Here is a 461,373-nt window from a genome sequence, read left to right as displayed (position 1 = left end):
TTGCAAAGAAGCTTCATCAAGTTAACTAGGTTGGTCGCATAAAGTTGAGAAGACTGCGTCGGTAGTCGACCTACCATATCGGTGTAACCGATAACTTTTACACCATTTGCAGTTGTAATCACTTGGTCGGCCACAGTGTATTCACAGTTACCACCGTTAGCAGCTGCAAGGTCAACAATCACACTACCCGCTTTCATGCTATCAACCATTTCTTTGGTGATTAGCGTTGGCGCAGGACGTCCAGGAATTAGTGCCGTTGTCACGATGATATCAACGTCTTTCGCCTGAGCTGCGTATAGCTCAGCCGCTTTCTTGTTGAACTCGTCAGACATTTCTTTTGCATAGCCGTCACCGGAACCAGAGTTTTCTTTGAAATCAACTTCTAAGAATTCTGCGCCCATTGACTGAACTTGTTCTTTTACTTCAGGACGAACGTCAAATGCACGTACGATAGCACCAAGGCTACCTGCCGCACCGATTGCAGCAAGACCGGCAAACACCAGCACCAGCAACAAGCACTTTCGCAGGTGGTACTTTACCTGCCGCGGTAATTTGACCAGTGAAGAATCGACCGAACTCGTGAGCTGCTTCAACAACAGCACGGTAACCGGCAATGTTCGCCATTGATGACAATGCATCTAAAGCTTGAGCGCGAGAGATACGAGGAACCGCATCCATTGCAAGAACGTTGATGTTTTTACTAGAAAGTTGTTCCATCAACTCTGGGTTTTGCGCAGGCCAAATAAAGCTCACTAATGTTGCTCCGTCATTTAACTGAGCAATTTCGTCAACCTCGTCATTAACGATTGGTGCGTTTACTTTAAATACGATGTCGGAGTTCCAAGCATCATCTTTCGATACTACTTTTGCTCCTGCAGCTTCAAAAGCTGCATTTTCAAAACTTGCTGCTTCCCCAGCTTGAGATTCAACGACAACGTCGAAACCCAATTTAATTAGCTGCTCGACCGAACTCGGCGATGCAGCCACTCGCGTTTCTCCGGCGAGTATTTCTTTTGGCACACCAATTTGCATAGCTATTCCTTGACTATTGGCTCAATGATCAATCTTTTGTAACCAACGAAAACACCTATATCAAGTATTTTTGTAACTAAAATACTAAAGTTTATTTCGTTAGCGCGACATTTGAGTTATTTTGCCGTTTTGACTGTAATCAAACAACACCTTAATCCCTAAAAGTGCTCTTACCAGTTCGCAAAAAAAGGTCATAAATCAAACGATTAATATAAATGCGAACAAAAAAAGAGCCATCAGCATAACTGCTAACGGCTCGACAATTAATGACATCTATCAAATCAGGGAATACTAATCGAAAATATTGCCTTTCATTTGGTCAATATACATTTGCGCTTTCTTTAACATAAATTCATCGGCATCACCGCGGCTAGAAAGCACGTCTGAACGAATAAAGCGGTGACTCTTAATTTCACCATCAATCTCTTTTTCAATTCTGCCAGCAATACGATATTGACCAGACTCTGTATCGCTCTTGATAAATCAAAAGCCTTGTATTCGACTGGCTCAACTTCTATTTGTTTTGTTGGCGAACTTTCGCGGCCAAACAAGCGAGAGAAAAACCCCACTTTCGCTCCTTACTGCTTAGTTGTTTTAGTATTGGCTTTTCAAACCACTCGAGTTCAACATCTTCGTCAAAGCGAGGGTTAGAAAATATCACAGGGAATTCATCTTTTCGATTTTTTCGACGATCGTCAAGAATCATACTTGTTGCTGATTCAACCGCAATTTCCGTATTTTTCTTTAGTGTCAATAATCTTGTTTCAGAGAGGGTTGAAAGGAAGTCGATGTCATGACGAATATAAACAGGTCTTAACTGGCTTAATGCTAAACAGGCCAAATCAGCCAACTGGTCATTGTCGAATTGCTCTGTATACTCTGGTCGAGCTAATACTTGACCAACTAGGTTTTCCATATAGTTATGTACATCTTCGCTGATTTGCATTGCTTTCCTCTCTTTCGGTTGGGTATCACTCAATGCTCTGGTAACCACAAGATGCTTAGTTCAGCAGAATTCACTTGAGCATATTAAGTATTAATACAGAAAACGGAAAACATAAATGCTCTATATCTCAATTTCTTAAAACCGTCTCCATTTAAAAACAAAGCGTTGATGAATGTTTATGGTATGACGCATTTTTCGACCAATGAAATGCAAAACACTTGGAAAATGATTTTATGTCGTTATCCTTTGTAGTCGAGTCGTAGCAGGAAACCCAAGGAAACGTTAAGTAATGTCATTATCAATGGTTACATCAAGTTGGTTTCGATTTCTGTTTCCAGTTGTATTGTTAGTTATCATTGCCCTTGGTATGGATAATGTTGTGATGCTTGTTCATGCTAATCAAAGCGTCACCTTGCATTTCCCTTACATCTTATTCGGCGTTTGTATTCTACTCGGTCATATTTTCAAACAAAGCCGTTGTTCAATGATCAGCTGCGCAATGTTTATCGCCTATTGGATTATTCAACATTACTTGCAGACCCCCTTATCGACGGGCACGACTATCCTCGATCTTTCGTTACTTGCTTTCGCATTACCTGGTGCATGCTTAGCGATCTATATGTTTAAAGACAGCACAATCCGTAGCGCGAGTTTTATCGGTTATATCGCGATATTGCTACTTATGTTAGTTTGGAGCCAGTTAACGCTCAACTACGCCATCGAAACCAACTTTGATCAGTATCAGTACCCTATTTTGCACGTTGTCCCTGAGGTTTCGAAACTGCCTTTTGTTTTGGTTCTCTATCTCGCGGGTATCGTACTCCTTTGCGCAATTATCGTGCTTAAGTACAACCGCATAGTCGATGCAGCAGTTTATTCGTCAGTACTCGTCGCTGCGGCAACTTTCATTTTTTTCCATGTCAGTTATGTCTCGAGCGTACTCTTTAGTCTCGCAGGTATTTTGCTGTTGGTTTCGTTGCTCTCTGCTAGCTACGAATTGGCGTTTAACGATCGCTTAACCCTTATTCCCGGACGACTGGCACTCGAATCCGATCTCAAACATCTAGGCCGCAAATATTCATTAGCCATGCTCGATATCGACCATTTCAAATCATTCAATGATACATACGGCCACGATACGGGCGATGACGTATTGAAATTGGTTGCCAGCAAATTACGAGAAGTTGGTGGGAATGCTCGAGTTTATCGCTATGGCGGTGAAGAATTTACGGTACTGTTTAAAGGTAAATACGCCGATGAAGCTTGGGACTATTTAGAAGAGCTTCGTCAGAATATCGAAAGTTATGATCTCATTGTGCGAAATATGGACTCGCGCCCTAGCGACAACAAAGAAGGCAGTAAAAAACGCGGTAAGGGCAAAAAATCCAATACGGTCAATCTCACCATTAGTATTGGTGTTGCAGACAGTTATGAAGAGCGCGATACGGACGTGGTACTAAAGGCAGCAGACCAAGCTTTGTATAAAGCAAAACAAAACGGCCGCAATCAGGTCGTTGCAGCCGCGTAACTTACTTTAACTACTTATTCGTTATTCTTGGATATCTTGCTGTTCCATTGACGGTTCATACAGCGCATAACAGTTTCTACCACTATGTTTCGCCTGATATAAGGCTCTGTCAGCCATATGGTAAAACTGGTCCGGTGTTTCCCTACCGGATGGTTGAATGGTCACTACACCTTGTGACACGGTAACAACATTCGCAACCTTACTATGCTCATGAGAAATGGCTTGTGCCAGTATCGCTTCTTTCACCCTTTGAGCATGCAATTCGGCTTGATATGCGTCGCTATGACCAAGAATAATCACAAACTCCTCACCGCCATAACGACCGACAACCTCGCCATTACGTGCAAACAACTCTTTTAAGGTCGCCGCAATTTGGATTAAGCACTGATCCCCTTCTATGTGGCCATAGTTGTCGTTGTAAAGTTTGAAGAAGTCAACATCGAGTAAAATCACGCTCATCGGTACACCGTGTCGACCATAGACGGAGATCATCTCTTTTAGTTTTTTATCGACGTTACGTCGATTATTCACTTTCGTTAATCCATCCTCGCTAGCCAGTTTTTCAAGTTCCTGATTCACGCGAGCCAAATCTGCCGTTTTTTTGTTGAGCTGGTTTCGCATAAACGCAATACGCTGCATGGCCGTAAGTTTCGCACGTAATACCAGTTTATCGACCGGTTTAATCAAATAGTCATCGCCACCAGATTCGATCGCGTTTGCGATAATTTCCGGTGCGTCATGACCACTCAAAAAGATGATAGGAATCCACTCGGGATAAAGCTCACGAATCTTGCTTGATACTTCAAAACCGTCCATCTCTGGCATGGTAATATCAAGTAGTACTAAATCTGGTTGAAACTCAGGATAAAGTGCTAACGCATCTGGGCCAGATTCAGCCATTTCTACGACATGGCCTAACTGCTTGAGTCGAATCGCAAGTTGCATCCGTTCCATTTGAACATCATCCACCAGCAATATTTTCATAAGTCGTCCTATACTATAAACTGCTTGCTAAATCAGCGATTTAAAATAAGCATACTTCAGGTAATTGATTTCCTCCACTAAGGTTGACATTTATTACAGAAAAACTAGCATATCGCGGCTTAAACAACGTAAAGAGAAAAGACTATGTCTGACGTGACTCCAAGTGAGAAAAAAACTGTCGATTTGGCAACGGTATCAGCTGAACTTCGTCAAGTAATCGAGTTCGATGGCGTGCCAGAAGCGATGTACGAAATGGTAACCTCAATTCATGAAGTGTCTGAAGAAGCAGTACGCGAATCATGGAACGAGCTACCAAAAAGTGCACAAAACATTTTAGATAACTTCGAACAGTTTCATGCACTTGTTTCTGTTAGCCAAGCGTTCGCAGGTCTTAATGTAATGGAAGAGTTCCCAACTCTGAACCTACCAAAAGACATGACTGACGAAGATAAAGATAACTACCGCGCATCACTTCTTGACCAAGTTTTACACAACTGCGTGAAAGACATGGTTAAGCAGCTTAAAAAAGCGCGCCGTGATCCAATCCTTAAGCGTGACTTTACTGACGTTTTCGCTAAGTAAGTACAAAAAAAGCCGCGTAAAGCGGCTTTTTTAATCTTTTCCATTTTAATGTGACAACGCAATATCCCGTTGAGTCACACTCACACCTTTGATCTGAGCGTAAACTTTCATACCAACTTCTAAGCCTAATTCATCTTTTGCCCAAGCCGTGATCGTCGCCCACAGATAGCACTTTGGTGCTAACTTGAGTTTTACTGAAACACTTTGTCGATGGGTACCAAAATTTTGCGTTTCTAATTCTTGAATTTCAGCATGCAAAACGTTACGAATCGAACTCCGTTCAGGTTTGTCTAAGTTAATCGATACGTCATTGGCTCGAACTTGTAAGCGCACTTTGCTATCTAATTCGGCTTCAACTTTTTGCACCCAAAGCATAACCCCGTCCGCCAATTCCAGACCCGACAGTGCGTATTGTTCTATTTGTTCAACTAACTTCGCTTCAAATAGCGAACTTTGATCCGCAAATGACTGCCATGGCCGCATCGCTTTTGAGGCCCAAACTTGTTCGACTGGTCCAGTGGTGATGACCTGCCTTTATCCACCACAACCAAATGCTCGGCAAGGCGAATAATTTCATTCAAGCTATGGGTAACATAAATGATTGGAATATTTACCGTGTTGGCGAGGTGCTCAAGAAACGGCAGTACTTCCCTTTTTCGCGGTAAATCGAGTGATGCTAGTGGTTCATCCATTAACAGAATATCTGGCTTAGATAATAACGCTCGACCAATCGCGACACGTTGCTTTTCTCCCCCGGAAAGTTCCGATGGATAACGTTGCAGTAAGTCACTTATCGCTAACAGTTCAACGATCTGATTGAAGTATTCTTCATCATACTCGCGAGTACCGTAGGACAAATTGCCTTTTACTCGATAGTGCGGAAACAAGCGAGACTCTTGAAAGACATAACCAACACGTCGCACTCTGGTCGGCACATTCACACCGGTTTGATGACAATAGAGTAAACGATCATTAACTTCGATCCTGCCGGAGTTAAGTGGGATCAATCCCGCAACCGCATTGATCAATGTTGTTTTGCCCGCTCCCGAACGGCCAAACACTGCGGTAATCCCTCGTGCTGGCAGTTCAACGTTGATATCAAATTCGGTATCACCGAGTTTCTGATTAAACTCAATTGCCAATTTACTCATCGCTTACCTCCTAAACGGCGAGCACATTGGCGAGAAAGCCATTCAGATATTAATAGTGAGGCAAGTGCAATGGCAATCGAGATAATACACAAACGCATCGCTTCTATTTCAGCACCGGGTGTTTCAATAAAAGTGTACATCGCCAAAGGAATGGTTTGAGTTTCACCGGGAATATTCGAGACAAAGCTGATCGTCGCGCCAAATTCTCCCAAACTGCGTGCAAATGCCAGCATTGTACCGGTAATAATGCCAGGTAGCGTCAATGGTAAGGTGATAGTAAAAAACACTTTAAGCGGCGACGCCCCTAACGTACGTGCGGCTTGTTCTAGCTTGCTATCCACACTCTCAAAACTAAGACGCACTGCACGCACCATCAACGGTAATGCGACGACGATACTCGCTAGCACCGCGCCTTTCCAATTGAATGCAAACGAAATACCAAAGGTTTGATATAGCCAGTTGCCTATCACACCTTGCCTTCCCATTAACACCAACAAAAGGTAGCCAATCACGACTGGCGGTAACACCAAAGGCAAGTGAATCAGACTATCGATGAGAGATTTGCCGACAAACTGTTTTTTCGCCAGCAACCAAGCAAGAAAAACGCCGATAGGAATCAACCATATAATGGCATAAAACGAAACCTTAAGGCTTAGAATGAGTGCTTGATATTCGTATTCAGATAACAAGTGCCAACCTCTAGTTAAATCCAAACTCTTGCAGTATCACTTTCGCTTCATCACTTAAAATATATTGCATAAATGATAGAACGCCTGGCGACTGAGTTATCTGAACTAATGGGTATCGAATAGGTTCATGCGTCGAATCCGCGAAAGTATGTACAATTTTTACTTTATTTGAGATTTTCGCATCTGACAGATAAACAATACCTAATGGAGCCTCACCCCGCTCAACAAGCGTTAGTACATTGCGCACATTGTTTGTCGGTGCTAGGTGGCTACGCAGTGATGACCAAAGGTTAAGAGCTTCCAGTGATTGTTTTGCGTAAATCCCCGCAGGCACGGCGTTTGGTTGGCCTAGCGCTAATCGACTACTACCCAAAATCTGCAACCAAGATGCCGTATTCGTCGCCTCAAGAGAAACTGCACTCGAATCTGGCGCAATCACAACGAGATGATTTGCTGTAAAGTCATGTACATCATCACTGTTGACTACCCCGCGATCTTCAAGGTGTTTCACCCATAATTCGTTGGCAGAAATAAACAAATCAGCAGGAGCGCCTTGCTCGATTTGACGCGCCAATGACGAAGACCCCGCGTAAATTGGCACAATGTTGACCGAATGCATTGTTTGGTATTTCGTAATCAACGCATTGAGTACATTGGTTAAAGAGGATGCGGCATAAATGCGAACCGTGTCCTTTTCAGTCGCCGCAACATCTGCAGCAAAGACAGTGGAAACACGAAAACACATCAATAGTGCGATAAATAGGAAAATCTTGTTTTTATACATTAATTGCGCGCGCCTAATTCAGGCCAAAGTAATTCTAAGTTTAAGTGCTCTTCAATCGCATCTGCGATACGGTTGATTGCACGCTCTTGGTTTGCATGATGGTCGACTTTAGCAATATTGTCGGCACCCATCCAATGACAAAACAGCGAAAACGCTGCAGGATCATCAAAGACACCATGCAAATAAGTACCGAGGATTTGACCACAATCACTCACTAAGCCGTCCAACTGACCATTTTCTAATGTGATAATTGATTCACCCTGAATCTCACTCACACCCGCATGAATCTCGTAACCTTTTACAGTAGCCTGTTTACCGCATAAGTTTAGCGTACCTTGCACACGGGTCAGTGTTTTATCATTGGTCATGCGAGTCGTTAGATTTAAGTAACCAAGCCCGTTTGAACTGCCTGATGGACCTTCAATACCCTCAGGATCATCTATTAGATTCCCAAGCATTTGGTAACCACCGCAAATTCCCATTACTTTGCCACCAAAACGAAGGTGTCGAGCAATCTCTTTGTCCCACCCTTGGCTACGAAGATAATCAAGATCGGCACGAGTTGATTTTGAACCGGGTAAAATGATTACGTCTGCGCCCGCTAAACTTTCGCCTTTGCCGACGTACTTGAGTTCAATATCAGGGTTTTGACGCATTACATCAAAATCAGTGTGGTTGCTGATACGCGTAAATACAGGCACCTTCACCACAAGACGCGCTTCATTTGAAAGCTGCTGTTGGCTATCAATAGCATCTTCCGCTTCAAGGTCAAAGCCATGCAAATATGGCAGTACGCCAATGACTGGTTTACCGGTTTTTTCTTCTAACCAATCTAAACCCGATTGCAGCAGTGCGATGTCACCTCGAAAGCGATTAATAACAAAGCCTTTAACGCGTGCTTGCTCACTTTCTGAAAGAAGTTCTAAAGTGCCATAAAGATGAGCAAAGACCCCGCCTCTATCGATATCCGCAACGATAATGACCGGGACATCCGCCTTTTCAGCAAACCCCATGTTCGCAATATCGTTTGCTCGCAAGTTAATTTCAGCAGGGCTACCAGCACCTTCAATCATGATTGATTCGTAGTCTTGCTGTAAACGCTCGAATGAATCGATAACCGTGTTCATGGCAACCAATTTATAGTCATGGTAACCAGTGGCTTCCATATTGGTCAGCGCTTTGCCTTGCAAAATCACTTGTGCGCCAGTATCTGAATTGGGCTTAAGTAGAACTGGATTCATGTGAACCGTTGGTTCTATGTTACACGCCGCTGCCTGTACGGCCTGAGCTCGACCAATCTCACCACCATCTTGTGTTACAGCACTATTTAGCGCCATGTTTTGCGGCTTAAATGGGGCAACTTTAATGCCCTTTCGTGCCAGAACTCGACATAACCCGGCAACCAATACGCTTTTGCCAGCATCAGAAGTGGTACCTTGTACCATCAGCGCTCTAAATGGTGAATGCATTTCAAATAGATAGATATATGAATTTATGCAAAGAATGATATCGGCTTTAGGGTTTATTTCTAATAAAAGATGAACGCAAAATGAATCATTAAATCAGTATTGATTCAGCTCGGATGGCGTTTAATAGCACCATCAAATGAGCGACAGACGCTCAATACTTAAAAAAGGAAAACAAAATGAAAAAAGCAGCCCTTATTCTTGCGATGATCGTAACTCCAACTTTGGCTTTTGCTGGCGGTAACCACCAAGATAAAAACGCAGGCGTTCAATACTCAGGCCCTGTAAAGCTGTCTGATCTGACTCAAGTGATCAACGACAGCTCAATGTTTACTGAGCAAAAAGTGGTTGTTGAAGGCAAACTAGTACAGCAACTTGATCACGACACTTTCATCTTTACCGATGGTAAAGCCCAAGTTCAGGTTGAGCTTGATGATGACATCGTATTGGCACAGCCTCTTGATGCAAATACCCAAGTTCGTCTATTTGGTGAATTTGAAGGCGGCAACACTCCTGAGATTGAGGTAGATCGCATTCAAGTGCTATAAATTCAATAATTTACCGTTAATATATCAACATCTGGCCTACCGTTTGTAGGCCTTTTGCATGCTTTGCGAACTGTTGGAGAATCCTTTTGAAAAAACATGCCCTTTTGTTCACACTTGCAAGTTCATTGCTTGCTCCGTCCGCATTCGCTAATAACTTCAGTTATAACTTCCTAGAATTTCGCACCGCTGTTGATCCGCGCATTTCAGGCGCAGAATTCAGTGTATTAGCAATGGAAAACGTCCACCTAATTGCTCGTGTTGATAGCCAATTCGAAAGTGACGCAGATGCGGCAGTCGGCGTGGGTTTTAATGGCCCGATTAACCAATTCGCTGACGTCTACGGCCAAGCATTACTTCACTACATTGACTACCCAAATAACTCAGACAGTGAAACTTTGCCAGAATTCAATATTGGTATCCGTATGTGGCTAGCCGATAGATTTGAGGTAACAGGTCGTGTAGGTCGACTCGATGAAAGTTCTGTATTCCATGCGGGCGTTCGTTTTCATTCTACGCAACAGCTTTCTCTATCTGCTGAAACTCGCAATAACGGAATATATGGTCCTCAAATCGCAATGTCGGTGCGCTTTCAGTTCTAATCTCTCAAAACAAATTGAAATTCAGATTAAGGGCGGCGTTTACGCCCTTTATTTTTATCTTTCCATCCATCCCAAACTTTGTATTTACGCTCAAATGAAGCGACTTGTAGAATTTAACTAATTCGTGTCGATAAAGTACATTCAGGCTACTTGTATATACAATACCATAACACACGATTAAGCAGCGTTAACTCTATGTCTTTGCTGGATTTTGTAAAAGCCAGAATTAATGGGATTAATGTCTTATTTGTGAGAAATGTAATTAACTTGAATAAATTCGCTCTGATATTCTCGCCTAAATTCTAGCCGTATTTGAGTTTTTTATGTCAGCATTATCGATTAAAACCAAACTTACTTTGGCCTTTATGTCTGCAATTTTTATTATGACAGGGGCACAAATATACATTACCAGTACACAAATTTTTGCCGAGACCTCGCGCACAACCGAGCAGTACTCAACCACGCTACTTAATGGCAGTGTATTGAGTATGGATCAGTGGATAACATCAAAAATCAACGTGATTAATTCCAGCTCCGACGCATTTATCGATCCGAGTCAAGCTAAAGCCTATTTAGCTACCGCCTCTAAAGCGGGTGATTTTCGCTTGGCCTATGCTGGGCTTAGCGACGGTCAAATGATTATGGGTGTCGATATCGGGCTACCAGAAGGTTTTGACCCAAGACAACGCGCGTGGTACCAAGATACTGTGAATGCCCAAAATACATTTATCACTGAGCCTTATATTGATGCTCAAGAAGGCCACTTAGTGATGACGATTGCTAAACCGTTCACTCAAGGCGCTGTAAAAGGGGTATTAGCGGCAGACGTAAATATTCAAGATCTTGTAAAAGATGTCGTCGAACTCAATACTGAAGGCGTACAAGCTTTTATTGTTAACAGTAAAGGCAATATCGTTGCCCATTCAAACCATCAACTGATTCTTAAACCAATTTCAACTGTATCAAGTGGCCTAACTGCGACCGAAATTACCGCTATCGCAGCGGATCAACGTTTAGCCGAAACTACCATTGCAAACAAAAAGGTATTCCTTAGCGCCAAGCGTGTACCGAATACCGACTGGTACTACACGTTGGTTATTGATCAGGAACATGCTTTTAAAGATCAAGAGAGTTTGCTTGGACAGCTTATTGGCATGGGTTTCATGCAGCTTATCGTAATTGCGGTTATCACTTTGCTTATTATTAAACGAGCTCTCGCGCCGCTTAACGCACTCAGCATATCGATGAAAGACTTAGCTGAAGGTCACGGTGACCTCACAAAGCGCATCAAAATTGATAGTAATGATGAAATCGGCAATCTCGCTCTTCACGTCAATGCATTTATCGCTAAACTGCAAGAAATCGTTCAGGACATTTCTTCCTCGTCTAAACAACTGGATAGCCAGTCTGAAATTAGCACGAGACTCAACGTCGAGCTTAGCGATTCACTCGCCACCCAGTTAAGCGAAGTGTCACTTATTGCAACAGCCGTTCATGAAATGTCAGCGGCGGCTGAAGAAGTCGCGAGTAACGCCAAACAAACGGCAGATTCAGCGATTGATTCCACCAAACACTGCGTACATGGCAAGAGTGTTATTCGCCGCAATCACGAATCAATTACTCACCTTGCCGCGCAACTGGAAAGTTCCTCAAATGTCATTCAGCAACTGGAGGGCAACGCGCAAAATATTAACGCTATCCTTTCGACCATCAGTGATATTGCCGAACAAACTAACCTATTGGCGTTAAACGCGGCGATTGAAGCGGCGCGTGCTGGTGAACAAGGCCGCGGTTTTGCCGTGGTAGCCGATGAAGTACGTGTGCTATCTAAACGAACACATAGCTCTACCGTAGAAATTCGTGAGATGATTGAAATTCTGCAGAAAAATAGCCTAGGTGCGGTTGAATCAATGAATCGTTGCCAAGATTTAGCCTCGTCGTCGGTCGATGATGCAAACCATGCAACTGAAGCTTTGGAAAATATCGCCGCATCAATCGAACAAATCTCACAAATGGCTTCTCACATTTCTAATGCCGCGTCAGAGCAACGCACTGTGACCGAAGAAGTGAGCATCAATATTCAGCAAGTGAGCGATATTTCAAATCACCTGACGACCGAAGCTCGCAGTTCACGGACTCTATCCGAAGAACTGCGTCAGATAGCGATGCATCTTAACGATCAAGTGAATCTCTTCAAACACTGATTCTGACCCACTTTAAGACATCAAAGCCCTACATGACAATGCAGGGCTTTTTACTGCTTACAATTTTCAGTTCTTTCATCACTCAACACGCCAATTAGTAACGACTGCACTAATCAATTTGAAATCTTTGATATTCAACTAGTTTATATGCTCAAAAGTTATTATACAGAATGTCAGTTTCTAAATATGATTAGTTCAATAAATCACCAACTTGGTGCGCATTTTACAAATAAATGCACAATAAGAGGACATTAGACACCTCATAGTTTCAACTTTACCAATAAAATCCGTGAGTTAGTTATTGGCTTGTTTCTTGTAATTTCTTGGACAAATTGTCTACGTATGCTGCGAACTAAGGAATGACTATGCATGATACTATCACTGTGATCCTCGCCGGCGGGATGGGTTCTAGGCTCAGCCCTTTAACCGATAATCGCGCCAAACCTGCCGTTCCATTCGGTGGTAAATATCGAATCATTGATTTCACCCTGACTAATTGTTTGCATTCTGGCTTGCGACGTATTTTGGTACTTACCCAATACAAATCCCACTCACTACAAAAACATCTTCGCAATGGCTGGTCTCTATTTAATCCTGAATTAGGCGAATATGTTTCCGTTGTTCCACCGCAAATGCGCGGCGGCGGTAAATGGTATGAGGGCACTGCAGATGCGATTTACCACAATTTGTGGCTATTAGAACGAAGCTCAGCAAAATATGTCATCGTCCTTTCTGGCGACCATATCTACCGCATGGATTATGCGGCGATGTTAAAAGAACATAAACGCACTGGTGCTAAGCTCACCATTGCTTGCATGGAAGTTGAGCGACGCAACGCTTCTCAGTTTGGTATCGTAGATTGTAATGAACGCGGCGAAATCACCCACTTTATCGAAAAGCCGACGGATCCACCAAGCATTGATGGAAAGCCCGACTACAGCTTTGCTTCTATGGGTATCTACATCTTTGACCTTGATGTTCTAAAAGAGTCTATTGAATATGATTCGAAACTTACGCAATCAGATCACGACTTTGGTAAAGATGTTATTCCTAAATTGATTCCAGACGGTGACGTTTACGCTTATAAATTTTGTAGCGAACTCGGCCGTGTTGATAAAGATTGCTACTGGAGAGACGTTGGAACCATTGATTCCTACTACCAAGCCAATATGGACCTCCTCCTTCCTGTCCCCCCCATGAATCTATATCAGCACGACTGGGCGATTCGTACGTATGAGCCACAATATCCCCCAGCCCGCACCGTTTCATCTGCAACGGGGAACGAAGGGATTTTTATTAATTCGATGATAGCGGATGGCGTAATCAACTCAGGAGGTTCCGTTCAACATTCTATCGTCTCACCCTGCGTAAGAATTAACGATGGAGCGACAGTCACTGACAGTATCTTACTTGATCATGTCGACATTGGTGAAGGATGCCAACTCAAGAGATGCATTATTGATAAGCATGTGTCGATTCCGCCTAACACAACCATCGGTTACAACCGTGATGAGGATGCACGCCGTTTTCATGTCTCTGACGACGGTATCGTTGTGGTTCCGGAAAGCTATTCTTTTGAATAATCGCGATTTACAAACGCCATAAAGTGAAACACCCTCCGTAGAGGGTGTTTCTAGAAGATTGACTAGATCTCCTATAGGGGAATTTCAGTATTGCCCAAACTGAACAAAAATAAAACGGTAAATTTGTAAACTATCGTTTCCCCATTTTTTATAGATTCAGCGCTATAACTGCCTATTTTCAAAACAGATATTTTTGCCCTATTCGAAGCTCTATACGGTGCTTTACTGCTGTGAATGAAGACCGATAATGTTACCTTCAGTGTCACTAATTAAAGCGATAAATCCATGGTCTCCAACCGGCATCTTCCGCTTCTCAATCTTTCCACCAGCGATCACTGCTCGCTTCGCTTCTACACCACAATCATCACACGCAAAATAGACTAATGTACTGTGCCCGCAAGGTTCAACATTATCCTTTTGAACCAAGGCGCCGGTCGCACCGTAACTTTCCATGTCAGAACCAAAACTATACATGGTTACATTGGATCCATTTGGATCATCCATTTTTTCGAGTTTGACTTGAAACACCGTCTCGTAGAACGTAATCGCTCGCTCAATATCGTTTACGTATATCTCAAACCATCCAATCGGGTTTTGCACGGAAATACTCCTCAATTGCCGTAACACTATGCATAGGCATCACTGCTCACGCTCGGTTACTTAAGCATAGCTGTTATTTGGCTAACTCAGCCATGACTGCGGTTGCTGACAGTTCTACTTTGTCACACAGTTCATCATGTAATTGATGATAGGTACTCAATGGATTTTCTGACGCTTCAATCGCTTGACAGACTTCGAACAACGCAATTAGCCCCATACTACCCGCCGAACCTTTTAGTTTGTGGGCCAACTGCCTGATGGCGGTATTGTCGTTATTCGTGCTCGCAGTCTCTAACAACTGCATGATCTCTTTACTGCCTGCAATAAATAGGTCAGATATTTGTCGCATCTTATCGATACCCAGTACTTGCAAGTCATTGCTAAATAGCTGCTTATCTAAGATCTTTTGCTGGTGATTTATCACGATCGGTTTACTCACTTGTTCAAGCAACAGGTTTTTGCCCTCTAAACGATTTTGAATCAGTACGCACAAGGCTTCCCTATCTAATGGCTTAGCAAGATAGCCATCAAAACCGGCAGACAAATAACTCTCAACTTCTTCATTAAATACATGAGCTGACACCGCAATAAATGGGGTCTTTTGCTCAGAGTTTTGTTCCGCTTGAATTGTCCTTAACTCCGTCAACAGTTCTCGCCCATCACAATCTGGCAAGTTGATGTCTAACAAGGCGATATCGAACTGCTGGCTGGCAAAAATTTGCTTCGCTTGCTGCCCGTCTTCGGCAATCACCACTTGGTGGCCAAGACTATGTAAAAATCCTTCCGCTACGATGCAGTTAACAGGATTGTCTTCGACTAACAGCACTTTTGCTTGAACTTGATTCGATACGGCAAATTCCTTCTTAGCCACGGCTTTGCCTTCTTTTAACGGAACGGTAAACCAAAAACGACTGCCATGACCAACTTCTGATTCAACGCCTAGAGCTCCGCCCATCGCCTCAACCAAGCGTTTACTGATGGCCAGTCCTAAACCTGTACCACCTTTGCTGCTCAAGCCACCTTCTGCTTGCGTGAACGCATCGAAGAGCGTTTCCATCTCTTTATCTGAGATGCCAATACCAGTATCCGAGACTTCGAAAGTAACAAAGTGTTCTTCTTCAAGAGAGACGTAAATGTCAACATGGCCACTATCAGTGAATTTTATCGCGTTACCAACAAGGTTGGTCAGCACCTGGCTAATTCGAATAACGTCACCATACCAAAACGGTTTAATGTCACTTTCAATCAAGCAACTAAGCTCAATATCCTTCTCCTTGGCGCGTCCTTGCATTAATTGGTTTACGTCATCAACCATGTAGTGAAGATTAAAATCGACCTCGCGCACCTCTAAGTGACCCGCTTCGATTTTTGAGTAATCCAGCACGTCATTCAAAATCGCCAATAAGGTTTTACCACTGCGGTTAATAATATCGACATAGTAAGTTTGTTGTGCATTAAGACCCGCATCTTTCAATAGCTGTGCCGTACCGAGAACCCCATTCATCGGTGTACGAATTTCATGGCTCATCGTGGCAAGAAATGCAGATTTCGCGCGGCTCGCCTGCTCCGCTTGTTGACGTGCTTTTGCGTGGTTGAGTACTTCATCATTCAAACGTGTGTTGGCATCTTGCAACTGAACCGTACGTTCTGCGATCAATTCCTCAAGGCGTTCTTTGTGTTCTTGCAACTGACGTTTTGCTTCAATTTCACTTTCAGCAACGACTTTTAATGCTTGTGCCGTATTTCTAGCGGTGATGATCGCCTGCCCCATGTGAGCCAACTCATCATTGCCTTTTACTGTTATATCCACCTTCAACTGACCTTGAGCGATTGAAAGTAGTGCTGACGAATACTCAGCTAAGCGTTTTAACACCGAAATGTACACCACCTTCCAAACAATCAGCACCACAATAAGTAGACCCAATACGGTGATAATGGTCAGCGTCAATTGAGCATAATTGAGTGTGGTTTTAAGCTGATCGACAGCGCGCGTCGTCGCTCGGTTGGATTCATCCACCAGCTTGTTGATGGTGTTATTCAGTGCGCTAAATTGATTGAGCGTATCTTGCATCATCTTTTGTGATTCGCGCTCATTACGATGGTTTTGTTCAACAACATCAAAAATCACCACGCGCTTTTCGAGCTGATCTAACAGATCCAACATTTGCACAGATCGTGTTGGATCCTCTACCGCACGTACACGGCGCTTCATAATGGTTAAGTTGTGTTCAAATTGTTTGCGAATCTGAGTCAAACGCACCGAGTTGTTGATGGTGCGAACTTCCTCGATTTGATTGAGCATTTGAAACGCCAAAAGGTGCAACTCGTGTAAACGCTCCGATAAATCCAAATCGACTTCAACCAAAGCATCCAGTGCTTGATACGCTTTGTCGGTTTGCTTGGTTGCCAATAGGTCATAAATATGAGTGACGTTCGCAACCGCAATGGTACTGGTGTTCGACACTTGAGTACGAGTCAATTGCTCTAACTCTTGCGCCAGTTTGCGCATTTCTTCACTGCGATCGTTGATGTCTTTTTCGATAAAGAGTTTTTTCTCAACGGCAATACCCAGTTGCCCAAGGGTATCAATAATATTTTGCACGTCTGATTCAAGCGTGGTGAGTAGTTCCGATTCAAAAGAGTCCGAACCCAATGCTTTAATATGCGTTAATAGCGCGCTCAGTTGATCAAACAGGACTTTGCCTGCTTGTTGTCTTTGATGCTCGGTTTTTGCGCTCGTTAAAGTCTGCACTGACGAAATGATACGAGAGCTAAGTTCAGCGACTTGGCGCGCTTCGATCATGGATGGGATTGCCGAATTAACAACGTTGCGCTCGGTTTTTGCGACTGATGAAAATCCGAACACACCGATAAATGAAGACATTAACACTAGCAATGCCATCGCAAGAAATGCGAATAGAAGCTTGCGTCCAATACTGGCTTTAGCAAGTAACATTTGAATTGATCACTTCTTAACTCTTGGAGAATGCGCTATATTCTGCAGTGTTTACACTATTTAATCCAACGAAAAGCGTCATGTCATTCCCTTCACTGCGAAATATTTCTCCTCAACTGATTCTTGGTGCTTGCGCAGCACTGCTCACTAGCCAATTTGCGAGCGCAAAGGAACCATTCCGTTTATGCGCGCTGTATCCACACCTCAAGGATTCATACTGGTTGTCTGTGAACTATGGAATGGTTGACGAAGCCCGCAAACAAGGGGCTGAATTGCGCGTGCTTGAAGCTGGTGGCTACCCAAACATCAATAAACAAAAAGAGCAAATCGAACTTTGCACCAAATGGGATGCAGATGCGATCATTCTCGGAACCGTTTCTCCCCATATTTACTACTCCAATCTCGACAAGCTTTCTAAATCTATCCCGGTATTTGCAACCGTCAACGATCTTGAAGTCAGCATAGATAACGCGTCAATTCTGAAAGGTGAAGTGGGCGTCGATTGGTATTTAATGGGTTATAAAACCGGGCAGTATCTAAAGGACAAACATCCTAAAGGTTCAGGAATTACCAATATTGCTCTGCTGCCAGGGCCTAAATCGAGCGGTGGCACGAAACCGGTAATACAGGGTTTAATGGCAGCTATCGAAGAAAGTGACATTCGCGTTGTGGACACCTATTGGGCTGACAATGACAAGGAGTTACAGCGTAACTTGGTTCAAAAAGCGATTGAGTCCCACAAGATTGAATACATCGTTGGTAGCGCAGTTGCGATCGAAGTCGCTATCAGTGAATTACGCTCTCTCGAGTTGACTGATAAAATTGGTTTAGTTTCCACCTACTTAAGTCATGGCGTTTACCGTGGATTATTACGCGATCGCGTACAATTTGCGCCAACAGATAAAATGGTTCAACAAGGAAGAATGTCTGTTCAACAGGCAATCTCCTATTTAAATGGTACTCCATATCAAAAAATTGAAGCTCCAAAGATAGATGCTTTGACACCAAACTCTCTCAACCCTAAAGTGGTGGCAGAATCGCTGTCTCCTTCAGAGTATCGGCCAACGTTTTACGTACATAATTAGGATTATTAGATGCAAAAAACTACGCGCATAATGCCAGCAAACAAGCACGTCGCTTTAGTCGCGCATGATAATTGTAAACCTGAGCTATTACGCTGGGTTAAAGAAAACAAAGACAAGTTACAAGGTCACTTTCTGTATGCCACTGGCACAACCGGCCACATGCTGAGCAAAGAGACTGGCTTGGCGATTCGATCACTGATTAGTGGCCCAATGGGTGGCGACCAACAATTAGGTGCTTTGATTTCAGAGTGCAAAATCGACGTTCTAGTTTTCTTTTGGGATCCACTCAATGCCGTTCCGCATGACCCAGATGTAAAAGCGCTACTTCGTATTGCGAGCGTATGGAATATCCCTGTTGCGACGAACCGCGCGACCGCTAAGTTCTTGTTCGAATCCGGTCTGATGAATTCTGAAGTTGAGATTGAAATTCCAGACTACGAAGCGTATTTGTCTGATCGCACTTAAGCGAACTCACTTCGTCATCTTTTTAGAAGCGGCCTTAGGGTCGCTTTTTTATTTCGAATTTTCGACTCAAGCAGGCTACATTGAATCATATTGATGGTTAACACGTAACGAATAGTGCGGCGTTAAAATGACAGGACGATGATATGAATAAATGGGTTTTATCATTATTATGTAGCGTCCTTTTGAGTGGCTGTTCATCCCACACGCAACCTCATGCAGAAAACTTTCTCGTTGCCTGCGACGCCACTCGTCCGACGATTGAAATCAACGGTCAATATTACGCTTCAGACCAAGTTGCGATAACACTTAAACCCCAGAATCTCATCACTGTATCGTGCCACGCCGATGGGTATTATTCCGCTGCGATTCTTATCGATACAAAATCGAGCACTGTCGGCACATTAGACTCGATAGGCAGTTTTTTGTTTGTATTACCGATATTAGGCGCGCGCTCCGACGACGTTTGGCAACTCACATCCAATGAAATTTATCTCAGCCTTGAACCCTTATCGTTGGAACGAAACGCAGCCCTGCCTGTGTTAATCAAACAGGTTAAGAACCGCTAGACTAATCCCGAAAATTGACACAAAAATTAAAGCCCATCATTGACGAAGGGCTTAGGGCTAAAGTACCTCAATGATCAGCACGCTAGTTTGTGGACTGAACCGCGTAATCACCTTCTTTTAGTTCTTTGACAAAACTTGAGCCACTGCCATTATACGCCACCCACACTTTCTTCTTCGCTCTAGTCAGCGCCACATAAAACAATCGGCGCTCTTCAGCATAAGGAAACGTATCTTTCGACTGAGTTAGCACACTATCCAAATGCTGAGTTTTAACGCGAGCCGGGAACTGACCTTCATCAACATTCAATATAATGACATAATCCGCTTCCCTACCTTTACTCGCATGGCAAGTCATAAACTCGATATCAAGCATAGAAAATTGTCGTTGCCAATCAGCCAGTAATTCCGGTTTATGGTAATGATTACGAGCCAACAACATCACTGTTGCACGCTGTTTTGACTTGCGATCAATCTGATCTAGGATCTTTTCCACGTTCGCCATCGGAATTAATACAACTGCTTTAGACTTGTGCTCTTTGTGGCTGTTTAGTTGCTTGTTCAACTGATTTGGGTTTTGCTGAATGAACTGATTCGCCACCATACCAAGCTGGTTGTTAAAGCGATAGGTTGTATCGAGGTAATGCAAGGTTGAGTTTGGAAAACGTTGGCTAAAACCTGTCGTAAGGTCTACATCCGAACCTGCAAACTGATAGATAGATTGCCAGTCATCACCTACTGCGAACAACACGCTATCTTGATGTCGATTGTGTTGGCATAAAGCTTCAATCAGTTCTAAGCGCTGCGGCGAAATATCCTGATATTCATCGATCATGATGTATTTCCAAGGGGCGGTAAACTTACCCTTTCTCACATACTCATTCGCACGGCTTATCATCGTGTTAAAGTCGATCTGGTTTTGTTCTTTAAGCATGGTTTGCCACGCCTGGAAACATGGCCATACTAACGCTAATTCGCTGTTAAGGCGGCTGTATTCCGCGTGAGACACAATTTGCTCTTGAATCTGCTTTTTACTGCAACCCATCGCTGCCAATTGCATCATTTGACTTTCTAGCCAAGCGATCAGTTTAGGGTTTTCAGCATGGCTACCCAGCTCATCATCACCTTTAATATACGCAATTGGCCATTGCGCCAAATGCTTTTGCCAACGCTTAAAACTGGTCGGAGTCATCCAATGACGCTTTAACCAATCGGTGCACCAAGCTTGTCGTTGTTTGTCATCCAATGCTAACGGGGAAATGTCCACTTGGTTCCCTTCAACTTGGCGCAAAATGTACAAACCTAATTGATGGAACGTATTCACCCGAACTTGCTCGGTCGCTGGGCCTACTTTGCTTACAAGGCGCTGCTTCATTTCATTGGCAGCATCTCGACCAAAGGCCAACAGTAGTATCTCTTCCGCCTGCGCCATATGGCTCTGTAGTAGATAGGCTACTCGAGCAGTCAAAACACTGGTTTTACCTGAACCCGCTCCAGCCAATACCAAGTTATTATTGTCATTGAGTAGCACCGCTTGTTTTTGACTCAGATTTAATGGCGAAGATTCGATTTGTGAGAATAGCATTTCCCAGTTATCGATCTCGTTGATGATCCAATCAGTATTGCGTTTAGCCAGAGACTGTTCGCTATTTTCAATCCAAGGCGAAATCGGCTTCATGCGGTTTGGTAGTCGTTGCTGAGCTTCCAGAAGCGTCATCGACATTTGACTAAAATCTTGTTGCGCGCTTTCAAGCCAACTGGTCAATTCGGAGTGTGGGACAAAATGCTGGGCGCGCTCAAAAGCAGAGACTCGTTCTTCCCACTTAGGCAAAAACTCCACCAATTGCATGCACTGCGTATGATGCCAATGTTGATATTGGTTTAATGCATGACGAGCGAATTGACGGCAACTCTTCCAAGGCAGTCCCTGTACCAGCCAAGACTGTTGTTTGCCTTGTTCTGGATGGGCAAAAATCTGCATAGCGCCATTTAGAATGCCGCGTTTTAAGTCAATACGCCCATTCCAAATATTGAAAGGAATTCTCTCTTCACTCTGATCAGAACTCAGCACTAAATAATGTTCGTCTAGCGCAATAGTGTGGTATTCATTTTGAATAAAGAACTTTGCAGTCTTGTTTGCTGATAGCTGCATTCGATTAAGCCTGTAGATTTCATTGCCTTAATCATACCGTATCAGCCAAGTGATTAAAAAAGTGTTTTAAAATATCCCGGTCAAAGTTTGGTGATTATTATGTATAACGCTCATATTTTTACCAATTGCACTTATCATATGCCTAAATTATCGGCATCTGACAGATTTGTTTTATCTAAGCTAAATGAATAGTTGGGAATATTTGATAAGATAGGAGCAGTATTAAACAGGATGTTGGTTCACGCGTGCATTTTTTTAGTCAACTACGTATCTATTGGGCAAATAAGACTTTTAATTACAGCCTCCTTATATTAATCACCCTACTTGGGGTGGTTGTCCCAACTTGGTACTACCAACTAAATTCTCTCATTATTCCGCTTATCTTAGGGGTAATTGCTGCTGCGCTTGCAGAAAGCGATGACAGTTTCACCGGGCGAATTAAATCCGTCACGCTCACGTTGATCTGTTTCGCAGTTGCATCTTTCTCTATCGAGGTCCTATTTAAACATCCGCCACTGTTTGCTATCGGGTTATTTATTTCAACCTTTGGCTTTATCATGCTTGGCGCTGTCGGTCCCCGCTACGCCAGTATCGCTTTTGGCTCATTGCTGATTGCCATTTATACCATGTTAGGCGCCCACCAAAGCGTGAACGTTTGGTTTCAACCTTTGATGTTGATTACTGGTGCGGTTTGGTATTTTTTCATGTCGATGATTTGGCACCTTGTATGGCCAATGCAACCCGTTCAGCAAAGCCTTTCCAATGTGTTTCTCTCCTTAGCCAATTACCTTGATGCAAAGAGTGAGCTATTTCATCCGGTCAGTGATCTTAATCCACAGCCTTACCGAATCCGTGAAGCAAACCTGAACGCCGCAACCGTTAATGAACTTAACTTGTGCAAAACAACATTGCTTAATCGTTCCAAACGAGGTCATGTTGATGGCGCTAGCGACCGATTTCTCAATATCTATTTTATTGCACAAGATATCCATGAACGTGTCAGCTCAAGCCACTACCGCTACCAAGAGCTCGCGCAAAACTTTGGGCGTTCAGACGTACTCTTTCGCTTTAAACATCTATTAGAAGTGCAAAGTAAAGCCTGCCGAGAAATCGCGTCAGCACTGCGCTTGGGTAACACTTATCAATACAATGATTCAATCTTAGCTCTGGACGAACTTCAGCAAGCGATAAATTATCTGCAACAGCAGAGCAAACCTGAGTGGCGCATGTCCTTGGTGCAGCTAAACTATCTATTTAATAACCTAGCGACGGTCGATAAACAGTTAAGCAATATCAGTAACCCTGACGTTTCGCGATTAGAAGAAGGTGTGTTGCACGATACCGATGCACATTCACCAAAAGTGATGTGGCAACGAATTCATGCCAACTTAAATCAGGATTCAATGTTGTTTCGCCATGCGGTACGCATGTCAATTGCCTTGACGCTAGGTTACTGCATCATTCAGCTATTTGATATTGAACGGGGTTATTGGATACTGTTAACCACGCTTTTCGTTTGCCAGCCAAACTACAGCGCAACTAAACAAAAATTAGTTGCTCGAGTCGTTGGTACACTTGCGGGTTTGTTGATTGGGGCACCACTGTTAGCCATTTTCCCAACACAGGAAAGCCAATTAGTCTTTATCGTTCTTAGTGGCGTTGCGTTTTTCGCCTTTAGGATCGCCAACTATAGCTATGCGACAGGCTTTATCACGTTGCTGGTATTGTTCTGTTTTAACCAATTAGGTGAAGGCTTTGCGGTGGTATTGCCAAGACTTGCGGATACCATGATCGGTTGTGCTCTCGCAGTAGCCACTGTGACCTACATATTTCCAGATTGGCAGTCAAAACGCCTCCATAAGGTCATGGCTGAAGCAATCAAAGCCAATAAAGATTATTTGGCGCAAATTATAGGCCAGTATCGCATCGGTAAAAATGACAGTTTGGCCTACCGCATCGCACGCCGTAATGCCCATAACCAAGATGCCAACTTATCGTCCGCTATCAGTTCCATGCTGGTTGAGCCAGGTAAATATCAATCGGCAACCGATGAAAGTTTTCGTTTGTTGACGTTGAACCACGCGCTACTTAGCTATATTTCGGCAATGGGAGCCCATCGAGAGCTGATTGAAAATGACAATATTCATCAGTTGGTGCTGCAAGCCCACCGAGTTATCCATCGACACCTCGATATGCTCTATACGCAATTGCATGATTGCTGTATTGACTGCAATGCCGCTGAAATTGACGATCCAGCGATAGAAGCGCGCTTGGCTGAGTGGCGAGACGAAGATGATTCATCCGCTCGCCTAGTCTTGCAGCAATTATATTTAATATATCGAATGTTGCCTGAGCTTCATTCCCTCGCGAACAAGTGTGCGGTACGCGTGAGCACCCCGCACAACAGTTTGAAACATAACCCTAGTGCTACCGACAACGAAAAGTAAAATTCTTAGCTATACTGCTGATAAATAGTGGGAAAATGGATTGGTTCCCGCGTCTTGATATCACTTGAGTATATTAGGTATAGCGAATGACTGATAAGCTTGATTTTCCATTAGATGCCGCCCCTTTTGATTTGATCGTCATTGGAGGTGGTATTAATGGTGCTGGGATTGCAAGTGAGGCTGCGAGTCGAGGATTAAGCGTTGGCCTCTATGAAGCAAAAGACTTTGCTATCGCGACCTCGTCCGCCAGTTCGAAATTGCTTCATGGTGGTCTTCGCTATTTAGAGCAATATGAATTTCGTCTGGTAAAGGAAGCGCTTGCCGAGCGTGAGATTCTACTCAAGAAAGCGGCACACATAGTGCGACCTATGCGTTTTCGCTTACCACATCACGCCTCTTTACGCCCTGCATGGTTGATAAGGCTTGGTTTGTTCCTTTACGATCACCTTGCAAGGCGCAGCGTTTTGCCCCCTAGCCGCTCAATTAAATTGGAACCTCATGATGGACTCAATGCGGGTTTCATTAACGCATTTGAATATTCTGACTGTTGGGTTGATGACTCACGTTTGGTTATCGCAAACGTAAAACACGCACATAGTGAAGGCGCAGAAGTCCGAAACTATTGTCGTGTACTCAATGTTTCTCGTAACCAAGAGCTTTGGGATATCGAGCTGTATGATCAAAGAACCAAACAAACAATGCATAGATCTTGCCGTGCCGTTGTTAACGCGACGGGTCCATGGGCAGCCGATTTCCTTAATCAGTTCTCACCAGATAAAAGCTTGCGCACGATGCGCCTTGTTAAAGGATCACACTTGATCGTGCCTCGTCTCTACGACGGAGAAAGTGCTTATCTATTGCAAAATGATGATAAACGCGTAGTGTTTGTTATCCCTTATCTAGATAAGTTTTCGATGATCGGTACTACCGATATTCCGTTCACCGGTGATCCCTATCAGGCTCAAGCCTCTGATGATGAAATTAACTATTTGCTCACCATTACTAATCAGCATTTCCGCCATCAACTTACAGCTACAGACGTCGTAAGTAGCTTTAGTGGTGTAAGACCTTTATTTGGTGATGAATCTAGCCCTGCGCAGGAGCTAAGTCGTGACTATGAACTGGTCATTCAAACTGACCACGGAAAGCTACCCATTCTCACGGTTTATGGTGGCAAACTCACGACTTATCGAAAGCTTGCAGCTAAAGCGGTCGACAAATTGTCTGAATTTTTCCCCAATTCCATGTCGAGTCAAAGCTCACTCTCCGTGTTTGCTGAAGCCAAAGGTTTTGACTATCGTTCCTTGTTTAAACAAGTTTCTTTGCAATACCCTGAATTGGCAAAGCCAACGATCGAGCGCTTAATTGAACTCTATGGCGTCGAGTTGTGGGAAATTCTCTCTGTGATAGGCACTGATACTCGCCCTATCGTGGGTGACCTCTATCAAGCTGAAATCGATCATTTGGTCAGTAATGAATGGGCATTAACTTTAGACGACATACTTAACCGTCGAACTAAGCTTGGCTATTTTCTTAACAACGAAGAGCGCGAAGCATTGCTGTCTGTTGTCGACCACGATCTCAGTTTTAAGATAGAGCAACAATGAACCAATTTCATCTGAGGAAATTGCGAGTATAGTATTATTTTAATTGAATAATTAACCGCTTGTAATGCCCAATGAAAACGTGGAATTGTTGATTCCTTATCTAAAGCCCAACCTAAAACTGTCGGTTAAACTCGAGTTTGGCCCTATTGAGAGCTTCACATTTTCCTCGAACTATATTGGTTGTAAACCTAATCACTATTTGATCGTTGAATTCCCTAAAAAGGCTCAAGAAGCCTTGGTCATGCGCCAAATTAGCAATGTGGAAGTCATCGTTCGGGCTTTAACTCAGTCCAAATTAGGTCACATTATCGCATTCAAGTCTTCGGTTCTTGGAACCGTCGTTAGCCCTGCTGGCATCATGTTTTTGCGCATGCCGAAACACTTTGCGTCAAAGCCAATTCGCACCCACGAGCGTTATCCGCTCAATCTTTCCATTGATATCAAATCCAACACCATCAGTTATCAAGCTGAAATGCTTGATTTCTCAATTAACGGGTGTGCGATCTTTATTAAAGGAGAGAACACCCTAGCACTCAATGACGAATTGACCATAGAAAGTGATTTCAGCCATTTGTTACCTGAATCACTTAAGTTCTCAATTGTCAGTATCGAAAAACAAAAGCGAGGGCATCGTTTTGGGGTGAAATTCAATCAGACGATAGAAATGAGCACTGAGCTAAAACAATTTTTGCTGGAGCAGAGTTTTAGCTCAACGCCCATCTAGACTTACTGATAAAAATTCTCGCGATAGTGAATAAATGCCTGATTGAGAAGAATCTCTTTTATTGGTTTAACAATCACGTAATTAGCGCCTGCATCCATGAATGCTTGTTTGGTATCTTCCATCCCATCCGCAGTACATGCATAAATAGGGATATTGAGATTAAGTTCATCTCGTATAATTTTCGTCGCTTCAATGCCACCCAAGTACGGTAACTGATTATCCATTAAGATGATGTCTACCTGAGCATTTCGTTTTAGATGCTCTATCGCATAGCGACCATCCTGAACCCAAGTTACATTCATGCCATACTTTTCGCAAAATGCTCGCGCAATAAAAGCATTGGTTTGATTGTCTTCAACCAGTAACACCGAAAGTGGTCGTTCGAACATCGTGCTTTGCTCTAAGACGTGCGGTTGAAGCATCGGCACTTCTTCAATGCTTACTTTATCGACCATGAGTGAGACAATAAATTTACTGCCTTTACCCACGTTACTCTCAACTTCAATTGAACCGTCAAACAAGTCCACGAGACTGCCTACGATGGCTAAGCCCAGTCCACTGCCGCCATATTCTCGCGTCGTGTTGCTTTCCGCTTGCACAAAGGTTCGAAAATGTGCTGAATACGTTTCTTATCGATACCAATCCCTGTATCTTCAACGGTAATCTTAAGTTCATAATTAAACTGTTTTGGTATCAAACGAATATCAATCGAAACCTGCCCTTGATGAGTAAACTTCACAGCATTACTCGCCAAATTAAATAAGATTTGATTCAAACGAATTTGATCACTAAACACCATTTGGTCGTTAGAGATATTGCTACTCACCACGAGTTTGATCTGTTTTTCGTCACAGAGTGGTAAGTAGATTTTCTCGATCGTGGTCAGAATGTCTTTCAGTCTAAATTCGGCATGTTGTATATGAAATTTACCCTGTTCGATTTTGGAGAAATCGAGAATATCATTCAGTACCGCAAGTAAATGCTCGCCACTGTTGATCAATACATCGACATACTCAGAGTCTGGTGTTGCCTCAAGGTTCGTTTTAAGCAGTTGAGAAACACCAATAATGCCATTTAGTGGCGTTCTTAACTCATGACTCATTTTTGCGAGAAAATCTGCGCGAACTCGTGCTAGCTCTTCCGCTTCTTCTCGTGCAGTTTGACTTTGACGTTCTGCTTCAATAAAGCTGGTTACGTCTTGACCTTGGCTCATGATTGTTCGCGTTACGTTGTCGAGAATAATCGGAGAGAAGTTCCATCGATACGTTTTATCACCCACCTCGATGTTAACACCGGTTAGCGAGACACTCTGCGCACTCATGCGAATCTGCGGTAGCAGGTTGTCCTGCATGATTGGATACAGATCTTGCCCATTTTCAATGCACTTGAAACAGCGCTCAGCGGCAGGGTTCATTCGCAGCACATTGCCATGAACATCCCAAATGATGATTGGCGATAATGAAAAATTGAACAGATCAGCAAACTGTTTCTCTTGTTCGCGTAGCCGTTTAAATGAACGCTGAAATGATTGACCGATTTTATTGAACTCTGCGATTGTTGAACCTTTAAATGGCTTAACATTTTTCGCTTCTATGCTTTGCTCGGTGTAGTGCATCAAATTTCTCAATTCTTTTGATACACGCAAGCCAAGCCAATAGCGGCTATACAAAGCGATAAAGACAATCAACGTAATCGCACAACCCAACCATACGTACTGAGTTCGCATTAAATAGGCTATATGGGAGTTATTTTGCATCGTATAGACCGACAAATACGTCGCGACACCGTTGATAGTAATATCAACTTTCGACACCATGTATTTGTTGGCATTTAAAGTCGGAGTGTATTGCTCCAGCCATTCACTATGATTCACTCGATCTTTCATGCTTGAAGCAATAATCTCGCTACCCACCGCAAGCGCAAGCTCATCCACGTTGCTGCCATCAAGCAAAGCGCGGACTAAAGAGAAGTTGTTATTTAGCACTACCCCAACATAGAAATCGCCGACGACTTCACCGTTGTTCATCGCGATCATGGATGTGCGACGAATCATCAGATAACGCGTACCTAAGACGGAAGGAACACGCGCAAGATACCAATGATTTCCGGTAACAAGATCGGTGATGACCTCTTTGAGTTCTTCATCGACAATACCGTAAAACTGGTGATTTTGGTCACTCCAAAATAGTTGGCCATCATGAGCGATAAAACGAAAATCTGGCGATATATCTGGCGCGATTTGGTCAATACCATCAAAAAAACGACTGATATTGTGACTGTTTTTGTTGCGTAACTCCGTCACCAATGAGTGACTGCGACTATAACTATCCTGTTGTATTTCAATAGATTTTAGTCGAAATGTGAAAATTTCTTGGATCAAGCTAGAGGTTTGTTGCTTGGATCGCTCAACCTCTTGAGTCACCACCTGACGGTTAATTTGAAAGTTCTGTAACAGTACCAGTACAGTAAATACACCAATAGTGATAAACAACGATTGGGTCAGTAAGGTTGCAAGACGATAGTTCTTGCTCCGAGTCTTCCATAACTTCATTATCGGTCTGAATACCTAAAAGCACGTTGTTTTAATTCGTTGATTCTTTCCATTGAATCTTCTGATGTCACCAGTTCGAAATCGCCTGAATAAACAGTGGGAACAGCCTTACCCTCAAGGTCCCACTTGATGGCTTCCGCCATTGCGACGCCGGTATCATCATTCATTCTCATTACAGTCACATCCAAGTCGCCACGCGCGATCGACTCCAACTCCGCGGATCCTCCACCCCAACCATTGAGTAAGACATCTTCACGATGCTTATCTTTTAGCGCTTCCACAGCACCTAAGGCAACATCGGTCGCACAAGCATAAATGAACTTAATATTTGGGTCTTGATCGATAATGTTGAGAGTGGCGCTATACCCAGATTCTTGTGTCGCCTTTGTATAGTAAGAAGAGACTAAATCATAACTGTCATAATGAGTCATTTGTTCAATAAAACTGTCTCCTCTTACATCACTGATATAACCTTCAGAGTAATACAGCACTGAGTATTTGCTGCCTGCTGGAATATGCTGTTTGTAGTAGGACTCGAGCAAGTGAGTACCTCGAAGATGGTCGAATCCAACATACATAAACGGCTGTTGTTTAGACCAAGCGCGTACAGGCGTGGTGATGTTTTGTAAGATCAGTTTAGTATCAGTTGAGCTCAATACATGTTCGATAAATTTGCGATGACGAGTAGTATCTAACGTAAACACCAAATAATCGGCATCACTCTCTATCGCTTCGAGTAGCGACATGCTTTGCTGGCGAAAATCTAAATTAGGACGAGTAAAGACTTGGTTGATGTTGTATCGAATGTTTAGCTCGTCGAGCCGGGATTCAAACGCCTTGATGTTGCGCACCCAGTAATCAGAAACTTGCTGACCAGGATAAACGACAGAAATGGTGACCGGTTTCTTCTGTTTTACATTAAGCGGTGTCGGTTTATCTCTCACTGCTTGTGCCAGTTCATTAGTCAACCGATTTTGACTTGGGTTCGCTTTTAGGTATTCGCCATATTGCCAATAACCATTGAGTATTTGCGTGCTATCTGCTGCGACAAGAGAACTTGCCGTCGATGCAATCACAAAAAGGGGAATGAGTGTGGATTTGCCCATACGATAACTCGAGACTCTCCAAATTTGACGTTGTATTTTAATATAATAAGAACGCGCCTAACTAACTTGTCGTTGCTTGGTCACTTTATTGTAGTTATATGCCAAGATTCTCAGTGTTTCAAACTGGTTGATTAATCTTTAGATATAAATCAGGTTGAATAATATCACTCAGTTGTAATTGACCGCAGATCAAGGCTTCTTTTGTATTTTATTATGCTGTTTTAGCTGATATTCAATCTGGGTTGCAAGGCCTCGACTTTCGCCAATAGCGCACGACCAAACCAACGATAACGGGCCTTTACCTTTAAGCGCTTTCGCACCAGTACCCTTTTGATGTTGTAAAAACCGGCGGGAAACATTGGTTGTAATCCCGCAATATAGAGCATTAGAGCGCATACGAATAAAGTACACGCTCCAAATAGATGAATTAGTTTCGCTCATTGAGCTGTTCAACCAGCAGACGCAGCTCTTTCACTTCTTCTCTAAGAGCAAGTACTTCTTCTTCCAATTGTTCAAGTTTGCCCGATTGTCCCATGCTTGGCGCACTCGTTGTCGCCAGCGCATTCAGATCAACTTCACCACTAAACAAGTGTTGGTAGCGAGATTCGCGCTTACCCGCTTCGCGTGGCAATTTTACTACTAAACCATTATCACTCATGGTTTCCAATACTGACTCAACTTGTTTTACATCAGAGAACTCAGCTAAGCGGTTAGTGCGAGTGCGCAATTCACCTGGTGTTTGTGCGCCACGCAGCAATAGACAACACACCAATCCCTTCTCTTGTGCGCTCAGTTTTAGATCACCAAATTCAGTGTTACAGAAACGGTGTTGGAATTTGCTCGCACGGCTATTGAATCCACTCTCATCGCTGACCAATCGACGTGCGATTAGACTATCAACGGCTTCCTGTACTTCTGATTCAGACAGTACCATTACTGGCTCTCGATTACTTTTTTGATTACAAGCTGAAGTCAAGCTATTGAGTGTCAGTGGATAGTAGTCAGGTGTCGTTACTTCTTTTTCAATCAAACATCCAATTACACGTGCTTCGATTGCGGATAGCTCAATGTTCATAGGTCGATCCTTTGTGTTTATTATTGTATACCCAAGTAACCTCAAGGTGCTTGGTTCGGCCAGACGAATTGCTTTGTCTACGAACCTAGGCAACTCGCCTGCTGGGAACGTGTCATCGCCTCATATAAGCGTCCACATCTTGAAAATAGTTTACTATCTTCACGTGGTTGTTTTCCGAAAACTTGAGTCAATGACAACGCTATCAATCCTCAATCTGGAAGTCACTTGGGTATATTAGTGCTCTGCAAGAATAGGAATGCGCTTCATGTTGCCATGCTCATCAATCATGACAATTTTAGCTCGGTTTAACTCAACCTCGGTGATTTCTTGCAAGCTACGCTCAAACTTGTACGCCTTTAGAAGTTTTTGACAAGATGAGTCATTCTTGATTGGCGAACGATTGATCACGATATCTGAGTGGCGCATTGATAAAATTTTTTTGTTAACTATCGATTTATCAAAATCATATATCGTTACCACCAGCGACTCAATCACTATATAGCCCGCAAACTTCAACCGATAACATTCTGAGCGTTGTTTTGCTTCGGTTCTAAATGAATTCGCACATAAAAGCGTCAACAGACCAGAATGATTGATCTTAATACTGTTAACCCTCGTTCTGATATGATTTAATCATTAACAGATTTTCGTAAAAGACTAGGAAAGGAACCTATGAGTGGTGTATTTGAAATCGTAGCTCAAGCGCGTCGTAAGAATAAACTTAAACGCGAGCTTCTAGATAACGAGAAAAAAGTTCGTGACAACCGCAAACGTGTTGATTTGCTAGAAAACTTGCTTGATTACATCAAGCCAAACATGACGCACAGCGAAATGGTCGGCATCATCAAAAACATGAAAGCTGACTACGAAGACCGTGTAGATGATCACATCATCAAAAGCGCTGAGATTTCTAAAGAGCGCCGTGACATCAGCCGTCGTATCCGCGAACTAACAGAAGAAGACAAGCAAGTTCAAAAAGGCGCAGTTAAAAAATAATCGCCTCTTCTACCGTGATTAATTGCTATCACTGATATTGAGCCCATGGTGCGATTGCACGGTGGGCTTTTTTATTCTGCACACTTTTATTGTTTAACGTTTGCGTAATCGCTACCCATCTATTTTCACACAATTGTTACTTTGGTCACATATATTAAATGCTATATTTGTAAACAGAGAGTAACAAAGAGCCAAAAAAGTGCTCGTGTTCCAATGCAATGACTTAAGTAAGAGACCACGCAAAGCAAGGATTCCTTTGACGCATCTCATACAAGAGAAGCTGGTCATTCGCGTCAAACGCTAAAATTCTGAGGATTATTAAATGGGTATGGTTGAAATCTTAGGCTACGCTGCATCAATTATGGTTGCCATTTCTTTAACAATGAAAGACATCGTGAAATTGCGAGTGCTCAACTTTATAGGCTGTGCGCTGTTTACCGCATACGGGTTAATGATCGATTCATGGCCTGTTGTATTAACCAATGGTTTTATCGCCTGTGTGAATGTCTATTTCCTAGCGAAAATGCATCGTCAAAAAAAAACCGATGATGTCGTGACAGCTTCATAAATTTACCTTTTAAACAATCACTTATATAAAAACCCAACAATGTCCTTGTGCGAACATTACCTCACACAAGGACATTTTTATTGACAATCCTTACTCTTCATCCAGAGCTGCCCAGACTTGCGCGCATTTCACTGCACGCTTCCAACCTTTATAGCGTTTGGCCTGCTTTTCCAAATCCGTACTAGGTACAAAACAGTCATCATTGGCATTAGTTTGTATGGTATCTAAGCTTGGCCAAAAGCCACTCGCTAACCCAGCAAGATAGGCTGCACCGATCGCCGTTGACTCTCTCACTTGTGGGCGATGGACCGGTGTTTGTAGTACATCAGCTTGAAACTGCATCAAGAAATTATTGGCAACCGCGCCACCGTCAACTTTCAGACTGGTTAAATTCACCTCAGCATCTGCCAACATCGCATCCAGCACATCTTTTGACTGATAAGCGATGCTTTCAAGTGTCGCTCTCACAATATGCTTGGCACCCACGCCTCGAGTTAAACCAATAATGGTACCTCTTGCGTGAGCATCCCAATACGGTGCGCCAAGCCCAGTAAATGCCGGAACAACGTATACGCCATTTGAACTTTCAACTTGTGTTGCCAGTGCCTCTGATTCCTTTGCTTCCGTGATCAGATTTAATTCATCACGCAACCATTGGATGGCAGCGCCACCCATAAATACAGAACCTTCAAGAGCGTAGACAGGTGCACCTACCGCATCACACGCAAGTGTTGTGAGTAAGCCGTGAGTGGAGGTCACTTTTTTATCACCCGTGTTCATCAGCATAAAACAGCCTGTACCATAGGTATTTTTCACCTCTCCCGGGGCAATACATTTTTGGCCGAACAATGCGGCTTGCTGATCCCCAGCAACACCGCTAATCGGGATCGTCGCACCACCCAGAATCGCATCACCAAAATACCCTGCAGATGTTTTTACTTCTGGCATCATCGAACGAGGGATATTAAATAACTCAAGTAGCTCACTATCCCATTGCTTATCATTGATATTGAACAACATAGTGCGCGAAGCATTGGTAAAGTCGGTAGCATGAACCGCACCTTGAGTCATTTTCCACATCAGCCAAGTATCAATCGTGCCAAATAGCAGTTCCCCTTTCTCAGCTAACGTTCGAGCATTGGGCACATTATCTAAAATCCATTGAATCTTTGATGCCGAAAAGTAAGGGTCCAATACCAGACCTGTTTTTTCTTTGATCTTTGGCTCTAGGCCAGCCGCCAACATTTGGTCACAGATTGCGGTCGTTCGACGACACTGCCAAACAATAGCGTTATAAATAGGCTTACCCGTGCGTTTATTCCAAACCACGGTTGTTTCTCGCTGGTTTGTAATGCCTAAAGCCGTGATCTGCTCAGTGGTAATTTCCGCCTTAACGATCGCTTCAGCTAAAGTTGCGCTTTGTGTCGCATAAATTTCTAGAGGGTCATGTTCTACCCATCCAGCTTTAGGGTAAATCTGAGAGAATTCTCGTTGAGAAACACTGACAATACGTGCGTTTTGATCGAAAACAATAGCTCTTGAACTCGTCGTGCCTTGGTCAAGCGCAACAATATACTTCTTCTGGGTCAAGACTGTGGATCCTGTCTGTTCATTCTTAGATATATTATAGACTTATATAACAACGGGAATAGAGACATTGTCCCTATTCCCGTGAGAATGCGATGAAAAATGAATTATTTGCTTACATATCAAGCAGCAGTAATGCTACGAATCCTGCATCTTAAGGTCACTCGCGTATGTTATTCCGTCGATATAATGAAACGTAGCTCTGCTCTACGATTACATGCTTTTCCAGCAACCGTCGTATTGGTACATGCTGGATCAGTCTCACCGTAGCCTCGGGTAAAGATTGCTTGTTTATTGACATGATTTCGAACAAGTTGAGTTTTCACTGCATCCGCTCGTTTTACCGACAAAGTATCGTTGAACGCTTCCGCGCCAGTGTTATCAGCATGCCCGTCAATCACAATTTCGATACCCGGTTGTGACGCAATATACGCACCTATCGTATTCAACCAGTATTCAGATTGCTTTGAAACATGTGCTGAACCCGTTTGAAATTTGATTGTGTCTACCAAGCGAATCATTTTGTAGCCGCCCGCTAACACTTCATAGTCTAGATTGTGCTTGGCAAGGAAGCTCTCTAGCGAATGAGGTTCATAGGCATTTTTTTCGCCATACGGGCCTTGTACGCCTGAGCGTACAACTATCGTCGCATCACCCCACTCAGGATGTAATAGTTCGGATTCGTTTTGTGGCGCGACAGTGAGCATATCACCCGTCAAATAATCGCTTGGTAACGACCCGCATCCTGTTAAGCCTAAAGTTATGATTGCCAGTCCGCAGCTAATCAATCTCATCGCATCACCATAATTTTCATTCATCCATAAATAGTATCGTTCGAGGTGCCGTTTTCTTTAGCCGCAAGGCGAAAAAAATCAGTAAAAGCGGTTAAATATTACCGATTACCAGTAAAGTTGTTAAAATTTAATAATCAAGCTCAGATAAGCATTTTTTCATGAGTTGATAACGTTACACTTCGATCACTTTTGACACGCGCATCGCGTTCTAAATGAGAACATATTATGAAAAATTCCTCGCCATCTTTTTAGTCGCTTTTTCAACCCTGCTAGTCGGTTGTGATCAAATGTCGACAAAACCAACGACTCCTGTTGAAGGCGAACAATTTAAAGTGCTGCCATCTAACCTTGCGGTCTACCGTCTTCCACAAGTCACTGAAGTGTTTTCACTTAACTGTGGTCACTGTAAACAAATGGAAGCGCAAGTTCCTAAACTAGAAAGCCTTATCGACAAGAAAATTGGTAAAGTGCATATCACTTTCAATGAAAGCGCGCAAATTGGTGCCATGATTTTTTACGCCGCAGAAATGCAATTGGGTAAACAGCCAGATCATCAAATGATGCTCGACCTATTTTCTGCAACTCAAATGGGTGATGGCGCGACAATTCACGATAAAAAACAAGCGATCGACCGTGCATTTGAAAGCCGTGGTCTAGTTTCACCATACAATTTATCTGAAGAACAAAAAGAGCAGCTATTCAAAGCACTGCAAGTTGCAGAAGAAATCACAACCGCCGGTGAAATTAATGGGGTTCCTACCTTTATTGTTAACGGCAAATACGAGATTATTACCTCAGGTCACGAAGATATTGAATCTATCGCGAATACAATCAATTACCTCATCAAAAATAACTATTTGGAAAGGAATCATGACCAAAATAATCTTCCCTATCGTTGTTGTCATCCTAGCGGGCTTTATGATTTACCGCACATGGACCAACCATAAAGCAGCAGAAACTAATTTTGCCTTAGGCCAAGCGTTTCTTCTCGAAAATGGTAAAAAGGAAGGCGTGATCACAACAGAGAGTGGATTACAGTATTTAGTGTTGGAAAAAGGTGAAGGTACCGTTCATCCAACCAAAGCAAACAAAGTAAAAGTGCACTACCACGGTACACTCATCGACGGCACCGTCTTTGATAGCTCTGTTGAGCGTGGTGAGCCAATTACGTTTGGTCTAGGTCAAGTGATTGCGGGTTGGCAAGAAGGCTTAACCTACATAACCGTCGGTGACAAAGTTCGTTTGTTTATCCCAAGCAATATGGCTTATGGTAAAAATGGAACTGGCCCTATTCCACCAGCAGCAACGTTGATTTTGATGTTGAATTGTTAGATATTCAATAAACTCTCAAACAGAAAAACCGCTCATTGAGCGGTTTTTATTAATTCTGCTGTTGATGCTTATCTTGTATGTATTTTCGACTCACATCAACGACTGCGACGTCTCTAAAAAAGCTGCGGCCAAGCAATACTGGAAAAGTTAAATGCGTTCGATCCGCTAGTGTAAATTCCGTCTTTTCTTTTCTATCGCCAATCTGGATCCACATGTTGACGACCGCGCGGCGCTGAGAGCCCTCTGCACTAGATTGTTTAATTCTAACCCATCGCTCTACCGGCAATGCCATTTCATTGCTGTTGATGCCGTTATGTACCATCTTAAACTTCACCCAGTCTTGATCATTACGTTCAAACGGCACGATATCAACCGCACTGATGGAGGACGTTGTTGCGCCAGTATCCACTCGCGCTCTAAACGATTCCTCAAGTCCGGGAATATACACCCATTCTTTTTCACCAAGGATTAATTTACCATCAGAGGTGACCTTACTCTGCACCACCAAGGGCTCTGCACTACTTTGCGTTGGCTGACTCGTCGCCTCCGCGACTATCCCATTTGATTCCGGGCTGACTGCAGACTGCTCATCATAATTGGCACAAGCGCTTAAGATACTGCTAAGAGCAATTAAACAGGCGGTTTGCTTAAATTTGTTCATTTGCTTTCCCCCGAAACAAAAATAGATTGAAAAAGGCTCATTATGAGCCTTTTGATTGTTACTATGACACTTTTAGAATCGCATTGGCAACATAAGGAATATCGCGCTCAGTTAAACCAGCAATATTGATACGCCCATCACCAACTGCGTATATTGCAAATTCTTCACGTAAACGCGCTATCTGTTGTGGCGTGTAACCAAGTACAGTAAACATACCTTTATGCGTCTGAATAAAGTCGAAATCATTCGTACTGTGCTGATTTCTAAACTCTTCACACAGTGCTGCGCGTAGTAAAACTAAACGAGATTGCATTGAATCGAGTTCATCACGCCAGATCTGCGTCAATTCATTGTCTTGCAAAATGGTTTTGACCAGTGCTGCGCCATGATCGGGTGGCATGGTATACGTTGCTCGTGCGAGCGTCAGCAGTTTGCCTTTGGCATTCATCGCATCTTGTTGGCTTTGGCCTAATACCATTGCAACGCCAGTGCGCTCACGGTACAAGCCAAAGTTTTTAGAGCAAGAAGCCGTGATCAGCATTTCTTCTACATGATCTGCCATATAACGCAGACCCGCCGCATCCTGTTCTAGACCATCACCAAAACCTTGATAAGCAAAATCAACAAACGGCGTGAATCCATTTTTCAATGCCAACTGGGTAACTTGCTGCCATATTTCGAAATCAATATCTGCCCCCGTCGGGTTATGGCAACAACCATGGAGTAATACGATGTCGTCTTTGCCTGCGTGAGCGATATCTTCCAACATGGCGCCCGCATCAACTTGTTTGGTTGCAGAGCAGAAATAACGGTAGTATTTGACCTTAAGCCCTGCAGCTTCCATCACTGGCTTATGGTTCACATAACTTGGGTTTGAAATCCATACCGTTGAATTTGGCTGCGCAACTTTGATGAGATCACCCAACATACGCAATCCACCACTCGCACCTGGTGTTTGGATCGCGGATACGCGGTCTAATACGTTTGATTCACCCAACACCAAGGTTTTCATCGCTTGGTTGAATTCTTCACAACCGGCCAAGCCCACGTATGACTTAGTTTTTTGCGTTTCGACAACTTTGTTTTGCGCCAACGCTACCGCTTGCATTATCGGCGTTTCACCTGCGCTGTTTTTATAAACCCCGATGCCAAGATCCACTTTTTCTGGTCGAGGATCCTCTCGATAAGCAACAGAGAGTGAAAGAATGGGATCGAGTGTCGGTTCCGGTAAATTAGAAAACATGAAATTCACAACCCTTTGAAATTCATCGTTGAAAGTGACATTCAAATTAGCATTAGACGCAAACGACTGCAAAATAAATTACCTCTTATTCACATCTTAAAGCTCGATATACGCAAGCCTGTCTACCATTCGGATAACGTGGGCTCCCTTATCATTTGAAAATTAGTGACGCCGTCACCAAATGTCACACTGGAAACCAATTTGAAACCGAAGTTTTGGTAAATCGGTAGATTGTCGGGATTGAACGTATCCACACCGCAAACTTTGTTCTTTTGGTCATATTTCTGCAGTTGAGGATAAACCAATTGAGACGCTAAACCTTGCCCTCTTTTTCGACTATCAACCATCAAAAGAGAGAGATAGCGATCGCACTGATTTTGCAGTTGAACGATATTCTTCCCCATGCTTTCGAAAGGCTTTTGAATTCGACTGATTTCTCGCATGCTGCCCGAAGTAAGCATACGCAGTTGACACTTAAGTGAATCTAACCGCGAGTAATCACGTTTTTTACTTAGATCACTCCAAATAACTGCAGCATCGATACGCTCACCAATACAATAACCCTTCATTGGTGACTGACTACAACGGAGCAAGCGAGAAGAAAAAATGTTAACTAGCTTTTTCCTTTGCAGCTCTGATGGACTTAATAGGTGATACAGAGGATCGTCCGCCATTGCAGATTCGACACAACTAAGGAAATCGGGATCATCCAAAGCCAAACGGTGCAGCATATCAACTCTCGTGAAGTGAATTTTAATTAGTATAAATTGGTTAAAACTCGGCGAGAGTAGTTAGAGAGAAAAGATCGAGTCAAGCCACAGTCTGTAGAGCAAAGCCAAGTGCTTAACTGGAAAATTTGTGCGTATGCTTAAATTGAGTAACGGAAACATGCTATCAAAAAAGGCAGCTCTCGCTGCCTAAAACTAACACTTAAAATAATGAATCATTTGATTAGAACTACCACGCCATTCAAGGTTTAAATCGCGCTTGTCTTGTTCGTATTTACCATCAACCATAACATCAATCAGATCGACCACTGCTTTTTGCTCAGGCGTTAGCTCAGCTAACGTATACCCCGACCACAACCAAATATCCTTGCCCGGACATTCATTACGAACACGTTGTACTAATTTCAGAACCTCAACCACATTTGCAGGGTGCAAAGGATCACCACCAGACAAAGACAAACCCTTGCGCTTAATTCGAGTATCGTTTAAGTCCGCGATGATTTGATCTTCAAGTTCTTGAGTGAATAGGTGTCCGCTATCTACACGCCACGTGGTCTTATTGTAACAACCGCGACATTGATGTTCGCAGCCAGACACAAATAAAGTCACACGAGTTCCGGGACCGTTCACGACATCGATTGGGTAGTATTGATGGTAGTTCATAGCTCTAAAATGAAAAAACCAGCTCACATTGAAATGAGTGAGCTGGTGAATGATACTTACTGGCGATTATAGGTGCTTAACACGACGCTTAACTTCTTCTTGTTTACCGAAGTTAAACGGACGAGCATCTGGGCTACCTAGGTAACCACACACACGACGAGTTACCGATACTTTGCTTGAGTCGTGGTTACCACAACTTGGGCACGTAAAGCCTTTGCTTGTACAGTCAAACTCACCGGTATAGCCACACTCATAACACTCATCAATTGGTGTGTTAGTACCGTAATAAGGTACTCGGGTGTAGCTGTAATCCCATACGTTTTCTAACGCTTCGACGTTGCGTTGCATGTTCGGGAATTCACCGTAACAGATAAAACCACCACTTGAGATATGCGGGTAAGGCATCTCAAAATCGATCTTGTCGTAAGGGTTAACCTTTTTCTCAACATCTAGGTGGAAACTGTTGGTGTAGTAACCTTTGTCAGTCACACCTTCAATTACACCAAATTCTTTCGTGTCGATACGGCAGAAGCGGCTACATAGGTTTTCACTCGGTGTACCGTAAAGGCTAAAGCCATAACCCGTTTCTTCAGTCCACTGCTCAACATGTTTTTTCAGGTATTTAACGATATCAATCGCTTTTTGACGCAGCGTTTCGTTATCGTAAACATGCTCGCTCGTACCATATAGTGCGTTAACCATCTCGTGGATACCGATATAACCAAGAGAAATTGAAGCACGACCATTTTTGAAGATGTCTGAAATTGAATCGTCTGCTTTCAAACGCACGCCACACGCACCTTCCATGTATAGGATTGGTGCTACGCGAGCTTTCACGTTTTCAAGACGAGAAATACGAGACTCAAGCGCACGACGAGCAACAAGCAGTTTCTCATCAAGCAACTTGTAGAATGTTTCTTCGTCGCCGTTTGCACGAATTGCAATACGTGGCAGGTTCAAACTTACTACACCAAGGTTGTTACGGCCTTCGTGGATTAATTCACCGTTTTCTTCGTAGGTGTTTAGGAAGCTGCGGCAACCCATTGGCGTTTTAAATGAACCCGTTACTTCCACTACTTTGTCGTAGTTAAGAATATCTGGGTACATACGCTTAGATGCACACTCAAGCGCAAGCTTCTTAATGTCGTAGTTTGGATCGCTCTCTTTGTGGTTTAAGCCATCTTTGATTGCGAATACCAGTTTAGGGAACACCGCTGTCTTATGGTTTTTACCTAGGCCTGCAATACGGTTTTTCAGAATCGATTGCTGGATTAGACGTGACGCCCAACTTGTACCTAAGCCAAAACCAAAAGTAACGAATGGTGTTTGACCATTTGCAGTGTGTAATGTGTTTACTTCGTACTCAAGTGATTGGAATGCGTCGTAACACTCTTTTTCAGTACGAGCGATAGCGAACGCTTCTGGGTCACGAATATCCCACTCTTTAGCTACTGTTAAGTGTTTTTCGTAGCTGGTTTCGACGTATGGCGCTAGCACTTCGTCGATACGGTTGATCGTAGTACCACCATAAATATGACTAGCTACTTGCGCGATAATTTGAGCGGTTACCGCAGTGGCAGTTGAAATTGATTTTGGTGTATCAATTTCTGCATTACCCATTTTGAAGCCATGTGTCAGCATGCCTTTCAAATCGATAAGCATACAGTTAAACATTGGGAAAAATGGTGCGTAGTCTAAATCGTGGTAGTGCAAGTCACCGTCATCGTGCGCTTGAACCACATCACGTGGCAAAATGTGCGTTTTTGCGTAGTGCTTCGCTACGATACCTGCAAGTAAATCACGTTGCGTCGGGATTACCTTGCCATCTTTGTTTGCGTTTTCGTTAATAAGATCAACGTTGCTTTCTTCAATAAGACCTTCGATTTCACGCGTTAAAGCACTATGCTTTTCACGTGCTGTATCGCGATCGTGGCGGTATTCGATGTACGAACGTGCTAGAGACTTGTATGGTCCCTGCATTAGCTCATTTTCAACTAGGGTTTGGATTTCATGGATGTGAACTTCATCGTGATCTTTTAGCTGCAGCTCAACTGCCAACGCTACATTGAGAGCGTAAATTGCAATTTCGTTATTCACTTGATCTGCTGCTGCTTCCACTGCCGCTTGAATACGATCCCTGCTGAACGGAGCTCTTGAGCCGTCACGCTTGATTACGATTGGTTTCACCTTCCTCTCCTTACCCCAGTATACTCACAGAGTTATCCACAAACACACTATATAGGGCTATTATTTATTAGACTAACACTAGATGTTGTGGCGTATTAGACTCAATCAGCACCCTAAAAGTATTGATCTGAATCATTAAAATACAGTTACAGTACAATATGGAAACGATCTTGGTGGCATAGCTCCCAGATACAAATAAAACTTTGAAAATTGCATTTTTTTCGTTCTTAAACTTGATTTTTTGAGAAGGCTTATCGGATAAAGGTTTATCAATGATGGACAAAATCAAATTGCTCAAACATGCTGCAAAACATCACATTTTTCTATATCTAGTGGTATTGACCCCACTTCCAACACAAGCGGGTCATTCGCTCAAACTTTCAACATGGAATACTGAGTGGTTAGTTAGTAAGGGAAATGAGCGTTTCGCAAGCTCTTTACGTAATAATGCTGATTTTTACAAAATGGCAGACTATTTCCAACAATTGGATACCGACATTCTTGCCTTTCAAGAGGTAGGAGACCACGCCGCCATTGCACGCGTGATCGGTGATAACTATCGCTTGTATTTTTCAGATCGCGCTTTACCTAAAAATCAGCACCTACAGTTTGACGATATCAACCAATACACGGGCTTTGCGGTAAGAAAATCGATTGATGTTAACGATCGCCCTGATGTCTCACTCTTACCCTCAGGTCACCAACAAAAACTCCGTTTTGCCAGCTACATTGTGGTTAATTACTATGGAACGTCTATTCATCTACTAAACGTTCATCTTAAAGCCGGGTGTGCGGGCAAACTGACACGCTCAAAACAGTGCAAAACTTTAAAAATCCAAGCCGCGCAACTCAACGAGTGGATAGAGGAAAGAGAAGACAACAATCAAAGATATATAATCAGTGGAGATTTCAATCATAACTTGGCGTATAGAAACGATTGGATGTGGACAATGATAAGCCAAGATAACCAAGCAAAGTTAGCGACTAAAAATGTAGATGCAAAATGCAAAGTTAAAAGCCGCAACAATCCTAAACGCACCCATCAATTCCGTTCATTGATTGATCACATCATCATCAGCCCTCAGTTAAAAGTAGAAACCATTTCTCAGGCACCCTACTCAACCGACGATGTATTGGAATATCAGCTTAGCGACCATTGTCCGCTCTCAGCACAGATTAGTTATTCGCAAGGCAATTAGCTCTTTAGGCTAGAGCTATTTGCTTATTATCGACTTAGCAACAAGTGAGCCAATCAACATCGCGCCAATAAAAGCAAAGATGCCAATATTTCCGTAACTAATACTCGCTACCGCGGGGCCTGGACACACGCCGACTAAACCCCAGCCAACACCAAAGACAGCCGCTCCCGATACTAATCGCTTATCAATAGTGGTATTGCTAGGCAAACAGAAAGGCTCTCCAGACAGAGTATGCTTACGCGGCTTAATGAACAGTTGATAGCATGGCAAAAACACCGCGAGAGCACCGCCCATAACATATGCCAAGCTTGGATCCCAATTCCCTGCGACATCTAGAAAACCAATCACTTTTGTGGGATCAGTCATACCTGAAAGTGCCATACCAATGCCGAATAACACACCACTTGCTAAAGCCGCTACCAATTTAAGGCCATTATTCATAATTTTCCCTTAAACGACATGCAAACGAATAAAGACTGTCACCCCGGCCACCAACATGAATACTATGGTCGCAATGAGGCTGCGCTTAGATAGACGCCCAATGCCACATATGCCATGTCCACTAGTGCAGCCATTTCCAATTCGCGTACCAGCACCAACAAGTAGACCCGCGACAATAAACATAGCGACCGAGATATTACTCGTATCTGGGATTGGCTCTCCCGCTATATAAGTGACCAACCCACCACCAAGAACCATACCGAGAACAAAAACCACTCGCCAAGCAAAGTCTCCATCTATTCGGGCCATGATTCCATTTAAGATTCCACTAATCCCGGCAACTTTACCGTTGACGATCATTAGTAGCGTTGCTGATAGGCCAAGTAGGATCCCGCCCAACAAAGAATTCCAAGGTATCGCTTCCATACTCAACTCTCCCGCTATTTGCAAAATACCGTTTGCAGCGATTTTACGATAACGGCAGCTCGGTCATCGGCTAATGAGTAGAAAACTTGTTGTGCAGATTTTCGCGCTTTGATGATGTTGTGCTTTCTAAGCACGGTTAAATGCTGTGATAAAGCAGACTGACTCAATGCGGAATTGGATTACAAAACACCTACCCAACTTCTCCTGAGTCAGTTGACAAATAACCATTAAGCGGTCTGGATGCGCCATTACTTTTAGCATTTCTGCAGCTTCTAACGCACTTATTTGCATCTTACTTAAATCTAAATCGGTGTCAGTCATCGTGATTTACTCCTACATTTCGCTAACATTTTACTTACCAATTTAAATTAGTCAATTCTAATTTAGCAATTCAACATTTAGAAGAAATAGAATTAGACAAAGCTAATATAAGTAATTATAGTCTTCTCGACATTGTCATCTTAAATTTCAGCTACTCGTATATAAATCAGAGAGATAAATTGAATTCTGAACGCGTGTGGCTCAGCAAAAAAAGGAATAGCCTATGACTAAGATCGTAATCATTGGAGGCGTGGCCGGAGGTGCATCCGCTGCTGCCAGAGCCAGACGCTTAGATGAAAACGCTGAGATCATCATGTTTGAGCGCGGTGAATTTGTTTCTTTTGCTAATTGTGGCCTGCCTTATCACATCGGTGGTGACATTACCGATCGCAGCAAACTATTGTTGCAAACACCGGCTAGTTTTCTCGCGCGCTTTAATGTCGATGTGCGTGTAATGAGCGAAGTGGTTGCCATTAACCGCAGCAACAAAAGCGTAACTATCAAAAACCTGTTAGATGGTACTGAATACGACGAAAGTTATGATTTCTTATTACTGAGCCCAGGAGCTGCGCCAGTCGTCCCGCCGATTACTGGGATTGATAACCCTCTTACATATTCGCTGCGCAACATTCCAGATATGGACCGTATTATCTCCGCTATTAAAAATAACAAACCACAGCACGCAACCGTTGTTGGCGGTGGATTTATCGGTCTTGAAATGATGGAGGCTTTCCACCAGCTTGGAATAAAGACGAGCCTAATCGAGATGGCAGACCAAGTGATGACCCCTGTAGACCGAGAAATGGCGGGCTTCGTTCACGATGAGATACGACAAAAAGGCATAGACCTTAAACTTAACGTTGCACTTGAACAAATCGAGTATTTCGACGCTGAAAAACCCTCGCTCAAACTTACTTTGAACAATGGGGAAAGTCTAACGACTGAATTGCTTATTATGGCGATTGGCGTCAAGCCTGAAACGCACCTTGCTCAAGCTGCTGGACTCGCGATTGGAGAGCTTGGTGGCATAATGACCAACTCATACATGCAAACCAGCGATCCATCAATCTATGCTGTTGGTGACGCGGTTGAAGAAGCCGACTTTGTCACTGGCAAGCAAACACTAGTACCTTTAGCAGGCCCTGCGAACCGTCAAGGTCGAATGGCTGCAGACAACATGCTTGGCCGCAGTGAAACCTATCAAGGCACACAAGGGACCGCTATTTGTAAAGTCTTTGATCTTGCGGTTGCCTCAACAGGTAAAAATGAAAAACTGCTGAAAAAAGAAAACATTGCCTACGAGAAAATCTATGTGCATACCGCCAGCCACGCCAGCTACTATCCGGGCGCAGAGACCATTTCATTCAAACTCTTATTTGATCCTCAAACCGGTAAAATTTTAGGGGCACAAGCAGTAGGTAAAGACGGCGTAGACAAACGTATTGATATTATTGCCGTCGCGCAACGTGCAGGTATGACCGTTGAACAGCTGCAACATCTGGAGCTTACCTATGCCCCACCTTACGGCAGCGCAAAAGATGTTATCAACCAAGCTGCGTTCGTTGCAAACAATGTTATGAAAGGCGATTTGACGCCTATTCACTTCGATGAAATTGATAACCTAAACGACAGCCAAATATTGCTTGATGTTCGCAATCCGGGTGAGCGTGAAAACCATAATCACATCGTAGGTGATATCAACATTCCCGTTGACCAGCTCCGACAACGCATTCAAGAATTACCTAAAGACAAAGAGATTATTATCTATTGCCAAGTTGGTCTGCGCGGTAACGTCGCCTATCGCCAATTGGTGAATAATGGCTATAAAGCAAAAAACTTACTTGGCGGGTACAGAACCTATAAGTTTGCCAAAGCTTAATCATCACAGATATAAACAAGGGGCAATTAGCCCCTTTTCATAACTCACAAAATCGCGTTGCTTTAGTAAAGCTTTCTCCCCTCACTCTAGGCTTTGAGAGTCTATACCACACCATAAACAAGCAATATTTCCTGTTTGATCAGACGGATGCACGTTCACAATGGAGTCAAAGACCAAGTAGTGTGAATTAAATTATCTACTTCGATAATTGACGCCACCAACTAATAGAGAGGCGCACTTAAAAGTGCACTTCTCTTAAATTGATAAATAATAATTACGCACTTACTTAAGGTAATCAGCACATCGAATTGATACATATGATGAGAGAATGGAAAGCAATAGACATCTATAGCTAAACTAGATATCCCTTTGAGTTTAGGCAAATTATGAGCGCTTCATGTAACGCAGGTATAGATACTGACCAAGCTCTTCTTTAGTAATATCAACTGTTACGTCAGGTTTGATGCCGAGATTGTTTATCCGCCCCTCACTAATCCATACTCGTTTTTTCGCTGGAATAAATACTTGGTAAGCATCGAAAATATCGTGGGGAACGGGTGTGACATAGTCTAGTTTTCCGCGCGTCGAAACACCAAACGTCGTAACTCTACTATTGGATTTTGCGGCCAAAATAAATTCTTCTGCAGCACCTCCCACCCCATTATCTTGAATGACAAATATTTTGTCGATATTCGCCTGTGTATCAGAAGCGCTATCCCAAGGCCAAGCAAATTCTATGAGTGTGTTGGGATAGGTATTCATATCGGCAACTAATGCAGCATAACGCTTGAAATATTTTGGCTCGTTAATCACCAAATCTCTTTTTAATAAGCGAGTAAAGAATTGCAAATTATCTTCGGATGCTAATACATGCCAACGAGATTTAAACTCAAACACACCAATCAAGGGTAACAGTGTTTCCAAGACGAAAAAATGTCCGTCTGTATTACCCCGCAAATCAACAATTAAACCATCAGCCTGTTTGAGTTTAGCGTCATTTCCCTTGATCAAATCATTGATGTTTTGGCGTTGTGATGCATGAAAAGAAGGCAACTTCAGGAGAGCAACATCATCAGCCAGCCAGTGTAATGTCGGAGGGGTCGTCTCTGGATTTACCTTTGTCGAAAATGGTATATCTTGAGGGTATATCTTAAGGTAAGGATCGGAGAAGTGGCCCAACCATTGTTCTAAATATGGTAAACAATTCTGGGGGGATTGTTTTTCAATCTCATCAAATAGAGTGTTGGTTGCACGCTCGATGCTGTCGTTATGATTGTCAGCATACCCGGCGTAATTCACTTCGACTTTCTTAATTAATTCCTTTAATGCGTAATAGCATGGCTCGTCATTGGAAAGCGTTACCTGACTGTATGCAAGTAGGGCTGCTAGCATGCACGTACGAACCATCCTCATTCTGCCACCTGGACTATCATATTAAACAAAGTGAATATATAAACGAATCATAACACGTCAATCAGGCGTTTGAATAATAAACTGTTGTTAATACAAATAGAATATTACAAATCTATTCAGCAACCATTTTGAATACCTGAAATCAGTACAGGTGTTGACCAGTCAAACAACGACTAAATTTAGTGCTTAACGTAAATCAGTTGTTCAGTATCAAAACCTCGTTGTTTTGATTGCGCAACAAACTTATCGATGACCTCTTGTTCCACTGTCGGTGTGCGCGCTAACAGCCATAAATAGTCCAATGTTGGTCCGGAGACAAAGGCGTATTGATAATCTTGCTTATCGAGCTCAAAAATGACGTAAGAGCTATAAAAAGGACCAAAAAACGAGACTTGTAAGTGAGCGATATCAGCGTGACCAACAAAAAACGCCTTTCCGTTCGCCTGCTGCCACTCTTTTTTAAGCGGATCATATCCTCGATTAATAACCGCAACCCCTTCTTTTTCGAGTGGTATGTACTCTGCGTATACCTGCTCTAACCCTTCCTCAAAGGAGTGATCTAAGCGAGCAATTTCATACCACGTACCTTGGTAACGCGCTAACTCGAACTCTTTTACTGGTTTTACGGTCTCAGGCATGCCCAAGCACCCTGTTATCATCATCACAGCCAAGTAAACGAATATCCGTTTCATTTAACACCCTTGTTATTAATCGCTGTCATCAACTGTCCTTGTTGCCTGTTTATTGGCAAATACCGTTGCTCACAAGGACTTTAGCTTAAACCCTATACTGTGCACTATGCACGACAGGCTAATATTGGCTGCCGTGAACCATTTTTTCGATCTATCTATCATTGGCAATTACCCACCTTAGCCTAATGTTTAATTAGTGAGCAATAAAAAAGCCACCAGCAATGGGTGACTTTAATCATAATAAAGACAAAACATACTCTTATTTTCAAAGAACGTTTAATCTTCCTCGATTGGTAATACTTGTTTAACGTATTTACCTGGCGCTTTGTCAATCACAGGGTAATTTTCGTTGCCTTGTGGGAACGGTTCAACTTGCTCTTCAGGAATAAACCCTGATAACCAATTGTTCCAGTGAGTCCACCACGAGCCTTCATTGTGAGTCGCTGAACTCATCCACTCATCTGCGGTATCCTCAAGGTTTTCATTTACCCAGTAACCATATTTGTTCTTATCCGGGTGGTTTACAATTCCGGCGATATGGCCTGATTCACCTAAAACAAACGTTTTATTGCCGCCGACTTTCAACGCACCGCGATAGGTGCCCTGCCATAGCGCAATATGGTCTTCTTTTGTCGAGATGAAATAACTCGGAATTTTGATCTTATCGAGATCAATCCAAACACCACCGATCTTCACACCTTTGTCTTGTACCAATTTGTTTTCCAAATATAGGTCACGCAACATAAAGTTATGAACTGGAGCGGTTACGTTGGTACTGTCGCTATTCCAATACAGCAAATCAAAATCAACCGGACTCTGCCCTTTTAGATAGTTGTCTACATAGTAATTCCAGTAGAGGCTGTTTTCTCTTAATAAACTGAACGTTACACTGAGTGAACGACCGTCCATGTACCCTTTCACATCATTTTGCAGTTCAATCGCTCTCACGATGGGTTCATTGATGTAGGCACCAACTTCTCCTGGTTGCGAGAAATCGAGGATAGTAGTGAAAAATGTCGCGCTTTTAATGCGCTTTTTCATCCGTTTAGCGGCGTAGTAAGCAACGGTAGAAGCGAGAATCGTCCCGCCGATACAGTAACCTGTCGCATTAATTTGTGGCTGACCAGTAATATCTTCAATCGCACTGACTGCTTTTACTACGCCTTCAGTAACGTAGTCGCCAAATTCTGTTTCTTTTTGTGCTGCACCTGGATTACGCCAAGAGATCATAAATACGCAATGACCCTGATTGAGTAACCAGCGAACCATTGAGTTCTTTTCTCTTAGATCTAGGATGTAAAACTTATTAACGAACGGAGGCACAATAAGCATTGGTGTCGCATTGACCTTATCAGTCAATGGTCGATATTGAATCAACTCAAACAGTTCATTCTTAAACACCACATCACCTGGCGTGTTCGCGATATCTTCACCGACACGGAAGGCATTATTGTTCGTCATTCGAACTTTTAGAATATCTGAACTGGCTTCTAAATCGCTTTTCAATTGCTCCAATCCCGCAAGCAAGTTCTCACCATTTTGTTCAATGGTGAGCTTAAGCAATTCCGGATTGGTTGCAATAAAGTTGCTTGGCGAAAGCGCATTGATCGCTTGTCTAGAGAAGAAGCTTAATCGCTCTTTCGTTTTTTCATCCAAGCCTTCAATATTATTAATAGTATTGAGGTATGTTTGACCAAACAGTAAGTATGATTGCTTAATAAAGTTGAATACCAACTCATTACGCCAGCTTTCGTCACTAAAACGCTTATCACCTTTTTCTGCTTCAACAATACAATCCGTATTGCCGGTTAACAGTACTTTCTGCCATATCTCAAGCTGTTGCTGCCACCAATGCGCTTGAATTTCCATCAACGCACTTGGTTGATTAGCCGCTTTTTCAAAAAGCAACGCCGTATCCTCAAAATTGAGTTCTTGCATTGCTTTATTAAACGGAGTGTTGACGGATGCCCTGTTACTGTCGAGATCCTCCCACCATTTCTGATTGGTTTCTTGGAGCTTAACAAGGTAATCCGAAAAGAAGTGTTGAAACATAAGAAACTCCTTAAAACGGAAAAAAGCCGCCTTAATTAAGGCGGCGACTTAATCAGTGGTTATGCGGGGTTCACTGTTTTAAGGTTTTCCGAAGTTAGCTTCTCTACGTCGTCTTTAAACTCTTTTGCAATTGACTGAAGCTTATTACTGTCATCCATCATTTGCTGAGATAGCTTTGACAGAACAGTAAGTTGCTGGCTATTGAACGCAGCAAATGACGTCGCATCTTTGATTTCAGTTGCAGCTTTCATTTGTGTTAGCCCCATTTCGCTATAGGTGCGCATTGCGTTTAGCTGAAGTTCAGTCATCACTTCAACGTTCTTAGTCACAAGTTTGTTGAACTTGATGTATGGTTCTAGTTGTTTTTCAGTTTGGTCATTGAAGTTCTTAAAAAAGTCAGTGTACATGACGATAGCTCCTGGTTATAAAATTAATTCCATTCGATTGATTTAACGATGACCGCAGTACCCATACCGCCGCCAACACAGAGTGATGCAACACCATACTGGCCATTGCTACGATTTAATTCATGAATGAGCGTAACTAAAATGCGGTTACCCGATGCGCCTAGAGGGATGCCCTAGCGCGATTGCGCCACCGTTCTTGTTCGCTTTATCCATAATTTCAGTAATTGGTAAGCATGCTCATCGGCCAGTTGATGAATAACACCGAGTGCTTGACCAGCAAATGCTTCATTGAGTTCATAAACATCAATATCACTCGCTTTCAACTCAGCTTTAGACAGTGCCTTTGAAACCGCCGGTACTGGGCCAAGACCCATGATCTTTGGATCAATACCCGCTTGGGCATAGCTCACTACTTCAGCGATAGGGCGCAAGTTATGCTGCTTAACAGCACTCTCACTCGCGATCACAATCGCACTAGCACCATCATTAATGCCCGATGCGTTACCTGCCGTTACCGAGCCTTCTTTGTCAAAAGCTGGACGCAGTTTTTGTAACCCTTCCAACGTGGCATTATTTTTTGGGTACTCATCGGTATCAAAGGTGACCGTTTCACGACGCTGTGTCACTTCAACTGGCGCAATTTCAGCCACAAATTTCCCGGCTTCAATTGCAGAAACAGCTTTCTTTTGGCTCTCAAGTGCGTAGTGATCTTGTTGTTCACGCGTTATACCAACATGCTTAACTACATTCTCAGCGGTCACACCCATGTGGTATTGATTGAATACATCAGTAAGGCCATCGTTGATAAGTAAATCAGTCAGCGCCATGTTGCCCATCTTATGACCATCACGAACTTGACTTGGTACCGTAAATGGAATCTGCGACATAACTTCAACACCCGCAGCAACAACGATATCGCCATCACCAGAGCGAATATGACTCACCGCATCCATCACGGTTTTCATACCACTACCACACACCATGTTTAGACTGTACGCTGGAGTGATTTCAGGAATACCGGCCGCAATAGCCGCTTGTCGACCAACGCCCATGCCCTGGCCAGCCGCAATCACGTTGCCGACAATCACCTCATCGACTAGCTCTGCCGCTACGTTGCCTTCTGACAACGCCGACTTAATCGCAACTGCAGCCAAATCACCCGCACTTACATTTTTTAGGGAGCCACCAAATGCACCAATTGGGGTACGTTTCGCAGCAACAACAAATACTCTTTCCATCTCAACGCTCCTTATTGCATGTACAAGCCGCCATTAACAGACAATGTTTCGCCTGTAATGTACGCACCTGCATCGCTAACTAAGAAGCTTACAGCTTTGGCGATCTCTTCCGATTCTGCCAAGCGCCCCATCGGGATTTGACTTTGAATAAATTCAAGCGCTTCAGGTTTCATCTGCGCAACCATCGGTGTCATCGTATAACCTGGTGCTACTGCATTCACAGTTACACCACTTCGAGCACCTTCCGCCGCGAGTGCTTTAGTAAAACCAATCATGCCCGCTTTCGCAGCACTGTAGTTGGTTTGACCAAATTGCCCCTTGATGCCATTAACTGAAGAGATGTTGATAACGCGACCACCACCTTTTTCACACATCGGTGCAAACAGCGGCTGTGTAACGTTAAATACACTGTTTAAATTGGTGTCGATAACATCTTTCCATGCTTGTGGAGTCATTTTCTTGAATACACCATCTTTGGTGATTCCGGCATTATTGATGACAACATCAACGGTGCCTTCTTCTTGAAGCAGTGTGACTAAGCGCTCAGCGCACTGGTTTGTATCTGTCACATCTAGTTCAAACAATCGAACTGTATCCTTGGTGAAGTTGTTTTCTTCGAACCACTTTTGCGCACATTCACGTTTACCAACCGAATGAGTAGCGATTACTCGAAAACCATCTTCTACCAACTGCGAGGTTATAGCAGAACCGATCCCGCCCTTCGCTCCCGTGATCAAAGCGATTTTTTTCATTTAAGACTCCATGTCAAACAGCAAGTTAATACAAATCCCCAGACTAGATAATCATATTTTATTATCAATTCTGTTAATTATTCTTAAGCCATCACGCTTTGTGGCTTTCTATATATTTAAACCTAATAGGCATTTGTTACGTTTCAAATAATAATTTGAGAAATATACGTAAACTTGCGTCAGATCCCACTTGAGTGAAATGTTATATGAATGTTAATTTGATATTTTTCAGGCTGTTACCAGTCTTTTGATAATTTACACGCCAATGCTATGTTATTGTTTTATGTAGATTTAATCTAACCAAGGAGAAAACACGTAGTTCAACACAAGTGTTTGATGTATATGAAAATAATCACAATTTGATTCATTGGCATTTATTTCCATATTTCACCAATGAACCAACAAATGACATTTTTGTTAAAACGAATTTAAAGATAAATTTAAAGTCAATTTTACTTTTATTTCAATAGAAAACAAAACCCAGCAAATTATGCTGGGCTGGCTAGTTTGAGTCGCGCGATCAATTAGGCAGTGGATGATACGACCCAAATATTTGATAGCAGTGTTGTGAATATATCTACGTCTCAACTACTGCAATCAAAAGCCGAAAAGCGCAAAATTTCAAAGCAATTGACAAAAATTGATACTTTATTGCGGCTACACGTTAAAGGTAGTATGCAAACGCATGCTGTAAAGAAAATCAGTGCGATCTTAGACAAAAGTCTAATGCGATGAGCGTGCACGGAACCACGGCCTGGCTTCTAAACAGAGTGCAATAAACCGCCAGGTTGTTTGATCATTTTAAATGCTGCTACCAAATAAACGCTTTTTTCTATACGCATATCCCGCAATTATTGATGAAAAAACAGTGTAATTCTGGTAAAAAGAGAGCGTTACAAAGGTTTGGTGAAATTGATGATCGAAAGAAAACAAGGGCGTCGAAGCGCCCAAGATGCGGTGAAGACCAAAGGTGAGATTCTCAGAGTTGCAGCCAACATGTTTTGTGAATTAGGTTACGAACGCGTTTCATTAAGAAGCATCAGCGAACAAGCCGGAGTTTCTCATAGTTTGATTCGCCATCACTTTGGCAGTAAAGAAAAATTTGGTACGCCATTAGTGATGGTCTGCAAGAATATATGGTTAACTATATTCAAACCATCATCGAGAACATGCCGAAAAATATCCCTGCAAATGAGAAAATGTACATTTTTGCTGTACGCTTACTTGCGCAGATGTTGACCAACAAACGACCGATTCAGTTAATCGCCGATGCAGTACGTCAAGAAGATGCATTGTTTGATTATTTTGTTGATCAATCAGGAAAAATTCAGACTGCGGTTGACGATATCGCCGACGAATATAATCGTGAACATCCACACACTCCGATTAAAGTGTGGGAAATAAAATGGCAAATGATCATGTATGCGCATGGTGCAGCAAGTCTCTTGCCGTTCTTGGAACAAACTTGGTCCGATGAAACCAAGGACGTAGACCAATGTTTGCTGAATCATTGGCAGATGTTTAACCAAATTATGATACAAAGACTACAAATAAATTCAGAACAAATTCTGAGCCCTAAACAGCTTTCAGAATTAGTCTATGAAACAGATTGTGAGTAAAAACATTTGCCTTGATAGATGTCGAGATACAAAAACGCCAGCATATATGCTGGCGTTTTACTTTGACGATAGAGACTAGCGACGCTTGCCACGATTCGCATGAATTTTCATTTTCGCCTTCATACGACGCTTGTCAGAAGAGCGACTCTTCTTGTTAAAGTTGGTATCTTCCGGCAAATCTTCGATCAAACTTGGCTCATATCCCTCTAACCACTCTTGTGGTAGGCGAGTATCAAGCAGACGCTCCACCGCTTCCAACAAATATTCTTCGTCTCGGCTCATAAGCGAAATAGCACGACCATTATGCCCTGCGCGTCCCGTACGTCCGATACGATGCACGTAATCTTCAGCTTTAAATGGCATATCAAAGTTCACCACAACTTCCAGCTGATTGATATCAAGACCACGGGCTGCAACATCTGTAGCAATCAGTGCGCGCACTTTGCCTTGTTTAAAATCGTCCAACGCTTTTTGACGGGCGCCCTGACTCTTATCACCGTTGATTGAAGCGGCTTTAATGCCATCCAATTTTAGTTCGCTGACAAGTGCATCACTGCCCTGTTTGGTCTTAGTAAATACCAATACTTGTTGCCAATTGCGTGAACCAATGAGGTACGCCAACAATTCTGACTTGCGCTTCTTATCAACTGGGTAAACCATCTGTTCGACAGTTTCTGCCGTGCTGTTTTCCGGCGCGACTTGGATCTCTTTCGGATCGTTCATCATTTTGTATGCGATGTCTTTGATTTTCTTGTCAAAGGTTGCAGAGAAAAACAGCGTTTGTCGCTCAGCACTCATTTTGGCCAAAATACGTTTTAAATCCGGCCAAAACCCCATGTCTAACATGCGGTCAGCTTCATCAAGCACCAACGTTTGTGTCTTTTGCAACGTGACATTTTTACAGAACATATGGTCAAGTAAACGGCCCGGTGTGGCGATCAAAATATCGCACCCTGCTTGTAAATTTTTAGTCTGCACACCCATGCTTGTACCGCCGTAAGCCGTAACGATTTTAAGCGACGTCGCTTGGGCGTAAGCCGTCATATTATCAAATACTTGCTGAGCCAGTTCACGAGTAGGAACGAGAACCAATGCTAATACATCGTTACGCTGCTCATCACGAACCGTTGCTTGCGTGACCAAGCGTTGAATTATAGGTAATCCAAAGGCCGCGGTTTTACCCGTACCGGTTTGAGCACCTGCCAACACATCCTCACCATTAAGTACATGTGGAATCGCATGTGTTTGAATATCTGTTGGCGTTTCAAAGCCTAATTGTTCGAGAGTGGTGAGCAATTCGGAATTCAGGCCAAGATTGGCAAATGCTTTTGACATAGTTTTTATTACCTATTTTATGAACGGCTGCGATTCTATACTTAAGGCAATATCAGTTACCAGCGTTTAAACAAAAATCACGACTGTTAGTAAGGATTTGGGGGTATAACTGGTGAAACAGCGCTCCAAGTTGAACGTATTCGGCCTCAATGTTGGCATAACAATCAGCTAAGGGCGCCATACGCGGCGATCTTTGAGACATTCGCTGCAGTGCGAATTCGATATTCTCGATCTGCTGATAGGACTCTAGCCAGCGGCCATGCCACATATTTTGGGTAACCAATAAGAAGCGTTCTGGCAGATCAAGTACCTGAGCATTTTTCACTCGGGTTTCTGTATCGTTGCAAAATTCAGAGAGTGTCTTTCGATGGTATAAAGACCAATCCCTCGCCAGAAAGTGATCCCATAGAACATCAAGCGCAATACCCGCATAGCGTTTAACTGTGGGATCAAAAAGGTCTTTCGCTTCACGAGTGATTGGATGTGAATCGGTATAGCTATCGATATAACGATGCAATCGTATTCCTTGAGTGATGGCATGTGGATAGCGCTCAGATGGGTCACCTTTGACAAAATCACCGAGCAAATTACCGAGGAGATCGGATTGACAATGATCGGCGATATGCAAATGAGCTAAAAAATTCATAAAAGAGTAACGACAAATAATCCTAACAATACCGTTTTAGATTATGTGATCACATCACCTATTGCCAAATTTAAATAGCCAAGGGCGCCCCAAGTCCTCGTTTATTCGCTAGGAGTACATTCCTCTTCTGAGGTCGATTTCTCAGGTTGTGGGTATTCTCTTAATTCGATACCAATTTCGATCGCATCCAACAATTCTAGATCTAGACTGTCATCACTTTGACTTAATTTGCTCACCATTACTCCTTGGAAGATTACTCCTAAAATGCGTTTATATGCCAATTCTCGAGGTGTCCAAAGCGAATGTTGTGTAGAGTTTGAACTGCACCCTCTGCAAACGTTTTCTTGAACACCTTTTAATCAGTGTAAACTATAACACACTAGGAAATTTAAATTTACATAAAGCTTGATCTTTAGTTTTGATTACTACAAACTGAGCACCATCTAGCCATATTTCCTAGATATTTAAGATTTAACAAAATCTTTACTCTAACTAATCACAACAGTGTAAACAGAAGTATACATATGAACAAATCAAAGGTTTTGGGTAGTACTTTGATTATCTCAGGGACTACTATCGGCGCAGGAATGCTTGCGTTACCACTCGCCTCAGCGGGTATTGGCTTTTTTACTTCACTCGGCATTATGCTCGTGCTTTGGGCGTTAATGGCCTATACCGCCTTAATGATGGTTGAGTTACACCAGCACGCGGACAGCAATGCAACGCTACATACCTTAGCGATGCAAATCCTTGGTAAGCGTGGTAAGTGGTTAGCAAGTTTTGCGATGCTATTTCTATTTTACTCACTTTGTGCAGCATACATCGCTGGTGGTGGTGATCAGTTTGGTCAACGCATTGAATCTTGGACTGGCATAGAACTGCCTGCTCGGGTTGGAACGGTGATCTTCACTTTGTTAGTTGCAGCTGTGGTTGTGATTGGCACTGCGACCGTCGACAAAGTAAACCGTGTATTATTCACGCTTAAGCTCGTTGCGATGGCGAGTGTTCTTTTGTTTCTTGCGCCAAACGTAACGCAATCTTACTTGCTTAGCATGCCAATTGAGCAAGGGCTGATCGTCGCTGCTATTCCTGTGATTTTCACATCCTTTGGTTTTCACGGCAGTATTCCTGCGATCGTGCGTTACCTAGATGGTAATACTCGTTCACTCCGTACCGCGATAGTGATTGGTTCTGCGATCCCATTATTGATTTACGTATTTTGGCAAATCGTAACTCTTGGCGTTGTGAGCCAAAATGAATTGCTGGATAACCAAGGTTTAAGTGCGTTGATCGCGCAGTTGTCATCAACGGTGCAACAAACCAATATCAATCAAGCCATCGGTTTATTTGCAGACCTTGCACTCCTGACCTCATTCTTAGGTGTAAGCTTAGGTTTATTTGAATTTTTGGGTGATTCACTAAGCAGTAAAGGTTCATCTCGCATTGTTACGGGGTTAATCACCTTCACACCACCGATGGGGTTTGCCTTGTTCTACCCGCAAGGTTTTATTATGGCGCTAGGCTATGCCGCGATTGCACTTGCGATTTTGGCTATCTTCCTACCCGTTGTGATGATCATGAAAACACGTGCAAACAATCAAGCAGCAGCGTACCAAGTCGCCGGTGGACGCTTCGGCATCGTATTCTGTTCAGTGTCAGGGCTATTCATTGTCCTTGCACAATGTTTGATTACAGCCGGAGTGCTTCCTGCATTAGGTTAATGCCTATCTAAGTTGCTACTAGGCTCGTCGACGTAACCGTCTTCGAGCCTTTTTTCGTTCTGTCTTCAGATAATGCAGTACGCTTAAGGTATGTGTCCTTAAATAAGCATTGTTATGGAAGTGGAACAACTCGAAATTAAAACCTTTTTAGCGCAACATCCACCGTTTGACGACTTAGAAGATGATGTTCTAAACCACGTGGCAAAAAATGTCAAAGTTGCGTACTTTCGCGAAGGTGCACCTGTCATACAGTTCGGTGAGCAAATTCATGATTTGTATATGCTGCGTTCCGGAGTCGTAGAAGTATACCGGCGTAATGGTGAGCTATACAATCGGTTAGATGCTGGCGCTTTGTTTGGACAAATGGGGTTACTCACTAATAACCGAGTGCGTTTTCCTGCCACCACGGTCAAAGACTCCCTGCTCTATTGCATCCCCGAACAGATCTTCCTTGAATTGTATGAGCGACATGAAAGCTTTGCCGATTTCGTTGAAGTTGAACACAATGCCCGCTTACGCCAGGCGGTTTCCACCAGCTTTGAGGCCAACGACCTCACGACCTCAAAAGTTCGCACCCTTCTTTCGGGCGACGCTAATTTTGTCTTTAGTAACCAATCTATTCAAACCGCAGCGATTAAAATGGCTGAAGAGCAAGCCTCCGCTTTGCTTGTCATCGATCCTGAGATACACATTGAAGGTGATGATAACAGCGTGCAACCCACCTACACTGACGTTGATGACAAATCAACACTTGTTGGCATCGTAACCGACAGAGACTTATGTACTCGTGTGCTTGCGACCGGCTTAAATCCTGATGATCCCGTTAGTACAGTGATGACTCATGACGTGATTAGCTTGGACCACAATGCCTACGTGTATGAAGCAATGCTAACGATGCTACGCTTTAATGTGCATCATCTACCTGTAGTGAAAAATCATCATCCCATTGGAATCATCGAGACAACCGATATCATTCGCTATGAATCGCAAAACTCTCTGTTACTGGTAAGCCAAATCTATCAACAACAATCTATCGATGACCTCGCCTTATTATCTGAGCAGGTAAAAGACTGTTTTGTTCGTATGGTGAATGAGGATGCGAATTCACATATGATCGGTAGCGCAATGTCGGTCATCGGACGCAGTTTCAAGCAAAGGATCATTGAACTTGCGGAAGAAGAATTAGGGACAGCGCCGATCCCATTCTGTTTCCTTGCTTTAGGCTCAATGGGACGAGATGAGCAATTGCTAGTGACCGATCAGGATAATGCAATCATTCTCGACAACAGCTATGAACCATCGCTACACAACCCATATTTTGAACAACTCGCCAAATTAGTTTGCGACGGCCTGGCACGCTGCGGCTACAGTTATTGCACTGGCGATATCATGGCCACCAACCCAAACTGGCGAATGACACGTGTGGAATGGGAAGAGTGTTTTGCTGACTGGATCGATGACCCCAATCCCAAAGCATTACTTAATGCCTCAATCTTTTTTGATCTGGACGGTGTTTATGGCCGACTAAAATGGGCAGAACAACTGAATGGATTTATTGTGCGCAGGGCTAAAAAGAACAATCGATTCTTGGCTTGCTTGGCACGCAATGCGTTAAATCGCACTCCTCCTCTTGGCTTCTTTCGTGACTTTGTGGTTGAACAAGATGGGCAACACAAAAACTCCATCAACCTTAAGCGACGAGGAACAGCACCACTGGCCGATCTGATCAGAGTACACGCCTTAGCCGTTGGTTCACGCGCAACAAACTCGTTTGAACGCATTGACGATATTGATGAAGCGGCCATCCTACCCAAAGGTAAAGCCCATGCACTTAGAGATGCGCTTGAGTTCATTTCGATGGTGAGAATTCGACACCAAGCACGAGATGTGGAAGAAGGAAACGAACCAGACAACAGCATTGAGCCGGAGTTTCTCTCAGAGTTTGAACGCCGAAACCTGAAAGATGCGTTCCAAGTTCTAAGCAATTCACAGAATTTTTTAAAATTTCGTTATAACGCTAGCGGGGGTTTTAAATCATAAATTTGACCACTGCAGATATGAAAAAGGGAAGCTTCGACTTCCCTTTTCTTTTGCATCTAATCTTACCGTTTGTAGTCTTCGGTGCGCATCCCCATGATTAGGCTGACACACATCAACAATAAAACGAAAGTAAAGGGTAATGCAGTCGATATCGCTCCGGCTTGCAAGGCTTGTATTGCCTCGGTACCACCTATCCAGAGAAGCGCGACTGCGATTGCGCCTTCGATTAATGCCCAAAATACTCGCTGAAGCACTGGTGCATCCACTTTGCCACCGGCAGTAATACTATCAATAACCAATGAGCCTGAATCCGATGAGGTAATAAAGAAAACCAACACTAACACTACGGCGATAACCGACAGGATATTGCCGTAAGGCAACACATCAAACATCTCGAACATCGCTAGCGACACGTCAGTTAATCCTTTACTACCTAACTCTCCGACTTTATTCACTACTTGGTCAATGGCTAACCCGCCGAATACCGACATCCAGATTAGCGTGACACTCGTTGGCACAATCAGTACCGCGATAATAAATTGACGTACGGTTCGTCCACGTGAAACGCGAGCGATAAACATACCGACAAATGGTGACCAAGAAATCCACCATGCCCAATAGAATACCGTCCAACCTTGAAACCATGCTTCATCGGTACGGCCATGTGGGTTACTCAAAGGTATGATGTTCTCAACATACGCCATAAACGTCGTTGGAATATTGCCCAATGCAACCGCCCAACCAATCAACGCGACCAAAATAAGCAGCAGAAACGCTACGATCATATTGATATTACTGATGACTTTAACACCACCATCAATACCACGCATCACTGAAATCACCGCAAGAAGCGTTACTACGGTAATGACGATAATTTGCAACGTAAGTCCGGATTCAACACCAAACACATGGTGAATACCACTCGCCGCTTGTTGAGCCCCCAAACCAAGCGATGTAGCTAAACCGAACAAGGTCGCTAAAACAGCCAGAATATCAACAATATGGCCTGCCCAACCCCAAGCGCGATCACCAAGTATCGGATAGAAGATCGAGCGCATTGATAATGGCAAACCTTTGTTATAAGCAAAAAATGCCAATGACAACGCCACGACACCATAAATAGCCCAAGGATGAAGCCCCCAGTGATACATGGTTGCTCCCATCGCCAGACGCGCCGCTTCTGCAGTATTTGCTTCCACGCCGAGAGGCGTCTCATACCAACCTGTGTAGTAGGCAACGGGCTCTGCAACACTCCAAAACATCAAGCCAATGCCCATACCCGCAGCGAATAACATCGAAAGCCAAGAGATAAAAGAATAATCCGCAGTTGCGTCTTCACCACCCAAGCGTATTTTGCCCAGGGGGCTCACTACTAACACAAGACAAAATACGACAAACAAATTGCCCGACCAAATAAATAGCCAATCGAAGCTACCGATGATTTGCCATTTGATACCATCTAATGCGGTCTTTGCCGTATGGGAATCCAAAATTAACGCCGCTGCTAAGAAGATCGCGATGAAGCCTGCGCTAATACCAAATACGGGATTGTGAACGTCAAATCCCCATTTTTGGACATTGTCCTGCCCTATTGTGTAATCAGTACTGTCTATACTGTATTTATCAATGCCTTTAGTCATAGATACTCTCTGATTTTCCTTTCACTCCAAATTTAATTAGAGCTATAAATGTCCTCAAACTGTTATGTTTTTCATATCTTTTCGCCATAATGCTTACACATCGAAACATATAATTCCACCCAAAGGCGAATATTAGTCATTAAAACACTGCTAAATGCCAACCAAGCGCTTAATAGTTGTACAACTTGTTCAATAATAGCTGTGCTGTCTTGCATTATTTTATTCGTACTCTAATCAATATAGCACTTAGATTTACGTATTTATACTTCTCAACCCTTTTGATTTGAGTTATGTTCAGAAAAACTGACGACGTTTAAGGGTTTATCTTGGAAAAGCACGAAGAAGTACTAGTGTCGTTACGACAAATAATTCGAGCCATCGATTTGCATTCTAAAAAGCTCAGTAAGGAATCTGGATTGACCGCTCCACAATTGATATTGATGCGTTCAATTCGAGAGCTTGGTGAAGTGACTATCAAGCAACTCTCGACTCACACCAACATGAGCCAAGCTACCGCAACGATTATCTTAGATCGCCTGCAAAAAAATGGACTGATTGAACGTCAGCGCAGTGAGACCGACAAACGAAAAGTCCATGCCGTGCTGACCGCTCAAGGCCGCGAGCGTCTTGAGCAAGCACCAATGCCGTTACAGCAAAGCTTTATCAACAAGTTCCAACAGCTAGAAGACTGGGAGCAAACACTGTTACTGTCTTCAGTACAACGCCTATCTGCAATGATGAATGCGGAAGATATTGATGTCGCGCCAGTCCTTGAATTGGGCAGTATCACCAAATCTGATTAAATAGACTTTGCCTACCGCAACTCCAACGCGGTAGGCCTTTACTCCGATAGTAAAACACTGAAATTTCCTCACGAGATCCTCTATGAAAACTCCTTGTATTGGCGTTTGCAAAAATAACGGCGGTATTTGCTCAGGCTGTCTACGCACCATGAATGAAATCACCAATTGGCGACAGATGAGTGACGTACAACACATAACGACTATTCGCCAAATCACAGCATTAATCAGCACTCACGTTTGTCCTTCGTGTGGACAAGGCAGTCACTGCGATATTAAAGCAGGGAAAGATCATTGTTGGTGTTTTGATATCGAGAAGCGAGATCTCTCGGGAATCGCAAAAAGCTCATCGTGCCTGTGCCGAAAATGCCTATCTTCACTCCCACTGGATTAGCTGAATCTCATTAATTTTTCTAATCCGAAACATAGATATATATCTTAGTAAATTCCCCATGATTTGATTGCTCGTAATGAGCAATCTCACTACTACGGCAGTTTCATATCCCCCCTATTTTATTAATTAGTTGAGCTAAGTCTTGGCGGGGCTTTTACGTTCTTTTTTTGAGTAATTATCTATGTCTGCGTACAGCAAGCTAATTAAACTAACTTTTACCATTGCTATTTTGGCGGCTGTGGGCCAAATGACCCAAACTATGTATGTACCATCGATAGGTCAAATGGCGACTGAATTTGCCATTGCACCCGGTGCGCTTCAAGCCGTCATGGCGTGTTATTTGATCCCTTATGGATTATCTCAGTTTGTCTACGGTCCTATTTCAGATCGTATTGGTCGTAAACCAATTATCGTATTCGGTTTAGGCCTTTACCTAGTAGGAACTTTGCTCGCGCTATTTTCCACCAGCTACACACTATTTTTGATTGGCAGTTTTGTTCAAGGCCTTGGTATCGGTTGTGGCGGTGCAATGTCACGTACACTTGGTCGCGACTGCTTCTCTGGCAATGAGCTGCACAAAGTAAACAGCTGGATTAGCATGAGTATTGTATTTTCGCCACTCCTTGCCCCTGTACTTGGTGGTGTTTTATCTGAGAACTTCGGCTGGCGCTCTAGCTACTTATTTTTAGCACTGTTTGGATTAGCGGTTGTGATCACCATGATGACCAGCTTTAAAGAAACCTTGCCTGTTGAAAATCGACGCTATGAAAAAGTGAGCCGAAGCTATAAGTTTGTTTTGTCTAACAAGCGCTTCCAAGGCTACCTAATTTGTCTCGTGGCAACGTTCTCTGGCTTAGCAATCTTTGAAGCAGCGGCAGGTGTATTGCTAGGTGGCGTACTTGGTCTGCCTGCAACCGTGGTGAGCATTCTGTTCATTTTGCCAATCCCCGGTTACTTGCTGGGCTCTGCGCTATCGGGAGCTCTTGCTCATCGCCACAGTACCAAAAGCATTCTCAATTTTGGTTTGATCAGTATTGTGATTGGTTCTTTGACTGTATTGGTACCTGGCGTGTTCGGTATCACATCTGCGATGTCATTAACGATTGGTGCTGCAATTTACTTTTTGGGAACGGGGATTATTTACCCAGCGGCTATTACGGGGGCTATGGCACCAATTCCAAACCATGCAGGTACTGGCGGGGCCGTGCTTGGAGGTATGCAGAACCTAATCGCAGGTTTAGCCACTCTTGTTGCCTCTATGGTACCCGCACCCGATCAAATGCCACTCGGTATGTTTATGTTATTTATGTCATGCGTAGCAGCTTACGGACTATTACGCGTCAACAGTAATCATAATCATGCCGATGAGATGCCGCTAGCCGTATAAATATTCACATACAAAAAAGGAGCCTCATGGCTCCTTTTTTCTACACCAATGCGGTGCCTTCAAACTTAATACCGGACCAACCGTGAACCATAAAGTTACGGATGTTTTGGTGATCATTGTTATCCGGAAACTCTAATACATCTTTACGATAATAATCACCAAACATCGCTAATGTCTGTTCTTCATTGAGATTATGTAGCAATCCAAAGGCAAAGATCTTACACGATCCATTGTTCTCACCTTGTGGGTTGCGCATCGTGCCATTACTGAATGCGGTAGGTTGGAAGGTGTAGTTCGCCTCAATAACTTCGATCGATTGGCTAAAATCAATCGTACTTGGTGACGATTGCAACTGTTTTAAGAAAGAACTCAATTCCATATAAGCTTTATACTTCATTTCTATTTTTAGTCGGCACAGTCTACTTAATTCTTATCTAACACTCCAGCATCCCGAACTCGGTGACACAAACTTCGCGAACCACTTTACAGAACGAGATTCAATATCATGGTTCGCCAACTCGAATACAGCAGTGCCAGACTTAACGTCTGGCACTGCAATTATTCATCATCCAATTGAACGAGTTTGGTGTTACCACCGTGTGCCCTTTCACGCATTCGCTGCACCATGGCATAGAAACCTGGAATGAGGAATGTACCAGCGAGCAACACGCAGAGCAGTCCACCAATCAAAGATATGCCAAGAGAATTCTGGCTTATGTGCCCTGCTCCTGAAGCGAATATCAAAGGGAAAATACCTAAGATAAATGACCACGACGTCATGTTAACGGCACGAAAACGTAATTTGCCTCCATGGACCGCCGCTTCATCGATGGCGACGTCTTTCTCTTCACGTTCAACTTTTGCAAACTCGACAATCAAGATGGCATTTTTCGCTGCTAACGCAATCAAAAGTACTAAACCTATCTGCGCATATAAATTGAGCGGCGTACCTGTTAGATTTAGCGCTAAAAACGAGCCCAATGTCGCAACGGGAACAACCAAAATAATCGCAATTGGAATAGTCCAACTCTCATATTGGGCCACCATAAACAGATAAATGAAGATCAGCGCCAAGGCGAACGCATAAATAGCCAAGTTACCCGCTAGGACTTCTTGATATGCCATACCAGTCCATTCGTATTGGTAACCTTGAGGTAGTATCTCGGCGGCAACGCGCTCCATGGCAGCAATTGCATCACCACTCGAATAACCCGGCGCTGGCTGACCTTGAATGACAGCACTACGATACATGTTGTAACGCCATGCGACATCAGGCTCAAATATTTGCTCATAGGTAACCAAAGTACTCAGCGGGACCATCTGACCCGCAGCGGAACGTAAATGAAAACGTTCGAGATCATCCATGCTGCTGCGATGCTCCGCATCCGCCTGCATGGTTACGCGAAAGTTTTTGCCGAACATTGTGAAGTCGTTGACATACAATGAACCAAGGTTACCTTGTAACGTCTGGAATATACTAGAAAGTGGAATACCGAGTTGCTGCGCCTTTTCTCGATCAATATCAACGTAATAATGCGGTACATTGGCACGGAAAGTTGAAAAAGCGAAACCAATTTCAGGTTGTTTTTTGGCCTCTTCAATCAGTTGATTCATTACCAAGGCTAAATCGGTACGACTACGCCCCAGTGCATCTTCTAATACAAATTCAAAGCCAGAGGCTGCGCCCATTCCCGGCACAGCGGGTGGGCCCATAGCAAACACAACCGCTTGAGGTAATTGATTGGCTGCGCGACCATTAATTCTTGCAGCGATAGCGCTCGCAGAGTGGTCACCATCTAAAGTGTTTCTAGTTTCCCAGTCATGTAGCTTAATAAATAACGATGCCCCGTTTGATGCAGCGGCTCCAGTCATAAAAGCAAAACCATTGGCGACAGTAACACCATCTACACCGGGCTCTTGCTCAACCATGCTGATTAGTTGTTTCGTCACCTCTTCAGTGCGAGAAAGTGACGCAGAATCAGGTAACTGAACATTAACCAGTAAGATTCCCTTATCTTCTTGAGGTACAAAAGCTGTTGATGTTGTCTTCGCAAACAAACTCACCGCAGTCACCGCAACAATGAAAAATCCAACTAAGAACAGTGTCTTTTTCACCAAAAATCCAGCCACCTGACCGTAACGACGAGTCACAGTATTAAGTCCATTATTAAATGCTTGGAACCAGCGTGCTGTATTGCCACCCCCTTGTTTAAGTACGAGGGAACATAGGGCTGGCGACAAAGTTAATGCATTAATAGATGAAATGACTACTGCGATACAGATGGTTAAGGCAAATTGGCGATACATAATACCCGTAATACCCGGCAACATCGCGACTGGCAAAAATACCGCAAGTAGCACCAAGGTGGAGGTCATAATGGGATCTGTCACCTCTTTCATCGCCATTAGTGTCGCTTTACGGGGTGACAAGCTTGGTTCTTTCGCCATCGTGGTATCGACATTTTCAATCACTAAGATCGCGTCATCCACCACAATACCAATGGCAAGAATTAACCCAAACAGAGTAACGGTATTAATGGTAAATCCCGTACCTAACATCACTGCAAACGTACCAATCAACGAGACTGGAATTGCCACAACCGGTATCAAGGTGGCACGAGCACTGCCTAAGAACAAATAGGTTACAGCGATGACGAGTAAAACTGCCTCAACTAATGTTTTCACAACGCCTTTAATGGATTCAGCCACAAACACGGTAGTGTCATAACTGGTTTCATATACCATGCCTTCAGGAAAGTTCACGCTTAGCTTTTGCAGTAAGTCCATAACGGCTTGACCACTCTCTAACGCATTAGCGTCTGATTGTAAGGAAAGCGCAACAATTGAGGCATCCTGACCGCGAAACAGGCCACTACCGTCATAAAATTTCTTACCTAATTCAACTCGCGCAACATCTTTCAGATACACCGTCGAACCATCGCTGTTGGCACGCAACACTACCTGTTCGAACTCACTGACGGATTCTAAGCGGCCTTTAGTCACCAGATTAAATTGAACTTCTTGAGCATCGTTGTAAGGTGCCGCACCTATGCGACCAGCAGCTACCTGAATATTCTGTTCGGCTAACGCAGCATAAACATCGCTCGTGGTCAGTTTCAAGCTCGCCATTTTCTCAGGGTCGAGCCAGACGCGCATTGCGTATTCACCACCACCGATCACGTTCACCTCACTGATGCCTTTTACGCGAGCGAGCTGATCTTTAACATTGAGGTTAATGTAGTTAATTAAGAACTGATCATCGTATTGGCCATCAGGTGAATAAAAATTGAGTACCATCAGCAGATCCGGCGAGCGCTTTTTAACTGTTACGCCAGCCATTCTTACTTCTTGCGGCAATTTGGATTCAATCTGAGAAACACGGTTTTGCACGTTAACTTGCGCCATGTCGGGATCGGTTCCAACATCAAAGGTGACATTGAGACTATAAGACCCATCGTTGGCGCTTTTTGAAGACATATAGATCATATCTTCGACACCATTTACCGCAGCTTCTAACGGGTCAGCAATCGCCTGTTCCACTACCTCAGCGCTAGCTCCAGTGTAGTAGGCATTGACGCTAACTGAAGGAGGACTAATCTTGGGATATTCGGCGACGGGCAATAACGCAAGTGAAATCGCGCCTGCTAACGTCAAAATAATGGATATTACCAACGCAAACTTGGGGCGCTGTATAAAGAAACGACTCAGCATTAATTCCCCCGCTATTCTGACTGGTTATGTTCTTCGACGCGCACAGGCACCCATTGCGAATACGTTGCAATCCTTGCGTAATGATATGCTCATTAGAATTAAGGCCGGAATGAATGATCACCCCTTGCTCCAACTGGCGACCTAACTCAACATTTCTACGTTCAGCAATATTCCCCTCTGCAACCACCATCACGAAATGACCTTCGAGATCGGTTTGTACTGCACGGCGAGGGACAACCACGACATCGGTTGGGTCTTTTTCGCGAAGTTCCACGCGTACATGCTGCCCGGGTAAAAGTCTAAATCCAGGGTTAGGCACCACCGCTCTCATCGCAATCGTACCTGTATCTAAATCAATTCTGTTACCGAGATAATCCAAAGAACCTAAGTGCTCAAAATTTTCACCATTTTCGAGAATAACCTGGACTTCCGCAGTGTCGTTGGTCTCGCTACCTTGATACTCATCCATACCCAACTCTAGCCGTTCACGTTCACTGACACTGAAACTCGTATGGACAGGGTCTAAGCTAACTAGAGTGGTGAGGATGCCTGACTGAGGCGAAACCAAATCACCTGTACTTACCTGAGTTGCGCTTATACGCCCGGAAAACGGCGCACGAATTTCGGTATAAGATAAGTTGACCTCAGCCAATTTTAGCTGAGCTTGTGCCGATTCAACCTGAGCCTCAGCCCCTAATAACATAGAGGTCAAACTATCGAATTCAGATTGTGAAATACTGCCTTTGGGAAGGAGATTCTTGCCGCGATTGAAGTCGAGCTGCGCTTTTTTTAGCGTTGCTTTTGCTTGTGCAAGCGCCGCTTTTGCCGATGCTAACTGCGCTTCAAATGATGAAGGTTCGATGGTGTAAAGTAACTGACCGGCCTCTACCATTTGTCCTTCATCAAAATGTCGTTGTTGCAAATAACCCGTTACCTGAGCGGTAATATTTGTGTCTTCTAGGGCTTCCACACGCCCTATATAGGTTTTGCTTTGTTGATGGGTTGTCGCCATTACAGGTTCTGCAACGACGAGTGGCGCTGGAGATTGAAGGTGTTCTGACGTTGATTCGCCACACCCATATAGGAACAGCGTACTCAATAAAGCCGCCGCAATTGTCTTCTTTTTCATGGAAATACCGCTAGATAACTTTAATAACGAACGTTAACTAACGGCATTCCATTTTATGTCCGAGAAATATCAAGACACCGATGCAAATTGTATCAATCTATTTCGAACTCTAAACATTAGCAAACCGTTTGTTTGTTATTTAGTTTATCGGCAAAGCCGCTGGTGAAGTCCATGTATAGACTAACTCAGTGATCTTTCGACCGCATGGTGAATCCCATAAACGCTGCTCACTATTTTGGCCACCGAGATGATCATAAAACTCTACAGCCTGGTCGTTACCAGCAATAACTTCGAGATACACACCATTGTCAGGGAAAAACTGTTCTATCCATTGCAACATTTCTGTCACCAAAGCTTTGCCAACCCCTTGGCCACGATGGTTTATATCCACATGCAATGCATCAATAATGGCACCCCGTTCAAAATCGTGGTTCCCAAAGGCACAGATGAAACCGCATAGTTTGCCTTTGTCTTCGGCAATTAACACATGTTGATTAAATGGCGGGTTAATAAGGCGGGTCTGCCAGATAAGAGCGCGATCATCAAAAACATCTCGATTAAGATAATCCTGCGCAAAAATTCCTCGGTAAAAATATTTCCAACTTTGGGCATGCAGTTCAGCAATCCGGCTGTAATCAGCATATTCCGCGACTTTTATTTCCATTGTCAGTCCTTCTTACTTCCTGTAAGGGTTAATTCCTAAATACATACTATTTATTAACAAAATAAAAGTAAATTATTATCTTTTAATAGTCGCATAGCCTTCACTTCGCTCACCATGACTCGATCGTATTGAATGAAAACAAATTTTTCGCCATAAAGCTTACTCGTTCACACTTTGATACAACACAGTTTTGACTTACATCTGTACGCTGATAATCTAGCGTACAAGTGTTCGCTTAAAGGATGCAAAATGAACGTTTCGAACAAGCCAAGGCTGATTTGGCTCAATATTCTCTTATTCTCTATTAGTTTTGTGTTAGCTGTTGTCATCACACCCTGGTACGGTTTGGTAGAAGGCTATCATTGGTATCATTGGCTATGGCTAGTTATTGCATTTTCGTTTTGCAATTTGTCGATAACGGCCGGATATCATCGCCTTTGGTCACATAAAACCTATCAAACTCACCCTGTTGTTCGCGTTATCTATGCACTAGGAGGGGCGTTCGCTCTGCAAAACAGCGCGTTGCACTGGAGCTCTGATCATCGTGTCCACCACAAGCATGTTGATAACAATGAACGAGACCCATACTCAGCCAAACGCGGCTTCTGGTTTTCTCACATTGGTTGGATGCTGCGTCATTACAACCAAGATTCTTACCACGACTATTCCAATTGCCGAGATCTACAGAAAGATTGGGTGGTACGCTGGCAACATAAGCACTATTTGACGCTTGCGATTATTACTAACGTTACGATTCCACTTGTCCTTGGCATCATCTATCAAGACATCATCGGCATGTTTTTGATCGTAGGAGCACTGCGCTTGGTGTTAAGCCACCACACCACCTTCTTTATTAACTCTTTAGCGCACATTTGGGGCAAACAACCATATACCGACAAAAACACGGCGCGTGACAATGGTATATTAGCCTTTTTTACCTTTGGTGAGGGTTACCATAATTATCATCATATTTTTGAAAATGACTATCGTAACGGTATTCATTGGTGGCACTACGACCCAACCAAATGGCTAATTAAAGGCTTATCAAGTGTTGGTTTGGCCGATAAGTTACGTATTACACCTAAACTTAAAATTGAGCAGGCAAAGGCCAAACAAGCGCTTCAGAGAGCGATGAAAAAGCTCGAACAACAGCCTAACAGTTCACATTTGATCGAAGCTTTGCAGCACGAGTTCGAACTACTGATGAACAAGCTGAACGACTACTACGCACTCAAAAAGCAATTGATGGACAAACAGCGTAATAACTTGGTTGAACGCTATGAGCACTCCCTGTTAAGAATTCGCTATCGCCAACTAAAAACTGAATTTAAGCTGCAAAAAAAGAGCTGGAAAACAACCTTAACACATTGCTAAGCCTTTACTACACAACAAAGACGGGAGCCTATCAGCTCCTGTTTTGCTCTCTACAACAGCGTTCGCACAGTATTAAAATTCAAAACCAGCACTGATTACTTATCCCATTGAAAGCATTTAATTCATTTCCTAACAACGTATTTACGTAATGACGAAATCAGGATTTCATGACCGCGATCTCTAGCAGTTTGCACTCGATGTTATTACCATGTAACAAAACAATTAATAACATTGATGAAAGCAGGAAGCCCATGAATACCCAAACATTAATTGCCCAGTTCGAGCAAATTGTTGGCAAACAGAACGTGTTAACTCAAGAGAGTAAAACCGAATACTACCGTTCTGGATTTCGTTCAGGGCAAGGCAAAGCTCTCGCCGTGTTATTCCCAAATTCACTGATTGAACAATGGCGTTTGTTGGAAGCCGCCGTAGCTGCAAACTGCATTATTATCATGCAGGCAGCCAAAACTGGGTTAACCGAAGGCTCCGCTCCAAGCGGTGATGACTATGACCGAGAAGTCGTAATCATCAATATCACTCGAATTAAAACCTTGCATGTGATTGATAGCGGCAAACAAATCATAAGCTTACCGGGAGTAAGTTTGCATCAACTCGGCAAAACATTGGCTGAGGTTAATCGCGCCCCTCATTCCGTCATTGGCTCCTCTTCCATTGGTGCCACTGTGGTTGGCGGTATTGCCAACAACTCCGGTGGCGCATTGGTAAAACGAGGCCCCGCATTTACTGAACAAGCTTTGTTTGGTCGCGTCACCAAAGAAGGAAAATTAGAATTGGTGAATCACCTTGGTGTCGATGGCTTAGGCGATACTCCTGAGGAAATTCTGACCAACATTGAAACTGGCAACTTCAAACCAGAGCAAATTCAACACAATGGTGCTATGGCCTCAGACCATGAATACGATCAACGAGTCCGAGATGTGGAAGCGGATACCCCATCTCGCTTTAACGCGGACGCTCGTCGCTTATTTGAAGCTAGCGGCTGTGCCGGCAAATTGGCGGTGTTCGCCGTACGAGTCGACACCTATCCTGTTCCTGAAAAAGAACAACTGTTCTACATTGGATGTAATGACCCCGCCAAGCTGACTATGCTGCGTCGCGACATGTTAAGCCAATTTGAAAATCTACCCGAGATGGGCGAATACATGCACAGGGATATCTTCAATTTGGCTGAGAAGTATGGCAAAGATGTGTTCCTTTCGATTCATCATTTAGGTACCGACAATCTGCCCAAATTCTTTGCCCTAAAAGCCAAAGTTGAAACGCTGCTCAAACGTATTCCGCTCGTCTCCAAAGATCTTCCGGACATTATGCTGTATTGGATAAGTAAACTCTTCCCGCAACATCTACCCGCAAGAATGCTCGAATTCCGTGATAAATATGAACACCATCTAATCCTAAAAATGAGCGATGGGGGCATAGAAGAAGCCAAACAATATCTTGAAAACGTGTGGTCGCAACAACAAGATTGTGAGTTCTTTGTGTGTAGCGCCGATGAGGGTAAAAAGGCGCTGCTGCATCGCTTTGCCGCTGCAGGTGCGGCTATTCGCTATGAAGCCATCCATTCAAACGATGTCGAAGAAATTCTCGCATTGGATGTCGCACTGCGTCGTAACGATATTGATTGGGTTGAACAGTTGCCCGAAGAAATCACCAAGGATATGGTCATGACGCTCTATTACGGGCACTTTATGTGTCATGTTTTCCATCAGGATTACATCTTTAAGAAAGGTGCTGACACGAAAAAGATCAAAGCATTAATGCTCAAACTATTAACCGAAAAAGGCGCTAAATATCCGGCTGAGCACAATGTTGGCCACCTGTACGAAGCAGAAAAACAGCTGCAAGAATTTTACCACGCACTCGACCCAACCAATACCTTTAACCCAGGCATCGGTAAGATGAGCAAATATAAGCGCAACTGCAGTTGCTGCGGTTAAAACAGAAAAGCCCAAGCACTATGGCTTGGGCTTTACGTTAGAGCATCAAGAGTTCAGCGTTATTTCATAATGCGAGCTTTAAACGCTTTACCTTTCATTTTGCCATTTTGCAGCTGTTTCAAAGCAATCTTCGCCACACTGTTTTCAACCGCCACATACGAAACCATCGCCATGATATTGATTTTGCCGATGCGCTTACCATCAATACCTGCTTCTTTGGTTAATGCACCAAGAATATCACCCGCACGTACTTTCATTTTCTTTCCGCCAAGAATTTGAATCGTGGTCATCTCTGCGTAGAACGGCTTAACCATTGGTTTTTCAGGCACTGCGACTGGGCTTACCTCAATGTCCATGTACTCTTCGATCAGTGCTACTCGGTAAGCATCTTTTTCACCAAAGAAGCTAAACGCATGACCTTTTGCGCCTGCACGGCCAGTACGACCAATACGGTGAACATGCACTTCTGGATCGCGTGACAATTCGAAGTTAAACACCGCATCTAGGTTTTCAACATCTAGGCCACGAGCGGCTACATCCGTTGCCACAAGGATAGATATGCTCTTGTTAGCGAACATGGTTAACGCTTGATCGCGCTCACGTTGCTCCATATCACCATGCAGTTCTACAACACTAAAGCCGCGATGGGTTAATTCGTCAGTCACGTTCATCACTTCTTTCTTAGTATTACAGAACACGACGGATGATTGTGGGCTGTGAGTCAGTAGTAATGCTTCCAACGCATCATCACGCTCTTGTGTCGTATCCAGCTTGTAGAATGACTGTTGAATAGTTGATGTTTGGTGCGTTGATTCTACTTTCACCATTAACGGTGCATTGGTAATGCGGCTGGCGATCGCTTCAATCTGTTTTGGGAACGTCGCACTAAATAGCAAAGTTTGGCGCTGCTTCGGTGCTTGTTCAATGACGGCATCAAGCGCTTCTTGGAAACCCATTTCAAGCATACGGTCGGCTTCATCCAAAACCAGCGTATTTAACTCATCAAGGTTGATACGTCCTTTACTTAGGTGATCTAGGATGCGGCCTGGCGTGCCGACTAGAATGTGAGCGCCATGCTCTAGTGAACCGATTTGTGGGCCCATTGGCATACCACCACATAGCGTCAACACTTTGATGTTGTGGATACCACGCGCTAGCGTACGGATCTCTTTCGCTACTTGATCTGCCAGTTCACGTGTCGGACATAGTACTAATGATTGCACACGAAAACGCTTAACGTTTAAGTTGCTCAGTAGTGCCAATGAAAACGTAGCTGTTTTACCTGAACCCGTTTTACCCTGACCAATGACGTCTTTACCTTCTAATAACGCAGGCAAGCTTTGTGCTTGAATTGGCGTCATTTGGGTGTAACCCATGCTATCTAGGGTGGTTAGTAGTTCATTTCTCAGTGGCAGGGTTTTGAATGAATCTGTCACAATCTCTTCTCGTCGAAACGCTATCTGCAGTTATTTTATCGTAGGCTATGGCCGTACTAAAATGCAGCGAGCTTAATATAGGTAAATAAAAAAACCGCCTCATACGAAGCGGTTTTCCGTAATCTGGTTAATAACCTTAAGGTTATCGTAAACCGTGCAGAAATTCTGCGCGCGTCGCTGGGTTAGATTTAAAAATACCCCCTAGCGCCGTCGTTGTTGTTTCACTGGTTGCATCCATCACACCACGCGATTTTACGCAGTAGTGAGTCGCATCGATCGTCACCGCAACATCTTCTGACTCAAGCAACGTTTGTAAGGCAACTAGAATCTGCTGAGTCAATCGTTCTTGTACTTGCGGGCGCTGAGCAAAAAAGCGCACGATGCGGTTAATCTTTGACAAGCCAATGATCTTGCCGCGCGGAATATACGCTACTGCCGCTTTCCCATCAATAGTCACAAGATGATGTTCACAAGTGCTGGTAAGAGTAATGTCTTTTACTCGCACCATTTCGCTCACATTCATTTTGTTTTCAATAACGGTGATTTTCGGGAAGTTTTGATAATCCAAACCAGAGAAGATTTCATCCACATACATCTTGGCGATGCGATGCGGCGTCTCTTCGAGACTGTCATCGGTAAGGTCAAGATCAAGTAGAGTCAAGATTTCTCTCATATGATATTGAATCTTTTCCTTTTTTTCTTCACGACTGAACTCACTCGGCACCATAGGTGTTTCGAGTCCACGGGTTTCAAGCGCATCTTTTACTAACTTCGCTGATTCGCTAAGACCTGACATTCCACTTCCTCATATTACTCCTCGCGGATTGCTGACAAGGATACTCGTATTTTTAATCAATTACATCCACATTTTCTTTACCGGAATCACTCTGCCCTTTTACACGCAAGCTGTTGATACCAATCGGCGTAAAATTAAGCAATTAACCTTCATTCAACACGGGTATCAGTACGTAATTATTGTGCTAAGTAAAAATGTGGTAAAGTTGGCGCAAATTAGAAAGACAATAGGAAATTCTCATGGCTTGCTGTGACGCTCCGGGCTTAATGCCTATCGAAGAAGCGATGGAAAAAATGCTATCTCGCATCAAACCGATTCAATCGACTCTGCAGTTACCACTGGCTGAGGCATTGGGCTATGTTTTAGCCGAAGATATTCTGTCTCCTATCTTTGTGCCGCCATTTGATAACTCAGCGATGGACGGCTATGCAATCCGTATTGCTGATCTGCAAAGCACGAAAACGCTTCCTGTTGCTGGTAAATCCTTTGCTGGCCAACCGTTTACAGATCAATGGCCGCAAGGCACTTGCGTGCGCATTATGACTGGCGCAAAGATCCCGCAAGGCTGTGACGCTGTCATCATGCAAGAAAACACCCAAGTCACTGACAGCGGTGTATTATTCCAGCAAGAGACCATCAAACCACAAGAAAATATTCGCCCTACTGGTGATGATATTAAGCAAGGCGATATTGTATTACCCAAAGGCGCTCGCCTATCACCACGTGATATTCCAATGATTGCTTCTCTTGGCGTTAGCCATGTTAATGTGGTGCGTAAACCTAAAGTTGCATTTTTCTCCACCGGTGACGAGCTGAAACCACTAGGTCAAGCGCTAGAAGAAGGTCAAATATACGACAGCAACCGCTACGGTATTAAACCTCTAATTGAGAATTTTGGTTGTGAGCCGATCGATCTTGGAATCATTCCTGATTGCCCTGAAACACTAAAACAAACTTTCGAAAAAGCGCAATCACTGGCAGATGTGGTTGTCACTTCGGGTGGTGTCAGTGTCGGTGAAGCAGACTACACCAAGGATATCTTAGAGCAGCTTGGTGAAATCGGCTTTTGGAAGCTAGCGATTAAACCAGGTAAACCTTTCGCATTTGGTGAATTAGAAAATGCGTGGTTCTGCGGTCTACCAGGTAACCCTGTTTCGGCGGTTCTTACCATGTATGTATTGGTTCAACCAATGCTTGCAAAACTGGCAGGTCACACCGAATGGACAGCACCTGAGTCAATCCCTGCTATTACTAAAGCGGGTTTTAAAAAAGCACCAGGTCGCACGGACTACCAACGTGGCATCTACTCAATTGAGAATGGTCAATTTGTGGTAGAAAGTACCGGCAACCAAAGCTCCGGCGCTTTCCGCTCTATGAGTTTAGCCAACTGTTTCGTGGTACTAGAGCGTGAACGCGGACGCGTTGAGGCGGGCGAAACGGTACAAATCCAGCTGTTTAACTCAACGTTATACTAGGAGCTCAGGTGGAGATTTTATCTGACCAAGAAATGCTGCGTTACAATCGTCAAATTGTACTTAAACAATTCGATTTTGAAGGACAAGAAGCATTAAAACAGGCATCCATCTTAATTCTTGGCGCTGGCGGTCTCGGCTGTGCATCGAGTCAATACCTTGCCACCGCTGGTATTGGTAAATTGATGCTGATTGATGATGACGTGGTTGAATTGTCTAACCTGCAGCGACAAGTACTGCATCACGACGCCGACATCGGCAAAAAGAAAGTTGAGTCAGCCGCGGAGTCACTTAAACAACTTAACCCATTTATCGAAGTTGCGACTATCGATAAGCGCCTAAACAATGATGAATTGCGCACACTGATTACGCAGCACACATTAGTACTGGACGCCTCAGACAATGTCGAAACGCGTAATCAGCTTAACCTTCTCTGCTTTGAGACCAAAACTCCGTTAGTGTCTGGCGCGGCCATTCGTATGGAAGGTCAAATCAGTGTTTTTACCTACCAAGACGAAAACGCACCATGCTATCAGTGTCTCAGCAGTTTGTTTGGTGGCGGTGCATTAAGCTGCGTTGAGGCTGGTGTTATGGCACCGGTGGTCGGCATTATTGGTGCAATGCAAGCGATGGAAGCCATCAAAGTTATTGCCAATTATGGCACGCCGAAACAAGGTAAAGTATTAATCCTTGATGCGATGACAATGACATGGCGCGATATGGGGTTAATGAAAATGCCTACCTGCCCTGTGTGTAGCACAAATTGATTCAACCATGATATTTGGTTTATAGGCGACATAATGTCGCCTTTATTTTTGCCACACACTACTCAGTTAGTTGGGATATATTGCCGCAACACAAATCATCTTGTAGATTATTGACTTAGCTTAGACGAACTCAAGGGAATACTATGTCACCGCTCATTTCCGCTCAGCAATTAGTTAAAATGCAAGCCGACCCGAACACGTTGATTCTCGATGCAAGTATCGATTTTCAAATTCCCGCAGAGCCGGAAAAAGATAAAATTAATAAGATCCCAGGTTCGCTGCGATTTGATTACGACCATGACTTTTGCGATCTCGAGTCACCTCTACCGCATATGATGCCAAGTGAGGCCCGTTTTAACCAACTTGCTCAACAACTTGGCATCAACAACCAATCGATAATCGTTGTGTACGATAATAGCGGTACGTTTGCTTCACCAAGAGCTTGGTGGATGTTCAAAGCAATGGGCCATACACAAGTGTATATCCTTGATGGTGGCCTCACAGCATGGAAAGCTCAGCAGTTACCAACCACTACTGATTATGCCGAACCTGCTAGTAAAGGTAACTTCACTGGCCAACTCAATAACCAATACTTTTTGAGTGCAGAGCAAGTACTCAATGAAATTCCCAATACCGATAGCCTGACCGTTGATGCGCGCTCACTACCAAGATTTAACGCTGAAGTTGCCGAACCTCGGGAAGGTGTCCGCAGCGGCCACATTCCTAATTCAGTCTGTTTGCCCTTTGCGCAGTTAATGGATGGCTCCTTTATTAAGCCGATAGAAGAACTCCAACCCATTTTGGCTCCGGTACTCAATACACATCGCACGTATATTTTCAGTTGTGGGTCTGGTGTTACCGCTGCGATCGTTTTACTTGCCGCTACGCTGTGTGGTTATCAAAACCTCGCTATTTATGACGGTTCATGGACCGAATGGGGCGCGAATCACGATTTACCTATCGAGTAAACACCAAACTAAGAACCCCGCAAAATTGCGGGGTTCTTGGTTATGAAGTTACTGAAGGCTAGCGCAATGAGCTACATATTCTTACGCATCACTTCGACTAACTCACCGCTTGGATCTCCAGAGAGTTCCCAAGTAAAGATGCCACCAAGTTTCTTACTATTCGCCCAATCTGCTTTCGCTTTGATTGAACGAGCGTCTTCAAATGAGATAAAGACTTTCTTGTTCGGATTCCACAAATATGGCGCTTGAGCTTCGTCATCATACTTGTATTGATAACCCTGCTTCTCACCATAGTTCTTCACGATATCCCAAAACATAAAGTAGCCATTCTCACCTGTACCAAACTGAGCACCGCTCTCTGATTGCAGATCACCTTTTGGTAGTTCTCCCGCGTAATCTTTCGTACCCTGCCAACCACGCCCATAGAAAGCCGCACCAATCACTAACTTTTCTGGCGGTATCCCTTGCTCTATCATTTGATTGATAAAGGCATCAGACCCCATACCCCACCAACTTCTTTCCGTAGCATGAAGGTTCGTGGTGTGTCCAGTTTGAGCACCCCAACCACCTAAATAGTCATAAGTCATGGCAAACATATTGGTGAGATATTGGCTTGCACTCTTCCAATCAATTTGCGCAGATCTCGCACCAACGCCGACCGCGGTTGAAAGCTCATATTCTCTGCCAGTCTTTGCTTCTAATTTATCCAAATCACTGCGCATGACTTTAACCAAGTAACTGAATGCTGCACGCTCATCCAGCATTTCTTCATCCGTCAATTTGGTATCCGGATTCCAAGGTGACGTCGTTAAGCCACCACCACCAGGATACTCCCAGTCCAAATCGATACCATCAAAGAAGTCATATTCCTCAATAAGTGCAGCGGCGGTTTTTGAAAAATGTTTCATTGCGCTTGGATCTTTGGCCATAGCATGGAATGGTTCAGACATTGTCCAACCACCAAATGAAGGAAGAATCTTAATATGCGGGTGATCAGCTTTTAGTTGAGCCAGTTGAGCAAAATGACCTTTATACGGAACGTCAACTTTCACTGGTCCAAAATCCATTTCAAGGCCGGATTTATAGTCAACCACAATGGCAGTATATGGATCCTGCCCTTCACATTGTGTAGCAACAAGCTCTTGTATTTCTGCGGATGCACCAGTATGAGGGCCACACATACTTAAGAAGGCGTAGATGATATGGGTCAAATTTTCCGCTGGAATATCTTTAACCACGTAAGGGTTTTGTGGATTGTCATACTGCCAATCAGCAAAATAACCCGCCACAACTTTATCACTCGCATTAGCAGCAAACGAAAGTGAACTCGCGATAGCTGCGACTATCAGGGATTTATTCATCGTTATTCTCCATGGGTTAAACTGATTATTTTTTAACCCATGAAGTACAATTTTGACCCAAAAAGTAAATCGAGATGCGATCGACAAATAACTTCCGTAACGCGATTACAAAAATTGCAGAAAATTTTTAGCTAAAGAATATATTCAGTCGCTGCGTATATTATGAATTCGTTTGGCCGTTACCTATCTGCTCATCAAGGTTTAGAACCGTCAAAGCATTACTTACGCTGGTGGCAATCACATCTATCGCCCCTGTACGTAACGCACCCAATAGTGCTAGAGGCTTACTGTTTTCCGCTGCAATAGCGATGACTTGTGATATTGACTTGAACTCATCAATGCCTAAGCCAATAACACGGTCACTCATTACCGTTTTGGCAGCAACACCATGAATATCAAAGAAGTCATAACCGGCAAAATCGCCCACCACACCCTGCAACATTCTAGATTGAACCACTTCATCAGCGGTAAACCAACCGAGATCAACCATGTAACTATTTTCGCTCATATCGCCAATACCAACGAGAGCGACATCAGCTTTACGCGCCAAGTCGAGAGTCTGTTTCACCGTTGCGTTTTGCATAAATGCAAGCTTCTGTTCTCTGTTTTCTGCGTAGGCAGGTGCATACAGTGTCTCTGAGGTGCCACCATAACTTTTCGCAAACTGACGACAGATGTGGTCAGCATTGAACATACCACCGCGCGGGTGGATACCACCGATGCCACATACAAACTTAACGTCCTTTTGCGGAATAACACCGACATGATGCGCGACAGCGGATACGTTCCGCCCCTGACCAATGGTCACAACCGTGCCATTTTGCAGTGTGCTAGCAAGGTAGCGTGAAACCAAACCTGCCACTTGTAATCGTTGCAACTCTTCGCTTGGTTGATCTAAAGCAACAAGCGCCCTTTTGACACCAAAACGCTCAATCAAGCGTTGTTCGATCTTGGCGCTGAATACTGGATGATACTTCACCGTAATTTCGACGATTCCTTCATCACGCGCTTGCTTCAGCATTCGTCCAACTTTTGCCCGTGAAATCGAAAACTTCTTGGATATTTCCTCTTGAGTTGCACCATCTTGATAATAGGCAACGGAAACTTCTGTGAGCAGATCAGTACTATCAAATGTTGGTTCTTGGTTGTTACTTGCCATAGATTTTAAATACTCATAGTCCTAAAAAGTTACAGCGTCACTAGATTCAATCGGAGTGAGAGAGAGTCTATCTCAATTAAGCACACCGTAACGACAATATGATTTTACGATAAATTGAGCATCCGCTCATTGACTTAGCATATGTCACCCGCACTTCATTTCGCAACATATGCTCACCTGTGTTACATTTTCTCATTTTGTTTTTTTGATGCTTGCAACACATAGCCAGCAATTACAGTCACTAAGCAAACGTTTCATCGTCATACTTTTGTTTTTCACCTAAATAAATGGTGATTTAGATCACTCTAACAAGAAAGATCCAATTGACTTTGGCCTTAGTTAGGATAAATATGGCTACATCATTTACTCAGCTAGAGATCAAATGCTCATGTCATTTGTTCATTAGCCAAAAAATTTCCAATTAGTGAGTAGAAGCGAACTATTTTTAGCTATGAACTATTCATTAATGCGCTTACAAATGTTGGAGAACATCTGGTTCTTCAACTACGAAATAGGATGATCAATTATGAGCAATAAATTAGAGCAACTTCGTAAGCTAACAACTGTCGTAGCAGATACTGGTGAAATTGATGCAATCAAAAAATACCAACCAGAAGATGCAACTACTAACCCTTCTCTAATTCTTAAAGCGGCTCAAATTGAAGAGTACGCACCGCTGATTGATCAAGCGATTGAATACGCAAAATCGCAAAGCAGCGACAAAGCTCAGCAAGTACAAGACGCATGTGACATGCTTGCGGTAAACATCGGTAAAGAAATTCTTACCACTATCCCAGGTCGTATTTCTACTGAAGTTGACGCTCGCCTTTCATACAACATGGAAGCATCAGTAGCGAAAGCTCGCCAACTTATCAAGATGTACAACGATGCTGGCATCTCTAACGACCGCATCCTAATCAAACTTGCTTCAACTTGGGAAGGTATCCGAGCTGCTGAAATTCTAGAGAAAGAAGGCATCAACTGTAACCTAACGCTGCTATTCTCATTTGCTCAAGCTCGTGCTTGTGCTGAAGCGGGCGTATTCCTAATCTCACCATTCGTTGGTCGAATCATGGACTGGTACAAAGCGAAAGAAGGTCGTGATTTTGAAGCTCAAGAAGATCCAGGTGTACTATCTGTAACTAGCATTTACAACTACTACAAAGAATACGGCTACAACACTGTCGTGATGGGTGCAAGCTTCCGCAACATCGGCGAAATCCTAGAGCTTGCTGGCTGTGACCGTCTAACTATCGCACCAGCTCTATTGGCTGAACTTGAAGCTGCAGAAGGCGAAGTGGTTGAAAAACTTATCGATTCTAAAGGCGCTAAAGCACGTCCTGCAGCAATGACACATGCTGAGTTCCTATGGGAGCACAACCAAGATGCAATGGCAGTTGAAAAACTAGCTGAAGGCATTCGCAACTTTGCTGTAGACCAAGGCAAACTTGAAGAAATGATCGCAGCAAAACTGTAATCCAAAACTATTTAAAGAGGGAACGAGAACGTTCCCTCTTCTACATCTATTTATCCTTGTCTCGTGAGACAGAAACAATATTCGGAAATAATTATGGATCGTAAAATTCTAGCTAATGCAATCCGTGCTCTAAGCATGGATGGAGTTCAACAAGCTAACTCAGGTCACCCTGGGGCTCCTATGGGTATGGCTGATATCGCTGAAGTACTTTGGCGTTCACATCTAAACCACAACCCAGCTAACCCTGAATGGGCTGATCGCGACCGTTTCGTGCTATCAAACGGCCACGGCTCAATGCTGATTTACTCTCTATTGCACCTAACTGGCTATGAGCTATCGATTGACGATCTGAAAAATTTCCGTCAACTGCATTCTAAAACACCAGGTCACCCAGAGTATGGCTATGCTCCTGGTATCGAAACCACCACTGGTCCACTAGGCCAAGGCATCACTAACGCTGTTGGTATGGCGATGGCAGAGAAGGCACTGGCTGCGCAGTTTAACAAAGAAGGTCATGACATCGTTGACCACCACACATACGTGTTTATGGGCGATGGCTGTCTAATGGAAGGTATCTCACACGAGGCATGCTCTCTAGCTGGTACATTAGGCCTTGGTAAACTAATCGCATTCTGGGATGACAACGGTATCTCTATCGATGGTCACGTAGAAGGTTGGTTCTCTGACGATACACCGAAGCGTTTTGAAGCCTACGGCTGGCACGTAATCCCAGCAGTAGACGGTCACGACTCTGCAGCTATCAATGCGGCAATTATCGCTGCGAAAGCAGACCCACGTCCGACTCTAATTTGTACTAAAACCATCATCGGTTTTGGTTCACCAAACAAATCAGGCTCACATGACTGTCACGGTGCGCCACTAGGTGCGGAAGAAATTGCAGCGACTCGCAAGCAACTTGGTTGGGAATACGGTCCTTTTGAAATTCCAGCAGACGTATACTCTGAGTGGGATGCTAAAGCGGCAGGCGCAGACAAAGAAGCAGCGTGGAACACAAAATTTGACGCATACGCAGCAGCGTACCCAGCAGAAGCGGCAGAGTTTAAACGCCGTGTAAACGGTGAACTCCCTGCTGAGTGGGAAGCGAAAGCAAGCCAAATCATTGCAGACCTTCAAGCAAACCCAGCGAACATTGCATCACGTAAAGCATCACAAAATGCACTAGAAGCGTTTGGTGCCATGCTACCTGAATTTATGGGTGGCTCTGCGGACCTAGCACCTTCAAACCTAACCATGTGGTCGGGTTCTAAATCGCTAGAAGCAAACGACTTCTCTGGTAACTACATTCACTACGGCGTACGTGAATTTGGTATGACGGCAATCATGAACGGTATCGCACTGCACGGTGGTTTCGTTCCTTACGGCGCAACCTTCCTAATGTTTATGGAATACGCTCGTAATGCAATGCGCATGGCGGCTCTGATGAAAATTCAGAACATCCAGGTTTACACCCACGACTCTATCGGTCTTGGTGAAGATGGCCCAACTCACCAACCGGTTGAGCAAATCGCATCTCTGCGTCTAACACCAAACATGAGCACATGGCGTCCATGTGACCAAGTTGAATCAGCAGTAGCATGGAAACTGGCGATTGAGCGTAAAGATGGCCCATCAGCGCTGATCTTCTCGCGTCAAAACCTAGCACAACAACCACGCTCTACAGAGCAAGTGGCTGACATCGCTAAAGGTGCTTACATTCTTAAAGATTGTGCTGGCAAGCCAGAGCTTATTCTTATCGCGACTGGTTCTGAAGTTGAACTAGCAGTGAAAGCAGCTGAAGAGCTTGCAGCAGCAGGTAAAGCGGTACGTGTGGTATCAATGCCATCAACCGATGCCTTTGATAAGCAAGATGCAGCTTACCGTGAATCAGTCCTGCCATCAGATGTGACAGCACGCATCGCAATTGAAGCGGGCATTGCAGACTCTGGTACAAATACGTAGGTTTCGATGGTCGCATCATCGGTATGACAACCTTTGGTGAGTCAGCGCCCGCAGAGCAACTGTTTGAAATGTTTGGCTTCACGGTTGAAAACGTGGTAGGCACAGCAAACGAATTGCTAGCGTAATTACGTACACACAGCAAGTTACCTCTAGCAAACACCCGCCAAAAGGCGGGTGTTTGCTATCATTTGCCATTTATTCGTTGGTATAGCGAGTCTTTTAGTACCGCTCTTGTGTGCTTAAGCTTTGCCATCTCAGCATCGTCGATTGGCGAGCCTCGTAACTCCAACACCCGAATTTCCTTATCTAAACTATTGTAATCTTTAGCATCATTAGCAAATGCCATATCGCTTTGCGTTAGTTTATGAATTATTTCTTCATGTTCCGGAAACTCATGCAATAGCGAATGATTCTCTCCTAACATAATGACTCCTTGCGTCCAACTCTTCACTCCACCTTCTTCTGCCAACGAAGGCATTGTTTAGAGTGTAGTTTGGAAGTGACCAGATCGCTCCCTGAACATCGCGTGGTTTTATGTAATTTCACCGGGTGATCACAAATGTTATTTTCCAAATCAACGTTGCATACTCACACTACTTTGAAAGTAAAAAAGAAATAACTTTATTTTCACCGCCAATAAAGACAGCTTTCAGTAAACGTCTCGCAACAACAATTCGTAAAAATGCTAGTAAGATCACTTTGTTACACTGGTCTTAACACTATCAACTTCTACACTTTGCATATTAGATGAAAAAATTTGGATAATTCTAGTCATGAGCAAATTGCATTCTTGGCAAGACCTCTCAATCAAATACAAGTTATATGGCTTAGCGCTTCTCCCCGTTTTAATGCTTATTTATCTTGCATTTATGCAAATATCAACACTTAACAAGAGCACTGAAGCGCTTGTCAAAGCAACCAATACCACGTCATTACTTCGCGGCATCTCCAGTGTGTATTCCCCAAATGTAGGTTCAATGTCGACGGCATCGCTCAATCAGTTAATTCCCCAGGTATTTGGTGAGAAGCAAGTCGAAGATATTCGAGATGCTGTACAAAACCTGATCTCTACTCACCAAGAACTCACTCACAACAACGATATCGAAGAGTTGCTCGACAACTACGAATGGCAAGCTTCACTCTATCAAGAAGTACTGCTTGGCTTGGAGAAAATAGAGTTTCCCAACGTCCCTGTTGATGTACAAAGCAATATCAATGCGTTGATTCAGCTCGAATGGATGATGTTTTGGGCCACAGAGGAAACACTATTAAGTAAGGTATTAGTCGAAACCTACGAGTTGACTGGCGACTATGATCAAGAAATCTCCGACCAACTAAAAACACTTGCCGAGCGACAGCAGTTATTTGTAGAACGTTTTGTCAATCTCAATGCCGATGACGCGCAAGTTCAATTGATGATCCAAGCATTTAGTAACCCTGCGTTTATTCAAAGCCAAGACTTTAAATTCAATCTCCGTTCGATTGAATCGATACAAACGCTCACCCAAACTGAAATCCAAATGGGTGTGAGTGCAATGAGCGCTCGCCTCGCCCTACTCAATGATGTAGGGACAACCATCGAGTTCCAAATTGAGCAGCGAATTTCAGAATCGATCGAACAAGCACAATTTGAGCGAAACGCCTATGTAACATCCGTGGCGTTACTTACTCTGCTCGTCGTATACGTTGCATTCAAACTGACACACCAGATTACCTTCAATCTAAAGCTCGTACTGGATTACATCAAATCCGACGACAACCAAAACCTCAGTTCCCTGACACAAAATATACGCAGTAAGGATGAGTTAGGTAGCTTTGCTCAAGAAGTTGAACGGATAACCATTGAGCGTAAATCCGCTAACGAGCGCCTAACACAAGCGAAAGAAGATGCAGAGAATGCCAAAGATGCTGCAATTCGAGCTAACCGAGCTAAAAGTAGCTTTCTCGCCAACATGTCACATGAGATCCGTACACCGTTAAACGGTGTCATTGGGATTTCCGAAGTGCTTTCAGAAACCGAACTGACCGCTTCACAAAGAGACTATGTTGATACGATAGAAACTTCATCCCAACTGCTACTAAGCCTTATCAATGACATTCTCGATTTCTCGAAAATCGAATCTGGGATGTTATTAATTAATATGCAATCCACCTCGATCCGTGAAGTGATTTACGATGTTGCTTCTATCATTGCACCAAAAGTCCGAGAAAAGCATCTCGAACTAGACGTATTTATCAGCAGCGACACCCCATACAAAGTCGACGTTGATGACCACCGACTAAGACAGACTTTGATGAACTTTATGTCTAACGCAGTAAAGTTCACCAATAGCGGCAAAGTTTCCATCAGCGTCATCGCAAAAAATCAATCTCAAGGCAAAGTCGACTTAGAGTTTTCTGTCGCAGACAGCGGAATTGGTATCGATGAGGCCAAACAACAACAAATCTTTAAACCTTTTGCCCAAGAAGATGAATCTACCACACGTAAGTTTGGCGGTACTGGCCTTGGTTTAGCAATTAGTAGCCAATTGGTCGATTTAATGGGGGGTAAAATCGAGCTTGAATCCAAGAAAAATCAAGGAAGTCGCTTCTATTTCACTCTACAACTCGATATCTCTGAGCAAAGCTATAGCGGAAAACGAGTCAGCTGTAATCCTGTTTATCTGATCGCTAATGATGATCAACAACGAAAATTCATCGCACAAGAACTGGAATTTTTTGGTTTAAACCACTTTGCGCAGTTTACGTCGATTGAGCAATCTCAAGCCCAAAGCGAGCAAACACCTGAACTGGTCATCTTTGTCGAAAATGTTTGCCAAACACCAAGCGAGTACGAAAGCCAATTAGCAAACTTCCCTGACGCAGCACGATTGTGCGTAATAAGGCCATTTCTCAACCAACCATACGAGTTTTCCAATCGCATCCAATCAGTGGTCACTCAACCATTACTAGGTCAGCGATTGCTAAAAGCACTGCTCGATAAACAGCCGACAAGCTTGACTCAGCAAACCGAAATTCAGCACGACATCCCTGATGCACAAAAACGAATCCTATTAGTGGATGATAATAGCGTAAACCGTAAAATTGCCGGTATCCATCTCACTGGCTCAGGTATCGATTTCGAAGTCGCTCACGATGGTGCGGAAGCCGTGCAAATGTATACGGCCTATCCTAACCGCTATTCAGTCATATTGATGGATTGCATGATGCCAGTGTTAGATGGGTTTGATGCAACCAAAAAGATTCGTGATTTTGAGCGCCTGACTTCAAATAAAATCCCAATCATTGCCCTGACAGCCAGTGTGCTTGATGAAGATATTAAGCAATGTTTTGACGCAGGAATGGATGATTACTTAGCGAAGCCGTTTAAAGCCGATGAGTTGCTTGAAAAACTGGCTCACCATGCTGAGTTCAAACATGAAAATAAAGCAGCACCGATAGCATCCTCTATTATTCGCTCGGTCAAAAATGAACAAGTAAAACCGACGCCAAACTTGGGCAAAGTGCTATTGGTTGAAGATAACCCAGTCAACCAAAAAGTAGCAGCATTGATTTTGGAAAAATCAGGCTACAGCTATGATGTTGCCGAAAACGGCCAGATTGCAGTCGATCTGTACCGTAAAAATCGCGATTACCATGTGGTTTTAATGGACTGCATGATGCCAGTAAAGACGGGTTTGAAGCAACACGAGAAATTCGTCGGGTTGAACAAAAGATGGGGCTAGCAAAAATACCTATTATTGCTCTAACAGCGAGTGTCATTGACGATGATATTCAACGCTGTTTTGATTCCGGGATGGATGCCTATGTCGCCAAACCGGTTCGTAAAAAAATACTCATCGATAAAATCGAAAGTATCGTTTAAATGCAGGACGAAGCCGAATGAAAGATTTTACACAAGATCACACACATCGCTCAGTCCATAATAAAGCGATGTTGCTGTTCCTTTGCTTATCCACCTTCTGGATGTCGCTGCCCAGCTATGCTTTGGCGGCTGAGCAATACGCCATATTTACCTTAAATACCTCGTTTGACGAGATGTCAGAATTCAAAGCGCGCAAGTTGTATCGGGGCAAAACCAAATCCATCGATGGTAAGCGTTTCGAACTTGCAGATTGGCCCGCCAATAGCCAAGAACGAGATGAATTTTATCGTTACCTGCTTGGAAAAAGCAGCGCGCAAATGAATGCTCACTGGGCAGCTTTGTCGTTCTCAGGCAAAGCGCGTCCACCAAAAGAGATCTCGAATTCAGAAATACAAAGTTTGATTGAATGGATGCAAGAAAAGCCTAATCGTATCGGCTATGCGCCTGTTGAAGCACTTCCAACAAATGCCAACATTCTGTTTGTTGTCAGCGAGGAAAACTAATATGACGTACCGTATTCCCTTATTGTTAGGTTGTGCATTGGTTGCGCCAGCTTATGCCAACATAGAGCTCTCTGACAATATTTCACTCAGTGGTTTCGGCTCGACTTCCTGGGCCAAAAGTGACAACGACACACCACTATTACTGCATCGAGATATCGAAGATACCAGTTGTTTTGATTGCGACACCATATTTGGTTTGCAACTTGATATGTACCATGAAGGCTTTCACGCATCAGCACAAGTGGTTAAAAGACCACAAGATAATTGGAATGACCCTGAATTAGAATGGGCGTATCTGGCATACAGTCATGAAAATTGGCAAGTGCATGTCGGACGTCTACGAAACCCACTTTTCCTTTATTCTGAATACTATTATGTTGGTCAAGCCTATACCCCTGTTCGTCCCCCGAGCGAGGTCTACAACAGTATTCTTGGCATTACTTATTTCGAAGGCGGTAGTTTCACCTGGACGCAAGAATTTGGCGAACAATACACCTTAGACATCACGCCTTTTTGGTCTTAAGGATGACAGAAAGATTCAATACAACGATATGACGACTGTTGAAGTCAAAACGCATGAAATGTTTGGCATGAACTTGTCATTAAGTGCTGACAACTATCGTTGGAATTTTGCCTATCTAAAATCTAAGTACGATAACATCATTAGGATTAGCGACTTGCCTGATCCCATAGTAGTAGATAAAAACAGTACCATCGAACTGTTTTCGTTAGGGGCAGAGTATGACTTTGATAATATCACCCTAACCGCAGAAGCCCAAAAAAATGACCGATTGTGGTCTTGGTATGCAATGGCTGCTCACCGATTTGGTCATTGGACTCCCTACATTTCTTATGCACAGCAATATAACGCAAACGACGACTTAGACGGCGATAGTCTTTTACTCGGTACTCGTTATGATATTTCTTATAACGTTTCAATCAACGCAGAATGGCAATATGTCTCAACAGAGAAAGGTGGTGAAGGACTGTTTGTTACTCTGCCACAAGATGAGCATGCCAATCTGTATACCGTAATGCTTAACTTTGTGTTTTAGTAACCTAAGAATCAGAACTGGTTTGCTCAGAATGACACCAGAGCATATTACCACTCCCGATAAAAACAAAGCCCCAGACAATGCTGGGGCTTAATATTAAAGAATAATACCTACCGACTTTTCTTTTTCTGGTGCCGGTTTTGGCTTAGGTTTGCTTACCGTAGACGGTTTCACCGCCGGACGATACTCAGACTTACGCGCGATACTATTCGTCTTAATCGACGCTTTGTTCCCTTTCACCACTTCCAAATATGCCAATTTAGGCAGTACTTTTGCCACTTTAACCGTTGCGACATATGTCTCGTCACGGCCTAAGCTTTCTTTGGTGATAGGATCGATGAACTTCTCTCCCAGAGTAAATACATCAAAATATTCACCTTGGTTTACTGTATCACCCCCTGAGTTTAGAACGATGGAACCATTCTCACCCACCAGCACCACTAACGGATAAATATTATCTTTTAGTTGATTAAAGACTTTGTCCGCTGCGAGGTCGATAAGTAGCGACAAGTTGTTACGACTTGAGGTAGTCGGAATCGTTGCAGACCATTTGATTTGATTATGCATCACGTCAATGATCTTGAACTCAATCAATACTTTAGAGCTGTAGTAAGTTTTAACATCTTTGATGTATTCACCGGTTAGCTCAACGGTACGTGAGTTATCGACAACACGCTTATGCGTCGCGGCTTCGACTACTTTACCTGTGACTAGGTATTGCAATGCAGGATCAGACTTATCATTCAAGACTTTAAACTTACGGTCTTGAACAAGCAGATCTTTCACCTTGTTAGTCATTGTCTTGCTATGAGGGCCCGTGAAATCACCCATTGCAATCGTACGACGGTTGGCATTGAGATCTTTCACTTTATCTCTAGGATCAACTTCGACTTGAACTTCCAAGCGAACGTTACAGAAATCGTTTAAGCATTTTTCGCTTAAAATTCGATACTTCACATTGCCTTTGGTCGTCATTTCAGTACCTTCAACAAGAGCAGATTTAACATCACTCTTTTCGTTGTCAGAACTGTAGGTCGTTGTTGAAATACGGCCACTATCGATAGACACGCCCGACACTTGCTCTACAGCACGGCGTAAGCCAACATCGATCGCTTGATCAAGTGTTTCACCCTGCCCTGATGTAACTACAGTCTCGTAGCTTTTCGCATAAGCCACTGATGACACAGCACAGAGTGTTGCTGCAAGTAACCAATTCGTTCTCATTAGAAATCCGCCGCATCAAACATGTCTTCAGACTCTGCAGAGTTGACGGAATCGCTTTGCTCTTCCATTTCCATGTCTAATTGAGATTCACTCTTGCCACTAGCAAGGTTAATCGCATGAGTCACTTTGGTTGGGTGCCATACTAAAACAGTACCCACCATCTCATGACCAGAGACTGGATGTTGACGACGCCATTCGAATTCAGGGCTGACACCCGTCATGTTGCGAAGAGAAGCACTCATTGAAGTGCGACTTTCAATCTGCTCAATTAGGTTTTCAGTCAAACCTGCCGATGTATGGCGAATTGAATCTGCAATTTTCTCAAATTTTTCGCTTTCACTCACTTGAGTTTCACTTGAAGTAGTCTCTTTAAAATCACCACTTAAGTTGTACGTTCTTGCTAGGTTAGCCCATGCATTGTTAGTTGCAAATTTCTTCGCTACGTCACGCTCAATACGTTTCTTAGCCGAAGAGTTCGAGTAAGTTACACCTGCTTGACCATAAGCGATAATCATCGGGTAACCATCTGCATCGTAAACGATTTGCGTGCCCGTTTTCAGGTATAGCGAATCTTCTTGAGCAGCAAGGTAGTCGTAGATGTTGCCAAAGTTTTTATTTGCTTTCGCTGGTGCCGCATTGATTTGACCATTCGACTCAATCATCGCACGTACTTGATCACGCTTGTTCGCAGATAAAACCAGTACTGCACCGATAGTACCTTGGCCAGAATCACGAACCTCTTCGAATACTTTCACAACCATCATGCCCGCTAGGTCGCCATACGCTGAACGTTCAGTTTGCTCAACCACAGACTTTTTGTATAGGTCGCGTTTAATTGCAGGTGGAGCTGCCTTGTACTGCTCTGGGTCAATCCCCATTTCTTCTAGCTCAGAGTCAAGTTTTGCATCTAGAACTGCAACAACTTTATCGATAAAGCTAACCAGCTTGTCGTCATTGCGGAAGTCATCCATCGTTGGTGCAGGAAGACCGTTTACTTTTGACATTGACGAGATAGTACTTGTGTCTACATCCGTGTTTAGCGTTTCTAGGTATTGCTTACGCGCGTTAAAGATGGCTTCTTCTAGCGCTCGTTCACGCTTTTTCGACCAGTTCGGGTCGTTAACATCAATTTCTAAATCCGCAGTGCCATAAAATACAAACGTTTTATGCTGCTTACCTTGCTTCTCTAAGCTTGATTTAACATGTCTTACGTACTTTTTCAGTTTACGTTCTACTTCGTCCAATGTATCGACATCAGGCTTGGCTTTCGTTACGTCTTGATCACTTTGTTGACCAAGAACTTCTTGTGGTACTTCAGGCTCTTGTGGCAATGCCGTTGGAGACTCAGATGCAATGACATTAAACGCAAAACCAGAAACGGCCATTGCTAGAAGTAATTTATTCAATTTCATTTTTAATCCTCAAACAACAAATGGGCAGATAGACTGCCCATTGCTAATTACCAGCTTACTGTGTCGCCATCGCTTACTTTGCCAACCACACGTTCGCCTTCCCAGTACGCCAAACCATTTTCGATATTGGTTAGAGACATTTGGAAGTAGTATTCAATACGCGTGTCACCGTTATCTAGCGTCGCGTTACGTTGTAAGATCTTGCCAGACAGACTGAAATCAGGAGCGTAAACTTGATCGTTACCCTTCACTGTTGATTGCTTAACCATCTTTGAATCTTTTAGCTGACGCATCTTTGTTGTTGCATCATCTTCGCCAAACGCAGTAGTGATCAGGAATTTTCCTGATTGAAGCATGCGGACACGGATAGATTTTGTCAGTTGGTCAGTATCTAGGCGTTGCATTGTGTCGTTTTCAATGTCGTTCACGTACACGATATAACGACCACCTTGAGCCGCTTGAGGATGAGTCATCAATGGGCTTGCAATGATTTCATCAGAAAGCTCGTTCGCCGCTTTACTAAAGTCAGCGTATGACAATGCAGCCACGATATTTGTCTTATCATCTGATGCATCGATGTATGACGTCGTCGTTTTACAACCCACTAACGTAGTCGTAGCAAGTGCTAGAGCTAAAGCATATTTTTTCATATTAACCTCTTAGATATTTACAACTTTGATAGTCGGTTCAACAACTGGAGACACTGACTTCACGTAGATGATGTGTTTTTTCGAATCTTTTGGAAGCTCAACTGGCATTGTGTAGTTACCAGCTTTGATGGTTACCTTGCTACCAGAAACATCAACTCGTGCTGCTTGGTATTCACTTGGTAGCGCAGAGAAAGAACGAATATCAGCACCCGTTGTTGCCAATTGCAGCAATGCAAACGCATCACCTAACAACGCATCTTTATCAGCAACTTGTTTTTGCGCGACTGTTTTAACCGTTGCACGGGTAATTTCACGAGCTAGGATGTATGGGAATTCTTTATCGAATTCAGCGCCAATGATTTTGTCCATATTTGCAACAACGTCTGTATTTACGCCGTTGATAGAGATGTTGTTGTAAGCTTTACCACGTGCTTTTAGCGTTGGCAGAGCAATACCTGTATAGGCAATGTCGTCAGACAACAAGAAAACAGGTAAATCTACACGTTTCTCTTCTTTAACTGCAGATTGACCGTTCTCAAAAACAACCCAAACTTTGTTGTTAAGCTTGGTCTTGCTTGTACCGCGAGCAAGTTGTCGTGCCAATTCGTAGTCACTCTTAGCAACTTTTGAATTAGTCATTGAGTAAACACGCTTAAATGAATCTGCTGCTTTTTGATAATCTGATTTGGTTTTACCAGTTAGCATGGTGTGCAGAGCGTAACTGTACGTAGTGAACGGGTTTACGTAGCCACCATATGGCTTCCATTGACCGTATTCGATGCCTGCGGTTTTTAGTGCATCTTTAGTTTGCTTAGATTCAAGGCTTTTTTTAACTAGCTTATCTGTTTCGCCAGCTTCCTCTTCTAGCTCTGCTTTACGCTCTTTGATTTGATCTGCAAAGTATTGTGCTGCGCGGCGTTGACGTTCTTCTGCACGGTTAAGCTCGACACGTGCGTTTTGCATGTCATTTTGAGCAATAAAGTTCCATGCTTTGATTGTATTAGTCATTACACCGTCATAATGTCTTTGCTCGTAATCCAACATGGCATCATTACCAGCAATAGAACCAACAAGCTCAGCGGTTTTTGCTACTGTGCCTTCAGTGTCTTCCTTTTTCATCATGGTTTCAGTTGAATCAAGCAACTTTGTTGACAGTTCATATTGACCTGCGTAGTTCAACGTTGCACCAGCTTGCATTGTCCATAAAAGATCATCGGTCGTTCCCTCTTCAGCGTCGTAGCCCGCATGATCTAAAGCCACTTGTGATGCGCCAGCAAAGTCACCAACATTTACCTTGGTATTAAACGCATCAAAATCGTTCTTCTGCATCATGCTTGTACAGCCAGAAAGAAGAACAGCACCCACCACTAGACTAATTTTTTAATTTCATTTTTATACTCGATACTACATAAGTATGTTTTTGAGCGGCGAAATTATCAAAATTAAAATAACCACTCAACTTAATTAATTAAAAACAAGATATATTTCATACTAAAACCATAGAATTTTATAGATTGGACAAATAATCACAAAGAACGAGTAGTGGGAATTATTTTATTCAACGCCTTACTTACAAGAAAGAAACAAATTCAGATCAATAACCTCTAATTTTCAGACACTTATCGCGAGCATTTTTTATACAAAAGTGAAATTACAAATAGAACGACAAATAATCAACCCCTACTTCATTTATAAAACCAAACTTGAGCGACTAAATACCGAGCAATAATTACTATTTTTGATTTGTCAGGCCCTTGTCAATTGATTATTTTTCATTCAAAAGTTGAGTGTCATTAAAACACATAAACACCATAACATTCTTTTATTTTATCCTTACGATTAATTTTATAAATACAAAAATTAAATAAAACTACTTATGTGCAATAAAGTTTAGATACAAATTTCATCACCAATGTTTTTGTGTCCTTTTCAGAAAAAGATGCTGATATTAACTTGAGCAACTTTGTTTAATATTGATACAGCGTGTCACTGACTTTCTATCCGCGAGTCAAAGAATAGCAATCAGAGTAAGTAGCTGATGATTTCGGTCTTGAACAATCCACTCCGAGTAATGGGGCAGAGTACATCGCTAGTTACCAAATTTCTTCCAATAAGGATTCTCTTACCCTACTCGCTTCGGCAATATCTTTCGCTGACATATGTTGTTTGATTTCAGAGATTTCCACTTGGGCGCTTGATGACCCGTATTGCTGAGCAACCTCAAACCAAGCCAAAGCTTGTACAAAATCACTCCATGTTCCATGCCCATGGCGATAAGCGTAACCAAGTGAGTACTGGCCATGAGGGCTCCCGTTCATCGCGGCAGAGCTATAGAACTCGAACGCCTTTTTGTAATCACTGGTTTTAAAGCCACACTTACTTTTGTATTGAGAAAAGGAATAAATGTCGCCCATTTTGGCGTAAGACAATGCGTGCTCATCGAGATCAATTGCTTGAGTAAATAATGACATGGCTTTGGTACAGCTTTCCTTCACACCTTCGCCATTGAGGTAGGATATCCCTAAATTGTACATTGCGCTGGTATCACCCAAATTCGCAGCTTGTTCAAACCAATAGGCAGCTTTCCCAAAATCCTGTGTCACGCCTTTGCCATCGTTATAAGAAAAGGCCAACTGATACATGGCATCTGAATCACCGCCTTTTGCAGCCGCTTGGTAATACTGATTGGCTTTTTGATGATCGACCTGTGTACCTTCACCATCAAAATACATCACACCTAGGCTATACAGTACATAGGGATCCTTTGATGCTTCTGCTTGGTGGTACCATTTCAACGCTTTATCAAAATTTTCATGACCATAATGGTGGTCTGCGAGAATGATCATTGCTTCTATATCACCGCGATTAGCTAAGCGTAAAATATAGTCAAAGCCACGACGAACGTTATCTTCGAACATCGCCTCTTCGATAAGTAGGTTTGCAGCTGACAGTAAGGTCGCACTATCATTAGAGGTTTCAGCGGCAACCAATAGCTTTAGCTCTTCCCCCTCAAAATACTCCTCACTTAAATCATAGCTAAAGGCCGCTGATGAGAAACAAAGCGGTAGGACTAAGGTTAAAACTCGGCGAGGTGCGATCATCTGTACATCCATGTAAAGTGTTGATTTATCGCACAACTATAGCAAACGAAACGCTAGTTAATTTCAAAGCGCATCACAATCCATCAACTTGCCGTTCAGCGTACTGAATATATTTACTCTCCCAACAAGAGTTTCTACAGACACAAAAAAGCCGCTAACAAAGTAGCGGCCGCGCTAGTTGCTCAAATGAGCCCAAATAAACGATACACCCAAGTTACTTCGCCTGTATGAATCAAGTCAAAGATAGTTAAAAAAACGGCGGTAATCAGCGCCAACTTGATAAGTCGTTTAACAATAAACATGTAAATTTCCACATCGAAAACTAGTTGACGAATCATACCTCAAGATGACCCACTTAACGATGAAATACGTAAGTAAGTGTGAGCATTTGAGACCGCCAGGCCTTCGTTCGTAACATCTAAACCGTCCTTAGCGAATGAACGAAAATCATCAGCTCATCTATAATAAAGATATATTGATAAACACATCAATATCAGTCAACCCAAAGGGAGGCTGCATGAAATCAATAATCATCGCCTTACTGCTGTTACTATTCAGCGGTCAAACTTACGCAGATAAAGTCTGGATTATCCCAGTTAAAGGGGCAATCGGCCCCGCAATCAGTGATTACATTGTTCGCGAGATAGAACAAGCAAAAGAAGAAGATGTCAGTTTAGTCATCCTTGAACTCGATACACCTGGCGGATTAGATAGCGCAATGCGAGATATCATCCGAAGTATCACTACCTCAAATGTACCTGTTGCCACTTGGGTAGGTCCTTCCGGAGCAAGAGCGGCAAGTGCTGGTACCTATATACTACTCGCTAGTCATATTGCAGCAATGGCACCCGCTACAAACTTAGGCGCTTCTACTCCAGTCCAGATTGGTGGAGCAAATCCCGCCGAAGGTAAAAAACCAACCGACAGTAACGAAGAACAAACCGCAAAAGACCCAAATGTAAATCAAGATAAAGTCCCAGCCAATACGACCATGGAGAAAAAGGTCATCAACGATGCGCGTGCTTATATCAAAGGATTAGCGAAACTGCATGGACGCAATGCGCAGTGGGCAGAAAAGTCTGTCAGCGAAGCTGCAAGCCTAGATGCTGAAGAAGCCCTTGCGCTTAACGTGATTGATTATGTCGCCAACTCACCAGAACAACTGATAGAACTGGCTCAAGGTAAGATACTGAACATCAATAGCGTAGATAAGCCGTTTAAGGTACAAAATCCTAGTTTTGAAACACGTCAACCTGATTGGCGTGCAGAGTTGCTTGCAGTGATTACTAATCCTAATGTCGCTTATATCTTAATGTTGATCGGGATCTATGGACTATTGCTTGAATTCTACAATCCGGGCTTCGGATTGCCCGGGGTGTTGGGGGGAATTTGCTTATTGATTGCGATGTACGCACTGCAAATGATGCCCGTTAATTACGCTGGGCTTGCGCTATTACTACTGGGTATTGCTTTGATGGTCGCTGAAGGATTCAGCCCCAGCTTCGGTATTCTTGGCCTTGGCGGCGTCACAGCATTCGTCCTTGGCTCGATTTTTTTAATGGATAGTGAAATCCCCGGTTTCCAAATTGCATTACCCCTTATTTTTGGCGTCGCTGCAGTGTCGGCGTTTATCATTGTACTCACAATTGCACTGTTATTGCGAATACGCAAAAAAGGCGTCACAACTGGCATTGAAAACCTTGCCGGACAATTTGCTACCGTTACCGACAGCTTTGAACAAGGCATTGGTCGAGTACAGCTTAACGGCGCGTTATGGACTGCGAAATATCAAGGTGAAACCACGGTTAAACCGGGAGACAAAGTTGAAGTCACTCAAATTGAAGGGCTTATTCTTACGGTGAAAAAGCCGACCCAAAATCACTAGGAGGCACTTATGATGATTTATACCACTGCGGTAGTGCTAGTTTTACTCTTCGCTCTCGCAACACAGATTTTTAAAGTACTACGAGAATATGAACGCGGTGTCGTTTTTCCTGGCCGTTTTCAAGAGGTGAAAGGCCCCGGTTTAATAATTTTGATCCCATTTATTCAACAAATGGTACGCGTAGACCTGCGAACTGTCGTGCTCGATGTACCCACTCAAGATCTCATTACTCGAGATAACGTTTCGGTTCGCGTTAATGCGGTGGTGTACTTCCGCGTCGTAGATCCACAGATGGCCATAAACAATATCGAAAGTTATTCTGACGCTACGAGCCAGCTAGCACAAACCACCCTTCGTTCTGTACTTGGTCAACACGAGTTAGATGAACTTCTATCCGAACGCGAACGACTCAATAAAGACTTGCAAGCCATCCTCGATCAGCAAACGGACGACTGGGGAATCAAGATCGCCACCGTAGAAGTCAAACATGTCGATCTCAATGACAGCATGGTACGTGCTCTGGCTAGACAAGCGGAGGCCGAGCGAAATCGAAGAGCGAAAGTCATACACGCAACCGGGGAATTGGAAGCGTCAAGCAAACTAAAAGAAGCGGCAGATATGCTAAACGAAGCGCCCAACGCCCTTCAATTGCGCTATATGCAGACGTTAACAGAGATCGCCAACGAAAAAACATCGACCATTATTTTTCCGATGCCGATGAACTTGGTTGAAACATTGTCTACATTGAGCAAAACCATGCCAAAGGATAACCGCAAAAACGGCGAAGAATAAAGAAAGGCCTAAGATAATACTTAGGCCTTTGAGGTTCGAAGTTCGAAGTTCGAAATACTGGGCTTAGTTGATAAGTCTGACCACCAATGAACCCGGCGCTCGAATTGGCTCAATATTGTGGCTCAGTACTGTACCCGCGCACGGAGCAAAGTAACGTTGTAGCTCATCACCAAAATTGTCGTATTGGATCGCGACCAACTGGTCTTGCGTTACTTTATCCATCATCGCTACTTGCGGGATCACAAAGCCGCCAATTTCGGCACGAATACTGGTAATATCTTGGCCTTCTAGACAAGGAACGACTGCATCAACTTCGCCATCGAGCACCTCGTGATGACGAAGAACATTGAAAATACCGTCAACAGTACGCTTGATGAGGTCGAGTTCTGTATAACGTCCCATACCAACTTCAATAGTAATACTTGGTACGCCGCTATTGTTCCATACTGTTTCAAGTACACCCGCATCACCCGGATCATTTAAGATTGCGTCTGGGTTGATTAAGCGAGCCATCTCTACCGCTTGCTCTAAACGAAAATCAGCAAACACGTACAGAGGATACACCGTACCACTGGTTTGCGTATGAAGATCGATAGCAAGATCCGCATTTGGTAGCAGTATGTTGTGCCACAATGCATGGATAAAACGGTTAGCTTCGTTACCGTTTTGGTCACCAGGGAAGAAACGGTTTAGGTTACATGGTGAAGCATCTGGGTCAGCTGAGAAAAAATCACGGCTATGATGAAGCATACCCGTCAGGTTAATCATTGGCACAATCGTTACGGTACCCGCCAATTCTTTACCTACAAGCTCACGCGCTGTTTTTTGCGCAGCAAGCACACCATTGTACTCATCACCATGAACACCAGCGGTGATCATGATTTTTTTGCCCGGCTTCTCACCTTTAAACACCATCACAGGCAGGTGATGCCACTGAGAAAGCGCATCGCTAGCAACACGGAACATAAATTTATGTTCACCGGCGGTTAAGTCTGCCACATCCAAAGCTTGGATCACGCGGCGGCCTTGAATTACATCATCTAAATATTGTGTCGCCATTAGATTGCTCTCTTTAAACAACAAAGTTCAAGCGTTGTCGCTTGGAATAAACGAAAAATGGCGAGATACAAATCTCGCCATCTAATAACAGTGTTAATTGCTCTCTTATGAGAAACCCATTAACTGAGCAACAACAACTACTACGCTCGAGATTGCGAACAATAGTAGCATAAAGCGCCAACAGAATTTCGCCCAATCACCCCAATCGATGCGACACACACCGAGCGTAGCCATTAGCGGTGCTGATGTTGGTACGATTACGTTCGTAAAACCATCACCAAGCTGGAATGCAAGCACTGCAACTTGACGAGTAACACCTGCGATATCAGACAGTGGCGATAGTAGCGGCATTGTTAGAGCTGCTTGACCAGAACCAGATGTCACAAAGAAGTTGAACACTGATTGGAATACGTACATCAACCATGCAGATGCCACTGCAGGTAGACCGCTTAGCATACTGCCAGCGCCGTTAAGAATTGAATTCAGTACCGTTGGCTCTTCAGATGAGCCGCCACCTAACATCAGTAGTACACCTTTCGCACAACCCACTAGTAGTGCTGGTGCTAGCATGATACCCGCACCTTCTTTAAATGCCGCCGCAGCTTCATTTAAAGTCATACCGTTTAGACGGAAAATAGTACCAATGATGGCTACCACAAAGCCCATGGTAAAGAACTGTGATGCGATTTCTGGAATGTACCATGCGTGCATTACCACGCCCCAAACAACCCAAGCCGTTGAAGCGATAACCGTCAATAGAACTAGCGTATCACCAAGGTTCCAACGAGACGCTGTTACCGATGCTTCTTGTTGATGGAAATAAGCGTCAGTGCGGCGGCTGTATGATAGTTCTGGATTCGCTTTGATACGTGCAGCATAAGCCATTGTGAATACAATACCCACAAGAGTGAAGCCAGCCCAAAGGCCCATACGTACAGTCATACCAGAAAGCACTGGAATACCTGCAATACCTTGTGCAATCGCTACCGAGAATGGGTTCATCCACGACGTTGCGAAACCAATTTGGGTTGCAATGTAGGTGACCATAACTGTCGTGATGCCATCATAACCTAGGCGAACCATTAGCGGTGCAATAATAATTGCAAACGCTACCGCTTCTTCACCCATGCCAAATACCGCACCGCCTAGCGAGAACAATAGGAACAGTACTGGAATGAACAGTGATTCATTACCTTTGGTTTTATCGATCAGACGTAGAATACCGTTATCGATTGTGCCCGTGCGCATTACCACACCAAACGCACCACCAATAACCAGCATGAACATGATGACACCAATCGCACTACCCCATTTAGAACCTGAAGTTAAACCTTCAAATGGGAAGTTCATTAGGCCGATACCACCACCTGAAGCGAACATGCTCACAGTGTTGTAAACCAAGCTACCAGCTTCATCTGTTGCATAAGCAAAAGAGTTCGGGTCAATAACAGTACGTGTCTTTTCAGCACCATCGACCATGTATGTCACTTGCTGGCTATCGAACTGACCAGCAGGAATTAGGTAAGTAAGAATCGCAGCAAAAATACCAACAAAAAAGATAAGGATGAGGGTATCTGGCATTTGCCATGATTTCTTCGTTACAGCCGAGTCCGCTGGCTGTGCATGAGAGTGAGACATAACCTTTTCACACTAAGAAATTAAAGTGAATGGAATATCTCAGATTTTAGAATAATAAGTCAATAAATAGCATCATATTGGCGTATAAATTCACTAAAACGCATAACACGATGACTTTCACACAAACGAACCTCACAATTAGTTAAATTATCTTTTATAAAATTAACGTTTGTAACACAAGTTACAACAAATAATTATGCGTAAATCCCATACATAATCGAACTAAAACGGAGAAATAATGCAAAAAAGTGCGCATAATCGTGCTCACGTAAGCTATCAAAAATGTAAAAAGCACCCCAACAGAGGTGCTTGTGTTAAATCTTATTAACAGCGTCAACGATGCCTTTAGGCCACGCATGTTTGTTCCGGTAGCTTTTGTGAACAAAATGTGGAGTGTAAAGCACAGATAGAGCGACCGTATTCACTATCTCTAACCACAAACTGGACATTGACATTGCGCATTGACGAATGCACTGCTATTGGTGTGACATCGCTTTCCATTAGTGACAAAACACCCTTGGTGAGAGTTTTGTTGGTATCAATTTGAGAACCTATTACAGAAATCAATGCCACCATTTCACCGTTAATGGATGCGCTAGGGAAACGCTTTTCTGAGCGATAAAGTACCTTATTGAGTGCATCGACACTGCCACCTAAATAGTACGTCATCGAGTTCGCATTCATTTCTTTCCCAATTAGACTCACGCGCGCATCAGCGATAATCTGCATTAAGTCGTAACTCACATTATCGACCTGACCTACCATCGCTTGATCAAATATATGCAGTGCAAAAACTTTTTCTTTTCCCGCAATAATCTCGATTTTATTCGTTTCTGGGCTGTAATCAGCAGAGATCAACGTACCAGCATGTTTCGGTTCAAAGGTATTTTTGATTTGCAACTCAATACCACTTTGTCTTAGCCCTGCTGCAGCATTAGGGTGGATTGCTTCCATGCCAAGACTCGCTAATTGATCAGCGACATCATAGTTAGTACGCCCAATCGGCAGCACCTTATCCGTGCCAACTAAGCGCGGGTCAGCAGAACTTAAATGGTACTCCTTGTGAATGATCGCCAAATTAGCATTGGTCAAAGAGGCAATGCGGCTAAATGTCATTTCACTATAGCCACGGTCGTAAGTCTTCATTAATCCGTCTTTGGTATAAGCATACCCCGTTACAATTGGCAGCTCTTTTTCCACATCGATACATTCAAATGCTTGAATGATGGTTTCATCTAAAGACATCGGCGTCTGGCAATCCCAACCAGACAGATCAACAAACGTTGCATTGATACCCATCGTCTTCAGTTTTAACGCGGTATTGTAAGCGCTATGCACTTCACCAATAGACGATAAAAATTCGCGTATTTGCGGCAAATAATGACGTAGAGAAAACTGACCATAGCGGCAAGTATCGAGAATATTACTAATACATTCTTTCGCTTCAGCAATACGTGAACGAATGTATTTGTCTGCGCGCATGCGGCTCATCGGATCGGCAAAAATATTATCATTAACCAATAACATTTGACGTTCAACTTGAGCTAATGCTTCTCCCCAAGCCTCGTCACGCTTGGCAATTAACTGATAAACGCCCGGTTTGCTGTTTTTCTTATTTTCGAGCAACACATCTGTCATTCCCCCATAAGCAGAAACAACAAATACACGGTTATAAGGATTCTTGGGACGACAGATAATGTTGTCTAACACTGCGTCAAACGCAGACATTGAAGTACCGCCGATTTTTTCTACGGTATAAGTCATGAACTTTCCTTGGTCATAAGCTTTAAATTTGAAAAAGCGGAAGATATCTCCCGCCTAAATACGATCGATTAACCGACTTTAATCAATCAATGGATAAACACCATTCTCATCATGAGTTTCTGCACCCGTGATTGGCGGATTAAATACGCATGCCATCACCATCGGTGTATCTTTGTATGCACGTAAATAATGCTCATCATGCTGGTCGAGAATATACAAAGTGCCCGGTTTAATTGGATAGGTTTCGCCACCCACGACTTCAATCTCACCTTCTCCGCTCATGCAATAAACAGACTCTAGATGATTTTGATAGTGGATATGGGTTTCGGTATTCTCATAAATGGTTGTGATGTGAAACGAAAAGCCCATTTGGTCATCTTTGAGTAACATACGCACGCTTTCCCACGTATCAGAAGTCACTCGACGCTCGCTATTGCGGCACTCTTCTAATGTACGAACAATCATTATCTATCCCTATCCTATGACGCTTTCTTAAATTGTTTTTCTGCAACACTTTCCACTGCTGCGCTAAATATTGTTAGCCCTTGTTCAAGCTCAGGCTTCGTTATCGTCAGCGGGCAAAAAAACTTCACGACTTCATCGTTTGGTCCGGCGGTTTCAATCACCATTCCACGAGCAAAACAAGCCTTCGCGATCGCACCAGCCAGCGCACTATTTTGACACTCAATACCAATCATCATGCCGCGACCTTTCTGCTGCACGAATAATTGAGGAAATCTTGTTTGCACACGAGTTAAGGTTTCCGACACCATTTCAGAACACGCTTGAATGTGCTGCTCTAGGACATCATCAGACCAATAAGTTTCGATCGCTTTCGCCGCAGTAACGAAAGCATGGTTGTTGCCACGGAATGTGCCGTTATGCTCACCCGGTTGCCAGATATCCAGATCAGGTTTAAGCAACACCAGTGCCATTGGTAACCCGTAACCACCTATAGACTTCGACAAAGTAACAATGTCCGGTTTGATGCCGGCAGGTTCAAAACTAAAGAACGTCCCCGTTCGACCACACCCGGCTTGAATATCATCAACAATCAATAAGATGTCATTGGCTTTACAAATCTTATCTAGTCTCTCCAACCAATGGCTAGATGCCGCGTTCAATCCACCCTCACCTTGCACGGTTTCAAGTAGCACTGCCGCTGGTTTATCAAAACCGGCAGAATTGTCGTTTAGCATGGTTTCAAACAATGCGAGTCCATCAATACCAGCGTATCCTTCATAGGGAATGCGCGTAATACCGTTCAAACTCCCCTCGGGGGCTCCTTGACGATGATGTTGATTACCAGTCGCGGCCAATGCACCAGCGGTACAACCATGAAATCCATTGGTAAAGGCGACAACGCTCGAACGTCCTTTTGCTTTTTTGGCTAGCTTTAAGGCTGCTTCTACTGCGTTAGTACCAGTAGGGCCAGTGAACTGTAGTTTGTAATCCAAACCACGTGGTGCCAATATCTTTTGGTAAAATGCGTCAATGAAATCTGCTTTAGCTTCTGAGTGCATGTCTAGTCCATGCGTAATACCGTCGCTAACAATGTATTCAACCAACGCTTCTTTCAGTATCGGGTTGTTGTGCCCGTAGTTAAGTGAGCCTGCACCCGCTAGAAAATCTAAGTAGCGTTCACCATTTTCTGTTTCAAGCCAACAACCTTTAGCTTGCTTAAATACCACTGGAAAACTATTTGAGTACGAACGAACTTTAGATTCGTGATTAATGAAATGTCCATAATAAGACCAATATTTCCTATAAATTTGCAGAAGATTTTGTGGGAATTCGATAGAGATATTCGGTGTCATGTTTTCCGATAAAGTGCTTATCTTGATCGAGAAACACACCAACACTGCCATTATTGCCTTGGATCGCATCAAACTTCTCAAACAGGCTCCATGATGCGAGATTTGGCTTGGTGATTGTGGTTTCGATCGCTTTAATATCAGAGAGAGAATCACGACCTACTAATTTGTTCAGCATGTTCAACGCAAGCCCTTTACCTCGACAGTGTGGTGCTACCGCGACTTGCCACACAAATAACACGTTTGGCTCTTGTGGCTTTCGATAAGCAGAGATGAAGCCACCAAGTTGACCTTGATGTTCAACAAGAATGCATGTGCCTCGAAAGTGGGTTACTTGAAGAAAGTTACAATAGGAAGAATTCGTATCCAGAGGGGGGCAAATTGCGATCAGTGAAAATACATCATCACCATCTGAGGTTAAAGGTTCACGGAAAACCCATTCTTGACTTGCGCTCACTTCATTATCTAAAGAAGTCAGACAAGGTTCCGAGGTAATCATTTAGAAACAATCCTTTGTGCTCTAACTAAAATTACCGATTATTATGCACCCAACACTGGGTCAAAAATCAAACATTCCGTATTAAAATGGCAATTAACGTGACGGATATCACATTAATTGACCAGTTTTTAGTTAGAACTCTAACATTTAAAGCTTATAAAATAGAACATTGAGAATGTACATTCATTTGTTGCAAATACTATGTGGTATTTATAGTTCCAACGCGTGTGCGCTAAGCTCTTTCGTCCCCTATTGAGAGCTCTTTTCAATTTTTATTTAACCCTTGCGGTTACTGATCGCAAGACTGATTCAACAAATTGAGGGGTTTATAACTAGCTCATCGCTGAACGTTTTACTGTTCTCCCAGCCTCGTTGGGGCTTTATAAAACAAAAGCCCCAAGAAAACTTGAGACTTTGGTTTATACGACCTAACGAATGATTGAGAGCTTAATGAGTTCCGGAAGTGTGTTGAAGTCGCCTTTCTTCCATTTCTTGGGAGTAGCTATTCGCTTTTACCCCATAAATAATCTGTATGTGGTGCTCATCCAAAATCACGACTCCATGTGCGCCATGATTCTTGAGTACCTTTTGGTCGACGATGGATGTGTCTTTAAGAGTCAAACGGAGTCTAGTCGCACATGCTCCGGTTTCTTCTAGATTGTTCAGCCCACCAATAGCCTCGATGACTGTATCGACGTCTTGTTCAAGATTAGGATTAACTTGCGTCAGTGCTTTTAGTATACGCTTGATGGCTTTAAGCATGCTCAATAGCTCGAATAACAAATGGTCTGAAATTATATCGCTATTATCGATTTTGTCTTAATGTTTTGCTTCGGCATTTCTGCATAGATGCAGTACGTTCTAACGAAACTCAGATCGACAATTGCGACACCAGAAGTATTCCTAAGATCATGCCAAAAACGCAACCACTAGAAAGTGACTACATATTACAAGAGGAAGGCTTACGTACTTTAGACAGGGCTCTGAGGTTTAACGCTAAACCGTAATATCGTTCTGTATTTCTCAGGACTTACTCGCCTCGCGTCAGAGAGGTAGATTTCCCTATGAACTTTTGAAATGCGAGTCAAGCCATTGGCTTCTGCGAACGCTTCCATTACTGAAAAACTCGCTGGCTCATCCTCAAAACGCCCCAAATGAAGCATTTGAACACTGCAACCTTCAGATATTGTCTCAAAAGAGATCGAAGACAAATACTCTGACGGCTTCGCTGCCTTAACTTGCGAGATTGCCTGATCAAAAAGAACATCATTAATAAAATCTGGCTGCCTAACCATTAACTTATAGACTAAATCATCTTTGTTTATCGTGCCGTTGAACGTTTTCTTTGCCTCGTCAGTAATGTCCCATACACCTTCTAATGGGTAGACAGTAAAATCACAATACCCCTCTGGTTTGTGTTTACTTTTCTTAAGCCCCATCTTCAGACTGTAAGCGACAGAATATAACGCGCCTACTCGCTCAGAAAAACCATCATCATTCGGATTACCTTGCCCTGAAATCGTAATAAAGTTAAAGGCAGGAACATTTATCATTTCCGGTTTATTCTTTGGCAAGTATGTCGATTTCTCATGCTTACGCCATTCATGCTTGACTGTCATTCAATTGCCCAATCTTGATTAATGTATCTATCCGCCTGATGCTTCGTTTACTATGCTATCTACCTAAAGAACGCCACTCTGATAGATTCAACTGCTTTCGTCTAACAAAGTAAAATGTCGCCATGATGAATCCAAACAAAACACCACCAATCAGAGACATATAGATTGCTTCGAGAACTGGCTTGTCAGATTTACTCCAGAGCATGAGCCAATTCAAAATACCCCAAACCGGTGCAAACATCGCGGCTGAAATAATCCAGTTGCTCATGAAGGTCTGATAATAAGGCGGAATATTCAACCCAATTTTACATAGTAACTTGGATATTGGTGGATTGTAATTTGACTTCCAAACACCTTTCTCATTCAATTCTTTATGTGCAAATTGGAGCTTAGTTTGATAATCCATTCTTCCTCCGCAATTCCATTTGTTCTCGAAAACACCTACTGAGTAACAACCCAATTTAAACGATACACATTTGCACCGAAGTCACTGAGTCTAATTATTCTTATTCTACTAGTTTGATTTTAGCCAAAACCACTTCAATCTTCATACTATTGATAAACATAGCAAAGTTTTACGTCATAAATCAGCCACTCGCTCTATGCTGCTAACGCAGACAACAAAATATTATTGTCTAATAATAGCTAGAAGCTCATATGTGTTATGCACTTTGCTCCAACCTCCTTTGAGACCACAACGACATATAACAACATCTATTTGGCTAGTATGCATTTTAGATTCAGAGCTACATGACTGAACCTAAGGTTTTTGATATCAATTTGTATATCGGGCTTTTCGTTCAACAGCCTAAATGCCTCTCAGGCAAACTGTTTATTTTAAACTGATTTTATATCGCACTTTTGGGACACTGAAACTTAGTTACACCTGTAACTAATTCTTTTCATCCAAAACAGACTTAGAGTCCCGCTTCTGCAATTTGTTATATAAAAACTCAAAATATTCCACAAAACTAGCTATACAGGTAAAACCGATCATCCATCACACCATCCACATGTTCTTTAACTTTCATCTTATTATTTACACCTCTAACGTTTAACCTCCACTTTGCATCTGGAACTCATCTCATATTGGTTATGAGAATAGAGTCAGAAACTATCGACAACACTGGAGGGACATGATGTCCATTTATCACCACTTTAAGCAATTGACTGCTTTATCATGTGCTGCCGCAGCACTGAGCTTTTCTACATTCGCAAGCGCTGATACTTGGCGCTATGCACACGAAGAATATGAGGGTGACGTTCAAGACGTTTATGCGCATAAGTTTAAGCAATACATAGAAGAAAACTCAGAACACACGCTGCAAGTTTATCGCTTTGGTGAATTAGGCGAATCAGACGACATCATGGAGCAAACCCAAGCTGGAATTCTGCAATTCGTAAACCAGTCACCTGGTTTTACTGGGGCTCTGATTCCTGAAGCTCAAATCTTTTTCATCCCTTATCTTATGCCGACAGATATGGAAACGGTGGTGGAGTTCTTCCGTCAAAGTAAAGCGGTCAATGATAGCTTCCCTAAACTTTATGAAGCACAAGGGCTAGAGTTATTAAAAATGTACCCTGAAGGTGAAATGGTTATGACGGTCGATGAACCTATTACCTCTCCTGAAGATCTTAAAGGTAAGAAAATCCGAGTTATGACCAACCCATTGCTATCGTCTACCTACGAAGCATTCGGTGCCACCCCAACTCCATTACCTTGGGGTGAAGTCTACGGCGCTCTGCAGACCAATATGATTCAAGGTCAAGAAAACCCTATCTTCTGGATTGAGTCTGGCGGCCTTTACGAAGTGTCACCGAACCTCGTGTTTACTAATCATGGTTGGTTTACCACCGCTTCAATGGCAAATAAAGCTTTCTTTGACAAGCTCTCGGCAGACGAGCAACAGATGATTCGTGACGCATCAGAGTATGCGTTTAATGAAACAGTTAAACACATCCGTGGTCTCGCAGAGAAATCCCTCGCTAAAATTCAGAATACTAGTGACAACGTAACAGTGACTCGTTTAACCGATGCTCAAATTGCAAAATTCAAAGAGCGTGCTCCGCAAGTCGAAGCCACTTTCTATGAAATGACTGGTGATAGCGGTAAGCAACTACTCGATCAATTCAAACAAGATCTGAAAGTCGTAACTAAATAGTTGTTTATCTGGTGGGCATTCTTGCAGATTGCCCACTTTTTAAGGAAGAACACCATGACTGATGCGGAAGCACTCACCTATCGTTCAACACTTCCAGGAATACTCGGAATGTTGGACGATTTCATTTGTAAACTGGAATCATTTTTACTTGCCGCTGGCGTGCTTTTAATGGCACTCAATACCTGCGTCAACGTTGTCGCGCGATTTGTATTTGGCGAAGGGCTATTTTTTTCAGGCGAGATAAATCGGATATTAATTGTCCTCATCACATTTGCAGGTATTGGCTACGCAGCTCGCTACGGTCGTCATATTCGTATGTCTGCAATCTATGACGCTTTACCTTTTAAAGGTCGCAAAATACTGATGACTATCATTGCGTTTTTCACGTCTGTGATGATGTTTGTTTTAGCTTATTTCTCTGTTGAATATATCGTATCTATATACGAGAGAGGCCGAATCTTACCAGCTCTCGGATTCGAGATTTGGTTGATCTATGTTTGGGTTCCTTTGGGGTTCATTATTACCGGCATTCAATACGCTCTCACGATGTACAAAAACCTGACGTCTGATGATGTTTACCTGTCTGCTGGCGTATTGGATGACTATGCAAAAACAGAAAGTGAAGTCTAAATAGGTTCTCTGTTATGGCACTAACTCTTATGTTCATCATGATTGCTCTACTACTTTTGGGCTTTCCAATGATGATTCCTTTAATCTCTGCCGCGCTCTCTGGGTTTTACATGATGTTCAATGGCGTCGGCCAAATGGACACTTTTATACAGCAAGTACTCGGAGGCATTCGTCCGGCTTCACTTATCGCGGTTCCAATGTTTATTTTGGCGGCAGATATTATGACCCGAGGCCAATCTGCAACGCGTCTGATTGATATGGTCATGACCTTTATCGGGCATATTCGCGGTGGGTTAGCAATTAGTACCGCCACTTCTTGTACTTTATTTGGCGCAGTGTCAGGTTCGACTCAAGCCACTGTCGTTGCGGTAGGATCAGCGCTTCGCCCTAAACTGCTGCGGGCGGGTTATAGTGATTCATTTTCTCTCGCACTCATCATTAATGCTAGTGACATAGCATTTTTGATCCCACCTAGCATAGGCATGATTATCTATGGCGTTATTTCCGAAACCTCCATCGCCGAGTTGTTTATAGCTGGCATTGGACCAGGGTTGCTGATCTTGTTTTTGTTTTCACTCTATTGCCTCTATTATGCAACCGTTAATCAGGTTCCAACGGAGCCTAAAGCCAGTTGGAGCGAACGTTTAAAAGCCACCCGCCGTGCGATTTGGCCACTGATGTTCCCTGTCATTATTGTAGGTGGGATTTACGGGGGTGTGTTTAGCCCAACAGAAGCCGCTGCGGTGTGCGTTTTGTACGCACTTTTCCTTGAATTCATCGTGTTTCGTTCTCTTGGTTCTAAAGACATATTCACCATTGCACGTTCAACCGGCTTGATCACTGCAGTCGTTTTTATTCTGGTTGGCGTCGGCAATGGCTTTTCATGGATTATCTCATTTGCTCAGATCCCACAAACCATTCTCGATGCTGTTGGGATTAGTGAAATGGGGCCTTTGGGCGTATTAGCTTCTATCTCAATCGCATTTTTTATTGCATGTATGTTTGTCGACCCAATCGTCGTCATTTTGGTATTAACACCGATTTTTGCACCAGCTATTGCCGCAACTGGCCTTGACCCAGTGCATGTAGGTATCATCATCACCTTACAAGTCGCAATTGGCTCTGCTACGCCACCTTTTGGCTGCGACATTTTTACCGCAATCGCCATCTTCAAAAAACCGTATTGGGAAGTCGTGAGAGGTACTGGCCCATTTATCGCAATCTTGCTGCTCTCCGCTGCATTGCTGGTCATGTTTCCACAAATTGCGTTGTTCTTACGTGATATCGCGTTTAATTAAGTCGCATAGGGTATACAAGTATTAACATCGAATCGCAGGCCATGCTCCCTGCCCTGAGAGGGTTGTATAAATTTAGCGTCGATGAGCTCATTGGTAACTCATCGACAGCTTCAACAGTTACAAAATGACTTAGTGACCAGATGAGTTGGAAAACACATTAATCACCACGACTCCAGTGATGATTAGCGCGATTCCTGCCACCGCGGCAACATCCAGCTTTTGCTTAAATAACACCACGCCCACAATAGATATCATCGCCACACCCAGCCCAGACCAAATAGCATACGCGATCCCAATGGGGATGCTTTTGAGTACCAGCGACAAAAAATAAAACGCCACCGCGTAACCAACCACGACAATAATACTTGGCACCAAGTTAGTGAACCCTTCTGACGGCTTTAGCGCCGCGGTCGCTATTACTTCAGAAACTATCGCTATCGCCAGATATCCATATCCCATATATTCTCCTTTTCTCAGACCACTTTTACCATTACCGCCCTATGCACTTTGTCATCAGTCGCTTTGTTTCTGAGCCATTTCAGCCACAGCTTCTTTGGTGATTTTGCCGCTTTGCATATCGAAATCAATCAACATATTGACCTCATCTGCCGACCTGTAAAGATCTTTAGTTTCGATAATCGAAGCGATGACCACCTCTCTGTACTCGGCAGGGTATAGTGCTAGCGCTTCGTATGAGCAAGCGCCTACCTTTCGGGATGAAGACTCAGCCATCAACTTAATTGTTCCAACGTGTTCATCTGGAAATTTTTGTCTATAACTTGCTTCTACCGACGGCTGCAACGCTACTACATAGGCCTCGACATATTTATCCCGAATCGGGTCCTCTTCTAGGATTAGCTTAGCACCAACAACGACTTGACTCAGACCAACTGATGCTAATATCAACATTATGCGGATTTTATTCATTTCCCTTGCCTCAATCCTTGAAGTTAGTGGCACAGATTAATGCGTCTATCGTGTTTACATCTCCTTTGTATTTCAACAAATGACTAAGATGGTGGTGAAAAGTCTTTGCAGGACTCTCTTAACAACAAGCACAGCGCAAAGTCTGCATCTAGCCTATTTTTATCAAATTCAATTGCAAAATACTGCGCTTCATATTGCCATTTATGGTTCTTCCAATAATTTAAAACCGCCTCAATAAAGCCGCCACCACGCGATATGGTTGCAATCGTTTTATCGCCATCTTTAAAGCACGGTAAGCCATCGACTAAACGCGTTGTTCGCACACTTAATACGTATTTATAAGGCGACACAACCTGCCAACCAAACAGGCCAAACGATCCATCATCAACTTGTTCAACTGGTAACCTATTTAGCTCTATGCCTTGTTTTGTTACCTTGGCGATATGACCTTTTCTCGAGCATACAATCTCAATACATTCATTTGCTTTGCACCTAACTACCTTTACATCATTAAGCGATGATGAATCTATACGTTCGTATTTGCCATCTGCTTGATCTAGATAATGTTTGATTCTAGCCATCACCTTAGCCCTCAACTATTCTCAGGTTGTTTTGAGGTTGAGACGTTGAAAGAAATAAAACAGAACGCCTGATACTGCTGGAAACACCAGCGCAAATAAGATCAACAACACTTTGTGTACTCGTTTTTGAGTAGATAGCGCGATACAAAATGAAAAAACAAACATGTGCACCAACGCAAAAATCACTATCGTTTTCAAAACGTTGTTCAGAGTCGCGTTTAAATTGAACGTTTCTATACTAAAAGCAGCAACAAACAGGCACCAAACACTGACTCCCGCGTACTTCACAACTCGATTCATTCTCTTACCCTTCCTTGAGATAGATTTTCAACCGATTCCATTGGTGACAACATCAATACCGAGTAATTATGACGACGGCCAAATATTCAATGTAAAAATGCCAAAGCCCGTGATGTTACTGGCTTAAAAACAACCAGACAAACCATTCTATAGCAACAGAGAGGCAGTAAAAAGGCTCCACATTGGAGCCTTAAAAGAAAGAAGTAGGATTCATGACAATTCAGCGAGCGATTCAATACTTATTGCATCATGCCGCCAATACTCAATATCGCAATCAATCAGTTCGCCATGTTGGTTGTAATTAATTCGTTCCACCACCATTGCTGGCGTGCCGGAGGTTGCTCGCAACGCTTGTGCGGTTTCACCCATCAACGTACTGGCTGAAATGCGATAACGAGTTTTTTGATATACGACACCAAAGTGCTCACGATAAATATCCGTCAGTGAGTTGGTTAAATCATATTCAAGCAAATTGGGAAACAGTTCTGGTCGCACATAGTTGGTCACATACACCACCGGACGGTCTTCCAAATAACGCACTCTATCAACGCGATATACATCAGAAAACGGTTGTAAATTAAGTAACTTAGCCGCTAGCTTATTGGCAACAATCGCCGTTGCTGTGACCAACTCGGTTTTCGGTACACGGTTTTGCGCCTTAGCCATATTTGGAAAATTCAACGTCTGTGTTGGATCATAGCGCAGCGGTTCAGGCGAAATAAACCAGCCGCGACGATCTTCACGATAAATACGACCTTCTGCCTCAAGTAAGGACAGCGCTTCACGCAGTGTCACGCGCGTGGTACCAAACGAATCGGCTAACTTACGCTCCGCTGGCAGTTTTTGACGTGATGCCAACATACCCGCTTCAATTTGTTCAACAATCGTATCTTTGATTTTTACGTACTGCACGCCATGTCCTTATCGTTTACGCCAAGCTTGTGTGCGATTTTCAAGTAATTTGCCCAACGTCATTTGCACCAGCTTCGCCGTTGCAGCAGCAATCATTATCATCACTGCCATCGCGGCGGCTGCACCTGTCTGCCCAGCATCATCCATATTGAGGATCGAAACTGACGCAGGTATCGTGTCGGTTGAATATAGGAATACTACCGCAGAAGTGGTGGTTAGTGCATTAACAAACAAGTAAGTTGCGATGTCTAAAATCGCTGGCATACATACAGGTAACGTGACTTTAAAGAACAACTTATATTGTGGCAGTTTGACTGAAGCCGCAGTCGCTTCAATTTCCGTTGGTAATTGCTTTAACGCCGTGAGCGCCGTCATATGACCAACGGTGTAATAATGCACCACAGTATTAATGACTAGGAAGGCCATCGTTCCATACAGAACATTAAGCGGGTTATTCGCATCATTGAAATAAAAAATATAGCCCAAACCTAATACCATACCCGGCACCGCCATTGGCACCACACTCACCATCTGCATCACTTGACGAATCGGCGTGAACACACGTCCTTTCTCAATGCAGTAAGCACCGACAAAAATCACCGTAGTACCAATCAACGCAGTACCACCAGCAAGCGTTAATGAATTAAAAAACGGACTCCAACCATAGGTGCTTATCTCAGCGAAGTTGTAGTTATTGAAAGTAAGCACTTTATTCCACGGCCAGAATGTCACCAAAGAGCCATACACCGCCATACCTAATACAACAATCACCGCGACCGAGATCAGCGAACAATAAATCAAACATGCGCTATCACGCAGTTTGTTCGGTTCTGGGACATAGGCCACTGAACGTGTATCAAACATGCTTTTTTGCTTTTTCTGCACCCACCGGTCGGCTGCAAAAGCCAAAATTGCTGGAAACAACAACAGAATACTGGTCACAGCCCCCATTGCGAAGTTTTGCTGCCCTACCACTTGTTTAAAGATATCGGTGGCTAAAACGTTATAGCTACCACCAATCACTTTCGGCACACCAAAGTCGGTGATCACCAACGTAAATACAACAATCAAAGTACTGATTAGGCCATATTTTGCTGCAGGTAGCGTGACGATAAAGAACGTTTTGATTGGTGACGTTTTCAACGCTCTTGCGGCTTCATAAAGCCTTGCATCCGAGGTGCGCAGTGACGTAGTCAAAATCATCAACGCATGGGGAAATGTCCAAAAGATTAACCCAAGGGCGATGCCAATCACCCCATAAACCGAATGCTCACCTAATGCTTGCTTGGCAATACCCTGGTTGCCAAATAAGAAAATCAAACTGATTGCAGGCAGCAGTGAAGGTGCAAGAATTGGCGCGGTTCCGAGGATCTGAAATAAGCCTTTAGCTGGCATACATGAACGCGTGAGTGCATACGCGTAGCCAAAGGCTAACAAGCCAACGACTGCCGTGACCAGAACTCCTACCGCAAAAGTGTTGCCAACTGAAACCCATAACGAGTTAGAGGCAAAATAGTTGGAGAAATTGGCAAAGCCAACAAACTCCCCACTGCTGTTTTGCACACTTTTGGTCAACATTGCCCAAAGTGGCATTAAGATAAACAGCACCATCAAGGTTGATAAACTGATGAGCAATACTGCAATGACCAAGTTGTCACGGCTGATGCGCCCTAGCAGCGACTTCGCTCTGCCTTGAATTGAAAGTGAATTGGTCATCATGGTCGTTACCGTCATTATTATACTTCCGTGTTAAGCCGCTGTAAGTTGCGCTTGGCTAGCACTAAAGAATGCGTGTAGGCCGTCTTCAGCAAATTGAATGTAGCGAATATCCCCCGGCTTAATATTGAGCTTTTGCACGGTTTCCACTGGCACATCAATCACAATCGGTTTACTGCGACTATCATTTTGCAGTGTGCAATCGACGCGAAAAAACGCACCGAGAAACTCAGTCGCTAACACTCTTACAGGTAATGCGGTTGCATAAGTATCCACGAACTTGATGTTTTCTGGGCGAACAGCCAAATCAAACTGATCACCGCGTTTGGCAATATGATTGGTCAAACTCGGCACGGGTAACAAGGATTCTGCAATACGGATTCGAGTGTTGGTCGCAACGGAGGTTTCAATAAAGTTCATGCTGCCAACAAATTCTGCTACAAAGCGGGTGGCAGGTTTTTGGTAGATCTCTTGCGGCGTACCGACTTGCTCAATCACACCATGATTCATCACCACAATACGGTCTGCCATCGACAACGCTTCATCTTGATCGTGAGTTACCATGATGGTGGTGATACCAAGTTTGCGTTGCAACCTACAGATTTCATCACGTAGGTGCACACGTACTTTCGCGTCCAGTGCTGATAGTGGCTCATCCAACAGTAATAATCCTGGTGATAATGCTAATGCACGAGCTAGCGCGACTCGCTGCTGCTGACCACCAGACAACTGGCTTGGGTACTTCTCACCGGAGGTAGGTAAGCCAATGGTTTCTAACCAGTACTCAACTTTCTCTAATGCGTCGCGAGTCGACAATCCCTGATTTTTTAGACCAATGGCAATGTTCTCTTGCACGGTTAGATTTGGAAACAAAGCATAAGATTGAAACACAATGCCAAAATCACGTTTTTCTGGCGGTAAAAAAGTTGTTTCGATTTGGTTTTGGAAAATCGCACCGGATGAAGGTAGATCAAGGCCAGCAATGGCACGTAACAACGTCGTTTTCCGCAACCTGATGGGCCCAGAAAACAAATAAATTCACCCTTTTCAATCGACAGAGAAATCTTTTTGAGCGCAGTAAACTGTCCGAAATGCTTCACTACGTTTTCGATATGCAAATAAGGTTGGTTGGTAGACATAACACTTACTCCAAATGGTATATACCAAATTTAGAATTAGTTTGTTACGCAGCAATGACAGATTTATCGCCATGCGATGACAATTAGATTGCAGTTAACGCTCAAAACGAAAAACAGGAGACATTGGTCTCCTGTTGCTCTAACTATGCACCTAATCAGCTTGAAGTCACTTGAACATAGGTACATTCGTTCTCATTTACTCACATTATGATTGAGGCTCTGATTTGGCATCGAACCTCTCTGACCATTTCGCTAACACTTCAGCACGCTCACTACCCATCTTAGCAAAGTCCATCGGAGCCATATTGGCTTGTACATCAGGGAAGTGAGTCACACTCGCTTTCACCTCTTTATGCCCGACGACAGGATACATTTCTACATAGAGTTCGTTTGCCGATTTAGATATCGACCAATCCACTACCCGTTTTGCCGCTTCAGACTCTTTTACCAAACCGACCGCTTCTGATTCCCAGCCAATCCCTTTTGGTGTGATCACCGAAAGCGGTGCCCCTTGGCTTTTTAGCTTAGCACCACGACTCGCCATGGATATACCGATCGCAACCTCACCCATTCCTGCTTGAACACAAGGTTTCGACCCCGAATGGGTATAGTGAGCAATGTTTTGATCAAGCTTTTGCATAAAGCTCCAGCCTTGATCGTCCCCCATGCTTTGTAGCCATGCGGATAGCTGCATGTAACCTGTTCCCGATGACGCAGGATTTGGCATCGCAATATGGCCTTTGTACACCGGATTGGTTAAATCTTCCCATGAGTTGGGTTTAGGTAGGTTGAGCTGTTTCGCGACAATGTCATTAAAGCATATCGCGTTAAAGTAAGCGTCGTTGCCAAACCACGCTTGATTACTTTGTGGATCGTTAAAGTTAGCATGGAGTTGCTCCAAGCCTGCTGGCGTATATGTCTTTAGTAGCCCTTCCTCTTTAAGCAATGCCATGGAAGAACCAGCCAGTCCCCATACGACCTCGGCTTGAGGATTATTTTTTTCTGCCAGCAACTTTGCCGTCATAATACCGGTTGAGTCGCGCACCCACTTAATTTTGATATCTGGGTTTTCTTTTTCAAACGCATTCTTGTATTTGGCAAGGATGTCGGTTTCAAAAGCGGTGTAAACCGTCACTTCCTGTGCTGCCATTGCGTTTGTTGCCAGCAAAGTAACAAGTGCAGCCAGCGATCCCTTCATTAAACGGTTTTTCATCATCTTCTCCAGTTAAATTGGCTAATCTGACAGCTGATGCAACGCCGTGATTTATTTTGGTCTGCACCAGTTGTTGGAATACACCTTAACCAGCGAGTATGACGAATAGGTGAACAACTAATTTCACTTTAAAGAAGCTTATACGACAATGATTTTACGAACAAAATCTAGATATTGAATACCAAGTGACTTCAAGCAAAGCAGCCTTGTAGCCATTCTGCAAAATCGTTAACGTAGGGCTTATGTGCTGCTCGTAGATACATAAAATGCGCACCTTTGCTTGGCATTTGCCAATCACCAATACGAACCAGCTCCCCTTGCTGCAAATGGTCATTCACTAATAGATCACGCACCACGAGCACACCCAATTGATTCACCGCCGCCTCAATGGCCAGTAACGAGTGCTCAAATTCACCAATAACCCGTGTAGTTTTATCGTGATAACCTTGATAACTAAGCCAAGTCTGCCACGTCTCTTGGTAACCGCTGGTGCAAAGTTTGGGGGCTTGTGCCAACTCTGCCAATGAGTTCACCGCATGGCGACGTAAAAACGCCGGGCTCGCCACGACAATCCAATGCTCTTGAGTTAATTGAATGGCTGAAGGTACGCCAATCGCATTGTTTCCTGAAGACTGGCCATAGCCATTGATTATCTCAATATCAGCAATATCGCTGGTGTTAGGCATAGTACTGGCGGTGGTTGAGACTTTATAGCTGACATTAGGATATTGGCGCTGGAAATCCGCCAACCTTGGCATCAACCATTGCAAACAGAAGCTATGGGCAACATGCAGCACCAACTGTTGCTGGCGCTGACGTGAAAATAGATGCTGGGTAGTACTCGTGAGGCTGGCAAACAGATGGCTAACCACGGGGAGATACTCACGCGCAGCCTGAGTGAGCAACAATTGCGTCCCACTGCGCTCAAACAAAGTGGCATTTAAGTATTGCTCTAGACTTTTTACCTGTTGACTCACAGCCGCTCGAGTCACATTTAACTCTTGAGCGGCTTTAGTAAAACTTTGCAAGCGCGCACTGGCTTCAAAGGCTTTAAGCGCATTTAAGGGGGGCAAATTGTGCATTTTTACTCAAGTAACCTCAAAATGCTTGATTCAGCGAGAATAACTTGAATAGTATGACCAACAAATGACACTTCTATTTCAAAGCGATAAACACGCTCCCTTGGTTTACATCGGTCATTAATAACGCTAACTATAACTTATCCGCCTTTCCTGCTGGCCCCGCCAACTTAGCCAACCATTTATCAATTACTAACGATTTTTGACCGTTATCTTCCGCCTCTTCTTTACGACGCACTGCATTACGCACCATCATCGCTCCCACCCAACGGAATGGCTCAGGCGGGAATGCGCCACGTGGCCCTTGGGCTAAGCCGCATTGGGTCCATGAGTTATTCAACCCCAGTGCCATTGAGGACAAAATTTTACCGCCAATACGTGTTTGGGAAACACCATTCCCTGAGTAACCGAAGCCATAAACAATATTATCTTGCTTGTCTAAGTGACCAAAAAATGGAAAACCCGTAGTTGAGCGATCTGAACCACCGGTCCAACAATCTTCCAATTTGGCTCCTGCAAGTTTAGGAAACAAATTGGCAAACGCTTTGGACAACATTGCCTGATAGCGAGAAGGTTTGTTAAACATCGCATCGACTTGATTGTTAAATGAGAACTGATTGCCACCTTTCCCCAACATTAAACGGCCATCAGGTGTGTCACGATAATAGTGAACAAAAATGCGTGAATCCAGTACGCTTGATCCTGGTAGCCAGCCTGATTGCGCTAGCTTGTCACCTAACGGCTCGGTGATCACCATATCTGACGAGACCACCACAATGGTGTTTTTGAATTGTTTAAAATGTTCCACCATCCAAGCATTCATTGCCAAGACCACTTTACCTGCGTGAATTTTCGCTTGTGGTGTACGCACAATTGCTGGCTGGCCAAATTCCAATTGAGTCATTGGCGTGTTCTCATAGATTTCAACGCCCAACTCCAGTGCCACTTTACGTAATCCTCGCGCCAGCAATGCGGGTTGAACGCTGCCTGCCACGGGCGAATGAAAGCCTTCAATATGCTTCGTTGACCCTGCACTTTGATGTAATTCGCTTGGTTGGCACTCACGCCAACTGTTGACATTCAATCGCTCAAGCTCTTTTAAAATAGGCTGCATACCACCTTTTTGCGCTTGGTTGGTGGCAGTGTAATAGACCCCTTTGAGCGACAACTGAGCATCAATACCATACTGTTGGCAAAACTGGTCAATTTCTAATACTGCTTGTTCCGACTCTTGCACTAACCACGCTGCTTGCTGCTCACCAAAAAGACGCTTTAAGGTCGGAAACTTGGTTGCCCACGTTAGCATGCAGCCACCATTCGCTCCCGATGCGCCGCTTCCACACAATCCTTTATCAATGACGGTGACCCGTGTTTGTGGCGCTTGCTGCTTGATCATGATTGCTGTCCACAGCCCGGTGTAACCTCCGCCAACAATAGCGATATCGGTATCTATGTCTTGTTGAAGTGGTTGAGCAAGTTGCGGCTGCTCTATTTCCAACGCTTGTTTAAACCAAAATGCCGGATGACTCATGGAAAATTCCTTACTCAAATGTTCAAAAGATTGGTTGCTGTATCTCACTAACACTTTACGAACATTGATGACATTTACCGAGCCAGCAAAACTAACGCTCAGGGTTAGATTTACTTACACAGCGTCACCGAACTGTCATCTAAGTACGGATTAGCCCGTTGGATATGAAAGTTTTATGAATTTGGATTGCGAGCTATTTACGCTCGAATTGTCTCACTGATAGAGTAATTGCAATTCTGGTGTATACCAGTTGGTTAATTACGGATAATTGAGATGAAAAACGACTATATCCTGCTCACTCCTGGCCCCCTATCCACTTCTGAAACAGTGCGCCAAGCGATGTTAAAAGACTGGTGTACTTGGGATGACGACTACAACAAAGAGATTGTTGAAGTGATCCGCACCCAACTAGTCACACTCGCAACCAAACACCCGGGTTACACCAGTGTGTTAATGCAAGGCAGTGGCACCGCTTCTGTTGAAGCCACAATCGGCAGTGCGATTGGCCGACACGATAAATTACTCGTAGTGGATAACGGTGCCTACGGTGCGCGTATTGCACAAATTGCTGACTATCTTAACATCGCTTATCACGTCATTTCTCCTGGAGAAACGGACCGACCAGATCTCAGCGAAGTGGCGGAAATATTGGCAAACGATAATACGATTACTCACGTAGCGATTGTCCATTGTGAGACGACAACCGGCATGCTCAACCCAATCGAAGCATTTACCAGGCTTGCTAAACAGCATGGCAAGGTTGTCATTCTCGATGCGATGTCGAGCTTTGGAGGCATTCCAATGGACATCGGTGAGCTAGGTATCGACTTTATGATCAGCTCAGCGAACAAGTGTATTCAAGGCGTGCCGGGATTTGGCTTTGTGATTGCCAAACAAACTGAACTGGAAAAATGTAAAGGTCAGGCACGCTCGCTTAGCTTAGATCTGTATGATCAATGGCACTGCATGCAAACCAACCATGGCAAGTGGCGCTTTACTTCTCCGACACACACCGTACGCGCTTTCCATCAAGCGTTAACCGAACTTGCTCAAGAAGGCGGCATCGATGCACGCCACCAGCGTTACCAAACTAACCAAAAAACACTGGTTGCTGGGATGCGATCGCTGGGCTTTGAACCGCTACTCGATAATGAATTGCACTCACCGATTATCACCTCGTTCCATTCACCCACTCACAGCGGTTACCAATTCAAAGCGTTTTATCAGCTTTTAAAGGAACAAGGCTTTGTGATCTACCCAGGTAAAGTATCAAACGCAGACTGCTTCCGTATCGGTAATATCGGTGAAGTGTACCCAGAAGACATTGAACGCTTGATTGGTGCAGTCGCCAACGCCATGTATTGGCAGCAATAAAGCTAAATCCGATTGGAAAAGAAGCGGACATCAAGAGAAAAATAATGACTCAAGATAGACAACCGACTCATTTTCGTAGTGAAGGTGATATCAACACCACCCCTGCCCGCCAAGCATGGAAAGAGGCGATTGAAGATGCCACGACACAAAACTTATTGCAGCGTGATAGTCAGGTATTCTTACATCAAGCCATGTCTACCCCTTGCTTAGATAGCTTAGAGTCTGCAGACGGTATCTATCTTCAAGATAGTGCTGGTAAACGTTATATGGACTTTCATGGCAACAATGTGCACCAGTTAGGCTACGGCCATCCGCATGTAATACAGCGAGTGCAACAGCAGATGGCAAAACTGCCCTTTTCCCCGAGGCGTTTTACGCATGCCATTGCAATAGAGTGTGCGGAAAAACTGACCCAGATTTGTGGTGGCGAGCTCAATCGTGTTTTATTTGCGCCGGGCGGTACATCAGCTATTGGTATGGCACTCAAATTAGCTCGTCATGTTACAGGGAATTATAAAGTGGTTTCCTTGTGGGATTCATTCCACGGAGCATCACTCGATGCGATTGCCGTTGGAGGCGAAGCCTGTTTTCGTCAGGGCATGGGGCCATTAATGGCGGGCGTCGAGCGCATTCCACCTCCAATTTCCTATCGCGGTGCTTTTCCCAGCACAGATGACAGCGACGTGCATTACGCCGACTATCTAGAATACGTCATTGAAAAAGAAGGGGGCGTTGGGGCATTTATTGCAGAAGCCGTGCGCAACACTGATGTTCAAGTACCAAGCAAAGCGTATTGGCAACGAGTGCGCGAAATTTGTGACAAACACAATGTACTACTCATCATCGACGATATTCCTAACGGCATGGGTCGAAGCGGTGAATGGTTTACCCATCAAGCCTATGGCATCGAACCCGATATTTTGTGTATCGGCAAGGGTTTCGGCGGCGGTCTCGTCCCCATCGCCGCAATGATCACCAAAGACAAGTTCAACACCGCTACGGACATTTCTATGGGGCATTACACCCATGAGAAGAGCCCGATAGGCTGCGCGGCAGCACTTGCCACCATGGAAGTCATCGAGCAGGAAGGGCTGCTCGCCAAAGTAAAAGCAGATAGCCAATTTATGCGCGAAAAGCTTAGTGCCATGCAGGCTAAGTACCCGGTTATTGGTGATGTGCGCGGCATCGGTTTGCTATGGGGCGTTGAGCTCGTCACCAATCAACAAACTAAGCAGCGCGCGTTTGATGAGGCGGAAACTGTCTTATATCAATGCTTAAACAATGGCCTAAGTTTCAAAGTCTCCCAAGGTAATGTGATTCAACTTAGTCCACCTTTGATTATTTCTCGACAACAGCTTAACGACGCGTTAGCCATCTTTGAACAAGCGATCGCTGACGTCTGTCATCAATATCACTATTTATAATGGATTACTAACAATGACTAACAACACTTCACCAATTCAAGCAGTTATCTTTGACTGGGCTGGAACCATCGTCGATTTTGGATCTTTTGCTCCAACCAGTATCTTTGTCGAAGCATTCAAACAAGGGTTTGACTTTGATGTTTCGCTGACAGAAGCTCGCGAACCGATGGGCATCAGCAAGTGGCACCATATTCAAGCCGTGGGTCGTATTCCTTCAGTAAAGGCACGCTGGGCCGCTCAATTTGGCCGCGAAATGACGACTGAGGATATCGACATCATCTACGCCGCCTTTATGCCATTGCAAAAAGCCAAAGTGGCGGATCACGCAGCGCCGATCCTAAACGCTGTGGAGGTGGTCGAGGAGCTCAGAGCCAAAGGCATCAAAATTGGCTCATGCTCTGGCTACCCGCGCGAAGTGATGGATGTACTCATTCCTGTCGCTGCCGATTATGGCTACAAACCCGACTACATCGTCGCCTCAGATGATCTAACACATGGGGCGCGCCCTGCGCCATATATGGCACTGAAAAATGTCATTGAATTGGGCGTGACCAATGTAAACCATTGTGTGAAAGTCGATGACTCTAAACCGGGAATTGAAGAAGGTCACAATGCAGGTATGTGGACTGTTGCGCTATTACTGTCAGGAAATGAAGCGGGTTTAACCTTTGAGCAGTTCCAAAGCGCCGATGAAGAGACACTCAATACGGCTCGCGAACAAGCACGCGAAAAGCTGATCGCAAGCAAACCACACTACCTAATTGATACGATTGCCGATCTGCCACAAGTAATTGCTGAAATTGAACAGCGTATTGCTGCAGGCGAGCGCCCTTAATCTATTGATTATGCGCGCTGTTCAACCAAAGCCAGCATCACAAGTGCTGGCTTTTTCATTGAAGTCGATGAGTTACAAACCGCTTAAATCGATTTCTACAGGTTCACCAAGCCAATACACATACTCTGTATGGTCCAAAATATCATCACCAGTATCAGCATGAACAAGTACACTTAAACCATCACGGTGTTCATCAAGCCACGGGATCAGCGCATCAAAATCCGTACTGGAAAACAAAATTTGGCAGCTCCACTTAGTATGCGGGCCCACTAACTTTTGATGTACACGGCCAATCGTCAAACCGAATTTGTTTGCCACTTGATGGCACAAGTCCGTTGCAAACGCTAAGGTTTGCGCATCAAAATAGACGTGAGCATGGTATTGCTTATGAAGATTTACGGGATATTTATGAGCGGTCACTTTATCTGGCCTTTACTATAATTATTGCTTTATTTTCAGTCTTTAACGTTAGTCTAAACAGTAATGTAAGCAAGCACGAAAATACTTGCAGCGTCACTTAAATCACTGGGACGGCATTATAACGACTTCCTCGATTGAATATAGCCTCATTTAACGCTTTATCATTTGGCATCAATACGTATAATCCCTGCTCATTTTTATGATCAAAGAGCATCTGCATGTCTAAATTGTTTTTCAAAGGCCGAATCGACGCTAGGCAAAACCACGTAATTTCTGGTTACAACGTGAACCGTGATGTTAAAGCTGGGTCTCCAGAAGCGCCTATCACTGTTACTGTATGTTCAGAAGAGCGTAAGACTGAGATTGAACTTATCGTTAACGAAAAAGCAATCGTTGCCAACATCATCGTGGATGCGACTCAAGCAGAAAACACCATCGAACTGGATATCCTGCTAAACAAACCAGCCACAACCGTATTTGAAAAAACGCCAAACCGTAACGATCCATGTAGCTGTGGAAGTGGCAAAAAATACAAAAAGTGCTGCGCATAAGACAATACGTAAACACAAAAATACCGCCATCTATTGGCGGTATTTTATTTATACAGCAAGTCTCGACTCAATAATCAGCGCACGGTTTTTACGATAAAATAGCCAGATATGTAGTTTTCATCATCGTGCTTATAGGTTATCTCAAGTTTGTAGCTCTCATCGGTTACCTGAGATACGCGAAAACTACCTAAACCACTCATATTATTTCCCGGCGGGCTATACATGGTCATTCGCGTGTAATCGCCGAAATTGCCACTTCGACTCTTTGCATTGCCATCATTAAACTTGAACAAATTGATATGTGGAAAGCTCGTTCCCTCAAATTCACCAGGTACGGTATCGGTGCCATACAAAGTGTGCACTGTACTATTTAAAAACGGCACTTCCACCAGCATTGTTGCTCGCCACTCTTTCCCGTCGATTTTCCCTTGCAAAGGCGCGTCATCAAACTCGTAGCAAAATTCTTTATTGGTTTTGGCCTTTCGTAGGGCTTTAAATAGCGCTGCCATAGTTTTCCCATGGTCGACTTTCAAAGTTCCATCAATCTCTGCAATGTAAGTCGTGAACTTAAGATCAGGAAAACAGTAACGACTAAGGCTAACCAAAACGCCTTCATCGATCTCCTTCACCTGAACCGGACGCTCCCCAGTGTATCTTTTTTTGATAACCAACTCGTCGTTTTGATTCTCTGCATGGAGAATAATCGAGTCCAGTTTCTGCGTGTTATTTTCTACTAACGCTTGCCAATATTGGATCGAAAGTTCGAGCTTTGACTCTTGTTCTGAACATCCAATTAGCAGAAGACAAAAGGATAATAATACTGGGTAGTTTTTCACGACACCGTCCTTGGTAATAATGTTGACTTAATTGGATTGATTGATAACGCGCGCTGAGTGCTCACGCTTATAAGTCTCAAGCAGGGAACTAGATATCCATTTCTAATCACAAAAATGAGTGACCATTCAATCAAGCCACCACCGTAACATTTTATTAACCCGTCAACATTTTAAATGCTAATAAATGGATATTATTGCGGCAAATCGCACGTTAATTCGCATCTCACTTTTATTCCCTCTAACGCCCCTTTCCAATAAGCAATCAAAAGTCGAATATCATCTCGATAAGCCGTTCTGTAGACTCTTTACTATTTTCTCGATGGGTTAAATAAGCGACATGAGCATCAGTACTCGCCGATGGAGATAATTGAATGCTCCAAAGGGGCTTAATCTGATTAGGAATCATTGAGTAACGCACATCGATAATACGCAAATTGTTATGAGGATCTTGTGCTAAATAACCCTCTGAGAAACGGTTAAAACGCATGATGTCTTGGCTTTGCTGTGAATCATTTTTAAGCCACGGGAAGTCCCTTTGAAGATCTAACTTAGCAATAGCGCTACCTTGGTAATATTTAGCGGATGTGCCTACTCTAACTGCATCCACATAAAAGTGTTCATTAGTCTCATATACCACTTTCCAAACCAAAATGTTGCCAAAGCTTGGCTTCGCTTGCAGTCTTAATGGTGAATGGTCACGCTCAGCGGCTAATTGCCAACCAGCCTCTTCAGCCCTTTCTCTTTGTACTGCAGCAAGCACCAGATAACCAACAGCCCAAAGCAATGTGATTCGCGCAAAGCAACGATTTCGCTTCAGCATCGCAAACACAAATAAAGCAACGATTGGCAAAGTAAATATAGGGTCAACCACAGACACCATATTCCAAGCAAAACGTTGCTCACTAAATGGCCATAATAGCTGTGTACCATAGGACGTACAGGCATCCAACAGTGCATGAGAGCCAAATCCTAACGCGCAATAAAGCCAACTTTGCTTAAAAGTAAATCCGCGCTTTTTTGCGATCAAAGGGTGTAATACGAGACAGCAAATCAAACTGCCGATAGGAATAAACAATAGCGAATGAGTAAATTGCCGATGGTACTCAAGAAATAGCAGAGGATCACTGGTTGAGCGGATCAGCACATCTAAATCAGGCGACATTGCCGATAGTAGCCCCAATATACCTGCGACTACTATATGCTGTTTTTTACTGACCGACTGTGAAAATGATGCCCCAAGCACACCCTGCGTTAATGGATCCATAATGTCGTCACTCCATGAGGGTAATAGCAATACTTTTTACGAAAATAGGTAGCTGCACCAATGCGATAAATGTATCAACTAGGTCACCATTCTCTGCAAATTTTGGCTCTACATTTTTAGACAAGTCCAAATTTTTCCAATGCAAACCAAACCGTAAGACCAATCAACATGATCACCACCGTTAATAGGTCTTTCTTGGATTTATTGTTTTCCAATTCAGCCGCTTTCAGTAAATCTTTCTCTCTATTTTCATCTTCTAACATTGCTTCATTGGCTTTGTCCGTTAACCATTTAATCTGACTATTCATGGTTTTGATTTCATCTCTAATCTCAGAAAGTATTTTTACTGATTCGTTATCATTCATCTCATTCCCTCAATACCCTATCGCACCATCCATGATGCTAAATGAAGCTTTCTATATTGCTCCTAATTGGCACTATATCGATGTTACTTCACCTTACCTGCTAATACTCTTTTCAGCATTAGTACAGATAAGAACAATAAAAATGTAAACACTGACAAATATATCGAACCCAACAACCAAGAGTGATAACGGTACCAATGTGTTGCCACCACAACAAACGGGGTCTGTAAGTAGTAGCCTGAGAGTAAACCAAATATAGCCAAACTAACGACTATCGCTAAAACCCCTTTTAAAGCGTACTCTCGATTAACATGAGTTACTTTATCTTTAGCTCGCCATGCTAAATAGCCTAAACCTATCCAGCATCCCAAAGACATCACTCCTAATGAGTAGTCAATCCACAACTTCTCGTTACCGTCACTAATGGCAAATTCCACTACGAACGTAATGATTGCCAACAACACGTAGATATTTACCGATCTTGTCATCATCAATACCGGTGTTCTGGTTCTGACATAATAAGATTACTTGAATATAGAATCACCCGGATGATGTATGCCATCATAAATCTTTACTGGCTCCAAATCGTAAGGATTCACACCTTCTAAACACGCTACGTTGATCGCATATTGATGTGGATTGGAGCGCCTTTGATGATGCGTATATATGCCGCAAGTTTTGCAGAAGAAATGCTTAGCTGTCATGGTGTTAAATTGGTATAGAGTCAGATTATCCTCTCCTTTAACAATTTTTAGGTTCTCTAAAAGCACTGATGCGGCAATTGCGCCACGCTTTCGACACATCGAACATGAACAGCGACGAGGATCTTCTAGACCGTTTGGTAACGTAAGTTCTAATTCAACTGCACCGCAGTGACATTTTGCTATGTGTACCCTGTTAATTTTCATACTTCTGCTTCCTTGCTTTCGTATTTCATTTAAACCAATTAGTTTGAGCAAAACACTAACGCAGCCCCCATAGGTAGTGGTGTAAATGGCATCCAGCCTCCCAATGCAATCCTGTTTTATGTTCCTATCTTAGTGACCTCATGAATTTCAATTTTTATGCTATCGAAAGATGCCAAGCATTGCTCATCAATTCTAATGACGCTTTACATAGATTATTAATATGGACGCCAAAGGGCATAAGGGTGAGAACTTGTTTTTCTACAACCACTATATAGCTCCGCGTACAACTGGCGATAAGTGGTTTGTGCGAGGTCCTGAATACCCCATTCGGGTCTCTCACTAAAATAGGCTTTGGCTTGATCGTAGTTATCTCTGTACTTTGGATAGATGACGATCTTTCCCCATTCATAATTTATATCGGTAACATAGACGGTTGAGTAACCAGAAGGCAATTGAAATACCAGCGTCTTATTGCAAGGAGTAAACTTACCTAAATAATTCCCACCTGCGTCAGTCGCTTTTGTCGACGTGATTGCAATCACCGAGCCACGCTTTGCATTCCCAACGATATAGCGTTGATCTTCGGTCAGAGTATATGATGGTTGCGAAAATGATCCTTCTTTAAATCCACCCTCATCGTAACTCCCTATAGATAAGTTAACCTCGTAAGTCGTTAACGGATTACCGATAACAAACCTCACGTGATCCTTTGAAGTTGATGTTTCTGGGTGCTGCATCCGGCTACACTCAAAATAACGGTTAACATCAATAAATTTTTGCTCATTATCCCTCCCTGTACTTAGCTGCACGATAAACCACGCCCTAACCGAATCCGTTCGTTTTTATTGCCGTTTTGAGTAACTTGATTAGTGCGTATCACACTTAAAATAGCGATCATCACAATCCAACATTAAATCCATATACTCTCTTTGAGCGTTAGCGCTCAAGAGATAAATACAACTCCACTTCGCGCTCTTCAACTAACTGACCTGTCGGTATAAAGCCACAACTTGTGTAGAAACCTAAAGGGCTGCCTGAACCTGAAACAACACTGGTGTATAGCCGAGAGATTCTATATTCATCAACCAATGCTGATTTCAATAACTCTATCGCTTTGCGGCCGTAACCTTTTGACTGTTGAGATTGATCTAACATAAGACGCCAAAGCTCAAATTTGCCAGAATCAGTATCTGCGTTTACTAAGATAAAACCAACAGGATTATTATTTAAGTAAACCCCCTTAAACCAAGGGAAAGGCATAAAGTTCGCTTCAGCTAATAAAATAGCATTGCTATCAACATGATTGCGCTGGTTTTGGGCGACGTCTAACTGACAAATTTCATAGAAATTCCGTTGATTTATATTTCTTAATTCGAGGCACATATCCATCGTTCCCTTCAAACCTGTAATGCAAAATATGACCGACAAACCTAGCCAAATCTTATTCAAGACACCTTAGTTTCTATATTTAGCTGACCCGCTAAACCCGCCTCTCTGTGAACGTTTAACGTTTTAAATTCTTGGGATGACGTCATGTCAATAAGCGCTTGCCGTGATGGATATTTAACGATTACGAATGAATCCCAGAGATCTTCGACTTGACCTAAAATGAGCCCTGTAATCTCAGAATAGAAAACGACTTCTGCACCATATTTCTCGAGAACCTTAAGCATGGGGTGACCGTACAAATCATATGCTTCCCTACCCGTTAATGCCGTTTCTCTACCATCGGCATATTCAGCCTTCTCTCGAAACTTAAACAGGTTTAACAAATGAATTTCGCCAGAGTCAGGTGACGATGCCAGCTTTTTAAGCTGACTCTCTGATGGGTAAAGCTGATTTAGAACGTCCATTTTCTCTCCTTCAACATAACTCCCTGTTATCTCAAACCTTAGTTGTCACACCATTGCATTTGGCAAGGCTCTCCATCGTTGTTTCCATCAATTTTTACGTTCGGACAGTTCGCTAAATAAAACTTTGCTTCATTGCATGACGTCATTTGGCTGCAATAAACTTTGCCTTCACATGTAAAGCCCATCTGTTCATATGTAGGAATAGCAGCTAACTTTTCGTAAGCAAAGTAACCTATTGAACCTACGATGAAAAGCAATAAGAATCACAGTAATATCGATGACACTGCACTGCCGTGTTTATGAGGCACAACGCCAACTAAAGAGACAAAATTTGCATTCGCTTTACCGTTGTTCCATTCAAGCTGAAACTCGACGTCGTCACCGATTTTTGGACGTCTGTAGCCTTTTTCAAACTTTGATATATGAACAAAAATATCGCCTTGATGATCACTACATTTAATAAAACCGAAGCCGCGGTCATCAACCCACCGTACAATTGCGCCCTTCATCGTTATCCTTTCCTTTGAGCGATATCACTCCACCAATCTATAGCTAAATGCCACACCGCTGAAGTCTGAATGAATCACGTGATTACTGGAACTCTCGACTGAAGCGACGAATTTTTGTGCGCATGTTTTTCATCGGTGATGATGTATTAAATTGAATCATCCTTCCCAACGTCCATTGCTCATACCACTCAACACCATACAATTCCTGATCGGTTAAGTTTGAAATCAGTAACAGTAACTCGTTAATAGTAGACTCAAGCTCAGCAAGCAGATCATGGTATTTCCATTCACTATATTCTTGGTGGAAGCTTTCTGCGAGTAAACCCAACTGATTCCATTTATAACCGGTTTCAGGGAAATCTACCTGCTGGTTTTGGGACTTTAAATAATGCCACTTAAGAACGAGTTTCCCCCAGCCAAGTAAGTAAGCAACCGTATCACTCACGCTAATGAGCGTTCCTTTAACGTTTCCCTATACCGAGAATGCGAGCTTTGTTACTGGAATTGACCGGTAGTCTGCCATGAGTTTCAAAAATATTGAATTAATGGCCAACTCCAGTTCATCTTTACATCTTGGAATAGAGGACATTTGTCACCGCCTAGCGTTTAACGCTTGCTTAAGTAGTATAAATTGCACCTAGCGATCAATATCTAAGCTATAGCTGATTTTAGGACCATGCTGTTGATTACTTAGATCTATTACATAGCCAGAGTAGTCATCAAAAAATGCGCCTGTAATGATTGTCCACCCGGAGTCGGACTTTTCAATCACTGTCTCAAATTGTTCTGAAAATGAAGAGCTGTTAAATTCATAAAGGCTTTTTACTGCCTCGGCAAAAACAAGCACATTTTGTTTATCTGACAGGTCAAAGTCTGATTTGAGGCAACGACTCATGTCCGGCAAATCTTGTGTCGAGGATGGTTGTTCAAGGCTACTAACCGCATCATCCAATGAATAAAATAGATAGCCACCAAAGCGCATTTCGCCATGTGGTTCTTTAACGACTGGTGTTGCCGAGAAAAACTCACATTGAAACGCAGTTCGAATCGCTAAAGATGAGATAGGTTGAACTTCGACACTCATCCAAGATGCAACTTTTTGTTCAATTTGCTGCTGAGGTGAAGCTAATGCTGACGCACTTAAACCTAACGTAAAAGCGAGAATTGTATTTTTCATAGGTGGTGTCCTTACTGCATATGAAACACCTATTATACACATCCACAAATTATATTGGTCTGAGAATAGGTATGACCACAAACAAGATCTCAGTTCCTTAACTATCAGTTGAGACCCTCAGAAGCTCTTAAACCCGAAGACGAGAGAACAACTTAAAGCACTCTGCATACGAAAAAATGCCACGTGACTACAGTCCTTAATGATTATTTTTACAATAACCGTTAGTTAGCTGCGTTGGAACCAACTTTGGTGAAGCCTAACAGCAGACAAAACTTGTAGCCATTATTCATAATATTAACCAAACGACTCACACCAATTCTTCACCATATCTTCAAACGGTTGCTTAATTGGCAAACCTGAGTCAGCACTTTGATTTATGTAAAGTACATCCTTTGTTTCCCTATACTTCTTCATACCCAGAGCATTGGCCCAGTAGTAAATTCCCCAATTTGGCAAATCCCAATTTGGCGCATACTGATTGTATTCATAGTCCACGTAGTAGAGTACGTTGTGCATGACTACGAAGTTGTCAGGAAAGTAATCAATGTTGAGTTCTGCCTCTTTTAATGCTCGAGCCATTTCAAAAACTTGTTTCACACAAGCATCCGTTAACGAACCCGCAATGACTAACTCAGTAACAAGATCACCTTCAATATATTCTTTTAGTAAATAATTGTGCTCTGCATTTGCTTCAATTAATCGCGGTACTTTGATACCAAGACTCGCTAATTTTTCAAAAGCCTCGACTTCAAGTTCTACTTTATTTGCGTCACCAAACGAATAGTAAGCACACGGTTCATAGTGCATGAATTTGATGACATATTTGCCATCATTACTCTCTGCCAAATAGGAATACCCTGACTTTCCTTTGCCTAAGAATTTTCGGATAACCACTTCGCCTAGTTTCGTAGTAATCCGCTTTCCAATTGCATTTGTAATGTCCATATTTTATCCATTTTGTGTAATGTTCTATTCGTTGAGAAACGCTGCTACTTAACCTTATTTATACTCCCTAAGATACTTGTTATGCGTTTTCCCAACTTAACTCTTGATGCCGCCCTATTCGCTAAACGCAAGCTTTTCAGTTGTTTTTACGCATTGCCGCTTCATCTGGATATACTTCAAATATCCAGTGTCGAAACCCAATACCACACAATAATCCACCTAAGATAGCAATTACGCCACAAAGGTAAGGGAAATATTTCCTGTCTTTACTCACGACTTCGATTTTCATATTCTCAATTGAAATACGATCTTCTTTGATACTATCAGGCAACTCATCTTGAGCTTCAATAATTGAAATTTTCTCCGCAGCTTGAAAACCATATCGTTGTAGGTGTAAGTTTGACTGAGTAAGAAATAGAGGCTAAATACGAAAATTACAGCACCAACAATCGCCATTAACTTATACGGGTTATCGGTTGGGACACTTAAAGATGAATTCATACTCAATATTCTCATTTTATCGCTAGCACATAAGGAATGACATGGATCCTCCCAAGGAAATGCCACACTTAAGTGGTACACATTTGCACCGGGAGCACCATGTCTAACTACTCTTATTCTCAGGATTGATTGAGCTAAAACCACTTCAGCATTCATGTTGTTGAACAACACAGCAAAGTCTTACTTCATCAATCAGTCACTCGCTCTAAACTGCTGACTAAAATAGCAAATATGCTATCTATGCACATAGGCAACAAAGCGTGTAGTGGTGCACATTATTGGATGAGAACATTACGCAAACTCGCAATCGCTCGATAAAAGCTGAATTTTATTTAGACCAAGCCCGCTTGCTTTGATTAGCCACTTCATTGGTGCGCATCCATAACAACGAACAGCAAAGTTGCTTACACCTCGGCTGAGCCTGAAGATAACTGGAAAACAACTGTTTAACCATTTTTTTGAATAGCGCCTGCTGGGGTTAACCGATATGTGTCTAGTGACCCTATGACAAGTCATAGGCAGCGGCGAGACCGTAATAAGAGATCCTCAATATGTGTTTGTCGTAAGCAATGCTTGATGACCGAAATGACAAAGCGAAGTAGATAACTTTGTTGTTCGAAGAGCATTGGCTGCTCACGCAGCCAATAGGATGTTATTGCCTATTGACAGGCAGAAGGCTCATATGTGTTATATGATACCCAAAACTTTGGCAATGATCTCTTAAGATATTGAAAGAATAGTATATAGCTCTTGTTAGAGGGCCACACCCGAGAGCCAAATTCATCTCTATACCTTGCTGTTTGGCAAAGCGCTCGAGGTAAGATTCAGTGTTTTTAACATCATGGTTATATCTGTTCTTACTAAACTTCCAATATGTGTATTTTGCATGAAAGTGATACACATCTGATTGCTTAGTTAAAACTTCAATGTGTCCTCTAGGAAGAGGTTTATTTAAATACCCTTGAGCGGAATATTTTGCAGGGTTAGAAGTGATGTCAATAATCTCACTATTAGGGTCATCAATATTCAGCCTAATCCAAGCATGAAAAAGCATTGGCGTCATCATCCTCAAATGGGTTCATATTAGCTATGTTGTTAAAAACTTCATTTAACTTGCTAAGCACTGGAGTTCCTAACACACCAATTACAACACCAGCTTTGGTGCCTTCTTCTTCACTTCAGGTAGAATAGCAAAGTGAGCAGGTAAACAGTTGTCATCAAGATAGCTCAAGCTAGGTTCACCAAAGCTCACCCAAAGCGGCTGGTTGGACTCTGTGCGTATATAGACCTCATGTAATACTTTGATTGCATGCAGTTTATACTCATCCACAGTTACTTTATCAATTAGGGCATTTTTCTTTGTTCAGATGTTACAGATAGGATGTAGCAATAGTACATGATGTACATTTGGAGCGCACTCCTATCATATAACGAATGACATGGATTCCTCCCGAGGAACTGCCACAATTAAGTGGTACACATTTGCACTGGAGGCACCATGTCTGACTATTCTTATTTTTGCGGGATTGATTTAGCTAAAACCACTTCAGCATTCATGCTGTTGACCAGCATGGCAAAGTTTTACTTCATAAATCAGTCACTGCTCTAAACTGCTGACTACAATAGCAAATATGCCACCTATGCGAATAGGTGTCGAAGCGTGGTGGTGCACATTATTGGGCGAGAACACTACGAAAACTCGGTCACGATGCTCGTATCATGGCGGTGAAATATGTCACACCATATCGAACCAAAGGAAAAATGACCTCAATGATGCAGTCGCTATATGCGAAGCCGTGCAAAGGCCCACTACTCGCTTTGTTCCTATCAAATCCCCGAGCAACAAGCTATCTTATCGGTTCATCGAATGAGAGAGCATTGGTGCGCGAACGGACCGCATTGATGAATCGTATTCGTGCACTACTTTCTGAATTCGGCCTCATCATCCCCGTTGGTCGCGCTTCGTTGATGAGGCTAGTACCTGACATGCTTGAAAACCCTGAGAACGAGCTTCCAACTTAGCACGTGCAACGTTAGCTGATGCATTCGAGCACCTTAAGTCTCTCAACCAGAATATCGATAACACAGAAATCACTTTCGACGCGTTCGCTAAAGTCAGCACAAACGTCCAAAGAATAATGAAAGTACGCGGCATCGGTCCTCAAACCGCAACAGCTCTCCTCGCCTCCATCGGCAATGGCGCTCAATTTGATAAAAGCCTAGATTTCTCTGCTTGGTTAGGTTTGGTTCCTAAACAGTACTCAACTGGCGGAAAACCGAAATTAGGACGCATCACAAAACATGGCGATAAATATCTGCGGACACTGCTTGTCCATGGTGCTCGAACAGTCATCGCTAACTTAGGTGATAAACAAGACCGGTTTAACCAGTGGTGCCGACGCGTTTTAGAGCGAAGAGGATGAATCGTGCGGTGGTCGCGTTGGCAGCGAAAACGCACGAATAATTTGGTCACTGATACACAACCAGACGGAGTATGAGAATTGCTGCTTAAGCTTTCGTTAACTCAAGCAGCGTAAGCGTTTTACCTACCGGGTCATAGCAGACGCAATGGATGGAGATAGGTTAAGACCACGAGCGGAGAGCCTGTTAATGCGGCGGACATATTGAATGTCATCTAACGAATAAGGCACCGCAGTCGCGCAAAGTCATCAGGGTCACGATGCATGCGAATCATCGATAAGTAGACCGAATGTAGAGCGGCAGTCCAAAACCCATCACTGGAAGTTTAGCGGATGTTTGACAACCGGGGAATCCATGTAGCCCTGTTAAGGGTGAGTAACGCAATACCGAAGCCGCCGCATACCACCTTAATCACAAAAACCAACGCATAGTAAAAATGCCACGCGTTGCGAATCCCTCTTGAACAGTTTGTTATATGCGCACCAACGGATATTTCATAGACATACTAAAAGAATTATCACTACTTGAACTACAACTAAAACCCTGCTCTTTATAATAGCCTTCTAAACCGAGCTTTCGCTTTACCATTATTGTTACCTCATCAACGGAATCAAAGCTCTTAGCCACATTTATTGCTTGTTTTATGAGTAACTTTCCGATACCCAAATTTTGATATTCAGGTGCAACAAAGACACTGAGTTCAAGCTCGTTTCGTGCAATCTTATAGGGCTGCGATAGTGCAGCATACCCTGCCAAAGACAAATCTTTGTAATAGAGAACCACAGCAACGTAGTCCCAATAAGCAGTTGTTAGAGGCTCAAACCTATCTAGCACACTGTTCGGAACCATAGAAATTTTACGCCGAATCTCGTTAATCTCAGCTAGTTGTGGTTCCGAAGGAATATCTGTTAATACAGTAATCATTGCAAATTGTCTCTCAAGCATATAACGCTTAGTTATGGGTGGCAAACTTAGTGTGCTAGCCTTGAGCGAAGCGAAAATCAGCACACAGTTTGGCATCCCGCTTAAACTACTTGTTATACATAGTCCGTATTAATCCTCTAGTAATTGTTGGACAAACCTCAAAGGACTAACTAAAACAAATGCCCATACTAAAAGAGAAAAAGCTGTCACCTGAGTATATGGGACTGATATTGCATTGAAATATTGTGGCAGCAAGCCAATAGCACCTAAAGGCATAAAGAATATACCAGTGTACGTTCGAAATTCGCTGATGTAGAACTCAGCAAAAGAAATGAAGATTAAGATCACTGAAGCAAGAGCAATACCAATCATAAAGAGCAGAATATAAATCGCCCAAAACCCCATTTTTGATGCATTAACACTGACACCTCAGAAAATAGCGCACCAATAAATACAGGAATAAAAATTTTCGAAGATAAATCATCAATTGCTTTTGCGTAAATTGTTCCAAAATTCTCCATATACGCCTCCATATGTATAACGCTAAGTTAAGGGGTGACAAACTAGTAGTGCGCTACACTTGAGCGAAGCGAAACAGCGCACAGTTTGGCATCCCGCTTGAACTACTGTTATGTGCGACTTACATGATTCATTCGCCGCGATTCAAATCTGCCGCTTAATTAAAACCATTTTCTCAACGGTCAAACTGTCTTGAATATAATGAACTAAACCACCGAAATCAGTATCCACTAAGATTCCACTAGATAAATATGACCATGCTTTCTTAGGGTACGGCTTAGAGTATTCGTCTGCATCAACATCGACGACTACTACGCCAAAATATTTATCATCAATCTGAACAGAATCGCCTAGCTTGGATTGATTGCCATCGGTGTATTTCATAATTCCTCTGATAATCCGATTCATGGACTCCACTCTATAAGCACATAACGCCTTGTTAAGGTGTGAGGCACGCAATACCGAAGCCTCCGCATAGCACCTTAACCACTAAACCAAACGCATAGTAAAAATGCCACGCGTGCCGAATCACTCTTGAACAATTTGTTAGAATTATCTTTCACCGTTATATGACACTTCAGACTTGTCGATCCCAATGTCTTTGCGCATTGCGTTGGTCAAATTAAGAGCCTTAGACCTAATAACTTCCCAACTAACAGACTTACCGTCAAATACAACAGCTAATAACTGATCATGAATACATCATTGGCATCCATCACTTCTTGCGGCGCTATCATTGCTAGATACCCATAAATCTTTAGGCGCTCTGTTTCGAATTGCTCTGCTTCTGTGCTGTTAGTTGCTGCTTATTTCTAAGAACAATCATTTCTACTTTTGCCAGCATTGTAGCCACCAAGTCAATCGTAGCTCGATAGATCAACAACTTATCATTGTGCTCTCTGAGTTGGGTTTGCTTATAAATTTCGATCTCACTGTTGAGTTTGGCTAAATTTTGCTGGCTCTCTTGATGTAACTCAGTTCTTAGTTTCTCCAGCTCTCGATCATGTTCGGCTTTTCTTTTACCATTAACCGGTTTGCCCAAATTTTCCTAAGTAATTTGACAACCAAGAATAATGGCACCACTTCCGCCAAGAGCAGCAATGATAGTTGCCCCAATTTTTAGATATTCGTCCATAGTTACCCGATAATTTCTAACAGTGTATTAGACTGAACTCTCACTAAGATCCCCAGCCTCAACTGAATTTCTTGTTACTTTACTGAGAACATATCAACATAAACAACAAGTTGCACTAGTACATAGATGTCTTGTGACTATTGGCTCATGATCAAAACGAGAATGGCCATTTATAGAGTTCTTATAAAGAAACTAGATGAAAGGAAAATATACGTTATTTCATACACCTAACGTATCAACTTGGGCAAAACTGAGAATGGAAGGCTTACTAATATCCCAAATGTTCAAGTGGCAGTAGTGTAGTTGAATCTTATGGATTAACCCTTACCCCCTTTTACAGAGCATCAAACATAAAAAACGCCACAGAGACTGTCTGTGGCGTTTTCATATATCCGAAAATTGTTGGCTAAATGGCGCTGTTTTTACTATTCATCGGCTCGAATCACCCATGTTCAAGCAAATCGAACGGCTACCGATTTAACCTAATTTTCGTTATTCCCAATCAAGGATAACTTTGCCAGACTGGCCGCTACGCATGATGTCGAAGCCTTTTTGGAAGTCATCCACTTTGAATTGGTGAGTGATGATTGGCGTCAAATCTAGGCCAGATTGGATCAAAGAAGCCATCTTGTACCAAGTTTCGAACATTTCACGGCCGTAGATACCTTTAATCACTAGGCCTTTGAAGATCACTTGGTTCCAGTCGATGCCCATGTCTGATGGTGGAATACCTAGTAGTGCTACTCGGCCACCGTGGTTCATAGTTTTTAGCATTGAGTTGAACGCTGCTGGGTTACCTGACATTTCAAGACCAACGTCAAAGCCTTCTTGCATGCCAAGTTCTGCCATTACATCTTCAAGTGACTCTTCTGCTACGTTCACGGCGCGAGTTACACCCATTTGACGAGCAAGATCTAGGCGGTATTCGTTTACATCAGTAATCACAACGTGACGAGCACCAACGTGTTTTGCTACTGCCGCCGCCATAATGCCGATTGGACCAGCACCGGTGATCAGCACATCTTCACCCACTAGGTCAAAAGATAGCGCTGTGTGCACTGCGTTACCAAACGGGTCAAAGATTGACGCTAGTTCATCAGAGATATCTGCTGGGATCTTAAATGCGTTAAACGCAGGGATCACTAGGTATTCTGAGAAACAACCAGTGCGGTTTACGCCCACACCGATAGTGTTACGACATAGGTGCGTACGGCCACCACGGCAGTTACGGCAGTAACCACAAGTGATGTGGCCTTCACCTGAGACACGGTCACCAATCGCGAAACCTCGAACTTCTTGGCCGATACCGACAACTTCACCCACGTATTCGTGGCCGACCACCATTGGTACCGGAATGGTTTTTTGCGACCATTCATCCCAGTTGTAAATGTGCACGTCTGTACCACAGATTGCGGTCTTTTTGATTTTGATCAGAAGGTCGTTATGGCCAAGTTCTGGTTTCTCAACCTCGGTCATCCAAATGCCTTCTTCAGGCTTTAACTTTGATAATGCTTTAATTTTCATACTACGCACCAAAAAGGCCCCGAAATGCTCAGGGCACAAAAATACTGGTATAACTTAACAATAGGTTATTTTGTGAAATTGGGTTGCTCATCGACTCAAGCCAAAACCAACCCATTCCTTAGATGAATTAGATGATGCCCATCTCTTGACCAACTTCGATAAACGTATCGATAGCGCGATCAAGTTGCTCACGAGAGTGTGCTGCAGACATTTGAGTACGAATACGCGCTTGACCTTTTGGCACCACTGGGAATGAGAAACCTACTACGTAGATATCTTTCGCCAAGCAACGCTCTGAAAATTCTGCCGCTACTTTTGCATCGCCCAGCATGATTGGAATGATTGCGTGATCAGCGCCCGCTAGCGTAAAGCCCGCTTCGGTCATACGAGTACGGAAGTGTGCTGCGTTTTCCCATAGGTGAGCACGTAGATCGCCACTTTCTTGTAGTAAATCAAGTACACGTAGAGATGCATTAACAATCGCAGGTGCAACAGAGTTAGAGAATAGGTATGGACGAGAGCGTTGACGTAGCCAATCAATCACTTCTTTTTTACCTGAAGTGTAGCCGCCTGAAGCGCCGCCCATTGCTTTACCTAGCGTACCTGTGATGATATCGATACGGTCGATCACGTTGTGGTACTCATGTGTACCCGCGCCATTTTCACCCATAAAGCCGACAGCGTGTGAGTCATCAACCATCACCAATGCACCGTATTTGTCAGCTAGATCACAGATAGCCGGAAGGTTTGCCACTACGCCATCCATTGAAAATACGCCGTCAGTCACGATAAGCGTGTTACGTGCGCCCGCTTCTTTCGCAGCAATTAGCTGCTCTTCTAGCTCTTGCATGTTGTTGTTTGAGTAGCGGAAACGCATCGCTTTACATAGACGAACGCCGTCAATGATAGAAGCGTGGTTCAGTGCGTCAGAAATGATTGCATCTTCAGCGCCCAAAATCGTTTCAAACAAGCCAGTATTAGCATCAAAGCAAGAGGTGTAAAGAATGGTGTCCTCTTTACCAAGGAATTGAGATAGTTTTTGCTCTAGCTCTTTATGGATGTCTTGCGTACCACAAATAAAGCGTACAGATGCCATACCAAAACCGTGCTGCTCCATACCCGCTTTACCCGCTTCAATTAGCGCAGGGTGGTTAGCTAGGCCTAAATAGTTATTAGCACAGAAGTTCAACACTTCTTGGCCAGTAGAAATTTTAACCTGAGCTTGTTGTTGAGAAGTAATCACACGTTCTGATTTGTAAAGGCCTTCAGCCTTCACTTCTTCAAGTTGTTGTTGGATCTGTTGGTAAAATGCAGAGGACATGTTCAATTCCTTCCAATAGTTGTTGTTTTCATTAGCACTGGGCTTAATTTATCCATCTCCACAGTGTATGTATTAAGTGTAATTCAGGAAGTGATTTAACATTATCCCGCCAGGTGGAAAAACATTATTGAATCAGAGGCACAAATACGTTTTACTTAATGACGGTTACCCAGGTGAAGTCGCGGAAGCAGGCATAAAAAAACCTCTTCGCGATTCAATCTCCGCTTAGAGGTTTCTCTCAAAATTATTCATGAATGGTGGTCTTTATTGAGGGATTGGCGCTTTAAACGACATTTGGATAGCACCAACAACCATCACGGCTGAAGCGATTAACATAAAGGTTTCTACTGTCGACCAGAGGTCAAACATAAAGTCGGTATAAGGCATCTTTTCGTTCTCGTTATAATGTTGTTATGATTGGACAATAACGTGCTACACCGTCAAAAACCGCGACGCAAATCGCAAAAAATCCTTATTTTCAAATATGTTAGTATGTGAAGAAATATGATCAACGCTCGTTTAATTACTCTGCTTCCAGACCTCGCCAGCTTTATTTTGATAGTGAATGAAGGGAGTTTCACCGCTGCAGCAAAAATGCTCGATGTCACCCCATCGGCATTAAGTAAGCTGATAACTCGTCTAGAAAAAGCCCTCTCTGTTAAGTTGTTTGAACGAACCACACGTAAACTGATCATTACCCCAGCAGGCCAAAAAGTGTATGACCAAGCATTGCTGATGGTTAACGCAGCACATCAAGCAATTGAGCTTTCGCATAGCGATCATACTGAAGTCAGTGGCGCTATTATGGTGGCTGCCCCCGAGGCATTTCTTAACTCGGTGTTACAACCTTTGGTGATCCCGTTTCTTGAACGCTACCCAGAAATGGAATTAAAGCTACGCGTTGCTGACGGAGAAATGGATTTGCTGCGTGATCGCATTGATGTGGCCTTTAAACTCACCGATAAACCCGATGAAAACTTGGTTCTAAAAGAGATAGGTAAAACCCATTTACGTCTATGTGCTAGCCCTAACTATATCGCACAATTTGGTATGCCCTCTCATCCAATCGACTTGTTTTCTCATCAATGTTTATACCTCGCGGAACGTGAACGTGACAATGTCTGGGATTTCTTTAAAGATGATGAATATCACTCAGTTGCCGTTAAAGGCCGTTACGCGGTAAACCACTCGCAAATGCGGCTTGCTGGCGTAAAAAATGGTTTGGGTATCGGTATCTTCCACGACTTTGTGATTGCCGAAGCGATTGAAAAAGGTGATGTGGTTGCAGTATTACCTGATTGGACCATCCAAAGTAACTATCACGGAGCGATTGCGATGCAGTACCCACAAACGCAATATATGCCAGCGAGGCTTCGTGCTTTTATCGATTTCGCCATTGAGCATCTGCAGGAAAAACTAGGAGCTTAATGCATCTCAAAGCTCAACCTATACTCCAAAGAGGCATCAGAGTTTACTGGTTACCCTACTTCTAAACGCCATGCCTTGAGTTATTAGATGTAAATTGTGCCGCGCAAATAGATAACCGCAAAGCCAGATAGTAACACTCGATCACTGACCATTCGGCAGTACAAGGCGCCACCGCGTTTCGATGCCTGATAAGCCAACATCTCTTGCTTACCTAGTTGCTCAGCCCAATAGGGTACCAAGCCCGCGTGAATTGACCCTGTCACCGGGTCTTCATCGCCCCCATTAGCGGGCCAAAAATAGCGAGAGACAAAGTCGTAACGATCGCTTGGCGCAGTGACAACCACGTCATAAGGCGCCAACTGCGCTAACTGTTCTAAATGATAAGTAACACTCTCAACATCAAGTTGAGAATCATAAATAGCAAAATAAGCTTGGCGATTGCGAAGCACTTTCACCGGCTGAATCGATAATCCTTGGAGCAGTGGCACAGGAACCTCAGTGACGAGTTCCGGCGCTTGATTTGGGAAGCTCATTTCAATTCGGCCATCATCACGACAATTCACGTAAAGCGAGCCAACTTTCTCAGTAATAAACTCAATTTGCCCTTGGCTTTCGTAAAGATTAAATAACACATAGGACGAGGCAAGCGTCGCGTGACCGCAAAAATCGATTTCAGTTAAGGGAGAAAACCATCGAATCGTATATTGATTTAACGATTCTTGCTTAATAAAAGCCGTTTCTGAGAGGTTATTTTCAATCGCTATTTTCTGCATGGTTTCATCGTCTAACCATGCATCCAGCGGCACTACCGCCGCCGAATTGCCTTTAAATTGTTGATCCGTAAATGCGTCAACAATATATATTGGTAATTCCATTACCCTTCCCTTGGTTAATCCAATGCCGCTTCGCTCTCGAAAGCTTAAGCCATCACCTCAGCGCGTAAAGTGTTTACATCCAGAGCTAAAGTTTGCCCAACAATATCTTGTCCGGTGATCTCAACTAAGCCAACACAGCCGGTTTGACTGCCCGTATTGTACATTTGTTTACCATGGCTGTTCCATACTGCGCTGTTACCTGCTGCTTGCCAGCCCCCCGTTTCTCCAATGTGGTTACTGAGCAGCACGGTGAATCGACGGTCCTTTGCGATCTCTGATAAAATTTCAGCGTCCGTCTCATAACCAGCATGAGAAACAAGCGCGCTCGCAATGTAAACATCCACTTCATTTTCACCCGCTTCGCTACTATGGCGAGGATGGCAAAAATCTGCGCATACCGCTAATGTCAGTTTATAGCCTTTTAGGCGCATACAATGGTTATGATGACCTGCAGAGCAATACTCTTCTTCACTGCCATGGAGATATTGTTTTGCGTAAAAATCTAATTCACCCGTCGGGTTACAAACTACGGCACTAATGGTTGGCTTTCTTGCAGGCAACTCCTTAAATAATCCTGCAATAACCGATATTTGATGAGTCACCGCATATTCAGATAGTTCACGTAAAATACTGTGTTTCGCATTCAACGCTAAGTCCGCAGCGCGCTCAATGGTGTATCCAGTCAAAGATAACTCTGGAAAAACGACCAAATCAGCGCCTAATTCTGCTGCTTGCACAATCGCCGCATGATGTTGTTTCAAATTGGCTTCTATGTCTCCATCAACAATTGGAATTTGAGCTAAAGCGATAATGAGGTTATTTGAATTCATCTTGATCCTAAATAATTTAACGGCTTTTAAGCAGGCTTAAATTTAGCTACTACGACCAGTAGACAAATAGTGTCCCCAATCTTGACGGTTCCTAAGTACAGCTTGTTGGACGGCAGCATCAACATCGTATTTCACACGATGAAACGCAACATGCCACTGCCCGATTTGAGTTTGCGTTAAAATGGCATAACTCGCGTGCGAGCTATACGTTTCCATTTGGTGGTAATGAGGTTCCTCGTCGGCATAAGCCGGTAGACCAACACTGCCAGGATTAATCACTATCTGCCCGGTAGATAATTCAACACAACGAGGAATATGGGTATGCCCGCACAACACAATCTGTGAGGTATTTCCTGCAAGTAAGCGAATTATTTCCTGATCAGTTCGAAGTTGAGGATGGCCGCTTTGCGTGTCTTCGAGTAAATAGGTTAAATCGTCGATAGGCGTGCCGTGACAGGCGTAGATTTGTGGGGTGATTTGGTAATCAAAGGGTAACTTTTGCATCCATTGCAGAGGCTCGTTACCTAAATCGTCGAGGATGAACTGCAATGTTGGGTTGGTGTTGAGTTCAGACTCTGTGGCTTGAAATATCTGCCGATCTTGATTACCGCATATCGTTGTCACATTGAGCGGCCTTAACAAATCGTATGTCGCGCGTGGGGCTATGGGGCCATAAAGGATGTCGCCTAAATTGACAAACTGAGACACCCCTTCATTTCGCGCATGCTCTATCACCGCCTGCAAAGCGAAACTGTTGCTGTGTATATCAGAAAGTATGGCGAGCCTTATCATCCCACTCAATCCTAGAGTATTGATTTAACTGCCAATATATCAGCTCTTTTGAAATGTAAACAATGCCTTAGCAACACTTAGTGAGTAGATTGACAAATAAGTTTACTAATATTTGGCGTAGGTCTCGATCTTCGCCGACTCAAACCACTTTTCAGTATGCTGTCTTGCCCACAAAGCCCTTAAATACGGTCAGGAAAATGATTTTGATATCAAACCACACTGACCATTGGCGAATATAGTTCAAATCGTACTCGACTCGTTTTTCCATTTTGTCCAATGTATCTGTTTCGCCACGATAACCATTAATTTGCGCCCATCCCGTAATACCAGGCTTCACTTTATGACGTAACATGTATTTATCGACGATTTTACGATATTCCTCGTTATGTGAAACCGCATGAGGGCGAGGACCAACGATCGACATTCGGCCTTGAATCACATTGATAAACTGCGGCAGTTCATCAAGCGACGTACGGCGCAAAAAACCACCGAATGGTGTTATTCGTGTGTCACCTTTGGTTGCTTGTTTCACTTCCGAGCCATTATCCATCACGGTCATAGAACGGAATTTCCATACTTTGATAGATTTACCATCTATACCATAACGGTCTTGCTTAAAGATAACCGGCCCGGGTGAAGTAATTTTTATTCCAAAAGCGATCAGCAGTAACAGAGGGCTAATCAACAACAAAATAATAGAGCCAATAACGATATCTTCTAAACGCTTTACGAACGTCGACATGCCATAAAAAGGAGTATCATAAATACTGAGCGTTGGGATACCGCCAACATTACGCCAACGCGATTGAATTAAATCAAAGGTGAAAAAATCAGGAACGATATAGACTCGAGCAGTACTATCAGAAAAATAGTGAATGACTTGCTTGATTCGCTTACTTGCCTCCATTGGCAATGCGACATAAACATGGCGGAAATTGCGCTCTTTTGCCAACGCTAACGCATCATTTACTGAACCGCTAATTTTGACATCACCATGCTCTTCTCTAAGTCGCTCAGCGCTGCGATCATCAAAAATACCCAATAAGCGCAAACCATGCTCACGCTTTGACTCGATCTCATTGGCAAGCGCGATACCCGCAGGGGTTGCTCCAATAATGATCGTTTTCTGCGTGTAAGAGTCCGTACGAGAACTACTGCGTATTTTCGACGATATACCGCGGTAAGCGACTAAAATCGCAGGTGTTGCAACAAACCATAACGTTAAGGTTACGCGCGAAAATACATCGGTCGCTTTGAAACCAAAAGCAAGCAGCAATAGAAAACCCACGGAACATAACCATGATAAAACAATCGGTGCGAGGGTTTGCCTTAGCGAGGAAACAAAATACGGATTATAAACGCCGAGCAGTTCAGCAAGAACACTAAAAGAAAACACAGCAATACTGGTGGCGAGCACATAATAGATATTCCAAGTGCCGGTGATATAAGAGGCAGATGCAATAGTCAGGATGATCAACATGACATCCATTACTCGATAAGCCACAACATGCTCGTCCCCATGTCTCTTTATGATCCCGCTCTCTCTCATGGAATAATCCCTTGTCCACCACGCTAACTCAATCGCGTTTTCATCACTGTTTATTTCGATATATTTATGCACCAATAAGAACGAGTGATATTCTGGATTTTTAACAGAAATGAACTAAATTTCTCATTAGAATTAACTTCTTCCCATTTATGAGAGTGCAACACTTCTTGTAAGTGAGATATGAAAACACTCAAAACTTGATATACATATTGTTTCAATAATTTTTGAAAAGCTTCACGCGAATATAAAATTCAGCACTTTAATTCCCTATTTTTGTATGTCATCAATTAAACCTATCACTCACCTATTACCATTTTTAGGTATAAAAGCCCTCTTAAGAGGGGCAAAGTTACCATCGCTTATAGTTATAATCAGTAAACACTGTTAATTTACATAAAGACTATGACTTCATATAAATCGTTGATTAACCAAAGTCACCGTTTACGTAACCTTGAGTACGATCGTCACGTGGTGAGTTAAAAATCACGTCGGTTGCATCATGTTCAACCAATTCGCCCATTAAGAAGAAAGCGGTACGGTCTGAGATACGACGCGCTTGCTGCATTGAGTGCGTAACGATAACGATGGTGAACTTTTTCTTAAGCTCTTCCATCAACTCTTCAATTTTATGAGTCGCAATTGGATCCAGTGCTGATGTTGGTTCATCCATTAGAATTACATCTGGTTCCATCGCAATAGTACGGGCGATACATAGACGCTGCTGTTGACCACCTGACAAGCCAAATGCGTGTGATTTTAGACGGTCTTTTACTTCATCCCATAGCGCAGCACCACGCAGTGAACGCTCAACCACCTCATCAATGTACTTCTTATCTTTGATACCTTGTGCACGCAAACCGTAAGCCACGTTTTCGTAGATGCTCATCGGGAATGGGTTTGGCTTTTGGAATACCATGCCCACTTTAATGCGTAAGTCAGCCACATCGATATTGCCATAGATATCTTCATCATCCATGGTCAGTTTACCGGTGATTTTCACCCCTTCGATCAAATCGTTCATGCGGTTTAGACAACGCAATAGTGTTGATTTACCACAACCGGATGGACCAATCAGCGCCGTCACTTGACGCAGTGGAATTGGCAGGTTGATTGACTTAAGGGCTTGGTTTTCACCGTAAAATAGATCTAGGTTTTCAATGTTAAATTTGTTCATGTCTTTTATCTCTTAATTCTTTTGTCTGTTCTGTCGCACTGTGCTTTCGCTTATTGGACGCGATTAGTAAGTTGCTGTATTGAAACGCTTGGCAATCAGTTTGGTTACCATATTGATAAGTAGAACAACTACTATTAGCACTGTCGCTGTACCGTATGCTTGGTTCCATTCTTCAATGGTGAACAGCTCGGTAGTCAATTTGTAAAGGTGTACTGTCAGTGTTCGACCTGAGTCCAGCAGCGAGTCTGGAATACGCGCTACCATACCTGCGGTTAAGAACACCGGTGCAGATTCACCAATTACACGACCAATACTCAGAATGACCGAAGTTAAGATACCTGGCATTGCACTTGGCAAAATCAAACGCCAGATGGTGTAAATTTTTGAAGAGCCTAAAGCGTACGAACCTTCACGATAGGTTTGTGGTACCGCCATTAGTGCTTCTTCTGTGGTACGAATAATCACCGGCAGAATCAGGATACTTAGTGTTAATGCACCTGATAAAATCGAGAAACCTAAGCCTAAGATTGCGACAAAGAATGTCATACCAAATAGACCGAAGATAATCGATGGAATACCCGCTAGCGATTCCGTACAGAAACGAATCACTTTGACTAAGCGGCTACCCACTTTCGCATATTCAGTCAAATAGATTGCCGTCATGATGCCCAGTGGCGCAGCCACTGCGATCGATGCAATCACCATATAAAGCGTTGATACAATCATTGGGAAGATGCCATGCTCATCCCCTGTGCGCGTGTAGTCATCGGTAATAAAGTTCCAATCTACATGCTGCAAACCGTTAGAAAGAATGTACCAAATAATCCAGAACAGGAATCCGACCGTTAATGCCGCTGATGCCCAAATAAACCCGTTAAGTACCAGATCTTTTCTCTGGCGAGATTGTTTTAGTTTTGCAAAATCCATCATCGTCACCACTCTTATTTCGCTTTTTGGCGGTTTAGGTACAGTAGCGCTGCGTTAAGCATCATAATAAATGCCAATAGTACTACGCCGGTTGCGTATAGAGCGTTCGCATGCACGCCACTTGCGTATGACATTTCAATCGCAATGTTAGCTGTCAGTGTACGCGCCGCATCAAGAATGCCTTGTGGCATCGCCGGGGCGTTACCCATCACCATGATGATTGCCATGGTCTCACCAAGTGCACGACCAATACCAAGGATGACGCCAGTCATAATGCCTGAGCGAGCAGCCGGAACGAGCAATTTAAAGATGGTGTAGATTTTTGAAGCGCCTAGCGCTAGAGAACCCTCTTTATAGGTACGAGGTACGGCACGAATTGAGGTTTCTGAAACAGTAATCACCGTTGGAAGAATCATCACACCAAGCACGATAATACCCGCCAAAATAGTGTTACCCGCCGGTACATTAAAGATGTCTTGAATCAACGGAACGATAATTACCAAGCCGAAGAAGCCGTATACAACCGAAGGAATACCGGCAAGCAACTCAACCGCTGGACGAATGATATCGGCAACGCGTTTAGGAGCGATTTCCGCAATAAAAATGGCAGTCAGCACACCAACAGGCACACCAACAATGACTGCGCCAAGCGTCGACACTAATGAAGCGACGATCATGGTCGCGACACCATAAAGCGCTGGTGGCAACCATTCTTGGCCGAATACGATGCCCGTTATACCTGCTTCTTGAAACGCGGGAATCGATTCTTTAACGATAAAGTACGCGATAACGGTTAGAGAGACGATACCTATTACGGCACTGGTTAGAAATAGGCCATGAAAAATACGCTCTTTCCAATCTATGCGCTTTTGAGCACGTAGACCAGGCTTAGCCGCGGTTTGAGTCGCTTCAGTATTCATAAGCTTTTCACTATGTGTTGCGATGGTCATAATTTTGTTCTCACTAAGCTAACTAAAAACATATTGTCAGCTGTGAAATAAAAGGCTCAGCCCAAAGCGGGCTGAGCAAGGGTATTCAATGTATTAGTTAACTGAGATGTAGCCTTTTTGGTCTACTAGTGCCTGAGCTTCATCAGCCACCATCCAGTTTAGGAATTTCTGTGTTTCTGCTGAAGGCTTACCTTCTTTGTATAGCACTAGGAATGGACGTGCTACTTTGTAAGATTGGTTCTTAACATTGTCTACTGATGCTGCAATACCATCGATTGGTAGTGCATGCACTGAAGCATCAACTGTACCTAATGAGATGTAGCCAATTGCGTAAGGGTTAGATGCCACCATTGTTTTCAGCGCACCGTTACCGTTAGCAACTTGAGCACGTTGAGAAATCGCCGACACTTTCTTATCACCGATCTTACGCTTTAGCTTCATGATGTCTTCAAATGCACCACGGGTACCTGATGCTGTATCACGAGTGATTGCTACGATTGGCTTGTCTGCGCCGCCCACATCTTTCCAGTTAGTCACTTCGCCTTTGTAGATAGCGGTTACTTGTTCTGCGGTTAGGCCATTCAATTCATTTTTTGGGTTAACGACAATTGCGATACCGTCTAGTGCCACTGTTAGCTCTTTCAGTTGTGGCTCTTTTTCCGAATTTTTCAAGTTACGTGAAGACATACCTAAGTCTGCACTGCCGTTTTTCGCTGCTTTGACGCCTGCTGAAGAACCAGGTCCTTGTACTTCAATAAACACGTCTGGGTTTGTTTTCATGTATGTTTCAGAGAAAACTTCCATCAGCGGAGTTACACTACTAGAACCTACTGCTGAGATCGTTTCTTTCGCTAGCGCTGGAGTAACTGTTAGAGTACCTAGTAGTGCCACTGCACCGATTACTGTCTTTTTCATCACATTTTTCCTTAATGGCTTTATTGCCGTTGTGTTTCATCAACGAAGCCTACTTTAGGCATGAAATGTGACAGTTACGTTTCAGTAAATTGAAACGTATATGACATTTATATTTAGGCAAAACCACACAATTTTCATATATATCAATTAGATAGTATAAATTTACGAAAAATGAAATGTTACAACTCATTTTTCGCATCTGAGTTCGTTTGTTTTTTGCGCAGAAAGCGAAAAAGCCAGTTAGTTCAACTAACTGGCTTTCGCCCAACATACGTTGGCTTTCAGAAGCACAATAGCCTAGGGGGATAAGCCATTATACTTTCTAGGGTTAACGAGTAGATTGTAGAATCGTGCTGGCACTTAACATCGCGTCTTTAGTGCATACATCAATAATCTTGATATTTTAAATCGCTCCGGCTCTTTGATCGCCACATCATGTGCAAAGATCACATACTTCGCTCGGCGTACATCCAATGCGGTAATGCGATTGTTAATGCCATTGGCACCTTGAGTCTCGACTTTAATTTTTATGCCTAAACTGTAAGCCGCTTTTTCTAATGATTTCGCCGCTAAGAAAGTATGCGCTACGCCTGAAGGACAAGATGTTACCGCGAGAACATCAGCTTCACCCTCTCCTTCTACTGAGCCGCAATGGGTAATGGTTGAGTTCTTATCGCTCTCTTCACTAACGGTTTTCTTCAGAGCAATCACAATCAAGGCGGTAGTCAGTGCACCAAAGGCCGTCCCGATAATATAGCCAAGCTTGCCATCAATCACTGGCAGAACGATCCACCCGCCCCAAGGCGCGTGATTCAATACATGGAACATAAATCCAATGACGTTACCCACAATGCCACCAGCAACAACTGCTGGAATGACCCGCGCAGGATCGGCAGCCGCAAACGGAATCGCCCCTTCGCTAATACCAATCATGCCCATGATACCGGCCGCTTTACCTGCTTCGCGTTCATCTTGCTTAAACTTCTTAGGAGCCAAAACCGTTGCAAGCGCCATTCCTAAAGGCGGTGTACAAATCGCTATCCCCACACCGCCCATCAGCCAAGGTTGGGTGTTGACTTGCGTTTGTGCAAATAAAGTCGCGACTTTATTAATTGGCCCACCCATATCAAACGCAGTCATCGCACCAAGTACAGTGCCCATCAAGATCTTGCCTGAGCCCGCCAGACCTGCTAGCCAATGGTTTAAACTCGCCATCGCATCGGCGATCGGCTCACCGATCAGCCACATCACAGTACCGCAAGCGACAAAGGTACCGATCAGCGGATAAATAAAGATGGCACTGAGCGCACTCATGCTGTCGGGCAAACGAATTTTTTTCAGCGCAAAAACGGTAAAACCCGCGACGAAACCAACGATAATCGCACCCAAAAACCCGGTATCGTATTGACTGACCGCCACCCAAGAGCCAATCATCCCCGGCGCTAAACCTGGTTTATCAGCAATCGAATAAGCGATATAGCCACCAAGCACGACCGTAAATAAAGTCAGCCCCGCCAATCCCATTTGGGCTACATCAGCTAAGATGCCTTCTTTTGGCATCGCTCCATGGCCAGAGATCATCACTGACAGTGACAGCAACACTCCACCCGCCACGATAAATGGAATCATATGGGAAGTACCAAACAGCAAATGCTCTTTTGCTCGTGCCAGCTGTACTTTCAAGGCGCTTGGTGGCTCAATGACAACAGAATGGGTGCTCAAAGATGCCTCAGCGCTTTGCCCTTTTTCAGTGGCAAGCAACAACGCCATGACATCCTCAGCGCTTGTCACCTCTTTTAGCTGACGAACGAAGTCCTCTTCAATAAGTTTGGAAGAGAGCTGAGCGAGAACCTCGATATGATGGTGATCATTATCATCTGGCGATGCCAGCATAAAGAACACATCAGAAAGCTCGCCATCTTCAGCACCATAATCGATGCCGTGACGACTAATTCCAATAACAACCGCAGGCTGTTTTACCGCCGAGCTTTTGGCATGGGGAATCGCGATGCCTTCTTCAAAGCCCGTATTACCAATTTGTTCGCGATTCCAAATATCTTGTAAAAACTGCTGCTTGTTGAACAGTTTTCCTGCATCAGCCAGCACGTCGACCAATTCAGCTAAAACTTGCTCTTTAGTTTGTGCTTTGAGATCTAAGCAGATGGTATTGGTATCAATTAGGGAGGTGATATTCATTATTTTTATACCTAATAAACAACAAGTACTCGATCAACTGGGCAAAAACAGCAGCCTCTTTAGATGACCTAAAAAGGAACACTTGAGAAGCCGTGCCTCTTCGTCATGGGGAATTAGATTAACCAACCCTTTGCCATCACGATATAGTACGAAACGAGCATTAACTGGAGTAATGTAACACAGCTTACAAAGTGTGATAGAGCTCTTACCTTTCAAGCGTTTAAATCCGTGCGTTCGCGCACTGTTATGCTAGGATCCAGCCAAGAACAATCACTGAGAATAATCATGAAAATAGTAGCAGTGACCGCCTGCCCTACAGGCATTGCCCATACCTATATGGCGGCCGACGCGCTCGTCAAAGCCGCGGCAAAATTTAACGTGCAAATTAAAGTAGAAACGCAAGGCGCGATGGGAATAGAAAACCAACTGACCCATCAAGACATTGCCCAAGCAGACCGTATCCTGATCGTCTCTGATATTGAAATTGAACAAGCGGGTCGTTTTGCTGGCACTGATCAAGTGCAAATTTCGATTGAAGATGTCTTACTTAATGTCGACAAAGTCTTTCTTGTTCATTGCCGCTAACACCCTTTCATGAACGAATATCAAATCACCTTTTTAGTGGACGATTGTAACAGTAGCGCACACGTGGCGCTGCCGTTATCACGCTTAGCGAAAAAATTTCGTAGCTCTCTAAGTATCATCAATATCACACAAAACCGTACTGCCGCCCTGACCAAATCATCGGCGATGATGCGCGTTGGATTACAACAAGGTGATTTATGCCAGATCACCGCGATTGGTATTGATGCTGAGTTGGCATGTTTTGTTTTAAAAGACGTGCTGACCGATCATTTCAGTGTCGTTGGTGATCAAATTAACTACCAATTTTCAAGCCAGCTTGCCCAGCGTATGCCACAAATTAGCCCGCCTTGTGAAATCAAATGGCATTATGCTAAAGCGCATACTCCCTTAACTAAATTTGAATGCTTAAAAGGGTTAGCACAACTCATTTACCCCTCACATCCTGACGAACTTATCTTGGCTTTTGTGAAGCGTGAGGAACGCTCACCAACTTGTGTCACACCGGGTATCGCACTGCCACACGTGATGTTTGCCGACATCAGTGATATTTCAGTCGCTGTGATTAGTAATGATATCGCTATTGATTGGGCGTCAAAGATGGGCACCGTCAACGTCGCGATTGCGTTAGTAATGCCACAACCCCCAACTCGTGAACAAATCGTGGCAGCAACAAATCTGACCCGGAATTTGCTCACAGGTCAAATGGCTGAACGCATACTCAGAACGCGCCGCAGTGTCGACTTACAAGCGCTACTGATGTATGCAATGTCTCGATTATTGCCTTACTAACACAACCTATATCGAACCTCGATATTCGGTTGGGGTTCGACCGGTACGATTTTTAAACACGCGGCAAAAATAGTTCACATCCTTAAACCCGCAACGTAGCGACACTTCATTGAGTTTAAAGTTGTACTTCTTCAACATGAACTTTGCGCGATCGACACGTACCCACGTGATATAGTCAGCTAAGGTCATATGACCTTGTTGACGAAATAGGCGCGACAAGTGATTTGATGAAATACTAAACCGATCAGCAATACTGTCTCGAGTGATCTGACGATGAAAGTTCTCTTGAATATAGATACAAATGCCCTGATAGAGATCTTGTACTCGGCTTTGCGATTGCTCGACTGGCTGTTCAAGCATAGTTTTACTGTATTGCAGCAAAGCCTGTAGCAATAAGTCATCCATCGGTTTTTTGTGACTCTCACGCGCCAGTGAACTTAGCGCTTCCAGAATATTATCAATCGCAAAACCCGAACGAGTCTGAATACTGTGTTTTTGAATATCGTAAAACCCAGCTTCACCTTTGCGCTTACTCACAAAACTTAAACCCAGTTGACGACGACCAAATAACATACTTAACACCGAACAATCGGTATCCCAATCGGGTTTGTTCCAACAGTTTGGCGGTACAAAAATGGCATCACCAGCCTTGGCAACAATGCGGCTCATTTTACGTTCATGATCTTCCATTTCATTCACGTATTCTCCGTCTAACACCAATTCTAGGCGCGGAAAGTTCACCTGATAGCTAAACTCTGGCGGCGTATGAAAATCACCCGCAAACCAAATATTATGGCTCGAATCACGCTCACTCAACACTGAAGAAATTAAGTCATGAAAGACCATTTTTGAACTCTGCTCGATACTGTTTACTCTATTAAACGCAGGTATACTACGCACAATGAATTCGTGCTACTGACCACAGTCACACTTTCAAGTTAAAGTTACAATAATCCAGCTAAAGCACCAAAACTCTAGTGACAACATCGTTACCCGTTCCAAAAATACCTATAAACTCATGTAAAATAATGAAAATTTGATAGTTAAAATATCCTCCCCGATAAAAACAAAAATTGATCACCATCACACATACTGGAGTGCGATACAAATATCCAGTAAATGCAATTTTTCTTCACTACAGCGCAAAATCGATCCCTAGCAGAATGGCTTTATAGATAACAATAAAGTCAATAGGGGTGGATATGATCACCAAACTCATTAATCAAGACTTGATTGCTCTTGATCTTAAAGCGACGACAAAAGAAGAGGTATTCCTTGAGCTTATCGACGTATTGTACGCTCAAGGTCGTATTTCTGATAAACAACAATTTCTTGCTGACATTAAAGCACGTGAAGAACTCGGTAATACCGGCTTTGAAGAAGGCGTTGCTCTGCCCCACGCGAAAAGTAGTGCGGTCATTGAACCTGCTGTCGCTATCGGTGTGAGCAAAGCTGGTGTTGAATACGGCGCCGAAGACGGTCTTCCATCAAAACTCTTTTTTATGATCGCCTCTCCAGATGGCGGTGATAACCATCATATCGAAGTACTGGCAGAGCTCTCTTCAAAACTGATTGAAGATGGCTTTATTGAGCGCTTTTTTGCGGCGAAATCTAATCAAGAAGCATTAGAGTTGCTACTTGAGAAACAACCCCAAATTGAAAGCGAAGTCACCACTCAAACTCACAAAGGTTTTGTGATTGGTGTTACCGGATGCCCTGCCGGTGTCGCGCATACTTATTTAGCCGCTGAAGCGCTAGAAAAAGGAGCGGCTGAGCTAGGTTACGAAATTAAAGTCGAAACCAACGGCTCAATTGGGGTAAAAAACAGCCCAACTGACGAAGAAATTGCTCGCGCTGATGCAATCGTCGTTGCTTGTGATAAACAAGTTGATATGGCGCGTTTTGCTGGTAAACGCCTAATCAAAACCAATGTAAAAGCCCCTATTCGCAATGCTCAAGCACTAATTAACGAAGCGTTAAGTGCACCTACTTATAATGCGGAACACACACCGGAACCGCAATCTGCTGCCGATAAAGCATCTCAGGCTCGTGGTGATCTCTACCGCTACCTGATGAATGGTGTATCACACATGATTCCGTTCGTTGTTACTGGTGGTCTGCTCATTGCGCTTGCATTGGCGATTGGTGGTAAACCTACAGAGGCGGGCATGGCCATTCCAGATGGCAGTATGTGGAACCAAATCCTCAACGTTGGTGTTGTTGCTTTCACTTTAATGATTCCTATTCTGGCTGGCTACATTGCTTACGCAATTGCGGATCGCCCAGCTCTAGCTCCCGGTCTCATTGGTGGTTGGATTGCGAACAACGGCTCGTTTTACGGTGCTGAAGCGGGTACTGGCTTTATCGGTGCCATCATCGCGGGCCTACTGGTGGGTTACTTCGTTAAATTCATTACTTCAATCAATTATCACAAGTTTATCCAACCGCTCGTTCCGATCATGATCGCGCCAATTACTGGTTCGCTATTTATCGCTGGTCTATTCATCTTTGTTATCGGCGCACCGATCGCGAGCCTAATGGATAGCCTAACCGCGTTACTCACTGGCATGAGCACAGGCAACGTGGTGCTACTTGGTATCGTACTAGGTGGCATGGCTGGTTTTGATATGGGTGGCCCATTTAACAAAGTGGCATTCCTATTCTCTGTCGGCATGATCGCCAGCGGCCAAACTCAATTTATGGGCGCGATGGCGTGTGCGATTCCGGTTGCGCCGCTGGGTATGGCTCTTGCCACTGTCCTTGGCCGCAAATTGAATATCTTTGAAGCATCAGAGATTGAAGCGGGCAAAGCGTCAGGCGCAATGGGTTTAGTCGGTATCTCAGAAGGTGCTATCCCGTTTGCCGCGCAAGATCCAATGTCAGTTATCCCAGCGAACGTTCTTGGTTCAATGGTTGCTGCTGTCATGGCGTTCTCATTCGGTATCACTAACAGTGTTGCTCACGGCGGACCAGTTGTGGCGCTACTTGGCGCGATGAACTACCCACTTCTAGCACTGATTTGCATGGCAGCAGGTGCCGCGGTAACCGCAGTAACTTGCGTCAGCCTTAAGAAAATGCGCAAAGCTCACTTAGTTGCAGCGACTGCGTAATCACTCAACCAACCTCCCTCAGCCTAAGCCTTCGCGCTTGGGCTGAAGTGCTTTAAAGATTGAAATATTAAGGTGACCATCATGACTGATAGCCGACTTGAAAACACCCCTAACTTACATTCAGTGTTCTACCCAATGACCAACGTGATTCAAAACTACGCATGGGGCAGCACCACATCATTCAACCAACTGTTCGATATAGATAACGCGAAATCTGAACCACAAGCCGAACTCTGGATGGGTGCACACCCAAACGGTTGTTCAATGGTTGAAACGGAAGGCGTAACCACACAGCTGTCGCAACTGATTAACTCCAACCGCGACGCATTTCTTGGTGCCCACATTGCCAATCATTTTGGTGAGTTACCCTATCTCTTTAAGGTCCTTGCCGCTGAAAAAGCCCTATCGATTCAAGTTCACCCAAACAAATACCAAGCCGAAACGGGTTATGCACGAGAAGAGCAGCAAGGTATTCCGCTATCGGCTAGCGAGCGTAATTATAAAGATCCAAACCATAAACCTGAGCTTGTTTATGCCCTTACTCGTTACCAAGCGATGAATGGTTTCCGCTCCATCTCTGACATTATTGCCAACTTTACTCAGCTTGATATCGCCGAAATCAAACCATTATTGAACGCGCTTATCGTAAGCCAAAACTCTAACGGCTTACGTCATTTCTTCTCTGGTTTACTTTCTCTTGAAGGGGAAGCTAAAGAGATGGCTTTATCCGTCCTGCTTGCGCAAGCCAATATTTCTACTGATCCTTTGATGGCACTAATCCTTGAATTAGAAACTCAATACCCAGGCGATATTGGTCTATTTGCACCACTACTGCTTAATGTCATCACACTTGAACCAGGCCAAGCGATGTTCCTAGATGCAGAAACACCGCACGCTTACATCAAAGGTACGGGGCTTGAAATTATGGCGAATTCGGACAACGTACTGCGCGCAGGCCTTACACCGAAGCATATGGATATTGACGAACTGGCGGCTTGCACTATTTTCGAAGAGAAGCCATTTGATACCTTACTGCTTGAGCCAAACATAAATAGCGACATGCTGGAATATCCAATTCCTGTCGAGGACTTTAAGTTTGCAATCATCCCGACCTCTAACCAACGCAATGTGTGTGTGGATAGTGCTGAAATTCTATTGCCACTGGATGAAGCTATGACTTTAGAGCATGAAAATGGACAATCATGTGTGGTTGAAAAAGGCCAATCCGTCTTTGTTCCAGCGTTTGCACAAAACTACACGCTCACGTGTGCTGGGCGTGTCGCACGCGCCTATTGCTGATACGTTGTCGTACTCAATCTTCCTAGCCCTGCCCTGCAGGGCTTTTTCGTATATAGCCCTCTCTCAACTCTCAAAAAATAATGATGACCATCACACTCATGTTGGCTGGATACAAAAGTATAGTGGATGGATTTTTTTTGCTATTTCTCAAAACACTGTAATCGATTAATTTTATCTCAGAACATGAACACCCAGAGTTAAATATGATTACACAACTTACTAACGTTAATTTAATTAAACACGAACTGAAAGCTGAAAATAAACAACAAGTGTTTGAAGAATTGGCGCAAGCATTATTAGAAAACAACCGTATCAGCAATAAAGATGCGTTTCTTGCTGACATCGAAGCGCGTGAAGCAGTCAGCGTTACGTCTACTGATGGCATCGCCTACCCACATGCGAAAAGCAAAGCAGTTACCGAACCTGCAATCGCTGTTGGCGTAAAGCGTGAAGGTATCGAATACGGTGACGAAGACGGCATCAAACCAACAGTATTCTTTATGATTGCTTCACCAGACAACGGTGCTGACCATCATATTTATGTACTACAAGAACTATTCGGAAAATTCAGCGATGAATTTATCGAAGAAATTAACAATGCACAAAGTGAAGAACAAATTCTAAATATTTTAATCAATTCATAGGTGGAATAATTATGAGTACCCTAACAGCTCAAGCTACCAATAATAATAGTGATCTCAAAAAGACACTTAGCACTTTAAAGGGGCACCTACTTTTTGGTACCTCTCACATGTTACCTTTTATCGTTGCTGGTGGTGTTTTACTTGCTCTTGCAGTTATGGCTTCAGGTAAAGGCGCGGTTCCGGCTGACGGCCTTTTAGCTGACATCTCAAACATCGGTATTAAAGGTCTTGTTCTTTTCCCTATCATCCTAGGTGGTTTCATCGGTTACTCAATCGCTGACAAACCAGCACTTGCGCCAGCAATGATCTCTTCTGGCATCATGGCAGATATGGGCGGCGGCTTCCTTGGTTGTATCGTGGCAGGTTTCCTTGCGGGTGGTGTTGTTTACCAACTTAAGAAAATCCCACTGTCTCCAAACATGACTGCGCTTGGTGCGTACTTTATCTACCCTCTAATCGGTACTCTAGTTTCTGCTGGTATCGTTCTATGGGGTATCGGTGAGCCAATCAAACTGTTCATGACCTCTATGAACGAGTTCCTAGCTTCAATGGCTGGCGCATCTAAAGTGGTCCTAGGTACTATCCTTGGTGGTATGACTGCATTTGACATGGGTGGTCCTATCAACAAAGTAGCAACGCTATTTGCTCAAACTCAAGTTGATACTCAACCTTGGCTAATGGGTGGCGTTGGTATCGCAATTTGTACGCCTCCTCTAGGTATGGCTCTAGCAACTTTCCTATTCAAGAAAAAATTCACGAAAGAAGAGCAAGAAGCGGGTAAAGCGGCAGCAATCATGGGTTCTATCGGTATCTCTGAAGGTGCTATCCCATTCGCAGCAAACGACCCAATGCGCGTTCTTCCTTCAATCGTTGCTGGTGGTATCGTTGGCTGTGTGTTTGGCTTCCTAACTGACATCCTACTGCACGCACCTTGGGGCGGTCTAATTACAGCGCCTGTATCAAGCAACATTCCAATGTACGTAGTGGGTATCGCTCTAGGCTCTCTAACTACAGCTGTTATCGTAGGTTTCTGGAAACCAGTAGCTGAAGAACAAGTTGAAGCTGAAGAAGTTGAAACAGCACCAGTTCAAGCAGCAGCTGCAGCACCAGTAGCAGGCGAAGGTGAGTACGACGTAGTCGCTGTTACTTGTTGCCCATCAGGCGTAGCACACACTTTCATGGCAGCAAAAGCGCTTGAGAAAGCAGGTGCAGCTGCAGGTATCAAGATCAAAGTTGAAACTCAAGGTCAAAACGGCATCCAAAACCGCATTACTGACCTAGATGTAGCAAATGCGAAACTGGTTATCCTTGCTCATGACATTCAAGTAAAAGATGCACACCGCTTTGCGAATGCAAAAGTTGTTGAATGTTCGACTAAAGAAGCAATGAAGCAAGCAGCAACGCTAATTCAAGCATAATAATTACTGTAACAACGTCAGCCTAGCTAGGCACTAACAAAGCCGATACTTTCAAAGTATCGGCTTTTTGTTTTTGTATTCTGCAATAGAAGGCTAACTTATCTATCTGCGATGATCATCTCAGAAATCTAGCTCGAAACCAGACGGTATTTTGCTTAAGCTAGCCAAAACAAAAGATGTGAAATTCCGACTTAACGTATCAGCACTCAATGAATCACTCGCTTACTTTAGCCATTATCGATTTAATCGAAGAGCAATTACCGACCATTATTAGCATTGATGCTATTGCTCAACATTGTGGTTACAGCCGTTCTTATATTCAACGTCATTTCAAAACCGAAACGGGCTACTCGATTTCTAGCTATCAGCGTATGCGCAATGTCAGCTTGGCAGCGATGCGCCTTGCCGAAGGTAAGCTCCGAATTCTAGATATTGCCATTGAGCATGGATTCGAATCTCAAGAAGCATTTGCGCGCGCTTTTCGTCAGCAAACTTCAACGACCCCATCCAATCTATTTGGACATAAGACTTGGGCTGAAAGAGTCAATTTCGAGCGTATTGACAGCAAAAAGCTAGAGCAAATTCAACGCTGTTTGGCGTTACCGATAGAGGTCATCGAACATCCGGAAACACACTGGGGTTGCTTTGCTTTTACCGTTAATACCAGCCTACGTCAGATCGATGTCATTATTGAGGCCATTTCGAATGCACACCATCGACTCGCAAAACAAGAATACAGTCGCTCGCTTCGATTTGAACAAATGAGAATATTGGAGTTTAGAGAGCACAGTCAAAATGCCAACAGCACCTACCCCATGAGCTTAGCCTTTCCTTTTTTGCCGAGCGAGCCGATACCAAGCGATCTCCTTGAGGTACAATTGCCTGCTTGCAAAATGGCTCAAGTGATACTTCCTGACCCTAGTTACGTGCCAATGATTTTCCATCATTTTTATCATCGAGTCTTTGAAGAAAAAGAATGTTACTTAGGCGGGTGGCCTGCTCTTTGGCACTATGATGAACAAACTGGGGAGCTACACTTTGGTTGCCCTATTGAACCTATCAAAACATTGAGCAAGACCCTTTATGGGATTTGATTGATAAACAAAATATCGTCGACATCGATGTTAATATCAATATTGATTATCAACACACGATTGCGAAAACCAAACGAGCGGGCACTCGCCGTATATCGACGCTACTACAACAGCTATGCACTGCCCAACCAGTTATTGAGTCCATTGATTTGGCCTTTCACGCTCCCAGCATCACGCCAGATAGCCAATATCATTACTCTTTCATTCCTACATACTCGACAGACAAGCTCGAAGCAAAACACGTAAAAGGCTTGTTTCTCTCCACATACTGGAATGGAGAGTGTGCAATGCAGCTTGAAAATCAACTCGAGAAATTTTATCTGCGATTAGCACAACATAGTAAATACCAATATCGCGCATCACCAGAATTGATCCGCAACTTACGCTTCAACGGGGAATCCATTGAGTTTAATTTGCTCACTCCGGTTGAGAAGCGGGCTTTATCAAGACAAAAGTCGATTTGGACGGTTGAACAAGGTTAACAAGGAAACTGCCACTTCATATACTCAAGTGGCAGTACTTAGCGCTATAGATTCACCAATTGAATCACTTGATGCGCTTCGTTAGGGTGAGAGAATTGAATTTGTGCCATGGTTGGAGGCCCTTGCAGAGCGGGATTATTGGAATAACCAAAACCTTCCATAGGCATGCCACCAGCCCCCATGGTTAGCTGCTGATTGCCATCACTATCCTGAAAGGCAAATATGGCGTATTTTCCTTCAGGTAACGCCTTAAGTTGTATCCCTGCTTTTGCTTGTTCTACAGAATAACCATTAGCATGAATACTTGGCATGCCTGACAAGTTGTCACCTTCACCATAGACCAACAGTATCACCGGGCCCTCTCGTTCAATATTCACCATTTTAATCGTTAGTGGCGCTAACCCTTCTGCATCCGCAACCACTTTAGGAATCGGTTCAGGTCTAAATACCAACGACAACACTAACGCTGCGCTCACAGCTCCCCCGCCACCCAAACACCAACGCTTTACCGCTGACATTGGGTCAGAGCTTTCCTTAATCCAAGCAGGGATCCAGATAGACATTAAACAAATCAACACTAATGGTTCATAGTGAGTGGTGAGTCGTTGAGACCACAACATTGGCGCCATCAAATAGATGAGTACGGTATGCCACGCAAACACCTGGAGTGAATGTCGCCCGATATACGAAAGAGGTCTAAAAACCAGCCATGTTGGTCGATGTTTAATAAGCACAGCAATGAGATAGGTCCAAGTCACCACATTGAGAAAACGCAACCAGCCAAGTTCCGGTTTATCGGCTTGCGCATACAATACGCCTTGATGGATACCCCAAGATAAAAACGCACCGTGATGGGCCAAAAATACAACTAATGCGATACACCCAGCGGCGACCGTAAGTGGTTTCGAGTACCAGCTAAAGCCTTCTTGATTCGCTAAAAATCCTGCCGCCGATGCGCTAACAAACAACAATTGCCAAGCAAAGGGATCAAAATATCCTGTTTGCAGAGGTAACTCTGGGAATGCCGAGCCCAAGTAATTGCTCGTGATATACTCACTCGATAACCAGATTCCGACGCTGACTAGCAACACGATCAGCATCCAACCACGACGATATCCCGCAATCAAAGCCGGTAAAAGCAGCATATACATGATGTATAACGGTAAGATTTCTAGATAATTGGGTTTGTTGATCAGCAAGGCACTTAACACCGCTGAAGACCAAGGCGCGTGCGTAAAACTTGTTAAGTTAGGCTGTAACAACTTTTCTGCCGAAGGAAGATACGCACTACATAAGGCAAACCATGTAAATACCACCATTAAACATACGAGGTGATAGCGATATATACTTGCAGCGCGCCCCCAAGCTTTGCCGCGAACATCTGCATTGGTCAACGTTGGGCGGCTATAAATAGCGCCGGCTAAAAACCCCGAGACCAAAACAAAACATTCAGCTGCACCAAACTGCCCTAACGGCTGCAGACTAAACAGCTGAATCACCGAGTTACCACCACTTATCCAAACTAAGTGATTAATAGTCATCAAGACCAATAACAAACCTCGAATCGAGTCCAAGGCAGGTATACGTTTCATGTTAACGTCCTCATCACATCATCTTACAATCATTAAGTTCCAATCACGTCAATCCATGTGCTTTCACCAAGAAAACTCAACAAAATCAATTGACGAGTTATTGTGAGAAAATATCCAAGAGGGCTTCTGACCAATTGTGCTTCGATGTTGATCTATTTCGGATTTTTGATTGATTTGATGGTCTCAAATAAAACACACCTTAATAATTGCTTACCAAGGTGTGTTATCTCTCCCAAATGACTGACAGTCATTGCTCGACTAAGGCATTCGAGGACGTTTATCTTCAAATATTATTGGAAGATGCTTAACGGGAATAGTGACCACGTCGTGTCGATGAGCGTATTGGTGATACTTGTCCGCCAAATAGATGTATGCTGCACAAGCAAGTGCCAAGACAGTAAAAGTAAATAGTGCATGCATATTTAAAAACCATGCAAAGATGGCGGCCAGAAACGCGAAGAAGGTGACCATACGACTACTTGTCATCACCGTACCTAACTTTTTATTCATAACTCCTCCTTTATAAGAAAAAGCACGAACAAAACTGCAAGAGTTTAGTTAGTGGCAAATTAACGACCTATTAGAATTTGCATGATCATTATTACGCTTTGTAGCCATAAATCTTGGCTTAAAGTCTCATTTAGCAGCAAACATTGGTACTATTTTGAGTTATGAGACCACACCCACGATCACGCGAAAAATGATGTAACAACTTGCGGCACAGCTCATACGATGTAGATATCGGCAAAGAAGTAAATGGTCATCAACATGCTCGATAAAATGACAAAACTCCTAACGTAATTGGGATTAATTTGTCGCGATACTCTTGCGGCTAAATAGCCTCCAATTACGCTACCGACTAATACCGCAATGCCGGGCAACCAAGCAATCACGCCTTGATATACAAAAATGCAAATAGCGCTTAATGAGACGCAACTCGACACCAATAATTTCAAACCATTCATTTGATTGATGTCGGTATACTGCGCGAGAACCAAATAGCTGAGCACCACAATGCCAAGCCCTGCGTTAAAAAAACCGCCATACGCACTCACAATGAGTAAAATCACCCCTAACCAGGTCGACAATTTGGGAATTTTGGCTAAGTGAACGCTTAACTTTTCACCGAACACGAATAGAAAGGTCGCAAAAAGTAGTAACCAAGGAATGGTTTGAGTAAATACCTGCTCAGAAATGTTGAGAAGCAGCAGCGCGCCGACAGCGCCGCCAAGCAAACTTAAAAGCACAATCGACAAAATAACTTGAGGTTGCTTGGCTATGTCTTGACGAAACCCGTATGCCCCACTTAGATAACCAGCGCTGACGGCAAATGTATTGGTTGCATTGGCGGCAATGGGAGGAATACCGACAAACATTAATGCGGGAAAAGTAATAAAACTTCCGCCACCCGCCACACTATTCAATATACCACCGACAATGCCAGCAGCGACAAGCAACCACCAATCCATGTTCATTCCTTTGAAACCACGTTATAGTCCAACCAGATCACAGCGCAACCTTCGTATTGTCTGCAGCTCTCCAGAGTAACTCAATTTCAGAAGTTATCTATGGCACTTTGGTCCAAGTGTTTCATTTAAGGTCTTGCATCACATCCCGCCAATAATCCAACTCATTTTCTAAATGACGGTTCTGACTGGCACTCATTTGGTTAATGATGGCCACTAAATATTCTTCTCCTAGTTGACTGTTTTGCTCGACTAAAAGCTGGAGTTGTTGGGAGTAAAACTGTTGAGGGTTATATACAAAACTGTCTAACGCAGACTTAATTAACGCTTGATCAGAGCGCTTTTTCAAAAGCTGGTCGACCTCAATCCGCAACCGCGTTTGATAGTCAAACCATAGCGGTAAAGTAACGTTACGCTGTTGCGCCCAATCTGCCACCAAGACGGTTTGCTTCTCGTTCAACGGTCCCATCCATTTTTCGAGTGTTTCCGTCATTTTGGTTCGAAAACGCTGGCGAAATTGCTGCTCATCGTAATTTTGATAACGCTGTTTGCGCTTAACGTGCTTAACTCTCAAATAGTCCATAAATTGCTCTGCCTGATCATCATCAAGACGAGAAATCAATGTCACTATCTGGGTTGAAAAATACTCGTAGACTCGCACAGAGTGCTGCTGAAAACGTTGTTGTTGTTCGCGATAATCCGCGACAGAGAACGTTTTGGGATCAATTGAGTCAATATCATCAATATGATCGATGTAGAGGGGCAACTCGTTCGTGCGATGCCAAGGCACCGACATTCTCACTGTGTGTCGAAGGAATGCCCGTTGCGGATCATTAAGTTCGATATAATTGTCGAGATACTGCGCGGCAAACCAATCGCTATTGTCGTAAAGCCATTTGGAACCACAGCCTGTCAACACTAAAGCGAAGCAAATTGTGACTATCCAATGTCTCATATTGCTCTCCGTAAAAATCCGATACTTTCGCTATTAATAATAAGCAATTTTTTCCTTTGTGATCGTGGATCGTGCGGTAACTTCGCGACTAAGCTTTGACAATAAGCTCACAAAAATAGCTTTGACAATGCGTTCAATAGAGCTCAAATTGGACACAAGTTTTAACCGTATGCGAATCCCATTGCATGCTAGGAGAAAAATAATGAAGCGTTATTTAATGTTAGCTCTTGTCAGTACCGCTGTATTAGCAGGTTGCAGTAATCAAGCTGCACAAGAACATAATGATACAACCAAACCAGTCACAGCCCTATGCCAAACCAAAATGATGCCTGGTGGCTGGCAAGATTCAGGAATTACTCCTGACGTACAACAAGCCATCAACACGATGGTTGAACGAATGAATAACGCATCACCGGTGAAATCCGTGAATCGAGTAAGAACTCAGGTGGTTAATGGCATCAACTATGCGATTGAGATTCAGCTAGAAAATGGTCAATTTTGGCATGGCATCGTATACCGTAATATCCGCGGTGATTACCTAATCGATAGTGTCGCTAAACAAGGCAAGATGTGCCCTTAACGCCTACCTAAACAGCCAATGCCACTCTCGTGGTGTTGGCTTTTCCTTAAGTACTCCTCCCTTTCAAATAAACCAGATGCAATGAAATAGATTGACTATTTTTTTGACAACTTGCGTGATGTTGCTCACATTTAGTTAGTGATAAGGAAATTAATACCGCAACATTTTTACTTGCAGAGGGGTTATTCAATGAAAAAGTTTTTGTTGGCTTGTAGCGTCGGTTTAGTAGCATTTGCATCTCACGCTGCAGATATGAAAGAAAAGGAAACGATGGATAAAATGGACGCCGTCGAAAACAGTTGCAAAGCTCATCCTAAATACGCCACTTGGAAAGAAGCCAAAATAACGGCAGACATTCACCAAGCCTTGAACATTTTTAAACAAAACTTGCCAGCAAAATCAAAACTTAAACGAGTATCCGAAGTTCGTGTTCTTAACGAAGACGGTCGATACATTGCGTTTGAAGTCGAACTTGACAATGGCCAATACTGGAACGGCGTGATTCATCACAACCCTAGAGGCGATTACCTCGTTGACCGTGTTCTAGTCGAAGGAAAACTCTGCGGTTAAAGGCAAACTATCAAACAGCTCGGAACGCATGTCCGAGCTTTGATATCCAAAAAGCATGAACCATAACTCATCGCTCTTCAAATCATTACCTCATTAACAACCAAATTGACCACCAAAATTACGATCAAAAAATTGAGTACCTTAACATTTCTTAGCGTGACTATTTTTGAAGAACCTGATCACAAATATATTCGCCAATAGGAATGGAAGATGTTGCTGCCGGGCTGGGTGCATTACATACGTGCAAACTGCGAGGGCTAGATTTAAATAGGAAATCATGCACCAAAGTACCGTCGTTTAATACCGCTTGCGCCCCTAATGCCAGCCGGATAAGATCGTAAATCCTCTAGGCCAATCGCTGGACAATATTTATTCACCAATTTTAGATACCCAGGTTTCCACCAGGAATTACGCCATTCCCACACACCAGTTTTAAAATGCTTGGCGCTCACTTTCCAAAAGCCTTTAAACAACAGCATTTGTAGCGTATCCATTAAGCTGAAATTCAGCGTTGAATACCCTTCGCGCTTCCAACCCTGAACAGCGTTAGGACCGACCGTCACACTACCATCGATCATTCGCGTTAAGTGCACGCCTAAAAAAGGCAACTCAGGGTCAGGCACGGGGTAAATAAGATGTTTGACGACATGGTTATGTTCTTGTGCCAAACGGTAATATTCACCGCGATAGGGAATAATTTGGAAGTCGGTTTCAATATTAAGCATCTTAGTGACGCGGTCCGCCATTAAGCCACTGCACGTGATGAGATATTGACAGTTGAATTGTTGGGACAAGCCTTGCTTAATACAAGTTAGTTGTACTTCTTCCTTTGTTTCCTGCGCTTGGCTCAATTCCGTATTCAGAAAAATCTCGCCTCCGAGTGCAACAAACTGTTCCGCCATTTTTTGCGTCACCACTCGGTAATCAACAATGGCGGTGGCATCCACCCAAATGGCGCCTAGGCCAACAATATTTGGCTCCATTGCATTCAGTTGTTTGGTGTTTAATAAACTGACGCTGAGCTTATTTTCGATGCAGCGCTGATATAAAGCTTGCATCCTTTCTAACTCCAGCGGAGTCGTGGCAACAATCAGCTTGCCGCATTGTTCATAAGGGATCGAATGCTCTTGGCAAAACGTTTTAATGGCTTGTGAACCACGCTGACAAAAATCGGCTTTCAGAGAACCTGGCTGATAATACACTCCAGCATGAATCACTCCACTGTTGTGCCCAGTTTGATGAGCCGCCAACGATGACTCTTTTTCTATCAACAAAATACGCTTGTTGGGCTGTCGCTGCTTTAACTGCCAAGCAGTCGATACCCCAACAATTCCACCGCCAACCACAATAAAATCGTACATATACTCAACTAACCTCATGACGGGTGTTAAACGAGAATGACTTGGTGTGTAGACTGGTCGATGATTAGCACATGTAGGATCGAAGAATCGTTAACCAAGGATACAAAAAACGCTGCGAAAAGCAGCGTCTAATCAATTTAACTCACTTAGTGAATCGGGGTATCTGTTTTGCTATAAAACTTACCAAAGTATTGTTCCAATACTTCTGGCGTTAGCTCACCGGCTTCTTCTAAACGTTTTAATTCAGCAGCGATCGCTTTTTGTTCATCAATTGATGGTAACGCGACTTCTGGCTCATTAGCCATTTCTTGCGACATCTGCTCTAGTTCTTTCTCAAAATCACTCATGATAACGACTCATCGTAAAATAGTTCTACGCTAAGTTTACTGATTTCAGGCATCAGATTCTACTCCTCGAGCATTGACCATGCGCAATATGTTGGGATTGTTTTGTGGCACATATAAATCATTTCATCGAAAACTCAGTGTTCTTTGCAAACAAATAGAGTCTGGGACAACATTGATTCCAGATTCGGCTCTAGTGGATGTTTTTCGTACGCTTGTTGATGTTGTGCGTGTTTTTGGCAATTTTATGTAAAGAACACTAAGATTTCATCTTTTTAATAGTTGCTTAACATATGTTTTGTGATATCAATTTGCTCAAGTATTTCCGGTACATTCAAGATGCGTTTATTTCACTCTGAACCGCAATAAATGAATAGTATCGATGAGTCCGTTTACGAGGAGTAATACAAGCTAATGACGTCGACAACATTCTCACAATTGCAGACCTACCTTGAGAGCCAAGTGATCGGCCAACAAGAATTGGTAAAGCAGCTTCTTGTCGCACTACTCGCCGATGGCCACATTCTTGTAGAAGGACCTCCAGGACTAGCAAAAACGCGTGCCGTGAAATCGTTAGCTGACTGTATCGAAGGAGACTTCCACCGTGTGCAGTTCACTCCTGACCTTCTGCCAGCAGACTTAACCGGCACGGATATTTTCCGCCCTGAAACCGGCGATTTTCAATTCCAGGCGGGGCCAATCTTCAACTCTTTGATTTTGGCCGATGAGATCAACCGAGCACCAGCAAAAGTACAAGCGGCCATGCTTGAAGCGATGGCAGAAAAACAAATTACTGCAGGTCGCCAAACCTATAAGTTACCTGAACTGTTTTTAGTCATGGCAACGCAAAACCCAATTGAGCAAGAAGGGACTTACCCACTTCCTGAAGCTCAACTCGACCGCTTTTTATTGCATTTAAATGTTGATTACCCTGATGCGCAAAGTGAGCTTGCCATCTTACGTTTGAATCGAGGCGAAGCAAAAGGTGAATCTGCCTCAGACGTACCACGTTTGTCACAACAACTGGTTTTTGATGCGCGCCAAGAAGTACTCAACATCCATATGGCTGAAGGGATCGAGCAGTATATTATTCGTTTGATTATGGCTACCCGCGAACCAAGCAGCTATGACTCATTACTGGCGAGTTGGATTGAAATGGGCGTAAGCCCTCGTGCAACCATTGCTTTGGATCGCTGCGCCCGTGCTCATGCATGGCTATCTGGTCGAGATTTCGTATCACCAGAAGACGTACAAGCAATGATCTATCCTGTCTTGCGACATCGTCTACTGTTGACTTACCACGCGCAAGCAGAAGGTATTTCACCAAACCAAGTGATTGATAAATTATTATCATTAGTTGGTAGTGCGTGAGTTGAGCGCGATGCAAACCCAATTTTCTCCCTATTCAAATGGGGTCGATTTGACGCTTAATGAGTTGCTTTACTTTCGCAACCAAAGCGTGAAGTGGCTACCACCAGCAAAAGGACTTTGGTCACAACTATTAGGCGTGCACCAAAGTCGTCAGCTGGGCCGAGGAATGGATTTTAGTGAAGTCCGCCGCTACCAAGCAGGTGATGATATTCGTGCTATTGACTGGCGAGTGACCGCGCGCAGCGGTAAACCACACACCAAACTCTTCTCTGAAGAGCGTGAAAAGCCGCTCGTTTTGTACTTGGATCTTGGCCCAAGCATGCTATTTGGTTCTCAACTCATGCTCAAATCCGTTTTGATGGCTCATATGGCGAGCTTGATCGCATGGTTAACCATTAAACAGCAAGATCGCATTGGCGCTATCATCGATACCGGCTTTGAGCTGATTGAAATAAAGCCAACAGGCCGCAATAAAGGCCCGCTTGCCATTTTGCAACGTTTAGTGGATATGCACGCTGCACTAATTGATGCACCCCGCAGACCTAACCCTCATGGTTTTGCTCCGGCATTACAATCTTTACAACAGCTTGCGCCCAAAGGCAGCGAAATTGTGTTTATTAGCGATTTTATTCGCTTTCAAGACAAAGAGGAGTTGGCTTTAACCCGCCTACGTCAACACAATAGCGTGCGCTTTGTACAGATTTGCGATCCCCTCGAATCAGGCAACACCGCTTATCGTGGGAATGAAAAAGTATCCGATGGTTTTCGAACCCAATGGTTTGATTTCTCATCAAAACAGTCACGCCAAAACTAAAATTGGCATTTGACGATAAACAACAAGGCTTAAAAACGCTTGCACAAAAAACAGGGATTAGTTTTTGCGCCTTGAGTAGTGACCAACTGTTACTTAATCAAATTTCTGGATGAATGTATGACCAGTGTTAAGAATGAAGCTTTATTACCTTTAGAAGACATGACGTTACCGGGAGCACCAGATTGGTTCCCACTCGCCTGGGGATGGTGGGCATCACTTGCTATGGCCTTGTTAGTCATCGTGCTCGTTGTTTTGTCCATTCGTCGACATAAAAAACGTCTAGCGCCGAAAAAAACCGCACTAAATTTAATTAAAAAGGAAAAACCTGCCGCTGCATTAGAGTTGGTTCGACAAGTTTCTCTTTGCTATTACCCACGTGAACAGATCGCGCACTTAACCGGTAAAGATTGGTATGCATTTTTAGACTCTCAAATTACAGAGCCTGTCTTTGCAGCCAATTACGAACAGTGGCAATCCGTCCTTTACAGTAAACAACATATCGAAAACAGTGAAGAGCTTGTAAATCACTGTTATCAATGGGTAGACCAAGCTCTACCACCTAAAAAAAGGAGTCGTTAGTTGGCAAATTTTGAATTTGTCTGGTGGCCTGTTTTATTTCTACTGCCTCTTCCTCTGGCAGTCTATTTTCTGCTGCCACCAGCAAACTCATCAGCACCTCTTTTCCTACCTTATCTGCCAGAATCAAATTCTGCGCCAGCCAAAGGTAATCGAGCAATAAAACTGCTAGTGCTGATGATTTGGATCGCTTTGATCACCGCAGCAGCACGTCCAGTTTGGTATGGTGAACCTGTTGTACACCAACCTGAGCATCGCGACTTGATGCTGGTGGTTGACCTGTCTGGCTCGATGAGCCAAGAAGACATGTTACAAAATGGCGATTATGTCGACCGTTTGACCGCAGTAAAAAAAGTACTATCAGACTTTATCGAAAAACGTCAAGGTGATCGCCTTGGATTGGTTTTCTTTGCTGATCATGCCTATCTACAGACGCCCCTGACCTTAGACCGCAACACTATCAAAGCTCAATTGCAGCAGGTGGTATTGGACCTTATCGGTTCGAGTACCGCTATTGGTGAAGGGATAGGTCTTGCAACCAAAACCTTTGTCGACAGTGATGCCCCACAACGAGTAATGATTTTACTCAGTGACGGAAGCAACACTTCCGGCGTACTTGACCCGATTGAAGCCGCAAAGATTGCGAAAAAATACAATGCGACGATTTATACCGTCGGCGTCGGTGCTGGTGAGATGGAAGTGAAGCAATTCTTTTTCTCACGGAAGGTAAATACAGCGCGCGATCTGGATGAAGCAACGTTAAAGCAAATTGCCGAGATTACTGGCGGTAAATATTTTCGCGCTCGTAACACTCAAGATTTATCCGACATTTATGCCACGATAAACCAGCTTGAGCCAATTAGCCAAACCACTCAGACTTGGCGACCACAACAAGAGTGGTTTCGTTACCCGCTCTCTATCGCGTTTTTGTTTTCTTGCATTGTTATGTGGGTGAGACGTAATCATGTCTGATTTTATTTTCCTATATCCACAATGGTTGAGCTTAATTGTTCCCCTACTTCTGCTCACGGTTTGGCTTGCGAAACGCCAACGTCGGCACCAATTGGTCGCCTCTCATTTAGCGAGAGTAATGACCCCACAAGCCAGAAAATCCTCTGGTAACATTCTGTGGGCATTTGCGATCAGCGGCATACTGGCCATTATTGCACTTGCAGGACCGAGTTTTTCTTCAGACGAGCGCCCTAGCTACACCAATTCGAGCGCTCGAGTGTTAGTGATGGACATGTCACGCTCAATGTATGCTAACGACATTAAGCCTTCTCGATTGGCTCAAGCGCGTTATAAAGCTAATGACTTACTCAAACTTTGGTCAGATGGAGAAACCGGTCTCGTCGCCTACGCAGGTGATGCTTACCTTGTTAGCCCAATGACGAGTGATAGCCACACCTTGGTCAATTTAATTGCCAATTTGTCGCCAGAGATTATGCCTTATCAAGGGGCGAATGCCGTGGCCGCTGTCCGTCTCGCCATTGAAACCATGACTAACGCAGGCTTTGCCCAAGGTGATATTGTCTTGTTTAGTGATGATTTAGAACCTGCAGAACAGAGTGAAATTCAAGATCTCTTGGATCAAGGTGACTGGCGCTTAAGTATCTTAGCCATTGGTACACCAGCAGGTGCACCGATTCCGTTGCCAAATGGCACGCTGTTACAGTCACAAAACGGAACCACTGTCATCGCAAAAACACCATTTAAGCGCATGCAACAACTTGCCAATAACAATCAAGGATTGTTTGTGCCCGTCCAAGCAGATAACAGAGATATCGATGCTATCGCTAAGTTGACAAATCAGGTATCAAATACTGCTGCCAATCAAGCGAGTGAAAAAGTCAATGACCGTATTAATAGCGGCTATTGGCTGGTGATTTTGCTGTTACCCTTCGCACTTATGCTTTGTCGACGTGGTGTTGTGTTATCGATCGGCATAATGCTCACCATGGCGGCAACTCCTGAGCATGCCTTTGCCAATCCTTTCCTTACTCAAGATCAACAGGGTTATCAGCTCTATAAAGAGCAGCAATATCAAGCGGCAGCCAATTCGTTTGAAAACCCAAGTTGGAAAGGCATCGCGCAATATCAGGCAGGAGACTATAAAGCGGCCGTTGAGTCACTAAAACAGCGTAATGATATTGATAGCCAATATAACTTGGCTAACGCTCACGCTCAGCTTGGAGAATACGATAAAGCAGAGGCGCTATATCGCCAGGTGTTAAAAGAAAATCCAAACTACCAAAATGCCCAAAAGAACCTAGCTATCGTTGAGCAAGCACAGCAGCAACAGCAACAGCAACAGCAACAGCAACAGCAACAAAAGTCTGAACAATCGTCGCAATCAGAGCAAGAGAATAAGTCTCAGCAGTCTCAGCAGTCTCAGCAGTCTCAGCAGTCTCAGCAGTCTCAGCAGTCTCAGCAGTCTCAGCAGTCTCAGCAGTCTCAGCAGTCTCAGCAGTCTCAGCAGTCTCAGCAGTCTCAGCAGTCTCAGCAGTCTCAGCAGTCTCAGCAGTCTCAGCAGTCTCAGCAGTCTCAGCAGTCTCAGCAGTCTCAGCAGTCTCAGCAGTCTCAGCAGTCTCAGCAGTCTCAGCAGTCTCAGCAGTCTCAGCAGTCTCAGCAGTCTCAGCAGTCTCAGCAGTCTCCAGCAGTCTCATGAAAACGCCTCTGACCCCGTAGGTCAAGAGAGTAAGTCAAACAATGAACAACAAAATGAAGAAAATAAATCAGCGGTGAATCAAGCAACCTCCAGCTCTGATACTCCCGAATCAGATCCTGAATTTAGAAAACTCGAAAACGTCGAATCTGCGCGTGATCCAAGTAGACTGCTTCGCGCACAACTGATCCTCCAAGCTCGAGACAAACAACCACCACAAGAGTCGGCTAAACAATGGTAACGATTAAATCGCGTGTGCTACGCATCCTCACTCTTTTCTGTCTTGCGTTCTTTGTTGCGCCTAGCTTTGCTGCGTCTCTGACCGCGACGGTATCTAGTAATCAAGTGACACAAGCCGAAGTGTTCCAGCTGCGCGTAACTTATGATGATAAAGTTGACTCAGACAGTATCGATTTTAAAGCACTCGAGTCTGACTTTTTTATGGGTCAACCAAGTTTTGGCAGCTCACTTAATTTCATTAATGGCAAACGCAGTAGCAGCAGTGAATGGACGATTGCGTTAAAAGCGAAATCACTTGGAACGGCCACGATTCCTAGTTTTACTATCGATGGAAATCGCTCTGCGCCGATAACGATTCAAGTCACCCAAGATACTGATTTACCTGCGCCGGGTGATCTGGTTGAGTTACACAGCCAATTAGATAAAAATTCACTTTACCCTAACGAGACTACGCAACTAAAAACTCGATTGGTGATAAAAGCGGATGCGCGCAGATTACAAAATGTCAAAATCACCCCACCTTCGGCAATTGGCTTCTCAGTACAATTAGTCGGACAAGCCAATCAATACCAAACCATTATCAATGGGGTTGAAGCGACTGTCGTCGATCAGACCTTCAACGTGAAAGCAGAACAAGCGCCAAAACATGAGCTTAAGAGTATCGGCTTTGATGCGACTGTCGTGTTTGGTAGTAACCGAAGTGGTACAACCAAACTTCTACCCGTACAAATTGCACCCGAATCTTTAGCAATTACGGTAAAATCAAAACCAACTAACCTTGGTGCCGCTTGGCTACCAACCGCAAAATTAGAACTTGCACAAACCTGGCTTGATACACAAAACAACCCTATCGCCAATCTTAAACAGCAACATTCACTGACGTTAGGTGACTCATTAACTCGCGAGCTGACACTGACCATTCAAGGTCTGAATCCTGACTCGTTTCCAAAGCTCAATGTGACATACCCATCAGGGGTACGCCCTTATATTGAAAAACCACAATTTAAGACTCTGAATGATGGTTCTACACAAATGACCATTCGCCATGTATTGATCGCTCAACATGTTGGTCAAGTCGAGCTACCACCAATAACGATTGAATGGTTTGATACGGTAAATGAAGTCGTAAAAAAAGCCTCCGTTGATGGCCTATCGTTAGATGTACAAGCAGGAGACACGGTCCTTTCAAATCCTGTCATTACTGCACCAACAACGCCTCAACCGGTAACCCAAATTTCTGCGGGATTCTGGCCGTACCTTACAGCACTTTTTGCGGCCTTATGGGTAGCAACACTCGCTTGGCACTTACACAACAAGCGTCAGCCGAAAGTCACGATGCCCAACGTAACAAACTTGGATAGCACCGAAAGTTTTTGGCAGCAATAAAACCAATGATGTTGCGCGCACCATGCATCTTGCAAAGCAATGGTTAGCTGAAAATCGTATCAAAGATGACCATTTGGCTAAGCAAATCGAGGATGAATTACAACAGATGGCAAGCCAAAAATATCGCAGCGATTCAGCTACTGCACAGCCACTTTGGCAACCAGAGAAGCTACTTTCACTCGTTAAACAATTAAAGAAAACGAGTCAAACTGTTCAAAAAACGACTCAATTACCTAAACTTTAATCACATAACATGCTGTAACCGTAATATTTTTTGCATAAATACTAAGAATCAGCGAAGCTTTGCCGTTAATGAAAATATCTTTCGTTGATGGTTAGGATTATCTTCGCTGATGATTCTTCGGAGAGTGGCATGTCGGCAGTCAAAAAAGCAATTAGGCACTTACTATCAAATTCTCTATTTTGATGGAGAAAAGATGTGAGCTTAAAGTTTTTGCAGAAAGCAGAAAGAAGCTATCGAGATGTTAAAACAATATGGCTTCACTCCAAGCGATGTTTTTTCCATCTTCCCATAAAACAGCAGCCTCGGCTGCTGTTTTATTTTGCAATAGCTAATGACTCTTTAAACGCAACCACTAGATTCCGTCCGTTTGCCTTCGCTTGATACAGAGCTTGATCCGCTTGGTTGTATAGCACATCGAAATTAAACTCTTGTTGCTGAATGTTTGCGACGGTATACCCAACCGAAACCGTTAATATTCCTCTTCCGTCGTTATTCTCATGAGTGATCGCTTCGTTTTCTATACTTGCTCGAATGGCTTCAGCTAACGCTTTGACTTGCGATTCAGTTTGGTTGGAAACAAGTAAAGCGAACTCTTCCCCTCCAATACGACAGAAGACCTCGTTGTTTTGCTCGGCTCTTTTTTTCAAGATGTTGCCAATACGCATCAGGGCAATATCGCCTTGCATATGACCATAACTGTTGTTGTAAAAGCCAAAGTGGTCGATATCGACCAAGATCAGCGCAAATCTCTGTTTGCCCACACTTTCATTGTCACAAATACTCTCCAGCACACCTTCCAGCATACGGCGATTGCCCAATCTAGTCAGCGGATCCATTTTCGACATCAACTCAAGCTGTTCATTAGCTTGTTGTAACTCTTTAGTGCGCGCTTTAACTTCAAGCTCAAGCGTTTCGTTTAATTGCTGCACGACCTCTTGCGCACGAGTACGCAGCAGCACTTCAGTTAAGTTTGAGGCAAACATTCGAATCACTTCGCGCAACTGATGGGTCAATGGAGAACGGCGAATTAAGTTGTCAGCCGCAATAAAGGCAATGGGTTCGCCACTACTGCTCGTCATCATGGTCATCGCAGTCCAGCCTAACCCAACAATATGGAAGTCATGGTAGATAGGCACTGACTCTTCAAATACCACTTCGTTCGGATTGTTGCGCGCGTTATCGACAATTGTGCGATCAAGAAGCTCCGAACGATAGTAAGACTCATCAACGACATTACCTTGAATATCGGTTCCCCACGTGCCCTGCATGTAAGAACAATTTTCATCGGTAAGAAATACGGCTAAACGATCAATTCCAATTCTATTGATACCGAACGTCACCGCCGATTTACACACGTCACGTACGGTCATGCAGCGCGATAACTCCACCATACTTGCGTGCAACATGCGAACATTTTGCTCTTGTCGTTTGCGAATATAGATCTGTGACAACAATGAACCAAACGATTCCAACATTTGTCGCTGATACGAAGTAATTGGCGCACGGTTAATAAAGTTGTCTAATGCAAGCCAACCAATCGGTTCTGCGCCTTCACGCAGGATAAGCATGCCGTTCCAACCCTGACCAATCACTGCGCCATCGTTATAAAGTGGCGCATCTTCGATCACGACAAGACTCACTTTGTCATCATACAGAGCGTTAATGTACGCTTCTTCCAACTGATGAAGGTCATATTGCGTGTGATGGACATCCGTGGTTACACCATTTTCATCAGTACCATAAGTACCGCTAAAACAGCGTTTCTTAATATCCAATAACATCAAACACGTGCGGTCTACACCTAGATTCTCACGCACAATCTCAACCGCCGAACGATGCAATTCATCCAATGTCTCTGGATTTGAGATATCCAACGCTACCTTTTGCACCAGCTTCATATCTTCAATGAATTGCTCACGCTGATGAATTACATCGAGGTATTTCGCTTCTTTGATATCGCGTTGACGGTATTCTCGTGTCGCTTCTAATTCCGCACGTAGGCATTGCCATCGAGAAGCAAGAATCTGCAAAAAGTCGATTGAATTATTCTCACTGGCAATCCTCAGTTTTTCTGCATCCGTGTTTTCAACAATTAAATAAGTACGAGCTTTGGAATAGTTATCCAAAACGAAAATATAGGTATTTAAATCACTGATTTCAGATTGTATGGTTCGACAACCCGCTAGCGTAAGTGGAATAACACCATCACAGGTATCAAACTGTGCAGCCCATGACCAGAATGCATCCGAGTAGTTTTCTAATGGCGTCGGGTTGTCACGGGTGTATAGGATTTGCGGGGTTCCAGACAAATCAAGTTCATTCACAATCGCAGCCGACTGAGGTTCAAGCAGCTGTTCAAGATGATCAAATGAGACTTCGCCAAAAATCGGTGACTTCTCGCGGACATAACGTCTTTAAGCAATGACCTAGGAAACATAGTGACCTTATTTTGTCTGAAATGATGTTATCAATTCGAAAGTATCACTCGCTGTGGCACATTCCCATGACGCAAAACAGACACTGTTAAGTCACTCGCAGATTGCCATACTGCTCTTTTTTATTCTTGAGACAAGTATACAAAACCTAAGCCAGTTGCGGCGTTGTTACATCGAGATTTGACCTTGCACAGGTGCGACAAAATAGACAAATCTACTATCGATAGATCTATTCAAAGCGCCGCCCAAACGCTATGATTTAACCATTAGAGACCAGTTTCGCTCTCAACAACCGGATTTATGACACTTGCTCACAAAGTAGTGCTGGTGTGTGATTAAACTGTAAGATAATTAGTAAAACCAAACCCATGAAAATTCTGCTTTTAATTCTGATTACGCTGTTATCGGCATCTGTCCATGCAGAAATTGATAAAGTCACGGTCGACAAATCGAAACGCCGTCTTTATATCATTGAAAATGATCAAGTCATTCATGAGTTTCGCATTGCACTAGGAAAACGCCCCATTGGTCACAAAGTCTATGAAGGTGATCAACGAACCCCAGAAGGTAGCTACAAATTAGAGCACGTGATGGAAGATTCCCAATTTTATCGCTCCATTCACATCAGCTACCCAAATCAAGACGATGTGCCAATGCAGTAAGGCTGAAAGTCAATCCCGGCGGGAACATCAAGATTCACGGGCAAAAAAATGGGGAAGTAAAACCAAGCCAGTTCGTACAAAGTTTCGACTGGACAGACGGCTGCATTGCGTTAAGTAATGAAGATATGGATCAGTTGTTGGCACTGGTGACCCCAGGCACACCAATTGAAATTCTGCCTTAACTCTCCAGATCTATCAGTCAAAGAAAAGCCGAGTATTCACTCGGCTTTTTTGTTTTCTGTCCCTCGTGGCGGTACGCTAAGCGATAATCTCCCAGCTATGAGTCATGGCAACGCCCTCGCCTAACATCAAACATACTGAGCAGTATTTTTGTAGTGACGCCGAGGTCACTTCTTCAACAACTTGCTCATCAATACCTTCGCCACTGATCTCAAAGTGAATGTTTACGTGGGTAAAAATTCTTGGTGCCGTTTCACGTCGTTCAGTTGTAAGCTTAGCAGTACAACCTTTTACCGCTTGTTTCGCCTCTTTCAAACCATCAACGACATCGACTGAACTACAACCACCAGCCGCCATTAATACCATCTCCATTGGGCTTGGTGCTGTCGAGCCACCATTGCCATCCATCACAATGGAATGGCCAGATTGAGACAAACCTAAAAATTTAAAATCTTCAATCCACTTTACTTCTGCTTGCATCTATTTTTCTCTATTTGGTTAATTTATTGCTGATCTAGGGGAAAAACGACACCTGTTTGGTGACGAATCTCAGTCAATAATTCGGCGACGATAAGCGAACGCTCCATCGCTTTCACACTCATTTCATTATTGGCAAATTGCTCAGAAAAATCGAGTGCTTCGTAATACATCGGATTATCATGTTGCTCGGTAGAAATGTCCTCAGCCTGCTCGCCTCGCATTTGCTTGATGAGGTTCTCTGCAACCGAAATGCGATGCATCTGAAGCGCCCCTGCTTCACCTTGAATCTCGCTAGGTAGGTAAGAATCACTGACTTTAGAATGCTGAATAGCCACTTCAAAGCCTGCGTATTCGAGTATGACACTGCCACTTCCATCCACCCCGGATTCGAGTATCTGCGCGCTAGCTTTTACATTTACGGGCTTGCCGAACAATGCAACGGCTGAAGCAATGCAGTAATAACCGATATCCATAATTGAACCATTAGCAAATTCAGGATTAAAGGTGTTCGGGTTTTCACCCGCCAGATATTTGGGGTAACGAGAGGAGTATTGGCAATAACTGATAAACGCTTTGGTTATGTTGCCAATGTTGTGTAACTCTTGTTGAAGTCGCTTGAAGTTAGGTAAATGCGTAGACATAAACGCTTCATACAAAATCACATTGTTTTGCTTAGCAACTTCAAACATTTGCTGTGCCAACGTCACGTTTGCCGCTAATGGTTTCTCACAAATAACATGCTTACCAGCTTGCATCATTTGTATTGCTTGCGGAGCATGTAAAGCATTCGGACTCGCGATATAAACCACATCAACGTCCTCACTGCTCCCTAGCAATTCGAGGTCGTTGAAACACTGCAAATTAGGGTTAACTGCCAGATACTTTTGTGCAAATTGCTGGGCTTTATCTAAAGAACGAGAGTATACGGCAGACAGTTGGTAGCGGCCGCTAGCAATCGCGGCCTCAATAAATTGGTCGGTGATCCAGTTGGAACCGATAATCGCAAGTTTAATCATAATTCTTAAACGGTAAAAACCACTCTTACGGCTAACAGAATAAGAATGATGCCAGAAAGACGGTCGATCAACTGTGCTTTGCTGCGAATTTTGTCAATTAATTTGGAACTCGAAAGCAAAATAGTCACTAAAGTGTACCATAAACCGTCGACGATAAATGGGGTCAGAACAATGATCGACTTGCTGGTAAAATCATTACCGATGGCAATGAATTGGCTAAATAGCGCGATAAAGAACAAAATGATTTTCGGGCTCAAAATGGAGATAAAAAAGCCTTCACGCCCAGACTGCCACAAAGTCGCTCTTTCACCAGATTGCAGTTTGGCAGCGACCCCACCTTTTGAACGTAATGCGTTGTAACCAAGATAAGCCAGATAGAGCGCACCAGCGTAGCTGATACCTTTAAATAACAGTGGAGATTGCTGTAAAACCACAGCAAGACCAATCAAGGTAATGAACGCATAAATGCCGATACCAAAGGCATGACACCAAGCGGTAACAATGCCATTGCTTCGCCCGCCCGCCAAACTATGTTTAGCGACAACCGCCAAACTAGGGCCTGGCGACATCGCCCCTAATAAACATACAGTAAATAAAGAAAACCAAACAGTTAGTGTCATTTTAAAATCAATAATGGTGGCTAGATAACGGTAAAATACAACCGAATGGCAATGAATTGAAATCAAACTTAATCATATATGTAATGATTTCAAATCATACACTCATCCACAGCGACGCGTCTAACCACTATTGAACCCCAATAGAACTTGGCGAAATACGCATAATTTGCAGTACTTGTTCGCGCATCCACTCATGCGCTTTGTCATGGTCATACTTGGGATGCCACATTAACCAGTATTGATGACTCGCAGTGTCAAACGGTAATGGTCGAAAAGTCAGCGAAGTATCCTTAGTTAAATTGTGTGCGATATGTTCAGGTACAACCGTTAACAAATCCGTCTCTTCAATCACTTTAACCGCCGTAGAGAAAAATGGTACTTTGACCGCCACTCGTCTCTGTAAACCCATTTGCTGTAGCGCAATATCTACATGGCTGTCTTTATCACCACCGCCCGTTACCTTTAGATGGGGAAACGCAACCAAATCCTCGCCTTGCCAATCTGATAACTTTGTTAACGGATGCTCGGAGCGCATCACACATACTGAATGATCTTGCCCCAACAAAATACTTGATAAATGGGCTGGCGGCTCCGGTAACATAGTCGATGCCAAGTCGATATTCATCGCTTGAATCTTTTGCAGATAATCTTGCTGCCATAACCGATAACTAAAATCGACTTGTGGTGCTTGTTGGTCGAGCAAAGTAATGATCTGTGGAACTACAAATTGCGCGACATAATCGCTAGATGCAAAAACAAATTCACGCTGCCAATTCTTCGGACTAAAAGGCGCGTCGTTAAATAGTTCATCCGCCTGCCCTAGAATTTGGTTCACGCGTTGCAGCAGCGTGAGTGCTCTTGGGGTCGCTATTAGCTGGTTGCCGCTCCTGACTAGCAAAGGATCATCACACAATTCGCGCAGCTGAGCCAATTGCCGACTCACAGCTGATTGGGTGAGATTCAGACGCGCTGCCGCGCGACTAACATGGCACTCCTCGAGTAACACTTGTAGTGAGCGAAGCAAATTAAGATTGATGTGATTGATCATAAGCCAATGAGAAAATTTGGTCATACCGATGAATTGTCAAACCATCATACCGGAACAAATTGACTGGGTAAGCAAACATAGTGACTAAATTTGCGTATCAAAACGACAAAATGATGCCCAAATCGCACTCTTTACTGGATGATATCTACCCACAACAGGAGTAAGCTTATTCACAACGATACTCAGCAACCTCGAAACAACAGCTACATCGACAACGCTTGATTATCTGCATCTTGAAATCGCTCAAGTACAAATTCGTGTTTAAGGATAAATACGTTACTTCGAGCAAAAGCCGTTACAAGGATGAAATAACAAACAATGGCGCAACTTAAACAAGAAATCACCCTGTTCTCAGGAGTCGCACAGCTTTCTACCACACTGTTAGGTACTGGATTATTTATGGTACCGGCCATCGCGGCGAGTATCGCCGGAGAGCTCTCGCTCTGGTCATGGGTCGTGCTGTTAATCGGCATCTGCCCTATCGCGTTGACGTTCGCCTCATTAGGCAAGCGTTATCCAAATGCGGGCGGTACCGCTTTTTTCGTGCGTAAAGCGTTTAATCAACGCTTAGAAAAAAGCATTGCTTGGTTATTTTTAAGTGTTATCCCTGTTGGTGTACCTGCCGCTGTCGCACTGGCTGGCGGTTTTTTGCGTCCGTTACTACCAGATGCTCTCAACCACTCTTTTATCGCACAGTCCATCACGGTTCTATTATTGGTGTTGGTCAATCTCTCGGGAGCAAAAACGTCTGGGCGAATTCAAAGCCTCATCGCTGTCAGTGTTTTTACTCTTGTCGCCGCATTTTGGTGGTATGGCGATATCACACCGAGCACGATTCAAATGCCAAGTGTGACCTCGGAGAATTGGGCATTGATTGGCAGTTCCCTTGCTGTAATGTTTTGGTGCTTTGTCGGCATTGAAGCATTTGCCCACATGGGTGAAGAATTCAAATCACCTGAACGCGACTTTCCAATTGCGATCATTATCGGCTGTTTGATTGCAGGTGCGACGTATTGGGCCTGTTCAGTCGTGATCGTAAAATTTCATGCTTATGGTTCAGCCCAGTTTGATTCAGGTTCCATTCCTTATTTGGCTCAATTGCTTTTTGGCTCCAGGCGACACTCGGTATCAGTGCACTTGGGTTTGCTGCATGTTTTGCGAGTATCAATCTCTATACCCAGAGCTTATCTCGCATGCTTTGGGCGCAAGCGCGTGAATACCGCCCTCAAAGCCGCATAGCCCATTTGTCTGCATCAGGTGTACCTGCAAATGCCACTTTATTGTCGGTTTAGTGTTACTGATTTCATGTTTTATCGGCGAATTTACGCAACTCAACTTAGAGTTCTTTTTAAAACTGGCGAATGGCGCGTTTCTGATGGTCTATTTTATGGCTATGCTGTCTGCCTGTAAGCTGCTAACCGGCGCAAGACGCATGCTCGCCTATATTTCGCTCGTGATGTGTATTCTAATGATGGCCTGTCTTGGTTGGTCTATGCTTTACGCTCTCGGGTTATTTGGGTTATTGGTCTACAAGATCAAACCTGTCAATCAACCCAATCCGAACATAGCCAAATAGACATATATTCAAACATCAGAGGGGATCATAATCCTCTCTGATCATTTCTCTTTTCCTAATACCCAACACAATTAATAACAAAACATTATTATTTTAAGTATGAATGATAATTTCACTGCATATTGCGCTCTACTTATACTTCACCTCAACGAAACGGCAAATAACCCTATTCTGAGGTAACAAATATGAAAATGAATCATGTCGGTATTATGGTCGGTGACATGGACACCGCAGTTAACTTTTACACTAAAGCTCTTGGCTTAAAAGTGGTTATGGGTAACACCAAAGTGATTGAAGAGCGTGAAACCGCTATCGGTAGAATGTGTATCGCCGTGTTTGGCGAAGGCTTTAAAGGCTTTAATATCGCGCACCTTGTGACAAGCGATGGTATTGGTGTTGAACTGTTTGAGATGAAAGAGCGTCAAGAACGCCATGAAGTTGATTTTTCTCGCATCGGTATTTTCCATTTCTGTCTGCAGACTGATGATTTCGATGCGACTATTCAACGCATAGAAGAGTTTGGCGGAAAAGCTCGTATGGACATTATGCGTTACCACCCAGAAGATGACAGTAAACCAGCACAAATGATCTACATGGAAGACCCATTCGGCAATCTATTTGAGCTGTACTCTCATACTTATGAAGAAACTTACGCTTCAGATTACGAGTAATAGTGTTTTAATTATCAGTAGCATTTCGAACATTTTTGCAAATTGCAATTGCAAATCGAAAATATGCGCTTAATTTCAGACCAAATTTATAGATGTTGTGCGCATTTATGCACATGTAAAAGATGGCACACATCCTGCTATGTATTTAGTGACCCTTATTAAGCCGAGGGTCACCTAGCCAACTGACGTTGTTTGTGAACCCGATTTGTTCACGCAAAATGCAGCCAATCACAACATTGTGATTGGCTTTTTTCTTTTTTGAACAATGAAAGGGAGCACTAAGCCAAAGCGGATACATATTGATTAACGAACTCCCGCTCTACAGAGTAAAACGGCGCTTCAGGTATCTCTTTTGTGCTTAGCCAATCAAAATGCAACTTCTGGTGCATATCGAACGAACCTGGTTCCACACTCTCATCCGCACGTAAAATGACAAAATAGGTACGACCGCCAATATCATTTTCTTTGGTATAGGTAGCGGTATGAGAAAGACCTGTGATCCCTGTCTCTTGAGCGAGTTCGCGAATCGCAGCGTCAGTCCCTGACTCATCGAAATTAACTCTCCCTCCGGGAAATTGAGCCATCATCCCCTTATCAGCGTGGTAGCACTTTTGGACCAATACTTTATCTTTCTTTACTACCACTGCCATTGCCAAATGTTTCACTTATATCTCCTTGGTGAATATTTACTGCACCAACCAAACCATTACGTACTGTTTTAATTGAAATAATGTTGGTTGACACTCAAATTATTTGCTTCCAAGAGATGGTAGAAAATTGCCACATAAAATACACGTGCACAACACACACTTTCTTAAAAGACAATCTTAAAATCGAATTTTTATATTTCAGGTAATAAAACCAATTAAACTTAATTATTCAATAAAATTAATGCAATATTTTCCATCAATTATTAAGTAAACATCAACCGCCAGACGATAACTTTTATACGACATTTCATTCTGTATTAATAACTATTAACACTTATCTGTCTCAATATAAAGACACCCCCTACCTTTACAAAAACATGACCTATCTCTAACATTGCGCAAACTTTAAATACGTTCGGATTGGACTCAATCAATCGTCGTAAACGCGGCTAAGACGTATGCTTATACAACGACTCTACAAGGAAGGTGAGGCTTTTTTATATGAAAGTAGCGGTGCTAGGAACGAATGATCGAGCTGCTTTAGTCGTCGTCAGACAACTCGCGCTAGAGGTCTCTATTGATGAGGTCGTCATCGTTAGGCATACAAAACAACGATCGTTAGCCTGTGTCTCAAAGTACACACACAAATCTGTCTATTTTAATTTTGACACACCTGATGTAAGTACACTGATCCACTTATTACAAGATGAAAAAATAGATCTCATCCTGCCAATCAATGACATTACATCCTTGTTTGTTATCCATCATTATTCATCTCTGAATGCAAACTTCACTTTAGCATCACCCACACCGAGTTCTTACTATCAAGCGATTGATAAATGGGCGATACAAGAGATGTGCGATGGAAAAACACTAAAATACCCAGTTAGCCAATTAATCGAGCAAGGATCACGATTAGAAAATCGCGACATCAGTGAAGAATACGTCTATCTCAAAACCAGGAACAGTGTTGTTTATCATGAAGAAAAATACAAAAATATGATGTACAAAAGTTAAGCCATCAAGAGCAACAACACTATATTGCTCAACACCTACATACAATCGATGTCATCTGCCAAAAGCGATTACATGGAAAAGGGATTGGCATTAATGTGTTAGCGTCGAAAGGTCGCGTGATTTCGCTCAATATCAATAAGAGAATACACCAACCCAAAAATGGCGGAGGCTCTTCGTACAGGCGAACGGCAAAAAAAATTCCACTCTCTTTATTGGAAATCGCAACACAGATTACCAACCGTCTTCATTGGTCTGGCGTCATGATGATTGAGCTCCTTGAAACCCAAGAAGGGTTTTATCTCATAGAAATCAACCCTAGATTTTGGGGATCGTTGGCATTAACGGAGTTCTCTGGTGCTAACTTTGTGAGAAATTTTTATCGGTTACAAGTTGGAAAAAAACTATTACCCAGCCGAGGAAAAGAGGTAACCGCACGACATTTAATCAATGATTTGAAGTGGCAAGTTCGCAACCCAAAGCCACGATCTTTGCTTACCTTTCTCCTTTCCCTCTTAGAGTGGCACTGCGATATGAGCAATACGATGTTGAACGAATCATGGATCCTAAACCCGCACTGTACCAAATAACATTGCTGACTAAACAAATGAAAGAAAAATATTTTCAACATTAACCATCAATTGGGCATGAATTATATTCAACCTAACTCTTGAATAATAACATCGGATTGAACATTACAATTAACTCCAAAGATAAAACTCAAATAATACCGTTTCGATAAAGCAACAAATGGTTTATTACCGTTCAAATCAGAAAATAAATATCAGATGCACAATCATTTATAACTTATAAAAGCAACAACCCAATTTTAGGTTTCGCATTAATTACTACAGCAAATACTGATTTTTAGGCCTGTAAACTTAGTAAGCCAAGAAAAATCATTGAGATACAAATAATGATTAACACAATAATATTATTCACAAAAAAACTCTTTTCTTTCACTGAATGGCGCATAGGATTAGTACCTGTTACCCAACTAAGCAATATCATCGAAACCCAAACTTGTGATGAATCATGGGTCAACTGGTTAAACATAGATAACCAACACTACCAAGCGGATCCTTTCTTGTGCCATATAAACGAAAGTTTAGTGCTCATGTATGAATCAATGTCTCATTGGCAGGAAAAGGGAAAAATCAAGTACGCGGATGTCACTTCGAACCCAATTCCGCTTGGGGAAGTCAAAGCGCCCCAATTCAACCACAAATCATTTCCCTATACGTTTTCCTCTAATGGCAAGCTGTATTGCATGCCTGAAGAGTCTGATATGCGTGAATTGAATCTATTTGAATACTCACCGAATAATGAAAAATTTGAATTCAGAAGAACGCTATTTTCAGACATGAGTTTAGTCGATTCTTTTATGTATCATTCCAATGGAATCTTCTACCTTTTTGTACCGATAAATCTAACGGTAGTTTTGTTCAACGCTTATTTGTCTCTCATAGCCTTGATGACCGTTTTAAAGAGCATCCAAACTCGCCAATCGCATCAGGAAAATCAAAAGGTAGAAATGCGGGAGGACTGATTCATTGTGGTGATAAAACATTTAGGTTATCGCAAGAGTGTCGCAACTTTTATGGCGAAGGTATTAATTTCAATTTGGTGAAAAATTTAGATCACGAGAATTACTCGGAAGAATTCTCGTTTCGACTAAAATTTGTCAATTCAACGAAGTTTGGCTATCACACTTTTAACGTCTATAAGGAATGGATTGTCATTGATGGAAAGGTTCTGCGCTATTCATTACTTGCACCATTGATGAAATTCAATGCTCGAATAATTAAGAAATTAGCGTTCAAGTTAACCCAATGACCTAAAATCGTTTTCTTTGCTTGCACCTACACACTTTGCTTTGATTTGGACTACTACTTAGGTTTAAATGAATAACCGAACTCAACGTAAAGGAAACTACGTGAAAACAATTGGCTTGCTTGGTGGTATGAGCTGGGAATCCACGCTCAGTTATTACAAATCGATTAACGAGGGCGTTAAGCAAACCCTTGGTGGCTTAAACTCAGCCAAAATCAGCATGTACAGTGTCAACTTTGCTGAAATCGAAAAACTGCAACATGAAGGTAAATGGGATGAAACAGCGGCAATTCTATCGGATGCTGCGGTGTCTGTCGAAAAAGCAGGCGCTGATTTCCTTCTAATTTGCACCAATACCATGCATAAAGTCGCGCCACAGATCGAAGCGAATATCTCAATTCCAATCTTGCATATTGCCGATGCGACTGCGCACAAACTTCTTGAGAGCGGTGTACGTAAAGTTGGCCTTCTAGGCACCAACTTCACCATGGAGCAAGATTTCTATAAAGGACGCTTGAGCGACAAATTTGGTATTGACGTCGTCGTCCCAGAACAAGCCGACCGTTTAAACGTGCACGAGATCATCTATCAAGAGCTCTGCCGTGGTGAGATTAAAGACGAGTCGCGCAAAGTGTACCTAGATATCATCGAAAAACTTCATCAACAGGGTGCACAAGCAGTAATTCTAGGTTGTACCGAAATTGCATTGTTGGTCAAACAGAGCCATACCGATGTACCGTTATTCGATACGACAGCGATTCATGCGGAAGCCGCCGTTAAATTGGCGATCGGTAGTTAACCGCTTTCAAACATGAACAAGGCGCATAATTGCGCCTTGTCTTCTTGTTCTATCCGTCAATAAAGCAAGAACATGCCTTCGTAACCACCCAGTTCGACGCGACTTACATAATCCCCTACCGTACCCTGAGCATCAACAGGCCGCATCGGGACGTCAAGCTCAACGGTTATCTTATCCGACGTATAAAAGGATTGATTCCTACCATGAAAATCTGTTCGGTAGAGCACTTTCCCTTTGGTAAATTCCCGCGCAAGCACCATATCTTCAGGACCTTGCGGAACAACTTCGTTTGCGCTTTGATAGATAAAGTACGTATACGTTGGCAATAACTCAATCATGCCACTTGGTAAGTCAGGATGAGCGGCTTGATTCATGGTTGAATCCCCTACAATCGTATAGTCAGCAGGGTAAGGAGTCGCCGTTGATAACATTAGCGGTATCGCTTCAAATTCAGCCGGGAGTGTATTGGCCGGCTCTCCCAAATCGATGGCTAATAATTTCGTTGGCTGATAGGCAATATTTTTGGCAATCCCTGCCCGCCAGAAGTTCACTGCATCAGTATTGTTGCTTCCGTAAACATAACCGTTATTCCATTGATTAAAGAAGCTTTTATCTGTGTGATGATTTAAGTAGTAAATGGCAAGCGCTGAGTATTGATCCTGCTGCCAATGTTGCTCAGTATTACCCAAATACTGCACTCGCCCATAGCGAGTCGTTGCTTGAAAAATTGTGCTTTGCCCCGACGCGGCTAGCACAGAATTGTCCCAAAATTTACTGATCCCTGCATAGCCACTAAAGCCTGTTGATGGAAAAAGATAGTGCTCACGTAGATAGAGATTCGCCGCGCCCGTAAGATATGACTGTCCATTGCGACCATATAAGTTAGCCGTGCCGATATTGGCTCCGATCAACGTATCTGGATTAAAGGCCGCTAACCCACGCAAAAAAGTAGCAAAATCCGTTTTATAACGTTCATCTGCAATCTCACTACCTGCAATCATGCCCAACTCAGCTACCATACCACTGACCCTGTGTCATCGTTATACGCGCCATTCACGCCCTGCTCTTGCCAAACAGCGGCATAGTACGCACGCATGGCCTCAATATAATCGGGATTAGCAAGATGTGTTAACGCCCACGAGGAGTTTTGATTCCACATCCGGCCAAACGGAATAACGCGAGACTCCCAACGAAAACGTGCGGTGGCGTTTTTATTCGATCGGTTTTTATATTCATTCCAATCAAGATAATTATCCTGGTTAGTATCTGCAGAGAGATCAAAGCCCCGGATTTTTCTCCAACGCTGAATACTGCGGCCATCGGAAGTAGCGATTGGAGCATCAGACAATTTTACTACCGGGAAGCTATTTTTAAGCTTAACTTCTTTGATTTTTGGACGAGTGGCAACACTGTCTGCATCCCACCGAACTCGAACAACATAGAGTTGACCACCATCTCGCAGGTAGGTTGAACCAAAATACTGACCGCCGCCATAGCTTGCACCGCTGCCATCATGAGTGGTTGCCCGAACCCAATCACTTGGCATTTGCCAAATCACGTTCTGGCTTTTTGTCATGTTTAAGGTTTTGTCTTTTTTGATGTCAAATGGGCTCCATTGGGTAACTTGCCCATACGCATCAACTTGTGATGGGTATTCAATCACAAAGCTGCCACCTTGTGCAGTTTGAGAAAACTTGAACACCAAGCGATCGAATTGCTCGGCGTGATACACGTACAAAGCACCACCCTGCTTCGCATGCTCAAAGACATCAACATCCCAAGGCGGTTGCTGATATAGCCAAAAGCCAGCATGTTCGTGATTCACTGTGTAGCCAACAATCATTGGTTTGCGGTTAAGCAGGGTGTTTTCACCATGAGTTTGGTCTACCTCTGCTACCACTGTGTCTTCAGCAAAATGAAGGAAAAAATCTTCATAATTGAGCCCCTTTTCTTCTGCATCACTGCGAATATGGTGTTCTAACCAACTACTGTTCATTTCCAATTTTTGGTTATACATATACCCGACATTTCTCGCTCGGTGATTGTCGGCAGCAGAATCATAGGCTCCAAAAATAATGTCGCTATTCGCTATTTCCCAGTCCAAAACTTGCTGAGATGAGAGCGGATTTCCATCCAAATCTTCTCCCTGCTGATGCAATCCAGGCAACACCATTGCTTTTCCTGCACCGAAGACAGAGTAAGAGAGAGAAGTGATGATCGCTAACAGCATTAGCTGGCATAACTTGGTTATTGTGCCTATCTGTTTCACTATTCTCTCCTTTCAAAATGAGACTCAAATCACAAATCATATTGCAAAAAACAGTATCGAACATGAGACCGCGTTCTTCAAGTTAATTGGAATATTCTCATTTTGAGAAAAATGTCGAGGGAAATAATGTCGATTAATCAAAGTGTTAAAAACCGTTATTTTGATTAACTTTAAGGTGCTAGCAAATTCTGTCAACGATGCTTAATTACAAAATGAATAGCAAAAAAAAACCGTAAGCCCACCCTAAGTTCACTAGGCTTAACTTACGTGTCGATAGTCGAGCTGACTTGGGGGGAACATCGCGTGTTAAATACAAAGAAGGCTGAATTATTATTCGGTTTACTATTATGGTGCGCAAGCCCCATTGGTACGGCGCAAGATGTTGCCGATAACATTGCGCCAGAACTGACCAGTAAAGTCAGTGCCAAAAAGAGTGTAGAAGCAAGTGAATTTATGGTCTCAGCGGCTCATCCTCTCGCAGTAAAAGCTGGTTACCGCGTGCTAAAGCAAGGCGGCTCCGCTGCGGATGCACTTGTCGCGGTGCAAACTGTATTGGGATTAGTTGAACCACAATCATCCGGTCTTGGTGGCGGCGCATTCTTAGTCTATTACCATGCACCAACGAACTCACTGACCACTTTTGACGGTCGCGAAACTGCGCCTCTAGCCGTTAGGCCCGAATTGTTCCTCGATAAAAAAGGCAAACCACTCAGCTTTTATGACGCCGTCGTTGGCGGGCGTTCAGTAGGAACCCCTGGAACGGTTAAGCTTCTCGCTACATTCCACCAGCGTTACGGCAACCAATCGTGGTCCTCACTATTTGATCCAGCGATTGAACTCGCCATCCACGGCTTCCCTGTCTCTGAGCGCTTGGCCAGTTCTATTCTGCGCGATAAACAACACCTCGCTCGCTATCCTGAAACGAAAGCGTATTTCTTTGAGGGTGAAAAACCATTAAACGAAGCAAAAATACTGCACAACCCAGATTATGCTGAGACCCTTAATTTATTGGCAACAAAAGGAGAAAAGGCATTCTATCACGGCAAAATAGCCCGAGACATCGTCACTAAAGTCAGCTCTGTTACCGACAACCCGGGCTATCTCGCATTGGAAGATTTTGCCACGTATAAAGTCATTGAGCGTAAACCCATATGTGCAAATTATCGAGGCTACGACGTGTGCGGAATGGGCCCTCCTAGTTCAGGAGCAATAACGCTTGGACAAATCCTCGGTATGGTGAGCCATTTCGATCTACAAAAATTAGGAGCGAATAACCCTATCGCATGGCAAATCATCGGTGACGCATCACGCCTTGCCTTTGCAGATCGAGGTCGATATATCGCCGATACGGATTTTGTCCCCATGCCCAAAGGGCTGTTAGATGCTAGTTATCTCGAAAAACGGGCCCAACTCATCACCCAAGGAACTGCCCTTGCACATGTTTCCCCGGGAGAACCGCGTTGGGATGACCCCATCGCCTATGCCGATGATCAATCCATAGAGTTACCTAGTACGACTCACATCGTGATTGTAGATAAGCAAGGGAGCATCGTCTCAATGACCAGCACTATCGAAAATGGCTTTGGCTCTAGAGTAATGAGTAACGGCTTTTTGCTTAATAATGAACTGACTGATTTTTCATTTGCGACCCACAAAAACGGTTATCCGATCGCGAATCACGTTGAACCGGGAAAGCGACCTCGATCTTCCATGACACCAACCATTGTACTGAAAAATGGTCAGCCTTATATGGCGATTGGCTCACCTGGCGGTTCTCGCATTATCGGCTATGTTGCTCAGACGCTGATTGCTCATTTTGAATGGGGAATGAGTATTCAAGAGGCCATTGATATGCCGCGTATGCTCAATCGCTTTGGCACTTACGATATTGAACAAAATACATCAGCAGTAAAATTTAAGCGCCCACTTGAGAAAATGGGTTACACGGTTGAACTAAAAAATCTTAATTCAGGCTTACAGGGAGTCGTATTTTCGAACGATAAGTTAATCGGTGGTGCTGATCCAAGAAGAGAGGGAATCAGTGCAGGTGATTAAACAGGTTAACAAATCACAATCATGATTTTGTCTACGGGAGTAAGTCACATAATTACGTTTTGTAACGGGTTTTAATAAAATATTTAACCAGTATATTTTCAGATATGTGACTCTACCGAGATACATTACTCCATAACAAAAAACAAAATAAAATATTTTGTTCCCTTATTGAGTAAGGGTAAAAAGTCGGTCATTAACTTTAGTACCAACTTAAACTGCCTGATATATAAGCGAATGGATCACATTGATAGAATCCAAACACAACATCCCACATGGTAGTATTTTTGTTTACAGGAGTTCCCGATGAAAGAAGCGGTACTTAAAGACGCTTTTTTGGCCCGTGTTGCCAGCAATAACCCAAATCAACCAGAGTTTCTTCAAGCCGTTACTGAAGTAATCAGCTCTATTTGGCCTTTCGTTGAAAAAAATCCAAAGTATATCGAAGCAGGTATTCTTGAACGCTTGGTCGAGCCAGAGCGTTTGATTCAGTTTCGTGTTAGTTGGGTTGATGACCAAGGAAAAGTGAACGTTAACCGTGCTTTCCGTGTTCAACACAACTCAGCAATTGGCCCTTATAAAGGCGGCATGCGTTTCCACCCTTCTGTGAACTCATCTGTCCTTAAATTCCTAGCCTTTGAGCAAACATTCAAAAACGCACTGACTACCCTACCTATGGGCGGCGGTAAAGGTGGTAGTGACTTTGATCCTAAAGGAAAGAGTGACAATGAAATCATGCGTTTCTGCCAAGCTCTGATGCTAGAACTTCACCGTCACCTAGGCGCTGACACTGACGTACCTGCAGGCGATATCGGCGTTGGTGCGCGTGAAGTTGGCTTTATGACCGGCATGATGAAGAAACTATCAAATAGCGCTGAGTGTGTATTCACTGGTAAAGGTCTCTCTTTTGGCGGTAGCTTGATTCGCCCTGAAGCGACTGGCTATGGTCTGCTTTACTTTGTTGAAGCCATGCTTAAAGAGAAAGGACAAACGCTAGCAGGTAAGCGAGTGGGTGTTTCTGGCTCTGGTAACGTAGCACAATATGCAATTGAAAAAGCAATCCAAATGGGCGGCCGAGTGGTTACTGCCTCTGACTCAGATGGTACTGTTTACGATCCAGAAGGCTTCACACCAGAAAAATTGGCTCGCCTAATGGAAATCAAGAACGTAAAACGTGGCCGTGTCGCAGATTACGCTCATGAAATGGGCTTAACGTACAGCGAAGGCAAACCTTGGCAGTACGAAATGGATGTCGCGCTACCATGTGCAACGCAAAACGAACTTGATGGCCACGATGCAGAAGTACTAGCAGGTAATGGCGTTCAGTTGGTTGCTGAAGGCGCAAACATGCCAAGTACTGCTGAAGCGGTAGCGGTATTTAACAACGTGGGCGTGGTTTATGCACCAGGCAAAGCCTCTAACGCTGGCGGTGTTGCGACATCAGGCCTAGAGATGAGCCAAAACGCACTACGCTTGGGTTGGAGCCGCGAAGAAGTTGACCAACGCCTACAAGACATTATGCGCCGTATTCATGACACGTGTGTTGAATACGGTCGTGACGAGTCTGGCAAAGTAAACTACGAACTCGGCGCAAACATTGCTGGTTTCGTTAAAGTTGCTGATGCGATGCTTGCTCAAGGCGTATGTTAATCACACATCGCCTTGATTAAACAAGACGGTATTGAATCGGAAACCCTAAAGGTTTCCGATTCTTTTATTCAAATCGTTACTGCTAAGCGCCTGATAAGGGCGCAGACCAAACGTTGGCATTATGGCGTAGATATGATCAAATAAGTCTGCTTGAATACCTTCGTAAATTGCCCAGTCTACATTATTACTAAACGCGTAAACCTGCAGAGGAATCCCCTCTTCCGTTGGCTGTAATTGACGCACCATGATTAACATGTATTGATGAATATCTTTGCTGCTACGCAGGTACGCATTGAGGTAGGCGCGGAATAACCCAAGGTTAGTCATCTGTCGAGTATTACCTATCCCACCATCATCTTGATCAAGATCTTGGTTATATTCACTGATCTCTTGCGATTTTTCATAAATATACTGACGCAGAATTCGAATACGCTTCAGCGCTTCAATTTCCTCATCTTGCATAAAACGAATCGATGTTACGTCGATATTCACTGAACGCTCTATGCGTCTGCCGCCTGAATCAGACATCCCCTGCCAATTGATAAAGGCATTTTGTACCAATGCATACGCTGGCAGCATACTTATTGTGTTATCAAAGTTACGTACTTTTACCGTGGTTAATGATATTTCTTCCACCGTTCCGTTTGCACCATAAGCATCCATTTGAATCCAATCATTGAGGCTAATCATTTGGTTAGCAGACAACTGAATACCGGCAACAAAACCCAAAATAGTGTCTTTAAACACCAACATCACAAAGCCCGTAGCAACCCCTAACCCTGAAAGAAAAATAACCGGTGATTCATTGGAGAGGATCGAAACAAAAATGATTAAACCAACAAAAAAGGTAAAGAGCTTAATAAGCTGAACAAAGCTTTTGATCGGCATTTTACGAGTAATGCCTTTGAAAGTAGCAATATCATTGAGTGCATCGAGCAATGCAAAGATCACCCATACGATCATTAATAAAATCGACACACTCAGCAAGCGATCCAAAATCGTTGCTAAGAGCGTGTAGTGACCCACTGAGATTGGAATCAGTACATCCAGAATCATAATCGGCACGAGCAGCGATATTTTTCCGAGTAAATCGTACTTTTTAAGACTGTCTGAGAGTGGTTTATTCGTTTTGCGTAAAACGTTCTTCACCGAGCGCACAATCACGTGATGGACAATCAAGTAACTAATCGTGGCGGTAATCAATGCTGCTAACACAAAGACACTGGTGAGTTCGACCCCATAAGGATCACTATTAATGCCAACGCTAGCTAACTGATGAGAGATGTAATTTCGAATATGGTGTTCAAGCACTGCGTATTCCTTTGCGAATGATTATATCGATAAGCTTGTTCGCTTATCCCACTCAATACTTTATAAAGTGTAGCCTCGATAGTCAGTTACACTGCAATAATCCAAGTTAAACGACAACTCTGCGTATACGCTTCAACAGGATATGCTTGCGGCTATGACTGAACTATTCATTTTCTCCTATCATTTACCTATACTTCCCAGCCATTTAGCAACCCATCTTTTTAAAGAAATTTAATCATGATCATTCTGACTACCAATTACGGCGATATTGAAATCACACTTGATAAGCAAAAAGCGCCAGAAACTGCAAAAAACTTTCTTCGTTACTGCAAAGAAGGCTTTTTTGAAAATACCCTTTTCCACCGAGTCATTGATGGATTCATGATTCAAGGTGGCGGCTATGAAATCCGTGATGATGGCTTTGCCATGAACATGGTAGAAAAAAGAACTCATGCGCCGATCGCCAACGAAGCCTATAACGGCTTGAAAAACGTCACTGGTTCAATCGCTATGGCTCGCACCGATGCGCCACACTCTGCAACAGCACAATTTTTTATTAATCTAGAAGACAATGATTTTCTCGATTTTACTGGAAAACCAATTACGGCTGGGGCTGCGCAGTATTTGGTTCCGTAACAGCAGGCATGGATGTCGTTAAACAAATTGGCAAAATCGCCACTTGCACGCGCTTTGGTCACGAAGATATGCCCGTTGAAGATATCATCATCGAGAAAGTGACCATTAAGTAAGAAAGTTATCGAACAAAGGCGACATCAACGTAATTTGCTGTCGCCTTTTTACCACTCTATACAACCAAATAGAGCGAGTAAACATCCAACGTCTGCACTTCACTAAAATACTGCCACCACCTATTCTCGAAAACACAAAACTTTACACTAACATTTACAAATAAGCGCCATATTTTATAGTAAAAAATCACTTAAATTACAGGATACACCGTATTTCCCCCCTTGCCGCACATCAGACTGGCATGATATATCCTCCATTAATACATTCATTGTCAATGTAATACATCATTACATATCGACACCTTTATTAACTAACTACTCGCTGTAGTGCGAATAGCTAATTTAAATAGAGCATCCTCTATGAATCTTGTTAATTTTCGTTCAAGAATGGCCGCTTTTGTTTAATTACATTGGGATATTAATAACCGCTGGATGCGGTGGCGGTGATAGTAGCAATTCGAGCAATAATAATGATGGTGGACAAATTAAACCGCCTGCTGGACCATCAGTGTTAGTTGACATAAGGACCGAGCCCGCGGTTCTTGAAATCCCAAAAGGATATGCAAAAAAATTTGAAATTTATGGTATTTATTCTGACGGCTCTGAACACAAATTAGATAACCCATTTAGTATTATACCGAGCTCTAATGGTGTGGTAGACGAAAACAATGGCATTATCTCAGGAGTTTCCGATGGTTCCGCTGAAATTGGCGTAGAAACAACCATAAATGGTCATACATTTACTACGCAGATGCAGATAAGTGTAGTTCCAGCTCAGCCACTACATAAAGTCACGATAGATCCAAGTCTATTAGCCATAGCCCCCGGTGAAAAACATCATATTAATGCCATTGGTGAATTCCAAGATGGAAGTAAAATTGACTTACTCCTCAACGTTGAATGGAGCACAACAAATTCAACAATAGCGTCTGTATCACATGATAATAGTAAAGGTGAAGGACTGCTTGAAGGAATAAAAGAAGGGAACACAACGCTTACTGCCAGATCTAATGGTATCGACAGCCAACCTATACCCGTTTCCGTGAATAACATACAAGTTAAAGGGTCATTAGCCGCCTTTACTGCAATAAAACCAAATGGTCAGGTCGTATCTTGGGGTAACCCAAATTATGGCGGTTACAATTATCACGTCCAACATCAGTTCGACTCCCCAAAAGAGATTGCATCAGCTCAATTTGGCTTCGCGGTGATAAATAATGATAATTCTTTGGTTACATGGGGCAGTTTTCTCGATGAAATCACACCGCCAACCCACGTAACTAAAATTTTCTCAAGACAAACTGGTTGGTCTTTTGCGGCGTTCAAGCCCGACGGCTCCGTTGCATCTTGGGGACACCCTGCATATGGAGGCAGCAGTGCAGGTGTAGACTTGTCGAATATTGTCGATATTTCGCCAGCAAGCTGGGCCTTTGCTGGACTAAAACAAGATGGCACAGTGGTCGTTTGGGGGCATCCAAATCAAGGCGGAAGTGTTGATAGTCAAACTGCGGCTCAATTAAAGCAAGTAGATAAGATTTTTGCTAGTAACTGGTCTTTTGCAGCACTCAAGAGTGACGGCACAGTGGTTACTTGGGGTGATGAGGAAGACGGCGGCGACAGTTCAAAAGTGCAAGATCAACTGACTCACGTAAGCTCTATTGTTGCTAGTAGCGCTGCTTTTACGGCTCTAAAAACGGATGGGAGTATCGTTTCTTGGGGTAATTCCTGCCCTAGTTTACCGCACACATGCCCAATACAAATGTCTGATATCACTGAGGTTAAACAAGTATTTTCAAACAATAATGCATTCGCTGCATTAAAGACTGACGGTACAGTGGTGACTTGGGGTGATCACGAAACTGGTGGCGATAGCTCTTATGTACAAGAGCAACTTACCAATGTCAAAACCATATACTCTACAGCGACAGCCTTTGCTGCCCTAAAAGATGATGGAACGTTAGTAACATGGGGAAACCCAACTGCTGGAGGTGATAGTACACACGTACAATCACAAATCACCAACATCGCAGAAGTATATTCTACATGGACTGCATTTGCCGTCCTTAAAACTGACGGTACCGTCGTCACTTGGGGAGACCCGATTGAAGGTGGTGACACAAGTGAAGTTGAACATCAACTCACAAACATTGTAAAGATTTACTCAAATTGGTCTGCTTTCGCAGCACTTACATCAGACAGTAGAATTATTACTTGGGGCCATCCAAACGAAGGTGGTGATAGTTCACTGGTGGACTTTGACTAACTAACAGTGAGCAGCGTTTCTTAAGGTTGCGCTGCTTATTCTTCCCAGAAATTTCCCACAGGGTTTGTCCTAAATGGAAATACCCGTTGTCGTAAAGACCACTCGCCGTTAAATTCTAAGCCGAATACTATCCCTCGCCTACAATGAGTGAGGTTTACATGTTTCGTTTTTTACTGTGCAGTTTTGCACTGGTTCTTCTCTATCCGACCGCAATTGATCTGTATTTAGTAGGTTTGCCGCAAATTGCTCGAGATCTACATGCCAACGAGTCCCAACTGCATATCGCGTTTTCTATCTATCTTGCGGGCATGGCAACCACCATGTTGTTGGCAGGCAAAATTGCCGATTCAGTTGGCCGAAAACCAGTGGCGATTGCAGGAGCGGTAATATTTATTGCCGCTTCGTTATTAGGCGGTAGTGCTGAACAAACCACCAGCTTTTTGACTGCGCGCTTTGCTCAAGGAATTGGCGCGGGCTCTTGCTATATCGTCGCATTCGCTATATTGCGCGATACTCTAGATGATCAACGTCGTGCAAAAGTGCTTTCCATGCTCAACGGCATCACGTGTATTATTCCCGTGATTGCACCGGTTGTAGGGCATTTAATTATGCTCAAATTTCCTTGGTATAGCCTATTTACGACGATGGCTGCTATGGGTGTGTTGGTATGTTTGCTTTCCATTTTTGTATTAAAAGAGTCAAAGCCTACCGCACGCCATACCACTCAAAACTCAGACGCTATGATTGATGAAAAAGAAACGTTCTTCGAGCGCCTATTTATCAGCCGAGTCATCATCGCCGCCATTAGCGTTACGATGATCCTGACTTATGTCAACGTATCGCCAATGTTGATAATGAATGAACTTGGCTTTGACCGAGGAGGCTACTCTTCTATCATGGCCGGGACAGCACTAGTCAGTATGCTCACCTCATTCTCTGCGCCATTGATGCTTACTTTTTTATCGCAGCGCGCGCTAATGTTCATATCACAGTCCCTGTTAATGGTAGCCGCAAGCATACTTATGCTTGCTCACTATAACGCATTGAGCATTGGGTGTTACTTCATCGGATTTGGATTGATATGCGCTGGGTTCTCAATAGGCTTTGGCGTGACGATGAGCCAAGCACTTAGCCCGTTTACCAAAAGAGCAGGTGTCGCGAGTTCGATACTTGGTATCGCTCAAGTCTGTAGCTCAGCATTCTATATTTGGTTTATGGGGCTCATCGGCGTTAGCGCTTTGAATATGTTGGTATTGATACTGGCTATAGGTGGCTTAATCAGTGTGGCTTTAATACTATTAGTAAAACAGCCCAACAATGCACTTGCACTAAATAACCCTGACTATGAAGAAATCTCTCGCTCGTCTTGATCTCAACCTGTTGTGCACTCTGCAATTACTATTGCAAGAGCAGAGTGTGTCTAAAACAGCAAAGAAGCTCAACGTTACGCCCTCGACTGTCAGCAAGTCACTGAATAAATTACGCGATTGGTTTAATGACCCATTATTTGTGAAAACACCCACTGGGCTTTCGCCAACATTGCTTTCACAGAGCCTTGAGCAAGACCTTGCAGAGTGGATGCAGATGGGTAGCCATATTGCAGAAAGACGCGGTGACATTGCGCCAAAAGGTGTGCGTTTCGATCTTTGCATTGAGTCACCATTATTGTTGACCTTATTAGATGAGCTACTTAGCGCGATTTCACAACGCTACCCAGAAGCCATAGTTAAAACCAACAACTGGGATTATGACTCGCTAGATGCCATTATTCGAGGTGAAATTGATCTCGGCTTTACCGGTCGAGAAAGCCATCCGCGCTCTAAAGAATCGCTCAACCTACTACCTTACTTTCTCGACTATGAGGTGCTATTTTCAGATTTACCCATGGTGTATCTACGCAAAGATCATCCTGCATTGCAACAAGAATGGAATCTAGACACATTCCTAGACTACCAACACATCAACATTGTGTGGGAAAAAAGTGAAACTTGGGCATTGGATGAGGTATTAAGCGAGTTAGGTAGGCAACGAAATATTGGCCTCACGATGTCGAGCTTTGAACAGTCACTCTTTATGGCAGCACAACCTCATCACAATATGTTGACGACAGCACCCCAATACTGTGAGCACTACACGCAAAAGCTTCATCCAGAGCTGGTGTGTTTACCTATTCCTCTCGATAAATCACTGCAAGATAAGCTGCTTATCCCATTTACGCTGATTTGGCACAAACGTAATGCCTACAATCCAAAACTGGTATGGTTGAAAAACACCATTAAAGCAATGTATGGAGCAGAGCCACTCAGTTAACACTATGATGCATGCCACTCCTTCAATCGTGTTTGCTTATAACTCTCCTAGTACAACTTAAGAACTAAATCATACTAATTGATATTAGACCGCCAGATATGCACTCTGTATATTATCGTTAACATTCTAATTTCACTACATAAAGGAGTATGGTGAGATGAAGATACGCCCGTTTGCCTTAGTACTATTGACCAGTTGTATTGCTACGACAGCCATTGCCCAACCTACAAGTGACACCGTCACAAAATCAACCAACCAGTTTTATGCAGGTTTCGATCTTGAAGCTGGCGGCTCAGCAAAAGCCGATGTTTTGGGCACAACCATTGAAGATAATAGCGACATTGGCTTTAGTCTGATCGGAGGCTATGAATTTGCTACCCACGAAGTCGTTAAACCGAGTTTAGAGTTAGAGTATCGCAAATTTGGTGGTACGGATTACCATACGCTTTCTGTTGATGCACAAGCATTTATGGTTAATGCCAAAGCTAAACTCTTCGTATTGTACGACTTTGGCAATATCTACCTTGCACCCATGCTTGGTGTTGGTGTCGTTGATCTTGATGTCAAAGAGAGTTTAACCGGACTCAACAGCTCTGATACCGAAACCGCTATTCAGGCTGGCCTAGAAATCGGCACACGCATCAATGAAAAAATGGATCTAAACTTTGGCTACAAAGCGGCCTTTACAGAAGTAGAGAACATTGATGTCACTCTTGATGGCTTCTATCTCGGCTTTCGTTACTTTTTCAAGTAAGGGCGATTGATATTCAACCAGAGCCTTAAAGACACACTAAAGAATGGATGGTCATATTGGTGTAACGGCAGTTATAACAATATGACCATAATTAGGGAATAATTTAAATTACTGTCTCACTGATGTGAATTAATGAAGCGCTCTGCACTCGCAAATAACTTCTCACACAGTTTATTTTGTTTAATATATTCAGCAGTCCCTTCTTCCAACGTCGCAAGCTCTTCCTTTGCTGCGTTGTACTCACCTACCATTTGCGCAAAGCGTTCTTCGAAGTGATTTTTGCTCATTTTGCTAGTAGATTTTTTTACTGGTTTGCGCATAACTGCCTCTCTTTGATCAAAGTTCTAAGAGCTTCTTCTGTTCTCGCTCGAGTAGAATATCTTCGATTTTTCGTCTGACGTGATGAATATTCGTTGCTTTATCTTCAGCAGAATCACTGTCTTTTGGTAACTTATTGAGTGAGATTTTCTTTTCATCGTTTTAGTGTCCGCTTCTTACTAAATTAAAACGTCCCTAAACGCAGGCCTTGTGAGTTTTTTCTTTCACAGTAATGGTCGGCTCACAAAATGAAAATCCTGAGATAAGAATTGGACAATCACTCTGAGTAAGATATGACGCTTTAGTACATCATTATTAATGTGATGTTTGGTAGTAGGCCAAAAGCCATAAATTTGAAGGTTGAGCAATACTCCGATGTCATTTGACTGGAGTTCGTATCATGCTCAAGCGCAAAGGAATCCCGTGTTTTCTTGGGCTTACTTCGGAGTTTTTGAGATTGAATTGAGAGGATTTGTCGTTATTTTTGCTCGACTCATCCTCTCAATTTAGCGATTAAGCTAGAGTAACGTTTGCCGCTTGTGGGCCTTTGTTACCTTGCTCAACGTTGAATGCTACTTTTTGGCCTTCAGCCAAAGTTTTGAAGCCATCAGTTTCGATAGCACGGAAGTGAACGAATACATCCGCACCACCGTTGTCTGGAGTGATAAAACCAAAACCTTTAGTTTCGTTAAACCATTTTACTGAACCAGTTGTTTTATTAACATATATACCTCGATAGTATTGTTAGATTAAGAAGAAAGCTACTAAATCGGCAATGAAGAAAAAGGTATCGCAGGATATGTATGACGAACTGAATCGAAAAAAAACTGAGAAGATCTTGAACTTAATATTTCATTAATAGCTCAGCTGTTTGAGCTTCCGCCACTATACACCTTATATTCAGAATGATAGCGATTTCTAATTTAATTAGAAAACCCTTATAAAACATATCGTTAAAAATAAAATCCAGAGTACCCTCTGTCTATTCGCTATCAAAGAACCGAATGTTTGGCTAAAGAACGTAAGATATCAGCCAAACAACCACGCTAAACACAAAAGAAATAGTGCTAACCCACCAATAAACTTTAGCAGAAGCGCAATGTTCGTGCTCCCGCCATTTGGCGCTTTATTACAACAACTCCTCAATCACCTCTCTTATCGTGGTAACAGCATAAAGAAACCCTAGAGGTAAGGTCAAGACACGAAGTTTGAGAAGCAAGAATTTGGCACTAAGAATAAAACTGAAGGAAACAAATACTCGATGAAATTACATTTAAGATGATGAAAAAACGAGCAGTTTATAAGTGAGTTTTTACACAGTAGGAATCTTCAACAGTACTCCTGTTTGTGCCTTTATCAAAGCAAGATTTAGAGTATTTGCCACATCTATGTGCAATATCACAAAGTGATTCGATAATGCTTAACCACAATAAAAGCCTCTGATAAAGATAACGCAAGGTCGGCGCAAGGTGTTCTCAGGAGGTAATTGTGTCTATCAATTCTATCGATCATTTGGATATCGCAGATGTCGCTTCCAAATGGGACTTTAAAGACGAAACAGCATCCAATCTTTCTCGCAACAAACGTCAACAAGCAGAAGCTCGACGTCGAATCGAGACTATTCGAGATATTCGTGCTTGCGGTTTAACTATTGAAGAGGCCAAAGAACTCGGTCTAATACTCTAATTCAAATTGGCATGGACTATTGCCAAGATACTGCGTAGATAGAAAATATCTATTGCAACAATCTGTTATTCCTTCTTTCCTCAAACTTGGGTAGTCGGTAAAGTTAGGCGTATACCAAATAACATGGAACGCAATTATGACTTCAATGACTACCCGCTGCCCTCACTGTAAAGCAATGAACCGACTACCAACAGAACGCCTTAACGAAACGGCGACTTGTGGTTCATGCAAACAGCACTTGCTTGATGGTAAGCCTGTTGAAGGCACGCAAGATAACTTCCTATCGCTACTACAAGGCAATAAACCTGTTGTCGTTGATTTCTGGGCACCGTGGTGTAACCCTTGTGTGGGTTTTGCTCCAGTATTTGAAGATGTCGCCAAAGAGCGTGATGGTAAAGTGCGCTTCGTAAAAATCGATACTGAAGCTCAACAAGAGCTTGCCGCTCAATATCGCATTCGTAGCATCCCTACCATCATGGTATTTAAAAATGGTCAACTTGCTGACACCATTAATGGTGCTTTGCCTAAGGGGCATTTCGACCAATGGCTAGACCAAGCGTTAACGAAATAACGCTGCGACATAATTTGCCTATCGAATAGTAAGAGCGCCATCGAGCGCTCTTACTGGTTATTTCTGTTGAGTAATATCTATCACTCGCTCACAAATTTTTTCGAGCAATAGACTGTCATGAGACATCACTAACAGTCCGATCTCGTTCATGCGGCAATGGTGTAATAACGTCTGCCAAAGCTGCTTTTGCGTCAACAGATCAAGTGGCGCTGAAATCTCATCGCAAAGTAGAAATTGTGTCGTTGGCACTAAGGCTCTGACCAAATTAAGCCGTTGCAACTGACCGCCAGAAAGCTGATTCGGTTTACGTTCCAACCAACTAGAACAAATCGAAAAAGCGTCTAAAAGCGGCGAATAATCAACATTTTTCCAGCTTTCTTGTAGTGATTGTCGCAAGGTTAAATAAGGATTAAATGCAAACTCTGGCTGCTGAGCAACCCACTGTACTGGATTCGGCTTGCCTTTTTGACGAGAAGGCAGTGAAACAAATCCATGGGTTAACGGTTGAATACTCGCCAACACTTTCGCTAGCGTAGATTTTCCGCAACCACTTGGGCCACATAAGCCAACCACCTCCTTTGGCGCTATCGATATATCACATAACCTTACGATACGATTAGGGTAATGAACTTCCCCGTTACGCAGCATCAACATCACTAACCTCCCAGTTTTCAGGCAGCGCTTGCCACAATGCATAACTGTAAATATGACATTTACCTTGTTTGATTGCTTCAGGTGTGGTGACATCGAGCAATTGTCCATGACGCATCACCAAAATGCGGTCAGCCCAGTGCAAAAGCTGACGAAGGTTATGGGAAATCACTAACAAGCCAAGCTTATCGCCATCGACTTTATCTCGTAATTGACGATATGTTCGCTCGGCACCCACCTCATCAAGCCCAGCACAAGGCTCATCAGCCAACAGATAGTTCGGCGACTGTACCAATGCTTGAGCCAAACATGCACGCTTAGCCATGCCGCCGGATAGTTGATGACGGTAACTCACCGCAATTTCTCTATCAATACCCCACATATCCCAATCAGCGACACTCGATTGAACATGCTTTGTATCACGACCAAGCCAGCGAGATAGATGTTGTTTTACACTTTTAATCGGGTCAAACACGCTTGCTGATTGCGCTGACAGCGCTAATGAGCCTGTTGCTTGTATTTCACCTTGTAGCTTAAACCCTAGTGGAACCTGACCGAGCATTGCGTGCGCTAGCAAACTTTTACCACTGCCGCTTTCTCCAATTACACCGAGGATCTCGCCGGGCTCTAAGCTGAAACTGATCGGTTGCAACAAATACTGATTAGCGCTTTGATTAACGATAGCCAACTGCTTAACTTGTAACATGACTACCCTCTGACAAAAGGGAGCGATATAGTGACATAGTACCAATCTGCCCACGAATTCTTTGACTCACCTGCTGCGCATACAGTGATAGCAGCAGTATACACACCACCAGCAAAGCGCCGGGCAGCACCGCTAACCACCACTCTCCCGTAAGCAGATAACGACTCGCCTGCGACAAAATCACCCCCATGGAGGGCACTGATGGCTCCAAACCGAAACCTAAAAAGGTTAATCCAGCCATATGCGATAAGGCTTGAGGCAGCATAATCAGCGCTCCAGTCAACCATTGTGGGGCGACATGTGGGATCAGATGTTTGATCAACAAATGGGATTTTGACTGACCAAACTGTTGCGCCAACTGAAAATACGTTGAGTGCGTTACCGCCTGCATATCAAAAAGCAACAAACGGGTTAAACGAGGCCAGTGGCTTAGCGCAATAGCTGCGACTACACCGAACGAAGCTCCACCTGACGATACACCACCAAAGGCAAGCGCAAAAAGAATCAACAAGAGTAAATGCGGCAACGACAAAAACACATCAACCAAGAGCTCTACAAGTTGAGCGAGCCAGCGGTTAAGCGTCGCTATCATGGCAAGCATCAGTGCCAATACACTGCTACACAGCACCGCCACAAAAGCCAGCATTAAACTGTTTAGCAGCCCTTTTAGACTGCGAGTTAACATATCTCGGCCTAACCAGTCAGTACCAAATGGATGAATCAAATTAGGCGGCAGGTTACGCTGCATTAAATCGATATTTAGCCCGGTTTGAGGCCAAATGATGGCAAGCGATAATAGTACGATCACACACCATAATGGCCAGGTAATCGAACGCAATAAATGCCTAAAAACCGTTATGCGCATTGACCTTGCGCCCCCGGTGTTATCTTTTTAGCAAGTACTGACGCCGTTAAATTACCAATAAACACCAGCATGGCACTTATCAATGTTGCGCCTAAAAACAGTGCGGCATCATTAGCAAGCCCTGCTTTCACCAATGTCTGACCCAGCCCCGGATAATTAAATACCGTCTCTGCCAAGATTGAGCCACTAAATAACTCAGCAAAACATGCCAAATGAAGCACAAGCGCAGGTTGCAAGCTATTGCCCAATACATGAAAACGAATCTGAGCGCTGCGACTTTGTTGATGCATACGCGCATATTCAATTGGTGAGTCATTCAGTACATCAATCACCTTTTCTCGAGTATGCAAAATAAGCGGCGCCATATACACCAGAGCCAGAGTGGTCATTGGCAGCATCAAGTGTTGAAGCATACTGGTTAAGCTTTGTTGACTAAAACTGCTATCAAAAGGAGCTGCGCAACATGCTGGCGCCCATTGTAGCGTTACTGCAAATAGCGCAATCAATACCATTCCTAACCAAAATGGAGGAATCGCTGCCAACACCCACGCCGCACTGCGGATCAGGTGGTCAAGCCATCGGTTAGCATTCAATCCAGCCACTAAACCAAGACCATAACCGACCACTAAAGCTAACAACCAGCTCGAGCCCATCAATAACAGAGACACCTGGCCTCGCTCCCAAAGCACTTCAGTAACGGGCTGACGATACAAGTGAGAAAATCCCATATTGCCATCAACCAACTGACTAAACCATTGAGAGATCACTGGCCACCATGCGATGCTACTAGAACCATCAGTAAAGGAAGGCAAGCCAAGTCGCTCGATAAGTGCCGCCTTTTGCGCTGCTGAAATCGCAAACACATTCCCATCGAGATATTGTGTCACCGGGTCCAGTGGCGAATGGATGATCAATATCCACGCTAATACGACAACCAAAAGCAGTTGCAAGCCTAATCGAATACTGGATTTGAATAGAAAACCAATCATGGTTTAACTGGGCACGTCCATCGCCAATCGGTAATATTATTGGTTAGAGGCCAACCATGATCATGAGGTTCAATCATCGGTTTACCCAGATCCAGACATGGATTTCCTGCATACAAATGTTGTAAGTTCACCAACCAGGTCCAAGGCACATCTTGATAGATTAACTGCTGTGCACGCTGAAAATGTGGCATCGCCTGTTTCCAAGACGAAGCTTGTTGGGCGGCATCTAATTCCTTATCAACGGCAAAATTGGCGTAGTACCCACTGTTATAGAAATCCACACCTCTGAATTCACTGTAGTAGGTGTAACGCATTTCACTTGGGGACAAAGCACCAAAACCAAACAGCACCGGCATATGGTGCATCACTTTACTGATATTTTCCCAACTGGTGCCTTTCGTCTTCACTGCGATACCCAAAGGCTTGATCATTTGTGCTACCGTCAGCGCCAATTGCTCACGAATACTATCACCTGATTTATAGTAAAGCGTGAATTCAGCTTTTACCCCATCTTTGGCACGAATACCGTCAGGTTGTACCACCCACCCCGCTTTATCTAGTAGTTGCTGCGCTTGGCTTAATGACATATTGGACTGCTGCGGCGCAATACTCCAAGGGAGACCGTCAGCAATCGAGTAGGCTTTACGTGCATGTCCATCCAACAAAGCATTAACCAATAAGTCACGGTCAATCACATTATCTATTGCGAGACGAATCGCCTTATTACTGGTTACATCATTACCTATGCTATGGCCGTTAAATGGGTCCATTGGCCATGCAATACCGCGATTATCAACGCTGGTAATACTCCACAATTTAAGATCCGCCGGAAGGCTACGAACGTACTGAGGCGCAATTGCCGCTAAATCCAACTGATGGGCAAGTAGCTGAGTAAAACGACTTTCTTCATCACTAAAGACGATAAACAGATGCTGCAAATGTGGTTTTGGACCCGCATAGTAGGGGTTTGCGACCAACTCAAGTAACTGCCCTTTTTGCCAACGCACAAATTTATACGGGCCTGAGCCAATAGGATGCTGGGCATAATGTGAACTGTATGCGTGTTTAGGCACGATAGCGAGAGAAGCAAGCGTATCAATAAAAGTAATATCTGGCTGCTTAAGGTTAAAAATCAGTACGTGATCTGATTTCACTTCAACACTGTCGAGATTAGTCAAATCATACAGTGAGGCAGCTGACTTCGCTCGGCGATAAGTAAATGCCACATCTTCCGTCGTAAGCTCACTGCCATCACTAAATAATAACTCCGGTTTGAGCTCTACCGTCCATGACTTTTTGTCCGCCGACAGTGACCAACTTTGCGCCAAATCACCAGCAAAATCGAATTCACCGCTGCGTTTTAGCAGTGCAGATTGAATCAGAGGATTGTTATATCGCCCCCAACCATAAATAGGGTCAAAGCCCGCTTCGGGTTCATCACCCAATGAAATGCTGACGGGCTGCGTATAAATCTGATCGATATTTATCGAGTTAGCTTTAGTCTGCAAGCCATTTGCCCATGCATGACTAGGCAAACTCGCCCCACTCCATGCTACACACATTGAAAGCAGTGTGGTCAATGAAAGTTTATTGTTCATTATGAATTCCATACCAAAGTTGACCAAAAGCGATGCTGGCATCGTTCACTGGCAGTTGCTTATGCGGTAATAGGTCAACACCAAGTGTGGTAAGTTGTTGTGTACACAGGCTGTACAAGAGTCTGTTTTGAAAAACGCCGCCGCACAAAACCACACTAGGACGTGGTTCGGCCTTCGAGCAGCTTTGATAATAACCAGAGGTGAAAAGACAAACCGCATCAGCGAGTGCTTGAATAAAACCAAACGAGATCAGCGAAATGCGTGACTCAGTTAAAGGCTTCTCCTTCACCGCTGCAACAATCTGTGCAAACAAAGCATGGCTATCCCAAATTTGACGACCATTTTCGATGATTAAAGGCAATTGAAAACGAAGGTCCATGTCGTCACCTTGGATGATATCCAAGGCTTTTTGTCCATACATCGCCAATTTAATTCCGGCTTCTCCTTCAAATTGAGTCCGGCCAATTAGACCGAGTAGACGAGCCACGGCATCAAATAGTCTGCCCATTGAACTCGTCGCAATACAGGCAGTATTCGCTGACCACAAGCGGTATAGATTGCGAATGAATAGAGGTTCAACCTGCTTAAGCGCAGCCAAATCGAATGCCAAAATCTGCTCATCGTTGTAACGCTCAAACAATAGTGACAATAGCAACCTAGTTGGATCTTTTACCGCATTATCACCACCAATCAATTTGAATGACTTAAGACTTGCAATGCGTTGATAACCGTGTACATCGGCAAGCATGACCTCACCACCCCACACCGTACCATCGTCGCCTAATCCAGTGCCATCAAAAGCAAATCCTAATACCGGTTCTGTCTGTTGGTTGATCGCCATTTGCGCCAATACATGTGCGTAATGATGCTGAACACTAATCGGCGTCGCGGCTAAACGTTTGGTAAAACGAGTAGCGATGTAGTCAGGGTGTAAATCATGCACCGCATAATTCGCCGTAAAATCGTAGCAACGACTGAAAAACTCATACGTTTGTTGATAGTGCAGCTCACTCGACAACGAATCTAAGTCGCCAATATATGGGCTCAGCATCATCTGTTGATTAAACGCCAGCGCTAAACTGTTTTTTTGTTGCGCACCAGAGGCAAAAGTGGGATTTAAAACAGGCTTCGGTAAAGCAACACTTAACGGCGCATACCCTCGCCCGAGCCTCAGCACCATTTCATTGCCATCAATCACCTGCACCACGCTGTCATCACATGGGTGCTCAATATCCCTATCATGATCGATGATTGCATCCACCACATGACCAAGTTGACGCAGCACGGCATCGCAACTGGTCAAAATTGGCTCACCACTGATATTGGCAGAAGTAGCGACTAAAGGAATGGATAAACCATCAAACAAGAGTGTGTGGAGTGGCGTGTAAGGTAAAAACACGCCTAAGCAATCAATACCTGGAGCGAGACAGGAGGCAAGATCTAGCGTTGAGTCCTCACTATTGAGCTTTGATAGCAAAACAATTGGACGCTGCTGGCTGGTTAATGATTGCCATTCATTAGCATCCGCAGAGACGATTTGCTTTGCCATCGCACCATCTTTTACCATCACAGCGAGCGGCTTAACTGGACGTTGTTTACGTAAACGAAGCTGCTGAACCGCAGATTCATTGGTTGCATCGCACATTAGATGAAAACCACCTAGCCCTTTAACGGCCAAGATTTTCCCTTGAGCGAGTGCTTTTGTCGCCAGGACTAATGCCTTCTCCCCTTTTGCTAACTCACTTCCCTCATTCGTAACATAGCGTAATTGAGGGCCACATTGCGGACAGCTGATTGGCTGGGCATGATAGCGACGATCAAGCGGATCATGGTATTGAGTTTTACAGTGCTCACACATAACAAATGTCGCCATCGAGGTCGCTTTACGATCATACGGCAATTGACGAATGATCGAATACCTCGGACCACAGTTAGTGCAGTTGGTAAATGGGTAGCGATAAAAGCGACTTTGTGGGTCAGCAATGTCAGCCAAACAGTCTTCGCATGTTGCCATATCGGCAGATAATGCCACGGTTGCTGCACTCGATGCTTCACTGTCGATAATATGAAAACCATTTTCAGGCGGCGTAGATGCCAACTCAAAGGTTTCGACCGAATCAATGCGTGCCAGTGGCGGCGGATTACCAACAATCGTTGTAATGCATTGCTCAATCATGTGAGCAATTCCATACAACTCAATCGTCACTCCTTGGCCATTGTTGAGCACCGTCCCGTTGAGATTAAACTCAGTCGCCACTCGATAGACGAAAGGTCTAAACCCTACACCTTGCACAATACCTTGGATTCTCACCTGACAGTGACGCATTATCGCTACCGACATCTCGTTATCTCCGGCGGCGCTGTTTAAGCAATAGCGCACCGGCACTTAGGTTACTGCCATCAAGCATTAGGCGACGATTAGCAAACAAAGTGAAGTTTTTGCCAACACGCACTTCAATTCGCTTGGTTAAGCACTCATTAGCCATCTCATTGCCAGCAAGGACTACCTGCTTGATACCGTGTTTACCATCAAGGTGTTCAATCCAAGTGGAGAGATAATCCGCCAACGAATCCATAATGCCAAATGACAGTTTCGGCACCATACTGCTATCACCATCAGTCGCAAGACGGAACGCCATCACACTCGCCAAGGTTTGATAAAAATCTAAGCCACTGATCGCTGTCGTTTCATCAAAGGCATAATCAATTCGCTGCGCATTCTTGCCATGGTAACTCTGCGCCGCTGCCACAACTCGATCGGCAAGTTGCTGCTGGGATAAGTTATCCTCAGAGGCGAGCCCCATAATACACGCAGCAGCCACATAGACAGTGGTGAGGTTGTCACGCTGAGAGGCAAACTGAATTTGACTTAGGGCTGCTAACTCATGAGGAAATTGTTCGCCAAAACGAGCCACTAAATCACCACGACCACGCTGGCAAAGCTGCTCAATAATTTGCGGCCCCGTTTCAGGCAGCGGCTGCAACATAAAGAACACTTCGCTATTGAGGCGAGAATCAAGCACGATAAGCTGGCCAGGCGCTTTATCACTAAAGTACACCACCGCACTATTGCGCAGTATACCTGCTTCCATGTTGCCGCCATGCAAAGCACAGAGCGCATAAGATTCACGCTCTGATGTATCACTGCCTTGCGCTTGTGAAAATGAGACTGTGTTTTTACGCCACTGAGCAGTAAGCCCGTCAATCGTTGCACTGTCATGCAGCGGCTCTTTAATGCCGACCAAAGCGGCGGGTAATGGTTGTGATGGCTGATAACTTAGTTCACTCCATCCGCCATTGACCCATGCAACGTTAATATTTGGCTCGCTAGTGCGATAGAACACATAATCAATACCTTGCTGACGCAACACTTCTGCAAACACTGACAATACGCGGTTCCAAGCAAAACGTAGATCGAACAAGCCAAGTTCTAAACTCGAATGTTCTTGCTTCGCAGGGACGGTAATCGCTGGTTTTTCTAAGCTAGATAGCGCCAATACATGATGATTCTCTACGGCGAAATGAGCAGCTAGACGATTAGGATTGCACACCAACACTTGCGCTCGCTGGCCATCATTAAACGGGTTTAAACGAAACTCATACTGCTCACCCGCCCAACCAATAGTCGTTTGTTCATTTTGACGTAAGTGCGCCGCAAACTGCTGCACTTGACTGAAAGACAATGCATCAGCTTTCAGTTTTGCCGCATGAACCGTTTGCTCGCCATGACACAATGAACAGCTCAATCCCATCTCACCAAATTGCGCTGATTGATTGTCTGAGAACAATGGATGACAGTGATTACAAAATGGCACCGCCGCATCACTGGCACTCATCGAAGTAGCCTCAATGGGTGCAACGCTGATTGGCGTGCGACCACCAATACGCTCCTGAACGACTTGCATCTGCGCATCCGTTAGCCAGATGGAGTAGAGAAAATCTTCTGAAATCGCAGCAGCTAATGTCTCTAGTTGTTGCTGTTCACCTTCTGCTTCGAGAATAAAACAACGGTTTTTCCAAGCGACCGTCACCTCTAAAGGTTGGTAATTTAGGTAGTGATTGCACAATTGAGCGTAAAACGGCACCTTGCGCGAACAAGCAAAAGTAAATCGAATGAGCTTCATAACGTAACTGTAATTATCCGCGTTTGAATGAATCAGGGATCAATGTGTTGATGTCGATATCAGCGATGCGCTGACTCTCTACACCCAATGAGGCCATGTGTTTGAGTAGCGCTTTCTCCATCACTGGAATCGCCGCTTCTATTCTCTCGGTTAAACCAAGATGCATAGGCTCTAACACGGTCGGCACTACACCCAAAATCCATGTATCTGGGCGGTCACCCATCATTTCCATCATGATTAAGGTTTGCAGCATTTCAACTTCATGGGCACTGCCCTGCCAGTCTATTTCCGGTGGTGCATTATCAAAATTAAAGTAATAAACCTGACCGGGCTCTGCACCAGCAGCATTGACCGTATCGACCACAATCAAATGATCGTAACGAGACAAAATTGGCGTTAAACCTTGCGCCAGCGTACCACCATCCATAGTATCAATTTGATGCTCTGGGTGAGTGAAACGGTAGTTTTCGGTGATGTAATTGACAAAATGTACGCCGACTCCTTCGTCGGCGTACAAGACATTGCCAATACCAAGTAGCAATATCTTCATTCACTCTTTTCCTTTGTTACCGAGGTATAGTCATAACCTGAAAGGATCGAATCTGCGGTACCATTGCGGAAACGAATACCAGTCCAGATTACTAGGTAAATATGGCTCAATACGAACACAATAAATACCCAAGTGACGTAGTGATGTAAACGACGTACGTTTGCCAATCCGCCCATCCAAGTGGTCAGTTGATCAGTCACGGGTAACAAAAATGCGGCTAAACCACCGTGGTAAACGTTGTCATACAACATCAAACCCGTCACACACATGAAAATCGCCAGCATCGAAATTGTTGCATACACTGCCAACTGCAATGGACCGTAAGCACCATGGTGCGGTGGTTTACCTATCCACAAATAAGCTTTGATTTGCTGCACCCAACTCTTAGTGCTGACAATATCTTTCACCGAGCGACGTTCAATATTGCTGCGACTAAATAAGAACAGATAAGCACGCGCCATTGTGATCGCTACCAGCATGAAGCCAAATACCTCATGAGCAAAGCGAATCCAGCCATTAACCAATACATTGGTACTTTCAGGCGCAACCAAAAAAGGCCACGCAATATAGAAGCCGGTAATCGCTAGCGCAGTGATCGCTAGTGCACGCAACCAGTGACACACACGGATAACACTGGAAAACACCCGTTCTCGTTTATAGAGAACTTCTTGAGTACTCATCGCCCACTCCTTACAGTGCGTTAGGATCGATACGGAACTGACTCAGAGATTGACCTTTGTAGTCCATTACGTGTACCGAACATGCCATGCAAGGGTCAAATGAGTGAATCACACGCAAAATCTCAAGTGGTTTAGTCGGATCGTCCAGTTTTAAACCGACTAGTGATGCTTCGTAAGGACCAACCTTACCATTGCCATCACGAGGGCCAGCATTCCATGTGGTCGGTACCACCGCTTGGTAGTTTTCAACTAAACCATGTTTGATGCGAATCCAGTGGCTAAGTAGACCACGAGGCGCTTCAATCATGGCAAAACCTTTGTACTGTTTTGACGAGTCCAGTTCAGGTGCAATGTAAGTAGATGTATCGGAGTTGATGTTAGTCACGAGAGCATCAAAGGTCTGATTACCAAAGCGAGCTTGAACTAGCGTATGCAACATACGTGCAGCAGTACGACCAAGGGTGGTAAACAGCGCTTCTTTTGGCAAACCAGTACGAGCTAAGAACTCATCAACCACTTCCACCACTTCTGGCACACCACGACCATAGTTGACTAATACCGCCGCTAGAGGACCAACTTCTACCGGTTCACCTGCGTAACGTGGTGATTTAACCCAAGAATACTTACCATCATTGTTAACCGTTGGTAGCGTACCAAACACCGTTTCACGCTCAATAAATGGCGTATGTTCAGGAATGGTTGTACCATCTAGTGGGTGTTGCGGCGCATTGGCGTTATACCAAGAGTGCGTCACATCTTCTTCAATCTTGTATGGATCGATATCTTCAACGTTAGCGAGATCGCCATTGCGAATAATACCGCTCTTGAATAGGTGTTGATTTTGGCCAATCAATACATCGGCGGTTGACATAAAGTTGCGTACGTTTACACCACCAAGTACTGAAGGCTCTTTACCGTATGCCTCTGCCGCCATAATAAGGTCAGCTTGATAAGCACGTTCGATAAAATCCACCACGGTTGCCCGACGCTGAGCCCACTCTTGCAAACGAGCTGGGTTAATCATGTCACGCACACAAGTAATACCACCAACAACCACCGATTGTGGGTGCGGGTTTTTACCACCCCAAATCGCCATCATTTCAGCAATAATGCGCTGAACTTCCAGTGCTTTGAAATAGTGTGATAGACCAATTAGGTTTTGTTCCGGTGTAAACGAGTATGATGGGTTACCCCAGTATGCATTAGCAAATGGACCAAGTTTGCCGGTATCAACAAACTTCTTCACTTTTTCTTGCACTGCTCGCAACTCACCTTCACCCGCTGCCATTGGCGTGTCTGAGTACTTCATTGCAACCTGGGCGGCCTTGGCTGGATCCGCTTTTAATGCAGAAACAACATCTATCCAGTCGAGGCCGTGCAGGATATAAAAGTGCACGATATGATCATGCATATGCAATGCTTCAAGCATCATTGAGCGTAGGTATTGCGCATTCATTGGTACTGCCGCACCAATTGCATTTTCTACCGCCATTGTGCCGCAGAGATAATGAGAGAAAGTACATACACCACAGATGCGTTGCACCAATAGCCCAACGTCAAAAGGCGTACGACCTTTAAGAATGATTTCCAGTCCGCGGAACAAGGTTGAAGAAGCCCACGCTTTTTCAATCACATTGTTTTCATCCACTTCTACTTCAATTCGCAAGTGCCCTTCAATACGAGTGATAGGGTCAATGACAACACGTTTGCTCATTCTTAATGTTCCTCTTCGTTATATGCGCCAGCAAAAAAGCTACCGACGGCGTGAGCGCCAATGCCTAAAGCAGTCACACCCAATGTCACTGCACCAATGGTGTCAGCTGTCGCATCTAAACCATGCAGTAGTTGTCGACCTAGAGGTTTCTCGAAGTCCGCCATTTCATCCCAAAAATCAGGCTCTGAACAACCAATACAGCCATGACCCGCCATTACTGGCCAACTGGTGTGGTTGTTAAAACGTAATTGAGGACAGTTGTTGTAGGTGTAAGGACCTTTACAACCCATTTTGTACAGGCAGTAGCCATCTTGAGCGGCCATATCGCCAAACTCTTCAACAAACTCGCCAGCATCAAAGTGACCACGACGTTCACAGTTATCATGTACACGAGCGCCGTATGCCCATTTAGGACGGTTAAAAGTATCCAATGCAGGCAACTTACCAAACATAATGAAGTACATTAGCGTACCAACAATGTTTGATGAGCTCGGTGGACAGCCACCTAAATTTACCACTGGGCGATCGATAACCGCATGCACACCTTTGGCACCCGTTGGATTTGGTTTCGCCGCTTGCACGCCACCAAATGAAGCACAAGTACCTACCGAAATGATCGCTGCTGCGCCTTCTGCTACTTCACGTACCATTTGTAAACCGGTACGACCTTTACAACCTAATGTTAAGAAAGAACCACCATTGGCTGTCGGCACGGCACCTTCAACCGCTAACAAATATTGGCCTTTGTAATCACGCACAGCGTTATCAAGGTTTTCTTCCGCTTGCCAACCCGCGGCCGCCATCAATGTCTCTTGGTATTCCAATGAAACGTGGTCGAAAATCAGCGTGCTAATATCTGGTGTAGAAGAACGAATCAAGGATTCAGAACAACCAGTACATTCGGCCATATGAAGCCAAATAAGCGGCACACGGTCAGCCAGTTCAGCAGCCTCAGCCACCATAGAACTAAACGGCATTGGCAGTGCCAACGCTGCTGTCACCGTCGCACTCCATACCAGAAAATCACGACGTGTAATGCCATGCTCTTCTAAGCGTTGCTGCAAAGGCTGTTGTTTATTCGCGGGGAGTTGGCGCAGCTGTTCAAGCCGGGCTTTACCCAGCTCGTAGAGGGCAGCATGTGTATCCATTGCTCATCCTTATTATTATGGTTGGTTATTTTTGTTTTTATTGCTGATTACCTTGGCGTTAAGCCAGATATACCAGCGCTTCACAAGCGTAAAGCGAGCGATGCTCGCTAATAGAAATTAAGGATTATGTTTCCAGTTCGAGTTGCATCAGCAGCAACTCTTCACCATCGATAACCTGGGTATTGCGGCTGTTGCACAACGGACAAAGTACCTGACGAGTGCTCATCACAGATTCACGCTGACACTCATGGCAATGAATCACCAAAGGCTGAATTTGTATTTCCAACAAGGCATCACGACACACGCCTTCTTGTTTAAAGGTATCGAAAGCCGTTTCAAGTAGCGCAGGTTCAACGCCGCTTAATTGTCCCACTTTGATCGCCACACGAGTGACTCGATTGGCGTTATTATCACGAGCGTGGTTCTCGCACTGTTCAATTAAGGCACTGACTATGGAGTATTCGTGCATCAACAGATCCTCGGCAACAACTCACCTTGCGGTGCATCGAGGTAACGTAGGCTACCCCAAGGCGTAACCAGCACCACTTTGCCTGGTTGTTGATGGTCGGCATGACCGATCACCGCTGCATTAGGACAAATGGCGAAATGCTGCATTACCGCCAGAGCGACATCCGCTTGTTCTGCGGGCAGAGCCAATACAAAAGTACCTTCGTTAGCAAGATCGTACGGCTCCATGCCATACAGCTCGCATAAACCACGCACTTCATCACGGACAGGAATCGACTTTTTATCCAATGTAATACCCACACCGGATGTGCGTGCCCACTCATTCGTTACCGCAGACAAACCACCGCGCGTTGCGTCACGCATAGCATGAATATCAATACCAGCAGCAAGTAAAGCTTCGACGACTGGCCATAGCGTAGCGCAGTCACTTTTTAGTTCTGAGGTCAGTTCAAGCCCTTCACGGCTCATTAATACCGTCGCACCGTGGCAGCCGATATCGCGTGACACGATAATCGCATCACCTTGGCGAATCTGATGGGCAGAAATACCTGTGCGTCGCACTTGACCAAGGCCAGCTGTATTAATAAAAATGCCATCTGCGCAGCCGTGAGGAACCACTTTGGTATCACCACACACGATCATTGCGCCGCTCTCTTGCAGCTCTTTAGCAATGCTGTTAACCACGGTTTGCAGAGTTTTAATTTCCAAGCCTTCTTCGAGAATAAAACTGCAGCTTAGGTAAAGAGGTTGAGCCCCCATCATGGCAAGGTCATTCACCGTGCCAGCGACCGCTGTTACCAATATCACCGCCATTAAAAATGAGTGGCGAAACGGTAAAGCTATCGGTGGTAAACGCCGTCTGATTTGATAACGACAAAATCGCCGCATCTTCCTCTTGGCGTAGCACTTCATTGTCAAAAGCAGCAAAGAACATGTCTTTGATTAGCTGGTTCATTTCTTCACCGCCGCCACCATGACTCAGTTGAATATATTTATCTCTCATTCAAAACCCCTTGGTAACGGTAATAGGCGTTACATGCACCTTCAGAACTCACCATGCAGCTACCCAATGGGCGCTGTGGTGTACAACCTCGACCAAATACTCGGCAGTCGGCAGGCTTGGCTAAGCCACGAAGAATGTCGCCACATTGGCAAGCTTTGTGATCATCAATTTCACGATCGGAAAGGACATGAGCGAACAAGCGTTCAGCATCACGATGAGCGTAAGCAGGTTTCAATTTCAATGCAGAGTGCGCAATTGGGCCTAATCCACGCCAACGAAACTCATCACGTGTTTCAAAATAGGTGTCAACCAATTGCTGTGCGCCAACATTACCTTGAGGAGTAACCGCTCGGCTGTACTGAATATCGACACTCGCTTCGCCCGCCACTTTTTGGCGAACTAGACGCAGAACCGACTCCATAACATCAACAGGTTCAAAACCTGAGACCACAACTGGAGTCTGATATTTCTGCGCTAATGGTTGGTAGATATCGCCGCCTTGAATCACGCTAACATGTGACGGTCCGATAAATGCGTTTACTTTGACTTGTGGATCATCCATTACGGCATTAACCGCTGGCGGAACCAAAACATGGTTGATGTGAAACACCAAGTTTTCGATCCCTTGCGCTTCTGCTTGTTGTAGCAGCACTGCGGTCATCGGCGTTGACGTTTCAAAACCAATCGCAAAGAACACCACGGTTTTGTTCGGATTGTCTTGAGCGATTTGCAGCGCATCGAGGGGATCATAAAGGGGTCTGACATCGCCACCTTGCGCTCGGCATTGAGCCAAACTGGCTTTTGATCCCGGCACGCGAATCATGTCGCCCAAGGTCACCAAAATCACTTTCGGTTGCATCGCTAAAGTAATCGCATGGTCAATACGCTCTTTAGGCATCACACACACTGGGCAACCTGGGCCATGAATAAACTGAATATTGTTTGGTAGTAGCGCTTTAAGGCCAAATTTCATAATGGTGTGAGTATGTCCACCGCACACTTCCATGACATTTAATGGCTCTTTAAGCTGCTTTGCCTCTTGCTCAATTTGTTGAGCTAAGTGACGGACGGTTTCCGGGCTGCGGAAACCGTCATAGAGTTGTTTTAAATCGAGCATGGTTGGTCCGCATCCTCGAGTTTTTCAATCATTTCTTGGTACAGAGCTAAACTCTGCTCCGCATCTTCTTTATCAATTTTGTTCATCACAAAACCAATATGAATCAATACATAATCACCAATTTCTAGTGGATCCATGTATAAATGGCGGCTCACTTTACGTTGCACACCTAGTGACTCAACCGTCACACTCAATTCTTCATCATGAATGGCGATAATTTGCGAAGGCACAGATAAACACATAAATTTGCCTCACTGAATTTGGCTATTTAGCCAATCAACCACAGCAGTGAGTGTTTCTGGTTGTTTAACCGAAACCTCAAGCACAACTGCATTTGGATTTAACTTGGCAACTTGCTCACGAGCTTCTTCAACATTGAAATCAAAATAAGGCAATAGATCGCACTTGGTTAATAGCACCAAATCTGCGCGGCGGAACATGACTGGGTATTTCTCAATTTTGTCATCGCCTTCCGGAACAGAAACCAACACGATGTTTTTATGTGTGCCAACATCATAACTTGCCGGACAAACTAAATTGCCCACGTTCTCAACAAAGCAAACATCTAACTCATCCATTTGCAGATGATGTAGAGCGCCATGCACCATAAACGCATCAAGATGACAGGCAGAGCCGGTTTGGATTTGGTATGCTGCAATGCCTTGCGCTTTGAGTCGATCAGCATCGCGAGAAGTTTCTAAGTCACCTTCAATAACGGCATAGCGTAATGATGTGTGTTGATGAAGATGTTCAAGTAGCGTTGTTTTACCGCTACCAGGGCTACTCATTAAATTGAATGCAGTAATACCATGTGACTCAAAATGCTGACGGTTATGAGCCGCTTCAACATCGTTTTTGTCGAGTATTTTATGGATAACGCTAAGGGTCTTTTTATCGTTTAGCTGCGGATTTTGCATTACATCGTGGTGATGATGATCAGTTAAAGAACAACCACAGTCTTTACACATAAATGCTCAATCACATTCTATTCATTAATTTGTTTTTCTAGTCACATTTAAACAAATACATCTCGATATTCATTTAAATATGCTAGATAATAAAATGACATGTAGTCTTGTATCTCAAGAATCTCTTATTTATATATTTAAGCTTCTAAAACACACAGGCTTATGCTGTGCTGCATAGTTGATTAATCATCGTAAAACGATTCACACACACGCCACAAAAAGTGATCAATATCACTCTTATCGGCCATAGTATTCCTAGCCTAACTCACTATAAAGATGCAAAAAGGCAATCTAATATTCTATTTTAGTAACTTTGCACATGCATACGCTTTACAATTGATTAAATATCATACAGACAACGTAATGCTGTTACTGTGGATTGCGAGTGATAGATGTACTAACCCCAACAATTTTAGCGGGGTTAAAAAGTACAATAATGAAATAAAGTCGTGCCATTTTCGGCTAAAAGCCACGATATTATGTGTTTTATAGGAAAGGGAATAATTGAAATTACAGAAATAAACCAATCAATAATGGTGGTTATTTAAATAGCAATTTTGAAACAAGCATTTTAAATAAACCGTTATTCCGTAAAAATATAGCGAACTGAAATTTGTAAAAGCAGACTTTGCTAACACTTCAACTGAAAACTGATCATGCTGGTATAGCATCCCTGCGCACATTGGCCGCAACCATTACACTTATCTGTCGAGATTAATGGCTTAGCATCTTCACGCCATTCGAGCGCATCATACTGACAACTGTCAGCGCAACTGCTGCAATATCCATATAGATTTTCACAACTGTTTGAAACTTTTGCGACAACACCCGTAGATAGCGTTTGACCAGAAAGCGCCAAGGTTGGACAGGCCGCTTGACATTTACCGCACAAGTCACAAGAGGTAGCTAATATCGAGCGCTGCAACCCCTTCTTTTAATTCAATAATTTGACTTGGACACACTGATAAACACTGGCCGCACCCGTCACAAAGTCGAGTAAACAGGGATTCATCAACGGCGTATGGCGGTCTTGCGTGGCTGCGTGGTTCAAAACTCGGTTTGCTTGGTGTCTTCTGGCAAATACCAAATAGACGACGCTTACTGTTATCTATTGTTTCACATTGTGGCATTGAAGTAATCTCGTCTGGTCGGTACAACCACTTGCCATTGTTGGCAAAGTGCGCTGAGTAATTCCTCACTTACATTTGCTAATTGCATATAAGGTGTGTTGGCCGCTTCTACTACGAAACGTGCATGGAAAAAGCCAAACCACGTCATCAAATGCTCTCGCAATAACTCTTGGGCAAGCTCTTGGTGACTCGATTCCACCAACATACCGAGTACCATCATCATCAAACCAATTTGATCTTCAGGTTCACGCTGCGCTGAATCCAACGCAAAACCACAACGTTGCAAGAAATGGCGATAAACGATTGTCGATTCACCAAATAGTACGGCTTCACGATCTAAATATGCAGAGCCCCACGGTGGAGCAGGCATTTCACCAACGCCCGAAAACAGGCGATCATGCGTCAATTGCAGCGTCGATCTATCTGCGCCAGCAAAGCTGGTTAGCGTTTGGTTAAGCGGCGCGACTTCGGTATCAATGCTTTGTAATAACGCATCAATATTGGCGGCGGTGTAATCTTTCGGTTGATAGTAAAACAGTGCACCGAACAATTTCAGCAGCACACTAATGTCTTGTTGTTCAAGTTGGCTAATTTGCATCAGTAACCTTTCACTTTTTAAGAATGGCGGGCGAGTAGACGCGCTATCTCGCCCGTTTATGACGTTTCAGCTTACTGTTGTATCAGTACAGACCAACGGTAAAGTGCATACCGTAGAACACGTTACGACCTAACAGCTGTGCGATGAACAAAGCAAAAAACGCCACCACAATCAGAAGATTTTTATTGTTCTCTGAAGTGGTATAGAGCTCTGCATAAATCCAGATCACTAGCGCTACCACCATCAGTAAGACGTGGCCAACGACCGGGCCTAGCAGCATCGTAATTTGTTCCGCACCACTGTGAATAGCGGTTGAGATATCCGCGAAAAATAGCGTATGCAGCACAGCAAAAGCGATGTTAAGCGCAATAAAACTCGCTCCTAACCACATTAACTTGCGGTTAATGTACTCGTTAGAAACATTAAGTAGATTGATCATGACATAAGTAAACAACACACCTGACGTTGCCACGGTGAACCAAAAACTTAAGGTCGTCATTGGTGAATGCCAAGCTGGCACAGTTGGAATTTGGTATACATTTGCCATCGCAAACATAAACACCACACCAATGATCATTGATAAACCGTTCACAAGCTTAGCCAGTAACTTGCCGCCTAAGCTGAACGTCATCATTAGCCACGCTAAACCCGCAAATGACAAAAATGACGCACCCGTAAGAATCTCATTTGATAACGCCGCACTACCCACACGGTTTAACGCGTTGAATGCACGCAATGGTGAGCCCAAGTGCGTAGTTGAGAACATAAAACCCACGGCCATTACAGCTAAAATAACAAAACGAGCAATGTTCATTTTATTCGCTGCAGAGGCTGCGTAGCCATTTGCTTTGTCCACTGCGTTAAGCGTTAAATGCGCACCCACAGCAGTTTGCGCCAAAACAGTAAAGGCGACTAACGGAGCTTCGTATAACATTATTTCACCTCTCTTGGATTTTGTAGGAAGCCTGAACGATCATCCGTTGGACGACCATTTGGATTGAGCTTCACAATCAAGTTAGGGCTGGTAATGCGTGAATCAGGAAGTGGTGCAACATCCGCATTGTGACCATATTTAGCACGCAATTCATCAATCGGGCCAAACTCAATCGCACGCAATGGACAACTATCAACACAGATAGGCATCAAGCCTTCTGCAACACGTTCATAGCAACCATCACACTTAGTCATGTGACCTTTTTCTTCACTGTATTGCGGCGCACCGTAAGGACATGCCATATGGCAAGATTTACAACCAATACATACGCTTTCATCGACAACTACAAAGCCATCTTCTTCACGCTTATGCATCGCACCTGAAGGACAAACCTTAGTACAAGCTGGGTTTGAGCAGTGGTTACATGAAATAGACAAGTAGTAAGCAAACACGTTTTGACGGAATGCGCCATCTTGCTCAGTCCAGTTACCACCTACGTATTCGTAAACACGGCGGAAGTTACGATCAATACCTAAATCTTTGTTGTCTTTACAAGAAAGCTGACAGGTTTTACAACCTGTACATTTGCTTGAATCAATGTAAAAGCCATACTGTTTTGCACTACTCATTATTTATCCCCCATTTTCTGAATTAGCGTCACTTCAACGAGGTTGGTATGGCTCGGATTAGACTTAGATAATGGACTTGGGCGTTGAGTCGTCAGCACGTTGATTGAACCCGCTTGGTCAACACGATTTGCATTCGGTGCATACCATGCACCCTCACCCAAGCCGACTACGTGTGGCATGATGCGAGGCGTCACTTTGACACGAACATTCATTTCACCAAACTTGCTACGTACTCGTACCAAATCACCGTTGTCGATATCGCGAGCTTGTGCGTCCACAGGGTTGATCCACAACTCTTGTGGTGCCGCTGCTTTTAGAATATCGACGTTGCCGTAAGTTGAGTGAGCACGCGCTTTGTAGTGGAAGCCCGTTAACTGCAATGGGTACTCTTTACGATCGGGTGAATCCCAACCGTTAAAGGTAGACACATATTCAGGTAATGGTTTGATGGATTCATCTGCATCCAACTCCCACTCTTGGCCAATTTTCGCCAAGGTTTCTGAATAAATTTCGATTTTGCCTGATGGTGATGGCAGAGGATTCGCCTCTGGATCACGGCGGAAGTCTTCAAACGCCACATGTGGGCGATCGAACTGTTTCTTATAAATGCCCTGCTCTCGCATTGCTTCATAAGAAGGTAAGTTAGGATCGTTATTTTGCGCTACGGTTTGTGCATACATCCACTGCAGCCACTCTTCTTGTGTGCGACCTTCAGTGAACGCATCATACACGCCCATGCGTTTTGCCACGCCAGACATGATCTCGTAGATAGGTTTACATTCAAAACGAGGCTCAATCGCTTGGCTTGCAAAAATGAAGTAAGGCATTGATGCTGCTGCACCATCCATACAGAAATCAGATTGCTCAGAGGTTGTACAATCTGGCAGTACAATATCGGCGTATTTAGCAGAAGATGTCATGTGGTTATCAATCACCACGATCATTTCACACGCTTTTTCATCTTGTAGAATATCGTGCGTACGGTTGATATCTGAATGTTGGTTGATCAGACAGTTACCAGCGTAGTTCCAGATAAACTTGATGTTATTGTTCAGCTTCTCAGCACCACGAATACCATCAGTTAGATCCGTCATTTCCGTGCCGCGATAGATGGCATCTGTCCATAAGAACATAGGGATTGATGCTGTAATTGGGTTCGGCACTTTAGGGAAACGTTGGAATGGGTATGAATGGTTACCCTCTCGAGCACCCGTACCACCACCTTGTAAGCCAACTTGACCACGTAACAGTGACAACATCATGATCGCTTTACATGCTTGTTCGCCGTTTGCTGAGCGTTGTAAACCCCAACCTTGAGTGATGTAAATGCGTTTAGCATCACCGATTTCAACGGCCAGTTTGGTGATCACATCCGCTGGAATACCGGTAATTGGCTGCGCCCATTCAGGTGTTTTCGCAATGCCATCCGGGCCAGTACCCATGATGTAATCTTTGTAGCTGCCGTTTTCAGGCGCTGACGCTGGTAAGGTTTTACGATCGTAACCTACACAGTATCGGTCGAGAAAATCTTGATCGACCATATCTTTACTGATCAGTACATGAGCAATAGCAGCCACTAATGCTGCATCGGTACCATGTTTGATTGGGATCCATTGATCTTCACGGCCAGCCGCTGTATCGGTGTAACGCGGGTCGATACAAATTGTGCGGGTTTGACTGATGTTTTTTGCATCTACGTAGTTATGGATTTGGCCACCACCTGACATACGCGTTTCAGCAGGGTTATTACCAAACATGATGCAAAGATCTGCATTTTGCACATCATCAATCGAGTTATTATCCACCCAAGTACCATAGAAGTATTCAGACATCACTTCGATTGCAGCAGCAGAATAGTCACCATAGTGATTTAAGTAACCACCACACAGGTTCATCATTCGAGCGACCAATGTAGCACTTGGATCCCAGCTTTTGGTTACCGTACCACCAAGGGTACCTGTGCCGTAGTTTAGGTATACTGCATCGTTGCCGTAATCTTTAATAATACGAGTAAGATTATCGCCGATAAGTTCGTATGCCTCATCCCAAGTAATACGTTTGAATTTACCTTCACCGCGCTTACCCACGCGAAGAAGTGGATATTTTAGACGGTCAGGCGCATAGACACGACGGCGCATAGAACGGCCACGCAAACAAGCGCGCACCTGATGATTGTGGTTGTATACGTCGTCACCTGTATTATCGGTTTCAACCCATTTGATCTCGCCATCAACAACATGCATGCGCAGTGGACAACGCGATCCACAGTTTACAGTACATGCTGACCATACGATTTTTTCATCTGGTTTTGCTGGGGTTTCTTTTGCTACCGCATTGGTAGCAAATGGCAAAGAAAGTGCGTTGCCTGCAAGCGCAAGTGCGCCTAGAGCAGAGCCGCCTTTTAAAGCATCACGCCGAGTAATTTTAAACTTGCCGTCTAGACTCATGATTCATCCTAAGATTTTGGTTTGAATGAGTTAAGGCGCTTAATTAATGGCTTTAAATAGGAGAACTTAAGCTAAATAAGTAGCGGATAATTTTCATTCAACACATTACTTAAACAAAGCCATCAATTAAACAAGAAGTGTTACGTCATTATTTAGTCTTAATATGTAACAACTGGCGATATTTTTATACATGGCTATCCACGTAATATTGACCACAATCAATTTCCAATTTTTGCCGAATGAAATCTTACATTTCATTTGAGTCTAAATTATTAACGAACTATTAATAGATATATTAAATGCGAATAAGTAGCATTTAATAATTAGATTAAGCTATTGTTTTAAATGAAAATAAACAAGAAAAATGACTATCAGCAGTTAACCTGATTAGCTAGAACTAGCTAAATACAAATAGAACCAAAAACTATAAAATCTATTTTGATATGACAACGAATAGATAATAAACAACTCATTGCTTATTAATTGATCTCGATATGTTTGAAATGAAAATTAATCATTATCTACCAACAAATGTCTTCCATTAAATTGAATTAATAGCGGTAAATAACACCAAGCTTGAATGATTATTTACCAATGCGATCAATTGTTAACTCTGTATGATGCAGCATCATTTTAAGCTGCTGATAATCATTGATGACCAACTTCCCATCAAGCTTTTTGATCACTTCTGCATCAAGCAGTTCTTTAACCGCTCTGCGGTAAACGCGATCTGAACAACCAAAACGTTCCGATTCATTGACCGCTATGCTAAATGAACGATTGGGCTTTAAATTCAGCTCACGCTGTTCGATGTCATAAACAATTCGCGCTTGGATAGGATTCAGCAATTGGAAGATCAGATTTCGAGTCGCATTTTGGTAGTTGTTCGCTAAGTTCTTGGCCAAAAAAATCGCAATATCATTGTGTTCAATCACTAACTTTTCAAACACGGAAATGGGAATGGCTTTCGCGGTCAAATCTTCATAGGCTTTGACGCTAAATTGGCATGACTTACCGGTAAAGGCTTCCATCTCACCAAAAATTTGGTTAATGCAAAAAAACAATCCAAAGCTAAACACGCGACCATTGTTGCTCGCAGACTCAATCGTGCAAAGGTTCATATCCACTAAATAGATGAAATCTACCGTTTGATCTTGGCGAAGAATGTACTCCCCTTTAGCGAAAAATTTCTCTTTAGGATTAGATTGAGAAATGTGTTCGAGTAATCGATTTTGTCCACGCTCAGCAATGGCGCTAATGTTTTGCATCATGTCCCATATCTCTATCAAGCTGCCGGTTTCGATCGTCTCATCAATCAACACCGCTTGCTCAACACATAAAAAGAGGCGCATCAATAATGCGCCTCATCGCCTACCACTGCGCTAAGCAGCGAAAGGTGGTTCGTAATTTCCGGTATTATTTTAGTGTTTTAGCAAAATTACCAACTTTATCTGTCACTTTGCGCCACTCTATATTGTGCTCAGCCAAATCAACCGTTACTAACTCCCCTTTCTCGACAATCATCTTGCCATTCACAATCGTGTATTCAACGTTCTGCGGATAAGCCGAGAAAGCAATGGTTGAGAATGGATCATAGTTTGGCTGCATATTTGGCGAGTCAGTTTCAAAGATAACGATATCCGCTTTTTTACCCACTTCTAATGAACCAATGTCATCTTGCATGTTAAGCGCTCTAGCGCCACCAATTGTCGCAAGCTCAACGAGTTCATAAGGTGAGAACTTAGAATTATCTTTATGAATCGTACGTGCGTTCATTGCGGTGTAGCTCATCACCGTCAACACATCATTTTGATTTGATGACATCGGGCCATCAGTACCAATGCCAAGATCGATGCCATGATTGTGCATCTCCCAAGCAGGCGTTTGCCCGTTAGCACCTTTTAAATTCGATTTCGGGCAGTGAACCACACCAACATTGTGTTGTTTGACCAACGCCATGTCGTCAGCATCGAGATAGTTCATGTGCGCGGCCACCAGTTTGTCATCAAGCACATCCAATGACGCCAAGTACTCAACCACTGATTGGCCATCTCTCATTTGCTTGGAGAATTTACGCACACCGGCGTCTTCCCAACGAAACTCCGCTAAGTGAGTCAACAAGGGTACATCGTATTTATCGGCAAGCTGTTTTGATTTCACCAAAAACTCTGCAGACACGGTATAAGGTGCATGAGGTGCGACGGCTGGAGTGATCAACTCGTGACCTTTCCACTGTTGAATAAACTGTTCTGCGTATTCAAGACCACCATAAGGTTGCTTCGCATCGACGACTGGAAAACCAATCACCGTTTCACCCATTACGCCACGAATACCTACTTGAGCCACGGCGGTCGCGACTTCATCTTGGTGGTAATACATGTCAGATATGGTTGTGGTACCTGCAAGAGCCATTTCCATCGCGGCTTGACGAGATGCAGTGCGAATCAGGTCGCGGTCGAGCATTTCTTTTTCAAGCGGGAACATTACCTGCTTAAGGCGGTTTTCTACGCCACTTTCACCTAAGCCGCGAAAAGCCGTCATACCGATATGTGTATGACCATTGATCATCCCTGGCATCACGATTTTACCGCGCGCATCGATCACTTGATCGGCAGAATAGCCTTTAACAATACTCGCATCGCCAATGGCAATAATTCTATTGCCTTGAATCACGATCGTGCCATCTTCGATGATTTCTGTCTTACCATCCATTGGCAAGATTTGAGCATGTTTGATTATAATGGCGGCATTATTCAAGGGCTGCGATGTACACGCAGATAGGGCAAGCAAAATGCTGGTCGACAGCAAAGTTTTCGTCACTAGATTCATTTAGGCACCTTAAAGTTAAGTCGACCAATCCTAATTTCAAGGTAAATTTGCCGATAGGACATATGTCCGGTCAGCCCTATCTCAAATCACAAAATTGATGAACACTTAGGTAACTGTCACGTTAACGATCAGCACAAGCTAAGCATGCTTTGTTCATTGTTGTGCAGCATAAACTCCGTAAACTCTTCTTCAGGTAACGGTTTACTAAACAGGTAGCCTTGTACCATCGGACATTTAAGCTTGCGAAGAAGCGCGCATTGTTCTGCCGTTTCTACACCTTCAGCAATCACTTCACAACCTAACGAGCGACCAACCTTTATCATCGCCTTGAGTATTTCTACGTTATCATCACTAACAAATGACTTATCGATTTTCAAGCTCGAGAAGTCGAGATCTCTCAGGTATGAAAACGATGAATATCCTGTACCAAAATCATCAATCGCAAAACTGATGCCAAGTTCTCTTAAGCCAACTAAATTATCAATGACTTGTTTCGATTCCATATAGATGGATTCAGTAAATTCAAAACACAAATTGCGATGAGAATATCCAACATCGTTCATGAGTTGTTTTATTTCCTCGACAAAGTTGCTACTCATCAACTGTCGAATCGAGATATTAACGTGAATACAGAAAGTACTGGGTAGTTGGTGTTGATTGCATTGATACCAACGCAGTGATTTCTTGAAAATTGATAATCCAATAGCATCTATCAAGCCTGTATCTTCAGCGAGCTCAATAAATGCATAAGGCCCAACAATACCTCTTTCAGGATCATTCCATCTGGCAAGCGCCTCTACACCAGTAATCGCACCGCTGGTTAAATCGATAATTGGTTGGAAATATGGAATAAATTCGTCGTTTTTAACCGCTTGTTTTAGCTTGTTGTAAGCCCTAATCTTCTCGCTGTTATTCAAACGCATTGAGCTGTCGAAATGTGCCTGTTTAATGTTGCTTCTTCGGGCTTCATACAGTCCCAACTTCGCGTCATCCAGCAAGGTACTCGCCTTCGATTTCTCACCTTCACACGCGGAGGATATACCAAACAAAAATTCCACAGAAATCGCATGTGAACAAATATCAAATGTGACGTTTTCTAAGGTTAAAATTTGACGAATAACAGATTCGATATTGCGCTCATCTTCGAGTCCTAGGGCGTATTTATCGGAATCCACGCGAGCAATTACCACGCTTTGCTCTAGTGTGTTGGATAACGCACTGGAGATAGCGCGCATAAAGTCCTCATATTCATCGAATTTGAGACTTTCAGCGATATTATTCACTGATTCTACCTGTATCAATAATAACGCGCCAAATCTCACATGTTCGCAACGCTCATTAAGCCACAACTTATTCGGTAAATATGTAGTACGGTCTCTGTAGCTTTGATCGGTAATAGATTCTATTTCAGCTACATATCGTGCCATCAAATCATTAATTGAGGAGATAAGAGCAATGATGTTTGAAGAACTCGTTCTAATGGCGAGTGGTTTAAAATCAGAAATATTTGCAGAGAGAAGCATGGCGTTGATTCGCTCAGTAACCTGAGTAACTGGACGATATGAAACATAAAAGCCAAGGGTGATAGAAGCAATAAGCGCGATAAGTAGCGTATATAGTACAAAGCTATCTTCGAGCATCGTTAGTACATTGCTTTCTTCATAGTAAAGCACAGCCAAACATGGAATGGCTAATAAAAACATAATGATAAGTATCATCTTATGTTCTTTACACATTACTTTTCGACTCCTTAGCTACAAATAATTCCATATATCCCCCTTAAGTCCAATTCAACCAATACTTGGCTGACAATTAGAACTCCTCTTTACAAAGCATAAATACAACCGTGCCCATCAATACCCTACGTATTTTTATGACACTAATATTACAATGACATTTTATTAAACGATTGTGTTTTAACATTACTAAGATGTGCAAACCCTTCGCTAACAATGAGTTGGCGATTTAATAATTTTACTGATTGATCGTTATTACGAAGAGAGAATAACTAAATTCTCTTGATTAGATTCAAGCATCAAACAACATTAGCTAATGCTATTAAATACAAACCTCTTCGAAAGCTAGATATTTTGTTTTCATATTACCAAGATTAAATGGTCGAATACCGATTATAAAAGTTTAATTTATATGAAAAATAAGAATTCATCGGTATCCAAGTGAATACACCACTTATTTGGAATGAACATCACAACTGCACAACTTACACGTTACAAATTAAGATTCTAATAAATAAGCATTGTCGACATCATAACAACAAACGATCGATCAATTTCATTTATCAAAACAACAAAAGACAAGCATCGCACACCATGAAACATCTTTTACAAGTTAAAGTAAGTTATTGCATTATATGAGTTTTGAATTACAAATAATTCACTTTATATAAAATCTATACAGACCATTAAATTGATGGAATGGGTCATTTTTGAAAGAATAAATTTGATGCAGTAAGAAAAATCCTACAGTCTGTATCGACTAAAATCGCGTCAATAATCGGCGTTTTGTATTTAAGGTGCGTCGCTTATTGCTCGATCTTGCTTTAACAGTGCTGCACCCTTTGAATTGGGCGGTAATTTTCCCTCTTTCTCCCAGCGTTCTAATTTTTTACGCACATCCTCAGTCAATCTAATCGGTTCCGCCTTTGGGGTTGGTAGCAACGGATAGTCAACACCCTGCAACTGTAATTCTGCTCTAACCGTAGTCACCCATTTGGTTTGATTTTGTGGAATTACTTTCGACGCTCGCTCAACCAGTTGTGCCAGGTCCGTTAAATTGTATGAATACCCGTCTAGCAGAACTCGATGCAAAATGTCATATCGCTCTCGATAAACAGAATAGGTAGCAACACTATTGCTCAAATAGTCATGACTATTAATATCGGCACCGTACTCAAGCAATAATTCATAGTTATCCATTCGCTCGTGGCGCACCGCAAGCATTAGCAAGTTACTCGTCCCTTTCCATTGGTCCGGATTGCCATCGTATTGGAGTAATAATTCAAGTAGTGCCGAATTTTCACCACCAGCAGCAAACCACATTGGGGTATACCCTTTTTCAAACTGCTGGTTTGGATCCGCGCCAAACTTCAACAATGCTTCAGCGCCTTGGTAATTTTGTGATGAGAGAGCCCAAGCTAAAGGCGTTGTTCCGCCAACACCAGTCGAGTTTGCATCAATCCCTTGCTGGTTGATGAGATAGTCAATTTTATCCACATCGCCTCTTTCCGCAGCCAGGACCAATTCTCGTACTGCTTCCTCACTAAAATAATCGACCCCACTTTGCTTTTGCATCGAGCTTGCACTGCAGCCGCTCAGATGAAATAAAACAAGTACTATTGCTACTATCTCTATTCTTGAGGGAAAGTGTAAAAACAACATCCTTTTCTGTTCTCACTTTAATCGATGCATCACTCAAACTATCTTAGCGAGGCTAGTAGCAATGCATTGAAGTCTGCTCGCGATTTGCGATCTAGCCGCATAAAACTCGCTACTTTCGTATTGTGTCTACCGCACCATGACGAATCACAGCGACGACGATAAATCCCTTTCCTTGACGTTACTTGGGAAGAAACTCGTAAAGTGTGTTCGGGGAGCCATACAACATCACGTCGCCTTTGATAGAAAAACCAACGCGGCTTAACAATCGGTTAGATCGAGTGTTTGCAGGTAACGTCACAGCCAAGACCGAATCAAGTGAATACGTTATAAGCGTATGATTAAGCACACCAATAGCCGCTTCACTCGCATAACCCTGCCCCGTGTATTGCGATAGAAACGCATAACCTAAATCAGGGAGATCCAACTCCGGGCGTTTTAGCACGCCACACATACCAATCGGTGTTTGGGTTTCTTTAAGGCAGACCATACTCAAGCCGAAACCATACATGTCATAGCTTGCCATCGGCCCTTGAGTTAAATAATTGCACGCATCTTCGATAGTGCGGACATTTTTATCCGCGATATAACGAATAAACGATTCTTCATTAAGTAATTGCACAATGAATTCGGCGTCACTGTATTCGAACTGCCTGACGATTAATCTCTCTGTTTCACATACCACTTTCATTTTGAGTACCTCTAACCAACGACGATTCAACGTAATCCGTTATAATCCAGTTTTAGTTCTTTATTGCGTTAACTCATCCATCGCAAACCTAATCTCATCTGAAGAAAAACCTTTTCGACTTAACATCGCATAAGCTTTACTGCGCTCGTTATGAACGGATAGGTCGTAGGATTTTTTACTGAGTTGTCCTAGACAAGATGAATAGAAATCGAGCTGCTCGCGGTTTATCAACCGTTCTACTAACGCATCAAGTTCCGTAATATCAATTTTACGTTGACGCAATTCTTGCCGAATGACCGTCAACCCTTTGCCTTTGCGAGCATATTTCAATACTTCTTTTTCAAGATCCGCTTTTTCAGCCTTGATTTCAAGGTTGGTTTTGAGTTGTTCGCTGCAAGCATGCTGCTTTATCGCCTGATTCACTTGAGCATAACTAAAACCTCGCTTTTGCAGCGTTGTGATGAGCTTTTCCTTACTCATCGTAAACTCTTGGTAATAGTTGTTAATGCGTTCATTGAGCATCGCTTGCTCATCAATATTAAGCTGCGCTTTTACCTTGTGAATGGCATCATCAATCAGCGCTTCTTCGATTCCTTTCTTTTTCAACTTGTCACGAATATATTCGCTGCCATATTCGCCAAAAAACGAACGTTCAGCAAACTGCTCAGCAAACTGCTTGTCAGATTTCAGATAACCAAAATCGCGTAGTTTTTCTATCGTGTCAGTAATCCACTCTTCGTTGTCAGTTTTGACTCTCAACTTAGCCAGCAATTCACTTTCAGTGAGATCTTTTTGACCTAAATGCCACAGTGCAGAATTCATGACGCTTTCAATACGTCTGGCTTTTCTTACTCGATTTTCTTCTGGGTACAAACTAGCGGTTCACGATTGGTAGATGATGAGGGGAGTTTACACTAATCCTCACACCATTTGTCAGGTCAAACAGAGCGAAGTGGATTGGATACAGAGCCACAAAGGCTTTATGGTTCTCTTGCGGTAGCGTTCAGTTTGTTAACATTTGGCTTCAGTGATTTGTAGCGACCCTATATTCACATAAAGTTAAATGTTCAATGTACGCAACAATAGATTGATATACGAACAGTTATGAAATTGGCACGATTTAATACTTGTTTTGCGCTGCTCGGCTGTTATCATTGCGCAGCAAACCCTTAATCAGTAGAGGCGCGCTGCCTATCAGTAACCGAGCGGAGGATGATCCCGATGATGCCGGAGAAAGGAGTCAGCGCCGAAGTCACTTGAGCCATCAAACCAAGTGGCTGGGTCTGTGTCGAATAGGCACAGAACTGCCATAGTATTAATTCCTATGGAGCGCTACCTGAAGGGGTAACAAGTGTTTTGTCATTCCTTCAGACGTCTTCGTTACACCTCTTTTCGGTAGATCTCCACCTTATTGCAGTAGGTGTAGAGATTATGAACCTCATAAATTTTTCAGACTCTTTAATGTCTGTTATACCGCCGGTTTTGGCGGTGATTCTAGCAGTGACGACACGTCGCGTGTTGCTATCACTTGGCGCGGGTATCGTGGCTGGTGCATTAATGCTAAACCACTTCTCCCCACTTGAAACCGCGCATTACCTGTTCGATAAAGTATTGAACTTGGTTTGGGCCGATGGTGCATTGAACAGCGAAAACGCCAACATGATCATCTTCATGTTGCTGCTGGGCGCATTGATCAGCTTAATGAGCGTATCTGGTGCAACTCAAGCCTTTGCTGATTGGGCAGCAGTACGCTGTAAAGATCGCCGCAGCGCTAAATCTCTAACTGGTCTGATGGTATTTATCTTCTTTATCGATGACTTTTTCCATAGCCTGTCAGTGGGGGCGATTTGCCGCCCGGTAACCGACCGTTTCCAAATTTCTCGCGCGAAATTGGCTTACCTTTTGGACTCAACCGCGGCACCTGTGTGTGTGTTGATGCCAATTTCGTCTTGGGGTGCTTACATCATCGCCTTGATCGGCGGCATCATGGCTGCGCATCACGTGACTGACCAAAGCCCGATTTCTGCCTTTGTTGAAATGATCCCAATGAACCTTTACGCGGTGTTCACTTTGGTGATGGTACTTTGTGTGATTGCATTCCAACTCGATATCGGTCCAATGCGTAAGCACGAAGACTGGGCACTAGACGGGAAATTGTGGGATGAATCTCGCGGCCGCCCTACAGGGCTTGATATTGAAACACCAGAAAACAGCAATGGCGGCATGATTGACATGGTGTTGCCTATCCTGACGCTAACGCTTGCGACCGTCTATTTCATGATTGAATCGGGTGCGGCCGTGCTAACAGAGAAAGGCTTACCATTTAGCGTTATCGGCTCATTTGAGAATACTAACGTTGGCTCATCACTCGTATACGGCGCATTGTGTAGTTTAGTGGTTTCCATTGCTCTTGCATTGCGTCTAAAACTTAGCGCAAAAACTTGGCTACAAGCTGCACCGCAAGGTATCAGCGCCATGATGCCTGCGATTGTGATTCTATTCTTTGCATGGACTATCGGTGCGGTAGTACGTGATATGAAAACCGGTCTATACCTAGCTTCGATGGCAAACGGTAACATTCCAGTTGAAATGCTCCCTGCAGTAATCTTCGTTCTTTCTTGTGCGATGGCATTTGCCACTGGTACTAGCTGGGGCACATTCGGCATCATGCTTCCGCTTGCGGGCGATATCGCTGCAGCAAGTGATATTCAAATGCTACTCCCTATGCTGGCAGCAGTACTGGCCGGCGCGGTATTTGGTGACCACAGCTCACCAATCTCAAGCACCAGTATTTTGTCTGCAACTGGTGCAGGTTGTCACCATATGGACCACGTTTTAACACAGCTTCCTTACGCAACCTCCGTAGCATTTGGTGCCCTACTCGGTTACGTAGCGATTGGTTATACCCATTCAGCAATGATCGGTATGGCCGTAAGCGGTGCTTGGTTCCTAATGTTCTGCTTATACGCCATGCGTAAAAACCAATCGGTTGTGCAAATGGCTAAAGCGTAATTCTGTTAAAAACATCAAATACACATCAAGCGCCTTAAGGCGCTTGATGTGTATTTAAGCCATGTAACATTTAACGCTCACAATCTGATTAAGCCTTATAGCTAGCCGATTTTGTCACTATCCCTTTGTAGCACTGCGCTTCTTGATCAAATTGGAACTCAAGATAATTTTGAATGCTGTCCAAGTCATCTTCTTGATAGTGTGAAACGTAGAGAAGTTGGCTTAGATTTTCTTTGGCAATCAGCTCTAGGGTATTTTTTACCAGCATTCGCCCAAGATAATCCAAGCCTTGATAAGGTTCATCCAAAATCAACAATGTCGGCTGTTTCACAATCGCTCTGGCAATCAATAGTAAGCGCTGCTGACCATATTCCAATTGTTTAAACGAAGTTGCTTCATACTGCCTCATATGCAGAATCGTTAACCATTCTTTGGCAATTTGAATTTGCTTCTTGCTCGGTTGAGAATAAAGACCAATGGAGTCATAAAGCCCGACAAAATCACATCAAGCGCGACAATTTACACGATATTGAAGATGCAAAGCTGACGAGACCATGCCGATATGTTGCTTAATTTCCCATATCGTTTCGCCACTGCCGCGTTTTTTGCCAAAAATTTGGATATCGTTACTGTAGCATTGTGGGTGGTCACCAAATATCAGCCCTAATAAGGTACTCTTACCACAGCCGTTTGGCCCCTTAACTTGCCAGTGTTGACCGTTATCGATACGCCAATTCAAATTCGTAAAAATAGTTTTCTCTATGTATTCCACTTTACCGTTTTTCAACTCAAAGATTGGATTGTCGAACTGCGTTGAGTGTTGATGCTGACGAACCAAGCCCATCATTTCTTCACTTTGCTTCGTCGACTGAGCTTTGATCTGGGCGATGATTGGGTGCTGATCCCAGTTTTGTTTATCCATGGTACTGTCGAGCTGACCACCATTAAACAGAGCAATCTGCTCTACCCAATCCGGCATATCGGATTCGCGCGAAAAGGTAATCAACATCTGTACCGATTGAGACAGCGTTTGAAGATAACAAGCTAATGCTGCTCGGTGCTCTACATCTAATCCTGTAAATGGATTATCGAGTAACACGACATCAGGCTTTGCGGCAAGCGCCCGTGCCAGCATTACGCGCCTTGTTTCTCCGGTTGAAAGTACTCGAAATCCTGTTTCTACTAAATGAGAAAGATCGAGTTCTCTTATCAGATTTTGTGTCAAACCTTCATCTTGACTCATTTCAAAAACTAACTCATACACTGAACTACCATGATCAATACGATCAAGAAAATCGGTATCGTCTTTTTCAATCTCCTGCTCTAGCAATCGCTGCTGTTCAGATAGGGAGACTTGGGCAATATGGTGATTTTCTATTGTTAGCTCGCCAGACTCAGGTTTAATTTCACCGCACAGCAAATCACCAAGCATCGAGCCAATATCCCCTCTGAGCTAAAAATGCCCCAAGGTTGTCCTGTTTCAATGTACCAGTCATCGATACGAAGCGTTGAGCTATTTTCCTTTGCAATCAGTTGATGAAAATGAATCGGCATTGCTTTTGTCTTCCATGATTTATCGTCGTTTTATTTGTTATACCAAGCCTGCTGTTTTGAATGCCAATATTTAACGCGAGAAACACCCACTCATTGGGCAAAATGTGAACTGTACAATTTAGAATCAGAGGAAGTTAAGAAAGAGGCGAGGACGTTACCCTAACAGAGAGAGACTGAGGTAGCCCAATATTGAAATCAGCTACCTCAAACTATAAATACCAACAGTGAAAGAAGAGATGTTGTTTTTTAGTGCCGCTATTTAACTGCGTGAGCAAACTCTTTCGCGAATGCACGGAAGGTACGCGGTTTATTGCCTGTCACTTGCTCGACGGTATTCGTCACATCTGTGTAGTGACCTTCACCAAACCACGCTAAGATCTCTGCTAGGTTTTCAGCCAACCAGTCATTCATTCCCGCATCTTTCATTGCTGCTTCCGCTGCTTCTTGTGGCACCGCGACATACTCTATCTCTTTATTCGCTTCCTCACTTAGGATTGCCGCTTGCTCTGCAAATGTTAGCGCCTCTGGGCCGGAAATCAGATACGTTTGATTCTCGTGACCTGACTTGGTAAGAGAAGCAACGATGACAGCAGCCACATCCCGAATATCAATAACGCTTTGTTTTGCTTGAGCTAGAGGCAGGAAGAACTTACCTATGCTGTTGATCGTTTCTAGGCTGCCATATAGGTTTTGATAGAACGAGTTAGGTTGAACAATGGTGTACGTGATGCCAGAGGCTTTCAATAGATCATCAGTGACTACGTGGGTGCGAATGATTGCCGAACCTGCATCCGCTTTTGCGCCCATACCAGAGAGTTTAACGATATGCTCAACGCCGGCCGCTTTTGCTGCTTCAATAACGTTCGTTGTCCACTGTACGTTTTCTGGGTGCGCCGGCATCGCTACGTAGATTTTCTTGATACCTGCTAGTGCAGAAGTCATTGATGCTACATCGTCAAAGCTACCAATGCGAACTTGCTCTGTACTTAGAGAAAGTGCCTCTGCTGCATTTGCGTTGCGAGCCATTACTCCAAAAGTTTCGCCAGCTTCTTTAAGTTGGCGAACCACTTCAGAACCAGTGTTACCCGTTGCACCTAGAACTAGAATATCCATCATAAACCCCGTTGTTTTCAATATTACTTGGTGTGACGTAACTATAGTTAATTTCGTATTTGTTGATTAGATGGTTAAGTTGAGTTTCAATATCCCAAATACGGGATAATAACTTTGAGCTCTAAATGAAAGAAATCTCAGCACTACCTCTATTAGCAAAAGTGGTCGAATTGAATAGCTTTGCTGAAGCCGCAAGGCAACTCGGAGTACCGACAACAACGGTAAGTCGCAAGATACAGCAGTTAGAGGCAGAGCTGGGCGGAAAACTATTAAATCGCTCAACTCGCTCATTATCACTAACAGAGTTGGGAGTGCACGTACTTCCTAAAGCGCAGTTAATTGCTGATACGGTTTCAGAGCTTTATAACCAAGCAGAAGAACATTCAAATCAACCCGTGGGTACATTAACGATTACCGCGCCTCATGCATTCTCACAAGATATTTTGGCACCACTACTTGCTGAGTTTTCGGTTCGCTACCCCACAATTAAGTTGAACCTGAGCTCTTCCAATCGTTTTCAAGATCTCACCAAACAAAATATTGATTTCGCATTTCGCCTTGGCCCATTGCATGATTCAGCCATGATAGCGATGAACTTATCTACTGTTCCTTATGTGATTGTAGGCTCGCATAGGCTAATAAAGCGGATGGGGACACCAAATCACCCAATGGCGCTTTTTGATCTGCCGTGTATTCGTAACCATGTTGACGGCTACTTTCTACCGTGGCGTTTTGAGAACAACGGAGAAATTGTCGAAGTTAATGAGACTCCGAGCTTTGTATGTGACGATTTCTATGTTACTCAACAGCTTGTTTTATCTGGAGCTGGGTTCGCCTATTTACCCGCAAGTTTATTTCGGGCTCCAGAAGTACGTAAACAAGTCCATTTCGTACTACAAGAATGGGTTCCACAGAATAGAAATATGTTGATGGTTTACCAAGATAGAAAGTATCTGCCGCTGAAATCCCAGTTGTTTATTGAGTTTATCCGAGAAAACCAAGCGAAAATTCAGAAGGCTTTAGAAGCAGAGTAGCGAGCATGCACTGGTTGTTAAGCGGCCTGACCGTGGCATGCTCTGCTAAACCTTTGAGGGCGTATATGTGCTGAAAGTGCGCTCGACTGACTTTTAGTGAATGGCAAAATGTTCAGGTTGTAAGGAAAGCCATTGTCTCAGCCAATCCTAACCGGTGAATTAATCCGGTATCCAAAACGTAAAAAGCCCGCTAGATTTTAGCGGGCTTTTTGAATGTGGCGGAGAGATAGGATTTGAACCCTAGAACAATCTTCGCGTCTTTAAAACACCCTATAATTTCAGGATGTTACCCGATGCATCTAAAAGTCGGGTTAAACAAATGTGATTCACAGTAATGTTATCTATTTTCATATTATGTCAACACTACCAAACCTTTTGTCTATCAAGTACATTATTCTGGATGTTGAAACGGTTTAAGATCGACTTTAACTATAATCTAAGTAGGATGTGATCGTTATGCGTACAACTTTTCTTCGCTAGACGATGAACTATGTTGTATGTAAAATCATCTCTCCCTTGCTTGCGAGAGAATTACAGAAGATACCTAATATGGCTAGACATGAAAGTAACTTGGTTGTTTTTGATTTTATGAAGAAAGTGATATCGATAGAAACATGGGCAACATGTTGCTGTCGAATTCGTTTTATTCAAAATTATCAATTCTGATGAGTTTCAACGCCTTAAGCAAGTTTCTTTTCTAGGGCTATCGATTACTTATCGCCAGAAACTAAGAGTAATAGGTATATCCACTCTCTTGATGTAGCCAAGTTGGCGCTATTTATATCGAAACAACGTAACTATGATGAAGAAGTACAGGATCACCTTGTAGTAGCTGCACTTCTTCATGATATTGGGCATGCCCATTGTCCCATAGCATGGAGCCTTCATTTTTGATGAATTCGGTATTAATCACCATGTGGCGGGTAATCGAGTTATTAAAGAAAAGAATTTTCTCTCAAAAATTCTCGAAGACCAAGTCAGCATTGATACTGTCATTGACTTAGTTGAACAAAACTCTGAAGAAGAATTTTCAGACATATTTAACTCGAAAATTAACATTGATACTATTGATGGAATTCAAAAAGCTTATCGTTTGTTAATGCTAACTTGAAGTATGATAAGTATTCTTTGGCAAGAGCGTCATTTATAGATGAAGGTGATGTCCAAGTAGAAAAACTAGACTCTTTCTGGAAAGCTAAAGATTTTGTATATAAAAAGTAATTACAAGTGGAGTTGGAGCAATTGCAGATCATATATCTAGAGAGTACTTTTTGATAATGTTAGTAGAATAGACGAGTCTTATTTTTAGAAGGAATCATCACTTCTCGGTGGGAAAAAGCCCATATTTAAACATTTCTCAAATAAGGTAAGAAAGCTAAAGCAATTGTCCTTTGACTTTGATAGCACACACGACCTTGAAAGCATAAATGAGATAAATTTAGACGTTATAGAAAGATGCTATAAAGTAAATAAATCTATCGATACAAATAACATAAAAAATCTGGATGAATTCATTTCTAAAAGATATGAGTGTAGTAAGTGGAGTACAAAAAAACAATATATTACACACTTTGTATTGATCCCAATAAAAACAATATGATTTATTATAGATAGGTTTTACATTAATGGAACAAAGAAGAAATTACTCTGAAGAGTTAGTTGGCGCCATAAAAAGAGTTAGATAACGCAGAATTAGGTGACGAATTATGTGTTGTCGTTACTGGTTCATTTGGGAGAAATGAAGCGTCCCAGAATCTGATATGGACTGGTTTATTTTGCAGACAAAGTATTTAAAGATGATGAGAAGCAAGCATACTTAGATAAAGTAACTGAGGTGGTTAATAATCGCGTTGCAAAAATGCTGGAAGTACAGGTACATTTGAATCTATCGTAACAAGAAATGATATGCTGGAAAACTACGGTGGCGACAAAGAGACTAACCAAGCATTTACTAGACGAATGTTATATTTATTAGAGAGCAAGTGTTTGTATAATGACTCTCTTTATGAATCACTTAAACGCGAAATCTTAGAAAAATATATTAAAGAAAGCGTATCAGATCATAATCTAAATCGGTTCATGCTAAATGACATTATAAGATATTACAGAACGATCTGTACAGACTATGAGTATAAAGTGAATGAAGACGGGAAAAGCTAGGGTGTCCGTAAAATAAAACTAAGGTTTTCACGGAAGTTATTATATTTTTCTGGTTTGATAGCTGTTGCTTCTACATGTAGTTTAAGTAGAAAGGAGAAAATAGAACGAACACTCGAGTACTTGGCGCTCACTCCTATTGATAGAATAGTAAGAATAATCGGTCAGAATCAATCGGAAAAATGCTGGCTCATTATTCAATGTTTCTCAACGAAATTTCAGATGAAAACGTTCGAGAGTCTTTAGATAAAATTTCTAGAGAAACAAGGCATGATATTGAAGATTATCGAAGGCTTAAGAATTTATCTCAGCACTTTAACTGGGAGCTAGAAAAATGCTTCTTAAATGAGTTTCCTCAAAGCCACCCAATTCATGCAGCGTTAGTATTTTGATATGCAGTGTATCTATGTTCGGCATGGTAGAACGAAATTCAGTATAAAAAATAGGTTCGCAGGACGACGAGACATTCCTAGGTATTGATGATAAAAACTTGCTGAGGCTTTTTCTCTGACAAGTGAACACAATCCTCTAACTCTGCTGCACAGTCCTTTAAAAGGGCTGTGCAAACGGCTCAATACTTTATAGATAATTTTAGTTTTGAAGAAATAATCAGTGAACCATTATTGATCGAACGTGACTTTGGTGTATTTGAAGGTAAAGTTAAATCCGAAGAAAATAGAAGAAAGCTTGAGTTTGGTATAGGTGTAGAAAGTCTTGAACAACTTGATTCTAGGGTAAATAAATTTCTGCTAAAGTATCAACATAGATCGGATAATATATTGATAGTCGGCCATTCAGCCTTTTATAGAAGACTATCTAGAACGTTGGGAATACAAATAAACTTGAATTAAGTTGCTGTGAAGCTAATTGCTTTGAGGTTCATTCCAAAACAATATTAGCTCCATAGCAACCTCATCAAATGGTAGGGCTAGCTCATTAGCAATATCAGTGCGAGATATTCCCTTAGATTTAAGGGCCGTAAATATTTTACCTAATAGCAACGATTGTTCTCTAGTTTGTAAACCATCAGGTTCTGAAGTTCTATAACCTCTCTTTGAAGCACTAATTGTTAGCTGTCGATATTGCCACTCGGTAAGATAGTTCAAGTCATATAAACGACGAATCATCGCCATTAAGGAAACATTCCAGAATTTCTTTAATTTGATCAAGTCATCTAATGTTGCGTTAGCATTTGGCCTCACTTTGCTAGCAATACTTCCTTTAGGCATAAGAAATGCTGATGCAAACTTATCTGCTTCCAGCTCGGCCTCTCCCTTTATTCTGCTCCCATGTCTATGCAACACCAGATGAGCTAGCTCATGGGCTGCATCAAATCTGCTTCTTTCTGGGGTTTTAAATTGGTTAAGTACAATAAACGGCGTATTCCCTTTCCAGATGGAAAATGCATCTACCTCTTTACAGTCTTCCGATAGAGAAAAACTCTAATTCCCTTAGACTCAAGTAAATGAACCATGTTTTTAACGGACAGTTCTCCAATGCCCCAATTTACCTGAAGCTCTTTAGACGCAGCTTCTGGCTCATGTCTGTTGTCATGAGTAAAATCAGGCAAGTCTACTTTAGGAAGATTGTTGAACTTCCTGTCCAACCAACAAGAGATTTCATATGCAAGAATACTAGCTGACTCAGAAGCTAGTCTCAATTTGCTAGGTAGTTTTGTAACAGCTCGAAAGCTAATTGTATCTGCGTCTATTAGTTCCACTCGATCTTTATAGAAGAATTTAACAGGGTACCCTAAAGCCATTGCAAATCGACTGACGGTTTCATCCTGTAAGTCAAATGGAGGTTCTCACTTTCATATGCTGATACTGTTTTAGGAGAAAGCTGCACTAATTCAGCGAGTGCTTTTTGACAGTCCTCGCCTCTCTCTAGCCAGCTTCAAACGTAGCAGGTTAAACATGTTACTCATTCATTGATACATTAATTTCAATATCTTCAGAAACCCTTCATCAGAGATATGGTCAGGCTCAATGATTAAGCTATCACCATAATCTGTCATATCTATCAGGTAGGTCTGCTGAATCTGTTCACAAAGCCTTTTGGGAACAAAAATAGGCTTAGACAATTCTGAGCGAACGCGGAGGTTATCACCATCAAATGAGGTATTGTAATGATTCACAAAATTTGTGGGCGTGTATTTTCCTTGCTAGGAGTTACTCGAAATCAGCATATCTTCGAACAATGCAACATAGAACAATCTAACCCACTCTCATTTAAGAGAAGCCTTTATCCTTACTTCTGGCTTTTGTCACATGTACTCAATCATTTTCTCGTCAATTCATATATTTATGTGGCAGAATTAACTCGATGTTATAACAAGTTTTATTCTAATATTAGCTTAAGGTACATATATTCAATGGCTAGCTCTTCAGCATTAAACAAACCAGAGCAACTTCACGACATTACTCTAAGGCTTGAACACCTTAAGTTACGTGATCAACCTGAAGACTTACTTTACTCATTGCATTGTTACACCAAAGGTTATAGAAGGTTTATTGAGCTCGTAGGTACACAAGTTGAACCCAACTTAGTTCCCGTTTTTCAACTAGATTATGTTGAGCGGGGCTCTATTAAGCTCAAAAATAAAATTGGTTATAAACCTTCTTTTATCAATTGGTTAGGATACATGTTAACTAAGTTGTTGAGTGAAGATATTACGGATGAAAATCTTGAAGAGAAGGTTTCTGAACTAGAAGAAAAAACGGCAGAGTTTATTGAAGAAACGAGCCCTCATGATGACTTGATGGATAAGCCAGATCCTTACATTGACCCAATCACCTTTGCTGAAATTATGAATTGTTTCTCTGATGGAGGGAAGCTTCTTCAACCTAAAGAGCACTTTGAAGTGATAGAGTCAGTTGATGCTGAAGAATCAAAAAAAGTAATACAATTTGATCGTTCTTTCCGTTCGCATGTTTCTATTTCTGAGCTTAAGAAAGCTAAACCTCAGCCATTTAATGGGGATGATATATTTATTGCAATTAAGCCATGTAATGTTGGTGATGGGGCTTGGTGGGTCCAGAGTACAATAACCCATCGTTCTTTCTATGTGCGCATACAAGATTCCGAATGGCTAGCTAGGTACCAGTCAGGAAAACTTCCTGCCGTAGTCGCAAATGACTTAATTAAAGTTAACTTAGTTTGTGATGTAATAGTGAATAAAACAGGTGGTTCTAGAAATGTTAATGCATACGTGACAAAGGTGCATGGGGTTGAGAAAGCAAAGTTTCTAATACCTGAAAATCAAGCTAAACTATTTGAATGAAAAAGTTTTTCTCAAACTACGTATTTATCTTGATACCTTTTGTAGTATTGATTGTTACGAAAGGCGTTGTGGCGCAATTTCAAGGTATACTTACGTCTACAGATTGGTCCATAGCAAGTTTTATGATCATTGCTCAATGTATGAGCTTTATAATTACGAACTTACAGAGTTACCCTAATCTCAGTAAGTATGGGCTTAGCATATTCATTGGTATTACGATAATATTTTTAATACTATGCATTGGTGTGTATGCATATAGTCTATCTAATCCATCAAGTTATACTGCTTACAGCCAGCCTTTAGTGTTTTTTATTAGTTCCATTTGGATGATGGGTGTTTACAAGGCAGATGATTATCTAAGAAAGCTATAATAAATCCAGTCTTGAGTAGGAACTACCTTCAATTTTTATGGATACAATGTGAGAACAGAATGTATGACTTTGAAGCCAAGCTGATTGATTGGATTTTCCTTATAAAGATTATTGATAATTTTCGAATGTAGCTCTGGACCTGACGTACTTTTGTCCAAAATCGAGTTGATGTTTTGATACATTGCTGACTCATCCCGCCCACAAGCAAGGGGTTACCGTATATGTAACCCCCTTAAGTGTGCTACCACTGAGTCAGTCTTTGATTTGTTCCTGACTCATGTTGAATCGCAAATTCTTGCAATGCAAACACTCTGTTTTTGCATGAGTCGTTATCATTCCAATCTAAGTCATCAACTAGGCATACGATATAGTCTCCAACTCGCTGAGCTTGGCTGGCATAGATACATATTTCTACTCGACAGTCGTCTAGATACAAACATGATTCGGTGGATGAAAAGTTCATTCGTTGATAACAACCACATCGTGAAATTTGCACATATTGAGCAATCTCTCGTTCATTGCAAGGTATAGATAAGCGAGTGCCACATCGAAAGCGTAAAGTATTCGTGTGCTCATTTCCCAACCGTACTCTCAGACCATGTAATTCACTATCTTTTAAGTGCTGTCGGCGGATATCTTCGGCAAAAAATTGATAGACCTCGTAAGGTATACAAGTTTCTGCTCCATCACTGCTACCGTATTCAGCTAGCCACGATTCAAAAGGGTACTCATTTAAGCCAATTAATGACTTAAATGTCTCAAAATTACCCAGGGTCTTATTTAAATGATTGGTCGAATACCCATCTTCGATAAACGCCTCATAAGTTAGGTAAGGGTGTTCATATAATGTGTTGATTACATGATCAATTAACCCAATTTGCTGCTCGGTCACACCACAAGACAAAAACTGCGACAAATCTAAACAGCTTCTGTATGACGCACCTTCTCTAAGTGCTGATACTAGTTCTCGGCGAATTTTATTGGATAAATGCATCATAAAGCTCCCTCTAGGTTAATTTCGAACGCTGCAACAATCTCAAGCAATTTGTCTATGCGGTGTTTTTTTCCATAACGTCCATAGGTCATGTTGTTATTAGTGTGCCCAACGACTTCGGCAACACTGTGTTCTGGAATATCTTTGATTTTTAACTCATCAATAAAGGTATGGCGTAAGCTGTAAGCGGTTGGGCGTGCTCCCGCACGCATTCCTATTTTGGTTTGTAACTTTCCAAACTGCTGGCGATACGTTTTAGTCCAGTCTTTATCTTTCCCCAGTGGCTTATAATGGAATAATGGTGAGCGTTTTCGGGTTTTGCGTGATTCGTAAAACTGTAAAAAGCTATTGCGCAGCTGCGGATGCAAGGGGATGGCTCGAACCGCATGTTGATTCTTTAAGTGCTGATCTTTCGATATATCGGTCACTTTAATGCAAGGAATATGCATCAACCATACGATGTCCTTAACGTATATTTGGCACACCTCGCCAATGCGAAATCCATGGAAAAGTTGCAGCTTAGTGACCCACTTGAAGTCTTCTGTTTGTGCTGCATATTCGGGGCTTTGAAACAGCTTGAGCAACTCTGTTTCTGTCCAGCGTTCTCTCTGTTCGGATGCGTGTTGCTTGTTCTTAAACTTAGGGTTGATACCTTCAGCGGGATTCTCTGATTTGATCCCTTTTGCTTTTAGCCAAGCGAAGTATTGTTTAACCGATGCAAAATACCCTTGGTTGGTTTTTGCCGAGCGCTTTTGACCGATCAAATGGTCTACATAATCAAGTATATCTGCACTCGTTACCGTGTTTTGCCCTAATCCTTTATGCTCAAGAAAGTTCGTACAATGTTTAATGCCATGTTCCAGTTGATATATCGAGAGTTCAGTAATCCCTTGCGTCCTCTTGCTCTTAATGAACAAGGCAAGAGAATCACCAAAAGAAGTACCTTTGCTGCGAGTAGAAGTCTTTCTGCGTTCAGGAGCCTGATTTCTCCCTGATTCAATCGTAGACGGGTGCGAGCGAGAGCTGTGATCTATAGAATTTTCAGCAGTCAGCTCTACCGCTTTATATTGTGGATGTACATATCCTGCTGAGCCTGCAACAAACGAATGGCGGATGCTCTCGATATTTTGATCAAGTGCCGTTTTGAATAGTTCAAATTGGGGTGGACACGAGGTATCTAATCTCGTTATGGCTGAACGAAGGTAGTTAGCGACTATGAAGTTGCGTGCAATTGCTTCTGGGCGTTCTTTGGTACGAAGGCTAACTTTGATATCGAATGGATAACCAAATTGTCTTAATGGCTTGGGGACGCAAATGCGGGTTTGATATACGCCGTTGGACGCTTTTTGTAGGTACATTGTCTCACCTCATTGTCATGAAAGTGATTTGCAGTACTACGCATACGAAAAAGCCCTTGAAAATCAAGGGCTTGGACGTATAAATAAGTGGCGGAGAGATAGGGATTTGAACCCTAGATACGCTATTAACGTATGCCGGTTTTCAAGACCGGTGCTTTCAACCACTCAGCCATCTCTCCGTGTGCGGTGTATATTAGTGACAGCCGATCCGCTTGTAAAGCAAATAATTGCAGCAAACAGCTCAAACGGTCATAAAGCATCCAGATGCAGAATTTAGTAAAAACCTGATATGTGTGCATCTCCATATCAATTTCTGGGGTAAAAGCTCTACCTGCTCACATTCTAATAAAATAGTGTTTTATTCTTATCTACATGAATAATAAAGACTATTACCATATTAGAGAACACTTGTACGCCCGAAAGTATTTGCAGATAATTGTGAAGTGCTTCAAAATTGGAAGATTAGCGCCGTCTTTAGTCTTTTCTGAGGTTTTTATGAAAGTCGCTGACTTATTTAAACATCGTAGTGAACATGACTCTAAACAACAATCAGAGTTCATGCAATGGATGTCGCCTGCTGTACGCGAGTACTGGGGTGAATTCCTTAACAAGGCGAACACTCGTCTTATGTTCACTCGATTACGCGAGCTACAACAGCCTGCGGTAAACGACGAGCCACCTCAGCCAAAACCTATCGAGCTAAAACCTGAAGCGCAAGCTCTTTTCGATGAGCTGCAAGGTAAGCTTGATACTGTTATTCATACTGGTGATTGGGTTAGCGTATCACAAGAGCGTATCAACCAATTCGGTCAAGTAACCGAAGATATGCAATGGATTCACACAGATCCTGAGCGCGCGGCTGCAGAGTCTCCGTTTAAAACAACGATCGCTCATGGCTTCTTGACACTTGCTCTGTTACCTAAGATGACAGACAGTGTTGATCCAGAAGGCAACCTGTTCCCAACGGCTAAAATGGTGGTGAATCTTGGCTTAAACCAAGTTCGTTTCCCATACCCTGTTAAAGCGGGCAACAACATTCGTGCAGTAAGCACCCTTTCTAAAGTGACACCTATCAAGAAAGGCCTTGAAGTTGAACGTGAAATCAAAGTTGAAATCGAGGGCGTTCGCCGTCCTGCTGCTGTAGTAGTATCGGTTATTCAGCTGCATTTCTAATGTATTTAGAATTAAAAAGGAGAGCAATTGCTCTCCTTTTGTACCTGTCGCTATTTTACCGCCGTGTAGCCATTTGCGTCCATCAGCTGCTTCGCTTCATCACCACGTAGATACTGCACAAACGCTTTGGTTTGAGAATCCACTTTGTCCACCTTGTAGAAAACCAGGAAAGGGCGCGCTAATTCATAACTGCCGTCTTCGACAAACTTGTTAAGCGGCGCTACTCCTTCAAATTTCACAGCTTTAACTGAGCTATCTACCGAACCTAGTGACACAAAACCAATTGCATGACTGTTGTGGTTAACCAGCGTTTTCACCATGCTATTACTGTTTACCACTAAGTTATCTGGGCTTACATCCGAGACAAGCTTATTGTTCACGACCTTGGTCAAGCCTAACAGGGTTTCAAAACTGTACTGAGAACCTGATGAGGCTTCGCGTGTGACAGCGGAAATCTCTTGGTCACTGCCACCTAGTTGTTTCCAATTAGTGATTTTGCCTTTATAGATATCGTAAAGCTGCTCACGAGTGAGGTTTTCAATTGGGTTCGATTTGTTAACCACCACGGCCAGTCCATCCATCGCAATGGTTTCAACTACGATAGATTCATCTTGCTCACTCTCTGTTAGGTAACGTGAGCTCATACCTAATTCGGTGACACCTTTTTTTAGCATGGTAATGCCTGCGGTCGAGCCAATACCCTGCACCGCAACATAACTCTCAGGGTGAGTTTGGTTGTATTGCTCAGCAAGCATTCCCATTATTCGGGCAACTGACGTTGAACCTGAAATATTAATTTCGCTGGCCGCGGCAGAAAAGGATAGCAAAGGAAATGAGATTAACGCGGCTAACGCAACTCGAAACATATAATTCTCCATAGTAATAAATTGAGGGCTGATATCGCCTCATAAATGAGCGATTAAGGTATAGCATATGGCGATTTGATGACAAATTTGTGAAAGGGGGTGCAGACGTTCAACGATATAGGCCATAATATAGCCAGTAAAGTGCATAGTCTGGAGTTGGTATGGAGTTAGTCAGTTTGCTACAAAGGCAACTTGAAAGTCGTGCTGAAAATATCTGCCGCAGCCATAATCAAAACTTACCGGTAGAACTCGGTAAAGCCAGTTATGAGCCGTTTGAAAACGGCGTGGTGTTTATCAAACAGCACTATTTACTCGACTCCGCACACTGCAACTACTCTTCTCAAGTCGCTAAAGTTATCTGGAATGTCGATGCTGCCGTATGGCAACTGTTTATGGCTGATGAGCACGATGACGAAATATGGATCCCCTACCCGTATTTAAGTGAGAGCAATGATCTTACCGCTATCATGCGTGAGGTAGAGAAAGATCCCAAAGCGCTGTTTTGGGATAACTAAATTTAACTCAGTTCTCGTTTGCCACCGCTTGTGATCCTGCATTGAACATACCGTGAGTCATTAAATTGAGGTTATGTTCAAACAACTGCGCAAGAAACTCCTCACTTAGTTGAACGCCATGAATTGCCAACATCGAAGGAGGTGCAACAAAAGGGAATACCATCAATGAGATAAACGAGACTCGGCACAAACGAGGATCGAGATCGGCACGTAGTACTCCATTTTCTAATAATTTATCGAACATCGCAGTTTGAATCGGTTTCGATATGTCATCAATCACCTTTTCCAGCAATCGTCGCTGTACTTTCGATTCCGGCATGTTCATCACTTGTAAAATCAAGCGCGGAAATTGAGGAAGTTTGCTCATTTCACGATAATAAGTGCGCATAACATCAATCAGATTGTCTTGAGTAATATTCTGCTGCAATTTATTCAAACGATCATTTAATGGCGACAATGTCTCGCGTAGCATTGTCTCAAACAAGCCCTCTTTGTTGCCAAAATAGTAGCGAATTAATGCGCTATCCACGCCTGCTTTACCCGCAATTAAGCGAATCGACACTTTGTCATACACCATCACGGTGAACAGCTCTCGTGCTGCTATGAGCAATAGTGCCCGCGCGTCAGTCTTGCTATTTGGTCTACCTGCCTTTCTTTTGATCATTGATTATCCTTCTGATTTTATGAGCATGATTATACGCAAGGTGAGTCTAGATTCCGTTTGGACGATCAAAAAAGCACCGCAAGCGGTGCTTTTGATTTTTGTTATGACTAACGTTTATGGATCGTGTTGGAATACATTTTCATCCAACAATGTCGTCAACATCTGCGACTGGTCCGTCACATCCAGCGTTAAGCTTTGAGCGAGGTTTTCAACCACAATCGTCTGCTCCTCGCCCGCACCGACTCCCGCAGGATGAATGCTCAACGTAACATCGTCATTTTGCACATCGACTTGAATATGATCGAGCAATTCATTGATGTCGACACTTGGTGATTTAAGCTCTGGCAACACATCACGAAGGTCAATTTTGTCTTCCTGAACGGTAAAATCGATAATGGTATCCACTGCACCATCATCAATTTCTCGCCACACAAACACATCCATTCCCGTGCCACCGGTTAGAATATCTGAGCCTAAGCCACCTTCGATAATGTCATCACCGCCACCACCCAATATGGTGTCGTTACCTTCACCACCTACAAGGGTGTCATTGCCATCGCCACCTTCGATACGGTCATCACCACTACCAGAAGTGAGTGCCACACCCGTATCATCACCAAGCAATTGCACATCGTCGGTTGCTGCGGATTGATCGATGCTATCACCATCTGCAAATACATCGAGTTGTATGCTCAGCGGAGTCGATTGCGCAGTCTCTCCATCATCGGTCGACACAGCGATAACCTCGATTGTGTGGTTACCCACTGGAGCGCCCGATATCTCAAGGCTCGCGATTTCATCAGCAGGAACAGTATACACACCACCACTTGGTGATATCTCACCTGATGATGTGGTAACTTGTGCGCCCGCAGGAACTTGTGAAAGCTCTAACGTCAGTACCTCATTCACATCCGTTAACGCTGCAATAATACCAACAATGGCAATACCACTATTACTGGCCGATAGGTTAGCAGAAATATTGCGTACATAATCAAAACCCGGCTGAATCGTTAACGTTGGCGCATCAGCCACTGGGTTAACAGTGATGCTATGAACCTTACTGGTTGTTAACGGCATACCCGATGGATTACCAGAATCCGTCGCGGTTACCGTCAGGTTGACGCTTGCCGCAGTCGCAAAGCTCGCATCTAGCATGACTCCTTCACCACTATTTGGCGTATCGAGCAGTGCATTAATTTCAGCAATCGGCCCCAAGAGAGTTATCGTGCCGCCGGTTGGAGGCGTCACTGTAATATTGCTACCCGTTGGTAAGACGACGCTTAGTGAACCATACGTCACTGACAACTCAACGCTAATCAAATCATTCGCGTAGGCATCAACATAGTCGACGTCACTCACTGTAATGCCTGACAGTTGCTGAGCCGCGGCTTCATCAATACTTGGAGTAGCCAGAGTCACGTCCACTTCCGGCGCATCATTCACCCCGACGACAGTCAATGAAATCGTACCCGCATCAGTCAGGAAGTTGTCGACACCATTGTCCGTGCCGTTATCTTCAATCACGTATGTGATATCGACATCACCGTTAAAGTTAGGTGCTGGGGTAAACGTCCATGATGTTCCATCTGGGTTGGCAACTATGGTGCCCTGCTCCGGCGGAACGGTGATTGATTTAACAATCAATGTTTGCCCTTCAGGATCGGGATCAGTACTTAGCCCCGGTCCAATTAGCTGGGCGGTTGTAATTTGAATCGAGCTGTCTTCGTTAATCGAACCAAGGTTCACATCCGCCGCATTTGGTGCATCGTTGAGCTCTGAAACGTTAATAACGAATTCGGCTTGGTTTTCATTTGACGTCTCTGGATTAGCATCAACAATCCCTAAATTGCCGTTGTCGTTTACCGTCGCGACGACTTTTACACCATCAGGGTCAAGTAAATCATTGCTGTTTAACGCAGGGGTAAACAGCACCAAACCTTGCGCTAGAGCCGCATTGATATTGGCGACCGTACCTTGTAGCTCGATGGTATCGGCACCTGTAAAGCTCACTGTCACATTGTTTGCACTCGCAATGCCTGCTTTTTCTGACAGAGTGCCGCTATCTACATTAAGCGTTAAGGTATAGTTCGCGTTTGGATTATCCAGTTGCGCATCGATATCCTCGATGGTGAACCCTTTTACTTCAACGGTTGTATCTTCTTGGGTTTGCAAGTTCGCAATGCCGTCGAAGTAGGGTCTATCGTTAACGGCTTCAACGGTAACATCCACATCAAATTGATTAATCGGACCTAAGAATTTGTCACCGTTATATTTGGTGTCTACCGATTGCACTTTGATCGTCAGAGCATCTGGCGCCCACGTACCTTGGTTTTGCTCACCAGAGTTAAAGACGATTTTATCCAGATCCTGTGCATTCGCTTCAAGCTGCCAAACACCACCACCGAGATCAGTCGCCAATGTTGTGCCATCAGGGAAATAGATCGAACCGCCATCTGGCACATTCTCAACCGTGATAAGTAATGTCTCTGGTTGATCTTGATCGGCTTCACCTGGCAGCAAGTCATTTCTATCCGTCACACTGGCATTGATAGCTATGTCGATATTTTCGCCTTCGTTACCCGATACCGCCGCAACAGGGTCAACATCGACCACGTCGCCCACTGGAGTCACGTCAATCATAAATTGACCTTGGTGAACTTGAGGCACACCCAGCAGCTTTTCTTGGGTGAACACTTCAATACCGATGTCGGCTTTACCACTGAAATTCGCTGCAGGAGTAATGGTAATGGCACTCAGATCAATACTGGTCACATTTGGATTAGCCAATTGGATCGTCCATTCACCGCCGCCATTATTTTTCACTACAAAGTCAGTTGAATTGCTGTCAACGATAAAGTCTTTTGGCAAACCCGTTAATTTGACAGACAAGAAGACTTCAGAACCGTCGTTATCGATCAGTGACACCATCAAACCACCACTTGCGGTTGATAAGCTAATCTCACTGTCTTCATTGCCAACCACTTCGATACTTGGACTATCAGGCAAATTGATAGGGTCAAGCACAGGCGTGATATCAAATGACGCCGTGTTGGTGTAAGTGATACCTGCTTGTTGATTCGGCGTTTCAGTGGTTGAGGTTTGATCAAAATCTGTGGTGTCAGAAATCGTCGTCGTAATACGCAAATCAATCGTATTTTGATCGTTACCGGTCGGGTAGTTCTCTTTCGGTAAGAAATAGATCTGTTGCAACGCCGCTTCAATTACACTTGGGTCATTCGACTCAATCACCAGCTTGCCAGGCTCCGCTAGAACCAAAGGCACGCCATCTAATCCAACCCACTCACCAAGCGTTGAATCAACTAGCTCAATCTCAACTTTGGTCAGTACCTCTTTACCTTGTGTGTCGGCATCTCGCTGATCGGCCAAGCCCACATCCACAACCAGCTTGATGATGTTATCTTCAAGCGCTTCGCTAGATACTTCCGTGCCCGTGTCTTTTTCTACCGATGTCGCCGTTACACCCAAAGATGGCGTCACGTCGTTGTCTTCAGGTTGCGCCGAACCGCCTTGAGCAACGGGCACATCCACTAATGGACTAACGGCTACAGGCACATTAAAACGTACTGAGTTTTCATCGCCCGATTGAGTATCTGTCGTGACGATAGTCATTGGAATAATAAAGTCACCGGCGTAGTCAGTTGGGGTAACAAATTGCAATCCTGCAGGGAATGTGAGTGCACCTGATGCATCAACACTTGCCGAGAACACATACAGATTATTAGCAAAATCAAATTGCGCACCACGAATTTCAAGCCCTGCGACTTCTGGTGGAATATCCGCAACTGAAATAACGACCGTCACCTGATCAGCGACACCATCAGCAGAGCCTGACGTCACTTTGAAGATTTTGCTCAGTTGCGAACTTACATCAAATGCGTTGTCTTCAGTGCCGATCACGATCGCCGCAGGATCTTGAGTTAACGTCATGCCTTCAATATCCGCAGCCACACTTGGCGCTGGAGTAACATCAGACGGGAAGACTAAATCGACGGTGGTTGTCACCTCTCTTGGTGCACTACCCTCATTTTCATCGCCTTCATCGACTACTTGAGTGACAAATTCAACCCCAATGGTGTTTTCCGTCGCACCTGTACTGTATTTGAGGCCATCAGGCGCTGAAATCGTGAAGCTATCTTCATCAACAATCGTCCATGAACCGTCACCATTATTGATACCGCCAAAGACATAAAGTTGATCCATTACATCTTGGAAATCTTCGCCCGGCGGCACGACAAAACGCACTACAACCTGATCGACTCGTTCAACAGAACTAGGGTCAAGATCTTCAAACACGACCACATTCGCATCGCCATCTGGCTGATTAATGGTGAAGCGTATCTTACCATCATCTGGGTTTTCATCGTCACGAATCGTGGTGACTGCATTGCCATTTTTATCTTCGATGGTAAGCGTACCATCTTGTTCCACCACAGGGTTCACCACGATGGTCAAGTCGCCTTTGACCTCTTTTTCCACGACAATACTCGGATCGTCTTCGTCAATTTCACGCACGGTAATCGTACTCTTGAGCACAAAGTTCACGCTCGAGTCTTCTGGCGGCTTAACGGTAATACTTGGCGAGGTTGAGCTTTGGTCCAGCCCCGTAATCGTCAATGTACTGCCATCAAAGGTAGCATTTGGATAATTACCCCACGGCTGTCCATTGATTTCCACTTCACTACCCGGTGGAAAATCTTCGATCACAATTTTGCTCGCGAATTCGTAGTCACGTCCGTTAGTTGTTGGGCGGCTATCTGGAGCATCCGCTGTACCGCGTAAATTCGGGTCGTCAGTGACATTCCAAGGCACAAAGATAAACGTATCTTCGCGTCCTCTTGAAGATGCTTGATACATGCCATCGTCACCACCAGCTTCAATTACTGGCTCGATGTTAACGCGCAGTACCCCATTAACCTCGCGCACATGACCATCGTTTTCGGTGATGATCACTTTGGCGTCAATAACGATGTCATCCGTTTGATATTTAGATGGGCGAATGGTGATACCTGCGTCGTAATCGTCTTGTGTAATCGCCGCTTGATAAAGTGGACCATTTGGCCCTTCACCCACGTACACCAAGTCAATGGCACCGCCATTGGCGTCCAATAACTCTACATCATCCGGAATATTACTTAAGATAGCTGACAGCGATTCTGAGTTATCAAATACGCCATCCTCTTCTTCACCAGAAAGCACAGCAAAACTGATACCAATCTCGGTACTTTCATTGATATAAACTTGTGCGCCAAACAGGCCTGAGCCATCGTCGTATTGATACCAAGTGTTCAGCTCAGGGCCTGTGCCCGGCTCCGGTGGTACATCCGGCAAAAACGGAACATCCGCCACGCCCTTAACCGTGACATTCACCGTTTTCGGGTCGGCCATCGGTTTAATATCGACGGCTTCTTGCGGATTACCATCGGTATCAATGAGTGTTGCGGTGTCTTTAACGAAGCCTTGCACGTCAAAACGGAAGTTTTCATTGCTATGCAACGGCGGCTGAATCTCGACAAATGGCAGAGCAGATTCAGGCACTTGGAACACGCCTGGAGAGACCTGAACAATCGGGTTGTCGCCGGCGCCAATCCAACGCACTTCATAACCTACCAGCGGATCGCCATTTTCTAACTGAAAGTTTGTTAATTGAACGAACTGGCTTTCAGAGTTATCACCCACCGTATCGATATCATCCGTCGAACCCAAGGTCACCACTTTATTTAAGGTGAAATCTAGGTGATCAGTCTCTGGATCAATAGTGTCTTGCGTTGCAGCATTGTCTTCGAAAATCGTAATACGATTGACACTAAACGTACCTTGGTCTGCGACAGGTGAAACGTTAATAACCAACGGTTGTGCCATTGACTCTGCCGTTTCTTTGCCTGCTAGCGGGTTATCCGTTTCCTCAGTAATCGCATAAACGTTAAAGGTAATCGCGCCAGAGAAGTGGTCAATCGGATTGACCTGCACATCCGCGATGTCTGCTGCAGGGATCAGATAAACACCCGCCGATGTTGGCGTAATAATTTGTCCTGCGCCAGTCTCTAATACGAACTTACCCTCACCGCCAGTGACTTCTAAGCGATAAGTGATCTCTTCAGGATTACTGCTATCTTGCGTATCTGCCTGCAACTTGAGAATCGCATTATCACCATCTTCCATAATTGAGTAGCGCGATTCAGTGTTGGTTGGATTCCACGTGGCAATGTCAGCGACTGCCTTCACATCAATCGTTAATTGAGCACTAACGTCATGATCTGGCATGCTGTTATTAAGAATATTGACACTAATTGGCACTTCAAAACCCGACGCGGAAGAAGAGTATTGACGATCTGGCACAAAGAACAAATTCTCAATCGTTGCAATGGATCCACTCAAACTCTGCTCTATGTTTGCCGCATCAAGTAGCAAACTGCCATCAGGCTGAGCTGTCAAAGCAATATAGGTTGAGGTAGCCGAGTCAAAATAGTAGAACTGTCCGTTGTAACCACCTGGGCCGATCGTCACCGAGCCAATTTCTTCGTTGTTGTCTAAATCGAACAATTCTACGCTCAGCGTTACCTTACTTGGTGTCACTGGCAGCGAATTTTGATTATCTTGATCGTTGCTGTTTACAATTGAAGGATTAAAGTTCAGAGAATCTGAACGACCAGAATCCTCAAAACTACTCACTGTCGATGCGGTTATTTCCGCGTCTTTATCCAAGATGGTTACGTTATAGGTGCGCACACTCGTATCTTGGTCACCATCGGTCGCCGTGACATTAAGCGTAAATACCTGTTCGCCGCCTTGATGCTCAAAGTTAGTCACTGGCGTAAAACGGAATTGTCCTCGCTGAGAATCATCCGGTCTAATGACTAAGTCACCGAGCTGCTCATAGGTAGTATTGCCGGATGCATCAGTGCGAACCTCTACCACCATAACGGTTGTTATCGCACCGTTAGGTGAAATGCTCTCAACATAGCTACCATCGGCTAATTGGAAGCGGATGGTTGAGTCAGCCGTGCTAACCGCTTCAACGAGCGAAATTTCTGCGCCATCGGCACCGGGACGGCCAAACATATTGACGTTAGTACTGCTCGTTTCCCCTTCCACGACTTCGATCGTGCGGTTAATGATGCGTGGTATATCATCGACTACATCAATGGTTAACGTCACCTCGCCCGTTTCATCACCATCAAAGTCAACAGCTTTGATATCAAAATCAATAGGTTGATTGTTTTCCCCATCCGCTGGCGGATGATCAAAAGGCTGCACTAAACTAAAGCTGTATGTGTTGGTTGCATTATTCAGCACCAAGGTGAACACCGTATCACCATCGGTCTCGGTAACCGCCGTGTAAGTCACCGTATCACCTGATACCACGACTGGTGACCATACTAAGCCTTGGTTGTCGGAAGACAATTGATCCAACAAAGTATCCAAATTGGTAATTTGATACTCTGCAATGGTGTCTGCCCCTTCAACCACAGTAAACTGACCACCAATCGTTGTTGGTTCTTTATTACCGTCTGAGCCAATACCAGGAAGGTCATCTTCATCAACTTGGGTATCACCCGAAATGCCCGTCAACGTAGGCTTATCATCATTGATATTCACCAACAGTGTCGCAAGGCTGGTATCACCATCATTGTCATGAGCGAGCACACCAAAACTCAACGTTCTTAAATCAGACTCTTGGGCATGATCGATAGGCGCTTTGAGTTCAAAAGTGTAACTACCATTAGCATTGAAGGTCAGTACAAACACGTCAACGCTGCCAGCTTTTGCGGTATACACGTATTGATTTGTGGTAGTGTTAATCACTGGATCGCCAATCACAACATCAACGCCTCCAGACTGTAACCCTGAGACTGGTGTAGTGGTTGAATCTAAGGTGTATTTAACAATGGAATCCGCACCTTGAATGACGCCAAACTGTCCACCATCCGTTACGGCGTCACTATCAGGCGTTGACCCCGTACTTAAATCATCTTCGCTAACGCTTAGATTTTGCACTGAGTTGATCAGCGGGATGTCATCTATGATGGTGATGTTGAGTGGCAATTGATTACTCGGATCATCATCAAAATCGACAACACTAATTTGGAAACCAATTTGTAAGCTGTTCTCACCCGCACCATCAGGATGGTCTAGCGCTTTCAGTAACGTGAATTCGTAGGTTTTTGCCTGAGAATCAAAAACCAAGGTAAAGACAGGAACGCCTAAAGCGGTCTCTGCTGTATAAGTGAACGTCGTACCAACCTGAGCTGGCGTATCATCTGTCCATTTTAGCGCTTCACCACCTGACGTTAACGATGCCAGTACGTCGGCTTGGTTAGCAACAATGACGGATTTGATGCCATCAGCACCTTCCGTGTATTCAAAACTACCATTGGTAGAATTTGCTTCGGGTGTGGTATCGGACCCCACCGTTGGAATATCGTCTTCATCCACATCATTTGGTGGCGTGATGCTATCTAACGTTGGCGCATCATCAACAATCGTCACTGGCAGAATTTGGCTCGACAGATCCCCGTCTTCATCTTTTGCTTGAACGGTAAAATCGATGGTTTTACTTTCTTCGCTTGGAGCATGATCAATTGGCGCTTTAAGTTCAAACTGATAGGTGCCGTCAGCATTTAGTGTCAACACAAATACTTCAACACCACCCGCTTTGGCCGTATAAGTATGTTGGTTGCTGGCTGAATCAATCACGACCGGATCAAGCGTGACAGCCACACCTCCCGACGTTAACCCAGCTACTGGATTGGTGGTTAAATCCAATTGATAGAGAATAACGCCATCTGCGCCTTCTGTGGTGGTAAAACGACCATCATCCACCAGCGAGTGATTGCCATCACTACCATTAGGCAGGTCATCTTCATCAACACTTAACCCTTGCGCACCTGTAATCAGTGGTACGTCATCAACAATCGAAATAGTGAGCGTCTGTGGCGCAGAGGTATCGTTATCAAAATCGGTGGCACTGATTGCGAAACCGATATTAATCACATTTTCGCCATCGGCATTAGGATGCTCCAACGGCTGTAACAGACTAAAGCGGTAGCTGTTATTTGAGGTATCAAACACGAGAGTAAAGACAGGCACACCCGAAACAGTTTGCGCTGTATAGGTGTACTGAGTGCCAACCTGAGCTGGTGAATTATTACTCCACTGAAGAGCCTCACCGTTTGAGGTCAGTGTATTCAGCGCTGGTGTTGTATTTTCAATTTGGTAACTCTTAACCCCATCAGCACCAGAATCAACCTCAATGGTGCCACTGATAATCGTCGATTCTTTGTCCGCATCTGAGCCTTGTGCATTCGCAACATCGAGGTCGTCTTCGTCAACTCGAGTTTGACCTGTAAACCCATTGATAACAGGTTCATCGTCGACAATGGTTACAGGTAGTATTTGACGACTGATATCACCATCTCGATCTTGCGCTTCAACAGTGAAGTTAATGAGGCGACTACCTTCATCTTGATCATGATCTATCGGCGCTTTTAGCTCAATGCTATACGTACCATTGGCATTAAGAATTAACTCAAACACTTCAACATTGCCTGCTTTGGCAACATAAGTATGCTGTTGAGTGCTCGCATCAATAATCGGCGCGTCTAAAGTAATCGCTACACCACCTGAGGTTAGTCCCGCTACCGGATCCGTTGTCGGATCGATGCGATAAAGAATGACACCATCGGCACCCTCCGTTGTAGTAAAACTGCCGCTATCTGGAGTAGTAAAGTCACCTTCATCAACACTCAAAGCCTGAGCGCCAGTAATGGTTGGCACATCATCAACAACGTTGATAGTCAGTGTTTGCGGATCGGTCGTGTCATTATCAAAATCGGTCGCGGTGATATTAAAACCAATATCAATACTGTTTTCACCCGCTGCCGTAGGATGATCAAGTGGTGCTAATAAGCTGAAGCGATAACTGTCATCATTGGTATCAAACACCAGCGTAAACACGGTAACACCGGAGGCGGTTTGCGCCGTGTAAGTAAATTGTGTTCCGTTTTGTACCGGGCTATTGCTACTCCATTCCAGAGCTTCACCGCCAGATTTTAGAGACGTGATATCTGGCGTACTACTATCAATTTGATAGCTCTTAATACCATCAGCCCCCGCTTCAATACTCATGTTACCCGAGATTACGGTTGGTTCTTTATCGCTATCTGAACCCACTGAAGCGGTTGTATTAAGATCATCCTCATCAACGCTCGTATTACCGGTAAATCCATCCAATGATGGTTCATCATCAACTAACGTGACTGGCAAAATAGCGCTGCTGATATCACCGTCTTGGTCTTGCGCTTGAATGGTAAAGTTGACCACTTCACTTGCGTCACCGTCAGCGTGATCAATTGGTGCTTTGAGCTCAAAGGTATAACTACCATCAGCCTTTAGAATCAGTTCAAATACTTCAACAGAACCCGCTTTAGCAACATAAGTATGCTGGTTTGTCGTCGCGTCAATAACGGCAGGTTCAAGCGTAATGGCAACACCACCAGACGTTAATCCATCGACTGGATTCGTCGCAGGGTCAATACGATATAAAACAACGCCGTCGGCCCCTTCGACCGTGGTGAAGCTTCCGCTGTCAATGATCGGGTCATTACCATCACTGCCCGCGACTAAGTCATCTTCGTCTAAACTGAGCGCCTGTACACCAGTAATCTCTGGCACATCATCAGTTACAGTAAGAGTCAGTGTCTGTGTGTTAGTTTTGTCGTTATCAAAATCCGTCGCTGAAATATCAAAGGCAATATTTAAGGTGTTCTCACCTTCGGCGTTGTCATGGTCAAGTGGTGCAAGTAGCGTAAAGTGGTAACTGTTGTCAGAGGTATCAAACATCATCGTGAACACAGAAATACCCGCTGCGGTTTGCGCAGTGTAGGTATATTGTGTGCCGCTCACGGCAGGTGATGTTGCGCTCCACTCTAGCGCTTCCCCGCCAGAAGTTAGGTTCGCCAATGTCGGATTGGTCGCTTCAATTTGATAGCTTTTAATGCCATCTGCACCTTCTTCGACATTAAAGTTACCTGTAATCTGGGTTGATTCTTTATCCGTATCTGAACCCTGAGATGCCGTGGTGCTTAAGTCATCTTCATCAACTTGAGTCTCACCCGTGAAGCCATTTAGCGTCGGCTCGTCGTCAACGAGTGTAATAGGTAAAACTTTACTGCTGATATCGCCATCTTGATCAACCGCTTGAACGGTTACATTGACGATTTTGCTATCTTCATCATCGGCGTGATCAATCGGGGCTTTAAGCTCAAAACGGTAACTCCCATCCGCATTTAAAACCAGCTCAAAGACTTCCACAGTGCCGGCTTTTGCTACGTAAGTATGTTGGTTATTCGCATCGATCGATACAGGGTCAAGCGTAATCGCAACGCCACCAGATGTTAAGCCAGCCACCGGATTGGTCGCCGGATCGATTTGATACAAAACCACACCGTCAGCACCTTGGATGGTAGTAAAACTTCCGGAATCAACGATGGCATCTGAACCATCGCTACCGTTAGTAAGATCATCCTCATCAACACTCAACGATTGTACTGCGGTGATTTCTGGTACGTCATCGGTAATATTGAGAATGAGTGTTTGTGCGGCCGTGGTATCGTTATCAAAATCCGTCGCGCTGATGTTAAAACCGATATTAAGATCGTTCTCGCCATTCCCAGTTGCGTGGTCGAGTGGTTGTAGCAAGGTGAATTTGTAGCTGTTGTCACTGGTATCAAAAACCAAGGTGAATACATCAATGCCTGCTGATGTCTGCGCGGTGTAACTAAATTGCGTTCCAGTTTGAGATGGAGATTCACTACTCCATTGCAGAGCTTCTCCGCCAGATTTCAGGCTTGAAATGGAAGGTGATGTGGTATCGATTTGGTAGCTCTTCAGGCCATCCGCTCCCGCTTCAACAACAAAATTTCCGCTGATCACGGTTAACTCTTTGTCCGGATCAGAGCCTTCCGGTGTAGAGGTTGTTAAATCATCCTCATCAACATTGGTTTCACCAGTAAAGCCATTCAAACGTGGTGCATCATCGACAATAATGATCGGCAATACGCCTTGAGTAGTATCCCCGTCAAAGTCTGTCGCGATAATTGGTAAATCAATCTTGGTAGAATCACTGTTTACCGCATGATCGATCGGATTCAGCAAACTAAAAGTGTACTCTCCGTTTGGTTTTACCTCGATGGTAAACACGTTTTCCGAAGCGGTAGAGCCAGTGTATGAATAACTTAAATCACTGTTCGCCACCTCACTGATGGTGATCACTTCACCATGAGCGGTGATTGCGCCTTGTTGATTAAACGCACTGACATCGAGTCGATATTCTTTTATCTGATCACTACCGACATCAAGATCGATCACACTGCTTTTGCTCGTGTCTGCTGGGTTTACCTCTGTGCCGTTAGCAAGATTTGCCTCGTTAATGGTAATCGCTGGCACGTTATCAATATCTGGGTCCGGGCCATCGACAATACCAACGGTTGCTGAGATTGGACTGCGTATCGCGTTATTACCAATATCTGCGCCGACAATATCAAACGAAACATTAATTTGGTCGCCGACCAAAGCCACGTTGCCACCACCCACCGCGGGTACATGGTCAATTGGGCGATACAGTGTGGTTGTTAGGGTAAGCTGGAGATCTTTCCCTACATTCTGTGCATCAATATCGATAGTTAAGACAGGTTCGCTACCAATCACCCCTTCAATGGCATTGGTTGCTGCGTTATAACTGAAGCTCACATCCTGTTCGGATGCTTTGATGTCGTTATTAAGTTCAGCCAGCAAAGAAGCCAGTGATGACGATTCTGGTACGAAGCTTTGCGGATCGAGCTGTAGATCGCCCGCCTCAATTAAAATCGAAGCGGTGGTCGATGTCGGATACGTTTCTGCAGCGTTTAAGTCTGCTTCTACCACGATTTCAGAGATTGACTCACCACCTGCGGCAAAAACTGTCGAACGAAGAAAATCATCGTCGTCATCAACTGTGTCACGGCGAACGCCGGTTGTTTCGAAAAAGGTTTGAGCGAGTACTTGAGGATCGTTGTATTCGATTGTGACGGCGCCAGCATTCGCTGAACCGATGATACCGCCAGCGGCAGCCGCTTCGGTAATTTGCGTTGGGTCTTCTCCGGCTAAAATTGCGTCTTGGATAGCCTCAAGTTCTGCGATGTCTACCACGGAGTCTGGCTCAATGTTGACCGTGATTTCACCGTCGAGTTCAACAACCTCGAGCTCGCCATTCTGATTACCGCAGGCAATACAATTAGGGTTTAACGTAGAAACCGATTCAGAATTGATGGGTTCTTTATCTACAACCACCTCATCAATCGTCACACTGGAGTTATTGGATGTGATAACCAATTCATTTTCACTAATCGTGTCACCTGGACTCAACAGTCTCGCCACACCTTGACTATTGATCACGACCACGTCGCCTTTTACTGAGGCGACTTTGGCACCACCGATTAGAACATTATCTACCATGCTCTCCCCCGAATTGTCTTAAACTAATGCACTTTCTTTTTTATTGATATGTTTATCATTTTTATGGCAACAATTTTGCCATAACTAACGTTACATTTCATTAATTTAAGCGACACACTCTACACTATTTAAAGTATAGACTCTGTTTAGGGTCTGATATCGGTTATCTGCGGGCGTAATGATAGAAATAAGCTTTAATATCATTAAGGATTAGATTATCTTCTCAATTACAAGACAAGATGACGTTTTTCCGTTGAGACAATGATGAAATTGCTCGCAGAAAAACGCTACTGAATTCATTTCAGATATAGTTAACAATTAGAGATAACACCACAGGTTGCAATGCGATTGCCTCGATACAAGTTGCTTGGATTTACCAATTTACTTCCCCAGATGTTTAAGCATCTGCCCAATCTCGTACCCGTCGTGTTTATCTTTGCCGTCGCATTTTCTTTTTCAATTCTAGGTAACGTCTACCATACTCAACATTCAGTGAAGCGCGACGGTCAACAGATCATCAACATTCTGGAGCGTTACATTGATCGCGAAGCAAATGAACTGTATCTACTGAATCGCCAATTAAGTGGAAATTGTTCTGTCGAAGATAAACTTGCCTTACGTGCTCACACCTTCAACTCAAAATACATTAAAGAAGTTGGTATGTACCAAGGTGAGTACGTTCGATGTACCAGTAATGAAGGGCCAACCAAGATTGAATTGCCGAGTGACGTGATCGAACGCCTCCATCAATCTGACAAAGGCGTTACCATTGCGATAGATCAATCGAGCAGTCACCTTTCAACCTTTTTTATCTACGCTGCAACCGGCGATGGCATTGGCTTAAATGCGTTACTGCCGCCAGAACGCTTCACTCGGCTCATCGCCCAGTTTTTGGATAATCGACACTATCAATTCAAACTATCGATACAGGATTATCAAATCGGTAATCTAGAGCCTAAGCAAATACCTTATCTTTCACCAGTTACGATGCGTTCGGCTCAATATCCTATTGCGATTGAGTTATTACCGACCTACGGCACGTTTCAATACCACTACTTCAAGCATGTTTGGCAAACCATTCTCGCCGCGTCAATTTGCGCATTGATTTATCTGATTATTGGTTATCAGCTATTGGCTAAGGGTTCGATGGAATTTAGCTTGATGCACGCCATAAGCAATCAAGAAATTGAGCTCTATTTGCAACCCATCGTTGATCAAACCACAAACACGATTGTTGGCAGTGAAGCATTAGTGCGCTGGAATCATCCCACTCAAGGGCAAATCGCTCCTGATATTTTTATTCCTTTAGCTGAAAAATTAGGGGTAATTGATTCTTTGACTGAAAAGATGCTCGCGATGGTTGCACAGTTTCTTGAAACGTATCCTCACTACCAAGAAACAAAATATGTGAGTGTCAATGTCAGTCGCATCTCGCTTATTGACGACAATTTCTATCTTTCATTGCAACAATTTGCCGAAATGCACCCTGGCTTTGTCGATAGAATACTATTGGAAGTCACTGAAAATATTGACTTTAACCAAGATCAACTTGATCTGGCGCTTAACAACCTACGACGTATTAAAAATCTTGGTTTTCAACTCGCCATTGACGATTTCGGCACGGGTTACTCCGGTTTGAACTTTATTCGAATGCATCCATTCCAAGTGATGAAAATCGATCAAGTCTTCATTAAGAGCCTACACAGCGAGTCGAGTATCACGCCTGTTTTAGTCTCGATGATTCAACTTGCTAGAGAATTAAATATGCACGTCATCGCTGAAGGTGTGGAAACTGAGCAACAACTTGAACTGCTTAATAAGCTTGGGGTTCATTACATTCAGGGCTATTACTATTCGCAGCCTGTAAAACCCGATGAACTTATTGCGTTAACGAAAGAACCATCTGGAACGGCATTAGAAGATTTACCCGCTACCTAACAAAAAAACCAACCGCAAGGTTGGTTTTTTTGTTGTTGAATGAGTTCACTCTATGGCACACCGTGGCCTTTAGACGCAACCCAAACGCGATACCATTGTTCGCGCGTTAATTCGATATTTAGTGCGTTGATAGCTGTTTCAACACGTTCAATCTTGCCTGAACCAATAATTGGCAACGGCTTCGATGGTAATCGACGAACCCAAGCGTAAATCACTTCATCAATTGAATTGGCACCAATCTCATCACGGATTAACTCTAGCTCTTCACGAACTCGTTTCGATTGCTCAGACGTTCCTTTGAAAATCTCACCACCACCTAAACATGACCAAGCCATAGGGCGAATACGCTTTAGTTGCATTTGATCTAACGTACCATCGTGGGCAACGTCAAAATTAAGTGGGTTGATTTCTACCTGGTTTGTCACCAATGGTTTGTGCACTCGATCTTGCAGCAATTCAAACTGTGCTGGCGTAAAGTTAGACACACCAAAATGCTTCACTTTACCGACCTTATGTAGCTCAGCAAACGCTTCAGCTACCTCATCTGCATCCATTAATACATCAGGGCGATGGATGAGCAACAGATCAATTTGATCAACACCTAAGCGACTTAACGAGTTATTCACTGATTCATAAATATGAGCAGAGCTTGTGTCGTAATAATTTACTTTGCGCGCAGGAAACTTATCTGTGCAAAGCTTAATATCGCACTTCGTCACAATCTCGATTTGGCTGCGTACTGACGGATCCAGCTTTAATGCTTCACCGAACAGCGTCTCACACTCGTAATTTCCATAAATATCAGCGTGGTCGACCGTAGTAATACCTAAGTCAATGTGCTGCTTAAGAAAGGTTAAGCGTTGCTGCGGGCTCATGTTCCATTCAGCCAGTCGCCAGTATCCTTGAATAAGCTCTGACAACTCCGGACCTTGAGGACCGACAATCACTTTAGACACCATTTCTTACCCTCCTAATTAATTCATACCCAAGTAACCTCATCGGCATCACTTTAAACCGCACATAAAAGTTACTTGGGTATATCGCCCTTAGGTTATGCCCGACGATTAGGATACTCAACATAAATTTATCGAACAAATAACATGACTATTCAGAACTGAGCGAACAAGCACACTCTCATCAGCTCATTGATTAATCATCGAGCAAACAGCGCTTAAACGGTTGACAAAACAAAGGCTCCTTTCGGAGCCTTTGCGGTTAGTGTCTATCGTCACTCAACAGGTTATTTTGCTGCGCGACGCGCTCGCACTGCTTCTGCTAATTGACGCAGTGATTTTTCGGTATCTTCCCAACCAATACACGCGTCAGTAATAGACTGACCATAGGTTGGCGCTTTGCCATCAACTAAGTCTTGGCGACCTTCAACAAGATGAGATTCAATCATGACACCAAAAATCGCATTTTCACCTGCAGCGATTTGACCAGCGACATCCTCACAAACCACCATTTGGCGCTGGTATTGTTTTGAACTGTTCGCATGGCTGAAGTCGATCATCACTTTTTGCGGTAAGCCCGATTGTTCAAGCTTTTGCTTAATTTCACCCACGTGCTGCGCACTGTAGTTTGGCTCTTTACCACCACGCAAAATAATGTGGCAATCTGGGTTACCTGCAGTTTGCACAATCGCAGAGTGGCCAAACTTGGTCACTGATAGGAAGTTATGCGACGCGCTCGCTGAGCTAATCGCATCTGCGGCAATCTTAATGTTTCCATCAGTGCCGTTTTTAAAACCGACAGGACAAGAAAGACCGGATGACAATTCACGATGAACTTGAGATTCCGTGGTACGTGCACCAATTGCTCCCCAACTGATTAAATCTGCAACATATTGCGGTGTGATCATGTCAAGAAACTCGCTCGCCGTTGGCATGCCAATATCAGTCAAATCAAGCAGTAATTTACGACCAATACGCAAACCATCGTTAATTCTGTACGTGTCATTTAGATACGGGTCATTAATCAGACCTTTCCAACCAACCGTTGTACGTGGTTTCTCAAAATACACACGCATCACGACTTCAAGATCTTCTTTCAGCTCTTCACGCAACTCTTTTAGCTTTTTGCCGTATTCTAACGCTGCTTCCGGATCATGAATTGAACACGGACCTACGATAACCAACACTCGGTCATCTTGATCATGCAACATATTGGAAATGGCTTTACGCGTGCGAAACGTGGTTGAAGAAGCGGTTTCTGTCGCCGGAAACTTCTCTAAAACGGCAATGGGTGGCAATAACTCTTTTACTTTTGCAATTCGTACATCATCTGTCTGAAACATCACTACTTCTTCCTACTACTAAATTTGGGGTTAGCGGATATGGTTTACGTTGAAAGGGCTTTTCACTACGAGCTCAGCGTGAACCATGACTCTGGATTATCAGCTTTTCCCTAACCTCTTTTCATCCTGTTCCTTGTAACTTATCTGCCCAAAACGAGACTTGCAACCACTTTTTTTAACTAAAGGCAATATTTCGCATGAATTTACACATTTACATTGGTGTAAATTTTTATGCACACCGTCGGTTGCATAACGCAATATCTGAAAAATGGGGAGCGTTTGTATATCTGAATCAGAGCGAGTTTTGGCGAAATTTGAACCAACAGCGACAGCAAAAAGCACCAAACAGCAAACCAATGACATTGATTACCATATCCTCAACAGAAAACTGTCGCTGTGGAAAGAAAGCTTGAGAAACCTCGTCAATAACCACTAAGCACAACATGAGGTATAACAGGGGGGGAAACTTGTAAAAAGGAATGAAAAGATACTGCTTTGGCGTTGCCCAGTACGTTGCATAACCAAGAGTGATGGCAACCAGTCCATGTAGCACTAGATCTCCTCCTAGTGCTAACTCTGTATTCAGCACCAAATCTGCACCTATATTAAGGGTTTTAGCCAATGATGCGCACGCCCCTACCATAACCAGTAACAAAACCAGCAATACACGGCGATTAAATACAGGGTGAGAAGTTTGCATTACTCTACTATTTCGACGGCGAATATTTAAACAGCTCATCAGCATACGCGAGTTAAACTTAGCTTGGAAGCGCAACGCAAACGTTTTCTTTTTGTTCCTATCTGTGAGTTCTGAGCTAAGTAAGGTAATGATCACCCAACAGTAATAAGAACAACAACATTAAGTGATAGATTGAAAACTTAAAAGTCTCGATGGCGGTTTTTTCATTGGGATTAAATTTGAGCTTCCATGCCCAATAGATAAACCCCGCGCTTAAAAACGCAGAACCTACCCAGTACACCATACCAGCCATCCCCACCAATGCAGGTAGTAAACAGATAATGGCCAGCAATACGGTGTAAAGCAAAATGGATGTTTTGGTGTATTCCTCACCATGAGTCACGGGCAACATCGGGATGTCCGCCTTGGCATATTCCGCTTTACGATGAATCGCTAACGCCCAAAAATGAGGTGGCGTCCAAATGAAAATAATCATCACCAGCAACCACGCATTGCCATGCAACGCCCCTGTTACTGCAGTCCAACCAAGAAGCGGCGGCATTGCACCGGCGATGCCCGCTATCACTATGTTTTGCGGCGTGGCGCGCTTTAGATACATGGTATAAACCACTGCGTACCCAAGTAAGCTTGCGAACGTTAGCCATGCTGTCAATGCATTTACGCCAGCATAAAGCATAACAAAACCGATAAGGCCAATGGAAAAAGCGAATGTAAACACTCTGATCGGTGTGATCTGCTGCGATGGCAAAGGACGCTTATTAGTACGAAACATAATCGCATCGATGCGGCGATCAATGAGATGATTAAATGCTGCAGCTGAACCTGCCATCAAACCAATACCTAGTAGACCTAATATCGATTGCTGTAACGGTAAAGCTCCAGGTACGGCCAAGCACATTCCCACTAACGCGGTTAACAGCATCAGAGCAACCACTTTAGGTTTGGTAAGCGTCAAGTAGTGACACCAACTCGAACGTGATTTAACCTCTGAAATACTTAACGCTCTACTCATAATAAGCCTCCTTGCCCATTAAATCGGTATTAACGTTTTGACCTAAGCGACTGGTTCGCCAAAGTAGGTGGTTCACATAAAGGATGTTCACCAGTAATAACGCCGCTACCAAGTTATGTGCAACGGCCACGGCCAATGGCAAACCAAACATGACATTACTAATACCTAGTGCGATTTGCAGTGCCAACAACACCGTAAGCAAAAATGCCTGTTTACGATATTGGTATGAACCACGCTTCACCAAATAGACGACTAGGGTGAGCAATAAGGCCGTAACAAACATTGCCCCTATTCGATGTGAGACATGAATCGTCATGCGAGCCCCGTAATCCAACGTACCAAACTCGTAGCTGTATCGCTCTGGTTGAATCAACTGAAAGGCAGTCGGGAAATCAAGATACTGTTTCCAGTCTCCTTGGCAAATTGGCAATTCAGTACACATCAATGCGGCGTAGTTTGATGATGTCCAACCGCCCAGTGCAATTTGCCCAACGACTGCGACGAACGCGACAAACGCCAAACTTCTTCCTGTGACTCCCACGTTATATTGAGGAACAACCAGCGTACGCGCATTTACCCGCCAGTAAAGTAACGCCAGCAAACAAAACAAAGTAAAGCCACCCAATAAATGCCCCATTACGATGACTGGCATCAACATCATTGTGACTGTCCACATTCCAAGTAACGCTTGGAATATCACCACTACACTGATCGCAACGGGGAGAATTCGTCCACCTTTACGCTGCGCTAATGCCAACGCCGTAATGATGAATACCAGTAAACCAAGCGAGCCTGCGAAATAGCGGTGGATCATTTCTAACCAAGCTTTATCGGCTTCAACCGTTAATCCTGGGTACAATTCTCTCGCTTGAGCAAGCTCTGAATCCGTATTGGGAACTCCTATCTGTCCGTAACATCCGGGCCAATCAGGGCAACCTAAACCAGCATCAGCCAAGCGTGTATAAGCACCTAGCAAAATGACGGTAAAAGTAAGAACGAGGCTCAGTTGCAGTAGACGTTTAAGCACCATATCAATCTCCCTAACCCACGCGCGATAATTTGAGCAATTTACGCAAATCCGCTAACAAACCTTTGCTTTGCTGAACCAGTTGATCTTGAGATTGAACTTGAGGATAACGCATGACTAGCTGGCCTAAGGGGTCGACAATTACATACTCATGATCCTGAACCACTTGTGTGAACGCATTGTTGACCTCGAGAATGGCGAAGTCCATATCTTTAAGTGCACTTCGGTCGCTCTGCTGATCAACCAAAACCACTGGCATTACACGTTGTTGGTACTTACCAAGGGCAAGATGGCTCTGCTGAAGATAGTGCAATTGAGATTGACACAAAACATCGCATTGTTCGGGCAGCACGTAGCCTAGTTGCCATTGTGAGTTTTGATAAGGATTATCAAGGCCAAAAGATTGGAGATGCTGGGTTGGAGTGATCAAGTCGCCTTTATTGGTCACGCCCGAGTTGTACCAATGCTGAGAAAGTACCACTTTAGCCAAGATTGCCGGCAGGGCGAATACCAAAATCAGTGCGACCAGCTTAAAACGACTTCGAGTTAACGAATTAGTCATAGACTCTCCTTAGTCTTGATGGCTTTTGCTAACCAAACCAGCGCGACAATTGCCAGCGCTAACGCCATTGCGAACCATTGCACGGCATACCCCATATGCTTGCTCGAACTTAGCGGTATTGGCTGCCATGGTTGTAAATAGCGCCAATTCGCTTGCAATGGCTGAAACACAAAAGGCTCAATGTCCTCATTCCAGTACTCACCTAATTCAGCCAAATTCAGATTTTGAATACGACTTGGCGTGGTTTCTTCAAGCATCAATCCATGGCTAAGCGGATTACTTGATCGAGCATAGAGCCGGCCATCTCCTTGGTAGGTCTCTTTTAGCCAATCCACCAAAGGTAACTGGTCTCGTGAAACTGTACCTTTGACAAACCCTCGTTCCAAAAGGACATTTTTGCCTTGCGGGGTTTGCATAAGTTGTAGTGCTAGATAGCCCACGTTGCCCTGATAGGTTTGATTGTCTAACAACACGTAACGACCTGTAATTGGGGTCAATACGGCCGTCACTTTTAAGCCTATGATTTCATTTGCAATGTCAAATTTGACCTGATCAATCGATAAACGACTATGTTGTTGATTTAATTGTAGCTGATTCTCAATGTGTTGTTTTTCATCTGCTCGACTTAATTGCCAGAATCCAAGGTTGACCAATATCGAAATAGCAACCAAGGTTAATATCAGAGCTAGCCAAAAAAGTGGTTGCTTACTTACTTCGCTAAAGGACGATACTATGGTTTTCTTCTTCAAGTTGTTGTTGGTTTTACTACTGCTATTCATCATTGCTAATCTCGCTAAAGCCATGATCGAAATGGTAAAAGGTCCAAATGATACCGAAGATGATAAAGATTCTTCGCAACCTCCAATGAGCCACTACCTTGGCCGTCGAGTTGTGTTGTCCGCCCTAGCGGTTATTTTGATGATTGTTGCGCTACTCAGTGGCTTTATCGACCCCAACTCACGTCCTTACTGAGGGCTTTGTTCTCCCCTCAGTAACCTCAGTTCCAATCCTAATCCTTTATCTTTCCGTGATAATCCCTGTCACAACACATAAACGAACACAAACAAGCACAACCACACCACGTCAACAAAGTGCCAATACCAACTCCCCGCCTGGAAAGCGAAATGATCTTTCGGCGTAAAGTGGTCTTTCGCTATTCGACCCAACAGTACGATAAGGAATATTGACCCAAGCAACACATGCAGGCCATGAAATCCGGTGAGCATGAAGAACGTATTGCCGTAAACGCCCGATTGCAGGGTTAAATCGAGATCTCTGTATGCGTGAATGTACTCCACACCCTGATAAAACAGGAAGAACGCCGCTAGTACGATGGTAATTTCGAGCCATACAATCAGCGCCATACGGCGATTTTTCTCTAAACTGACGTGCGCCATATGCAGGGTGATGGATGACAGCAGCAAAATAATGGTGTTGTGTAGCGGTATCCCTTGCCAGCCCATCGCCGTTGTCGTTTGCCCGTCAGGCGTGGTTGTCAAAGGCCAAATCGCTTCAAAGGCAGGCCACAACACTTCATGGGTCATCGCATTGTTGTCAGCACCACCAAGCCACGGCACTGAAATCATTCGCGCGTAAAATAGCGCACCGAAGAATGCTCCAAAGAACATCACTTCAGAAAAAATAAACCAACTCATCCCTTGACGAAAAGAGCGAGCAATTTGCTCGGAATAGAGACCGCTCATCGACTCATGAACAACGTTTGAAAGCCAGCCAGCAAGCATATAGAGCAAAAACAAAAAACCCGCCGCTAGCACCACTTTAGAAAAAACACTGGCACTCCCGCCCTCCGCCATGGTTTGCACCGTCAAACCCGCACCAACAGCGACAAGAAAGAGCGCAATAGCACCCACGATTGGCCAGCTGCTTTGGGCAGGAACATAATATGACTGGGGTTTTGAACTCATTGGGTAGCTCCTTGCAATTGGTTTGGCGTGCTCGCCTTGGCACTTGCAGTTGAGGGATCAGACTTATCAGTGATGTCGTACAAGGTGTAGGACAGCGTCAAAGTATGAATCGATTCGGGAATATCGCGCTCAATGTAGAAAATCAACGGCATTTCCGTCTGGCTGTTTCCATCAAGAGGCTGTTTATTAAAACAGAAACACTCGACTTTGTTAAAATAGCTCGCCCCCAAGCCTGGTGAAACCGATGGTACAGCTTGCCCGACAATGGTATGAGACGCTCGATTTTGCGCCAGATAAGCAGTCTGAATCACCTCTCCGGGATGAACCTCCATTGAGGATACTTGAGGTTTGAAATCCCATGGCATGTTCGGGTTAATATGAGCAATAAACTCAACTTTAATCGTTCGTGAAATGTCAGCCGTTAACGCGGTTGGAGCCTCAACGGCCTCACTGTTGGTTTTGCCATTGATACCCAAAGCATCACACATAATGTCGTAGATAGGCACAAGCGCAAAACCAAAGCCAAACATCGCCACCGTCGCCCCCAACAGCTTGATAACTAATGATCTATTGGCTTGGCGTCTTGAAGAATTCGTAGCTTGAGGATCTGGCATAACACTTCCCTCAATCCACTTTCGGCGGTGTTTCAAACGTATGATGCGGTGCGGGGCTCGGTACCGTCCACTCTAACCCTTCGGCTCTCTCCCAAGGTTTCGCCACAGCTTTTTCTCCACCGCGAATGCATTTGATCACTAACCAAAGGAAAATCAATTGCGACAAACCAAAGGCAAAGCCGCCGATTGACACTATCTGGTTGATGTCAGCAAATTGAATCGCATAATCTGGGATACGACGTGGCATTCCCGCCAAACCGAGAAAGTGCATTGGGAAAAACAGAACGTTGACCGAAATGATTGAGCACCAGAAGTGCCATAAGCTGAGTCTCTGGTCATACATATGCCCTGTCCATTTCGGTAACCAATAATAGGCAGCGGCCATTATTGAGAAAACCGCACCAGAGACTAAAACATAGTGGAAATGGGCGACCACAAAATAGGTATCGTGATATTGGAAATCAGCGGGAACAATAGCCAACATTAACCCTGAGAATCCACCGATAGTGAAAAGCACAATAAACGCAATCGCAAACAGCATTGGGGTTTCAAAAGTCATTGCCCCACGCCACATTGTCGCCACCCAGTTGAACACCTTCACACCCGTTGGCACCGCAATGAGCATGGTACAGTACATAAAGAACAACTCAGCGAAAACCGGCATACCTGTAGTGAACATATGGTGAGCCCACACAAGGAATGACAGCAGTGCAATACTACAAGTCGCATAAACCATGGAGTGATAACCAAAGAGTTTCTTGCCGCTAAATGCCGGGATGATTGCTGAAACGATACCAAAAGATGGCAGGATCATGATGTACACCTCTGGATGACCGAAGAACCAGAAAATGTGCTGAAACATCACAGGATCACCACCACCAGCGGCGTCGAAGAAAGAGGTACCAAAGTATTTATCGGTTAATACCATCGTTACCGCACCAGCCAATACTGGCATTACGGCTATCAGTAGGAATGCGGTGATCAGCCAAGTCCAGACAAACATTGGCAGTTTGAACCACGTCATGCCCGGCGCGCGCATATTCACAATCGTAACGATAACGTTGATCGCGCCCATGATCGAACTGATCCCCATAATATGCACTGAGAACACAAATAAAGCTGTGCTGTCAGGGCCATAAGTCGTCGATAAAGGCGCATAGAATGTCCAGCCAAAATCTGGCCCCCCTCCTTCAGTAAATAGCGATGCAATTAAAATCGCGAAAGCAAAAGGCAAGATCCAGAAACTCAGATTGTTCATCCTCGGCAGAGCCATATCCGGCGCACCAATCATCATTGGTATCATCCAGTTGGCCAAGCCAGTAAAGGCAGGCATTACCGCGCCAAACACCATGATCAACCCATGTACCGTTGTCATTTGGTTAAAGAACTGAGGATCGACCAATTGCAAACCAGGCTGGAACAACTCAGCGCGAATAATCATCGCCATCGCACCGCCGGTCAAAAACATGATAAAGCTGAACCACAGGTATAGCGTCCCAATATCTTTATGATTAGTAGAGTAGAGCCAGCGAGTCCAGCCTTGAGGGGCATGATGATCATCCTCTAAGGCCATAGTGGTGTTTGCGCGCGTCATTTCAGCATCAGCTAACGGAGCGGATTTTTGGTTCTCGGGAGTTGAAGGCTTCATAGTTCTTCCTCCGTAGTCTGATCTTGCGAAGTGTATTGGTTAATATCAGATGCTTGAACAACATCGCCAGTGTCATTGCCGAAACCGTTTCGTTGGTAAGTAATGACGGCAGCGATCTCCTGTTCTGTTAACTGGTTAGCAAAAGCTTGCATTGCCGTACCTGCGCGACCATTAACAATGATGTCAATGTGCTCATCCACATTACCAGTAGCAACCGCACTCCCTGCGATGGCAGGGAATGCCCCTGGAATACCTTGGCCATTCGCTTGATGGCAGACTGCACAGCGATCAGTGTAGATTTGCTCCCCAATTTGCATCGACTCTTCAAGGTTCAATACACTACTCAAAGCCGCTTGAGCTTGCTCTTTTGCCAAGGCTAACTCCGCTTGTTTCTCTGATACCCAACTTTCATAATCACTTTCAGTCATGGCATGTACCACGATAGGCATGAAGCCGTGTGCTCGGCCACAAAGCTCCGCACATTGCCCACGATAGATGCCCGGCTCATCAATTTTCGTCCAAGCTTCGTTGATAAAACCGGGAATCGTGTCTTTCTTAACGGCAAAGTCTGGCACCCACCAAGAGTGAATCACGTCATCAGACGTCAGTAGGAAGCGAACTTTTCGGTTGATTGGCAATACGAGAGGATTATCGACTTCCAATAAGTAGTGCGCCCCCTTCGCTTCAACCCCGTCGATTTGGTTTTGTGATGTCGCGAGTAGGCTGTAAAACTCAATCTCTTGGTCAAAATAGCTGTAGTGCCACTTCCACTGAGAGCCTGTCACTTTAATGGTCAAGTCCGATTGGGAGGTATCTTCCATGGCAATCAGGGTTTTGGTTGCAGGGATTGCCATGGCGACGAGAATGATGATCGGTATGACCGTCCAAATGATTTCTACTTTGGTGCTCTCGTGAAAGTGCGCAGCGACCGCCCCTTTGGATTTTCGATGCTTGTAAATTGAATAAAACATCGCGCCAAACACAACAAAAGCAATGGCACAACAGATGTAAAAGATGAGCATGTGCAAATCGTAGACTTCTTGGCTGATTTGAGTGACACCTTGCGTCATGTTGAGAGCATTTTCTTGAGCTGGTGAGCTTGTTGCCCAAGTTGCAGCAATCACTTCCATTGTTCGCAGCAGCAGGGTTGGTATTCTCTTCAAAAGATTACTCCTTTTGCCTCTGCTCCTTTTACAGAGCGAAAAACTAGGGGTTTATCGTTTTTACGCAGAACACTCGATATCACATCACTTCCGTTGTGCACACCGTGCAATCCTTGCGCGCCTTGCAGAAGTCTTCCAGCCGACCAATATTAAAAGACGTACTAAAAACTCCGTTTGGATGAACTAATCTAAAATCCATGATAAATGTTATATTTATGTTAATTAAGGCTAGTTAGCGATATGAAAATGTGCAAGTAATGGAAAAACAAATCAGTTTAGCGATTGCGTTCTCGCTATTGATAATTACTATCACTTAGCATGATGCATGACTCAAGACAAAGGGAATCAAAATGAACGAAAAAATTACCCAATGGTTAGCCAAAGATCCCGATCCTCGAACTCGCGAGGAGCTACAACGCTTAATGGCGGAAAATAACACTACTGAGCTTGAGGACCGTTTTCGCAGTCGACTTGAATTTGGTACCGCTGGCTTGCGCGGTAAAGTCGGTTGTGGACCCAATCGAATGAATCGACTTGTCATTCAACAAACTGCTACCGGTTTAGGGCAATATTTATTGCACCAATTCGATGACGCGAAAGAACGAGGAGTAGTGATCGGTTACGATGGAAGACTGGATTCGAAACAGTTTGCCCACGATACAGCTGCAGTATTAGCTGCACAAGGCTTCACCGTCTATCTAACTCACGATGTTGCAGCAACACCGATTGTTGCGTTTGGGATTAAAACGTTAAATACGGTAGCAGGTGTCGTCGTCACCGCTAGCCATAACCCTCCAGAATATAATGGCTTTAAAGTGTACTGGGAGAACGGAGCTCAGATCATTCCTCCGCACGATGCCGGCATTGCTCATCAGATTGATGTTGCAGCGGAGTCGCCTCTTGAGCTCATTTGTGTTGAAGAAGCCGTCGCGCTCGGTCGACTAATTTGGCTGAAAGATGATTATTATCAATCATATAGAGATTCAATCAATAACAGTCCTTTGCTGTCTAATCACACGCAACCGAACGGTATTACTATCTCATACACGGCAATGCATGGCGTGGGAGCGCGTATGGCAGAAACGCTACTCGCCGACGCCGGATTTGATCAAGTTTACAGTGTAAAAGATCAAAGAGAACCCGATGGGACTTTCCCTACCGTCGCCTTTCCAAACCCTGAAGAAGCAGGGGCGATGGACAAGGTTATTGCATTAGCAAAGCAGCACAACGCAGATATCGCTTGTGCTAACGATCCTGATGCCGACCGCTTTGCCGCCGCAGTGAGAAAAGCAGACGGTGAATACCAAATGTTGTCAGGCGATCAAGTTGGAGCGCTTTTTGGTGACTATCTACTCGCGAATAGCGATGCGAGTAAACAGTTAGTTGGTAATACAATTGTTTCTTCAAGCCTACTCAAACGAATTGCTGAGTCATATTCAGCTAGCTACTTTCAAACCTTAACAGGTTTCAAATGGTTAACGAATGTCGCAATGCAAAAGCAGGATGCACAACATCAATTCTTGTTCGCCTATGAAGAAGCACTTGGGTACACCATTGGGAGCAATGTGTGGGATAAAGATGGTTTGTCGGCATTAGTGGCATTTGCACAGTTAACTGCAGCCTTGCGCGCGCAAGGCAAAACGATTTGGGATCAATTGGAAGCGATTTACCGTCAACATGGCGTGTATGTAAACGCTCAACGTAGCATTGCACTTGCACCGGATACCCCTCCTATTGGAGAAAAACTACGTGCTAACCCACCAACCTCCATTGCCGGACGACAAATCGAAAGCATTGAAGACTTGAAAACTCAAATACATAGCTTCGCCGATGGCAGTAGCCAACCGATTGATTTGCCTTCAAGTGATGTGTTGATTTATCACTTAGCAGGTGACGCGCGGGTTATCGTTCGTCCATCAGGTACTGAGCCAAAACTCAAATGTTATTATGAACTTCGTGAAGCTTTTGATGATTCACAAGACTTCGCAGCGGTTCAAGAACAAGCTGAACTGGCGATGGATATGTTGATCGCAGAGCATCAACATACCTTGTAAATTATCACTGAGATGAGCAACAATGCGGCTTAGCAGCTAGCTAAGCCGCAATCTTTGAAGTAGTGACGCTCAATCAAACTGCTTTTGTAGGAAGATTTTATCAACACCAGGCATAGGGAAATTCGTAAACCGACCGACTTCTTTAAATCCTTGCTTAATATAAAACTCTCTCGCTTGAAAGCTAAACGTATCTAAACAAACGGTTTCCACACCTAGCGCTTTGACTTCTTGTTCCACTCGCTTAAACAAACTAGAACCTAATCCGGCCTCTCTTTTGCTTTCATCAACCCACAAATACTCAACAAACAAGGTGTTGATATAAATTTCGCCAAACAGACCACCGCAAAATTCACCATGCTCGTTACGTGCAATACAAGCGATGTTCTGACTATTATCATGAGGAAAAAACTGAAAATTGTATTGTCGTAGACCTGTTAGGATCTGCTCTCTAATTGCGTCTTCTGGGTCCAGAATAAATTCGATCTGCATAAACGGCTCCTTGTATGCATCACATCGAGTGTTTGATTTTTATAGGCAAAAACCAGCACTTGGCTGGCTTTTAAATTATATCAAACTAAGCGGTAAAAAATGCGCTTAACATCCAGATTGCAAGGATGAGGAAGATCCCACCCATAAATTTATGCTGATAATTCCTAACCTTGGCATTCTCAAGCAGCCCTTTACCCAAGGTTCCCGCTAACACAACCAATAACAGATTGAAGATCAAACCAAGTACATTTAACAGCAATCCCAATGCCATCATCTGTTCACCCGATGATGCAGCAATATTGGTTGAGACAAACTGCGGCAAAAACATCACAAAGAACACGAGTGCCTTCGGATTTAGCAAGTTACTAACCAAAGCTCGCTGATAAAACGTCACTGCCATTTTATTTTGCTGCTCTAGATGAGGAGCATCGGCAGCTGGAGTACGGACACAATCCCATCCCATTTTAAGCAAATACATTCCGCCAAGCAGATGTAACGCTTTTAAAGCCAACGGGCTCATTGCAATCAGAGCGGAAACACCTAACGCGGCCAAAAACGTAAGAATGATACCTGATGTAGCATTACCTAAACTTGCGAACAAGCCTACTCGTCGGCCGTAGCTCATGCTAGAGCTTGCGATAAGTAACATATCTGGGCCGGGAATCAACAACAGCGCCACGACTGCCGTTAAGTACAGCGGCAGAACAGACATATCGATCATAATAAAAACTTGGTTAGAACTGAAAGCCGCGCATTTTATATCTGTTCGAACAATATCACCAGAGTATAGCGCCATAACAAGCCAATAAATTAACATATGAAACCACGCAAATATCGATGTCTAGGTAATAATATAAGCAGTAAAAATAATACTCCCCTCTCAGCATCTTGAGCTCGGTAAATCAACATGCTAAAACAGCAATTTCGTACAAAAAAACATCGCAAATATGCGTTAGTCTAGTGGAAGCAATATTCGCAAGGGGTGCGGAAGTGAACGACGAGAAAACATTTAAAGAAAAGTCACTTTTCAAGTTGCCAATGAATTGGGTGGCTTGGAGTTTATTGACGCAAAGTACAAAAATCAGAACTTCTCTCGTCATAGCCATGAAGGATTTACCATCGGGGTCATCGAAAAAGGGGCGCAACGTTTCTTTCGAAATGGTGGCAATCATGTCGCTCCCCAAGATAGCATCATTCTTGTAAACGCCGATCAAGTCCATAACGGACAAAGCGCCACGGACGATGGTTGGAGTACAAGGCCATGTATCCACTACCCGAACAATTTGCCCATTTAACTGAAGGAATAACGACGACTAATTCTATTCCCTATTTCCCTGAACCTGTGGTCTATGACCCGGAAATGGCGCAACAACTAAGGCTAGTATTTAACACCTTAGAGTCATCAGACAATCGTCTACTCAGGGAGACGCTCGTTTATGGGACCTTAGTAAAACTGATGAGTCGACATGGTAAAAAACACCCGCATGTCGAACAGCCCAAACGCACAAAGCAGCAACTATTGATCGCTAAAGAATTTTTAGATGATTTCCCGCAAGCCGATGTTTCTTTAGAAGAACTAGCGAAATTAGCAAACTTGAGTGCTTATCATTTTTCACGCTCATTTCAAAAAGAATTTGGCTTTCCACCGCATGCTTATCAAGTGCAATCAAGATTGCGATATGCCAAACGACTTATGAAGCGAGGCCATTCTCTATCTGATATTGCCCAAGAATCTGGATTTCACGATCAAAGCCATCTAAATCGTCATTTTAAACGTGCGATGGGTGTGACGCCAAAGCAGTACATGTCTTCTCTGTGAGTAGCAATCAATAGATCCGCAATTTTGTACAATCGATACCCATTGGGTGTCTCTAACATGGAAGCTCTAATGCTAAGTTCAGAAGTACAGGTTATGCCAAGTCGTTATCATTTATTTATGCAAGGCACTGTTGCCATGATTCCGCTCAGTATCGCTGTCATCCCGTGGGGATTGCTCGCTGGATCCTATGCTATCGAATCAGGCCTTACTGCCTTTGAGAGTCAAGCGCTCTCGGCAATTCTATTCGCAGGCTCTGCTCAATTGGTTGCAACAGGAATGATAAAAGCGGGCGTGGGATTAACTACCATGTTACTCACCACACTCTTTATCACTTCACGCCATTTTTTATACAGTGTGTCGATGCGTGATCGCATTGGTAAGCTACCACTGAAGTGGCGACTCGCTTTAGGGTATTTGCTCACCGATGAGCTCTTCGCAATTTGTGGTAACCAATCGGAACAAAGGTTTGAACCATGGTATGCCCTCGGAGCTGGTTTAAGTTTCTATTTATGTTGGAACCTAGCAACTTTGGTTGGAATTGTTGCTGGCAGCTATATACCTGCCTTGAATGAACTCGGCCTCGAATTTGCGGTAGCCGCAACGTTCATCGCATTAGTAATTCCGAATATTAAGAACTCACCTACCCTCGTGGCTGTCGTGGTAGCGCTGATCACTTCCGTCGCACTCAATCTGATTCAATTTGAAGGTGCGTTAATGGTTGCCAGCATCGGCGGAATGCTGGCCGGCTACCTAACTGAGCGAATGACAAGGAGCAGCCAATGACGATGCTTGCAATTTTAGCGATGGCGGCACTGGTCTTTTTCAGTCGCTACGTTTTTAGAACCCAAATTACCCCTGCGGTTAGCACCTCAACTGCAAGCTATTCTGAGTTATTCAGGGCCTGCGGTTTTAACGGCGATTCTCGCGCCTATCGTATTTGCACCAGAAGGCGAACTTTGGATTTCTCCTATCAATCCATATTTGCTCTCTGCCATTCTGGCCGGGTTAATTATCTATAAAACCCATAATGTATTGTTCACGACCGTTCTGAGCATGGTGGTTTTTTTGATTCTCAATAACTTAGTATTTTAACGCCACCTTAAACGCAAAACGCCAGCAATAAGCTGGCGTTTAAACTAAGATTCGGTTGTATTAATGCGCTAGCCACTCAATTTCAATTAAAATCTTACCGGCATGAATTAGACGCCCAAGGAACACATCCCCTTGTTGAACCTCACCCACACCTTTCGGTGTGCCAGTCATAATTACATCACCATCACATAGTGTGGTGTAGCTTTGCAATTCGCCAAGAATCGTTTGCGGTGAATACATCATCTGTCTCACACCACCACGTTGCACTCGCACACAATTAATAAACAACTCGATTTCGAGATCGTCGATGTTTAAACCTTGCAGCGAAACAAAACGGCTGAATACCGCAGAGCCATCGAAGGCTTTTGCACGCTCCCATGGTAAACCCTGCTCTTTAAGCTGTGATTGCAACTGACGTTTTGTTAGATCAAGACCAATACCTACAGCTGAAAACTGCCCCTTGTTAACGACAAAACAGATTTCACCTTCGTAGTGAATGGGTTCTTGCTGAAATGCATGCAAATGGCTAGAGATAGCCGTCGAGGGTTTGTTGAATACCACCATTTGTTCAGGAATTGCATTTTCAAGTTCTTTGATATGGTCGAGATAATTGCGCCCCACACAAAGTACTTTGGTCGGAAATACCGATTGGTTTTCAACAGTTATTGATTGCATATGTCATCCCTGGCAAATAACAGAAGGCACATTCTAGCCAAAGATTTGCCCAATCAAACATAATTTACCAAGTAATGTAAAAAACTCAGAGCTTGCGCTCAAAAGCAAACTCTGAGTTTATTCAGGAAGACGTTGTCAACAAGCGATTAGAAGAAGTAACGAGCACCAATTGAGTATTGGTCGTTCTCTTCTGCTCCAATATCGTTGCCCAAGTCAAATTGATAAGCAGCAAAAGTGACGAATCCCGGAGCTACCGTGTATTCAAACTGAAGCGCGGTTTGGCTAAACTGTGTCTCATTCGCCTTATCGTCTTCTACTGCTTCGTAAGTACCGATAATATTCAAGCCATTATCTAAACCAAAAGCAACAATCGCTTCATACTGACTTGTATCCTTTAGCGAGTTGTAGAAGTATTCGTTACTGCCGTACACCAAAGCAGCGAACAAACCTTTACCATAATTACCAAAGTTTGCAGCAAACATGTGGGATTGCGCATTTTCATCTTTACCGCTAATGGTTACATCACCACCGCTATACACATAACCTAAGCCAAAACCAGCAAATTCAGTGCTAATCGCTATTTGACCACGTGTCATAGGTCGATTCCTGTTGTCCTTGCCAACCAACACCAATGTTGAATGCTACGTCGTCAGATACTTGCAGTGTATTACGGTAACTTACCATTCTATCTGCACGCGCTGAGCCAAGATTTCCTTGGTTTGCGTATAAGAAATCATTACCAAACGCAATCGGTTTATCAGCTACACCTGCAACGTCGTAATAAGGAGACCATTGTGTCCCGACAACCAAACGTCCAGCCTGTTCATGCGTTGCGCCAATATAACCAAGACGAGTAGTAAATGATGTATCACCACCATCTAAGTAATCTAATGCCCATTCACCTTTGGCATCAACTGTAACACCGTTACCGATTTCTTTTACCTTCAATATTCAAACGAGGAGAAATTTGATGAACCTCTACTTCCGTAGAACCATATTCACCCACACCAACATCTACATAACCGCCAATTGCTAGAGAAGTACCATCACCACTATATACTTGCGCTGCGTATGCACTACCGGAAGCAATAAAAGTGGTTGCCACTGCCATGGCTAGATTTTTCATTTTCATCTTTATATATCCATATTCTAGTTACTGGTTAATTGGGTTAGGAAATATGTCCTTCCTTTGTTCCCAAATTAAAGCTAGTAATAGAAACGTAACTTTCAAATTGAAAATGAAATAAAATTTCAATTATTTAGCAATAAACAACAACTACTAACAATTTAACAAAAATAAATCATTGTTTTATTTGGTTTTATTTGTGAAATATACGACGTACGATATAGTGTGACAAATGTCACATATAGAGATTTTGTTAATATTGTGATCTGCATTTAAACCATTTATAACGCTTAACTTTATTCAAACAGTGAGTAAATGGTGCACCTACTAATCGTCAAATTTTGTAGTGAACTTTCGTAAACAAAAACTCGTCTATTCCAAAATAAAAAATCTCATTCTTCTCCAAGTCGCAATGCAATGCCATACGCAAATAAGTGTGTATTTGATCGTGTAGTCATCCATGTGACGTAGACTCTCTATGAGCATTCCACTCTAATTGCCGTACATATATCCAATAAAACAGACTACGATGTCTTCACTTCGCTACATTCGCCCTTCTCAGCATCTTCCATTTCCTTTCAAAGGTAGTGGATTCACACTTATTGAGATGCTATGTGCCATTTTGATCATTGCCATACTTGCTGCCAGCGCTTCCTATACCTATTTCTCTTTTAAAAAAGACGCGAAAGTAGCGGCATTAAGAGGAGCAAAAGACGCACTAGCGACTATTAATATGGAGGTTTACACGAAAGCGCTATTACAGAACGAGGAAAGCCAAAGCAGTAACATCAAGAATATCGATATTAACAACGATGGCATTGATGATTTAGCGGGTCATTATGGCTTAATCAAATTCGTCACAGACGCCAATGCACTCGCAGGGATGGGAGAAGACTTCATCGTAAGAAAATGGTACGGCGTCGATAGTCCAAGCGAACCTTACTTTTTGATCGGTTACAAAAACGCGACACTGAACGACCGTAACAAATGCTACTTCGAAGTTTATTACCCTGATAACACTTCTGGCAATATACAATATCGCTTGGTTGACGATGACTGCTAGTCTTCACTGATGCATCAATTTGAACATTAACAACGACCGAAAGTTAGCACTTCGGCAAACTTAAGCTAGGCTTTGATTAATAAACAAAATATAAGAATCAACGTCATGGCAAAACTGAAACAATCCATTCGCTTTCAAATTATTCTGGCAAGTACCTTAATTTTAGGGCTAGTGATTAGCTTTGCCGCGCTCAACCATCACTATAAGACGCTTGAATCTGAGCTGAGGCAACTTCAGAGTGAGATTTCCGATTCGAAAATCAAAATGCTGCAGATCCGTCGCAGTGAAAAAGACTTCCTTAGCCGAGTTGATAACAAATATATTTCGAAAACATCTGATCAAATACAGCAACTTAAACAAAGCTTTGTTGCTATTAATCAGTTAGCGCAAAAGCATCAACTTGACTACCTATACTCGTCGCAAGATATTATTCGCTCTCTTAATAAATACAGTGAAACATTCAATCGACTTGCCGAGCAAACCATTCTCATTGAAGGTACGAACAAATCTGGATTGATTGAAGATTTTAAAAATACTTGGTTTGACTTAGAAAAAGTGATGCTCAATAATTCAAATCCTGCATACAAACAGGTCATTTTGGATATTCAAGAGAGTAGCTATTACTTTTTCCGCACGTTCAATCCCGAGTACTTAGTAAAAGCACAAAACCAACTGTTTGAACTCACCTTTTTATCCGCCAATGACAATGCTCAAGTAAAAGCACGTGTGCTCGCTTTTCAGCAAAAGTTCAACCAGCTGCAATTAGCCTATCAAACCATTGGCTACGACCATAATTCCGGTTTACATGGCGCATTACGTTCAGAAATACATGATGTCGAGAATGATCTTGCCAAACTTCATCAGCAAATTCCTATCGCAATCAAATCTAAACTTGAAGCCATCGATAGCAATCTACATACACTCATCATCGCATTGGTTGCCACTTTAGCCCTTATCTTAGGTTACGCCACTTGGTCGATTGCTCGGTTAGAGAAAAAGCTCGTTGAATCTGAAGAGCAAGCTAACATAACCAATAAAGCAAAAAGTACTTTCCTTGCGAATATGTCACATGAAATTCGCACCCCACTAAATGGCATTATTGGTATGGCGCAGATTATATCTGACACCACCTTGACGCCAAATCAGCGTGACTACCTACACGCAATCGACACTTCGTCACAAACTCTTCTGATGCTGATTAATGACATACTCGATCTTTCCAAGATCGAATCTGGTCACATTGAAATCACCCCTTATCCATCCGATGTTCGTGATGTCGTGTACGACACAGCAGCGATGATCGCAGCAAAAGCGACTGAAAATAACGTGCAGCTCAATGTGGACATCGCGCCTGATGTCCCGTTCCAGGTCAAACTTGATGAGCATCGTTTGAGACAAATTCTTATGAACTTAGTGTCAAATGCAGTCAAGTTCACCAGTGAAGGTAAAGTCACACTCTCCATTGAAACGCGTATGGTGGGGAGAGATTGTGAATTGACATTCTCTGTGCGTGATACGGGTATAGGTATCGAGCAAAGTAAACTCGAAGATATATTCAAACCATTTAAGCAAGAAGATAGCTCGACGACTCGTAATTTTGGAGGAACTGGGCTTGGCTTGAGTATTAGTACCCAGCTCGTCGATTTGATGGGCGGCCAACTTAAAGTTGAGTCTCAAAAAGGTGTCGGTAGCCGTTTCTATTTTACACTTCCTGTTGAAGTCCTAGACCGAATTCCTCGCAAGCAAGCAACCGTTGCCGAACATGTCTGTGTTATCTGTGAGCATCAACAAATCCGTGATGACGTTGAGCAATCTCTGCTATTTTATGGCATTAAAAAGGTCACACACGTTAGTGACATCGCCCATAGCGTCGACGCCGATATTTTCTTCCTGTTTCATAGTAATGATCAAACTACGCTCGCTCACATCAACAAACTGCATGCTCTGTCTCCATCAACACCTATTATCATCATCCAGACCTTCTTCTGCGTTGGTTTCAATGATGAAGATAAAGTGGACGGTATAATTAAATATCCAATTCTAGGGTCGCGCTTGATTGAAACCATAACGCAATCTAAAGAAGCGCTACGGGAACGTATGCTTCATTACAGCGCAAAAGTTCAAAATCCGAATGTTGAACCAAACAGAAACGGACGTGTGCTTATCGTTGAGGACAATAGTGTCAACCAGCAAGTTGTCTCGCTATTTCTCAAAAAGGCGCACTATGAATATGAAATAGCAAACAATGGACTAGAGGCTCTCAATAGAATCAAGCAAGGTGAGAGATATCAGATGCTACTTATGGATTGCATGATGCCGGAAATGGATGGATTTACCGCGACCCAAGAAATTCGCAATCACGAGCGTCAGAATAACCTCCCGTCCACGCCAATTGTCGCGTTAACTGCAAGTGTGTTGGATCAAGACATAAAACGCTGCCTTGAAGTTGGTATGGATGACTACCTAGCGAAGCCACTTAAAAAAGATAAACTTTATTCGATCTTAGAAAAGTACATCTAAAAACTAGCTGAATACTGCATCTAGACATTTAGTGCTACACTAAAGCAAAATAAAACCACCACACACTTAACATGTAGCACGCCAATATGTAAATGTGATGCTTATCAATTAACACTTAACGAGATGGCAATCGCTTTTCAATATTTTTAGATGCCGAATTAATACTAATTCATGATTGATGTTTTACAACGTGGCTATAAGGTAGTAATTTAAAGATACAGAGTTAACACAAACTCAACACAAAATTATTAGATACACCTTTGCTTGTCATCTGGAATTCCGTAGTTTTGCTTGACCTACGGATAAAAAAGAGCCGCTTTTAGCGGCTCTTTTGACATCTACATATTCGTTTCTATTACGCAGCTGCTTTTTTGTCTTTCTTCACTTTCGGTCTTGGTTCATCCATCAAGCCCTTCAATAGTGATACTGAAGCCACCAGCAATACGATGGTAAATGGTAGACCAGTTGTTACGGCCATTGCCTGAGCTGCCGCCAAACCGCCACCTAGCAATAGTGCAATCGCGACTAGACCTTCAAATGTACACCAGAACACACGTTGTGGTGTTGGTGCATCAACTTTACCGCCAGCAGCGATAGTATCGATAACCAAAGAACCTGAGTCAGCAGATGTAATGAAGAACACGACGATGAGGACAATACCCACAATCGAAGTAATTTCAGCCATCGGCATCACGTCTAACATCATAAACAGCTTTAATGGTAGATCAGCATTAAACACAGCTTGATAGCCATCATTGACGTATTGGCTGATCGCTGTACCACCGAATGCTGTCATCCAGAAGATACAAACCGTTGATGGAATAAGAATGACACAAATTACAAACTCACGAACTGAACGGCCACGAGATACGCGCGCAATAAACATACCGACAAATGGTGACCATGAGATCCACCAAGCCCAGTAGAATGCAGTCCAACCTTGTGAGTAATTGACGTCTTCACGCGCAAACGGCATCGACAATGCTGGAATATTTGCTAAGTACGCACCAATATTCTCGAAGAAACCAGTGAAGATCGCCAATGTCGGACCAACCACTACAACGAACAATAGCAGTAATGCTGCCACGCCCATGTTGATCTCAGATAGACGTTTAACACCGCTATCTAAGCCTGCGACAACTGAAATCAGAGCAAGCGCCGTAATGATAACAATCAGCACAATTTGTGTGGTATCTGTCATCGGTACGCCAAACAAGTAGTTTAGACCTGTTGCCGCTTGCGATGCACCGTAGCCAAGTGATGTTGCTAGACCAAATACCGTCGCAACAATCGCAAGAATATCGATGATATGACCAGTCCAACCCCATACTCGCTCACCAAATAGCGGGTAGAAGATTGAACGCATCGTTAGAGGTAAGCCCTTGTTAAAGGTGAAAATTGCTAAACCTAGCGCTAACAAAGCGTAAATTGACCAAGGGTGTAATGCCCAGTGATAAATAGTCGCCGCCATACCCAGTGCTGAAGCAGCATCAGTATCACCAGCAGCACCACCTAACGGAGCCCAGTCAGTACGCATGCCATTTTCGACAGTAACACCGCCTAATGCTGTACTAAAGTGCGTCATTGGCTCTGATACGCCAAAGAACACCAAACCGATACCCATACCAGCAGCGAAAAGCATCGCTAGCCATCCCGCATAACTGTAGTCTGGTTGTGCCTCTGTACCACCAATTCTTACACGACCTAAAGGGGTAAAAATTAGGATCAAACAGATAAATACAAAAATGTTGCCAGAGCCAATAAAGAACCAGTCTAAGTTGGAGGTTAGCCAGTTACGCAGCCCCGCAAAAAACGGTTCTACTTGCTGTCTAAAAAGAAGTGTAAATACGACAAAGAGGATTATCGCCATGCCAGAGATGGCAAATACACGGTTGTGAATATCTAAACCGAATGGACCAACTTTTAGTGCTACGTTATCTTGACCGATTTGGTAATCAGTGTCGATTGCGTTTACCTTGCCATCAGGACGTTGGATACCACCATTATTTTCATTTTCAGTGCTCACGTAATATCTCCTTCAAAAACGTGACCATTTATAAAGTTTTATTATTCTTGTTATTAGAGCAATGGGTTCTTAATGATCCCATCACCCGAAAATAATGAAACTACTTACATATCACATCGCTGTGACACGCAAAAATGATAAGTGCAAACACAAAATAATGCACTTATTTTTTACCTGTAAATAACAGATTTACTGCAAAACTACCGAAAGTGTCGCGTCATCCGCAAAGTGATGTTTTATTTGCGCTTGCAAAAGTTCTGCCGTTGCTAACGCATCAGTTAATGCATGATGAGGCTGATATGCTGGCAAACCATAACGTTCACGAGCTTTACCCAAACGCACCGAGCCTGGCTTTTTACGTTTAATCCAATTTATCAATCCCTTACACTTCTCTCTCTCAATCGCATACTCAATATCTAGCGTATCCACAACAGGAAATTCAATCCCCTCCCCGATACAATTGAGCAGCGCTTGATTAAAGAAATTGCGCTCAATATTTTTGTAATGCACTACCACAATTTTGCCAGCCAGTGCTTGCAACACGGACTCCAATATCTGCTCAAGTTGGGGGGCATTTTTAACTTCAGAATCGGTAATACCATGAATCACGACCGACTCTTCGTTGAGTTCTCGATTCGGGTTGACCACCCAATGAGCAGAACCACGGCAATAGATACGATTTAACGTGAATGGCACTAGTCCAATAGTCAAAATGGCATCATTTTGCGCATCTAAGCCGGTCGTTTCAAAATCTACCGAAACAAACTCTACTTCATTAAGAGGGGTGCTGCTCAGGGCTGCCCCCTTGGCATAAAAATCCTTGAGGCGTTGATCTTTCGCTGTTTCCGCTAAATGCTCGAAACGAGCGGTCCAATTCGGCACCATAGATGTATCAATCAGCATACTAGCTCCTTATTAGCCATTATCAGCCTCACTTAGTGCTGCTTCGTTGATAACGGAACTTAATAAAGCTCTGAGCATTGCTTAGAATTTGGAATGCCGCTTTTAAATTACGACGCTCAAAGTCAGACATATGCTCTGGTTCGATGTTATTGTCAGGCTCATCGCCATTTTCAATATCTAACGCCTGGTGGCGAATTCGCACCATATAGATCAGCTCCATCGCATCTTTTAAATCTATACCACGACCTTTAGGTAGAATGCCGGCGTCATTAATGTCATCTAAACGTTCGAAAGAGTTTTGCGCACGTGAACCAATCGCCAAGGCATGCACACGAATTAAGTCTGCCATTGGTGCGGTGCCGCGACGTTTAAGGTTGATGGAGTTTTTATGACCACCATCTTTTTCCATTACGAAGTCTTTAAAGAAGCCTAATGGCGGTGTACGACGAATAGCGTTATAGGCCATCGCAGCTAAGAAACGATTGTTACGTTTCGCTCGGCGGACAATAAAACTGCTCAAATGCTCTGCCCATTTAACACGGCCATAAACGCCCAATAAATCAAAGAAAATCGAGCTATTGAGTAAACGTTCCGGGTTTGGATTGTCAATCCAGTTGCCAAAACATTCTTCCCATTCAGCGCGAGTTTTGCGCCATTCTGGGTTGGTTGCCATGATGCCACCAGTGCAATATGAGTAGCCGCAAGCCGCTAAACCATCACACACAAATTTAGCAAATTGCTCAAAATATTCACCATGCAGCTTTTCGTCATAGGTGTTATCAAGGATCAAAGCGTTATCTTGGTCAGTGACAATTAATTGCTCATCACGGGCCATTGAACCCATCGCTACCAAGCAATAAGGGATAGGTGCTGGACCAAATTCAATCTCAGCCAATTCAGCTAAGCGCTGTTTAAAGCTACTGCCGATAACTGACATTGCGCGGCCGACCATATGGGCGTTAGCATCTTCACTCACCATACGTACAAAACAGTCTTTCACCTGCGCTGCAACCTGCTTGAGGTCATCGACCGTGGTTTGAGTAAAGATAGAGCTGACTAACAACAAACTGCTTTGCGACTCGTAACGAACGATATCCGTCATACCAATCACACCCACAGGTTTTTTATCTTTGAGTATTGGCAGATGGTGGATGTTATAACGCAACATGGTTAGCATGGCTTCAAACACATAAGCGTTGTAGTCCAACGATACCACGTCCGTACTCATTACTTCGCCGACCGTTAAGTTCGTTTCAATACCTTGAGCAATCACGCGAATACAAAGGTCACGGTCAGTCAAAATACCAAGTAGTTGGTCGTCATCTTCTTCAGTAATTTCTTCTGCGGGGCGCACAATTAATAGCGCGGTGACGTTTTCTTCCGCCATCAAATTCGCAGCTTCTTGGATCGTTGCTGTGCTTTCCAATAGAATTGGCGCACGATTCAATATCTTGCGAGCTTTTGCCGTGGTGAAATCATTATCCTGAGAAGAGTTTGAAACCGCAGTGCGTAAGCGCGCGCTATCTTCTAGCTCCATGAAATCCGCAAAATGCTCTGATTCATCACAAAGCTCGACAAACAATCGCTCGGGAATGCAATAGACCAAGGTATCTGAGATGGCTTTAACTGGCATACGAACACGGTTGTTCATCAACAACCCCATCTGACCAAACATACCGCCCGCATCGATACGGTTGTATAGCTCACCCTTGCGACGAAAGACTTCAACAACACCACTGCGAACGACATAAAGATCGTGGATTGAGTCTCCAGATTTTAGTATGTCTGTACCCTCTCGGTAATACGCCACCTCAACATTGAGGGCGATTTCTCTTAACCTTTCTTCTGGTAATTCATCAAAAGGCGGGTACTGGCTAATGAAATTAAGGACTTCTAACTGCTCAGCTTCCATTCTTATTAATCCGTTGTTGTTCTATTTTCAAAGATAGATATCACCAAGAAAGCGCAGTGGCAATAACATTTTCAATATATAAATTTAACAGCTAATTATACTTGGCTACATATACTCAAGTGACTTCAAAATGCAGGATTCAGAACATTGTTACTGCTTTGAGTTTAAGGAAAACTACTCGAAAATAGCCATCTATTTTCGAGTAGTTTGACGCAAAAATCGAGGCAGTAACTTGCTCCCAAAGGGCGAGCTGAACCACGCACCTGAGGTTATTTGAGTATATCGCTCTTATCGCAGAAAAGATGACTTCGTGTATAGCAAAATTTATTTAGCATTATGCAATATTGCACTTATCGAGAACCAATTCTAAAGTTTAGATATCCCTTATAACGACGTTGAGTTGATATGCTGAATTTCACCACAATAAAAACCATTCTTGATGATGATAACGACGTGCTTTTTGCTCTTTTGTCGACTTACATTGAAGATTTTGGTGATGTAGAACAAAAGCTAGAAGCGTTATATCAAGCAGAGGATTGGCAGGCGCTGTTTATACTCAGCCATAGCCTAAAAGGAACACTGAGAGTGCTTGAAGAAACGGATGTAAGCCCTGTTTTAGAGAAAATCGAGCATCAAAGCCGAGAAGGAGAGGCTCCTGAACTGAATGACGTGAAGAAAGCGTTGGCTGAATTAGCCTCCATCAAATCTCAGATAGAACACTATTTGGCGGCTGAAATGGCGGGATGACATAACGACACTCCCGCCAAGGTATAACGCAAACAAGGATTATCCTTTTAATGACTGCATGTCTATCACAAAGCGGTATTTCACATCCGACTTCATAACGCGTTCATAAGCGTGATTGATCTCCTGCATATCAATCATTTCAACGTCAGAAACAATATTATGCTTGGCGCAGAAATCGAGCATTTCTTGGGTTTCTTGTATCCCCCCAATCAAAGACCCCGAGATAATTTTGCGACCAAACGACAAGGCCATCGTATTGACTTCGGTGACAGCAACCCCGACTACAGCCATCGTTTTACCTAACGCCAAGAGTGGGATATAAGGATCCATGTTGTGCGCGACCGGAATCGTATTAAGTAAAAAATCAAACCGCCCCGCTGCCGCAGACATCTGAGCCTCATCTTTAGAGACAAGAATATCGGTTGCACCCAGCCTTTTGGCATCTTGCCCCTTTTCAGGTGAGGTCGTGATCATGGTGACTTCTGCACCCATTGCAACGGCAAGTTTCACCCCATGTGCCCCAATCCACCCAGACCAATGACCCCGACTTTATCTCCGGGTTTGACTCCCCATTGGCGTAGTGGTGAATAAACAGTGATACCAGCGCAGAGAAGCGGTGCCACCGCCTTAATATCTAATGATTCAGACACACTGAGTACAAAATGCTGATCGACAACGATTTGGGTAGAATAGCCCCCTTGAGTAATTGCATCAGCACCATGTGGATCAGGGCTGCCATAGGTCATCACCATGCCTTGTTCACAGTGTTGCTCCAAATGATTTTGACACGGCGAACAAGTACGACAAGAATCCACCATGCAACCTACTCCAACTAGGTCACCGGCTTTGAATTGGGTTACGTCTGTACCAACACTCAATACGCGACCAATGATTTCATGTCCAGGAACGATCGGATAGTGGGTGAATCCCCAATCATTGTGGGCCATGTGAATATCACTATGGCAGACCCCACAATAGAGTATGTCGATTTGAACATCTTTCGCACCAACATCGCGGCGATCAAACTGATAAGGCTTTAATTCGTCACTACTGTTAAAAGCAGCAAATGAAGAAGTAACGTGCATGAGAACCTCCCTTTCATGTTGACTGGATTCATTTCGCTAGAGAAGATAAAAGTATAGATACAGTTTACGAATATCAGGCATTCTCGGTTCAATTTTTAACCCTCAATCGATGTTCATAAACATCATTCATGTAAGGCATTAGTGTGAGTAAGGAAACAAAAAGAATTCAGTCTGTTGAGAGAAGTTTTTCAATTCTTGAAGCGCTTTCACTCAGTGAGCAGTCGCTCTCGCTACAAAACATCAGTGAAATCGTCGCGCTCAACAAAACCACGGTTCATGGTTTACTCGCGACCATGTGTGCGCTGGGATACGTTAATAGAACCAAACAAGGCTACAGCTTGGGGCTAAGATTCAGAGAACTTTCTAGACCATTGGAGCAAAAAGACGAAGCGATTCGCCGCCATTTTAATGGCCTACTCAATCAAATGGCGCAACTCACCAACAACACAGCTTATCTTGCCGTCAAAAGTGGTGAGCAGGAGTATCTTTATCTCGATGCCATTGAAAGACAAAATCCATTAACCATTCGCAGCCCTCGTGGCCGAAGAGAAGGACTCGCGACATCAGCCATCGGGAAAGTATTTCTGGCTTTTGATAAAGAATTATTGCGCCAATTCCGCTTACAAACTCCGCTTTCCCCTGAGCTAGAAAAAGAGCTTTCTCAGGTGCTTATCAAAGGATATTCCTTAGACCTAGAGCAGGCAGAGCCCAACCTAAATTGTTTGGCCTTCCCACTTTATATGGCAGGCGAGTTGGTTGCGGTAGCCGGGATAAGTGGTGCAGCGACCGAGCTCACCCATCAACGATTGATCCATTTCGCAGAGGTGTTCCTCAAAATGCCCAACGCGAATAGCTAGATTGCCTTGCATTTTTCCTTCATTGTTTCGACAAGATTCGACATTATCAAATCTTGCCGACTTAGTTACCACTTTCCAACCTAATCAAGACGATACCCTTTAAACTGCTCCACAGTGGCAGTGAGGTGAGAAATACCCCCAACTCACATTCTCACTTCACTGCACTCTTGCGCCACGAGTATGTTCGATCATTTACCTAAGTAATACATTGGAGAAGTTATGTCGACAGTTTTAATTACCGGAGCTAATCGCGGTCTTGGTTTAGAGTTTGTGCGTCAGTATGCCGCAATGGGCTGGCAAGTGCTTGCGACTTGCCGCACTCCAGAAAAAGCGGAATTGCTTGGCCAATTGGCAATGGAATATCCGCAAGTAAAGCTAATTAAACTCGACGTTACAAATGAAGACGAGATCAATTTATTAGCAACACAACTGAAAGGTCAAGCGATCGATCATCTCATCTTAAATGCAGGTGTTCTGGGTGAAGATTGCGCAAAACTCGGTGAAATGACTCAAGCGAAATGGCTTGAAGTCTTGACTATTAATACGGTCGCTCCCGCATTATTAATTCAAGCGTTACAAGATAATGTCGCAGCCAGTGAGCACAAAACTATCATAGGTATTTCAACACGAGTGGCGAGCCTGGGTGATAACAGTTCGGGCAACATGTACAGTTACAGAACATCTAAAGCCGCCCTTAACCAGATTTTGGTTTCCGCAGCACAAAACTTACGCGAGCAAGCCGTGAAAACGCTCGCAATACATCCGGGTTGGGTACAAACCGACATGGGTGGAGACAGTGCCACCTTCACGCCTCAAGAAAGTGTCGCAGGTATTATTAGTGTTGCTCAGAATCTAACTTTAGAAGGGTCTGGCAGTTTTCGTGTATTCGATGGCTCAACCATCGAATGGTAAAAAAAGACGGTCAATTGACCGTCTTTTACTATCTGCCTTCAAATTCGAAGAGCGATAAAAATCGACTTTGGCATTAAGCCACAGCATTTTCCAGAATTTGACGAACTTCAACTGGCGTAACGCTCTGGTTTTCTGTTAGCGCTGTCATTCCATGGTTTTCTAAACGTTCAACCACAAGATCGATAGCGTTTTGTTTGTCATCACCATGTTCAGTTAACTTAGTTGCCACATCAAGTTGGTTGTAGAACGCTTCGATTGCATCGATGGTGCGCTCAGCTAGATCATCACCCGCTTCCAAACCAAACACATTACGACCCATTTGCTCTAGCTTCGCACGCTTAAATTCAATTTGGTTGCGCAGTAGCGATGGCTGCACAATCGCCAGTGAACGAGCGTGGTCAACATGCCATAGCGCCGTAAGTTCATGACCAATCATATGTGTTGCCCAGTCTTGCTCTACGCCAACTGAAATCAAGCCATTTAACGCTTGGTTCGCTGTCCACATTAGGTTGGCACGCCATAGATCGTTATCACGTTCAGCGTAGCTATCACCCAGTGCTTTTAATGAACGTAATAGCGTTTCTGCGTAACCGTCTTGCACTAATGCGCCAGCATTTTTAGTGATGTACTGCTCACATACATGTACCCATGCATCCACAATACCGTTCACTAGCTGCTTTTCTGGCAGTGTTTTCATCACATCAGGGTCCATCACTGCAAATTCAGGTTTCACACACGCAGCAGCAAACGCCATTTTTTGTTGAGTTTCCGCTTTGGTGATCACTGAGTTTGCGTTCGATTCAGAACCGGTTGCTGGCAAGGTCAAGATTACGCCAAGTGGAGTGGCTACTTGTGGTTGGTATTTGCCTGTCAGAATATCCCAACCATCACCATCATAGTGCGCCGCTGCTGCCGCATATTTCGCACCATCAATCACCGAGCCACCGCCGACAGCCAAAATGAAGTCCACACCTTGCTCTTTAATGATCGCAACCGCTTTATCCATGGTTTCTTTGGTTGGGTTCGCTTCTACACCAGAGAATTCAACCCATTGATGGCCTTGAAGCGCTTGTTGAACTTGCTCGTACACTCCATTTTTCTTGATTGATCCACCGCCGTATATAACCAGCACTTTTTTAGTTGTATCAATTGCTTGAGTAATGCTGCTGATTTGGCCTTGGCCAAAGAAAATTTGTGTTGGGTTTTGATAAGCAAACTTCATAGTAACCTCTATGTCTATTTATATACTCAAGTAACCTCAAGGTGCGTGGTTCAGCGAGAATGACTTGGATTGCAGACAAGGCAATGATTTGAAGATCTAGTGGTTCTAAATCAAAAATCGTTAACGACGTATACGAGCCAAGTCAACTCGCCCTTGGGGAGCAAGTTACTGCCTCGATTTTTGCGTCAAACTACTCGAAAATAGATGGCTATTTCGCTTCGTAGTTTTCCTTAAACTCAAAGCAGTAACAATGCTCTGAATCCTGCATCTTGAAGTCACTTGAGTATATTTTAAATTCAACTTCGTCGAGACATATGCATAATAGTATTCAATCTTCGACTTCAAAAGGTCGATTACTCCAAATAACATGCCTATTTCTACAAAACTCACGTTGGGATTGCCGATGTCACTTAAGTTTCTTATGCAACGCTATGTCGAAATCAATAATCTTCATGATTATGAGGGAGATAGAGCAACCAATATCGAACATGTACGTTTTTATCGCAGTAAGAAAGGTCATCCTCGCCACTCAATGATGTATAAGTCCGGCATCATTATTTTGGGTCAAGGACATAAGGCGATTTATGCCGGAGGTCAACGCATTCCTTATGGTGAAGGCGATTGCTTAGTGATGGGAGTGCCAATGCCTGTTGAGTGCGAGGCCTTCCCTAGTCATGATGAACCACTACTGGGCCTTGGGATCGAAATTCCCATGGCACTATTACAAAAGCTAGTGGGTAAAATTAAACACCGCTATCCAGAGCGCAACTTTAGTCCGCCAAATTTTGAAATGAGCATTCGCCGAGAACCGATTGATGCCAAATTAAAATGTGCTTGCGAGCGTCTACTGGAAGCATTATGCGATGATTTACAAGCTGAAATTTTAGGCCAGGCGCTACTTGAAGAAGTGATCTTCTTTACCCTTATGAGTAACAGCGGTGACACACTATTCACCCTCGCAGACCAAGAAGGTCGCTATGGGCGAATTGCCTCTGTGCTTGAAGAAATTCACACCAATTACCCGAGTGCGCTTAATGTTTCGGACTTGGCTGCCGCAGCCAATATGAGTATTTCTTCCTTTCATACTGCGTTTCGTAATGTCACGCTCGAGTCACCGATTCAATACATCAAAAAAGTGCGTCTCAATAAAGGCCGAGAGCTAATTTGCTTTGAAGGCAAACGGGTTAATGAAGCTGCCGATTTGGTTGGTTACGCCAGTGTGGCGCAATTTAGCCGCGAGTTTAAACGCCAATTTAACCTCGCGCCAAAGGATGCGGTTAATGCGTTGAATTAGGACCAAAACGCAAAAGCTAGGCATCGTGACCTAGCTTTTAATAAAATAGATAAATTATTTAAGATACTTCCAAAAGTATCATAAATTCATCAACTTCTATTTGATTCTCACCCACATCAAAACTCGGCAGACGGCAATAATTATGACTAATAATCCCGCGTGTCGCTAAGATCTGTTTTTCTACTTTAATAATATACTCACAGTGACTCATCCAGCGCTGAATAAAGTTAAGTAAGTTAGCATGCAATTGCTTAGCTTGTTCTACCTCACCTTTTGATATAAACGATATATTTCTATATATTTCAGTAAAAGAACATCCCGGCATTACCCCTTCCCGCCAACATCCAACATGTCCATCATATACAGACCTGCATATCCGTTTAAAATTACCGAATCTGGTTTGTAGCGCAATAACTCTCGGCAATACTCAACTGGAGGATTACACTCAATTTTAAATACCGCATGAGGATAACGACACTGATTTCGGCCATTGCTTGAGGGGAATATCCAGTCCTGTTTCGCCTGGTGCATACTGAACTAACACCGGAATTGTTACCGCATCTAGCACGGCACAAATATGATGGACAATTTGCTCCGTCGTAGGTTTCAGGAAGAACGGAGGAAGTAACATTAAACAATTACTCCAAGCTGCTGATAAAATTTAGCCTCTCTATCGCAACCTCTGTCGCATGATCAGTGACTGAAATGCAGCTATATACAGGGCTATTGGCAACAATTGAACAAAGAGACTAGCAAGTTGCTCTTTCTCTTTCTGTTAATTTGTAGAACTCACTCGCGATTCCAAACAGAGTAATACCATTACAACCTGTATTAACTAAATGATTAATCATGTTGGTAAACGAGACTAAGTCAACATGACCATCAACAGTGAATGGCATTGCTGCAATCGGGTTAACTCCTGCCAATTCTTCGGGAAGATATACTTTATTCATCGTAATACTGCCCCTCACTGCAGACGCAGCGCGCTCACGGTAAAGATTTAGAAAGCCCGATGGAACTTGTTTTGTCAGCGGTTTCCATTCGGTATATCGATTCTGAATTTCTGCTTCATCTACCAATAGACTAAGAGTTCGTTCTGAAATGTTTATTTTGATTTGATCGCCATCTTTTATCAGACCTATTACACCACCATCTGCCGCTTCTGGTGAAATATGCCCCACAAACAAACCTCGATTCGACCCAGAGAAACGCCCATCAGTAATCAACGCACAATCATTTGACAAAGCCATTCCTTCCAAAAATTTCATTGGCTTATACATTTCTGGCATTCCCGGACCACCCTTAGGCCCTTCATAACGTAAAACGAGTACGCTTCCTTTTCAATGCCTCCTTGTTGAATACGATCGATCGCTTCTTGTTCAGAGTCAAACACAATCGCAGGCCCTGAAATTCATACATATGAGCCGGAACTGCTGCTGGTTTGATAACTGCACCTAATGGCGAAATATTACCATTCAAAACTGCAACGCCTGCATCGGGTTTTATCGGCTTATCAAGAGGACTGATAACTGGATTTTCATCTAATAATGTTACCTGATCCAATGCTTGCGCTTTAGTACCAGCAACAGTGAGTGCATCAAGCTCCAATTGACTCGCCAACTGCTTTTCAACCGCAGCAATGCCGCCGGCGATGGAAATCAATCATGTCGTACTCAGAAGCAGGATAAATAGCCGCTAACAATGGAATTTTGCGACTTAATTTATCAAATTCACTCAAAGATAAATTACCTAAGCCCGCTTCATAGTGAATTGCTTGAAGGTGCAAAATTGCATTTGTCGATCCCCTGTAGCTAGCAATGTACACATCGCGTTGTGAATCGCTTTTTCGTTAGTATTTGACGGGCAGTGGTACCATTATGTACCAGTTGAACAACTCTCTGACCTGCACTAAAACCGACTTTGAATCGTTCAGAGTCAATCGCTGGAATGGTTGATGTCTGTGGTAAACTCATACCTAATGATTCAGCAAGGCAAGACATTGTATTGGCTGTTCCGTACATTGTGCATGAACCAGGCCCTGGCTCTGCGATATCTTCAATATGACGAAACTCTTCTTCACTGATTTCACCGCGTTGCTTCCAGCCAATCGCTTCGGTAACGATGTTTCCATCCCAATGCTTACCTTGATATTCTGCTGGATACATCGGACCACCATTGACTAGAATCGCTGGAATATCCAAACGAGCCGCCGCCATTAGCATTCCTGGTACAATTTTATCGCAAGATCCAAGCAACACCATGCCATCAAATCGATGAGCCCTCACCATAATTTCGATAGATGCGGTGATCACTTCTCGAGCTGCAAGAATATAGCGCATTCCAAGATGCCCCTCTGCGATACCATCGCATGGTGCAATAGTGCCAAACATCATCGGTACACCACCGGCTTCACGTACCCCATCTATTACTTGTTTGGCGACATCATTTAAGTTCACGTGACCTGGTGTGGCATTGGTGTAGCTATTTACAACAGCGATAACAGGTTTTCGAAGGTCACTATCCGTGTGACCCATCGATTTATACAGTGCGCGTTTTAGCGCACCGTCATCGCCCTGTAGAATTGAGCTAAAGTGAGAGCCACAGTTGCCGCAGTTTCCACAGTTAGCCATAATTACCACTCCGCAAATGAGCCATCTTTGTGACGCCATACAGGATTGCGCCAACGATGTCCCTCTTTGGTCATTTCGCGCAGGAACTCTTCATCAATATCGACGCCTAAGCCTGGGCCTGTTGGTAGCTCGCAATACCCTCTTTAAAGGTGAATACTTCTTTGTTTCTCACATAATCTAGAACATCACAGCCCTGATTATAGTGAATACCTATGCTTTGCTCTTGAATCACAGCATTTAGTGAAACAGCATCTACCTGAATACATGAAGAAAGAGCTACAGGCCCAAGCGGACAATGTGGTGCTAATGCAACATCGAATGCTTCTGCCATAGCCGCAATTTTTTAACTTCAGTAATACCACCAGCATGAGAAAGGTCTGGCTGAATGATATCAACCCACCACGCTGTAGTAGCGTTTTGAAATCCCAACGGCTAAACATACGCTCACCTGTAGCAATAGGAATCGCACCATATTGAGCAATTTCATGAATCGCATCTAAATGTTCCGGCAATACAGGTTCTTCAACAAACATTGGTCGCATAGGCTCTAGTTCACGCATCAAGACTTTTGCCATACCTTTATGTACACGCCCATGAAAATCGATACCGATACCCATATCCTTGTGCGTCGCATCACGTACAGCTTGCACACGCTCAAGAACCGCATCTACTTTGCTGTAATCATCAATAAAGTTTAACTCTTCAGTGCCATTCATTTTTATCGCAGTAAAACCTAATTCCATACGTTCTTTGGCCATACGAGCAACATCATCTGGACGGTCACCACCAATCCATGAATAAGTACGAATAGAATCTGCATTTCCCACCTAGTAGCTGATAAACAGGTACGTTCAGGTCTTACCTTTAATGTCCCAAAGAGCTTGATCAATACCAGACAAGGCACTCATCAAAACAGGACCACCACGATAAAATGTTGAGCGATATAGTACATTCCATATATCTTCGATATCACGAGGGTCTTTACCGATAACGTAATCCATCAACTCATCGACAGCCGCTTGCACGGTATGTGCTCGCCCTTCAAGAACTGGCTCACCCAGCCAACTAAACCTGTATCTGTTTCTAGTTTCAAAAACACCAGCGTGGTGGGACTAAAAATGTTTCATAACACAATTTTCATACTACTCTATTTAGCTAAATCTGGTAGAAAGGTGATAACGCTTGGTAAGAAAACCAAAGCAATTTGAACTAACAACATACTGATAAGGAAAGGCACAACTGCACGAGATAACTGAACCATTGAAGAACCAGTTATGCCTTTTGCCACAAACAAGTTAACCCAACTGGTGGCGTGATAAGCGCAAGCTCAGTACCTACAATCAAATGATACCGAAGTGGTAGGACTAATACCCAATTGAACCAAAATTGGTAAGAATAGAGGTATAGATTAGGATCTGTGCTGCGGTCTCAATAAACAGACCTGTGAACATGATCAATGCCACGAAAATTAACAGAATGATTGTTGGGTTGTCTGTAACTTGAAGAATAGCTTCACCAATCATCTGAGGGATTTGGCTCATTGTTAAATAACGCGCAAATGCCGTAGCAAAGCCGAGAATGATTACACAGCCTGTTGTTATCGCGGATTTAACTACGATTGGGCGAATATCTTTAAGCGTGATTTCTTTATGAACAAATAGGCTAACAACTAAAGTGTAAATAACAGTAATAAAAGCCGCTTCAGTTGCAGTAAACACACCTGAATAAATACCACCAAAATAATTACTGGCGTTAATAAAGCCCATTTTGCATCCCAAAAGCCGACCATACTTTCTTACTGTCAAACTTTTCAGCCATGCCGACATAACCACGTTTTTGCAATTAGATATACTGTTAAAATAAGACCGAGACCAACCATTCCTCCTGGAATAAAACCGGCAGAACATGTCACCAATGGAGATTTCTGCAGTTACAGCATAGATAATCATTGGAATTGATGGTGGAATCAGAATACCTAAGGAGCCTGCCGAGGCGGTTAGCGCACCTGCGAAGTGGCGGTTATAACCTTTCTCGATCATCGAAGGCACCATCATCGAACCGATCGCCGCCACGGTTGCTGGTGAAGACCCTGAAATCGCAGCAAAGAACATACATGCGATAACCGTTACAATACCAAGACCACCTGTTGTTCGGCCGACTAATGTTGATGCGAAACCTACAATACGACGTGACAAACCACCAGTTTCCATAACGAAACCAGCCATAATAAACATAGGAATGGCTAAATAGGTAAATGAGTCCAAACCTGAAAATGAGATCTGAGCAATAAATCCGCCGGAAATATCATTCATTAACAGCGCAGCGAGGGTCGACATACCGATACAGATCGCAATCGGCATACCGACAAACAGTAATGCTACGAAAATCAACATGGTTATACCAAATGAAAACATTACTGAACCTCCGAATCGTTCTGGCTCACAATCAGCGCATCACGATTTTGATAACGTTGATACATACGCTGAATTAGACGTAAAGAAATTAGAAAGAAAAGACTGGGACAATCATATAAACCCAACCAATCTGCCAACCTAAAGCAGGTGTAACCTGCGATACACGCAAAGCTTCGACAGTAATTTCAACACCATAAATTCCCACGTAAATCATAAACGCACAAGAGGCTTCAATTACTTGGTCTAGGTAATACTTGGTTGCCTTTTACAAAGTTATCAATGATCTCAACCCGAACATGAGCACCTTTAATTACTGCGAGTGATGAAGCTGCATAAACCAAAGCGATAAATACATAGCGAGCTAACTCTTCTGTCCAAGACAAAGAAAAGTTGAATACAAAGCGGAATAAAATCTGAAGAAGACACAGAATGATTAGCGCAAGAAATAACGCCACACTTAAGTATTCTTCAAATTCCTCACAAAGACTTTTGACAATTTAGACATAACGAATCTCGATATAATCGACAGATAATAGGGCGAGAACTCGCCCCGTTCGTATTAAGAAAGCTTGTTAACTTGTTGTTGTAACTCAGCAAAGAATGCAGGGTCGATTTGATCACCATGATCTTTTACAACAGGGCAACCGCTTCACGAATTTCTTGCTTCGCTGCTTCTGAAAGTTTGTGGAATTTAACGCCTGACTCGATCATCTTTTGTAGTGATTCTTCATCTTGCAAACGTACTGCAGAACGCATTTCTTCTTTCGCTAAGTCAGCACCTTGTTGAAGAATTTGTTGATGCTCTGGAGAAAGGCCGTCGTAGAATTTCTTACCGACGACGAAGACTACCCAGCTATACATGTCCTGTATCCGATGCATAAGGCTGTACTTCAAATAGGCGTTGAGAATAAATGTTGGTGAAAGGGTTCTCTTGACCATCAACAGTACCTAACTGCAATGAAGAAAAGTTCAGAGAAAGGCATTGGTGTTGGGTTCGACCCCAATGCACGGAAAGCATCAAGATGTGAACGGTTTTGCATCGTTCTCAGTTTCAAACCCTCAAAATCACTTAGTTGCGTGATCGGCTTGATACTATTGGTTACATGACGGAAACCAAAGTTGCCATAACCCAAGCCTACATAGCCCGCATTTTCCAGTCTACGAAGTAACTCTTTACCCTCCCCATCAACAACTTGGTTTTAATGTCTTCAGTCGGAAAATAAATGGGAGCTCTAATATATTGAATTCTTTTACAATATTCCCCATAACTGCTGGAGCTGGTAGATTCATTTGGACAGTATTGAGCTTAATTGACTCCAACACCTCTTGGTCGTTACCCAACTGATTGCTAGAGTGAATCTGTACGTCCAATTTACCTTGGGTTTGCTCCTCTACAAACGCTTCAAATGATTTCATCGCTTTAAATTCAAAATGGGATTCAGGCACGCCTATACCCACTTTCATAACTTGCACTTTATCTTCTTTCTCTCACAGCCTGTAAGCCCCAGTACAGCCATCGAAACAAGAATTGAGGTAAGGGTCTTTTCATTTCACATATCCTTGAGTTTTAGTTATTAGATAGAGCCCATGCGTCACGGTATTGACGGGCATTTGTTATAATTTGTTCTAATTCCATTCCCGGTTTGTAAAGGCCGGAACCTAAACCGAAACCATTTGCGCCAGCTTGCCTAAACTCACTCATCTGTGTCGCATCAGCATTAATACCACCTACGGGTAAGCATGCTACATGCTTTGGCAAAACGGCTCTTAAGGCCTTTAAGTATCGGGGTTCAACGCAATCGGCGGGGAAAACTTCAGCCCACTAGCACCATATTCAAGTGCAGTAAATGCTTCTGTTGGAGTCATCACCCCAGGCAATGTCACACACCCATTTTTGCAGCACATCGAATTACGTCTGGATTCATATTTGGCGTCACAATCAAACGAGCACCTGTCTCCAAAACCTCATTTAACTGCCGCATATTAGTTACTGTCCCTGCCCCAACGATGGCTTGATGACCAAACTCTTTTGCTAAATATCGAATACTGGTTAACGCATCAGGGCTATTTAAAGGAACTTCAATCAACCTATAACCCTCTGCGATAAGTGCGCTTGCCACTGGGATGATTTGCTCAGGCGTTATACCTCGCAAAATTGCTACAAGTGGTAACGAACTAAAAGCATCTTCTTTCATCAATTGTTCAGGCAACATTGCGAATCCCTTACTTTGCTGATAGATAGTTGTTAATCCGGCTAGAAACAATCATCCCCAGACAAGAACTCAGCGTTCATTCCAAGGTGCTCTATTGCTGTTTGATAGAGGTTGCATAACTTGCCATCGCCCACTAGATACACCGATTTTTGATCTTGAGCGAAGACAATTCGCACCGATCAATAAGCCAGACAAATAACTCTCTACATGAAGTAGCGATATGATTAAACAAACGTTGAGTACGAGGCGAAAACAAACAGAACTTAGTGAACCTTCGAGCGCAGCATCCACACCAGAATAAATGCGTGTTTATTGTTTTCTTGTTTAGGCAATTGACGGCCTAAGATTGAGTATTGCTTAAGAATTGAGAACAACTCGCCAGTCATAAATGTTTGAAAAAAGCCAATGCTCGATTCTCAATTCGGGCATGCTTGCTATGCGTTCCTGGCAAAATTACAGTGGTATTACTTTGGTCTAGGCGACTAACAAGACCCATCAATTGGATCTCCTCACCGCATTACATCAGGTAGGTTGAGTTTATTGCTGCCGGTAACTCCTGTCACTATCCAGCCTTTGTTACCCCATGGAAGTTCAACTTCACCTAGGTTTTGACTCAAAGCTTCGACGAAACAGGCAATTCTGCATAAGGGACATCAAGCCATCCCTGCTGAGACCCACCATGCCCCAAGTAAAACAGGCAATGATTCAATCGAACCTAACCATGGTTCGCATAATTGGCGAAACGTTTCAGAATTGACCTGTCGGTACACTAAGTAATCCACAAGAGGCCGTTATTTTATCGATAACTGGCCATCTTCGGTCATGAGGAACGCTCGAAAGTTTGAGGTTCCCCAATCAACTGCAACCCAACTAGGTAAGATTGTTATTTTTGTCATACATATAATCCCATCTTGTATGACAAGTATGATAGGTGTTTTTAGACTAGGTGTGTGATCAAAACCTAAAATCTATTATCGAATTAAAGAAACAAAATCAGGGACATCTGGTAGCACTTTACGCATCGAAACTAACACCATTTCCCTCATACGAGCACGTGCACTTTCCGCATCACGCATTCGAATCGCATCGAGTACATCCCAGTGTTCTTGCAGCGGGGCCGCTTAGGCTCACATCTTCTTCCAATGTATTTGCAAAGAGAGTTCCATCGTTACAGCCAACATATGACCTAGAGCAGTTAAAAAGGATTGTGAGAAGCATGAATAATTGCGTTGTGAAAGCGAATATCACCTTGGTTAAATTTGTCACGGTTCATTTCAGCTTTCGCATCACGCATAATTTCGTAACCTTCTTCGATCTCTGCTAAATCTTTACCGGTAGCATTCAAAGCGGCTAGAGCTGCAATATTTGGTTCGAAGATTAGTCGAGTCGCAATCAAATGACGTAGCACTCTGTCACTACTCTTGACTTGGGAAGTCCAGCGCAACACATCACTATCTAACCAATTCCATTGCTCAACAGGTGCAACAGTTGAACGTTTCTTGGTTGAATAATGATCATGCCTTTTGACGCTAAACTCTGTAAAGCAGAGCGGACGGAAGTTCGTGATTTATCGAATTGACGTGCTATCTCATTCTCACCTGGCAATTGATCATCTGAACTAAGTTTTCCAGAAATGATGAGATTGGCAATGTCTTCTGTTAACGCTTTGGATACTGGTGTTGTTTTCATATGGCTCAATCATGTAATACAAGAAATTAAAACTAGAATACATGAAACATCCTTCGTCTTCATCTAGTATCTGCTCACCTTACTCGTTATAACCTACCAATAATTCTGATTAATTCACCTAACAAAATTAACAATGCTATTAAGTAAGCGCTAAAACCCGATAGGTTTTGTTGGGCTAGTACGATAAATTTTATTCTTCAAAATGCCTCACCTAGTGAATATCAAGGAAATCTAGCGACATTGAATACAAATTGCCTGAATTTAAATTGCTACAACAATAACAAAAAAGCCGCATTATGCGGCTTTTTACTATTCAATTGAGCGTATTTAAGAGCTCAACAGCGATTAGAATTGGTAGTTCATACCCACTGACATGATCAGTTCATTCTTATCGTAGAAGTCGATGTTTGAATCTGTGCTGCCAAAGCCTGCGAATGAAACAAATGACCAATCTTGCCAATCCATGAAGTTAGCGTATTCATAAGCCGCAAATAGGCTCATTTCATCGTCTTCACGTGTTTGGTTGAAAATTGGGTTTTCTGCATCGTAGTCGCGAGTGTTGAAGCCAGCGGTCAATGCGAACTGATGACGAGCTAGGAACTTAAAGTAGCTTAGTTCAACGCCATAGCCTTTGAATGAGTACGCATCGCCTTCTGCATCTGCACTAATGAAAGTTAGACGTGGCTTAAGCATGGTTGTTTCGTTAACCATGTATTTGTAATCAGTTCTGAAGTAGAACGCATCTGCATCACGACGTAGCTCATTGCGTTGAGCAGCCGTTAGCTTCTCATCATTCGCATTTTTATGAGCAAAACCTGATTTCTCATCATCGATCTCTTTGGTCGCGTACGCCATATCGACCGAGAATTTTGAGCCAGCAATATTTTCAAGTTTTAGGCGGTAAGCGTTACCATCTTCATCAGTAGTGCTGCGTTTGCCGTCAGTCTTGAATGGGTCTTCCCACACTTCACCAGACATAATGGTTGGTAGAATCGATACATCAACGATCATACCTGATGCTAGTTTGTACTTGTAACCCAGTTCAAATGCTAGCGTACCTGTCGCGATATCTTCGCGAGATGTACCCATGTAAAACTGTTTGTTCAGTTCACTACCGAAGGTGTATGAAAGGTTACCCAAAGGTAGAAGGAGACCACCGGTTACCGCGTCGTTAGTGTTATCTAAACTTTCAAGTTGCTCATTGTCATCATGTGTATTTAGGTTTGACTCGATTGAGTAAAAACCAGTGCTCACAGAAACCTCACCAGCAAAGCCTGCTGTCTCCGCAAGTTGTGCCGACGCTGAGCCACTCATTAGTGCTAGTGCAACTAGCGAAATCTTCGTTTTCATAATATCTCTTTCTTAATCACCACCGCATGTCCGCTGAATTTTCAGCACACTGAGACTCAATTTTATTGGATAACGCAAAAAAGTAAACTCAAAGGTTTACCTAATGGGATTTCTTTCGACAATGCAAATGAAACAAATCGTAAATTTACTTTTATTACAATAACTTAATTATTATTCAAATAAATTTATCGACTGGATAGGAAAGATTAATACCAGCGCAATGACCTATCAATTTAACATTTTGAATTTAACGACCTCATAATTTTCTGAAATCTCACTATTTACACATCATCTAATGTATTAATCGAAAATTAGACAAAAAAGCCACCGCAATGCGGTGGCTATATCATAGAGAATTCAGGATCTAAATTAGCGATTTAGCTGAAAGCTACCTAACATTTGGCTTTGTTTTTCAGCCAACTCGGATAAGAAGTTTGATGCTTGGCTTGATTGCTCAATACCTGCGACGTTTTGCTCAATTGCTACCTTAATGCCATTAAGCGATTCGCTGATCTCTTCTGCGGCACAAGATTGTTGATCGGCCGCCACTGACATCTCTGAGGCAACAGCATTAATTTCTGATACCGAACTTTGAATTGCTGACAATTTCGCTACCGCATCTTGAGATGAATCATGAACACTCGCCACTTTATTCAAACAGAGATCAACTTTAGATTGCGCCATATCTGAATTGCTTTGCAGCTCAGATATGATGTTCTGAATATGACCCGTTGAGTCTTGTGTTTTTGCAGCTAAAGCACGAACTTCATCCGCTACCACGGCAAAACCACGACCAAGTTCACCCGCACGTGCCGCTTCGATCGCTGCGTTCAGCGCAAGTAAGTTTGTTTGCTCAGAGATGTTGTTAATAACGTTTGCCACTTCAACAATGCTGTGACAACGCTGTTTTAGTTGCTCAACAACTTCAGCGGTATCTGCAAGCTCCGATGTCAATTGTTCAGCATTCATTTTGTTTTGCTCAACAATGTCTTGACCATCAATACACGCTTCCAACGCAGCAATCGCTTTACTTTCGGTGTTTTTCGCAGACTCAGCAACCATTTCAGCCGAACTCGACATTTCAGTGACTGCCGCGGCAATTTGCTCAACTTGAGCACTTTGCTCTTCGGCGTTGGCAGAGCTTTGTACCATAACTGCAGCCAACTCAGTTGAAGAGGAGGCAACTTCCGTACTTTGGTCTCGCACATCATGCAACACTAGAGACATAGTACTCATAGTGATATCCATGTTTTGTGCGAGTTTCGCTAGCTCATTGCGACCACTAATGCCCGTGTTTTGCGACAAATCTTTTTCAGCCATCGCTGCTAAAGAAGTCGATAGACGACCGAAAATGCTGATAATACGCGATGCTAAGAACAGACTTAACACAATAGCGATCAAGGCACTGATTAACCAAGCTGCCAACTGCATTGTCGTGACACGATCAATCGAAGCGTAGCTATCTTTCATCGCTTGATCACGCATTGCATTGTTGCGCTCTAGTACTGCATCGATATTGTCACGAATAACCGTTGCATTCTCAAACCACTGTTTCATCACCTGCTCATTCGCCGTTAACTCTTTAGTGATCACGTTGAATGAATTGACGTAACCGTGGTAAACATCACGCTCAAATTGAGCAACAGGAGCAATATTATCGTACTGCTTCAATACGCTACCTGCACCGTTGAGATATTTAACCGTATTATCGACATCGACTAATGTACGCATGTTGGTGATCTGAGCTAAACGAGAATAGAAACGGTCTAGATTATAAACCAACTCATTTCCCGCTTTATCCCACTCTTTCACATCAAGATTCGGGTTTTTCTCTGCATATTCTGCAACTTGATTGACCATTGAGAAAAGTGCTTGCCACATATGCGGTGTTTCGTACCACCACTGATTGGTTGCAGCTTGTAGGTGATGCACACTTTTTTCTAGTAACGCATGGTAGTTGTCCAAGCCTTTGATCACATTAGCCATATTTTTCTTAGCGGCATCAGAAGCACTAGGACGTTGTAGGTAGTTAACCTCCAATAGTTGCTTCAACTGATCAACTTTAGATCTGATATCTCTTAGTCGCTCTGGCATGTCTGCGATATCACCTCGCAGCATATCGCGCGCCATAATGCGAATATTGGCATAACCAAGATCGAGCTCTGCCGCAACCTCGGTCAACTCAACACGCTCAGCTACGTATTCAGACTGATATTTTACATCGTTTAAACTGTGATTAACGAAAAATGTAACGATGGCAAACAGCCCCAATGTAATGGCGACTGGCATCAGTAATAGTGATTTTAATGGTAGGTTTGATACCCACGAAGATATATTTTTATTCAAATTATTCGACCTCATTAAATGGTGAATGAATGATTATTATAATGTTACTCTTTCTACTTATATAAAAATGTTAATGTAAAATATAAATTATTTAAACTTATTAAATTATATTAACTTAACAAATCAACCATCGATTAAAATTCACCTAATGTTAGTTGTTAACTACATCAGTGACAATTGATATTTTTACTCTTAATAATTTTGTTGTTTATTAAATAATCTAATTGCATGTATCCTTACTTGCTAAGTAACAACCACTTATTCGATTAAATTCATACACTTTCCCACCAAGCCCGTCGACTAACTCCTACATACACCAAACTATATTTCATCGAATCAGTGCTCATATCACTCTTCGAGTTATTGTCTAGTAATATTTAGATACAGATTAATTATGATTTCACTCATATATTAACTTTACAGAGAAAACCCATATTTATACGCATATTCACTCGCCACATATGACATTTTTATGAAATAGAATCTCATATCGCTCATAAAAGCTAAATATCTATAACTTTCATTTTCAATTTCCATGATTATGAATGATGTACGGTAATATTTTTCTTTCTACTGTTATGATTCTGTCCTCTTTAATATTCAAACATCACTTCTTATTCATGATTTACCCACACGCTAAAACTCACTAACTGATTCAAAGACTGTTTAACTCGACAAATTTCGATAGAGATCACATTTCCATAGATCACTGAAACATTTAGAAACATTTAAGAGGAATTTCGAGACCGATGTCACAAAAATTATGACCATACAGGCATATTGTTACCGCAAATGAGAGCGCTCATAATGATTACAAGTGAATTAAGGTATTGATATGAAAAAGATTTTACTTTGCTGCGCTGCTGGAATGTCTACAAGTATGCTGGTCAAAAAGATGCAAACAAGTGCTGCAGAACGTGGCATAGAAACCGAAATCAACGCTATTTCTATCGCTGATATTGAAGAGAATTTGCCGCAATACGACGTGGTTCTACTCGGTCCCCAAGTGAAATACGAATTGGCGCGCATCACCGAACTGGCCACACCACAAAATAAACCGGTCGCGGTTATCGATATGATGGACTATGGCACAATGCGAGGCGATAAAGTTCTCGACAAAGCAATTGCGTTAATTAGTTAACCTCCCGAAATTTAACCGTTTTCAATTTATCTCTCTATGCGAGCACTGGACATTCAGTGCTTGTAGGACTCGCTATAGATAGGAGGTCACTATGGGCCTTTATAATTCAATGATGAATATTGTTGAAAATAAGATCGCACCAATTGCAGCAAAGATTGGTGGTCAACGACATATTATCGCGATTCGTGACGGCTTTATCTCAGCCATGCCGTTCCTAATTATCGGCAGTATCATGTTAATTGTGGCAAACCCGCCATTTGATGCTGACACACAATCCGCATTTGGTCAGTGGTGGTTACATTTCGCCAAAAGCAATTGGGATACCATCACCATGCCTTACTTTATGACCATGGGTCTGATGGGTGTGTTCGTAAGCTTAGGCACCGCGTATAGCCTCGCCAAAGCGTATCAATTGGATGGACTGACTGCTGCAATGCTATCACTGATGGCATTTTTACTTGCCGCAGCACCACAATATCAAAACCAAATGTCGATGGATTTCCTAGGTGGCGAAGGCGTGTTCACCGCCATTATCTGTGCGTTATGGTCGGTTGAGTTGATTCACTTCTTAAAGAAATACAACATCACCATCAAAATGCCAGAGCAAGTACCACCCGCTATCGCTCGCTCATTTGAACTGCTCTACCCAGTCGTCGGTATTATGATCACCGTCTACCCAGTTAGCCTGTTGCTACAAAGCCAGTACGGTCTATTACTGCCAGCAGCAATCATGCAAGTATTCCAACCACTTGTTGCCCTTGGCGATACACTACCCGCTATCTTAATCGCCCTACTGATTGCAAACCTACTTTGGTTTGCCGGCATTCATGGTGACAACATCGTGACAGGCTTACTGAATCCGATTTTTATGGCGAACTTGGCGGCAAACGCAACCTTGATGTCAAGCGGTATGGACACAACTCAAGTTCTCACCGCGCCATTCTGGTCATTTTATATCTGTCTGGGCGGTTCTGGCTCAACATTAGTGTTAGCCTTCCTTTATCTGCGCAGTCGCTCAATTCATCTTCGCACCATCGGCAAACTTAGCGTAGTGCCAGCGATCTTTAATATTAACGAGCCACTCATCTTTGGCTCACCAGTAGTGATGAACCCATTATTGTTCTTCCCACTACTTATCGTACCTATGGTCAATGCCACTATCGCCTACTTTGCTCTGCACTTGAACCTAGTGCAAAAAATGATTGCGATGGCGCCATGGACAACCCCAGCACCTATCGGTGCCATGATTTCAGCGGCTTGGGATTACCGTGCCTTCGTTTTGGTCGTACTGCTTATGGTTATCGACACCATCATTTGGTACCCATTCTTCAAAGCTTATGAAAAACAACTCGTCGAGCAAGAAATTGAATCCAATGCTGACGCCATGACCCCAGCCAACGCCTAACAATTAATTTGCACGTTAAGGAATATATTATGGATATCGAACAAACCATTATGGAGTTGCTAGTGACCGCAGGTAATGCGCGCAGCACAGCTTTAATGGCTATCCAAGCCGCAAGACACCATGACTTTGAACAAGCACAACTACTGATTACTGAATCAAAACAAGCAATCAACCAAGCACACAAAGTACAAACGCAACTCATTGGCCTAGATGAAGGTGAAGGCAAGCTTAAGGTGACGTTAATTATCGTCCATGCCCAAGACCACCTGATGAATGCCATGGTGATCCTCGACCTTGCGCAAGATTTCATTGAATTGTACCGCCGTACCTCTGCTTTATAAGGAATACCAATATGAACACAGCAAAAATTGCCATTATCGGTGGCGGCAGCAGTTACACTCCTGAACTGATTGAAGGCATTATCCAACGTTGGAAGCTGATCCCATTGCATGAAATTGCCTTGGTGGACGTAGAAAAAGGCCACAACAAAGTTGAAATTATTGCTGGGCTTACTCGTCGTATGTTGGCGCACAATGGTCTTTCTCAAGTGGTGGTCAGTGTCCACTACAGCCCAGACGAAGCGATTAAAGGCGCTGACTATGTACTCACCCAGTTCCGTGTCGGTCAACTGCCAGCTCGCGCTGCCGATGAACGCCTAGGTCTGAAATACGGTCTGCTCGGTCAAGAAACAACGGGCGTTGGCGGCTTTGCTAAAGCACTGCGCACCATTCCAGTCATGCTCGATATTGCCAAAAAAGTTGAACAGCTTGCTCCAAATGCGTGGATCATAAACTTCACTAACCCCGCAGGTATTGTGACAGAAGCGGTTTCTCGCTATAGCAATGCCAAAATCATCGGTCTATGTAATGTCCCAGTGACGATGCACCATATGATTGCGACCATGCTCAAAGCCGATTTTGACGACGTTCAATTGCGCTTTGCCGGTCTTAACCATATGGTTTGGGCGCACGAAGTTACCTTGAAAGGCGAAAACGTCACCAAACAAGTGATCGAAATGCTTTGTGATGGCGCAGCACTTACTATGAATAACATCAAAGAAGAGCCTTGGTCTCCTGAGTTTCTTCGTGCATTAGGCGCGATTCCTTGCCCTTACCACCGTTATTTCTATCAAACCCAAACCATGCTTAAAGATGAGATCGAACAAGCAGCGAATGAGGGCACACGCGCAGAACAAGTGATGAAGGTAGAACATGAACTGTTCGAGCTCTACCAAGACGAAAACTTGGATCATAAACCAGAGCAATTAAGTTTTCGTGGCGGTTCGTTCTATTCTGAAGTGGCCATTGAGCTAATTTGTGCGATTCACAACAACTCTGGCACTCGCCTAGTGGTGAATACCACCAATAACGGTACTATATTGGGTCTACCGGATGATGCAGCGATTGAAACCGATTGTATCGTCGACCGCCAAGGGGCTCATCCGTTAGCATTCGGTCATTTACCAGAATCTATGCATGGTTTGGCTCAGCAGGTAAAAGCCTTTGAGCGCCTAACCATCGAAGCGGCTGTACACGGTAACAAAGAAGCAGCGCTACTTGCGCTCGTGACCAACCCATTAATTGGTGATGCTCAATTAGCACAACCAATTTTGGATGATGTATTAAGCATTAATGCTGAGTATCTACCTCAGTTCGCGTAATCATCATTTAAAATGAACAAACAGTAACAACAAGAGTGGTTAATTTCGGTTAACCGCTCTTTTTTAGTCAGGTCATATATGGTTACTTTAGAAGATGTGGCAAAACATGTGGGCCTCTCCCGTGCAACCGTTTCGCGGGTTGTTAATGGCGACACTAACGTCAAGTTAGCCACTCGAGAACGTATTGAACAGGCCATTTTGGAGCTGGGCTATACGCCTAACCCCGCAGCTCGTGCGTTAGCGTCTAGCCAGAGCCAAATGCTTGGTTTGGTGACAACCTCATACCTTGGTGGATTCTTTGGTATGTTGATGGATAACGTACAAACTGAGGCAGACAAATGCCACAAGCAACTGCTGGTTACCCAAGGGGGGGGAACGGCAGAAAATGAGCTTAATGCGATCCAAAAACTCTACAATATGCGTTGTGACGGTCTGGTTCTACATGTACGAAGCATCAGTGATGAACAACTGCAACAACTCGCCAAACACCATGCATTTGTGTTGTTAGACCGTAACGTCGAAGGCTTAGAATCACGCTGCATTAGCTTTGATCATCACCTGGCAAGTCGTATGGCGACTGAGTGTTTGCTTGCGCATGGCCATCGAAATATCGCTTGTATAAGTGGTCCACTGACTCGCAGTTCAAGCCTGCTTCGTTACCAAGGATTTGTCGATGCGATGGCGGATGCCAAGCTTGAGCCGCATCAATGCTTTGCTGGTCACTATGATTTACCAAGCGGCTATCAGGCATGCTGCGAATTATTGCAACAAATGCAGCGACCAAGCGCAATCTACTGCTGTAACGAAGAAATGGCACTTGGGGCACTGCTGGCAATTTCTGAGCATGGATTGAGTATTCCGCAAGACATCTCTTTAATTTGCTACGACAGTGGCGAGCGTGCGGAATTCGTTTCGCCAAAACTCTCGAGTGTCCATTTCCCGATTTCTGCGATGGCTAAAACGGCCACTCAGTTGCTGCTCAATCCGCAACTTGAGTACTCAACCTATGAACCACACATTATTGATCGTGGCTCGGTTAAGCGAATTTAGTACAAAAAAAGGCTGACCATAAGGTCAGCCTCTCTATTTGATTGGGTAAGTAAAAGCGCTGTAGCGATTAGCGAACAATCATTTGCTCACGGCCTGGGCCAACTGACACCATCTTAACTGGCACACCCATTAGCTCTTCAATACGTAGTACGTATTTTTGCGCTGCTAGTGGTAGCTCATCAAACTTACGACAACCGGTGATGTCTTCGCTCCAGCTTTCCATCTTCTCGTAGATTGGTGCTAGCGCTGCAGTTTGAGGCCAGATTGGGTTTTCACTGTGTTCACCTTCGTAACCAACACAGATCTTAAGATCTTTAAGGCCAGTTAGGCAGTCCACTTTAGTCAGTGCGATTTCTGTTGCTGCTTGTAGCTCAACACCATTTTTAGTCGCTACTGCGTCAAAGTAACCCATATCACGAGGGCGACCAGTAGTTGCACCAAACTCACCTGCTAATTCACGGAATGCATCTTGCTCTTCCATTGCAGTGATTAGCGTGCCCGTACCCACTGATGAGCTAAATGCTTTCGCTACCGCAATAACGCGCTCTGGGCGAAGTGCTGGTAAACCACCACCAATGCCTGCGTACATAGACACACAGTTAGATGAGGTTGTCCAAGGGTATTCACCGTAAACAAGGTCACGACCCGCACCAAGTTGCGCTTCAAACAATAGCGTTTTGCTTTCTGCTTGTAGCTCTTTTAGTGGTAGCGTTACGTTGCAGATAGAATCACGCCAAGGTGCTGATACTTCTAGCAACCAATCCGCCATTTCTTGTGCAGTTTGCTCAAACTTGAATGTTGGGTAAAGCGCACGCAGTTGAGGCAGTTTCCAATCCAACATAAATTGAATGCGCTCTACCAATACTTCTGGTTGTTTTAACCAACCAACTAGAATGCCTTTTTTCATTACACGGTCACCGTAGCAAGGTGCAATACCTTGACGAGTTGAACCGTATGCGCCGTCGCCTAGACGAAGCTCTTCTAGCGTATCTTCTTCAGCGTGTAGTGGCAGACATAGTGTTGCGCGATCAGAAATGCACAAATTAACTTTTACGCCAGATTGCTCAACTTCTGCAATCTCAGCAGATAGTAATGCTGGGCTGATTACCATACCAGGGCCTAACACACCGATACAGTCAGGGTTAAATACGCCGCTAGGAAGTTGGTGTAACTTAAAAGTACCAAAGTCATTCACTACGGTGTGACCCGCGTTATTACCACCTTGGAAACGAATACTCGCTGATGCTTGGTCTGCCAAATAATCCACGATTCGGCCTTTACCTTCATCACCCCAGTTTGCACCCACAACAACAATAGACGACATAATTTGAACTCCTTAAAAACGATTTGCTTATCCTATGCTCAACCGACAAATAAGAATAATTAATAATCATTATGAGCTTAATAAGAATTCCATATAGGGTATAATTGATAGTTCAAAATGGACTTCAGGGTAAATCAACATGTTAGACATCAACTGGCTCAACACCTTTGTAACGCTGGCTCGTCTTGAGCATTTTGGTAAAACGGCGAATGAGCTGCATATGACCCAGCCCAATGTCAGTCTGCATATCAAGCAGCTTGAACAAGCCACCAGAGTCAAATTAATTGAGCGCAACCCATTTCGTCTCACTCAAGCCGGTGAGCGTTTGTTGCAAAGTGCGCAAAATACCTTAATGGAATTGCAGGTATGCCAAGCGGATCTCAACGCAATCAATGAACTGAGCCAAGGCACACTCACGATTGCCGCCAGTGATATTATTTCACGCTTACTGCTGATTTCACCGTTCCAGTCGTTCAAAAAAGAATTTCCGGGCATCGACTTGTCTCTGCTCAACACTACCTCTTCACAAGCAGCAGAATTAGTCAAAAGCGCAAAAGCAGATTTGGGTTTTGTTATCGCACAGAAAGAAAGTCAGCCACTGCATTTTATCGAGTTGCAACAAGTAAAATGGTGTGCGTTGGGTAATGGATTACAAGAGTGGCAACAAGGCATGATGGATGAGAATCAAGAAGAACCCACGCTGATTCTCTTGGGGCACGATACCCGAACTCGAGATTTGATTGATCTTGCTTTGCCATCACTAAACCTCCCCAATTATCGAGTCATGGAAGTGGGCAGTGTGGACGCACAAATCGATTGGGCTGAAGCAGGCTTTGGTGTGGCGATCGTACCTGAGTTTTCACTGCACCCTAAACTCAACCTAACCACAACCATTACTCCGCTACCCCATTTTCCAACCACCAGCCTTGGCTATATCGTGCGACAAAACCAAGTGCTCTCAAGAGCGATAAAACAATTGCTCAATTGGGTTGATGAAGAGATTGTCAGAACGCGAGCAAGCAAATAAAGCTCGAGTTTACGCTGACGATTAAAAAAGCCTCCATTACGCCATGTAGCGCAAAGGAGGCTCTGATTAACCGTGAAATCAATTAACTTTAATCAAAACGGTCGGCATTCATTACCTTGCTCCATGCCGCCACGAAGTCTTCAACGAATTTAGTCAAGTTGTCGTCTTGTGCATACAGCTCTGAGTACGCTCTCAGAACGGAGTTAGAGCCAAAGACTAAATCGACACGCGTCGCTGTCCATTTTGTCGATTGAGTTTGACGATCGCGTATTTCGTACAAATTCTCTCCTACAGGATCCCAGGTGTAATTCATGTCCGTTAACGCAACAAAGAAATCATTACTCAACACGCCTACACGATCGGTAAACACGCCATGCTGAGTACCCGCGTAGTTAGTGCCGAGAACTCGCATACCACCGACTAAAACCGTCATCTCTGCTGCAGTTAGTCCCATTAACTGAGTACGATCAAGCAGCATTTCTTCAGGTGTGACCACGTAGTTGTCTTTTTGCCAGTTACGATAACCATCATGCAATGGCTCCAGCACTTCAAAAGAGTCAATATCCGTGTCGGCTTGCGAAGCATCTCCACGGCCGGGATTAAACGGAACATTGATTGAGACACCCGCAGCACTTGCCGCTTGCTCTACCCCAACATTACCCGCTAATACGATCACATCCGCAATACTCGCACCTGTATTACTTGCGATCCCTTCAAGCACCGCAAGTACTCTGCCTAGGCGCTCAGGCTCATTGCCCTGCCAATCTTTTTGCGGTGCCAGACGAATCCTCGCACCGTTTGCGCCACCGCGTTTGTCTGATTGACGGAACGTACGCGCGCTGTCCCAAGCAGTCGCCACCATGTCACTCACCGATAACCCGCTGCTGGCAATCTGCGCTTTCACTGCATCGACGTCGTAATTAGTATTACCCTGCGGCACTGGGTCTTGCCAAATAAGATTTTCTTGAGGAACGTCAGGGCCGATATAGCGAGCCTTCGGTCCCATATCGCGGTGGGTTAACTTAAACCAAGCGCGAGCAAACGTCTCAGAGAAATAGGCAGGATCGTTATGGAATCGCTCTGATATTTTGCGATATTCCGGATCCATTTTCATCGCCATATCTGCATCGGTCATGATTGGGTTTTGACGTACCGAAGGGTTTTCACTGTCGAGGGGTTTGTGCTCTTCTTTAATATTCACGGGTTCCCATTGCCAAGCTCCTGCAGGGCTCTTGGTGAGTTCCCAGTCGTAATTTAGTAATAGCTCAAAATAGCCATCATCCCAGCGAGTCGGTTCCGTCGTCCACGCCCCCTCTAATCCGCTGGTCACCGAATTATTACCAATGCCACGCGATTTTTTGTTCAACCAACCGAGTGCTTGGTCTTGTAATTCACCACCTTCAGGCTCAGGCCCTAAATTGGCCGCATCACCGTTACCGTGTGCTTTACCCACAGTATGACCACCAGCGGTCAGCGCTACTGTCTCTTCGTCGTTCATTGCCATGCGGGCAAATGTCACTCGAACATCATGCGCGGTTTTTAGAGGATCAGGCTTACCATCCACACCTTCAGGGTTAACATAAATCAGCCCCATCATTACAGCCGCCAATGGGTTGGCTAGATCTCTTTCACCTGAATAACGGCTGTTGGGATCACTTGATGGCGCAAGCCACTCTTTTTCGGAGCCCCAGTAGATGTCTTTCTCAGGGTGCCAGATATCTTCACGACCAAAACCAAAACCATAGGTTTTCAAGCCCATCGACTCGTACGCGATGGTGCCTGCGTACGCAATTAGGTCAGCCCAACTTAATTTGTTGCCGTATTTCTTTTTGATTGGCCATAGAATACGTCTTGCTTTGTCTAGGTTGGCATTATCTGGCCATGAATTGAGTGGGGCGAAACGCAAGTTGCCTGTCCCTGCACCACCACGACCATCTGCGATACGGTACGTACCAGAAGCATGCCACGTCATGCGAATCATCAAGCCACCGTAATGCCCCCAGTCAGCGGGCCACCACGACTGGCTGTCAGTCATAAGATTGATAAGATCTTGTTTTAACGCTGCAAAATCTAACTTCTTAACCTCTTCTTGGTAATTGAAGTTAGCGGACATTGGGTTGGTTTTGCCATCATGTTGATGAAGAATGTCCAAGTTGAGCGACTTTGGCCACCAGTCTTTTTCAAACCGGTCATTCGTCGTCAACGAACCGTGCATGACTGGGCATTTTCCTGTAGCGTTTGCCTTCTGTTGAGTCATAGTTTTCTCCCATTATTTCCAGTACACGTGCTAGTCGATACAGCGGTGTTCACTCGAGCTTGTGCATTTCTACCAATATCAATCGGCACCATGTTCTATCTCCTTCAGCGAATGATGCTGCCTTGATGTACTTATCAATGACTAACAGAAGTATTGGAGAGATATGCTCATTTGTAAAAATGATAAATGTGATTACTACGTTCGGAAATTTCGATTGCTCACGAAAGGCAACGTTCCAGCTATCGATAACCTGCGTTTACGACTCATCGTACCCTATTTATGTAAGCGCTTGCTTACTGATAGTCGCTAACTGTTCCAACGTTTCTACATCGGCATAATTGGGGCGGAAAACAAGAGCAATACGTCGGTGTGGCCCCGGTTCATTTAAGTGAATGGCAGTTAATTCACTGTAATGGCTAACGAGTTGCTCAAGCGCCATATGCGGAATGAAAGTGGTTCCCAAACCACTCATGACCATCTGAATTAATGTATTTAAACTGGTTGCGCGATATTCCTGGCTATCACTTTGTTCCGATAGCCGACACGCATCCAAAACATGATCTTTAAGACAATGGCCATCTTTGAGCAACATGAGATGCGTATCTTGCAATTGTTGTGATGACACCTCTTCCTGCCTCGCGCGTTCATCTTCTTTTAGCGCCACCCAATAAAAGTCCTCTTGCCAGAATTCAAGCGTAAGTAGTCCTTCACATGGATATGGAATGGCCAGCACAGCAGTATCAATTTCAGCTTGGCGAACCATCTCGACCAACACATGCGATTGTTCTTCAACAATATCAATCTTGGCGTTTGGGTAATGCCGTTTGAGTAGGGGTAGCAACTTAGGCAGAAGATAAGGAGCAATTGTGGGTATCATGCCAACGGAGAGGGGGAAACAAAAAGGTCGGCCAAAGCTGTCATCCAAATGCGTCATATCATCCAGTTGTGCCATGATATTTTGGGCTTTGTCCAATACCTCTTGACCAATCGGCGTCACCAGTACTTTTTATTATCCCGTTCAAAAATCTTAATGCCCAACTGTTTCTCGAGCTCACTAATGCCCGCACTTAACGTCGATTGACGCACATGACAAAGCTCTGCCGCTTTTCGAAAGTGCAATGTTTTCGCCACTGCCAACGCATAAGATAATTGCTTTATTGATAACATAAGTCTCGCTCTAACCAAGTCATACTATCAATATTAGAGGCTCTCAGCGTCTACGTTCGATTTTTACTGTCATGACTGAGGCTCACCAACCTTGCGTTCGACAATGGTCTACGATTTGCGCGGCCATTTTTTGCACTTCATGTTCAAGATACGTTTCCGATGATCGCATGTGGTCAATATCTTCAACAAAATGAGAGGGACGTATATTGCGTAGCGTCGCTTCGTTTTTACAAATAAAATCTACCCATGGCAAACCATCCGCATTTTGGTATTCGATAATGTAAGTGGCTGCCGTTTGATGATTTAGGCTTGTATTGAGTTCAATCATCCAATCCAGATAATGCTCTGATACCCACGAAATGTAGTGCTGATTAAAATACTCTCTAAGCGATTGATAAGCTTTACGGTTGATCAGTTTTTGCATAAATGAAGAGGTGTCGCCATGTTCACGTGATGTCTTGATAAAGGTTTCCATTGGCAACTGATAAGGATAACGTTGTTGGCCCCAGTGGTCGGCGAACAATTTGGCATGAATCAATACGTAGTGCAAAGCGCTAAAAAGTCGGCCATAAACAAACCGATCTCGGTAGAACAACCTAACTCTTTCACCACAATAGAGGTTTAAATAGTCGCTCGGTACATCATGAGCATGCTCGCTGTCCTTGGTCGTACCTATTTCAAAGCTTGATTGTTCAGAGCTTGGTTGCGTGTTTGCCACATGCCATGGTTGCCTGCTCCAATAAGCCACATCCAAAGCGAGCAAATTCGGCCATTGATAGGGATCGTTCTGCGATCGAAATAGGTTCTCAAAGCTCAACCTATCATCCCCCTGTCCATGAATTTGCTGCAACTCGGTATTGATTTTATATTGAATATCAACACTGACTTGCTCCATGAGGCTCTGAATTTCAGAAAAACTCATAGACTTAGAATACCCTGGAAGATATCGCTCATAGATTTGCTCTTCAGACATCAGTCCACTTCCTATGCAATAGAACTGATTAAAGTATATACAGGAGTGCAGATTAACCTAACGAGTCACACATCAATCCGCGATTCAAAATGATGTAATTCAACTTAATCACACGCCGCCTCCTTGAGTCCATAAGGCCTACAAAACGATATCACCATCACTTATCTCGCAATATTTTTGCGCTTTCAAACTCTCCCTGATTGAATTTACATTTGTCTTTCTAATAGAATCCGTGCCCTCATTTCGTTATCCATAACACTGGCTGAGTGCTAGTTCGTTAAATTGACATGTTGAAGTTGACCTATTTATGAAAAAAATGAAGGGATTCACGCTGATTGAGCTCGTGGTTGTCATTGCTATTTTGGGTGTTTTGGCTGTAGTCGCGTTACCTAGATTTCAAAACATGCAGCGTGAAGCTCGCATCAACGTAATCGAAACCTTGCACGCTACTTTTGAAGAAGCTCATCAAAGACTCTACGCAAAGGCACAGATTCCAGGTGCATTAATACCCCAAGGTGAACAATTTTGGGTAGACGTTAATGGTAACGGGATCATCGATAGCGACAGTGGCGACTACGACCAAAGTACGCTTTATGGTAAAGATGGTATCGACATCATGATGATTAATGAGACAAACATCGACAATCATCAACTGTTAAAACTGGTCGATGTGAGTGACGAATTAGTCGCGGTGGTGGGTGATCAAAAACATCAAGCTTATATTGGTTTCGATATGCTTGGGAACAACGATATTAAGAATGGCGGCTGCCGTATTTATTATGACCAAAAGAAATTCCAATTCTCAACGAGCGGTTGTTAACACCTTCTGGCTAAAAAATAAAAATTTTCACCCATAGAGTAGATTGTCTTCCTGCACAATATCGCCTTAAGCCCTCAGTCGATACTCATCAATTCGCAACACTTATCAATTCACACCTACGCTTCCCCAAAGCGCCCAAACACTATGACCCACCTCACAGTTAAGCACTGAGAGGTGAGCGTTATCGTTTTGTTTTTTGAAGGAATATCACAAACTTGTGAACTCCATCACCGATTGTAGATGCTGTAATTGTGGAACCAGTGTCACACAAACGGATACCATATTCGCGGAAATAACTCTAAGGGCAAACTTGTCGTGAGGCAGGGACGCAAAGTGACAGCAGAATTTAAGATTCTGGGCTGCATTACTGAGTTTAGTGAAAACTGAACGGAAACTTAGATCATGAAAAAATCCACGCTTGCTCTTGGCATTATGGCTACTCTCTGTGCAACCTCTAGCTTTGCAAATATTTATACCACAGAGAGCAATGGCTCAATCCGCCATATGGACACCAACGCTGATGGTGACATTTCGGTTATTCTACATCTCAAAGATAAATACACATACACGAACGACAAAGGCAAAGAGAAAACGAAAAAGTACTCGAAAACCGTTCAGTATGTTGCAAATTCAGGCGAGAGCTTTGATGACGTATTGGCAATGATGTCAAGCTACGACAATATCGCTGACTTTCAAGAGATGCCTGTTGACGTAAAAGCAACGGGAGGACGAGAATTTGCAGAATCATTTGATCTCAATTTGAGCCTTGCCAACGAATATGTTGCAGGTGGCACGGTTGGACATGCGACCTTGTTCCACAAGAATGGCGTTCCAATGCTGCACGTAAACATTGACGGTAAATACGTACCTGCAAAACAGCCGTATCTGAACGTCCCTAGTTTCGTGAAAAGCTCACGCGCACACGACTTCTTTAAGGTTGTAGTCACCGATATTCTCGATAATGTTATTGTCGGTTTTGTTGAAGCGAAACAAGACATTCCTTTCAATCATGCGGACTACTTTTACGCCAAAGGCGAGCGTATCCCTGTTTACTGGACGCTAAGCGCAGACAGTAAGCCGTCATGTAATAAAGAGTGTAAAAACCAAGAACAGGCACATATGTCGGTAAGTAGCGCGCAAGTATTAGGACAAGGTAAGAAAATGCCTAATATTAAAGCGACCGACGACAGCGGCGAAATTATGGATTGGTTCCAATACGACCGTATTGGCGAAACATTCCAAGGATTAGGCGATAAACCTTATGGTATCGTACAAGACACGTATGACGAGAAAACCTACTGGGTTTACGGTTCAGCGATTGCCAAAGCCAAAGAAGGTAGCAAAACCTACTATTCTGGTGACAAAAACTACTCGCCAGGTCTCGCGATGAGCATCACAGTGAAATAATCCACATTCTGGTACACGTATACGTTATACCAGAATGATGCTTGATTAGAATTCACCAGAAGCACTCAAGATATACAAAAAACGCCTCGTTAGAAGGCGTTTTTTATCGCTTATGACTAATCAAAAAAGCTAACGCTTGAGATATCTATCCACATTCTCAATATCAATGAGCCTTTCTGGTAAATAAGCCTTTGCATATCGTTGGTAGACGCCACTGGTTAACAACAGCTCAAAAATATCCTTATCAATATGACCATTTTCAACCATCTTTGAAAGAATATCGATTGCTTCGCTCAGCGGTTTGGCTTTTTTATATGGTCGATCTGAGGCTGTCAGTGCTTCAAAAATATCAGCCACCACCAAAATTCTTTCCGGAATTGACAGATCCTCACGACTCAATCCGCGCGGATAGCCGGTTCCAATGAGTGTCTCATGATGAGTCGTCGCATACCGAGGCACTCGCTCCAGTTCAGGTGGGAATGGAATGCTCTCGAGCATCTTAATACCACTGATCATGTGTTCATTAATCTTAAAGCGCTCTTCTTCCGACAAGGTTCCACGTCTTACAGAAAGGTTATAGATTTCTCCATGATTATATAGATGAGTCGGAACCGTCATGTTTATCCCAAACTGCGTCACATCAGCAAAGGGCTGATCTCTTGCAACGATATGGTCTGGTCGATCTGCTAAAAGCTTTTCAACGGCCGGTGTAGGTTGTGGGTGATAGCGCGTTTCTTCAAGTGGCGATAACCCTAAGCCACAATCAAAATAACGTACCCATTCTTGCTCAGCTAGTTGCTTTAATCGTTCAATATCTTGGTCAGACATAAACTCACCACCGATATTTGCGTTCGCAATAAATGCAAACTCTTCTCTCAACTTGTCTAATTGGGGACGCAAATCGTTATCGAGATCAACCTCTGAATCTAGCTTTGATAACAAGTATTGAATCTGAGCATCTCTCCACAATACCTCAAAGCGCATACGAACTTCGTGAATACGGTTGTAGTTCGTTTCAAGCTTACTGCCTTTATCGACGACATACTCAGGCGTGGCGATCTTGCCACAATCATGCAGCCAAGCTGCGACACGAAACTCACGACGCTCTTCATCATTGTTGAATTGAAAATCTTTGAGCTTGTCACATTGCGATTTTTCAGCCGCTTCGGCCAGCATTAAAGCGATTTCTGGTACGCGATTACAGTGCCCTGCGGTATACGCTGACTTTTCATCGATGGCTCGTGCGACTAATTGAATCATGGACTCAAAGAACTGATTCTGCTGCTCTTCAAAATTCTGCAACGCGTTACGCCCACGAATGACCGATAAACCTAACTGATGGATTTCTTCAATCCGGCTATGCACTCGATTTACTTTTGAGTACTGACGTAACTTAATCCACTGAACTTGTTCTCTTAACTGATTAATAGGTTTTGATATGGGTGCCGCGAACAACCATGCAAATGGCAGTAACAAGAGTAAAACCAGTAGTGATGCACCGATGGAATAAAAAATAGCTTCGTGCACACCCGCCATTATGTAAGATTGAGGGACAACAACTGCAAAGTACCGTGAGTTAGACTCTCTAAGCTTTGAGATATACAAATACTTTTCGACGCCGTTGATGGTCATTAATTTTGCGCTATTGTCACTATCTTGATGGTGACTAAATTCCAACAATTCCGGATACGGAATATAAGTGAATGTTGATTGTGCCGCTCCTTCAGTGAACCATTTTTCACGAAGTTCCTGCCTTTGAGCTGGCGTAATACTGTTGATGGCTAAATCGATAATATCAGCAAGCTCCTGATATTCTTTCGTATCGAATAGTAAAACTCACGAGGTAAAATTGGTGATTCTATCGGAACAATCTTCAACCCTTGGCGAAACTTTTCTTGTACTTTACTTTGTAGAATTTGCTTCATATCCAGCACGGCCGCAATGTTACCCGATTCAACATCATCTATCGCTGCATGCAACGACGGATAAGATATCAACGTCAAGTTTGGAAACGCCTTGAGCAAATTGTCTTGAATACTCCAACCCCTCAATATACCAATCCGCTGATTTTGAATGGATTCTAACGTTGTAATGCCAACATTCTCTTGCTTAGTGAGTAAAGCAAAGTTACCTCGATACAAAACCTCGCCCAAAATGCCCATTTGAGCAAAATCGCTTGGATCCGAGATCGACTGCAATATATCTATATTGCCTTGAGAAAAATCATTCTCTAACTCGTCCCATGAGCGTCCATTGACGAACTTAAATTTCAGCCCAGTCATTTCTGATATCATTTTAAACAAATCAATCGTGAAACCGTTAGGACGCCCCCCTACCGTATAATCAAGAGGCCCCCAATCATTTTGGTTAGAAACTTTGAGCTCAGGGGCTGATTTAACGAATGCTTGTTGTTCTTCAGTCAAAACAACAGGCGTCACGAGAGGAATACGGTCTTCAATATCGATCTGCTTATTGGTGGCAATAAGTTGACCATCACCGCCGAAGATAAAAGATTCCGCCTTGAGATTTTTTTTGTTTTCGACGAAGCGACTCGTGAGCTGTTTTTCAAGTGAAGACAACAATACATCAATACCAACGACCGTATCAGAGCCGTCAACTTTGATAGTGAAACTCTCACCGTTCACTTTTAGAGTGTTGAATAAATAAGGTGTGGTTGCGTAAATTCGTTCCGTGCTCGCATTTTCATACCAACTGCGTTGAGTCGGCAAAAAGTTGCTAAATTCTACTTTACTCGCCGTTTGTTTAAAGTTCTCGTCATAAAAAGCCGAAGTCTTACGTCTTTGCTTGCCTTCACCTTGGTGCAAAACGAGTAACCATCGATCGCTGTTTTTCGCGCCGACACGAGCCCTAACATCTTCTGACGTCAGGCTGATAAGTTGGAAAAAGTCGTTATTTGATTTCGCGACAAAAATACTATGTAAGTTTGAGTCGCGCGCAAGTAATTCAGAAAGAGGAATCACAATCCGTTTATCAGCAAAATCAATACCGGTAAGAGAGACAAGTTGCGCCCCACTGCGCGCGGCATTTTCAGCCAAACTTTCTAGATTTGATAGATTCTGTGAAACACTTGCTGCAATAGTATTGTATCGATTTAAGGTGTGCTCTAACTCTTTCTTACTCGAAAAATAGTACTGTAACGATATCGCCGTCACGGCGGTTATGATCGTACAGCATACAAACATAGCACCAAGTACCACTCTTAGCGAAATCCGATTGCGAACGTACTTTTTCACTAAAACCATTCCTTGTAGATAAAAATTCGTGACTAAAATAATTTCAAGGTAAAACAAAGTCAAACATTTGTTTTAAATGTAATTGCTATCGAACAAAACAACATCGCTTTTAGTGTTAATTCCAACATTACGCACAAAAACTGTTTGAAAGCACCTTTACGGGAGAAAATTAACGGCAACCGCATTTCTCTTGTTTAACGTCACTCTTTATAGCTTTTCACTCTATCTCATTCATTTATTTCTTTGTTTAAAATACAATTCGTTATCTCATACAATTTGGTCTTTAATGGTAACGTAGTACAACCTTCGTCTCCGTTTCCATCGTTGTATGCATTTTGCTATACCATCAGAGAGTCCATTCATGGCTAAAATATCGGCAGAAGAAAAGCACCGCAAAAAAGCAGAATTTGATGCTCACATCTATGACATTTTTATTAATGAAGGATGGGATGCCGTCACGTATGAAAGAATGGCCAAAGACTTCGGTACTCGCAAATCAAGTATCCAGCGCTATTATGGAAAACGTCTGGACTTTGGTAACGCATTACAAGGTAAGATCCTACCTATCATCCTTCCGTTGCTCGACTTTTCTGACAAAGAGGCGTTTATCGCCTCTTGGCTACTGGCACTCGACAACCAAACGTTTCGCGAAGTAAACAAACTGCTAATAGAAAATGCGACAGGTTCTGGTGTTGGTGGCTGGCAAGGCGTAAATCGCCTACTGCATATTATGAGAAACACCATGTCAAATAATGATGCGGATGCAGCGATAACAACCTGCCTAGGGAAGACCGTGCTGTTTTTTCTGGCCCCAGCAAACCAATAACGACAAAATACAGACTAAAAATTATTGCGAACGAGTACTCATTATTTTAGTATTCTCTTGTGGGGAGCACATATGCTCCCTTTATTTTGAACCATAAAGCGTACCAGTACTCATTAAGGGTGTAAATAAACGATCCACTCAACCTGTTTGACGGTTAACAGTGATCATTCAACCATGTAGTGCTTTGAAAATATGGATAAATAATAATTAAGAAAACTTAGGACACTCAAAATGCATTTAAGCGCTTGTAGAATAGTCAAAAAAAACCTCCAAACCTTTCGTTTTACCTGTGTTGAAGAGACACTGGAATGGTTAGAAGAACATCGTGATATCGAACGTGTTGAAGTTGACGCTATCGATAACGAAGAAAATATTCATTCTTACACCTTTTGCACCATTGACGAGTCCATAGAAAACTTGATGAATCTCTAAGTAAGAAGGATGCCACTGTGAAAAAATTATATTGTTTGAAGCTGTATTATAAAAACGATCAAGGAGATGGCGTCGAGTTAAGCTCAATGGAAAAGAGTAATAATGGAGAAGTCGTTACACAATGGCTTCTGACTCCACGCACAAAGGGACAATCAAAATACTTCCTCGCCCTTGTCGACCAAGAAGACATGTGCATTGATGCCAAATACATTTCTCGCCAGACCATGCTGGTATGTCTTGAACGTTGGAATGAACCTCTTTGACCGTAATGCACCAATGGGCAAGTTGCTTCATTTGAGAAGGTAACTCGCCCTATTCATCAACCAGCCTCACCTTCTCTCGGTTCTAGCTTGCCATACAACATCTCAACCAGAGCAAAAAGTTACTACTTCTACTTGCTTTCTCTCGCATTTATTTTGCAATAAGCACAACAGATCCTAATAGTAAGAATTTTTTTAGAATTATAGAAATTACTTCGATTCATACGATCATTCATGCACTTAGTCATTTTAGCGCTTTTGTTTAAACAATATAATCTCGACACCACTTGCGATTTTGTTGCAGATCATAAATACAGATTAATCAATAGCAAATTAAATCTCTGTATATGAGCAGACCGACTGCCGTTCTCGTAACTCAAGCAAGACAATTATTTTTTTAACAATACCTTATCACTCTACCAATGGTTTTATTAAGTCGATTCGTAACAAGTGGCATGGAACGATATTGAAGCAAAAGGATTATAAAATCTCATGGATCATTTTTATTAATACTAAAATCGGCTTATTAATTTGGATAATTTTAATTTTTCTTTACGAAAAGTGAAGCCAAAGCTTTAGAAGAAAAGAAAGCTAAATTACTTAGTGTACGCAGAGATACAGATCTGACAGAAGATGAACGTTTAGCAATATCAAAACTTTTAGAATTTGATGTTGATGCTAAAGAAGTTTACTACATTACGGATCATTTCGAATTGCATTCTATGCCTGATGAAGAAGAGGAAGGGCAAAAACGGTTATTTATGGCCATTTGCGATTACGTTGTCGCAATGCCCGAAAATGCCTTCTATTACCTTGATGAAGAAGAGATGATGGCTGAAGTCGTCGTTAGCAATGATGTCATGTTCGTTGTCCGCTTAAATGATTACACAATTGTTGATGATTTGAATGACACGCTTACTCAACCAGCAAATACCCAAGCCAACACAGAACAAGTAACTCACAAATTCACTAGCCAACAACCAAACTCAGATCGAACCAAAACAACTCTCTCAAATAAAGAGCAAAACATCGGCGAACTGTATCAAGCGGTCAATGTTGAGACCCACTCAAACGAGTCGATAGAATCGACATCACCCACTAAACCTAAAACCGTGTTGAAATCAGAACGCCAGGCGACACTTACTGAGGCTCAGTATCTCTCACCGTCATCATTCAGACTTTTGATGGCTGCTCTTATCGTCGTCGCGACTGTCATTTTTTCACGTACACAAACGTTTGACTTTGCGATAGAGCCAACGTGGCTTCCAGCCGCAACGCTCGCTACAGTTTGTATTATCGCCCTACTGTTACTTAAAAAAGATACCACCAAAATTAATCCAACACGCCTAACTGTAAAGCGCTACTTCGGCAAAATAGATGCCATTGAAACTTCGGCGAATATAAGTTGGATTCTATTCACCGATCCTAACGGAGAAACGAGTAAGGCGTGGATACCCAACCGATGGCAGAACACCATTAACTTAACACGCGAAGTCTATTTTGAAGTGGAACCAACGCATTCTGCTGCACTACGTGTTGACCTAAACGAGATCTCAGAACAAGATCTCGCCAAGAAAAAGCCTAAATATCTTTTCGCTGCTCTCGGTTTACTGATAAGCATCGCGATTATTGCAAGCAATACCAAATTTGCATGGCGAGACGCGAGTATCGCGATACTTAAACACAGTGAATCACACAATATTAGCAACGTTGATGACTGGTCGACTCTCGACTTAAAAGTAGGCGATACCATCTCCATAAATCAGCCCCGTTTGTGCATTGATGGTTACGATGAGCAATACAACCCCGTCTACTGCCAAAGCTTTTTTTACCCATTGACCAATGAAGCATTCAACGTGCTTCCTGATACAACATTCGTAGAATCCTACAAGCATTTCATAACAAAACAGCCTGATTATTTCCCTCAAATAACAGAAGGTTTGTATTCATACCTGTCAACACTGTTCCTATTAAAGCAACAATCTTCTGACGACCTATACAACAAGACTATTCGCCCTCGCAGAGAGCTGATGATGTTTAACATTGCTAACCTTAGAGCAATCGCCAACCACTTGGCACTTTACTGTCCTGAGAATAGAAAAACGACAACGGTTAAGTTGACAGAAACGGAAAACGCTATCGCTGAGAATTGCCAAAATTTTAAAGCCGAGTTTTCTATTCTATGGCGCGAAACCACCAGCAGTGAATGTGAAAACTCCTGTTGGAATGAGGCTTTGCAAGAAAGGGAATTCGATGATGATGAGACGATAAAAAACATCGATGAACTCACGCAATACAAAATGAGTTTAAACCAACTGCAAGACGCGATTTGGCTGCAAACTAGAGAGTCGTTGCACGTGGCACGCCCAAATCAGGCGTATATCGTCGTCAATTGGAATGAAACTGATCATGCTGATTTGTATCAAATCACTCGACTACGTACAGAGTTAAAGCACGATTATCTTTCTGGAAAAGTTGAGCTGTTAGACGAATTGATGCCTCTACAAACGGAAATGGCTCAACAATCGATTCAAGGAACCATCCTAGAGATCTACGCTGACGGGGGGCCAATGAGGATCAGCCTAGCCCCACCGATTAGCCACCAACAAGCACTAGAGAATATTATTGAGCATGCTCTGATGGCACTTTTTGGCGTACTTGCTCTATTGATGCTGTTTTCTTACCGATCAAATAGTCGAAAGAGCAAACCTCGCAAAGAAAAACGAGATAACAGCCAAGGGGCATGGATCAGTTAGGCATCAACTAGAATAAACCCGAGGAGCATAATCTCCGGGTTTCAATTCAATTTGCTACATTTTGCAAAGTCGATGTGTCTCTAGTGTGGATACTTACCTACGACTCAGACAAAAAGAGCCGCTAAAAGCGGTTCTCAATTAATCTATAGGCTGTTGAAACAACCATAAAGTGATATTTACAACTTCTTTTCTTTCATAATGTTATCAAAAACAACCATATTTTGATATTTCCAAAACAACCATAAGTTGATATTTTGTGAACCCATCGATGCACTACAAGGTTCGCCGTAAGAAAATTACTTACAGTATTAGTGAGAATGCATCATCAACCCTATTTATGTTGGATCATTTTAGTGTCTAGTCAGAAGGCTCAATAGACAAAAAGAGTGTATGAACTTTTTGGGTCAAATAATGCAATCACCAGTTTACAGCCCTCACTGTTTAGGAGATTCGCGATACGTATTGAACACTTCTATGTTAAGGCCAGTGACATTTTCAGACACCAACCAGAAAGTGCCAAAGTATAAATATCACTTCTTACTTATTTGGAAATTCTGTTTTAATCCCTAAACAGAACTTATTGTAAATACTGAATTTCTGTTCTTAGCATTCCCAATTATCGTTGCAGTCATCTCATACTTCACCTACTCACGTTTCTGTAAACTGAAAGATCAATATCTAGTAGATATGACATCCAAACTTGCCACAACGAAAGATTCAGAAATCGCAACCATTAGCGAAGGAGACAGCAAAGATTGCGCTCGTTAATAACAAAAGCCACGTATAAAAAGTTGTTGTACCGTGTAACATAATTAAACGAAGCTCATGCCAAGCATTAGCCCAACGATAAGATATTCGATAAAAATCACCCCGTTGGGTGATTTTTATTATCGCTCGACCTGTTAGTCACAATTAACTGCGACTTCTAGCCAACAACTTTGGGCTTTGATTACCTCGCGCTGCGTTGACCAGCAACACCCCAACCGATAAGACAATTGAACCACATAAAATAAACAACATTCTCCCTGTTGGTTCATTTGGAATCAACGCCATCGCTAGGATACCAAAGCCGGCAACACTAATCAGCTTACCTAGCATACCGCGTTGTTTAGTATCTAGATTTTGCTGCTCTTCGCTATCGGCAACTAACGGCGTATTCCAGTTTTCAAACAGTTGATCGACTTCTTTCTCACGCTCAGGCGATAGCCCCTGTAAAACGAGTGGTGAGTAAGAAGAAACCACCGGTGAAGACAACGTGTGCCGCTAGGCTCAAACCAACTTTCAGATCCGCCCATTCACGTGCAGTGAAAGCTTGTTCTAAGCCAAACAGGCGCTCAACGTCTTCTGCTTGCGGTGATATACCGAATATATAAGAAACAAAACCACCAACCACTAGCGTTGCCCACCCCGCCCAGTCAGGAGTCTTACGAATCCACATACCAAGCAGTACAGGAATAAGCATCGGGAAACCAATCAAAGCACCAACGTTTAATACGATATCAAATAGACTCAAGTGGCGAAGAGAGTTAATGAACAAACCAATACCTATGATGATGAAGCCCATCATGATCGTCGTTACTTTACTAACAACCACCAGCTCTTTTGTGACGCATGCGGGCGAACAATTGGACTATAAAATTCATCACAAATATGCCCGCATTTCGGTTAAGACCCGAGTCCATTGAAGACATGGTTGCTGCGAACATCGCTGACATAAGAAGACCCACCATACCTGCTGGCATTACGTTTTGTACGAAGGCTAAATAAGCTGCATCACCGCCAACCGACCCGTATTGCTCGGCAAAGTCAGGCATAAATGCCGCGACATACCAAGGCGGTAGGAACCAAATAATTGGACCCACAATCATCAATACGCAAGCAAGACCTGCAGCTTTACGCGCATTCTCACTGTCTTTAGCAATAGTAGCGATACGCGTTGATGCTATTATTCATCACACCAAACTGCTTAACGAATATAAAGACCACCCAAAGAACAAAATACTGATGTAATTTAAGTTGTTACCCAACATAAAGTCGCCATGGAATTTTGACACGATGTTACCGATACCACCGCCCTGAAAGTAAGCAGCGACCGCACATGTAATCGTTACCGCCATGATAACCAGCATTTGCATAAAGTCAGAAGCAACAACCGCCCACGAACCTCCAGTTACCGCCATCAGCATCAGCACTAAACCGGTTACGATGATGGTCGCTTCCATAGGAATATTGAAGACCGCCGCAACAAAGATTGCGAGACCGTTCAACCAAATACCCGCAGAAATCAAGCTGTCCGGCATGCCTGCCCACGAAAAACTGCTCTGAAGTTTTACCGAAACGCTGACGAATAGCTTCAATGGCTGTCACTACACGCAATTGACGGAATTTCGGGGCGAAATAAAGGTAGTTTAAGAAATAGCCAAATGCATTAGCCAAGAATAGGATTACAACAACGAAACCGTCGCTGAACGCGCGTCCTGCGGCACCTGTAAACGTCCATGCTGAAAATTGAGTCATGAAGGCGGTAGCACCTACCATCCACCACAACATCTTACCACCACCTCTAAAGTAATCGCTGGTCGATGTAGTGAACTTACGAAACATCCAACCAATTGCAACAAGGAAGAAGAAGTAGGCAAGAACAACGAGTATCTATAGTCATTTTTTCAGCCTCTTAAGTGTGATCATTTTATGATTTCTAGCTTACTTCGATTTATTTTTCATTTGTACTACAATAATCTTTTATTGTGATCTCAAACAAAACTTATCGTGACAATAAAACCATGAAAATCCCTTTCAAAATAAGCAACACTTGCCATTGAGACTTAATAAACATTGAATCAATCAACCATTATGTAATACAAATAAGCAAAAGATCTCTGTAGTTATGGTCCACATTAAAACCGAAATCACATTATAGGCAAAAAAGCGAGCCTAAGCTCGCTTCAAAGTAACTAAATATGATTCTAATTTAATATCAGAAGTTTACGCTACATTGTCAACCGCATCGCGCACGAGTTTACCCAGTTCGTCCCAGCGCCCTTCGTCGATCAGGTTGGTTGGCACCATCCAGTACCACCACAAGCTAGCACCGACGGCACAGCTAAGTATTGGTCAATGTTTGAAAGGCTAACGCCACCTGTAGGCATAAACTTAACTGGATATACAGCCGTTAACGCTTTGAGCATCGCCACACCACCTGAAGGCTCCGCTGGGAAAACTTTAATGTGCGTAACCCCATGTCATCGCTTGTTCAACCAAGCTTGGGTTGTTCACTCCAGGTACAATCGGAACCTGCTTATCAAGACAGTACTGAACTGTGCGTGGGTTAAAACCAGGGCTAACAATGAAATCCACGCCAGCATCTATCGCTTGGTCAACTTGCTCGTTCGTCAACACGGTACCTGCGCCAATAAGCATTTCAGGAACTCATTACGCATGACACGAATCGCGTCGACAGCGCACTCGGTACGGAACGTGATTTCAGCACAAGGCATGCCATTTTCAACCAGTGCACGACCTAAAGGAATCGCATCTTCAACCTTATTGATGGCAATAACAGGAATTACTTTAACTGTGCAGTTGATCATTTAACGTAGTCATAAAGCTCTCAATAAAACAGTTGATATCACTTGGTCATGATATCAACTCGTTCGATTACAATGAAATTTGGGTCATCGCCTCTAAAGGAATGATGGCGCCTTTGTATTGAATAACGGTACCAGCCATACAGTGCCCACTAAAAGCTGACTCCGTTGGCGTGCCACCCACAAACCTTTTCGCGAGAAAACCCGCGCTAAAAGAGTCGCCTGCCGCAGTGGTATCGACCACATTATCGACCTTATTCGGCTCAACAAAGTGCTGCTGATCTTCGGCAACAACGAGACACGCTTGGCTACCTCGTTTGATGATTATTTCTTTAACGCCGAGCGAAGCCGTTCTCTCAACACACTGTTCTAGATTTGTATCGCCGTAAAGTAACTGATCGTCTTCAAACGTTAATAAAGCAATGTCCGTGTTTTTCAGGGCTTTTAGATACCATGAAATCGCTTCTTCACGATTTTTCCACAGTTTAGGACGATAGTTATTATCGAAAATAACTTGCCCACCTTGAGCCTTGAAATCAGCAAGGAAGCTAAATAATTGCGCCCTTCCTTCTTCCGTTAAGATAGCTAGGGTAATTCCGCTCAGATAAACCGCATCATAACGATAAAGTTGATCTATGATTCGTTTTGAATCATCTTGCTCGAACAAATACTTTGCCGCCGAGTCACTTCGCCAATAATGGAAATAACGCTCACCTGCCTCATCCGTTTCAATGTAATAGATACCAGGTTGCTTCTCTTACCTTGAGTACCAAGCCAGTATCAATACCTTCTTGAGACCAAGAATCCACCATTTCTTGACTAAATGGATCATGACCCACAGCAGTGACATAACTCACTTTTAGGTCATAAGATTGCGTTAAACGCGATAAGTACACCGCCGTATTTAGAGTATCACCACCAAACGTTTGACGAAGCTGACCATCCTTTTCTGTAGCTCAACCATACATTCGCCAATGATTGCAATATTCATTTTTTTCATATGCTTGCCTTAGCAACGAGGTTGCGCGAACGTTTATTTAAGAAAGTCTTCACGGGCTGGGTTAAAATATCAAGTAGGACACTGTCTTGCTCAAGCGCTACCGCTCCATGAAGCAGATGCTTGCGGGCAATAAACGCGTCACCCTTTAAGGATGGTTTTGACCATCAACTTCCGCTTCGAAGCTACCATTAACGACATAACCAATCTGATCGTGAATTTCATGGGTGTGTGCAGTACCAATCGCACCTTTATCAAAACAAACGTGCACAGCCATTAAATCGTCTGTATAAGCGACAATTTTTCGTTTTATACCATCACCGAGTTCTTCCCATGGGTGCTCACTAGCGATAAAAATGGGTTCATGCTTTGACTCCTAAATGTTGAAACCACCTAAATACGTTAAACCGTGAGCTTAACGATTGGTGGTAAATTGCAATACAAATCATAAATCAACGACATAATTTGTCATACAATATATCATTATTTGTGTGATTCAAGTCATAAACAAGACGATAAAACAAGATCGCAACATGCCATAAAAACCTAACCACCAATAATAGACCGCTTATAAATCAATTGCTTATATAATTTATAGTGAGCTTGATCTCTCTTTTCCCTAATGGAACTTAAAATAAAGTTATTATTGTATTACTTTATGTCGAGACGTTTTCATATTCCAATTATTGAGGGTCATAATAAATGACTGCACAACCGATTTTATTGACTGAGGCAGAAGTCGAATTACTACGAAAAGAAGTCGGAAAGCCGAGTTTGATGGGTAAATCCATCGAAGCGAACCGCAAAGAGCTCGAATTGTTTATGCGTCTACCTTTAGACGTACCAGCTCACGGCGAAGCTGGCGGCTATGAGCACAACCGCCATAAGCAAAACTATACCTACATGAACTTGGCAGGTCGTTTATTCTTGATCACTCAAGAAGAGAAATACGCACAATTTGTTAAAGATCTTCTCGCTATATACGCAGAGAAGTACCTAACTTTGATTTCCACGTACAGAAAACACTAACCCAACCGGTCGCCTTTTCCACCAGATCCTAAACGAACACTGTTGGTTGATGTTTACCAGTCTTGCGTACTCTTGCGTTGCATCTGTCATGACAGCAGAAGAGCGCAAAGCCGTAGTTGAAGGTGTTTTCGAACCAATGCTTGAGATGTTCACGGTAAAATACGCTCATGACTTTGACCGTATTCATAACCATGGTATTTGGGCTGTCGCGGCTGTCGGTATTTGTGGGTTAGCGATTGGCAAGCCGGAATATCTTGAGATGTCGGTATACGGTCAAGACCGTGACGATACGGGTGGCTTCTTAGCACAAATCTCTCGACTGTTTGCCCCTTCTGGTTACTATATGGAAGGTCCTTACTATCATCGCTACGCCATTCGTCCTCTTTGTGTATTGGCTGAAGTGGTACACCGTCATATGCCTGAAGTAGACATCTATAACTACAAAGACAAAGTGATTGGTAATACAGTACAAGCAATGCTAGCAACGGCTTATCCGAATGGTGAGTTCCAGCCTTGAATGATGCATCTCGCACCATGAGCATTACCGATATGGGTGTTCAAGTTGCAGTGAGCGTTTACAGCAAACACTACGGTATGGATGACAACATCCTAGGCATGGCGAAGATTCAAAACGCCGTTTGGATGCACCCATGTGGTCTTGAGCTTTCTCAAGCCTACGATAAAACCATCGCAGACCGTGAAATCGGCATGCCTTTCTGGCCTAGCGTAGAGTTAAACGAAGGTCCAAAGGTAACAATGGTGCCCAAGGTTTTATCCGTATGCAAGATAAAGCCGGTGACGTATCACAGCTAGTGATGAACTACGGTCAACACGGTATGGGACATGGAAACTTCGATACGCTTGGAATTACTTTCTTCAACCGAGGTCAAAGTGCTACGTGAATACGGCTTCTGTCGCTGGGTTAACGTAGAACCTAAATTCGGCGGTCGCTACCTAGATGAAAACAAATCGTACGCTCGTCAAACCATCGCACATAATGCGGTGACGATTGATGAACAATGTCAGAATGGTTTCGATGTTGAGCGCGCTGATTCAGTCCATGGCTTGCCTCACTTCTTTAAAGTAGAGGGCACAGAAATCAACGGTATGAGTGCGTTTGCGAACGACCATTACCCAAATACAGACATGCAACGCAGTGTGTTCATGCTTAACCTAGATGAGCTTGAAGCACCGTTATTACTAGACCTTTATCGCATCGAAAGTAAATGCGAACATCAGTACGACTACTCTCATCAATACGATGGTCAAATCGTACGTACTAACTTTGATTACCAAAGCTTTGGTGAATTGAGCACTCTTGGCAAAGACTTCGGTTACCAACACCTTTGGAAAGTCGCTAGCGGCAACGTGCAAGATACGGCACTGGTTAGCTGGCTACAAACAACACCTACTACACTTGGTTAGGCACGAGCAACAGCACCAAGCAGAACGGTGACAATGAAGTGATCTTCACTCGCACTGGCGCCAATGACCCAAGCTTTAACTTACGTAGCGAACCCGCATTCATTCTGCGCAGCAAGGGCGAATCGACGCTATTTGCTTCTGTGCTAGAAACACACGGCTACTTCAACGAAGAGTTTGAGCAGTCGGTGAATGCACGTGGTCAGGTGAAAGATATCCGCGTCGTGGGTTACAACGCCGTTGGTAGCATCGTAGAAATCGCAACCAAGAAATCACTCGTTACTGTGATGATCAGCAATGTACTAGGCGCTAACGACCAAACCCCACATCAAGTAGAATTTAACGGTAAAACCTATAGCTGGAATGGTTTCTACTCTCTAGAAGTGACTAGTGTAGAAAACAACGCATTCGAGCAGGAGAAATAATAATGAGTTACCAAAACCAACCTTACCAACCGCTATTAATGAACTTTGAAGAAGCGGCAGAGCTGAGCAAAGCACTTGGCACGGATAGCCTATTAGGCAAGGCACTAGCGCGTGATATCAAACAAACTGACGCTTACATGGCACAAGTAGGTATTGAAGTTCCTGGTCACGGCGAAGGCGGTGGTTACGAACACAACCGCCATAAGCAAAACTACATCCACATCGATCTCGCGGGTCGCCTATTCCTTATCACTGGCGAACAGAAATACCGCAATTACATCGTAGATATGCTAACGGCTTACGCGAAGGTTTACCCAACGCTAGAAAGCAACACCAGCCGTGACTCTAACCCTCCGGGTGATCTTCCACCAAACTCTAAATGAGAACATGTGGATGCTATACGCGTCTTGTGCGTATAGCTGCATTCACCTTGGAAGAAGAGCAAAAACACTGATTGAAAACGACCTGTTCAAGCAAATGATTGAGCTGTTCGTGGTAACTTACGGTCATGACTTTGATATCGTACACAACCACGGTTTGTGGGCAGTAGCAGCAGTCGGTATCTGTGGTTACGCGATTAACGATCAAGAAGCGGTAGACAAAGCACTTTATGGCTTGAAACTGGACAAAGTCAGCGGCGGCTTCCTAGCTCAGCTAGACCAACTGTTCTCGCCAGACGGCTACTACATGGAAGGTCCTTACTACCACCGTTTCTCGCTACGTCCAATCTACCTATTCGCAGAAGCGATTGAACGTCGTCAGCCTGAGCTTGGTATTTACGAGTTCAACGATTCAGTAATCAAGACAACGTCTTACGCAGTATTTAAGACGGCATTCCCAGATGGTACTTTGCCTGCCTAAACGATTCATCGAAAACGATTTCGATTAATGATGAAGGCGTAATCATGGCAACATCAGTATGTTTCCACCGTTACGAGCAGTCTGAAACGCTACTTGGCATGGCAGACCACCAGCAAGACGTTTGGGTTCATATCTCAGGTAAAACGTTGTCTGATGCGGTTGCAGCGACAGACAACATCAAACCGTTCAACTGGGGTAGCCTATTCGTAACTGATGGCCCAGAAGGCGAAAAGGCGGCGTCAGCATTCTTCGTCACCGTGACGAGAAAGATGACGACACTATGGCCTTATCTGGTTTGGTCAACACGGCAGCGATCACCAGTACCACTCAGCCCTAGACCACGGTCACTACGATGGTCTACACCTGAGCGTGTTTAACCGCGGTCATGAAGTGCTGCACGATTACGGCTTTGGTCGTTGGGTAAACGTTGAGCCAAAATTTGGTGGTCGTTACATCCCAGAGAACAAGTCTTACTGTAAGCAGACGGTCGCGCACAACACGGTAACGGTTGACCAAAAGACGCAAAACAACTTTGACACAGCGCTAGCTGAAACCAAATTGGCTCGAAGCACTTCTTCAAAGCTGATGATGAAAAACTGCAAGGCATGAGTGGTCGCATTTCTGGTTACTACAATGGCGTTGACATGCAGCGCAGCATCATTCTTGCTGAATTGCCAGAATTTGAAAACCACTTGTGATTGATGTTTACCGAATCGAAGCAGACCAAGAGCACCAATACGACCTGCCAGTGCACTACTCTGGTCAAATCATCCGTACAGATTTTGAATACGATGTCGAAAGCACGCTGCGCCCAATGGGCGAAGACAACGGCTACCAGCACCTATGGAATGTAGGTTCAGGCCAAGTTGAAGGCAGCTCACTAGTAAGCTGGTTGCACGACAACAGCTACTACTCGCTAATCACAAGCGCGACAAACGGCGGCAAAGTGTTCTTCACTCGCACTGGCGCAAATGATCCAGACTTCAACTTGAAGAGCGAGCCTGCACTGATCCTACGTCAATCAGGCCAGAACCATGTATTTGCCTCAGTACTAGAGACACATGGTTACTTCAATGAGTCTATTGAAGCATCTGTAGAGCTCGAGGTTTAGTTAAAACAGTTAATGTTTTAGGTTGCAATGATACGGGTACTGTTATTAGCATCGAAACAACATCTGGTACGACATACCGTTTCGCTATTTGTAACTTAAATGAAGAGAATCAAAACGCAATGCATAGTGTTGAGTTTGATGGTGTAGATTACGCTTGGGAAGGCGCATTCGCACAAATTTAATTACTATACAGCCTCATAGTGATTAAACATTCGGAAAATAAGTCAAAGCCGAGTTAATCTCGGCTTTTTATAAATACACAACATTATTGCCACTCTCATGTTTTACGTGAATTGGAAAGCTAAAACACCAATATCAACCAACATAATTCAGCAAACTAGTCGGCCCTTATCCTTTCTCACACACATTGTTTTAACATTATTCGCCCAACTCAATCCTCCGATAAATCATCAACATACATTTTTGAGACCACAATCAAGCTTAACCAAAAACAATAAAATAATATTGTAATACAAGAATATTTATTCATATTATGTTCTTTAGCTAGAATTTCTTGGCTAAATTACCCTACTGGCTTTTTACATATACAGAGACGTAATATGAAAAATCTATTTTATCGACAATCATTTTGCTTTGTTGCAACTCATCTTATGCCATTGACTTAGATGATATTTCTCGCGATGGTTTACTTAGCAGTGAGCGCTTGTCTCCAATTTCATCTGAAACGCTAACCACTCATTCAGAACAAACGGTTCAACTTCTGAAAGAAAAATTAGAATCAGCCAAAGATGGCGATATTATTTCAATAGCCAATGGTAAATACCCAAATTTAGGTAGCGTTAAAGTCTCGGCTAATAATCTAATCATCAAAGCCGACAATGCGGGACAAGCATGGTTAACCGGTTTAGTTCAACTTAATATCAACGGTAATCACACTCATTGAAGGCGTTGTATTTACGGAAGGTGGTCCAGATGAGAATCTGGTGGTCTCGTTTTCAATGGTGATAATAACACCTAACCAACTCAACGTTTTACTACTTTAACGATGGTTACCGTTATCAACCCGATGACAAGCGCCAAAGTACCCCAAACGTTTATGGATCACCGTATGGGAGAAAATGCCACTATTAGCTATAACCGCTTTGAAGGCAAACAAAACGCGGCGCGCTGATTTTACTACAAAGATTCAACACCTGATAATCACAAAGTCGAGCACAACATCTTCCTAGATATGCAGAAAAATCTCTATGGTGAGCTCGATAACAAACAGAGCAATTCGCTATAACACCAATAGCTGGAAGCTATCAAATGGGATTTAGCACCACATCGCAGTTTCCTTCTAATTCTAGTTTCAGCCATAACTTAATGATAAATATGGATGGTGAACAAGAATTAATAGCTGTGAAATCAGGCGGTAATAAAATTGACGGAAATACGATTTATCAATCGGCCGGCTTAATTTCTCTAAGACACGGCAAAGCCAATAACATTGAAAATAATATCATTATTGGCGCCCATAAAGCACAGACTGGCGGCATTCGTATTTACGATGAAGACCACGTAATCCATAACAATTACATCATACAAACTGCTGGGGGCGATGAGGGGTTGCCGGTAATGCCGATGTGCGAGCAGGATAGTAATCAACACCGGTATTATTGATGTAGCCAAAGGTGAAAAGCTCCAAAGAAACTAAAGGCAAGAGTTAAACAAACAATGGACACCAAAAAACATTCAGATTTCTAACAACACTTTAATAGGAAATGAATACGGTATTGTATATGGCGAACAAGTTCACCGAGTCAGCATATGACAACAACATCGTCAAAACGTCTTTGGAGGAGACCAAATTCACTTTAGTTACAATCTAGTTGATGCAGGCACACTAAATAATGTGGCGGTAAAAGACAGGCATTACACCTCTGACTAACGTGACTAATGAAGGCGAAGTATACATCGGAGAGATAATCAACCCTACCTTTGTTAAATCACATCAAACAACTTTACCAAGATCACAAAATACGCGGATTCACATCATCACCAGCCGTTGGTGTTGATGTATCTAAACTAAATATTGTTACTGCTGATACAGCAGGCCAGACTACATCATCAACAAATAAACACTCAATTTTTAACTAAGTACGCCATCGATAATTAATTTTATTGGTGGCTAATTTTATTGAATCATATAAAAGAATTACAACATGAAGAACTATCAAGAAGATATTATTTGTTTTAAAGAAATCGTGTATGGAGAACATATCAAGGAGGCATGTTACTCGACAAAATAAATAATCATCCATCACCACAAGATTCACACTTCCCAGAGGAATGGATTGCATCAACGGTAAAAGCAGTAAATAGCGGTCGAGAAGATATTAGTGAAGGCATTTCTATTACAAACATAGATGGTAGTGATGTCGAGTTCACAAAGCTAATTGAGTCCAACCGAGTTACTTTTTAGGAAGTGAACACACTGCACGATATGGTAATAATCCAATGCTATTAGTCAAATACTTAGACTCATCTGTGCGTTTACACTTCCAAGTTCATCCAACTGTAGAGTTTTCGCGTCAATATCTCAATTCCAATTCAGGGAAAGCTGAAGCGTACTACTTTATTGATTTCAGAGAGTCAATCGAAGAGCCTTATATCTATCTCGGTTTCAAAACCCGCCTTCAAAGAAGAGCTAAAAGATGATAGAAACTCAAGATATAGACGCAATGGAGCATTGTTTTGAAAAAATAAGCATTTCTCGAGGCGATTGTTTTATATACCAGGTGGAATGCCTCATGCCATCGGTGAAAATATTCTCATGGTAGAAATCATGGAGCCATCCGATTGGGCTGTTCGTTTTGAGTTTGAAAAATCGGGCTATACACTACCAGAAGAAGCACGCTTTATGAAACGCGACTTGACTTCTGTCTTGACGTATTTAATATGGATACAATGTCAAACAAGAAGTCCTGAATACCTTAAACAACGAAGCAACGCAATTACGACTCAATCTCCTATAAGGAAGTACTAATCGATCAATCAGTAACATCCTGCTTCCAAGTCAGCAAATCAACTATCAAAGGTAATATCTGCAAATCTGACCAAGCTTCTATATTGGCATCATCGTCCAAGGTGAATGTACTGTTCGATGCGGCAACCATGTCCATCATTTAAAACAGTTTGATAAATTTTTCTGTCCTGCAGGCTTAGACTCACTCAACATCGAATCAACAGATGGGGTGGAACTTCTCGTGCTACCCACCTCACTAACAACCTACTGATTATTTATTATGATAAAGGCATCAGAATATCTCTGCTTGCCTTTTATTTTCGTCTACATTTTCACAACATTCCGTGCCTATTTGATTTCATCAATAATATCTTCTCGTTTGCTATTTGAACTAAACGTGTAATGACTTTCCTAAATTTTGATCAAAAAGCCTCAAGACTTTGGCTTGGGCTTACAAGATAAGATGATGTTATGCTGATTCTTGACTTAAAACCAACGCTTTATCTTCATCTTTAACTTTCGCAGCACGTAATAGTAAGAAGCTAATAAAGCCGACAATTGCCGCCATCAATAGATAGAGAACTCGTCCCCATAGAGGATTTGGAACCAGTACCAATAGTGTTAGTGCTCCGCTAGCCATGAGCAATACTCGACCAAACAAGTAATGCTGCTTTCTATCCATTTGGCGTGTCTCGGCCGATTCTTCAACCACTACAGGCGTATCGACATTGCTAAAGAACTTATTGATCTCTTCAGCTCGTTTACCTACAGGTTCTTTGTAGAAGAATTGTACACAAGAAAAGCCACCTGTAATACATACGTGACCAACAACACCGAGAGTAATTGACTTCATCTCCGCAAATTCACGAGCAGTCAACGGTGTATCTAAATTGAAAACGTTCTGGATCATTTCAGGAGAAACAACAAACGCAATAAATGACACACAAGCACCTACAGCAATCGTTGCCCATCCAGCCCAATCTGGCGTTTTACGAATGAAAACAAAGTAATGACGGAATCAGAACAGGAATGCAACCAGTGTACTTACTAGCATTAATGCATCGAATAGACCAAAGCCTTTCAATTCGCTCATCGCCAAACCAGCAACAATAATCAATAAACCGAATAGAATGGTCACAATCTTACTTGCTGCTAGTACTTTAGCTTCAGATGCATTCTTATTGATGTATGGCTCATAAACGTTTTTTGATGAAAATACCTGCATTACGATTTAACGCTGAGTCCATTGAAGACATCGTCGCAGCAAACATTGCTGACATCATCAAACCAATCATACCCAAAGGCATTTCATTGCGAACAAAACAAAGTAAGTCGCATCACTCACTTTTGAGCCGAGCCTCTAATCCCCATGTAGATGTATCTGGGTAATGCCCTGCTACAAACCATGCTGGTAGGAACCAAATTAGCGGGCCAACCGCCATTAGTGAACAGGCTAAAATCGCAGCTTTGCGTTGCATTGCGCGTATCTTTAGCTGCAATATAACGATATGAATCGATCATATTGTTCGTACTAAAGAACTGCTTCACAAAATACAGATAAACCAACCAACAAATAGATAAGCATAGGTATAACCTTCACCTACGAATTCACGATCAGGCAATCCGGCTTCTAAAATTGGAGCAACACCACCCGATTTCCAAACAGCTACGACAGTCGCAATAAATGTCACCACAGTAATAATGATCATCTGTAGAAATCTGACGCAACAACAGCCCAACTACCACCAATTAGAGACATAACGAGTACAACTAGACCAGTTGCAATAATTGTCGTGCTAATGGAATGTTAAATACCGCACTTGCAAATACAAGCCAAACCATTAAGCCATAACGATGCTTGCAAGACGCTTGATGGAACGGTTGCCCAAGTAAATACTTGCTCACTAACCGGGCCAAAACGCATACGAATACCCTCAATAGGGCTGATAATGCGCATCTGACGAGCTTTGCAGCAAAGAACAAGTAGTTGCAGAAATAACCTAATGCGTTAGCATAAAAATCACAACAACGGATATACCTACCGTTAACGCCTTACCCATTACACCGGTGAATGTCATTGCACTGAGTGCTGTCATAAATGCAGTGGAACCAACCATCCACCACAACATTTTGCCGCCGCCACGGAGTATTCGCTCGTTGATGATCCAGATGTATCCTTAAACATCATTCCCAGTCCAATCAGGAAGAGGAAATATACGAGCACAATTATGATATCTATATTCATATCCATAACCTTTAATAGAAAGCAATCCATGAAAACTTTCTTAATATAGAGATAACGTTGGTATTCAAATCGTCAATAGCGCCGATTTGAAGATGTAAAACCTATCTTTATAGATATCTAAGCCAGAAACTTCCAAGCCTATCCTAGGCTATTTACCCAAACGCGATATTGTTAAAAGAAGTGGTCGCGACACCAAATATTAGATGAATTAAACTTGATTCCGGTTGCAAAACTTTTCGAGCACAGTGTCATGCCAATTGATAAATCATACATTTAATAATGCCAACTTTTACCAACAAAGCTGAATTACCTAAAATTCACAAGAAAGTTCAATATCAAAGCAAGATCACACAAATGCCACAAATTCACACTTCTACAGTTAGAATTATCTCTCAACAGAAGTTAGTCAAATTTGTCATACAATATTAGTGATCATCTTCACATCGAATGCTTCTGGCCGTGATCAAGCACAAGTTCAACAGGTTGTTGGATAATTGAATTTAAGTGATATGAAATATTTGAGGAGGGTAACACGCTTTGATATGTTATAAACACAAACAAATAGTGATGTTTTAAACTTTTTACACTAGTTTTTAAAACAAAAGCTCATTGTAAATAATGAGCTATTGATTCATCTAACGAATATAAATTTAATTACCTATCATGTTTTCAATGCGGACTTTATGTTCCTCACATATTTTCACAAAACTATCTAACTCTACGCTCGTATTTTCTTTGTGGTAATACATATACAGCGGCATTGGGTAGCTCAATTCTTTGATACGTCGACAAACGCAGTGCTCGTTGGTTAGAAACTTGATACAGCTTGGAGCAATTGATACCCCTAATCCCGATGAGACGAAAGTCGCCATATGCCGCATATTGTCTGGGTAGTAACTCATTTGTGGTGTAAAGCCATGTTGTTCACATAAATCCAGTATATGTTTGAAAACATTAGACCAAACTGCTCTGTGGAACATCATAAAACGCTCTTTATTCAAATCTGCTATGGAGAGCTCTGATTTATTCGCTAAATGATGATTACTTGGTACAACAGCCACCAAATCATCTACGTAAATTTGACGTCGAACAAACTGTTGATCATTCAATAGTGGTTGATCACGGCAGAAAATAACGTCGACACGTTTTCCATCAACGCAGTGCATTGTTCTTGACCTGACATCTCATACAAATAGGTTGTGACATGGGGATGTTGCATTGAATAGTCACTAATAATCTCAGGAATAAAACAAAGAGGCCGCTGTAGCAAGGTAACCAATGTTCATTTTGCTAACTCGATCACTATTTGCTTGGCTGACTAAATCAATCACCCTGCTATTATTCTCGAGTATTTTCAATGCCTCAGAATAGAGTAATACACCAGCAGGAGTAAGCTCTACCAGATGTGTGTTGCGATAGAATAGCTTCACACCAACTTACTCTCAAGCTCAGATATATGCCGAGAAACTGTAGGTTGAACGGTATGTAACTCTGAGCTGCGGCAGAGAAATTCTTATGTTTCACCGCAACAACGAAGGTTCTCAGTGTTTTTATATCCATAATTTGCTTATTCGTTTTTGTATTATGATTATACAATAATATCATTTCCTCATTAATCCCATCAATTTTATAGTACTAGCCGCAACAACTCTCCAAACGGCAGGATTTTGGTCGAGAGAGTCTTACAAAACAAAACAATATTCGCTCCCTACGTATAGGAACTTACAAAATGGATATCGATATTCTGATAGTGTTGGTTTACTTTGCCTTCTTAATCGCTTTAGGCTGGGTATTCCGCTCTGCCGCTGACAATACTAGTGAATACTTTCGCGGTGGTGGTCGTATGCTTTGGTGGATGGTCGGCTCTAGTGCTTTCATGATGGCGCTCAGTGCAATGACATTTACAGGCTTGATGGGAAAAGCTCTTACAAGTGGTATGTCTGTTGCCGTCGTTTTTGCTAACGCATTAGGTTACTTCTGTAACTACTTATTCTTCGCAGCAAAAGCTCGTCAAATGCGAGTCATCACACCACTTGAAGGGGCTCGCATGCGCCTTGGAAAAGTAAACGAACAAGTTTTTACTTGGGCTAACGTTCCACTAAGCGTTCTTCAAGCTGCAATTTGGCTAAACGGCCTTGCGGTCTTTACAAGTGCTGTCGTTGACGTTCCACTTGAACAAACAATCATTGGTGCAGGTTTAGTCGTATTAGTCATGTCACTTGTTGGGGCAGTTGGGCAGTTATTGCATCTGATTTTATGCAAATGATCATCATCACAGTGATGACTTTTGTCGCTGCATTCGTTGCAATTTGGAAATCAGGTGGTCTCACTAACCTAATTGAAGTTGGTCTTCCGGCACAAAACTGATTGGTGAGAATTACAGTTACACCTATTTGTTTGTTGGTTGGTTTATCTGTATTTTGTAAAACAGTTCTTCAGTACCAATAATATGGTGGATTCCTACCGTTTTATCGCATCTAAAGACACCAAAACGCTCGTAAAGCTGCACTATTGGCATGTTCACTAATGATTGTGGGTCCACTAATGTGGTTCCTTCCTGCTTGGTATGTCGCTGGTCATTATCAGACACAAACACATGGGGTCTTACTGGTCTTGGTAGCAAAATTGCCGATGCAACTTATTACATGTTCGTTAAACGCGAAATGCCTGTCGGCATGGTTGGTTTGATGCTTGCCGCTATGTTTGCAGCCACGATGTCTTCAATGGATTCTGCATTAAACCGTAACGCAGGTATTATCTTAAAGAGTGTTTATGAACCATACCTATGTAAAGATTTCTCTGAAAAGAACTTAATGTTCGTCAGCAAAATTTTAACCGGTGCTTTTGGTATTCTGATCATCGTGACTGGTCTATTCTTAACATCACTCAAAGAGTTTGGCTTATTTGACCTTATGATGCTGGTTGGCACTCTTGTGGGCTTCCCGGTGCTTATCCCTTCTATTTTATGTTTCTTTATCCGTAAAACACCAGATTGGGCCGGTTGGGGTACGATCTTAGTTGGTATGTGTGTCTCTGCAATTATCGCATTTGGTATCACTCCTGAAACGATTGAATCTCTGTTAAACCTTGAAACTCCACTTACCGCACGTGAATTCTCAGAAATGAAGTCTGTTACGTTAGGTGTAATCGGTCATATGACAATAACACTACCGTTCTTTGTGTTATCTCAATTCTTCTACAAAGAACCATCACCTGAACGTGCTGCCGACATCGCAAAATTCTTCCACAACATCGATACCGAAATCGTTGTCGAAGAAACAGAAACGAGCATCATGATGGACAACAAACAGCATGAATTATTGGCAAAAATGCTATTAGTTGCTTCTGTATTCCTAGCGGCCTAGCCCTAATTCCAAACCCTATCTGGGGCAAAATGCTGTTCATATTAGTTGCCGCCATTGTTGCTGGTATTGGTTTACTACTAATCGCAACCAAACGCAAACTACCCCGCTTTACCAATACGGCGTCACAGTCTATCTAATTATTTACTTATAGAGATGGGCTTTGCCTCTATCTCTATCTTTAGGAAAAATCATGTCTGTACAAAAGAAATTCGGTGGTGAACTCAGCGACGAAGAATTTCTGCAAGTTTACTCTCTACACAGCACAAAGTAACAACCATGCCGATGATACTACACGTGCACAAATTTTAGGCTTCACTCAACCAGAAGTCCGTATCGCACCAGAACAATTGTACGTATTGGTGAGAACCAAATTGGCTCACATTCATACGTAGGTTTATACAGCTATGTTAATGGTGATATCCATATTGGCCAGCGTGTGTTTATTGGTCCACACGTTTCAATCGTCGCTTCAAATCATATTTTGACCCAGTAACAGGCTACTACAGTGGGCGTAGTGACTTAGAAGGTAAAGTCACTATTGAAGATGGTGTTTGGATCACTTCAAACGTAGTCATCACCCAGGGTGATAATCGGTCAAGGTGCACTTATCTGTGCGAATGCAGTTGTAACTGGCGATGTACCAGCCTATGCGATTATGGCCGGAGCACCTGCTCAACAAATTGGTCATGTCGATTCGAAAACAGGTCAATACACTTGGTATGCAGAGAGAAATAACATGTTAACCCTAGAGCGTAACCACGATTTTCAAGTATTTGTTTCGCCTAAAATCATCAAGTGTCATCGGTTAACCCTCCTCGATTCACTTGGCCAGAACAAAACGGAGAGAAAATTACACATTTGTATTAGAGCACACGACATTTAACCATCGTTGGCTATACGAGAACACCAGCTCACCTGTACAAATCCCTCAAATATTACCTAATGGTGATTACCGATGGTATGTTAGTGACTCAAATGGATTGCGCTCTCAATGGCATCATTTCTCGATAAATCAAACTAGCCAAGCATATTTACCACCTAGCGCTAAAGAATTATTTGAACTTTGCTCAAATCGCGAACAGTTCATGATGTATTTCGACGAAGATATTCAAGAAGTAAAACAAGAATCTTGGTTGGTATATGAAAAATTCAAACGCACTGCTTCGTTTACCGATCTCGATGCAATTCAATACCCAAATCATTATCGAAGAGGTAAAGAAGAGGCAAACACTGCTATTGCTAATGTGCGCCGTTGGATTGACAGAGATTTAATGTCATTAACTCTACTCTATAAAATTTGGGGAGTTGAAGACGATGGCCAACTGGCGGTTAAATTACTTTTACAATTAGCGGAGTGGAGCCGGAAGGTCCTGCATCCCTACTTCGCCCATGTACATGGGGAGATGAAGTTGGCTTGTCTCTTTCACGCAACCTATTTTAGCCTATCACTGGTTGTCACCGCTTTTAACCGAGAGCGAGAAAGAATATGTTCGTCCAATGCTCGTTCGTATTGCTTATCAGATGGAAGAACGTTTAGCACAAGATGAATTCAAACAGTATCCTGGGCACTCTCATACTTCTCGCCTTCCTTCATACTTGGCATTGCTGCTTGTGCTGCATAAGGAGTATAAACTTGAGGAATGTGAACGCTGGCTGAATTATGCCTTAATGATTTATCAATGCGTTTTACCATTTTATGGTGGTGAAGATGGTAGTTGGGCCGAAGGTCCATTTTACTCTTCGTCATACAGCAAATGGCACCATCCATTTTCTTGTCTGTTGAACGATTAAGTAATTTCAGCTTTTACAACCATCCGTTCTATCAGCAATATAGTCATTTTGCGATGGATTTTGTTGCTAATAATGACACCATTCATCCATTTGGAGACGGATTTTGGTGTAAACGTGATGGTATCGAATGGCCAGGGTTCTTTGCTCAAAACCCTCCGAATCTATGCTGAGCGTTTTGGTAGTAAACAAGCGCGCAGTTTATGCCGAGAAATGGAACGAAATATCCAAAGCTTTGATTTACATTTACTAGATGTGATCCCTACGGTTAAGCAACTGCATTGCACGAATACCTATAAAGAAACAGCAAACAAGACGGAAGGTATCAGTGACATTAAGTATCGCTTTTATCCATTTGCAGGCCTAGGAAAGGTCCAGTACCACGATATCTCGTTGGCATACCGTGCCAGTCCTTTTGGCAACAGTTCTCATCGTCACGCTGATCAAGGAAATATTGCACTAATTGATAATGGCCTGGAGTGCTCATCCCAACGGGTAGCTACGGTTATCGTTTTGGCAGTGACCACCATTTTAGTTGGACTCGGAACAGTAAAGCTCACAATTTACCGCTGATTGATGGTGTCGGCCAAAACTGGATGATGAATCGGCATCAGCGTGTGTACTGTATGAAAAACAGCAAACACTGGCATCTGGTGGCAATGATCTTTCGAACACCTATCAAGATTCTTTACGACACGTTCGCTATTTATTGTTTATTGCAAAACAAGGGTTAGTAATCATCGATGATATCGAATTAAAGTACGACATGCCGTTACAATGGCGATTACATACTGAATTAGCGAGTCAAATAGATAACACAACACTCAAGTTAGAACACCCTAATCATAGCTATCAACTGTCGCTACTGAGCCATACCGATATCAAACCAACCTGCGAATTTGGTTATGATTGTAGCCAGGGCGATGTTGTCGTCGTTTCTGATGCAAACCCAAATGTTACCCATATAGAATGGCAACTTAAATCAGAAAACGGCATTTAGTCGTTGCGGCATGCTCAATTGATGCGATCGCATGTGTCGATTTAGACCACAAACCTATTACCTTGGAATGGGCTGAGCAGTCTCTAACCATCCCCTAGAAGCATAATCAGCACACTTGAAGCCCATTGAAAATGGGCTTTTAATTGATACTCACTTATATTAATCATGTTTAAGACTATGATATAGACAAGACCCTCTGAGAAACCTGAGGGCTCAAAATCGACAACACACCTAGTCATACATCAATTTATCAGCTTTGTGCATATCAAATTCGATAAGTGACTTTCTCGCAATCATCCTAAACGGCAACATTTTCACTATTTCTTCCAGTGGCATAACGGCAAACGCCCAAAAATTGAGCCATCAAAATAGATAATCACTAACGCACAAAGTGGTATTGCGATGAGCCATTGACCAGTAAAGTTAACTTTGAATACTTCCGTTGTTTTACCTAAAGCATAAAACATGCCCATGAACCGTGTTATATCCACGAGCAATGGGTAAAAAATGTACAACGGTGCAATCGCACTTAACGCATGATAAGTTGAAGACTCTAACTCTGGATAAAAACTCGGTAACACCAGGCTTAATCCCAAGAAGAACAAAGCAGATAAAAATGAAATAGCGACAGAGACATCAATACTTGTATCAACATTTTACGCAAGTCATCAAACTTCTCGCGCCAATAGCCTGACTAATCGTAATGGCGAAGACAATGCCCAGGCGGTAATAAATTGAGTACCCGCACGGACCCAAGGCATAATAGTAATCGCAACATACGCATTTATTGAAAGTTTGAAAAGCATGTAAACAGTAGCACCAACTTGCAACATGGTTACGTTGGCCGCAACGGGAAATATTTCGTAAAATGATTCAAAGCGTTACGCTTTATTGATGAATCTAACGCCCTTGTTGACAACTTTAGTGAATTATCTAAAAGATACAGGTCACCAAATACAGCAATCGAATGGCGATCAATGCCGCTGCGGCACCTATCACACCGAAGCCTTGAAAATCGTTAAACCAAAATCAAGAAGTACGAACATAGCACATTGACTGGTAGTTCAATCAAGTAACCTTTAAATGGAGTTCGAGTTTTCCTCTTGCATTAAACAGCGCAATGACGACTTGAGTAATCGCGTTAAATACCACGATATATTTCGCTATCATCAAATAGCCAAGTGTTTCAGTAAATAGCTCGTATCGCTGGTAAGCCATGCAACGATAACACGATCAAATAAACTCAAAGCAAGCCAAAATGACAGCCCAATCATGCCGTTAATAAACAGCCCTGCCCAAAAGCCTTTATTCAACGAACTCACTTGCCCTGAACCAACCGCACGACTAAGCACCAATTGCGAACCATTAGCAAACGCCATTTGAATACCGAGCACGAAGGAAATAATAGTGGATGCAATCCCCATCGCAGCAAGTGATATTTCACCAAGTGAAGAGACAAGGTAGACATCAATCATTAGCATCGACTGCATTAACAGCGCGTTTATTGCCAATGGCCAAGCGAGAGATAGATTTGTACGAATATATTTTTGCTAGACACTGAGTAGCCTACTAAATCTGAAGATACAACGATGATTTTATTCTGTTAACTATTAAACTAACCCAGTATAAAACCATCGTAAAACTAACCGTTTGCAACTTGAGCAAGTCTCTGATTATCATCATTAAGTAACATATGAGATGCCATTCTTGCTTTATCGCCATTGCCCGCCATTATCGCGTCGTAGATTTGTTGGTGCTCATCCAACAAAAGCGTCCGCCCTCAGCGGAATGATCAATAAATAATCTAAAATGGTCGATAATATATTACTAAAGGGATATAAAATTGGTTACCTGTTGCAAGGAAAATCGTCTGGTGGAAGAGATGATCGTTCTCCGTCCAATCAGCGTAATCGTAACGATTAGCCGCTAATGTCATTTTTGAAAGATGACAGACAATGCTTTTCTATGGTCTGCACTGGCGTTGTTTGCAGCTAAAGCACATGCCTCAGGCTCCAATGCTTTTCTCATTCCGAGAAATTGAGCTAGAAATGGTTCTGTATCCTCCAGATCCTGAATCCATTCCAGAAGTTGTGGATCTAAAATGCCAGTGATTACGTGGTCGTATAGTGGTACCACTTTCGGTCTCGATTCAATCAAGCCTTTAGCTGAAAGTAACTGTTGATTCTCTTAATGCCGTTCGACTAACGCCAAACGCAGCACAGCGCCATCTCACTAGGGAGCTTCTCCTGGCTTGAGCTCACCGGACAAAATTTTACGAGCAATTTGTCTTGCAACTTGGACATGGATCTTTCGATGAGATTCGTCAACGATTGAAATTTGGCCATGGACGTTCCTTACTAATAATTATAATAAAACTGAGCCTGGATGCTCAGCTCCTCGATATTTCTCCATTGTTTAAATATCTAAGAATAGTTGCGATCAAAAGCCAGACGAAGCTGGCTTTTCTGGTCAGAGTATTCGTCAAGACAACGAAACCACTTGCGCTTATGGCGCCATTTGACCGCCGTTTACATCAAGGATTTGACCCGTGATATAACCAGCACATGCATGTGAAAGAAAGCGAACGTTGGTGCGACTTCATCGATACGACCAAAACGACCCATAGGGATGCTGTTTGCAATCGCCGCTTTTAGTTCATCTGATTTGCCATCGTGGAATGCTGTATCAATGGTGCCTGGAGAAACAATATTGAAACGAATACCATCTTTCGTGAATTCTTTAACCCAGTTACGGTGAATATCATGCAACCATGCTTTTGATGCTGCATAAATACCTGCACCAACACCACCGCCTTCGCGAGCGGCGTTGAACCGTACTGATAACACAAGCCGTTTCACCAGATTCCGCAGCCGATGCGCGTAGATGAGAATCGAATACTTAGTTGTCATTAACGCAGAACGTGCATTCAAATCCATAACACGGTTGCAGAATTCATCGTCGATGTTTTCTAAGTTCTCACGACCACCTAAACCACCTGCATTGTTGATCAATACATCCATACCACCAGTGCGCAGTAAATTCTTTACTAGCTTTTCACATTCCGCCGTTTCCATCAGATTAGCTTGGAAAACTTAACGTCACCACCAAGAGCAGTTAATTCGATTCTGACTGCATCTGCTGGACCTATGGCTATTGATACCAATTTTTGCACCGTATTTTGCAAATACACGCGCTGCTGCCCATACCAGTAGAGCCAGTGATTAGAATTCGTTTACCTTTAAGATCGTTAAACATTGTGGTTTACCTATCATTCATAGTTAGTGCAATTTCAAATAATCATACAATAAGATTTTTACTTACAAGGGTAATTAACTCTAAAATGGTAAAACGACGCTAATCCTGGCTGTTTTTGTGGATTGATCAAAGTACTTGCCTAAATAACGACTTTTGTATGAATAATTGACATTAATCAAGCTATCAAAATCGCAACCTACAACACCGTCACAACAAGCTGTGTTCTACAAACCTATGATGCGACATGTCTCTACTATTACGTGAACATCCGCTTGGTATGTGAGTAGGTGGTGTTATAGTACGGCTTAAATAATACATATTTAACCAATAAGTGAATTTATGTCTGGCGAATTTCATTCAATTTCTGGCTCTAAAAGCCTGCACGTTCAAGTCGCGCGCGATTGCTCGCGGTATTTGTCAGAAACTTGCGCAAGGTTCGATTCTTCCTGGTGAAATAGCGCTGTGAACAGTTCGGGATTAGCCGTACGGCACTTCGCGAGGCTGTAAAACTTCTCACATCTAAAGGTCTTTAGAATCTCGTCCGAAAGTGGGCTCGCGTCATAAGCGCGCTTATTGGAACTTTCTTGACCCTCAGCTCATTGAGTGGATGGACGGGCTCGCAGATACACCAATTTTGCTCACAATTTTAGGCTTACGACGCAATCGAGCCTGAGGCCTGTGCGCTAGCAGCAAAACACCTTCTGACTGAACAACGAATTGAATTATCTGAAACTTTCCAACAAATGGTTGAGATTGCTGAAGCTGATGACTTTGACCAAAACGCGTGGATGAAAGTCGATACTCGTTTCCATAGCCTAATCTTTAACGCAACAGGCAATGACTTCTATCTACCATTTGGTAATATTTTGACGACTATGTTTGTCAACTTCATTGCACTCTTCAGAAGAAGGCAGTTGCATTAAAGAACACCGTCAAATCTACGATGCAATCATGGCCGGTAATGAAGAGCGCCAAGCATCAGCAAACCATCTGCTCGAGTCTAAGCACCGTTTAATCTAATAAGTTTCGACGAATTATCTTTGACTGAAGAGCGCGTTATCAACGTGCTCTTTTGTTTGTGAGCAAAAGAGATAAATAAACGAGATTGTAGAATACATCGTAAAATTTAGGATATATAATAATACAAATCACCTTTTCTCGCGATGCTATGACTGACTCTTTGCTACCCAACATTCTTCAGTTTCTCAGTTCAATCGATCCTTTCGATAAAATATCGAATGCCGCATTACGTGAACTCGCTAGCCATGTTCAAATAACCTACCTGGCAAAGGGCAGCATATTGACCTGTGTAACCCTAAGACGGAAAAATCACTGTACGTCATTCGTACTGGCTCTGTTGAACAACGTAAGCATGATGGTGTATTGAGAGCAAAACTAGGACCTGAAGACCTGTTTGGCTTCACAATGCTTGAGCCTAACGTTACAAACGAACAGGGCTACAATGCCATCGCAATTGAAAGTTCCCTGCTTTACGTCATTCCCTAATAAAGCATTGACTCAATTATTTGAATCCTACCCAGAATGCGCTGAGCATTTTGCATCTCAAGCTCAACTGAGACTTAAATCCGGGCTCGATGTTGTTTGGTCTAATAAAGAAAAAGGCTTATTCATACGTCGCGTCGAAGGGTCGCCAGTGGTCAAGTGGCTGTTGTGACAACCGAGCAATCCATTCAGCAAGTCGCAAACCAAATGCTGTGTAAATGCTCCTTGTGCTGTAATTTATCAAGACCAACGTATCGTTGGTTTGATTACTGACCGAGATATGACTAAACGCGTGATTGCGCAAGGCATTAGCACTGACAGCCCAATTTCAACTGTGATGACTCCAGATCCTATTACGGTCAAACCCGATGATTTAGTGCTTCATGCCGCATCTCTAATGATGCAACACAACATTCGTAATTTACCTTTAGTAAAGACAACAAAGTAGTCGGCGTATTAACAACGTCTCATCTAGTACAAAACCACCGCATACAAGCCATCTTCTTGATAGAAAATCAAATATGCAGGCAGCGTCAAATCGCTTTCTAGTTTTACTCCTGAAAGGCAAGCAATTTTGAAGCACTTGTTGAAGGTCGAGTCTCCAGAAGTCATTGGTAAAGTGATGACAATGATCATGGACTCATACACGCCGCTTGATTCAAATCGCCATTGATAAACTCGGTCCTCCTCCCTGTGACTTCTCGTGGATTGTTGCGGGTTCCCATGCTCGCAGCGAAGTTCATATGCTGTCTGATCAAGACAGTGCCATCGTCTTGAGTGATGACGCAACTGAAAATGATCATATTTACTTTAAACACTTAGCAATGATTGTGACCAATGGATTGGCAAGCTGTGACTACCCTCTGTGTAGTGGCAAGTTCATGGCTGCCACACCAAAATGGTGTCAACCTCTCAATGTGTGGCGAAAATATTATAAGAAGTGGGTTGCGAACCCAGAATACGAACGCCTGCTGAATATCAGCGTTTTCTTGAGATTCGCACAATTTTGGCAACAAACAGTTCGAAACAGAGTTACGCGATGAGTTACACCGAAACATCAGGGATAACCGTGAGTTTCTGTCGATGTTGGTTAACGATGCGGTAAACACTAATCCTCCCTTAGGTATTTTTAATAGCCTAGTTTTGGAAAAGTCTGGCGAGAATAAAAACCTTAGATGTAAAAATACGCTATCAATTTAATTATTGATTTAGCGCGTATTTACGGTCTTGCGGTGGAATGCGATTTAACTGCAACTGACGACAGGTTTAAAGCCGCGTATGAGAACAATGTACTCAGTGAAGACGCTTACAAGAATATGCTCAACGCTTACCAGTTCATACTATCGTTCCGTTTTGCTCATCAACTTGAAGCATTAAAACGCGGCGAGGAACCAAACAACCATATCGATCCAAACACTTTTGGTAGTTTCGAGCGTCAACACTTAAAGATGCATTTCGTATCATTGCAGACCTGCAAGATGCCGCAAAAGTGCGTTTTGGGAGTCGATAGTGAAGCGCCTATTCAACTACTTTCACCCATTTGCTCAAATCACAAGAGCGCGAGAAAGTTTTGTAAAAACGCCACTCGTTACCTGAGTCGTTGCTTGCGCTTTTGCTTGGACCTCAACTTGAAGCTAGCCAACCCACTAATGATGTAAGCTTTATCGTTCTCGACATCGAAACGACAGGTTTAGACTGCAATGAAGACCTAATACTCTCTATAGGATGGGTTTTCATGACTGGCAGTAAAATAGATCTCGCTTCTAGCCAGCACATGTATATCAACAGTGACTCCAAATAAAACCAGAAACCGCAGTAATTAATCATATTACACCGCAAATGTTATCTGAAGGAGTCACCATTCACCAAGCGATGGCAACCTTATTTGAAGCTGCACATGGCAAAATTTTAGTCGCGCATGGATGTATGGTTGAGACCAATTTCATCAATAAGTATCTTGAGCGTGTTATGGGATTCACCAGCCTCCATTAATCTGGATTGATACGCTTCGTATCGAAAAGCAGTTACAAAAACGTTTAATACTCACGAGCAAATTGACGTCACTCTTTCGAACACCAGACAAAGATACGCTTTGCCAGAATATAACAACCATAGCGCGTTGATCGATGCTGTTGCTACCGCAGAGTTACTCTTAGCACAACAACATCGCATTAACCCACAAGGTTATACCACCATCGGCACTCTTTATCGCCTCAGTAAATGAGATCTAAAATGTCCAGAACCAATGTAACTAACGCTATTCTATTATTTAGCGGCGAACCTAGTCGCTTCTCTCTCTGACGTATCGCTTAAAATGCTTAACGGTGAAGTCCCTACCTTTCAGTACGTATTTATTCGACAAATCATCAGTTTGATTTTACTTTTACCACTGTGGTGGCGTTTAGAGCAGCCTAAACGAAATATGGGATGTGACTGGATTACGTTTTGGCGAGCCGCACTGATATTGATCGGCAGCGCAAGCGCCATGGTCGCTATTACACATTTACCACTTGCACCAAATGCCATCTTTACGTCGGACCATTGTTTAGTACTACCGCTCTCTGTCCTATTCTTAAAGAGAGACCAACCAGAGCAAAGGTAGCTGCGACTATGATAGGATTTTCTGGTGTTTTAGTTGTGTTAAGACCAGAACACTTCCACTGGGCAGCTATCATCGCGCTTGGTGGCCTATAGCAATTGGTGTAGGTAACGTACTCATTCGCAAAGATGCCCCAAGAGCAACCATTAGTATGCACGCTATTTTGGACGACACTGATGACGATTCCTGGCGCGCTGCTCTTTGCGGTACCTGGGTGGCAAACCATACATTGGAATCACGTGATGTGGATAATCGCAATAAACCTCTTTGTTCTCGCTTACCACGCGCTGGTTGTCAAAGCTTTCAGGCTCGCTCCGCAAACCAAATCGCTTTAGCAGAATATTCAGGTTTAGCTTTTGTCACGCTATTTGGCGTTATCTGGTTCGATGAAGTACCCGATTTGCTCACAGCAGTAGGCATTATACTTATCGTGTTACCGATGATGCCGATAAAATGGCGTCGCCTATTCAATCAGTTCAAACGAAAGCAAGCCCATTCTTTCAGACAGGCTTGAACACCTCAACGTCCACTCTCCTATCTAGCCTCTCAACGGTAATCCCTTTACATTCCCAAGAGGCTATTAGTACTACAAATGGTTCAAGTTTTTATCTCTCTCCAAAACCACCATTCAAAGCAATAAAACACAAAGCATTACCAATCAAATACTTATAGCCACCGCGTCCTATATCAGAAAGTAAAAGTGTGCTTTGGCGCATGATTTGGATATCAGAGCATTTAAAGTTCATTTGTAATACAATAAACTAATAACACATTAAGACATAAGTCTTTAATTTAGAACATTCGCTTATCAGACACATTCATTCAACAGATTCGATAGCTCATATTACACCTAAGGTTTGTCGATTGTGAGTCCAAATAGAGGAACATATTAATGCAAAATTTTGCGTGGAACTTCAAACTAAATTAGTGTACGGTGCAGGTAAACTCGCTGAAGTTGGTCAAGTGGCTAAAACTTTTGGTAAAAAGCAATGCTTGCAACCTACGAAGAAGACGAAACATTTGCTCCAGTGATTGACAAAGTGATTACATCTCTCACGGCAGCCGGCGTGAAGTCGTGACTTTCACAGATTGAACCTAACCCTCGTGCGCACACTATCGACAAGGCAATTCAAATTTTCAACCAAGAGAAATGCGATCTTGTGATTGCTCTCGGTGGCGGCTCTGTTATTGATGGCTCAAAATACATCGCAGCAACGTCATTCAGCGGCGGCTCTTGCTGGGACTACGTTGTTCTTGGCGATCGCACGCCACGCAATATACCGAGCGTTCCCAATCATTTCTATCCCGACAGTTGCAGCGTCAGGCTCAGATGTAATGCTGGTGGCGTACTAACTAACTGGGAAACAAAGAGAAAGTTTCAGCCGCAGTGAATACCGTATTCTAAAGTCGCTATCCTTGACCCTGAATTACATACATCACTGACTTTATCACTAACGAAAGTTGTATTGATATTTTCTCACACTTAATCGACACTACTTATCAAGTGATGCAGATTCCGGCTTCGCTGATCGCTTAACAGAAGGCATGATCCTAAACTTAATGGATAACTTTGATAAAGTTCAACGAATCCGACCAATTTGGACGTACGTGGTCAACTTGCATTGTGCTCGATCTTCGGTTGGTCTGGTATTCAAGCGTTAGGTCGCCTAGGCTCAATTCCGATGCACTCGATTGAAATGCCGCTGTCAGCGCTTTGACGTTCGCCACGCACGCGGAATGGCTATGGTAGTACCTCCTTATCTTGAGTACTTTGCTGATGTACGTCCTGAGCGTTGGGCACAGCTTGCGCGTCGTTGTTTTGGCGTAACAGAACAAAATGATCAACTAGCAGCTAAATTGTTGTCGGTAAAAGTAAAAGAATGGTTTGAACGTACCGGTATGCTTATCACATTATCTGATGATCAAATTCCAGAAGACAAATATGAGCAAATGGCCGATGACGTTGTACGTATGTTTGCGATCCCTGGAACCAACACGATAGGTGTTCGACCGATTACCAAAGAAGATATTGTAGAAGTTTATAAACTAGCAAAATAAACCTGTACGCTCTTAATAAGCATGCGAGACAATAGAAATCTTCTTAGTGACTCTCTCTTAACGTAAGGCTAAGTCAAAGCTTGCGATACTGATAAATGACGTAAATTGAAATGGTAGGGTCATAACTCTTTACGTCATCATTCCAAACGCTTTCTTTGATTACGTGATGCGGGTCTCGACAGTCAGGGCAAACTATTGCTGACCCTTTTATACGATTTACAGGCTATCGCGGGCTTTTTATTGGACACACAATCAAATTAGCCGGGTCCAAAGATCTACGTGGTATATCACTCCCTATCCTATTTCACGCCATTTGTATTATTTATTACCACCATTACCAACTAAATTTCGTTTACCCAGTACATAATTCATGCAATACAAAACATAAGTTCCAAATTCACCTTTCTTAGTAAGAGCTGAACATCATCACAAAAGCAATGCCACATATAAAATATCGTGACACATTTGCTTTCAACCTCAAAGTCACTCAACAAACCAGCAACCAGAAAGCAATCTAAACCAAAGATCGTCAATTTATTTTTAAATTTAACGAACATAAATAACAATTAAATAATCATACAATTTAAGTGTTTGTATAACAATAATTATCAATCAACACGATTAAAACAGCAAATGCATCGCGTTATAAAACACAAAGCTAACACTATAAGTTATTGAAAAATAATAGATAATATTAAACACAAAACTATAACAATACGAGAGCATCCGCATACACCAAAAGTATGGATTTTCAGTATTAATCACCCCATCACACATTTGAGTTATTGTAGTACAAATAAATATTTGAACAGATAATATAAGCAACAGAAATTAATGACTAACAGAAGGTCTAAAATGGAACTCAATACTGTTATAGTCGGCGTCTATTTCCTATTCCTCATCGCGATAGGTTGGATGTTCCGTACATTTACAAGCACAACTAGTGATTACTTCCGTGGGGCGGTAATATGTTGTGGTGGATGGTTGGTGCAACAGCATTCATGACTCAATTCAGTGCTTGGACATTCACGGGAGCAGCCGGTAAGGCTTACACCGACGGTTTTGCTGTAGCAACAATTTTCTTGGCAAACGCATTCGGCTACTTGATGAACTACTTGTACTTTGCACCGAAGTTCCGTCAACTACGAGTGATTACACCTATTGATGCTATCCGCATGCGCTTTGGTAAGTTCAACGAGCAAGTGTTTACTTGGTCAGGTATGCCTAGCAGCGTAATCTCTGCGGGTATCTGGCTAAATGGCCTTGCTATTATTGCGTCTGGTATCTTCGGTTTCGATATGAGCACAACAATCTGGATTACAGGTCTTGTTGTACTTTTAATGTCAGTAACTGGCGGTTCATGGGCCGTTATCGCATCTGACTTTATGCAGATGGTCATTATCATGGCCGTAACCGTAACTTGCGCTGTTGTAGCAGTAGTAAAGGCGGTGGCATCACTGAGATCGTAGCTAACTTCCTGTACAAGAAAATGGTTCTTTGCTACTGGTAACAACCTCAATTATCTAAGTATCTTCGGTATTTGGGCGGTATTTATCTTCTTGAAGCAGTTCTCTATCAATAACAACATGTTGAACTGCCACCGTTACTAGCAGCAAAGACTCTAAGAACGCTAAGAAAGCAGCTCTGCTTGCGTGCGTATTAATGACCATGGTGTGTTTATTTGTTCACACCTTCATGGTTCATTGCTGGTCAGGCGTTGATCTAGCAGCGCAGTACCAGAAGCGGGCTCTAAAGCGGGTGACTTTGCGTACTTGTACTTCGTAGAAAATACATGCCAGCGGGTATGGTAGGCTTACTGATCTCGGCTATGTTCGCAGCGACCATGTCTCAATGGACTCAGGTCTAAACCGTAACTCTGGTATCTTTGTAATGAACTTCTACCTACCGATTCTTCCTAACGCGACAGAAAGGAATTGATGTTCGTATCTAAGATCACATCAACCATATTTGGTCTTGCGATCATCTTAATCGCACTATTTATTAACTCACTAAAGGTCTGAGCCTGTTTGACACCATGATGTATGTAGGTGCGCTGATTGGCTTCCCAATGACTATTCTGCCTCTGCGGTTTCTTCATTAAGAAGACACCTGATTGGGCTGGCTGGGGTACTTTAGTGGTCGGTGGTTTTGTTTCTTACTTCGTAGGTTTCATCATCACTCCAGAAATGATCCAAAACTGGTTTGACTTACAACCATTAACTGGCCGTGAATGGTCGATCTAAAAGTTGCTGTTGGTTTGGTTGGTCACCTAGTGTTTACTGCAGGTTTCTTTTGCTCTGTCGACACTATTCTACAAACCACTCAGAAAACCGTCAAAGACGTTGACCGCTTCTTCGACAACCTAGCAACTCTCTTGTTTCAATTCAACTGAACAGAAGAAACTAGATAACAAACAACGTCACATGCTGGGTCACTAATCGCTGTATCCGGTGTAGGTGTGGCACTAATGGCGCTACTACCAAACGAGTTCTGGGGTCGAATGATTCTTCGTATTCTGTGGTGTTATCGTACTTGTGTGGGCGTTTTACTGATGAAAGCAGTAGATGGTAAAGTCGAGAAAACACGTCGATGTACAGCAACAGATAATGCATAATCATTACTGATAAGAAAAAAGCGGTTGAAAATTCAACCGCTTTTTTACATCTAAAATTTACTACTACACATCTACCAAACTGTGATTTAATTGTAGCGACAAATAAACTCACCCTGATTATGGATGAACCATGGAAGTTATCTTAAACAGTTGCAGTTCTCTCTATCCATCACTGGCCCGATATGCCTAATGCTTATTCTGGGCGTGCTATTTAAGGCATTGGTTTGATCAATGACAACTTCATTGAAATCGGTTCGAAACTCGTCTTCAAGTTACACTTCCGCGATGTTGTTTTGAGTATCGTGACAACGAAACATGACTTTTCAGCGGCAAGCCAGTTCATTGGTTTTCGGTATAATCTCTGGTATCGCATTTTCCTGTTCACTCTGATTTCTGTAATGATTGTTTTTAAATCATCACCAGACCAAGGGTGATTATCCAGGCTTTCGTGCCAATACCGGCGTATTGGTATTGCTTACGTCGCGAATGCATTTTGTGGTTCCAGTTGCGCTAGGCGCATTATTCGTTGCAGCAACGACATTTCTATATAATATCCAAGCTGTCATCTGTCTTTCTCCACGAGCTCAGCATCAGCATGCAAGCACCTGAAGATGATGGAAAACATTAACCAAGATCCATTGATCATTGCCATTTCACTTGGTCTTCTTTTCTACGTTCTCGCCATTCCAGTGCCAACTGTAATTACTGAAGCTGGTAATTACTTATCGAAAATGACGCTACCTTTGGCACTGTTATAACCGGAGGGTCACTAAATATGAATGCTCAAAGCGGAAAAAACAGCACAGTGGTTTTGCTAGCAGCTACAAATTAATTATAGCGCCAGTACGATCACATCGATCGCTTACTGGGTTGGTTTTAGGGTATTGAGCTTGGCATTTTGTTCTTTATGAACGCTTCACCCGTTGCGGCAGCAAACTACGTGATGGCGCGCTCAATGGTGGAAACTCGATTCTGGCAGCAAACATCATTGCCTTCACCACTGTCGCATCCACCATCACGTGCACTCTTGGTGTATTAATCTTGCAAACTTATAGTTTGATATAAGCATAAAGCGTTGCGCAGCAAAAGAGCCGCTAAAAGCGGCTCTCAATTAATCTATAGGCTGTCGTAGACTAATGTTTACTCTTTACCGTAAACGTTGTTCTCTTGCTCTTGTACACGGATGAATGTCGTGCGCTTTGTTAGCTCTTTAAGCTTCGCTGCACCAACGTATGTACAAGTTGAACGCACACCACCAAGGATGTCTGAAATAGTGCCATGTACACTGCCGCGGTATGGCAATAGTACTGTTTTACCTTCTGCAGCGCGGTATTGAGCAACGCCACCAGAGTGCTTGTCCATTGCTGATTGTGAAGACATGCCGTAGAACTTCATGAACTTCTCGCCGTTTTGCTCAATTACTTCGCCGCCTGATTCTTCGTGGCCTGCTAGCATACCACCAAGCATTACGAAGTCAGCACCGCCGCCGAACGCTTTCGATACATCACCAGCACAAGTACAACCACCGTCACCGATGATCATGCCGCCTAGACCGTGCGCTGCATCACCACACTCGATAATTGCTGAAAGTTGTGGGTAACCAACGCCAGTTTTAACGCGAGTTGTACATACAGAACCAGGGCCGATACCTACTTTAACGATGTCTGCACCCGCTAGGATAAGTTCTTCACACATATCGCCAGTTACAACGTTACCTGCTGAGATAACTTTATCAGGGAATGCTGCGCGTACTTTTTCAACGTAATCAACTAGATGCTCAGAATAACCGTTCGCGATATCAACACAGATGAAGATTAGCTCTTCAGATAGCGCCATGATGTCTTTTGTCTTCTGGAAGTCAGCATCAGAAGTACCTGTAGATACCATCACGTTGTTTAATACTGATTTATCAGCGCCTGCAACAAACTCCGCCCAATCAGCCACTGTGTAGTGTTTATGAACTGCGGTCATTACACCATGCTCAGCAAGTGCTTTCGCCATTGCGAAACTTGCCACTGAGTCCATATTCGCTGCGATAACAGGTACACCAGACCATTGACGACCGCTATGCTTGAATGTAAACTCGCGGGTTAAATTTACTTGAGAACGGCTTTTTAGTGTTGAACGCTTAGGGCGAAACAGTACATCTTTAAAACCTAACTTAAGTTCTTGTTCGATACGCATTGTGTAATTCCTTGATTCATATACTTATGTGTCACAACAGTTTGCGTTGGCACTAACGTTATAGACGTTATTGCTGTTTGTCGGACACAAAAAAACCGGAGCGTTGGCAGACGCTCCGGTTTTCAGCATTATAGGTCGGGATTTCTTTCTCGCAAGACTGATAATTCTATTTTTTTATGATACAGTTAGGCGAAATTTGCATATCCAGCAATCCTATCCCCTTGTAAAATATACGTTCCCCATATTTATCAACCATTTAAACATTAGCTTTCATTTTTATTACGCAAAGGTTTGCGTCATTACTACCGCAGAACGTAATAGAAACTCACCACAATGTGACAGGTCACTCAATTCATCTCAAAAACGCACCGCTAAAAGCAAAATTTTCGCTATTTTTAATTTATTTTGACTCTTTTTACAAAACGCCGCCCTGTCGATTGATAACTTGACGAAGCTTATTCGCTACATCGGTTGCGGTTAACCCGCAAGCACCGTTTTCTAGCACGTCCAAATCTGCAGCGTAACTATGAATCATGACTCCAAGACGCGCTGCCAAGCTGATCTCTATGCCCTGAGCAAGTAAAGAAATGATCACTCCTGTGAGTGCATCTCCCATACCACCGGTAGCCATTCCTGAATTACCAGCGCTACACACATAATGATCAGTCCCATCGCAAATGACCGTCCCTGCCCCTTTAAGCACCACTACGCCGCCATATTTTGCCTGCAACCGGGTTGCTGCCTTAAAACGGTTGGATTCAATTTCGGCGACAGTGCAACCAAGTAATCGCGCTGCCTCGCCTGGGTGAGGAGTAATAATACGCGTAGCATCTGAGCGAGCATTGCTGCTTGCCAATATATTGAGTGCATCCGCGTCCAACACTTTGGGTTTAGTCAATTGCGTTACGATTGCAAACAACTTATCGGCAAATTTGCTCTGCCCTAATCCTGGCCCCAATGCAATCGCATCACTCCAGTCTAATCGCTCTTTGATGTTTTCTTGGTTCCATTCAGCGAACATCACTTCCGGCGTTGAAACTAATCCTGCCAGAATATTTTTTGCATGGGTTAAGCATGCGGTTAGGCCGGCACCGGTTTTAATACATGCGCGTGACGCAATAAGAATTGCTCCTCCAAGCCCCTCATCGCCACCGATTAACAATGCTCGACCTTGTTTGCCTTTATGGGCACATGGATCGCGAGCTGGTATCTGTTCTATTAGTTGGGGGAAATCCCAATAAGCACTGGGAGATTCAACTTGGGAAAACTGATGTGCAATATCGAGACTAGCAAAATGTAAGTGCCCTACGTAGCGGCGAGCCATCCCTGTAGTCAAACCTTGCTTGATGCCAATGAAAGTAACGGTATGATCCGCTCGTATACAATGCCCAAAGGCAAAGCCAGTATCGCTGCATAAACCCGATGGGATATCGACGGATATCACCGGTAGTTCAGCTTGATTAAGGCGACGAATGACCGTCGCAAGCGAGCCTTGTACCTCTCCGGATAAACCCGTACCTAATAGCGCATCGATGACTAAATCAAAGTCATCCAAAGCGTCTGGTAATTCGAGGTTAACCACGCCACCAGCCTGCATAAATTCGTTGTAGGCTTGTAGTGCATCACCTTGTAATAGCAAAGGCGATTTAGTCGCCAATAACGTCACGGCAATACCTTGTTGCAAAGCGTGTTTTGCTACGACATAGCCATCACCTCCATTGTTACCGCCCCCACAAATAATTAACCAATGCTGACTATGAGGATAATGTTTCAAAGCCAAATCAAAGACCGCACTACCGGCGCGTAACATTAGCTGATACATACCAATACCCGCTAATTTGGCAGCGATAACTTCTCCGGATTTCACTTGCTGTGCAGTGTAAAGGGGTTTGCAATCTTTCATCAGGCTCCCTGCCCTCCTTATCGCTCATGCTAAAGACTCATCAAGCCAGCTTATCGCAAGCTAGCTTGGTATTTTGTGGAAGGTTTCAAATTTGGATAAGGATACGCGGTTAGGTGTTTTTATACACAATAGCTTCTGCGGTTGCATCCTGAACCGAAAGGAACAAAGACTTCACTTCTCCTGTCGTTGTTCGCATTGGATTGAGGGTAATATTCTGGTACATAAATTCAGCCGATTGAGTTACCGGACGCACATTACGACACTTAAACAGGTATGGGCGAACCTGCCAAGTAATAAAACTGCGGCAGCCTAAATCGTACACGGGCTTAGTTTTAAACTTAAACCACTCAACTGGGATCTCAGGAAACAATTCAAACAAGGATTTACCGATGGCATCATGGGCTTGAATACCACTATGGTCAGTCATAAAACCGTTCCATAGCTGAACGTTGTAATCGCGATCCAATACGACTAGCCCTAAATCGACATTTTGCACCATGTCGACCATCCAATGGAATTGCTCAAATTCAGCAGGCAGGGTCATGCTCACAACTCCTCAAATAGGTAAGACAATTTGTTATCAAGCAAAGGCAACGACTCATCAACAAACATAAACAGTAAATCGCAACGAATGGATGTTCTATCGATGGTATAACTCACTTCAAAGGTAATGGTTTTATTAAAACTACCTGCGGTTGAGTTGATAACAGAATCAATCGAGACGTGTTGGCCTAAAAGGGCTGGCGCGCTTTGGAAAAAACGAGCGCCAACTTGTTCGCCTAAACCACTTAAGAAAGAGCCGACCAAAATATTGGAAACATCCATAATCAGTTCCAACTCTTCCAGTTCATCACTGGCGCTTGGCACTTTCATGATTTTTTTCAGATCGCTCACGCTAGAGTCACTAAGTAAGACCAATGCTTCCCCAGCAATGCCTTCCCCGCTAAATCCTTGGCAAACGCCGGAGACTTGATCGTTGGAGGCCAAGTCTCTCAACGCCATGTGCAATTCGCTGACTTCAAAAATGTTCACGTTAGGTAACGGTAGGTGCACAAACACATCAAAATGCCTTGCTAAGGCATCGGCAGCACGGCCAATGGCAACGTTCGCCACTTCCATATACACATCTCTGCGGCGCAATGTCGGCAAATGAACAGATTGTGCAGGCGCGTAAACTACGTTGCGATTTATCTGTGTTGGAACCAATTGTTTTAACACCGCTTTAAGCGCGTCTTGGTCAATGGGTTTGCGAATGAATGCTTTCGCACCTAATGCCATCACTCGCTCTTGTGCTTTAGGTTGTATATCGCCGGAGACCACTACTACGTTGATATCAATGCCTTGCTTCTGAATTTCTTCTAGTGTGCCAAAGCCATCCAATTCGGGCATCGTTAAATCTAAAAATAAGATATCAAATCGTTTATTTTTGAGTTGCTCTAGTGCATCTAGCCCATGCATAGCAAAGCTGATGTCAGCATTCAGAGAAGCGGGCAAAGAACGAGCCATCTGCTTGCGCGCTAATGCGGAATCGTCACAAATAAGGACTGAAGAAGCCATTGTCTCACCCACTGCGTTGATTAGATTTATCAGCAAATTCTAACAAATTATCAATAAGTCACATACGGTTAAGTATTCGTTTATTCAAAAACCATTTCTTGCGTTTTTCATATCCACGATACCTCATCACCTCAAGGTAGTGAGGTATAGTTAGCATAGTCCAGATAGCAAAAAGCCAGCAATAATGCTGGCTATTGAAAGCATGTGTTGTTGAACTATGCTGCCATACGAATAAGCGACTTACCAATTAACCACTCAAGTTCTTTATCGCTTTCTGCGCCAAATTTTGCTTCCACAGCTTTATACAAACGTTCAATACCATTGGCTGCAAATTCATGTGCGCTCTCGGTGGTCACGATATGGTGGAACAACAAACGTAAAATCGCTAAAAATTCTTCACTATCTAGCGCTTTAATCCAGCTCTCTGAGAAATCACTCAATGAATTATCAAAATCCAAATGCTCGACAAACATTCTAAAAATACGACCATCTAAAGCTGCGGTAAAATCGGTTTTCTTTGGGAAATGGTGGCTAATACCCGTGCGAGAGACACCTGTTTGCTGACTTAACGTGGTGTAAGACATCTTGTCATAACCCAGACGCAGTAGCTGATCTACAACTGCATCCATGATTTTCTGTATGGTGATTTCAGTATCTTCTTTACTACGCTTCGGCATGTTCTGGCTCTTCTATTTTGTATATTCAGTGATTCCATTCGAATCAAAAAGTCGGCAAAAAATCGGTTCAAATGTTAATTTATCTAACTAAACCTACGGTAACTGCGGTTAATTTTGCCAATATTTTAACATGTGCATCAATGGCATCTCGCGCCAAATCAGTTCGGTAAAGCTCAATTCTCATTATTGATTCACTGTCTACCGTATCGATTATTCGAGCAATTGTGCACACTTTAGTGAACAGGGATAGTGTTACAAAAATAAAACACTTACAACTAAACGCACAGCATTCTGGTTAAATTTCAACCTTTCACTTCCAATCTATTTGATAGCGATCACATTACAATTGTTAATTAACCTACATATGTGCAAACTTTTATACACAACCATTTGCATTTGAAAACATATTCATTACCAACGCGTATAGGTGTAGCCAATTTTCAAATCTCGCTATAAAATATCCATAATTTTTTGAAGAGGATTACGCGATGAGTATCGAACAAGAAGCTCAAGTATGTGAAGCATGTGGTTGCGCAGGCGAAATGGGTTTCATCATCAAAGAAGGTGATGATGTCGCTGAAGTAACGATCTTTGCTCAAGGCAAAGCACTGCTAGAAGCTGAACTACAAAAATACATCGAACTCGCTAAGCAAGTATCTGCTGAAGTTGAGTACGAAACGAGTGAAATCACTGAAGATTCAACTGAACTATCTGCACGCTTTAAGTTTGAAGTAAGTGCAGAGAAGCTGATTTTTGAACTAAAATCTCGCTCACTAGCACGCTAATTCCAAAGCGGGCTTCGGCCCGCTTTTTCACATCTCTCTCGCCGAATCTGTTGACCTAACAAGCTGAGTTATGAATACTTGGTTTTCATTCAACTTATTGCGCGCCATTTATGCTTCGATACCTAAGTACATTGCTGTTAATCATTACTGCTAATGTTACGGCACAACCTTTGGACAGTTATCGAATGTTGAATCATCTCGACAACTACGGCAACTTGGACCTTCGCAACAAACCCTATACTGAACTGCCTTCTGGTATCACCATCAAAGGCAACCTCAATATTGCCAAAACCCAAATTAAGCGCTTACCTCCCGGTCTTACCGTAAATGGCAGCCTTATCGCCGATAACAGCGCTCTGCAAACTCTCGGTAAGGGCACAATAATTCAAGGTTACGGCAACTTTCTCGGTAGCAAAATCACGCGTTGGCCCAAGGGGATTAAAGTTGGCGGCTATCTAAATTTCACCGATACGCCGTTAAGCCAACTGCCAGCACGAATGCGGGTTAACGGTGACTTAAGCCTCATTCGAACGTCGTTAGAAACCCTACCCGAAGGCATTGTCGTTAAGGGAAATTTGTATATTGGCGGCTCTAAGATCACTCAGTTTCCTGACACTATGACGGTTGAAGGCAATATCTATTTAGGTGGCAATCGCGTAACAAAATGGCCAACGAATCTGACTTTAGGCGGTGCTGTCGCACCTTAGTAAGATCAATAAACACAAAAAAGGGCAGTCTCAACTGCCCTTCTGCTTATTGGTATTGCTCAGTTATCTATTTCTAACTGGGTTCGCGTAGCTATCGATTAAGAACTGATGTGCACCTTCTGGTAACTGCGCCAGCTTTTGTTTCAATACCGATTCAACTTGGCCACCAACACTGGTATCCCCTGCTGCCAACAAATTGATTGGGAACAGCTGGTAATTCGCATGGATCTGGCGATCAATTTCCTCGGCCAATAAATCAGGCGTCGCAAAAGGTTGCTCAATCACATCACCAAATGCCACATGTACACGGCCTTTATCGCCAATAATACCTTGAATGATGCTTTCAATATCTTCAAATTCACCCTTCTCGTAACTGCCGTTTACCGACTTTTCATAAAGCTCACGAGCTTTTGCAGTATCACAAGGGTCGTTCTCGTATGAAATTGAAACCGGCACAATCTTCAATGACTGAATATAGTCAGGAAACTCAATTTTCTGACGGCGACCTTCAACATGGAACATTTTCAAAATAGCAGGATCGGTAAAATCGTTGCCATCTTTAGCGCGTCCCTCTTTTTGCGCAATCCAAATTGAATGACCAGTCTCTAACGAATGCTTAATGTAAGAAGAAAGAGTGCCTAACGCTTTCATCATTTCACGCGGACCTTTCGCCGAGCGTTTAACGATAAAGCTCTTGTTCAGGCGCATAAGTTCCGTCGCACACGGCTTCTTCAACAAGTTGTCGCCAATCGCAATTCGTACTGTTTTGTGATTGTTTTGATGCAAGCAGTAATTAACTAATGCAGGATCCATCGCGATATCACGGTGGTTCGACACAAAAAGGTACGCTGTCTCTTTATCCAGTTTGTCTAAACCTGAATAGGTCACGCCATTTGTGGTGCTATTCAGTGTTTGTTGTAAGTACTTCTTCACTTCAAGCTGAATCAGGTCTGTGGTGTTCAGCTTAGACCACTTATGTTTGAGGTACATTTTCACGACAGGGCTCATTAATGCTTTAAACCATGGCGCGTGATTAGTAAATCGATGCTGTAAGATGGCTGAGATAAATTCATCATCTTGGATCAGGCGGTCAATTGCCGCTGGTATTTCGTCATCGTTGTATGGACGAATATCAATATAAGGATCAGTATTTATAGTCATTTTAATCTACATCAGAGACAAATCGCGGTCATTCTACGCATAGATTCGATTCTTGACAGCTAAGATACGCGAATTAACACCAAGGTCAGACCAGCTTAACAATTTGCATACCTATCGTCATGGGTTCAATATGGCTTTTTTGATCGAGACACGCTACTCTTAGCGGCCCATAAAAACCGAGCTTATCCATGCATTATTCTATCGCTCTTCAAACTAAAGAATTTGGCTTTTTATCCATTACACCGCGTAAAAAGCTGCTAAAACACACCCTATTACGTGTTGAAGAAGGATTAGCGCTGGTCAGGTTGGGCAAACACGAATATGCGCTAGAAGCGGGACATTCAATTTGGCTTCCATTCGATTGCCTGACTTCGATTAGCTACTTCCCACAAACGAAAGTCGCACTCACCGAAGTATCAAGCCGCGTCTCGCAAACGATGCCAAAACAAGCAGGCTACGTAAAACTCAACCCACTCACTACCGCTGTAGTAGAGCGTTTAGCATCCATGAATGCGCCGCATGAACAAAAACTCGATTTGTACCGAGTGCTACTGAGCGAGCTAACCACACTACAACCTGTGCTTAAACTGAACGCACCGAGCCAACGCATTGCTCAATGGTCTCCACAACAAGAGACGAGTGAACTATCGAAGGAAGTACAGTTAACCCTGCGAGTAAGAGAAGCGCGCCGTAAGTTACTCTCTGGTAGTAAAAAAGAGCAGGTCGTCGCGGAGTTGTTTGATGACAATCAAGCGGCATTCGAAGCGATGTACCAAAGCATCTGTGGTGAATAAGACCTTAAGCGCCATAAAGCTTAGTTTTCATTAAATTCTTCTTGGCATAGTGGCTAGCCTGTCGCTATGCTGCATGCATCGTTAGTTAACATTAAATACATCATGACTAAACAAGCATTCTACCCAATTGGCACTCCTGGCCAAAAATGGACCGATACTGACCGCCAAGCTTGGCGCGCATCTACCCAAATTAAACGTCTCTACAGTGAAGAGGTTCTACCGAAAATCGAAGCACTGAAAACTCGATTCAATGTAGAACAATACGGTGCGCTTTCTTACGATGCAGAGCGTTTTCCACTTTACTGCATCAAAAGCAATAACTGGGATGCAAACAAACCAACCGTATTGATCTCTGGTGGTGTTCACGGTTACGAAACCAGTGGCGTGCAAGGTGCATTGTTGTTCGCTGACCAGCATTTAGAAAACTACAGCCAACATTTCAATATTGCGATTGCGCCATGTGTTAGCCCTTGGGGTTACGAAACCATTAATCGCTGGAACCCACTCGCGATCGATCCAAACCGTTCATTTTACGCCAATAGCACTGCAGAAGAGTCTGCGGCCCTGATGTCACTCGCGGCGGAACTTGGTGATGTATTGGTGCATTTTGACCTACATGAAACCACCGATACCGACGAAACGGAATTCCGCCCAGCACTCGCAGCTCGCGATGGCATCGACTACGAAGAAGATATTATTCCGGATGGTTTCTACACCGTGGGTGACAGTGAAAATCCACAACTTGAGTTCCAAGCGGCCGTGATCAATTCTGTTGCCAAAGTGACGCACATTGCACCCGCTGATAGCAACGGCCAAATCATTGGTTCTGACGTTGTGCAAGAAGGTGTAATCATGTACCCAATGACCAAACTAGGCCTATGCGGTAGCGTGACAACTTGCCAATTCCACACGACGACTGAAGTGTACCCAGACAGTCCGAAAGTGACCGATGAAGAGTGCAACCGAGCTCAGGTAGCGGCTATTATCGGTGGTCTTGAGTATGTGATTGCTCACCGATAAGAATAATCGAGCGAGAGATTCGCTGAATACAAAAAAGCAGCCATCATCGGCTGCTTTTTTCGCGTTGTTAAGACGTTAAGCTTTCATCAACTCTGCAACGCGCTCTAATGTTTTTTCCGCTTCTTGATACTCTATTGGTAGCTCGGTGATTGTCCCCTGATATTCAAAGAATAATGAAGGGAAACTATTACCACCAATGGAGCGTGCAAAATCAATCTCTTCTAACAAAGCATGGCTGATGCGTTCGCTGTAATAATCGCGCTCAAATTGCTTACTATCAAGCTGCAACTCTTTCGCAAGCTGGAATAGAACCTCATCATCACTTGGGTTCAAGGCTCTCAAATAGTAGGCTTTTTGAATCGCTCTAACCATTGCTCGCTCAGCCCCTTCCTCCCTTGCAGCTAACACAGCACGACAAGCAGGATAGGTGGAGCGTCTTGGCGTATTATTACGCCAAAAATCAAAGTTAAACTCAGTACCTAGGTAATCAGATATTTTTAACCAATAGGATGCGATTTGCTCTTGCATGAGTAGCGGCATTGGCTCGTCGGTATCCGGTGCCAAACCACCAACTAAATAATGTACATCTAAGCTGGTCTCAAAATCGTGAGCAAGGCTTTGCTCTATCTGCTTCCACGTTGGCTGATAACCCCAACACCAAGCGCACATAGGATCATGAACGTAATACAATTTGGCCTTACTCATCATCAACTCCACCAGCGTAAAAATATCTGACTAGAATATACCCTGTTGAGAAGAGATGCGAGCATCAGCAACCGTGACAACATTGATCGTCTAAACGCTCTTTTGGTGCAACAAGGTGTAAGTCTGTTAACTTATCCACCCAATCAACCAACTTCTTATAGTTATAAACAAAAGTGACAATTATCGTCATTGAGACCATGAATTCCATTACGACTCGCTAAATGTGTTTGACCTGCGTGATAACCCATTTCGTAACCCTGTTCTAGGGTTGCTTTATTCATCGTTAAGCGCTTAACCGCAAAATCTTCCGGTGGCGCAATAACGCGAATCACCGCATCAGAAGGTGGGTTGCGAATAAAGTCTAATGACTGATTGTAGTTTTCCGCGCGTACTAGCATTGATTCAGCAACGCTTGGATAACGTGCAAGCAAGCGTTTCATCAACCAAGGCGCACGGGTTGGACGCATGTGGTAATTTAATGGTTGTGACAGCACTACCGTGATATCACGAGCCCCACGACGGTATGCTTCTTTTACTGGTATAGAATCGGCAACACCACCATCGGTATAGCAACCACCCGAAAAACATGGTGTATGTCGATAAGCGATAGGCAGCGCTGTCGTCGCTTCCATTACACACGGTAGATTACTAGAGTTGAGCTGAAAATAATCGGCATTACCTGTTTCAATATTGGTGACAGCAGCCAACATCGGGATAGAAAACAACGTATCTTGATCTAAAGGATAGCGTCGATTTGACTCCTCAATAAGCCATTTTACGTCAACTAAATCGCCACCTCGAGCAAACCGTGTACGGTTGAAAAAGTGCTTATCTGTTGCCAGATCCATGATGACTTTATAACTGCGCTTTGGTGCATTGGAAAGATAACCAAGTAAATTTGATGCACCCGCTGAAACCCCAATAGCAAAATCGTAAGGTTTATAATCCTGCGCCATAAAAGCATCGAGCACTCCACTGGCGAAAATACCACGCATTGCTCCGCCTTCGACAACCAGCGCTTGTTTATTCATGACTTAACCTTAACTTTCATTCTTAACTTTTCTGCTGATAAGATTAACCAAACAATTTACATCGCTCAAATTGCTTATAGTTATCTCACTAATTAGATTTTCCTATCAATCCATTCCACTCGGTCCCATTATTCATAGGTTTTCGCTATCAAAATTATAGTCACAGTGAATTAGCGCATTATCCATTGCAGGCGTAATGTTCTCAGCATCTGAATCACTGGACACTCGTAATGACAACGCTTACTACCACCTCCAACACGACAAACATTGGCCAAGCAGCCAACCTGAAATCACTAAAAGGCAGCAGTAAGCGTCTTATTGGCCCTGCATTTATCGCCGCGATTGGTTACATTGATCCAGGTAACTTTGCTACCAATATCGAATCTGGTTCTGCTTTTGGCTATCAACTATTATGGGTAGTGCTTTGGGCCAATCTCATGGCAATGTTGATTCAATATTTGTCAGCTAAATTGGGTATTGTCACTGGTAAAAATCTTGCTGAACATCTTCGTGACAATCTACCTCGTTGGGCTGTCGTTCCATACTGGATTCAAGCTGAAATTATTGCGATGGCAACCGATTTAGCCGAGTTTATTGGCGCTGCAGTCGGCTTTCAATTGCTGCTCGGCGTTAGCCTATTTGAAGGTGCAGCGATTACCGCACTGTTTAGCCTTGCCATCCTTACACTCGGTCGTAAAAATCAAAAACCGCTTGAGATGGTGATCGGTGCATTATTGGTCTTCGTCGCCGTTATCTATATTTTTGAATTGATGATGGCAAAACCAGAAGCGGCGCCAATGGCGGCAGGTCTATTGATTCCAACACTGAATGATCCAAAACAAGTGTACTTAGCCGCAGCGATTTTAGGTGCAACCGTCATGCCTCATGTAGTGTACCTTCACTCTGCGTTATTCAGTGCAAAGAGCGAACATAGCGCGCAAAAACGCCTAAAAATGACTCGCGTTGATGTGTTAATCGCAATGACCATCGCTGGCTTCGTTAATATCGCAATTATTGCCATGGCCGCTGCAGTGTTTCACCAAACAGGACGTAGTGATATCGCAAGCATTGAAACGGCTTATCAAACATTGACACCAATGCTTGGTAAAGGCGCTGCGCTGCTATTTGGTTTGTCTTTGATCGCTTCAGGTTTGTCATCAACGGTTGTCGGCACTCTGGCAGGTCAAGTGGTGATGCAAGGCTTCGTCCACTTTTCTATCCCTATGTGGCTTCGTCGCACCATTACCATGCTGCCAGCATTCGGTTTTATTGCCATGGGAGTGAGTACCACTGACATTCTGGTTGCTAGCCAAGTCGTCCTCAGCTTTGGTGTTGCACTGGCGATTATTCCGTTACTTATCTTCACTAGCCGCCGAGATATTATGGGTTCATTTAGCAATAATCGTCTCACATCCGTCTTAGGTGCGATCATTGTAAGCTTTGTATTGGCGTTGAATGGTTATCTATTGTGGAGTTTGGTGGCGTAGTGAGCGTTCACCAATAAATCAGTGCTCAACATATGAAAAAAAGGGCGAGAACTCGCCCTTAGATTTTATTTATGGCTCACAACAAACGCCATTTCATCGCTCTCGACCAGTGGATTACCACGAAGGTCGCTGTAACTTGCTTTGATTGCTAACCCATGAGGCTCCAACTCGTTTTTGATCATGTCGAGCGTGAAGTGTTGCAGCCAGTTATATACCGTCCATTCACGATTCGCTTCGCTAATCACATACTTGTCCAAGGTCACGAGTTCTGGCTGATATGCAAATGATGACTGAATGCACCAATAATCGTCAGCACTCCAAAAACCATTCATGGTGTTTTTACCTAACGTGATGAAGTCACTTTGCTGATCAAAACGTGTCGCGGTATAAACATCAAAAGCAATCACACCGTTCGGTGCTAGCATAGACTTAAATTTACCAAGCAAAACGGAGCGTTGTGCTGGGCTAAGCGCACAAAAATCGCACATTACTAGAGTGATCAAATCAAATTGACGATCATCTTGATATTCAAGGTAGTTGCCAAGATGGTATTCGATGTCTAGCTCTGCTTGCTTCGCTTGTTGATTTGCATACTCAAGTGAATTAGAAGAAAAATCTAATCCAACAACAGTGCCGACTCCGCACTGCTTCAGACGCTGAGTGTACAAACCAGGGCCACAACCAAAATCAATAGTTTGTGAATTTTGGTTTAAACCAAACTCAGACACTAGCCAGTTAACCGATTGATCAATAAAGTCAAAAGAGCGTGAGGCCGCTTCAATATTAGGATTGAGATGATACGCAAGCATCTGCTTGGCGATGTGCTCATCCGCCCACAGCACTTCTGCGGTATACGCTGACCAAACAACCGGTTTTTCAGTAGATTGACTAAGTTTCTTAAACATATTTGTAATTCCGACAATAAATTTTGAGGTCGTCCTTACTTAAATTAGGCGTTCAATTAATGAGTAGCGCTATTCTAAAATGCGGTAAGAACGTGTGTAAAATTAGTAGCTTGAAAATTAATCATTGCAAATACCTCCTTGCTTGTGAAATCGTTGATTTAATAAAAACGTGCGCAATCTAGCAGCAATGTTTTACTTAAGCAATCGTTCTCCAACTGTCATTTTACCTTTAGTAGGAAAAACAAAAGCGCCACTATCTATATTGCTGTATTTGGGTATAGCGACGCTGATTTTGCATGCAAATTTAGAACGATACGTCTTCGCCCGCTTCATCTTCAGCCACAATATCGATCTCTAAACTGGCTTGCTCTAACCATGCTTGTAGCGAAGGGCTGTTCAATACTTTCTGCTGGTACGCTCTGGCGCTGGGAGATAACTCAATGCCATAGGTTTGAAAACGCTAGGCAACCGGCGCATACATAGCGTCAGCAGCGATCTAACCATACTGGAAAATATGCCTCCCTTGCCTGCTGTAGATATCGTGTTGATCACTGGCATCGAACCTCATCCGCTGTTAGATAAGCGATGTTTGGAACAAATGATGGAATTGATAACTTGCTCAGTGGCGTAGCGGCAAGATTATTGATACCAAGGTTCGATATACACCGTATAAATTTGTTGGTATGGCACTAATTTATTTAAATGGATGTTTTATGTTGTCACTCAGGGTAAGCACCTTTATCGCTCTATCTTTGGTATCCACTTCTTCAGCGGCTTTAGAGCAAAGCTGGCAATTCGAAAGCAGTACCAACGGCATTACCATCCACACTCGAGAACACAAACAAGGCTTAGTCGAAATTCGAGCACAAATGTTTACGCCAACAAGTTATGGCGCATTTTAACCCTACTCGAAGACAGTGACAACATTCTAACTGGATTGACAATGCAAGCCATAGCCGAGTGCTTAAGCAAATTTCTAACAACGAAAATATCGTCTATACCCAATTCAAAGCGCCATGGCCAGCCAAGGACAGAGATATGGTTACCTACTCAAAATTTTGGGTGGATGAAGCTGGATTAAACATTGCAATAAGTGATGCTCCAGCATCGATATTTGCCGAACAAAGTGAGTACTTACGCATTCATTCAGTCAAGGCAAGTTGGACCTTACAGAAGCTGACGAACGGAACGACCTTTATTGAATACACTGCGTTTGCCAATCCCGGCGGCGCACTACCAAGCTGGTTAATCAATCGACTATCAAAACAAAGTGCTCGAGATACCTTCAACAATTTAAGGTTACAGCTTCCCAAATACCAAGCTTACTCTCACCCTCAAATTGCAGAGTAGAATACCAATACAACCAGCCTATTGGTTCAAATGAAGCATGGACTTGCAGTCGGAATACCTTGAATCAACAAGAGCGGAATTTACACGTTATAGCGACGATTGACTCTTATTAACAAGCTGATTATATTGTCGCCGCCTGATCGGGCACACCCTAAAATGCACATCCGCTATCCTGCCATCACTGGTGCATTTATATTGGTGTTTTAGAGCAAACATGCAAACATCTCTTAGTCGTTTTATTCACGAATCACGTGCATTAATGCAGCTGTCGATCCCTATTATTTTGACGCAACTCGCAACCCAAGCGATGGGCTTTGTCGACACCACCATGGCTGGTCAAGTAAGTGCTGCAGACCTTGCTGCAATCGCACTTGGCGGCAGTCTTTGGATTCCCGTATTGCTATTATTACGTGGCGTTATCATGGCATTGACACCCGTTGTCGCTTACCACCGAGGCGCACAAGATTTTGGAAGTATTTCGGTAGAATTCTTTCAAATGGTATGGCTCGCGCTCATCTCTAGCACTTTACTGATCATTTATCTGATCTGTGCTGAACCTATTTTACAGTGGATTGGCGTCGCCACAGAAATTATCCCAATTGCTAGTGACTATGCATTCGCTTTAGCTTTTGGTGTGCCTGGCATTGCCCTTTTCTATACCCTCAATGGTTTTTGTGAGGGGATGAATAACACCCGTGCACCGATGGTCATTTCGCTGCTCGGTTTATTGGTCAATATTCCTGTTAACTATGTCCTTATCTACGGCAAGTTTGGCTTCCCTGAACTTGGCGCTGTAGGTTGCGGTTGGGCAACCAGTCTCGTGTATTGGATGATGTCAGCTTTACTGCTGTCCTACATTAAAGGCCATCACCATTACAAAACCATCATTCGCTTGTCTGATGCCAAACCGATCGGAAGTAAAATGGTGTACTTATTAAAACTGGGCTTGCCAATTGGTATGAATATCGCGGTATGTGGCAGTATTTTTGCCGTTATCGCCCTGCTCATCGGTCGCATTGGTGCAGAAAATGTCGCAGCCGCGCAAATTGCACTGAATATCTCAAGTATGACTTACGTGATTCCAATGAGTGTGTCATTTGGCATCACCATTCGTGTTGGTCATTCATTGGGAGCAAAAGATGAACTAGGCGCGATTGAACGCAGTAAGATTGGTATCTTGGTCGCGGGGCTTATCTCTTTAATCGCGATTACCATATTCCTGCTGTTCCCAGACTGGTTGATCCGATTGTACACCACGGATGCAGCGGTAAGCGCAACTGCAGCCACGCTATTGGTACTCACCGCTGCCTACCAATTTAGTGACGCGATCCAAACCTCAGCCAATGGTGCTCTACGTGGCTATAAAGATACTAAAGTGCCGATGATTTTAGCGGTCGCGTCATATTGGGGCTTAGCACTACCACTGGGTGTCGTTCTAGGTCTGACTGATCACCTGGTTCCTGCTATGGGCGAGAAAGGATTTTGGGTCGGTATTCTCACTGGTCTCACCGTTGCAGCGATCCTGATGCTCTTACGCTTACGTTATGTCGTTAAAAAGCAATCAGCGTTACCTAACGATTTAGCGCCAGCAAACTAATGTGACAATGCGTTTAGATCCGCATTGTTGCGTCACTTAAAGATAAAAAGCGCGTTACTGCCTAATGCTTTAACGCGCTTTTTTATACTCATTCAATATGACTGAAGCATTAAGCCGCTTCTTGCTGCTGAATCAATGCCACCACTGTAGAGCGACTTGCGGGAGCGAATGTCTCTGATCCCTTATAAAAACCGATACTCCCCTTCTCATCAACGCTAAACAATGGAATGACAAAGTTCTGTTTATGATGCTCTAAATAATCTTGGTAAGTGAAACTGTCACTGAGTTTGGTATGTTTAATCTCAGCCCCTTTACTTATTAGGCTTGCAAGCTGGTTGTAGCTCACCTCTTCACCCAAAAATAACTGCACATGGTTGTCATCTGCAATGGCATGCTTTTCAGATCCACTTGCCATCGCCTTTTGTAGGCAAAAGACTTTGTCATCACCAAATTCTCGCGCGAATTGCATACACACGACTGAGTTAAAATGCTGATCGGGTGTTAAGGCAAGCGTTCTGCCTATGCCAATTAACGACAAATTATCCTCCGCATGACTCGATATTGGATTACCGTAATAGTAATCAAGCCCCAACATTCTCGACTGTCGAATATGATCCCAGTTTGAATCAGTCATCAGTACGCGCCGATCGTATACTGATAGTGCTTTTGCAATCTCTCTCGCCACACGATTAGCACCAACTACCAAATAGCCTTTCGGCTCAGGCTCGGTAACATTGAGTAAAAGAGCCATGGGCCTTGCGGTTGCACTTTGCAACACGACAGTGCCAATGATCACCATGAACGTCAAAGGCACGAGTAATACCGCTTCACTGATCCCAAACTCGACCAATTTAATCGCGAAAAGGGATGAGATGGATGCGGCAACAATACCTCTTGGCGCAACCCAAGATAAAAACAGCTTTTCTTTGAAAGATAACTGACTACCGATGGTCGAGAGCAGTATCGAAACTGGGCGAGAAACCAACTGCATAAAAACAAACAGTAAAAGTGCACCGCTTCCTAAAGCAGCAAACTCACTGAAACTGATCCTTGCCGCCAAAAAGATGAACAACCCAGTGATTAACAATATGGTGAGGTGTTCTTTGAAGTGGAGAATTTGCTGAATATTGACCCCTTTAGCATTGGCTAGCCACATACCCATTACCGTAACGGTCAACAAACCTGCCTCAGACTCAATTTGATTGGAAAGCGCAAAGACACCGAGCACGACCATTAACACTGAGAAAGGTTGTAGGTACTCTGGCAACCATCTGCGCCGCAATACCTCAGCAACAGCCCAACCGGATGCGAGACCAAATAGCAAACCAACGCCAACCAACATACCAAACGCTTCAAGGCTATTGACTGCTTGATGAGAGACAATAAACTCGTACACCATCACCACAAATAGCGCCCCTAACGGATCAATTAAGATCCCTTCCCAGCGCAATATGTTGGCCAGTTTCCCGGTTGGTCGCACGGTTCGAAGTAAGGGCACGATAACCGTTGGTCCCGTCACGACGGTTAAGCTACCAAACAGCATCGCCAACTCCCATGAGAAATCGAGCAAGTAAACCGTTGCCACTGTCGTAAGAAACCAAGAGATCAAAGCTCCAATGGATACAATGCTCCAAACCGAGCCGCTCACTTCTCGAATTTGCTTAAAATTGAGGGTAATGCTGCCTTCAAATAAGATGACAGCAACAGCTAAAGAAATGAGGGGAAAGAGCAAGTCACCGAGGATTTGATCAGGATTCAACCATTGCAAAAAAGGGCCGATGAAAAGCCCGGCCAAAAGCAAAAATAAAATGGCTGGTAAACGTAATCGCCATGCCAGCCATTGACATCCAAGACCAATCATTCCCACCGTAGCAAGCACGAGTGCTTCATTGCCAATTTGCATATTCTTTCATCCCATAGAATTGATGATTTGAATATAGGCAATGTGTGACAACATTCTAGATGAAATTCTCACCAAGTGAGATTAAACAAACGTCGCCAGCATGTTACATAAATTATTGTGAATGCGTGATGTACCTATCTGCGCCCCATCAACCTCACAATTCTTAGGAACAAATTGATGATATCCATATACAAGGCAGCAGCGCTATCTACTGCGTTGTCGACAGTCTTAGGGATTTGATTAGCCCGTCCCCAATCAAAACCAATGTAGCCGCAGAAAATAATGACGACGATCCAATCAATCAGAGCTGGGACAGTACCGACGGTAAAAATCATAATCAATTCAACAATAATAACGACAACAAGTGCGATGGTTAACGCCCCAACAATCCGCGAAAAAAATGCTGGATACATCACGCCCAGTAACATCATCACTCCGGTTACCAGACCTGTGACTTGTATTGCTTCTATGATCAGCGATGGATCGTATCGAGAAACCACGATATTGATAACGAATCCAAACGGAACAACCACGAAGTTATAACCGACAAAACTCACTAACGGATTTGAAGAGCTTGAAAATAAGTAAACGCCTAAAAAACAGCTCGCGAAGTAACCAATGAAAAACAGCCACGGGTTAATCGCGGTGATAGCCTCTGGTGAGATACTGCCGACCATCAACCAGTTAATCCAAAACCCCCAACACAAAACAACACCAATGATTAAGTTGTAGACCCTTACACTGATTTCTTGACCATCGGAATCACGGCGGTCAAACACTTCTGATTCAATCATTTAAGAGATTCCTTTCTCCAATTTTACAAAAACTATTCCGTCAAAAAGAACGTAATACTAGTAACGACACGAACATCCTTTTCAATTTTATCGGTATCACTGTAACTTTGCCCAACATCGCGAATCACAAAACTCCCTTGGCTCGCATTTCGGATCCCGCCTACCTTAACCCCAGCATTCGTCGCGAACTCATTAGCCGCAATTCTCGCGTTCTTTGTCGCTTCTTTTAGCATGCTTGGCTTGATCTCATTAAGCTTGGTGAAGTAGTACAATGGTGCGTTATTTTGAATCGAAAGGCCTTGAGAAATCAGCTTGTTCAACTTTGAGCGAACCTGCGCCACTAAATCCACATTGCTTGTTTGTACTTCGATTTCACCAGTTAGGTAATGATCCACATCGACCAACTCTTGTTGCTCGTTGCGGTATTCATGTTTGTTGTAGTTAATCACGCCAGGTTTAATTTCTTCGAGACTGAAACCACTTTCGGTGAGCAACTGAATAATCTGTGCTTGATTAGATTCTGAGCGGCTATAGAGCTCAGATATTTGTGATGAACTGTTTCCATGCACCGTATAACTAATCGACCAATATGCTGTATCTGCTTTGACGCGCCGCTCAGCCAAACCTTTTACATCCGCAGTATTCAACGCCACCTTAGACTTATACAACGTTTCACTAATGAAAAAGCCTGAAGCAGCCATACCTATTGCTAAAATGAATGAACAAATTACTATCGATACTGTTTTCATTTCGGTTACTCCTAAATGAACACCTTGGTTGATTACTTTGCTGTGTTTATTCAACACATACAAAAATACCCATCTAAGTTCTGCGTTTAACCTACCAATTATTGCTATGGTAACGAGAGATGCTTAATCCAATATCTCGCCGTAAAACCAATAAACAATCCAGTACATGCCCCTACTGCGATGCCAAAAATCGACGATACGATTGCATACCCGACTAAGCCACCAGCGATAAAACCTGCGATACTTTGAAATAACACCGGGTGTAAAAAAGCGCCATCGTCGACTTCAGGTGCGAGCAACAAACCTATAAATACCGCCGCCATTAAGCGAACAAATAGATCTTCCTTATCCCAAACCAATGCTGAGAACAGAAAGTGGGGTAAAGCAACTAAAAGCACACAAATTAATACGCACACGATGATTGGAAAAAAAGCCGCCCTGCCCATCACATACCTCGCTCAAGGAACATCTATTCAATAGTGAATCGAGGTTGAGATTATCCTCGTCGTCACCGTACTTTGTGCATCCGCTTATATTTCGCAATGCCATCGCCAGTATGAAAGATGAACAGAAATGCGCCTAGTCAAAGCATGAAAACCTCGACTTGTTTCAATATTTTTCGTGGTATGAAAAACAGTATCAATAGAAGGAAGCTATCTAAGTCAGCGAAAAGTGAAGCGAATGGGGTATCGTGAAGTTGAAGTGTTTATAGATTGGGGAATTTAGGCTCCTCACTAAAGACGAATGTCTGATTCAATGATCTAGTGAGGAACCATGTGCATCTTAGCGTTTTACACACGCGAAGAACGCGTTACCAGATTGACCATCCCATGGGAGAATCTTCTCGTAATCGTGCTCAAAAATGTGCACCTCAAAATAGGGTTCTAACAGCGCACTCAACTCATCGTAGTTCACTGCGACCATTGGGTGCTCATCATTCCATAACTGCTTTTCGCTATCGGTATGCTTTTCAATACTCAGTGTTAAGAATTGTTGTTCACCTTCGCCGCAGTATTTCCAACCCGAGCTAAAGATAAAATCACTGTCTAGATGCTTCGCGCTGTGACGAACAAAAGAGCGGTTATCGATCTTGTTGCGGTTAACCGAGTTAAAGCAAAACATGCCGCCTTCGTTGAGAGCAGCGTGGGCCGCTTCAATGCACTTTTTTAAGTTCTCAATACCATCACTGTAGTGAATCGAGTAAAGAAAACAGGTGATCAAATCCAGTGGCTGTTCGACTTTAAAATCACACATGTTGTGCAAAATAAAATCCGCTTCTGGACAGCGCTGCTTCGCCAATTCAAGCATTGGTTGGTTTAAATCAAGGCCGCTGCTTTGGTAACCCATATCAATTAAATGGCGAATATGTGGGCCAGTTCCGCAAGCTAAATCAAGATGACGCTTTCCCGCATTACCAAATAGCTGATGCAAACGAGATACATAATGACTTTGTGCTTGGTAATCGATGTCGGCACACATCAGATCATAATAACCAGAAAGGTCGGTATAGAGGGCGTTAGAAGAAATAGTACCCACAGAAAAATGCTCATAAATAATTTGGCTGCGCATCCTATATCAAGCCGAGCTAAACACGAAGCAAAATTTGCACATAAAAGCACCTTTCGCTATCACAGCGAAAACAAAAAAGGCCTAGCGCTTTGCTAGACCTTTCAAACTTAGTGACTCGTTATGCCATGGCAAGTAATTGCTCATTCACTTCTTGTCTGACGGAAGCCACATGACTGCCAAAAATGATTTGAATACTTGTACCTTTGAGTACCACACCCATCGGGTTTGATTCACGAATTATCGCTTCACTGACCAAATCTGGGTTATGGACTTCCACACGCAAACGGGTATAGCAGTTTTGCACGTCGACAATATTCTCTTTACCACCTAAACCACGAATAATCGCTGCAGAGTTGTATTGCCCTACCGCGGCATCAATCTGCTGGCTTACTACTACTTCGCCCTGTTGGCCTTGCTGTTTCGCTTTGTAATCGTCTTTGCTGTGCAGTTTCATTTCAGCTTCGCCGCGACCTAGCGTTTTTAGGTTAAGTTTGGTGATCAGCGCACGGAAGACGACGTAGTACACGGCCAACTGAGCCAGCCCCATTAGAATGTAGTACGGCCAATCTGTTTTCTCAGTACCTAGCGGCACGTTATAAACGATAAAGTCAATCAAGCCGCCTTTACCGACTGCAACGATATCAAATACCGCCAACAGTGACATAAATAGACCGGTCAGAATCGCATGTACAACAAACAGAATTGGCGCTACAAACAGGAATGAAAATTCAATCGGTTCCGTTACGCCCAAGATAGAAGATGCGATAGCCGGGAATACAATCGCTTTTACTTTTTCACGTTTATCAGCATCGGCGCAGTGATACATCGCCAAGCCAGCACCGGTTAGACCAAAGATCTTCACCAAGCTACGCGAGTCAAAAATGATCGAACTTGAAAGACGCGTCGTTTCTGGGTCGCCAATTTCCGCAAGGAAGATGTTTTCAACGCCACAGTAAGTCTGCTCTGCAATCACCTGACAGCCACCAAGATCAGTAAAGTGCATTGGAACCCAAAGTAAGTGGTGCAAACCCGTTGGGATCAAAATTCGCTCAAGGAAGCCATAGACACCAACACCCATAGAGCCTGCGCCACGAATGCTTTCACCAAATTGGAAAATCACTTGTTGTACTGGTGGCCAAATATGAGCAAACAGTAAGCCAAGACCGATGGTGATTGGTAGCATGATGATCAGCACCAAACGAGACTCGCCGTACAATGCAAGTGCACCACTCAGTACCTTTTGGCTGTACTTATTATGGAAATAAGCATTAACAATACCAATTAGCATACCTACAAAGATGCCAGTATCGACAACTTGCAGGCCCATGATATGTGCTTGGCCTGTTCCACCGAGATCTCCGTCTATCAACAAACCATTGAACTTCATGTAGGTGTTCATGGTATAGAGGTAAACGAAATAAAGGATCATGGCATTAAAGCCAGCAAGGTGTTTGTCTTTCTTCGCTAAACCTACCGAGATACCCACGGCAAAAATAATGTGCAAATTGATGAGCACGCTCAGCGTCGACCACACCAACACTTCGCCCATACCCTTAAAGAAAGGCGCATCTAAAAACGGGATGAGCTCGACAATCCCAGGGTTAGTGACAGCAGCACCAATAGCGATAACAAAGCCAACAAGCGGCAATACGTAAATAGGAGCGAGCATTGCCCGAGATAAATCACTAAGGTACGAAGTGATTGCTTCCTTATTCATATTTTGTCTCAATTAATTATTAGAAATCTTCTACCCAAGTCATTTGGGTTATTTATGCGATTACTTTATAAATTTAATTGGTTATGACAACTTTAAGATCTCATAAATGTGATTTATGACCTATCTATAATTTAATATGTCATGTTATCTTATATTTCACATAACCTTTAATTCGGAATTATCAAAAAATGTTATACAAAGGGTCTTAGACGATCTAAAACAAAAGATAAATAGCGGGGTGTATGAAGTGGGTGTCGCATTACCCACTGAGAGACAACTGATTGAAGAGTACAACGTCAGCCGTATTACTATTCGTAAAGCCGTCGATGAGCTGGTCAAACTGAACTTAGTTGAAAAGCGCCGAGGCTCAGGCACCTATGTATTAGGTAAACAATACTCACATGAATTGCGCGGCCTTGCCGGTACAACGGAAATACTTGGTGGATGCAACAAGACCGTGCGTTATAAGGTGTTTCAATTCAGCATGATCAACGATAACCAAGCAGTCCATAAAATGTTGGAAATCAATGAGAAAGAGCCGCTGTATTACATTCGCCGCGTCAAGTATATCGATGATTTACCACGGATTGTTGAAGATAGCTACATGCCCGTTTCACTCTTTCCTGATCTCAATATCTCAACACTAGAAAAGTCCAAGTTCGACTATGTTGAGCGCGTAAAAGGGATGATGATTGAGGGAAGTCGTCAAGAATTTACTGCGGTCGAGCCAGATGAGGCGCTAATGACATTGTTAGAAATGGATAAGAGCAGCCCTGTAATGAACCTTCGTTCGGTGTCAAACCTCAAAGATGGTCGACGCTTTGATTATACCGAAGCATGGTTCCATCCTGATGCTCATAAATTAGCGATTTATCTACCTCGCTAAATTGGTATTTTATTTGGATTACATACATAACCAATACTCAAAATAAGCTCGACGAGATCACATTATCTATCCTAAATATTTGTCATGTCATATTTAAATAATACGATAGAACCAATTAAGAAATAGGTCATACATTGCATGACCTATAAAGAATAGATTATTAATATATTTGCTCGAGGATGGTTATGAACAAACAACCACAAATTATTGCTATTGCTGGCGGCGGCTCTACTTACACGGCTGGTATTGTTAAAGCGCTACTAATGAAAGGTGATGACTTCCCAATCGCTGAAATTCGCCTTTACGACATCGACAAAGAACGTCAAGACAACGTAGCAGTGTTGGTTGATTACGTAGTAAAAACTCACGCTCCACACGTAAACCTAACCGTAACAACCGAGCCTGAAGTTGCGTTCTCTCATGCAGATTTCGTTTTTGCTCAAATCCGTGTTGGTCAATACAAAATGCGTGAGCAAGACGAGAAGATCCCTCTAAGTCACGGCTGTGTAGGTCAAGAAACATGTGGTGCTGGCGGCCTAGCGTACGGCATGCGTACCATCTTCCCTATGATTGAACTCATCGACCATATGGAGCGCTTCGCTAAACCGACCTGCTGGATGCTAAACTACTCAAACCCAGCCGCTATCGTTGCTGATGCAGTAAACCGTCTACGCCCGAACTCACGTGTGCTTAACATCTGTGATATGCCAGTGGCTATCGAGCGTAACCTGTCAAACATCCTAGGTGTAAACCGTTACGAACTTGATGTTGAATACTTCGGCCTTAACCACTACGGTTGGTTTACTTCGGTGAAAGTGGATGGCGAAGAGAAACTACCTGAGCTTCGCAAGCACATTCAAAAGTTTGGTATGCTAACCGAGCAAGAAGTGGAAAACGCTTGTCACTCAGAGCCATCTTGGATCAAGACATTCAAGAACACCAAGCCATTGGTTCAAATGTTCCCAGAATACCTACCAAACACGTACCTACAGTACTACCTAATGGCGGATGAGATTGTTGAGCAATCTAACCCAGAGCGCACTCGTGCTAACGAAGTCATGGAAGGTCGTGAGAAGAAGATGTTTGAAGCGATTGAGCAAATCAAAGCATCTGACGGTAACGTAGAAGGTAAGTTCCACGTGGGCGTTCACGGTGAATTTATTGCTGACGTAGCGATGTCTATGGCTTACGATCTACGTCAAAAATGGTTGGTAATTATCCCTAACAACGGTCTAATCAAAGGCCTACCAGACGACGCAATGGTTGAAGTACCGGCACTACTTGGCCGTGACAAAGTATTCCCAATACAAGTAGGTGAAGTGCCACACTTCTACCAAGGTATGCTGCAACAACAGCTAATGTCTGAGAAATGTCTAGTAGACGCAGCTCTTGAAGGTTCATACGAGAAAGCACTACAAGCATTTGCATTGAACAAAACGATTCCATCAGCACGCGTAGCTAAGCTTATCCTTGATGAAATGATCGAAGCCAACAAAGGCTACTGGCCAGAGCTTAAATAACGGAATTTGACACTATGAAATTCAAACAAATTAAAGATATGAACGCATCAGCAGTCGGCTTTGGCTGCTGGGCTATCGGCGGTACTTGGAACAACGTAACCGACGACGAATCAATCCGTGCGATTAAAACTGCAATTGAAACTGGCATCAACTTCTTTGACGTTGCGCCTGTATACGGTAAAGGTCATGCTGAAACTGTACTAGGCCAAGCGCTTAAAGACGAAAAGCGTGAATCCATCATCATCGCGACAAAATGTGGCCTGCCATGGTCACAAGATGAGCGTAAGAAAACGCGCAAAGATCTGACGAAAGAAAGTATATTCAAAGAAATCGATGACTCATTGACTCGTCTACAAACCGACTACATCGACCTTTACCAAGTGCACTGGCCAGATCCAAACACGCCAATCAGCGAAACGGCTGAAGCACTTGCTGAATTGAAGAAACAAGGCAAAATTCGCCATGTTGGCGTGTCGAACTACTCACTAGACATGACTCGTGAAATGATGGCTGGCGTTGAAGTGGCAACATTCCAAGGTTTGTACAACTTGCTTGAACAAAACCCAGAGCACTACCACAACATTCCGCTTCAATACCGCGCGCGTGAAGAAGCGCTACCGTTCTGTAAAGAGCACGACATGAAGTACCTACCCTACTCGCCACTAATGCAAGGCTTGCTAACAGGCACATTAAAGCGCAATGGCAACTGGGATGAGAATGACGACCGTCGTAACAACCCGAAACTAAACGGTGACGCATTCGAACCTTACTTCAACTGTGTTGAAGAGCTAAAAGTACTCGCTAAAGAAGCGAACATTCCACTGGCTCACCTTGCTATTCATTGGCTAGTGGCTCAGGAAGAAGTTGGTCCGGTTATCGCAGGTGCTTACACTCAAGAACAAGTGCGTGACAATGCCGCCTTCATTCAATCAACTTCAAGCGTTGAATTGCTGCAACGTGCTGAAGCGATTGTCGCTAAGTGGCAACTGAAATAAGCGAGTACTTAGTACTGTTAACCTCAGTGAATTTATCCTATTTTCCTGGGTAAAGAACATAAACACACATGACAATCAAAGATGAAAGCATGATGCAATCCAAACCGTCATTAGCTCTGTCAATACAATGATTTAGTGGAAAATAATAACAACGTCAGTAACATTAAGGGCGACACAAACGTGTCGCCCTTGTTTCTTTAAATAGGATACAAACGCTTATATCAATGTGTATTGATACCTTGGTTTGTCGCAGTGAATGCGGCCATGTCACCAGATGGATTGAGTAAGTGAGGTAAAATCTTGGGTAAATTTAACTCAATATCTGCATCTTGAACTGGATTGATCACCTCGTTATACCAACCAAGTAAACCAAGCACTGCATAGCCAATCGCATCGTCCTCATCACTATGTTCAATGATGATTTGTAGAAAACGTAAAATCGCTCGCTCGTTGGTTTGGGCTTGTGCTTTGGTTTCATGAAACACGTCAGTTGCTTCAGCAATCAAGCCTTCATACTCGGTTTCAATTGCAACTTTGAACGAACCGCCATCTACAGAAATTTTCATAATTCTTAGCCAACTAATTAATAAATCTTGGAAAATTTTACCCGTTTTGGCCAAGTTTGTCGTGGAAAAGTGAGGATGGATTACAATGCAGGGTCTGGCTCGGTCATATTGTCATTCTCAGCCATATCACACGTCACTACCTGATTTTTGCCGTTGTGTTTTCCTTGATACATCGCTTGATCGGCCGCTTTAACGATTGAAGAAAAGTCGTCTAATGCCGAATTATGAACAACCCCAAACGTGGCTGTCGATAATATTTGATTTGATTGAACGAACGCGGAGCGAAGTGATTGCATCAACTGCGTAGCTTGGTACAACTGCGTATTAGGAAGCAGAACTAAAAACTCTTCCCCTCCCCAACGCGCGACATGCCCTTGTAGACCAATGACTTGTTTACTCAGGTCAGCAATGGCAATCAGTTCTCGATCGCCGACATGGTGCCCATACTGATCATTGAGCATCTTAAAATCGTCGACATCAAACAAGGCAACACTGTAATTTTCCGTTTGCCGATGTCCAATCTCAGTCATTTTTCGACGGTTCATTAAGCCTGTTAAGCCATCGGTTTCCGCAAGCTTTCTTAGCTCGTGATTTCTTGCTATCAATTTGCGTTGCAGCAGCAATACTTCAGTATGCGTTTTCACACGAGCGAGTACTTCTAAGGTTTCAAAGGGTTTTTGGATATAGTCAGCAGCACCAACTTGAAAGGCTCTGACTTTATCTTGAGTACTATCAAGAGCGCTGAGGAATATAACTGGAATATCACGAGTTTTGGGATCGGACTTTAACTGCTTGCAAACCTGATAGCCGTCCATTTTGGGCATCATAATATCCAGCAAAATTAGATCGACTCGTTTGTTTTGGCAAATCCTTATCGCAGCGTTACCGCTTGAGGCTCCGGTGACATTGTAGCCCTCATAGGTGAGTAAACTGTCTAACAGTTTAATGTTGTCTATCGTGTCATCAACAACCAAGATGTCGATTTTTTCATCTTCTTTACGCATCATTCACGACCTTTGACCTACTAGCCACTTTCGCTTTCTCGCGCGAAACTAAATAGCTCATACAATTCATCAAACTGGTAAGCTTCTGTCATCAATAATAGAGGCTGTTGAATATTTTCTGCCACCGACGCACAAAGAATTTGTTCCGAAAGAGAATGTTGATCACCTTGTTCAATCGCAGTCAGAATTTTTTGCAGACCTACAGTGGAAAAACAGTTTTTTAATTGAGCGGCATCGAGCTTCTGTGGTGTTGCCACTGTCTCTTCTTTATCAAGGTAGTCGTACTCAATATCTAAGTGTTTTTTCATCATATTGAGCAGTGTGTTAGGCTGAGAAGGCTTACGAGCAAAGTCATCCATCCCCGCTTTGAGCATCGATTCTATCTCATCGTTAAACACGCTAGCGGTCAACGCAACAATTCGCACTTGAGAGCCATTTTCCAACTGACGAATCGCTTTCGTGGCTTCTAACCCATCCATCTTTGGCATTCGGTTGTCCATCCAAATAAAGTCTGGTTGCCAAGATTTGAAGAGACTTACCGCTTCTTCACCATCCTGCGCTAGCTTGACTCGGAAACCGGCATTCGTCAGTAACGTCATCAACAATGTCTGGTTATCGCTTTGATCCTCGGCAATCAACACCTTCGGAACCCAACTCTGCGCACTCAACCCCGCGACTTGTGGTGATTGGGTGGTTTGCCCACATTCGACCCAATCCGATGATTCAAGCTTTAACGAAAACCCAAATTCTGATCCTGTACCAATCTCACTACGAACTTCTAGCGTTCCGCCCATAAGTTCGACAAACTGTTTACTGATACTAAGACCAAGACCCGTGCCGTTTTGTGTGGAAGCAAACGCTACCTGTTCAAACGGCCTAAATATTCGTTCAAGGTCGGCGCTACTTATTCCTATCCCGCTATCAATAATCTTAAAACAGATTTTATCTTTGTTTGGGTGAGTATCTTGGTGATTTACTTCCAGGCTTACCTGACCAATATCGGTAAACTTAATCGCATTACCAATGAGGTTGATCAGCACTTGTCGAGTTTTGACTTCATCACCTTTGACATAACTTGGCACATCATCGCGAATAAAGGCACGAAAGCTCAGCTGCTTTTGATTTGCCTTCATTTGCATCAAATCAACCACTTCTTCTACCATATCACGCAGATTGAACCACTTCAGGTCCACGACGTTATAGCCTGCGTCTATTTTCGACATATCGAGAACATTATTAATCAAAGCCAGCAAATGCTCACCGGAACGATTGATAATATCGAGATACTCTTTGTGTTTAACTGGAAGTTCAGGCTCACTCTTCATTAACTGCGAATAGCCTAAAACAGCGTTGAGCGGTGTGCGTAACTCATGACTCATATTGGCTAGAAATATCGACTTGGCTCGGTTTGCTACTTCCGCTTTTTCTTTCATTTCAGATAGTTTCTGCTGCAATTCTTTGAGCTTATCAATATCAGCGTGAATCCCATTCATACGAATCGGATTGCCATCGGCATCGCGTTTGAATACCTTGCCTTGATCGAGAATCCATTTCCAACTACCGTCGCCGCACTTTACTCGAAATTCCGCATGATACACGTCAGTTTTCCCTTCCAAGTGCTCCACTATCTTTTGCTGAGTCGCTTCTAAATCGTCAGGATGAACTAATGTGGCCCACTTTTCGATACCATTAACGATTTCGGAAAACAGGTTGCCATCCGCAAAGACCTCATCACTGTCGAGCTTTTTCTGAGTCGCCCAAGTGCGATTACCGATAATTTTTCCTTCGGCAGGATTAAAATCCCAAATACCTAAATTGGCACCTTGAGCCGCGAAATCAAGCCGCTCGATATCGAGCTGCAAACGTTGATTCTTTTTTTGTAACGTGACGTTTTCAGTCTGATCAATAAGCTGCAGCAAAATATTGGATGAGGAAGACTGAAGCAGAGATAATTGCCAGTATGAATCGCCTTGTTGCCATGCAATCTCACCACTAGCAAAAGTGCTCAGCCAAGATTTAACACTCGCCTCGCTGATGCATTGTGTTAGCCGAGCGCCAACACGAGGACTGTGTTCCCAAACAGGCGCAGCCACTGCCGCGGCATTAATGTCATTAATCACACCACTACAATCAACGCTGATTAATCCATTTGGTAATGGGTCATATATTGAGTGTGTCATGCGACCTCCTTGCCGTGGAGCTAAAATGCGTAAGACAATGACGAAAGTTTACTCAACGAAAGACTGAGATTTTACGTCAAATTAACAATAAATTAATTTAATGATAATGATAGGTACCGTGAATCGGCAAATTTTATCGTGGTCGAGTGTGGTCCAATCTGTATAAGCGTGATGTAAGGCAAATTTCTTACTCTTGTTTGTGTTTTTTACATCATTAGTGCTAGAACCGTGAAATACACAAATGACGTACCACAAAAATTTGAGACAAAAAAAGAGCCCCGCATAACGCAGGGCTCTTTAGATTATGGATTAACTGATGAATGCTAGCTCAGTCATCAGTCAACGCTTATTGAGGGTCTAAGCCTAATTTTTGTAGCACTAACATAAAGTTATCACGACGCTCTTTCACGTTGTGAACATCACCTGTTGAGCACGTCAAATCAGGACAGCCACGGTTAACAATACCTGAAACGTCATCGATAAATTGAGATCCTTTCAAGCCACCATCGACGTATTTCTTCAACTCGTTGTAGTAGTTCCAATCTGCGTATGGGCCACCTTCATTTGAGTATGCTTGTACTGATGTGACCCAGTAGAACAAACCTGCAATCCATTTGATCTCTTTATTCTTCTCAGAGCTACAGATAAGCCCTGGGTTTGAACAGAAATCAAGTTCAGCATAAAGTGGGTTCGCTGGCGGAGCTTCAACGGTTACGCCATCAATCGTTTGGCCAATCGTCTCAGGATCAACGTGTGAACGACCTAAGTAGTGGTTCAGCGTACCAAAGTTTTGGCGACCTGTAGTTTGAATGACACCACGGCCCCACCAGCCACAGCCTTCAACGCTTTCTTGGCTGCTGCCATCCCAAATAAAGGCACCGGCTTTTTGACCAACGTAAACTTTACAATCTTCACGTTCCCAAACTTGCTTAGAAGTATCGATTGTTTCGTTTGGACCTCCGTTACAGTGACCTTGGTTAGTCCAACGGCCTACATTGCCATCCACTAACAAACCTCGCTCTTCAAGCACTGCATTTGGCGCGGCGAATACCGGAGCTGGTGCGCCGTACCATTTCGCATGCGTTAGCGCACTCACTTCCATCTTGTTATCACGTGGACAAGAGTAAGCATGGTCTAAACCAGAAACTGGGTTAACCCCGTAATCTGCGTATTTTTGACCTAACTGACCACAGCTTGCTGACATTGGGTAGTCAGTAGGTGCGCCCCAACGAATCTCAGACCAGTTGTTCTCATCACACGCGTTGTAACGAATCGTTTCCTGCATACTTTGCGCAAGGAACGCAGCAATCGCAACTTTGGCATAAACAATGTTTGTCGCATCATCAACACCATCATCCATTAGCCAGAACTTGTTGTCAGCCACGCCAATGTTGTGCATTGCGTTTAGACCATCAAGGAAGTCTGCCCATTTGTAAACGGTTGATGGAACCCATTGAGAATCAGGTGTCTCGTATAGGAATGCCTCATTGTCCATCGCATTTTCAGCATTTTCCAATTCTTGGTTTAACGCTTCAATACGTGTTAGCTCGGCCTTCTCTAACTCTTGACCCACATAGTAAAGCGGCACTTTATGCGCTTGGTAACTTTCGATCTTAGTTGTGAGTTCAGCGCTGTCTTGGTCAAACAAAATCGCAAAGATATTGCTGTACGCCGCTTTGCGAAGTTGTGGTTTGCCTTGGCTATCACCCATAAAGTAACCAGACGTTTGCTCAGTCGGCATATTTGCTAGCATCGCTGGTGCTAGTACGAAGTCAGAAACTTGCTTTACATGCTCCAGTGCGTTGTGCCATTGCTCACTGGTCAGCGCATTTGTTTCGCCAGATTTGGTAAAGACAACGAAGTCTGCTTTGTTCGCTGAATCTGCTTTGTAAAGCTCGAACTTGTCTAGCATATCAGCAGTAAATACTGACGCTTCGTCCCATACAGACTGACGACCAGAGTGCGTATCGTAAGCAAATTCACCAATCGATAGTGACCAACCAAAGGTTGCTTGTGGCACTAGCGCTGAAAGAATTAAGTTATGCGCTTGTGCCCAACCTTTCACATCATCACTTAATGCATTGATCGCATCTAGATCAATATTGCTGCCAGTAAATGCCACAGCGTTGGTGAGCGCCTCTTTTACGGCTACAGTACCAATCGACTCGCCAGCATCTGCTGTTGCAAGATCCAAAACATCACTGCGAATGACAATCGAGGAATCACCCGCTTGCTCAGCTTGCTGAATAAACGCAACAAACGCATCGGTTAACGCTTGGCTATCTGCCAGTTCAGCACTGTTGATTGTGTCAATGGTCACTGTCGCTGGCGCTTCTGTTGACGGGCTCGCAACGACAAACGTATTTGGCCAGCCAGTCACTTCTAAACGCACTGGATCCATAGGGTTTTGTAGAGACAGTTTTGGTTTAGTACCCGGCTCTGTACCATCACAGTTTACGTGCAAAGACCACGAGCTATCGCTGCCAGGAATTGAACTTGTCCACCAGTTTGCCGCGTATGCGATGTTGTTATGCACCATGATGTCGCCACCAGTTGCATGATCACCACGAGTCCAATCAGGGTACACATTAAAATCTTCACACAACCCACCTGGAGGTGGCGGCTCTACCGTTTCTTTTTCAATCGTAATCTGTACACGAGCTGATGCCGTTAGGTCTTGCGCATCCTTTGCCACCGCTTTTAGTGTCACATTGCCCGTTGAATTAGGCTGCCAATTACAATCAAATGTTTGAGTGCTTGCTGCGTTGAATGTACAAATTTGTTCATTGTTCGCCTGAACAACGACTTGAGAAAGGTCATCATCAACGTCAGTCGCATTCACTGAAATCGCAATGGTTTCACCTTCATTAAAGGTTGCACCATTAGTTGGCGTTGTAAAACGGACAACAGGTGCAGTGAAATCATTTCCGCCCTGCTCTTGCACCGTCACCGCAACCGTTTTTTGTTCTAGTGTTTGGTTGTTTTCGTCTAATACCAGTACTTTAAGTGTAACGGCACCAAGCGTTGTTGGCATCCAACGATGAGAATATGCCGTTTGATTTTGGCTAATAGCTTGCGTCGCCAATTTAGAGCTACCCGCCCAAAATTCAACTTTAGCCGCCGATTGGCCTTTTGCATTGATGCTGATAACAACAGCTTCACCCTCAGTCACGATTTGACCTGCTGTTGGTGAAACAATCGAAAGCTCAGTTTCTTCTGGCTCAGGCTCACCGGAACATTCCGTTACATCCCAGAACCATGAGCCTGCACTTGGGGTTTCCCATACGCCAGGATTGTTTTTGGCGATAAAACATTGACCATCAAAAGAGACAACATCACCATTTTTTACCTGTGTTTGCCCTGGAACAAACGCAATAATATCACCGAGATCAGGACCTGGATTTGGGTTTGGGTTTGGGTTTGGATCAGGTTCTGGTTCAGGATTCGTTTCACCAGAACATTCAGCAGCGTCCCAAAACCATGAACTCGCATCAGGCGTTTCCCAAACACCTGGATTATTTTGGCAACAAAACACTCTCCGTTATACGAAACCATTTCGCCATTCTGGACTTTTGTTTCACCCGGAACAAAGGCAGTCACACCGTTGAACTGGCGTTTGCGGCGTGTAAATAACTACTAAACATCACACCGGTAAGCGCGATTGTTATTTGATTTAATCTATTCATAGTTTAAGTCTTCCACGTCAGATAAATTGATTATCAAGATGCACTATAGGTAGGGCTGAACGCTCAGCACTCTAAATTTTCGAATTAAAGAAAGTGATAAGTAGCAACCACTTGTAGGCCAACCATTCAGGTTAACGCTCGGATTTTTGGTTACTTAATGGTTAAAAGCCACATTTTATTTGTTGTTACTTCTCATTTTGAGATATTGCTTCATACATTTTGATTGCAATTCATTGCGACTCACATCTCGTAAGTGAGTTTTTGCCTAATTAATAATCGACAAAAAAAAAGCCCAAAGAGATTCACTTTAGGCTTCTTTACCGAAAATTCCGTCTCGTCGGGCAAATTTAATATGCATTAGACTTACTATGAGTCGAGCGTGCTTTTTATCTCAACCGCTAGTGTCTTTTTGTGCCATTCACACTCCACAAATATAAAAAAAGGCTGTGTATTCACAGCCTTTGAATCGCGTTATTTCAATTATTGTTCACGTAATTTGAGCTTAGTGAAAATAGGTAGGTGATCGCTCACTTCTGCCCAGTTATAGCCCTGCCAAACTTCCATACCCTCAGGTACTTTTAGCTCATCAATATCCCAACGTTGGGCATTACTAGTAAAAATGTAATCTACGCCAATTTCAGGGTTAGCACTTGGCCACGTGCGATGGTCTTTGTTGAGTGGTGTTACTGGATTCCAGTATTTGGTTACTTCAACCATATTTGGCGTGCTGTATACATCATTCAGATCGCCCAATAGAATTTTGATACCACGCATTTCCATCGTGCTATCATTCAATTCACGGATCTGTTCCATACGAATTTGCGGATCTTCTTTAGTATCTAGATGAGTATTAATGACAGTAATTGGCGCTGCAAAATCTGGTACCGCAACATTACCTATACAGCCTATGCGCTGCTCTCTTTGACCTGAAGGTAACTGAACAATTTTTTCCATTTCAATTGGGTATTTTGACAAGATACCTAAGCCGTATTCACCACCGTCAAAATCAATCGCACGACAGAAAATACCTTTCATTCCAGTTATCTTTTCAATCTCTTTAAGTTGATCAACTTTACCACTGCGACCCGTTAATTTATCCACCTCTTGCAGTGCAACAATATCCGCATTCATGGCTTTGATTGCTTCACCTACTGTTGCAGCAGATGACACCTTACCGGCTGCGATATTAAAAGAAGCAATCGTTAACTCGGGAGCATCATCAGCAGTAAAAGTTTTATTGGCAATGCCGTTGAGTGCACTTGAAACCAATCGGCTGTTCTCATTGCTATTGGCATTACTTTGAGCAAAAGCACCTGTAGAAATCACCGATGAACAAAGCATCGCTATCATTATTTTATTCATAATCCGTCACTCATTTATCAATATAGAACGACATCAATATATATTTTCAATCAACCTAAATTTGAGATAAGTCTCTCAATAACTCACATATTACCGAGTGAAAACTTAATTTAACCAATTGAAAACAAATAAAATGTTAATCATTAGGTGTTAATAGAACCGAAATTTATTACAACATATGATTAATAACCATGCGGCATAATATTTAAACAACTAAGCGTTAATAAATTAATGTGCTTTATGTTAGACAAATAGAAAGAGCCTCACTCAGAGGCTCTTTTATTTTGTTGATACTTCCTGTACCCGTAGACAAGTCCAATCTGTAATATCTTCACAGATAACCAGATCATCGATATCCTCAATGGTTTGACGTACCGATTACCATGTTAGCATGATGTTGCATATGTTTACATCAACGTTAGCTAAACTAGTTAATTCGCTCAAATTCTTCCTTGGTTATTCCATAATAAACTTTGTCATCAAAGCCTTTATCCATTTTATAATAGGCTCGCTGACGCCCTTCTAAACTCATGCCACATTTTTCCATCACCGTATAAGAACCAATGTTGCCGGCATAACAATCTGCAGAAATTTTATGGGCACCTAACTGACTAAAGCCTATCTCTAACATCAACTGACAAGCACGAGTTGCAATTCCCTGCCCCCAGGCATGAAAAGGCAGCTGGTAGCCCACTTCATAATTGCCAGTGAGAAACATAACTGAAGTAATAGCAGTCATTCCCATGTAACGACCTTGGTCGTCATGGATTACAAAGGTTGGTGATTCCGGCCATTGTTCTGCTTTGATGGCATTCGCAGTATTTTCAATAATTGGATTAAAGAAACCTTGATACAAAGCGTCGGCGGCTGGAGCGAAAAATAAATATTGATTCACCCTGCTGTCATTGAGCATCTCGATAATAAAAGGCAGATCAGCAGATCGATTTAAACGAATGCTTAAGCCGTGGGTAAATGGGATCGATTGGCCTTGTTTTAGTGCGGCAAGACTAGATGTATTTAACATGGTGTTCCTCGTTTTCTATGCCGCATAGTAACAAGGCAGCTCATAAACGAATTGGATTTTTGCGACAATTTCCTATTATTCAAAATCACCGTAAATATCGATAGTAAGGTCCCGACGGTTCAGATACATCGAAGGCGTTTTACCAAGCTGTTGTTTTAAAGTACGAATAAGATGAGATTGGTCGCTAAAGCCAAATTTGTGCGTCAGCTCAGTCCAATCGATCACCTCTTCTTGAGCATAAATGTTGAGAACCAACAGCTCTAACCGCATCATTTGCAAGTAACGTTTTACCGTCAACCCCAATACTTGCTTGAAACTACGTTCCAATGTGCGACGTGAGCACGAACAAAAACTGGCTAACGTCTCTATATTCATTATTGGAACCGTCGAAGCATCAGACCATTGCCTCTCTATTTCGGTAACGGCACATTGGGCAATCATGAAGGTTTTGTCTTGGCTAGGTCGCAACCCTAAACAATCAAGGTGTTGTTTAATATAGCTAAGTAACTGTTCAGGAGTTTGAGTATAGCGCCATAACTGTTGCTGAAAGTCATCATCAAATAATGGCGTTAGCCAATCAAACCAACCGCAATTTACTTGACCTTCAACCTCATGTTTATTGAGACAATAAAGAGCGTAGGGATGGAACGTAATACCAATTCGTTTTAATGGCGGATTATCATTTAACCGTAGTAAATGCTCGCTTGCCTTTAATAAGTGACTACCTTTCCCAGATACGATGTCTTTTCCACTATCATAGCTATAGGACTGGTTACTGGGTGTAAATAATAAATGAGCTCGTACATTGGGAATCAGGTGTGGCTTAGGATCAATAACTTCACCCGACTCAACTTCCAAATACCATATTTGATGGATTAACCATTCATAGCCAACTAAGGTTTGTTTCCACGCTTTCATCCATCAACCTATTAAGAGGTTTACTGTTGCTTCAGGGGAACATGCCATAGCAACAGCAAAAATTTCGCTGTCTGCTCGTAGACTAGGGTAATTAAGGCTTAGCTGCAATATCGTAAGGACATCAATAACCAAAAGATTCAAGGTATCAAATGTAATCATGGGAGGCATTTGATCAATCAGAGCAAATAGCAATGCGATTTAACACTCCAATTTATTAATATCATAATAGATTCAATCACATAGTTAATTTTTTCATCTAGGTAAAGTTGGATGTGCAAAACTTTGCTACAGCTCGCTACCCATAACAACTAAAAATTATTTTTTACGATCAGCATCAAACATTTATGAATCTACAGATGAAACTATCACATTAGCTTTGGCTTTTCCTTTATTTTACATCTAGTTTATTGACTTAGATCAGGTAATTGCATCATCTTGATATTAATTTGTAATCGTTACAAAACAAAAAACAATCGATTAGTTTTAGTAATCCTGTCGAACACCATGTTTGTACAAAAAACGATCGCCATTGTTTCATAATTAATATAGATAACAGTTAAAAGTCGTAAATATCAATTCTTTTAATCAAATTTAGTTCTTTTGCTGTCAACTGTTAATCCAACGGAAAACAAATTTGTCATATGTATAATTCTTCCTTGCCAACAGACTTTAGATTGGTATATCAACCAAAACTACACCATGAAGCCATTATTGGGGTCGAAGCATTATTAAGACCGATGGATGAGAGCATAACAACTCTTGACTACATTTCTAGTGTACAAGATAAATTCAAGCTGGATATCAGCGTTATTGATAAAGTAATCAAAGACGTTAATCACTACAACTTAAAAGTTCCTGTATCAGTTAACGTGCATCCGAGTTCTATGTGCAAGGCTGAATTCATTTCGAAAGTGCTGGAATGTAAAGACCTTATCATTGAGTTGATCGAATATGAGGATCTTTTATTTTGTGAATGTTTTTATGAAAATGTCGCAATACTACGTAAAAGTGGTGTGATGATATCTTTGGATGACTTCGGCGTTGATTTTGCCACAATGGACAATGCCTTACTGTTGCATCCCGATCAAATCAAGTTTGATATCAGCTTGATAAAAGGAATAGAGAAAAGCTACATCAAATATCGTTACCTTTGCTTTCTTTACTCAAAAGTCGTCTCTCTTTGCACCAATGGTATTATTTTCGAAGGTGTTGAAAATATTGAACAAAAACACTTAATCGAATTATTTTGTGAAAAGCCAATCTTCCAAGGATTTTATTATTACAAACCGATGAAGATGTCTGAATTAATAAAACTTAATTTATTCGATGGACCACGAGTCGAAACGCTGATTGATGATAGCCATCACTATGACAAGTTTGAGTATGACGTTTATTCATTCGTTACTAATAATAGTGAAGATGGTAGTTATAGCGGAAATTGAACAAACTCATTGCTGATAAAGATCCTCTAGGCTTGGTATATAACAGCGATATTAACATCTCAAAAGTAATTTTAGAAAATCTACTATCCAAGTAGGAATACCACTTATAGTGGAATGTTCTCACTGGTAGAAAACGCAGAAAATGTTATCGTCGTAAGAAATGAAGACGGCGTTGTCGTTTTCGATAACTTAGAGCATCAGCGATTAACTGGTGGAAGTATCGTAGGCGCTGCTGTTGAAAGTGTCATCAAACGCAATGAAAACTACCGTACATGCATTGAGAAAGATCGACACTTGCTTGCTTTGAATGACATTAACTTTTCTAGAGATATTGAACTGTTCGATAATATTGAATACGAAACAGTTCGAGAGAAATTGATCTACAACGATCGTAATTTTATTATCACTACGATTCGCCCTTTAAATTTGAGAACAACCTCTTTGAGCAAAGATGATCTCACCGGGTGTTTTACTCGCTCTTACTTTAAAAGCAACCTTGTTTCATTTTCTACTAAAACCATTGCCTTTATCGACTTAGATGGGTTTAAAATAGTCAATGACCGACTTGGTCACCGTAAAGGAGACGAATGCTTAATTAACTTTGTGTCTTTAATAACGAGTTGCTTAAGGGGGGATGACCGTTTGATTCGCTACGGTGGTGATGAATTTGTGGTCGTGTTTGACTCCGTCGAGCTAGAAGGCATCACTGCTCGATTGGATGAAATAAATCACAAAGTCATTGACTATTTTGATCGTCAAAATATAAAACTTTCATTCTCTTATGGATTGTCACATATAAAAATAACAACATCGATGAAGCAATCGAGACTGCCGATAGAAATATGTATCTTGCAAAAATAATAAAATTTTCATTAAAACATTAAGCTTATGCCCGGGGAATATTTTATGGCCACCAAAAAATCAGGTTTTACCTTGATTGAATTAGTTATCGTTCTAGTTGTTTTAGCGGTTTTAGCCGTTATCGCTATTCCACGATTCTTAAACATGGATAAGGAGGCTCGACGAAGCGCTCTTGAGGCTGGGATTGCATCACTTAAATCAGCCAACGATATGGTCTATGCTAAAGCTTCAATTGAAGGCAAAGAGAACCTTATGCCGAATGAATACCATAATCCAACTGACGCCAGTATTATCGTTAATGGGCGACGAGTGGACTTAAGCTATGGAAGGATGATGGCCTCAAAATGGAATATAGAAACAGTGGCTGATTTTCCCAAAGATGATTGGAAAATAGTGCAAGCGCGAGGAGGTCACTTTGGGTTGGTTTATTTGATGCCTCAGGGTGCGCCAAGCTTTAATATGGCGAACGCTACTGATATTGCAGCCTCGAAGTGCTACCTATCGTATAGCTTCAAGCAATACGATTACCATACGCCAATTTATGATATGGCCTACGAGGGCTGTTAACCTAAATATTGGCGCTGATACAAAAGAAAGGTCGCTAATTTAGCGACCTATAGACTGGTTTATGACGTTTATCTGAATTCGCGACCATAAATCACTGCTGCTAATTCATGACTAGCTCGCAAGCACTGCGCCTCAGCGCCCAATATGTAGCAAGAGAGCAATTTAGTAATGTTAAGGACACGCTATGACTTTGCTTGGAATGCATGTGGTTTCATTAATCTATATTTTTGAAACACTTAAGCTCTACACCCCTACCCTATTAAGCGATGTTTGTATTGCTCTGGTGTGAGTCCAGAATACTTCTTAAACATAGCAATAAATGGGCTGGCTTGATTGTAGCCGAGCGTAAACGCAACTTCTTTTACCGAATGTCCTTTTTGTAATAGCTCCATCGAATATAAGTATCTCACTCGAAGCCGCCATTCAGTGAAGCTCATTCCCAGATCTGCCTGGCAATGTCTCGCCAACGTGCGCTCGGTTGTATGAACGCGGTCTGCCCATTCAGAAAGCGGTGTACTATCAGTAGGATCTTCCTCAACGGCAGAAAGGATCGGCGCAAGGTATTTATTGTTCGTTGACGGTAGAAAATGATGCTGTGTATCACGTGTGGCAAGTTGGTCTAATAACACCTTTACCAAGCGCTTATCGGCGTCGGTTTCAGCGATATTTACACGCCGACGACGAAAGTCATCAACAATAGCTGAAGCAATGGCACTGACTCGAATTAAGCTAGTTTTATCAGGAAAATTAGCCGTTAACGGAACAGCGACGTTCAATGAACAATAAGACAATGGCTTACGATTAAAACTGGTATGCATCACACCAGGTGGTACCCAAATAGCCAAATGAGGTGGTGCCAAAAATCGCGTCTCTTCCACTTCCATTTCGAGGATCCCGCCACTGATCAACTGTACTTGTCCCCATGGGTGACTATGTACTCGAGTCTCAGTATTTGATAAAAAAGCCTCGAAATTCATAAATACATCCGAGGGGGCTTCATCGATTAATAATGAAGGATGTAGGTGTTTCGCTGATTTTCTCAAACTTGTCTTCCTAAAGTGTATTATGTCTCCTTAGAGATACATACAATTATACAGACCTGCCAAACTACCGCCACCTCAACAATGCGATGATATTCACATGATATACCTACTCCCGATACTGACGGTTTTTATCTGGGGCTTAAATGCCATTGTTAACAAAATGGCAGTGACTATCATCGAACCAAGTGCCATGAGCTTCTATCGCTGGGTCTTTGCGATTGCTATTTTGACCCCAGTTTGTTTGCCGCGCGTCATTCGTCGTTGGTCAGTAATAAAACCTAACTTGGCTAAGCTCTCTTTTCTTGGTTTGCTCGGTATGGTGATTAACCAATCCTGTGGTTACTTTGCTGCGGTGACAACTACTGCATCAAACATGTCATTGATCAGCGCGTTGGTACCCCTAATGGCCGTTTTTATGAGCGTACCCTTGCTCGGTAAGGCGATTTCCCGCAACAGTATTATCGGAGGCGCGATCTCTCTTGTGGGCTTAGCTTATATGCTGGGCGAAGGAAACGTCATGTTCTTCCTTTCAAAGAGTGTCACTCCAGGTGATGCGCTGATGGTCGTCGCTTCGCTTTCTTATGCTCTGTACTGCGTGCTACTTAAACGCTGGAAAATGCATCTACCGAATGATGTCTTGATTTACATGCAAGGCTTTGCTTCCGTGCTTATGCTGGCGCCGATCTGGCTAACCAGTGATAAGCTACTACCACCAATGGAAGGCATGCCGTTAATCCTTTATGCAGCTGTCGCTGCCTCGATTGCGGCACCGTGGATGTGGATTAAAGCCATTGATGTCATTGGTGCGGATAACAGTGCCATGTTTATGAACTTACTGCCTGTGGTGGCGGTAACCTTAGCGGCAACCATGCTAGGTGAAACCATTCATAGCTACCATCTGATTGGCGGCATTCTGGTTATCAGTGGTGTAATTTTGGCGCAGATTAAACGTGGGAAAAATAACAATATCGAACCACCAATACTCAATAAAGATCCCGCTTAATAGATAGTTACAGATTTCGGATTCAGCCCTTGCCTTTAGCAAGGGCTTTTTGTTTCGCAATATTGGCTAGTATTTCACATCAACGTCCGTTTTTGGCACGGCGCAGCAAGCTAGTGCTTCACCACCAGCAACGTCAATATGGTCGAGAGCTGGAACCTCGGGATGCGTCACATCACCAGATACCACAGTCACTCGGCATGCCCCACACAATCCAGCACGGCAACTATTAGGGATGTTGATTCCTGCGTCTTCCGCCTGTTCGAGGATTGGGCGTTGGTTGTCACCTTCAAATTGATGACCATTGACCGCAATACTCAACGCTTTTTGCTCTGTCGCTTCAGATTTAGGTGGCGTAAACATCTCTTGATGATACTGGCTTTCCTCGAGCCCCGACTCCATCAGCAGCTTTTTGGCTTGCTGCATGAAGCCATCAGGACCACATACAAATGCCTCTCGTGAATCCAGGTCTCTTACCTGTTTTAAATGCATAGCACTCAAACGCCCTTTCAAACCAAACCAGTCTGACGCAGGTTGGGTGAGTGAGAACAATAACGTTAAGCCCTTGTGCTCACGTTCAAGTTGGGCTAATTCATCTCGGTACGGAATATCTGCTTCAGTGCTGCATTGATGGTAGAAAACGACATCATTCAGGCATTGCTTATCCGCTAGGTACCGTAACATCGACATCATCGGAGTGACACCACTGCCTGCGGACAACAGCAAAGTCGGACTTTGATGGTTTTCTTGCAGATGAAATGCGCCATCAGGATTGTGGCATCTTAAGACATCACCCACTTGGAAATGCTCTGCTAACCAATTGGAGACACGCCCACCAGCAATGCGTTTAACTGAAATGGACAAACGATCGGCACGAGTGGGTGAAGATGACAAGGTATAACGACGAGACACGCGTTCGCCATCAATCTCTATTTCAATGGGCAAATGCTGCCCCGGCTTATACGGCAAATTAACGCTGTTTTCTAACCAAAAGGTGATAAAGTCTTGCGCGGTATGCTCTTTCGCAACACAAGTGAGACGGTACTGACTCGAGGAGTTGTCCTCGTAAATCTCTTTTGGCTTGTATTCAAGCACTTCAATCTCATCGCCAGCGCGCACCATGCCCTCATTTTTTGCCACCAAATTCTGACCAAAGAACACGCCGCCAAATTCGTTTGCTCGGAATTCTGAAAGTGTTTTCAATGGCTCCTTACTGTCACGAAATTGGCCTTTTTCAACATCCACTGTCGTCAGAATACAACGTTCACAAGGCTTAACTGCTTCAAATTCAACTTCACCAATACGAATACGCTTCCAACTATCTTCAACGAACGGCTCCAGACTTGAAGCCACCAAATTCGTTCGGAATTGATCCATACTATGGTGTTCACTGCTACGACGATTCAATTCTTCAAGCGATCCTTGGCTAATCAGCAACAGCGGATAACCATCGGCAAAGCTGACATTGTGACCCAGCTTCTCGCGTACTCGATTCGACTGCTCGCCACAAAACAACAACTCAACTTTCTGCCCTAAAATTTCGCTAAACCAATCATCAGCTTGGTCGAGTGTGGTGTAGGCTTCAAAACTGTCTTTCCATACTGTGGCGTTAGTCGGCTGCATTTTGAAATCGGCATAACTTACCCTGAGAGGGGTCATATTCGGTGCGCAAAAAATCAACCCATCGGGCGTCAGCACAGAGCTTACTTTGACCATATGGGGATACTTACGAGCGGTGACCATAGAACCGTCTGAAAGTGCTAGCATGAATCGACGATCAAACATCAACCCTTGCTTTTCTACCCACGCGTTGGACAAAGTGACACCGCCAATCGACTTAACCGGATACACATTGATTTGAGAGAGAGTTGAGCTCGTCATTTTGTTTCCTTTTTTAGCGGGACAACAATGAAATCCCGACTATTAATAATTATGTTGTCCATTCTAATAACTTCTGTTGCCGATTGTCATCACCAAAGCAAACGTTTGGCCAATTGTTCAACAAACAAGCACCCTTAACCAAAAAGGGGATGAAATCATCACTGCTTTCCTCTATCATCCTGTCGCCTAAGCTACTGCGTTTTGCATGGAAACAAATGCTTAGGCTCCAATCAAATTACAAACTCATGGTGGGAGCTTACATGACTACAATTACGATCACTCGTCCGGATGACTGGCACGTTCACCTTCGCGATGGCGAAGTATTAAAAGACACCGTACGAGATATCAGCCGCTACAATGGACGCGCGCTGATCATGCCAAATACTATCCCACCAATTACCAATACTGAACTCGCGCTTGCATACCGTGAACGCATCATGGCTGAAAAACCAAGTGCGCAATTTGAACCACTGATGGCGCTGTACCTTACAGACAACACCACAGCTGATGAAATTCGTAAAGCGAAAGCATCAGGCAAAATCGTTGCTGCAAAACTCTATCCTGCAGGTGCGACAACGAACTCTGATTCGGGTGTGACGTCAGCGAAAAACATCTACCCAGTATTGGAAGCAATGCAAGAAGTTGGCATGTTGCTTTTGGTGCATGGTGAAGTCACTCATAACCATGTCGATATCTTTGATCGCGAAAAACAGTTCCTTGAGACTGTTCTAGCGCCGATCGTTAATGACTTCCCTAACTTAAAAATCGTCCTTGAGCATATCACAACGGCCGATGCGGCTAATTTCGTTGCCAATGCGAATGACAACGTAGCAGCAACCATTACTGCTCATCATCTAATGTACAACCGTAACCACATGCTCGTAGGCGGTATTAAACCGCACTTCTACTGTTTACCAATTCTAAAGCGTAATACACACCAGCAAGCGCTCATTGCCGCAGCAACCAGTGGCAGCAAGAAATTCTTCTTAGGCACAGATTCAGCCCCGCATGCGAAAGATAAGAAAGAAGCAGCCTGTGGTTGTGCAGGTTCTTACACTGCGCACGCTGCACTTGAACTCTATGCTGAAGTCTTTGAACAAGAAGGTAAGCTAGAGAACTTAGAAGCATTTGCCAGCCACAACGGTCCTGATTTTTACGGCGTTTCACGCAACAGTGATACCGTGACCCTGACCAAAGAAGAGTGGGCAGTGCCAGCGACGATGCCATTCGGCTCTGATGTTGTGGTGCCTATTAAAGGCGGTGAGTCGGTTACTTGGACTGTAAAATAATCACAAATAACACCAATAAAAACGCCTCATCTTTGTGAGGCGTTTTTGGTTCTAAATGGTATGTTCAGCATGAAAAGTTACTTAAATTCAAACTTACCTTTCATGATCGCCCAGTGACCAGGGAATGAGCAGAAGAAAGTGTAATCGCCGCCCGCTTTAAGAGCGGCAGTATCGAACGTGAGCGTTGTTTCTTCACCGCCACCAATCACTTTCGAATAAGCATAGACACGGTCGTCGCCAGGCTTGATATAGCTATTATCAATCCCTGCAGTCATACCTTCTGTACCCACCGCTTGAACATTCGCTGTATCAGCGATCACGATGTTGTGTCCCATTGATGTCGCGGGTAATGAGCCAGTGTGTTTAAGCGTGATAGACACCTCTTCGCAGGTTGCTGGCACGCTGATTAAATCCGTTGAGTATTGCATCATATCGTTAGATTCAATGGTCACATCACAACTTGCGCTTGCTTGGGCTGAAAAAGCGGCGGTTAGAAGAGTGGTGATTGAAATCAAATAACGAAGTTTCATATTATTATCTCCTTATGTGAAAGCTAAGCCAATTATATAGAACAACAATAAATTTACTGAAACAAAGCTCTCATTTAACAGTTAGATATCAATGATTTTACCTCGGCAAGATCACTTATTCGAATTCCCAGTTACCTGTAATTTCCTGCAATCACTCCTTCCTACGTGCTAACAAAAAGAAAGATCAAATACATTAAGCACACAGACATACTAAATGGCAATAAATTTAATTTAAGTAACAAAAACAATTGCAAACAACACGTTAAATTGGATAAAAAATAATTATACTTAGCCCAAAATGCACAGAAACAAAAGTAAAGTCAACTTTATACACACATCAACAATCAAACATCACCTAACAACCATAAAGTTAACTAAACTTCATTTTTAAATGCAAAAACAAATTCCATCAAAACGAGTGTTCGAACTTTCATAATCTCTTACCCTTGATTGAATTATTTACCACATTTATCAATCTAGATTGACTTCTCTTATTATCGATACCTAAATCAATCACAACCCCATCAAGTAAACGTTTATATGAAATCGCAGGAATTAAAACACAAATTATAAACCATTGAATTTAAGAATATTAAATTAGAACAATTATTAAAATTGACATAAATGACACTTTTATCATTGACATGGGAATTTTATCACCATAATACGCGCCGTTTAACTAGAATTTGGCAATTGGTCTATTTTTAAGCGCGGAGGTTAAAATGGCTGGTGACAATAACTATAGCCTAGGTCCTGTTCCTAATACGGCACGTAAGGGGGTAGCATCGCTAACGATGGTGATGTTGGGATTGACCTTCTTTTCAGCCAGTATGTGGACCGGCGGTTCACTCGGCACTGGTCTCTCTTTCAATGATTTCTTCCTCGCTGTTCTTATTGGTAACCTAATCCTCGGTATTTACACTTCTTTCCTTGGTTACATCGGCGCTTCTACTGGCCTCTCTACTCATCTTCTTGCTCGTTTCTCTTTCGGTTCTAAAGGCTCTTGGCTTCCTTCTGCTCTTCTTGGCGGCACTCAAGTCGGCTGGTTCGGCGTTGGTGTGGCAATGTTTGCCATTCCAGTGCACAAAGCGACTGGCATCGACACTAATATTCTTATTTTAGTTGCTGGGCTATTAATGACAGCAACGGTCTATTTCGGTATCGCTGCTTTGATGATTCTCTCTGCAATCGCAGTACCAGCCATCGCACTGCTTGGCGGTTATTCGGTGATTGAAGCCGTAAACAGTATTGGCGGTATCGCGGAACTACAAAAGGTAGAACCAACCCAACCGATCGATTTTTCCATTGCACTTGCCATGGTTGTTGGTTCATTTATTAGTGCTGGTACGCTAACCGCTGATTTCGTTCGCTTTGGCAAAAAGCCAAAAGGTGCGGTCTTGGTTACTATGGTGGCATTTTTCATTGGTAACTCACTGATGTTTATCTTTGGTGCCGCGGGAGCTTCAGTAACTGGTCAATCGGATATCTCTGAAGTGATGATTGCTCAAGGACTACTGATTCCCGCTATCATTGTGCTCGGTCTCAACATCTGGACCACTAATGACAATGCGCTATATGCCTCGGGCCTAGGTTTCTCAAACATCACTGGCTTACCAAGTAAATACATCTCAATGGTTAACGGCCTCGTTGGTACACTTTGCGCACTATGGCTGTACAACAATTTTGTTGGCTGGTTAACGTTCCTATCGCTGGCAATTCCACCGATTGGCGGTGTGATCATTGCAGATTTCTTGGCAAATCGTAAACGCTACGCTAATTTCGAAGTTGCACAGTTCCAAACGGTCAACTGGGCTGGCATTATCGCTGTAGCGATTGGCGTAGCAGCAGGTCACTTTATTCCAGGTATTGTGCCGGTAAACGCAGTTCTGGGCGGCGCACTGAGCTACCTAATTTTAAATCCTATCGTTAATAAGAAAACGCTCGCTGCACAGCTTGCGTAAGGAACCATCATGACAACTATGTTGATCAAGAACGTTACACTGCAAGGACAGGAAGGTCTGAAGCAAATTTTGATTGAGGATGGTCTATTCACACGCATTGAAGACAGTAGTGCTGACCTGCATTTTAATGGTGAAACCGTTGATGTCCAAGGCGGCATGGCTGTCGCGCCATTCTGTGAGCCACACATTCACCTTGATACTACGCAAACGGCAGGTGAGCCTAGCTGGAATATCTCAGGTACTTTATTTGAAGGTATCGAACGCTGGGCTGAACGCAAACAACTGCTCTCAATCGACGATGTAAAAAACCGTGCTAAACAAACACTGAAATGGCAGATAGCTAACGGTGTACAGCATGTACGTACTCACGTTGATGTTTCTGACCCTACTCTTATCGCACTAAAAGCGATGGTAGAAGTACGTGAAGAGATGAAAGAATGGGTAGACATTCAAATCGTCGCATTTCCACAAGAAGGCATTCTTTCTTACCCAAATGGTAAAGAACTATTAGAGGAAGCCGTTCAGTTAGGCGCAGACGTTATTGGTGCAATTCCACACTTCGAATTCACCCGTGAATATGGCGTAGAGTCGCTGCATTACGTATTTGAGTTAGCACAAAAATACGATCGCTTAATCGACGTGCACTGTGATGAAATTGACGATGAGCAATCACGTTTTGTCGAGACGTTGGCAGCGCTAGCCCACAAATTCAATATGGGCCACAAAGTAACGGCGAGCCACACCACAGCGATGGGTTCATACAATGGTGCTTACGCATCTCGCCTATTCCGCCTACTTAAGATGTCGGGCATAAGCTTTGTTGCCAACCCGCTAGTGAACATTCACCTTCAAGGCCGTTTTGACGATTATCCGAAGCGTCGTGGTGTCACTCGCGTGAAAGAAATGCTCAACGCTAACATCAACGTCTGTTTTGGCCATGACGACGTATTTGACCCTTGGTATCCGCTAGGTACTGCAAATATGCTACAAGTGCTGCATATGGGTCTGCACGTTTGTCAGGTAATGGGATACGATCAAATCAACAACTCGCTCGATCTGATCAGTACCAACTCTGCACGCACACTTAATATTCAAGACAAATACGGTATTGAAGTGGGTAAACCAGGTAGCCTATTGATTCTACCTGCAGAAAACGGGTTTGATGCAGTACGTCGCCAAGTACCAGTGCGCTACTCAGTACGCCACGGTAAAGTGATTGCTGAAACTCAACCGGCAACTACACACATTCACTTAAATGAAACTGAAGCAGTCAGCTTTCAACGCTAATAAAAAAATAAACCAAGCGTTACTTTGAATAATTGGCAACGTCAGCCAAGCTAGAAAAGAAAACCCCGCTAGGCTCTCACCTCGCGGGGTCTATTCTTACTCGCAGCATCCAGCTACTAATAAGTGCTCCCTGCATCTATTCCTTGATAGTACGCTGAATCCTTCAGCACTTCCTTAACGTCGCTGTCCTAGCGGTGTCCTTGGCTATCCATGCTTGCCATCAATCCGCGATGACAATATCTTCTATCCTGAAGATGACCAATCCGTGGGTCTTTCCTGTTCCGTGCCAGCATCCTGCCGACACCTTTAAGTTAAGGTATTTCCCCTCGAACAACAATCATCTGATATCGATTACATTGACTCACCAACCCACAAAAACCAAATATAAATCAATTAATACAATAACTTAAATTAAAAGATCTAATAACCTGAATTTTTAATGACGTAATCTTACGCATTTGTGAGATATTTCTTACAAAGACTACGGACAAATTGCGATATCAGTTCGACCTTTGTTACACAACTCTTTGCCGCTGTTGTGCATAATCTAGGTTACTTATGCATAAAATGTGGGATAATATTGTAAATATACTGAAATATGAATAATCTTATTTGGTTGAAACACAATGATCTCAAAATGGGCACAACGTTTTTACCAAATGGCAGAACTTGTTGGCTCTTGGAGCAAAGACCCATCGACTCAAGTTGGCGCTGTCATCACGAAACAAAATCGTATTGTCTCTGTCGGCTTTAATGGCTACCCACATGGTATCTCTGATAGTGCCAACACTGACGATCGCGAAATGAAATATCTAAAAACGCTGCATGCGGAAGAAAACGCGATTCTGTTTGCTAAACGCGATCTCGATTCCTGTGAGATTTGGGTAACCCACTTTCCTTGTCCAAACTGCGCCGCTAAAATCATTCAAACTGGGATTTCAGCGGTACACTGCCAGAGCAAACTGAAGATTTTCTGTCTCGTTGGGGCGATAAAATTAAAGTAAGCCAAGAGATGTTTCTCCAAGCTGGGGTTAAAGTGAATTGGCTTCCTTTAACCGACCTTGGAAAAGTAGAAGAGTAAGCGCAATTCAAAGCAGAGGGTTGCAACGACAGCCCTCGTTTCTATTTTCATTTTGTGACCATCTCGTCATTGTTGCTAATTCAAATATCGGCTTTCTCTACGACAATGATTCGACTAATGACTAATCTGGCTCAAACTCACCTTCAACGATCTTAATTCGCAGTAAATCACGGCCATTTGGTGATTAAATTCACACAAGAAGCGGCTTAGCTTGCACCACTTACATTACTTAACGCCAAATCAGTATTTTTTGCTCAAAAAAAAGCCGCAACGATTACAAAAGTCAACCCTATTCCAATCTCACTATCACGATGAAATCAGGGTAAAAATCACCGTATTTTTCGTAACTTAGCAGCAATTAATTTTCCTAGCAGAAAAAGCACCTCACCACTACAATCCGGCAACATAAAATTATAAGCAAGTAACTTCAGCGCAATTAATCAAAATTACGCTCAATTCTGCATGTTGAAGTCACTTGTGTCTAAACAAACCACCACCTGATTGCCGCGTGGTCGCTCAACCCTAAACGTGAAAAGGTTCCAACTATAATGAGTCCGGAAAAACATCTTAATGATTGGCACACCAACCAAACAATTGCCGAAACGATTTCTCCTCTTTTAGGTCAGTTATACCGTCAAAAAGGAGTCGAAGTGTTGATATTTGGTAAAACCCTCGTCAATGCCGCAACCATCGATATCATCAAGACTCATCGCTTATCTCGCCACTACTGCCAAACCGCCTTAACTCCTGCACAAACATTACCTTTAGCACAAGCAATCAACGAATTACCACTATCACCATGCAAAGTCGATATTGGGCAATTAGCTGCAAAATACTGGGCATCTCATAGTGATACCGATGCATTAAATGACTTTCTACTATCGGCATTGGATGGCGCAATGAACGGTGAAGGCGTCGGTACACCAAAAGATGTTGTGCTGTACGGATTTGGCCGTATAGGTCGACTATTGACCCGTTTACTGATTGAAAAAAGCGGCCCAGGCTACCCACTGAGACTAAGAGCAATCGTTGTTCGTGGCGGCAAATCAGGCGATCTACAAAAGCGTGCGAGTCTACTTCGACGGGACTCGGTCCATGGCCAATTCAACGGCAGTATTGTCATCGATGAAGAACGCAAAGCAATCATCGCTAATGGCAATTACATTCAATTGATCTACGCCAACCAACCTGAGGATGTTGACTACACTCAATACGGCATCAACGAAGCCCTTATCGTTGACAATACCGGCGTATGGCGTGACTCTGAAGGTTTGAGCAAACATTTAGCCTCACGAGGGGCGCAAAAAGTCCTGCTAACTGCACCAGGAAAAGGTGACATCAAGAACGTGGTATTTGGTGTTAACGATCAGGTGATCCAATCAGAAGATCGCATTATTTCTGCTGCTAGTTGCACCACCAATGCGATCACTCCTGTGCTCAAAGCACTCAATGACCGCTACGGTATAGAGTCTGGTCATATCGAGACAGTACACTCTTTTACTAACGATCAAAATCTGATCGATAACTTCCATAGCGGCGAACGTCGTGGTCGCAGCGCATCTTTGAATATGGTGCTTACCTCAACAGGTGCGGCTAAAGCGGTGGCAAAAGCGCTCCCTGAACTCGCAGGTAAACTCACGGGCAACGCAATTCGCGTTCCAACACCAAATGTATCGATGGCTGTTGCCAACCTTAATCTCAGTAACTCCGTTGAACGCGATGAGTTAAATACGTATCTGCGTGATATGGCTCTGACCTCACCACTGGCAGGACAAATTGACTATACCGATTCAACCGAAGTTGTCTCAACGGATCTGGTCGGGTCACGTTTTGCAGGTGTTGTTGACGGTGCAGCCACTATTGCTCAAGACAAGCGTTGCGTGCTGTACATTTGGTACGACAATGAATTTGGTTACAGCTGCCAAGTGGTTCAGTGTATGGAAAAAATGATGGGTGTTGATTACGCGACATTCGCCTAGTCAGCTCTAAGCGATCTAAGGCTTCGCAACATATATTAAGTAACCTTACGATACTTGAGCATAACGATAATTGTTCCAATCCTTGCCGCTTCATCTGAAGCGGTTTTTTTATTCATGTTCAATTCATCTTTCTGCGTTATGATGGTCACACTCGGTAATCAGCCACTCAACTATTTTTTCTCATTTTGAACGACTGATAGAGGAAACCATAATGAACCGTACTATTACTTCATTTTTTACTGCATTTATCGCGCTTGTTTCGGGCTTTTTTATTCTCGTTGCTGGACTTATCGTTGCCATTCCATTAGCGATTGTGGGCGCTATCACCGGCCGTAAACTCGTCAAAACTATCGAGAAAGCTCAGTTCCAACAGCAAAGCCCATCTGACACACATCGTACAATTGATGGCGAATTTGAAGAAATCAATAAATAATCACTCACGAAATTTTAAGTAAATGCTTGCTCTGTAATAGTTTCTTATATGAGTTTGTTGTTATATTGTGAAAAACAGAGAGAACGCAGACTCCAAGGACAGGCAGTATGAGTAAACAACAACGCGATATAACCTTGCGCTTTTTAGCTGAGCCCGGCGATGTTAATTTCGGCGGAAAAGTACATGGTGGCGCTGCGATGAAATGGATCGATTTAGCTGCCTACGCTTGTGCCGCGGGATGGAGTGGTAAGTACTGCATTACCGCGTACGCAGGTGGAATACGCTTTGTATCGCCTATCCACGTCGGAAACCTCGTTGAAGTCAGTGCTAAAGTGATTTATACCGGTAGCAGTTCAATGCACATTGCAATCGATGTTCAAGCGAGTGATCCAAAAGAGCTGACCAAACGCCTGACTACCCATTGCATTGTGATCATGGTTGCTGTCGATGAGGAGGGAAAACCTACTCCCGTCCCTGAGTGGATACCGACAGAAGCGGAAGATATTGAATTACGCGAATCAGCTATTCGCTTAATGAATATGCGTAAACAAATCGGTCAAGAAATGGGCGCGCATGTAAAATACTTAAAATCTTGATCTTTCGACCAGCAGATTGTCATTTTTCTTTCATCAAACTTGATTACATTGACTGTTCTAAGCCTAGGAGCTAACTGTCAATCAAGGAATTAAGTTTGAAGATCAACGAAACAACATTGACTGAACACACATTGAGTAACACTGCTGCAGTGGAGTACCAATGGGTGCGAGCAATGTATGTGGAAGGTTACAACAAACATCAGATCAATCACTATATTCAAGCATGCTTCGGAGGTGATGCCTTATTCGCCGATCTATTCCGTCGTGTTGCACTGTCACAAGAAAGTGTCTATGTTCTGCTACGCTACTTAGGCTGCGCTCCCTCTAGTCGTGAATTCTAACTATTCTCAAGCACCCATCCTTATTTACATAACTGTTAACTAAGTAAATTTATTGCTCCTCGTCACAAGGATCGAGCAATTCACTCCCATAAACAGAATGCTGTATTATTATTTGTGCGCAAAAATAAAAAAGCCTGAGTGGACACTCAGGCAGGTTACAAAAACTGTTAGTTGGGATAGTAAGGAATCAAAGCTAACAGCCAGCTATGCGTAACAGAATTTTTGTATGCTTCTTAACCGATCGGCGGCCAAACCAAGAATGTTAAGAGCACTACATAGAGGCGACTACACGTCGCCTTTGTTGTTTTTATTGTTCTCACATGATACCGATTAATTTCCTCCGACTAATCCGCACCACATAAGAAAAGTGAAATCTCACACATCAGAACGATCTTCCTGATGGATAATCACAATAATGTCTAAATGAGCAATATTGTGACTAATTGATTACCTTTTATGTAGTTTGAAGCAATCATCGACAGAAAGCAATAACAATGCGATTCAAATCTCAACTTTTGAATCAATGCAATGATATTGCAATATTTCAGCGAGAACTATATCCACATATCTTAACAATAAACTTATGTATAATAATAAAATATAAATAAACCAGTGGTCGTCCATGTAAACTTTCGTGCAATAAAAATCACTAATAATGATATTTAATGCACTATCTGATGTAATACTTTATTCTCAAACTGTATCTAACCGTTGATTTGATACCCATTCAGTATCACACCCTGTTTAATTAAATGTAGCAGTTAAATTTCGCCTCACACTCCATCAACATCACAGTTTGCATACGCAACATTGATGCAACAAATATCATACTTTTATTGGGACAAAACAAAAGCCTAGATAAAAAAATCCCCCAACCTCTTCCAAGGTTAGGGGATGTATTTCGTTCACAATGACAACCGCTATTCCGCTGGTGTCTCTGTGTTTTCTACCGGCAATTCTTCTGTCGCTAACTCAGCAAAACGTTTAGTTGGTTTTGCAACTAAACTACGATTCTCTTGATTCACGTCTGCTAGCACCACTTCTAATGTATCGCCTAGACGGAATTCAATTTGCTTATCGATTGATACCGTACCGTTATCTGCATTCGATTCGATACGCTCTTTGTTATCGATAACAAGAGAACTTGGAATAAATGCTGCAGCGCCATTCTCTAGTAAACGTACGCGCATACCAGCACGATTAATGTCAAAGATTTCAGCATTGAAGGTCGTGCCTTTTGCTGGCTCTTCCGCAAGAGTACGAGCATACAACCAATCTGAAACATTGCGCTCTGCCATGTTGTGATGTTTACGGTGTAGTGCGAGTTCTTCACCAACCGTTTCATCTGCTAGCTGCTCTGGTTCTTTACCCAGAATGTGTGCTTTTAGCATACGGTGGTTAATCATATCGCCGTATTTACGGATTGGTGATGTCCATGTCGCGTAAATATCTAAACCCATAGCATAATGCGGCAGTGGTTGATTACCAATTTCACTGTAGGTTTGCATTTTACGAATACGGTTATCAAAATAGCTACTCTCTTGAGCACCTAGCCAGCGACGAAGCTCGGCAAAGCCCTCTAGTGTCGCGATAGATTCCGCCGTAAACGGCAACTCACCGTGTGGGTTGACCATTTCAATCACGTCAGCAATTTTTTCTGGTTTGATGCCCGCGTGGTGGTTAAACACGCCCGAGCCAAACGTCGCTTGCAGCGTTTTACCCGCACAAATGTTCGCAGTAATCATCGCTTCTTCAACCAGACGGTTGGCGCTGCGACGCATATCCGCATGAATTGCGATAACGTCGTTATCTTCGCTCAGTTCAAAACGGTAATCCGGACGATCTGGGAATACAACCGCATTCTTCTCGCGCCATTCTGCACGTGCTCGGGAGAATTCATAAAGATCACGGACGACTTGAGCAATCTCTTCACTTGGTTGCCATACTGGCGACTCACCATTCTCTAGCCAATCAGATACGTGGTCGTAAGCTAAACGCGCGTGAGATTTGATGTTTGCAGCGAAGAATTTGATGTCGTCACCAATCACGCCATCTTTATCCACCGTAACAGTGCAGCAAAGTGCTGGGCGTACTTCATCTTGCAGCAGTGAACACAACTCATCAGCTAAATCGCGTGGCAACATTGGAATGTTGCGACCCGGCAGGTAGATAGTGAAACCACGCTCACGGGCAACTTTGTCCATTTCACTCTCAGGCGTGATATACGCTGTTGGATCAGCAATAGCGATAGTCAGTGCAAAATCACCGTTATCGAGCTTCTTCGCGTACAGTGCATCGTCCATATCTTTGGTTGATTCACCATCGATGGTCACGAACGGTACTTGAGTCATATCAACACGCTCAAGATCGGCGTCGTCTTTGATTTCCCAATTGTCGATGCCAGCAGGTTCGCTGTTTGGCAAATCATTTTCTGCTAAGGTTACCCACCAAGGCGCAATCTTGTCGTTTGCATCCGTGATCTTTTTCGAGATCTCAACCAAGAAGCCGTTATCACCTTTTAGCGGATGACGGATTAAATGCGCCACAACCCAGTCACCTTCAGCAAAATCATTTGGGTTTAGACCTTTCTTGACGTTCGCTTTTAAAGACAGCTTTTTAAGTTGTGGGTGATCAGGAGTAACGTTAAGTTTGCCTTTAAATAATTTAACGCGACCAATAAAGCGCGTTAGACCTTGCTCCAATAATTCTTCTGGCTCAGCCACTTCACGTTCATTTTCAGTGCGAATAATGGCTTTTACTTTATCGCCATGAATACATTTCTTCATGTATGGAGGCGGGATAAAGAAGCTGGTTTTACTATCCACTTCTAAGAAACCAAAGCCTTTTTCAGTCGCTTTGATCGTGCCTTCCTTCTTAGGTAGGTTTTCTTGAATTTGTTGTTTGAGCTGTGCCAGTAGCGGATTATCTTGGAACATCTTAATTCTTTTTGCTTATAAAATTGGCCGTATTATACCCAAGTCACTTTTATAAGCTAGTTACAGCGGACATTGTTCACAAATCTGCAAGATAAAACTGAGCAAAATGACAACGAAATAGCGTTGAGAAAACAACATTAGACGCAATTTTGTCTAAAATAGGAAATTTTTGTGATGAAATTCAATTTTTTCTAGCTTTTTTTGTGCTTTTAGGGAATAATCCGCCTCCCTTATGTCCCTAGCGGCTTGATGCGATTTAACACTTATCCGCATCTGAACGGAATCAGCTCAAACTGGATCGGTATTGGAATTGGTAGAGCTCGTGGGACCTTTTGTTTTTTTTTGTTAATGGGATCCCAATGACAGATACTGTAATTCAATTTAGTGATTTAGCACTAAATGACGCAATCCTTTCAGCTCTTGATAGCATGGGTTTTGTTTCTCCTACCCCTATTCAAGCAGCGGCAATTCCACATCTTCTAGAAGGTGCGGATGCTCTAGGTAAAGCTCAAACAGGTACTGGTAAAACCGCAGCGTTCTCTCTGCCTCTACTAAACAAACTAGATTTATCTCAGCGCAAACCTCAAGCGATCGTACTTGCTCCAACTCGTGAGCTTGCAATCCAAGTTGCGGCTGAAATGAAAAACCTAGGTAAGAACATTTCTGGCCTTAAAGTTCTAGAAATCTACGGCGGTACTTCAATCGTTGATCAAATGCGTGCTCTTAAAAATGGCGCACACGTGATCGTTGGTACTCCAGGCCGTGTTCAAGACCTTATCAACCGTGATCGTCTACACCTAGACGAAGTAAACACGTTCATCCTTGATGAAGCAGATGAAATGCTAAACATGGGCTTCGTTGATGACGTAACTGCGATCATGGAACACGCTCCTGCATCTGCACAACGCGTTCTGTTCTCTGCAACTATGCCTCCAATGCTGAAAAACATTGTTGAGCGCTTCCTACGCGAGCCAGTAATGGTTGACGTTGCAGGTAAGAACCAAACAGTAGACAAAGTTGAGCAACAATTCTGGGTTGTTAAAGGTATCGAGAAAGACGAAGCAATGTCTCGTCTACTTGAAACTGAAGAAACTGACGCTTCAATCGTATTCGTACGTACTCGTCAAGACACTGAGCGCCTAGCTGATTGGCTATGTGCACGTGGCTTCAAAGCTGCTGCACTACATGGTGACATTCCTCAGTCTCTACGTGAGCGTACTGTTGATCACATCAAAAACGGCGTAATCGACATCCTAGTTGCAACTGACGTTGTAGCACGTGGCCTTGACGTTCCACGTATCACACACGTATTCAACTACGATATCCCATTTGATGTGGAATCTTACATCCACCGTATCGGTCGTACTGGCCGTGCTGGACGTAAAGGTAAGGCGATTCTTCTAGTTCGCACTAACCAAATCCGTATGCTACGCACTATCGAGCGCGTAACTAAATCTTCTATGGAAGAAATCCAACTGCCTCTACGTGATGCAGTCGCAGAAGCACGTCTAGTTAAACTAGGTGCAGAGCTAGAAGCAGATAAAGAACACAAAGCACTAGACAAGTTTGTTGAACTAGTAGAGAAACTACAAGAATCTCTAGAAATCGATGCAACAACTCTAGCGGCTATCCTACTTAAGCGTCAGCAAGGTAAACGTCCTCTATTCTACATTGGCGAAGACCCAATGGTAGAAGCGATTGCACGTGACAAGCAACGCCGTCAAGATCGTCGTGAAGGTGGTCGCGATGGTGGCCGTGAAGGCGGTCGTCGTAGCTTTGACAACAACCAAGAGTGGGATACTTACCAACTTCAAGTTGGTCGCGAGCAAGGCGTTCAAGTTAAAGACATCGTTGGTGCGCTAGCAAACGAACTAGGCCTAGTTAAAGGTTCTATCGGTGCTATCAAACTAGACCAAGGTCAAACTTACGTTCAGCTTCCAAAAGCGATGAGCTCAGAAACAGCTGGTAAACTAAGCAAACTACGTATCCGTCAAAAAGATGTAGGTGCAGTAGTATGTGATTTTGATGACTTCCGTGAACCTCGTGGTCGCCGTGATGGCGGTCGTCGCGATGGTGGTCGTCGTGACGGTGGTTTCCGTGGTAACCGTGATGGCAACCGCGAAGGTGGCTTCCGTGGTAACCGCGATGGCAACCGCGAAGGTGGCTACCGTGGTAACCGTGACGGCAACCGCGATGGTAACCGTGAAGGCAACCGCGATGGTGGTGGCTACCGTGGTAACCGTGATGGCAACCGCGAAGGTGGTCGTCGTGAAGGTGGTGAGCGTCGTTTCGACCGTAACCGTGGTGGTGATCACCGTGGTAACTACCGTGGTGAACGTGGCCATGGCCGTCGTGACGGTAACCGTGAAGGCGGTCGTCGCGAAGACTAAGCAAATTGAAAAAACCGGCCTAGCGCCGGTTTTTTTATGTCTGTCGCTTTAGGATAGTAAAACACGAAACCCAAGGTTAATGCGTTGATCAGTTTATGCACTTCAAGCTTGGCTAACTCTCCCGCTTTTTAGCAGAGGTAACTCAAACTGCGCTCAATATGCTTATTCAACACCACTATGTGCGTGAAACTAATTTGCTGTTTCAAAGAGTAATCAGTGAAATTTTGCTATCCATTAGAATGTAAAAGCCAGGTTCAGTGACGCACCAAACTGGTTCTCACCCGCATATGAGCCCGCAATATCTAAGCTCACAACATCAAACGGGCTAATACCGATACCAGCGGTCACTGAATCATCGAGTGTATCTTCAAGGTCCATTTCATAGCCAGCACGTAGTTGCGCCCATCCCCATGCATTTCCCTCTAAGCCAAAGCGAACAAAGCGCGTATCATCGTCCAATTCTTTAAAACGTTTTTGCTTAGTAAGATCGAAGTCCACAGTTGCTATCATCAGTTCAGCTACATAGCCTAGCCCAAGTGTTGCCTGCGGGTTTAGCTCATAGGTATAGTTGCCAATTTCAGTTTCAATCTCTTGAGAAAAGAGGTTTTTCATTGCTAAGCCCGCACGCCATGCATCCATATGCCAAGCAACACCCAAATCCATATTGAATGCGGATTTGCTGACTTCACTTTCATCGTAATTATCAAGGTCGAAGTTATCCAACTTGTCTGCTTGTGAATAGGTCAGCAACTCTTGATATTTTGGTGAAATACCAAATGCAATGTTCTGGTTACCAATCGTAAAATCCTTCGCTAGTGAGACTCCGACTTCCGTAACCCCGAACGCAGCCATACGATAGGTTGAATTATCGTACCGCTGCTCTGCCGTAACGCCCTGACCTACTTCAGTTGCCGCAATCACCTCAACAAACCCTCCGCCGAAAACATTGATAGCCAGAGTTCGATTTGGAATGGCGATGGCGAAATTCGCACCCGCAGTCACATTGATTGGGGCATTACCATCTAACTCATCGAGTAGTTTGTTAAGCTCTACTTCATCGGAAGGACCTGCCATGCCCGAATTGAAAACTCGATCATAAAGGTCTTGCGCATCATCAATGGTTTGAATCGACTCGTCTTGGTCGTGAGCATTAATACCAATTGCAGGTAACAGAATACCGACATCATCACTGTCACGATGCAACGCGCCTAAAGCCGGGTTGTGGAAAGGGGCAAGTAGGTAATCCGCGGCAACAACACCGGTATTACCCATGGCGTTACTGCGAGCATCAGCAACAATAGTTGCGGCCAGAGATGAAGTTGAAAATGCGCCTAACGCGCATACCACTGCTATCGTTATTTTTTTCATATTAGTTTCCATATTTGATTTTTAATCGCATCCTCATTCCTTCGGACGAGCAAAGAAAAATACTAAACTTTTAACTAGTATGAAAAGTCAGCGAGCATAAATTAGTCGCTATTTTGATGAGAAGTGTGCTCTAGTTCATATAGCACAAAAAGTGAACGCTCAGCGATAGCTGAAGCTACACTGAGCAAATGAAATTAATTCATCGATTGTACGCTCGCACGCGTCACAAGAGTCGGCTCTAATTGCACCACTTGATGATCCTGCTCAGTCTGCTCAAGTTTTGCCAAAAGAGTTTCAACAGCGGCTTGGCCTAAACGATATTTCGGCTGATGGATAGTCGTGAGTGGCGGTGTCATATATTGAGCCATATGAATGTCATCGTAACCAATAATCGAAAAATCGTCTGGAACTTTCAATCCTTTCTCATATGCCGCATTAAGCACACCAATGGCCATCATGTCGTTACATACAAACAACGCACTAGGTAATTCACCTTTGCCATACATTTGGTTGAAGGCTTGATACCCGCCATCACACTCAAAGTTCGACTCGACAATCCAATCTGAATTAAGGAGTAAATCAGACTCCCTCATTGCCCTTTTAAAACCTTCGTAACGCATTTGCGCCTGATGACGATTAAGTGGGCCTGTGATGCAGCCTATTTTTTTATGGCCACAATCGATCAAGTATTTGACCGCCATGTAACCACCTTGCAACGAGTTATCTTGGATTTTATCGCTCGCGAAGAGCATTGGTCCCCAGTCCATAACGACAACTGGGACATCTGGGTATTTTTCAAACTCGTCAATGCGCTCACCTTCAAGCGATGAACACATCAAAATCATACCATCCACTCGCTTTTGCAGTAGCGTATGGATAGAGGCTTTCATCCGTTGGTTGTCCCCTTCGGTATTGCACAAAATCAGGTTGTAACCTTTTTGATAGCAACAACGCTCAACCCCTTTTACTACCTCACCGTAAAACGGGTTGTCGGACGTCGTCAACAACATACCCAAGGTTTTGGTTCGGTTCATTTTTAGGCTGCGTGCCAACGCTGAAGGGGAATAGTTAAGCACCTGAGCGGCACGATTCACCCGCTCAGAAATCTCTTCACTCACATACCGGGATTGGTTGATAACATGGCTCACCGTGGAGGTAGACACTCCCGCCAATTTGGCAATATCTTTCATTGTAGCCATGCTATCTTGCTCCTTTACTGCTGCGTGGCGAGAAACTCCTCAACTTCTGCGCGGTGAGGAATCGAAGTTTGCGCTCCAAAACGCGTTACGCTAATTGCTGCGGCAGCGTGAGCAAACTTAACTGCAGATTCTATCGGCATTTCTTCAAGCAAACCAGTGACAAATGCACCATTGAACGTATCACCTGCTGCTGTGGTATCCGTCGCTTCAACGCGGAAACCGGCAATGATTTGACCTTGACCGTTTTGACTCAACCAAACCCCTTTCGCACCCAGCGTTATCATCACTGTTGCAATTCCTTTTTGATGCAATACTGCCGCTGCTTGCTGCGCTGAAGCTTCATCCGTAATGGCAATACCTGTCAGCACTTCCGCCTCGGTTTCATTCGGAGTAATGATATCAATATGGTTAAGTAGTGCATCAGACAATGGACGTGCCGGAGCCGGGTTAAGAATCACTTTCGTACCTGCCGCTTTCGCCACTTGTGCCGCTTTTTCAATGCCACACATTGGTGTTTCTAGTTGCATTAGCAAGTATTCCGCTTGCTCAATACGCGCTAAGTCGTCTTCAATCGCCTCTGCTGTTAGGCGGGCATTTGCTTCGGCAGAGATACAAATGCTGTTTTCACCGCTATCTGAGACTTGAATCATCGCAATCCCAGTTGGGCAATTATGCTGCATTTTCACAGCTGAGATATCCATACCATCCACTTTGAAGTGCTCACGGATATTGATACCAAACGCATCATCACCCACACACGCAATAAAACCAATATCCGCTTTTAAACGTGCAGCGGCAACCGCTTGGTTAGCACCTTTACCTCCCGGAATGACTTGATAATTTCGGCCGTGCAACGTCTCGCCTGGGCGAGGAAATGATGGCACTTGAAGAACATGGTCAGCGTTAACACTACCTAAAACCACTAACTTATTCATATTGCTTTCCTAGGTTCTCAACGAACTCTTCTCAAATTAATTTAAATTGAACAGCTTGCTTTGATATTTCTTAAGCCACAAAGCAAGCATGACACTCACTGACAAGGCGAATAATATTTTGCTGTACCAAGTCAAGTGACTAACCAATGTTGTTGTTCTAGTGAATTATTGAATCCCGGTACGTACAGTAAAGTGACGCTCTTCTTGCGGGGCTAAATAGATTAATGTGCCTTTTTCTTTTGCCGTGAGGAACCCTTCTGGGCGACATGTTGCTGGCAATGCATAAGCCGCAACTTGCTGATCACCATTACGCAAAATCCAACGGGTTGCACTGTTAAATTGAGCCGTACTAAACTCAGTCACCAGCGTTTTGTCGCCAATATTCATCGCGAACTGAGCCTGTTCAACATACTGTGAAATGTTATCCAAGCAATAAACAATCTCAGGGTCATACATCTCTGGTGTATTAAGCACTGCAATTGGGTCAGAGCTTTTTAACGACTCGTTAAACACTAACCATTGTTCGTTAGGTTTAACATGGGCAGGCACACTCTCACGCAAGGTAAATGTACGATTCGGTAAGTTTTGTGTCATTACGGCATTATCAACATACGCAGCATTGATATGACACATATATTGCAGCGGCATCGCAACGGACGCCAAGTTTTTCACCGTCATCGAAATATCAAACAAGCTTGCGTCTTTTTCCAATCGCACAGCAGGTTTAGCTAAATAGTGATCACCAAAACCCATCACATATTCGTAGCTGCCTTTAATGGTAACCGCGTCGTCTTCAATCTCTAACCAAGCGCTGTCCATATTTGCACACGGCATTTCACCATGTAAAACATGGTCGTCTTGCGGTGTCGGACACCCCATACGGATCATGCCGGCATGAAACGCAAAGCAGCCATAGGTTTCAATGATCGATTTTGCAGGCTTTGGCTCTCGGAACATGTTCTTCATACACAGATCCGTATCCAGAAACTCCGCATCCCAAATCATCTGCCCCATAAAAGGCAAAATCACTAAACGTCCTTTGCTGTTTTTGATTTCTAACGCTTCAACACCAGAGTTATATTTGAACCCATTGATTTCAAAGTGGGCAGAATGGGCAACTATGCGTTTCTCATGGTTGAACTGCGCTTTGTATAAAGGAATCGTAATCATCATGACCTCTTTAGCGATGCCATATGCGAGAACATCGAATATGGCATCTACAATAAGTTAAGCGTTAGCAGGAACGTAGTTGTATGCTTGTTTGTATTTCTTCTCACTCATGAAGTAGCAAAAGACAATAGCGAAACACGCTGCGCTTACGATAAATGATGTTTGCATACCAACAGAGTCTGCAAGTAACCCTTGTACAACTGGAATCGCTGCACCACCGATAATCGACATCACAACAAAGCCACCCGCCGTTTCAGTGTAACGGGTATCCACCGATTGTAGCGTTGACGCAAAGATGGTTGCCCAACAAGGCGCAAACAGTGCTGAAGTACCTACAGCCACCCATACAGCGCTGAAGTTAGGAACAAATGTCACGTACAGCAAACATAAGAAACCAATACCCGCATAACCCATCAATACGTTTTCTTGTGATGTTTTAGTGAATAGGTAGTTAGCCAGCAGTTTACCTAAGAAGTACATAATGAATGCATACAGTAGGTAGTTTGCAGCATCGTGCTCAACCATCGTTGAGTCCATTTCTAGGGCAAGACGAATGGTGAATGACCATACTGCTACTTGCATACCAACGTAAGCAAACTGAGTACCGATACCTTTAAAGAAGCGCTTGTTGCCTGCAAGGTAAGCCAGAGTTTCACCAAAGCTTGGTTGATCGTCTTTCTTATCTGTCACTGCTTTACAGTTTGGATATTCGGTGATGGCAATAAGCGTTGCGACCGTCGCAATGATACCTACCAACCATTTGTACGGCTCTAATGTTTGTTGCAGTACTTGCTCTTTAAACATTTCTAGCTCTGGACCTGTTAATGTCGCCATCATATGTTCAACGTCAACACCCTCTTGGAAGATAAGATGTTTACCTAGTAGCAGACCAACAATGTAACCCATCGCATTAATGGTATGAGACACGTTCAGGCGCAAAGTTGCACGCTCTGGCTCACCGATCATGGCTGAATAGGTATTACAGGAGGTTTCAAGGAACGAGAGGCCAATTGCGATACAGAAAATCGCCGCTAGGAACATGGTGTACGTACCGGCGTGTGATGCTGGGAAGAACATCAAACAGCCAAAAATATACAATGCCAAACCAAGTAAAATCGCTAATTTATAAGAGGTTTTCTTTACGACCATCGAAGCCGGAATTGCCACTAGGAAATAAGCACCATAGAACGCTGATTGCACCAGCGCAGAAGCAAAGTTTGACAGGTGGAAAATTGATTTAAACTGAGTGATCAGCACATCGTTTAGCGCTGCTGCTGCAGACCAAAGCGCAAATACTGAAGACAATAAGATGAATTGGAATAGCGGTGTTTTATTTAAGTATCCGTCCACATGTTGGACTGTATTATTTTTATAAACATGTCTTTTGTTCCATCTTCAATTCGCGAAATGCGTTCAGTGGTGAATGTTCATTCCCACATGGCATCGCGATGTTGGGTAATTTTGTAGGGTATGAGTGAACAATTTCTTTTTAGCTAAAACACCACGCCAGCTTGGAAAATTACGTTTGCATATGGTGTACATTCACCCGTGCGCACTACCGCTTTGCTTTGGTGCGTGCGTGTTTTAAATTCTTCATGGGAAATGTATTGGATCTGAACTGGCTTTTGCGTGCGTTGTTGATCTAACTCCAACTCATTAAGTAGCGCTTGATGATGTTCCGGGTTTACTTGAGCAAATTCTTCAGCGATCACCACACCTTCAATTTGCGATTCGCTCAATATCACTCGCACGGTATCGATGAAGCTCGGCACACCATGAGTGAGTGCCAAATCAATCCGCGTCACTTGGTCTGGAATCGGTAAACCTGCATCACAGATTGTGATTTCATCGGTATGGCCAAGCGTGGCTACCAAATACGAGATTTCAGCGTTTAGTAGGGTCGTTTTTTTCATTGTTATTACCTTTCGGCTACACGTTTAATATCGCTCGATAGGTAAGTAAAATCGTACTTCACTCACCATCGATACGTTTCGATGAATAATAAAACTATATTTCGTCCTTGCATCCGGCACACATGAATTTTGTGAGATCGATCTTTTAACTCCGCCCTTACCCACTAAAAATATCGATCCTCATCACGAATAGATTTATAAATCCCTCTTATTAACCCATATGGTAATAGTGAGACGAATCACACATTTTAAACTTCGCTTGAGTCAGCAATGACTGGTAAAATAAAACGAGCTGTGTCAATTGCATAGCTCGTCATTGGTAAAATTACATTGAATACACATGGAGCAGATTATGCACAAGTTACTGTTATCATTAGTTTTTAGCTTATTTCTAATCGGGTGCACTGAAGTAGGTAGTGAAGAGTGGTGCCAAGATATGAAGGAGAAACCAAAAGGCGATTGGACAGCCAATGAAGCAGCGGATTTTACCAAACACTGCATTTTCTAAACAGATTCTTGCCATAAGACCCTGTTAGCATTATTCTCTAGCCAATATAAAATCAATGCCCAGTTAAGCCGTGGATATATTCCTACACACTTTTTTGTTCGCTGGGTTTTGATTATTGACATAAAATTCCAATACTTATGACTACAATGTCCGCGAATGTGGCCCACATTTTCGGCTGATGAATCAGTGTTAACGCTTATGAGCTTAGATAAGTTTACCAATATTTATCGCTTGCCAACTGCTTTTCAGATCCGCATAGGACGCTGGCAACAAACCTTTAATGGTACTTCAGATATTGTGTTACATGACGCGATTGAAGTGCGAAACAAAAAATTTAAACAACCAGATTTCTTACCGACTGGTTGGCACATCAAGCTGTTTAAATTAGACGACATTTCGATCACTCATCACGGAAAATACATTCAAACCGCGATGCGCACCATGCTCGATCGTAAGGTGTCATACAAACGCGTGTACTTGTCTCGTGTTCCTTTGGAACAAGCAGAGCCGGCTTTGCATGACTATAAGCTTGAATGGATCAAAAAACATAACCGCGTGGCAAATAAGTACAATCAGATTAAGAAAAAGCAGTTTATGCGATTTGCTTACGAAGAGGCTGAGACACTCTATCCTGCGATACCTAAAGGGGAGTTTGACCGCCATCTGTGGAATAAATTGGTGCTCTCTGAAATTGGCGCGGCTAAAAAGTTCGATAATCCATACTTTGTCAAACATGCGTGTTTTTGAGTGCTCAAAAACATAAATAAGAAAGGCGAGCATAAGCTCGCCTTTTCTTTGTTAACTTGATGATCAACTTGCAGAATCGTCAGATGACTGTCTTGCCAATTTGAATTCTTGTTCAAGCATCATTCTGTCTAATTGGTCACGGCGCTTTTCAAAAGCCGGCATTTCATTTTTTGCCACTGAACTTGCCATCGGAATCTTCGCTGTCAATGCATCAACAGGGCGACCACGGACAATCAGCTCGTAATGGATATGCGGCCCCGTGACACGACCCGTTTTTCCTGACAAACCAATTCGTTGACCACGCGTGACTTTCTGCCCTTTCTTAACCAGTATTTTACTCAAGTGTAAATAACGCGTTTTGTAGGTACTGCCGTGTTGAATCACCACATAATTACCTGCATAAGGATGTTTACGGGTCATGACTACCACACCATCGCCTGTTGCTACAATTGGCGTTCCAACCGGAACCGCCCAGTCTGTGCCATTATGCGGAGCCACACGTCCGGTGACTGGGTGTTTACGATGTGGGTTGAAATGCGAACTTAAACGGTAATGGCCGTTTACAGGATAACGCTGAAAAGCACGTTGCAGACTATCACCGTTATGATCGTAATATTGACCGTCAGAATGTAGATACGCAGTGAACACACCGCCACGGTTATTAATTTTAATCGCTTGAATTTCACGGTTACCCGTCAGTACACCATCGACATATTGACGAGCTTGTACAACTTCAAATTTGTCACCTTTGCGTAAATCACGAGAAAAATTAATTTTATCCTTCAGTAACGTTACGATCTGCTCAACATCGCTGATACCAAGCCCTAGTCGATTCACTGACTGAGAGAAACTGCCGTTAATTTCTCCAACCAGCGCATACTCTTTCCACTCGCCCGGAATTTTAACTTCAGTAAATACGTAATCGCCGTCTGCGGTACGTGAGTAGACAACGCGTTCAACTAAACTAAATTCCAACTCCATTTTGTAACAGTATTTGTTTCTTCATCGCGCCAAAAACGCAGTTTATTACCGGGTTTAAGCGTATCAAGTGCCAAATAGTTTAAATCGGTCTCCATAATTTTAGCAAATCACGGTAACCAAATGCAGTTGGTTAAAATCGAACTTAAATTATCACCAGCTCGAATCGTATATTCATAATCTGGAAGATCCTCAATAACGACATCATCGTTAAATTTCGGAGTAGTAAGCGATGAATCAGAAACAGAAAGGGAAATCGTTCGAGTAATTTTTGTTGGGGAGCCCAAAGACACCATCACAACAACGGCCATTAACGGCAAACTGAAAAGCACCAATTTCTTACGTTTTGACAATTCGGTAACGCGTGCTTTTATTGTTGTTACTTGCACAATCTAACCTTTTAACTTGTAAATTCTAATCTGTGTTATGTGTAATATTTACACTTAAAACGCGTATAAGAGTACGGATTTATACCCTTGTTGTCACGTTTCCACAGCGACTTTGCGATCAAAAAAAGGCGCCTTAGGCACCTTTCATCTACAACTGCTTTCAAACACTCTAAATAACTAACTGAAATTGTTATTAATATGTATTTACTAACCGTTATCTTCACCAAATACATTTGGTTTATATTGATCGGCTTTTGGATCATTGATCCAACGCTCGTTATCAACTAAGTACCTAAATTCAAATTGTTGCCCTTTCGGTAGGCGTGTTTTGAATTTGAATGATTGGCTCTTAGCCACTTTTTTCATCAGCGCAGGTTGCCAGTCGAGAAAATCAGCGACTAAAGCCACGCTCTGATCGGCACACTCTTGTGGCATCTCAAACGTCACTTCAACCTCATCCTTGGTTTTAAAAGCGCTTATTTATCATCTATTGCTCCATCACAGCAAGAAAAACAACGCCTCTAAATATAGGTAAATAATTTCATGACAACCAATTATTTACCCTTTAATTCAAGGCTTTTAAACAAAAGATTCGACTCTAACACAAATTCTTTACGTACATTTTCCTCTGGCGTATCGCTCATTGGTTGCTGCTCGTCATGAGTGCGCCATTGAACCGTCACCCGTGGCGCATCATAAGTCACTTCATCAACCTCTATGCGATCACCAAGTAAGATTGAATCCACCAATATCATACGTTGACGTTGTTGGTCATATCGAAAAGAAGCCAAATAATAAAACACCCCGCTACCTTGATTTGATACGGCTAACACCGAAATATACTGATGTGTGTTAATTGAAGTTAGCCATTTGGTGCTCACGAGTAGCTGTCCGCGCTCCATTCCGGTGTCGTACTTGCCTGATGCCCAACCGTTTACTTGATCAAGTGTATCGATAAAAGCAAACGCTTTAGTCTCCGGAACGAGTACGGTAAATGGGTTAGGAGACTGAAGGGCAAATAATCGCTCTACGAGAGGGTCTCTGGTAACTTGTTGGTTGGGAAATTTCGCTAATATTTCCTCATCACTGAGAGTAAAACGATAAACGCCAGCCACCACGACGAAAACGAGCAGTAAAATTGGAACCAGCAAAATTAGAGGAATCGGTAACAGACGTTTTTTCATAATTGACCTACTATGTGTATCCTTATAATAGCGAATCTCAAGTAACCGACATTTTAATATCACTTGAGTCTAAGTCACCATATCAGCGCCTTTGTTGCACCTCAAGGATGGGCTATGAACCATAAGAGCAAAATTCGCAACGCCGAATGCAGTTGTGGGCAAGTGCAAATCGTTTGTCGCGGCGAACCGATCCGCACTGCAATTTGCCACTGCTTTGCCTGCCAAAAACGTACTGGTAGTGTATTTGGTGTCCAAGCTCGGTTTAAGCGCGAGCAAGTATCATTAAGCGGGAGCATCTCTAACTTCACCCGCATCAGCGATACCGGTAACCAAGTTCACTACTCGTTTTGCCCTCAATGCGGTACGACGGTAATGCTCAGCCTGTCTATTTGTCCCGAGTATAGTGTTATTCCTGTCGGTATTTTCTCCAACCAAGACCTTCCACAGCCCAGTTTTTCCATTTACGAGCAGCACAAACAAGCGGGTTAAGTTTGACTGTCAGATTGAGCAATTCCTAGAAAAAATAATGTATTTTACTCTAACTCCCTTTAAGCCTTGCGTATGCAGCGCTATAATCTGCCCTTAGCTTTTGGAGTAACACAGTGATTTCTCGACTACCTCGTTGGGTGGAATATGGATCTTTCCTTCTCGCGTTACTTGCAGGGATTGTAAATGCAATTGGCTTACTTGGTTTTCAACACCAAGCGGTTTCGCATATCTCAGGTACAGTCACACTACTTGGTACCAGTATTGAGTCTTTAGACGGTACTAGCTTCCATCTATTAATGATTGTTGTCAGCTTTTTGCTTGGTGCCGCGCTCGCGGGTGTCTTCTTTCATAGCACGGCCCTAAAGCTCGGACGTCGTTATGGTGTTGCGCTATGCATAGAGGCGGGTTTTCTATTTCTTGCTTATCTATTACTTGAGCAAAACATCACTACTGGTCAATATTTTGCGTCTGCCGCTTGCGGCCTACAAAATGCCATGATCACCACCTTTAGTGGCGCTGTCGTTCGCACAACACACATGACCGGTATTATTACCGATCTTGGTTTGATGATTGGCGCACGCCTGCGTGGTGAACACTTTGACTTTCGCAAAGCCAAATTATTTCTGTTTATCTTCTCTGGCTTTTTAGCCGGTGGTGTAGCAGGTGCTAATCTTTATAGCGACTACGCCATTGGTGCTCTAATGGCTCCGATCGCGCTTGCCCTGTCACTCGCTTTGATTTATTGGCTTTATCTTTTCGCTACTCGCCAAAAAAACTGATCTCCGCCCAATTTGACCTATGCTCAAGTTGGGCTTTTCTCTATTAAGCCCACAAATTTGCTTCACTACTGCAGACGAACGTTCTGCCGTTATTCGCACATAGCCGAAAAATACAACTGGCTACTATTTGCACAACAAGCAAAGGTTTGTAGTGAATAAATAGCGATATTTAATGAATAGTATTGCGTAGATAGCAAAAAAACAGTAGTCTTCGCTAAACTGACTAAATACGGATGTTTAGTGAATAACTATTCCGAGTTATTGATACCTATCGCTCGGATACTATTGACTAGTTGTAACATGAGAACCGCAATGACCAACAAGACTCAAACAACCGGGCACGACAGACCAAAATCACACTTTTGGATGTTTCTAATTCCATCGTTGATTGGTGTATTTCTATTTATGGCACCCGTTAGCTACAACGGTGACATTACCATTCCTGTCGCAATTCTTGCGAAATCAATCCAAGCATTGTTTGGGGATTCTTTAGTTGCGATCGTGACGACCATTGTTGCGTTTATGGCGACGGCATCATTGCTATGTCGCATCAAGAATCCAAGCTTCATTGCTAACAGCCATTTTTTGAATGGGTTGTTTAACCCTTCACCACTTTGGTTAGCGGTGCGAGTTATCGGTGGTATTGCGATCATCATGACTTACTTCCAAATTGGCCCTAAAGCGATTTGGGAGAGCAACACCGGCGGTATGGTTCTCGAAGGTCTATTACCAACGCTATTTTCTGTGTTTATCTTTGCGGGTCTACTGCTACCACTGCTACTTAACTTTGGTTTGCTGGAGCTTTGTGGTGCGCTTCTTGCCAAAGTGATGCGTCCTGTTTTCAATCTACCAGGTCGTAGTGCTATTGACTGTATGGCTTCTTGGCTAGGTGATGGCAGTGTCGGTATTCTGCTTACTAGTAAGCAATACGAGAATAAATTCTACACCGAGCGTGAAGCGGCGGTTGTTGGTACCACTTTCTCTGCAGTGTCGATTACCTTTAGCCTTGTGGTTATTGCACAAGTGAACCTAGAACACATGTTCTTACCTTTTTACGGCGCAGTGTGTTTGGCAGGTTTTGTGGCGGCAATCATCATCCCTCGCCTACCACCACTAAGCTACAAGCGCGATCAATTCATCGATGGTACAAAGCCAGCAGAAGATGCTGACGCAGTACCTGCGGGTCACTCTAGCTTTACGTGGGGCATGGAACTCGCACTAGAAAAAGCAGGTCGCGTTAAATCAATGAAAACCATTCTTCAAGAAGGCGTGCATAACGCAGTTGATATGGTGTTCGGCGTACTGCCTGTCGTTATGGGTCTAGGTACCATCGCACTGGTTATCGCAGAATACACCTCGGTTTTCACTTTCCTAGGTAAACCATTTGTTCCTTACCTTGAACTTTTGGGTGTGCCTGAAGCTGCAGCGGCATCGAAAACTATTGTTATTGGTTTTGCAGATATGTTCATTCCATCAATTCTGGCTACGTCAATTGAAAGTGATATGACACGTTTTGTGATTGCTGCAATGTCAGTAACGCAGCTTATCTATATGTCTGAAGTCGGTGCTCTGTTACTAGGTAGCCGAATCCCAGTTAACATCTTTGAACTGTTTGCGATTTTCATTCTGCGTACACTGATTACGTTGCCAGTCATTGCCGGCGTCGCTCATCTGATTTTCTAATCGCGGAATCAAACACGAAAATGGCTACCAATTGGTAGCCATTTTATATCTAAATCACAATCTAATCAGCCATTATTTGCGCGGTTGAATCGAACGGTAAGCGACATCGGTCAAATAATCATTTAATCGGTGGGAGGCCGCTACGGCTTCTTCAGCATCCGTATGACTAACCGCTCTCAACACTGAAGCATGCAATGAGGATGCTTCTACCAAATCTGACGCTTCATTTTTATAAGCAAACCAAAAACGACGTGACAGCCCCTGCAGAGGTGCCATCGCTAACTGCAAATATTCGTTACATGCCGCTTTAACCAAAACCATATGAATATCTTTTAGCAACGAGGCATAAAGCAAATCATCTTTGTTCGCAGCACACTGCTCTAACTGATCCGCCAACTGCAACATCTGTTGCTTCTCAGTGACGCTCGCGCGAGATGCGGCATAATTAACGCAAAGTGCTTCAATATCGCGGCGGACTTCTAGAATTTTTAACTGACTTTCAACAGATATTGGTGGGATTTGAATGCCACGACGGGGATGAATTTCAACCATGCATTCATAAGCCAATCTTTGTAGCGCCTCACGCACTGGCGTACGTCCGAGATCCAACTCTTCAGCCAGTTGTTTCTCACTCACCATACTCCCTGGCTCTAGTTCACGGAAGATGATCATTTTTTCGAGTTTGCTGTATGCAACCTCAGTCTTATTGACTGCATTAGCGCTCATATCTGTCCTATTCCTTTATAAAATCTTTTAGTGAGCAATATCACGTTAAGAACGTATCCGATTGTACCAGAAAAGAATTTAAGAATATATTAAATCCACACAACTGATATATCAGATGAACATCAGTTATCTATTAGTGAGGTATCAATGAATTCTTGGAACATTATCCGTCGTTATGAAAGCACACCAAATCTGCCAGTATTGGCTGAGGTAGAGGTGTTGGTTATCGGTGGTGGTCCTGCTGGTGTTGCCGCAGCTGAAAGCGCTGGGCGCCTTGGTAAAAACACTTGGCTAATTGAAAAGTACGGCTTTTGCGGCGGTGCTGCCGTTGCCGGTCTCTCTGGCACAATCTGCGGTATGTACATGGCAACTGATGACGCCGACGCACAACCTGAACAAGTGGTATTCGGTTTTACCGAGCGTTTTCGTCAAGCACTAGAAAACAAAGCAGGTGTCACTGAGCCACAACGTTACGGCAAAACATTCACTGTAACGCACGATCCACTGGTTTGGCGTGAAGTTGCGGATGATTTCCTAGAACAAGCTAATGTCACTACCCTATTCCACACGGCCGTGACTGGTGTGATCATGGATGGTGATGCATTCAAAGGTGTGATCGTTGAATCAAACGCAGGTCAAAGTGTGATTCTAAGTAAGATGATCATCGATGCCTCTGGTGATGCCGCAGTGGTTGCTCGTGCTGGCATGGATTACTACTTTGGCGATAATGGCCGCATTCAAAACCCAACCATGTTCTTCCGCTTTGGCGGCGTAGACATGGACAAATACCTTGAGTACTACGGTGAAGACACTATTTGTCCACCAAAAGTGACAGAAAACATCCTAGCGGCAAACGCAAGCGGCGAGTACGAATTACCACGCCATAAGATTTGGATCTTCCCGACCACTCGCGCAAACGAGCTCATGGTTAATGCCACTCGTCTAGCAGGTCAAGATGGCCGCATGCTAAACGTTATCGACCCGGTAGACTTTACCGAAGCGGAAGTGTTTGGTCGTCGTCAAGTTCGTGAATATGCACGCTTCCTAAACCAGTTCGTTCCCGGTTGTGAAGATGCATTTGTTGTCGACACTGGCGTTGAAGTCGGCATTCGCCAAACTCGCTCTATCGTCGGCGTTGAAACGCTAACTAACGAAGACGTGGTGAACTGCCGTAAGCGTGAAGACGGTATCTGCCGCACGCCTTGGCCAATTGAACTGCACTCAGGTGACAAACCTAAACTGCATTGGCTGCTAAATGATTACTACGATATCCCATTCCACACGCTAGTACCTGTAATCGGTGAAAACATCATCGTGGCAGGCCGCTGTTTAAGTGCAGAACACGAAGCACTCGCTTCTGCTCGCGTAACGGCTCAGTGTTTTGAATTAGGCCACGCAGCTGGTGTTGCTGCTGTACAAGCCATTGATACCAATACCGCTATCCGCGATCTCAATGTGGCGACGATTCGCACCACCATGATCGAGAATGGCAGCAAATTATAATTAGCAAGGAATTGCAATGAAATTCAATAACCTAGACCACAAACTGTTCTGGCCCGCCATTAGTTTTACATTTTTGGCACTCGGGCTCGCTGTACTCTTCCCTGAACAATCTGGCGCAGCTGCAAATGCCGGTATGAGATGGGTAACCAATGACATCGGTTGGTTTATCCAGCTTGCTGGTTTCTCATGCCTAATGTTCCTACTTTACCTAGCTCTAAGCCGTTTTGGTAATATCAAGCTAGGCACAGAATCAGATGCACCTGAATTTAGCTACGCAAGCTACGCGTTTATGATCTTTTCTGCGGGCGTGGGTGCGGCACTGATCTTCTGGGCAGTTGGTGAGCCAATGTACTACATGCAAAGTCCACCGATGTTTGCAGAAAAAGGCACACCTGAAGCTGCTCAATGGCTAATCACTTTTACGCTATTCCACTGGGGTCCAACTGGCTGGGCGATCTTCTGTATGCCAGCAGTTCCGTTTGCTTACTACCTACATAAGATGAAGCACCGTAACCTTCGCCTTAGTCAACTAGTAAAAACGGTAATTGGTGAGAAGCATGCTAATGGTATCGTTGGCTACATTATCGATATCGTGGCGATTTTCGGTACGCTAGGTGCATTCTCAACGTCAATGGGTCTTGCTGTTGATTTGATCGGTTCAGGTGTTGAAAACCTAACTGGCATCAAAAACGGTCTGACCATGCAAGTTGGCATCATCGTACTATTCATCGCTTTCTACGCGCTTGTGATGTTTGCGGGCATGAAGAAAGGGGTATCTAAACTGGCTAATGCGTGTGTTTACGCAGCATTCGCTCTGGGTATTGTAATCCTAGTTTCAGGTCCTACCGCATTCATCTTCGCTTACTTCTTTGACAGCGTAGGCGTAATGTTCAACAACTACATTCGTATGAGCTTCTGGACTGACCCAGTCCAAAAATCGGGCTTCCCACAAGCTTGGACTATGTACTACTGGGCTTGGTACTTTGCTTACCTAGTGATGATGGGTGTGTTCTTAGCGCGTATTTCTAAAGGTCGTACAATCAAGCAACTAGTGCTAACGACGATTACCTTTGGTTCTGCTGGTTGTGCATTCTTTATTGCGATCTTCGGTAGTTACTCAGTGTACAACGAGATCTCTGGTACGCTTCCAGTTCTACAATGGATGTCAGAGTCAGGTGTATCTAGCGCCATCATCCAAACCATTAAGTCACTACCGTTTGGTGCGATCATTCTCGTTATCTTCCTAGTGGTTGAATTCTTCCTGATGTCAACAACGATGACTTCAGCAGCAATGGCGGTGTCGATGATGACAACCAAAGAGCTCGATCACGACGCGGATCCTGATGTCTCTGTACGTATGATTTGGGCAATTGGTATCGGTGCAGTGTCAATGGCAGCGTTCTTCATGGGTGGTAGTATCGACACGATTAAATCTATGTGTGTTGTGGTTGGCCTGCCAATGATCGTCCTTTACTTCATCCTAGGCGTATGTCTAATGAAGTGGATTCGTCGTGACCATCCTGAACTTTTTACTACCACGGTTGCCGCTCCAGCAACAAAAGAAACAAACCAATCTGCTGAACAATCAGCAACTGCACTACATCAAGTTGAGGTATAACGATGTCTGTAGCAAAAATTACATCGGTTGAATTTATTCCAGTAAACGTTGAAGCAACCAACTGGAGTGAAAATACCATTATCGTAAAAATCACCGACGAAAATGGCGTGTACGGTATTGGTGAAGCCGACGGCACACCTGAAGTCATCAAAGCATTTTCTGAAGCAGAAACTGAGCATAAATGGCTAAAAAATATCAAGGAATCTGTGATTGGTCGTGAACCAATGGCGTTCCGCTCAATTTGGGAAAGCATGTACGACACCACTCGCTGGGTTGGTATGCGTGGCTTGGGTATGTTTGTCATCTCTGGCATTGATATGGCGCTTTATGACCTTGCTGGCAAACAACTTGGTGTTCCGGCTTATCAATTAATGGGCGGTCAAAATCGCGATAAAATTACACCATACTTCACGCTATACCCAAGTGTTCCAGCAGCTGCATCGCTGCAAGACATTATTGATGCGTATGCCGGTTTGTTTGACAAAGCCAAAGCAGTCGGTGCCAAAGCGGTGAAAGTGTGCATCATGCCAAGCTGCCCAGCAACCGATCGTGAGATCGTTTGGTATCTAAGAGAACTGCGCAATATTCTTGGTTACGATATCGATATGATGGTTGACTGTTTATACCGTTGGCACGATTGGCAAGCGGCACGTTGGACATTTGAACAACTAAAAGATATTGACCTGTACTTTGTTGAAGCAGCACTACAGCACGATGACTTAATTGGTCACAAAAAGCTTTCGGAGTGCCTATCGACTCGTCTTTGTGGTGCAGAAATGTCAACCACACGCTTTGAAGCGCAAGACTGGTTGAACAATGCTGGTATTTCTGTTGTTCAGTCTGACTACAACCGCTGTGGTGGCATCACTGAATTACTGCGTATCGAAGAGCTTTGTGAGTACCACAATGCGATTTTGATGCCTCACAACTGGAAAACTGGCATCACCTCTGCTGCCGCTCGTCACTTTGGTGCGGCAATGAAGACCGAGCATTACATTGAGTACCTACACCAAGATTTCTGGCAAGGTGAACTGACTCATAACTTAACGCTCAACGAGCCGCCAATCATCGATGGCTCAATCGCAGTCAGTAATGCGCCTGGTTTAGGTATTGAATTGAACTACGAATACCTCACTAAAATCAGTCAATAGTTTCGAAGTAGTTCGGAAATAAGTCGTAAGTCAAAGGTACCTTCGGGTACCTTTTTTTATTTCAAAAAACTCTGGAGACTAAAAAGGCCACACATGGTGGCCTTTGAAAACAAACAGTATTGATTACTCGTCGTCAGCTTTTGGTGCAACTTTCTTCTTCGGAATAAATACCGAGTCACCCACCGCCACGTTCTGGTAGAAACCTTTATCACGTTTGACTGGTTTCTTCGGTGTTTTCTTCGCTTGTTGTTTGTTCTTGTTACGGTAATCGACTTTACCGTTACGTGATACAGGCGTCTTAGGTTTCAAACCTTTGAACTTACCTTCCAACCCTTCAAGGGTTGAGAACGCAAGATCTTGGTGCAGATACGCTTCGACACGCTTGAAGCTATCCCAGTCTTTAGGGCCAACTAGCGAAACCGCATCACCTTTGTTACCAGCACGGCCAGTACGACCGACACGGTGTACATACTCTTCGGTATGCTTTGGCATATCGAAGTTAATTACGTGGGTAACGTTCGCAATATCAAGACCACGAGATGCCACGTCAGTCGTCACGAGAATCTTAAATACCGCACGCTCAAACTGGCTCATGATGGTATTACGTTGGTTTTGATTCAAGTTACCACTTAGTGCAATCGCTTTGAGTTTCTTCTCATTTAACTTTGCGGTTAGGCGCTCTGTGTCATCACGCGTTGCCGTAAAGATGATCACTTGGCGGTACTCAGATTCTTGTAATACGCGCTCTAAGATCGCTTCTTTGTGGTCTAGGTGATCACATAGGTAGAATTTTTGCGTGATATCTTGGTGTTCTTGGTTCGACACACCGACTGCAATACGTTTTGGCGCATCTTGCATTTCTGCTGCAATATCGTTCACTTCGGCGTGATCCAGTGTCGCTGAGAACATCAGTGTTTGACGACGACGGTGCTTAGCTGCCTTGTTGATACGACGAAGTTCTGGTGCGAAACCAAGATCAAGCATACGGTCAGCTTCATCCAGCACTAGCGTTTCTAGGCCATCAAGGAACAGTGATTTATGCTCAAGATGGTCAGCGAGACGTCCTGGAGTTGCCACGATAAATTTCGGGTAACGGCGCAACGCTTTTACTTGGTCGTTAAAGTTCTCACCACCAACAATTAAGGTTGCATCGTAAGTAAGACCACCCAGCATTGCACGCAGTTCACCGTAAACCTGTTTTGCCAGTTCACGAGTAGGCGCCAAAATCAGACCACGAGGATCTTTAGCTGAAAACGCTTTGCTCTTAAGTGACTTGTGGAGCATAGGCAACACAAACGCTAAGGTTTTACCTGAACCGGTTTTTGATGAAGCAAGCAAATCTTTACCAGCAATCGCGACAGGAATTGCTTGTCTTTGAATATCTGTTGGCTTCTTAAACGCGTAGTGGTTCAAGTTCTTTAGTAAGCGATTATCTAAGCCTAAATCTTTAAACTGCAAAGTATTCTCCAAAGTCAGTTTCGGCGTGGCGCCTTCAATAAAAATAAAACACGCTATAATACCCCAAAAATGTCCAAAATAGATAGAGATCACAGAAAATATTCAAGTGCTCCCTTGACGAATAAGTGAACAGTCGCGGGTATTTTTAGAGGATTATTGTATCAAGTGCTCAATAATTAGCTAAATTCTTGGAATAATTTGACTTTTTAGGACTGGGTAAATTGTACAATTAGAGCTACACTATGTTTGATGCTATATGCGTATAGCACTATATTGATACTTACTAAATGCAAGGAGTTCATCCATGAACAAAATGATTATCGCAGCTGCAGCGACTTCAGTTCTTCTACTAGCTGGTTGTGCATCAGGTCCAGACGAAGCAACAACTGCAAAACTTGACGAACTAAGCAACCAAGTAAGCCAGCTAAGCCAAGACGTAAACTCTCTAAAATCTGACGTTCAACGTGCAGGTGGCGCAGCAGTAGCAGCACAAGAAGAAGCAGCTCGCGCTAACGAACGCATCGACAACATCGCTCAATCTTACACTAAGTAATTTATAGCGAGTTTCAGTTACGGCTTTCAAGTTGCGATAGTGACAAGAATGACGTGGACTCACTTAAGAGCTCATAAATTAAATCCGATATCCTTGATATCGGATTTTTTTATGTCTCGATTTGCCTTTCTCGTTTCGTTGTTGACTAGCCTTTCAAAGACTTAATCAACACCGACGTATCCATACGACCTAAGCCTTGTTCTTGAAGGCTGGCGTAACGCTGGTCGACATCTTTTGTTAGCGGTAATTCCACCCCTAAACGCTCGGCTTCTTGTAGACAAAAACCGAGATCTTTGCGCATCCAATCGATGGCGAAACCAAAATCAAACTTATCTTGCGCCATGGTATTGGCTCGGTTTTCCATCTGCCATGAACCTGCTGCGCCAAACTTCAATGTATCAACGACTTGTGCAATGTCTAGACCCGATTTCTCCGCCAAAATCAGTGCTTCACTTAAGCCTTGCAACACCCCTGCGATACAAATTTGATTAACCATTTTACAGCGCTGACCTTGCCCGTGTTCACCCAGCAACGTGCTTTGTTTTGCGTACACATCCATCACCGGCGCAACTCGCTCAAATACTTGTTGCTCACCACCACACATAATGGTTAACACACCATTTTCAGCACCAGCTTGACCGCCTGATACTGGAGCATCGATAAAAGCCACGCCCACTTTTTGCGCTTCAACGGCAAGCTCTTCAGCTAAGTTGGCTGACGTAGTGGTGTGATCCACCAGCACAGCGCCCGGTTTCAGCCCCGCTAAAATGCCATCTTCACCATACACGACGCTACGGACGTCATCATCATTACCCACACAAACAAACACCATGTCGCAGCCTTGCGCGGCTTCTTTAGGTGTTTGGCAGGCAACCCCTTGATATTCGCTCTGCCACTTTTCAGCTTTAGCGAATGTACGGTTATAAACGCGCGTTTGATGACCAGCTTTACTTAAATAGCCAGCCATTGGGTATCCCATTACCCCTAGGCCAATAAATGCAACCTTACTCTCCATGTCTTACTCCCTTGATAAACTAAAAATGTTATCCAAATAAGTTCAAGGTGCGAACGTCAGTGAGGATGCCTTGGATTGCAGCCGCGCAGTAATGAATGAGGTAAAACCTTTACCGCATACATCACCGACAAAGCGTGTAAGCCAAGGCACTCGCCCTTTAACAGCGTGTTATTGAGCCGATTTCTACACATTGGAATCACTTGGATGTCGAGCAGTGTATCAAATTCGACACGTGATCCAACGCGCTTTTTAAATTTGGTTCTAAAGCATGAGAATTCTATGTCAGAATACCTACCTCAATTTTTTAGGTTCGTATCCTTATGAATTATAAAGCCGTAATTTTGATATGGATGGTCTGCTACTTGATACAGAACGTCTATGTATGCGCGTATTTTCCGAGGCATGTGCGACAGTAGGTCTGCCTTTTTATCAAGACGTTTATCTCAATATCATCGGACGCAATGCCGCAGGCATCGAGCCAATCCTACGTGGGGCTTACGGCGACGATTTACCTATGGTTCATGCTGAATGGCGTAAGCAATATGACGCAATTACTCACTATCAAGCAATTGACGTGAAAGAAGGCGTAGTTGAACTACTGCAATGGTTAAAAGCGAATAATATTCCTACGGTTGTTGCGACTTCCACTCATCACGACCTAGCAAAAATCAAACTAAACTTAGCCGGACTCGATATTTATTTTGACCAACTGACCTGTGGTAACGAAGTCTCTCATGGCAAACCAAATCCGGAAATCTATCTACTTGCCGCTGAACGCTTGGGTATTGATCCAAAACAATGTTTAGCATTTGAAGATTCCAACAATGGCGTCCTCGCCGCAGTGAATGCAGGCATGCAAGCCTATCAAATCCCAGATCTGGTTCAACCGAGTGACGACATTGTCGCCCTTGGTCACAAAATTAGACCATCGCTAAGCGCTGTGCTCGAAGAGTTAAAAGCAAACTGATCGATTGAGAGCCTAAACCACGGGCTCTCACAATCCCTTTCTTGATTCTCTTGTTCTCGTCCCCTCCATAACGAAATGGCGTCTCTCGATTGTTATTAATTCATCAATTGATGAATTTGTGGGGAATTATGTTACTTCTCTTGTGAGAGCGAAAAATCATACTCTATAGCTAAGTTAATTACTCGGTCACATCGCAGGCTTTAATTTTCCACTAAGCTGCGATTAATAAGATGCTCGTAACGAGGCTAAGCACATGAAAAAACTCTTACTCATTCCGCTACTGCTGCTTGCGCTACCCGCCTGTAATCCTATTGAAAAACAAAGAGCACTCGGCACACTAGAACGCGACCGTGTGACATTTTCCGCCACCGCCAATGAAATTATTCGCGAGCTGCCAGTAAAAGAAGGCAGCCTCGTAGCAGAAGGAGACGTCTTAGTTCGTCTTGATTCTAAAAACCAGCAATCACTGCTCGCCCATGCCATTGCAGAGAAAGCGAAAGCAAGTGCCTACTTACTTAAGCTGACCAATGGTGAGCGCCCTGAGGATATCGCAGCCGCTCAAGCTCGAGTCGTCCGTAGCCAAGCGCAGTTAACTGAGGCACAAAAAAACTACCAACGTAAATCCGAACTGGTCGCAAAGAAACTACTCAGCCAATCCGAAAAAGACTCTGCCCTTGCCGCTCGTGATTCCGCGCGTGCTGAATTAGATTCAGCGAACGAAGAATTTAGCAAACTCACTGCGGGCTCTCGCCCGGAAGATATTGAACAAGCGCGCGCATCACTTGCGGCAGCTCAAGCTGATGTCGCACTCGAGCAGCAAAAACTGGATGAATTAACTATCGTAGCAACCCGCTCTGGCGTACTGGATAACCTCCCTTATAACCTAGGAGAACGAGTGCCAGTCAACGGCATTGTTGCGGTGGTACAAGCCAGTCAAATTCCCTACGCACGTGTCTATGTGCCCGCTAATTATCGGGTGGGTTTTATTCCGGGCAAACAAGTACAAGTCTTTGTTGATGGCGTAGAGACGCCATTTGAAGGAAATGTACGTTGGGTTTCTTCAGAGCCTTCATTCACGCCCTATTACGCGCTTACGGAAGAAGAGCGATCACGCTTGATGTATCTTGCAGAAGTGGATCTCACTCAAAGTGCGATTGAATTGCCCTCTGGTTTGTCAGCGCAAGTCGCTCTTAGTGAGGAGTAACCATGTCGGAGTTTGCGATTCAAGCCAGTAACGTGGTGAAAAAGTTTGGCGACTTTACCGCGATTGAAGGCATCAATCTTAACGTCCCAAAAGGAAGCATCTACGGCTTCCTTGGGCCTAACGGCTGCGGGAAGTCCACCACCATACGAGTGCTAACTGGTTTGCTCAGCCCAACCTCAGGCAATGTCGACGTACTGGGCTTACAAATTCCTAAGCAATCAGAGTTGCTGCGCCTGAAAATTGGCTATATGACACAAAAATTCTCGCTGTATGAAGATCTTACAGTGGAAGAAAATCTTCAATTTATCGGCCAAATCTTTGCCATGAATAACCGCGAATTACGCAGTCGTATCGACCAACAACTCAGTATTTATGGTTTGGATCAACGTAGAAAACAACGTGTGAGTGGCATGAGTGGCGGACAAAAACAGCGCTTGTCACTGGCCGCAGCAACCATGCACAAACCGGAATTACTGTTTCTAGACGAACCCACTTCAGCGGTAGATCCAGAAAACCGCCGTGAATTTTGGGAGCAGTTGTTTGATCTCAGTGATCAAGGCACCACAATATTAGTGACCACTCACTATATGGATGAAGCCGAACGCTGCCATCGTCTTGCAATTATGGAATCCGGTCATATTCGCGCCGACGGTGAACCTGAACGCCTAATGGCTGAAATGGGAGTCAATATTGTCGAAGTGAAAGCCCCGGGGTTGAGAGCTCTAAAAGAGAAATTGTTGCAACGACCTGAAGTGCGCTCTGCCGCTCAACTCGGTATTCGTCTAAGGGTGCTAATCCACAATCATGTCAATCAACCGATAGCGTGGCTTGCTCAGCAATTTCCTGAACTTGCGCAAGCTGAAATGAATATTGCACGCCCTAGTCTCGAAGATGTATTCGTTACCGTAACTGGAGAGGGACGCCAATGATTCAAAGTCTAGCTCGCATCAATGCCGTAATGCTCAAAGAGATCCGTCAGCTTTCACGCGATCGAATCACTTTTGGCATGGTGGTGATGATCCCGCTGATTCAGTTATTACTATTTGGCTTTGCGATTAATACCGACGTACGCAATATTCCCATTGCGGTTGTCGACCAAAGCCAAAGTGCAGCAGGCCGCGTCCTTACCGAATCTGTACGTGTCACCCAAGTTGTCGATATCACCGAACGCTTTGCGACTCCTCAAGAAGCGGAACAAGCGATTGAAGAAGGGTTGGTGCGTGCCGCTTTGATTCTTCCTTCAGATCTCACCCAGCGTATGATGCAAGGTCGTGAGTTGGGTCAATGGATTGTTGATGGTTCCGACACCATGATCAGCGCAGCCATCCTTGGGCTGCAAAATATGCCACTGACCGACTTTGACTTTGAAATCAAACCGCAAGTGCATAAAACCTTTGAGGTCGCGCTGTTCTATAACCCCAGTCAGCGCTCTGCTGTGAACATCGTCCCCGGCCTCTTAGGGGTCATTCTCACCATGACCATGATCCTATTTACCAGTGCTGCAATTGTACGTGAGCGTGAGAGAGGAAATTTGGAACTGCTCATCACCACCCCGATTCACTCAATGGAATTAATGGTAGCGAAAATAGTGCCTTATATTTTCGTTGGCTTGATACAGGTCGCCATTATTCTTGGCTTGGGCCATTTTATCTTTGGTGTACCGATTAATGGCGCATTAAGCCAGATTCTACTCGGGACATTATTGTTTATTGCCGCCAGTCTTACCTTGGGATTGGTGATCTCGACCATCGCAAGCACTCAGCTGCAAGCGATGCAAATGACGGTATTTATTCTACTGCCTTCGATCCTGCTATCTGGATTTATGTTCCCTTATGAAGCCATGCCTGTTGCTGCGCAGTGGATATCAGAAGTACTCCCCGCCACTCACTTTATGCGTTTGATCCGAGGCATTGTGTTACGCGGAGCGGATCTTTCAGAGTTATGGCGAGATTCTTTATGGCTCGGAGCATTTACTATTATTGGCCTTATGGTTGCTTCTAAACGATTTAAAAAATCGCTCGACTAATTTATGTCTACTCTTAGGTTGGAGTGGTTATACTACTCCAACCTAAGTGCACGTAGCACTTAGTCATGAATTAATAGAATGAAGACAACCCATGAAAAACTACTTTGAAAGCCCATTTGTCGGCATCCCTTTGGATCAGCAAGTCACTAATCCCAATATCATCGTTGGCAAATACAGTTACTATTCTGGCTATTACCACCAGCATAGCTTTGATGATTGTGCGCGCTACTTAATGCCCGACCGAAACGACGTCGATAAACTGATCATTGGTAGTTATTGTTCTATTGGCTCTGGAGCCGCTTTTATCATGGCAGGCAATCAAGGTCATCGTCACGACTGGGTATCTTCCTTCCCTTTTTACTACCAAGCGAATCCACTTTTTGCTGGTGCTGTCGATGCGTTTGAACGTGCCGGTGATACCGTTATTGGTAATGATGTTTGGATCGGCTCAGAAGCGATGATCATGCCCGGTGTTACCGTTGGCGATGGCGCGGTAATCGCTAGTCGTGCGGTTGTGACCAAAAATGTTGCTCCATACGCTATCGTGGCATCAAATCCAGCCAAACAAGTAAAACTGCGCTTTGATCCAGAGCAGATCGAACAGTTACTCGAAATGCAGTGGTGGCGCTGGCCTGAGGAATGGTTAGCCGGCGCCATGCCTTATCTATGCTCCAACAATATCGCTGCTTTGTATCAGTATTGGCAGCAACAGAAGTAAGTATACTCAAGTAACCTCAAGGTGCGTGGTTCAGCGAGAATGACTTGGATTGCAGACAAGGCAATGATTTGAAGATCTAGTGGTTCTAAATCAAAAATCGTTAACGACGTATGCGAGCCAAGTCAACTCGTCCCTTGGGAGCAAGTTACTGCCTCGATTTCTGCGTCAAACTACTCGAAAATAGATGACTATTTCACTTCGTAGTTTTCCTTGAACTCAAAGCAATAACAATGCTCTGAATCCTGCATCTTGAAGTCACTTGAGTATATATCTAAATATGAATGGCATTATTAATAGCATCACCAAACATGCGTTAAGTTTAATTAATTGTTAATTTATGTCATAAATGTTAACTGATTTTGTAATTTACAACAAACGAAACACTCAATAACACATAGCTCGCCGACATAAAAAAAGCCCATAATATATGGGCTTATTATTATTACGTGAGGCGATTTCAATATTGAAACTTATCTTTGTAAAATTACTGATTAAATCTTCGTAACCGAAGTGTTAAGTTAATCCCCGTTGGTTACTCTGTTTAAGTATTCCTAAGATCGAGAATACTTAAACAGATTGAATATGGACTTTCCCAACATCTCCAATTAACAATTTCAAATTGTTGCCCATATTTCGCCCATATGTTTGCTTATCATATGGGCGCTTTTTTTCCTAAAACATCACGAAAATTCGATTCAAGATGCCTGATTCGATAAACTAAACCAAACATCTTGGTAATTTTTGATGCCTTCAGTTAGGCACCTTAAGTAACGTGAGCCTAGTTAACGGCGAAAATACGTATCAGGCTGTTCATAGCTTTGTGGTTCAACAATCTCAACTGGAACACCATTTTGAGCCAACACGACAGCACGCGCTTTAGCATCCGATTTATCCATGGCTTGTAGCCACCACGTCAACTCTTGAGGCACCCCGAGAATTTTCTTACTACCATCGCTACGAGTCAGCGGTTCGTGCGCTTCAAGATAGACGCTTCTATCAGGCTCTAAGCTAAACTTAATCGGTTGATTGACCACGGTTACTTTAAGGCCAAGGTCCACTTTATCAAACAACCATTTAATGTCTTTCGGATCCATACGAATACAGCCCGCACTCACCCGCATACCAATCCCAAAGTCTTTGTTTGTACCGTGGATCAGGTAATCGCCAGCACCATGAGCAAGGCGCAATGCATATTCTCCAAGTGGATTATCAGGCCCTGCTGGCACGATAGCGGGTAAATCGATGCCCTTGGCTGCATATTCTTTGCGGATTGAACTTGGCGGTGTCCAAGTTGGATTCGGGCGTTTTTGGCTAATGCTGGTCACCATCTCTGGCGTGTCACGTCCGATGCGACCAATACCAACTGGGAAGACATGCACGTATTTTCCCGTCGGCTCAAAATAGTACAAACGTAACTCAGCAAGGTTGATCACCACACCTTCACGCTCAACATTAGGCAAAATCACTTGGGTTGGGATCGTCAATACATGTCCTTCTGCCGGCAAAAATGGGTCCACGCCCGGATTCGCCGCCATTAGGCTCAAAAAACCCACATCATAAAGCTTGGCGATGTCCGCCATGCTCTCACCCTTTTCTATTTGGTGAAATTGTATTCTGCCCACTAGATTGCTGCCTTCGGGAGGCAGTGGATAACTAGTTGCCCATACAGAGGCACTCAAACAACTACATAAAATGAGCAGCTTACGCAGCATTAGATTTGATCCTTAGCTTCTTGAAAGAGCCGTAAGGTTATCTCTCTTTCGCTTTTGTGATCAACTATTGGTTGTGGATATGACAAGTAATTTACATCGGCCCAGAGCCAAGGCTTATGGATATATTTATTAGGTACGGACTTTAACTCAGGGATCCAAGCGCGAATGAACTCACCATCTGGGTCAAATCTTTCCCCCTGAGTGATTGGATTGAAGATGCGAAAGTAAGGCTGTCCGTCACACCCTGTCGAAGCACTCCACTGCCATCCGCCATTGTTGGCTGCGTAATCACCATCAATAAGACGTTGCATAAAGTACTGCTCCCCGTGATGCCAATGAAGATGCAGATCTTTAGTTAAAAAGCTCGCAACAATCATTCTTAAGCGGTTATGCATCCAGCCGGTTTGGTTAAGTTGACGCATCGCGGCATCGACAATTGGGTATCCCGTTTGCCCTTGCTGCCATGCAGATAACCAAACCTCATTCTCAAACCAAGTCACGTTTTGTGTCCATGGCACAAAGTTTAGCCCCTTGGACAGCTTTGGTTCGAAATGCAGTAAATGCTGATAGAAATCGCGCCAAATTAGCTCACTTAACCAAGTTTCACGCCCTTCTCCGAGATTATCTCCTGTTCCATACTGCAAGCGAGCAATACACTGGCGGATCGAAAGCACACCAATTGCTAAATAAGCAGACAAACCACTGGTGCCTTCTATCGCAGGCAAATCACGTTGTTGCTTATATGCATCAACTCGCTCTTGGCAAAAGTCTCTTAATCTTTGACGAACCTGTTTGGTCTCAACCGGATAAGCCTCACTATTTTCGCGAGGATAGGAAAAGGTCGATTGAGCCGAGAACAAGTATTCACTCAACAGCTCAGATTGTGGCACGACAGCTTGAGGTTCAACTTGCTTAATATCGAGTTGATGCTGATAAAACTTGGCAAGATAAGCACGTTTAAAGGGTGTAAATACCTTAAAATACTCACCCTGTTTGTTCTTCACGCTGCCGGGAGAGAACAGACACTTGTCTTCATGCCCCACGACAATGCACGATGCCTTCTCTTGCAATAGCGCATCGCGCTGATTTTCGTTCCACTCATACTCTTTATTGAAATGCACCGCCTGCGCACCAGTTTGCTGAGCGAAACTCGCAAGCCATTTTGCGCTGTCTGTGAAACTTTCAACTTCGTGAAACAATAACGGAATGTTTAACGCTGCTAGCTCACGCTGTAAAACCTCGAGACGGCGGTATATTAAATCCGCTTGAAGTGGTGCTTTATTATGCTCAGACCATGTTAGGGGCGTTGCAATATATACGGCCACCACAGGCTGTTCAGAAGACATCGCATGATACAAAGCGGTGTTGTCTTCTACTCGTAAATCTCGGCGAAACCAAACGATATTCATGGCGGTTCTCTTACATTTCCACTAGCGCGCTTATCAATGGGCTCAGGTGTAACCTATCGCCCCAGTTAGCACTCATTTCTTTGATGCTGGTTATTTGGACTTGAGTTGGTGATTGTGATGCAAATATCGCGAGCGAAGGGATTGAACTACCACAATCCGCTTCAATTAATGCCGACACATCATCGACAGACTCAACCAAGCTAATGTTGTACCCTTGCTCCGCCAGCTCTAGTGCCCAAAAACGCATCTCAATCGAGCCTAATGCATCAAAACTCAATAGCAGACATTTGCCCCGACGAGCGACTTTGTTTTCCGCCTGCAAAATGGTCGACAGTTTGTGCATCAGTAATGATAAAAAGAGGCCATACTGTAAACTTTGTTGACTTCGCTTAACTTGCTCTATTGCCTCAAACACCGGAATGACAAGCCGAGCATGTACGATGGGCAACGGATAATCTTTACAAACTTGTCCGAGAATCGACTCTGCTTTTGCTTGATTAAGGTCCGCTAGAGCCGCAAGAAGCGCCTCCGACTCGACAAGCGTATCTTGCCCTTCAACTTCAAAGTCTGTCGTTTGGGTGTTGTTCTCAAGCAGTACTTTGACCTTGCCAATCGCAACCCCCTTTGCCAACCAGCCCTGTATGACCTTAATTTGCTCAATGTGCTCGGCGGTATACAGGCGGTGTCCTTTTTCGGTGCGGTGCGGTTTAATAATATTGTACCGACGCTGCCAAGCTCTGAGAGTTACAGGCTTGATTCCCGTTAATTCAGACACCTCACGAATTGCATATAGCTTATCTTTACAACCCATAGCGTAAACGTAACTCCTCCGGATATGGATTTAAGAATTTTTGTTGTTTGAGATAATCAATTGAGTTGCGATTCATATGGTGTTTCAACAACGTAAGCGGAGCAAGAAGCGGCAACACACCAATTCGATAATCTTCGATCACCTGACATAACTCGGCTTTCTCATCACTATTCAAATCTCGTTTGAAGTAACCTTGAATGTGCATGAGCACATTGGTGTTATTTTTACGACTCGCACGATTTGCCATCGCTTGCATTAATCCAGTGCGGTAAAGTTGATAAAATTCATCAATGTCATACTGGGCAACGTTCGCCACCAGAGAACCAAGAGACTTGTATGACTCAGGGTGATGAGCCATTAACGTGAGCTTGTAACGAGAGTGAAACGCGACAATTTTACCAGCAGTCGGCTCTCCACCCATCGATTCGTAAAAATCATGCAGACAGTAAACACGCGTAACGAAGTTCTCTTTCAGTACCGGATCATTGAGCCTGCCGTCCTCTTCAACAGGAAGCCAAGGCATTCGCTCCATCAACTCTTTGGTGTAAAGACCTATACCCACCTTGTCAGCGTTGTTTTTGCCATACACCTTAACTCGCTCCATACCGCAAGTTGGCGATTTGGCGCACACGATGTAACCGCATAGATCTTCTTTTTTAAGTTGCTCGATGCGTCTAGTCGAAAAGTCCAGCATCGATTGAGTGTGGTCCTTGGTAGGATCTTTGGTCTCAACCAAAATCAGACGCTCTTCATTGGTCATCAGGCGAATTGTAGGACGCGGCACAGGCATACCTGACTCGACTTCAGGGCAAACCGATACAAACTCAAAGTGATCGCTTAGCTCTTTGGTGACAAAGCGACTGAGCTTGTGCCCGGAATCAAAACGAACGTTTTCACCCAAAACGCAAGCGCTTACCCCTACTTTAATTTCTTTTTCCATGGTTCTCCTGTTAGCCAGCGTGTTATACATATTTAATTTATGTATAACTATAGATGCAATTGTTAAAATTATACAAAAATAAATTTGGTACAACTTCTACGTACAACAAGACAAAAATCGATCAACCCAAAGCCATTTTTTTTCGAAATCGATTGCGCTAAAAGAATCAACAGATTTAGTTATCAACAGCTAAAATTAACTTCTGAACACGAATTAATGTGATGTAAGTCTCATGGCTTATGGATTTACCTCGCTAGTATTGCCTCAACAAACAGTTTTAATGTTCAACAAATTTAGTTATAACCACGCAATAATGTGGTTCACGTCTGTTGAACTTCACATCAAACGGAGCAATCTTATGGCTACCCCACATATCAATGCACAACCTGGTGATTTCGCAGAAACAGTTCTAATGCCTGGCGATCCACTACGCGCAAAATACATCGCTGAAACATTCTTAGACGACGTAAAACAAGTGTGTGATGTTCGTAATATGTTTGGTTATACCGGTACTTACAAAGGCCAACGCGTATCTGTCATGGGTCACGGTATGGGTATTCCATCTTGCTGTATCTATGTTCACGAACTTATTGCCGAATATGGTGTGAAAAACGTGATTCGTGTTGGTAGTTGTGGTGCGGTGCGTGATGACGTAAATCTGATGGATGTTGTTATCGGCATGGGTGCATCGACTGACTCAAAAGTAAACCGTATTCGCTTTAACAATCATGATTTTGCTGCTATCGCTGACTTTGGCTTATTAGAAACGGCTGTGAATCAAGCTCGCGCGCAAAATGTTCCGGTAAAAGTGGGTAACATCTTCTCAGCAGATTTATTCTACACCCCTGAAGCTGACATTTTCGAAAAAATGGAAAAACTGGGCATTCTTGGCGTAGATATGGAAGCCGCTGGTATTTACGGCGTTGCTGCCGATCTTGGTGCAAAAGCACTGACTATTTTGACGGTTTCTGACCATATCATTCGTGG

Annotated in this window: 360 protein-coding genes, 1 tRNA gene, 57 pseudogenes and 2 riboswitches (2 of these 420 cut by a window edge); of the genes and pseudogenes, 166 read left to right on the top strand and 252 right to left on the bottom strand. The window is 43.4% G+C overall.

The window, feature by feature from the left end; translation table 11 throughout:
* The 3 genes and pseudogenes from Vt282_RS16560 to Vt282_RS16550 form a co-directional block, all read right to left on the bottom strand.
* Nucleotides 1-1,032: pseudogene (locus Vt282_RS16560) on the bottom strand (Re/Si-specific NAD(P)(+) transhydrogenase subunit alpha) (it extends 520 nt beyond the left edge of the window).
* A gap of 291 nt (nt 1,033-1,323) precedes the next feature.
* Nucleotides 1,324-1,601, bottom strand: a pseudogene (locus Vt282_RS16555) (HlyU family transcriptional regulator).
* Complete coding sequence (locus Vt282_RS16550) at nt 1,547-1,978, bottom strand: late competence development ComFB family protein (protein WP_162064099.1); 432 nt, start codon at nt 1,976-1,978, stop codon at nt 1,547-1,549. Before Vt282_RS16550 ends, Vt282_RS16555 begins: the two are co-directional and overlap by 55 nt.
* 289 nt (nt 1,979-2,267) lie before the next feature.
* Between Vt282_RS16550 and Vt282_RS16545 the strand changes: the two genes are divergently transcribed.
* Nucleotides 2,268-3,506, top strand: coding sequence for a GGDEF domain-containing protein (locus Vt282_RS16545; protein WP_162064098.1), 1,239 nt, complete (start codon nt 2,268-2,270; stop codon nt 3,504-3,506).
* A gap of 21 nt (nt 3,507-3,527) precedes the next feature.
* Here Vt282_RS16545 and Vt282_RS16540 read toward each other — a convergent pair whose 3' ends face one another.
* Nucleotides 3,528-4,490, bottom strand: a complete 963-nt coding sequence (locus Vt282_RS16540) for a GGDEF domain-containing response regulator (protein ID WP_162064097.1) — start codon at nt 4,488-4,490, stop codon at nt 3,528-3,530.
* Nucleotides 4,491-4,634: 144 nt separating this feature from the next.
* Here Vt282_RS16540 and Vt282_RS16535 point away from each other — a divergent pair, with 144 nt between their 5' ends.
* Nucleotides 4,635-5,072: a DUF3069 domain-containing protein gene (locus Vt282_RS16535; RefSeq protein ID WP_162064096.1), complete on the top strand. Its 438-nt coding sequence runs from the start codon at nt 4,635-4,637 to the stop codon at nt 5,070-5,072.
* A gap of 45 nt (nt 5,073-5,117) precedes the next feature.
* On the opposite strand, the pseudogene modC reads toward Vt282_RS16535, so the two are convergent.
* From modC to Vt282_RS16515, 4 genes and pseudogenes are all read right to left on the bottom strand, one after another.
* A pseudogene (gene modC / locus Vt282_RS16530) lies at nt 5,118-6,223 on the bottom strand (molybdenum ABC transporter ATP-binding protein ModC).
* Nucleotides 6,220-6,912, bottom strand: a complete 693-nt coding sequence (gene modB, locus Vt282_RS16525; RefSeq protein ID WP_162064095.1) for a molybdate ABC transporter permease subunit — start codon at nt 6,910-6,912, stop codon at nt 6,220-6,222. The pseudogene modC and the gene modB overlap by 4 nt, the downstream one beginning before the upstream one ends.
* Before the next feature lie 10 nt (nt 6,913-6,922).
* Complete coding sequence (modA, locus tag Vt282_RS16520) at nt 6,923-7,696, bottom strand: molybdate ABC transporter substrate-binding protein (RefSeq protein ID WP_415663463.1); 774 nt, start codon at nt 7,694-7,696, stop codon at nt 6,923-6,925.
* Nucleotides 7,696-9,165 (bottom strand): cobyric acid synthase, encoded by a 1,470-nt coding sequence (locus Vt282_RS16515; protein ID WP_162064094.1) that lies wholly within the window; start codon nt 9,163-9,165, stop codon nt 7,696-7,698. Before Vt282_RS16515 ends, modA begins: the two co-directional genes overlap by 1 nt.
* 176 nt (nt 9,166-9,341) lie before the next feature.
* On the opposite strand from Vt282_RS16515, the gene Vt282_RS16510 reads away from it, so the two are divergent.
* The 4 genes from Vt282_RS16510 to glgC all read left to right on the top strand — a co-directional run bounded on the left by Vt282_RS16510 (nt 9,342) and on the right by glgC (nt 14,096).
* Nucleotides 9,342-9,710, top strand: a complete 369-nt coding sequence (locus tag Vt282_RS16510; RefSeq protein ID WP_162064093.1) for a YgiW/YdeI family stress tolerance OB fold protein — start codon at nt 9,342-9,344, stop codon at nt 9,708-9,710.
* 86 nt (nt 9,711-9,796) lie between these two features.
* Nucleotides 9,797-10,309, top strand: coding sequence for a hypothetical protein (locus tag Vt282_RS16505; RefSeq protein ID WP_162048120.1), 513 nt, complete (start codon nt 9,797-9,799; stop codon nt 10,307-10,309).
* Between the two features lie 323 nt (nt 10,310-10,632).
* Complete coding sequence (locus Vt282_RS16500; protein ID WP_162064092.1) at nt 10,633-12,513, top strand: methyl-accepting chemotaxis protein; 1,881 nt, start codon at nt 10,633-10,635, stop codon at nt 12,511-12,513.
* A 365-nt stretch (nt 12,514-12,878) separates the two neighbouring features.
* Entirely contained in the window at nt 12,879-14,096 is a 1,218-nt protein-coding gene (gene glgC / locus Vt282_RS16495) for a glucose-1-phosphate adenylyltransferase (RefSeq protein ID WP_162048119.1), read from the top strand.
* Between the two features lie 222 nt (nt 14,097-14,318).
* Here the strand turns inward: glgC and Vt282_RS16490 are convergent, their stop codons facing one another.
* On the bottom strand, nt 14,319-14,696 hold the full coding sequence (locus tag Vt282_RS16490; RefSeq protein ID WP_162048118.1) for a VOC family protein: 378 nt from the start codon (nt 14,694-14,696) through the stop codon (nt 14,319-14,321).
* Between the two features lie 73 nt (nt 14,697-14,769).
* Nucleotides 14,770-17,652 carry a TMAO reductase system sensor histidine kinase/response regulator TorS gene (gene torS, locus Vt282_RS16485; RefSeq protein WP_162048117.1) on the bottom strand — a complete coding sequence of 961 codons (2,883 nt, stop codon included), beginning with the start codon at nt 17,650-17,652 and terminating at the stop codon, nt 14,770-14,772.
* Nucleotides 17,653-17,732: 80 nt separating this feature from the next.
* Here torS and torT point away from each other — a divergent pair, with 80 nt between their 5' ends.
* From torT to Vt282_RS16475, 3 genes are all read left to right on the top strand, one after another.
* Nucleotides 17,733-18,737 carry a TMAO reductase system periplasmic protein TorT gene (torT, locus tag Vt282_RS16480; RefSeq protein ID WP_174855846.1) on the top strand — a complete coding sequence of 335 codons (1,005 nt, stop codon included), beginning with the start codon at nt 17,733-17,735 and terminating at the stop codon, nt 18,735-18,737.
* 9 nt (nt 18,738-18,746) lie between these two features.
* Nucleotides 18,747-19,202, top strand: a complete 456-nt coding sequence (locus Vt282_RS20040; RefSeq protein ID WP_174238922.1) for a methylglyoxal synthase — start codon at nt 18,747-18,749, stop codon at nt 19,200-19,202.
* A 143-nt stretch (nt 19,203-19,345) separates the two neighbouring features.
* On the top strand, nt 19,346-19,768 hold the full coding sequence (locus tag Vt282_RS16475) for a hypothetical protein (protein WP_162064091.1): 423 nt from the start codon (nt 19,346-19,348) through the stop codon (nt 19,766-19,768).
* Nucleotides 19,769-19,850: 82 nt separating this feature from the next.
* On the opposite strand, the gene helD is transcribed toward Vt282_RS16475, so the two are convergent.
* A complete protein-coding gene (gene helD / locus Vt282_RS16470) occupies nt 19,851-21,917 on the bottom strand; it encodes a DNA helicase IV (RefSeq protein ID WP_162064090.1) in 2,067 nt (688 codons plus the stop codon).
* Nucleotides 21,918-22,162: 245 nt separating this feature from the next.
* Between helD and yccS the strand changes: the two genes are divergently transcribed.
* From yccS to Vt282_RS16455, 3 genes are all read left to right on the top strand, one after another.
* On the top strand, nt 22,163-24,364 hold the full coding sequence (gene yccS / locus Vt282_RS16465; protein ID WP_162064089.1) for a YccS family putative transporter: 2,202 nt from the start codon (nt 22,163-22,165) through the stop codon (nt 24,362-24,364).
* Between the two features lie 86 nt (nt 24,365-24,450).
* Nucleotides 24,451-25,971 (top strand): glycerol-3-phosphate dehydrogenase, encoded by a 1,521-nt coding sequence (gene glpD / locus Vt282_RS16460; protein ID WP_167515613.1) that lies wholly within the window; start codon nt 24,451-24,453, stop codon nt 25,969-25,971.
* 64 nt (nt 25,972-26,035) lie between these two features.
* Nucleotides 26,036-26,695, top strand: a complete 660-nt coding sequence (locus Vt282_RS16455) for a flagellar brake protein (RefSeq protein WP_162048112.1) — start codon at nt 26,036-26,038, stop codon at nt 26,693-26,695.
* A 2-nt stretch (nt 26,696-26,697) separates the two neighbouring features.
* Here Vt282_RS16455 and luxQ read toward each other — a convergent pair.
* The 5 genes and pseudogenes from luxQ to Vt282_RS16430 form a co-directional block, all read right to left on the bottom strand.
* Nucleotides 26,698-29,246: pseudogene (gene luxQ / locus Vt282_RS16450) on the bottom strand (quorum-sensing autoinducer 2 sensor kinase/phosphatase LuxQ).
* A complete protein-coding gene (locus Vt282_RS16445) occupies nt 29,246-30,352 on the bottom strand; it encodes an autoinducer 2-binding periplasmic protein LuxP (RefSeq protein ID WP_162064088.1) in 1,107 nt (368 codons plus the stop codon). The pseudogene luxQ and the gene Vt282_RS16445 overlap by 1 nt, the downstream one beginning before the upstream one ends.
* Nucleotides 30,353-30,541: 189 nt before the next feature.
* A complete protein-coding gene (locus Vt282_RS21515) occupies nt 30,542-30,748 on the bottom strand; it encodes a GIY-YIG nuclease family protein (protein WP_332057986.1) in 207 nt (68 codons plus the stop codon).
* A gap of 31 nt (nt 30,749-30,779) precedes the next feature.
* A complete protein-coding gene (locus Vt282_RS16435) occupies nt 30,780-31,427 on the bottom strand; it encodes a YceH family protein (RefSeq protein ID WP_162048109.1) in 648 nt (215 codons plus the stop codon).
* A gap of 234 nt (nt 31,428-31,661) precedes the next feature.
* The gene (locus Vt282_RS16430; protein ID WP_162064545.1) at nt 31,662-31,853 is read right to left on the bottom strand and encodes a hypothetical protein; all 192 of its coding nucleotides are present in this window, start codon (nt 31,851-31,853) and stop codon (nt 31,662-31,664) included.
* Between the two features lie 246 nt (nt 31,854-32,099).
* On the opposite strand from Vt282_RS16430, the gene Vt282_RS16425 reads away from it, so the two are divergent.
* Together Vt282_RS16425 and Vt282_RS16420 are read left to right on the top strand one after the other, a co-directional pair.
* Nucleotides 32,100-32,423 carry a DUF496 family protein gene (locus tag Vt282_RS16425; RefSeq protein WP_162048107.1) on the top strand — a complete coding sequence of 108 codons (324 nt, stop codon included), beginning with the start codon at nt 32,100-32,102 and terminating at the stop codon, nt 32,421-32,423.
* A 322-nt stretch (nt 32,424-32,745) separates the two neighbouring features.
* Nucleotides 32,746-32,991 (top strand): YgjV family protein, encoded by a 246-nt coding sequence (locus tag Vt282_RS16420; RefSeq protein WP_162064086.1) that lies wholly within the window; start codon nt 32,746-32,748, stop codon nt 32,989-32,991.
* 90 nt (nt 32,992-33,081) lie between these two features.
* Here the strand turns inward: Vt282_RS16420 and glpK are convergent, their stop codons facing one another.
* Both glpK and Vt282_RS16410 read right to left on the bottom strand, forming a co-directional pair.
* Entirely contained in the window at nt 33,082-34,581 is a 1,500-nt protein-coding gene (gene glpK, locus Vt282_RS16415) for a glycerol kinase GlpK (RefSeq protein ID WP_162064085.1), read from the bottom strand.
* 170 nt (nt 34,582-34,751) lie between these two features.
* Entirely contained in the window at nt 34,752-35,372 is a 621-nt protein-coding gene (locus Vt282_RS16410) for an OmpA family protein (RefSeq protein ID WP_167515612.1), read from the bottom strand.
* A 212-nt stretch (nt 35,373-35,584) separates the two neighbouring features.
* On the opposite strand from Vt282_RS16410, the gene Vt282_RS16405 reads away from it, so the two are divergent.
* Both Vt282_RS16405 and Vt282_RS16400 read left to right on the top strand, forming a co-directional pair.
* The gene (locus tag Vt282_RS16405; RefSeq protein WP_162064084.1) at nt 35,585-36,319 is read left to right on the top strand and encodes a thiol:disulfide interchange protein DsbA/DsbL; all 735 of its coding nucleotides are present in this window, start codon (nt 35,585-35,587) and stop codon (nt 36,317-36,319) included.
* Nucleotides 36,243-36,715: pseudogene (locus Vt282_RS16400) on the top strand (FKBP-type peptidyl-prolyl cis-trans isomerase). The gene Vt282_RS16405 and the pseudogene Vt282_RS16400 overlap by 77 nt, the downstream one beginning before the upstream one ends.
* Nucleotides 36,716-36,753: 38 nt before the next feature.
* Here the strand turns inward: Vt282_RS16400 and Vt282_RS16395 are convergent.
* The 5 genes from Vt282_RS16395 to nrdD form a co-directional block, all read right to left on the bottom strand.
* Complete coding sequence (locus tag Vt282_RS16395; protein WP_162064083.1) at nt 36,754-37,365, bottom strand: ATP-dependent zinc protease family protein; 612 nt, start codon at nt 37,363-37,365, stop codon at nt 36,754-36,756.
* 61 nt (nt 37,366-37,426) lie between these two features.
* Complete coding sequence (locus Vt282_RS16390) at nt 37,427-38,608, bottom strand: amino acid aminotransferase (RefSeq protein WP_162064082.1); 1,182 nt, start codon at nt 38,606-38,608, stop codon at nt 37,427-37,429.
* A 122-nt stretch (nt 38,609-38,730) separates the two neighbouring features.
* Nucleotides 38,731-39,339: a GNAT family N-acetyltransferase gene (locus Vt282_RS16385; RefSeq protein ID WP_162048102.1), complete on the bottom strand. Its 609-nt coding sequence runs from the start codon at nt 39,337-39,339 to the stop codon at nt 38,731-38,733.
* A gap of 192 nt (nt 39,340-39,531) precedes the next feature.
* Nucleotides 39,532-39,999 carry an anaerobic ribonucleoside-triphosphate reductase-activating protein gene (gene nrdG, locus Vt282_RS16380; protein ID WP_162064081.1) on the bottom strand — a complete coding sequence of 156 codons (468 nt, stop codon included), beginning with the start codon at nt 39,997-39,999 and terminating at the stop codon, nt 39,532-39,534.
* Between the two features lie 66 nt (nt 40,000-40,065).
* On the bottom strand, nt 40,066-42,186 hold the full coding sequence (gene nrdD, locus Vt282_RS16375; protein ID WP_162048100.1) for an anaerobic ribonucleoside-triphosphate reductase: 2,121 nt from the start codon (nt 42,184-42,186) through the stop codon (nt 40,066-40,068).
* A gap of 272 nt (nt 42,187-42,458) precedes the next feature.
* Between nrdD and Vt282_RS16370 the strand changes: the two genes are divergently transcribed.
* On the top strand, nt 42,459-43,385 hold the full coding sequence (locus Vt282_RS16370; protein WP_162064080.1) for an endonuclease/exonuclease/phosphatase family protein: 927 nt from the start codon (nt 42,459-42,461) through the stop codon (nt 43,383-43,385).
* A 15-nt stretch (nt 43,386-43,400) separates the two neighbouring features.
* Here the strand turns inward: Vt282_RS16370 and Vt282_RS16365 are convergent, their stop codons facing one another.
* The 3 genes and pseudogenes from Vt282_RS16365 to Vt282_RS16355 form a co-directional block, all read right to left on the bottom strand.
* Nucleotides 43,401-43,826: a YeeE/YedE family protein gene (locus tag Vt282_RS16365; protein ID WP_162064079.1), complete on the bottom strand. Its 426-nt coding sequence runs from the start codon at nt 43,824-43,826 to the stop codon at nt 43,401-43,403.
* Nucleotides 43,827-43,835: 9 nt separating this feature from the next.
* Complete coding sequence (locus Vt282_RS16360; RefSeq protein ID WP_162064078.1) at nt 43,836-44,252, bottom strand: YeeE/YedE family protein; 417 nt, start codon at nt 44,250-44,252, stop codon at nt 43,836-43,838.
* A gap of 14 nt (nt 44,253-44,266) precedes the next feature.
* A pseudogene (locus Vt282_RS16355) lies at nt 44,267-44,573 on the bottom strand (metalloregulator ArsR/SmtB family transcription factor).
* 223 nt (nt 44,574-44,796) lie between these two features.
* Here Vt282_RS16355 and Vt282_RS16350 point away from each other — a divergent pair.
* Nucleotides 44,797-46,452: an FAD-dependent oxidoreductase gene (locus tag Vt282_RS16350; protein ID WP_162064077.1), complete on the top strand. Its 1,656-nt coding sequence runs from the start codon at nt 44,797-44,799 to the stop codon at nt 46,450-46,452.
* 384 nt (nt 46,453-46,836) lie between these two features.
* On the opposite strand, the gene Vt282_RS16345 is transcribed toward Vt282_RS16350, so the two are convergent.
* From Vt282_RS16345 to Vt282_RS16320, 6 genes and pseudogenes are all read right to left on the bottom strand, one after another.
* Entirely contained in the window at nt 46,837-47,844 is a 1,008-nt protein-coding gene (locus tag Vt282_RS16345; protein ID WP_162064076.1) for a S41 family peptidase, read from the bottom strand.
* A gap of 200 nt (nt 47,845-48,044) precedes the next feature.
* The gene (locus Vt282_RS16340) at nt 48,045-48,557 is read right to left on the bottom strand and encodes a lipocalin family protein (RefSeq protein ID WP_162064075.1); all 513 of its coding nucleotides are present in this window, start codon (nt 48,555-48,557) and stop codon (nt 48,045-48,047) included.
* A 276-nt stretch (nt 48,558-48,833) separates the two neighbouring features.
* Nucleotides 48,834-50,609 (bottom strand): class I poly(R)-hydroxyalkanoic acid synthase, encoded by a 1,776-nt coding sequence (phaC, locus tag Vt282_RS16335; protein WP_162064074.1) that lies wholly within the window; start codon nt 50,607-50,609, stop codon nt 48,834-48,836.
* A gap of 59 nt (nt 50,610-50,668) precedes the next feature.
* Nucleotides 50,669-51,016: a phasin family protein gene (locus tag Vt282_RS16330; RefSeq protein ID WP_162048090.1), complete on the bottom strand. Its 348-nt coding sequence runs from the start codon at nt 51,014-51,016 to the stop codon at nt 50,669-50,671.
* A gap of 23 nt (nt 51,017-51,039) precedes the next feature.
* Nucleotides 51,040-52,254, bottom strand: a pseudogene (locus Vt282_RS16325) (acetyl-CoA C-acetyltransferase).
* Between the two features lie 11 nt (nt 52,255-52,265).
* Nucleotides 52,266-53,006, bottom strand: a complete 741-nt coding sequence (locus Vt282_RS16320) for an SDR family oxidoreductase (RefSeq protein ID WP_162048088.1) — start codon at nt 53,004-53,006, stop codon at nt 52,266-52,268.
* A 915-nt stretch (nt 53,007-53,921) separates the two neighbouring features.
* Here Vt282_RS16320 and Vt282_RS16315 point away from each other — a divergent pair.
* Nucleotides 53,922-54,625 (top strand): annotated as a pseudogene (locus tag Vt282_RS16315) (TetR/AcrR family transcriptional regulator).
* Nucleotides 54,626-54,700: 75 nt separating this feature from the next.
* Here Vt282_RS16315 and Vt282_RS16310 read toward each other — a convergent pair.
* The 3 genes from Vt282_RS16310 to Vt282_RS16300 form a co-directional block, all read right to left on the bottom strand.
* A complete protein-coding gene (locus Vt282_RS16310) occupies nt 54,701-55,960 on the bottom strand; it encodes a DEAD/DEAH box helicase (RefSeq protein WP_162064073.1) in 1,260 nt (419 codons plus the stop codon).
* A 52-nt stretch (nt 55,961-56,012) separates the two neighbouring features.
* Complete coding sequence (locus tag Vt282_RS16305) at nt 56,013-56,606, bottom strand: acyl carrier protein phosphodiesterase (protein WP_162064072.1); 594 nt, start codon at nt 56,604-56,606, stop codon at nt 56,013-56,015.
* A gap of 101 nt (nt 56,607-56,707) precedes the next feature.
* Nucleotides 56,708-56,845, bottom strand: a complete 138-nt coding sequence (locus Vt282_RS16300; protein WP_162063745.1) for a hypothetical protein — start codon at nt 56,843-56,845, stop codon at nt 56,708-56,710.
* A gap of 285 nt (nt 56,846-57,130) precedes the next feature.
* Between Vt282_RS16300 and Vt282_RS16295 the strand changes: the two genes are divergently transcribed.
* On the top strand, nt 57,131-58,327 hold the full coding sequence (locus Vt282_RS16295; protein ID WP_162064071.1) for an aromatic amino acid transport family protein: 1,197 nt from the start codon (nt 57,131-57,133) through the stop codon (nt 58,325-58,327).
* Between the two features lie 114 nt (nt 58,328-58,441).
* Nucleotides 58,442-60,367, top strand: a complete 1,926-nt coding sequence (locus Vt282_RS16290; RefSeq protein ID WP_162064070.1) for a putative nucleotidyltransferase substrate binding domain-containing protein — start codon at nt 58,442-58,444, stop codon at nt 60,365-60,367.
* 62 nt (nt 60,368-60,429) lie between these two features.
* On the opposite strand, the gene Vt282_RS16285 is transcribed toward Vt282_RS16290, so the two are convergent.
* Nucleotides 60,430-62,007 (bottom strand): BCCT family transporter, encoded by a 1,578-nt coding sequence (locus tag Vt282_RS16285; protein WP_162048083.1) that lies wholly within the window; start codon nt 62,005-62,007, stop codon nt 60,430-60,432.
* A 326-nt stretch (nt 62,008-62,333) separates the two neighbouring features.
* Between Vt282_RS16285 and Vt282_RS16280 the strand changes: the two genes are divergently transcribed.
* The 3 genes from Vt282_RS16280 to emrD all read left to right on the top strand — a co-directional run bounded on the left by Vt282_RS16280 (nt 62,334) and on the right by emrD (nt 64,588).
* Nucleotides 62,334-62,810, top strand: coding sequence for a MarR family winged helix-turn-helix transcriptional regulator (locus tag Vt282_RS16280; RefSeq protein ID WP_162048082.1), 477 nt, complete (start codon nt 62,334-62,336; stop codon nt 62,808-62,810).
* 82 nt (nt 62,811-62,892) lie between these two features.
* Nucleotides 62,893-63,201, top strand: coding sequence for a cysteine-rich CWC family protein (locus Vt282_RS16275; protein ID WP_162064069.1), 309 nt, complete (start codon nt 62,893-62,895; stop codon nt 63,199-63,201).
* Between the two features lie 181 nt (nt 63,202-63,382).
* Nucleotides 63,383-64,588, top strand: a complete 1,206-nt coding sequence (gene emrD, locus Vt282_RS16270) for a multidrug efflux MFS transporter EmrD (protein WP_162064068.1) — start codon at nt 63,383-63,385, stop codon at nt 64,586-64,588.
* A 40-nt stretch (nt 64,589-64,628) separates the two neighbouring features.
* Here the strand turns inward: emrD and Vt282_RS16265 are convergent, their stop codons facing one another.
* The 4 genes and pseudogenes from Vt282_RS16265 to Vt282_RS16250 all read right to left on the bottom strand — a co-directional run bounded on the left by Vt282_RS16265 (nt 64,629) and on the right by Vt282_RS16250 (nt 70,092).
* Nucleotides 64,629-64,967 carry a HopJ type III effector protein gene (locus Vt282_RS16265; RefSeq protein WP_162064067.1) on the bottom strand — a complete coding sequence of 113 codons (339 nt, stop codon included), beginning with the start codon at nt 64,965-64,967 and terminating at the stop codon, nt 64,629-64,631.
* Nucleotides 64,968-65,146: 179 nt separating this feature from the next.
* On the bottom strand, nt 65,147-68,299 hold the full coding sequence (locus Vt282_RS16260; protein WP_162064066.1) for an efflux RND transporter permease subunit: 3,153 nt from the start codon (nt 68,297-68,299) through the stop codon (nt 65,147-65,149).
* Nucleotides 68,300-68,310: 11 nt separating this feature from the next.
* Nucleotides 68,311-69,428 (bottom strand): annotated as a pseudogene (locus Vt282_RS16255) (efflux RND transporter periplasmic adaptor subunit).
* Nucleotides 69,429-69,567: 139 nt separating this feature from the next.
* Nucleotides 69,568-70,092: a GNAT family N-acetyltransferase gene (locus Vt282_RS16250; RefSeq protein WP_162064064.1), complete on the bottom strand. Its 525-nt coding sequence runs from the start codon at nt 70,090-70,092 to the stop codon at nt 69,568-69,570.
* A gap of 249 nt (nt 70,093-70,341) precedes the next feature.
* Between Vt282_RS16250 and Vt282_RS16245 the strand changes: the two genes are divergently transcribed.
* Together Vt282_RS16245 and dld are read left to right on the top strand one after the other, a co-directional pair.
* A complete protein-coding gene (locus Vt282_RS16245) occupies nt 70,342-71,466 on the top strand; it encodes an acyl-CoA desaturase (RefSeq protein ID WP_162064063.1) in 1,125 nt (374 codons plus the stop codon).
* 251 nt (nt 71,467-71,717) lie between these two features.
* Complete coding sequence (dld, locus tag Vt282_RS16240; protein WP_162064062.1) at nt 71,718-73,424, top strand: D-lactate dehydrogenase; 1,707 nt, start codon at nt 71,718-71,720, stop codon at nt 73,422-73,424.
* 59 nt (nt 73,425-73,483) lie between these two features.
* On the opposite strand, the gene dbpA is transcribed toward dld, so the two are convergent.
* Both dbpA and folE read right to left on the bottom strand, forming a co-directional pair.
* A complete protein-coding gene (gene dbpA / locus Vt282_RS16235; RefSeq protein ID WP_162048073.1) occupies nt 73,484-74,860 on the bottom strand; it encodes an ATP-dependent RNA helicase DbpA in 1,377 nt (458 codons plus the stop codon).
* A 142-nt stretch (nt 74,861-75,002) separates the two neighbouring features.
* Complete coding sequence (gene folE / locus Vt282_RS16230) at nt 75,003-75,656, bottom strand: GTP cyclohydrolase I FolE (RefSeq protein ID WP_162048072.1); 654 nt, start codon at nt 75,654-75,656, stop codon at nt 75,003-75,005.
* A gap of 239 nt (nt 75,657-75,895) precedes the next feature.
* Here folE and moeA point away from each other — a divergent pair, with 239 nt between their 5' ends.
* The 3 genes from moeA (at nt 75,896) to Vt282_RS16215 (ending at nt 78,863) form a co-directional block, all read left to right on the top strand.
* Nucleotides 75,896-77,131: a molybdopterin molybdotransferase MoeA gene (moeA, locus tag Vt282_RS16225; RefSeq protein ID WP_162064061.1), complete on the top strand. Its 1,236-nt coding sequence runs from the start codon at nt 75,896-75,898 to the stop codon at nt 77,129-77,131.
* A gap of 8 nt (nt 77,132-77,139) precedes the next feature.
* A complete protein-coding gene (gene moeB / locus Vt282_RS16220) occupies nt 77,140-77,895 on the top strand; it encodes a molybdopterin-synthase adenylyltransferase MoeB (RefSeq protein WP_162064060.1) in 756 nt (251 codons plus the stop codon).
* Between the two features lie 143 nt (nt 77,896-78,038).
* The gene (locus Vt282_RS16215) at nt 78,039-78,863 is read left to right on the top strand and encodes a sulfurtransferase (RefSeq protein WP_162064059.1); all 825 of its coding nucleotides are present in this window, start codon (nt 78,039-78,041) and stop codon (nt 78,861-78,863) included.
* A gap of 71 nt (nt 78,864-78,934) precedes the next feature.
* Here Vt282_RS16215 and Vt282_RS16210 read toward each other — a convergent pair whose 3' ends face one another.
* Together Vt282_RS16210 and Vt282_RS16205 are read right to left on the bottom strand one after the other, a co-directional pair.
* Nucleotides 78,935-80,224, bottom strand: a complete 1,290-nt coding sequence (locus Vt282_RS16210) for a glycoside hydrolase family 18 protein (protein WP_162064058.1) — start codon at nt 80,222-80,224, stop codon at nt 78,935-78,937.
* Nucleotides 80,225-80,384: 160 nt separating this feature from the next.
* The gene (locus Vt282_RS16205; protein WP_162064057.1) at nt 80,385-81,383 is read right to left on the bottom strand and encodes a sugar-binding transcriptional regulator; all 999 of its coding nucleotides are present in this window, start codon (nt 81,381-81,383) and stop codon (nt 80,385-80,387) included.
* 526 nt (nt 81,384-81,909) lie between these two features.
* On the opposite strand from Vt282_RS16205, the gene tal reads away from it, so the two are divergent.
* Together tal and tkt are read left to right on the top strand one after the other, a co-directional pair.
* On the top strand, nt 81,910-82,860 hold the full coding sequence (gene tal / locus Vt282_RS16200; RefSeq protein ID WP_162048067.1) for a transaldolase: 951 nt from the start codon (nt 81,910-81,912) through the stop codon (nt 82,858-82,860).
* A 93-nt stretch (nt 82,861-82,953) separates the two neighbouring features.
* Nucleotides 82,954-84,944 (top strand): annotated as a pseudogene (tkt, locus tag Vt282_RS16195) (transketolase).
* Nucleotides 84,945-85,003: 59 nt separating this feature from the next.
* Here the strand turns inward: tkt and Vt282_RS16190 are convergent.
* A complete protein-coding gene (locus Vt282_RS16190; protein WP_162064056.1) occupies nt 85,004-85,243 on the bottom strand; it encodes a YdcH family protein in 240 nt (79 codons plus the stop codon).
* Between the two features lie 349 nt (nt 85,244-85,592).
* Here Vt282_RS16190 and Vt282_RS16185 point away from each other — a divergent pair.
* The 3 genes and pseudogenes from Vt282_RS16185 to Vt282_RS16175 all read left to right on the top strand — a co-directional run bounded on the left by Vt282_RS16185 (nt 85,593) and on the right by Vt282_RS16175 (nt 90,242).
* Nucleotides 85,593-88,684: pseudogene (locus tag Vt282_RS16185) on the top strand (response regulator).
* Nucleotides 88,685-88,701: 17 nt separating this feature from the next.
* Nucleotides 88,702-89,187 (top strand): hypothetical protein, encoded by a 486-nt coding sequence (locus Vt282_RS16180; RefSeq protein ID WP_162064055.1) that lies wholly within the window; start codon nt 88,702-88,704, stop codon nt 89,185-89,187.
* A 1-nt stretch (nt 89,188) separates the two neighbouring features.
* A pseudogene (locus Vt282_RS16175) lies at nt 89,189-90,242 on the top strand (porin).
* Between the two features lie 96 nt (nt 90,243-90,338).
* Here the strand turns inward: Vt282_RS16175 and Vt282_RS16170 are convergent.
* The 5 genes from Vt282_RS16170 to Vt282_RS16150 form a co-directional block, all read right to left on the bottom strand.
* The gene (locus tag Vt282_RS16170; RefSeq protein ID WP_162064054.1) at nt 90,339-91,466 is read right to left on the bottom strand and encodes a hypothetical protein; all 1,128 of its coding nucleotides are present in this window, start codon (nt 91,464-91,466) and stop codon (nt 90,339-90,341) included.
* Nucleotides 91,466-92,878, bottom strand: coding sequence for a DUF6844 domain-containing protein (locus tag Vt282_RS16165; RefSeq protein ID WP_162048062.1), 1,413 nt, complete (start codon nt 92,876-92,878; stop codon nt 91,466-91,468). Before Vt282_RS16165 ends, Vt282_RS16170 begins: the two co-directional genes overlap by 1 nt.
* 47 nt (nt 92,879-92,925) lie before the next feature.
* A complete protein-coding gene (lpoB, locus tag Vt282_RS16160; protein ID WP_162064053.1) occupies nt 92,926-93,528 on the bottom strand; it encodes a penicillin-binding protein activator LpoB in 603 nt (200 codons plus the stop codon).
* Between the two features lie 9 nt (nt 93,529-93,537).
* A complete protein-coding gene (locus Vt282_RS16155) occupies nt 93,538-94,860 on the bottom strand; it encodes a COG3014 family protein (protein WP_162048060.1) in 1,323 nt (440 codons plus the stop codon).
* A 761-nt stretch (nt 94,861-95,621) separates the two neighbouring features.
* Entirely contained in the window at nt 95,622-96,629 is a 1,008-nt protein-coding gene (locus Vt282_RS16150; RefSeq protein ID WP_162064052.1) for a tetratricopeptide repeat protein, read from the bottom strand.
* Between the two features lie 517 nt (nt 96,630-97,146).
* Between Vt282_RS16150 and Vt282_RS16145 the strand changes: the two genes are divergently transcribed.
* Both Vt282_RS16145 and Vt282_RS16140 read left to right on the top strand, forming a co-directional pair.
* Nucleotides 97,147-98,514 carry an NfeD family protein gene (locus tag Vt282_RS16145; protein ID WP_162064051.1) on the top strand — a complete coding sequence of 456 codons (1,368 nt, stop codon included), beginning with the start codon at nt 97,147-97,149 and terminating at the stop codon, nt 98,512-98,514.
* A 9-nt stretch (nt 98,515-98,523) separates the two neighbouring features.
* Nucleotides 98,524-99,306 (top strand): slipin family protein, encoded by a 783-nt coding sequence (locus Vt282_RS16140; RefSeq protein WP_162064050.1) that lies wholly within the window; start codon nt 98,524-98,526, stop codon nt 99,304-99,306.
* A gap of 63 nt (nt 99,307-99,369) precedes the next feature.
* Here the strand turns inward: Vt282_RS16140 and Vt282_RS16135 are convergent, their stop codons facing one another.
* The 9 genes from Vt282_RS16135 to Vt282_RS16095 form a co-directional block, all read right to left on the bottom strand.
* Nucleotides 99,370-100,365 (bottom strand): succinylglutamate desuccinylase/aspartoacylase family protein, encoded by a 996-nt coding sequence (locus tag Vt282_RS16135; protein WP_162064049.1) that lies wholly within the window; start codon nt 100,363-100,365, stop codon nt 99,370-99,372.
* A 105-nt stretch (nt 100,366-100,470) separates the two neighbouring features.
* Nucleotides 100,471-102,003 carry a putative basic amino acid antiporter YfcC gene (gene yfcC, locus Vt282_RS16130; protein WP_162064048.1) on the bottom strand — a complete coding sequence of 511 codons (1,533 nt, stop codon included), beginning with the start codon at nt 102,001-102,003 and terminating at the stop codon, nt 100,471-100,473.
* 345 nt (nt 102,004-102,348) lie between these two features.
* Entirely contained in the window at nt 102,349-103,767 is a 1,419-nt protein-coding gene (locus tag Vt282_RS16125; protein WP_162064047.1) for an aspartate kinase, read from the bottom strand.
* Between the two features lie 78 nt (nt 103,768-103,845).
* Nucleotides 103,846-104,232, bottom strand: a complete 387-nt coding sequence (locus Vt282_RS16120) for an ectoine synthase (RefSeq protein ID WP_162048053.1) — start codon at nt 104,230-104,232, stop codon at nt 103,846-103,848.
* Nucleotides 104,233-104,246: 14 nt separating this feature from the next.
* Complete coding sequence (gene ectB, locus Vt282_RS16115; RefSeq protein WP_415663468.1) at nt 104,247-105,611, bottom strand: diaminobutyrate--2-oxoglutarate transaminase; 1,365 nt, start codon at nt 105,609-105,611, stop codon at nt 104,247-104,249.
* Entirely contained in the window at nt 105,532-106,080 is a 549-nt protein-coding gene (gene ectA / locus Vt282_RS16110) for a diaminobutyrate acetyltransferase (RefSeq protein WP_162064045.1), read from the bottom strand. The genes ectB and ectA overlap by 80 nt, the downstream gene beginning before the upstream one ends.
* 447 nt (nt 106,081-106,527) lie before the next feature.
* Nucleotides 106,528-106,842 (bottom strand): glucose PTS transporter subunit EIIB, encoded by a 315-nt coding sequence (locus Vt282_RS16105; protein WP_162064044.1) that lies wholly within the window; start codon nt 106,840-106,842, stop codon nt 106,528-106,530.
* Nucleotides 106,843-107,051: 209 nt separating this feature from the next.
* On the bottom strand, nt 107,052-107,699 hold the full coding sequence (locus Vt282_RS16100) for a GyrI-like domain-containing protein (protein WP_162064043.1): 648 nt from the start codon (nt 107,697-107,699) through the stop codon (nt 107,052-107,054).
* A gap of 55 nt (nt 107,700-107,754) precedes the next feature.
* The gene (locus tag Vt282_RS16095; protein ID WP_162064042.1) at nt 107,755-108,105 is read right to left on the bottom strand and encodes a DUF6404 family protein; all 351 of its coding nucleotides are present in this window, start codon (nt 108,103-108,105) and stop codon (nt 107,755-107,757) included.
* Nucleotides 108,106-108,835: 730 nt separating this feature from the next.
* On the opposite strand from Vt282_RS16095, the gene Vt282_RS16090 reads away from it, so the two are divergent.
* Genes Vt282_RS16090 through Vt282_RS16080 form a run of 3 tightly spaced genes read left to right on the top strand, consistent with a single transcriptional unit; the run spans nt 108,836 to nt 111,789 of the window.
* Nucleotides 108,836-109,861, top strand: a complete 1,026-nt coding sequence (locus tag Vt282_RS16090; RefSeq protein ID WP_197740114.1) for a TRAP transporter substrate-binding protein — start codon at nt 108,836-108,838, stop codon at nt 109,859-109,861.
* A gap of 54 nt (nt 109,862-109,915) precedes the next feature.
* Nucleotides 109,916-110,491, top strand: a complete 576-nt coding sequence (locus Vt282_RS16085) for a TRAP transporter small permease (protein ID WP_162064041.1) — start codon at nt 109,916-109,918, stop codon at nt 110,489-110,491.
* Between the two features lie 14 nt (nt 110,492-110,505).
* Nucleotides 110,506-111,789 carry a TRAP transporter large permease gene (locus tag Vt282_RS16080; protein ID WP_174855845.1) on the top strand — a complete coding sequence of 428 codons (1,284 nt, stop codon included), beginning with the start codon at nt 110,506-110,508 and terminating at the stop codon, nt 111,787-111,789.
* Nucleotides 111,790-111,918: 129 nt separating this feature from the next.
* Here Vt282_RS16080 and Vt282_RS16075 read toward each other — a convergent pair whose 3' ends face one another.
* The 9 genes and pseudogenes from Vt282_RS16075 to Vt282_RS16035 all read right to left on the bottom strand — a co-directional run bounded on the left by Vt282_RS16075 (nt 111,919) and on the right by Vt282_RS16035 (nt 121,187).
* Complete coding sequence (locus Vt282_RS16075) at nt 111,919-112,248, bottom strand: DMT family transporter (RefSeq protein ID WP_162064040.1); 330 nt, start codon at nt 112,246-112,248, stop codon at nt 111,919-111,921.
* Nucleotides 112,249-112,302: 54 nt separating this feature from the next.
* Nucleotides 112,303-112,716, bottom strand: a complete 414-nt coding sequence (locus Vt282_RS16070) for a hypothetical protein (RefSeq protein WP_162064039.1) — start codon at nt 112,714-112,716, stop codon at nt 112,303-112,305.
* Between the two features lie 83 nt (nt 112,717-112,799).
* Entirely contained in the window at nt 112,800-113,297 is a 498-nt protein-coding gene (locus Vt282_RS16065; RefSeq protein ID WP_162064038.1) for a hypothetical protein, read from the bottom strand.
* A 510-nt stretch (nt 113,298-113,807) separates the two neighbouring features.
* Entirely contained in the window at nt 113,808-114,509 is a 702-nt protein-coding gene (phnR, locus tag Vt282_RS16060; RefSeq protein ID WP_162064037.1) for a phosphonate utilization transcriptional regulator PhnR, read from the bottom strand.
* A gap of 9 nt (nt 114,510-114,518) precedes the next feature.
* A complete protein-coding gene (locus Vt282_RS16055) occupies nt 114,519-116,243 on the bottom strand; it encodes a putative 2-aminoethylphosphonate ABC transporter permease subunit (RefSeq protein WP_162064036.1) in 1,725 nt (574 codons plus the stop codon).
* A 15-nt stretch (nt 116,244-116,258) separates the two neighbouring features.
* A pseudogene (locus tag Vt282_RS16050) lies at nt 116,259-117,364 on the bottom strand (putative 2-aminoethylphosphonate ABC transporter ATP-binding protein).
* 205 nt (nt 117,365-117,569) lie between these two features.
* Nucleotides 117,570-118,580, bottom strand: coding sequence for a putative 2-aminoethylphosphonate ABC transporter substrate-binding protein (locus Vt282_RS16045; protein WP_162064035.1), 1,011 nt, complete (start codon nt 118,578-118,580; stop codon nt 117,570-117,572).
* Nucleotides 118,581-118,768: 188 nt separating this feature from the next.
* Nucleotides 118,769-119,659, bottom strand: coding sequence for a LysR substrate-binding domain-containing protein (locus tag Vt282_RS16040; protein WP_162064034.1), 891 nt, complete (start codon nt 119,657-119,659; stop codon nt 118,769-118,771).
* A gap of 130 nt (nt 119,660-119,789) precedes the next feature.
* Nucleotides 119,790-121,187: an FAD-dependent oxidoreductase gene (locus Vt282_RS16035; protein ID WP_162064033.1), complete on the bottom strand. Its 1,398-nt coding sequence runs from the start codon at nt 121,185-121,187 to the stop codon at nt 119,790-119,792.
* Between the two features lie 273 nt (nt 121,188-121,460).
* On the opposite strand from Vt282_RS16035, the gene phnW reads away from it, so the two are divergent.
* From phnW to phnX, 3 genes are read left to right on the top strand one after another with little or no spacing between them, the layout of a single operon-like run.
* The gene (gene phnW, locus Vt282_RS16030) at nt 121,461-122,561 is read left to right on the top strand and encodes a 2-aminoethylphosphonate--pyruvate transaminase (RefSeq protein ID WP_162064032.1); all 1,101 of its coding nucleotides are present in this window, start codon (nt 121,461-121,463) and stop codon (nt 122,559-122,561) included.
* A gap of 44 nt (nt 122,562-122,605) precedes the next feature.
* On the top strand, nt 122,606-123,985 hold the full coding sequence (locus Vt282_RS16025; RefSeq protein ID WP_162064031.1) for an aspartate aminotransferase family protein: 1,380 nt from the start codon (nt 122,606-122,608) through the stop codon (nt 123,983-123,985).
* Between the two features lie 13 nt (nt 123,986-123,998).
* Nucleotides 123,999-124,820, top strand: coding sequence for a phosphonoacetaldehyde hydrolase (gene phnX, locus Vt282_RS16020; RefSeq protein WP_162064030.1), 822 nt, complete (start codon nt 123,999-124,001; stop codon nt 124,818-124,820).
* A gap of 72 nt (nt 124,821-124,892) precedes the next feature.
* On the opposite strand, the gene Vt282_RS16015 is transcribed toward phnX, so the two are convergent.
* Nucleotides 124,893-125,240 carry a DOPA 4,5-dioxygenase family protein gene (locus Vt282_RS16015; RefSeq protein WP_162064029.1) on the bottom strand — a complete coding sequence of 116 codons (348 nt, stop codon included), beginning with the start codon at nt 125,238-125,240 and terminating at the stop codon, nt 124,893-124,895.
* Between the two features lie 218 nt (nt 125,241-125,458).
* On the opposite strand from Vt282_RS16015, the gene Vt282_RS16010 reads away from it, so the two are divergent.
* Entirely contained in the window at nt 125,459-125,791 is a 333-nt protein-coding gene (locus Vt282_RS16010; protein ID WP_162064028.1) for a PBPRA1643 family SWIM/SEC-C metal-binding motif protein, read from the top strand.
* Between the two features lie 74 nt (nt 125,792-125,865).
* Here the strand turns inward: Vt282_RS16010 and Vt282_RS16005 are convergent, their stop codons facing one another.
* The 12 genes and pseudogenes from Vt282_RS16005 to Vt282_RS15950 all read right to left on the bottom strand — a co-directional run bounded on the left by Vt282_RS16005 (nt 125,866) and on the right by Vt282_RS15950 (nt 133,648).
* Nucleotides 125,866-126,627 carry a hypothetical protein gene (locus Vt282_RS16005; RefSeq protein ID WP_162064027.1) on the bottom strand — a complete coding sequence of 254 codons (762 nt, stop codon included), beginning with the start codon at nt 126,625-126,627 and terminating at the stop codon, nt 125,866-125,868.
* 262 nt (nt 126,628-126,889) lie between these two features.
* Complete coding sequence (locus Vt282_RS16000; protein WP_162064026.1) at nt 126,890-127,891, bottom strand: metal-dependent hydrolase; 1,002 nt, start codon at nt 127,889-127,891, stop codon at nt 126,890-126,892.
* 116 nt (nt 127,892-128,007) lie between these two features.
* Entirely contained in the window at nt 128,008-128,256 is a 249-nt protein-coding gene (locus tag Vt282_RS15995; RefSeq protein ID WP_162048033.1) for a hypothetical protein, read from the bottom strand.
* An 83-nt stretch (nt 128,257-128,339) separates the two neighbouring features.
* Nucleotides 128,340-128,747 (bottom strand): hypothetical protein, encoded by a 408-nt coding sequence (locus tag Vt282_RS15990; RefSeq protein WP_162064025.1) that lies wholly within the window; start codon nt 128,745-128,747, stop codon nt 128,340-128,342.
* A gap of 33 nt (nt 128,748-128,780) precedes the next feature.
* Entirely contained in the window at nt 128,781-129,164 is a 384-nt protein-coding gene (locus tag Vt282_RS15985; protein ID WP_162064024.1) for a GFA family protein, read from the bottom strand.
* Between the two features lie 215 nt (nt 129,165-129,379).
* Nucleotides 129,380-129,973, bottom strand: coding sequence for a hypothetical protein (locus Vt282_RS15980; protein WP_162064023.1), 594 nt, complete (start codon nt 129,971-129,973; stop codon nt 129,380-129,382).
* A gap of 127 nt (nt 129,974-130,100) precedes the next feature.
* A complete protein-coding gene (locus Vt282_RS15975; protein WP_162064022.1) occupies nt 130,101-130,547 on the bottom strand; it encodes a GNAT family N-acetyltransferase in 447 nt (148 codons plus the stop codon).
* A 62-nt stretch (nt 130,548-130,609) separates the two neighbouring features.
* Complete coding sequence (locus Vt282_RS15970) at nt 130,610-131,017, bottom strand: DUF1330 domain-containing protein (protein ID WP_162064021.1); 408 nt, start codon at nt 131,015-131,017, stop codon at nt 130,610-130,612.
* A gap of 38 nt (nt 131,018-131,055) precedes the next feature.
* Nucleotides 131,056-131,526 (bottom strand): annotated as a pseudogene (locus Vt282_RS15965) (cold shock domain-containing protein).
* A gap of 82 nt (nt 131,527-131,608) precedes the next feature.
* Nucleotides 131,609-132,115, bottom strand: a pseudogene (locus Vt282_RS15960) (ClbS/DfsB family four-helix bundle protein).
* 48 nt (nt 132,116-132,163) lie between these two features.
* Nucleotides 132,164-132,703, bottom strand: a complete 540-nt coding sequence (locus tag Vt282_RS15955; protein WP_162064020.1) for a hypothetical protein — start codon at nt 132,701-132,703, stop codon at nt 132,164-132,166.
* A gap of 294 nt (nt 132,704-132,997) precedes the next feature.
* Nucleotides 132,998-133,648 (bottom strand): BUD32 family EKC/KEOPS complex subunit, encoded by a 651-nt coding sequence (locus tag Vt282_RS15950; RefSeq protein ID WP_162064019.1) that lies wholly within the window; start codon nt 133,646-133,648, stop codon nt 132,998-133,000.
* Between the two features lie 651 nt (nt 133,649-134,299).
* Here Vt282_RS15950 and Vt282_RS20835 point away from each other — a divergent pair.
* Nucleotides 134,300-134,452, top strand: a pseudogene (locus Vt282_RS20835) (IS110 family transposase); the annotation flags it as partial.
* An 841-nt stretch (nt 134,453-135,293) separates the two neighbouring features.
* Here Vt282_RS20835 and Vt282_RS15945 read toward each other — a convergent pair.
* Complete coding sequence (locus Vt282_RS15945) at nt 135,294-135,479, bottom strand: hypothetical protein (protein WP_162064018.1); 186 nt, start codon at nt 135,477-135,479, stop codon at nt 135,294-135,296.
* Nucleotides 135,480-135,647: 168 nt separating this feature from the next.
* Here Vt282_RS15945 and Vt282_RS15940 point away from each other — a divergent pair.
* A pseudogene (locus Vt282_RS15940) lies at nt 135,648-136,672 on the top strand (IS110 family RNA-guided transposase).
* A 369-nt stretch (nt 136,673-137,041) separates the two neighbouring features.
* Here Vt282_RS15940 and Vt282_RS15930 read toward each other — a convergent pair.
* The 7 genes from Vt282_RS15930 to Vt282_RS21315 form a co-directional block, all read right to left on the bottom strand.
* Entirely contained in the window at nt 137,042-137,494 is a 453-nt protein-coding gene (locus Vt282_RS15930; RefSeq protein ID WP_162064017.1) for a GNAT family N-acetyltransferase, read from the bottom strand.
* Between the two features lie 129 nt (nt 137,495-137,623).
* Nucleotides 137,624-137,899 (bottom strand): hypothetical protein, encoded by a 276-nt coding sequence (locus tag Vt282_RS15925; RefSeq protein WP_232055282.1) that lies wholly within the window; start codon nt 137,897-137,899, stop codon nt 137,624-137,626.
* A 258-nt stretch (nt 137,900-138,157) separates the two neighbouring features.
* The gene (locus tag Vt282_RS15920) at nt 138,158-138,397 is read right to left on the bottom strand and encodes a hypothetical protein (protein ID WP_162048023.1); all 240 of its coding nucleotides are present in this window, start codon (nt 138,395-138,397) and stop codon (nt 138,158-138,160) included.
* Nucleotides 138,398-138,770: 373 nt separating this feature from the next.
* On the bottom strand, nt 138,771-139,055 hold the full coding sequence (locus Vt282_RS15910) for a hypothetical protein (RefSeq protein ID WP_162064016.1): 285 nt from the start codon (nt 139,053-139,055) through the stop codon (nt 138,771-138,773).
* Between the two features lie 585 nt (nt 139,056-139,640).
* On the bottom strand, nt 139,641-140,672 hold the full coding sequence (gene tdh / locus Vt282_RS15905; protein ID WP_162064015.1) for an L-threonine 3-dehydrogenase: 1,032 nt from the start codon (nt 140,670-140,672) through the stop codon (nt 139,641-139,643).
* Nucleotides 140,673-140,799: 127 nt separating this feature from the next.
* Nucleotides 140,800-141,993 (bottom strand): glycine C-acetyltransferase, encoded by a 1,194-nt coding sequence (locus tag Vt282_RS15900; protein WP_162048020.1) that lies wholly within the window; start codon nt 141,991-141,993, stop codon nt 140,800-140,802.
* 264 nt (nt 141,994-142,257) lie between these two features.
* Complete coding sequence (locus Vt282_RS21315; protein ID WP_269472658.1) at nt 142,258-142,380, bottom strand: hypothetical protein; 123 nt, start codon at nt 142,378-142,380, stop codon at nt 142,258-142,260.
* A gap of 117 nt (nt 142,381-142,497) precedes the next feature.
* On the opposite strand from Vt282_RS21315, the gene Vt282_RS15895 reads away from it, so the two are divergent.
* Nucleotides 142,498-143,421, top strand: coding sequence for a LysR family transcriptional regulator (locus tag Vt282_RS15895; protein WP_162064014.1), 924 nt, complete (start codon nt 142,498-142,500; stop codon nt 143,419-143,421).
* An 83-nt stretch (nt 143,422-143,504) separates the two neighbouring features.
* Here Vt282_RS15895 and Vt282_RS15890 read toward each other — a convergent pair whose 3' ends face one another.
* The 9 genes from Vt282_RS15890 to Vt282_RS15850 all read right to left on the bottom strand — a co-directional run bounded on the left by Vt282_RS15890 (nt 143,505) and on the right by Vt282_RS15850 (nt 153,629).
* A complete protein-coding gene (locus Vt282_RS15890; protein ID WP_162064013.1) occupies nt 143,505-144,296 on the bottom strand; it encodes a PhzF family phenazine biosynthesis protein in 792 nt (263 codons plus the stop codon).
* A 44-nt stretch (nt 144,297-144,340) separates the two neighbouring features.
* The gene (locus Vt282_RS15885) at nt 144,341-145,126 is read right to left on the bottom strand and encodes a carbon-nitrogen hydrolase family protein (protein ID WP_162064012.1); all 786 of its coding nucleotides are present in this window, start codon (nt 145,124-145,126) and stop codon (nt 144,341-144,343) included.
* 42 nt (nt 145,127-145,168) lie between these two features.
* The gene (locus Vt282_RS15880) at nt 145,169-145,918 is read right to left on the bottom strand and encodes a metallophosphoesterase family protein (protein ID WP_162064011.1); all 750 of its coding nucleotides are present in this window, start codon (nt 145,916-145,918) and stop codon (nt 145,169-145,171) included.
* Between the two features lie 151 nt (nt 145,919-146,069).
* Nucleotides 146,070-147,467 (bottom strand): undecaprenyl-phosphate glucose phosphotransferase, encoded by a 1,398-nt coding sequence (locus tag Vt282_RS15875; protein WP_162064010.1) that lies wholly within the window; start codon nt 147,465-147,467, stop codon nt 146,070-146,072.
* A gap of 424 nt (nt 147,468-147,891) precedes the next feature.
* On the bottom strand, nt 147,892-148,641 hold the full coding sequence (pstB, locus tag Vt282_RS15870) for a phosphate ABC transporter ATP-binding protein PstB (protein WP_162064009.1): 750 nt from the start codon (nt 148,639-148,641) through the stop codon (nt 147,892-147,894).
* Nucleotides 148,642-148,704: 63 nt separating this feature from the next.
* The gene (pstA, locus tag Vt282_RS15865; protein WP_162048636.1) at nt 148,705-149,568 is read right to left on the bottom strand and encodes a phosphate ABC transporter permease PstA; all 864 of its coding nucleotides are present in this window, start codon (nt 149,566-149,568) and stop codon (nt 148,705-148,707) included.
* A 14-nt stretch (nt 149,569-149,582) separates the two neighbouring features.
* Entirely contained in the window at nt 149,583-150,518 is a 936-nt protein-coding gene (gene pstC, locus Vt282_RS15860) for a phosphate ABC transporter permease subunit PstC (protein ID WP_162048014.1), read from the bottom strand.
* A gap of 93 nt (nt 150,519-150,611) precedes the next feature.
* Entirely contained in the window at nt 150,612-151,433 is an 822-nt protein-coding gene (locus Vt282_RS15855; RefSeq protein ID WP_162048013.1) for a phosphate ABC transporter substrate-binding protein, read from the bottom strand.
* 360 nt (nt 151,434-151,793) lie between these two features.
* On the bottom strand, nt 151,794-153,629 hold the full coding sequence (locus Vt282_RS15850; protein WP_415663462.1) for a fructose-specific PTS transporter subunit EIIC: 1,836 nt from the start codon (nt 153,627-153,629) through the stop codon (nt 151,794-151,796).
* Nucleotides 153,630-153,914: 285 nt separating this feature from the next.
* On the opposite strand from Vt282_RS15850, the gene Vt282_RS15845 reads away from it, so the two are divergent.
* On the top strand, nt 153,915-154,214 hold the full coding sequence (locus Vt282_RS15845) for a PTS fructose transporter subunit IIB (protein WP_162048011.1): 300 nt from the start codon (nt 153,915-153,917) through the stop codon (nt 154,212-154,214).
* A gap of 9 nt (nt 154,215-154,223) precedes the next feature.
* On the top strand, nt 154,224-155,003 hold the full coding sequence (locus tag Vt282_RS15840) for a PTS sugar transporter subunit IIA (RefSeq protein ID WP_162064008.1): 780 nt from the start codon (nt 154,224-154,226) through the stop codon (nt 155,001-155,003).
* A gap of 6 nt (nt 155,004-155,009) precedes the next feature.
* Here the strand turns inward: Vt282_RS15840 and Vt282_RS15835 are convergent, their stop codons facing one another.
* Nucleotides 155,010-155,849 (bottom strand): helix-turn-helix transcriptional regulator, encoded by an 840-nt coding sequence (locus Vt282_RS15835; RefSeq protein ID WP_162064539.1) that lies wholly within the window; start codon nt 155,847-155,849, stop codon nt 155,010-155,012.
* A 356-nt stretch (nt 155,850-156,205) separates the two neighbouring features.
* On the opposite strand from Vt282_RS15835, the gene Vt282_RS15830 reads away from it, so the two are divergent.
* The 6 genes from Vt282_RS15830 (at nt 156,206) to Vt282_RS15805 (ending at nt 163,050) form a co-directional block, all read left to right on the top strand.
* Nucleotides 156,206-158,113, top strand: a complete 1,908-nt coding sequence (locus tag Vt282_RS15830; protein ID WP_162064007.1) for a PTS fructose transporter subunit IIABC — start codon at nt 156,206-156,208, stop codon at nt 158,111-158,113.
* Nucleotides 158,114-158,194: 81 nt separating this feature from the next.
* The gene (gene manA, locus Vt282_RS15825) at nt 158,195-159,412 is read left to right on the top strand and encodes a mannose-6-phosphate isomerase, class I (RefSeq protein ID WP_162064006.1); all 1,218 of its coding nucleotides are present in this window, start codon (nt 158,195-158,197) and stop codon (nt 159,410-159,412) included.
* Nucleotides 159,413-159,615: 203 nt separating this feature from the next.
* A complete protein-coding gene (locus Vt282_RS15820) occupies nt 159,616-160,056 on the top strand; it encodes a PTS sugar transporter subunit IIA (protein ID WP_162048007.1) in 441 nt (146 codons plus the stop codon).
* Nucleotides 160,057-160,067: 11 nt separating this feature from the next.
* Complete coding sequence (locus Vt282_RS15815; RefSeq protein WP_162064005.1) at nt 160,068-161,474, top strand: fructose-specific PTS transporter subunit EIIC; 1,407 nt, start codon at nt 160,068-160,070, stop codon at nt 161,472-161,474.
* A 209-nt stretch (nt 161,475-161,683) separates the two neighbouring features.
* A complete protein-coding gene (locus Vt282_RS15810; protein WP_162064004.1) occupies nt 161,684-162,568 on the top strand; it encodes a helix-turn-helix transcriptional regulator in 885 nt (294 codons plus the stop codon).
* Nucleotides 162,565-163,050, top strand: coding sequence for a hypothetical protein (locus tag Vt282_RS15805; RefSeq protein WP_162064003.1), 486 nt, complete (start codon nt 162,565-162,567; stop codon nt 163,048-163,050). Before Vt282_RS15810 ends, Vt282_RS15805 begins: the two co-directional genes overlap by 4 nt.
* Nucleotides 163,051-163,094: 44 nt before the next feature.
* Here Vt282_RS15805 and opgC read toward each other — a convergent pair whose 3' ends face one another.
* The 4 genes from opgC to Vt282_RS15785 all read right to left on the bottom strand — a co-directional run bounded on the left by opgC (nt 163,095) and on the right by Vt282_RS15785 (nt 167,063).
* Nucleotides 163,095-164,642, bottom strand: coding sequence for an OpgC domain-containing protein (opgC, locus tag Vt282_RS15800; RefSeq protein ID WP_162064002.1), 1,548 nt, complete (start codon nt 164,640-164,642; stop codon nt 163,095-163,097).
* A gap of 258 nt (nt 164,643-164,900) precedes the next feature.
* On the bottom strand, nt 164,901-165,152 hold the full coding sequence (locus Vt282_RS15795; RefSeq protein WP_162063744.1) for a hypothetical protein: 252 nt from the start codon (nt 165,150-165,152) through the stop codon (nt 164,901-164,903).
* 215 nt (nt 165,153-165,367) lie between these two features.
* Complete coding sequence (locus tag Vt282_RS15790) at nt 165,368-166,117, bottom strand: sulfite exporter TauE/SafE family protein (protein ID WP_174855844.1); 750 nt, start codon at nt 166,115-166,117, stop codon at nt 165,368-165,370.
* Nucleotides 166,118-166,232: 115 nt separating this feature from the next.
* A complete protein-coding gene (locus Vt282_RS15785; RefSeq protein WP_162064000.1) occupies nt 166,233-167,063 on the bottom strand; it encodes a DUF6279 family lipoprotein in 831 nt (276 codons plus the stop codon).
* 202 nt (nt 167,064-167,265) lie between these two features.
* Between Vt282_RS15785 and Vt282_RS15780 the strand changes: the two genes are divergently transcribed.
* The gene (locus Vt282_RS15780; RefSeq protein ID WP_162063999.1) at nt 167,266-167,643 is read left to right on the top strand and encodes a cystatin domain-containing protein; all 378 of its coding nucleotides are present in this window, start codon (nt 167,266-167,268) and stop codon (nt 167,641-167,643) included.
* A 189-nt stretch (nt 167,644-167,832) separates the two neighbouring features.
* Nucleotides 167,833-168,213: a hypothetical protein gene (locus Vt282_RS15775; protein WP_162063998.1), complete on the top strand. Its 381-nt coding sequence runs from the start codon at nt 167,833-167,835 to the stop codon at nt 168,211-168,213.
* A gap of 160 nt (nt 168,214-168,373) precedes the next feature.
* On the opposite strand, the pseudogene lhgO reads toward Vt282_RS15775, so the two are convergent.
* Both lhgO and Vt282_RS15765 read right to left on the bottom strand, forming a co-directional pair.
* Nucleotides 168,374-169,574: pseudogene (lhgO, locus tag Vt282_RS15770) on the bottom strand (L-2-hydroxyglutarate oxidase).
* A gap of 146 nt (nt 169,575-169,720) precedes the next feature.
* A complete protein-coding gene (locus Vt282_RS15765) occupies nt 169,721-169,921 on the bottom strand; it encodes a restriction endonuclease subunit S domain-containing protein (protein ID WP_162047997.1) in 201 nt (66 codons plus the stop codon).
* 411 nt (nt 169,922-170,332) lie between these two features.
* Between Vt282_RS15765 and Vt282_RS15760 the strand changes: the two genes are divergently transcribed.
* The 7 genes and pseudogenes from Vt282_RS15760 to Vt282_RS15730 all read left to right on the top strand — a co-directional run bounded on the left by Vt282_RS15760 (nt 170,333) and on the right by Vt282_RS15730 (nt 177,214).
* Entirely contained in the window at nt 170,333-171,289 is a 957-nt protein-coding gene (locus tag Vt282_RS15760; protein WP_162047996.1) for an AAA family ATPase, read from the top strand.
* A gap of 10 nt (nt 171,290-171,299) precedes the next feature.
* Nucleotides 171,300-172,216: pseudogene (locus tag Vt282_RS15755) on the top strand (DUF58 domain-containing protein).
* Nucleotides 172,217-172,220: 4 nt separating this feature from the next.
* Entirely contained in the window at nt 172,221-172,682 is a 462-nt protein-coding gene (locus Vt282_RS15750) for a DUF4381 domain-containing protein (RefSeq protein ID WP_162063997.1), read from the top strand.
* The gene (locus Vt282_RS15745) at nt 172,683-173,651 is read left to right on the top strand and encodes a vWA domain-containing protein (RefSeq protein ID WP_162063996.1); all 969 of its coding nucleotides are present in this window, start codon (nt 172,683-172,685) and stop codon (nt 173,649-173,651) included. It begins immediately after the preceding gene.
* Complete coding sequence (locus tag Vt282_RS15740) at nt 173,644-175,347, top strand: vWA domain-containing protein (RefSeq protein WP_332057981.1); 1,704 nt, start codon at nt 173,644-173,646, stop codon at nt 175,345-175,347. The genes Vt282_RS15745 and Vt282_RS15740 overlap by 8 nt, the downstream gene beginning before the upstream one ends.
* Before the next feature lie 231 nt (nt 175,348-175,578).
* On the top strand, nt 175,579-176,970 hold the full coding sequence (locus Vt282_RS15735; RefSeq protein ID WP_162063995.1) for a BatD family protein: 1,392 nt from the start codon (nt 175,579-175,581) through the stop codon (nt 176,968-176,970).
* Between the two features lie 22 nt (nt 176,971-176,992).
* Nucleotides 176,993-177,214, top strand: coding sequence for a hypothetical protein (locus Vt282_RS15730; protein ID WP_162063994.1), 222 nt, complete (start codon nt 176,993-176,995; stop codon nt 177,212-177,214).
* 314 nt (nt 177,215-177,528) lie between these two features.
* On the opposite strand, the pseudogene Vt282_RS15725 reads toward Vt282_RS15730, so the two are convergent.
* Nucleotides 177,529-179,651: pseudogene (locus Vt282_RS15725) on the bottom strand (GGDEF domain-containing protein).
* Nucleotides 179,652-180,017: 366 nt separating this feature from the next.
* Between Vt282_RS15725 and Vt282_RS15720 the strand changes: the two are divergent.
* Nucleotides 180,018-180,493 (top strand): annotated as a pseudogene (locus tag Vt282_RS15720) (L,D-transpeptidase family protein).
* 76 nt (nt 180,494-180,569) lie between these two features.
* On the opposite strand, the gene Vt282_RS15715 reads toward Vt282_RS15720, so the two are convergent.
* From Vt282_RS15715 to Vt282_RS15700, 4 genes are all read right to left on the bottom strand, one after another.
* Complete coding sequence (locus Vt282_RS15715) at nt 180,570-180,971, bottom strand: OsmC family protein (RefSeq protein WP_162063993.1); 402 nt, start codon at nt 180,969-180,971, stop codon at nt 180,570-180,572.
* A gap of 23 nt (nt 180,972-180,994) precedes the next feature.
* Nucleotides 180,995-181,987 (bottom strand): Gfo/Idh/MocA family protein, encoded by a 993-nt coding sequence (locus Vt282_RS15710; RefSeq protein WP_162063992.1) that lies wholly within the window; start codon nt 181,985-181,987, stop codon nt 180,995-180,997.
* A 5-nt stretch (nt 181,988-181,992) separates the two neighbouring features.
* Nucleotides 181,993-182,607 (bottom strand): LysE family translocator, encoded by a 615-nt coding sequence (locus Vt282_RS15705; RefSeq protein WP_162063991.1) that lies wholly within the window; start codon nt 182,605-182,607, stop codon nt 181,993-181,995.
* 127 nt (nt 182,608-182,734) lie between these two features.
* Nucleotides 182,735-183,655 (bottom strand): LysR family transcriptional regulator, encoded by a 921-nt coding sequence (locus Vt282_RS15700; protein ID WP_162064537.1) that lies wholly within the window; start codon nt 183,653-183,655, stop codon nt 182,735-182,737.
* A 318-nt stretch (nt 183,656-183,973) separates the two neighbouring features.
* Here Vt282_RS15700 and yjeH point away from each other — a divergent pair.
* A pseudogene (gene yjeH / locus Vt282_RS15695) lies at nt 183,974-185,231 on the top strand (L-methionine/branched-chain amino acid transporter).
* Between the two features lie 185 nt (nt 185,232-185,416).
* The gene (locus Vt282_RS15690; RefSeq protein ID WP_162047983.1) at nt 185,417-185,902 is read left to right on the top strand and encodes a VOC family protein; all 486 of its coding nucleotides are present in this window, start codon (nt 185,417-185,419) and stop codon (nt 185,900-185,902) included.
* 278 nt (nt 185,903-186,180) lie between these two features.
* On the opposite strand, the gene Vt282_RS15685 is transcribed toward Vt282_RS15690, so the two are convergent.
* Complete coding sequence (locus Vt282_RS15685) at nt 186,181-186,567, bottom strand: NUDIX hydrolase (RefSeq protein ID WP_162063990.1); 387 nt, start codon at nt 186,565-186,567, stop codon at nt 186,181-186,183.
* 486 nt (nt 186,568-187,053) lie between these two features.
* Here Vt282_RS15685 and Vt282_RS15680 point away from each other — a divergent pair, with 486 nt between their 5' ends.
* The 4 genes from Vt282_RS15680 to Vt282_RS15665 all read left to right on the top strand — a co-directional run bounded on the left by Vt282_RS15680 (nt 187,054) and on the right by Vt282_RS15665 (nt 190,198).
* Nucleotides 187,054-187,569 carry a hypothetical protein gene (locus tag Vt282_RS15680; protein WP_162063989.1) on the top strand — a complete coding sequence of 172 codons (516 nt, stop codon included), beginning with the start codon at nt 187,054-187,056 and terminating at the stop codon, nt 187,567-187,569.
* Nucleotides 187,542-188,156, top strand: coding sequence for an ATP-grasp domain-containing protein (locus Vt282_RS15675; protein WP_162064536.1), 615 nt, complete (start codon nt 187,542-187,544; stop codon nt 188,154-188,156). Before Vt282_RS15680 ends, Vt282_RS15675 begins: the two co-directional genes overlap by 28 nt.
* 326 nt (nt 188,157-188,482) lie before the next feature.
* Nucleotides 188,483-189,115, top strand: coding sequence for a glucosamine inositolphosphorylceramide transferase family protein (locus Vt282_RS15670; RefSeq protein WP_162063988.1), 633 nt, complete (start codon nt 188,483-188,485; stop codon nt 189,113-189,115).
* Nucleotides 189,116-189,502: 387 nt separating this feature from the next.
* A complete protein-coding gene (locus tag Vt282_RS15665) occupies nt 189,503-190,198 on the top strand; it encodes an aspartate/glutamate racemase family protein (RefSeq protein WP_162063987.1) in 696 nt (231 codons plus the stop codon).
* A 56-nt stretch (nt 190,199-190,254) separates the two neighbouring features.
* Here Vt282_RS15665 and Vt282_RS15660 read toward each other — a convergent pair.
* Nucleotides 190,255-192,428: pseudogene (locus tag Vt282_RS15660) on the bottom strand (hypothetical protein).
* 321 nt (nt 192,429-192,749) lie between these two features.
* Between Vt282_RS15660 and ggt the strand changes: the two are divergent.
* Together ggt and gdhA are read left to right on the top strand one after the other, a co-directional pair.
* The gene (ggt, locus tag Vt282_RS15655; RefSeq protein WP_415663467.1) at nt 192,750-194,522 is read left to right on the top strand and encodes a gamma-glutamyltransferase; all 1,773 of its coding nucleotides are present in this window, start codon (nt 192,750-192,752) and stop codon (nt 194,520-194,522) included.
* A 303-nt stretch (nt 194,523-194,825) separates the two neighbouring features.
* Nucleotides 194,826-196,169, top strand: a complete 1,344-nt coding sequence (gene gdhA, locus Vt282_RS15650) for an NADP-specific glutamate dehydrogenase (RefSeq protein WP_162063986.1) — start codon at nt 194,826-194,828, stop codon at nt 196,167-196,169.
* A 45-nt stretch (nt 196,170-196,214) separates the two neighbouring features.
* Here gdhA and Vt282_RS15645 read toward each other — a convergent pair whose 3' ends face one another.
* Entirely contained in the window at nt 196,215-197,480 is a 1,266-nt protein-coding gene (locus Vt282_RS15645; protein ID WP_162063985.1) for a mechanosensitive ion channel family protein, read from the bottom strand.
* Between the two features lie 237 nt (nt 197,481-197,717).
* Between Vt282_RS15645 and Vt282_RS15640 the strand changes: the two are divergent.
* The 5 genes and pseudogenes from Vt282_RS15640 to Vt282_RS15620 all read left to right on the top strand — a co-directional run bounded on the left by Vt282_RS15640 (nt 197,718) and on the right by Vt282_RS15620 (nt 203,556).
* Nucleotides 197,718-198,229 (top strand): annotated as a pseudogene (locus tag Vt282_RS15640) (peptidylprolyl isomerase).
* A gap of 397 nt (nt 198,230-198,626) precedes the next feature.
* Complete coding sequence (locus Vt282_RS15635; RefSeq protein ID WP_162063984.1) at nt 198,627-200,492, top strand: Ig-like domain-containing protein; 1,866 nt, start codon at nt 198,627-198,629, stop codon at nt 200,490-200,492.
* A 158-nt stretch (nt 200,493-200,650) separates the two neighbouring features.
* Nucleotides 200,651-201,862, top strand: coding sequence for an MFS transporter (locus tag Vt282_RS15630; RefSeq protein WP_162063983.1), 1,212 nt, complete (start codon nt 200,651-200,653; stop codon nt 201,860-201,862).
* Complete coding sequence (gene yidZ, locus Vt282_RS15625) at nt 201,837-202,802, top strand: HTH-type transcriptional regulator YidZ (RefSeq protein ID WP_162063982.1); 966 nt, start codon at nt 201,837-201,839, stop codon at nt 202,800-202,802. The genes Vt282_RS15630 and yidZ overlap by 26 nt, the downstream gene beginning before the upstream one ends.
* 157 nt (nt 202,803-202,959) lie before the next feature.
* Nucleotides 202,960-203,556, top strand: a complete 597-nt coding sequence (locus Vt282_RS15620) for an outer membrane beta-barrel protein (RefSeq protein WP_162063981.1) — start codon at nt 202,960-202,962, stop codon at nt 203,554-203,556.
* Nucleotides 203,557-203,672: 116 nt separating this feature from the next.
* Here the strand turns inward: Vt282_RS15620 and Vt282_RS15615 are convergent, their stop codons facing one another.
* Nucleotides 203,673-203,876 carry a hypothetical protein gene (locus Vt282_RS15615; RefSeq protein WP_162063980.1) on the bottom strand — a complete coding sequence of 68 codons (204 nt, stop codon included), beginning with the start codon at nt 203,874-203,876 and terminating at the stop codon, nt 203,673-203,675.
* 511 nt (nt 203,877-204,387) lie between these two features.
* Complete coding sequence (gene cspE, locus Vt282_RS15610; RefSeq protein WP_162064534.1) at nt 204,388-204,603, bottom strand: transcription antiterminator/RNA stability regulator CspE; 216 nt, start codon at nt 204,601-204,603, stop codon at nt 204,388-204,390.
* A 759-nt stretch (nt 204,604-205,362) separates the two neighbouring features.
* On the opposite strand from cspE, the gene Vt282_RS15605 reads away from it, so the two are divergent.
* Nucleotides 205,363-205,560: a hypothetical protein gene (locus tag Vt282_RS15605; protein ID WP_162047974.1), complete on the top strand. Its 198-nt coding sequence runs from the start codon at nt 205,363-205,365 to the stop codon at nt 205,558-205,560.
* A gap of 136 nt (nt 205,561-205,696) precedes the next feature.
* Nucleotides 205,697-206,131 carry a thioredoxin TrxC gene (trxC, locus tag Vt282_RS15600; protein ID WP_162063979.1) on the top strand — a complete coding sequence of 145 codons (435 nt, stop codon included), beginning with the start codon at nt 205,697-205,699 and terminating at the stop codon, nt 206,129-206,131.
* Nucleotides 206,132-206,188: 57 nt separating this feature from the next.
* On the opposite strand, the gene Vt282_RS15595 is transcribed toward trxC, so the two are convergent.
* From Vt282_RS15595 to Vt282_RS15465, 28 genes and pseudogenes are all read right to left on the bottom strand, one after another.
* Nucleotides 206,189-206,785, bottom strand: coding sequence for an ATP-binding cassette domain-containing protein (locus Vt282_RS15595; protein WP_162063978.1), 597 nt, complete (start codon nt 206,783-206,785; stop codon nt 206,189-206,191).
* Entirely contained in the window at nt 206,769-207,488 is a 720-nt protein-coding gene (locus tag Vt282_RS15590; RefSeq protein ID WP_162063977.1) for an ATP-binding cassette domain-containing protein, read from the bottom strand. Before Vt282_RS15590 ends, Vt282_RS15595 begins: the two co-directional genes overlap by 17 nt.
* On the bottom strand, nt 207,475-208,326 hold the full coding sequence (locus Vt282_RS15585) for an ABC transporter permease (RefSeq protein ID WP_232055281.1): 852 nt from the start codon (nt 208,324-208,326) through the stop codon (nt 207,475-207,477). The genes Vt282_RS15590 and Vt282_RS15585 overlap by 14 nt, the downstream gene beginning before the upstream one ends.
* A gap of 17 nt (nt 208,327-208,343) precedes the next feature.
* Nucleotides 208,344-209,342 carry an ABC transporter permease gene (locus tag Vt282_RS15580; RefSeq protein ID WP_162063975.1) on the bottom strand — a complete coding sequence of 333 codons (999 nt, stop codon included), beginning with the start codon at nt 209,340-209,342 and terminating at the stop codon, nt 208,344-208,346.
* Nucleotides 209,339-210,940 (bottom strand): ABC transporter substrate-binding protein, encoded by a 1,602-nt coding sequence (locus Vt282_RS15575; RefSeq protein ID WP_197740112.1) that lies wholly within the window; start codon nt 210,938-210,940, stop codon nt 209,339-209,341. The genes Vt282_RS15580 and Vt282_RS15575 overlap by 4 nt, the downstream gene beginning before the upstream one ends.
* Nucleotides 210,930-213,281 (bottom strand): carbamoyltransferase HypF, encoded by a 2,352-nt coding sequence (gene hypF, locus Vt282_RS15570; protein ID WP_162063974.1) that lies wholly within the window; start codon nt 213,279-213,281, stop codon nt 210,930-210,932. Before hypF ends, Vt282_RS15575 begins: the two co-directional genes overlap by 11 nt.
* A 4-nt stretch (nt 213,282-213,285) precedes the next feature.
* Entirely contained in the window at nt 213,286-215,064 is a 1,779-nt protein-coding gene (locus Vt282_RS15565) for a hypothetical protein (protein WP_162063973.1), read from the bottom strand.
* A gap of 13 nt (nt 215,065-215,077) precedes the next feature.
* Entirely contained in the window at nt 215,078-215,614 is a 537-nt protein-coding gene (locus Vt282_RS15560) for a HyaD/HybD family hydrogenase maturation endopeptidase (RefSeq protein WP_162063972.1), read from the bottom strand.
* Nucleotides 215,611-216,294 carry a Ni/Fe-hydrogenase, b-type cytochrome subunit gene (gene cybH, locus Vt282_RS15555; RefSeq protein WP_162063971.1) on the bottom strand — a complete coding sequence of 228 codons (684 nt, stop codon included), beginning with the start codon at nt 216,292-216,294 and terminating at the stop codon, nt 215,611-215,613. Before cybH ends, Vt282_RS15560 begins: the two co-directional genes overlap by 4 nt.
* A gap of 10 nt (nt 216,295-216,304) precedes the next feature.
* Nucleotides 216,305-218,008, bottom strand: a complete 1,704-nt coding sequence (locus tag Vt282_RS15550; RefSeq protein WP_162063970.1) for a nickel-dependent hydrogenase large subunit — start codon at nt 218,006-218,008, stop codon at nt 216,305-216,307.
* Nucleotides 218,009-218,010: 2 nt separating this feature from the next.
* Entirely contained in the window at nt 218,011-219,156 is a 1,146-nt protein-coding gene (locus Vt282_RS15545; protein ID WP_162063969.1) for a hydrogenase small subunit, read from the bottom strand.
* A 124-nt stretch (nt 219,157-219,280) separates the two neighbouring features.
* The gene (gene hypA, locus Vt282_RS15540) at nt 219,281-219,625 is read right to left on the bottom strand and encodes a hydrogenase/urease nickel incorporation protein HypA (RefSeq protein ID WP_162063968.1); all 345 of its coding nucleotides are present in this window, start codon (nt 219,623-219,625) and stop codon (nt 219,281-219,283) included.
* Nucleotides 219,625-220,425 carry a hydrogenase expression/formation protein HypE gene (gene hypE, locus Vt282_RS15535; protein ID WP_332057980.1) on the bottom strand — a complete coding sequence of 267 codons (801 nt, stop codon included), beginning with the start codon at nt 220,423-220,425 and terminating at the stop codon, nt 219,625-219,627. Before hypE ends, hypA begins: the two co-directional genes overlap by 1 nt.
* On the bottom strand, nt 220,394-220,627 hold the full coding sequence (locus Vt282_RS21510) for a hypothetical protein (protein WP_332057979.1): 234 nt from the start codon (nt 220,625-220,627) through the stop codon (nt 220,394-220,396). Before Vt282_RS21510 ends, hypE begins: the two co-directional genes overlap by 32 nt.
* Nucleotides 220,617-221,744, bottom strand: a complete 1,128-nt coding sequence (gene hypD, locus Vt282_RS15530; protein WP_162063967.1) for a hydrogenase formation protein HypD — start codon at nt 221,742-221,744, stop codon at nt 220,617-220,619. The genes Vt282_RS21510 and hypD overlap by 11 nt, the downstream gene beginning before the upstream one ends.
* Nucleotides 221,732-221,986 carry a HypC/HybG/HupF family hydrogenase formation chaperone gene (locus Vt282_RS15525; RefSeq protein ID WP_162063966.1) on the bottom strand — a complete coding sequence of 85 codons (255 nt, stop codon included), beginning with the start codon at nt 221,984-221,986 and terminating at the stop codon, nt 221,732-221,734. Before Vt282_RS15525 ends, hypD begins: the two co-directional genes overlap by 13 nt.
* 9 nt (nt 221,987-221,995) lie before the next feature.
* A complete protein-coding gene (gene hypB / locus Vt282_RS15520; protein ID WP_162063965.1) occupies nt 221,996-222,712 on the bottom strand; it encodes a hydrogenase nickel incorporation protein HypB in 717 nt (238 codons plus the stop codon).
* A gap of 631 nt (nt 222,713-223,343) precedes the next feature.
* Nucleotides 223,344-223,842 (bottom strand): annotated as a pseudogene (locus tag Vt282_RS15515) (4Fe-4S binding protein).
* The gene (locus Vt282_RS15510; RefSeq protein WP_162063964.1) at nt 223,829-224,440 is read right to left on the bottom strand and encodes a molecular chaperone TorD family protein; all 612 of its coding nucleotides are present in this window, start codon (nt 224,438-224,440) and stop codon (nt 223,829-223,831) included. The pseudogene Vt282_RS15515 and the gene Vt282_RS15510 overlap by 14 nt, the downstream one beginning before the upstream one ends.
* Before the next feature lie 82 nt (nt 224,441-224,522).
* Nucleotides 224,523-225,374 carry a dimethyl sulfoxide reductase anchor subunit family protein gene (locus Vt282_RS15505; RefSeq protein ID WP_162063963.1) on the bottom strand — a complete coding sequence of 284 codons (852 nt, stop codon included), beginning with the start codon at nt 225,372-225,374 and terminating at the stop codon, nt 224,523-224,525.
* A complete protein-coding gene (locus Vt282_RS15500) occupies nt 225,374-226,003 on the bottom strand; it encodes a DMSO/selenate family reductase complex B subunit (protein WP_162047955.1) in 630 nt (209 codons plus the stop codon). Before Vt282_RS15500 ends, Vt282_RS15505 begins: the two co-directional genes overlap by 1 nt.
* A complete protein-coding gene (locus Vt282_RS15495) occupies nt 226,003-228,450 on the bottom strand; it encodes a DmsA/YnfE/YnfF family dimethyl sulfoxide reductase (protein ID WP_162063962.1) in 2,448 nt (815 codons plus the stop codon). The genes Vt282_RS15500 and Vt282_RS15495 overlap by 1 nt, the downstream gene beginning before the upstream one ends.
* A 584-nt stretch (nt 228,451-229,034) precedes the next feature.
* Nucleotides 229,035-229,802, bottom strand: a complete 768-nt coding sequence (locus tag Vt282_RS15490) for a Crp/Fnr family transcriptional regulator (RefSeq protein WP_162063961.1) — start codon at nt 229,800-229,802, stop codon at nt 229,035-229,037.
* Nucleotides 229,803-229,866: 64 nt separating this feature from the next.
* Nucleotides 229,867-231,279: an amidohydrolase family protein gene (locus Vt282_RS15485; protein ID WP_162063960.1), complete on the bottom strand. Its 1,413-nt coding sequence runs from the start codon at nt 231,277-231,279 to the stop codon at nt 229,867-229,869.
* Nucleotides 231,280-231,407: 128 nt separating this feature from the next.
* Nucleotides 231,408-233,015: a putative bifunctional diguanylate cyclase/phosphodiesterase gene (locus Vt282_RS15480; RefSeq protein WP_162063959.1), complete on the bottom strand. Its 1,608-nt coding sequence runs from the start codon at nt 233,013-233,015 to the stop codon at nt 231,408-231,410.
* Between the two features lie 792 nt (nt 233,016-233,807).
* Complete coding sequence (locus Vt282_RS15475; protein WP_269472659.1) at nt 233,808-234,590, bottom strand: ankyrin repeat domain-containing protein; 783 nt, start codon at nt 234,588-234,590, stop codon at nt 233,808-233,810.
* 265 nt (nt 234,591-234,855) lie between these two features.
* Nucleotides 234,856-235,365, bottom strand: coding sequence for a GNAT family N-acetyltransferase (locus tag Vt282_RS15470; RefSeq protein ID WP_162063957.1), 510 nt, complete (start codon nt 235,363-235,365; stop codon nt 234,856-234,858).
* A gap of 60 nt (nt 235,366-235,425) precedes the next feature.
* Nucleotides 235,426-236,187: a RecX family transcriptional regulator gene (locus tag Vt282_RS15465; protein ID WP_162063956.1), complete on the bottom strand. Its 762-nt coding sequence runs from the start codon at nt 236,185-236,187 to the stop codon at nt 235,426-235,428.
* 347 nt (nt 236,188-236,534) lie between these two features.
* A riboswitch (Lysine riboswitch) is annotated at nt 236,535-236,708 on the top strand.
* Between the two features lie 88 nt (nt 236,709-236,796).
* On the opposite strand from Vt282_RS15465, the gene Vt282_RS15460 reads away from it, so the two are divergent.
* Nucleotides 236,797-238,377 (top strand): Na+/H+ antiporter NhaC family protein, encoded by a 1,581-nt coding sequence (locus Vt282_RS15460; protein WP_162063955.1) that lies wholly within the window; start codon nt 236,797-236,799, stop codon nt 238,375-238,377.
* An 88-nt stretch (nt 238,378-238,465) separates the two neighbouring features.
* Here the strand turns inward: Vt282_RS15460 and Vt282_RS15455 are convergent.
* Both Vt282_RS15455 and Vt282_RS15450 read right to left on the bottom strand, forming a co-directional pair.
* A pseudogene (locus Vt282_RS15455) lies at nt 238,466-239,809 on the bottom strand (ATP-binding cassette domain-containing protein).
* A gap of 377 nt (nt 239,810-240,186) precedes the next feature.
* Nucleotides 240,187-241,047, bottom strand: coding sequence for an SDR family oxidoreductase (locus Vt282_RS15450; protein WP_232055280.1), 861 nt, complete (start codon nt 241,045-241,047; stop codon nt 240,187-240,189).
* Between the two features lie 122 nt (nt 241,048-241,169).
* Between Vt282_RS15450 and Vt282_RS15445 the strand changes: the two genes are divergently transcribed.
* From Vt282_RS15445 to Vt282_RS21780, 3 genes are all read left to right on the top strand, one after another.
* Nucleotides 241,170-242,078, top strand: coding sequence for a LysR family transcriptional regulator (locus tag Vt282_RS15445; RefSeq protein ID WP_162063954.1), 909 nt, complete (start codon nt 241,170-241,172; stop codon nt 242,076-242,078).
* Between the two features lie 705 nt (nt 242,079-242,783).
* Nucleotides 242,784-242,972, top strand: coding sequence for an HD domain-containing protein (locus Vt282_RS21785; protein WP_415663466.1), 189 nt, complete (start codon nt 242,784-242,786; stop codon nt 242,970-242,972).
* A 1,823-nt stretch (nt 242,973-244,795) separates the two neighbouring features.
* Nucleotides 244,796-245,086, top strand: a complete 291-nt coding sequence (locus Vt282_RS21780; protein WP_162063952.1) for a histidine phosphatase family protein — start codon at nt 244,796-244,798, stop codon at nt 245,084-245,086.
* A gap of 12 nt (nt 245,087-245,098) precedes the next feature.
* Here Vt282_RS21780 and Vt282_RS15430 read toward each other — a convergent pair.
* Nucleotides 245,099-245,635, bottom strand: a pseudogene (locus tag Vt282_RS15430) (ImmA/IrrE family metallo-endopeptidase); the annotation flags it as partial.
* 974 nt (nt 245,636-246,609) lie between these two features.
* On the opposite strand from Vt282_RS15430, the gene Vt282_RS15425 reads away from it, so the two are divergent.
* The gene (locus tag Vt282_RS15425; protein WP_162063951.1) at nt 246,610-247,518 is read left to right on the top strand and encodes a hypothetical protein; all 909 of its coding nucleotides are present in this window, start codon (nt 246,610-246,612) and stop codon (nt 247,516-247,518) included.
* Nucleotides 247,519-248,130: 612 nt separating this feature from the next.
* Here Vt282_RS15425 and Vt282_RS15420 read toward each other — a convergent pair.
* From Vt282_RS15420 to Vt282_RS15410, 3 genes are all read right to left on the bottom strand, one after another.
* Nucleotides 248,131-248,886, bottom strand: a complete 756-nt coding sequence (locus Vt282_RS15420; protein WP_162063950.1) for a hypothetical protein — start codon at nt 248,884-248,886, stop codon at nt 248,131-248,133.
* Nucleotides 248,883-250,241 carry a site-specific integrase gene (locus Vt282_RS15415; protein WP_162063949.1) on the bottom strand — a complete coding sequence of 453 codons (1,359 nt, stop codon included), beginning with the start codon at nt 250,239-250,241 and terminating at the stop codon, nt 248,883-248,885. The genes Vt282_RS15420 and Vt282_RS15415 overlap by 4 nt, the downstream gene beginning before the upstream one ends.
* Nucleotides 250,242-250,329: 88 nt before the next feature.
* Nucleotides 250,330-250,420: transfer RNA gene (locus Vt282_RS15410), tRNA-Ser, on the bottom strand.
* Nucleotides 250,421-250,736: 316 nt separating this feature from the next.
* Between Vt282_RS15410 and Vt282_RS15405 the strand changes: the two genes are divergently transcribed.
* Nucleotides 250,737-251,414 (top strand): MaoC family dehydratase, encoded by a 678-nt coding sequence (locus tag Vt282_RS15405; protein WP_162063948.1) that lies wholly within the window; start codon nt 250,737-250,739, stop codon nt 251,412-251,414.
* Between the two features lie 50 nt (nt 251,415-251,464).
* On the opposite strand, the gene Vt282_RS15400 is transcribed toward Vt282_RS15405, so the two are convergent.
* Nucleotides 251,465-252,280 (bottom strand): phosphate ABC transporter substrate-binding protein, encoded by an 816-nt coding sequence (locus tag Vt282_RS15400; RefSeq protein WP_162063947.1) that lies wholly within the window; start codon nt 252,278-252,280, stop codon nt 251,465-251,467.
* A 161-nt stretch (nt 252,281-252,441) separates the two neighbouring features.
* Between Vt282_RS15400 and Vt282_RS15395 the strand changes: the two genes are divergently transcribed.
* Nucleotides 252,442-252,795 (top strand): DUF3024 domain-containing protein, encoded by a 354-nt coding sequence (locus tag Vt282_RS15395; RefSeq protein WP_162063946.1) that lies wholly within the window; start codon nt 252,442-252,444, stop codon nt 252,793-252,795.
* Nucleotides 252,796-252,802: 7 nt separating this feature from the next.
* On the opposite strand, the gene Vt282_RS15390 is transcribed toward Vt282_RS15395, so the two are convergent.
* Together Vt282_RS15390 and Vt282_RS15385 are read right to left on the bottom strand one after the other, a co-directional pair.
* On the bottom strand, nt 252,803-253,459 hold the full coding sequence (locus Vt282_RS15390; protein WP_162063945.1) for a TetR/AcrR family transcriptional regulator: 657 nt from the start codon (nt 253,457-253,459) through the stop codon (nt 252,803-252,805).
* A gap of 114 nt (nt 253,460-253,573) precedes the next feature.
* Nucleotides 253,574-266,971: a retention module-containing protein gene (locus tag Vt282_RS15385; protein ID WP_162063944.1), complete on the bottom strand. Its 13,398-nt coding sequence runs from the start codon at nt 266,969-266,971 to the stop codon at nt 253,574-253,576.
* A 342-nt stretch (nt 266,972-267,313) separates the two neighbouring features.
* Between Vt282_RS15385 and Vt282_RS15380 the strand changes: the two genes are divergently transcribed.
* Nucleotides 267,314-268,909 (top strand): EAL domain-containing protein, encoded by a 1,596-nt coding sequence (locus tag Vt282_RS15380; protein ID WP_162063943.1) that lies wholly within the window; start codon nt 267,314-267,316, stop codon nt 268,907-268,909.
* Nucleotides 268,910-268,959: 50 nt separating this feature from the next.
* Here the strand turns inward: Vt282_RS15380 and Vt282_RS15375 are convergent, their stop codons facing one another.
* From Vt282_RS15375 to Vt282_RS15345, 7 genes are all read right to left on the bottom strand, one after another.
* Nucleotides 268,960-269,868: an aldo/keto reductase gene (locus Vt282_RS15375; RefSeq protein WP_162063942.1), complete on the bottom strand. Its 909-nt coding sequence runs from the start codon at nt 269,866-269,868 to the stop codon at nt 268,960-268,962.
* A gap of 281 nt (nt 269,869-270,149) precedes the next feature.
* A complete protein-coding gene (aroG, locus tag Vt282_RS15370) occupies nt 270,150-271,205 on the bottom strand; it encodes a 3-deoxy-7-phosphoheptulonate synthase AroG (protein ID WP_162047930.1) in 1,056 nt (351 codons plus the stop codon).
* Between the two features lie 292 nt (nt 271,206-271,497).
* Nucleotides 271,498-271,905 carry a VanZ family protein gene (locus tag Vt282_RS15365; RefSeq protein ID WP_232055279.1) on the bottom strand — a complete coding sequence of 136 codons (408 nt, stop codon included), beginning with the start codon at nt 271,903-271,905 and terminating at the stop codon, nt 271,498-271,500.
* A gap of 115 nt (nt 271,906-272,020) precedes the next feature.
* Nucleotides 272,021-272,917 carry a heme o synthase gene (cyoE, locus tag Vt282_RS15360; RefSeq protein ID WP_162063941.1) on the bottom strand — a complete coding sequence of 299 codons (897 nt, stop codon included), beginning with the start codon at nt 272,915-272,917 and terminating at the stop codon, nt 272,021-272,023.
* Nucleotides 272,910-273,947: a COX15/CtaA family protein gene (locus Vt282_RS15355; protein WP_162063940.1), complete on the bottom strand. Its 1,038-nt coding sequence runs from the start codon at nt 273,945-273,947 to the stop codon at nt 272,910-272,912. Before Vt282_RS15355 ends, cyoE begins: the two co-directional genes overlap by 8 nt.
* 10 nt (nt 273,948-273,957) lie before the next feature.
* Nucleotides 273,958-274,506 carry a hypothetical protein gene (locus Vt282_RS15350; RefSeq protein WP_162063939.1) on the bottom strand — a complete coding sequence of 183 codons (549 nt, stop codon included), beginning with the start codon at nt 274,504-274,506 and terminating at the stop codon, nt 273,958-273,960.
* Nucleotides 274,503-275,288 carry an SURF1 family protein gene (locus tag Vt282_RS15345; RefSeq protein ID WP_232055278.1) on the bottom strand — a complete coding sequence of 262 codons (786 nt, stop codon included), beginning with the start codon at nt 275,286-275,288 and terminating at the stop codon, nt 274,503-274,505. Before Vt282_RS15345 ends, Vt282_RS15350 begins: the two co-directional genes overlap by 4 nt.
* Here Vt282_RS15345 and Vt282_RS15340 point away from each other — a divergent pair.
* Entirely contained in the window at nt 275,239-275,478 is a 240-nt protein-coding gene (locus Vt282_RS15340) for a DUF2909 domain-containing protein (RefSeq protein WP_162063938.1), read from the top strand. The two genes, Vt282_RS15345 and Vt282_RS15340, sit on opposite strands and share 50 nt — an antisense overlap.
* 68 nt (nt 275,479-275,546) lie before the next feature.
* On the opposite strand, the gene Vt282_RS15335 is transcribed toward Vt282_RS15340, so the two are convergent.
* From Vt282_RS15335 to coxB, 4 genes are read right to left on the bottom strand one after another with little or no spacing between them, the layout of a single operon-like run.
* Nucleotides 275,547-276,431, bottom strand: a complete 885-nt coding sequence (locus Vt282_RS15335; protein WP_162063937.1) for a cytochrome c oxidase subunit 3 — start codon at nt 276,429-276,431, stop codon at nt 275,547-275,549.
* The gene (locus Vt282_RS15330; RefSeq protein WP_162063936.1) at nt 276,428-277,045 is read right to left on the bottom strand and encodes a cytochrome c oxidase assembly protein; all 618 of its coding nucleotides are present in this window, start codon (nt 277,043-277,045) and stop codon (nt 276,428-276,430) included. The genes Vt282_RS15335 and Vt282_RS15330 overlap by 4 nt, the downstream gene beginning before the upstream one ends.
* A 10-nt stretch (nt 277,046-277,055) precedes the next feature.
* A complete protein-coding gene (ctaD, locus tag Vt282_RS15325; RefSeq protein WP_162063935.1) occupies nt 277,056-278,693 on the bottom strand; it encodes a cytochrome c oxidase subunit I in 1,638 nt (545 codons plus the stop codon).
* Entirely contained in the window at nt 278,690-279,823 is a 1,134-nt protein-coding gene (coxB, locus tag Vt282_RS15320) for a cytochrome c oxidase subunit II (protein WP_174855852.1), read from the bottom strand. The genes ctaD and coxB overlap by 4 nt, the downstream gene beginning before the upstream one ends.
* 383 nt (nt 279,824-280,206) lie before the next feature.
* Here coxB and Vt282_RS15315 point away from each other — a divergent pair, with 383 nt between their 5' ends.
* Entirely contained in the window at nt 280,207-281,910 is a 1,704-nt protein-coding gene (locus Vt282_RS15315) for a phospho-sugar mutase (RefSeq protein ID WP_162063934.1), read from the top strand.
* Nucleotides 281,911-281,979: 69 nt separating this feature from the next.
* On the opposite strand, the gene Vt282_RS15310 is transcribed toward Vt282_RS15315, so the two are convergent.
* Both Vt282_RS15310 and Vt282_RS15305 read right to left on the bottom strand, forming a co-directional pair.
* Complete coding sequence (locus Vt282_RS15310; protein ID WP_162063933.1) at nt 281,980-282,399, bottom strand: GNAT family N-acetyltransferase; 420 nt, start codon at nt 282,397-282,399, stop codon at nt 281,980-281,982.
* Nucleotides 282,400-282,484: 85 nt separating this feature from the next.
* Nucleotides 282,485-283,120, bottom strand: a complete 636-nt coding sequence (locus Vt282_RS15305; RefSeq protein WP_162063932.1) for a LysE family translocator — start codon at nt 283,118-283,120, stop codon at nt 282,485-282,487.
* Between the two features lie 322 nt (nt 283,121-283,442).
* Between Vt282_RS15305 and Vt282_RS15300 the strand changes: the two are divergent.
* The 3 genes and pseudogenes from Vt282_RS15300 to Vt282_RS15290 all read left to right on the top strand — a co-directional run bounded on the left by Vt282_RS15300 (nt 283,443) and on the right by Vt282_RS15290 (nt 285,310).
* Nucleotides 283,443-284,218 (top strand): annotated as a pseudogene (locus tag Vt282_RS15300) (AraC family transcriptional regulator).
* 69 nt (nt 284,219-284,287) lie between these two features.
* Nucleotides 284,288-285,001: an AzlC family ABC transporter permease gene (locus Vt282_RS15295; RefSeq protein WP_232055276.1), complete on the top strand. Its 714-nt coding sequence runs from the start codon at nt 284,288-284,290 to the stop codon at nt 284,999-285,001.
* A pseudogene (locus Vt282_RS15290) lies at nt 284,998-285,310 on the top strand (AzlD domain-containing protein). The gene Vt282_RS15295 and the pseudogene Vt282_RS15290 overlap by 4 nt, the downstream one beginning before the upstream one ends.
* Before the next feature lie 60 nt (nt 285,311-285,370).
* On the opposite strand, the gene Vt282_RS15285 reads toward Vt282_RS15290, so the two are convergent.
* Nucleotides 285,371-285,985, bottom strand: coding sequence for a fumarylacetoacetate hydrolase family protein (locus Vt282_RS15285; protein ID WP_162063930.1), 615 nt, complete (start codon nt 285,983-285,985; stop codon nt 285,371-285,373).
* A gap of 146 nt (nt 285,986-286,131) precedes the next feature.
* Nucleotides 286,132-287,117 (bottom strand): annotated as a pseudogene (locus tag Vt282_RS15280) (porin).
* A 523-nt stretch (nt 287,118-287,640) separates the two neighbouring features.
* On the opposite strand from Vt282_RS15280, the gene Vt282_RS15275 reads away from it, so the two are divergent.
* Nucleotides 287,641-288,174 carry a prepilin-type N-terminal cleavage/methylation domain-containing protein gene (locus Vt282_RS15275; RefSeq protein WP_162063929.1) on the top strand — a complete coding sequence of 178 codons (534 nt, stop codon included), beginning with the start codon at nt 287,641-287,643 and terminating at the stop codon, nt 288,172-288,174.
* A 105-nt stretch (nt 288,175-288,279) separates the two neighbouring features.
* Nucleotides 288,280-290,694, top strand: a complete 2,415-nt coding sequence (locus tag Vt282_RS15270) for an ATP-binding protein (protein WP_162063928.1) — start codon at nt 288,280-288,282, stop codon at nt 290,692-290,694.
* 355 nt (nt 290,695-291,049) lie between these two features.
* Here the strand turns inward: Vt282_RS15270 and Vt282_RS15265 are convergent, their stop codons facing one another.
* The 3 genes from Vt282_RS15265 to Vt282_RS15255 all read right to left on the bottom strand — a co-directional run bounded on the left by Vt282_RS15265 (nt 291,050) and on the right by Vt282_RS15255 (nt 295,535).
* On the bottom strand, nt 291,050-292,720 hold the full coding sequence (locus Vt282_RS15265; protein WP_162063927.1) for a BCCT family transporter: 1,671 nt from the start codon (nt 292,718-292,720) through the stop codon (nt 291,050-291,052).
* Nucleotides 292,721-292,909: 189 nt separating this feature from the next.
* Entirely contained in the window at nt 292,910-293,623 is a 714-nt protein-coding gene (locus Vt282_RS15260; RefSeq protein WP_162063926.1) for a 3'-5' exonuclease, read from the bottom strand.
* 28 nt (nt 293,624-293,651) lie between these two features.
* The gene (locus Vt282_RS15255) at nt 293,652-295,535 is read right to left on the bottom strand and encodes a DUF294 nucleotidyltransferase-like domain-containing protein (protein WP_162047908.1); all 1,884 of its coding nucleotides are present in this window, start codon (nt 295,533-295,535) and stop codon (nt 293,652-293,654) included.
* Between the two features lie 405 nt (nt 295,536-295,940).
* Here Vt282_RS15255 and Vt282_RS15250 point away from each other — a divergent pair, with 405 nt between their 5' ends.
* The gene (locus tag Vt282_RS15250) at nt 295,941-296,282 is read left to right on the top strand and encodes an Hpt domain-containing protein (protein WP_162063925.1); all 342 of its coding nucleotides are present in this window, start codon (nt 295,941-295,943) and stop codon (nt 296,280-296,282) included.
* A gap of 39 nt (nt 296,283-296,321) precedes the next feature.
* Here Vt282_RS15250 and Vt282_RS21775 read toward each other — a convergent pair whose 3' ends face one another.
* A complete protein-coding gene (locus Vt282_RS21775) occupies nt 296,322-296,792 on the bottom strand; it encodes a zinc-binding dehydrogenase (RefSeq protein WP_269472657.1) in 471 nt (156 codons plus the stop codon).
* The gene (locus Vt282_RS21770) at nt 296,789-297,367 is read right to left on the bottom strand and encodes an alcohol dehydrogenase catalytic domain-containing protein (RefSeq protein ID WP_269472656.1); all 579 of its coding nucleotides are present in this window, start codon (nt 297,365-297,367) and stop codon (nt 296,789-296,791) included. Before Vt282_RS21770 ends, Vt282_RS21775 begins: the two co-directional genes overlap by 4 nt.
* A 143-nt stretch (nt 297,368-297,510) precedes the next feature.
* Between Vt282_RS21770 and Vt282_RS15240 the strand changes: the two genes are divergently transcribed.
* The gene (locus Vt282_RS15240; protein WP_162063924.1) at nt 297,511-298,224 is read left to right on the top strand and encodes an IclR family transcriptional regulator; all 714 of its coding nucleotides are present in this window, start codon (nt 297,511-297,513) and stop codon (nt 298,222-298,224) included.
* A gap of 219 nt (nt 298,225-298,443) precedes the next feature.
* Nucleotides 298,444-299,136 carry an SDR family oxidoreductase gene (locus tag Vt282_RS15235; protein WP_162063923.1) on the top strand — a complete coding sequence of 231 codons (693 nt, stop codon included), beginning with the start codon at nt 298,444-298,446 and terminating at the stop codon, nt 299,134-299,136.
* Nucleotides 299,137-299,209: 73 nt separating this feature from the next.
* Here Vt282_RS15235 and Vt282_RS15230 read toward each other — a convergent pair whose 3' ends face one another.
* Nucleotides 299,210-300,358: an iron-containing alcohol dehydrogenase gene (locus tag Vt282_RS15230; protein ID WP_162063922.1), complete on the bottom strand. Its 1,149-nt coding sequence runs from the start codon at nt 300,356-300,358 to the stop codon at nt 299,210-299,212.
* Nucleotides 300,359-300,761: 403 nt separating this feature from the next.
* Between Vt282_RS15230 and Vt282_RS15225 the strand changes: the two genes are divergently transcribed.
* A complete protein-coding gene (locus Vt282_RS15225; protein ID WP_162063921.1) occupies nt 300,762-301,652 on the top strand; it encodes an AraC family transcriptional regulator in 891 nt (296 codons plus the stop codon).
* 58 nt (nt 301,653-301,710) lie between these two features.
* Here the strand turns inward: Vt282_RS15225 and Vt282_RS20830 are convergent, their stop codons facing one another.
* From Vt282_RS20830 to Vt282_RS15165, 20 genes and pseudogenes are all read right to left on the bottom strand, one after another.
* Complete coding sequence (locus tag Vt282_RS20830) at nt 301,711-301,977, bottom strand: hypothetical protein (protein ID WP_232055275.1); 267 nt, start codon at nt 301,975-301,977, stop codon at nt 301,711-301,713.
* A 126-nt stretch (nt 301,978-302,103) separates the two neighbouring features.
* Nucleotides 302,104-302,283, bottom strand: coding sequence for a hypothetical protein (locus Vt282_RS20825; RefSeq protein ID WP_232055274.1), 180 nt, complete (start codon nt 302,281-302,283; stop codon nt 302,104-302,106).
* A gap of 118 nt (nt 302,284-302,401) precedes the next feature.
* On the bottom strand, nt 302,402-302,941 hold the full coding sequence (locus Vt282_RS21300; RefSeq protein ID WP_269472655.1) for a dihydroxy-acid dehydratase domain-containing protein: 540 nt from the start codon (nt 302,939-302,941) through the stop codon (nt 302,402-302,404).
* Nucleotides 302,942-302,963: 22 nt separating this feature from the next.
* Entirely contained in the window at nt 302,964-303,314 is a 351-nt protein-coding gene (locus tag Vt282_RS21295; protein ID WP_462933668.1) for a hypothetical protein, read from the bottom strand.
* The gene (locus tag Vt282_RS21935; protein ID WP_462933667.1) at nt 303,280-303,477 is read right to left on the bottom strand and encodes a dihydroxy-acid dehydratase domain-containing protein; all 198 of its coding nucleotides are present in this window, start codon (nt 303,475-303,477) and stop codon (nt 303,280-303,282) included. Before Vt282_RS21935 ends, Vt282_RS21295 begins: the two co-directional genes overlap by 35 nt.
* Nucleotides 303,464-304,282 (bottom strand): dihydroxy-acid dehydratase domain-containing protein, encoded by an 819-nt coding sequence (locus Vt282_RS21290; protein WP_269472654.1) that lies wholly within the window; start codon nt 304,280-304,282, stop codon nt 303,464-303,466. The genes Vt282_RS21935 and Vt282_RS21290 overlap by 14 nt, the downstream gene beginning before the upstream one ends.
* 106 nt (nt 304,283-304,388) lie before the next feature.
* A complete protein-coding gene (locus Vt282_RS21930) occupies nt 304,389-304,613 on the bottom strand; it encodes an enolase C-terminal domain-like protein (protein ID WP_462933666.1) in 225 nt (74 codons plus the stop codon).
* A 124-nt stretch (nt 304,614-304,737) separates the two neighbouring features.
* Nucleotides 304,738-304,998, bottom strand: a pseudogene (locus tag Vt282_RS21925) (enolase C-terminal domain-like protein); the annotation flags it as partial.
* Nucleotides 304,999-305,133: 135 nt separating this feature from the next.
* Nucleotides 305,134-305,307 (bottom strand): hypothetical protein, encoded by a 174-nt coding sequence (locus Vt282_RS21920; protein ID WP_232055272.1) that lies wholly within the window; start codon nt 305,305-305,307, stop codon nt 305,134-305,136.
* Nucleotides 305,308-305,646: 339 nt separating this feature from the next.
* Nucleotides 305,647-306,675, bottom strand: a complete 1,029-nt coding sequence (locus Vt282_RS15205; protein ID WP_232055271.1) for a TRAP transporter large permease — start codon at nt 306,673-306,675, stop codon at nt 305,647-305,649.
* Nucleotides 306,676-306,926: 251 nt separating this feature from the next.
* Entirely contained in the window at nt 306,927-307,151 is a 225-nt protein-coding gene (locus tag Vt282_RS20810; RefSeq protein WP_232055270.1) for a TRAP transporter small permease, read from the bottom strand.
* Between the two features lie 175 nt (nt 307,152-307,326).
* A pseudogene (locus Vt282_RS21280) lies at nt 307,327-307,853 on the bottom strand (TRAP transporter substrate-binding protein).
* 28 nt (nt 307,854-307,881) lie between these two features.
* Nucleotides 307,882-308,160 carry a TRAP transporter substrate-binding protein DctP gene (gene dctP, locus Vt282_RS21275; RefSeq protein ID WP_269472653.1) on the bottom strand — a complete coding sequence of 93 codons (279 nt, stop codon included), beginning with the start codon at nt 308,158-308,160 and terminating at the stop codon, nt 307,882-307,884.
* A 103-nt stretch (nt 308,161-308,263) separates the two neighbouring features.
* The gene (locus Vt282_RS20805) at nt 308,264-308,455 is read right to left on the bottom strand and encodes a beta/alpha barrel domain-containing protein (protein ID WP_232055269.1); all 192 of its coding nucleotides are present in this window, start codon (nt 308,453-308,455) and stop codon (nt 308,264-308,266) included.
* Nucleotides 308,456-308,576: 121 nt separating this feature from the next.
* The gene (locus tag Vt282_RS20800; RefSeq protein ID WP_232055268.1) at nt 308,577-308,909 is read right to left on the bottom strand and encodes a beta/alpha barrel domain-containing protein; all 333 of its coding nucleotides are present in this window, start codon (nt 308,907-308,909) and stop codon (nt 308,577-308,579) included.
* 263 nt (nt 308,910-309,172) lie between these two features.
* Nucleotides 309,173-309,405, bottom strand: a pseudogene (locus Vt282_RS21765) (2-dehydro-3-deoxygalactonokinase).
* Between the two features lie 699 nt (nt 309,406-310,104).
* Entirely contained in the window at nt 310,105-310,317 is a 213-nt protein-coding gene (locus tag Vt282_RS20795; RefSeq protein WP_232055267.1) for an FCD domain-containing protein, read from the bottom strand.
* A gap of 47 nt (nt 310,318-310,364) precedes the next feature.
* Nucleotides 310,365-310,598: a winged helix-turn-helix domain-containing protein gene (locus Vt282_RS20790; protein ID WP_232055266.1), complete on the bottom strand. Its 234-nt coding sequence runs from the start codon at nt 310,596-310,598 to the stop codon at nt 310,365-310,367.
* Nucleotides 310,599-310,943: 345 nt separating this feature from the next.
* Complete coding sequence (locus Vt282_RS15170; RefSeq protein ID WP_162063918.1) at nt 310,944-311,948, bottom strand: DUF2860 domain-containing protein; 1,005 nt, start codon at nt 311,946-311,948, stop codon at nt 310,944-310,946.
* 369 nt (nt 311,949-312,317) lie between these two features.
* Nucleotides 312,318-314,294, bottom strand: coding sequence for a methyl-accepting chemotaxis protein (locus tag Vt282_RS15165; RefSeq protein WP_232055265.1), 1,977 nt, complete (start codon nt 314,292-314,294; stop codon nt 312,318-312,320).
* Between the two features lie 835 nt (nt 314,295-315,129).
* Here Vt282_RS15165 and Vt282_RS15160 point away from each other — a divergent pair.
* From Vt282_RS15160 to Vt282_RS15140, 5 genes are all read left to right on the top strand, one after another.
* Complete coding sequence (locus Vt282_RS15160) at nt 315,130-315,435, top strand: PTS sugar transporter subunit IIB (RefSeq protein ID WP_162063917.1); 306 nt, start codon at nt 315,130-315,132, stop codon at nt 315,433-315,435.
* A gap of 91 nt (nt 315,436-315,526) precedes the next feature.
* A complete protein-coding gene (locus Vt282_RS15155; RefSeq protein ID WP_162063915.1) occupies nt 315,527-316,840 on the top strand; it encodes a PTS sugar transporter subunit IIC in 1,314 nt (437 codons plus the stop codon).
* Between the two features lie 29 nt (nt 316,841-316,869).
* Nucleotides 316,870-317,181 carry a PTS lactose/cellobiose transporter subunit IIA gene (locus tag Vt282_RS15150; RefSeq protein WP_162063913.1) on the top strand — a complete coding sequence of 104 codons (312 nt, stop codon included), beginning with the start codon at nt 316,870-316,872 and terminating at the stop codon, nt 317,179-317,181.
* Between the two features lie 11 nt (nt 317,182-317,192).
* The gene (locus Vt282_RS15145) at nt 317,193-318,500 is read left to right on the top strand and encodes a 6-phospho-beta-glucosidase (RefSeq protein ID WP_162063912.1); all 1,308 of its coding nucleotides are present in this window, start codon (nt 317,193-317,195) and stop codon (nt 318,498-318,500) included.
* 78 nt (nt 318,501-318,578) lie between these two features.
* On the top strand, nt 318,579-319,550 hold the full coding sequence (locus tag Vt282_RS15140) for a LacI family DNA-binding transcriptional regulator (RefSeq protein ID WP_162063911.1): 972 nt from the start codon (nt 318,579-318,581) through the stop codon (nt 319,548-319,550).
* Between the two features lie 67 nt (nt 319,551-319,617).
* On the opposite strand, the gene Vt282_RS15135 is transcribed toward Vt282_RS15140, so the two are convergent.
* A complete protein-coding gene (locus tag Vt282_RS15135; protein ID WP_162063910.1) occupies nt 319,618-320,874 on the bottom strand; it encodes an adenylosuccinate synthetase in 1,257 nt (418 codons plus the stop codon).
* A gap of 139 nt (nt 320,875-321,013) precedes the next feature.
* Here Vt282_RS15135 and Vt282_RS15130 point away from each other — a divergent pair, with 139 nt between their 5' ends.
* Nucleotides 321,014-321,901: a LysR family transcriptional regulator gene (locus Vt282_RS15130; RefSeq protein WP_162063909.1), complete on the top strand. Its 888-nt coding sequence runs from the start codon at nt 321,014-321,016 to the stop codon at nt 321,899-321,901.
* A gap of 88 nt (nt 321,902-321,989) precedes the next feature.
* Here the strand turns inward: Vt282_RS15130 and katG are convergent, their stop codons facing one another.
* The 4 genes from katG to Vt282_RS15115 form a co-directional block, all read right to left on the bottom strand.
* On the bottom strand, nt 321,990-324,158 hold the full coding sequence (gene katG / locus Vt282_RS15125; protein ID WP_162063908.1) for a catalase/peroxidase HPI: 2,169 nt from the start codon (nt 324,156-324,158) through the stop codon (nt 321,990-321,992).
* Between the two features lie 277 nt (nt 324,159-324,435).
* Complete coding sequence (locus Vt282_RS15120) at nt 324,436-325,155, bottom strand: LysR substrate-binding domain-containing protein (protein WP_232055264.1); 720 nt, start codon at nt 325,153-325,155, stop codon at nt 324,436-324,438.
* Nucleotides 325,152-325,325: a helix-turn-helix domain-containing protein gene (locus Vt282_RS20785; protein WP_232055263.1), complete on the bottom strand. Its 174-nt coding sequence runs from the start codon at nt 325,323-325,325 to the stop codon at nt 325,152-325,154. Before Vt282_RS20785 ends, Vt282_RS15120 begins: the two co-directional genes overlap by 4 nt.
* Before the next feature lie 82 nt (nt 325,326-325,407).
* Entirely contained in the window at nt 325,408-326,298 is an 891-nt protein-coding gene (locus Vt282_RS15115; protein ID WP_162063907.1) for a hypothetical protein, read from the bottom strand.
* Between the two features lie 307 nt (nt 326,299-326,605).
* Between Vt282_RS15115 and Vt282_RS21270 the strand changes: the two genes are divergently transcribed.
* Nucleotides 326,606-327,118 (top strand): type II secretion system protein, encoded by a 513-nt coding sequence (locus tag Vt282_RS21270; protein WP_162063906.1) that lies wholly within the window; start codon nt 326,606-326,608, stop codon nt 327,116-327,118.
* Nucleotides 327,119-327,411: 293 nt separating this feature from the next.
* A riboswitch (cyclic di-GMP riboswitch) is annotated at nt 327,412-327,490 on the top strand.
* A 30-nt stretch (nt 327,491-327,520) separates the two neighbouring features.
* Entirely contained in the window at nt 327,521-328,525 is a 1,005-nt protein-coding gene (locus Vt282_RS15105; protein ID WP_162063905.1) for a hypothetical protein, read from the top strand.
* Between the two features lie 129 nt (nt 328,526-328,654).
* Here the strand turns inward: Vt282_RS15105 and Vt282_RS20775 are convergent, their stop codons facing one another.
* On the bottom strand, nt 328,655-330,157 hold the full coding sequence (locus Vt282_RS20775) for an HD-GYP domain-containing protein (RefSeq protein ID WP_232055262.1): 1,503 nt from the start codon (nt 330,155-330,157) through the stop codon (nt 328,655-328,657).
* 149 nt (nt 330,158-330,306) lie between these two features.
* Nucleotides 330,307-331,779: a transporter substrate-binding domain-containing protein gene (locus tag Vt282_RS20770; RefSeq protein ID WP_232055261.1), complete on the bottom strand. Its 1,473-nt coding sequence runs from the start codon at nt 331,777-331,779 to the stop codon at nt 330,307-330,309.
* 361 nt (nt 331,780-332,140) lie between these two features.
* Between Vt282_RS20770 and Vt282_RS15095 the strand changes: the two genes are divergently transcribed.
* The 4 genes from Vt282_RS15095 to Vt282_RS15080 all read left to right on the top strand — a co-directional run bounded on the left by Vt282_RS15095 (nt 332,141) and on the right by Vt282_RS15080 (nt 336,053).
* Nucleotides 332,141-332,605: a TetR/AcrR family transcriptional regulator gene (locus Vt282_RS15095; RefSeq protein WP_162063904.1), complete on the top strand. Its 465-nt coding sequence runs from the start codon at nt 332,141-332,143 to the stop codon at nt 332,603-332,605.
* Nucleotides 332,606-332,836: 231 nt separating this feature from the next.
* Nucleotides 332,837-333,037, top strand: a complete 201-nt coding sequence (locus Vt282_RS15090; RefSeq protein WP_162063903.1) for a hypothetical protein — start codon at nt 332,837-332,839, stop codon at nt 333,035-333,037.
* Between the two features lie 17 nt (nt 333,038-333,054).
* A complete protein-coding gene (locus tag Vt282_RS15085; RefSeq protein WP_162063902.1) occupies nt 333,055-333,300 on the top strand; it encodes a hypothetical protein in 246 nt (81 codons plus the stop codon).
* A gap of 719 nt (nt 333,301-334,019) precedes the next feature.
* A complete protein-coding gene (locus tag Vt282_RS15080; protein ID WP_162063901.1) occupies nt 334,020-336,053 on the top strand; it encodes a hypothetical protein in 2,034 nt (677 codons plus the stop codon).
* 912 nt (nt 336,054-336,965) lie between these two features.
* On the opposite strand, the pseudogene Vt282_RS21760 reads toward Vt282_RS15080, so the two are convergent.
* From Vt282_RS21760 to Vt282_RS15060, 4 pseudogenes are all read right to left on the bottom strand, one after another.
* Nucleotides 336,966-338,715 (bottom strand): annotated as a pseudogene (locus tag Vt282_RS21760) (sodium:solute symporter family transporter).
* A 388-nt stretch (nt 338,716-339,103) separates the two neighbouring features.
* Nucleotides 339,104-339,643: pseudogene (locus Vt282_RS15070) on the bottom strand (bifunctional 4-hydroxy-2-oxoglutarate aldolase/2-dehydro-3-deoxy-phosphogluconate aldolase).
* 67 nt (nt 339,644-339,710) lie between these two features.
* Nucleotides 339,711-340,640 (bottom strand): annotated as a pseudogene (gene kdgK, locus Vt282_RS15065) (2-dehydro-3-deoxygluconokinase).
* A gap of 33 nt (nt 340,641-340,673) precedes the next feature.
* Nucleotides 340,674-340,995, bottom strand: a pseudogene (locus Vt282_RS15060) (cupin domain-containing protein).
* Between the two features lie 344 nt (nt 340,996-341,339).
* On the opposite strand from Vt282_RS15060, the pseudogene Vt282_RS15055 reads away from it, so the two are divergent.
* From Vt282_RS15055 to Vt282_RS15040, 4 genes and pseudogenes are all read left to right on the top strand, one after another.
* Nucleotides 341,340-343,513 (top strand): annotated as a pseudogene (locus Vt282_RS15055) (heparinase II/III domain-containing protein).
* Between the two features lie 2 nt (nt 343,514-343,515).
* Nucleotides 343,516-345,667 (top strand): annotated as a pseudogene (locus Vt282_RS15050) (heparinase II/III domain-containing protein).
* Nucleotides 345,668-346,074: 407 nt separating this feature from the next.
* Nucleotides 346,075-346,389, top strand: coding sequence for a chondroitinase-B domain-containing protein (locus Vt282_RS15045; protein WP_162063900.1), 315 nt, complete (start codon nt 346,075-346,077; stop codon nt 346,387-346,389).
* A gap of 365 nt (nt 346,390-346,754) precedes the next feature.
* Nucleotides 346,755-347,108 (top strand): chondroitinase-B domain-containing protein, encoded by a 354-nt coding sequence (locus Vt282_RS15040; RefSeq protein WP_162063899.1) that lies wholly within the window; start codon nt 346,755-346,757, stop codon nt 347,106-347,108.
* 1,814 nt (nt 347,109-348,922) lie between these two features.
* Here Vt282_RS15040 and Vt282_RS15035 read toward each other — a convergent pair.
* Nucleotides 348,923-350,698: pseudogene (locus Vt282_RS15035) on the bottom strand (sodium:solute symporter family transporter).
* Between the two features lie 650 nt (nt 350,699-351,348).
* A complete protein-coding gene (locus Vt282_RS15030) occupies nt 351,349-351,864 on the bottom strand; it encodes a LysR family substrate-binding domain-containing protein (RefSeq protein ID WP_162063898.1) in 516 nt (171 codons plus the stop codon).
* A gap of 563 nt (nt 351,865-352,427) precedes the next feature.
* Between Vt282_RS15030 and Vt282_RS15025 the strand changes: the two are divergent.
* The 5 genes and pseudogenes from Vt282_RS15025 (at nt 352,428) to Vt282_RS15000 (ending at nt 356,851) form a co-directional block, all read left to right on the top strand.
* Nucleotides 352,428-354,200, top strand: a pseudogene (locus Vt282_RS15025) (sodium:solute symporter family transporter).
* Nucleotides 354,201-354,887: 687 nt separating this feature from the next.
* A complete protein-coding gene (locus tag Vt282_RS15015; RefSeq protein WP_162063743.1) occupies nt 354,888-355,610 on the top strand; it encodes a hypothetical protein in 723 nt (240 codons plus the stop codon).
* Nucleotides 355,585-355,854, top strand: a complete 270-nt coding sequence (locus Vt282_RS15010; protein WP_162063897.1) for a hypothetical protein — start codon at nt 355,585-355,587, stop codon at nt 355,852-355,854. Before Vt282_RS15015 ends, Vt282_RS15010 begins: the two co-directional genes overlap by 26 nt.
* A gap of 72 nt (nt 355,855-355,926) precedes the next feature.
* Nucleotides 355,927-356,424 carry a hypothetical protein gene (locus Vt282_RS15005; protein ID WP_162063896.1) on the top strand — a complete coding sequence of 166 codons (498 nt, stop codon included), beginning with the start codon at nt 355,927-355,929 and terminating at the stop codon, nt 356,422-356,424.
* A gap of 136 nt (nt 356,425-356,560) precedes the next feature.
* Entirely contained in the window at nt 356,561-356,851 is a 291-nt protein-coding gene (locus tag Vt282_RS15000) for a hypothetical protein (RefSeq protein WP_162063895.1), read from the top strand.
* A gap of 231 nt (nt 356,852-357,082) precedes the next feature.
* On the opposite strand, the pseudogene Vt282_RS14995 reads toward Vt282_RS15000, so the two are convergent.
* The 3 genes and pseudogenes from Vt282_RS14995 to Vt282_RS14985 form a co-directional block, all read right to left on the bottom strand.
* Nucleotides 357,083-358,341, bottom strand: a pseudogene (locus tag Vt282_RS14995) (MATE family efflux transporter).
* 152 nt (nt 358,342-358,493) lie between these two features.
* Nucleotides 358,494-359,188 (bottom strand): annotated as a pseudogene (locus Vt282_RS14990) (FadR/GntR family transcriptional regulator).
* 191 nt (nt 359,189-359,379) lie between these two features.
* A complete protein-coding gene (locus Vt282_RS14985; RefSeq protein WP_197740111.1) occupies nt 359,380-359,925 on the bottom strand; it encodes an SDR family oxidoreductase in 546 nt (181 codons plus the stop codon).
* A 520-nt stretch (nt 359,926-360,445) separates the two neighbouring features.
* Between Vt282_RS14985 and Vt282_RS14980 the strand changes: the two are divergent.
* The 8 genes and pseudogenes from Vt282_RS14980 to Vt282_RS21750 all read left to right on the top strand — a co-directional run bounded on the left by Vt282_RS14980 (nt 360,446) and on the right by Vt282_RS21750 (nt 369,945).
* Nucleotides 360,446-361,126, top strand: a pseudogene (locus Vt282_RS14980) (FadR/GntR family transcriptional regulator).
* 148 nt (nt 361,127-361,274) lie between these two features.
* Nucleotides 361,275-363,119: pseudogene (locus Vt282_RS14975) on the top strand (DUF294 nucleotidyltransferase-like domain-containing protein).
* Nucleotides 363,119-363,833: pseudogene (locus tag Vt282_RS14970) on the top strand (3'-5' exonuclease). Before Vt282_RS14975 ends, Vt282_RS14970 begins: the two co-directional pseudogenes overlap by 1 nt.
* Nucleotides 363,834-363,841: 8 nt before the next feature.
* Nucleotides 363,842-364,722 (top strand): annotated as a pseudogene (locus tag Vt282_RS14965) (DMT family transporter).
* Between the two features lie 574 nt (nt 364,723-365,296).
* Nucleotides 365,297-365,599 carry an iron-containing alcohol dehydrogenase gene (locus Vt282_RS21755; RefSeq protein WP_162064526.1) on the top strand — a complete coding sequence of 101 codons (303 nt, stop codon included), beginning with the start codon at nt 365,297-365,299 and terminating at the stop codon, nt 365,597-365,599.
* A gap of 301 nt (nt 365,600-365,900) precedes the next feature.
* Nucleotides 365,901-366,266, top strand: coding sequence for a dehydroquinate synthase/iron-containing alcohol dehydrogenase family protein (locus tag Vt282_RS14955; protein WP_269472649.1), 366 nt, complete (start codon nt 365,901-365,903; stop codon nt 366,264-366,266).
* Between the two features lie 855 nt (nt 366,267-367,121).
* Nucleotides 367,122-368,880, top strand: a pseudogene (locus Vt282_RS14950) (sodium:solute symporter family transporter).
* Nucleotides 368,881-369,003: 123 nt separating this feature from the next.
* Nucleotides 369,004-369,945 (top strand): annotated as a pseudogene (locus Vt282_RS21750) (AEC family transporter).
* A 75-nt stretch (nt 369,946-370,020) separates the two neighbouring features.
* On the opposite strand, the gene Vt282_RS14940 reads toward Vt282_RS21750, so the two are convergent.
* The 5 genes from Vt282_RS14940 to Vt282_RS14920 all read right to left on the bottom strand — a co-directional run bounded on the left by Vt282_RS14940 (nt 370,021) and on the right by Vt282_RS14920 (nt 375,201).
* A complete protein-coding gene (locus tag Vt282_RS14940; RefSeq protein ID WP_162047859.1) occupies nt 370,021-371,064 on the bottom strand; it encodes a GMP reductase in 1,044 nt (347 codons plus the stop codon).
* A gap of 415 nt (nt 371,065-371,479) precedes the next feature.
* Entirely contained in the window at nt 371,480-372,967 is a 1,488-nt protein-coding gene (locus Vt282_RS14935) for an NAD(P)H-hydrate dehydratase (protein ID WP_162063893.1), read from the bottom strand.
* Nucleotides 372,968-373,076: 109 nt separating this feature from the next.
* A complete protein-coding gene (locus tag Vt282_RS14930) occupies nt 373,077-373,511 on the bottom strand; it encodes a PAS domain-containing protein (RefSeq protein ID WP_162063892.1) in 435 nt (144 codons plus the stop codon).
* Nucleotides 373,512-373,513: 2 nt separating this feature from the next.
* Nucleotides 373,514-374,524, bottom strand: coding sequence for a response regulator (locus Vt282_RS14925; protein ID WP_162063891.1), 1,011 nt, complete (start codon nt 374,522-374,524; stop codon nt 373,514-373,516).
* 215 nt (nt 374,525-374,739) lie between these two features.
* On the bottom strand, nt 374,740-375,201 hold the full coding sequence (locus Vt282_RS14920) for a TetR/AcrR family transcriptional regulator (protein ID WP_162063890.1): 462 nt from the start codon (nt 375,199-375,201) through the stop codon (nt 374,740-374,742).
* A gap of 488 nt (nt 375,202-375,689) precedes the next feature.
* Between Vt282_RS14920 and Vt282_RS14915 the strand changes: the two genes are divergently transcribed.
* Both Vt282_RS14915 and Vt282_RS14910 read left to right on the top strand, forming a co-directional pair.
* Entirely contained in the window at nt 375,690-375,986 is a 297-nt protein-coding gene (locus Vt282_RS14915) for a YfcZ/YiiS family protein (RefSeq protein ID WP_162063889.1), read from the top strand.
* A gap of 110 nt (nt 375,987-376,096) precedes the next feature.
* A complete protein-coding gene (locus Vt282_RS14910) occupies nt 376,097-376,693 on the top strand; it encodes a hypothetical protein (RefSeq protein ID WP_162063888.1) in 597 nt (198 codons plus the stop codon).
* Between the two features lie 63 nt (nt 376,694-376,756).
* Here the strand turns inward: Vt282_RS14910 and Vt282_RS14905 are convergent, their stop codons facing one another.
* Nucleotides 376,757-377,854 (bottom strand): 1-acyl-sn-glycerol-3-phosphate acyltransferase, encoded by a 1,098-nt coding sequence (locus Vt282_RS14905; protein ID WP_162047852.1) that lies wholly within the window; start codon nt 377,852-377,854, stop codon nt 376,757-376,759.
* A gap of 188 nt (nt 377,855-378,042) precedes the next feature.
* On the opposite strand from Vt282_RS14905, the gene Vt282_RS14900 reads away from it, so the two are divergent.
* Nucleotides 378,043-378,648 (top strand): AraC family transcriptional regulator, encoded by a 606-nt coding sequence (locus tag Vt282_RS14900; protein WP_162063887.1) that lies wholly within the window; start codon nt 378,043-378,045, stop codon nt 378,646-378,648.
* A gap of 102 nt (nt 378,649-378,750) precedes the next feature.
* On the top strand, nt 378,751-379,668 hold the full coding sequence (locus Vt282_RS14895) for a M14 family metallopeptidase (RefSeq protein WP_162047850.1): 918 nt from the start codon (nt 378,751-378,753) through the stop codon (nt 379,666-379,668).
* A 75-nt stretch (nt 379,669-379,743) separates the two neighbouring features.
* Here the strand turns inward: Vt282_RS14895 and Vt282_RS14890 are convergent, their stop codons facing one another.
* A complete protein-coding gene (locus Vt282_RS14890) occupies nt 379,744-380,373 on the bottom strand; it encodes a DsbA family protein (RefSeq protein WP_162064525.1) in 630 nt (209 codons plus the stop codon).
* A gap of 161 nt (nt 380,374-380,534) precedes the next feature.
* A complete protein-coding gene (locus Vt282_RS14885; RefSeq protein WP_162063886.1) occupies nt 380,535-381,404 on the bottom strand; it encodes a patatin-like phospholipase family protein in 870 nt (289 codons plus the stop codon).
* A gap of 230 nt (nt 381,405-381,634) precedes the next feature.
* Here Vt282_RS14885 and Vt282_RS14880 point away from each other — a divergent pair, with 230 nt between their 5' ends.
* Nucleotides 381,635-382,891, top strand: a complete 1,257-nt coding sequence (locus tag Vt282_RS14880) for an Nramp family divalent metal transporter (RefSeq protein ID WP_162047847.1) — start codon at nt 381,635-381,637, stop codon at nt 382,889-382,891.
* 65 nt (nt 382,892-382,956) lie between these two features.
* Here Vt282_RS14880 and Vt282_RS14875 read toward each other — a convergent pair whose 3' ends face one another.
* Together Vt282_RS14875 and Vt282_RS14870 are read right to left on the bottom strand one after the other, a co-directional pair.
* The gene (locus Vt282_RS14875; RefSeq protein WP_162063885.1) at nt 382,957-383,796 is read right to left on the bottom strand and encodes a class I SAM-dependent methyltransferase; all 840 of its coding nucleotides are present in this window, start codon (nt 383,794-383,796) and stop codon (nt 382,957-382,959) included.
* A 304-nt stretch (nt 383,797-384,100) separates the two neighbouring features.
* Nucleotides 384,101-384,286: pseudogene (locus tag Vt282_RS14870) on the bottom strand (glutathione S-transferase family protein); the annotation flags it as partial.
* Between Vt282_RS14870 and Vt282_RS20725 the strand changes: the two are divergent.
* The 3 genes and pseudogenes from Vt282_RS20725 to Vt282_RS14860 all read left to right on the top strand — a co-directional run.
* Nucleotides 384,278-384,427: pseudogene (locus tag Vt282_RS20725) on the top strand (LysR family transcriptional regulator); the annotation flags it as partial. The pseudogenes Vt282_RS14870 and Vt282_RS20725 sit on opposite strands and share 9 nt — an antisense overlap.
* Nucleotides 384,428-384,509: 82 nt before the next feature.
* Nucleotides 384,510-385,146: pseudogene (locus tag Vt282_RS14865) on the top strand (START domain-containing protein).
* 214 nt (nt 385,147-385,360) lie between these two features.
* A complete protein-coding gene (locus Vt282_RS14860) occupies nt 385,361-386,743 on the top strand; it encodes an MATE family efflux transporter (protein ID WP_162063884.1) in 1,383 nt (460 codons plus the stop codon).
* A 109-nt stretch (nt 386,744-386,852) separates the two neighbouring features.
* On the opposite strand, the gene Vt282_RS14855 is transcribed toward Vt282_RS14860, so the two are convergent.
* From Vt282_RS14855 to Vt282_RS14830, 6 genes are all read right to left on the bottom strand, one after another.
* Nucleotides 386,853-388,646 carry a cation:proton antiporter gene (locus tag Vt282_RS14855; RefSeq protein ID WP_162063883.1) on the bottom strand — a complete coding sequence of 598 codons (1,794 nt, stop codon included), beginning with the start codon at nt 388,644-388,646 and terminating at the stop codon, nt 386,853-386,855.
* A gap of 134 nt (nt 388,647-388,780) precedes the next feature.
* On the bottom strand, nt 388,781-389,440 hold the full coding sequence (locus Vt282_RS14850; protein ID WP_162063882.1) for a Bax inhibitor-1 family protein: 660 nt from the start codon (nt 389,438-389,440) through the stop codon (nt 388,781-388,783).
* A 32-nt stretch (nt 389,441-389,472) separates the two neighbouring features.
* Entirely contained in the window at nt 389,473-390,189 is a 717-nt protein-coding gene (locus Vt282_RS14845; protein ID WP_162063881.1) for an SIMPL domain-containing protein, read from the bottom strand.
* Nucleotides 390,190-390,293: 104 nt separating this feature from the next.
* Nucleotides 390,294-390,635 carry a hypothetical protein gene (locus Vt282_RS14840; RefSeq protein ID WP_232055255.1) on the bottom strand — a complete coding sequence of 114 codons (342 nt, stop codon included), beginning with the start codon at nt 390,633-390,635 and terminating at the stop codon, nt 390,294-390,296.
* 337 nt (nt 390,636-390,972) lie between these two features.
* A complete protein-coding gene (locus Vt282_RS14835; protein WP_162047841.1) occupies nt 390,973-391,758 on the bottom strand; it encodes a class I SAM-dependent DNA methyltransferase in 786 nt (261 codons plus the stop codon).
* A 118-nt stretch (nt 391,759-391,876) separates the two neighbouring features.
* Nucleotides 391,877-393,475: a PTS transporter subunit EIIC gene (locus Vt282_RS14830; protein WP_162063879.1), complete on the bottom strand. Its 1,599-nt coding sequence runs from the start codon at nt 393,473-393,475 to the stop codon at nt 391,877-391,879.
* Nucleotides 393,476-393,611: 136 nt separating this feature from the next.
* On the opposite strand from Vt282_RS14830, the gene Vt282_RS14825 reads away from it, so the two are divergent.
* From Vt282_RS14825 to Vt282_RS14815, 3 genes are all read left to right on the top strand, one after another.
* The gene (locus Vt282_RS14825) at nt 393,612-394,361 is read left to right on the top strand and encodes a GntR family transcriptional regulator (RefSeq protein ID WP_162063878.1); all 750 of its coding nucleotides are present in this window, start codon (nt 393,612-393,614) and stop codon (nt 394,359-394,361) included.
* A 185-nt stretch (nt 394,362-394,546) separates the two neighbouring features.
* On the top strand, nt 394,547-395,881 hold the full coding sequence (locus Vt282_RS14820) for a 6-phospho-alpha-glucosidase (RefSeq protein WP_162047837.1): 1,335 nt from the start codon (nt 394,547-394,549) through the stop codon (nt 395,879-395,881).
* Between the two features lie 14 nt (nt 395,882-395,895).
* On the top strand, nt 395,896-396,876 hold the full coding sequence (locus tag Vt282_RS14815; RefSeq protein ID WP_162063877.1) for an aldo/keto reductase: 981 nt from the start codon (nt 395,896-395,898) through the stop codon (nt 396,874-396,876).
* 221 nt (nt 396,877-397,097) lie between these two features.
* On the opposite strand, the gene Vt282_RS14810 is transcribed toward Vt282_RS14815, so the two are convergent.
* From Vt282_RS14810 to Vt282_RS14780, 7 genes and pseudogenes are all read right to left on the bottom strand, one after another.
* Complete coding sequence (locus tag Vt282_RS14810) at nt 397,098-397,442, bottom strand: hypothetical protein (protein ID WP_162063876.1); 345 nt, start codon at nt 397,440-397,442, stop codon at nt 397,098-397,100.
* Between the two features lie 80 nt (nt 397,443-397,522).
* The gene (locus Vt282_RS14805) at nt 397,523-398,449 is read right to left on the bottom strand and encodes a diguanylate cyclase domain-containing protein (RefSeq protein WP_232055253.1); all 927 of its coding nucleotides are present in this window, start codon (nt 398,447-398,449) and stop codon (nt 397,523-397,525) included.
* A 17-nt stretch (nt 398,450-398,466) separates the two neighbouring features.
* Nucleotides 398,467-400,626 carry a PAS domain-containing hybrid sensor histidine kinase/response regulator gene (locus Vt282_RS14800; RefSeq protein WP_162063875.1) on the bottom strand — a complete coding sequence of 720 codons (2,160 nt, stop codon included), beginning with the start codon at nt 400,624-400,626 and terminating at the stop codon, nt 398,467-398,469.
* A 346-nt stretch (nt 400,627-400,972) separates the two neighbouring features.
* Nucleotides 400,973-404,312, bottom strand: a pseudogene (locus Vt282_RS14795) (Ig-like domain-containing protein).
* Between the two features lie 480 nt (nt 404,313-404,792).
* A complete protein-coding gene (locus Vt282_RS14790) occupies nt 404,793-405,674 on the bottom strand; it encodes an endonuclease/exonuclease/phosphatase family protein (protein WP_162047832.1) in 882 nt (293 codons plus the stop codon).
* A gap of 427 nt (nt 405,675-406,101) precedes the next feature.
* Nucleotides 406,102-406,698, bottom strand: coding sequence for a GNAT family N-acetyltransferase (locus Vt282_RS14785; protein ID WP_162063874.1), 597 nt, complete (start codon nt 406,696-406,698; stop codon nt 406,102-406,104).
* 75 nt (nt 406,699-406,773) lie between these two features.
* Complete coding sequence (locus Vt282_RS14780; protein WP_162063873.1) at nt 406,774-407,616, bottom strand: helix-turn-helix domain-containing protein; 843 nt, start codon at nt 407,614-407,616, stop codon at nt 406,774-406,776.
* 641 nt (nt 407,617-408,257) lie between these two features.
* On the opposite strand from Vt282_RS14780, the gene Vt282_RS14775 reads away from it, so the two are divergent.
* The 3 genes from Vt282_RS14775 (at nt 408,258) to Vt282_RS14765 (ending at nt 410,486) form a co-directional block, all read left to right on the top strand.
* On the top strand, nt 408,258-409,058 hold the full coding sequence (locus Vt282_RS14775) for an EAL domain-containing protein (RefSeq protein WP_162063872.1): 801 nt from the start codon (nt 408,258-408,260) through the stop codon (nt 409,056-409,058).
* A 114-nt stretch (nt 409,059-409,172) separates the two neighbouring features.
* A complete protein-coding gene (locus Vt282_RS14770) occupies nt 409,173-409,919 on the top strand; it encodes a GGDEF domain-containing protein (RefSeq protein ID WP_162047827.1) in 747 nt (248 codons plus the stop codon).
* A gap of 45 nt (nt 409,920-409,964) precedes the next feature.
* Nucleotides 409,965-410,486 (top strand): prepilin-type N-terminal cleavage/methylation domain-containing protein, encoded by a 522-nt coding sequence (locus Vt282_RS14765; RefSeq protein ID WP_162047826.1) that lies wholly within the window; start codon nt 409,965-409,967, stop codon nt 410,484-410,486.
* Nucleotides 410,487-410,737: 251 nt separating this feature from the next.
* Here the strand turns inward: Vt282_RS14765 and Vt282_RS14760 are convergent, their stop codons facing one another.
* On the bottom strand, nt 410,738-411,529 hold the full coding sequence (locus Vt282_RS14760; RefSeq protein WP_162047825.1) for an AraC family transcriptional regulator: 792 nt from the start codon (nt 411,527-411,529) through the stop codon (nt 410,738-410,740).
* Nucleotides 411,530-411,626: 97 nt separating this feature from the next.
* Here Vt282_RS14760 and Vt282_RS14755 point away from each other — a divergent pair, with 97 nt between their 5' ends.
* A complete protein-coding gene (locus Vt282_RS14755; RefSeq protein WP_162063871.1) occupies nt 411,627-412,532 on the top strand; it encodes a DMT family transporter in 906 nt (301 codons plus the stop codon).
* A 66-nt stretch (nt 412,533-412,598) separates the two neighbouring features.
* Here the strand turns inward: Vt282_RS14755 and Vt282_RS14750 are convergent, their stop codons facing one another.
* Nucleotides 412,599-414,410, bottom strand: coding sequence for a hybrid-cluster NAD(P)-dependent oxidoreductase (locus Vt282_RS14750; RefSeq protein ID WP_162063870.1), 1,812 nt, complete (start codon nt 414,408-414,410; stop codon nt 412,599-412,601).
* 260 nt (nt 414,411-414,670) lie between these two features.
* Between Vt282_RS14750 and pyrC the strand changes: the two genes are divergently transcribed.
* A complete protein-coding gene (gene pyrC, locus Vt282_RS14745) occupies nt 414,671-415,699 on the top strand; it encodes a dihydroorotase (RefSeq protein ID WP_162063869.1) in 1,029 nt (342 codons plus the stop codon).
* A gap of 77 nt (nt 415,700-415,776) precedes the next feature.
* On the opposite strand, the gene azu is transcribed toward pyrC, so the two are convergent.
* A complete protein-coding gene (gene azu / locus Vt282_RS14740) occupies nt 415,777-416,229 on the bottom strand; it encodes an azurin (RefSeq protein ID WP_162063868.1) in 453 nt (150 codons plus the stop codon).
* Between the two features lie 722 nt (nt 416,230-416,951).
* On the opposite strand from azu, the gene codB reads away from it, so the two are divergent.
* From codB to Vt282_RS14705, 7 genes and pseudogenes are all read left to right on the top strand, one after another.
* The gene (gene codB / locus Vt282_RS14735) at nt 416,952-418,190 is read left to right on the top strand and encodes a cytosine permease (protein ID WP_162063867.1); all 1,239 of its coding nucleotides are present in this window, start codon (nt 416,952-416,954) and stop codon (nt 418,188-418,190) included.
* 9 nt (nt 418,191-418,199) lie between these two features.
* The gene (locus tag Vt282_RS14730; protein ID WP_162063866.1) at nt 418,200-419,477 is read left to right on the top strand and encodes a cytosine deaminase; all 1,278 of its coding nucleotides are present in this window, start codon (nt 418,200-418,202) and stop codon (nt 419,475-419,477) included.
* A gap of 626 nt (nt 419,478-420,103) precedes the next feature.
* Nucleotides 420,104-420,558 (top strand): annotated as a pseudogene (locus Vt282_RS14725) (dCMP deaminase family protein).
* A gap of 548 nt (nt 420,559-421,106) precedes the next feature.
* Nucleotides 421,107-422,537: a glyceraldehyde-3-phosphate dehydrogenase gene (locus Vt282_RS14720; protein ID WP_162063865.1), complete on the top strand. Its 1,431-nt coding sequence runs from the start codon at nt 421,107-421,109 to the stop codon at nt 422,535-422,537.
* A gap of 211 nt (nt 422,538-422,748) precedes the next feature.
* Nucleotides 422,749-422,970, top strand: coding sequence for a hypothetical protein (locus Vt282_RS14715; RefSeq protein ID WP_162063864.1), 222 nt, complete (start codon nt 422,749-422,751; stop codon nt 422,968-422,970).
* A gap of 107 nt (nt 422,971-423,077) precedes the next feature.
* Nucleotides 423,078-423,566 (top strand): acyl-CoA thioesterase, encoded by a 489-nt coding sequence (locus Vt282_RS14710; RefSeq protein ID WP_162047816.1) that lies wholly within the window; start codon nt 423,078-423,080, stop codon nt 423,564-423,566.
* 95 nt (nt 423,567-423,661) lie between these two features.
* A complete protein-coding gene (locus Vt282_RS14705) occupies nt 423,662-423,907 on the top strand; it encodes a hypothetical protein (protein ID WP_162047815.1) in 246 nt (81 codons plus the stop codon).
* Between the two features lie 920 nt (nt 423,908-424,827).
* Here the strand turns inward: Vt282_RS14705 and rnb are convergent.
* Entirely contained in the window at nt 424,828-426,843 is a 2,016-nt protein-coding gene (gene rnb / locus Vt282_RS14700) for an exoribonuclease II (protein ID WP_162063863.1), read from the bottom strand.
* A 359-nt stretch (nt 426,844-427,202) separates the two neighbouring features.
* Here rnb and Vt282_RS14695 point away from each other — a divergent pair, with 359 nt between their 5' ends.
* On the top strand, nt 427,203-429,233 hold the full coding sequence (locus Vt282_RS14695; protein ID WP_162063862.1) for a DEAD/DEAH box helicase: 2,031 nt from the start codon (nt 427,203-427,205) through the stop codon (nt 429,231-429,233).
* Nucleotides 429,234-429,467: 234 nt separating this feature from the next.
* Here Vt282_RS14695 and Vt282_RS14690 read toward each other — a convergent pair whose 3' ends face one another.
* The 6 genes from Vt282_RS14690 to rbsD all read right to left on the bottom strand — a co-directional run bounded on the left by Vt282_RS14690 (nt 429,468) and on the right by rbsD (nt 435,818).
* A complete protein-coding gene (locus Vt282_RS14690) occupies nt 429,468-430,601 on the bottom strand; it encodes a conjugal transfer protein TraF (RefSeq protein WP_162063861.1) in 1,134 nt (377 codons plus the stop codon).
* A gap of 194 nt (nt 430,602-430,795) precedes the next feature.
* On the bottom strand, nt 430,796-431,800 hold the full coding sequence (locus tag Vt282_RS14685; protein WP_162047811.1) for a substrate-binding domain-containing protein: 1,005 nt from the start codon (nt 431,798-431,800) through the stop codon (nt 430,796-430,798).
* A 14-nt stretch (nt 431,801-431,814) separates the two neighbouring features.
* The gene (gene rbsK / locus Vt282_RS14680) at nt 431,815-432,735 is read right to left on the bottom strand and encodes a ribokinase (RefSeq protein ID WP_162063860.1); all 921 of its coding nucleotides are present in this window, start codon (nt 432,733-432,735) and stop codon (nt 431,815-431,817) included.
* 165 nt (nt 432,736-432,900) lie between these two features.
* Nucleotides 432,901-433,908 (bottom strand): aldose 1-epimerase family protein, encoded by a 1,008-nt coding sequence (locus Vt282_RS14675; protein ID WP_232055252.1) that lies wholly within the window; start codon nt 433,906-433,908, stop codon nt 432,901-432,903.
* Between the two features lie 54 nt (nt 433,909-433,962).
* On the bottom strand, nt 433,963-435,255 hold the full coding sequence (gene fucP, locus Vt282_RS14670) for an L-fucose:H+ symporter permease (RefSeq protein ID WP_162063859.1): 1,293 nt from the start codon (nt 435,253-435,255) through the stop codon (nt 433,963-433,965).
* Between the two features lie 143 nt (nt 435,256-435,398).
* Nucleotides 435,399-435,818: a D-ribose pyranase gene (rbsD, locus tag Vt282_RS14665; RefSeq protein WP_162063858.1), complete on the bottom strand. Its 420-nt coding sequence runs from the start codon at nt 435,816-435,818 to the stop codon at nt 435,399-435,401.
* A 352-nt stretch (nt 435,819-436,170) separates the two neighbouring features.
* Here rbsD and Vt282_RS14660 point away from each other — a divergent pair, with 352 nt between their 5' ends.
* Nucleotides 436,171-436,326, top strand: a complete 156-nt coding sequence (locus Vt282_RS14660; protein WP_162047806.1) for a DUF3012 domain-containing protein — start codon at nt 436,171-436,173, stop codon at nt 436,324-436,326.
* Nucleotides 436,327-436,524: 198 nt separating this feature from the next.
* Nucleotides 436,525-437,073: an MSHA operon transcriptional regulator gene (locus Vt282_RS14655; RefSeq protein ID WP_162063857.1), complete on the top strand. Its 549-nt coding sequence runs from the start codon at nt 436,525-436,527 to the stop codon at nt 437,071-437,073.
* Between the two features lie 63 nt (nt 437,074-437,136).
* Here the strand turns inward: Vt282_RS14655 and Vt282_RS14650 are convergent.
* The 3 genes and pseudogenes from Vt282_RS14650 to Vt282_RS14640 form a co-directional block, all read right to left on the bottom strand.
* Nucleotides 437,137-438,386: pseudogene (locus Vt282_RS14650) on the bottom strand (peptidoglycan DD-metalloendopeptidase family protein).
* A 261-nt stretch (nt 438,387-438,647) separates the two neighbouring features.
* Nucleotides 438,648-438,927 (bottom strand): annotated as a pseudogene (locus tag Vt282_RS14645) (isoamylase early set domain-containing protein).
* 67 nt (nt 438,928-438,994) lie between these two features.
* Complete coding sequence (locus tag Vt282_RS14640) at nt 438,995-439,624, bottom strand: hypothetical protein (RefSeq protein WP_162063856.1); 630 nt, start codon at nt 439,622-439,624, stop codon at nt 438,995-438,997.
* Nucleotides 439,625-439,738: 114 nt separating this feature from the next.
* Between Vt282_RS14640 and Vt282_RS14635 the strand changes: the two are divergent.
* The 3 genes and pseudogenes from Vt282_RS14635 to Vt282_RS14625 form a co-directional block, all read left to right on the top strand.
* A pseudogene (locus tag Vt282_RS14635) lies at nt 439,739-440,135 on the top strand (GFA family protein); the annotation flags it as partial.
* Nucleotides 440,136-440,226: 91 nt separating this feature from the next.
* Entirely contained in the window at nt 440,227-440,892 is a 666-nt protein-coding gene (locus Vt282_RS14630) for a YoaK family protein (RefSeq protein WP_162063855.1), read from the top strand.
* A gap of 312 nt (nt 440,893-441,204) precedes the next feature.
* Nucleotides 441,205-442,575 (top strand): YjiH family protein, encoded by a 1,371-nt coding sequence (locus Vt282_RS14625; RefSeq protein ID WP_162047801.1) that lies wholly within the window; start codon nt 441,205-441,207, stop codon nt 442,573-442,575.
* A 72-nt stretch (nt 442,576-442,647) separates the two neighbouring features.
* Here the strand turns inward: Vt282_RS14625 and Vt282_RS14620 are convergent, their stop codons facing one another.
* Entirely contained in the window at nt 442,648-443,301 is a 654-nt protein-coding gene (locus Vt282_RS14620) for a GntR family transcriptional regulator (protein WP_162047800.1), read from the bottom strand.
* 147 nt (nt 443,302-443,448) lie between these two features.
* Here Vt282_RS14620 and Vt282_RS14615 point away from each other — a divergent pair, with 147 nt between their 5' ends.
* From Vt282_RS14615 to Vt282_RS14605, 3 genes are read left to right on the top strand one after another with little or no spacing between them, the layout of a single operon-like run.
* Nucleotides 443,449-444,804: an FAD-dependent oxidoreductase gene (locus Vt282_RS14615; protein ID WP_162047799.1), complete on the top strand. Its 1,356-nt coding sequence runs from the start codon at nt 443,449-443,451 to the stop codon at nt 444,802-444,804.
* A gap of 16 nt (nt 444,805-444,820) precedes the next feature.
* On the top strand, nt 444,821-446,422 hold the full coding sequence (locus Vt282_RS14610) for a BCCT family transporter (RefSeq protein ID WP_162063854.1): 1,602 nt from the start codon (nt 444,821-444,823) through the stop codon (nt 446,420-446,422).
* A 2-nt stretch (nt 446,423-446,424) separates the two neighbouring features.
* On the top strand, nt 446,425-447,573 hold the full coding sequence (locus Vt282_RS14605) for a mandelate racemase/muconate lactonizing enzyme family protein (protein WP_162063853.1): 1,149 nt from the start codon (nt 446,425-446,427) through the stop codon (nt 447,571-447,573).
* A gap of 123 nt (nt 447,574-447,696) precedes the next feature.
* Here Vt282_RS14605 and Vt282_RS14600 read toward each other — a convergent pair whose 3' ends face one another.
* Nucleotides 447,697-449,043, bottom strand: coding sequence for a DEAD/DEAH box helicase (locus Vt282_RS14600; protein ID WP_162064520.1), 1,347 nt, complete (start codon nt 449,041-449,043; stop codon nt 447,697-447,699).
* A gap of 292 nt (nt 449,044-449,335) precedes the next feature.
* On the opposite strand from Vt282_RS14600, the gene Vt282_RS14595 reads away from it, so the two are divergent.
* On the top strand, nt 449,336-449,584 hold the full coding sequence (locus tag Vt282_RS14595) for an Lpp/OprI family alanine-zipper lipoprotein (RefSeq protein WP_162047797.1): 249 nt from the start codon (nt 449,336-449,338) through the stop codon (nt 449,582-449,584).
* A gap of 145 nt (nt 449,585-449,729) precedes the next feature.
* On the opposite strand, the gene Vt282_RS14590 is transcribed toward Vt282_RS14595, so the two are convergent.
* A complete protein-coding gene (locus Vt282_RS14590; protein WP_162063852.1) occupies nt 449,730-450,599 on the bottom strand; it encodes an NAD(P)-dependent oxidoreductase in 870 nt (289 codons plus the stop codon).
* Nucleotides 450,600-450,945: 346 nt separating this feature from the next.
* Between Vt282_RS14590 and Vt282_RS14585 the strand changes: the two genes are divergently transcribed.
* The 5 genes from Vt282_RS14585 (at nt 450,946) to catB (ending at nt 455,514) form a co-directional block, all read left to right on the top strand.
* The gene (locus Vt282_RS14585; protein ID WP_162063851.1) at nt 450,946-451,566 is read left to right on the top strand and encodes an HAD family hydrolase; all 621 of its coding nucleotides are present in this window, start codon (nt 450,946-450,948) and stop codon (nt 451,564-451,566) included.
* A 253-nt stretch (nt 451,567-451,819) separates the two neighbouring features.
* A complete protein-coding gene (locus Vt282_RS14580) occupies nt 451,820-452,770 on the top strand; it encodes an HlyD family secretion protein (RefSeq protein WP_162063850.1) in 951 nt (316 codons plus the stop codon).
* 2 nt (nt 452,771-452,772) lie between these two features.
* Nucleotides 452,773-453,699, top strand: a complete 927-nt coding sequence (locus Vt282_RS14575) for an ABC transporter ATP-binding protein (protein ID WP_162063849.1) — start codon at nt 452,773-452,775, stop codon at nt 453,697-453,699.
* Nucleotides 453,696-454,796, top strand: a complete 1,101-nt coding sequence (locus Vt282_RS14570) for an ABC transporter permease (RefSeq protein ID WP_162063848.1) — start codon at nt 453,696-453,698, stop codon at nt 454,794-454,796. Before Vt282_RS14575 ends, Vt282_RS14570 begins: the two co-directional genes overlap by 4 nt.
* 91 nt (nt 454,797-454,887) lie before the next feature.
* The gene (gene catB, locus Vt282_RS14565) at nt 454,888-455,514 is read left to right on the top strand and encodes a type B chloramphenicol O-acetyltransferase (RefSeq protein WP_162063847.1); all 627 of its coding nucleotides are present in this window, start codon (nt 454,888-454,890) and stop codon (nt 455,512-455,514) included.
* A gap of 782 nt (nt 455,515-456,296) precedes the next feature.
* Here the strand turns inward: catB and Vt282_RS14560 are convergent.
* Genes Vt282_RS14560 through Vt282_RS14545 form a run of 4 tightly spaced genes read right to left on the bottom strand, consistent with a single transcriptional unit; the run spans nt 456,297 to nt 460,386 of the window.
* A complete protein-coding gene (locus tag Vt282_RS14560; protein WP_162047790.1) occupies nt 456,297-457,226 on the bottom strand; it encodes a L,D-transpeptidase family protein in 930 nt (309 codons plus the stop codon).
* Nucleotides 457,226-458,635, bottom strand: coding sequence for a deoxyribodipyrimidine photo-lyase (phrB, locus tag Vt282_RS14555; RefSeq protein WP_162063846.1), 1,410 nt, complete (start codon nt 458,633-458,635; stop codon nt 457,226-457,228). The genes Vt282_RS14560 and phrB overlap by 1 nt, the downstream gene beginning before the upstream one ends.
* Nucleotides 458,636-458,645: 10 nt before the next feature.
* Nucleotides 458,646-459,446: a MerR family transcriptional regulator gene (locus Vt282_RS14550; protein ID WP_162063845.1), complete on the bottom strand. Its 801-nt coding sequence runs from the start codon at nt 459,444-459,446 to the stop codon at nt 458,646-458,648.
* Nucleotides 459,436-460,386, bottom strand: coding sequence for a YbgA family protein (locus Vt282_RS14545; protein ID WP_162063844.1), 951 nt, complete (start codon nt 460,384-460,386; stop codon nt 459,436-459,438). The genes Vt282_RS14550 and Vt282_RS14545 overlap by 11 nt, the downstream gene beginning before the upstream one ends.
* Before the next feature lie 358 nt (nt 460,387-460,744).
* On the opposite strand from Vt282_RS14545, the gene deoD reads away from it, so the two are divergent.
* Nucleotides 460,745-461,373, top strand: the 5' portion of a protein-coding gene (deoD, locus tag Vt282_RS14540; RefSeq protein WP_162063843.1) for a purine-nucleoside phosphorylase. Its footprint extends 82 nt past the window's final position; the window shows 629 of its 711 coding nt (coding positions 1-629); its start codon is at nt 460,745-460,747; its stop codon lies beyond the right edge, outside the window.

The organism is Vibrio taketomensis, assembly GCF_009938165.1.
GTDB classification, from domain to species: domain Bacteria; phylum Pseudomonadota; class Gammaproteobacteria; order Enterobacterales; family Vibrionaceae; genus Vibrio; species Vibrio taketomensis.
The sequence above is the reverse complement of the archived record's forward strand: the minus strand, read 5'-3'. Positions and strand labels throughout refer to the sequence as shown.

Excerpts from the sequence above, each read along its gene's own strand:
- Vt282_RS14835 (WP_162047841.1), bottom strand. The coding sequence starts at position 391,758 with ATGCGCAGCCAAATTATTTATGAGCATTTTTCTGTGGGTACTATTTCT.
- lpoB (WP_162064053.1), bottom strand. The coding sequence starts at position 93,528 with ATGAAAAAATATGCTTTAGCTCTAGCACTTGCTACGACTACGTTAGTG.
- Vt282_RS15295 (WP_232055276.1), top strand. The coding sequence starts at position 284,288 with ATGCTAAGTTCAGAAGTACAGGTTATGCCAAGTCGTTATCATTTATTT.
- Vt282_RS16065 (WP_162064038.1), bottom strand. The coding sequence starts at position 113,297 with ATGGCTAGAATCAAACATTATCTAGATCAAGCAGATGGCAAATACGAA.
- Vt282_RS15765 (WP_162047997.1), bottom strand. The coding sequence starts at position 169,921 with ATGAGTGATTTTGAGAAAGAACTAGAGCAGATGTCGCAAGAAATGGCT.
- Vt282_RS14755 (WP_162063871.1), top strand. The coding sequence starts at position 411,627 with ATGATATACCTACTCCCGATACTGACGGTTTTTATCTGGGGCTTAAAT.
- Vt282_RS16250 (WP_162064064.1), bottom strand. The coding sequence starts at position 70,092 with ATGGAAATAAAAGTCGCGGAATATGCTGATTACAGCCGGATTGCTGAA.
- Vt282_RS14690 (WP_162063861.1), bottom strand. The coding sequence starts at position 430,601 with ATGAAAAAAATAACGATAGCAGTGGTATGCGCGTTAGGCGCATTTTCA.
- Vt282_RS14905 (WP_162047852.1), bottom strand. The coding sequence starts at position 377,854 with ATGACTATAAATACTGATCCTTATATTGATATTCGTCCATACAACGAT.
- Vt282_RS16420 (WP_162064086.1), top strand. The coding sequence starts at position 32,746 with ATGGGTATGGTTGAAATCTTAGGCTACGCTGCATCAATTATGGTTGCC.
- Vt282_RS15760 (WP_162047996.1), top strand. The coding sequence starts at position 170,333 with ATGACGTCGACAACATTCTCACAATTGCAGACCTACCTTGAGAGCCAA.
- Vt282_RS15690 (WP_162047983.1), top strand. The coding sequence starts at position 185,417 with ATGAAAATGAATCATGTCGGTATTATGGTCGGTGACATGGACACCGCA.
- Vt282_RS15750 (WP_162063997.1), top strand. The coding sequence starts at position 172,221 with ATGACCAGTGTTAAGAATGAAGCTTTATTACCTTTAGAAGACATGACG.
- Vt282_RS15875 (WP_162064010.1), bottom strand. The coding sequence starts at position 147,467 with ATGAGAGAGAGCGGGATCATAAAGAGACATGGGGACGAGCATGTTGTG.
- catB (WP_162063847.1), top strand. The coding sequence starts at position 454,888 with ATGAAAAACTACTTTGAAAGCCCATTTGTCGGCATCCCTTTGGATCAG.
- Vt282_RS20800 (WP_232055268.1), bottom strand. The coding sequence starts at position 308,909 with ATGTTGCCTGAACAATTGATGAAAGAAGATGCTTTTAGTTCGTTACCA.
- Vt282_RS15630 (WP_162063983.1), top strand. The coding sequence starts at position 200,651 with ATGTTTCGTTTTTTACTGTGCAGTTTTGCACTGGTTCTTCTCTATCCG.
- Vt282_RS15310 (WP_162063933.1), bottom strand. The coding sequence starts at position 282,399 with ATGCAGATCGAATTTATTCTGGACCCAGAAGACGCAATTAGAGAGCAG.
- Vt282_RS14560 (WP_162047790.1), bottom strand. The coding sequence starts at position 457,226 with ATGCTGCGTAAGCTGCTCATTTTATGTAGTTGTTTGAGTGCCTCTGTA.
- Vt282_RS15790 (WP_174855844.1), bottom strand. The coding sequence starts at position 166,117 with ATGAACATGGATTGGTGGTTGCTTGTCGCTGCTGGCATTGTCGGTGGT.
- Vt282_RS21290 (WP_269472654.1), bottom strand. The coding sequence starts at position 304,282 with ATGGCTAACTGTGGAAACTGCGGCAACTGTGGCTCTCACTTTAGCTCA.
- Vt282_RS14610 (WP_162063854.1), top strand. The coding sequence starts at position 444,821 with ATGAAATTCAATAACCTAGACCACAAACTGTTCTGGCCCGCCATTAGT.
- Vt282_RS15385 (WP_162063944.1), bottom strand. The coding sequence starts at position 266,971 with ATGGTAGATAATGTTCTAATCGGTGGTGCCAAAGTCGCCTCAGTAAAA.
- Vt282_RS16210 (WP_162064058.1), bottom strand. The coding sequence starts at position 80,224 with ATGAATAAATCCCTGATAGTCGCAGCTATCGCGAGTTCACTTTCGTTT.
- Vt282_RS15080 (WP_162063901.1), top strand. The coding sequence starts at position 334,020 with ATGCCTGATGAAGAAGAGGAAGGGCAAAAACGGTTATTTATGGCCATT.
- hypF (WP_162063974.1), bottom strand. The coding sequence starts at position 213,281 with ATGTCGGTAGCGATAATGCGTCACTGTCAGGTGAGAATCCAAGGTATT.
- nrdG (WP_162064081.1), bottom strand. The coding sequence starts at position 39,999 with ATGAACTACCATCAATACTACCCAATCGATGTCGTGAACGGTCCCGGA.
- Vt282_RS15900 (WP_162048020.1), bottom strand. The coding sequence starts at position 141,993 with ATGTCCTCTGCATTTTACCAACAGATCCAACAACAACTTGAAGAAGTG.
- Vt282_RS15795 (WP_162063744.1), bottom strand. The coding sequence starts at position 165,152 with ATGAATAAAAAGTTAGGTACGGTGATGACAAGTAGTCGTATGGTCACC.
- Vt282_RS15565 (WP_162063973.1), bottom strand. The coding sequence starts at position 215,064 with ATGAAGCTCATTCGATTTACTTTTGCTTGTTCGCGCAAGGTGCCGTTT.
- Vt282_RS16045 (WP_162064035.1), bottom strand. The coding sequence starts at position 118,580 with ATGATGAAAAACCGTTTAATGAAGGGATCGCTGGCTGCACTTGTTACT.
- Vt282_RS14605 (WP_162063853.1), top strand. The coding sequence starts at position 446,425 with ATGTCTGTAGCAAAAATTACATCGGTTGAATTTATTCCAGTAAACGTT.
- Vt282_RS15925 (WP_232055282.1), bottom strand. The coding sequence starts at position 137,899 with ATGGGGTTTTGGGCGATTTATATTCTGCTCTTTATGATTGGTATTGCT.
- Vt282_RS15845 (WP_162048011.1), top strand. The coding sequence starts at position 153,915 with ATGAAAATAGTAGCAGTGACCGCCTGCCCTACAGGCATTGCCCATACC.
- hypB (WP_162063965.1), bottom strand. The coding sequence starts at position 222,712 with ATGTGTAAAGACTGTGGTTGTTCTTTAACTGATCATCATCACCACGAT.
- Vt282_RS15680 (WP_162063989.1), top strand. The coding sequence starts at position 187,054 with ATGAAAGTAGCGGTGCTAGGAACGAATGATCGAGCTGCTTTAGTCGTC.
- Vt282_RS15620 (WP_162063981.1), top strand. The coding sequence starts at position 202,960 with ATGAAGATACGCCCGTTTGCCTTAGTACTATTGACCAGTTGTATTGCT.
- Vt282_RS14580 (WP_162063850.1), top strand. The coding sequence starts at position 451,820 with ATGAAAAAACTCTTACTCATTCCGCTACTGCTGCTTGCGCTACCCGCC.
- Vt282_RS16310 (WP_162064073.1), bottom strand. The coding sequence starts at position 55,960 with ATGTCAAAAGCATTTGCCAATCTTGGCCTGAATTCCGAATTGCTCACC.
- Vt282_RS15365 (WP_232055279.1), bottom strand. The coding sequence starts at position 271,905 with ATGCAAACTTCTCACCCTGTATTTAATCGCCGTGTATTGCTGGTTTTG.
- dctP (WP_269472653.1), bottom strand. The coding sequence starts at position 308,160 with ATGAAAGTGGGTATAGGCGTGCCTGAATCCCATTTTGAATTTAAAGCG.
- Vt282_RS15775 (WP_162063998.1), top strand. The coding sequence starts at position 167,833 with ATGAAAAAGTTTTTGTTGGCTTGTAGCGTCGGTTTAGTAGCATTTGCA.
- Vt282_RS15225 (WP_162063921.1), top strand. The coding sequence starts at position 300,762 with ATGTCACTTAAGTTTCTTATGCAACGCTATGTCGAAATCAATAATCTT.
- Vt282_RS14750 (WP_162063870.1), bottom strand. The coding sequence starts at position 414,410 with ATGACGAGCTCAACTCTCTCTCAAATCAATGTGTATCCGGTTAAGTCG.
- Vt282_RS15155 (WP_162063915.1), top strand. The coding sequence starts at position 315,527 with ATGGGCCTTTATAATTCAATGATGAATATTGTTGAAAATAAGATCGCA.
- Vt282_RS16080 (WP_174855845.1), top strand. The coding sequence starts at position 110,506 with ATGGCACTAACTCTTATGTTCATCATGATTGCTCTACTACTTTTGGGC.
- Vt282_RS15345 (WP_232055278.1), bottom strand. The coding sequence starts at position 275,288 with ATGATGAATAGCAGTAGTAAAACCAACAACAACTTGAAGAAGAAAACC.
- Vt282_RS16540 (WP_162064097.1), bottom strand. The coding sequence starts at position 4,490 with ATGAAAATATTGCTGGTGGATGATGTTCAAATGGAACGGATGCAACTT.
- Vt282_RS21510 (WP_332057979.1), bottom strand. The coding sequence starts at position 220,627 with ATGAGAGATAAATATATTCAACTGAGTCATGGTGGCGGCGGTGAAGAA.
- Vt282_RS15995 (WP_162048033.1), bottom strand. The coding sequence starts at position 128,256 with ATGAATGATAACGAATCAGTAAAAATACTTTCTGAGATTAGAGATGAA.
- pstC (WP_162048014.1), bottom strand. The coding sequence starts at position 150,518 with ATGACCATCGCAACACATAGTGAAAAGCTTATGAATACTGAAGCGACT.
- Vt282_RS16410 (WP_167515612.1), bottom strand. The coding sequence starts at position 35,372 with ATGAGATTGATTAGCTGCGGACTGGCAATCATAACTTTAGGCTTAACA.
- Vt282_RS15355 (WP_162063940.1), bottom strand. The coding sequence starts at position 273,947 with ATGGTGCTTAAACGTCTACTGCAACTGAGCCTCGTTCTTACTTTTACC.
- Vt282_RS15885 (WP_162064012.1), bottom strand. The coding sequence starts at position 145,126 with ATGAATTCAAATAACCTCATTATCGCTTTAGCTCAAATTCCAATTGTT.
- Vt282_RS15785 (WP_162064000.1), bottom strand. The coding sequence starts at position 167,063 with ATGAGACATTGGATAGTCACAATTTGCTTCGCTTTAGTGTTGACAGGC.
- Vt282_RS14720 (WP_162063865.1), top strand. The coding sequence starts at position 421,107 with ATGAGTCCGGAAAAACATCTTAATGATTGGCACACCAACCAAACAATT.
- Vt282_RS14940 (WP_162047859.1), bottom strand. The coding sequence starts at position 371,064 with ATGCGTATCGAACAAGAACTTAAGTTAGGTTTTAAAGATGTACTGTTT.
- Vt282_RS15950 (WP_162064019.1), bottom strand. The coding sequence starts at position 133,648 with ATGGACATTACAAATGCAATTGGAAAGCGGATTACTACGAAACTAGGC.
- Vt282_RS15835 (WP_162064539.1), bottom strand. The coding sequence starts at position 155,849 with ATGGTCTTTCATGACTTAATTTCTTCAGTGTTGAGTGAGCGTGATTCG.
- Vt282_RS15595 (WP_162063978.1), bottom strand. The coding sequence starts at position 206,785 with ATGTTGATGCTGCGTAACGGGGAAGTTCATTACCCTAATCGTATCGTA.
- phaC (WP_162064074.1), bottom strand. The coding sequence starts at position 50,609 with ATGTTTCAACACTTCTTTTCGGATTACCTTGTTAAGCTCCAAGAAACC.
- Vt282_RS16320 (WP_162048088.1), bottom strand. The coding sequence starts at position 53,006 with ATGAAAAAAATCGCTTTGATCACGGGAGCGAAGGGCGGGATCGGTTCT.
- Vt282_RS15575 (WP_197740112.1), bottom strand. The coding sequence starts at position 210,940 with ATGAACAATAAACTTTCATTGACCACACTGCTTTCAATGTGTGTAGCA.
- Vt282_RS16340 (WP_162064075.1), bottom strand. The coding sequence starts at position 48,557 with ATGAAACGGATATTCGTTTACTTGGCTGTGATGATGATAACAGGGTGC.
- Vt282_RS15505 (WP_162063963.1), bottom strand. The coding sequence starts at position 225,374 with ATGTTATACGAAGCTCCGTTAGTCGCCTTTACTGTTTTGGCGCAAACT.
- Vt282_RS16000 (WP_162064026.1), bottom strand. The coding sequence starts at position 127,891 with ATGGATCCATTAACGCAGGGTGTGCTTGGGGCATCATTTTCACAGTCG.
- Vt282_RS14920 (WP_162063890.1), bottom strand. The coding sequence starts at position 375,201 with ATGCCGAAGCGTAGTAAAGAAGATACTGAAATCACCATACAGAAAATC.
- Vt282_RS15890 (WP_162064013.1), bottom strand. The coding sequence starts at position 144,296 with ATGGAATTACCAATATATATTGTTGACGCATTTACGGATCAACAATTT.
- Vt282_RS14915 (WP_162063889.1), top strand. The coding sequence starts at position 375,690 with ATGAGTATCGAACAAGAAGCTCAAGTATGTGAAGCATGTGGTTGCGCA.
- Vt282_RS16545 (WP_162064098.1), top strand. The coding sequence starts at position 2,268 with ATGTCATTATCAATGGTTACATCAAGTTGGTTTCGATTTCTGTTTCCA.
- Vt282_RS16265 (WP_162064067.1), bottom strand. The coding sequence starts at position 64,967 with ATGGAATTGAGTTCTTTCTTAAAACAGTTGCAATCGTCACCAAGTACG.
- Vt282_RS14730 (WP_162063866.1), top strand. The coding sequence starts at position 418,200 with ATGACAACTATGTTGATCAAGAACGTTACACTGCAAGGACAGGAAGGT.
- Vt282_RS14775 (WP_162063872.1), top strand. The coding sequence starts at position 408,258 with ATGTATAATTCTTCCTTGCCAACAGACTTTAGATTGGTATATCAACCA.
- Vt282_RS16095 (WP_162064042.1), bottom strand. The coding sequence starts at position 108,105 with ATGGATTATCAAACTAAGCTCCAATTTGCACATAAAGAATTGAATGAG.
- Vt282_RS16390 (WP_162064082.1), bottom strand. The coding sequence starts at position 38,608 with ATGTTTTCTAATTTACCGGAACCGACACTCGATCCCATTCTTTCACTC.
- Vt282_RS15850 (WP_415663462.1), bottom strand. The coding sequence starts at position 153,629 with ATGAATATCACCTCCCTAATTGATACCAATACCATCTGCTTAGATCTC.
- Vt282_RS14780 (WP_162063873.1), bottom strand. The coding sequence starts at position 407,616 with ATGAAAGCGTGGAAACAAACCTTAGTTGGCTATGAATGGTTAATCCAT.
- Vt282_RS21300 (WP_269472655.1), bottom strand. The coding sequence starts at position 302,941 with ATGCCAGAAATGTATAAGCCAATGAAATTTTTGGAAGGAATGGCTTTG.
- Vt282_RS16010 (WP_162064028.1), top strand. The coding sequence starts at position 125,459 with ATGTCTAAATTGTTTTTCAAAGGCCGAATCGACGCTAGGCAAAACCAC.
- Vt282_RS16125 (WP_162064047.1), bottom strand. The coding sequence starts at position 103,767 with ATGACTTATACCGTAGAAAAAATCGGCGGTACTTCAATGTCTGCGTTT.
- pyrC (WP_162063869.1), top strand. The coding sequence starts at position 414,671 with ATGACTACAATTACGATCACTCGTCCGGATGACTGGCACGTTCACCTT.
- Vt282_RS14880 (WP_162047847.1), top strand. The coding sequence starts at position 381,635 with ATGACAACGCTTACTACCACCTCCAACACGACAAACATTGGCCAAGCA.
- Vt282_RS16405 (WP_162064084.1), top strand. The coding sequence starts at position 35,585 with ATGAGAACATATTATGAAAAATTCCTCGCCATCTTTTTAGTCGCTTTT.
- Vt282_RS15090 (WP_162063903.1), top strand. The coding sequence starts at position 332,837 with ATGCATTTAAGCGCTTGTAGAATAGTCAAAAAAAACCTCCAAACCTTT.
- moeA (WP_162064061.1), top strand. The coding sequence starts at position 75,896 with ATGGCTTGCTGTGACGCTCCGGGCTTAATGCCTATCGAAGAAGCGATG.
- Vt282_RS15480 (WP_162063959.1), bottom strand. The coding sequence starts at position 233,015 with ATGTGTAAAGAACATAAGATGATACTTATCATTATGTTTTTATTAGCC.
- Vt282_RS15270 (WP_162063928.1), top strand. The coding sequence starts at position 288,280 with ATGGCAAAACTGAAACAATCCATTCGCTTTCAAATTATTCTGGCAAGT.
- Vt282_RS14585 (WP_162063851.1), top strand. The coding sequence starts at position 450,946 with ATGGATGGTCTGCTACTTGATACAGAACGTCTATGTATGCGCGTATTT.
- Vt282_RS16435 (WP_162048109.1), bottom strand. The coding sequence starts at position 31,427 with ATGAACATTGAGCTATCCGCAATCGAAGCACGTGTAATTGGATGTTTG.
- Vt282_RS16170 (WP_162064054.1), bottom strand. The coding sequence starts at position 91,466 with ATGAGAACGAATTGGTTACTTGCAGCAACACTCTGTGCTGTGTCATCA.
- Vt282_RS16370 (WP_162064080.1), top strand. The coding sequence starts at position 42,459 with ATGATGGACAAAATCAAATTGCTCAAACATGCTGCAAAACATCACATT.
- Vt282_RS14695 (WP_162063862.1), top strand. The coding sequence starts at position 427,203 with ATGACAGATACTGTAATTCAATTTAGTGATTTAGCACTAAATGACGCA.
- Vt282_RS15475 (WP_269472659.1), bottom strand. The coding sequence starts at position 234,590 with ATGCAAAAGCAAAGTGGGGTCGATTATTTTAGTGAGGAAGCAGTACGA.
- Vt282_RS15970 (WP_162064021.1), bottom strand. The coding sequence starts at position 131,017 with ATGGACGTTCTAAATCAGCTTTACCCATCAGAGAGTCAGCTTAAAAAG.
- Vt282_RS15030 (WP_162063898.1), bottom strand. The coding sequence starts at position 351,864 with ATGCACTGCGTTGATGGAAAACGTGTCGACGTTATTTTCTGCCGTGAT.
- Vt282_RS16100 (WP_162064043.1), bottom strand. The coding sequence starts at position 107,699 with ATGACAGTCAAGCATGAATGGCGTAAGCATGAGAAATCGACATACTTG.
- Vt282_RS15305 (WP_162063932.1), bottom strand. The coding sequence starts at position 283,120 with ATGATCGATATGTCTGTTCTGCCGCTGTACTTAACGGCAGTCGTGGCG.
- Vt282_RS15920 (WP_162048023.1), bottom strand. The coding sequence starts at position 138,397 with ATGAAATACACCGATGGCAATCAATCCAAGCTAGGCGATTCTGTTCAG.
- Vt282_RS15810 (WP_162064004.1), top strand. The coding sequence starts at position 161,684 with ATGAATCACTCGCTTACTTTAGCCATTATCGATTTAATCGAAGAGCAA.
- Vt282_RS16445 (WP_162064088.1), bottom strand. The coding sequence starts at position 30,352 with ATGGGCAAATCCACACTCATTCCCCTTTTTGTGATTGCATCGACGGCA.
- Vt282_RS15140 (WP_162063911.1), top strand. The coding sequence starts at position 318,579 with ATGGTTACTTTAGAAGATGTGGCAAAACATGTGGGCCTCTCCCGTGCA.
- Vt282_RS15560 (WP_162063972.1), bottom strand. The coding sequence starts at position 215,614 with ATGAAGATATTGCTACTTGGTATTGGCAATGTCTTGTACGCCGACGAA.
- Vt282_RS16455 (WP_162048112.1), top strand. The coding sequence starts at position 26,036 with ATGCCCAATGAAAACGTGGAATTGTTGATTCCTTATCTAAAGCCCAAC.
- Vt282_RS15670 (WP_162063988.1), top strand. The coding sequence starts at position 188,483 with ATGATTAACACAATAATATTATTCACAAAAAAACTCTTTTCTTTCACT.
- Vt282_RS14710 (WP_162047816.1), top strand. The coding sequence starts at position 423,078 with ATGAGTAAACAACAACGCGATATAACCTTGCGCTTTTTAGCTGAGCCC.
- Vt282_RS14595 (WP_162047797.1), top strand. The coding sequence starts at position 449,336 with ATGAACAAAATGATTATCGCAGCTGCAGCGACTTCAGTTCTTCTACTA.
- Vt282_RS15485 (WP_162063960.1), bottom strand. The coding sequence starts at position 231,279 with ATGAATCTAGTGACGAAAACTTTGCTGTCGACCAGCATTTTGCTTGCC.
- Vt282_RS14785 (WP_162063874.1), bottom strand. The coding sequence starts at position 406,698 with ATGTTAAATACATCTAGTCTTGCCGCACTAAAACAAGGCCAATCGATC.
- Vt282_RS15855 (WP_162048013.1), bottom strand. The coding sequence starts at position 151,433 with ATGAAAAAGACAGTAATCGGTGCAGTGGCACTACTAGGTACTCTAACA.
- Vt282_RS14860 (WP_162063884.1), top strand. The coding sequence starts at position 385,361 with ATGCAAACATCTCTTAGTCGTTTTATTCACGAATCACGTGCATTAATG.
- Vt282_RS15465 (WP_162063956.1), bottom strand. The coding sequence starts at position 236,187 with ATGAATTCTGCACTGTGGCATTTAGGTCAAAAAGATCTCACTGAAAGT.
- Vt282_RS16150 (WP_162064052.1), bottom strand. The coding sequence starts at position 96,629 with ATGATCGCACCTCGCCGAGTTTTAACCTTAGTCCTACCGCTTTGTTTC.
- Vt282_RS14935 (WP_162063893.1), bottom strand. The coding sequence starts at position 372,967 with ATGAAAGATTGCAAACCCCTTTACACTGCACAGCAAGTGAAATCCGGA.
- Vt282_RS14570 (WP_162063848.1), top strand. The coding sequence starts at position 453,696 with ATGATTCAAAGTCTAGCTCGCATCAATGCCGTAATGCTCAAAGAGATC.
- Vt282_RS14615 (WP_162047799.1), top strand. The coding sequence starts at position 443,449 with ATGAATTCTTGGAACATTATCCGTCGTTATGAAAGCACACCAAATCTG.
- Vt282_RS15955 (WP_162064020.1), bottom strand. The coding sequence starts at position 132,703 with ATGAAAAATACAATTCTCGCTTTTACGTTAGGTTTAAGTGCGTCAGCA.
- Vt282_RS15830 (WP_162064007.1), top strand. The coding sequence starts at position 156,206 with ATGATCACCAAACTCATTAATCAAGACTTGATTGCTCTTGATCTTAAA.
- Vt282_RS15495 (WP_162063962.1), bottom strand. The coding sequence starts at position 228,450 with ATGAGTCTAGACGGCAAGTTTAAAATTACTCGGCGTGATGCTTTAAAA.
- Vt282_RS16295 (WP_162064071.1), top strand. The coding sequence starts at position 57,131 with ATGAACAAATCAAAGGTTTTGGGTAGTACTTTGATTATCTCAGGGACT.
- Vt282_RS21315 (WP_269472658.1), bottom strand. The coding sequence starts at position 142,380 with ATGCCTTATACCGACTTTATGTTTGACCTCTGGTCGACAGTAGAAACC.
- Vt282_RS15975 (WP_162064022.1), bottom strand. The coding sequence starts at position 130,547 with ATGTGCCTCGAATTAAGAAATATAAATCAACGGAATTTCTATGAAATT.
- Vt282_RS16475 (WP_162064091.1), top strand. The coding sequence starts at position 19,346 with ATGAATAAATGGGTTTTATCATTATTATGTAGCGTCCTTTTGAGTGGC.
- Vt282_RS15235 (WP_162063923.1), top strand. The coding sequence starts at position 298,444 with ATGTCGACAGTTTTAATTACCGGAGCTAATCGCGGTCTTGGTTTAGAG.
- Vt282_RS15895 (WP_162064014.1), top strand. The coding sequence starts at position 142,498 with ATGATCAACGCTCGTTTAATTACTCTGCTTCCAGACCTCGCCAGCTTT.
- Vt282_RS16075 (WP_162064040.1), bottom strand. The coding sequence starts at position 112,248 with ATGGGATATGGATATCTGGCGATAGCGATAGTTTCTGAAGTAATAGCG.
- Vt282_RS14810 (WP_162063876.1), bottom strand. The coding sequence starts at position 397,442 with ATGAAAATTTCTGTAGATGGCGGTTCGTTCAAAGTTGCAATTGAAACC.
- Vt282_RS15315 (WP_162063934.1), top strand. The coding sequence starts at position 280,207 with ATGAACGAAAAAATTACCCAATGGTTAGCCAAAGATCCCGATCCTCGA.
- Vt282_RS14675 (WP_232055252.1), bottom strand. The coding sequence starts at position 433,908 with ATGATGATTACGATTCCTTTATACAAAGCGCAGTTCAACCATGAGAAA.
- Vt282_RS14930 (WP_162063892.1), bottom strand. The coding sequence starts at position 373,511 with ATGACCCTGCCTGCTGAATTTGAGCAATTCCATTGGATGGTCGACATG.
- phrB (WP_162063846.1), bottom strand. The coding sequence starts at position 458,635 with ATGAATATCGTTTGGTTTCGCCGAGATTTACGAGTAGAAGACAACACC.
- Vt282_RS15450 (WP_232055280.1), bottom strand. The coding sequence starts at position 241,047 with ATGATGGATATTCTAGTTCTAGGTGCAACGGGTAACACTGGTTCTGAA.
- Vt282_RS15580 (WP_162063975.1), bottom strand. The coding sequence starts at position 209,342 with ATGATTGGTTTTCTATTCAAATCCAGTATTCGATTAGGCTTGCAACTG.
- Vt282_RS20825 (WP_232055274.1), bottom strand. The coding sequence starts at position 302,283 with ATGTTACTTCCTCCGTTCTTCCTGAAACCTACGACGGAGCAAATTGTC.
- helD (WP_162064090.1), bottom strand. The coding sequence starts at position 21,917 with ATGCAGCTATCAGCAAACAAGACTGCAAAGTTCTTTATTCAAAATGAA.
- Vt282_RS15285 (WP_162063930.1), bottom strand. The coding sequence starts at position 285,985 with ATGCAATCAATAACTGTTGAAAACCAATCGGTATTTCCGACCAAAGTA.
- Vt282_RS14850 (WP_162063882.1), bottom strand. The coding sequence starts at position 389,440 with ATGATTGAATCAGAAGTGTTTGACCGCCGTGATTCCGATGGTCAAGAA.
- Vt282_RS20790 (WP_232055266.1), bottom strand. The coding sequence starts at position 310,598 with ATGAAAACAACACCAGTATCCAAAGCGTTAACAGAAGACATTGCCAAT.
- Vt282_RS15160 (WP_162063917.1), top strand. The coding sequence starts at position 315,130 with ATGAAAAAGATTTTACTTTGCTGCGCTGCTGGAATGTCTACAAGTATG.
- Vt282_RS15130 (WP_162063909.1), top strand. The coding sequence starts at position 321,014 with ATGTTAGACATCAACTGGCTCAACACCTTTGTAACGCTGGCTCGTCTT.
- Vt282_RS15405 (WP_162063948.1), top strand. The coding sequence starts at position 250,737 with ATGAAAGTCGCTGACTTATTTAAACATCGTAGTGAACATGACTCTAAA.
- Vt282_RS14855 (WP_162063883.1), bottom strand. The coding sequence starts at position 388,646 with ATGCAAATTGGCAATGAAGCACTCGTGCTTGCTACGGTGGGAATGATT.
- Vt282_RS15350 (WP_162063939.1), bottom strand. The coding sequence starts at position 274,506 with ATGACTAATTCGTTAACTCGAAGTCGTTTTAAGCTGGTCGCACTGATT.
- Vt282_RS15105 (WP_162063905.1), top strand. The coding sequence starts at position 327,521 with ATGAAAAAATCCACGCTTGCTCTTGGCATTATGGCTACTCTCTGTGCA.
- Vt282_RS15550 (WP_162063970.1), bottom strand. The coding sequence starts at position 218,008 with ATGAGCAAACGTGTTGTCATTGACCCTATCACTCGTATTGAAGGGCAC.
- Vt282_RS14845 (WP_162063881.1), bottom strand. The coding sequence starts at position 390,189 with ATGAAAACAGTATCGATAGTAATTTGTTCATTCATTTTAGCAATAGGT.
- Vt282_RS16365 (WP_162064079.1), bottom strand. The coding sequence starts at position 43,826 with ATGAATAATGGCCTTAAATTGGTAGCGGCTTTAGCAAGTGGTGTGTTA.
- Vt282_RS21515 (WP_332057986.1), bottom strand. The coding sequence starts at position 30,748 with ATGCGCTCTAATGCTCTATATTGCGGGATTACAACCAATGTTTCCCGC.
- Vt282_RS15780 (WP_162063999.1), top strand. The coding sequence starts at position 167,266 with ATGAAGCGTTATTTAATGTTAGCTCTTGTCAGTACCGCTGTATTAGCA.
- Vt282_RS15880 (WP_162064011.1), bottom strand. The coding sequence starts at position 145,918 with ATGATAAGGCTCGCCATACTTTCTGATATACACAGCAACAGTTTCGCT.
- cyoE (WP_162063941.1), bottom strand. The coding sequence starts at position 272,917 with ATGAGTAGAGCGTTAAGTATTTCAGAGGTTAAATCACGTTCGAGTTGG.
- emrD (WP_162064068.1), top strand. The coding sequence starts at position 63,383 with ATGTCTGCGTACAGCAAGCTAATTAAACTAACTTTTACCATTGCTATT.
- Vt282_RS14805 (WP_232055253.1), bottom strand. The coding sequence starts at position 398,449 with ATGATGCGTAAAGAAGATGAAAAAATCGACATCTTGGTTGTTGATGAC.
- Vt282_RS15820 (WP_162048007.1), top strand. The coding sequence starts at position 159,616 with ATGATTACACAACTTACTAACGTTAATTTAATTAAACACGAACTGAAA.
- Vt282_RS16275 (WP_162064069.1), top strand. The coding sequence starts at position 62,893 with ATGAAAACTCCTTGTATTGGCGTTTGCAAAAATAACGGCGGTATTTGC.
- Vt282_RS14575 (WP_162063849.1), top strand. The coding sequence starts at position 452,773 with ATGTCGGAGTTTGCGATTCAAGCCAGTAACGTGGTGAAAAAGTTTGGC.
- Vt282_RS16135 (WP_162064049.1), bottom strand. The coding sequence starts at position 100,365 with ATGGCGACACAATATTTAGATGATGTAATTCAAGGCCGCCGCGTGATC.
- Vt282_RS15145 (WP_162063912.1), top strand. The coding sequence starts at position 317,193 with ATGAACACAGCAAAAATTGCCATTATCGGTGGCGGCAGCAGTTACACT.
- Vt282_RS15445 (WP_162063954.1), top strand. The coding sequence starts at position 241,170 with ATGAAAGAAATCTCAGCACTACCTCTATTAGCAAAAGTGGTCGAATTG.
- Vt282_RS14660 (WP_162047806.1), top strand. The coding sequence starts at position 436,171 with ATGCACAAGTTACTGTTATCATTAGTTTTTAGCTTATTTCTAATCGGG.
- Vt282_RS15135 (WP_162063910.1), bottom strand. The coding sequence starts at position 320,874 with ATGTCGTCTATTGTTGTTGTGGGTGCAAACTGGGGTGATGAAGGTAAA.
- Vt282_RS14715 (WP_162063864.1), top strand. The coding sequence starts at position 422,749 with ATGAACCGTACTATTACTTCATTTTTTACTGCATTTATCGCGCTTGTT.
- Vt282_RS15330 (WP_162063936.1), bottom strand. The coding sequence starts at position 277,045 with ATGCCAGATCCTCAAGCTACGAATTCTTCAAGACGCCAAGCCAATAGA.
- Vt282_RS14765 (WP_162047826.1), top strand. The coding sequence starts at position 409,965 with ATGGCCACCAAAAAATCAGGTTTTACCTTGATTGAATTAGTTATCGTT.
- coxB (WP_174855852.1), bottom strand. The coding sequence starts at position 279,823 with ATGGAAGTGATTGCTGCAACTTGGGCAACAAGCTCACCAGCTCAAGAA.
- Vt282_RS14800 (WP_162063875.1), bottom strand. The coding sequence starts at position 400,626 with ATGACACACTCAATATATGACCCATTACCAAATGGATTAATCAGCGTT.
- Vt282_RS15990 (WP_162064025.1), bottom strand. The coding sequence starts at position 128,747 with ATGATGACAAGATCGGTAAATATCTACGTGTTGTTGGCAATCATTACG.
- rbsD (WP_162063858.1), bottom strand. The coding sequence starts at position 435,818 with ATGAAAAAAACGACCCTACTAAACGCTGAAATCTCGTATTTGGTAGCC.
- yidZ (WP_162063982.1), top strand. The coding sequence starts at position 201,837 with ATGAAGAAATCTCTCGCTCGTCTTGATCTCAACCTGTTGTGCACTCTG.
- Vt282_RS15705 (WP_162063991.1), bottom strand. The coding sequence starts at position 182,607 with ATGACACTAACTGTTTGGTTTTCTTTATTTACTGTATGTTTATTAGGG.
- Vt282_RS16300 (WP_162063745.1), bottom strand. The coding sequence starts at position 56,845 with ATGGTGAGCAAATTAAGTCAAAGTGATGACAGTCTAGATCTAGAATTG.
- dld (WP_162064062.1), top strand. The coding sequence starts at position 71,718 with ATGAATACCCAAACATTAATTGCCCAGTTCGAGCAAATTGTTGGCAAA.
- folE (WP_162048072.1), bottom strand. The coding sequence starts at position 75,656 with ATGTCAGGTCTTAGCGAATCAGCGAAGTTAGTAAAAGATGCGCTTGAA.
- Vt282_RS16395 (WP_162064083.1), bottom strand. The coding sequence starts at position 37,365 with ATGAACAAATTTAAGCAAACCGCCTGTTTAATTGCTCTTAGCAGTATC.
- modA (WP_415663463.1), bottom strand. The coding sequence starts at position 7,696 with ATGTATAAAAACAAGATTTTCCTATTTATCGCACTATTGATGTGTTTT.
- Vt282_RS15380 (WP_162063943.1), top strand. The coding sequence starts at position 267,314 with ATGCGATTGCCTCGATACAAGTTGCTTGGATTTACCAATTTACTTCCC.
- Vt282_RS21930 (WP_462933666.1), bottom strand. The coding sequence starts at position 304,613 with ATGGCAGAAGCATTCGATGTTGCATTAGCACCACATTGTCCGCTTGGG.
- Vt282_RS15340 (WP_162063938.1), top strand. The coding sequence starts at position 275,239 with ATGGTTTTCTTCTTCAAGTTGTTGTTGGTTTTACTACTGCTATTCATC.
- Vt282_RS14640 (WP_162063856.1), bottom strand. The coding sequence starts at position 439,624 with ATGAAAAAACGTCTGTTACCGATTCCTCTAATTTTGCTGGTTCCAATT.
- Vt282_RS15095 (WP_162063904.1), top strand. The coding sequence starts at position 332,141 with ATGGCTAAAATATCGGCAGAAGAAAAGCACCGCAAAAAAGCAGAATTT.
- Vt282_RS14815 (WP_162063877.1), top strand. The coding sequence starts at position 395,896 with ATGAAATTCAAACAAATTAAAGATATGAACGCATCAGCAGTCGGCTTT.
- Vt282_RS15730 (WP_162063994.1), top strand. The coding sequence starts at position 176,993 with ATGCATCTTGCAAAGCAATGGTTAGCTGAAAATCGTATCAAAGATGAC.
- Vt282_RS14985 (WP_197740111.1), bottom strand. The coding sequence starts at position 359,925 with ATGGAAACGGCGGAATGTGAAAAGCTAGTAAAGAATTTACTGCGCACT.
- torT (WP_174855846.1), top strand. The coding sequence starts at position 17,733 with ATGTCATTCCCTTCACTGCGAAATATTTCTCCTCAACTGATTCTTGGT.
- Vt282_RS15545 (WP_162063969.1), bottom strand. The coding sequence starts at position 219,156 with ATGGATACACATGCTGCCCTCTACGAGCTGGGTAAAGCCCGGCTTGAA.
- Vt282_RS16425 (WP_162048107.1), top strand. The coding sequence starts at position 32,100 with ATGAGTGGTGTATTTGAAATCGTAGCTCAAGCGCGTCGTAAGAATAAA.
- Vt282_RS20040 (WP_174238922.1), top strand. The coding sequence starts at position 18,747 with ATGCAAAAAACTACGCGCATAATGCCAGCAAACAAGCACGTCGCTTTA.
- Vt282_RS15425 (WP_162063951.1), top strand. The coding sequence starts at position 246,610 with ATGGCTAGCTCTTCAGCATTAAACAAACCAGAGCAACTTCACGACATT.
- Vt282_RS15335 (WP_162063937.1), bottom strand. The coding sequence starts at position 276,431 with ATGAGTTCAAAACCCCAGTCATATTATGTTCCTGCCCAAAGCAGCTGG.
- Vt282_RS16330 (WP_162048090.1), bottom strand. The coding sequence starts at position 51,016 with ATGTACACTGACTTTTTTAAGAACTTCAATGACCAAACTGAAAAACAA.
- Vt282_RS16350 (WP_162064077.1), top strand. The coding sequence starts at position 44,797 with ATGACTAAGATCGTAATCATTGGAGGCGTGGCCGGAGGTGCATCCGCT.
- Vt282_RS16360 (WP_162064078.1), bottom strand. The coding sequence starts at position 44,252 with ATGGAAGCGATACCTTGGAATTCTTTGTTGGGCGGGATCCTACTTGGC.
- phnW (WP_162064032.1), top strand. The coding sequence starts at position 121,461 with ATGAAAAACGACTATATCCTGCTCACTCCTGGCCCCCTATCCACTTCT.
- Vt282_RS14790 (WP_162047832.1), bottom strand. The coding sequence starts at position 405,674 with ATGAATAAAATAATGATAGCGATGCTTTGTTCATCGGTGATTTCTACA.
- Vt282_RS15615 (WP_162063980.1), bottom strand. The coding sequence starts at position 203,876 with ATGCGCAAACCAGTAAAAAAATCTACTAGCAAAATGAGCAAAAATCAC.
- katG (WP_162063908.1), bottom strand. The coding sequence starts at position 324,158 with ATGACTCAACAGAAGGCAAACGCTACAGGAAAATGCCCAGTCATGCAC.
- Vt282_RS16430 (WP_162064545.1), bottom strand. The coding sequence starts at position 31,853 with ATGCGCCACTCAGATATCGTGATCAATCGTTCGCCAATCAAGAATGAC.
- Vt282_RS16215 (WP_162064059.1), top strand. The coding sequence starts at position 78,039 with ATGTCACCGCTCATTTCCGCTCAGCAATTAGTTAAAATGCAAGCCGAC.
- Vt282_RS14620 (WP_162047800.1), bottom strand. The coding sequence starts at position 443,301 with ATGAGCGCTAATGCAGTCAATAAGACTGAGGTTGCATACAGCAAACTC.
- Vt282_RS15205 (WP_232055271.1), bottom strand. The coding sequence starts at position 306,675 with ATGTTGATTTTCGTAGCATTACTGTTTGTCGGTATGCCGATTGCGATC.
- Vt282_RS15375 (WP_162063942.1), bottom strand. The coding sequence starts at position 269,868 with ATGGTGTCTAAAGTGATTGTCGGTCCTCAAGGTCCGGAGTTGTCAGAG.
- Vt282_RS16385 (WP_162048102.1), bottom strand. The coding sequence starts at position 39,339 with ATGCTGCACCGTTTGGCTTTGGATGATCCCGATTTCCTTAGTTGTGTC.
- opgC (WP_162064002.1), bottom strand. The coding sequence starts at position 164,642 with ATGAAACGTATACCTGCCTTGGACTCGATTCGAGGTTTGTTATTGGTC.
- rnb (WP_162063863.1), bottom strand. The coding sequence starts at position 426,843 with ATGTTCCAAGATAATCCGCTACTGGCACAGCTCAAACAACAAATTCAA.
- Vt282_RS15260 (WP_162063926.1), bottom strand. The coding sequence starts at position 293,623 with ATGCTGATTGATACATCTATGGTGCCGAATTGGACCGCTCGTTTCGAG.
- Vt282_RS21770 (WP_269472656.1), bottom strand. The coding sequence starts at position 297,367 with ATGCACGTTACTTCTTCATTTGCTGCTTTTAACAGTAGTGACGAATTA.
- Vt282_RS15150 (WP_162063913.1), top strand. The coding sequence starts at position 316,870 with ATGGATATCGAACAAACCATTATGGAGTTGCTAGTGACCGCAGGTAAT.
- pstA (WP_162048636.1), bottom strand. The coding sequence starts at position 149,568 with ATGGATTTTGCAAAACTAAAACAATCTCGCCAGAGAAAAGATCTGGTA.
- Vt282_RS14625 (WP_162047801.1), top strand. The coding sequence starts at position 441,205 with ATGACCAACAAGACTCAAACAACCGGGCACGACAGACCAAAATCACAC.
- Vt282_RS14545 (WP_162063844.1), bottom strand. The coding sequence starts at position 460,386 with ATGGAAAAAGAAATTAAAGTAGGGGTAAGCGCTTGCGTTTTGGGTGAA.
- Vt282_RS16190 (WP_162064056.1), bottom strand. The coding sequence starts at position 85,243 with ATGTTAGGAGAGAATCATTCGCTATTGCATGAGTTTCCGGAACATGAA.
- Vt282_RS20785 (WP_232055263.1), bottom strand. The coding sequence starts at position 325,325 with ATGTTATCAATAAAGCAATTATCTTATGCGTTGGCAGTGGCGAAAACA.
- Vt282_RS21270 (WP_162063906.1), top strand. The coding sequence starts at position 326,606 with ATGAAAAAAATGAAGGGATTCACGCTGATTGAGCTCGTGGTTGTCATT.
- Vt282_RS14830 (WP_162063879.1), bottom strand. The coding sequence starts at position 393,475 with ATGAATAAGGAAGCAATCACTTCGTACCTTAGTGATTTATCTCGGGCA.
- Vt282_RS16535 (WP_162064096.1), top strand. The coding sequence starts at position 4,635 with ATGTCTGACGTGACTCCAAGTGAGAAAAAAACTGTCGATTTGGCAACG.
- Vt282_RS16025 (WP_162064031.1), top strand. The coding sequence starts at position 122,606 with ATGACTCAAGATAGACAACCGACTCATTTTCGTAGTGAAGGTGATATC.
- Vt282_RS16515 (WP_162064094.1), bottom strand. The coding sequence starts at position 9,165 with ATGCATTCACCATTTAGAGCGCTGATGGTACAAGGTACCACTTCTGAT.
- glpD (WP_167515613.1), top strand. The coding sequence starts at position 24,451 with ATGACTGATAAGCTTGATTTTCCATTAGATGCCGCCCCTTTTGATTTG.
- Vt282_RS15115 (WP_162063907.1), bottom strand. The coding sequence starts at position 326,298 with ATGTCTGAAGAGCAAATCTATGAGCGATATCTTCCAGGGTATTCTAAG.
- Vt282_RS15740 (WP_332057981.1), top strand. The coding sequence starts at position 173,644 with ATGTCTGATTTTATTTTCCTATATCCACAATGGTTGAGCTTAATTGTT.
- Vt282_RS14770 (WP_162047827.1), top strand. The coding sequence starts at position 409,173 with ATGTTCTCACTGGTAGAAAACGCAGAAAATGTTATCGTCGTAAGAAAT.
- Vt282_RS16165 (WP_162048062.1), bottom strand. The coding sequence starts at position 92,878 with ATGAAATTGAATAAATTACTTCTAGCAATGGCCGTTTCTGGTTTTGCG.
- Vt282_RS16140 (WP_162064050.1), top strand. The coding sequence starts at position 98,524 with ATGATGATTTATACCACTGCGGTAGTGCTAGTTTTACTCTTCGCTCTC.
- tal (WP_162048067.1), top strand. The coding sequence starts at position 81,910 with ATGAGCAATAAATTAGAGCAACTTCGTAAGCTAACAACTGTCGTAGCA.
- Vt282_RS15230 (WP_162063922.1), bottom strand. The coding sequence starts at position 300,358 with ATGAAGTTTGCTTATCAAAACCCAACACAAATTTTCTTTGGCCAAGGC.
- Vt282_RS16245 (WP_162064063.1), top strand. The coding sequence starts at position 70,342 with ATGAACGTTTCGAACAAGCCAAGGCTGATTTGGCTCAATATTCTCTTA.
- hypD (WP_162063967.1), bottom strand. The coding sequence starts at position 221,744 with ATGCTCGATTTAAAACAACTCTATGACGGTTTCCGCAGCCCGGAAACC.
- manA (WP_162064006.1), top strand. The coding sequence starts at position 158,195 with ATGACTGATAGCCGACTTGAAAACACCCCTAACTTACATTCAGTGTTC.
- Vt282_RS16120 (WP_162048053.1), bottom strand. The coding sequence starts at position 104,232 with ATGATTGTTCGTACATTAGAAGAGTGCCGCAATAGCGAGCGTCGAGTG.
- Vt282_RS14840 (WP_232055255.1), bottom strand. The coding sequence starts at position 390,635 with ATGGGCAGGGCGGCTTTTTTTCCAATCATCGTGTGCGTATTAATTTGT.
- rbsK (WP_162063860.1), bottom strand. The coding sequence starts at position 432,735 with ATGAATAAGTTAGTGGTTTTAGGTAGTGTTAACGCTGACCATGTTCTT.
- Vt282_RS15590 (WP_162063977.1), bottom strand. The coding sequence starts at position 207,488 with ATGTTACAAGTTAAGCAGTTGGCTATCGTTAATCAAAGCGCTAATCAG.
- trxC (WP_162063979.1), top strand. The coding sequence starts at position 205,697 with ATGACTTCAATGACTACCCGCTGCCCTCACTGTAAAGCAATGAACCGA.
- ectA (WP_162064045.1), bottom strand. The coding sequence starts at position 106,080 with ATGATTACCTCGGAACCTTGTCTGACTTCTTTAGATAATGAAGTGAGC.
- Vt282_RS15500 (WP_162047955.1), bottom strand. The coding sequence starts at position 226,003 with ATGAGTAGTGCAAAACAGTATGGCTTTTACATTGATTCAAGCAAATGT.
- Vt282_RS15275 (WP_162063929.1), top strand. The coding sequence starts at position 287,641 with ATGTCTTCACTTCGCTACATTCGCCCTTCTCAGCATCTTCCATTTCCT.
- Vt282_RS16055 (WP_162064036.1), bottom strand. The coding sequence starts at position 116,243 with ATGACGGTAACGACCATGATGACCAATTCACTTTCAATTCAAGGCAGA.
- Vt282_RS15400 (WP_162063947.1), bottom strand. The coding sequence starts at position 252,280 with ATGTTTCGAGTTGCGTTAGCCGCGTTAATCTCATTTCCTTTGCTATCC.
- ctaD (WP_162063935.1), bottom strand. The coding sequence starts at position 278,693 with ATGAAGCCTTCAACTCCCGAGAACCAAAAATCCGCTCCGTTAGCTGAT.
- Vt282_RS15930 (WP_162064017.1), bottom strand. The coding sequence starts at position 137,494 with ATGATTACTGTATTAACAGATATTCCTTCGGAACCACAACTAGCTGAG.
- tdh (WP_162064015.1), bottom strand. The coding sequence starts at position 140,672 with ATGAAAATTAAAGCATTATCAAAGTTAAAGCCTGAAGAAGGCATTTGG.
- Vt282_RS16090 (WP_197740114.1), top strand. The coding sequence starts at position 108,836 with ATGATGTCCATTTATCACCACTTTAAGCAATTGACTGCTTTATCATGT.
- Vt282_RS15250 (WP_162063925.1), top strand. The coding sequence starts at position 295,941 with ATGCTGAATTTCACCACAATAAAAACCATTCTTGATGATGATAACGAC.
- Vt282_RS15170 (WP_162063918.1), bottom strand. The coding sequence starts at position 311,948 with ATGAAAACGAAGATTTCGCTAGTTGCACTAGCACTAATGAGTGGCTCA.
- Vt282_RS16035 (WP_162064033.1), bottom strand. The coding sequence starts at position 121,187 with ATGAGTCATCCGGCATTTTGGTTTAAACAAGCGTTGGAAATAGAGCAG.
- Vt282_RS15390 (WP_162063945.1), bottom strand. The coding sequence starts at position 253,459 with ATGATCAAAAGAAAGGCAGGTAGACCAAATAGCAAGACTGACGCGCGG.
- Vt282_RS16500 (WP_162064092.1), top strand. The coding sequence starts at position 10,633 with ATGTCAGCATTATCGATTAAAACCAAACTTACTTTGGCCTTTATGTCT.
- Vt282_RS16305 (WP_162064072.1), bottom strand. The coding sequence starts at position 56,606 with ATGAATTTTTTAGCTCATTTGCATATCGCCGATCATTGTCAATCCGAT.
- Vt282_RS16345 (WP_162064076.1), bottom strand. The coding sequence starts at position 47,844 with ATGCTAGCAGCCCTACTTGCATACAGTCAGGTAACGCTTTCCAATGAC.
- torS (WP_162048117.1), bottom strand. The coding sequence starts at position 17,652 with ATGTTACTTGCTAAAGCCAGTATTGGACGCAAGCTTCTATTCGCATTT.
- Vt282_RS15040 (WP_162063899.1), top strand. The coding sequence starts at position 346,755 with ATGGGATTTAGCACCACATCGCAGTTTCCTTCTAATTCTAGTTTCAGC.
- Vt282_RS16040 (WP_162064034.1), bottom strand. The coding sequence starts at position 119,659 with ATGCACAATTTGCCCCCCTTAAATGCGCTTAAAGCCTTTGAAGCCAGT.
- Vt282_RS15700 (WP_162064537.1), bottom strand. The coding sequence starts at position 183,655 with ATGATCAATCACATCAATCTTAATTTGCTTCGCTCACTACAAGTGTTA.
- Vt282_RS20830 (WP_232055275.1), bottom strand. The coding sequence starts at position 301,977 with ATGCCGGGATGTTCTTTTACTGAAATATATAGAAATATATCGTTTATA.
- hypA (WP_162063968.1), bottom strand. The coding sequence starts at position 219,625 with ATGCACGAATACTCCATAGTCAGTGCCTTAATTGAACAGTGCGAGAAC.
- azu (WP_162063868.1), bottom strand. The coding sequence starts at position 416,229 with ATGAAACTTCGTTATTTGATTTCAATCACCACTCTTCTAACCGCCGCT.
- yfcC (WP_162064048.1), bottom strand. The coding sequence starts at position 102,003 with ATGTCTCACTCTCATGCACAGCCAGCGGACTCGGCTGTAACGAAGAAA.
- Vt282_RS15460 (WP_162063955.1), top strand. The coding sequence starts at position 236,797 with ATGAACCTCATAAATTTTTCAGACTCTTTAATGTCTGTTATACCGCCG.
- phnX (WP_162064030.1), top strand. The coding sequence starts at position 123,999 with ATGACTAACAACACTTCACCAATTCAAGCAGTTATCTTTGACTGGGCT.
- Vt282_RS15510 (WP_162063964.1), bottom strand. The coding sequence starts at position 224,440 with ATGCAAATTAGCCAACTTGAACAACAAGACATTAGTGTGCTGCTGAAA.
- Vt282_RS16105 (WP_162064044.1), bottom strand. The coding sequence starts at position 106,842 with ATGCTTAAAGCCATCAAGCGTATACTAAAAGCACTGACGCAAGTTAAT.
- Vt282_RS16070 (WP_162064039.1), bottom strand. The coding sequence starts at position 112,716 with ATGAATAAAATCCGCATAATGTTGATATTAGCATCAGTTGGTCTGAGT.
- Vt282_RS15470 (WP_162063957.1), bottom strand. The coding sequence starts at position 235,365 with ATGAAAGTGGTATGTGAAACAGAGAGATTAATCGTCAGGCAGTTCGAA.
- aroG (WP_162047930.1), bottom strand. The coding sequence starts at position 271,205 with ATGTTTCAGACAGATGATGTACGAATTGCAAAAGTAAAAGAGTTATTG.
- Vt282_RS15710 (WP_162063992.1), bottom strand. The coding sequence starts at position 181,987 with ATGATTAAACTTGCGATTATCGGTTCCAACTGGATCACCGACCAATTT.
- Vt282_RS14590 (WP_162063852.1), bottom strand. The coding sequence starts at position 450,599 with ATGGAGAGTAAGGTTGCATTTATTGGCCTAGGGGTAATGGGATACCCA.
- Vt282_RS15255 (WP_162047908.1), bottom strand. The coding sequence starts at position 295,535 with ATGGAAGCTGAGCAGTTAGAAGTCCTTAATTTCATTAGCCAGTACCCG.
- codB (WP_162063867.1), top strand. The coding sequence starts at position 416,952 with ATGGCTGGTGACAATAACTATAGCCTAGGTCCTGTTCCTAATACGGCA.
- Vt282_RS15525 (WP_162063966.1), bottom strand. The coding sequence starts at position 221,986 with ATGTGTTTATCTGTGCCTTCGCAAATTATCGCCATTCATGATGAAGAA.
- gdhA (WP_162063986.1), top strand. The coding sequence starts at position 194,826 with ATGAAAGAAGCGGTACTTAAAGACGCTTTTTTGGCCCGTGTTGCCAGC.
- Vt282_RS15735 (WP_162063995.1), top strand. The coding sequence starts at position 175,579 with ATGGTAACGATTAAATCGCGTGTGCTACGCATCCTCACTCTTTTCTGT.
- Vt282_RS15420 (WP_162063950.1), bottom strand. The coding sequence starts at position 248,886 with ATGATGCATTTATCCAATAAAATTCGCCGAGAACTAGTATCAGCACTT.
- Vt282_RS16205 (WP_162064057.1), bottom strand. The coding sequence starts at position 81,383 with ATGGCAAGTAACAACCAAGAACCAACATTTGATAGTACTGATCTGCTC.
- Vt282_RS16180 (WP_162064055.1), top strand. The coding sequence starts at position 88,702 with ATGAAAGATTTTACACAAGATCACACACATCGCTCAGTCCATAATAAA.
- Vt282_RS16145 (WP_162064051.1), top strand. The coding sequence starts at position 97,147 with ATGAAATCAATAATCATCGCCTTACTGCTGTTACTATTCAGCGGTCAA.
- Vt282_RS15985 (WP_162064024.1), bottom strand. The coding sequence starts at position 129,164 with ATGAAAATTAACAGGGTACACATAGCAAAATGTCACTGCGGTGCAGTT.
- Vt282_RS16260 (WP_162064066.1), bottom strand. The coding sequence starts at position 68,299 with ATGCTGAGTCGTTTCTTTATACAGCGCCCCAAGTTTGCGTTGGTAATA.
- Vt282_RS15415 (WP_162063949.1), bottom strand. The coding sequence starts at position 250,241 with ATGTACCTACAAAAAGCGTCCAACGGCGTATATCAAACCCGCATTTGC.
- Vt282_RS16290 (WP_162064070.1), top strand. The coding sequence starts at position 58,442 with ATGGAAGTGGAACAACTCGAAATTAAAACCTTTTTAGCGCAACATCCA.
- Vt282_RS14925 (WP_162063891.1), bottom strand. The coding sequence starts at position 374,524 with ATGGCTTCTTCAGTCCTTATTTGTGACGATTCCGCATTAGCGCGCAAG.
- cybH (WP_162063971.1), bottom strand. The coding sequence starts at position 216,294 with ATGAGTACTCAAGAAGTTCTCTATAAACGAGAACGGGTGTTTTCCAGT.
- Vt282_RS20775 (WP_232055262.1), bottom strand. The coding sequence starts at position 330,157 with ATGACCATCAACGGCGTCGAAAAGTATTTGTATATCTCAAAGCTTAGA.
- Vt282_RS16510 (WP_162064093.1), top strand. The coding sequence starts at position 9,342 with ATGAAAAAAGCAGCCCTTATTCTTGCGATGATCGTAACTCCAACTTTG.
- Vt282_RS14685 (WP_162047811.1), bottom strand. The coding sequence starts at position 431,800 with ATGGCTACAATGAAAGATATTGCCAAATTGGCGGGAGTGTCTACCTCC.
- Vt282_RS16155 (WP_162048060.1), bottom strand. The coding sequence starts at position 94,860 with ATGATGCAGAAGAACGATTTTGATGCGTTTAATACCAAGGTAAATGTT.
- Vt282_RS14550 (WP_162063845.1), bottom strand. The coding sequence starts at position 459,446 with ATGGGTTGTAAAGATAAGCTATATGCAATTCGTGAGGTGTCTGAATTA.
- Vt282_RS15005 (WP_162063896.1), top strand. The coding sequence starts at position 355,927 with ATGACACCATTCATCCATTTGGAGACGGATTTTGGTGTAAACGTGATG.
- Vt282_RS14900 (WP_162063887.1), top strand. The coding sequence starts at position 378,043 with ATGCATTATTCTATCGCTCTTCAAACTAAAGAATTTGGCTTTTTATCC.
- Vt282_RS15840 (WP_162064008.1), top strand. The coding sequence starts at position 154,224 with ATGAACGAATATCAAATCACCTTTTTAGTGGACGATTGTAACAGTAGC.
- Vt282_RS14820 (WP_162047837.1), top strand. The coding sequence starts at position 394,547 with ATGAACAAACAACCACAAATTATTGCTATTGCTGGCGGCGGCTCTACT.
- Vt282_RS14655 (WP_162063857.1), top strand. The coding sequence starts at position 436,525 with ATGAGCTTAGATAAGTTTACCAATATTTATCGCTTGCCAACTGCTTTT.
- pstB (WP_162064009.1), bottom strand. The coding sequence starts at position 148,641 with ATGAACAAATTTAACATTGAAAACCTAGATCTATTTTACGGTGAAAAC.
- Vt282_RS14885 (WP_162063886.1), bottom strand. The coding sequence starts at position 381,404 with ATGAATAAACAAGCGCTGGTTGTCGAAGGCGGAGCAATGCGTGGTATT.
- glgC (WP_162048119.1), top strand. The coding sequence starts at position 12,879 with ATGCATGATACTATCACTGTGATCCTCGCCGGCGGGATGGGTTCTAGG.
- Vt282_RS14875 (WP_162063885.1), bottom strand. The coding sequence starts at position 383,796 with ATGTTTAAGAAACTTAGTCAATCTACTGAAAAACCGGTTGTTTGGTCA.
- Vt282_RS15715 (WP_162063993.1), bottom strand. The coding sequence starts at position 180,971 with ATGCAAGCAGAAGTAAAGTGGATTGAAGATTTTAAATTTTTAGGTTTG.
- Vt282_RS16285 (WP_162048083.1), bottom strand. The coding sequence starts at position 62,007 with ATGACTAAAGGCATTGATAAATACAGTATAGACAGTACTGATTACACA.
- Vt282_RS14825 (WP_162063878.1), top strand. The coding sequence starts at position 393,612 with ATGTCATGTTATCTTATATTTCACATAACCTTTAATTCGGAATTATCA.
- Vt282_RS14910 (WP_162063888.1), top strand. The coding sequence starts at position 376,097 with ATGCTTCGATACCTAAGTACATTGCTGTTAATCATTACTGCTAATGTT.
- Vt282_RS14895 (WP_162047850.1), top strand. The coding sequence starts at position 378,751 with ATGACTAAACAAGCATTCTACCCAATTGGCACTCCTGGCCAAAAATGG.
- Vt282_RS15815 (WP_162064005.1), top strand. The coding sequence starts at position 160,068 with ATGAGTACCCTAACAGCTCAAGCTACCAATAATAATAGTGATCTCAAA.
- Vt282_RS15395 (WP_162063946.1), top strand. The coding sequence starts at position 252,442 with ATGGAGTTAGTCAGTTTGCTACAAAGGCAACTTGAAAGTCGTGCTGAA.
- Vt282_RS15010 (WP_162063897.1), top strand. The coding sequence starts at position 355,585 with ATGGAAGAACGTTTAGCACAAGATGAATTCAAACAGTATCCTGGGCAC.
- Vt282_RS14890 (WP_162064525.1), bottom strand. The coding sequence starts at position 380,373 with ATGAGTAAGGCCAAATTGTATTACGTTCATGATCCTATGTGCGCTTGG.
- Vt282_RS15490 (WP_162063961.1), bottom strand. The coding sequence starts at position 229,802 with ATGCGCCTCTTTTTATGTGTTGAGCAAGCGGTGTTGATTGATGAGACG.
- Vt282_RS16085 (WP_162064041.1), top strand. The coding sequence starts at position 109,916 with ATGACTGATGCGGAAGCACTCACCTATCGTTCAACACTTCCAGGAATA.
- Vt282_RS16550 (WP_162064099.1), bottom strand. The coding sequence starts at position 1,978 with ATGCAAATCAGCGAAGATGTACATAACTATATGGAAAACCTAGTTGGT.